Genomic DNA, 461,373 nt, shown 5'->3' with positions numbered 1-461,373 from the left:
TCACCCAGATTCTGCAGGGCGTCGGCCTGAAAGTGGCGGACAGTTCCGACAGACGCAAGCGCTGAAAAGCAGCTGTTCTGCGGCATTTGATACAGCCGTTTTGAGAGGGTATCATCGGCACATACTGCATTTATTTCTCAGGAGGGATTCTTTATGAAAAAATTACTGGCATTTACACTGACAGCCGTTTTGGCGGCAGGCACCCTTGCGGGCTGCGGCGGCGCTTCTTCTTCGGCGGCTTCCACCAACACTGCTGCGGCAAAAGGAACCATCATCGTTGGTGCTTCCCCTTCGCCGCATGAAGAAATCCTGAACGGTGTTGTCAAACAGCAGCTGGCCAAGGAAGGCTACACGCTGGTCGTAAAGGAGTTTTCCGACTATGTACAGCCGAACCTCGCACTGGAGGGCAAAAATCTGGACGCTAACTACTTCCAGCACAAGCCGTACATGGACAGCTTTAACAAAGAAAAAAACACCCATTTGGTTTCCATGGGCCCGATCCACTACGAGCCGTTTGGCATTTATGCCGGTAAGACCAAAAAGCTGGCCGACCTGAAGGACGGCGCAACCATTGCCGTACCGAACGACACCACCAACGAAGCCCGCGCTCTGCTTCTGTTGCAGGATAACGGTATTCTCAAACTGAAAGCAAATGCCGGCATTACTGCCACACAGAAGGACATTGCCGAAAACCCGAAGCACATTAAGATTCAGGAAATTGAAGCCGCGCAGCTGCCCCGTGCGATTCAGGACGTGGACCTCGCTGTTATCAACGGCAACTATGCTATCAGCGGCGGGCTGAAAGTCAGCGACGCACTGGCCATGGAAAAGAACTCCTCCCTTGCCGCTAAAACTTACGCCAATGTGCTGGCTGTACGGCAGGGCGACGAAAACCGTGCGGAACTGAAGGCCCTGTATAAAGCCCTGACCAGCAAAGAAACGCAGGACTACATTAACAAGAAGTACAGCGGTGCCGTTGTTCCTTCCACACAAGCTTAATTTTTCATTTTCCGTATAACAAAGCGTCCCTGCTTTCTCTGGCTGCCGCTGGAAAGGCAGGGCACTTTTTCGCCTCAAAATCCGTTTATTTTCAAATTGTTCAACAAATACTACTTGTCTGTACCAATGAATTGTGATACAGTGTAACCACTTGCCGGTAGAACTTTCTTCTTATGGAGGAAAAAGTGACCATACAGAAAATGCCCGTTTCGTCCCCAGAGGCGCAGCAGCTGATGGGTGAACTTTCTGCAAAGCTTACGGAGTTAACCGGGTGCAGCGGAGCTTCCGGTTTTGACTTCCGGGACATGGAAAATCCGCGGGCGCTGTTTGCGGTGGCCCAGCTGGAAGGTCGACCGGTCGGCTGCGGTGCCCTGCGTGAAGTGTCCGACAACACTGCGGAGGTTAAACGTGTGTACGCCTGTCAAAGCGGCCATGGCATTGGCAGCCGTATCCTAAAATATCTGGAAGCGGAGGCTCGTCGGCTTTCCTATACACGCCTCATTTTAGAAACACGAAAGGCAAATCAAAAGGCTGTGCAGTTTTACCTGCGCTGCGGCTATCAGCCATGTGAAAACTACGGCAGATACCGCGGACTGGAAGACGCCATATGTTTTTCCAAAAGACTGCCGCCGCTGTCCGGAAGCGGAAAAGCACGGTACGATTGATAAACAAAATTGACAATAAAAAAGCGGCTTTGCCGCAGGAACGAAAGTCCTGTTCGGTAAAGCCGCTTTTTGTATTTTTTTCTGTCAGAATGCCGTTATTCGATTTCAGAAATAGCCGCACGCAGGCCCAAAATTGAGGTCGGCGTAACGGAAAGCTCATCAATACTCATGTCGACAAAGGTCCGTGTCAGGCTCTCATCTGCACCAAGCTCGCCGCAGATGCCAATCCAAATACCGGCCTTGTGGGCATTTTCAGCGGACATACGAATCAGACGCAGGATAGCCTTGTGGTGCGTGTTGCAGAACCGGGCAATATCCTGATTCTGGCGGTCGCAGGCCAGTGTATACTGTGTCAGGTCGTTGGTGCCAACGCTGAAAAAGTCCACTTCTTTGGCAAGGTCATCACTGATGACCGCAGCAGCCGGTGTTTCAATCATGATGCCCAGCTCCACGGAAGAAGAGAACGGAATTCCCTCCTGTGTCAGTTCACCGCGCACCTGTGCGGCAATCTGTTTGCACTGCTGTACTTCCTCTAAAGAAGTAATCATCGGGAACATAATGGCGATTTTTCCGTAGGCAGAGGCGCGGTACAAGGCGCGCAGCTGCGTCTTAAAAATTTCCGGACGTGTCAGACAAATACGGATGGCACGCATACCCATAGCCGGGTTCGCTTCTTTGGGCAGGTGGAAATAGTCTGCCTGCTTGTCGGCGCCAATGTCCAGCGTGCGGATAACCACCCGTTTGCCGTTCATTTTTTCCGCCACCGCTTTGTAAGCCTGGAACTGCTCCTCCTCGGTTGGATAATCGCTGCTTTCCAGATACAGGAACTCACTGCGGAACAGGCCAATGCCCTCCGCATCATTTTCCAGTACGGCAGCCATATCTTTCGGGTTGCCGATGTTGGCACACAGGTCGATATGATGGCCGCTCTTGGTTGCGGTAGGACGGCCGCGGTACAGGGACAGCAGGCGCTTGCGTGCTTCCTCGCTCTGATGCTTTTCGTTCATGGCCTGACGGGTTGCCTTGTCCGCATCCAGATAGACACAGCCGGTGGAACCGTCCACAATGACCTCTTTGCCTTCCAGCTCCGATGCCAGCTGGTCTTTTAGACCAATGACTGCCGGAATGCCCATGGTACGAGCAAAAATTGCCGTATGGGCATTATAGGAACCTTCTGCCGTGATGAATGCCAGCACCTGTGCCTTGTCCAGCTGGGCCGTTTCACTGGGGGCCAAATCGTCCGCCGCCAGCACGCATGGCGCACTGCCGGTAAGGCCGCCGGTCTCTTTGCCGGTCAAAATGGCAATTACACGCGCGGAAACGTCCTTAACATCCGCCGCACGGCCGCGCATATATTCGTCGTCCATCTGTGAGAACATCTCCGCAAATTCTTTGGAGGTTTCCTGCACAGCGTACTCTGCACAAACCTTTTCATTTGTTATTTTATCTGTAATGGAATTGCCGTAATCCACATCCTCCAGCATCATTTGGTGGATTTGGAACAGCAGGGAATTCTCTTCCCCCAGTTCATTGCGTGTTTTTACATATAAATTGGCCAGCTGTGTCACAGCAGCCGCACGGGCATCCTCAAAGCGTTTGGTCTCTGCTTCTATATCCGTCACCGTGCGTTTTTCGACAGCCGCCGAATTCCTGTGGAAAAAGCGAACTTTGCCGAATACAACACCTTTGCTTACGCCTTCCCCTTTTAGCACTGTCATATTATTTCCTCCTTCATTTTTATGTATTACAAAAATGGATGTTCCCATCCCGTTGTGAGTTTGTTTCATCTGCACAGGCCGTGTTTCTGCGGTCGCTATATTATACAATAAATCGGGCAGCAAGTCCACCTAGCGGAATTTCTTCTTCGTTTCCTTTGTGAAAAGTGGAATTTTCCGCACCAATAACTGCCATACTATACAAGAGAAGAATACTGCAGGCAGCCTTGCCGCCTGAAAAAGGAGATACATGATGAGCGAAAAAATCGCAGTTCTTGTTGATTCTGGCAGTGACTTGCCGGAAGACCTGAAAAACAAATATGGCATTACAACCATGGACCTGCGCGTCATATACCAGGACAAGGCTTATGCTGACAGCACAGAGATTACCCCACAGATGGTTTACAACCGTTTTCCCAAGGAGATTCCCACCACTTCTGCCCCCAATGTGCAGGAAACCTGTGACGTGCTGGAACAGCTGCACAGTCAGGGCTTCCGCAAAGTAATCTCCATTTGTATTTCCAGTGGACTGAGCTGTACATTCCAGACCGTGCAGAACGCCGCAAAAGAGTTCCCTGATATGGACATCTTTGTATTTGACAGCAAGAACATCTCTATCGGCACCGGATTCTATGCACTGTGGGCCGCCCGTGCCATTCAGCAGGGCATGTCCTTTGAGCAGATTACCTCTGCCCTGAAAAATGGACAGTACGCCAGCAAAGTGTTCTTTTACATGGACACGCTTGATTACCTGCGTGCTGGCGGCAGAATTGGCCGCGTAACTGGACTAATTGGCAAAGTGCTGAATATCCGTCCCATTATCTCCTGCAATGACGAAGGAACCTACTATACCGCCGCCATGGTACGCGGCAAAAAAGACGGCAGCGGCCGTATGCTGGAATCCGTCGGGAAACTGGCAACCAATCAAAAAGTGTGGCTGGCACTGATGAACGGTGAAGCGGCCAGTCAAGCACATATTTTGCGGGACAGGCTTCCGGCCTTTTTCCCAAATGGGAAAGTTGTAGTTGAAAAACAGATAAATGCTTCCATGGCTGTACACACCGGCCCGGGGCTGGTGGGTGTCGGCGTATTTCGCGCCGTATAATGAAATATCGTCCCTGTCCGCTGTCCCTGCAGGACAGCAGTAAAAAAGCAGCGGTTCCATTGCCATAAACGGCGGGCCGCTGCTTTTGTCTGTTTTGTTTTCTTTTCCCGGCGCTGTTTTTATGTAGCAGCTCCATGAGAAACCTGTGCTGCTGCGGCAGGGACACCGGAAAAACGGTGGCGAGGCTGTGGAATCAGACCAAAGCTGACAGATAGGGCACGGTCCACCGCATTCATGCTTTCCTCCCCGACACGGCCAATGTGCTCCCGCAGGCGGTGTTTATCCAATGTGCGCACCTGCTCCAGCAGAACGATACTGTCACGGGCAAGGCCGGTGGCGGCGGCGTTCAGGTGGATATGTGTCGGCAGCTCGGTTTTGCCGCGCTGGCTGGTAATGGCGGCCGCAATGACCGTTGGGCTAAAACGGTTCCCCACATCGTTTTGAATGATGAGGACCGGCCGCACACCACCCTGTTCGGAACCAATGACTGGGCTTAAATCTGCGTAAAAAATATCTCCACGTCTAACCTGCATACATCTCACGCTCCGCGTTTTATTTTCTGCAGATAGCATTGGCAGAAGCGGTAAAATCTATACATTTTTCCGCTCTTCTGCCACAGTGTATGCGGGGATGAAGAATTCTGTTTCTGATAAAAGTATCAGATCCGGCGGGTGTTTTCAATCCGTAAAAAAATTCGCGGCAGTTCATTCAGCATATCATGCGGCAGCATCGCCTGCTGAGAGAAACGCGCCGCACAGCGGTCCCCTGCCAGTCCGTGCAGATAGACTGCGGCGGCAGCGGCCGTATACGGTTCTATTCCCTGTGCTAAAAAAGCGCCAATCATGCCCGCCAGCAGGTCACCGCTTCCGCCGCGCGCCATGCCAGGATTACCGGTCGGGTTTTTCAGCAAACGACCGTCTGGAGCAGCAACCAGTGTGCCGGCGCCTTTCAGCACCAGAATGACTTTGTGCTCTGCCGCGAAAGAAGCGGCCGCACCGACGCGGTCCGCCTGCACATCTTCGACCGAGCAATGCAGCAGCCGTGCCATCTCTCCCGGATGTGGCGTAAGCACCAGCGGCGCCGAAACTGTGTCCAGCACGGAAACATCTTCTGCAATGCAGTTCAGACCGTCGGCGTCCAACACCAGCGGATCACAGCAGGCACGCAATACATTCCGCACCCGTTCGGGGTGCGCAGTGGAAAGGCCGCACCCCAGCACGCAGGCGGAGGCTTTCCGCAGGGAGTGCAGTACCGGTGAAAAGTCGTCCTCCCGATAAACGGTATACACCGCTTCCGGCAGACGGGACGCCACAATGGGGTAAATACTCTCCGGCAGAGCGGCGTCCACCAGTCCCGTGCCGCAGCGCAGGGCCGCACCTGTACACAGCATAGCGGCCCCGGCCATACCCGCACTGCCGCAGATACACAAAAGGCGCCCGAAGGTGCCTTTGTTGCTGTCCTTTGGGCGCTGCTTCGCAACAGAAAAAGCAAGCTGTTCAGGAATCCAATTCATATTTCAGCGTCCTTTCGTTCACCCAGTACGACCGCCGCCGCCGTAGCAGCAGTGTGCGTCACGCTGACCGAAAACTGCCACCCGTCCGCCAGCCGTGCCGCCGCGCCGCTTAATGCGAGGTACGGTACACCGTTCGGCTTGCGCATCAGCTGCACTTCCCGCAGGGAAAAGCCGGCAAGGCCCGTGTGCATCGCCTTACCAAACGCTTCTTTTGCGCTGAAAGAAGCCGCAACACTCTGCGGCGGAAACCCGCGTTCTTTCAGCTGCTCATATTCCCATTCTCCCAAAACGCGCCCGCAAAAGCGCGGGTTCCGCATGGAGTGCCGAATACGGTCAATCTCACACAAGTCAAGCCCTGTCGTCAGCATGCCGGTTTGTCCGCCGCCTGCGGTTTCGGCAACGCGGAAGTGTCCACTGTACGCTTGATGAACGGATGAATCGCATTCAGTACTTTATCACTGGGACTAAAAACCACCAGCAGTCTGCCGTATTGTCCGTAATGGCCAGCCAAATACCACTCCCCGTCGGTGCCGCCGACAGTTCGACCCACCCGATAAACGTAATCAAATTTTCTGCCGGTAAATTTCTGCGGGTCGTATTTTCCAATCTCCTCTGTATCGTGCAGGTTAATGGAAAACTGCGGCTTGCGCTTGCGGCGGTGAATGATTTTATCACAGGTGAAGTCGCCGTTTGTAATGCTGTACTCAAACTCCCAGTCGATACTGGTGATGAGGTAATACAGGCCAAAACCAACACCGGCCAAAATAAAGATAAAGAAGTACAGCAGCGGCGTGAAAATCATGGGTAACAGCAGAATGACAACGGCGCCGACCAGACACAAAAGCAAAATGCCCGCGTCCTTTGCGCTGAATTTACGTTTGATAATCTCTTCACAGAAAATGTCCATTTGCAGGGTTCCTCCGGTTTTCCGCATTTTAGCTTTTATGGCAGTTCTTTATATGCTAAATATTGTAACATAGGCGGAGCAGAAATACAACGGCCGGAGACGCTCCACCTTGCATTTCCGGGCTACCCATGCTATAATAAATTTAAATATCCCCGTAAACGCTGTGACAAAGGAAGTAGCACCCGCCGCACAGGAACAGAGAGGGCACGCCGTCGGCTGAAAACGTGCCCGCCTGCACCGGGTTTGTGAAGTTCCCTTTTGAGCGTTCCCGCTGAACTGCACCTTTTAGTAGGCGGGAACGGACGGCCCCGTTATCGGCTGCAAAAGTATAAAATTAGGGTGGTACCGCGAAGATTTACAAGCCTTCGCCCCTTATGTGGGGCGGGGGCTTTTTTTATTTGCGGCGGAAAGGATGAGGACCGTAACATGATAAAAGAAGAACTGCAGGCACTCGGCAGCAAAGCGCTGCAGGAGCTGCACGGCGCCGACAGCCAGAAGGGGCTGGACGAGCTGCGTGTGCGCTACCTTGGAAAAAAAGGTTCCCTAACGGGCATTCTCAAACAGATGCGAAATCTGTCCGCGGAAGAACGCCCCGTGGTCGGCAAACTGGCCAACGACGTGCGCGCCAAAATAGAGGACGCTGTTGCAGAGCGTCGGGAGGAACTGAAGCAGCTGGAACTGCAGCATCGCCTGCAGGCCGAAGCGGTGGACGTAACCCTGCCCGGCAAACAGCGCCATCTGGGCTGCAAACACCCGCTAACGCTGACACTGGAAGACCTCGAAGAGATTTTCCTCGGCATGGGCTTCAGCATCGCAGAAGGCCCGGAAGTAGAGTATGACTACTACAATTTTGAGGCACTGAATATTCCAAAGGACCACCCGGCCCGCGACGACCAGGATACTTTCTATATCAACGACAAGGTCCTGCTGCGTACCCAGACCAGCCCGGTGCAGGTGCGCACCATGCAGAGCCAGAAACCGCCTATCCGCATCATCGCGCCGGGGCGTGTTTACCGCAGTGACGCTGTAGACGCCACTCACTCCCCGCTGTTCCACCAGATAGAGGGGCTGGTCGTGGACCACGGCATTACCTTTGCCGACCTGAAGGGCACACTGGAAACATTTATTAAGCGCCTGTACGGTGAGGACAGCGTAGTACGTTTCCGTCCGCATCACTTCCCCTTCACGGAGCCCAGCGCCGAAGTGGACGTACAGTGCTTCAACTGCCACGGCAAAGGCTGCCGCCTGTGTAAGGGCGAAGGCTGGATTGAAATTCTCGGCTGCGGCATGGTGCACCCGAAGGTCCTTTCCAACTGCAGCATTGACCCGGAGGAGTACTCCGGCTTTGCGTTCGGCATCGGTTTGGAACGCATCGCCATGCGTCGGTATAACATCGATGATATGCGTCTGTTTTACGAAAATGACGTCCGCTTTTTGGAACAGTTCTGAAGCGGTGTAATTACTCAGTGTATAACGGAAAGTGTGGGATATATTAAATAATGAATCTTTCAATGCGTTGGCTCAAAGAATTTGTGGACCTGCCCCCCATGCCGCTGCGCCAGTTCACAGAATCTATTACCCTCAGCGGCAGCAAAGTGGAAAGCTGGAGCACCGAAGGTGAAGAGATTTCCAAAGTGGTGGTCGGCAAAGTTTTATCGCTGGAACGCCATCCAGACAGTGACCACCTGTGGATTACCAAAACAACGGTAAATGAAAACGAGGAGCCGCTGCAGATTGTCACCGGCGCCCAAAACCTGAAGGTCGGCGACTATGTGCCGGTCGCACTGCACGGCAGCACCCTGCCCGGCGGCAAGAAAATTAAGCGCGGCAAGCTGCGCGGTGTGGCAAGCAACGGTATGCTGTGCGGCATTGCCGAGCTTGGTCTGACTACCCATGACTTCCCCTCCACCATAGAGGATGGCATTATGGTGCTGACGGAAACGGACGGCTGCAAGCTGCAGCTGGGTATGGATATTCATGAGGCGCTGGGTCTGAATGACACGACCGTTGCGTTTGAAATCACCTCCAACCGGCCGGACTGCTTCTCCGTCATCGGCCTGGCACGTGAGGCAGCGGCAACTTTCCACCTACCGCTCAAACTGCACACGCCGGTTGTCAAGGGCGGTGCCGGTGACTGTACCGGCCTGCTGGACGTGAAGATTGAGGCACCGGACCTGTGCTCCATTTATACAAACCGTGTTGTAAAAAATGTGCGTGTCAAACCCTCGCCGCTGTGGATGCGGGAACGCCTGCGCGCCATGGGTGTACGCCCCATCAACAACATTGTGGATATTACAAATTACGTCATGCTGGAATACGGTCAGCCCATGCACGCTTTCGACCTGGAGAGCGTGCAGGATCGCACCATTCGTATACGCCATGCCAAACCGGGTGAAACCATCACGACCCTAGACGGCGACAAGCACACCCTGACTGAAAAGCAGCTGGTCATCACTGACAGCAGCAAGCCCATGGCCATTGCCGGTGTTATGGGCGGCGAGAACAGCGGTATTACGGACAATACCACGACCATCGTTTTTGAGTCCGCCTGCTTCAGCGGCCCCAGTATTCGCACGACCGCGCGTGACCAGAGCCTGCGTACCGAGGCAAGTGGCCGCTATGAAAAGGGACTGGACCCCAACAACTGTATTCCCGCGATTAACCGTGCCTGCGAACTGGTGGAAATGCTGGACGCCGGCGACGTCATGGACGGCATCATCGTGGACGACCACTCCAGCAAGGAAAAACACCGCATCCGTTTCGAGCCGGATTGGACCAACCGCTTCCTGCACACGGATATTGCCCCCGAAATGATGAAGAAAATTCTTCTGAAGCTGGAGTGTGAATTCGACGGTGACGATATTTTGGTGCCGACCTTCCGCCCCGACCTGGAGCATAAGGCGGATATTGCAGAAGAAGTCGCCCGTTTCTACGGCTACAACAGCATTCAAAGCAAAAAGCTGCCCGGCGGCGCCGAGGGTGTACTGACACCCAAGCAGCATTTTCTGCGCACTGTGCACAACGAAATGCAGGCACTGGGTGCGGACGAAATTATGTCCTATTCCTTTATTTCTCCCAAAGAATATGACAAAATTCTCATGCCGGCAAACGACCCACTGCGTACTTCCGTTACCCTGCGCAATCCGCTGGGTGAGGATACCAGCATTATGCGCACGGTTTTGCTGCCCTCCGTGCTACAGATTCTGTCGCGCAACTACAACAACCGCAACCCGCAGGCGTGCCTGTACGAGCTGGCCAACGTTTACCTGCCCGCTGATGGCCCGGACGCCCTGCCGGAGGAGCGTCCCACACTCATCTGCGGCATGTACGGTGAGGGCTATGACTTCTTTACTGCCAAAGGCATGGTAGAAACACTGTTGGCAAAGCTCTGCGTTGACGATTGGGACATCACTGCCTGCAAAGACGCATGCAGCTACCACCCCGGCCGCTGCGCAAAGCTGTCCGCCGGTGAGGACACCCTGGGCATTCTCGGGGAAGTACACCCCACTGCGGCGGAAAACTATTCCCTCGACACCCGCGTGTATACCTTTACGCTGGACGTGCCGGTGCTGCGCAAGCACGCCCACACGCAGCACACCTACCGTACCCTGCCGAAGTTCCCGGCTGTCACCCGTGACCTTGCGCTCATCTGTGACGCCGAAGTGCCTGTCGGTGACCTGGAAAAGGCTATCCGCCGCGGCGCCGGTAAGCTGCTGGAAACCATCAGCGTTTTTGATGTGTACCGCGGCGAGCAGATTTCCCGCGGCAAAAAGAGTGTAGCCTTCAGCTTGGTCCTACGCAGCCCGGACACTACCCTGACGGACGAACAGATAAACAGCTCCCTGCACCGCGTAATGAAGGAACTGGAGAAAATCGGTGCCGCCCTGCGCGAGTAATATGCACATTTCTTCCCAAAAAACCGCAAAAATACACTGCTTTTTAAAAAGTCATGCCCAATTATTCACATTTCCTGCCTTGCATTTTACCACTTTCTGATGTATGATAACTTTATATTAGGAGGTGATCGTATGCAGGATAAGACCATGACCTTTTCGATTGGCGGCAACCGGGAAGAAGATATTAAAAAAATTATGACGACGGTATACCAGGCTTTACAGGAAAAAGGATACAACCCCATCAGCCAAATAGTGGGATATATTCTTTCGGAAGACCCAACGTATATCACCACCCACAACAACGCGCGCAGCCTTATCCGCAAGGTCGACCGAGATGAACTTTTGCAGGTACTGGTAAAATCTTATCTGCAGACCTGAACCTAACTTCCGCCTAAAAAGGAGGCCTCCTATTGAGCGAAAAGAAAACGGAACCAAAGTTCCCCATGTACAAAGGCAAACCGCTGGTGCGCAGCGGCAATGTACTGTACTATGGCAGCATGAAGGACCGGTATGTCTGCCGGCTGGAAATTAAGAGCACAAAAAAGGTAAAGGACATGGATGTGGCTGACAAAGTAGCCGTACAGCTGATGCTGACGGACCCAGCCATGCAGTCCCGCAAACAAATCGTAAAGAACAGTGAAAAGTCCGGCCTGTACTTGGCAATGGATATTGCAGACGCATGGCTGACTCGTGCACTGGCAAAATAAACGCATTTAAGCATTAAAGAGCGGCGGCAGAAAATTTCTGCCGCCGCTCTTTAATGCAATTCTTTTTTCTTTTGTACAAAAAAGTCACCGCAGAAACGTTTCTGCGGTGACTTTGCTGTCTTGGCTAGATTGTGTTTTTAGGCGTGGCCAATGTCATGACGGTACTGTACACCATCCCAGTGAATCTTTGCAACAGCCGTATAAGATTTCTGCAGTGCTTCTTCCAAAGTGGCTCCGGTGCAGGTAACGCCCAGCACACGGCCGCCGTTGGTATAAAACTTTCCGTCCTTTTTCAGCGTGCCGGCATGATAAACCATTGCGCCCTCCACTTGGCCGTTCTGGTCCAGACCGGAAATTTCCAGTCCTTTTTTGTAGCTGCCCGGATAGCCGCCGCTCGCCATAATGACACAGGCGCAGGCTTCCTTTTTCCACTGAATATCGATTTTATCCAGTGTGCCGTTGATGGTCGCTTCAAAAATATCGACAAGGTCCGTTTTCAACCGTGGCAGCACAACCTGTGCCTCCGGGTCACCGAAACGGGAATTGTACTCAATGACTTTCGGGCCGTCCGGCGTCAGCATCAGTCCAAAATACAGGCAGCCCTTAAACGGCCGGCCCTCTGCATTCATGGCCTTCAATGTCGGCATAAAAATAGTCTTCATGCATTCGTCGGCAATGGCATCGGTATAGGAAGGGTTCGGGCTAATGGTACCCATTCCGCCGGTGTTTTTGCCCTTGTTTCCATCCAGCGCACGCTTATGGTCCTTGCTGCTGACCATTGGCTTCAGCGTTTTGCCGTCCGCAAAGGCTAACACACTGACTTCCGGACCAGTCAGGAATTCTTCAACAACCACTTGATTGCCGGAATTGCCGAACACCTTGTCCTCCATGATGGTATGCACGGCATCCTTTGCCTCATCAAAGTTCTGCGCAATGATAACGCCTTTGCCCAGCGCAAGGCCGTCCGCCTTGATAACGACCGGATAGCGGTTTTGTTTCCGAACATAGGCAAGCGTTTTTTCCGGTGTATCAAAAACTTCATACGCCGCTGTGGGAATATGATATTTTTTCATCAGGTTCTTACTGAATACCTTGCTGGCCTCAATCTGCGCCGCGGCGCGGTTCGGGCCAAAAGCTGGAATGCCAGCCTCGGTAAAGGCATCGACCATACCCGCCGCCAGCGGGTCATCCGGCGTGACACACACCATGTCAATATCGTTTTTCTTCGCAAAGTCCACCATACCCGCTACATCTGTCGCTGCAATCGGCACGTTTTCAGCATCACAGCCAATGCCGCCGTTGCCGGGTGCGCAGTAAATTTTGTCCGCGCGGCGGCTCTCCATCAGTTGACGGATAACGGCGTGTTCTCGGCCGCCGCCGCCGACTACCAGAATTTTCATTGCAATGCTCCCCTTCTTCTGCCGTTCTTAGTGGTGGAACAGGCGCATACCGGTGAACGCCATGACCATTCCGTACTTGTTGCAGGTATCAATGACATTGTCGTCACGGATAGAACCACCAGGTTCGGCCACATACTTCACGCCGCTTTTGTGTGCGCGCTCGATGTTGTCGCCAAAGGGGAAGAAAGCGTCGCTGCCCAGTGTTACACCGGAAAGCTTCGCCGCCCATTCTTTCTTTTCCTCGCATGTCAGCGGTTCCGGCTTTACTTTCAGAAACTGCTTCCAGTTGTCCGTTTCCAGCAGGTCCTCCCACTCGTTGGAAATATAGTTATCAATCGTGTTGTCGCGGTCCGGCCGATGAATGCCGTCCACAAACTGCAGGGCAAGCACCTTCGGGTGCTGACGCAGCCACCAAACGTCCGCTTTATTACCGGCAAGACGGGTGCAATGGATACGGCTCTGCTGGCCAGCACCGACACCAATCGTCTTGCCATCCTTTACATAGCAGACCGAGTTGCTCTGGGTATACTTCAGTGTAATAAGAGAAAGGAGCATATCGCGCTTGGCACTTTCGGGCAGGTCCTTTTGCTCCGTCACAATATTTTCCAGCAGGGCATTGTTGATTTTAAAGTTATTGCGGCACTGCTCAAAAGTAACGCCGAAAACGTCCTTCTGCTCCACGTCCGCGGGGACATAAGAAGCGTCAATCTGCACCACATTGTAGCTGCCGCGGCGCTTCTTTTTCAATATCTGCAAAGCCTCATCGGTGTAGCCAGGGGCAATGACGCCGTCGGACACTTCCCGCTTTAAAAACAGAGCGGTTTCTTTGTCGCAGGTATCGGACAAAGCGGCCCAATCACCGTAGGAGGACATCCGGTCCGCGCCGCGTGCGGCGGCATAGGCTGATGCCAGCGGAGAAAGCTGCAAGTCATCTACAAAATAGATCTTTTTCAATGTATCGGAAAGTTCGGTTGCCACCGCGGCACCCGCTGGACTAACGTGCTTGAAAGAGGCGGCACTGGCAAGGCCGGTGGCTGTTTTCAGCTCATGCACCAACTGCCAAGAGTTGAGTGCGTCCAGCAAATTGATATAGCCGGGACGGCCATTTAATACTTGAATGGGCAGTTCACCCTGCCGTATAAAGACACGCGCAGGCTTCTGGTTCGGGTTGCAGCCATATTTCAATTCCAGTTCTTTCATACATTGCCCTCCTCAAACATTTCTATTGACGATTTTAGAAGTATGCTTGCCGGTCTGTAAATCGATAAAGCAGGTATATAGGGAAACTTTATTGTCACTGTTCAGGTTGTCCCATACGGTGCGGGTGAAAGTTTCCAGATTTCCCGGTATCGTAACCAGTGTCGGTTCTCCATCGAAGCTAGGCAGCGGGCTGCCATCACCGAGGTAGGTGTGGATATAACGTCCCTGTCCCGCGCGGCAGCTTTCATACTCATAGAAATACCGCAGTGTATTGTCTTTGTCGCCGTTGTCGCTTTTCAAAATGGACAGGTTAAAACCACCGTTCGGCTTTACAACACCGCTGATACGCGGGGTGAAGTTGGGGCTGTCCGGCTCAAACGTGCGCTGCAGCAGTGCGTGGCGGTAGCAGCGGCCCGCCTGCATGACATCATAGATGGTATCAGTCTGGTCGCCGTTTGTCACGATGGTTTTATCTTGATACTGCCGCACCGGTGCATAAATGATGAGGGACGGGTCCGTCATTTTGCCTTCGTCAAATGCTTTGGTCTGAATGCCGTCCGCTGTCGGAACAAAGATACGGTTGCGGCTGTTTTCACTGCGGCCCATAATAAAGTACGCAATGACCGCGCTGCCGTTGTCCTCGCTTCGGCCAAGAATGATGCCGCGGCCGGGATATGTGCAGGAAGAAAGCTCCTGTGCCAAATCTGTCAGTTTCATGCTTCTGCCTCCTCGTCAATGGTTACGACTCCGTTTGTCACGTGCAGCCGGCCGGCACAGAACAGCGCAGCCGCCTTTGGCAGCAGCTTCCACTCAACCTGTTCCATCACACGGCGCTGCAAAATTTCCGGTGTATCGCCGGACTGCACGGCAACCGCTTTCTGTAAAATAATCGGTCCGCCATCACAAATTTCATTTACAAAATGAACGGTGGCGCCGGTTACTTTGACACCGCGTGCCAGTGCCGCTTCATGCACATGCAGCCCATAAAAGCCCTCCCCGCAGAAAGAGGGAATCAGCGATGGGTGAATGTTAATGATGCGGTTGCGGTACGCACGGATAACCTGCTCACTGATGATGGTCATAAAACCTGCCAGAATGATCAAACTGGTGTGGTTTTGGTCCAGTACCTGCAATAGGGCTGTGTCGTAGTCCTCCTGCCGCGCAAAAGTCCGCCGCCGCAGGACAGTTGTCGGGATGTTCGCCTTTTCGGCACGCTGCAGCGCATACGCGCCGGGATTGCTGGAAACGACCAGTGTAATGCGGCCGTCCGGAATTTCTCCGCGGTCCTGCGCGTTGATAAGGGCCTGCAGGTTGGTACCGCCGCCGGAAACCAGCACAGCAATGTTCAGCATAGCACTACGCCGTCCTCCCCAGCGACAATCTCGCCAATAACCGAAGCAGTTTCACCGGCCTGCTGCAGCACGGTGACTGCCTTTTGGGCGTCTTCCTTTGCCACGGCGCAGCACATACCAATGCCCATATTAAAGGTATTGTACATATCATGGTCAGAAATCTTCCCCGCCTGCTGGATAACGGAGAAAATAGGCAGCTTTGCAAAGGAGCCAAGTTCAATCTTTGCCGTCAGGCCGGGGTGCAGCATGCGCGGGATATTTTCGTAAAAGCCGCCGCCTGTCACATGGGACACAGCCTTTACTTCCACTGCCTGCATTAGCTTCTGCATGGATTTTACATAAATGCGTGTCGGGGTAAGCAGAGTTTCGCCCAAGGTTCCGCCGAGTTCCGGCACACGGCGCTGTGCTGCGGCGCTGTCCGTCAGGTGCAGTACACGGCGCACCAGGGAAAAGCCGTTGGAATGCACGCCGCTGGAAGCAAGGCCAATCAGTGCATCGCCCGGTTTCACCTTGCTGCCGTCTATGATTTTCGCCTTGTCCACGATTCCAACGGAGAAGCCCGCCAAATCGTACTCATCCTCCGGCATCAGGTCGGGATGTTCTGCTGTTTCGCCGCCAATCAAGGCGCTGCCGGACTGCACACAGCCCTCTGCTACGCCGCTGACGATGGCCGCGGTCTTTTCCGGAATGTTTTTCCCCGTAGCGATATAGTCTAAGAAGAACAGTGGCTGCGCGCCGCAGCAAATGACGTCATTCACACACATCGCTACGCAGTCAATACCAACGGTGTCGTGCTTGTCCATCAGGAACGCGACCTTCAGTTTGGTGCCCACGCCGTCCGTGCCGCTGACCAGCACCGGTTCCTGCATGCCGGAAAGGTCTGGCTGGAACAGTCCTCCAAAACCGCCGATACCCGAAACAACACCTGGCGTAAGGGTGCGGGCAACATACTGCTTCATCAGTTCTACGGATTTGTAGCCCGCCGTCACGTCCACACCGGCCTGCCGGTAGCTGTCACTGTAACTATTTTGATTCATTTGTCCCCTCCATGGGTCCTCTGTCCGCCTTCCCGGCCGGGCGGCGGCACAGAACAGAAAAACGGCTTACAGTTCCTTTACTTTCTCTTGAACAGCTGCATCTTTTTTGGCAACACCAGCCGCCATATCCTTCTTGGCCTGCTGCAGCTTGCCCGCCAGCGCATCGTCCGAAAGCGCCAGAATCTGCGCGGCAAGAATCGCCGCATTTACAGCACCGTCAATGGCGACCGTTGCAACTGGAATGCCGCTGGGCATCTGTACAGTGGCCAGCAGTGCTTCCATACCGCCGAGGTTTGAAGACTTCATGGGAATGCCGATGACCGGCAGTGTCGTGTTGGCTGCCAGAATGCCCGCAAGGTGCGCCGCCATGCCGGCCGCCGCGATAATCACGCCAAAGCTCGCCGCTTTTGCGCCGCGTGCAAAAGCAATGGCTGCGTCCGGGGTACGGTGCGCACTCATCACATGCGCCTCACAGGGAATGTCCAGTTCTTTCAGCTTGACGATTGCCTTGCTGACAGTGGGAAAATCGCTGTCGCTGCCCATAATGACCGCTACTTTTTTTGTTGCCATGGTAATCAATCACTCCCATATCAATTTAATAAAATAAAAAGAAAAATAGGCTGTGCCGCCACCGGTACAGTCTATTTGAAAGAAAAGCAGGCGAACCTGAAAAAAGATGATGCATCTGTTTTCCGCCCCCCTGCCTGTAGAATACCTCTATTGTAGGGGAAAACGTGCATAATTGCAAGGTTCGTCTTGCTTTTTCACGAAAAATTCTATTCTACTTTGCCGCGGGTGCGTTGTTTTGGTCATCCTTCGGGTCCGTGATCAGTTCTTTTAGGGACGTCGCAAGACCCGCAAGACCCTGTATCTCGGACGGAATGATAATTTTAGTAGCCTTGCCGTCAGCTGCTTTCTGGAAAGCTTCCAGGCTCTTCAGCGCAATGACACGGTCACTCGGATTGGCCTCTGTCAGCAGCTTCAGCGCGTCGGCATAGGCGCTCTGTACTTCACGCACAGCCTCCGCCTGGCCCTGTGCCTCCCGAATCATGGATTCCTTCTTGGCATCCGCACGCAGGATGGTACTTTCTTTTTCACCTTCAGCCACCAGAATAGCGCTCTGCTTATGGCCTTCGGCCTCCAGAATCTGGGCACGGCGCCCACGTTCGGCCTTCATCTGTTTCTCCATGCTGTCCTGGATTTCCTTTGGCGGCAGGATGTTTTTCAGTTCCACACGGTTAACCTTAATGCCCCATGCATCCGTTGCCTCGTCCAGAATGGTCCGAATCTTCGTATTGATGTAGTCGCGGCTGGTCAGCGTGTGGTCCAGCTCCAAGTCACCAATAATGTTGCGCAGGGTGGTGGCAGAAAGGTTTTCAATCGCGGACAGCGGGTGTTCCACACCATAAGTGTACAGCTTTGGGTCTGTCACCTGAAAATAGATAACGGTGTCTATCTGCATAGTAACGTTATCCTTTGTGATAACCGGCTGTGGTGGGAAGTCGACAACCTGTTCCTTCAGGGACACTTTTTTAGAAACCTTTTCAATAAACGGAATCTTAAGATGCAGACCGGTGCGCCAGTCAGCGTGGAAGGCACCCAGACGTTCCACCACATAAGAGTGGGCCTGCGGCACAATCTTGATGTTGGAAACAATGACTAAAAGGACCAAAACCAGAATGATAATCAGGACAAGTGATGCTAGAGTCATAACAAATCTCTCCTCTCAAAAAACAGGCTGCTGGACGAAAGTAAACAGGTCAGTTGCGGCGGACAATCAGCTTGACACCCTCAATTCGGGCCACCGCCACGATGCTGCCTGCGGGAATGATGCTGTCGTCCTCCGAGCGCGCGGTCCACACGCTGCCCATAATCTTGACTAGGCCGCGGTCATCTGTATTGCAGATTTCCTCTGTCACAATACCGGTCTTTCCCACATAGCGGTCAGCGTTTGTCTGCACTTTCTGAAAACGCGTCATGCGGCGAGCAAAGGGCCGTGTGCACAGCAGCAGGACTGCTGACACTGCCAAAAACAAAAGGACCTGTATCCACGGCGCCGCACCGAAGAAAGCCGCAACCGCCGCCACTATGCCGCTCACGGCGAACCAAACGCTTACAAGCTGAACCGTTAGGCCCTCTATGACTGCGGCAATGATGATAATGACAAGCCAAACAAACGGCATGACACCTGTCAGTTGTTCCCACATACTTCCCACCTCTCTTTCATTTTTGCCATTTTATCATAGAATGATACAGAACGCAAACAAAAGAAAGAGAGAATACTGCCTGCGGCGGCCCTATTCGTACAGAAAATATAAAAAAGGGAAAAGGCCGCTGTCCCGCGCATTGGGACCGGCCTTTTCACGTCTTTTCTTCGTTTTGCAGAGAAGCAACAGAACTGTAACCGCCAAATGAGATACTTTGCTTCCTTAAAAGTGAACCAGCAGCAGCAGCGTACCGCCCGTTAGAAGTGCCAGTCCCACCGCGGCCCTGCAACTCAGTTTTTCTTTTAGGAACAGGTAAGAGAACAGCACCGTAACCAGAATAGAAAGTTTATCGATGGGTGCTACCAAGCTGGCACTGCCCATTTGCAGCGCACGGTAATAACACAGCCATGACAATCCCGTTGCCAATCCGGAAAGTGCCAGGAACAGCCAGCTTTTCCCATCAATTACGGAAATCTGCTTTTGCAGGCCGCGTGCGAACACAATCCCCCACGCCAGCGCCAGCACCACCACCGTACGTATCGCGGTGCCGAGATTCGATTCTACCCCCTGTATGCCGACCTTACCGAGAATAGCCGTCAGGCTGGCGAAAACCGCCGAGGCCACCGCCCACACAAGCCAGCTTTTGCCCCCGGCAGCCGGTGCTTCTGTTTTTTTCTTTTGTATCATCAGCAGGGTACCGCTTAAAATCAGCACCATACCAATCAGCATATTGGCTGAAAATGGTTCGCCCAAAAACAGAAATGCCAGAATCATGGTCAGTACCGTACTGGATTTATCAATCGGTGCTACTTTATTGACATCACCCAGCTGCAGCGCACGGAAGTAACAAATCCAGCTGGCACCCGTTGCCAAGCCGGAAAGGACGAGGAACGTCCATGTGTGTGCGGACAGGCTGCCAATCTGGCCGCCGGAACCCACCACAACCACCATCAGCCACGCAAAGGCCAGCACAACAACTGTCCGCAGCGCCGTTGCCAAATGAGAATTGACATTTTTAATCCCGATTTTCGCCAATACCGCTGTAATACCGGCAAAAAACGCTGAACCAAACGCATAGAGAATCCACATATCTGTCTGTCTTCTTTCCTATTCAGAATAAAAAAGCCTCCACGACACAGGAAGCGGCGTGGAGGAGCCAGTTTTGGGCTGTTTTACTGTCTGGAATGATTTTTTCCCGTGTGAGCAGCAATTTCCTGAATATTTTTGCGCGCTGTGCGCAGTTCTGAAAGATTCTCGGTCAGGGAATCGTCCGCACGGCGCATCAGGTCATCCACATACCGGCTGCTGGCATGGCGCATATCACGTGTCTGTTTTTGGGCAACAGTCAGCATCTCCGTGGCAATCTTTTGTGCCTGCCGAAGGACCGCCTGCTTGCTGGTCATATCCCGTGCGCGTGTTTCCGCCTCTTGAATGGTGCGCTCTGCACGCTTCTGGGCATCCGTAAGGATTTTTGCGCGGTCAGCTACAATCGCGCGTGCCTGGCTTACCTCCCTCGGAAGAGTGTCACGCAGTTCACTGAGAATTTGGCGGGCTTCTTCACCGTTCAGCACGGCTTTTCCACGGCCGAGCGGCAAATGCCATGCGCCGTCCAGCATCTGTTCCAACTCGTCAATCAGTTCCTCTGCGCTGACGGTATTTTCATCACTCATTCCTTGTTTCCTCCTGTGTAAATGCGATCCATAATATCCGGCAGGATACACTGCGGTACGCATTTTGAAATATCGCCGCCGAACGTGGCGATTTGCTTCACTACGCTGGAGCTGAGAAACATATTTTCTGCGGTCGTGTTAAAAAAGATGGTTTCCAAGTCTGGGTTAAGATTCCGATTCGTAAGGGACATCTGAAACTCATACTCAAAGTCGGACAGAGCACGCAGGCCGCGGACCACGGCCACAGCGTGCTTTTGATGTGCATACTCGGCCAGAAGACCGTGAAAGCTGTCGATTTCCACCTGCGGCATCTCTTTGGTGCAGCGGCGAATCATTTCTTCCCGTTCTTCTGTTGTAAAGGCAGTGTGTTTGGCCGGATTGTCCAGTACCGCAACGATTACTCTGTCAAACAGTTTGCAGGAGCGGCGGATAATATCCAAGTGTCCCAGCGTCATCGGGTCAAAGCTGCCCGGGCAGATTGCAATTTTTTCTTTCCTCATACTGATACGTCCTTATGCACGAATGTAGCTATCCTGATTTTCCCGTAGCGGTACTCCCGCAGGTGGCAGAAATCGCCGGCGCTCTGCGGCAGTTCTTCATCGGCAGGGTGCTCACACAAAATCAGGCCACCCGGGTTCATGACTGCCGCACACAACGGCAGTGCCTGCTGCAGCAGGCCCGTACGGTAGGGCGGGTCCAGAAAACACAGGTCATATCGCTGCCCGCGGCGCTGCAGATACAGCAGGGTATCCGTCTGGTACACGCTGGCTTTATCCGCAAGACCTGTTATGGTCAGATTTTTCTGAATGACTTGTATGCTTTCCCGGCTGCTGTCCAAAAAGGTGGCATGGTCCGCACCGCGGCTAAGTGCCTCAATGCCCAGCTGGCCGGAACCGGCAAACGCGTCCAGCACCCGGCGGCCTTCCACCTGAAACTGAACGATGTCAAAAATTGCTTCTTTCACACGCTCCGGTGTGGGGCGTGTTTCGGAACCCTCCCGGGTAACAAGGCGGCGGCCTCTGGCCGTGCCGGTAATTACGCGCATGGATCCGAACTCCTTTCGTGGTGTGGTGGCGTTTTGTCACGAACTCTATTATCGCATTCCACGGCGTTCCTGTCAACTTTCAGCGAAAAAAAGGCGAAAATCAATTTTTCGGCGGCGTGCAATTTTCTTCCTGCCGAAAATAGGCATACACTTTTTCCGCGGCGGGACGGTTCATGCACGGCGCACCTGCCAGCTCTTCCAGCGTAGCCTCCCGAATGGCAGACACCGTACGAAAATGGTGCAGCAGGGCTTTTGCGCGCCGGTCACCGATACCCTCTATCTGTGTTAAGGACGAGGAAAAAGTATGTTTTTTGCGGCTTTGGCGGTGGTAGCTGATGGCCCAGCGGTGTACTTCATCCTGAATGCTGGAAACCAGCGTAAAGGCGGCACGGTGGCTGTTAATGGCAACTTCCCCGCCGCTGCCGGTAATGGCCCGGGTGCGGTGGCTATTGTCTTTAACCATACCGAACAGCGGCACCTGTAGACCAAAATGTTCCAGTACCGGCTGCACGGCACTGATCTGTCCTTTGCCGCCGTCCAGCAGAATAAGGTCCGGCAGGTGGCCGAACCCCTCATCCTCTTCTTTATGTGCCTCATATTCCTGAAACCGGCGGAACAGCACTTCCCGCATGGAAGCATAATCGTCCTGTCCCTCTACGGTTTTTATCCGGAACCGGCGGTAAGCAGAACGGAGCGGCCGACCATTTGCGAACACGACCATACCGGCCACGTTATCCTCCCCCGCTAAATTGGAAATATCATAAGACTCAATGTACTGCGGCGGGTGCGAAAGCCCCAGCAGACGGCCCAACTCGTCCAGCGCACTGGTTTCGCGGCCGGTGCGGCCGGTGGTCTGTGCCACCTGTTCCGCCGCGTTGCTGCGCACCATCTCTGCCAGATGAGCCTGTTCCCCTTTCTGCGGCACGGTGATATGCACGGCCCGGCCGACCTTTTCGCTCAGCCATCGCTCCAGCAGGTCAGTGTTTTCCGCGGGACCATCCAGTGTCACGCGCGGCGGAATGCGGTCCCGAATGGTATAGTACTGTTCCAAAAAAGCGCCGCGGGCACTTTCCGGTTCGCCAACCTGTCCCATCGGAAAGCTTTCACGGTCGCACAGACGGGCATCCTGAAAGCGGAACACCTGAAAACACGCGGCGTCGGCCCCCTGTGCCAGCGCAATGACATCCTGTTCCGGAACAGAAACTGCCACCACTTTCTGCCGGCCTGCCATACGGCGGATAGCAAGCAGCCGGTCCCGCAGACGGGCAGCACGCTCGAACTGCAAATGCTCGCTTGCCTCCCGCATCTTCTGTTCCAGCTGGTGCACAGAAGAAGCACTGCCACCGCGCAGAAAGTCAACCGCTTCCCGCACCAGCTCGCCATATTCTTCTTGGCTGATTTTTCCAAGGCAGGGTGCACAGCATTGCTTAATATAATAGTTTAGGCAGGGACGCCGCCTGCCTATATCCTGCGGAAAGCGGCGGGTGCAGCTAGGCAAACGGAAAATTTTCAGGGCTTCGTCCACACTCTGCCGGGTTGCCCAGGAACTGACATACGGTCCCAGATAAACAGCACCATCGTCCATCTTCTGCTGTACTTGTGAAACACGCGGCCATGCTTCCTTCGTAACACGAATATAATGATAGCCTTTGTCGTCCTTCAGCAAAATATTATACTTTGGCTGATGCTGTTTAATCAGGCTTGCTTCCAGCACCAGTGCCTCAAATTCACTATCTGTCAGGATATACTCAAACCAGTCCACATGGGCAACCATCTGGCGCACTTTTTCCGCATGATTCTTCTCACTGCCAAAATACTGGCTCACACGATTTTTCAGTGCTTTGGCCTTACCAATATAAATAATCTGTCCGCTGTGGTCGTGCATGATATATACCCCGGGATGCAGGGGCAAATTCATGGCCCGCCGGCGCAGTTCCCGGCGCTTTTCCTCACTAAGCAAATGTCCCGCCCCCTTTTTTCTTTAGTGGTATAAAAAAGCTGCCCCGTCACGGAAAAGACCATGAAGACGGGGCAGTATGCAGTACAAATTATTCAGCAAAGCCGGACTTGACCAAATCGACCAGGCTGTTGACAGCTTCTTCTTCATCGGGGCCGTCCGCAATAATATGGATTGTCGTACCGCCGACAATTCCCAGAGAAAGTACGCCCAGCAGGCTTTTTGCGTTGACACGGCGTTCTTCCTTTTCAACCCAGATAGAAGATTTGTATTCGTTGGCCTTCTGAATAAAGAAGGTAGCAGGACGGGCGTGCAGTCCGACCTGATTCTGGACCAATACTTCTTTAACACACATTCCAATTATCTCCTAACGATTAAAAATTTTCAGCATTAAAAATATACACACGGAACAAAAAGACAAGCTTTTGCGCTTACAGTTGTATTATAGCACATTTGAAAGTGCGGTCAATCACTGCGTCGAAAATTCGGACTAATACCTAAGCTGGGGGCTTTCCGGCACAAGTTCCTTCGTGCATATTGACAGGTTTGTTGAAAACTTTTAGGCTCTCTGCCTTATACTTTTAACGATTATTTATAACTACTATTCTCCATCTTTACACTGTTCCATGTACTGCTGCAAAAAAGCACGGTCCGCTGGGGTAAGCGGTGCACTCTGCAGCATATCCGGGCGTTTGTGCAGGGTACGCAGCAGGCTTTGCTGCCGCCGCCAGCACGCAATGTTGGCATGGTGCCCGGTCATCAGCTGGGGCGGTACACTTTTGCCGCGCCACACCTGTGGGCGGCTGTACTGCGGGTACTCCAGCAGGCCATTGTAGTGGCTTTCCTCCTGGTAGCATTCGGCGGCGGCCAGTACACCTGGCTGCAGCCGGGCAAGCGAGTCAATCAGGCACAGCGCCGGCAGCTCTCCGCCAGTCAACACAAAGTCCCCCAGCGAAACTTCCTCGTCAACATAAGTTTCCAGCACACGTTCGTCTACGCCCTCATAGTGGCCGCAGAGAATACACAGATTCTCGTAGCCATTTAGTTCTTTCAAAAGCTTTTGATTAAGCGGCCTGCCCTGCGGGCTCATAAATATAATATGCGGTTTTTCGCCGAGTGTCCGGGTGAGGTCGTCAAAGCAGGCCGCAATGGGCTCCGCCAGCAGCAGCATTCCCTTTCCGCCGCCAAAGACGGTATCATCCACCGTACTGTGCCGGTCATGGGCATAGCTGCGCAGCTGGTGCGGCACAATTTGAACTGCACCGCGTTTGCGCCCGCGGCCAACGATGCTTTCCGCCAGCACGGCCTCACACATTTCCGGAAACAGGGTAACTAGGTCAATCCGCATGGAACATTCCCTCCATTGGCAGGATTTCCAGTGTGCCGCTTTCAAGGTCAATCTTTTTGACTACCTGCGGCACTGCCGGCAGCAGTACAGTCTTTCCGTCCGTATCTTTTACTTCATATACATCATTGGCGCCAGTGGAATACACCTGTGTCAGGGTACCGTACACCTGGCCGCTCTGTGCGTCCGTAACCGTCAGGCCCAGCAAATCCTGCTGAAAATAGGTGCCCTCCGGCAGGTTGACATCCGCTCGGCGGAAGCACAGCACTTTCCCTCGCAGAGCGTCCGCCTGTTCAAGGGTTGCCACACCCTCCAGCGTAAGCAGCAAGAGGTTTTTGTGCACACGGGAGGACATCACCTGTACGGGATTCTTGTCCTTTTCCCAGTAAAGCGTATGGAACTGCCGCAGAAATGATGCCGAGTCACACCATGGTTCCAAACGAAGCTCCCCGCGTACGCCGTGGGTGCCAACGATTCTGCCGGCCTCCAGATACTCTGTCTTCATGTTTTTCCTCCCTTTCACCGGTCCGCCACAGACAAAAAGAATGCCGCAAGCCAAAAACGCCTGCGGCAGCTTTGTTCTGCATCAATCAGTCGATTTCAACAGACACCTTGGTGTCCTGTCTGGTGGCAGCCGCACGCATAACCACGCGGATAGCCCGTGCAATGCGTCCCTGCTTGCCGATAACACGGCCCATATCCGGTTCCGCCACATGCAGATGATAAGTAACCGTGCCGTCCGGTGCAGGCGCGTCAACCGTCACCTGAACAGCCGAGGGGTCTTCCACCAATCCCTGCGCAAGGGCAGTCAGAAGTTTTTCCATGGAAGGGCCCTCCCCTTTTTTACAGTACGCCGTTCTTCTTGAACAGGCGCTTTACGGTATCGGTCGGCTGTGCGCCGTTCTTCATCCAGTTCTGCACCTTGTCGGCGTCTACCTTAACCTCGGCAGGCTCCTTCAGCGGGTTGTAGTAACCGATTTCTTCAATGAAACGGCCGTCGCGGGGGTCGCGGGAATCTGCCACAACAATACGATAAAACGGGCTTTTCTTTGCGCCCATGCGGCGCAGACGAATCTTGACTGCCATAAGTTTGTACCTCCAGAATTTTTCTACGCAAAATAAATATAATAAAGGAATTTATAACCTGGGAAAAACGCGGTTTCCCCGAATTATCCGGTCAGTTAAAAGGCATTCCGCCCGGCATGCCGGGCATGTTCATCGGCGGCATAAAGCGGCGGCGGCCTTTTTTACCCTTCACACGCTTCATCAGCTTCTGCATTTGTTCCATGGAACGCAGCAGCTTGTTGACATCCTCCACCCGGGTGCCGCTGCCGGCGGCAATGCGCCGTTTGTGGGATGGATTTATGAGAGAGGGCTTTTCACGTTCCTGCGGTGTCATGGAAAGGATAATGGCCTTTTCACGGTCCACAATACGGTCATCCAGCTGGGAGTCGCTTAGCTTGCGGGTATCCATGCCGATTTTTTCCAGAACACCGCGAATTGGTCCCATTTTTTTAATTTGGTCGAATTGCGCCAGTAAGTCGTTAAAGTCCAGCTTGTTCTGCAGCATTCGCTTGGCGGCTTTTTCCGCTTGCTTTTCGTCCAGCTTTGTCTGTGCATCTTCAATGAGTGTCAGCACATCACCCATGCCCAAAATGCGGGAAGCCATGCGGTCCGGGTGGAACACCTCAATATCATCCAGCTTTTCGCCCACACCGGCAAATTTGATAGGCTTGCCGGTCACTGCTTTTACGGAAAGCGCCGCACCGCCGCGGGTGTCGCCGTCCAGCTTAGTAAGGATAACGCCGGTGATGTCCAGCTTTTCATCAAAGGACTTCGCCACGTTGACTGCTTCCTGACCGGTCATGCTGTCCACGACCAGCAGGATTTCATTGGGATGCACCGCTTCTTTGATGTTTTTCAGCTCATCCATCAGTTTGTCGTCTATCTGCAAACGGCCGGCAGTATCAATGAGTACAAAATCGTTGCCGTAATCCTTCGCACGGCGCACAGCGTCTTTGCTGATGCGTATCGGGTCGCCCTGTCCTTCCTCAAAGACCGGCACACCGGCCTGCTGCCCAACAATCTGCAGCTGTTTAATGGCGGCCGGACGGTAAACATCGCACGCCACCAGCAGCGGCCGGTGACCTTTTTTCTTCAGCAGGCGTCCCAGCTTTGCCGCGTGGGTGGTTTTGCCGGCGCCCTGCAGGCCGCACAGCAGCATAACGCACGGCCCGGAGGATGGGATGTTGAGCCGCGCTTCGCCGCCGCCCATCAGGTTGGTCAGTTCTTCGTCCACAATTTTGACAACCATCTGGCCAGGCGTCAGGCTTTCCATAACCTCACTGCCGATGGCACGCTCACTCACCTTTTTTGTGAATTCCTTTGCCACCTTGTAGTTGACGTCGGCCTCCAACAGAGCAAGGCGCACCTCGCGCATGGCGGCCTTCACGTCGTCTTCGGTAAGCTTTCCCTTGCTTTTCAGCCGTTTAAACGCGGCGGAAAGTTTATCTGAAAGGCTTTCAAATGCCATTGGTGCTCCTCCTTTTTACTCTGCTGCTTCCATCCGGTCAAGGACCTTTAAAAGGTTTGTAATCTGTTCTGTAATGGAACGGTCATAAACAAAGCGGCTGTTGTAGTCACGAATGTGTTCCGCATACCCGCGCAGTTTGGCGTAGGCGGCCATACGGTCACGGGAACAGCGCAGCAGGCCAAGGTTTGTTTCCATTTCCCGCAGCTGTGCTTCCCCGCGTTTGACCGCATCCCGCACCCCCTGCCGGGTGATGCCTTCGTTCTGGGCAATTTCCGACAGGGACAGGTCGTCGTTGTAGTAGCAGGCAAGAATTTTCCGCTGCTTCGGGGTAAGCATAGCCCCATAGTAGTCCAGCAGCAGTGAAATTTCCAAATCCTTTGCCATAACGATGCCTCCGTTCTTTCTTGTAAAGCCATATGCTTTACAAGCAAAAAGATTATACTGCATGAGCGTATGTTTGTCAAGCGGTACATTTTTTACAGACTTTACTTTTCCCCCTTTTCAATTCACATAGTTGCCTTTATAATAGAAAAGGAAAATCAGTGAAAAAACAGGGATAAAGACGTGGAGGTTCCATTTATATATGAAACAGGTTATTATTATCGGCGCCGGGCCGGCAGGCCTGACCGCCGCGCATGATTTGCTGTCCCGCGCAGGCAACGACTATAACGTCACGATACTGGAAGAAAGCAACGCCGTTGGCGGCATTTCCCGTACAGTGCGCTGGCACGGCAACCGCATGGACATCGGTGGACACCGCTTTTTCTCCAAAGAAAGCCGTGTCAACCGCTGGTGGGCGCAGCGGCTGCCCGCGCAGGGCACACCGGCCTACGACGACAAAGTGCTGAACCGTCCCTGCACGCTGACGCCGGACGGACCAGACCCCGAAGTACAGGACCGCGTCATGCTGACACGGCAGCGGGTGTCACGCATTTATTACAACCGCCGCTTCTTCGACTATCCCATTTCTATGAAGCCACAGACGTTCCGGAACCTCGGTCTTGCCAGCACCCTGCAGGCCGGCGGCAGCTACCTGCACGCCTGTCTGCACAAACTGCCGGAAAACAATCTGGAAAATTTCTACATCAACCGCTTTGGCAAAACGCTGTACAGTATGTTCTTCGAGGGATACACTGAAAAGGTGTGGGGACGCCCGCCGCGCATGATTTCCGCAGACTGGGGCGCACAGCGCGTAAAAGGCCTGTCCGTTTCCGCCGTGCTGAAAGATATGCTGCAGAAAGCAGCTGGCAAAAAATCCACCGATACCCAAACTTCTCTGATAGAACAGTTCCAGTACCCGAAATATGGTCCGGGCCAAATTTGGGAGCAGACCGCCGCTGAGGTGGAAAGGATGGGTGGCACACTGTACCGAAACTGCCATGTAACCGGCATCCATACACAGGACGGCCACGTAACTTCCCTGACCGTGGAAACCCCGAAAGGAATACAAAACATAACCGGTGACATTTTCCTGTCGTCTATGCCGGTCAAGGACCTTATCGGCGGCATGGATGCGGTTCCGGAAGAAATCTCCAAACTGGCGGCTGGCCTTCCTTACCGCGATTTTGTCACACTGGGGCTTCTGGTGAAAAAGCTGAACCTAAAAAACGAAACCGGCCGCAAAACGCTGGGTAATATCGTACCCGACTGCTGGATTTACATACAGGACACCGGCATTAAGCTGGGACGGCTGCAAATTTTCAACAACTGGTCCCCCTATATGGTGAAAGACCCGGAACACACCATATGGATTGGGCTGGAATATTTCTGCACCGAGGGTGACGCCTTCTGGAACATGACTGAAGAATCCTGCATGGCCTTTGCCGCTGGTGAGCTGCTGAAAATGGGCATTCTGGCAAGTGCGGACGATATTCTGGATTTCCACCGCGAACGCGTGAAAAAAGCCTACCCCGCCTACTTTGACACCTACGCGCACATGGACCGCATCATTACTTACTTAAATCAGTACCAAAATTTGTACTGCATTGGCCGCAACGGGCAGCACCGCTACAACAACATGGACCACTCCATGATGACAGCCTTTGAGGCGGTGGACAATATTCTTTCTGGCCGCGCGGACAAGACAAACGTATGGAATGTGAATACCGACACGGACTATCAAGAAGAAAAACAGGACTGACGGATGGTGTATGGTATGAACAGACAACAAATACGCCCGTCCGTCTTCTCCCATCCATACCTACTGCTGTGTCTAGGCTGCATGCTGGTGTACGCCAGTTTCTCAGCCGGACAGGCGGAAGCTCCGCTGCCCCTGCGCAGTGTTCTGCTGCCAGCCATCTGCACGGCACTGGGCACAGCGTGGTTTATGGCACGATACTGCATATGCGGTAGTTCCCATCTGCTGTCCGTCCTGACAGTGATATTCTCCGCCGCGTGTGTGCTCTGTGCCGCAATGCTGTGCCTGTTGTCGAGCCACCCGCTGTCCGCGCTGACACTGCTTTTGCTACTGATGCTGGCCGCCGCCGGTTTCTGGGAATACCGACAGCAGTGGCTGTCCGACCAGGCCACCTGTATTCTGCTGGGCGCAGGTGCTTTCTTTCTGCACGCCTGCTATATTTTATATACTTCTTATCTGACACGTCAGCACGATGTTTTTCCGGTGTCTCAGTCGGAAGGGCACCAGGCATATATTTTATATTTTGTAGACCACAATTTTGCCCTGCCGGATTTTGCCCCCAATAAGGTCTGGGAGTTCTACCATCCGCCGCTGCACTATTTTCTCAGCGCCATGTGGGTAAAGCTGCAGATGTTCTTCGGCACCAATACGGAGACCGCCATAGAAAATGTGCAATTCCTGTCGCTTTTCTATTCCTGCGCCGTCATCATTCTCGGGTACCGCATTCTGCAGGCACTGCACCTAAAAGGTGCGGCGCTCACGCTGCCGTTCGCCATCCTCTGCTTTCACCCGATGCTCATTCTGCTGGCCGGCAGCATCAACAACGATGTGCTGTGTCTGGCATTGACCATGGCCTCCATTTTGTATGCCATTCGCTGGTACCAGAGTCCAACCGTAAAAAACATTCTTCTACTGGGCCTGTTCCTTGGTCTTGCCATGATGGCGAAAAGCGCCGGTGTGCTGGCGGCACCCGCCGTGGCGGTTCTGTTTCTGATTCGTCTAATCAAAGGAAAGGGAAAGCGCCGCGGCCTGTGGAAACAGTATGGCCTGTTCCTGCTGGTCTGTGCACCGCTGGGACTGTGGTGGAGCCTGTACGGAAAAATCCGCTTTCAAATGCCGTTCGGCGCTATCTCCGCGCTGGCAAAAAACAACCCGCAGTATCTGGGTACTGATACGCCCCTTCAGCGGCTGTTCAGTATAGACTGGCAGCACCTGACCGTTTTTGAAAACTGGGACTGGCAAAACCAAGTCTTTGAGCACAACCTGTTTACAGCACTCTTTAAAACGTCCGTCTTTGATGAGGCAAAGCTGTTCACGGGAGGTGTCGGACTGTGCTTTTCTCAGGTCCTGTTCTGGACTAACATCCTGCTGGCTGCAGCTGCCTTTGTCTGCATGGTTCGCTGCGCTGTGCAGGTGGGAAAATCCGGCAGTCTGCAGCCGTACCGCTCAGAAGTGCTGTTCTGCGGTGTGCTGTACGGCACCTGCATGGCGTTTTACATCTGGTTCTGTTTTAAACAGCCCTTCGCCTGCACCCAAAGCTTCCGATACATTTTCCCCACGGTCCTGGTCGGCACCGTGGGTATCGGTGCAGTACTGCAAGAGCACCGTCCCCGTGCCGTAACCTGTGCCCTTGCACTGCTTATCACGCTGTTCTGTGTGTGCAGTGCCGGTGTCTATCTACTGTTGGGTACAAAATAAACAACAATCAAAAAGCCCGCCGCACGGAAAACTGCTTCTCCGCACGGCGGGCTTTCTGTATGTTTTTGTCAGGTATTCTGTACACATTTCTGTTTTCGGCGGACTCTGCGTGCCTCCCGCTCCGGAACAACAACTTTCTTCTGATAAATGACCGTTTCCTTTACTGCCACACCGCTCAGCGCCAGCAGGCTGATGAGGTTTGGTATGGCCATCAGTGCGTTGGTAATGTCAGACAGTGTCCAAACGAGCTGCATCTCCACGGTAGAGCCAATGAGAGACATAAAGGCAAACAGCACCCGATACACATAGCTGGCAGAGGGGTTCTTTACCAGAAACTTCAGCGCCACTTCGCCCATATATTCCCATCCGATAATTGTAGAAAACGCAAACAGTGTCAGGCTAATGGCTACAATCCATGCGCCCATAGGACCAAGCACGCTCTGGAACGCCTGCATGGTCAGTTCCACACCATTCAGTACATGCCCGTCCGGTCCCTTTGTCCCCAGTACGCCGGAAGCGGCAATGCTTAGGCCGGTCACCGTGCAGACCACGATGGTGTCAAAGAAAGCTCCGGTCATGCTGATGTACCCCTGACGGGCCGGATAATCTGTTGTAGCCGCTGCTGATGTAATGGCCGCGGAGCCAAGGCCCGCTTCATTGGAAAAGACACCGCGTGAACAGCCGGCACGCATGGCATTCATCATGGTCACCACAATCGTACCACCGACGCCGCCAGCCGCCGCACGTGCCGTAAAGGCCATGTGGAAAATCTGTGCAAGGCCGGCAGGCACATTCTGTATTCTGCTAAAAATGCAGGCAAATCCAGCCATCATGTACAGTACAGCCATTGCCGGTACCAGTATGGACGACACTTTGGAAATAGACTGAATGCCGCCGACCAGTACAACGAATGCCAGTATGGTGATAACCAGGCCGGTTATCCATGTTGGTATATGAAAGGTACCGTATATAGCAGAAGAAATGGAGTTTGCCTGCGTCAGGTCGCCGATACCGAATGACGCCAGCACCGTAAACACTGCAAACAGTGCAGCCAGTACCATGCCGAGCTTTTTGCAGCGAAATCCATTTTTTATGGTATACATGGGGCCACCGCACATCTCGCCGTTTTGGTCCCGTTCCCGGAACCGGACCGCCAGTGTACACTCGGTGTACTTCGTTGCCAACCCGACCATTGCCGAAATCCACATCCATACCAGTGCGCCCGGGCCGCCCATCACCATTGCCGTAGCCACACCGGCAATATTGCCGGTGCCTATGGTGGCAGCGAGCGTTGTCATCAATGCCGCAAACGGCGTAATGTCCCCGGAACCATTCTTTTTATGGGAATCCTCCCCAAAGACAGAGCGCAGCGCATATCCCAGATTCCGCCACGGCAGAAAGTGAAGTCGAAACATTAGAAAAATGCCGGTGCCTATCAGCGCAGTGACCATAACTGGTCCCCACACAGCACCGTCAATGCGTTCCAACAAATTGGTTATTTTACTCATTCGGGGCCGTCATCTTCTTTCTTTTTTATAATCCGTGTCCTACAGGATGAATATTGAAATGCAATCCTGTTTATTCATTCTCCTGTACCTCTTAGTAAGATTATAGAGGAAATCACAGTGTTTGTAAATGTACCCGCTGTGCAGTCATGTTACCTCCAGCACTCTGCGGCCGCCTTTTTTGCCCGGTGGGATTGTGTTATAATGGAAACAGAAAAAACGGTTTCAATTTTGCAGACAAAGGAGTTTTCCACCATGAGAAAAAAAGCCGCAGCCCTGCTGCTGGCGCTGGTCCTCTGCATTGGCGCGGCAGGCACGCTGCCCGCTGCAGCCGCCGGCAGTTCTTCCGTCAGCTCCACGACATCTTCCCGCTCCGGTACACCGATACAGCTGACAGATGAGCACCTGAAGCTGACTGTGCCCACCGGCCTGTACGCCTTTACGCAGAACACGGACCCCTCGGACCCCTCACTTGCCAAAGCGGGCATTACAAACTGGATTCGGCAGAAACAGGATATGCAGCAGCAGAATGAAATACTGCTCATCTGCGCCCCAAACAGTGCCTACACCATTTATCTGCGGAAAAAGGATACTTCCAGCACTCAAAAATACTACAATATGAAGGATATGTCCGGTACCGCGGTGCAGTCGCTAATGTCAGAACTGAACAAGCCGGAGTCGTCCGTAAACGGCTCAGACTCCATAAAGTCCTCCTCCAAGCGCGTTACCGGTGCTGCAGGGCTGCCGTATGTGTATGTGGAAATGAACGGTACACTGGACAATAAAAAGGTCCAGGAGGCCGCCTACTTAACCATTGCGAATGGCAGAAGCTATACACTGGGAACTTATCGGGAAATTGGCGCACTTACGGCACCGCAGCATGCCAGTTTGAAGGCACTGGCAGACAGCCTTCAGGTAACGCAGTATCTGCCCAAACAGCAGGAAAGCGGCGGTTCCGCTTTTTCTGCACTATTTCTGGCAGGACCGCTGCTGTTCCTGGCGGCACTGGTGGCAGTACTGTACATTGTCGGCCGCGTAAGCCGTACCCATGAAAAGCGGCGCAAAGCTGTTATGCTGGAGCGCATAACGGACTACCGCCGGCGGCAGGAAGAAAAGGAAGCGGCAGCCCGCGAGCGGGGCATTCCATTGGCGGGACCGGAAGTACTGGTGGAAAACACAACAAAGTGTGTGAAAAAGGCGCTGCAGCGCTTTAGCCGGGTAGACCTGCTGCTGAATCGAAAGGGAACTTGGATTTTTCTGCTGATTGCAGCGGCCTTGTGCCTGTTTATCGCAACAAAGGATTCCTCTACATTGGTCAGAATCTTTGCCATACTCGGCGCCGTATTCTGTGTGATCTATATTTTACGCATCCCGCATAAGGTTTTTCAAGCGGAGGATGGAACTTACCGCAAAATGAAGACGCGCAAAGTGCGCTACCAGTTTCGGGCAGAGGATTTTCGGGTGACCGGCGTTTCCTCCGGTGTTTACCCCTATGTGCAAATTGCCAAGGTCTACGAAACCAGCCGATACTTTTATCTGTACCTAGGCGCAAACCATGTCTGTTTAGTCAACAAGCATGATTTTACCAAAGGCACCGCCGATGACCTGCGTGCCATTTTGCAGAAACAATGTTCAAATTTTAAACCGCACCGAAAGCACCGAAATAAATAAAACAGACAGAAAAGCAGCCGTCTAAAAATCCAACGGCTGCTTTATAAAAACTCTCTCTTTTTTAACCGGAAGGCCGCTTACAAAATGGCCAATACAATAAAGTTCAGTACAAACAAAATGGCAGAAACAAGCAGGATAGGATGGACGTCCTTGAACTTGCCCTTGACAGCCTTGACAATGCAGTAGAAAATGAAGCCCGCCGCAATGCCATAGGAAATGCTGTAAGCCAGTGCCATGAAGATAGCCGCGCCAAAGGCAGGAATGGCCTCTTCCATGTCCGGCCAGTTAACTTCCTTGAAGGAGCTCATCATCATGATACCGACGATAATCAGTGCCGGTGCCGTAGCCGCGGCTGGGATACAGCCCGCTACCGGAGCAAGAATTGTGCACAGCATGAACATAATCGCCGTTGTCAGGCTAGTCAGTCCTGTGCGGCCGCCAGCGCCAATACCGGCAGCGCTTTCCACAAAGGTTGTTGTGTTGGATGTGCCGAAAATAGCGCCGATGGAAGTAGCAATGGAATCCGCAAACAGCGCACGGTCCATTTTGGAGTTGAAGCCTTTGCTGTCGTTCAGTGCCGCCTCGTCCTCTTCACTGAAAATACCGGTGCGGCGGCCTGTACCGATGAAGGTGCCGATGGTATCAAATGTATCGGAAAGGCTGAACGCAAAGATGGTCATAATAACCAACAGGAACTTGCTGGGGTCGTTAAACAATGAACCCATGCCCTGCGAGCTGAACGCAGCGCCGAAAGTGGTGCCCAGTTTGGAAAAAGCAGTGCCAAGGCTTCCAAACGTAATGGACGCGCCGGAGAAATCCGTAACGCCAAACGGAATGCCGATTACTGTTGTGGCGATAATGCCAATGAGAATGGCGCCCTTAACGTTCAGCATGAGCAGAATCACAATGAGAATGATGCCGAACAGTGCCACCAGCACGGAGGGCTGGTTAAAAGTAGCGATAGACGGAACCACACCACCATTGGAAGCCACCGAGGTAATTCCCTTGTAGGCTGCGGTCGCGCTGTATGGCTGACCGTTGATAGCCACCATGGAAGAACTGTCCGTTGAGAACTGGATAAGGTTTGCATTCTTCAGGCCGATATATGCCACAAAGATGCCGATGCCGCCGCTGATAGCATTTTGCAGGCTCTTTGGAATCGACTTGATAATGAGCTTACGGAATTTGGTAACGGTAATGATGATGTTGATAAGGCCGCAGATGAACACCATTGCCAATGCCTGCTGCCAAGTGAAGTGCAGGGACATGCACACCGTGTAGGTAAAGAATGCGTTCAGTCCCATGCCCGGCGCCTGTGCGTACGGAACATTTGCGAACAGTGCCATGACCAGGGTGCCGATGGACGCGGCAATGATGGTAGCCAGGAACACCGCCTGACTGTCCATGCCGGTCTTGCTAAGCACCTGTGGGTTAACAAACAGGATATACGACATGGTGAAGAACGTCGTAATACCGGCCATAATTTCCGTATGGACGTTTGTCCCGTTCCCCTTCAGGTTAAAAAAGTCTCCCTTGGGATGGTACGCCTGTTTCTTGGTTTCCTCCATTTTATTTCCTTCCTTCAAAAAATAAAACTGCCCGGCAAATCATTGTGTCGGGTTCTATTTTTAAGTATATCTGTTTTTCTGACATTGCGCAAGGTGTTATTTACACAAAATTTCGATTTCTGAAATAAATTATTCATACTTTAGCAGTTCCTACGCTTTCTGTCATTCCCTTCTGCACACTTTCCACAGGCCGCAGACACAGAAACCCCGGAGCCGTAAAATGGCTTCGGGGTTTGGTTGGTCATATTCCAATATGTAGATGCCACAGAGTATATAATCAGCGGCTTCCAGTCTTTATACATTCAAATTAGCACGTTGACATCTTTTTCCTACCTCCAGTTGAACTGGGGGTTATCATGCCTATTCGGCGACAAAAAAAGCAACTGATTTCTTATACGGAAATCAGTTGCTTGGTGGTTGCGGAGGCAGGATTTGAACCTACAACCTTCGGGTTATGAGCCCGACGAGCTACCGGGTTGCTCCACTCCGCGATATTCTGTTGAACGCATGCCGTTCTGAACGGCACTCATATATAATACCACGGTGTTTTAGAAAAGTCAACTGTTTTTTTGTTTTTTATTTGTAGGTAGGCCAATAACCGGTTTTGCGCCCTTCGGCAATACGGCATACGGTTTACAGGAGGGGCACTGCGGCGTATAATAGGGGCACCTGACAGGAGGCTTTTTTATGGCAAAGAAAAAAGACGAGAAGACCAATGTCATGCGAATTCTGGACAAGGCAAAGGTCACCTATACTGCCCACTTCTACGACCACTCGGACGGCAAAATTGACGGCGAAGCGGTCGCACGCAAGCTGGGACAGCCGCTGGCGCAGGTCTTTAAAACGCTGGTGACATGCGGTGCGGACAAAGCGTACTATGTGTTTGTGCTGCCCGTTGCCGAAGAACTGGACTTGAAAGCCGCCGCACGCAGTGTCGGCGCCAAAAGCGTGGAAATGATTCATGTGAAGGATATTAACAAAGTATCCGGCTACATTCGCGGCGGATGCAGCCCCATCGGCATGAAAAAACAGTTTATCACGGTATTTGACCAGAGTGCGCAGAACTTCCCCACCATTTACGTCAGCGGCGGAAAAATCGGCACACAGGTGGAGCTGCCCCTTGCGGACCTGCTGCGTCTGACCGGCGGCACCACCGCGGCCATCGCCGTTCCCGCACCGGAGGAGGACCGCCATGCGTGATAAGTTTACGCGGGTGCTGGACCTGCTGGTAGAACACTTCGCAGGCGGAAAAGCCGGACAGCCCAACCGCACAGGCTTTGTACGCACCGCTGTACTTTCCCTTGTGCTGGCTGCGGTACTGCTGGTCCTGCTCATTCTGGACGAAAGCAGCCGCCTGCACACCCGTTTCGGACTGGACATTCCGCTGCTGGTCATCACATTGGTTCTGACCGCGGGACTGCTGCTTTGTGCTGTGCGCAGCATTCAGTATCTGCGAAAAAATAAACAACAATAAAGAAGGTATTGGTTCCGCGCTGCCAAAGCGTCGGACCAGTACCTTCTTTCGTATTTATTTTGTTTCCAATGCGATATACCGAAAGAAACTTTCAGTCGTGGAACAGATACTGCCGCAGGCCATCCGGCGAACTTGCCAGCGGCACCTTACGCCCATCAGCGTGCAAATCCTCCGGACCACCGTAGCCATAGGCGGCACCGATAAAGGGCAGGCCCACTTTATCGGCACCAACGGCGTCAAAGTGCGTATCGCCCACCATGACCGTGCTGGTTCCGCTTTCGGCATGGCTCAGCGCCAAAGCATGACGGATAACCGTATCTTTGTCCGAATGCCGGTCGCTATTGTCCGCCGCACTCACGACATCAAAATACTGTTGAATATGGAAGCAGGGCAGCATTCGCTCCACCATATTTTGTGGCTTGGAAGAAGCCACGCACACGGTTGCGCCCGCCTGCTTCAGGTCCCGCAGCAGTTCCGGAATGCCGGGGTAGATGCTGGTCTTTTTCCAGCCGTCCACATTGTAATGACAGCGAAAATGCTGCACCGCCTGCAGCGCCTGTTCACGGTTCATGCCGCAGTAAGTCATGTACCCCTGTTCCGCCGGCGGACCGACAAAGCGCCGCAGTGTCGCCGTCGGCGGCACCGGGTACCCCATTTCTTGCAGCGCCAGCCGCACGCAGTCCATAATGCCTTCGCCTGTATCACAGATTGTCCCGTCGAAGTCGAACAAAACCGTTTGATAGCACAGCCGCAAATAAAATTCCTCCTGTCAGCCTCGTTTTTGGAAAGTGCAATTTCTGCTCTTATTATACCGGTCGAGCCGAAAAAGCGCAAGTACAGCCGTGGTTTTCTCTTTTCTACAAAAAACGGCGGCAATAGACAGCAGGTTTTCTTTCCTATCCATTGCAGAACGGACGCTTTCTGCGTAAAATAGAAAGAAAAACCAATAAAAAGATTTAGAATAGGCAGGAGACAATAAATAAAATGACTGATTATCAGCTTGTGGCAACGGACCTTGACGGCACACTAACCACTACTCAAAAACAGATAACGCCCCACACGCAGCAGGTCCTCCTGCGGTCACAGCAGATGGGTGCACGGCTGGCACTTGTTTCCGGCCGTCCAATAAACGGTATCGCATCGCTGGCAAAGCAGCTGCAGATGGACCGATTTGGGGGATGTATTATTTCCTTTAACGGTGCAAAAATTTCCTCCTGCAGCACCGGTGAAACGCTGTACGAGCGCTCTTTGCCGCAGAACGTCCTGCCGCAGCTGTGCGGATTAAATAAAAAGTACCGTTTGACTTCCATGATTTACAGCCCCGACACCATTATTACCGAAACGGGTAATAACCGATATGTGCTGTTCGATGGCCGCATTAACCATATGGCAATAGAGGAAGTGCCGGACCTGATGCAGCGCATTGATTTTCCAGTACATAAATTTCTGTTCGCGGGTGACCCGCCGTATCTGGAAAAACTGGAGCCTGACATACGCAGCCAGTTCCCTTCCTGCAGTATTTACCGCAGTGACCCCTATTATCTGGAGGTCATGCCCAGCAACGTGGACAAAGCGCAGGCACTTTCGGCGCTGCTGGGATGGCTGCATTTAACACGGCAGTCCCTTTTAGCCTGTGGTGACGGCTTTAACGATGTTTCCATGGTACGCTTTGCCGGCATGGGGGTAGCAATGGAGAACGCCCAGCCGGAGGTGAAAGCCGCAGCTAAATTTGTCACCCGCTCCAATGATGAGGATGGCGTCGCCTATGCGGTACAAAAATTCATTTTGCATGAAGTGTAAAAATTCGGTATTTTCTTTAAAACTCATTCGCTTTTCACTGTCTTTTCATCTATAATGGAAGAAAGACCTGTCTGTACTTTTTTCAGCCAGCAGAAACGCCAAAACGAAAGAAGGGCTGTTACTATGTTTGAACAGATTCTGCACGAATACCTGCAGGGACAAAGCTGCGAAGCATACCGCGTACTGGGAGCGCACTTTACCAGTGAGTATGGTCAGCAGGGTGTGCGCTTCACCGTATATGCCCCCCATGCCCAGAACGTGTTCCTCATCGGTGAGTTTTCCAACTGGAACGCCTGGCAGATGACGCGCTCCCCTATGGGTTTCTGGAGTATTTTTGTGGAGGGCGCACAGGAAAGCCAAATGTACAAATACCGCATTCAAACGCCGGATGGCCTATTTGACCGAGCCGACCCGTTCGGTTTTTACGCAGAAGTGCGTCCTGCTACCGCCAGCCGTATTTGTCAGCTGGAGGGCTTCACCTGGACGGACGAGCAGTGGATGGCACACCGCGGCAAAAACTACAACTCTCCCCTGTCCATTTATGAAGTTCACCCCGGTTCATGGCGTATTAAAGACGGCCAAAAAGGCATCGCACGCTTCTTTACTTATGACGAACTTATCGATACCCTTCTGCCATATGTAAAGCAGGAAGGTTTTACCCATATTGAGCTGCTTCCGCTAACAGAGCACCCGCTGGATGCCTCGTGGGGATACCAGGTTTCCGGCTACTACGCCGCCACCAGCCGCTACGGCACCCCAAAACAGCTGATGCACTTTGTGGACTGCTGCCATCGGGAAGGCATTGGCGTTATTATGGACTTTGTGCCGGCCCACTTCATTAGTGACAATTATGCACTGAGTAAATTTGACGGCTTCTATTTGTATGAAAGCGAGAACCCCGACCTGCGGGAAAGCGAGTGGGGAACCGTCTTTTTTGACTTCACCAAGCCACACGTTGTCAGCTTTTTAAAATCCGCCGTTGATTTCTGGCTGACCTGCTACCACTTTGACGGCATTCGCTATGATGCGGTTTCCCGCCTGCTGTATGTATGCGGGCAGGAAAACCGCGGCGTCAACGAGGCAGGTGTATGGTTCCTGCGCAATACCAACTATGCCATGCAGCAGCGCCACCCCGGCGCCATGCTGATTGCGGAAGATTCCACCAATTTTCTGAAGGTTACGGCGCCGGTCGAGTACGGTGGACTGGGCTTCGACTATAAATGGGACCTTGGCTGGATGAATGACGCACTGGATTATATGATGAAGCGGCCGGACGAGCGTCCCGGCTTTTCCCGAGAAATTACGTTTTCCATGAGCTATTTCTATAACGATATCTTCCTGCTGCCGCTGTCTCATGATGAAGTCGTTCACGGTAAGCGGACGATTATTGATAAAATTTACGGTTCCTATGATGAAAAATTTCCGCAGCTGCGCCTGTTCTGGCTGTATATGTTTACACACCCTGGCAAAAAGCTGAACTTTATGGGCAATGAACTGGCGGAATTTAAAGAATGGGACGAAAATGCCGGGTTGGGCTGGAACCTACTCTCCTATCCTAAGCACAGTGTCTTTCACCTCTTTGTCACAACCCTGCAGGACTTTTACCGTAACCACCCGGCACTGTACCAGAACGACTACCACCCGAAAGGCTTCCAGTGGATGGACCTTACCAATGTTGGCCGGTGTCTGTTCGCCTACTGCCGCGACAGTCTGGAGGAGCCGAACCATGAAAAGCTGTACATTGCGCTGAACTTTTCCGCACGTCCCGCCATTGGGTACTTTCTGCCGGTGCGGGAACATGGCACCTACACGGAAGCGTTCAACACAGATAAGACAGATTTTGGCGGTGACGGCCACCACAATCCAGCGGTTCTCTCATTCCGGCAGGGCGGCCATGAGGGCATCCGTGTGGACCTACCCGCTTACGCCGGAATTGTATTTAGCCGAAAAAAATAAAACAAAAAAAGCAGGCACCACACCGGATACGGAAATGGTATCCAGTGCAGTGCCTGTCTTTTTTATAAAATCAGCGCATAATCTGCTGCATTTGCTCCAGAGTAGGATAGGACAGAACCGCACCGTGATACCCACCATCTTTGCAATGTCGGTGATATTTATATTCTGCTCCTTATCATCGTATCTGTTTTGCGCTGCTGTCAGCAGCCGACCCCTGTTTCATCCGTTTCCGGTACTGTATGTGCAGCCCTTTGCTGCAAAATCTGCGGCAGCACATTGATGAGCGATCCCGCCAGCATCAGCACAATGCCCATCAGCATATTGGGGGTAATGGATTCGCCCAGAATCAGCACCGCAAAGACAGGCGCAATGGCCGGTTTCAGCATGAACACAATGGATGCTTCCGCCGCGGAAGTTTCCTCCATTGCCAAAAAGTAAAAGGCAAACCCGCCGCAGGTGATGCCGATAAAAACATACAGCACAATGGGAAAATTCTGCAGGGTATAGCCGCTCAGCATGGGGACAGCCGAAAAAGCACCCAGCCCGGCAGCTGTCAGTACCCCCGCCACGGCTGGAATGTGGGATACCGCAATCAGCAGCAGCATTTCCGCGCTGCCGAACAGAAATCCGCCGCAGGTAACCGCCAGTCCGCCGTAGTCCGCACATTTTTTCTTGCTGAGTGTGCTGTACAGCGCAAACAGCACCGCCGAAATCAGCGCAAACGCCACACCAGTTCTGTTCCCTTTCATATGCATGGGGTTCAGAATAATCAAAATGCCCAGCAGTTCCAGCACCATCGTGACTACTTGGTTTTTGTGCACAGTTTCGTGCAGCAGCACACCCGCCAGCATAATGACAAAAATGGGGTTGCTGGAGAACAGCACCGCCACCGCGGAAGCCTCCGCATTATGTACCGCCAGCTGATAAAAAGACATACTCAGCACCACATTTAAAAATCCAAGCACCGCCAGAAATTTATAGTCTGTACGGGCAATGGTGCAGCTGCGCTTTCGCAGCGCACGGTGTGCAAAGGGAATCAGCAGAATACCCGCCGCAAGGAACCGTGTGCAGGTAATCTGAATCGGGTTAAAGCTGCCAGCCAGTCCTTTCAGCGCCACTTCCATCGACGAAAAAAGCAGTGTTGCCAGCAAAATATAGATTGGGCCTTTCTTCATGATGACATCTCCTCAAACTATTAAAGTCCAGTTTACACTATACCATATTTCTTCACAAAAGACGCTTATTTACGGGAAAAATCCAATTTTCCCGTGGAATCTGCTCATATACAGCAAAACAGAGCAGCCCGGTCCGGCGGGAAGTCCCGCACGGGCACAGCTCTGCTCTGTTTTGCCGTACTCTTCAAGGAGGAAAATGTATAAAAAAGGCAGAATAAAGGCTTGGCCTTTTTGGCCTTTATTCGTTAAAGATCGATACCACTTCGCCATCCAAAATCCGGTTCATGTTTTTCACGGCACAGAAATTCCCGCACATGGTGCAGGTATCTTCTTTTTCCGGCTGGGAGGCGGCACGGTAGCGGCGGGCCTTCTCCGGGTCAATGGAGAGGGAGAAAATCTTTTCCCAGTCCAGTTCTCTGCGTGCCTGTCCCATGTCCCGGTCCCAGTCAGCGGCACCGGGAACACCCTTGGCAATGTCAGCGACATGGGCCGCAATGCGCGCGGCAATAATGCCCTCTTTTACATCCTGCAGGTCCGGCAGACGCAGGTGTTCGGCCGGCGTAACGTAGCACAGGAACGCGGCACCCTTCCACGCAGCAAGGGCACCGCCGATAGCGGAAGTGATGTGGTCATAGCCCGGCGCAATGTCGGTGACGATTGGTCCCAGCACATAAAACGGTGCACCATGGCACAGTGTCTTTTCAATCTCCATGTTGGCGGCAATCTGGTCCAGCGGCATATGTCCGGGGCCCTCAATCATGACCTGCACATTTTTTGCCCATGCGCGCTTGGTCAGTTCACCCAGTGTGATAAGCTCCTCTATCTGGGAAGCGTCCGTGCCATCCGCAAGACAGCCGGGACGGCACGCATCGCCCAAGCTGAGCGTCACATCGTACTGCTGACAAATGTCCAGCACTTCATCAAAATGCTCGTAAAACGGATTCTCCTTGCCTGTCATCATCATCCACGCAAAGATAATGGAACCACCGCGGGAAACAATATTCATCAGGCGCTTGTTGCGTTTAAACTTCTGGGCGGTTTCACGGTTAATGCCGCAGTGAATTGTCATAAAGTCCACGCCGTCCTGTGCGTGCATCCGCACAATATCCAGCCACTCCTCGGTGGTAATGTCCTTCAGTGCCTTATGATAATACACAACCGCGTCGTAAATAGGCACGGTACCAATTATCGCCGGGCACTGCTGGGTAAGCATACGACGGAACTTCTGTGTATCGCCGCAGGAGCTGAGGTCCATAATCGCTTCGGTGCCCATATCCACTGCACTTTTGACCTTTTCCAGTTCCATGTCGAGGTCCCTGCAGTCGCGGGAAGTACCAAGGTTGACATTAATTTTCGTTTTAAGCGCCGAACCTACACCGCTGGGTGAAAGGGAAGCATGATTCTTGTTGCAGGGAATCACTGCCTGACCGGCGGCAACCAGCTGCCGCACTTTTTCTGCCGGAATGTTTTCTTTTTGGGCAACTGTCCGCATAGCATTGGTGACCATGCCCTTCTTTGCGGCGTCCATCTGTGTTGTGTATTCCATTGATAAAAAGCCTTCCTTCTTTTTCATTCCGGGCAGCAAAAAGCGGAGAACGCCACACCGGGCATTCTCCGCGTAAAAGCAAGTATTTCCTTACTCCCTACGGTGGCATTGCCCACATCAGGTTAAAGGGTCGAAGTGTAAAACTTCCTCTCAGCTTGCTGTAGACAAGCTCCCCTGAATATTTGAGGCAAGTGTACCATATATTCGGTATTTTGTCAATATCCTGCCGGGGAAACGCCTAGAAACTGTTTTCATCTGACAAACGATATGGTAAGATAAGCAATACAGAACAAAAAATGAAGGAGGCTGCGAACCATGAATGCAAAGGAACGGCGCAGCGCAATCGTACATCTGCTGCAGGGGGCAGAAAAGCCGGTAAGTGCTTCTGCATTGGCGGAAACTTTTTCCGTCAGCCGACAGGTCATTGTGGGGGATATCGCCCTGCTGCGGGCCGGCGGTGCGGATATTTCCGCCACACCCCGCGGCTATACCACACGCCGTCCGGCGGAAGGACTGGTACGGCAGATTGCCTGCCGCCACGATACAGTCCAAACACAGGCGGAACTGCTAGCCATTGTGGACCAAGGCTGCACTGTGCTGGACGTCATTGTGGAACATCCCATTTACGGACAGCTGACCGGCCCGCTGCAGATTTCCTGCCGGTATGAGGTACAGCAGTTTATGCAGCGCTGTGCGCAGTCAGATGCACAGCTGCTTTCCAACCTGACGGACGGCATTCACCTGCACACGCTTGCCTGTCCGGATGAAGCCGCGTTTGAGCGGGTGCAGACCGCACTGCACCGCCTGCATATTTTACTGGACGAATAAATCCCAACAAAAATGGTTGACAAGGTACGCCTGGTTGTGTATGATTGTATTTATTGGTATCAAGACACATGTAAATCCATGTAAACGCATAAATATATATTTTTAAAGCAGGTGTTTTCTTGGAAAAAGTAAAAGCGTTCCTCAAACGAAAAGATATTGTCATCTCCGCTCAGCGCTACGGCGTAGACGCGCTGGGGGCCATGGCGCAGGGGCTGTTCTGCTCCCTGCTGATTGGCACCATTATTAGCACACTAGGCACACAGTTCCACATCGGCTTTCTCACTGCACCGGTAGCAACGGTCGCCGGCACATCCTACACGGTGGGCGGCCTTGCCTCCGCCATGAGTGGACCGGCTATGGCCGTTGCAATCGGTTATGCTCTGCATTGTCCGCCGCTGGTTCTGTTCTCCCTCATCGCAGTAGGCTTTGCTTCCAACGCACTGGGTGGAGCCGGCGGACCGCTGGCGGTGCTGTTCGTTGCTATTATCGCTTCGGAAGTCGGCAAGGCAATTTCGCATGAAACGAAAGTGGACATTCTTGTCACGCCGCTGGTGACAATCGGCGTGGGCGTGGTGCTGTCGTGGTGGTGGGCACCCGCACTGGGCGCGCTGGCCATGAAGATGGGCACGCTCATTATGTGGGCCACCAACCTGCAGCCGTTCCTGATGGGGATTGTCGTATCTGTACTGGTGGGCATTGCGCTGACGCTGCCCATTTCTTCGGCGGCCATTTGCGCGGCGCTGTCCCTCACCGGACTGGCTGGCGGTGCTGCTGTAGCAGGCTGCTGTGCCCAAATGGTCGGTTTTGCCGTGATGTCCTTCCGTGAAAACCGCTGGGGCGGGCTGGTTTCGCAGGGAATCGGCACCTCTATGCTGCAGATGGGCAACATTGTACGGAACCCGCGTATTTGGATTGCGCCCATTGTCACTTCGGCCATTACCGGACCGATTGCAACCTGTTTGTTCCATTTGCAGATGAACGGCACGCCGGTTTCTTCCGGCATGGGAACCTGTGGCTTTGTCGGACAGATTGGTGTTTACACCGGCTGGGTAAAGGATATCGCCGCAGGCACCAAAGCCGCCATTACCGACATGGACTGGGCTGGCCTGTTCCTCATCAGCTTTATCCTGCCCGCTGTGTTGTGCCCGCTTATCAATTACTTCTGCCGCAAAGCTGGCTGGGTGAAGGACGGCGACATGAAGTTAACCTGACAGAATACTTCTTATAGAATAAAGAAGCCGGACGTTCCGCGGAATTTTTCCCGCCCGAACGTCCGGCTTTTGATTGTTTTTTAGCCGCTGACCATTTTCGCCGAAAGGGCCTTCAGCTTTCGGCAGGCCGCCGTGATATCCGGGCTTCCAAAAACAGCAGACACAATGGACACACCGTCCACGCCGGTGCCCGCAAGCTGCATGAGGTTATTTTCCTTTATGCCGCCGATAGCCACCACCGGAATATGCACCGTTTGGCAGATGGCAATCAGCGTCTGCCGGCTGACCGGCGCGGCGTCCTCTTTGGTCGCGGTGGAAAACACCGCGCCGACGCCCAGATAATCAGCACCCGCCTGCTCGGCGCATACAGCCTCCTCAACGGTTCCGGCAGATACACCGAGAATCATACGTTCCCCCACCCGACGGCGGACTTCCTGTGCGGCCATGTCCTGTTGACCAACGTGAACACCGTCTGCGCCACAGCGCAGGGCAACTTCTACATTGTCATCTATCAGGAACGGCACACCGTACTGATGGCACAGCTTTTGAATTTGTACCGCTTCCTCATAAAAAGCCTCGGCTGGCAATTCCTTTTCCCGCAGCTGCAGGCAGGTAATGCCGCCCTTCAGCGCGTCCTCCACCTGCTGATACAGGGTTTCTTTTCCCACCCATGCACGGTCTGTAACCGCGTACAGAAGCATTGTTTTTTTATCGCACTTCATATTTGGCGCCGCCCTCCAGTGTTTTTCCGTCCAGGTTATACACTTCATCTATGATATAATTCCGGTAAGTCGCGTTGCCGTCACGGGCGGAAAGCCGGTTACGTGCCCGCTCGCCGCACAGCCCCATAGCTGCAATGGCAGCGGCGGCAGCCTCCAGCGGCGTTTCCGGATTGGCGGCAGCATAGGCGGCAGTCATTGCGCTGAGCATACAGCCGGTGCCAGTGACGCGGCTCATCATTGGATGACCGTTGCGGATAACATATGCCCGGTCCGCATCCGCCGCAATGTCTATGGCACCGGTCGCCGCCACAACACAGCCTGCCTTTGCCGCGAAAGCTTTAAGAAACGCCACCGCATGGTCCAAGTTTTCCTCGGTAACCGTATCGGCAATGTCCGCGTCCACGCCCTTTGTGGTGCCGCGCCCCAGCGCCAGCGTCTTAATTTCGGAAACGTTGCCGCGGATAATGGCAAACCGCACTTCCTGCAGAAGCCGCAGGGCCGTTTCGGTGCGAATGCGGGACGCACCGGCGGCAACGGGGTCCAGCACAACCGGATGACCGCATTGATTTGACTTTTTGCCGGCGGCGAACATTGCCCGGCGGGTGTCCTCGTTCAGGGTGCCGATATTGATATTGAGCCCGCCGCAGATGGCAGTGATTTCCTCCACCTCTGAAGCATCATCGGACATGATGGGCGAGCCACCGCAGGCCAGCACGGTATTGGCACAGTCATTAACGGTAACATAATTCGTAATATTGTGTACCAGCGGTGCTTTGGTACGCACGTTCTCAAGCATTTCTCCAAACATACGGAATTCCTCCTGTTTTTGATAAGATGTCCGCAGGAACAGAAAAAGCGGAGGAACCCAAAATGGGCTCCTCCGCCAGAAAATCCGACTCGTTTCCTGCGTTGGCATTGTCCACATCAGGTTCTAGGGTCGAAGCGGCAGCGCTTCCTCTCAGCCTGGCGGTCCAAGCTCCCCTGCAGGCAGATTTCTTCTGCCGTACTTTTATTATAACGGCCTGTCCGCCTCTTTGCAAGTCAGTCCTTTTTCATCTTTTTGGCTTGACGAAAGATTATGTAAATCTTATAATAGATAGAATGATACTATCAGTAAAGAAGGATGATATATGGATAAACACGCTCGTATTCGGACCCGTATTCTCGCAGTTGCGCTGGCTGCCGCCTGTGTAACCGCTTTCACACCCGTGCCGTCCTACGCTGTGGGCGACGTGGACACTATGAAAAGCGAACAGGCGCAGTATGCTGCCCAACAGCAGAAAAACGACAGTGAACTTGCTTCCCTTCGCAGTGACAAAAGCCAAAAAGAAGCCTACGGTGCTGCTTTGCAGTCCCAGCTGGAAACCATTGAGGAGCAGATTAACAGCTGCTCTAACCAGATGACTGACCTCGACCTGCAAATGCAGCAGGCGCAGGACACCATCTCCGCCAAACAGAAGCAGATAGACGCTGATACTCGGAAACTGAAGCAGCGCCTGTGTGCCCTGTACATGACCGGCGGTGCAGGCAACCTGCAAATTCTGCTTTCCGCATCGGACACTTCTGACCTTTCGGACAAGGCCGAAGCTATTTCCGTGGTAACACAGCATGATACCACACTCATTAACCGGCTGAAATCCGAAAAGGAAGCGGTCAAACAGGCAAAGGACACCATTTCCACCAAGCGCCAGCAGGCAGCCAAAGTAAAGGAAAGCTATAGCGGCAAACAGCAGCAGCTTTCCAGTACATTGAGTGAAACAAACCAGTTTCTGAAAGACATCGGTCAACAGGAAGTGGACCTGCAGGACCAAAACGCTTCTCTGGACGTAAAGGCGGCCAAGCTTTCCGCCTCTATCGCTTCATGGCAGCAGACACAGCAGGCAGCAGCCAGCTCCACCGACAACACTGCCGGCAAGAGTGCGGACAGCCCGTCCAGCGGCTCCGCTTCCAGTTCCTCCTCTGCTGCCAGCAGTTCTACAGCAGACAGTACAAGCCCCGCCGCCAGCAGTGCCACGCACAGCAGTGCCAGCCGCCAGTCCAGCAATTATTCTTCCCGCGGTCGCTCTTCTGTTGCCAGCAGTACATCGTCTGCCAGCCATTCCTCCTCTTCGTCCTCGTCTTCTTTTTCCAACCTGATTGGCGAAGCGGAAAAGCACCTCGGCACGCCTTATGTAATGGGCGGCTACAGTCCGAGCGGCTTTGACTGCAGCGGCTTTGTTTGCTGGGTATTTAGCCACTGCGGCTACAATCTGTCCCGCACCACGGCACAGGGCATTTATGACCAGTGCCAGAAAATCTCCGTTTCCGAAGCACGGCCGGGCGACATTGTGTTCTTCACCGGCACCTACAGCTGCGGTGAGACCATTACCCATGTGGGTATTTACACCGGCAGCGGAACGATGATTCACGCTGGCAGCCCCGTTCAGTATTCCAGTATTGATACCTCTTACTGGCGGCAGCACTTCTATGCTTTCGGTCGTCTGTAAACCGTACATAATAGTAGTACCAAAACGGCAGGACATCAAATATGTCCCGCCGCTTTTTTGTCTATTTTCTCCAGCCGCCGTAAGATAGAAGAAGATGCCCCTTACAAGGCAGGAACCGCCGCGGGCTCCTGTGCTGTAAGGGACATTTTTAGTATGGAAACGCGCTGCCAATGGCGGTGATACTCTCCGCAAGGTCTTGACGGCAGCGGCTGCTGCGTGGGTCCAAACTGTTCACGGTTACGCAGCTGTCCCCTTTGTGGCCGGTGGCATGGACGATTTTCCCACTGCCGAGATACATGGCAACATGGCCGGGAAAATACAGCAAGTCCGCCGGCCGTATCTCCTCCTCGGGAATTTCGTGTACCGGAAAGCCCTCCTTTATCTCCGCATCACGCCAAATGGTAATGCCGTTCAGCTGGAACGCCATCTGCACAAGACCGGAGCAGTCAATGCCAAACGGGCTTTTGCCGCCCCACCGATACTGTGTGCCAAGGTAGGAAAGCGCCGATGCCGTTACGCAGGCACGCAGGTCTGCCTCCGGTACGCCGGCCGTTTCCGGCAGCGCAGCAAGGAAGCAAGCGGGCAGCCATCCGGTAATTCCTTCCGGCAGGCAGACCTGCTGCCAGCCGTCCCGTTCATCTGTATCGGTCAGGCCTACTACACAGCCGCGTACCAGCGTGCGCACGCACATTCCCTGCACCCGCGGCCGAGACAGCACATCTGCCGCGGCCTGTACGACAACACGTTTCGGGGCATCATCCCAAATACTGCGACTGTTCAGCGCACGCATATCTCCCTTTGCTGCCCATCCGCGGTAGCCATAAGAAGTTTCCACCCGATACCATTCTCCGCGCCGTTCCAACACACGTGCGGCAGTTCCACACAGCGCCTGGTCCACACGCTCCATATCATCTGGACTGCGAAACAAGTCGGTCACGCCGCGCAGGAAAATACTATTTATACCATTCATACTGCCGCCCCTTTCAAATAATCCACCAACATACGGAACAAGCGTCCCAAAAGCTGCTGATTTTCTCGATTAGAGGAACCGTCCGTTGCAAACAGGCCAAAAAAGTAGGTGTGGCCGTTCAGAAACAGCAGGCCTGTGTCGTGGTCCAGGCCCCGCAGTTCTCCGGTTTTGTGGGCAGCCTGCAGCGGCTCCCAAATATACCGAAACGCCACTGTTTTGTCCTGCTGACGGGAAAGCAGGGAAAGCGCATAGCTGCACAGCTGCGGCGTTAAAATGGTCTTCTGTGCCAGTGCCCGATAGGTACACAGCATATCGCGCGGGCTGGTGTAGTTGTTGCGGCCCTGCCGCACGGCGTTGTGGTCCAGCATTTTTCGCTGCAGTGAGGTATCTGTCAGGTGCAGCACCTCGCTGCTGTAGCGGTTGACGGCATCCATACCGACCAGCCGAATCATCAGATTCGTTGCGGTATTATCGCTGATACAAACCATCCAGTACAAAAGCTCTTCCAAAGAGGCCGCCGCAACCGGACGGTCAAAAGCGGTGCTGTCCGGCAAAATGTCTGCCGGCGCGATGGATACCATGTCCTGCAGGTTCCGTTTGCCCTGCCGCACTTCGTCCAGCACCGTCAGCAAAATCTGTGTTTTAATGGTGCTGGCCGAAACCAACCGCCGCTGCTCCCCAAAAGCAAGCAGTGGCTGGCGCCCGGCAATGTCCTGTACCAGCACCGAAACATTTGCCGCCGCATCTTCTATGAGTGCTGCGGTTTTTTTCTGTAAAGTCTCCAGCTGCATAAAAATTGAGCTCCTTCCCTATGTGCAGCCCCACGGTTGGCAGGGCTTTTCTCCTACTGTTTTACCGCATTTTTCGCATTCTGTCCACTGCCGCAGCACAGCAAAAGGGCCTGCCGGCCGGTGCAGGTGCGCGCGGCAGCAGGTCCTTTCGCTTATTGTATAAAGTAAAACTGGAATAGCCTTCAGCTGACTTTTGCTCCGTCACATAGGTCAATGTCCTGGAATGCGGTGCGTGTGAGGCCGGTGAACTTACCAGATGTAACATAGCACTGTGCCTTAAAGTACAGCGGGTAAATAGGGCAGTCGTCCATCATCAGCTTTTCGGCCTGAATGAGGATATTCTGCCGTTTGGCGGCGTCCGCCTCCGCAGTAGCCTGCTGGATTAAGGTATCATACTGCTTACTGCTGTATTTGCCGTTATTGTTGCCGTTTGTGGTCACCAGTGTATCCAGATAGGTCATGGGGTCGTTGTAGTCCGGGAACCAGTTGGTCAGCACCATGTCGAAATCACCGGCGCTCATGGCAGCGAAACGGGACTTAGAGGGCATAGGCTTCAGCTCAACGGTAATGCCGAGGGCGTCGCTCCACTGCTGCTGCAGGTAAGCTGTTATTTTCTGTGCTTTACTGTCATCACTGGAAACAAGTGGAATCTTCAGGTCGTTCTTGGAAAGGCCGGTTTCTTTCAGGCCATCCTCAAACAGTGCTTTGGCCTTTGCCTTGTCATAGCCGGCTATGACTGTGCCGCGGGCTTTGTCGTAGCTGCCGTTTGCACCGGCAATGGCGGTAGGCACCACGCCGGTAGCCGCTGTGGAACCATCCTTCAGCACATTGGTGCACATTTTGGCGGTATCCAGTGCCATGCCGAGGGCCTTGCGAATTTTAGCATTGTTCAAACCAAGCTTGGTACGCTTGACATTGTACTCCAGATAAACGGTACCGCCGTCCGAGTAGGTGTGGACCGGCTCGCCCTCTGCCTTCATTGCGGCCATCTGGTCGCCGTTAACAGTTACTTCATCCACGCTGCCCGCCTTAAAGGCGTTCATCATGGCGTTCTCATCTTTCAGCATGGTCAGTTTTACATTGGGAATGGTCGTTTTGGCAGCGTCCCAGTAATCGTTGTTTTTCACCAGTGTCACATGGTCGTCATGTGTCCACTCTGTCATTTTGTAGGGACCGTTCGTCAATAGCGTCTGGGGGCTTTTGCCATACTTGTCCGCATTGCTGCCGGTAATCTGCTTATATCCCTTTTCGTTAATGGGCAGGTAGGCAAAGAAAGAGGTAAGGCTCAGCGCGTAAGGAATTGGGTTTTTAAACTCTACTTTCAGCGTATAGTCGTCCAGTGCCTTCACACCGACCTTATCTGCAGTGATTTTTTTATCGTAATATTCCTGCCCACCAGCAATGTTGTCCGTCAAAATATAGGCATATTGGGCACCGGTAGAAGCCGTCATAGCCGTTAACCATGAAAAGACGAAATCTTTTGCCTTCACAGGTTCGCCGTTGGACCACTTCGCGTCTTTGCGCAGGTGGAAAGTATAGGTCTTTTTGTCGGCGCTGATATCCCAGCTTTTGGCAATGTCCGGCTGAGGTGTATCGTTTGCGTCCTGCTTTGTCAGGCCGGATACGGTTAAACGCAGTACATCGCCGGAAACTTGGTCGGTTGTCAGCATGCTGTTCAGTTCCGGCGGCTCGTTAGGCACATTAATCGTCACTGAATTGGCTGCGGAAGTGCCCGGATACCGTGTACTGGCGGCGGAAGCCGCTGCGCTGCCTGCGCTGCTGCCGCAGCCCGCCATGGAGCCGGCCATAACAGCCGCCAGCAAAAAAGCCGCTGCACGAAACAGACGTTTTTTCCACGCAGGCGTACTGCTGCCTGAAATCCTCTTTTTCATCTTTAGTCCCCCTTGTACACTCATTTGTACCCGCTTTCTGCGGCAGCCCGTGCGGCTTCCGGAAACGGGGAATTCCCTAAAAAACAAAAAGGCAGTAAAACACGAAACCGGTAAGAGCTTCATCATCTACTGTCTGATTATAGTAACTTTTTTTGTGCTTTGTCAATGCTTTCTTGCAGTTTTTTGAATCATTTCGTCAAAATATAGCAAAATTTCTCTTTCCATGAATCATCGTATGCCGAAAAATGCAGAAACAGGACAACGGTAAAAAAAACGAAAAATACTTATTTTTCAGTGTTCTGCGCACCGATACGTTCCGCAAGGTCGTTGAGGTATAGCCAGCGGTCATTTTTTTCGTCCAGCTGCTGTTTCAGGTCCTCTAATTCCTGTGTAAGCGGCACCAGCCGCGTGTAGTCGCTGGCGGCAGCCTCCACTTCCTTTTCTTTGGCATGAACCTTGCCTTCCAGTGCGACAACCTCATCATCTATCGTTTTTAGTTCGTGCTGTTCACTAAAGGACATTTTCAGCTGCTGCGGTTTGTCCGCGGCGCGCGGCTTTGGCTTCCCGGCAGGCTGATGCTCCTTTTTCTCCGTCGGCGGTGCGGGACGCTTTTCCAGATAGTCCGAAAAGCTACCGTTGTAACAGGTAATGTCACCGCCGTCCGCGACCTCAAAAATGCTGCCCGCAACCTTGTCCAAAAAATACCGGTCATGGGATACGGCAATGACCGCACCGGCAAAAGAAGTGAGGTAATTTTCCAGAATGGTCAGTGTTGCAATATCAAGGTCATTGGTCGGTTCATCCAGAAGTAAAATGTTTGGTGCGGAAACCAAAATGCCCAGCAGGTACAGCCGGCGGCGTTCCCCGCCGCTCAGCCTGCCGATTGGCGTATACTGCAGGTCAGATGTAAATAGGAAGCGTTCCAGCATCTGTGCGGCCGAAAACGTGCCCTCGGCGGTTTTCACTTCACCGGCAATCTCACTGATATAGTCGTAAACCAGCTGACTGCTGTCCATTTCCTTGCCCTCCTGCGTGAAGTAGCCAATCTTCACGGTAGAACCGATGTCTACTTTGCCCGTATCCGGCTGCAGCCTGCCCGCAATGAGGTTCATCAGTGTGGATTTTCCCGCGCCGTTCCGGCCGACAATGCCGATGCGGTCACTGCGTTTGACATTGTATGAAAAATGGCTGACCACGCAGCTTCCATCAAACGACTTGGACACGTCGGAAAGTTCAATGAGCTTTTTGCCCAGCCGGCTGGACATGGTGACCATCTGTACCTGCCCGTCTGTAACCGGTGCTGCCTGCTCCCTCACAGCATTGTATTTCTCTATTCGGCCGCGGCTTTTAGTTCCCCTGGCACGGGCACCGCGCATAATCCACTGATATTCCCGCCGCAGAAATGCCTGCCGCTTTCGCTCGCCGGCCTGCTCCATGTCCTGCCGTTCCATCCGCATCTGCAGGTATTTGGAGTAATTTGCTTCATAGGTATAAAGTTTGCCATGGGAAAGTTCGGTGATATGGTTGACCACACGCTCCAAAAAATAGCGGTCATGCGTGACCATAATCAGCCCGCCGGTAAAACGGGCCAGCCGGTCCTCCAGCCACATAACCATTTCGCTGTCCAAATGGTTGGTCGGTTCGTCCAGAATCAAGATATCCGCTGGGCAGCTCAGCGTGGCCGCCAGCGCCACACGCTTTTTCTGTCCGCCGGAAAGCGTGCCGATTTTCGTGGAGCAGTCATTCATGCCAAGTTTCGTTAAAATGGCCTTCACTTCGTATTCGTTTACTTCCGGAAATGATGGTGACACCTGTGCCATGGCCTGCTGCAGCACAGTCCGGCTGTCATCCATTTCCGGATTCTGAGGCAGGAAAGAAATACAGGCACCGCGCTGTACCGTGACGATACCGGAATCCGGTGTTTCCGTGCCCGCCAAAATCTTCAGCAGGGTGCTTTTCCCTGTGCCGTTAATTCCGATAATGCCAATTTTATCTTTCTCATTCAAATAGCAGGAGGCGTCCTGCAGCAGTTGTTTGGTTCCATAGTTTTTTGAAATATGTTCAGCAGATAATAACATTCCATTGCTCCTTGCCGCACTAAAGTCCGAAACGGGCGCAGTCGTTTTCGCGCTCTTTGTCATTATACCATATTCTTTGCCGCCTGCATAAAAAAGCGGCGCGCCGCTTGGCACGGTGCGCCCTATTCTTGCATTTCTTTATTTCTTTTTTGTATTATCGAAAGCCGGGTTAAGGGCGTAAAAGTTTTTACTGTCCAAGTGGTCCGTAATGATGCGCAGCGCCTCGCCGAAACGCTGATAATGCACCACTTCGCGCTGACGCAGGAATTTAATGGGGTCACGCACGTCGGGGTCCTCCGCAAAGCGCAGGATGTTGTCATAAGTTGTGCGTGCCTTCTGCTCAGCGGCAAGGTCCTCGTGCAGGTCCGTGATGGGGTCGCCGGCAACGTCTATGGTCATGGCACTGAACGGCATACCGTTTGCGTCTGCCGGAAAAATTCCGGTCGTATGGTTGATGAAATAGTCCTGAAAGCCGCCCTCTTTAATCTGTTCCGGCGTCAGGTTCCGTGTCAGCTGATACACAATGGTGCTAACCATTTCCAAGTGCGCCAGCTCCTCAGTTCCGACATCCGTAAGGATTGCTTTCAGTTCCGGATACGGCATGACATAACGCTGCGAAATATACCTTAAAGACGCGCCAAGTTCGCCGTGAGGTCCACCATACTTTAAATTGCGATAATATAGTACTGTTCATTTTAATCTACTTGTAATTCCCTGATACATCTTCTTAAGTGCCGCCGCTTGCGGGAGTGGCAGAAGACATCAATACTGACGGTCAGCCGTGCGCCGCACCCCATGGTTGCAGGTACATTGTGCTTGCCGCAGTATGTTTCAGTTTTGGGGTATAAAAACAGCGTACCGCCGAAGCGATACGTTGCCTAATTATTCTGCTTCCTGTGCGTCAGCTTTTGTTTTTTGAACCGTGCCCCACGGATGATGAGGAGGTGCATAAATCGTATACATTTTCAGTGGGACATCTCCGGTATTTATTACATTGTGCCATGTTTTTGCTGGTACCAATATCACATATCCAGGGCATACCTGTTTTTGGAAGGTTAAATTATCCTTTTTGCTTCCCATCTTTACAATTCCCCGGCCTTGCTCAATCCTAAGGAACTGGTCTGTATCGGGATGTATTTCCAGACCTATATCTTCACCCACCCTGATGCTCATTAAAGTCATCTGCAGATAGTCCCCTGTCCATAATGCCGTACGATAATTATTATTTCTCCTTGTCATTGCTTCAATGTCAACTACAAACGGCTCCGGTCCATAATCTTGTAAGAGCATACGATTACAGTTGCCCTGACGTGGACACCTATTATTCATACTTTTTTGCTCCCTTCATATTCTGGTATACTATTATATATATGAAAGGCGTTTCAAGAAAGTGTTTCATTGAAGGGATACGAAAAGACAGCCTTTCAAGACTGTCTGCCTTTGGAGAGATATTCCGGTCACGAACCAGTGGGCACGTCCTGTTGGACTGCCGTACCCCACGTTGGGCGGTGCAGCCTGCTCACGCGCTGCGCCTTCATTCGTATCTTTGTGCAAACCAAACAATGCCGAAGTATTATCCATTTATTTCATTAACAAGTTTGCCAAAAATATATGATTGTAGCCTTGTATAAATTCTGATATGATAGACGTATTCCGAAAGGAAATAGCAAACTTGAAAAGGAGGCTTCTGCTATGACATGTCAGGAATTGCTCCAGCTGCTCCAGCAGATGATGAGCAACTGCGGTTGCTGCAACGGTTGTAAATAAGTAACATCGCCTACATCTAGCTCCGTCCCTTTTGGGACGGAGCCGTTTTTTATTTCCCCCATTTCGGCAATATGTACTTTTCAAACTCTGCCGTTTCGCGTCCGAAAGCGGGACAGCCCATTCATTTTCTTCTGATTCTCTGGTGCTGCCATTTGAAATTCAGCCCTTAAATTGTTTTTTGATTGGTAAAACCATCATTTATGCTCCCCTCACTTTGTGTTAATCTCCGTTTTGATTGAATAAAATAATAAAAATCCAAAACAGGAGGAATGACTCATGAATTCTTTTAACGCATGCGCATGTATGAAAACGTGCAAAATAAATCGTACTCTTACATATGACAATACAACCATGCTTACGTTTACCATTTCCTATCCGAAAATATACTTACAGAACAATGAGCCTGTGCAAGTCAGCATCAATGCTCAAATTCAAAAGCAGGTGAATACATTTTATCAGCATGCATCCGGTGAACTGTACCAGCAGGCCATTGCTTACTATAAGGACACATTGGAGCAGGGATTTCCTTTTCACCCATATGACGCAGTTCTCAAATATGAAACGACTTACAATCAGAACTGCTATCTCAGCGTATACCGCGAGCAGTACGAGTATACCGGCGGTGCTCATGGAAGCACCGTCCGGTCATCCGACACTTGGAACCTTTCTAACGGAAAAAACGTTCCGCTTTCCTGCCTGTTCCCAGCCGGTCAGGATTATTGTGCATTGCTGACAGAGCAGATTATAAAGCAGGCTGATAAACAATATCAACAAAATCCCGGTATTTATTTTGAAAATTACCGGGAGCTGATTGTAAAGAATTTCAACAAAGAGAGCTATTATCTCACCTGCTGCGGCGTTGCAATCTACTATCAGCAATATGACATTGCACCTTACTCTACAGGGATTGTTGTGTTCATCATTCCATACGCGGTAGTTGGATGGTATCCGCAATGTTTTCATTCTATGGAATAGACTCTGCACCGCTTCTCCGCTCTGCCGTGGATAACTTCACCATACTGTAAAACTGATATTCAAGCCCGAAAATCTCTCCAAAACTTTTCCATGATGCCTGGCACCTTTTCGGCCGCTGGTCTATCCCCTTTTCGGTAAGTCAACGTTAGGTGAAAATCACCTGATCCGAAGTTTGTATTTAACAGGCGCCGCAGCTTTGTTTCCTTCCGGTCCCGCTTCGTAGGCAAAGACCTCTCGGCGGAAATTTCATAGTAGGTCCGTAAGCTTATAGGTTCCCGGGGCAATTACACTGTCATTTGTGGATATGTAATCCGACATCTGCTCCGACGCGCGCCGCATCATGGCCGCTTTGGCCTTCTTTTGCTCCGCCTCCGGCATCACCTGCCGGCATGATATCTCATGCACCACCCATTGCTTTGTTTTTGGGTCCTTTGTCAGTTCCACAACCCGTTCGGTCATCAGCTGCGGCTGACCGTTGTGCGTTTTGTCGATAAAGGACGAGCGGAGCGTCCAGCGTTCTGCCTTGCGTGCCATGCGTATCACCTCTTTTTATGCTATGCTGTCTGGCCGCTTTCCGTACCCGCTGAGTCAGGCGGGCTGCTTGTCGGACTGCGGGTTTTCATTGTCCAGCATTTATCAAAGATTTCATTATTTCCTATATATCACTTGATGAAAAAAGCAAAAAAATAATCCGCGACTTTTAACAAGTCTCGGACACAAAAAAGACGAATAACTATTTGCCTGTAAGCTCTTTTACGGCGCTGTACAATTCTAACAGCAATGGCACATCATCCATCTCTTCGATGGCTTCCATGATAAGTTTTTGCAGGCGTTTTTTCGTTCATGGTTTCGCTCCAGTTTTCCGCACTGGCTTATGTTCGATCCCGGCCTTATCTGGTCGGGATTTTTTGTACCGAATTTTTAAATATCCAATTCAATATGAGGTTTAATATAATTTGGTATCATATAAATATCAAAGAACGGAAGCGCTTTCCGCTGTGGAGCGTATCATTGACAAATGGAAAGCTTGCCGAACTGGCAGGTGTTAAACAATCGAATGCAGCACGCATCGAAAACGGCCCCAGCGTGCCTACTTTGACGACCATGCAAAAAATATTAGAGCCGCTGGGGGGTGCCGACTCATGATTGCAAAGAGGTGATACCATGCAGACGGCAGCAGCCTATATCCGCGTCAGCACTGACAACCAGCTGGAGTACAGCCCCGAAAGTCAGCTGGAGCTGATACAAAAATACGCAAAAGAACATGACATGATTTTGCCGGAAGAATATATTTTCCGCGAAGCAGAAGGTATCAGCGGCCGTAAAGCCGAAAGACGGCCGGAGTTTCAGCGAATGATTGCCACGGCCCGTTCCCCGGAAAGTGATATTGATGTTATATTGGTCTGGAAGTTCAGCCGGTTTGCGCGCAACCAAGAAGAGAGTATCGTCTATAAATCCCTGCTCAAACGGGAAAAGGGTATCTCGGTTGTCAGCATCTCGGAGCCGATTGCTGATGGCGAATTCGGCAACCTGATTGAGCGCATCATTGAGTGGATGGACGGCTACTATTCTGTCCGTTTGGCTGGGGAAGTCAAACGCGGCATGACCAAAGCGTTTGAAACTGGACACCCGGTGTCCATCGCGCCCATCGGCTACCTGATGCAAGACGGCCAACTGGTGCCAGACCCGGACACCGCGCCGCTTGTTCGGATGATTTTTAGTGATTTTTCAGCGGGGGTACCTGTTAAAAAAATCGCCATAAAAATCAATGCCATGGGCATCCGCACTCGGCGCGGAAACTTGTGGGAAAACCGCACCGTGGATTATATCTTGCGTAATCCTGTATACATTGGAAAAATCCGCTGGAATCCTGACCACATAACGAACATGAACTACGACGACCCGTCCGTCAAAATTGTTGACGGCAGGCATGAGGCAATTATTGATTTACAAACGTGGGACGCTGCGCAGAAAAAAATTGCAGAAAACAAGGTGCTCCATGGCAAATATGTACACCATATCACCCCGTCGCTGCACAGCCCATTGCAGGGCCTTGTGAAGTGCAGCAACTGCGGCTCTACATTATCTTTTACGCATGGAGGATTTCAGTGCTGTGCCTTTGCTCACGGTCAGTGCACAGAGTCGCATTATATTTCCCTCAGCAAAATCGAGGCAATCACGTATTATGTCATCCAAAAAGACCTGTCCTCCGGCAGCGTATCTCTCATATACCGCACACACCCAGAACGCACCAAAAGCTCGATTTCTATTCTCCAGCAGCAGCTGAACCGTGAACGGCAAAAGCTGGGCCGCGTAAAGGATGCTTATGCCTCTGGAGTGGATACGCTGGATGAATACAAGCAAAATAAAATGCGCATCAACAAACAAATTGCAAAGCTGGAAAGCGAGCTCAAACGTCCCACTCCAGCAATAGATATGCAGGCATACTGCAAAAAGAATCTATCCAAGCTGGCACGTATTCAATCGCCGGATGTGCCGATGGCTGAAAAATCAAAGCTTATGCGGTCGTTTGTCGACCATGCTGTTTTCGACCGCATAAGCTGCAGTGTTGAGGTATTTTACTTCGCCTGATTTTTGTTTGCTCTAGATTATCACATTTTAATGTATAGCCCACCATATTGTGCCAGCACAATCTTCGCCATACGCGGGTCTGGATTTTTAATGTGAATAGGATACTGCAGCCGTTTTTCATAGTTCCACATCAGTTATCCGCCTCCTCTTTTTGTGTAAGCTCCCACGGCCATGGCTCCTGCACCCACGCCCAGCGGCTGGCGGTGGCGTCGCTTTGGTTCAGCGGCCCGTAGGCATCCTCATACTGTTTTATCAGGTCGGCAGCCATCTTCCGGCGTTCCTGCAAACTTTTCACAGCCTCACAGTTGTCGGGGTGGGTATCAAGAAAAATTTTCAGTTCCCACATGGCAAACCGGCAGGCATCTATCCTGCGCATTAGGCGCTGCTGTTCTGTCATTTCGCGGCACCCCCCATAAAGGGTTTGTTCAGATCCCGGAATAGAGTACCGGACTGGTACCCCTCCTCCGGCTGATATAGGTTCTCAAATTTTTGTACGGGTATATATGCCATGGCCAGTGCCGGGTCCTTTGGAATAGGCGGCAGCGGCTGGACCGCGCATTTTTGCCCAGTTAAAGGTTCTTCCATGTTAAAAAGCACTCCTTTCTGGGGAAAGCCCCCGCTTATTCTATGCAGCGGCGGTCCCCACGGTCCTTCCCTGCTGCAAGGCAGCAAAAAATCTGCCGTATGCCTTTTGGAAAACAGCGGATTTTTTCAGGGGACCCTATAATGGAGAGATACATTCAAACATCTTATCATCTATACCAAAGCATATATACAAAGATTAGGCCGCAATCCGAATCTTGCAGTGACGGACAGCCTGCTGACCAGGCAATGTCGTGTAAACGCCGGTTTCTTCGCCGACTTTACCAATTGCGCGAACTTTGACGTAATACACATCATGGCCGTTTTCCACACGCTTCATGCAACCTTCTGTACGGAGGACACTGCCGTTTCCGGTTGTGATGTTCGGCTGTGTACCGCGTGGGGCAATGACCTCAAAGCGATAGGTATATGTACTGTTTTTCCGAATAGAAAAGTCCATCGTGGTATCCGATTTAACCGAGATGGTAGAAACTGTACAGGTGTCGGAACCGGTCGCTGTCTTGGCAGTGATTTCAGCACTGCCATTGCCCACGGAATGAACAACACCGTTTTCCACAGTGACAGCGCTCGGGTTGCTGGAAGTCCACGCAATCGCTTCGGTTACCTGGGAGCCATTGCTGTTTTTCGTTGCCTTCAGAGTGGTGGTTGCACCGGGCTGCAGGTAAACGGAATCCTCTGTCAGGGAAATGCCGTTTGGCGATATGACATTGATAGAAAAAGTAGTTGTGACACCGCGCACATTGACTGTGATGTTTTGGGTACCGGTGCGTCTGGTGTTCAGTCCACTGCACATACAGTCATCCAGCGGCAGATAAGTTGTGGTGCTGCCATACTGCAAACGCAGGACAGTTCCAATGTCAAACAGGCGGCGGCCGGCCAAAATTTCTTTGGGTGGATTCTCAACCGACAGCCCTGTTGGGCGGGAGCTGGCGGTTGTGAATAGCTGTGACCAAGAAGTAACGGAATTCTTTGTGTATTCGCCCATACCGATAAATGCATAGTTGGCATTCAGGATATTGGCGCGGTGACCGGTACTTTCCATCCATGCCTGCACAACTGAGCCGGCATCTGTAAAGCGCTGTGCAAGGTTTTCGCCCACGCTGTACGCGGAAATACCATACTGTTTAAAAATAGTGAAGCAGGAGGTGCCGTTTGGACGTACGTGGGAGAACTGAGTATCGGATTCCTGTGCACGGGTTTGGGCCGCTGCGTTCAGCTTGGTGTAAGCAGACAAGGGGTCTTCTTGGCCTTCATTGTGGCGGACGCGGTTTATCAGCTGCAGTTCCTTCCATGTATCTGTGGTAAAACCCTGCGGAAGTTTTATGCAGCTGGACGATGTCGCATTTCCTTTTGTGGCATTTATGGAATCTGCCGCGAAGGTAGGCAAGGTAACAGTGCACAAAATGCCCGCTGACAACACTACTGCCACGAGTCTTTTCCATTTCTTTGCATTCATATTATCAGCTTCCTTTACAAAAAATTTTGTGCTTTTTTAATTTACGTTTACATCATACAATACATTTTTCTATATTGCAAATATTTTTTGAAATATAATTCATATTTTTCTGATAAAATTGAAAATATTTGTGTAAGTTGTTGCAATCTAATCCAATCTGTATATGTGCTATAGAACTCTGTTTATAAAAATATAACCTATACGGGCCTCCTGTTTGGCTGTCTATATTTTATGTGTTGTCGGTTAAATTTGCGACATAAAAGTGTTGATAATTCACTCTCTTGCTGTATAGCACTGATGTTTACCTTTTTGTTTGTATATTTTGACGTCTCTTCTTGTTATCCTCCGGGGAATAGACAAACTGTTTTTTATTACAAACAACAAAGACCACAAATATGCTGAAACAGCATACCTGTGGCCTTTGACCCTTCCGTATAGTATAATACACAGTTTTCGATGTCCTCTGTGCAGTCGGTGCTATCATCCAAAAAAGCAGCAGGGCACATCCCGCTCTCACGGCTTGTCCAAAATCCCTCTGTAGGTTTTTGTTACGCACCCCCTTTCCGACTTTCTGCTTTCACTTTATATTCATTTTGTTATTTTACCATAAGATGATCCGTACCCCGAAATTTGGACAGTCATTGATTGAAATTCGAGAGTGTGAAATCAAAATCATCACACAAATCGCAGAGTTGGAAATCAAGTTTTCGGACAGATAATATAGTTTGCATCCACAGACCGGACAGATAATGCTATAATATCTGTATTTGAAATCATTTCTCTCTGCAAAAGGAGGAATTATCAATGGCAAACAGCAGTAATCGTGGGGGTTCACGTCCTGGTGCAGGCCGTAAGAAAAAGAATCCTGACGGCACATATGAGCATGCTGCGTTCTCTGCAGAACAACTCAAGGAACTCACGGACTCGCCTCATGTGGCATATGTCTCAAGCAAAACAGTGTCATACACAAAAGCTTTTAAAGATGCAGCTTGGCAACGGTACTGCGATGGGGTCGATCCGATACAGATTTTTTCTGAGGTCGGCCTCAACCCGGAGACATTAGGACGTGCACGCATTCTCGGCTTTTTTAAGCTTCTGCGGCAAGCAAAAGGACGTGGCCTCGAGTTTACCGAAGGAAATGATCCTTATCCGGATGACAACGAGGATGCACCTCCACTGCCAGCGCCGCCTCGTAGGGCAAACAAAGGGCATCCTCCATTGATGAGCGAGTCAGAAATAAACCATCTCGCTGCGAAGGTTGCCTACATGTCCCAAGAGATTGAGTTTATAAAAAAAATTATATTTGCGGAGAAGAAAGGGAAATAGCCATGTATATGAATGGTTCCCCAGAAGTCCGCTACCGCATCATAAATGAAACCATTAGCCAGGATGACAATCTTCTGAATATTTCTTATCTTTGTGAAATAGCAGGCGTATCTCGTTCGGGATTTTATTACTGGCGTGGACATCAGACCGAGCGGACAGCATCCGATGAGGCCGATCAAAGAGACTTTGACCTCATTGTGGCTGCATACAATTTCCGCGGATATTCAAAAGGCGCACGCGGTATACACATGAGACTGCGGCATCAGGATCCCCCGGTGCTTATGAACACAAAGAAGATTCGCAGACTGATGAAAAAGTATCACCTCGTATGTCCGGTACGAAAGGTAAATCCGTACCGCAAGCTCGGCAAGCGTCTACAGGAAAACAGGACAGCTCCGAACATACTAAACAGACAGTTTAAGTCATTTGGACCGCGCACTGTTCTGCTGACGGACATTACATATATTCCGAGACCGGTACACCGAGATAGCAGCCAACGAGCTTACTATTATTCATACGTCTGTGTGATCATGGACGCATTCACAAAAGAAGTTTTGGCCTGTACCTGCAGTAACTCCTGTGATACAGATTTCGTCTTGGACACCGTAAATCAACTGATGGAAAAGCATGGGTCTGAACTTCACACGGACGCCCTGATCCATTCAGATCAAGGATGCCAATACACCAGTTCTAAATTCGTTGCCATTCTGAATGATTACAACCTCCGTCAATCCATGTCCCGCAGAGGAAATTGTTGGGACAATGCACCGCAGGAAAGCCTATTTGGACACATGAAGGATGAACTGCCACCGGTTGGATCTTATGGACATGCAGTAATTGCTGAACGTGTTTACGCTTGGATTGAGTATTATAACAACGACCGGTATCAATGGAGCCTTGCCAAGCTCTCGCCGTGTGAGTACTACAAGTTTGTCATGACGGGAATTTATCCGTTGGATACATTTGGGGGCGCTGCCCCCAACCCCCCGGAGTTTAACGCTTTTGTTTCCGGGAAAGGCAAAGAAAAAGACGAAGCCAAAGCTCCGCCTTCCCCGCAAACCTGACAGCCCGCTCGGGTCGCTCTCCAGCGTTGCCCTATCCTGTCTGTCAGTAAAGCAGGAACATTATATCACGGATTCAGCTTTCGGATTTCAAGTTTGATTATTTTGTCCGAACAACGGGGTACACTTCAAAGATGGCCCTTTCCCGCAGAAAAATCCGCACAAGGACTTGACAGCACGCATTTTTTGTATATACTATGTATCGTACAGTATGCAATGCATAGTATATGCCCATATTTTTTATAGAGAGGAAGTGTACCATGGACATACAAAGAAAAAAAGGTGTGCTGGACGTCTGTGTACTGGCGGTGCTGAAACGCGGGCCGTCCTACGGTTACCGTATTGTCAGTGATGTGTCAGCCTGTATTCAAATTTCCGAGTCCACCCTGTACCCCATTCTTCGCCGGCTGGAATCGAACGGCTGTGTTTCCACCTATCGGAAAGCTTATAACGGCCGCACTCGCAAGTATTACCAAATTGAGCAGCCCGGCCTTGACCGGGTACAGGCCTTTCTGGATGAAGCCGACGAAATGAAACAAATTTATGCCTTTGTGGAGGGAGCCAACCATGACTAAAGAAACTTTTCTGAAAGAACTTGCCCTCGGTCTCACAAACCTAAGTCAAGAGGAACGCCGCCGCGTACTGGAGTATTACGGAGAGCTCATCTGCGACGGCATAGAGAACGGAAAATCGGAAGAATCCGTCATTCAGGATTTCGGCTCGCCAAAAGAGATTGCCGCCAGCATTTGCGCCGAATACGGACGCACTGCACCGCGGAAGCCAGCCTCTTCCGATGGTCAGCATATTTACGCCTCCAAAGAACCGGTCGGCGCGATTATTCTTACAGCCCAAAACCTGCGGATAGAAGTGCGTGAAAATGCACAGATTGAAACCGTACAGGTACTGTTTTCCCCACTGGGAAATGACCATGTGGCCGTTACCGAGGAAAACAGCACATTTTCCTTCTGCCACACCATCACTATGCAGCCCTTCTTCTGGCGCGATTTGTTCCACGGGGCACGCAGCCTTATACTGGAGGTCCCTGTCAACTTTAGCGGCAGTCTGTCCATACAGACCTGCAACGCCAAAATCACCGTCGACAGCCTGCACAGCATTGGCACCGGCAGCTTTATAACCAGCAATGCCTGCATTTTCATCACCAGTACCGTGTGCCGCACCTTGCAGGCCAGAACCAGCAACAGCCGTCTGCTTCTTCTGAACTGCAGTGGTGAAAGCTGCACCGCCAAAACCAGCAATGGCCGTCTACAGGCTGAGGACTGCCGCTTTCCAACACGCCTGTCCCTGCACACCAGCAACAGCCCTGTTCGCGCCGAACAGTTGTCCTCTAACAACGTCGAGCTAAAGACCTGCAATGCCCCCATTCATGCCACATTGCATGGTGACCCGCGGGACTACACCATTCACAGCCACACCAGCAACGGCCGCAGCAGTCTGCCCGCAGACTGGTCCTTCCCCGGCCAAGCGTGCAGTCTGTCCGCTGTGACCAGCAACGCCTCCATTGACGTAAAGCTAGTACCGGAATGAAACGTTTTATGTTCTTGTATGATTGTTCAAGAAAGATGCCGCAGTGGAACCCTGCGGCATCTTAAAATTCTTATTTATTGGTTTATTGGCGCAGTCCTGTGTGCCCCATGCGTGCCTCCCGCAGGGTCTTCCGCTTTTCCCGGTCCTGCCGGTCAAACGGCATTCCAATTACCATGCCCAGCACCATGCCGATGCACATATCAGTGGAACTCATTCCACAGGCATAACCAATGGCCAACCCGAACAGAAAACAAATACTGCCCCAACAGGTACGGGGTTTCTCCAGCTCATAGTAAAGCATATCCTTTTTTTGACCGGAGCGGGCAAAGCCCACGGTTTCCAGCGCCGCCGCTGCAGCTGCATTGTCCTTTTCTATGGACGCTGTAACAAAATACATATCCGGTTGAGAAAAAGCCCAATCCGCGGCGGCACGTATGGCCTCTTCCGCATAACCCTGGCCACGAAAGTCACTGTTTATCCTGCAGCGCAGTTCCACGGCACTATTTTGCGGTGCGCCTAAAAAACCAACGGTACCCGCCTGCTCCCCGCTTTCCCGCAGGGTAATGCGCCACACCGTATACCACAGGCGCTGTTCCGGGCGGGCACGGCAGCTGCTGCCTATTTCAGTATAAAGCTGTTTCAAACGTTCCTCCGTCTGACCGGCAGCTTCTTCTTGCAGTTCCTCATCCGTCATAGGCGTTACCTGTAAATGTTTGGTTTTGAGTTCGCGTTTTTTCATGGCATATCCTTTCCCTCGGACACCCAGTTGCCCGCCTATGCTGCCCTGGCTTCGGCGGCTTTCATTATATCACACATGGGTGGAACACTACCGTTCCATGCGGCGTTTTCACACAGTGTTCGCTTTTCTTTCATATACGGTGTAGGTTGATTCCTTATCTTGTAAAGCAGATACCAAAATGCTAAAATAGGAAAGCAGAGAATTCCGATAAATAGTAAAAAGAGGAAGAATATGTCTACTGTATACTTAGTGATACCATGTTACAATGAAGAAAAAGTCCTGCCCGAAACCATAAAGGAACTGAACCTGCAGCTGCACAAAATGATAGATGCAGGCCTTGTGGATGTCAGCAGCCGAATGCTTTTTGTCGACGATGGCAGCAAGGACCACACATGGCAGCTCATTGAGCAGTTCCACCAACAGAATCCGCTTGTAACCGGCCTGAAACTTGCCCACAACCGCGGCCACCAAAACGCCCTTTTGGCTGGTTTAATGACTGCCAAAGACGAAGCAGATTGTGCCATTAGTCTGGATGCTGACCTGCAGGACGATGTCAGCGTCCTGCCCCAGTTTGTGCAAAAGTTTGAGGAGGGCTGTGACGTAGTATACGGCGTACGCAACAAGCGCGATACTGACACTTGGTTTAAACGTACCAGTGCCGAGGCTTTTTACCGATTTTTAAGCCGCATGGGTGTGGACATTGTGTACAATCACGCGGACTACCGCCTGATGAGCCGCCGTGCGCTGGAGGCGCTCAGCGAATATAAAGAAGTGAACCTATTTCTGCGCGGCCTTGTACCGCTGATTGGCTACCGCAGCGACTTTGTCTATTATAACCGTCACGAGCGCTTTGCCGGAGAAAGCAAGTATCCGCTGAAAAAGATGCTGAACTTCGCCATAGACGGTATCACCTCTTTCAGCATTAAGCCGCTGAAAATCATTACCAACATCGGTATCGGCGTAACGCTGGTGGCTGTGGTCGGGCTGTTGTACGCGCTTATCTCTCACTTTGCCGGCAGCCTGCTGGCCGGACAAACCGCTGCACTCTGTTCCCTGTGGCTTCTGGGAGGCGTGCAGCTTATCTGTCTGGGTGTGGTGGGCACCTATGTGGGCAAACTGTACGCCGAAGTAAAAGCCCGCCCGCGTTTCCACATTGAAAAACATTTAAAGTAAATCTTCTCATACAGCAAAAGCACCCAATTGGGTGCTTTTTTCTGCCTAAAATACAAAAAGGTCCCCGCCGTGCACTGCGGCGGAGGCCTGGAGTTTAGTTTTATGTCTGTGCGGAAGCCGCTGTGGTCATCTGTGTACAGCGGACAGTCACACGTTTTTTTCCGCCAATGGTGCAGGTGAACAGTGTCAAATCCCATTTGCCGGATTTCATGCGACTGACATCATATTTATCAATGGTTTCCATAGAAGAAACCTGATAATCAAATGTATTGCCGCGTACGTCGGTAAACTGTACAGCGTCACCCACATTCAGCGTATTGAGCCTGCCAAAATGGCCCTGGTAATTGTGCCCCGCGATAATCAGCGAATGTGTGTAAACACTGCCCTGATATCGGCAGGGCGCTTTCCGCAGGTTCGGGTAATTCCACTCATTCTGCACCGGCAGCGTCAGCCCCAGTGTGGGAATGCTGACAATGCCAATGTATGACCTTCCATTCACTTCGGTCATAGGCATCTCACTGGGGGAAGCTGTGCCGCCACCGACAGAAGTGGAGATCTGCTGCTGCAGGGGTTTCAGCGTTTCACTCGCTATTTTCCCGGCGTTCCAGTCATCCCAGCGGTTAAATACCACCAGCGCCAGCGCGGCCAAAATAAGCGCTATGCCCGTCACTATAAAAATGCTGCCTGCTTTAGATTTCGTTTTCTTCGTTTTCATGATTTTTTTCTGTTCCTTGCTTTTACGGACCAGCCAACCGCAACCAATACCATACCGGTAGCTGCCATAAGCGGAACCGGCCACCAAAGCTGTCCGGTCTGCGGCAGGGAGCCCTGCGATTTTGACACATTAACGGGAGTTGTGGCGCCTGTTGGACCGCCGGGACCTCTGCCTGGTACCTTGCCGGAATAGGTATTCGTCACGACAAAAGAGTGGCTTGTTTGGTCACTGTTGACCTGTACCGTGTATCTGCTCGGTACATTTCTTTCCACGACCTGCCAGGTATCTTTTGTGTTATCTATCTGCCATGTAAACATCCAGTTGTTGTTGGAAGACAGCTTCTGTGTAGTAAATGCTTCGCCGTTTTTGAGTATCTCAACGGTTATTTCCTGCGGGCGCTGGTCCAAATGGCCGGTGTCCGCCCACTGTTTCATAACTTTTCCGGTTGTTTGGGTATCGTCACTGCTGGCGGAAGAATCACTAGTAATGAACTTCCGTTCCGCTTTTGGCATAGAAACGATGTCGTAATTCCATGAACTGTCAAGGGATTCCGGCACAGAAATGAGAAGCGGGGCAAACGTATATGCTTCGTCTTCGGTCCCGCTTATCTTTACACTGTTGGGAATGACCAGATACATACCGGTAGCCAAGTTCCGGAACTTTACGTTCCCGCTTTCGTCAGAGCTGAGGGATGTGTCCACCTTGATTTTATCGGCGATTGTGTAATCTCTCAGGGTCGACGCTGCGGTTGTCAGTTCATCATCTGAAAGGTTTTCCAGTACAACCGGGTAATCCTGGAACATGCCTGTCATGGTGAAGTGGACGTCCTGGGAAACGGATGCGACACGGTAAATATTTACAGGAACACCGGAAAGTGCCGCACCACCGCCCTGAAACTGCAGCGAAATGGAACCCTTCTTCGTTGGTTCTATCACGTCCGCGGCATGCATGGAATTAAACGGCATCACACACAGCAGCAGCATCAGTACTACTGCCAGAAATCCGCTGAAACGGAGTTTCTTTCTCATTTTTTGCTCTCATCCTTTCCAAAATTCGGTGTCCCCTTATCCCTGCGTTTTCTTGCGGTAGAAGTCAGCAGCATAATCAGCAGGACCAGAAGAATTGGCGCCGCAACAACCGGCGCAACCAGCATGGGGTCTATCTGCACAGCGTCCGCCGCCGCATTGACGGTATTGGGGCCATTTGTACGCACGCCGCGTACCAGCAGGCGGTGCGTGTTAATGCCGTAAGGCGTACAGGTAATCAGTGTAACATAATCTTTTTTTGGGTCAATGGTCAGGCTGCCCACCTCACTGGGAAGGACGATTTTAATTTGGTCCACTTTATAGTAAAGTGTTTCGCCCAGCACAGTTAGGGAAAAGGTATCACCGGCCTGCATTTTGTCAAGATCCGTGAACAGTTTGGCGGAGGGCAGACCCCGATGTCCGGTAATGACTGCGTGGGTGCCGGTACCGCCCACCGGCAGCGAGGAGCCTTGCAGGTGGCCGGCACCAGCGGCAAGAACCGCGTCGCTGGTGCCGTGGTACACGGGCAGGGAGACATGGATTTTCGGTATGTCTACATACCCCATAACGCCGGTTCCATCCGCATTCAGCAAGCTATTATACTCCTTTTGCTGGGCGGCGGTCATGTGGTGCTGGTCTTCGCCGCCGCGCAGTAAGTCGTTGTACCGGCGAGCCACTGTCAACATTTGCTTTTTTCTGTTTTCATCCAGATGGGACACGGTCTGTTCGTACTTGGAAATGGCATGGGACGCATGAAACTGGTTCCAGTAGTTACTGATTGAGGGGTATAATAACACGGAGAGACCTACAAGAAAAACAACGATCAAAAGAATACTAGTTCTATTCTTTCTGGCTGGTTTCTTCATAGGCCTCTCCCTGTTCCCAGTGTGCCGGGCTAGCTGCACGCTGGGAACCAGTTATCTATTGGAATTCATTGAGATATGAAACGAAGGGTAACAAAATTATTTTGTTTCGCTGTTCATTCTGCGTTTTGTGATAAGCAGAACGGCGGCGCCAGCCATCAGGCAGATACCAACGATTGTGAAGATGCGTGTGCCCATACCGCCGGTAGCAGGCAGGACAGTGCCCTTGTTGTTGGCAACATTCATAGATTCAATACCAGTTGTTGCGACCATGTTCTGTTCAGTTGTGCCAATTTTTACAGCCACATCAGCGGTTGTGTTGTAGCCAGCCGGTGTCTTCGTTTCTTTTAGGAAATAGTCACCGGTGTCCAGACCTGTGAATGCAATAACGCCGTCTGCTGTAGTATCCAGTTCTGTTGCTTTGGAAATGTCCGTTGTCCAGCCGGATACTTTACCGTCTGTGATAACAGCATAGTTGGCAACGGTCTTGTCGCCGTCAGCAACATTTTTGTACAGCTTAAAGCCTGCGCCTGCCAGAGGTGTCTTATTGTCAGCACCGTCAACCTTGGTAACTTTCAGCTCATAGGTGTAAACTGTAACATCTTTCGGCGGAGTTGTGCCCGTGTCGCCGGAACCATCATTGTTCGGGTTGTTGGAGTAGGTCACAGTAACTTCATTCTTGTTGCCGACAGCGGTGCCCAGCACAGCCTTATTGTTCAGTTTCGCGGTGTATGTAACAACAATTTGGCTGTCTTTATCTACACCAGTAACCTTCTTCAGGTCTGCACAAGCAACCGTCAGCTTCTGTTCATCAGCTGTTGTTGTAAAGGATGTGGTAACATCTGTATCCCCTACAGTAACTTTAATGGAATCTGCGTCATAAGTCAAGCCATCGGAAAGTGTATCGTTGAACTTATACTGATAAGTTTTGTAGTCAGCATAGTTGCTCGGCAGCGTGCCGGTCAGCTTAAAGGAAACAGTATCGCCGACGTTGTAGTCGTTTGCTGCTTTGTCTTCTCCGTTTTCAACGATTTTTTTGTCAACAGTAGGAACATCTTTGCTGTTCTTCGGGTTTACCTGAACATTATTTACAACTTCCAGCATCACACGGGTGTAGTCATCGTTACCGCTCTGTGTACCGTTTTTATCTTTTACCAGATAATAGCCTGCGGCAAGGCCGGAAATGGTGTAATTTTTTGCTGTCGTATTGTACGTACTGGTACCTGCAACTGTGGAAAGGTTCTTGTTGACATCCTGTGCGAAAGCCTTAACCAAATCGGCATCGTTATCTTTGCCGTCCAGTATCTTTGCGGCACCGGCGGCATCTGTTACACTGGCAAAGCTTGCTTTCGTAGCATCGTCTGCTTTCAAAGCTGCCAGCAGGTCAGCACCCTTGACACCATCGCCCCACTGTACATTAGACAATGTGCTTTCACTCAGGTCGCCCTTGAATACCTGATAGGCTTCATAGGTATGGTTAGCGGTCTCGTTCTGAATGGTAATGGTATAACCGTCTGCTGCCCATGCTGGAACAGCAACAGCGGCGGTCATGACAGCTGCAGCAGCAATTGCTGCCATACGTTTTAGCATTTTCTTCATAAATTATTCTTCACCTTTCCTAAAACTGATTTTTGTTTAAATGTGTTTGCTTTATGAAAAACAGCACTGGGAATCTGATTTTATCGGCAGCTTCCTTTTGCGTACTGTTTTTTGAGGTACCATGTACACAGGGCCGCACCCATCAGCAATAGACCGCCTCCGAAGAATTTTCCTGTGCCAGCTCCGCCTGCCTCCGGCAGGACATACCCTTTTTCATCTTTTACAGTCATGGTGCTATTCTCAAAGGAAACATCTGTGGGCCAGCTGTTCACCGGTGTAATGCTTCCCGTCCGGGCATCTACCTTGAAAGTAACGGGTTCGCCCAATGCACTGTAGCCAGCTGGCGCCTTGGTTTCTATCAGTTTGTATGCCCCGCTGGGCAGGTTTGTAATGTTCACCTGCCCGCTCCCATCTACGGTATAGACGCCGGTCTTGTCGGCGCCCAGATAAGCTCTCCAGCTGCCGGTTCCGTCTGCTTTATCGTTTTTATACAGCGTAAACTGTGCACCTGACAGAGAAGTCTTGCTGTCCTTGCTCACTTTATGCAGCATGAACCCGGATGTCTTCACCTTGTTGGTAACAGCCACGAAGGAACCATCGGAATCGAACGTATAATCACCGCTTTGTGCGGTCGTGTTGTCTTTTTGGAGCACCGCCTTAGCACCATTGAAAGTAACAGCGTAATCGGCGCTGTTCAGTTCCTGTACATAATACTTCGCACTGTCATCAATGCCGTCAAACACAGCCGTCTGGCGGGTCTTCAACTGAAAGACTCCGTTTTCATCCGTTTTATATGGGGTGCTGTCACCGTTCAAAGTATAGGCTGCATTTGCCTGTACCTTGCCGTCAACAAAGAGCTTCATTGGATAGGTGGCATTCGTATCCGCGTCACCTTCCACCTGTTTGGAAATGCTCAGCTTGCCTTTCGGGACAGATGGCATATTGAACTTAATGCGCAGATTGGAAGCACCGGCGCCGCGTTCCATATAGAACACTTGAATCTTATGCGTTGAATAGTTATCGAACGTGCTGGCGGTCATATTGTCGTTGGCCGCCTTGAACATGTCTTTAATAGAAGTTATGTTCTCTTTGTAATTTCCTCCGATTTGAGACGTTGTTGAAAAGCCAACTTCACCGGTGCTGAAGTCGATATAACCGCTCTGTGCATCATGAATACCGCCCAAATCCAGCACCAGTTTGCCGTCAATATACACCCACATATCGTCATCACCGGTAAACTCGAACCGCATGGGACTGCCGTTTACCAGCCCGTTCTTCGGCTGCGCAAAATTGGCTTCCATATACATGCCAAAGAAGTAGTTATTACTCTCGTTAAAGCCATAAAGATTTTCATTATAGCGGGCATCGCTCGTAGGCAGTTCATGACCTAAATAGTCATACCGGTTATGGTTCCGAACATACCGGTTATGGTTCCGAACGTTTCCTATATTCAGCGTATTGAACGGCATGAAGTTGCCGCGCTGAAAGAAAAACCGGGGATCACCATTTGGCGTGCCCAGCTGGTTGTAAACCTTAAAGTTGCCGCTGGCCTTGTCGAAGGAGGCAAAGTTCTGCGAACCATCATAGTAAAGGTAGTGAGTCTTGTCATACTCGCTTTGCAGGAACAGATGGTTAGCATCGTTCGAATAGGAAGTACCGCTGCCGCCCTTGGTGAACCAGTTAGAAAGGCTATAACCATTATTCACACAGGTTGGGAACCCATTCTCACCAACCTTGTTGGACAACAGCCCCTGTGTAATGGAACCGGTTGTTCCGTTATATCCGCCGCCGCCAATGTTCGCCGGGCTGTTATAGTCAAACATCTGCAGCGTTACGCCCATAGCAGTGCTGTCCAAAGTCGACACCGTAGACAGCGCACTCCGGTGCTGCCCGGACCTTCCGCTGCACGCCAGCACGTCCAAAGTCGACACCGCAGACAGCGCACTTGTGTCGCCGACCGAAATCGTTTCCGATGTCACAACGTAAATGGAGAAACTGCTGGCACTGAACTGTACCGTGCCCTGCTGCTGCACCAGCACCGCGCCCGCGACCTTTGCGGCGGTTCTGGTGCTGGCAGCTTTGTCCTGCGTGACGGTGGCTTTGACAGCCGCAGTGCTTTCACTTTTATCGGCTGTACCGGTCTGTACATGATAAATGTCCACCGGACCGGCGGCCTTTTTCAGCCGCGGTGTGTTGATGTACACCTTCACCGGGCTGGCCGGTTCAAATTCTTTTCCGGTGCTGTCCAGCAGGGTAATATCATACGCCGCCAGCACGTTTGCCTTTTCCATGCTGACCTGTACCGGGTAAGCCACTGCGGTAGTCCCCTGCGGCAGGTCTCCCTCTACTGTAATGGAAGTGCCGTCGCTGACTGCCTGTGTGCGTTTGCTGTCTGTATACACGGAAGCGGTAAGCTTTTGTCTAACCACCTTAGATTCTGTCTGTGAAGAAGCTGTTTTGGAAGAAGACGCCTGTGAGGAGGATGCTCCGGAAGAAGGCACTTCAGAGGAAGCCGCTTCAGAAGAAGACACCTGTGCAGAGGTTGCCTCGGAAGAAGACACTTCAGAGGAAGCTGCTTTGGAAGAAGACACCTGTGAGGATGTTCCCTCAGAGGAAACTGCTTCTGGTTCCCAGTTCAGCGCAAGCGGCTGGCTGACAGAACCATCGGCGGTTTCCGCTGTGCCGGAAGACTGCTTTGCCTGTATTGCCTCTTTTGCGGCTTTTAGGTCTGCTGCGGAAGCGGCATACAGTTTTACCTGCTGTGTTGTGCTCTGGTCCGCCGCAGCCTTTGCAGTCCAGCTGAGGTCTACTTTTACGGATTTGCCTTTCTCCAGTGCAAACCAGTAGGTAACCGGTTTGCCGCTTTCCGTAACACGGTGCAAATCGAGGATGGTGGTCTTATCGGCTGCCGCCACTTTTACTTCATTCTTGGCATCGAACTGATACGTATCCGACAGCTCCGCATTGACAGCGTCCGGTGTAAAGCAAAATACAGTGGAGTCCTGTTCGGTATCCGCCGTTGCCATAATATGTACCGGAATATCATTGCCGGAAACCGCCTTGGTAACTTCCGCCTGCAGCAGTGGATTTTCTTTTTCCATACTAATGGCTGGTTGTCGCAGCGCCGTAAAAACACCGAAAACCGTGCATACGGAAAGGATACATACCGCTATGAACAGATTTTTCCTTTTTTTATGGTGGTAAGCGATTTTCCACCTGTCTTGATAAATTTGTTTTCGCAGGGATAAAAACTCCTTTCCCTCTGAATTTTTAATTTCCAACCATCCCTATTTGCGGAAGCGGCCAAACGCGAAAGACTACCTTGCCAACAATAAACTCATTTTCAATACAGCCTATGGAAGAAGAACGGCTGTCTACGGAAGTTGCACGGTGGTCACCCAGAACAAAAATCTTGCCGTCCGGCACCTGATAGGGAAATTGGATGTCACATTTCCCTTGGCTCTTTTCCTTTAGGTAAGGTTCGTTCAGAGCTTTGCCGTTTACCAGCACAGTGCCGTCCTTCTGAATAATGACCGTATCGCCTGCCTTCGCAATCACTCGTTTCAGCAGGATTTTGTTATTGTAATAAAATGCAACGATGTTTCCCTTTTGAAACTTTGCATTTTTGACTGCCACAACGATTTGGCCATTTTGCAGTGTTGGCTCCATACTTGTGCCTGTTACCTGCAGCACAGTCAGGACCAATGTTGCAATCAACACTGCGGCCGCCGCAACAGCCAGCAGTATGTAAATGGTACTGCGCAGTAGTTTATGATACCGGCTTTTGTGTTGTTCCCGCTGAAGTTCCTGCTTCAGTTGTATGGTTGTCGGCCGTGCTTTGGCTGGCTGCAGGTTTGTTTGTGTTGTTTTCTGCATGGATTTCTAATCTTCTGCCCTCCTTCTTTTGGAATGGTGCAGCTTTTCTTTCCGCTTGCTGGTTCAGCCCCCGGATATTTTCGAGATATTGGTCTGCGGCCTTCTGGGCCGCCTCAAAGACACCATTGAGCTGCAGTGACGCTTCCGCAATGGAACCGGCTTTCTGCAGATGAATTTCCCGGTCCTGCAACTTTTCCTGCAGGGCAGCGTTTTGCTGTTCCAGTCTCTCAATCTGCTTTCGCAGACTGGTATTTTCTTCGGACAAATCCACCAGCACTTCCAGCAGCTCTGTCCGCTTCATTTTTTTTAGTTCTTTATCCGTCATATTTTTTCCTCTGCCAACGGCCGCCCTGCTGAAAAGGGCCGCCCAAAATACAATCAATGTATTTTATATGAATCCCAAATATTTATAATACAAGCGATAAACTAGTCTGTCTTCCATTTGATTTTTGTCTATTCATTGTAATACAGGAACCGGCCTTTGTGGCAACACGTTTTACACAAAAGCATACACGTTTTACACATGTCTGGATGTGCTTCCACAAATCACCTGATTTTTAGGAAAAATCTCCTGCGTTTTTATGAATTTCACTATAGTCACATTGTTTCGCAGAATAGTCGAAAAAAGTACGCAAAAAGGGACCCGATTTATCGGGTCCCTGAAAAAGCCTCTTGCCCGCCCCGCGGGTACTCACAAAGGCAGCAGCATACGAACAGTAAAAATTCCTTCTTCAGCCTCACAATCAAACGTAGCGTGGCTTTTCCTGGAAAATGCCTGTACACTGCGCAGACCATAACCGTGTCCCTCTCCCCGCGTGGATTCTGGCAGACCAGTTTCGTGGGAAAATGTAACGGTCCCCGCATAGGAATTGGTGATTTCGAGGATTGTCTTATCTTTAGCTGGGTGCATCAGAACATAGACAAAACGCTTTTCCGGTTCTTTCACATTGGCAGCTGCATTAACGGCGTTTTCCAGCAAATTGAGCAAAACTGTCAAAAGTTCAAATTCATTTACCTGCAGCTGCTTTGGTACATCTGCCCGGCACTGAAACTGTACCTTCTTTTTCTCTGCGAATTCGGCAGCAGCGGTCAGCACACCGTTGACAGCTGTATTTTTGCAGTAGTTTGCAACAACCGTGTGGTCCAGCCGCTGTACATATTGCTGTAGCATCCCGCGTATTTTGTCCGTATCGCCGTTTTCTAAATAAGAAAAAACCAGGTTTGCGCTGTGGCGCATATCGTGGCGGAGAATAGCCATCTCTATTTTGGACTTTTTTTCATGTTCCACTTCTCGCTTTAACGCAGCCGCATAGGCCTCCAGCAACTCATTGTTATGTTTCAGTTTCTCGCTTTGCTTAACTGCAGAAACTAAATTAAAAACGAAGAAATAAGTAAATATCATCGCGGCGAGCATCAGTAAAATAGGGACACCTTTCTGCGGATACTTGTAAAAATTTGTAGGCCAAACCATCATGGTGCAGACTACCACATAATACAATGCCAGGGACAGGCAAATACCGCCCCAATGTATTCTACTGTCTTCTATGACAGAAAGATATTGCTTCCTGCAAAACAAAATGAGAAGGAGCAGGAACACAGCGTGCACTACAATCTGCACGGTAAAAGCAAAGGCAGCGCTGGTATAGTCGGGGTTCTTTCCGACAATACTTCCATAGTAATACAGCATGGAACACAGGACATTTCCAGGCAGCACATAACATGCCGCCATGATACCCGTCATTACCGCACGCCAATCGCGGTAAAGGCAGAGCAGCAGGACAAACAGCTGCAGGACCAAAATTTCCAGCAGGGTAGCCGGCAGAATCTGGTCCGGCAAAAATCACTGGGCATAGTCTCCTGGACTGGTTACCAAAAAGCAAAGCAGCAAAAGCAGTATTGTTTTCGGCTTTGTATATCGCATGGGCAGAAAAAAATATAGAAATGTCAGCAGAAAGGCCATAGAAATACGGTACTGTATAAGCTGAAGCCATTCCATTAGAATTCCTCCCCATCATGTGCTAAAAACCGCAGGTATCTCCGGTTGACGTCGGCAAAGCGGTTGCGGCTGATGGGAATCTCCCGGTTATTGTCCAAAACTAGGCTGTCACGCTGCACGGTACGGATAAACCGCATGTTTACCCAAAAAGACTTGTGCGGCTTTAAAAAAGCCGGGTCACTGGAAAGCGGTGCAACCGCCCGATCAAAGCTGCCGCGGTTGCAGACACTGGAAATGGTCTGTCCATTGCTCAAGGTATATAATGCCGAGCGCGCCACATTTTCTACTACAATAATAGATTCCTTATCTACGCTTTCTTTTCCGTCACGACCGTTAATTAGGATGAAATGCGCCTTTTCTTTTTCCAGCAGCATACAAGCCATATCCAGCGCTGAAAAAAGCTCTTCTGGCGAAACAGGCTTCAGCAGATAACGCAGTGCCTGATTCTGATAGGCATCCAGCGCGAACTCTTCGGAAGAAGTTGTATAAATAATGGGGGCATTTTTTTGTACGCTGCGAATTTTCCTGCCCAGGCGGATGCCGCTGATGCTCGGCATTAGAATATCCACAACGTAAATATCATAAAGCGTATCGGATTGCAGTTGGGAATCCAGTTCCACTGCATCCGAAAATGCCGTGACTACACCTTCGCGTTCCGGGTGCTTTGAAAAATAGGCATTCGTCACTTTTACCAGTTGATTAAGGTCCCAACTGTCATTATCACATACCGCAATCCACAGCATTTTTCTCCTCCTTCTGCTTTATTTCCCTTCCATTCTATAATAAATTTCCCCTCGGTGCAAGGTCATCTGCATGAACGTGAAGCCGGCCGACATGATATTTGACAAAATATTGGCCTTTCGTTCACTCCTCGTACATATCCTTCCGGTACAGTAAAAAACGTATCAATGATGTTCCACAGAGCGACAAAAATCGCACTTCTGGAGTGGTACGATTATCTTTGCGCGCTGCGCGCATTTTACATTTTTCCTTTGCTGCCAGGAGTCCAAAGATGGACGGAATACCGACTTTGGACCACGGCAGACCAAACATTCCCCTTTGGGTTTTTATAAAAGCCGCGTCCCCGCTCCCTGCCGGAAGTCGGGGACATTTTTTGCCCCGCGTTGATATTTTCCCACTGCTGCCGTACACTTTGAAAAAGAGTTTTTTAGAACTTGTTCCGTTCATTGTGTGGCGGCTGAACGGCAAAATAAACAGATAAAAAAGACGGACAGGTCCGCAAGGTGCGGCATCTGTCCGTTTTTTATTCTTCGATTTTATTATGTACTATTCTGTCTGTACAAACTGTGCATTGTACAAACGGGCATAAAAGCCGCCTTTTTCCATAAGCGACTGATGTGTTCCCTGTTCCACAATGCGTCCGTCCTGCAGTACCAAAATAAGGTCCGCGCTGCGAATGGTAGAAAGCCGATGTGCAATAACAAAGCTAGTGCGTCCGCGCAGCAAATTCTGCATGGCGTCCTGCAGGCACTTTTCCAGCCGTGTGTCCACACTGGAAGTTGCTTCATCTAAAATAAGTATGGGCGGGTCCCTCAGCAGTGCCCGCGCAATGGTCAGCAGCTGCTTTTCACCCTGTGAAATGTTGCTGCCCTCCTCGTTCACCCGCATATCGTAGCCATTCGGCAGGGTACGGATAAAGTGGTGCACATTAGCGGCCTTTGCCGCCGAAACAACTTCATCCCGGCGGGCGTTCAATTTTCCATAGCGCAGGTTGTCCGCAACGCTGCCGGAAAACAGCCATGTATCCTGCAGCACCATGCCAAAAGCAGAACGCAGGTCATCCCGGCGGAAGGAACGGATATCCCGGCCATCCAGCAGAATGCGGCCGCTGCCTACATCGTAAAAACGCAGCAACAGGTTGATAAGTGTGGTTTTGCCTGCACCCGTAGGCCCAACAATGGCTACCATTTGCCCGGGCTGAGCCGTAAAGCTGAGGTCGTGAATGATTTCCCGCTCTCCATAACTAAAACTTACATGCTGAAACGATATTTGACCATGCACCTTTCCCAGTTCCGCCGGTGGGTCTGCCTCCGGAACCTCATTAGGCTGTGCCAAAAAGTCCGTTACACGGCCGGCCGCGGCAAAAGCTGACTGTATTTGTCCGGACATCTGTGAAATTCGTGAAAGCGGGTCATTCAGCTGCCAGATATAGTTGATAAACGCCTGCAGTGCACCCAGTGTCAGCCCACCGGCCAGCACATAATTGCAGCCGAGGGCCGCCGTGCTGCCGATTATCAAATATGTCACCAGCAAAATAAGTGGCGACATGGTAGAGGACAAAAACTGCGCACGGAACACATAGTGCTGCAGGTGATGGTTTACCTTGCGGAAATCCTGCTCCGCTGATTTTTGCTTATTGTATAATAATATTTCATGATACCCTGTGTATAATTCCGTTACACGGCCGTTTAGCTGTCCCACTGCGTCCTGCTGCTGGCGGAACTGTTTTTGGCTGCACCGGACAACCACCCAAGTAATCAGGAGTGCCAGCGGAATAATCAGCGTACCGACGGCCGCCATAACAGGCTGAATCCGGTACATCATGACCAGCGCCAGCGCCACGGACAATATCCCGCCGACAATGTCAAGCAGTGTCATTTGGCAGGCGTTGCTGATGGTATCCACATCGTTGGTAATACGGCTCAAAACATCGCCATAGGGGTGTTCATCGAAGTAGCTGACCGGCAGAGTATGGATTTTTTTCTGCAGGGCATCGCGCAGTGTCTGCATGGTGCCCTGTGTGGCATGTGTCACACTAATCATGGACAGCGCCCCGACAATCGTCTTGATGATAAAGATGATAACGAGTATTAAAATGATATGCAGTATCGCTTGATAGTGAATGCCTGCGCCGGAAATGTGCTTTGCCATGTCTGTCACGTCCGCGGCAAGCTGGGTCGTAATCCGGCCTTCCACTGACGGCATTATCGCCAAACAGACGCTTTGGGCAATGACCATCAGCGCACTCATCAAAAATCCCCATTTGTGAGGCGCAAAGTACGGCCGCAGCTGACTAAGAGTACTTTTCCCTTGTTTTTTCCGCTTTTTCATTCTGCATTGCCCCCTTCCCCAGCACTTTCCTGCAGCTCGGCTTCCGTCAACTGTGAGGCGGCAATCTCATAATAAATAGGGCAAGTACGCAGCAGCTGCTGATGTGTGCCCATGCCCACAACTTTGCCCTCATTCAGCACAACAATACAGTCTGCATCCAAAATAGTAGACACCCGCTGTGCCACAATGGCAACAATCGCGTTCTGGGTTTCACTGTGCAGTGCCCGGCGCAGATTTGCATCCGTGCGAAAATCCAGCGCAGAAAAAGAGTCATCAAACACATAAATCTGCGGTTGGCGCACAACAGCACGCGCAATGGAAAGCCGCTGACGCTGTCCGCCGGAGGTATTGACTGAGTTCTCCTCAATGGTTTCGTCAAAACCGCCCGGCTTTTCCATAATAAAATCATACGCCTGCGCGACTTTCGCCGCGTGCTCCACTTCTTCTTTGCTTGCATCCTCTTTTCCGAAACGGATATTGTCGGCAATGGTTCCATGAAACAGAAATGCTTTCTGCGGAATAAAGCCCATAGCGCCGCGCAGGGAGCTGAGACTGTACTCACGAATATCCGTGCCGTTTATCTGAATGCTGCCGCCGGTCACGTCATAAAAGCGGGGAATCAGGTTCACCAGCGTGCTCTTTCCGGAACCGGTACTGCCAACAAAGGCAATGGTCTGTCCCACCCGCACCGAAAAGGAAACATCCTGCAAAACCGGCTCGTCGCCGTCCGGATACACAAAGGTCACATGGTCAAAGGTGAGGTCCCGTACCGGCTTTTGCATCTGCAGGCCACCCACCGGGTCCCGCACCAGCGGAACAGTGTCCAGCACCTGCTGAATCCGGTGAGCACTGACGGCTGCACGCGGGTACATCATAAAGACAGTGCAGAACAGCATAGTGGACATCATGGCATGGAACAAATAAACCACAAATGCGGTCAGCTGGCCAATTTGCAGCTGGCCGATTCCCAAAAGCTGCGCGCCGCGCCAGTAGATGAGCACGCTTGCAATATTCATTATCAGAAAAAATGCCGGCTGTGTCAGCTGCATCAGCAGAAACATTTTTTTGGAGCAACTAGCGTACTGCTCATTTTCACCCGCAAAGCGTTTTTCCTCATATTTATCATTGGTAAAGGCACGCACTACACGAATGCCAGTCAAATTTTCACGAGTAATGCGGTTCATTCCATCCTGGGAATCCTGCTGTTTTTCGCTGATGGGCTTCGACAGCCGCGCAACAATGACCACGCCCAGCACAATAATTGGAATAGTCGCCGCCACAATCAGAGAAAGCTTCACTGACGCGTACAGAATCATAACATAACTGGCCACTAACATAACCGGCGTCATCAGTGCTGTACGCAAAAGCATATTCAAAAACATCTGCACCTGAAAGGCATCGTTGTTGGTCCGTGTAATCATAGAGGAAACGCCGAACTTGCCAAACTCGGTATCGGAAAAGCTTTGGGCCCGCGCAAATACGTCACTGCGCATATCCGCCGTCACATTGGAAGAAATGCGTGCGCAGCAGTACCCGAGCAAAATGATTCCTGTCACACCAATGAACGAAATGATAAGAATGGTCAGCCACATTTTATGAATATAGCCTGTATCATTTTTCATCACACCGCCGTCAATCATCTTTGCCATCAGTGTCGGTATTCCCAGCTCGGTCAGCGCAAAGCCGAAAACCGAGAGGAAGTCCAGCAAGCACCACCCTTTGTAGTGTCCGAGGTACTTAAAAATCAGTTTCATGGATTCTCTCCTTTTTCATGGGTCTTCTCTGCTGTATGCAGAACAAAAAAGACAGATGCAGGGAAGTCAGTCCCCCACATCTGTCGGCATTTTTTGCTGCGGCACGCTGCCTTTAGATACAATATTTCTGCATATACCTATCCATTTTTGGCAGAAGTGCATCATATTCGCCGTGCTTGCCCAGCCATTCGCGAATATCCCGCACGGTGACTAAGGAGTGCACCGTAATGCCGAACTCTTCCTGTACTTCCATAACTGCTGTTTTGCCGGGGTGCTGTCCCACTTCGCAGCGGTTAACGGAGATAAACATATCACTGCAGGAAACATCTGCCGCCGAGCGCAGCACAGGTATGGTTTCACGTACAGCAGTGCCCGCGGTAATGACGTCCTCAATAATAATGACGTGGTCGCCATCCTTCGGCTGATAGCCGACCAAACAACCGCCCTCGCCGTGGTCCTTTGCCTCTTTGCGGTTAAAGAAGTAGGGCTTGTCCTCTCCGTACTGGGTGTACAGTGCACCCGCGCAGGCAGTTACCAGTGGGATTCCCTTATAAGCCGGCCCAAACATCGCGTCAAAGCGGCAGCCGCTGTCATGTACCATACCGGCATAAAAACGGCCCAGCCCCGCCGCCTGTGCGCCGGTGCGGTAATTTCCGGTATTGACAAAGTACGGGGTATTGCGGCCGCTTTTGGTTACAAAGTCGCCAAAACGCAGTACATCTGCATCCATCATAAACCGGATAAACTGTTCTTTCTGCTCTGTCAGCATAAGTGCCCTCCTGCATTCCTGTATATCCCTGTATTTTTACTTATTATATTATTATACCTCTGCATTCGTCCGTTGGCAAGGGAACGCCACGGTCCTTTGCAGAATTTCCTATTTGTCCTGCAGAAAAGTTGACAGAGCCGTAAAAAGAGGCTACCATAGCCTTACCAGTCATTGATTTCTGCAGGCTGGCAGTGCTATTATTCATTTTCTTTGCGCCTGTCATCTGCTTTCCGCTGAAAGGACGTTCCTTATGAAAATTACAGACATTCGCACTTCCGAATTTTCGGTGCCGCTGCGCACGCCCTTTAAGACTGCCCTGCGCACTGTAAGCAAGATTCATGACGTATTGGTCACTGTCACTACGAACGACGGCCGCCGCGCCTTCGGTGAAGCACCACCCAGCGCGCCTATCACCGGCGAAACCATCGGCTCCATTCGCTGTGCCGTGGAGGATTTTATTCGTCCAGCACTGCTGGGACGTGACCTTGACGACTTTGATAACACCATGCAAGTCCTGCACACGGCACTGCTGCACAACACCAGTGCCAAAGCTGCCGTGGACATGGCGCTGTACGACCTGCGCGCACAAAAACTTGGTGTGCCACTGTATCGGCTGCTCGGCGGCAGCAAAAGTGAACTGGAAACTGACCTGACCATCAGCGTGAACCGCCCCGAACAAATGGCTGCCGACAGCCTGACTGCTGTGCAGCGCGGCTTCCATATTCTAAAAATCAAGGTAGGGCTGGAACCACAGCTGGACCTACAGCGTCTGACCTCCGTTCGCCGTGCGGTCGGTCCGGACATCACCATTCGTGTGGACGCAAATCAGGGCTGGACTCCGGCACAGGCTGTCCGCCTTATCCGCAGCATGGAAGACGCCGGTCTTGGTCTGGAACTAATCGAACAGCCCGTTCCCGCACAGGACATAGAAGGTATGGCCTTTGTGCGCCGAAATGTTTCCACCCCGCTGCTGGCAGACGAAAGCGTCTTTTCACCACGGGACGCCCTGGCGGTGCTGCAGGCAGGTGCAGCCGACTTTTTGAACCTGAAGCTGATGAAAACCGGCGGCATTTACGGCGCTTTGCAAATTTGCTCCCTCGCCGAAACCTTTGGTGTGCCCTGCATGGTGGGCTGTATGCTGGAAAGCAGCCTTGCCGTCAGCGCGGCCGCTCATCTGGCCGCGGGCAAACGCATTGTTACCCGTGTGGACTTAGACGGTCCCGGCTTGTGCAGCATCTGCCCCTACACCGGCGGCCCACAGTTTTTGGAAAACCACATTGTGATGAATGAAACGCCCGGTCTTGGCATTCAGCCGGATTGGATACCGCCGCTGTCATAAAGAGGTCAGCGCCGCACAAGGATCTGCAAAACCATACAAAAAAGCTGCCCGCGTTTGCAGGCAGCTCTTTTTATAGCAATTTTACAAGGCAGAATTACTTGTCGGCTTTTTCGTCGGCTTTCTTTTCTGCTTTATCGTCAGCCTTTGCTTCTGCTTTTTCAGCAGGCTTTTCCTCAGCCTTTGCGGCTGGTGCAGCTTCAGCGACGGGCTTTGCAGCGGTTTCCATCAGTTCGATAATTGCCATCGGGGCAGCATCGCCGCGGCGCGGCCCGATTTTTGTAATACGGGTATAACCGCCGTTGCGGTCCTGATACTGCGGAGCAATCTCGGTAAAGAGCTTGTTGGCAACATCTTCCTTGGTAATGAAGGCCATTACAAGGCGGCGGGTGTGCAGCGTGTCCTTCTTGGCGATTGTGATCATCTTCTCGGCCATGGCGCGAACGTCCTTGGCACGGGTGACGGTCGTTTCGATTCTGCCATTCTCTAAAAGAAAGGTCACCATTGCACGCAGCATTGCTGTACGGCTGTCCGTAGCTCTGCCGAGCTTTCTGGTTCCTGGCATCGAATGTCACTCCTTTAACCTATGGGATAGGGAATTATTCATCGTCCTTGCGCAGATTGTATCCAAGAGAAGCCATCTTCCAGATAACTTCTTCCAGTGACTTACGTCCAAGGTTGCGCACCTTCATCATGTCCTCTTCCGACTTATTGACAAGGTCGCCCACGGTGTTAATGCCGGCGCGCTTGAGGCAGTTGAAAGACCGGACAGAAAGGTCCAGCTCTTCAATGGTCATATCGAGGACCTTTTCCTTGTCCTTGTCGTCCTTTTCCACCATGATTTCTGCGTTGCTGCCTTTATCAGACAGATTGACAAACAGGTTGAGGTGCTCGGTGAGGAACTTTGCCGCCAAAGAGACGGCCTCCTGCGCGGTAATCACGCCGTTGGTCCAAACCTCCAGGGTCAGCTTGTCGTAGTCGATGCGCTGGCCCACACGGGCGTTTTCCACGTTAAAGTTCACCTTATACACCGGGGTGTAAATAGAGTCAACCGGAATAACGCCAATGACATTGGCAGCCATGTTCTGCTTGTTGCGGTCAGAGGGCACATACCCGCGGCCTTTGTCCAGCGTAATTTCCATGTAGAGCTTTGCGCCCTCGTCGAGGGTGGCGATGTGCAGTTCTGGGTTCAGAATCTCCACTTCGCTGTCACACTTAATGGAATCTGCTGTTACGTCGCAGGGGCCTTCCGCACAGATTTCAACGGTCTTGGGACCGTCGCAGTGCAGCTTTGCGGTAAGGTTCTTGATATTCAGAACCATTTCAGTGACGTCCTCTTTTACACCGGGAATGGTGGAAAACTCGTGTACCACACCGTCTATTTTAATAGAGGTAGGGGCCACGCCCGGCAAAGAGGAAAGCAGCACGCGCCGCAGGCTGTTGCCCAGGGTTGTACCAAAGCCGCGCTCCAGCGGCGACACCACGAACTTGCCGTAATTGCCGTCATCAGATACGTCTGCTATTTCAATTTTGGGCTTTTCTATCTCGATCATTAAGCAACCTCCTTAGACATACGGCAGAGCATTCTCCACCGCACTGTGTCATGTGCCTGCAGGGCATTATTTGGAGTACAACTCAACGATAAGCGTTTCATTGATATCAAAGTCAATGTCGCTTCTTTCGGGCATGGCAAGGACAGTGCCCTCCACCTTGTCATGGTTAATCTGCAGCCACTTCGGCACAGCAGTAGCAGCATTCTTCTCCAGAATGTCTTTTACATGCTGGGATGAGCGGCTCTTCTCCGCGATGGAGACAACATCGCCCACTTTAACAAGTGCGGAGCAGATGTCCAGGCGCTTGCCGTTTACAGTAATGTGGCCGTGGGTGACCATCTGGCGTGCCTCGCGGCGAGTGTTTGCAAAGCCCAGGCGGTAGACAACGTTGTCCAGGCGGCGCTCCAGCAGACGCAGCAGGTTTTCACCTGTCACACCGGTGGTGTTGGTTGCCATTTTGTAGTAATGGCGGAACTGTCTTTCCTGCACGCCGTAAATGAATTTTGCCTTCTGCTTTTCGTTCAGCTGGGTAGCATATTCACTCTGTTTGCGGCGGCCCTGCTTGGGGTTGCGGATTGAATTTTTATTGATGCCCATAACGGCGGGGCTGGTGCCCAGTGTCTTGCACCGCTTCAGGACAGGCTGCATATTTCTGGCCATGTCTTATTCCTCCTTTATGATTCCGTTTTCATTAGACACGTCTTCTTTTGGGAGGACGGCATCCGTTGTGGGGAACAGGGGTCACGTCTTTAATCATGGTGACCTCCAGGCCTGCGTTCTGCAGCGCACGGATAGCGGCCTCGCGGCCGGAGCCCGGGCCCTTAACGTAAACGTCAACGGTCTTCATTCCGTGCTCTACAGCGCCTTTGGCAGCCGTTTCAGCAGCGGTCTGAGCGGCAAAGGGGGTGGACTTTCTGCTTCCGCGGAAGCCCAGCTCACCAGAGCTTGCCCAAGAAACAGCATTGCCCTGCATATCGGTAATGGTTACAATGGTGTTGTTAAATGTGGACTGGATATGCGCGGCACCGCGGTCGATATTTTTACGTTCGCGGCGGCGGCGCGTGGTAGCAGCCTTCTTGCCGGCTGCGCCTTTGTTTGCTGGCATTGGTGAAACCCTCCTTTACTTCTTCTTGTTAGCCATCGTCTTAACCGGACCCTTACAGGTTCTGGCGTTGGTCTTGGTACGCTGACCGTGTACCGGCAGACCCTTGCGATGACGGGTACCGCGGTAGCAGTTAATTTCTGTCAGCCGCTTAATGTCGAATGCCACGTCACGGCGCAGGTCGCCCTCTACGCGGCAGTGATGGTCAATATATTCTCTGAGCTTTGCGGCGTCGTCCTCGTTCATGTCGCGCACGCGCAGGTCAGGATTCACGCCGGTCGCGGCGCAGATATCCGTGGCGGTCTTGCGGCCGATACCAAAGATATAAGTCAAGGCGATCTCGACGCGTTTGTCTCTTGGCAAGTCAATACCTGCTATACGAGCCATATTGGTTGCACCTCCAAAATGATAATCGCGTCACTTAGCCCTGACGCTGTTTGTGCTTCGGGTTTTCACAGATCACCATGACTTTGCCCTTGCGCTTAATAATCTTGCACTTTTCGCACATTTTTTTAACAGAAGGTCTTACTTTCATGGGTGTACCCTCCTTGCAGAAAACTTCTTTAGATATTTACTTTATTTGGTACGCCACGTGATGCGGCCCTGGGTCAGGTCGTAGGGGGACATCTCTACGGTAACCTTGTCGCCGGGCAGGATGCGAATGAAATTCATACGCAGTTTGCCGGAGATATGGGCCAAAATCATGTGATGATTTTGCAGCTCTACCTTAAACATTGCATTGGGCAGGGCCTCTACTACGGTACCCTCGGTCTCTATAACGTCCTGCTTAGACATACTTACAAATCAGCCTCCTCTGGCGTGGAACTGCTCCTGCCGCAAAACGGCCGAAGAGCCGCCCGAAGCGCACGGTTGCTGTGCAGGGCTTCCTCCGGTAAAACCGTACGGGTAGGAAAAAGGTGAATCAGCTTTTTCTTTTTGGGCTTTTCCAGTGTGCGGCGGCGTCCGTCACACACCAGGGCATATGGCCCCATAAGGGAAAGCACCGCGCAAAAGCTGCCCTTGTCGTGGCCGGCAGCACTGCGGGCCACGGTGCCGCGCTTCATCTCCATGGCGGCCACCTCAGTCACCCTTGGTCAGAATGACCGGGCCGGATTCCGTAATGGCAACGGTGTGCTCAAAGTGAGCCGCCAACTTGCCGTCTTTAGTCAGAGTGGTCCAGCCGTCCGGCAAAGTCTTCACGTCATAGGTCCCCTGGCAAACCATGGGCTCTATGGCAATAACCATACCCGGCAGCAGGCGTACGCCCCGGCCGGGCGTGCCGTAGTTCGGAACACTGGGGTCTTCGTGCATCTTCGCGCCTACTCCGTGGCCGGTGTAGTTCCGTACCACCGAGTAACCGCGAGCTTCGACATACCGCTGAACCGCGCTGCCCACATCGCCGATGCGGTTACCGGGCTTTGCAGCCTCAATGCCTTGAAAAAGGCTTTCGCGGGTAGCGTCCATCAGGTCCTGGGCTTCTTTGCTGACCTTCCCGCAGGGGAAAGTCCAGGTATTGTCGCCCACAAAACCCTCATAGGTGGCGCACAAGTCAATGCTGACGATGTCGCCCTCCTTAAGGATCTTCTTTTTGCTTGGTATGCCATGGACAACCACGTCGTTTACAGAAATGCAGCAGGTCGCCGGAAAACCGCCGTATCCAAGGCAGCTGGGAACAGCTCCCTCGCCTACGATATAGTCATGGGCCGCCTTATCGATTTCCCAAGTGGAAACACCCGGCTTTACCAACGCGCCGGCTATCTGCAGCGCATTTTGTGCGATGCGACCGGCATGTTTCATGCAGGTAAGTTCCCGACTGGTTTTTAAAATGATCATACTTTACTTACGCCTCGATTGCTGCAAGTGTCAGGCGGGAGGTGTCGGCCACATCCTCCTGGCCTTCTACAATGACCAGCTTCCCCTGTTTGTCATAGTAATCTTTCAGGGGTTCGGTCTTTGTGTGATATTCCTTCAGCCGTGCTTTCACGGTATCCGGGTGGTCATCCGCGCGCTGAACAAGGGTGCCTCCGCAGGCGTCGCATTTGCCCTCTACCGTTGGCTTTTTGTACAGCATATGGTAGCTGACTCCGCAGTCTTCACAGACACGGCGTCCGGACATACGGGCGACAATGCGGTCATCAGAGACATGAATCTCAACAACCTTGTCTATCTGAACGCCCATTTTGTCCAGAGCCTCGGCCTGGGGGATAGTCCGCGGGAAGCCGTCCAGCACAAAACCGTTTTTGCAGTCCGGCTGTTTCAAACGGTCTTTGACAATGCCGATAACAACTTCATCCGGGACCAGGTCGCCTTTGTCCATATAGGATTTAGCAGCCAGCCCCATCTTTGTGCCGCTTTTCAGCGCTTCTCGAATAATATTGCCGGTTGAAATGGCAGGAATGTGCAGCTTGCTGCAGATGACTTCTGCCTGTGTACCTTTTCCAGCGCCCGGTGCGCCCAAAAGAATCAGATTCATGCTAAACTCCTTCTCAATCAAGGAAGCCCTTATAATGACGCATCATCATTTGGCTTTCCAGCTGTTTCACAGTCTCCAGTGCTACACCAACAAGGATGATGATAGAAGTACCGCCCATGGAGAGGTTATGCATCCCTGTGGCATTTGCGAAAACAATCGGCATCATGGCGATAATCGCGAGGAAAACAGAACCGACGAACGTGATTTTGGAAAGAACTTTACCAATAAAATCAGAAGTAGGCTTGCCGGGGCGAATACCCGGAATTGTACCATTGCTCTGGCGCAGATTGTTGGCCATTTCAATCGGGTTGTACTGAATTGCCGTGTAGAAATAACCAAATGCAACAATAAGAATCACATACAGAATGCAGTACACCCAGCCGGTGCTGGAAAATGCTGCAAAGAATCCGTTCCAGAAGCTGCCCAAGTCCTTGTTGTCCCCAATGAAAAACCGAATGGTCGTAGGGATAGACAGGATTGAGCTTGCGAAAATAATGGGCATAACGCCGCCAATGCCGACCTTAATCGGGATATGGCTCGCCTGGCCGCCGTACTGTTTGCGGCCAACAACCCGTTTTGCGTACTGCACCGGAATCCGGCGCTCCGCATCATTCATAAAGACAATAACCCACATCAGGGCCAGGAAGATAAGGCCCCACAGCGGAACAAGGAAAAAGTAGCGTCCGTTGGCGCTGCCGTCTGTCCATGCCATATTGAGGTATTTGCCCAGGTTGCCGATAATAACTGGCATACGGGCAACGATGCCGGCAAACAACAGAATGGAAATGCCGTTGCCCACACCTTTCTGGTTGATCTGTTCGCCCATCCACATCATCAGGGCCGTACCGGCCGTAAAGACAAGGATTATGACAAACGCAGTAAAGACGCCGGCACCGCCCTGTGTATATTTCACAATCGGCGTGCCGCCGTAGGAAGCATTCCGCAGGTAGAAGTAATAAGCAAGTCCCTGCAACAGGCCCAGCAGGACAGCTACCACGCGGGTAATCTGCCCCATTTTTTTACGGCCTGCCTCCCCGCCATCCTTCACCATGCGTTCCAGTGCAGGAATGGCTACGGCCAACAGCTGCATAATAATGGAGCTGTTGATGTAAGGCGTCACGCTCATTGCAAATAGCGTTGCATTGGAAAATGCACCGCCGGAGAACATATCCAGGTAACCCAGCGCAGTACTGTTAACAGCGGAGCTGTTCATAATGCCGCGCAAAGCAGTGGAGTTAAGGAAAGGCACCGGGATGACAGCGCCGAAGCGGAACACCACGATGACAAAAAGCGTGAACAGGATTTTCTTGCGCAAATCCGGAATGCCCCAGGCGTTCTTTATTGTTTTGAACAACTCAGATCACCTCGGCCTTCCCACCTGCAGATTCAATCTTTTCCTTTGCCGCGGCGGAGAAAGCGTTTGCCTTCACAGTCAGTTTTTTCGTCATTTTTCCGTTGCTGAGAATCTTAATGCCGTCCATAGCGGACTTAATGATGCCGTTGTCCAGCAGAGCCTGTGTGTCTACTGTAGCACCGTCCTCAAACTTCTTGTCCAATGTGCCGACATTGACCGCAACGATGGCCTTTGCAAAAATATTGTGAAAACCGCGCTTCGGCATACGGCGCTGCAGCGGCATCTGGCCGCCTTCAAACCCGGGGCGGATGCTGCCGCCGGAACGGGCCTTCTGGCCTTTCTGGCCTTTGCCGGAGGTTTTGCCCTGGCCGGAGCCGGCACCGCGGCCCAGACGCTTTGTGCTGCGTGTGGAACCTGGTACTGCTGTTAAGTCATTCAGTTTCATTTACTCGCACCTCCTTGCTGTTTAAGCGTTGGTTACCTCGATGAGGTGGGTGATCTTGTGCACCTTACCCTGTGTTGGGGTGTTATCTGGCTGCACGGTGGAGTCACCGATTTTACGCAGGCCCATGGACTGGGCCGTAGCGATCTGGTCTTTCTGTGCGCCAATCAGGCTCTTGACCAGCTTAATCTTTAACTGTGCCATGATGTTGCGCCCTCCTTACAGAATATCGCTGACAGCGCGGCCGCGCAGCGCAGCAACCTGCTCGGCTGTACGCAGACGGGACAGGCCGTCAATCGTTGCGCGCACCACATTGCACGGATTGTTGGAGCGCAGTGCCTTGGTACGGATGTCATGGATGCCTGCTGCCTCAATAACAGCACGCACCGGGCCGCCGGCGATAACGCCGGTACCAGGGGCAGCCGGTTTCATCAGGACACGGCCGGCACCGTAGGCACCGATAATCTCGTGCGGGATGGTGCTGCCGTGAGTAGCGACTTTAATGAGGTTTTTCTTAGCGTCCTCAATGCCCTTGCGGATAGCATCCGGAACTTCGCCGGATTTGCCAATACCGAAGCCAACTGTACCCTTGCCGTCGCCCACGACGACCAGTGCAGCAAACTTGAAGATACGGCCGCCTTTTACGGTTTTGGAAACGCGGTTAATAGTAACCACGTGCTCCTTAAACTCATCGTCTTCTTTGCGTCTTGAGTCGAATCTAGCCAATCGTTTCTCCTCCTTTATCAGAACTTGAGGCCGCCCTCGCGGGCGCCATCAGCCAGTTCCTTTACACGTCCGTGGAACAGATTGCCGCCGCGGTCAAACTTGACCTCTGTGATGCCTTTTTCCGCGGCACGCTCTGCGATCAGCTTACCAACCTTGCGTGCAGCCTCTTTGTTGCCGCCGTTACCATCGAACTCTTTGTCCAGAGTAGAAGCCGCGCACAGCGTGACCCCATTGATATCGTCAATGACCTGGGCGTAGATGTTTTTGGTAGAGCGAAACACATTCAGGCGGGGGCACTGTGCAGTGCCGGAAATCTTACCGCGCACACGGCGGTGGCGGCGCAGTCTGGCAGTGTTTTTGTCAGCCTTGTTCACCATATGATATTCACTCCTTCAGTTACTTCTTAGCGCCCTTGCCGGCTTTGCCTTCCTTATGGCGGACAAATTCGCCAACATAGCGGATGCCTTTGCCCTTATACGGCTCCGGCGGACGTTTTTCGCGTACTTCTGCGGCAAACTGTCCAACCTGCTGCTTGTCAGGGCCAGAAATGGTAATCTGGTTTGCGGACGGGCAGTCAATGGTAATACCATCAACTTCCGGCACAATGACCTGATGAGAATATCCCAGGTTCATAACCATGTTCTTACCCTTTTTCTGGGCACGGTAACCAACACCGCGAATCTCCAACTCTTTTTTAAAGCCGGTTGTCACGCCGTCCACCATGTTCTGAATCAGGCTGCGGGTAAGGCCGTGCAGGGATTTGTTTGTCTTTGTGTCATCCGGGCGCGAAACGAGAATCTCGTTGCCCTCCACCGCGATTTTCATATTCGGGTGGAATGTTTTGGTCAAGGAGCCTTTCGGTCCCTTGACGGTCACTTCGCTTCCGTTGACTTTTACGTCAACGCCCGCGGGAATATTTATGGGTTTTCTTCCAATTCGAGACATATTTGCACCCCCTCTTTACCAGATAAACGCGAGCACTTCGCCGCCGATATTGGCACGGCGTGCTGCGCGGTCTGTCATAACGCCGTGGCTTGTAGAGATAATTGCCACGCCGAGGCCCTTCATCACGTGGGGCAGCTCTGCTGCGCTGGAATAGATGCGCAGGCCGGGCTTGCTGACACGCTTCAGGCCGGTAATGACCGATTTACGGTCTTCTGTATACTTCAGTTCTGCTTTAATGACGCCCTGTTTGCCGTCGACTGCAACGGTAAAGTTCTTAATATAGCCCTCATCCTTCAAAATCTGGCAGATGGACTTCTTCATATTGGAAGCCGGGATCTCCACAGTAGAATGCTTGGCTGTGCTTGCGTTGCGAATCCGGGTGAGCAGGTCTGCGATTGTATCTGTAATCTGCATTCCGTTACCTCCTTAGCTGCTTACCAGCTTGCCTTTTTTACGCCCGGAATCTCGCCCTTATAGGCAAGGTTGCGGAAGCAAATACGGCAGATACCGAACTTACGAAGGTAGCCGTGCGGCCGGCCGCAGATCTTGCAGCGGTTATACTGCCGGGAAGAGTACTTCGCAGGGCGGCGCTGTTTTATTTTCATAGATGTTTTTGCCACAGGAAACCCTCCTTATTTCGCGAACGGGGCGCCCAGCTGAGCCAGCAGCTCGCGGGCTTCCTCGTCGTTCTTCGCGGTTGTGACAAAGCAGATGTCCATGCCGCGGACCTTATCGATCTTGTCGAACTCGATTTCCGGGAAAATCAGCTGTTCCTTCACGCCGAGGTTGTAGTTGCCGCGGCCATCGAAGGAGTTGGGGTTAATTCCGCGGAAGTCACGCACGCGGGGCAGGGCCACATTGAAGAAGCGGTCCATGAATTCGTACATACGGTTACCGCGCAGGGTAACCTTTACGCCGATTTTCATGCCGGCGCGCAGCTTAAAGTTAGCTACGCTCTTCTTTGCGGTGCACACTGCCGGGCGCTGACCGGTAATTGCCATAATGTCATTGATAATAGAATCGATGACCTTGGCATTTTCCTTGGCCTCACCTGCGCCGACGTTGATGACGATTTTATCGAGCTTCGGGATCTGCATGACGCTCTTATAGGAAAACTTCTTCATCAGGGCAGGAGCGACCTCGCTCTTGTAGTAATCTTTCAGTCTAGCCAATGGTGTCTCCTCCCTCACAGCTCTTTGCCGCACTTTTTGCAAATGCGGGTCTTGGTGCCGTCCGCAGCGATCTTGTGGCCGACACGGGTAGGTTTCTTGCAGCTGGGGCAGACCACCTGGACTTTGGAAGCGTAAACCGCGCCCTCGCCCGTAACCTTGCCGCCTTCTTCGCCCATTTTGCGGGGCTTGACGTGCTTGGTGACCATGTTCAGCTTTTCGACGATGACCTTGCCCTCACTGGGGCTGACCGCCATGACTTTGCCCTGCTTGCCGGCATCGCGGCCAGAGAGCATCACAACAGTGTCACCGGTTTTTACATGCATTTTATTTGCCATATCCTGTGACACCTCCTTACAGAACTTCCGGCGCAAGGCTCAGGATCTTCATATAGTCGTGGTCACGCAGTTCACGTGCCACTGGCCCAAAGATACGAGTACCCTGCGGGGTTTTGTCATCTTTAATGAGTACGGCTGCATTTTCGTCAAAACGAATGTAGCTGCCGTCGTCGCGGCGAACGCCGTTGGAAGAGCGGACGATAACCGCCTTTACTACGTCGCCTTTCTTTACTGTGCCGCCCGGGGCTGCTTTCTTTACGGAAGCGACCACAACGTCACCGATATTCGCATACCTTCTGCCGGTACCGCCCAGCACGCGGATGCACATAAGCTGCTTCGCGCCGGTGTTATCGGCAACATTGAGGTAAGTCTGCTGTTGAATCACAGTGCGTTCCTCCTTTGCTAAAGGGCAAAACAGAAATTATTTTGCCTTCTCGATAATCTCCACAAGACGCCAGCGCTTGTCTTTGCTCAGCGGGCGGGTTTCCATCACACGCACGCGGTCACCAATATTGCACTCGTTCTTTTCATCATGTGCTTTCAGCTTAACGGTACGCTTAATGACCTTTTTATACAGCGGATGCTTGACACTATCCTTAATAGCAATCACAATGGTTTTGTCCATCTTGTTGCTAACTACGGTGCCAACCTCTGTTTTGCGGTTATTTCTCTTTTCGCTCACGATGTTTTCCCTCCTTCCGGTTACGCTTCGGCGCTGTCTTTAAGTTCATTAGCGCGCAACACGGTCTTAATGCGGGCAATGTCCTTTTTAACAGCGGAGATACGCATCGGGTTGTCGAGCTGGTTAATCGCAAGCTGGAAGCGGAGGTTAAAGAGCTCCTCTTTCAGGTCCTTGAGCTTGCTCTCGAGCTCTGCAGTGGTCATATCCCGAACTTCAGAAGCTTTCATGACTGGGCAACCTCCTCTTCCTTCTTAGTTACAAACTTTGTCTTAATCGGCAGCTTGCTGGCGGCCAGGCGCATAGCCTCGCGTGCGGTTTCCTCCGGGATTTCGCCCATTTCAAACAGCACACGGCCGGGCTTTACCACAGCCACCCAGTATTCCGGGGCGCCTTTACCTTTGCCCATTCGGGTTTCAAGCGGTTTCTTGGTATACGGCTTGTCGGGAAAAATCTTAATCCAAACTTTGCCGAAACGTTTGCAGTAACGAGTCATAGCAACACGAGCTGCTTCAATCTGGTTTGCGGTAATCCATGCTGGCTCCAATGCCTGCAGGCCAAAATCACCGTATGTTACCTTGTTGCCGCGGTAAGCTTTGCCGGTCATACGGCCACGGTGCATTTTGCGGAACTTTGTGCGCTTAGGCATTAACATTATCTGCGGCCTCCTTCCCTACGGGACGGACGGCGCTGTGACTGCCGGTTGTTTCTGTTGTCAGCGGCATCACTGCGGCGGTTGTCATGCAAAACTTCGCCCCGATAGATCCAGACTTTCACGCCGATGCGGCCATAGGTTGTAGCAGCTTCTGTAAAGCCGTAGTCGATGTCGGCGCGCAGGGTCTGCAGCGGAATCGTACCATCATGGTAGGATTCTCTGCGAGCGATTTCTGCACCGCCAAGGCGGCCGGAAACCTGTGTTTTAATACCCTTAACGCCCATCTTCATGGCGCGGCCGATGCACTGCTTCATGGCGCGGCGGAAAGACGTACGTTTTTCCAGCTGCTGTGCAATGTTTTCTGCAACCAGCTGTGCGTTCACATCGGGGTTCTTAACCTCGATAATATTGATGGAAACAGGCTTGCCCAGCATTTTTTCACACTGCAGACGGAGCTTTTCAATCTCTGTGCCGCCCTTGCCAATAACCATTCCTGGCTTTGCGCAGTGAATATGAATGCGGACTTTGCTTGCGTCACGTTCAATTTCAATCTTCGGGACACCCGCTGCATACAGCTGCTTTTTCAGCGCCGTGCGCAGGTTGTAGTCTTCCACCAGGGTATCGCCAAAGTCCTTTTCATTGACGTACCAGCGGGAATCCCAATCGTCAATAACACCAACACGTAAACCGTGCGGATTAACTTTCTGGCCCATTGTGTAACCTCCTCTGCTTTATTCCTTTTCCTTAAGCACCAGCGTCACGTGAGAAGTCCTTTTCAGGACCCGGTACGCGCGGCCCTGTGCACGCGGACGGATGCGTTTGAGGATCGGGCCCGGGCATGCATAGCATTTGGACACGTACAGCCGGGAAACGTCCATGCTGTGGTTGTTCTCAGCATTCGCCACGGCCGACTTGAGCAGCTTGACCAGGTACTCAGATGCGGCTTTCGGGGTATTTTGGAGGATAGCCATAGCTTCGTCCACCGGCTTATTGCGGATAAGGTCCAGCACGATAGACATTTTACGGGGGGAAATACGGGCGTATTTCAGGTTAGCCCTTGCTTCCATGTGATACACTCCTTTCAGCCGTTCGAATTACTTCCGGCAGATGTTGTCGGGGCAGTGGTCTTACTGCCATTATGACCTTTAAAAGTACGGGTAGGGGCGAACTCGCCCAGATGATGCCCGACCATATCTTCTGTAATATACACCGGAACGTGCTTGCGGCCGTCATGAACCGCAATGGTATGACCGACAAATTCCGGGAAAATGATGGACGCGCGGCTCCAGGTCTTTACAATTTCCTTTTTGCCGGAATCGTTCATCGCTTTGATCCTTTTCAGCAGACCAGGCTCAACAAAAGGACCCTTTTTAATGCTTCTGCTCATAGTTAAAAGCTCCTTTCTCTAGCCTTATTTGCCGTTTCTGCTCTTCACAATATACTTATTGGAAGCTTTACGGCGATTGCGTGTCTTATAACCCAGTGCAGGCTTGCCCCACGGGGTCATAGGACCAGGATGGCCGACAGGTGCTTTGCCTTCGCCGCCGCCATGCGGATGGTCGTTCGGGTTCATAACAGAACCACGGACGGTCGGACGCCAGCCCATATGACGCTTGCGGCCAGCCTTACCAATCTTCACATTCTCATGGTCGATGTTGCTGACCTGGCCGATAGTGGCCATGCAGGTTTCAGGCACGTTGCGCAGTTCGCCGGAAGGCAGACGCAGCAGCGCCATGCCGTTTTCCTTAGCCATCAGCTGTGCCATAATGCCAGCAGCACGTGCCAGCTGAGCACCCTTACCGGGATACAGTTCCACGTTGTGGATGTAAGTACCGGTTGGGATATTGGCCAGTGGAAGTGCATTGCCGGGTTTAATATCGGCAGCTGCACCGGAAACCACCATGTCGCCGACCTTGAGGCCGTCCGGCGCAATGATGTAAGCTTTTTCGCCGTCTTCGTACTGCAGCAGTGCGATGAAAGCGGAGCGGTTCGGGTCATACTCAATGGTCTGAACCGTTGCGGGCATGTCCGCCTTCTGACGCTTAAAGTCGATGATGCGGTACTTGGTACGGTTTCCGCCACCGCGGTGGCGGACGGTGATGCGGCCATAGCTGTTGCGGCCGGCGGTCTTTTTATTGGTATCCAGAAGGCTCTTTTCCGGGCCTTTCTTGGAAAGCCCTGCGTAATCCGTCACCGACATGTTGCGGCGGGACGGAGTACTGGGCGTATAGTTCTTAGTAGCCATTCTCTGATTTCACGCTCCTTAAACTTGGCTTTGCGGGGTGTTCCGCATTTTAACAGATACAGAAAGCGGTGCCTTTTGCGGGGCTACCGCGCAGACCGAAGCCTGCCCCCATACGTTGCCGGAAAAGCCGGTCTTTCTTTATCTTTCGGTTTACAGCATGCCGTCGAAGAACTCGATGGATTTGCTGTCTTCCGTCAAAGAAACGATGGCTTTCTTCCAGGCAGGGGTGTAACCCTGGTTGCGGCCCTGGCGGCGCAGATGGCCGCGGACGTGCAGGGTGTTCACTTTGCGCACCTTAACGCCGAAGAGTTCCTCGACAGCGTTTTTAATGTCCAGCTTGGTTGCACGGGGTGCGACCTGGAACGTATAAGCTTTATTTGCGACGCCGCTCATTGCCTTTTCGGAAATGACCGGGCGCAGAATAATCTCATGTGCAGTCATTATGCGTATACCTCCTCGATCTGGGCTACGGCGTCCTTTACAATGATGAACTTGTCAGCGTTGAGGATGTCGTAAACATTGAGGGTGTTGGTCAGGGCGGTCTTCACGCCGGGGATGTTGCGGGCGGAAGCGATGACGGTCTTGTCATTCTCCGGCAGGACCAGCAGCACATGCTTGTCAGCGCCCAACGCCTTCAGCATGTCAGCTACGGTCTTGGTCCGATAAGTTTCCAGCGGAAGGCTGTCCAGAACGATCATCTGGTCATCCTTCACTTTGCTGGAAAGGGCAGACTTCATGGCCAAGCGGCGGACTTTCTTGTTCAGCGTGTAGCTGTAGTCGCGCGGCTTTGGTGCAAAGACGATGCCGCCGTGAGTCCACTGGGGAGCCCGCGTGGAGCCCTGACGTGCATGGCCTGTGCCCTTCTGGCGCCACGGCTTTTTGCCGCCGCCGGAAACCTCGCTGCGTGTCAGGGCACTCTGTGTACCCTGGCGGCGGTTGGCGAGCTGGTTCTTCACCACGTCATGCATAACACTGACGTTGGGTTCGATACCGAAAACGGCCTCGGAAAGGTCGAGTGTACCGACCTCTTTACCGGTCATATCTTTTACTGTAATCTTAGGCATTGCGGTTCCTCCTTCCCTTAAGCTTTCTTCACTTTGACGCTGTCACGGATGCAGACGGTGCCGCCGTTGGGGCCGGGCACAGCGCCCTTGATAGCGATGAGGTTGTTTTCCGCGTCGACCTTGGCAACAGTCAGGTTCAGCACGGTCGTGGTAACAGCGCCCAAATGGCCGGAACGCTTCTTGCCCGGGAAAACACGGGACGGATCAGAACAGCAGCCTGTGGAGCCGCCCATACGAGCGACTGGACCGGTACCGTGGGATTCTTTCAGGCGGCCGAAGTTCCAGCGCTTTACCACGCCGGCCCAGCCTTTACCTTTGCTGGTGCCCTGTACATCCACACGATCACCCTCTGCGAAGGTATCTGCCTTTACGATGTCGCCGACTTTTAAAGCAGAGGTATCGTCTAGGCGGAACTCACGCAGTGTCTTCTTGGGGGCAACGTCGCCCTTGTCGAAGTGGCCCTTCATGGGTTTGTTCATGCGGCAGGTTTTCAGCTCACCGAAGCCCAGCTGAACACTGTCGTAGCCGTCGTTTTCAACGGTCTTTTTCTGTGTCACCGCGCAGGGGCCGGCCTCAATGACAGTGACCGGAATGACATTTCCCTTTGCGTCGAAGATTTGCGTCATGCCAATCTTCTTGCCGATGATTCCTTTTTGCATTTGTTGTTTCCTCCTATGCAGGTTATTGGTTGGCCAAAATGCCAACGTGACCTCGGCCGCACGCAGCCCCTTTCGGGACTGCCCGGTTGGTTGAGAGTCTTCCACTTATAAGGTAAAGCCTTACAGTTTGATTTCAATCTCAACGCCGGCGGGGAGCTCAAGGCCCATTAGAGCCTCAACGGTGGTGTTGGACGGTCTGAGGATGTCGATTAGGCGCTTATGTGTGCGCATCTCGAACTGTTCACGGCTGTCCTTGTACTTATGAACAGCGCGCAGGATGGTGATAATCTGCTTCTCGGTCGGCAGCGGGACAGGGCCGCTTACGCGGGCACCAGTGCGCTTTGCAGTCTGCACGATTTTTTCGGCGGACTGGTCAACCAGCTGATGGTCATATCCTTTAATACGGATCCTCATTTTTTCTTTGACTGCCACTTTGGATCGCCTCCTTGTAAAATTGGCGGACAGATCCTGGCCGCAGGTGCTTTTTTGTAAACACTGTGCCGGGTGTTTCTTCCTGACCCAACGAAAAACCGGATCTCCCACGAAAGTGGGGGACCCGGGTGTCAGCAAAAAAAGCCCGAACAAACCTGTTTCCCACTGTGGGGAAACCTGCTGCCCATGATTCTCTCTCGCCCGGTTTAAAATCGGACATACTCCACGGAAAAACCGGCCGCATAAGGGCCGCAACCTCCCGCTTCAACGCATATCTGTCGCAGTCGTACTCAATTATAGTATCATAAAGGGGCAGAGAATGCAAGCTTTATTTTCAGTTTTTTACATCTTTTTCAGACTGTGCTGAATACGCGGTCCCCAGCCATGCAGGTACTGATAAATACTGGACAGGCCGCCCATCAGGGGTGTGTCCCATGTGCGGGAAAATCCGGTGACAAAGGAATCCTTCAGTGTCTTTCTGGGCCACGGTTTCAGCGGCTCATCCTTCCATGGCGTGTGGGCACGGTACTTCAGGTAATCCGGCTTGAAGGGAGAAGCATATTCCCGATACCACGGCTTGGTTGGCAGTGAACCGCCAATGTAGTGAACCAGCCGCACATCCGCCAGCGTATCGTCCAGTTCCCGCAGGGTAAACGTTGGCTTTTCACTGGTGCTGCGCGCTGAAACACAGTTCATAGAAAGGCGCGGTACGCCAGCCGGGTAATTCCAGCGCATGTCCAGCCGGTGCACCAGCTTCGGCGGCAGCGCAAGGTTCAGCATGGACTGGTCACAGTACTGCAAGCGTTCCCCATATCCGCGCAGAATGCTGCGGCATCGCTGCTGCAGCTCATGACGGCGGCAGTTCGCAAGGTCAAACAGCAGGACACCCGCATTGAAATAGAATGGCGTATTATAGAACACCCTGTCCACATACAGCGCAAGAAACGGTGTGCAGTCCAGCGATGCCGCCACGCATCTGTCCCCCATCTGTGTTTCCCACAGAGGACGCAGCGGTGCACAGCAGACAACGTCACCATCCAGCCAAAGAATGCGGTCCAGCGTTGGAAACGCATCACACAGGCAGGCGTAAATGTATTGCACGCTGCTGCCGCGCCACCGAGGCAGGCGGTATTCCTGCAGCATGGGCGCAATGTAAGGTTCCGGGTCCATACAGATGATTTGGGCGTTGGTAAAGTCGTCCGCCACACTGCACATTTTACGCCGCAGTGCTTCCGGCACTTTCTCACACAGCAAATAAACACAAATGGCATCGTTCTGGTTATTCTCGAACACCGAGCGCATTGAAACCGCTGTCTGTTCACAGTATCCGGCATTTGTACCGTACAAAAAGTTCATCATCCGTGCCGAGCCGCCTCCTTCCGTTTTTGCTGCAAAGCTTTTTTCGCGCTGGCCGCACATACCCATCCGCAGGTACGGGCTGTCAGCCTAGCGATCTTATGTGGGCGCATACCGGTACAGGCAAAGGCCGCTGCCGGTTTGTCATCTTTGGAGAGAATGCCGGCGTATCCCGCGCCGGTCAGCATAACGCCGGTGCTTTTGCCGTACACATCATACAGCGCCGCGCCTACAGCGGCAGCACCGGCCGCCGCACAAATCTTCAGTAAAGTGGAAGCCTTCATGGTTCTCCTTTCCGGCAGAGCCGTTTTGGCACCAGCCGAAAACTGGTGCCCGCATATCTGCTTATGATTGTCTGTCTACTCTATTATATACAAAATAATCTGTACCGTATCTTAGTATTGACGGCCCCAGTATACCATATGCTTGGCAGGCTTGCCGCAGCAGACACAGGTATCGGCGAGGTTCTCTTCCTCAAACGGGATGCAGCGGGACTTCACGCCGCCGGTCTCCTGCTTCAGCTTTTCCTCGCAGGCAGGGTCGCCGCACCACATAGCCTTGATAAAGCCGGGACGGTTCGCCGCGATGTCGAGGAACTCCTCGTGCGTGCGGGCAATGCTGGTACGAGCCTGCAGGTTCTTTGCCGCGTTGTCATACAGAATATCGTGTACTTTCTGCAGCTCTGCCTTTACGGCGTCAGCAAGACCATCAAGCGGCACAAAAGACTTGTTGCGATCCGGACGGCGTACCAGTACGCACTGCTCCTTAGCAATATCCTTCGGCCCAATTTCCAGACGCAGAGGCACACCCATCATCTCATACTGGGCAAACTTCCAGCCCGGGGACTGCTCACTGTCATCCAGCTTAACGCGCAGACCGGCCGCCTTCAGCTGCTCAAACAGTTCGTTTGCCTTGTCCAGTACGCCGGGCTTGTGCTGCGCAACTGGAACGATGACGACCTGAATCGGCGCAACCGCCGGCGGTAGGACCAGCCCGCTGTCGTCGCCGTGTGTCATAATGATGCCGCCAATCATGCGGGTAGAAACGCCCCAGCTTGTCTGAAACGGTGTTTGCAGCTGATTGTTTTTATCCGTAAAGGTAATTCCAAAGTTTTTGGCAAAGCCATCGCCGAAATAATGGCTGGTACCGCCCTGCAAGGCCACGCCGTTGTGCATCATGGCCTCCACAGTATAGGTAGCTTCAGCGCCCGCGAACTTCTCGCTTTCGGTCTTGCGGCCGCGCAGCACCGGTATGGCCAGCACTTTTTCAAAGAACTCTGTATAAACATCCAGCATGCGCAGTGTTTCGGCCTTTGCCTCTTCCGCTGTGGCATGCATGGTGTGTCCCTCCTGCCAAAGGAATTCACTGGTACGCAGGAACGGACGTGTCGTCTTTTCCCAGCGAACCACGTTGCACCACTGATTGTAAAGCTTCGGCAGGTCACGCCAGGAATGAATAATCTTTTTGTAGTGCTCACAGAACAGTGTTTCACTGGTTGGGCGAATGCACAGGCGCTCCTCCAGCTTGTCGTTGCCGCCCTGTGTTACCCACGCAACCTCCGGCGCAAAGCCCTCGACATGCTCTTTTTCCTTGTTGAGCAAGCTTTCCGGAATCAGCAGCGGCATACATACGTTAACGTGCCCCAGTTCCTTAAAGCGCTCGTCCAGGATTTCCTGCATGTTTTCCCAGATTGCATAGCCATACGGCTCTATAATCATGCAACCTTTCACGCTGCTGTAATCCATAAGTTCCGCTTTTTTTACCACATCTGTATACCAGCGGGCAAAGTCTTCTTCCATCGGCGTAATTTCTTCTACCAGTTTTTTCTGCTGTGCCATTTATTTTTCTCCTTCGCTTGGGATTTATCAGTCCTGTTTCCGGACCTGCCGCAGGGCCGGAAAGAAAAGGCCCACACCCACCTGCCTGCACGGCAGAAAAAGGTCAGGCCGAATGAATCTATTATAGTGAAAAAAAGGTAGGATTGCAACCGATACTTCCCCGCCGCAGGTACAAAAAAAGCCCCCGCCCGGCAGGGCAGCGGCTTCCGCAGACTTTTTACATGTGCTCTTCCAAATAATTGACCACATCGCCCACTGTTTTCAGATTCTCGATTTCTTCATCCGGAATCTCCACATCGAACTCATCTTCCAGGGACATCAGTAAATCCACAACATCCAGCGAATCGGCTCCCAGGTCGTCGGCAATGTTTGTGTCGGCTGTAATATTGTCCTCCTCCACATCAAACTGCTCGGCAAGGATGTGCTTGACCTTTTCCAGTACCATTGGTTTCCCTCCCTTAGCTTTCCGTTATAGACAAACCGTTCCGGTCTGGGTATAATGGGCTTAAAAACCGGAACAGTGCCGCAGGATTGATTTTTTTCTATCCATCATACTATTAGCATCATTCGCCTTTGTCAATATCTTTCTCAAATTTTTATTTTTATTCTTGTAAATATTTTGTATAGGAGGAAATGTGATGCAGCAAAAGCATTTTGCCGTGGTCGGTCACCCCATCGGCCACACAATGTCGCCGTTTATTCACCGTCGGCTTTTTCCGCTGGCAGGCGTAAATGGCACCTATACCAAGCTGGATATCCCCCCGCAGGAACTTTCTGCACAGTTCACTGGCACACTGCGGCAGCTTTCCGGTTTCAATGTGACTATTCCGCACAAACAGGCCATTCTCCCGCTGCTGGACCAGCTGGAGGGTGACGCGGCCCGCTTCGGCAGCGTAAACACTGTAGCTGTACGGGATGGACAGACCATTGGCTGCACAACGGATGGAATCGGCTTTCTCCGCGCGCTGAAAACGGCGGGCATTCCGCTGCAGGGGCAGATTTTGCTGCTGGGCAGCGGCGGTGTCGCCCATGTGCTGGCAAACGAGGTCCTTCGTGCGCCAAACGTAACCGGTCTGACTGTCCTCATGCGCCGCCACACGGACGAACGGCCCGACAAAAACGATTCTGCCGCAGATGCTGCCTGCAAAAAAGCGCGGCGCGGCGCGCGTGAAACAGCATTTCTGCAAAGTTTGAGCACTGCGGACAGCGGTGTGCCGGTACGTGTGCTGGACAGTGCGGGTCTTTCGCAGGACCGTACGTTTTACGACCTGCTCATCAATGGCACCAGTGCGGGAATGTACCCAAACCTATGCACCTGTCCGGTCAGCCGAGAGGTCATTGCCCGCTGCAAAGCTGTCTTTGATGCCGTGTACAACCCCGGCGTGACCATTCTTGTGAAAATGGCGCGGGATTTGGGAAAGCCTGCCGCCAGCGGTATGGGCATGCTGGTGTGGCAGGCCGCCGCCGCTGAAGAGTTTTGGTTCTCCTGCCGGTTTGACACCGAAAAAGTCCGGCCCATCATTGGTGAAGCGGAGCAGGCCATGCGGCAGCAGTTCGGTAATATCGTTCTGTGCGGCTTCATGGGCTGTGGCAAAAGCACCGTCGGCAAACTGCTGGCTGCCCGCACAGGACGGCAGCTGGTGGATACCGACCGCTGGATTGAAAAACAGGAAGGGCGCACCGTTTCTCAGCTGTTCGCCGAACACGGGGAAAAGTGGTTCCGTCAGCGTGAAACGGAACTGTGCCGAACGCTGTCACGCCGGACCGGGCTGGTGATTGCCACGGGTGGCGGCGTGCTTGCCAATCCCCTAAACGCGTGCATTTTGCGCGAAACGTGCACGATTGTGCTGCTGCAGCCGCCGTATGAGGTGATTGCTCACCGTCTTTCCGGCGACCACTCCCGCCCGCTGCTGGAGGGGCCGGACAAAGACGCCGTGGCACGCCGCCTGTATGACCAGCGTATGCCGCTGTATCAGGCCGCGGCCGACTTTGCCGTGCACGCGGAGGACAGCCGCACCGCCGCCGAGCAGATTTATGCCGTCCTTTCGGATGAGGAATAGACTTTTTGTATTTAAAGTAGTAAAACTGCATTGACAAATCCACGTCCGCTGTATTATAGTTAAAAAAGCCCGCCGTATGCAAACCGCTTCGTATATTTTTACTTCGCAATACATAAAGGAGCTTTCGCAATGTCTGTTTTCTGCGCACATCGATTTAGCAGCTTTTCTTTTTCCGGTCATTTCTTTGCCCGGGAAACTTTGCTGCGCGCAGATTTCTGGAAGAAGCTTTCCCTTTAAAATTTTTCAAAAAGGGACCGATCCCTATCAGGCTTCAGACGGAGTTGGCAAGCAGCTCCGTCTTTTTTTATAGCCGCAGGAGAGAATTCGCTTTAGGAGGCGTGTTGAAAATGATTATTGTTTTAAAACCCGGCTGCACCGACAGCCAGCGCGAGGAATTCATCAAGGACCTAGAAGAAACCTACGGTGTATCCGTCAATACATGGGTGGGCGCACAAAGCACCGTGCTTGGCCTTATCGGGGACACCGCCGCGATTGATATTGACAACATCGGTGCAAACGAAATTGTGGATTCCGTCAAGCGTGTGCAGGAACCGTACAAGCTGGCCAACCGCAAATTTCACCCGGATGACACCGTTATTCACCTGCCGGGCGGGCTTTCCATCGGTGGAAAACAGCTTGCCTTGATTGCCGGTCCATGCAGTGTGGAATCCAAACCGCAGATTACGGAGATTGCCCGTCGTGTCAAGCAGGGTGGTGCCCAATTCCTGCGCGGCGGCGCGTACAAACCGCGCACCAGTCCTTACGCATTTCAGGGCCTAAAGGAAGATGGACTGGAGCTGCTGCAGGAAGCGAAAGCTGAAACAGGCCTTCCCATTGTCACCGAACTGATGAGTGTACGGCAGATTGACCTGTTCCTCAAGGCGGGCGTGGATATTATACAGGTGGGCGCACGCAATATGCAGAACTTTGACCTGCTGCGGGAACTTGGCCACCTGCAGACCCCGATCCTGCTGAAGCGCGGTCTTTCCGCTACCATTGAGGAACTGCTGATGGCTGCCGAGTACATTCTGGCTGGAGGCAACCAAAATGTCATTCTCTGTGAGCGGGGCATTCGTACCTATGAAACCTACACCCGCAACACACTAGACATTTCGGCTGTGCCGATTCTAAAGCGTCTGACGCACCTGCCGGTTGTCGTGGACCCCAGCCACGCGGGCGGCATTTCCTGGCTGGTGGAACCGCTGGCTATGGCGGCCGTAGCTGCCGGTGCGGACGGTCTTATCATTGAAGTACACAACAACCCGAAGAAGGCCCTCTCAGACGGTGCACAGTCCCTGACACCGGACCAGTTCGACCATGTGGCCGCACGCATCAAAAAGGCTGCGCCGCTGTTTGGCCGTACATTATAATTATAGAGTTTTATCGAAAGGGGCGCGTTATTTTGCATATTGTCATTGTCGGGCTGGGGCTGATAGGCGGCAGCCTTGCCAAAGCCTTTACGAAATACACTGACTGTCACGTTGCCGGCATCGACTCCGACCCCGCCACGGTGGAGGCCGCCCTTGCCTGCGGTGCCATCACAAAGGAGGGTGACAACGATGACCTTCGACAGGCCGACATTGTGTATCTGTGCCTGTACCCGCAGGCCGACATTGACTTTGTGCGCGCACACCTTTCCGCCTTCGGGAAACATACGGTTCTGACGGACGTGTGCGGCATTAAAACAAAGGTGTGCCACGGACTGTGCGCACTGGCAAAAGAGGGGGGTTTTGTCTACTGCGGTGCTCACCCCATGGCTGGCACAGAAAAGCACGGCTTTTCCGCTTCGCGCGCGGATATGTTTAAGGGTGCCAGTTACATTTTGGTGCCGTGCAGCGCCCCGGAACCGGTGCAGGAGCTGCTGCGGCAAACGGCGTTTCAGCTTGGTTTTGGGCGCAGTGTCTCCACCACACCGGAACATCACGACCAGTTGATTGCCTTTACCAGCCAGCTTCCGCACGCACTGGCCTGCGCCTATGTGATGAGCCCGTGCTGCCCGGAACACCGCGGCTTTTCCGCTGGAAGCTATCGTGACGTTTCCCGTGTGGCAAACATCAATGAAGTCATGTGGGCGGAGCTGTTTTTGGATAACCAAACTGCTCTGACTGGGGAACTGAATACCCTGATAAAGAACCTTTCCGACATTCGGGACGCTGTTGCTGACGGCGACCAAAAACGACTGGAAGCGCTTCTGCGGCGGGGCCGTCTGATTAAGGAGGAACTGGGAGAATGACAATCACTGTACATACAAATCCATCCTATGACATTCTCATAGAAAATAACTGTATCCGGCAGATTGGGCCGTACGCCACAACACTGCTGCCCGCGGCGAAACGCTGTGTGGTGGTGGCCGATACCCATACGGCGCCCCTTTACGCTGACACCGTTCTGCGCTCTCTGCAGACGGCGGGCATTCTCGCCTCTTTGGTGACTTTTCCCGCCGGTGAACAAAGCAAAAATCTATCCACCATTTCCCGCCTGTACGCGGCGTTCTCCCAATCGAACCTTACCCGCAGTGATTTCGCCGTGGCACTGGGCGGCGGTGTGTGCGGCGATATGACCGGCTTTGCGGCGGCTACATGGCTGCGCGGCATTCCGTTCATCCAAATTCCCACCAGTCTGTTGGCACAGGTGGATTCGTCCGTCGGCGGCAAAACCGGCGTAGACTTGCCGGAAGGCAAAAACCTAGTGGGTGCCTTCCACCAGCCCTCTCTGGTCCTCATTGACCCGCACACGCTTTCCTCCCTGCCAACTGCTTTCTTCTCTGATGGCATGGGGGAAGTCATTAAGTACGGCTGTATCCGCAGCCGCGCACTGTTTGAGCGACTGGAAACAGAGGACTGCCGAAAATACCTGCCGGAGGTTATCGCCGCCTGTGTGGACATCAAGCGGCAGGTCGTGGAAAAAGATGAGCGTGACACTGGTGAGCGGGCCATTTTGAACTTTGGTCATACATTTGGCCATGCACTGGAAACGCTGCAGAATTATCATGGCCTGACGCATGGTGCCGCTGTGGGTGTCGGCATGGTTCTGATTACCCGCATGAGTGAACAGAACGGCATGACCGCCCCTGGCACAGCAAACCGCATTGCGGCCCTGCTGCACCGGTACGGCCTGCCGTCTGTCTGTACCGAATCCATGCAGGACCTCATTTCCGCAACCGCGCATGATAAGAAATCCACTGGAAACAGTGTGAAACTGATACTGCTGAAAGATATCGGCCACTGCTGTATACAGAAGGTACCGCGTGCGGACCTGCCCCGGCTGTGCCGGGAAATGCAGTGAGCCGCGTGCGGCTTTTTCCCGGTGCACTGCGGGGAACGGTGTCACCGCCGCCCAGCAAAAGTGCGGCCCATCGGGCCATTTTGTGCGCTGCGCTCGCCCCGGGAAAAAGTGTTCTCTCGCCCATCGGCACCAGCGCGGATATGCAGGCAACCATCGGCTGTATTCGTGCGCTTGGTGCACAGGCAGTGCTGCAGGGTGACACCCTGACCGTAACAGGCATTTCCGGTTCGCCGAAAGCGCCGGTCACGCTCAACTGTCTGGAAAGCGGCTCTACCCTGCGTTTTTTGATACCGGCTGTCGGCGCACTGGGCGTACCAGCTGTTTTCACCGGCTGTGGGCGGCTGCCGCAGCGCCCTCTGGGCATCTACCTTTCTCTGCTGCCGCAGCAGGGTCTGTGCTGTGAAAGTACCGGCGGTCTGCCGCTGCGCATCTCCGGACAGCTGCAGGCAGGCGTGTATTGTCTGCCGGGCGATGTTTCCAGTCAATTTATTTCGGGACTTTTGTTTGCGCTGCCGCTGCTTTCCGGTGACAGCGAGATACAACTGACCTCACCGCTGCAAAGCGCTTCCTATGTCCGCATGACGTGCCACATGCTCCAGCAATTCGGCATTTCTGTTCTGCCGTACCAAGGCGGCTGGAAGGTCCCCGGCGGACAGCATTTCCGTGCCCGCACACTTTCCATTGAACGGGACTGGAGCCAAGCGGCATTCCTGCTGACAGCCGGTGCGCTGGGCGGGCAGGTATCGCTCACCGGTCTGGACCCAAGCTCCGCACAGGGCGACCGCGCGATCGTGCCGCTGCTGACACAATTCGGCGCTTCCCTGCGCTGGAAAAACGGTATTCTCACCGCCGAAGCAAATCACTTAACGGGCTTTGATATCGACGTGGGGCAAATACCGGACCTTGCACCGGTGCTGGCCGCAGCCGGACTGTTCGCCGAAGGGCGCACCCGTCTGTACAACGCCGCCCGCCTGCGGCTAAAAGAAAGCGACCGGCTGGACGCCCTGTACCACATGGCGGTTTCACTGGGTGCGCGGGCAGAACAAATGGAGGACACCCTTACCTTGTGGGGGGGCCGGCCGTTGCCCGGCGGCACCGTGGATGGCTGCAGCGACCACCGCATTGTCATGGCCGCCGCTGTTGCCGCCCTGCGTACACAGGGGCCTGTTACGATTACTGACGCACAGGCAGTACAAAAAAGCTGGCCGGAATTTTTTACGGTTTATCAGGAGATGGGAGGAAACGCAGATGTCATCGTGGGGTGAACGGGTAAAAATCAGTATTTTCGGTGAAAGCCATGGACCGGCCATTGGCTGTGTGCTGGAGGGCCTTCCCGCAGGCGAAGCAGTGGATATGGACGCAGTACAGCAGCAAATGCACCGACGGGCACCGGGCCGGGACCGAACCAGCACACCGCGGCGGGAGGCAGACATTCCGCAGGTGCTTTCCGGACTTCTCAACGGTGTGACAACCGGCGCGCCCCTGTGCGCTGTCATTGCAAATACCAACACACGTTCCGCCGATTATCAAAATCTGCTGGAGGTACCACGCCCCGGCCACGCCGATTACACCGCGTGGGTAAAGTACCACGGCTGCAATGATGTGCGCGGCGGCGGGCACTTTTCCGGCCGGCTGACCGCTCCGCTGGTATTTGCGGGTGCCGTATGCCGCCAAATTCTCGCACGGCGTGGCATTCTGGTCGGCGCGCACGTCTGGTCTATCGGGCAAGTACACGACACGCCGTTTTCCAATATCACCGCTCCCATACTGAAAGCCTGCGGCTCCGCCAATTTTCCAGTGCTGGACCCGCAGAAAAAGGATGCTATGTACTGCGAGATTGACACGGCACACGCGGCGGGCGACAGTGTCGGCGGCGTGGTAGAATGCGCCTGTTTGGGTGTACCCGCGGGCCTTGGCGGCGAGGGAATGTTCGGCGGCATAGAAAGCCTGTTTTCCTCGATTCTGTTCGGCATTCCCGCCTGCAAAGGTGTGGAGTTCGGCGCGGGCTTCGAGGCGGCTGCCCTGCATGGCAGCGAAAACAACGATGCGTTCTTCTACGACGCGGACGGCACCGTAAAAACCCGCACCAACAATGCCGGCGGCATTTTAGGCGGCATTACCACGGGAATGCCCATTTTGTTCCGTGCGGCCTTTAAGCCTACTCCCTCCATTGTGCGGGAGCAGCACAGTGTGAACCTTGCGACCGGTAAGGACACTCTGCTGTCCGTACACGGGCGGCACGACCCCTGTATTGTGCCGCGCGCGGTTCCTGCGGTGGAGGCTGCTGTTGCGCTGGCGCTTCTCAATATAGATGGTATTTTAGAGCATATTGCAAAGGACTGAACGATAAAATGGATTTAAAGGATATCCGCCGTGAAATAGATACGATTGACAGCCAGTTGCTGCCGCTGTTTGTTCAGCGCATGGACTGTGCCAAAAAAATGGCCGAAGCTAAAAAGCGGGATGGCATTCCGGTGCACAACGCCGCACGGGAAGAGGAAATTCTGGACCGCATTTCCGCAAAGGCCGGCCTCTACAGTGGTGCGGCACGCATTGTGTACCGTACCATTATGAGTGAAAGCAGTGCCCTGCAGCACCGGCTGCTGGGTTCCGGCGGCACCCTGCGGAAGACCATTGCCGCCGCCCCAAAGGTACCCGCCTTTCCCGAAAGTGTTGCCTGTTTAGGCGGGCCGGGCTCCTACAGCCACAGTGTCGTGTCATCCCTGTACCCGCGGGCACAGGTCCAGTTCTACAACCGGTTTGATGATATTTTTCGCTGTGTGGAACAGGGCAATGCAGGTCTGGCGGTTGTCCCTATGGAAAATTCCAGTGCGGGCAGTGTCAGTGACGTGTACAGCCTGCTGATGCAGTGCCGCTTTTATATTGTTGCGGCAAAGACCATTCGGGTACATCAGTGCCTTGCCGCAAAGGAAAGCAGCCCCGCATCTGTCCGCTGCATTCAGTCCAAAAAAATTGCCCTGCAGCAGTGTTCCCGGCGGCTTTCTGCCCTGCACCTGCCGCTGCAGCCAGTCAGCAGTACCAGCGCCGCCGCCAAGGCCGCCGCGGAAGATGCTTCCATTGCCGCTGTCTGCAGCGAAAGCGCCGCCCACAAGTACGGTCTGCACATACTTGAACGTGACCTGCAGAACACCGACAACAATGCCACCCGCTTTGCTGTCATTAGCCGGCAGCTGTGCATTCCGGACAATGCGGAAAAAATCAGTCTCTGCTTTAATGTGGCCCACACCACCGGCAGCCTGAACGCTGTACTGTCCCGCTTTGCCGCCGCAGGAATGAACCTGACAAAAATTGAATCCCGGCCCATTGCGGGCAAAGACTTCGAGTATGATTTTTATTTGGATTTTACCGGAAATGTGCGTGACCCCGCCGTGCTGGAACTTCTGTGCTCTCTGCAGGAGGAACTGCCGCGTTTCCATTTTCTTGGTAACTACTGCGAAGTACACACGGAATAACGTTCTGCCGGTCCCGCAAAAGGCAGGCTGATTTCATTTGCCATGGGCCTCGGCTTTTGGCTTATGGTGTGTATGGTGTGCTTCGGCATCGGCGCGGACTGGATTGCCAAACGGCAGTACCCCTATACAAAAAAACAAGAGAGGGCGGGCGCAGTGCCTGCCTTCTCTTGTTTGCAAAAAGTCGTACTGTCTATTCTTACAGTGCCGCTGTTACTTCTACTTCGACCAAAACATTCTTTGGCAGCCCTTTCACCGCTACGCAGGAGCGCGCGGGCTTGCCGGTAAAGTATTTGCCGTATACTTCATTGAATGCGGAAAAATCCGCCATGTTGGCAAGGAAGCAGGTTGTCTTCAGTACCTTTGTGTAGTCGGTGCCGGCGGCCTTTAGGATATGGCCGATGTTCTGCATAACCTGCTCAGCCTGCACGGCAATGTCCCCCTCCATGATTTTTCCGGTAGCTGGAATAATCGGAATTTGGCCGCTGAGATACACAGTATCGCCGGAAATCACGGCCTGTGAGTACGGACCAATAGCGGCCGGTGCATCTTTGGTATAAACAGTTTTCAACATCAAAATAACTTCCTTTCTCCCGGCAGGCATAGTGCCTGTTGTTTTTTTCATACAATTGTACATTATTTGGAAGCAGTATGCTACCCTATATGAAAACTTTTTTACGGAATATGCCTTATTTCATCTAAAAAGAGCAGGCCGCCCTCCGCCTGGAGAACTGTCTGCTCTTTTTCATATCCTGTAAAACTGTATTTTTATGTATTGTCCTGTTTCCATGTGGTAAAGTCCACATAAGATACATCCATGTCACACCCGCCGCTGCTGATGTTCGCGCCGTCCCAGCTGCCGCCGGTTCCGGGGAACTCACTCTGCCAAATGCTGCAGGTCTTGTCCGGCTCATCCAGGCCCGGACGTGCGTACCAGAACAGATAATCCGAAAGTTCCTCCGGATTGATGTAATTCTTGTACCAGTCCAAATTGACGTAATAACCTGCCAGATAGCCGGCATCTTTCACACCTGAGCAGAAAATCTTCATGATTTCCGTCAATGTTTCGCTGTCCGGCATACCACGTTTTGCCTTATAGTCGTCCGCATCCTCCATGTCGATAAAGACTGGGAACTGCGGATGTTTACCTTCCAGCAGGCGCAGCACATGGGCAAGCTCACTTTTGGCGTTGTCGGTTGTCAAGGCGTAGCTGTAAAGGTAAGTGCCCCACGGAATTCCCAGCCGCTCGCACTCGGAAACATTGCGCTCAAACTGCGCGTCGTCCTGACTTTCGATGTCCCCGCCGTAGCCGCAGCGAATCATAGCAAACTGCAAACCCGCAGCCTTGGCTGTATCCCAGTCTACGTAGCCGTTGTGCTCACTGACATCGATGCCTTTCATCGGTGTAGTGGTCGTAATTTTTACCACAGCGGTACAGCTCTTCACAGCACTTTGTCCCGGCAGCTGTGTGTAAATATCGGCTGTGTCGCCGGCATTGCCCACTGCTTTGATTTTGTAGTAGTACACATCGTGATTATTTTCCACTGTCTGTGTCTGGCCGCTCTTCTGGAATGCACTCCCCGAAATGGTGAAGGTCGGCGTAAGACCCTGCGGACCGACCACTTCAAACCGGAACGTGTACTCTTTGCCCTGCTCAACGGAAAAATCGCTGTTTGTGTCACTCTTAATGGAAGCGGCTCCCTGCACTGTCACGGCGCAGCGCTTCACCGCGGTCTGCCCGGGAAGCTGTGTGTAAATATCGGCTGTGTCGCCGGCATTGCCCACTGCTTTGATTTTGTAGTAGTACACATCGTGATTATTTTCCACTGTCTGTGTCTGGCCGCTCTTCTGGAATGCACTCCCCGAAATGGTGAAGGTCGGCGTAAGACCCTGCGGACCGACCACTTCAAACCGGAACGTGTACTCTTTGCCCTGCTCAACGGAAAAATCGCTGTTTGTGTCACTCTTAATGGAAGCGGCTCCCTGCACTGTCACGGCGCAGCGCTTCACCGCGGTCTGCCCGGGAAGCTGTGTGTAAATATCGGCTGTGTCGCCGGCATTACCCACTGCTTTGATTTTGTAGTAGTACACGTCGTGGCCGTTTTCCACTCTCTGTGTCTGGCCGCTCTTTCGGAATGCACTTCCCGAAATGGTGAAGGTCGGCGTAAGGCCCTGCGGACCGACCACTTCAAACCGGAACGTGTATTCCTTGCCCTGCGCAATGGAGAAATCACTGTTTGTGTCACTCTTAATAGTGGCAGGAACACTGGTTTCCTTCACCGTCACGGCACAGCGCTTGACCGCAGTCTGCCCGGGAAGCTGTGTATAGACAGCGGATGCCTGTCCCGCCGAGCCTACTGCTTTGATTTTGTAGTAGTACACGTCGTGGCCGTTTTCCACTGTCTGTGTCTGACCGCTCTTCTGGAATGCACTTCCCAAAATGGTAAAGGTCGGCGTAAGGCCCTGCGGACCGACCACTTCAAACCGGAACGTGTATTCCTTGCCCTGCGCAACGGAAAAGTCGCTGTTTGTGTCGCTTTTAATGGAAGCGGCTCCCTGCACCGTCACCGTACAGCGCTTCACCGCAGTCTGCCCGGGAAGCTGTGTATAGACAGCGGACGTCTGTCCCGCCGAGCCTACTGCTTTGATTTTGTAGTAGTACACATCGTGGCCGTTTTCCACCCTTTGTGTCTGGCCGCTCTTCTGGAATGCACTCCCCGAAATGGTGAAGGTCGGCGTAAGACCCTGCGGACCGACCACTTCAAACCGGAACGTGTACTCTTTGCCCTGCGCAACGGAAAAATCGCTGTTTGTGTCACTCTTAATGGAAGCGGCTCCCTGCACTGTCACGGCGCAGCGCTTCACCGCGGTCTGCCCGGGAAGCTGTGTGTAAATATCGGCTGTGTCGCCGGCATTACCCACTGCTTTGATTTTGTAGTAGTACACGTCGTGGCCGTTTTCCACTGTCTGTGTCTGGCCGCTCTTCTGGAATGCACTCCCCGAAATGGTGAAGGTCGGCGTAAGACCCTGCGGACCGACCACTTCAAACCGGAACGTGTACTCTTTGCCCTGCTCAACGGAAAAATCGCTGTTTGTGTCACTCTTAATGGAAGCGGTTCCTTTCACCGTCACCGTACAGCGCTTGACCGCAGTCTGCCCGGGAAGCTGTGTATAGACAGCGGATGCCTGTCCCGCCGAGCCTACTGCTTTGATTTTGTAGTAGTACACGTCGTGGCCGTTTTCCACTGTCTGTGTCTGGCCGCTCTTTCGGAATGCACTTCCCGAAATGGTGAAGGTCGGCGTAATGCTCTGCGGACCGACCACTTCAAACCGGAACGTGTATTCCTTGCCCTGCACAATGGAGAAATCACTGTTTGTGTCACTCTTAATAGTGGCAGGAACACTGGTTTCCTTCACCGTCACCGTACAGCGCTTGACTGCGGTCTGCCCCGGAAGCTGTGTGTAAATATCGGCTGTGTCGCCGGCATTGCCCACTGCTTTGATTTTGTAGTAGTACACGTCGTGGCCGTTTTCCACTGCCTGTGTCTGGCCGCTCTTTTGGAACGCACTCCCTGAAATGGTGAAGGTCGGCGTAAGGCCCTGCGGACCGACCACTTCAAACCGGAACGTGTATTCTTTGCCCTGCTCAACGGAAAAGTCGCTGTTTGTGTCACTTTTAATGGTGGTACTGGCCGTTTGCTGCTCCGTGGCAGATGCTGTGGTCAGTGCAGAAGAAGCCGCTGACGACACTGTGCCGCTCTTCTGCGAGCTGCTGTCCGCCGCGCTGGCTGGAAAAACAGCCGTCTGAATTGCCGCACCCAGCACCAAAATGAACAGCAGCTTTTTGAATTGTCCTTTCAATATAGTCTTTCATCTCCTTATCCTGTTCCTCATATTCTCTGTGTGCGACTTTATTATAACATTTCCATATATTTTACACAACATCTTACAAGCGGGAACATCTTCCTCAGGTAGTTCGTTGGTACAAAAAAGAAAACCGAATCTCATTTTTGAGATTCAGCTCTAAAAAAGTTCGTTTCTGTTGTTTTCGGCCATGAATAACGTCGGTATATTCGTCAAATACCTTCAGCTGGTCTGCAGGCTGAAACCTGGCTGCGCCCTCTAAGGTTCCTGTTTCTTCTAAGTCCTCCTGCATAGTGGTACGAATGCGTACAAACTGAGCAGACGGCAGGCCGGATTGGAGATATCCATCGCTTTTTACAGAATTCAGAAAGCGGTTCTCCCTATTGAAAAAGAGATCCTGTCTTTTCTGGAATTTTGTGGAGATTTGCAGGCATTTTCAATAAAAATTATTATTGACACTTACAAAAAATAAGTTATAATAGTATTAAGCGCTGTAAAAAACTATGTAACAGGTATCTCCTGCCTGCAGGCAGGCAGATTCGGCAGGAAGCCGTTCCCTTTAGCCTACAGCTGGCTTGTTAAATTAACAGCACTCGATTTTTGGCATTATGAAGATGCCTCGCTTTTTTGCAGAAGGGCGTGGTGTCTTTTTTGTTTTGCGTGAAAAAAGGCTTCGCCCCTGCCAAATCTTATTTTCCAAAAAGGAAAGGGAGCGTTTTTTATGCATATTCCGGACAATTACTTAAGCCCACAGACCTGTGCGGTTATGGCCGCCGCAATGGTACCCGCATGGATTGTATCTGTTAAAAAGGTGAAAAAGGAAATTCCAAAGGAAAAGCTGCCGCTGATGGGCGTTGCCGCGGCATTTTCTTTCATCAGCATGATGTTCAATATTCCGATTCCTGGCGGAACCACAGGCCATGCTGTAGGAGGTACCCTCATCGCACTCCTTTTAGGGCCGTATGCGGCCTGTATATCAGTCAGCGTTGCTCTGCTGCTGCAGGCATTGATTTTTGGGGACGGCGGTGTCCTGAGTTTCGGAGCAAACTGCTTTAATATGGCATTTGTTCTGCCGTTCGTCGGGTATGCTGTTGCAACGTTCATCAGCAGCAGACAAAAAAAGAAGGGAAAACACATTCTTGGTGCAGCGGTTGGTTCCTATCTTGGCATCAATGCAGCGGCGCTGTGTGCGGCGATTGAGTTCGGCATTCAGCCCATGCTGTTCCGGGACACTGCGGGCAAAGCCATGTACTGCCCCTATGGTTTGAACATTTCCCTTCCGGCCATGCTGATTGGGCATTTAACACTCTTCGGTTTGGCGGAAGTGGTCTTTACCGTTGGCGTACTGCTTTTTGTACAAAAAACTTCCCCGAACCTGCGAACAGACCAGCACCGCAGCGAAACCACCCAAACGCCGCTCCCACTGCGCATTCTGCTGGGCGCGCTGGTTGTTCTGACACCCCTTGGGCTGCTCGCCGAAGGAACCGCATGGGGCGAATGGGGCGAAAATGAAATCGCCGCGGCAGGCGCAGGTTTTACGCCCTCCGGCATGACGTCCGGCCTGCACTACGGTGCCTTGCTGCCGGACTACTCCGTTGCGGGGCTGCCAGAATGGTTCGGCTATATGTTGTCGGCTGTCATAGGCGTTGCCGCACTTATCATTATTTTTAAGCTGATTTCCAGTGCACACAGAAGTCCCGTAGCGGAATCCTGACAAGGAAAGGTATTCGCCATTGAAAACGAATCTGAAAGTCATGCACTTTATTTCCCGCCTGATGGAAAATGACGCACAGCCAAAGCCCTCAAAAATTCTGCCCGCACTGCGCATCTTTGTATGCATCCTCTGCATTCTTCTGTGTGCGCTCGCTAAAAACGCCTTTTTTGTAGTGGCTGTCATCGCAGTAGAACTGCTGCGGTTGGCACTGCAGACACCCAACATGATTCGGCAGGTACTGAAGCCGGTGCTGACAGCTGTATTCTTTACAGCCCTGTTTCTTCTGCCGGCAGTCTTTCTCGGGTCGCCGCGCACAATGTCCACCGTTACTTTAAAAGTTTTTGAGTCCGTGCTGGTACTGTCTATGATGAATGCCACCATGACCTGGAAAGAAGTCACCGACGCGTTCCGTGCCCTGCACGCACCGCAGATTTTCGTGTTCGTCCTTGACATGGCCGTGCGTTTCCTTGTAATATTAGGCAGGTACAGCAATGCCATTCTGGAGGCAGTTTCCCTGCGCAGCGTGGGAAAAACGAATTGGAAGACCTCACAAACCGGCGGCATTCTCGGGACAACTTTTTTAAAGTCCCAGCAGATGTCACAGGAAACTTCAGAAGCAATGGCGTGCAGATGCTTTGACGGAGAATACAAGAGCTATGCTTCCCGCCGGTTTTGCACGCTTGACTTGATTTATCTGCTGCTGATACCCGCTTTGATTGCACTTTTCTTTTACAGTGAATGGATGATGAAATGATTCAATTAGACGACGTCAGTTTCTCCTATCAGGGAACCACCGCTGTCAGCCATGTGACCTACCGCTTTGAAATGGGAAAGTGTTATGTACTGCACGGTCCCAACGGATGCGGAAAATCCACCCTGTTTCGTATTTTAAATGGGCTGGATTTTCCCACCTCCGGAAGGTACCTGCTCGATGGAGAAGAAATAACAGAAAAGAAAATGAAAAAGCCGGAATTTGCCCGGGCGTTTCATAAAAAAATCGGCTATGTGTTCCAAACTTCCGAAGTTCAGCTTTTTACAAAAAGTGTAGAAGATGAAATTGCCTTTGGTTTGATACAGCTTGGCCTGCCGGACAGTGAGGTACAAAAGCGTGTTGAAAAATATATTCAGCTTCTGCACCTGCAGCCTATCCGCAGGCGGGCACCTTTTAACTTGAGCGGCGGAGAAAAAAAGCGGACCGCACTAGCCGCCGTGCTGGCCATGGAACCACCGGTTCTCATTTTGGATGAACCCATCAGTGGACTGGACGATGAAGGGCAGGAATGGATTACGCGGTTTATTTCCGGCATGAAATCACCGGATAAACTGATGATTGTTGCTACACATAACCGAACTTTTACCCAGCGCATTGCCGACGTGGAAGTACTAATGAACCGTGATCACTGCTTTGAACAGAGCCGGCCGCTGGAAAACGGCGCAGAAACAGAGCTGTAGGTCATTGAAACTGCCAAGGAAGTCCTTTATACTGGCATATCGGAGACGGCAAGATTTTCGTTTACAATGTAGAAAATGCTGTAAAGATTCGTACCGGTGAAGAAGGCTATGATGCTCTGCAGAGTGACTAACCTTTCCACCGTATTGGCTTTGATTCCTTCCTCTTTATAAAAAAGGTCTGCCTGTTTCATGCGGGCAGACCTTTTTTGCTATCTAGTGGTATTATTTACGCCTCTATCCGAACACTGCTGCTGCCGTCCGGAAGCGGCTCCACGATAATTTGCTTTTTAATAACCGTCTGCAGCTCGGTGACGTGCGAAATAATGCCAATGGTGCGGCCGGTTTTTTGCAGGCGCAACAGTGCGCCCATAGTGGTATCCAGCGTTTCCTGGTCCAGTGAACCAAAGCCCTCATCGATAAACAGGGAATCCAGCCGTACCGTGCCAGAGTAACTCTGCACCACGTCGGAAAGGCCAAACGCAAGCGACAAAGACGCGAGAAACAATTCCCCGCCGGACAGCGTCGCCACGTCCCGTTCCCCGCCGCTGGCAGCGTCCTGTACCACAAGGTCCAAACCCGCCATAGCGTTGCCGCTGACTGGACCAGTCCAACGCAGCAGACGATATCTGCCGCCGGAAAGGTCTGAAAACAAATTGTTCGCGCTGGACAGAATGTCGTCCAGCATAATGCCGAGTACAAACTGCTGAATGGGCACCTTGTGGGCAGTCCGTCCGGAAAGCATATCCGCAAGACGGCGGGCAACGGCATAACGGCTGCCAAGGTTCTGTCCTGCTTCCTCCAACTGCTGCAGCTGACGGCAGGAACGCTGCGCATTTTGAAAGCTCTCCTCTGCGCGCCCTTTTTCACCGGCCAGCTGCGTAACTGTTCTCTGCGCTGCATTTTTCTGTTCGGCGGCCACCGTATCATCTGGACGAGGGACTCCCTGCATCACATTCGGCTGGCTGCGGTAGGCCTCAATAGCCTTTTGATACTGGTCCTCACTCGCAGCACTTTCTTTCTGTGCTGTCTGCAGGGCGGTATGCGCGGCGGCGGCAGCACTTTGCGCATCTGCCGCACGGCGGCGCAGCTGCTGCTCCTGTTGTTCCAATCCGGCTGCACGCTGCCGCAGCGTGCGAATGGTCTGCTCCAGCTGGTCACAGGAAGCACTGCCCTGCATTTGCAGGACAATTTCCTTTTGTGATGCCTCTTTTTCAGCCAGCACACGCTGCTGCTCTGCCAGTGCGTCGCGTGCCTGCTGGGCACGGCTACGTGCCGCTTCCTGCATTTGTTCCAGTTCCTTTACACGCGCGTTGGCACGCGGCAGTTTGCTAATTTCTTTCAGCAGGCTGGCGGCCTGCTGCTGCAGCTGCACCAATTCCCGCGGTGGCTGCGTGGGGTTTGGATGTTCCAGTGCACCGCAAACTGGGCAGGCACACCCGTCCCGCAGGTATACGGCAAGCACCGCCGCCGCATCTCGGCGTTTTTCCCGCTCGATTACTTCGTCCAGCGCTGCTTTCTCCGTTTCCTTGCGGTGCAGGTCATCAACAAAACGATTTCCCGCCTGCCGATGCTCCTGCGCCGCCTGCTGGTCTTGTTCCGCCTTTGTCAGTATCTGCTGTTTCTGTACAATGGTTTTCCGCACAGCGTCCGTTTCTTTTTGCAGCGCACGCAGCCGGCGGGCGGCAGCCAGGGCGCTTTCTCTAGCCGCTGCCTCCTCCCGCAGCTGTGCGGCCTGCCCGCGGAAATCTTCCGCCTTCGGCAGTTGTGCCTGTGCGTTTTTCGCCTGCTGCTCCGCTTCCTTGTCCTTCACAAGTGCCTGCTCTTCCTCTGTCTTTCGGCGCTGCCGCTGGTCGTAATTGGAAGCAGCCTTTGACGCTAGGTCATAGGCACGGCTGCAGTCCTCCAAATGTTTTTGTGCGGCTGCCAGCGCTTTCTGCACCTGTTCACAGCCCTCCTGCAGCTTTTTACATTTTGCCTGCAGGCTTTCTCGGTCTTTCACCTGCTCGCCTTCCAAAATGGTGTTTTGTGAAGACACGTTCTTATCTGCCTCTATTTTCAGCTGTTCCGCCTTATCACGGACACGGCGAGTCAAATGCTCCCACTTTTGTGTACCAAACAGTGTCTGCAGCAGTTTCGCTTTGTCCACAGACTTTGCCAGCAGCAGCTTTAGGAAATCCCCCTGCGGCAGCACTGCCACCTGTGAAAACTGTTCACAAGTAAGGCCCAGCAGCTGTTCCGCCTGTTCCCGAAGTGCCTTGTCTGAACCCGCCTGCAAAAGTTTCCACTGTCCCTGCTCATCCTGTTGAAAACATTCGCATGTGTCGTCTTCTTTTTGTTTTTTGGTACGCTTGGAAATGTGCCACTTACGGCTGCGGAACCATTTATATAAGGTATTGCGGTAAGAGAAAATGAATTCGACCAGCGTTTCCTCCTCCGGTGCGGCACCTAAACTGCGCATTTCGCCCCAGCTGCGGCGGCCGCCGGTAGAGCGTCCGTACAATGCAAAGCACATGGCGTCCAATATGGTCGTTTTGCCGCCGCCGGTCGCACCGGTTATGAGAAACAGCGGATGTTCCCCCAGCAGTGTAAAGTCAATCGTTGTCTTTTTTCGGTACGAACCAAAAGCCTGCATGGTCAGCTTGACTGGATTCATTCCTGTCCCTCCTTTTTCATTTCTTTTCGGAACAAAGCTAGGTCCTGCTCCGTCGGTTCCGTTCCGCATATTTGCTGTAAGAACGCCGTAAAAATTTGCTCGTCACTGACACGGCGGCAGCGCATCTCGCGGCGAAACGCGCTGTCCTCCCCATCTCCGGCGGAAAGCAGCCAGTCGCTGGAAAGGTGCAGCAGGTTTGGGTAGTAGGTCCGCAGCTGATCCATCGGCTGAAAAACCGGACTGGTGTCCGTCAGCCGAACCTGCAAATAATCTTTACTGGGTGTTTCTTTTGCTGCCGCCAGCAGTTCCTCAAACCGGCCGCTCAGCACCCGCACATCATGCGGCGGTATAATGGCAACAACCTGCGTGTGGGTGCCTGTGCTGTCCAGTGTAACCAATGTAACGCCTTTTTTCTGGTCTGCCTCATCAAAGCTGTACTTGAGCGGGGAGCCCGCGTAGCGACCGGTTCCCGCTTTCTGTGAAGCGTGCAGATGTCCAAGTGCCACATAATCAAACGGCGCAAAGCAGTCCAGCCCCACCTGGCTGCTGCCACCCACAAAAGCAGGGTTTTCACTGGCGCTGATGCGCCCGCCGGCGGCAAAGCAGTGGGTAATCAATACATTTTTTGCCGTCGGGTCCAAGTGGACACGGGCAAGCAGCGCGCGGAAGGCCGTATCCATGGTGCGTGGCCCATCTTCCTGCACCTGCAGTGCCTGCCGGGCGGCGGCAGGTTCACAGTAAGGCAATGTGTAGCAGCACAGGGGACCGTCCGCTGTCTGAATCGTGTAGGGAATCCAGACTTCCTCCGGACGGGTCGCAAGGACAACCTTTTCCCGCCGCAGCAGAGACGTCCCCAGTGACAGTCTGCGGGCACTGTCATGATTGCCGGAAACCGCCACCAGTGGAACCCCCTGCTGCGCAAGTCCGCACAAAAATGTATTCAGCAGTTCCACTGCTTCCACCGGCGGCACTTGCCGGTCAAAAATATCCCCGGCCAGCAGAACAGCGTCCGGTTTTTCCTGCTCAATCAGCGGCAGCAGCCACTGCATTAAAAACCATTTCTGCTCTTCCAGCATGCTGCGCCCATACAAAGCTTTCCCTAAATGCCAGTCCGCTGTATGCAGCAATTTCATATCGGTTGACTCCCCTCTTTTTTACATGCAGCCGCCATGAAAAGTACAGTTTGCGGCTTTCCTTTTTCCTGAAATGCTGGTATACTTGAATATATGAATTTTTGAAATATACGCAGAGGAATTTGCATTCTCTGTTATTTTATCACATTGGAGGAACAACTTCCATGAAGAAACGCCTGCTTTCGCTGCTGCTTCTTCTGTCCGTCACTGCGGCGGGCTGTCTGCCGGTATATGCCGCCGGTAGCAGCACGGCACAGCCCCGGACAGCAAGCAGTTCTTCCGCTGTTGCCAGCGGCGCCGTTACCCAGTCTGCCGCACAAAGCGGGGACAGTGTCTTTAAGCCAAACTTTACGCTCAACTCCAAGGCAGCCGCACTGGTCAACCTGGACACCGACACGAATGTGTTTGAACAGAACGCTAACCAAAAAATGTACCCGGCCTCCACAACGAAAATCATGACCTTCATTATTACGATTGAAAATGTAAAAAATGTGGATACCGCCACCATGACCTACACCGATAAAGAAAAGAAAATCATTGACGGCACCGGCAGCTCCACCGCCGGATTAAAGGTTGGTGAAAAGTTCAGTATTCATCAGCTCCTGTATGCCATGATGGTGCCCTCCGGCAACGACGCGGCACTGCTGCTGGCAACCTATGTGGGTAACGGTGACGTCAGTAAGTTTGTGGCAATGATGAACAGCAAAGCCAAGGCATTGGGCTGTACAGGCACCCATTTTGTAAACCCAAATGGCCTGCACAATGTCAACCACTACACCACCGCGCATGACATGGCCCTCATGGCCAAGTACGCCTTAAACCTTAACTACTTTCAGGAAATCTGCAACACCACTGTGTACAACCTGACACCGCTGAATCAGCCGACCGTCAAACGGCAGCTGACCACAACCAATGCCATGATTGACCGTGGCGCACAGGGCGGGCTGTACTACAACCCCTATGTCAAGGGCATTAAGACCGGCCACACCAGTGAATCCGGACGCTGCTTGGTCAGCACCGCTATCTACGGTGGCCGAACCTACCTGTGCGTACTCATGGGTGCACCCATCAATGAAAAACAATATGGCGAGATGATTGATACAACAAATCTGTACAAATGGATTTACAGCAATTTTAACCTCGTACAGGTTGCGTCCTCCAAACAGCCCATTTGGGAAGTACCGCTGAACTACGCCTGGAATCGGGACTCTATTACGCTGTATCCAGAAAAAGATGTAACGGCGGTTCTGCCGGAAGGTGTAAGTGCCAACAGCGTGGAGGTCACACCGAATGTCAATTCCGCTGTCAACGCACCCGTGCAGAAAGGGCAGATTATCGGCACGGCAACACTGACGTACGCCAAACAAAAGCTGGCAACCGTCCGGCTGGTTTCCAATGAAGACATCAGCCGCAGTGAACTCGTCCATTCCGCCAGTGCTGCAAAAGCTGTTTTTACCGCCCCATGGTTCGTTGTTATTTTCATTGTCATTCTCATTCTGCTGGCAGTTTATATTGTATTGGCAGTCTTTTACAGCCGCCGAAAATCCGACCTGCGCAAAGTACATAAATACAGACGCTTTTAAGAAAACAGTTTAGCGGGCTGCCGAAAAAGTTTTTCACCGGCAACCCGCCTTTTGTTGAAAAAGAGCAAAAGAAAAAAGGCACCCGCAAGGGTGCCTTTTCTATATTGAAGAATTGAAGAGGTGAAATTACTTCAGTTCGACTTCTGCACCAGCATCAGTCAGCTTCTTCTGCAGGTCCTCAGCGTCGTCCTTGGACACGCCTTCCTTGACAGCCTTAGGAGCAGCATCGACCAGAGCCTTTGCGTCCTTCAGGCCCAGACCAGTTGCATCACGGACAATCTTGATAACCGGAATCTTGTTGCCGCCGGCAGACTTCAGAACAACGTCAAACTCAGTCTTTTCTTCTGCAGCCGGAGCAGCAGCCGGAGCAGCAGCAACAGCTACCGGAGCAGCTGCGGAAACACCAAATTCATCTTCCAGAGCCTTGACCAGGTCAGACAGCTCCAGAACGGTAAGACCCTTTACTTCTTCAACGAGCTTATCAACTTTCTCAGACATATTTGTACCTCCAAATCAAGCGAATCGAATTTCGTCAGAATATTTTTCTGTTCTGCAAACAGTTACGCCTGTACGGCGGACTGCTTTTCGGCAATTGCATTCAGTGCAACAACCAGGCCCTTGATGGTGCCGTTCAGTACGGTGACCAGACCAGTGATTGGTGCATTCATGCTGCTCAGGACCTGAGACAGCAGGACTTCCTTGCTGGGCAGGCTAGCCAGCGTTGTAATTTCATCTGTGCCGACAGCTGCACCGTCAACAAAACCGCCTTTAACCTTAAAGTCCTTGTTCTTCTTTGCGTCGGCATAACCCTTCAGGGCCTTTGCTGCACTGACATAGTCCTCACCGGCTGCAAAAGCGGTTGTGCCGCTCAGCAGGTCATCAAGGCCAGTCACACCAGCTTCAGCCAGAGCACGCTTCAGCAGGGTATTCTTTACAACCTTATAGGTATTCCCGCCTTCACGCAGCTCCTTACGCAGCTTTGTGTCGTCCGCAACCGTAATACCCTTGTAGTCAACCAGGATACCGACGTTTGCTTTTTTAATTTCTTCTGCAAGAGCAGCGACTTCCTGCTGCTTTGCGTCTAAAACCTTTTTGCTTGGCAAATGGTTTCACCTCCATTGAACCGATTGTACTTCTGCAACAAAAAAGCCTTTCCCACACCTGCGGGAAAGGCTGAAGTTTACACTGATACAGTGAAAATTTCCGCTTTCCTCGGCAGGCGGGCACAGCCCTTTGCGCAAAACGCACCTGCTGTCTTTGGACAGCTTAAAAAGTATAACACACAGCATATCTGTGTGTCAAGAGCACCTTGAAAAATTAGGCACCGAATTTGCTCGGGTTAACGCGTACGCCAGGGCCCATTGTAGAAGCAACTACGCAGGAGCGGACATACTGACCCTTTGAAGTGGCCGGTTTTGCCTTTACGATAGCGCCCATCAGTGCGTTGAAGTTTTCAGTCAGCTTCTCGGCGCCGAAGGAAATGCGGCCAATCACGCAGTGAATGATGTTGGACTTGTCCAGACGGTACTCAATCTTACCGGCTTTGGCTTCTTTAACAGCCTTGCCGACTTCGCGAGTAACTGTACCGGCCTTCGGGTTAGGCATCAGACCACGCGGGCCAAGGATTTTGCCCAAACGTCCAACAACGCCCATCATGTCCGGGGTCGTAACGACAACGTCAAAATCCATCCAGCCGCCCTGAATCTTCTGTGCCATTTCTTCTGCGCCGACATAATCGGCACCGGCGTCCTGCGCATCTTTGGCAGCATCGCCCTTGCAGATAGCCAGCACGCGCACCTTTTTGCCGGTGCCGTTGGGCAGAACCAGCGCACCGCGGACCTGCTGGTCTGCGTGACGGCTGTCGACACCCAGCTTAACGTGCAGTTCAACTGTTTCGTCGAACTTAGCAGTGCCGGTTTTTACGGCCAGCTCAAGGGCTTCCTGCGGATCATAAAATTTAGAACGATCGATCAGCTTTGCGCCGTCGACGTATTTTTTTCCGTGTTTCATTGGTTATCCTCCCTGTAAAGTGGTAAATACGGATGATAAGTTCCTCCCACCCGGGTAGTCGATTTAGTCAACGACCTCGACTCCCATGCTGCGGGCAGTACCAGCAATCATGCTCATGGCAGATTCGATAGTAGCCGCATTCAGGTCGGGCATCTTTGTTTCTGCAATCTGCTTGACCTGCTCTTTGGTAATCTTAGCAACTTTTGTTTTGTTCGGTTCACCAGAGGCAGTGTCAATTCCGCAGGCTTTCTTAATCAGGACAGCGGCAGGCGGTGTCTTGGTAACGAAAGTAAAGGAGCGGTCTGCATAAACGGTGATAATGACCGGGATAATATACCCCGCGTCCTTTTTGGTGCGCTCATTAAATTCTTTTGTGAACGCCATAATGTTGACGCCGTGCTGACCGAGAGCCGGTCCTACAGGCGGCGCCGGGGTTGCCTTGCCGGCAGGTATCTGGAGCTTAATGTAACCAGTAACCTTTTGAGCCATTGTAATTGCACCTCCAAAATTTGTGGTAAAAACGGAACACACTGAAAAACAAATTTGGTGCGTTCCTCCCACGGGGGCTTACACAGCCCCCCACTTCAGCGGTTTCCCGCAGAGTTTCTGTTTTATTGTGGGCCGCACGGGCCCGCTGGTTTGAGTTAATCCATTACTTCTGCCTGTCCCAGTTCCAACTCGACAGGTGTTTCACGGCCGAACATGTTAATGGTAACACGCACGCGGTTCTTCTCGGTGTCGATATCCTCCACCACACCAACGAAGCCGTCGAAAGGCCCGTCGATAATGTTGACAGAATCGCCCACCCGGTACGAAACCTCCACGTCTTTTTTCTCTACGCCGAGTTTCTGTACTTCCTCTTCGGTCAGGGGAACCGGTTTGGTGTTGTCCGGGCCGACAAAACCGGTGCAGCCGCGGATATTGCGCACAACATACCATGATTCATTCGTCAGAACCATTTTGATAAGCACATAGCCAGGGAACAGCTTGCGCTCCACCTCACGGGTTTTGTTGTCCTTAATCTCCGTGACTTTCTCCGTTGGAACCATAATCTGCTGGATAAGATCCTGCATTTTGCGGTTTTCCACCGTTTTTTCCAACGTGGAAGCAACTTTGTTCTCATAACCGGAGTAGGTATGCACAACATACCAGCACGCTTCCTCAGCCATTGTCATACCTCACTTCTTTCGTCATACTGCGACATTCATAAACTGATGCAGCAGGTTGGTAAATGCTTCATCCAGGCCAAACACACAGACACCTACGACTGCAATCATGACCACAACGATTCCCACATTTCTCCAAACTGCCCGCGGTGCGGGCCAGACGATTTTTTTGATTTCGGCTTTCAAATCGTGGAAGAAACGGCCAACCGCCCTTTTCTTTTTCCCATTTTGGGTTTTGGCAGCTTTGGTTCCTTCTGTTTTGGCAACAGCTTTGTCAGTTTTTTTCGCGGCTTTTTTTTCGCCAGCAACCGCAGCCTGCGGGGCTTTGCTGCCAGCTTTTTTCTTTTTGTCAGCCATCTGCTGTTCCCTCCGTCCGAATCACTTGGTTTCCTTGTGCAGGGTATGTTTCTTGCAGAAAGGACAATACTTATGCATTTCAAGTCTGTCCGGGTCGTTCTTCTTGTTCTTCATCGTGTTGTAGTTACGCTGCTTGCACTCTGTGCATGCCAATACTACCTTTACTCTCATGACGGCACCTCCCGTATTCCGGAAAAATATTGGGACATAGACCTGTCCCGGCCTCCCTCTAGAAAAGGGTGCAAAAAAAATACCCCTTTATGAGGTATTTTTATCTTATCATATTCGGCTGAAACTGTCAAGGAATTTTTGCTTTTTTGCTTTATCGCTCCATGTCATTCAGGGTAGCAACGACGCGGTTTTTCGACTGTTTCTTCGGCTTTTCCGGCTTCAGTTTTTTGCCGCGCATCTTGCGGGCAAACTGGCAGCCAATTTTCATTTCCGGTGTAAAGTACGGTTCCAATTTTTCCACTTCCGCATCGGAAAGGGAATTGAGCAAAACAAAGGTAATAACCGCGTGCACATCGGTGTCACCGTTGGCATACAGCTCGCTGTAAATTTCCGCCAGCTTTTTTAGTTGCTGCTTCTGGGCATCTCCCTGCAAAAGGGTATGCATTTTCGGCAGAACTTTTTCACGGGCAAAGGTTGCCGTGCGGATTTGTCCGTAGGTAACGCGTTCCTGAATAATTTCCTCCCGCAGCTCAGGAAAAACATTGACAAGACGATTGTAAAAGAAGAGGGCATCCGTCTTGCTTTCTTCCCCACGGTGGCGGCGGTGCTTCGTCACCCGCTGCACAACCGCTTCCTTATTATCCTTTTCCGTAACTTCATCGGTAAAGTCGGCAATAATGCTGTCCGTTTGGCGACTGGCATCTTCCTCGTTCTCCGGGTCAAACAGCAGAGCGGAACGGTTTCGCCACTTGCCCTCCGGCTGGCCGTTTTCCACACTGCAGTAGCGCAGGATAAAGCGCTTTTTCTCCGCTTCATAAAAGACGCCGTAGGCCATTTCCCGGCCAATGAAAAACGCATGCATTCCCTCGCTGTTCTGGCATACACTGTCCTGGTTCAGCGGAAAGCCCTGCTTTTCCAGCACCGCACGCAGCCGGGTTACAACCTGCTTAAACGCCTTCTGCTCCAAAGTCATCACTCCTGTATCATATTATCCTGCCCGCCATGGGACAGACACTTCATTTCTAAGGATTAGGTTTTCATTATTATACTACATAAACTGCTTTTTGTCATCATTCATTTATACGGTTGTCAGCATTGCGTCCGGGCGGGGGTTGTGGTATGATAAATTGTATATCAAAATACAGAAAAGCATCTGACAGAAGCGCCCGTCGGAAAAACGCTGCAGCGCTTCATGGAAGGAAAATATTATGAAGAAAACAGTAGCAGTTCTGTTTGGCGGCAGCTCATCCGAGCACGAAGTGTCCTGTGTTTCGGCGGCCACCATTGCGGAAAACCTAAACAAAGATAAATACGACGTTTTAACACTGGGCATCACCAAAGACGGACGCTGGCTTCTTTACAGCGGTTCCACCGATTCCATCCGTTCCGGCGCATGGGAAACGGACACCGCCGCGTGCCGCCGTGCCTGTATTTCACCGGACACTTCCGTACACGGCATCGTAACCGAGGGACCGGACGGCTTCCAGACCATTCATGTGGACTGCGTCATTCCCGCCCTGCACGGCAAAAACGGCGAGGACGGCACCATTCAGGGCCTTCTGCACGTCAGCGGCATTCCGTATGTCGGCTGCCCCACTTTGGCAAGTGCCTGCTGCATGGACAAAGCCGTCACCCACACCCTGCTGGCCAGCTGGAATATCAAGCAGGCACATTTTCTATGGTTTTTTGCCGAAAATTACAGCGGTGAGGGCCGTCTGAAAATCCAGCGTAAAATTGACGCCCGCCTCGGCTGGCCTATCTTCCTGAAGCCCGCCAATGCCGGCTCCAGTGTTGGCATCTCTAAAGTAAAAAGTACCGATGAGCTGGACGCCGCCGTTGCCCTTGCAGCCCTGCAGGACAGCAAAATCGTTGTGGAAGAAGCCATCGATGGGCAGGAAGTGGAGTGCGCCGTTTTGGGCAACGAATGCCCGCAGGCCAGCATCGTCGGCGAAATCGGCGCTGGCGCGGAATTTTATGACTATGACGATAAGTACAAAAACGGCAAGAGTCAACTGTACATTCCGGCACATCTGGACGCCCCTGTTGCCGATGAACTGCGGCACATTGCCTGCCGTGCCTACCGGCTGCTGGGCTGCACCGGCCTTGCCCGTGTGGACTTTTTCGTGCGCGGCGGCAAAGAGGTTCTGCTGAATGAACTGAACACACTGCCCGGCTTTACCGCCATCAGTATGTACCCCAAGCTGTGGGAAGCCTGCGGCAAGCCGATCGCCCAGCTGCTGGACGAACTCATCTCTCTGGCCGAAGAACGCAAACGCTATATGTGAGCCATACGGCCCATTTTGTAAATTTTTACAGCAAAGGACAACAGAGAATATGGATAATCGGCCTATCGGCGTTTTTGACTCCGGCCTCGGCGGCCTGACCGCTGTGCGTGAAATGCTGCGCATTCTGCCGGAGGAGCAAATTGTTTACTTTGGCGACACAGGCCGCGTGCCTTACGGCGGCCGCAGCCCCAAAATCATCACCCAGTATTCCCGTCAGGACGCCGCCTTTTTGATGAGCAAAAATGTCAAAATGGTTGTGGCGGCCTGCGGCACTGCCAGCAGTGTGGCCGGCTCCCTTTTGGCAAAGGAACTTCCCGTTCCTTTCACCGGCGTGCTGGAGCCAACCGCCCGCGCAGCGGCGGCGGCCACCCACAACGGCCGCATCGGCGTAATTGCGACTGCCGCGACCATTCGCAGCGGTTCTTTTCAACAGGCACTGCAAACACTGAACCCGCAGCTGCAGGTTTTTGCCAAAAGCTGCCCACTGTTCGTTCCCATTGTAGAGTCCGGTTTTTCGCTGGAGCACCCCGATATTACAAAAAAAGTGGCGGAAACATATCTTGCACCGCTGCGTGCAGCGGACGTGGATACCGTCATTCTCGGCTGTACCCACTACCCTATCATCAAGCGCATCATCGGTGAAGTGGTGGGCGAAAAGGTCCGCTTGATTGACAGCGGGCGCGAAACAGCTGTCTACTGCCGGACACTGCTGGAAAAGGACAGCCTGTTGGCACAGGGCGGCAGCGGCGGTTGTTCATTCTTTGTCAGCGACCGCATTAACGATTTTTCAAAGGTCGCCGGCTTTTTCTTGCGTGAAGATGTACACAGCGACGTACATTTGGTTGACATTGATAAATACGAAGGAGCTGTTCCATGGAAGAAAACTATCTGATTTCCATACGCGGCCGCCAAATGGTCAACGACCAAACCAGTGAAATTGAAGTAACCGCCTTTGGTTCCTATATTAAAAAAAACGGCAAGCGTTTTATCACTTATAAAGAATATGATAAGGATACCAACCACTCACAGACCTCTGTGCTGAAAGTGGAGGATAGCCGCTGTATTACCCTGATGCGCGGCGGTATGGACGGCACCCGTCTGATTCTCGAAAACGGAAAACGGCATATGTGCCAGTACTCCACCGAATACGGCCAAATGATGCTGGGGGTTTATACTTCCAATGTGGACAACCAGCTGACAGATGAGGGCGGCCGGCTGATTGTCAATTATACACTGGACCTAAACGCAAATTTGTCCAGCGTGAACCAGATTTACATTACCGTCAAGGAGGTAGACCATAAAAATGTCAAAATACGTACAGCAGGCAAAGGACCAGCTGCGGCAGGAAATCCTGTCAGCCACAGCCAAAGCGCAGGCAGCGCAGGCGCTGCCTGCCAGTGAACTTCCTGATTTTACACTGGAAGTTCCAGCCGACCGTGCCCACGGTGATTGGGCCGCCAATGCTGCCATGGTCAGCGCGCGCGCATTCCACATGGCGCCGCGCAAAATTGCGGAGGCGCTGGCAGCAAACATTCATTTGGATGATACATTTTTCAGCCGCTGTGAAATTGCAGGCCCCGGCTTTTTAAACTTTTTCTATCGGCCGGAATTCTACACTGCGGTGCTGCGTGACGTTGCCAAAAACGGTGAATCCTACGGCCGCAGCAGCTTCGGCGGCGGAAAACGTGTGCTGGTAGAGTTCGTTTCCGCCAACCCGACCGGCCCCATGCACATCGGCAACGCGCGCGGCGGTGCGATTGGCGACTGCCTGGCCTCTGTTCTGGACGCCGCGGGCTATCAGGTACAGCGAGAATTCTACGTCAATGATGCTGGCAATCAGGTCAACAAATTTGGCCTGTCGCTGGAAGCCCGCTATCTGCAGCTGTACAAGGGTGAGGATGCGGTTCCCTTCCCAGAGGATGGCTACCATGGTGCGGACATCACGGAACACGCCAAAAATTTTGCCAAGATAAACGGTGACCGCTATGTGAACGCACCGGATCCGGAGCGCCGGCAGGCACTGGTTGACTATGCCTTGCCGCTGAATATTCAGGGCCTGCAGGACGACTTACTTAAATACCGCATTCGGTATGATAACTGGTTCCGGGAATCCACACTGCACCAAAGCGGCGCGGTTAGGCGCGTCATTGAGCAGCTGAAGGAACACGGCGCCACCTATGAAAAGGACGGCGCCCTCTGGTTTAAGGGCGAGCCTTACGGCTCCGAAGATTTCGTTCTGGTGCGTGCCAACGGTGTTCCGACGTATGTCGTTCCGGATATTGCGTATCATTATAATAAATTGGTCACCCGCAGCTTTGACAAGGCCATTGATGTGCTGGGCGCCGACCACCACGGCTATGTGCCCCGCCTGAAAGGTGCCCTGCAGGCACTGGGTGTAGATACCAGCCGGCTGGATGTCCTGCTGATGCAGATGGTTCGTCTGGTGCGTGACGGCCAAGTTGTCAAGGCAAGCAAACGCAGCGGCAACGCCATCACTTTGGTCACCCTGCTGGACGAAGTTCCGGTAGATGCTGCCCGCTTCCTGTTCAATATGCGGGAGCCGAATTCAGAAATGGACTTTGACCTTGGATTGGCTGTTCAACAGGACAGCAAGAATCCGGTTTACTATGTGCAGTACGCCTACGCCCGCCTGTGCAGTCTGTTCCGCACCATGAAAGAAGAGGGCGTCGAACTGCGGGACTGCACGGATGAGGAACTGGCCCTGCTGACCGCGCCGGAAGAAATCGAACTGATTCACCATCTATCCGCTTATACCGGCGAAATTATCGAGTCTGCAAAAGATTATGACCCTGCCCGCATGACGCGTTATGCGCTGACGCTGGCTACGCTGTTCCATAAATTTTACAGCGCGTGCAGAATTAAAGGGGAAGAATCCTCCCTGGCTGCCGCACGGCTGTATTTGTGCAGCTGTGTGCGTACTGTTCTGCACAATGTGCTTTCTCTGCTGAAAATTACAGCACCGGAATCCATGTGAGTTTCGGTTTTGTTCCGAATCTTTGAAAAGCAGGTGATGAAGCGAGTGGAAGAGTTTCCATTCCCTTTGCCCATGCTGCTGGACGGCGGCGCTGTCACAAACCTGACGGCTGCCGGTATGCCCAGCGGTGTCTGCATGGAGCAGTGGGCTTGTGACCACCCTGACCTTCTGCGGCAGGTGCAGCAAAGCTTTCTTGCTGCCGGCAGCGATGCTATCCTTTCCCCGACACTGCACGCCAATCGCGCCGGTCTGGCACCGTTTGGCCTTGCCGGCAGGACTGAGGAACTGAATCTTCGGCTTACGGCTCTCAGCCGTGAAAATGCCGGCGGGCATCCGGTTGGCGCACTGGTAGGACCGACCGGCCTGTTGGTGCCTCCGCACGGTAAAGCCGACTTTGACGATGTCTATGACATTTACCGGGAGCAGGTACGCGCACTGGAAAAGGCTGGTGTGGATTTTCTGTTGGCCGGCACCCAAGCGGCGTTGTCCGATATGCGCGCGCTGGTGCTGGCTTCCCGCACCAGCCGTCTGCCGGTATTCGTTACCATTGCTGTTGACAAAGCGGGGCGCACCGCAACCGGTGCCCATCTGCTTCCTGTCCTGCTCACTCTGCAGGCCATGGGTGCGGATGCTGTCGGTCTCAACTTCACCTGTGCTCCGGACAAAATGGTTCGCCTCATGGAAGATGCAGCATCGCATACCACTGTACCGCTGATTGCCCGCCCCGGCAACACACAGCTGCCACCCGAACAGTGGGCTGCCGCTATGCGGCGCCTGATGGACACGGGAGCTTCCATTGTCGGTGGATGCCTGTTTACCAAACCGGCCCATATTCGGGCATTGAAAAACCTACTGAAAACGTACACCCCGCCGAAAATACCGCGGGAGCCGGACTGCAACGCGGCCACCATTGAGAACGAAGCTTTCTTCCTTGCGGATGACTATTCCTTCAGCCGGCCGCTGACCTGTTCTGCACGGCTGGGCGAGGAACTGATTGCAATGGACGACGACTCCGCCAGCATTACGCTAGTGAATGTCACGGACCTGACTGACGCAAAAATTCTTGCCGCCGCTGCGCACATGACGCGTCAGCCCATTGCCGTACACGCCGACTCCAAACCGGTTCTGAACGCTGCACTGCGGTATTTTCAGGGCCGGCTGATTATCGACAGTGACTGCGAGCTGGAACCAGAAGTGCTGGAACCGCTTGCACGAAAATACGGCGCTGTCCTGTACTGAACGTTAGGAGTTGTCATGGATTTATCGAACAGACAAACCATACGGGAGCTGCTTTCCCGCCATGGTTTTACATTTCGCAAGCAGCTGGGACAAAACTTTCTCATTGACCCAACGGTCTGTCCCCGTATGGCGGAGTCAGGTGTCACTGGCCCCGACTGCGGTGTGCTGGAAATTGGCCCGGGCATTGGCGTACTGACTGTTCAGCTGGCCGCACGCGCACAGAAAGTCTGTGCGGTGGAACTGGACCGCCGCCTGCTTCCCGTTCTGGCGGAAACGCTGCAGCCTTTCCAGAACGTTCACGTCGTACAGGGAGATGTCCTGAAACTGGACCTGCCCGCCCTGCTGCAGCAGGAATTCGCCGGAATGCACATTGCGGTATGTGCCAATCTGCCGTACTACATCACTTCTCCTGTGATTATGAAATTACTGGAGGAAAAGCTGCCCATTGAGTTCCTGACCGTCATGGTGCAGAAAGAAGCAGCTGAACGCCTGTGCGCCGCTCCCGGTACCCGTGCCTGCGGCGCCGTCAGTGCGGCTGTGTGGTATTATGCCGAGCCAAAGCTGCTGTTTCCGGTAGGCCGCGGCAGTTTTCTGCCCAGCCCCAAAGTGGACTCCGCCGTCATTCAGCTGCGGGTTCGGAAAGCGCCGCCGGTACAGCTGCGGGACGAGACGTTCTTCTTCCGTGTCGTGCGGGCTGCCTTTGGTCAGCGGCGAAAAGCGGCCGCAAATGCGGTTTCTGCCGGACTTTCCCTGCCGAAAGCCACCGTGCAGGCAGCTTTGAAGCAAATAGACGCGCCGGCTTCGGTGCGGGCGGAACGGCTGACACTGGAACAGCTGGCTGCACTGAGTAATCTTTTATATCCCGCTGCCTTTCCGTCCTAAAACGCTGATTCTGTTTATGGAGGTGTTCTTCTGTGTTGGACTGGTCAGATGGAAAAATGTCAGAAATCTTTTTCTTTATTTCCCTCGGCTGTACGCTGCTTGCGATGGTGTCCAGCCCGCTGGAATGGGACAGCTGGTCAATCGCGGCGGCTTCCGTCGCTGTTGTCACCGCGCTGGGCGGCATTTATCTGGCCTTCCATGCGTGGGAAGAACCGCTTCCGGAAGACGTGCCGGACAAGCCTGACAGTTCTCCCCAACCGTAAAAACAACCGATAAAAATAATGCTGCCGGTCCCGCGGGTAATTCCACAGGGACCGGCAGCATTTTCTATTTTATTAGAATGTTACAGCAGACTGCACACCAAATCGCCCATCTCACTGCAGGAAAGGACCGGCAGGCCCTTACCGGCAATGTCACAGGTACGGCCCTTTGTCAGTGCATTGGACACAGCCGCCTCAATGGCGTCCGCCGCCTGCGGCTGGTCCAGTGAATAGCGCAGCATCATAGCGGCCGATAAAACGGTCGCCAGCGGGTTTGCCTTGCCAGTGCCCGCAATGTCCGGTGCGGAACCGTGAATCGGCTCGTACAGGCCGCATTTCGTGTCGTTCAGGCTGGCAGAGGCCAGCATGCCGATGGAACCGGAAATCATGCTCGCTTCGTCCGAAAGAATGTCACCAAACATATTAGAGGTAACAATCACGTCAAACTGGCGCGGGTTGCGCACCAGCTGCATGGCGCAGTTGTCCACATACATATAGGAAACTTCCACTTCCGGATACTCTTTGCTCAGCCGCTGTACCGTGGCTCTCCACAGGCGGGAAGACTCCAGCACATTAGCCTTATCGACACTGCACATCTTTTTCCGGCGCTTCATGGCCATTTGGAAGCCTACCCGCACAATGCGCTCAATCTCCGGTACGCTGTACTTTTCAGTATCATAAGCGGCCTCTTGGCCGTTTTCTATACAGCGGCCACGTTCACCGAAATAGATGCCGCCTATCAGTTCACGAACGATAAGGACATCGAGATTGTCACCGATAATCTCGTCCTTCAGCGGCGATGCACTTTTCAGTTCTGGAAAAATGACCGCCGGCCGCAGATTTGCAAACAGTCCCAGCGCCGACCGAATGCCCAGAAGCCCTTTTTCCGGGCGATTGCTGCCGGGCTGGCCGTCCCACTTCGGGCCGCCCACAGCGCCCAGCAGCGTGCTGTCCGCTGCCTTGCAGATGTCCACTGTTTTCTGCGGCAGCGGCACACCGTCGGCATCAATCGCCGCACCACCCAGCAGCGCCTGCTGAAACTGGACCGCAAAGCCAAACTTCTGTCCGGCCTTGGTCAGTACCTTCATGGCCTGCTCTACAATTTCCGGACCGATACCGTCACCCTTCAGCACGGCAATCTGATATGTCTGCATATTCATAACCTCCCAAATAGAAAATATAGAATAAAATACTGTTTAGGTTACTGGTTTGCTTTCGCTCTGCGGCTGCGGTTGATGGCACAAATAATTCCCTTAATGGAGGCAAGGCTGATGTTGCTGTCAATGCCCACACCAAACGCGTCCTTCCCCTGTGCGTCCTTCAGGTGAATGTAGGAAACAGCCTTACTGTCCGAGCCGCGGGAAATAGCGTGTTCCTGATAGGTGACAAAGCTGTAGTCCCGAATGCTGACTTGTGCCAGCGCACGGAAGAAGGCGTCTACTGGGCCGTTGCCCACGGCACTGACAGGGTGGTCTGTATGGTGGAAACGCAGGTTGCCGGAAAAACTGACGGCACCGGAACCCTCTGCGTTCTCCTCGTCTTCGTTTTCTTCGGCCAGCTTATAGGCTTTCAAATTGTACGGTGATTTCACTTCCAGATACTCTTTGCTGAACAGACCGTAAACTTCCTCAGGCAGCAGCTCTCGGCCCGCCTCGTCGCAGGCCTGTTTAACCACCGCGCCGAACTCCGCCTGCATCGCCTTTGGCAGCTGGAACCCGAAGGATTGCTGCATAACAAAGGCTGCACCGCCCTTGCCGGACTGGCTGTTAATGCGGATAACCGGCTCATATGCACGGCCGATGTCCGCCGGGTTGATGGGCAGATAAGGCACTTCCCAATAAGGCTTATCGTGCGCTTTCATTGCATCTACGCCCTTTTTGATGGCATCCTGATGAGAACCAGAGAATGCGGTAAATACCAAATCACCCGCATAAGGCTGACGCGGTGGAACCTTCATGCTGGTGCAGTGTTCATACACTTCCCGTACATGGCGGATATCGGAAAAGTCGAGCTGCGGGTCCACCCCCTGCGAGTACATATTGAGGGCCAGCGTGACAATATCCACATTGCCGGTGCGTTCTCCATTGCCGAATAGGGTGCCTTCCACACGCTCGGCGCCGGCCAGCAGCGCCAATTCCGTGGCAGCCACGCCGGTGCCGCGGTCGTTGTGCGGGTGCAAACTGATAATGGCGCTGTCGCGGTGCTTCATGTTGCGGATACAATACTCAATCTGGTCCGCATAGGTGTTCGGCGTACACATCTCCACTGTATCCGGCAGGTTGATAATGACTTTCTTTTCCGGCGCCGCACCCAATGTTTCCAGTACTTCATCACAGATGCGCACGGAATTTTCCACTTCGGTGCCGCTGAAGCTTTCCGGCGAATATTCGTATCGGATGTTCATGTTGGTTTCGGAAACTTCCTTTTCGGTCAGTTTCCGGATTAGCTTTGCCGCATCAACAGCAATGTCAATTACACCGTCCATATCTGTACGGAATACAATTTTGCGCTGTAAAGTAGATGTGGAATTATAGAAATGGACAATGACGTTTTTGGCGCCGTGAATCGCATCAAAGGTTTTGCGAATCAGATGTTCACGCGCCTGAACCAGCACCTGAATGGTCACATCGTCCGGAATCAGGTCACGCTCAATCAGCGTACGGCAAATTTCATATTCGGTTTCGGAAGCGGACGGAAAGCCGATTTCAATTTCCTTGAAACCAACGTCTACCAGCATCTGGAAAAAATTCAGCTTTTCTTCCAGATTCATGGGGTCCACCAGTGCCTGATTACCATCACGCAGGTCTACGCTGCACCAGACGGGCGCCTTGGTGATAGTGTTCTGCGGCCATTTCCGGTCCGGCAGAGGAATCTGCCGGAAGGGGATATATTTTTTATAGGCGTTGTTCATGTTCTATCAGCTCTCCTTTTCTGCGTTTGTATCGTTGGCCTGTGGGCAGGGAACAAAAAGTCCCAGACACGGAAATACACCGTGTCTGGGACGAAAGTTACGCCGTGGTACCACCCAGCTTCAGCCTTAAAGAGGCCCTCTGCGGCCTCGTCCAAAATGGAGAAGGCCCCGGCAGATAACGCTGCCGCAGCGTCCGCCCCTACTTTGAAAGAAGTTCGGGGATGGCGGCTCAGGGATGAGCTATACGCACACGCATCTGTACCGGCTTACACCGCCCGCCGGCTCTCTGCAGCAGCCTGCCTGTGCCTTATTCCCGTCATTGCCTTGTCAATGATTGATTTTTGTCTATTATAGCGCAAGAAAAAGCCGCGTGTCAAGCCTGATTTTTGTCGTTTGTAGGTTCTTTATCCGTTTTTTCCTCACCGTACAGGTGGTCTGCCGCCGCACGGGCCGCATCCAGCACCAGGTGCGCGGTTTGCTCGTCCTGTGTCGGCTTGCCTTCCATCGGAATTGTCTGGTATGCTTCCACGACCATGGAACGCATCCACAGCCCAGGTGTAATCCGCAGGGAATACCCACAGCCCGGCTGTGTCAGCCAGTCATAAAATTTGGCCCGCGGCAGCGCGTATGCTGCCATAATGGACATAATCGAACCGCCGTGCAAAATAGCCACTGCCGTGTGGGTATCCGTACGCAGCATACCATCCACTAGGTCCTCAAATGCAGCGCAGGTACGCTGCATAAACCAGCCGCCGTTTTCGCCGCCGGGCGGTGTAACCGCCTTTCCACCCTCCATCCACTCTACAAACGAGGGATCCTCTGCCGCCAGTTCCTTGGCGGTTTTATTTTCCCACGCACCAAAATCCGTTTCCCGAAAGTCTGTAATAACCTGTGGGGTAAGGTCCGGATACAGCAGGCCCGCTGTCTGCAGGCAGCGCTGCATGGGGCTGGAATAGCAGACCTCCGCCTCGGGGTATGGGTGGTGCTTTCTTAGTTCCTTCAGCTGCCTTTCCCCCTCCTCACACAGGGGTAGGTCGGTGCTGCCGATATAGCGTCCCTCCAGGTTTCCGGCTGTCAGGCCGTGCCGAATCAGGTGAATGAGATATGATTGCATGATATAGCTCCTTTTTTGCAAAAAACATGACATCTAGCAGTTTACATCCAGTTAATTTTAGTTTATACTTTACATTACGTTATTTTACAAATTTCCGTATGAATGGACTGGGAGGGACAGATTTTGAACAGCTATTTTCCGCGCCTGATTACGCTGCTGCGCAAGGAACGCGGACTCAGCCAGAAATCTGTTGCAAACAGTCTTGGCGTTTCACAGGCACTGCTCTCTCATTACGAAAAAGGCATCCGTGAGTGCGGACTGGACTTCGTTGTAAAAATTGCGGATTTTTACGGTGTTTCCTGTGACTACCTGCTTGGCCGCACACCGCACCCGGCCGGTTTTGCCGCCGAGGTACCGGTATCAACACAGGCGGACGGCACGTCGGAGGAAACCGTGCAGGCACCGGCGGAACAAACCATTGTGGAACGGTCCATCGCCACGCTGTACGCCATTGCACACAGTTGCAGCAGCAGTGACCTGACCGATGAGGTTTCTGTCTATCTGTTCGCGGCTGTTTATCGGGTATTTCGTATTCTTTATGCGGCAAACAACAAAAACCCACAGGGAATGTTCGCCATTTCCGAACACCTTGCCGACGGCCGCGCAGCCGCCAGCGGAGAAGTGGCACTTTCCAATATCCGCTGCCTGCTTTCCGGTGAAGATGTAGACGGCCTTGTACGGGTGCTAAAAACAGCAGTGCCCTCCCTCAGCCCGGAAAAGCTTTCGGAACTGTACCCGGCGCTGTCCTCCGCCCTATTTACCCTCATTCAGCGTGCTGAGATTCGTATGGGTCCTGCTGGCGGGGCAGGCGGCGCAAAAAAACAGGTGTAAAGGAAACGTATCCCTTTCGCATATAGGGCAGGTCATATTCTGTCTGTGGGGAGTTCGCCTGCTGCAGCATGGTGTGACACAGGTTTTCATACAGTTTGCTGTGGTAATACACATCATAATCTCCCTGCACCCATGTATGGATTGTGTAATCAATAAATATCACACCCTGTTCCATGAGGGTGCACAGCGCTTCACTGCGGGCGGCAACCAGCTCATCGGAATCCGCCGGGGCCGTCATATAAATATAATTCCGTTCGATTTTCCAGTGTTTGGGGTCATCCTCCCGGTGCAGTTCAAACCGCACCACCGGAAAACGGCGGTGTTCCAGCATACTGCAGAGGATTTCCTTTTGTTCCGGTGTAAATTTCATGGTGAAAAGCCTCTTTTCTTCTTATCCGTTTAGTATAAACGAATTCTAAAGAACTTGCAACCAAACAAAAAACAGGACAGCTGCGGCGGCGCCCCAAAGCGCCGTGCAGCTGCCCTGTTTTATTTGTAGAAAAGGAGGAATTATTCTTTCATCATATTGCGGTACAGACGGATGTACTCATTGGCGGACTTGCCCCAGCTCATATCGCAGTTCATAGCACGTTGCACCAGAACCTTCCAACCATCCTGGTCGCTGTAACCGCTCAATGCGCGGTGAACGGCATTATCCATATCGCCGCTGTCATAGTCGTGGAACGTGAAGCCGTTGCCCTTTCCGTCACCGCTGTCCTGAATAGAATCCTTCAGGCCGCCGGTTTCCCGCACAATCGGAATAGTGCCATAGCGCAGCGCAATCATCTGTGACAGGCCGCACGGCTCGCTTTTACTTGGCATCAGGAACATATCTGCACCGGCATAAATCTTGTGGGACAGCTCCGGTACGAAGCCATGGCAAGCACATACCCTTCCGGGATATTTCTTCTGCATCTGCTGGAAGAATTGCTCATATTCCCACTCGCCGCTGCCAAGAATGATAAACTGCATATTTGTATTCTGCAGCAAATGGTCCAAATCCTCTTTCACAAGGTCCAGTCCCTTATGCGCAACCAAACGGGTAACCATGCCTATCAGCGGTGTATTCGGTTCCTGTGCAAGGCCGAGGCGTTCCTGCAGGGCACGCTTGTTTTCCGCCTTGCCGGAAATGTCATCTTCCGAGTAATGGCTGTAAATATCCGGGTCCGTCGCCGGGTTATAGACAACTGTGTCAATGCCGTTGAGGATACCGGAAAGCTTCCACTGCCGCTGTTTCAGGATGCCGTCCAAGCCATAGGAATACCACGGGTCCAAAATCTCCTGTGCATAGGTAGGGCTGACAGTTGTAACACGGTTGGCCGTTTCAATGGCGCCTTTCAGCATATTCACACATTTGTCGTATTCCAGAATCGGGAAATCGCTTTCCGGTACGCCCAGTACATCCTGCACCAGTTCCCTGCCGTACTTGCCCTGATACTGAATATTATGAATAGTAATGGCTGTTTTAATGCCGCGGTACCAGTCGTTGTTTGCATAGAACAGGCTGTAGTACACCGGCACCATGGCGGTTTGCCAATCGTTGCAGTGAATCACGTCCGGCTTAAAATCGATGTACGGCAGCATTTCCAGTGCGGCACGGGACAGGAACGCAAACCGCTCCGCATCATCGTAATGACCGTACAGGCCCTTGCGCTTGAAGTAATATTGGTTATCAATCAGGTAGTAAATGACACCCCCGGAGCGGGCCTCAAAGACGCCGCAGTACTGCCGCCGCCATGCAACTGGTACAGACAGGCTGGTGACAAATTTCATATCATCGCGCAGCTCCTGCGGAATATCTTCATACAGCGGCATAACCACGCGGCAGCCAATCAGCCGCTGACGCAGTGCCTGCGGCAGAGAGCCTGCCACATCCGCCAAGCCACCGGTTGCGGCAAACGGGCGTGCTTCACTGGTGCAATATAAAATCTTCATCTTGAGAATCATCCCTTTCTAAGTTATGTCTGCTGGCCTCCAGCTCTGCCCCGCGGTCAGACAATGCTGCCCTTGTTGATGAACACCGGATAGGACTGAAATCCCATCATAGAACGCTCATTTTTAATGACAACGTCTTTATCTGTAATCACATAGTCCAGCCGGCAATTCTGTCCAATCTGGCTGTCCTGCATAATGACGCAGTTGCTGACTTTGGAATTTTTACCGATATGTACACCACGGAACAGCACACAATTTTCGATATCGCCCTCTATTTCGCAGCCGTCCGCAACCAGGCTGTTGGAAACATGGCTGCCAAGGCCATAGCGGGCCGGCGGGTCGTCACGTACTTTGGTGTAAATGGGACGCTCCGGCGTGAACAGCTCACCGCGCACTTTTGGCTGCATCAATGCCATATTGCTTTCAAAATAGTCATTCATGGAGCAAATTGAGCGGAAAAATCCGGGGAATTCATAGCCATTAAAGTGATAATTTGGGATATTCCGCTGGATAAGGTCGCGCTCAAAATCGTACTGGTTGCGGCTGACACAGTCCGAAACCAGCTTCAGCAGCAGTTTTTTGCTGATAATCATCATGGGCAGACCATAGTTGCAGGCACCGTCGATATTTGGTTTTACCAGCGCGTCCCGTACACGACCGTCGGGGTCAATCTCATAGCTGACAGTGTCCGCATACTTTTCCGGAATACGGCCGAAACGGTAGGCAACCGTCACATCGGCGCCGGTCTGGATGTGGGACTCCAGCATTTTCTTGCAATCGATATTGCAGACATAATTGCTGTCCGAAAGGAACACATAGTCCTCATTGGAGTGCTGGAAAAAGCGATTCACAGACGCCAACGACTCAATACGCGTGTTGTATTCCGAGTTGCCGTTGGAAAACGGCGGCAGAATAAACAGTCCCTCCCGCTTACGGGAAAGGTCCCATGGTTTGCCGGAGCCTAAATGGTCCATTAGGGACTGATAGTTGTTTTTAGTAATCACACCGACCTTGTTAATGCCGGCGTTCACCATATTGGAAAGGACAAAGTCAATCAAACGGTATCGCCCACCGAAGGGCACGCTGGCCATGGTGCGCGTTTCGGTCAGCTCCCGAATCTTCTCGTCATAAATATTGGAGAAAATAATGCCAAGTACTTTATTTGCACTCATTTCTTCTGCGCCTCCTCTGCCAGTGTTTCCGCATCTACCATTGCTTTCGGCGGTACCACCGCACCCGGCTGGATGACACAATCGCTGCCAACCACAGCAACGCCCCATTCGTCTTTATTTTTCATATCTTCCGGACGCTGTCCAACCATGGCGCCTTTGCCGATAACTGAGTTTTCCGCTACAATAGCGTACTGCACCACGGCACCCTCCTCCACGCGCGTACCAGGCATGATAATAGAATCACGCACCACCGCGCCCGGTGCAATGTAAACACCGGAGAACAGAACGGCAAAATCAATTTCGCCGTACACATTTGCGCCCTCTGCCACCAGCGAGTTCTGCACCTTAGCTTCTTTGGAAATATAGTGCGGCGGCATGACTGGGTTGCGGGAATAAATCTTCCAGGAATCATCGGAAAGGTCCAGCGGCACATTGGGGTCCAAAAGGTCCATGTTGGACTCCCACAGGCTTTCAATCGTACCGACATCCTTCCAGTAACCCTCAAAGTGATAGGCAAACATCCGCTCGCCGGCCTTCAGCATTGCTGGCAGAACATCATGCCCAAAATCGTTGCTGCTCTTCGGGTTTGCCTCGTCCTGCTCCAGATACTTTTTCAACTTTTTCCATGTAAAGACATAAATGCCCATACTGGCCTTATTGCTCTTGGGGTGTTTCGGCTTCTCGTCGAACTCATAAATAGATTCATCTTCATTGGTATTTAAAATACCAAAGCGGGGCGCTTCATCCATAGGCACCTCAATTTCGGCGATGGTGCAGTCCGCGTTTTTCTCCCGATGGTAGGCCAGCATCTTGGAGTAGTCCATTTTATAAATATGGTCACCGGAAAGGATAACCACATATTCCGGACTGTAGCGCTCAATATACGGGATATTCTGATAAATGGCGTTTGCGGTGCCCTTGTACCAGTCCGATTTACGGCTGCGCTGATACGGCGGCAGCACCCGCACACCGGCCGTCATGCTGTCCAAGTCCCACGGCTGTCCGGAACCGATGTATTCGTTCAGCTCCAACGGCTGATACTGTGTTAAAACGCCAACCGTTTCAATGCCGGAATTCACACAGTTAGAAAGCGGAAAGTCTATGATACGGTATTTCCCCCCGAAGGGAACTGCCGGTTTTGCAAGTTTTTTGGTCAGCACGCCAAGCCGACTGCCCTGGCCGCCCGCCAGAATCATAGCCACAACATCTTGTTTTGGCAACATGGTTATTCCTCCTTAAACAATACACTGATTTTCAGCAAGCTGCTGCAGTCCGCGGAGGCTGTCAGCCTCTTTCTTTCGGGTCTTCTTCAGCCCGCACTTTCTATTTTACGGCTCCGGTAGTTTTTGGGCCCACCGGTGCTTTTACTGACTGTTTTACGGCTCCGGCGTTTTTTCCCGCACGGTTTCAGCGGACGGGTTCTTCTTTGCCGGAAGCCCTCTTCCTTTCTTTCGTTTTAGGTAAATAGTAGAAAGCGGCGGCAAGTGCAGTTCAATGGACTGCTCCATGCCATGTATAGGATATGTTTTATCACTGACAATATGGCTTCCATTCTCTATGCCGCTGCCGCCGAAGCGGCTCCAGTCCGTGGAAAAAACTTCCTCATAAACACCGTCATACGGTGCACCAATGCGGTAGGAAGTACGCTCCACCGGCACAAAATTGCAGACAATGATAATCTCGTCCTTCTTTTTGTCAAAACGGCGGAAGGCAATGACACTTTGGTCACAGTCATCGTTGCTAATCCACGAGAAACCGGACCAATCGAAGTCTACCTGCCACAGCGGGGCATTCTTCAGGTAAAAATGATTCAGTTCCTGGAAGAAACGGTGCTGCGCCTCATGCTGCGGGTACTGCAACAGCAGCCAATCCAATTCCTGCTTATAGTTCCACTCAATAAACTGTCCCAGTTCTGTACCCATAAACAGCAGCTTTTTGCCGGGATGCGCCATCATGTACCCCATAAAAGCACGGACACCCGCAAACTTCTGCGTAGCTGTACCAGGCATTTTGTTCATCAGGGAACACTTGCCGTGCACCACCTCATCGTGGGAAATCGGCAGGACGAAATTTTCCGCAAAAGAATAGAAAAATGAAAATGTGATGTCTTTCTGGTTATATTTTCGCCCCAGCGGGTCCAGCGACATATAGTGCATCATGTCGTTCATCCAGCCCATATTCCACTTATAGTTAAAGCCAAGCCCACCCATGTAAGTAGGTTTGCTCACCATTGGCCAGCTGGTGGACTCCTCTGCAATCATCATCACGGTGGGAAAACGGGCAAAGACCGCTTCGTTCAGTTTCTGCAGGAAGGCAATCGCCTCCAAATTCTCGCGGCCGCCGTCCTTATTGGGTATCCACTGGCCGGGCTGGCGGCTGTAGTCGAGGTACAGCATAGAAGCTACCGCGTCCACCCGAATGCCGTCAATGTGGTACTTTTCCAACCAGAAAACGGCACTGGAAATGAGAAAACTAATCACTTCCGGGCGGCCGTAATCAAAGACCAGGGTGCCCCAGTCCATGTGCTCCCCTTTGCGCGGGTCCGCATATTCATAACAGGGCGTCCCGTCAAACTTGGCCAGCCCGCACTCATCCTTTGGAAAATGGGCCGGCACCCAATCCATAATCACGCCGATGCCCGCCTTATGGCAAACATCTATAAAATGCATGAACTGTTTCGGCGTACCATAGCGGGAGGTCGGCGCGAAGTAGCCGATTACCTGATACCCCCATGAGCCATCAAATGGATACTCAGTGACGGGCATAATTTCAATATGGGTGTACCCCATTTCTTTTACATAAGGAACCAGTTCCTCCGCCAGCTTGTCATAATTGAAGACATTGCCGTCCGGATAACGCCGCCAGGAACCCAAATGCACCTCATAAATATTAACCGGATTCTCATAGTGCGGTTCCTGTTCTTTGTGGTGCTGCCAGCTGGTGTCGTGCCATTGATAGCCCTCTATGTCGTAATAGCGGCTGGCCGTACCGGGACGCGTGTCAAAGAAATAGGCATAAGGGTCACTTTTGTGCACTTGATGCCTGTCCGCGCAGGTCACACAGTACTGGTATCGCCCATACTCTTCCAGACCAAACGGCACGCTAGCTTCCCACACGCCTGTACCAATTTTCTCCATGGGCGTTTTGGTTTCGTCCCAGCTGTTAAAGTCGCCAATAACGGAAACGCTTTGCGCATTTGGTGCCCATACACGAAAAGTTGTCTGTACCCGGCCCTCGTCCTCCATACAGTGGACTCCTAGGTACCGGAACGCTTCCACGTTTGTACCCTGATGGAACAGATAGAGCGGCAGGTTGTCGTTCTGCGAATCGCTTTTTTGCATATCAAACAGCTCCTCTGTAAATGGGAATTTATCCGGTTTTTATATTGTAATCATATCACAAAGCGGCAAAATTTCAAGACTTTTTTGAAAATATTGCAGAAAATGTCCGAACTATACCCATGTTTTTTGTTCATTATATTATAAAACATCTTATGTATCCGCCGCAGGAAACCCATACCCTTTTTAGTATAAACGCACTGGGCTAAAAAAGCCGTCGGCTTCGCACACACTGACAAAGGCATATGAAAAAAGCGCCCTCCCCGGCGGGCCGGAGAAGGCGCTTGCCTGCACTTTGCAATGCAGAGCAGAGAGCCACAGGCAAAAATTACTTGTGGTCTACTTCATTCATGTGCTGGATAAGCATAAGGACCTTGTTGCTGTAGCCCCATTCGTTGTCGTACCATGCAATCAGCTTAACAAAATGATCGTTCAGCATGATGCCGGCATTCGCATCGAAAATGGAGGTGTGCGGGTCGCCCAGAATATCAGAGGAAACAATCGGGTCCTCTGTGTAAGCCAGGATACCCTTCATCGGGCCCTCTGCAGCTGCCTTAACAGTCTTGCAGATATCCTCGTAAGTGGTAGGAGTCTTCAGGCTGCAGGTCAGGTCAACCACGGAACCGTCCAGTGTAGGTACACGCATGGACATGCCGGTCAGTTTGCCCTTGACTTCCGGAATAACCAGAGCGCAGGCCTTTGCAGCACCGGTGGAAGAAGGAATGATGTTGCCGGAAGCCGCACGGCCGCCGCGCCAGTCTTTCTTAGAAGGACCATCAACGGTCTTCTGGGTAGCAGTGGTGGAATGCACGGTGGTCATCAGGCCTTCAACAATGCCAAACTTGTCGTTGATAACCTTTGTCAGCGGAGCCAGGCAGTTGGTGGTGCAGGAAGCGTTGGAAACAACGTTCATGTCAGAGGTATAGGTGTCGAGGTTAACACCGCAGACGAAAGTCGGGGTCTCTTTATCCTTTGCAGGAGCGGAGATAACAACTTTCTTTGCGCCAGCCTTCAAATGAGCGGAAGCCTTTTCGGTAGTTGCAAAAACACCGGTGGATTCAACAACGTACTCTGCGCCGATCTTGCCCCACGGAATATCCGCCGGGTCCTTTTCAGCGAAGACGGCAACTTTTCTGCCGTTGACGACCAGAGCATTCTCCGTAAAGGAAATGTCACCGTTGAAACGGCCGTGCATGGTATCATACTTTACGTTGTATACCATGTAATCCGGTGCCATAAATGGGTCATTGATGCCTACGACCTCGAACACGTCCGGCTGTGCAACCGCTGCGCGGAAGACAAGACGGCCAATCCGTCCAAAGCCATTAATACCGATTTTAATCATTGGACTGTACCTCCTGATTTTTTTAATCTGGTATTTATTTTATAGCATTTCTGCCGGTTTTACAAGTGTCTGTAACCTATAAAACGAATTTTTATGATAATCTGCCAAAACTTCCGGCCGCAGGGGCCCTCTTTTATGCTTTACTCTTCCTGAGATTCCTGAAAAGGTTCTTCCTTTTCGTGGGCGGGGTAAAAATAGCACTGCGGGCGGTAGCGCTGCGCAAGATACTGCATCAGCGTGCGTTCCAGCCGGGCGTCCAGTTCTTCCTGCAGCATAGGGCGCGGGTCTTCACGAGAGGCCACCACAGGGCGGCGGGCTGGGCGGCGGTTCTTCGGCAAAACGATGTGGCCGCTTTTGCGGATGACCGGACGAATCTCCGGTTTTTCCTCATCCGTTTCTTCCGCCTCATTCAGTTCTTCCAGGGACATTGGCCGCAGCGTCAACAGTGAAATCAGTGTAAATACCGCCAGTACCAGCAGCACCCACACGAGCCCCGGCGGGAACGACGCCATCCCAGCCTGCGAGGGAACCGATACCGCCGTTGCCAGCACTGCCGGCAACCCAAATGCATACAGCCGTCCGCAGGCAACGCGCCGCACGCCGGACACCATCTGTGCCATAGACTCCAGCGTGAAAAGCAGGAAAATGAGAGATACCGTATGCAGAATATTTTCCATATTAATCGCCGATTCCGCATTGACACAGAACTGCAGTACCAGCTCGCCACAGCACCATAGGCTGGGCAGAAGCGCCAGCAACGGGTGCCTATGGAAAAAATTTTGACCGCCCGCAAGGAACAGGCTGCCCTGCAGGAACAGAACCAGTCCGGCAAAAACGGCAAGCAGCGTACACACACCCGTGCCGTATGCAAATTTTGCAGTGCGGTTCAACGCCTGAAAGACAACGGATACACCCGCCAGCAGCGCGCCCGCCGCCAAACAGATAACTCCCAACAGCGTGCTGTGCGCCGGAAAACGGACAAAAGTCTTTTCCGAAAGCGCCGAAAAGAAGCAGACGGCGCCGCCGCCCAGCAGCACGGCACACAGCACCATGCTGACCGTCCCCCACGTTTCCCCTATGGAGGACTGGCACAGGCGCAGCCCAAGGGCAGCACCCATCGTCACAATAAAAGCAGCCCACGGCAGTTTTCGTTTCATGAAACAAGAACACTCCTATCGCTTATCGTTCCTCAATGGGGACATATGGCCTGCGCCGCGACAGGGACAGATACGCCGGACGCATAATGCGGCGGGCGGTTTCAATCTCTTCTATGCGGTGCGCACACCAGCCCGGCATACGGGACACCGCAAACAACGGCGTATACAGGTCCGGCGGGATATTCAGCATCTCATAGACCAGCCCGGAGTAAAAGTCCACATTCGCGCTGATGGTCTTAGTGTCACCGTGCACCTCTTCAAAAACTTTCGGTGCCAGCTTTTCCACCAGCTCAAACAGTTCAAACTTCGCCTGCATTCCCTCGTGCTGCGGCGCCAGCTTTTCCGCTTCCCGCTTCAGCATGACCGCACGCGGGTCAGACAAGGTGTATACAGCGTGCCCCATTCCATAAATCAGACCGGAATGGTCCCCAACTTCTTTATTTACGATTTTTACAAGATAATCATACACCTGGCGCTCGCTGCCCCAGTCGTCCACATGTTCCATCAGGTCGTTCATCATCATCATGACACGGTGGTTTGCGCCGCCGTGCTTGGGGCCTTTCAAGGAGCCAATGCCCGCGGCAATGGCCGAGTAAATATCTGTGCCGGACGAGGACAGCACACGCACTGCAAAGGTGGAGTTGTTGCCGCCGCTGTGCTCCGCGTGCAGCATCATGCAAAGGTCCAGCAGATGCGCTTCATCATGGGTAAACTTTCGGTCCGGCCGAATCGCATCCAAAATAGACTCCGCAACCGACTGGGTGGGGTCCACCGGGTGGAAGAACATACTCTGTTTGTCAAAGCGGCGGCGCTTCACCTGATAGGCGTAGGTCATAATGGCAGGCAGCTGCGCAATCAGCTGCAGGGACTGCCGAATGTTATTTTCCAGCGACGAGTCGTCTGGATTGTCGTCATAGGAATAAAGTGCCAGCACGGAACGCGCCAGCTTATTCATAATATTGCGGGACGGCGCTTTTAAAATCATGTCCTCCGCAAAATTTTCCGGCAGTTCCCGGTAATAGCCGAGCACCTGATGCAGTTTATTCAGCTGTGCCTGGGCAGGCAGCTGACCAAACAGCAGCAGCCACACAACCTCCTCATAGCCGAAACGGTCTGCCTTACGGCAGCCCTCCACAATCTCGGACACGTCAATGCCACGGTATGTCAGCACGCCTTGGTCCGGAACACGTATATTATCGTTAATCAGATAGCCATGCACGTTGCTGATTTTGGTGAGCCCCGCCAGCACACCGGTTCCGTCTGGATTGCGCAGCCCGCGTTTCACGCCGTATGCGGTAAAATCCTCCGACGGAATGCGGTTGCTTCTGCGTACTTCATTGCATAAATCCTGCAGCTCTTTGGAAACGAACCCCTTGCTGTCTGTCTGTTTTTCCAAAGTAATCCCCCTCTTTTGGCCTCTACAAGACATGCTGTGTCTGTATTTCCGCATATTCTTACATATTCTCAAAGTTAAATTTTACAGCAGCAGTACTTTAAAGTCAAGCGATTCAAAGGGGAAGCCTGCATATCCATGCATTTTTTCCTGCATTTTGCAGGGAGCAGTGCCCCTTCTGCCGCATTTTGGCGAAAGAATGATGCATAATTTTTGTATTTACATTGTAAAATGTACTGCCGCCGTTCTGCAAAAAATCCGGACGAACCAAATGCAAGGGAGTGGATTTTATTGAAAAAAGGGAATATATCCCTGCTCATTTTGTTTTTTGTTCTGCTTCTGGTGCTGCCCTGTCTAAGCATACAGGCAAAAAGCACCGCCGCCAGGAAACGGACACATCCGTCTGCTTCCTCAGCTGCGGCTTCTTCCCAGCCAAAACCAGCCTCTGCCGCGCCGCAGGTAAAAAAAGCGGTATCTTCGGCGGCGGCCACCCAAAAAGGCAGCCGCGTCTTTCGCATCTACGACAAAACCAGCGGAAAAGTTTTATCCGTAGCGGAACCGGAATTTCTGCGCGGCACAGTCGCGGCGGAAATGAGCCCCGACAGTCCGCAGGAAGCGCTGAAGGCACAGACGGTAGCCGCCTATACCTATTATTCCCGCCTGCGTCAGCTGCATCAGAAACAACCAGACCCCGCGCTGCAGGGCGCCGACTTTTCCTGTGAAACCGGCAAATGGAATATCTACGAAACAGAAGCACAGCGCAGGCAGCGCTGGAAAGAGGACAGCGCCAAATACAGTGCCAACTTGTCCGCTGCGGTGGACAGCGTTTACGGGCAGGTACTGCGCAGCGGAAGCGCCCTCGTCAACGCAACCTATTATGCCATCAGCAGCGGCTGCACGGAAAACGCCGCCGCGGTCTGGGGGAAAGAATATCCCTGTCTGCTGCCGGTAGCCAGTCCCGGCGACATATACGCATCCGGTTATCTGTCCACAAAGGTTCTTTCTGCTTCGCAGTTTCAAGCAGCAGCCAGCACCCTTGGCTGTACGCTGAGCGGTGATGCGTCCCACTGGGTGGGCAGCATACAGCGCACAGCTTCCGGTATGGTCTCCTCCCTGACATTGGGCGGAAAATCCGTAAAGGGCACCGACGCCCGCACCGCATTTGATCTGCGCTCCGCGAATTTTTCCATTGCTTTCGCAAACGGCTGCTTTACGTTCACGGTAAAGGGCTACGGGCATGATGTCGGTATGAGCCAGACCGGCGCCGTTTCCATGGCAAAGCAGGGCAGCACTTATCAGCAAATTCTTTCATGGTACTACCCCGGTTCCACCCTCGGCAAGCTGTAAAGGAACATCAGTCTGTAAAGAGGCGGGCATACACAAAATACGTGACACCGCTCTGTGTGGTAAAGATGCCGTTCAGTCGGGAATCCCGCAAACTGAGGGACGGCATATAGAACAGGGCCACTGCCGGAGCTTCTTCCGCCAGCCGCTTTTCCGCCGCGTGCAGGGCACTGTAACGCTGTGTGCTGCCGGCTGCGCTGCGGCGGGCACTGGTCATCTGTGCCTGGAACGTATTATCCTTCCAGCCGGTCATGCTGCCGAAGCCGTCAGAAACAAAGTTTTCCAGATACGCCGATGGGTCCTCATAGGCAGGCGTTACACGGCTGATCGTCATCTGTACGTTTCCCTTGCGGCAGTTTTGCTGATATGTTTTGCGAGGCTGTACGGAAACCGTACAGGAAATGCCGAGCTGTGTTTTCCACATCTGGGCAATGGCATTGGCAGCAGCACTGTCCAGCGAAGAAATCGGTACGGTAATGGTCAGCTGCGGGAAATTTTTTCCGCCCGCATAGCCTGCCTGTTCCAACAGTGTTCGGGCACTGGTTACATTGGCGCTGTAATCGTCTGCGGAAACTTTGTAGCAGGAACCGCCCACGGTGCGGAAGTCATTTTTTCCGCCCGCATCCACAAAACCGGTCGGCACAAACGCCGCGGCGGGCGTAAAATGCATTCCCGTAGTGGCCACCGCCAGTGTATCGCGGTCAATGGCAAGCGACAGGGCTTTTCGCACCTGTGCGTCCGAAAGGGCGTCCACTTTTGTGTTAAACTGCAGGCATTCTGTTCCCGCGGCGGATGTACTCATATCGCCGCGTTCACGGATTCGGGTGTAATACTTGACCGGCAGCGACGAAATGTAAGAGGTTTCGTTGTTGTCATAGGAAGAAAGTCGTGTCTCATCATCTTCCGACAGCATACAGGTCAGTATGGAAACATTCACCTGTGAAACATCATAATAGGTGCTGCTGCGGGCATAGATGATATTTGTTTTCACGTTCCACTGTGTCATTTTCATTGGGCCGTTGCAGATAAACGTATCTGGGCTGTGGTCCCAACTGTTGTGCGAAGCAACTATATCGCTGCGCAGTGGCATAAAGACAGGCCGCATAAGCATCTGCGGCAGGAGTTCACACGGTGACGCCAGGGTGACACGCAGTGTCTGGTCATCTAGTGCCTCCGCCCCCAGCGAGGAAACATCCGTATTGCTGCCGGACAAAATCTCCTCCCCGTTTTTAAGGTAGGCAAACAGTTCCTTCTGCTGTGCATCTGCAAGCTGAATATTTCGCCGCCAGGCATATACAAAGTCCTGTGCCTTTACCGCTGTGCCGTCTGACCAGCGGGCATCGCTGCGAAGCGTAAAAGTCCACACTTTCTTGTCCGCAGAAACAACGGCCTTTTGTGCCTGACCCAGTACAGTCTTTCCTGCGGCATTCACTTTATACAGGCCCTCAAAAGCGGCGGCGCAGTAGGCATCCGTATCCTCTGTACTGCTCAGCGCTGGGTCAAGGGACTCCGGCTCTGGACCAATGCTGATACGGACTGCCGACTGTCTGCTGGACGGTGCAGGGGATACCTGCGCCGCAGAAGCTGTTCCCGCTGACGACGCGCTCTGCCGGGACACCACAGATGAAGACTGTATGCCTGCACCTGTGCAGGCGGTCAGTGTTCCAGTCAGCAAAGCGGCCACCAGCAGAACAGCTGATATTTTGCAATTCATGAATCAGTTCCTCCAGACAACAGGACTCACGTTTCCTGTTTTTGCTTTTGTTCCGTCTGCCCGCCGGTTTGCTGCAGGCTGGCATAGCGGCAGCGCACCTGCGCCGTTGGTTCCAAAATGACACGGCCGTTGCAGCCGTCCACAATCACCTCCGCGCCGGTGTGAAGCTCGTCGAAAGCGTCGTTCAACCCCAGTACAGCCGGTTTGTGCATTCCTCTGGCAAGGATGGCGCTGTGGGCAGTGGTACTGCCGTACTGGGTAATAAAGCCGAGAATTTCGCTGCGGTTGGTCTGAGCAATCTCACTAGGCACCGCCTGTGACAGACAGAGGATAACCGGCGTGCACAGGTACGCCGGCGGCTCCGGTTCTCCTGGCTGGTCCAAGCAGCGCATCAGGCGGCGGCTAATGTCGGCCATATCTTCTGCACGGGCACGCATATATTCGCTGTCCAAATGGGAAAACATATCGTACATTTTGCGGCCGGACCGCCATACGGCATATTCAGCGCTGGTATGGTCATATAGAATGCGGTCCATAATCTCCTGCCGGAAGGTTTCATCTTCCAGCATCATAATGTGTACCTGAAAAATCATGGATTCTTCTTCGCCGATGCCTTTGCAGGCTTTTTCACAAATCTGTTCAATCTCCTGTTTGGCAGCCGCAAAGGCTGTTTCCATGCGTTTCAGTTCCTGCACGGGCTTCCGCACCGGCTGCCGGTCCAGGTGTGGACTGATTTTTTCCGCGACAAAGGCCGGACCTATGGCAATGCCGCTGGAAGCGGCTGTTCCCTGCAAAATGCGCACGCTGCTCACCTGCCTTTCGCTGTACTTCACATTTTAACTGTTTTATGCAGAATTTACAAGTTTATTTGTAAAAAGTGGCCGCTACCAAAATCGCTGCTCTCGTGCCGAAAGGTCACAGATACATCCCCTGCCGGCGCTGCCCAACACACGTATGCCGCAGGGCGGGTCCCCGCCGCGGTTTCCGGGACAGCGCAGTGCCAGCCTGCCCGTAGTGGGACACACCGCCGTGCGGCAGCAGCCGCTGCTCTCCTGCGACAAAAAGGAACACACGGGTGCCGTGCAGTGCTTCATGCCGGGAGCAGCGGCCCATTCCACAGCGGGACGCGCCCCGCTGCCCGGCACTTCACCGCCGGAAACGACAATATGCTCCGCTGAAATCGCTGTCAGCACCGGTGACAGTGCGCCGGGCAAACCATGATGCGGTACCTTCAGCAGGTAATAATCGCGATACAGCAGCGGTTCCACTTCCTCCATGGTTTCTGGTGTAGCGTCACCGGTAAAAAGCACATCGTCCGTCGAATCTTTTCCTTCCCGCACGTTCTGAAAAAGCAGGGAAGCCGCGTTGGTCTGCCGGCTGTAGGAATCCCGTGCCGTGCGGCTTTCTAAGATATTACACACTTCCTCTGCGGCAGGCAGCATGGCTAGATGCGGCACCTGTGCAGAGATACGGTCCAGCACTATCTGCGCCCGTTCCGCCGCATTTTGGCTGACGGGAATCTCTTTGCAGAATTCCAAATACTGATTGCAAAATTCATAAAAATCATCCAAAAAATTCTGCAGCAGGTTCCCCCCCGGCTGATCCGGGTCCATGACCGCCCGATGCAGCTGTTCTACAATGCGGACAAAGTCATCATCAAACGGAAAATTTTCCCGTGGAGGCCACAGGCACTCATAGGTAACAGACCCGCAGACAAAGGTGTCCCCTTGTCCCAGCGCATAGACACATCCTTGTTCTGTCCGGCGCAGGGCACGGGAAAACGCTTTCAGCGCGCTGGTGCTCACCTGTCCGCAGTACCCCTGCCGCGGCAGAAAGGCATAGGCGAACAGCGCAAATTCCAGCAAAAGCGGCAGTCCGCGTTCATCACAGGGGGAACAGGGCAAGTAGATTTCCGAAAAATAGTCCGGCTGGCAGGACAAAATATCCCACAGCCCGCAGACGTGGTCCCTGTGAAAATGAGAAAGCAAAAAAGCCCGGTACGGCACGCCGCTGTAACGCTCCGTCAGGCTCTGCTGTACATATTCCTTAAAATTTTGCCCGGAGGACAGGCAGGTATTGAGGCTGCCGCAGTCGGTCATCAACATATTCTGCCCACTGTTCAAAACAATGCATTCGCCGCAGCCTACATTATGTATATCCACCCATGCCATGGTTTACACGTCGTCCTCCCTTATAACAATCTCCGCCGGTTTACCGTCCCGGTAAGAAACACCGCTGACAAAGTGCCCATTTTGCCAAACGCCGGTGCGCACCGTTTTTCCGTCCGCCGCATGTTCCTCACAAGGACCGTTAGCGAAGCCATCTCGGAATGTGCCTGTCAGCGTACCGCCGCCGCTTAAATGCAGACACCCGTGACCGTTATAACAGTCCTGCCGCCACTGTCCCTCGTACAGGACACTGCCGCCGTAGTATTCTATGCCGCGGCCGTCCCGCAGGCCGTCCAGCCACATCCCGTAATAGGACAAACTGCCGTCCCGATTAAAGGCTGCACCGCGTCCAGTCGGTGTATTGTTTTCCCAACTGCCTACAAACAGCGAACCGTCCCGCGCACTGAAGCTGACACCCAGGCCGCTGCGCTGATTTTGATGCCAGTTTCCCGCATAGCACAGGTGGCCGGATTTATAATAGTAAGTACCGAAGCCCTCTCGTTTGTCCCCGGAAAAGCCACCCTCGTATGCAGTATGGCCATTCTGCATTTGGGTGCGTCCCTGTCCCTGCCGGCGGCCGTCCCTCAGCGGGCCAAAATACAAATAAATTTCCTTATTGCTCACTACAATCCGTCTGGCCGGACGCAGGCTGTCCGCAAGCTCCGGTTCCGGTGCGGCCGGGGCAGGTTCCGGCTGTGCCGGCGGCCGAAATACCACTGGCACCGGCACAACATCCTCTTCTATGACCGCGGGTTCGTCCGGCACCTGCGTATCGATAATGCAGTCCTCCAGCGCCGGCGGTGCGGCATCAGCCATTTCCAACAGGAGCGGGCCGTCCTCGCTCTCCACTTCCAAATCGAGCTGTGGCGCTGTGGTTTCATCCAGTACATGCTCGTTGCGGATAAACTGAAAATCAATAGGGGCTTCCGGGGCGGCGTTCCATTCTGACGGACCGGATTCACCATGCTTGTCCGCGGCGGCCTGGCGGGCATTCCGCTCCTCCGGGGTACAGTAATAAAGCATACCGTCGCTGGTATCCGCCAAAATGTCCGGCGCACCGGCCTCACTGTCCATCTGAACGCGGTCGCTGTCCGTCTGCTCTGCCAGACAGGCAACAAGGTAGCTGCGGCGGTATTTATGCAGCCGGTCATCATACCGCAGGCACAGCATTGTGTCCCCCTTTTCCGGCTCAAGCAGCAACTCCGGCCGTTTGGGATTCCCGTGGAAAAAGGAAGAGCGCACCCAGCGATGGTCCCGGTCAAAATCTGCCTTTTCGCGCAAGTCGCCGGCTTCATCACGTGTAAGAATCGCATACCCTCCGTTTTCGGTAGGCACCGCTCGCTGCAGCACCTGCCCGCCGGCGGTCAGCTCCCACTTCATGCTGTGGCGTGTCATACGGTATCTGGCCGTATCATCCATACCGAATGTATCAGAATCCACCCGCCCCTGCTGCCATGCGCCATTCTCCTCAAAATACGTCCGGCGCACCTGTGCCAGGAGCCTGCGGTCATCTTCCTGCAGGCTCCTGCTGGTGATGGCATAGAATACCCTCTCACCCAAAATGTTCCCTTCTTTCTAAAAAGGTCCTTTCCTTATTTATTTTATTATAAAAAATTCACATCTGGTATGCAAGTCTTTTTCCTTTTTTGTCTATTCTATGTGTGCAATGTACATAAAAAACCGCCGCGCGGCAAAAAACATCTGCCTCACGGCGGCGGACACAGTTACATTTTTGTGCTGACCATGTGTCCTACGTCATCCATTAGACCGGTTACAGCATGGGCGGCACGGCGCGCTTTGCGGCGTAGCCGGTGATTGTTTGCCAGTGCTTTTTCAGTCACCAATGTGGCAGCGGCACCCAGTGCAATGCCCCAGCCGATGCCGCGGAACACGCCCGCTGTGCTTTTAAACATACGAATCAACCTCCCCGTCAGGATTGCGGAAGCTATTATAACAAGCCCCATCTTCCAGTATCCCCTTTCTCGTGTCATTTATCGTGTACAAATCCTGTGAAGGCTGTATAACCCTGGCAGCTTGCACACTGGTGCTGCCTGCTGTATGATGAAGCAGTGCATCCTGCCTTATTCTTTGCGCCTTTTTCTATTTTTATCTGTTTATCGTAAAAAGAAACGGAGGTCACTTTTTTTGTATCAGCTGAATATTGTTCTGGTCGAACCGGAAATCCCGCAGAATACCGGGAATATCTCCCGCACCTGCGCCCTCACCGGCGCTCGGCTGCATTTGGTGGGGCCGCTGGGTTTTCGTACAGATGACCGCTATCTGAAACGTGCCGGTCTTGACTACTGGCACCTGCTGGACGTGTCATATTATCAGAGTTTGGAAGATTTTTTTGCAAAAAATGAAGGTCCTTTTTATTATTTTTCCACGAAAGCACGTCAGATTCATTCGGATATCCGCTACCCCGAAAAATGCTATCTCGTTTTTGGCAAGGAAAGCGCTGGCCTTCCGGAAGAACTGCTGAAAGCCAACCCGGAAAGCTGTGTACGCATTCCCATGCTCAACCACCCCGACGCCCGCAGCCTAAACCTTTCCAACAGTGCTGCTGTCGGTGCCTATGAGGTCCTGCGCCAGTGGAAATACCCGGAGCTTCTGTGTCGGGGGCAGCTGCATCGGCTGCATTGGTAGGCACTTCTGCAACTCAGTCCCCACATAATGGTACGACCACTGTGAAATTCTTGAAATACACCTGCCAGTGTTGTATAATTGCCATACATTATAGTTATGTTTTCGGTATCCCATTTTTTATTTGTATGAAAAAAGAAGTATGAAAGAAGCCATGAGATACCAAAATACGATAAAAGGAGTGTTACCCATGAATTACCTGAACAAAAAAACCGTCGAAGATATCGACGTTGCAGGCAAACGGGTCCTGGTCCGCTGTGACTTTAACGTCCCGTTTGACGATGCAGGAAATATCAGTGATACAAAGCGCATTGACGGTGCGCTTCCTACCATCAAATACCTTATTGAACACCACGCAAAGGTGATTCTGTGTTCGCATTTGGGCCGGCCGAAAGGCGAGTTCAACATGAAATACTCTCTGGTGCCGGTCGCCAAATGCCTTTCCCAGAAGCTGGGCCAGCCGGTCCAGATGGCAAAGGACGTCATCGGTGAGGATGCCAAGCGCATCGCTGCTTCCCTGAAAGACGGCGAAGTGGAACTGCTGGAGAATGTCCGCTTTCATAAGGAAGAGGAACAGAACGACCCGGCATTTGCTAAGCAGCTGGCCAGCCTTGCGGACGTTTATGTGAACGATGCCTTTGGCACCGCACATCGTGCGCACGCATCCACTGCCGGCGTTGCCAGCTATCTGCCTGCTGTGTGCGGTTTCCTGATTCAAAAAGAAATCACTGTCATGGGCAAAGCCCTGCAGGACCCGAAGCGCCCGTTCGTTGCCATTTTGGGCGGCGCAAAGGTTTCTGACAAAATCGGCGTTATTACAAACCTGCTGGACAAGGTAGACACCTTGATTATCGGCGGCGCCATGGCTTATACCTTTATGAACGCGCTGGGCTACAGTATTGGTGACTCCAAGTGTGAACCGGACAAAATTGATGTTGCTAAGGATATTATGGCCAAGGCAAAAGAGAAAAATGTAAAGTTCCTCATTCCTGTGGACAACGTGGCTGCCGACAAATATGCGGCTGACGCAGACCATAAGGTCGTTCCGTCCGACAAGATTCCGGAAGGCTGGATGGGTCTGGACATCGGCCCCAAGACACGCGAGCTGTTTGCCGGTGCTATTAAAGATGCCGGCACGGTTGTGTGGAACGGCCCGATGGGCGTTTCCGAATGGAAGGCTTTTGCCGGCGGCACTGTTGCCGTTGCACAGGCAGTCGCCAACAGTAATGCCGTGTCCATCATTGGCGGCGGCGATTCCGCAGCCGCTGTGGAAAACCTCGGCTTTGCGGACAAGATGACACATATCTCCACCGGCGGCGGTGCTTCCCTGGAGTTCCTGGAAGGAAAAGTCCTTCCAGGCATTGCCTGCCTGAATGATAAAGACTGAATCTGCCGGTAAAACCTGGGCGGGGCCTTTCGCCCCGCCTTTTTTGCAAAAATGCTCATTTTTAATAAAAGGAGACTGTAAACCATGAATAAAGCAATTCGCAAGGCGGTCATCGCTGGCAACTGGAAAATGAACAAAACGCCCGCAGAGGCAAAAGAACTCATCAACGGCATTAAGCCGCTGGTCAAGGACGCAGCCTGCGGTGTTGTGTGCTGCGTACCTTATGTGGACCTGCCTGTCGTTCTGGAAGCGGCCAAAGGTTCCAATATCGGCGTCGGCGCAGAAAACTGCCACTGGGAAAAAAGCGGTGCCTTCACCGGCGAAATTTCCGCAGAAATGCTTGCTTCTATGGGTGTGGAATATGTCATTATCGGCCATAGCGAGCGCCGCCAGTATTTCGGCGAAACCAACGAAACCGTCAACAAGCGCATCCGCGCCGCACTGGACGCCGGCCTGCGCGTAATCCTGTGCGTCGGCGAAAGCCTGCAGCAGCGTGAGCAGGGTGTCACCAGCGAACTGGTCGCCATGCAGACAAAAATCGCGCTGGACGGCGTAACAAAGGACGAGCTTGCTCACATCATCATCGCCTATGAGCCTATCTGGGCCATCGGCACCGGCAAAACCGCAACCAGCGAACAGGCAAACGAAGTCTGCCACACAATCCGCGCAACGGTTGCCTCCCTGTATGACCAGAAGGCTGCCGATGCCCTGACTGTTCAGTACGGCGGTTCCATGAAGCCCGGCAATGCCGCTGACCTGCTGGCACAGCCAGACGTGGACGGTGGACTGATTGGCGGCGCTTCTCTGAAGCCACAGGATTTCGCCGCAATTGTCAAAGCTGCCAGCGAAGGCTGAACGTTTCTGGAAGATAAATTTTTCTGACTGATTTAAAGGGGTATTGATAGAATGGCAAAAAAGCCTACTATTTTAATCATTATGGATGGTTTCGGCATTGCGCCCCCAGAGGGCAACGCCATTGCCGCCGCCAAAAAGCCTAATCTTGACCGTCTGTTTGCGGAAAATCCGCATACACAGATTGGTGCCTCCGGGCTGGACGTTGGCCTGCCGGATGGCCAGATGGGCAACAGCGAAGTCGGCCACACCAACATCGGTGCCGGCCGCATTGTATACCAGGAGCTTACCCGTATCAGCAAAGCTATCAGCGACGGCAGCTTCTACAGCAATCCCGCGTTCCAAAAAGCGGTGGATAACTGCAAAAAGAATAACAGCGCCCTGCACATTTTCGGCCTGCTGTCCACCGGCGGCGTACACAGCCACCTGACGCATATCCTTGCGCTGGTGGAACTTGCCAAGCGCGCCGGCCTGCAGAAAGTTTATCTGCACGCTTTTCTGGACGGCCGTGACGAGCCGCCGAAGTCCGGCAAGGGGTTTGTCCAACAATGTGAGGCAGAGCTTAAAAAAATCGGTGTCGGCGAAATTGCCACCGTTTCCGGCCGGTATTATGCCATGGACCGTGACAAAAACTGGGACCGCCTGGAAAAAGCCTACAACGTCATTGTCCTTGGGGAAGGCAAAACTGCCGCTTCCGCAGAGGAAGCCGTACAGAATTCCTATGACAAAGACACAACCGATGAATTCGTCCTGCCGACCGTTGTCCGCAGTGAAGGTCTGGTCCGGCCGAACGATTCCATCATCTTCGCAAACTTCCGTCCTGACCGTGCCCGTCAGATTACCCGTGCCTTTGTGGACCCGGAATTCAACGGCTTCGCACGCCGGAACGGATGCTTCCCCGTCACTTTTGTCACCATGGCGCAGTATGATGCCCAAATGCCGAATGTGACCGTTGCGTTCCCGCCGGAAAAGCTGACAAACACCCTGGGTGAGTATATCTCCAACCTTGGCATGAAACAGCTGCGCATTGCGGAAACGGAAAAATACGCACACGTCACATTCTTCTTTAACGGCGGTGTGGAACAGCCATATGCCGGTGAGGACCGCATTCTTGTTAAGTCACCGAAGGTTGCTACTTATGATATGCAGCCGGAAATGAGCGCACCGGAAGTCACCACAAAACTGGTGGATGCCATTCATTCCGGCAAATATGACATGATTATCCTCAACTTTGCGAACTGCGACATGGTTGGCCACACCGGCGTGTTCGGTGCGGCAGTAAAAGCTGTGGAAACAGTGGACAACTGTGTTGGCAAAGTAACTGATGCCATCGCCGACATGGGCGGTGTGGCACTGATTACAGCCGACCACGGCAACGCCGACAAAATGGTCGATAAAAATGACAAGCCCTTTACCGCACACACGACCAATCCCGTCCCGTTCTGCGTGGTGGGCTATCCCTGCCAGCTGCGGGAGGGCGGCCATCTGGCGGACATTGCCCCCACCATGCTGCAGATTATGGGCCTGAAGCAGCCGTCCGAAATGACGGGCAAGAGCCTGATTCGCTGATTTTCCGTATGTATTTTTTAAGCGCCTGCGAAAGACAGTTCCTGTGTCTCGCGGGCGCTTTTTTCATACTGCTTCCATAGACCGCCGGAAATATTTGCAACTGTTCGCTGCCTGTGCCATAATAGAATTATAAATTGTTGTGAACCGCCGCAGGGAGGAAATAGAATGGAAATTGAACGAAAATGGCTGATGACACAAAAACCCGTGGGCCTGCCCGTTTTGGATACGGTCACGCAGTATCAGGGATATCTCTGCACCCATCCGGCCGTGCGTATTCGCCGGACACACAGCAAAGACGGGGATTCCTATCGGCTGTGCATCAAGGGCAAAGGCACGCTGGTGCGGGAAGAAGTGGAGCTGGACTTACCCGCGGAAAAATACGAGGCACTTGCCCGCCTGCTCACGAAACCACTTATCCGAAAGGATTTTACTGCTTTTTCCCTGCCGGGCGGCTTAATACTGGAGTACAGCGATGTAGACATTGGCCTGCCCAGCGCTTTTTCGTACGCCGAAGTGGAATTCAGCAGCGTTGCGGAGGCACGGGCGTTTGTACCGCCAGCCTGTCTGGGACGTGAAGTAACCGAGGAACCCGGCTGGACCATGTCCGATTATTGGGACCGCCGCGCCCCCGCCGCGGACTGAAACGACCGGTTGATGCCGGAGAAGGGAACGACTATGCGTTTTATCGACTTACACTGTGATACATTGGGCACCTGTGTGGCGCGCTCCGGCGGAAAAGTACGGCTGGCAGAGAACAGCTGTCAGCTTGATTTAAAACGTCTGAAAGCCGCCGGCAGCATGGCACAGGTATTTGCCGCCTTTCTGCCCACCCATGACACCGCCAAAGAGGACGGCATCACCTTGGGTCCGCAGGACCTGTTCGACCAAATCTACGCCTGCTACCAAAAAGAGCTGCGCATAAACCGCGATACACTGGCACCGGCACTGTCCGGTGAAGATATTCTAAAAAATGACCGGGCAGGGCGGCTGTCCGCCATTCTCGGCGTAGAGGACTGTGTGCTGCTGGATGGCAGCCTGCGGCGGATTGCCTCCCTGTACAAAAAGGGAGTGCGGGTGATGACACTGACGTGGTGGTATGAAAACAGCCTTGGCTACCCCTGCAGCCCTATCCCCGCGGACACAGCCCGTGGACTGAAACCATTCGGCAAAAAGGCAGTACGCAGAATGCAGGAACTCGGCATTTTAGTGGATGTTTCTCATCTGTCGGACGGTGGTTTTTACGACGTTGCTTCCCTTTCGCAGGAATTGCACGTTCCGTTTGCCGCCACCCACTCCTGCGCACGGACACTCTGCCAGCACCCGCGCAACCTGACCGACGATATGCTCCGCATAATTGGCGAAACCGGCTCGGTATGCGGCATCAACTTCTGCGCGGAATTTTTGAACGGACGCAGCGGCAAATACACCCGCATTGACGACATTGTGCAGTGTGCGCGCTATATCCGTGACAAAGCCGGCATAGACGCGCTGGCCATCGGCTCGGACTTTGACGGCATTGACTCCACGCTGGAGTTCGGCGACTGCGCCGGTCTGCCAAAGCTCGCCGACGCGCTGGCCATGTACTTTCCGGCGGACGAGGTGGAAAAAATCTGCTGGAAAAACGCGCTGCGTGTATTAACGGATGCCCTGAAAGGCACTGCACACCGCAAATAACCGCCATTTGCATTTTTTATACATTCCTTCTATAATAGGTACTGCCCGCCGAAAGGCAGCGGTCCGTCGTGAGTTCCGGACCTAAAAGATTTACTAGGGCCGGATTTCCTCTGCGTGTCCGGCCTACTGGAGGAATGTGAATATGCAGAAAGAAGTAAAACCTGTGCTGTACCTTGCACAGGCAGGCGTCATCGCCGCACTTTACGTTGTCCTTACTTTTTTGGCAAATGCGATGGGCATCGGTTCCATGGCCATCCAGTTCCGTTTCAGTGAACTGCTGACTATTTTGCCGGTCCTAACGCCCGCCGCTGTACCTGGGCTGGCTGTTGGCTGCTTTATCGGCAATCTTTCCAGCCCGCTCGGCCCGGTGGACTGGATATTCGGCACAGCCGCCACCCTTTTCGGGGCACTGCTAACACGCGCCCTGCGGAATGTCCGCTGGAAAGGCCTGCCTGTTGCTGCCTCACTGATGCCGGTTGTGTGCAACGCCGCCATCATTGCGCTGGAAATTTCCTGCCTTGCCGGACCGAACTTTTCTTTTGCCAACTTCAGCCTGCCGCTGTTTTTCAGCGGCATGGCAACGGTCGGCATTGGGGAATTGGTAATGTGCACCGGCGGTGGACTGCTCCTGTTCCATGTACTGGAGCGTTCCCATGCCACACAGCACCTTTTTCAGGCACAGTAAAAACCACAAAATATCAAATTTTCAATTAGAACTCATCATGAAGCGGCCGCATTGCCCACACAGAAATGCTGTGGGCAATGCGGCCGTTTTGTATTGTATATTTTTTACGGATTACTTTCCTTCGGCGAAGCCTCTCGGGTAATCAGGATACGCACAATGCGCCGGTCCTGAATCCGCAGGGCCGTCAGGCACAGCTTCCCGCAGCGAACCGTGGGGTGCTCCTCTGCCTGTGGAATGCGTCCCAGTCGCTCCACCATCAGACCGGCCAGCGTGTCATAGTCCCCTTTGGGCAGTGAAATGCCGGTCATGTCCTCCGCGTCTTCCACTAACAGCGCGCCGTCAACGGACCAGCGGTTTGGTCCGTCCGGCACGACCTCCTCTTCTTCCCGGTCGTACTCGTCCTGAATATTGCCGACAATGGATTCCAGCAGGTCCTCCAATGTAATCAATCCCTCGGTGCCGCCGAACTCATCCACAATAATGGCAATTTGCCGGTGCTGTGCGGTCATTTGCTGAAACAGCCGGCTGCAGATCTGTGTTTCCGGCACAAAAGCTGCCGGACGCATCAGGTCCGTCAGCCGCACCGGCTGTGGCGGCTTCCCCACAAACGGAAGCAAATCTTTGACATACAGGAAACCGAGAATGTTATCCAAATCCTCATGATAAACCGGAATACGGGAAAACCCCTGGTCCATGGAAAGATGCACCACGTCCTGCAGAGTATCTGTATCTTCCACCGCCGCAATTTCCGTGCGGTGCGTCATCATTTCAGAAACCGGACTGTCATCAAAATCCAGTACATTGGAAATCATATCTTTTTCCGTTTCCTCAATGACGCCGTGTTCCTCCCCCTCATCTACCAGCAGGCGAATTTCCTCTTCCGTAACTGCCTCCCGTCCCTCTTTGTCGGGGCGAATACCAAACAGGCGCAGGACTAGGTTTGTGCTGGCGGTCAGCAGATGGACCAACGGCGTAAAAAAGGAAGCCAATCCATTAAGGATGCCCGCAAAGCGGAATGCAATGCTTTCCGCGCGGTGAATCGCCAGCTGTTTCGGCACCAATTCCCCCAGTACCAAAGAAAAATAGGAGAGAATCAGCGTAATCAGCACCGAGGCTACTGCCTGCAGTGCCGAATGCGGCAGGCCTGTCCAGCGGAGCGCACCGGCCAGCATGGAACCGAAACTTTGTGAAGCCGCCGCACTGGACAGAAACCCTGCCAGCGTCACGCCGACCTGAATGGTCGCCAGGAAGCGGTTTGAGTCCTTTGTAAGCTTCTCCAGCTCAGCGGCTTTCCGGTCACCGCTCTCCGCCATGCGGCGGACTTTGCTTTTGTTCAGCATAAGCACCGCAATCTCTGCGGCAGAAAAAAAGGCGTTTATTAGGATAAGGACAGCCAGCAAAAGCAGGCTGTTCCACGGAAAAGCCGTAGTATCGGCAGGGTCAGGAGGCATAAAATCAGATTCCCCTTTCTTTATAGACAAAAACAATGTATAATAGAGTTTGTACATCAATTGGCCGCTGATTCGCCCGCAAAGGACGTCGGCGTCCAGCTTTTTTCCATTTTACAGCATGACTTCTCGTGCTGTCAACCTACCGGAATGCGTTTTTTCGCTAAAAAGGTAGCACCTATTTCTTCATTTGGGCTGCCTCAGGCGGCGGAAACATACAATATTGCTAAAAATCTTTTTGAGTTTGGCCATTATACTTTACACAGCGCAAAATTCGTGTTAGAATTTGTGTTGGAAGTACATAAACCACTCTATCGTACTCCAGTGGGCAATCGATAATTTCCAAAAGGAGGAATTATTTATCATGGATTCCAGAAAAAAGCAAACCATGGATGGCAACACTGCTGCTGCACATGTAGCATACGCCTATACTGACGTAGCCGCCATCTATCCCATTACCCCATCTTCCCCTATGGCAGACACTGTTGACCAGTGGTCTGCTGCTGGCCGGGAGAACATCTTCGACAACCAGGTCAAGGTTGTGGAGATGGAGTCTGAGGCAGGCGCTGCCGGTGCCGTTCACGGCTCTCTCGGCGCTGGTGCTATCACCACTACGTTCACCGCTTCTCAGGGCCTTCTGCTGATGATTCCGAACCTGTACAAGATTGCAGCTGAACAGCTCCCCTGCGTCATCGACGTAGCAGCTCGTACCGTAGCTGCCCAGTCTCTGAACATCTTCGGTGACCACAGCGATGTTATGGCGTGCCGCCAGACCGGCTGCGCTATGCTGGCTGAAGGTTCCGTTCAGGAAGTTATGGACCTGTCCCCGGTTGCACATCTGTCCACAATCGAAGGCCATGTTCCGTTCATCAACTTCTTCGACGGCTTCCGTACTTCCCACGAACAGCAGAAGATTCGCAAGTGGGATTACGAAGACCTGAAAGATATGTGCGACATGGATGCTATCGACAACTTCCGTAAGGAAGCGCTGAATCCAGAGCATCCGAAGATGCGTGGTTCTCACGAAAACGGCGATGTCTTCTTCCAGCATCGTGAGGCCTGCAACCCTGTATATAACGCTCTGCCTGCTATCGTTAAGAAATATATGGGCAAGATTAACGAAAAACTGGGCACCGATTATGACCTGTTCAACTACTACGGCGCACCGGACGCTGACCGCGTCATCATTGCTATGGGTTCCATCTGCGATGTTGCTGACGAAGTCATCGACTATCTGACCGCTAAGGGCGAAAAAGTCGGTATCATCAAGGTTCGCCTGTATCGTCCTTGGGTTTCCTCCGCTCTGCTGAAGGTTATCCCGAAGACAGCTAAGAAGATTGCTGTACTTGACCGCACCAAGGAGCCCGGTGCTTTGGGCGAGCCGCTGTACCTGGATGTTGCTACTACCCTGCGTGAAGCCGGCATGAACGACGTTGTCCTGACTGGCGGCCGCTACGGCCTGGGCAGTAAGGACACACCGCCGTCGTCCGTATTCGCTGTGTATACTGAGCTGGCTAAAGAGAATCCGCGTCCGCGCTTCACTCTTGGCATCAACGATGATGTTACTCATCTGTCTCTGCCGGAAGTTAAGCCTGCTCCGATTACCTCTGCCCCTGGCACCAAAGAGTGCAAGTTCTGGGGTCTCGGCGGCGACGGTACTGTCGGTGCAAACAAGAACTCCGTCAAGATTATCGGCGATCATACCGACAAGTATGTTCAGGCATACTTCCAGTATGACTCCAAGAAGACCGGCGGCGTAACCATCAGCCATCTGCGCTTCGGCGACAAGCCGATTCACAGCCCCTACTACATCAGCCAGGCTGATTTCGTTGCCTGCCATAACCCGTCTTATGTCAACCAGGGCATGAAGATGGTACAGGATGTCAAGCCGGGCGGCGTCTTCATGATTAACTGCCAGTGGTCTGACGAAGAGCTGGCCCATCATCTGAACGCCGAAGCAAAGAAGTATATTGCTGACAACAACATTCAGCTGTACACAATCAATGCTATCGATAAAGCTATCGAAATCGGCATGGGCAAGCGCACCAACACCATCCTGCAGTCCGCATTCTTCAAGCTGGCTAACGTCATGCCGATTGATGACGCTGTCGATTTCATGAAGCAGGCTGCTCAGAAGTCCTACGGCAAGAAGGGCCAGAATGTTGTTGAGATGAACTGGAAGGCTATTGATGCCGGCGTTGACGCTGTACACAAGGTTGACGTTCCAGCTTCTTGGTCTAACCCTGAAGCTGACCCGGCTCCGAAGGCTTTGAAGGGCCGTCCGGAACTGGTCAAGCAGGTCCGCGAGATTATGGAGCCTATCGCCCGTATGGACGGCGACTCTCTGCCGGTTTCCGCCTTTGTTGCAAATGCAAACGGCGAATGGGAACAGGGCGCTTCCGCTTACGAGAAGCGCGGTACTGCTGTCAGCGTACCTGAGTGGGATGCTGCTAAGTGTGTTGGCTGCAACCAGTGTTCATTTGTTTGCTCTCATGCTACGATCCGTCCGTTCCAGCTGACCGCTGACGAGCTGGCTGCTGCCCCGGCACAGACAAAGAGCCGCGACAACAAGCCTGCAAACGAGTACAAGTTTGTCATGAGTGTTTCCCCGCTGGACTGCATGGGCTGCGGCGAATGTGTCACTGTCTGCCCGACCGGCGCTATCACAATGAAGCCTCAGGCAAGCCAGGCCGACCAGCAGGCAGTCTTCGACTACTGCGTTGCCAACATCTCCAAGAAGCCGAGCAAGTTCGGGGACAACACGGTCATTGGTTCTCAGTTCAACCAGCCGCTGCTTGAGTTCTCCGGTTCCTGCGCAGGCTGCGCCGAGACCTCTTATGCACGCCTCATCACACAGCTGTTCGGCGAGAAGATGTTCATCTCCAACGCCACCGGCTGCTCCTCCATTTGGGGTGGTACTGCTTCCATCTCTCCGTATACCGTCAACAAAGATTCCGGCCATGGCCCTGCATGGGTTAACTCCCTGTTCGAGGATAACGCAGAGCACGGCCTGGGCATTGAAGTCGGCCTGAAGACCGTTCGTGAGAACCTCATTAAGCGCATCACCAAGGTCGCTGAATCCGACAAGGCATCCGCTGAAATGAAGGCTGCTTACAAGAAGTTCATGGATACTAAGGACAGCACAAAGGCAAACGACGAACCTGCAAAGGCCCTCATCGCAGAGCTGGAGAAGGCCGCTGCTGCTGGCTGTGAAGACTCCAAGGCTATCCTGAAAGAAAAACAGTTCATTGCTAAGAAATCCGTTTGGATCTTCGGCGGCGACGGATGGGCCTATGATATCGGCTACGGCGGACTGGACCATGTTCTGGCTTCCGGCGAAGATGTCAATGTCATGGTCTTCGATACTGAAATGTATTCCAACACCGGCGGACAGGCTTCCAAGGCTTCCAACATTGGTGAGGTTTGCCAGTTTGCTGCTTCCGGTAAGGAAATGAAGAAGAAGAGCCTGTCTGAGATGTGCATGACTTACGGCTACATCTATGTCGCTCAGATTGCTCTGGGTGCTAACCCGGCACAGGCTGTTAAGGCCATTGCTGAGGCTGAGGCTTATCCGGGTCCGTCCCTCATTATCGGCTATGCTCCCTGCGAGCTGCACGGTGTTAAGGGCGGCCTGATGAACTGCCAGAACGAAATGAAGAAGGCTGTTCAGGCTGGTTACTGGAATCTGTTCACATTCAACCCGGCATTGAAGGCAGAGGGTAAGAACCCGTTCACCCTGACTTCCAAGGCTGGCGATACTTCCAAGTATCAGGACTTCCTGGCCAACGAAACTCGTTACAGCCGTCTGAATCGTGCATTCCCGGACCGTGCAAAGGATTTGTTTGCACGCAACCAGAAGGCTGCTGAGGACCGTTACAATCATCTGACAAAGCTGATTGACCTGTACAAGTAATTTTCCCGCTTTGGAAAATTGCCGTTCTCTCCTCCTTTCTCTGCTGTTTCAACAGAAAAAGTAAGTGAGAATTATAGGCAGGAAAACTTCATAGAAAGTTTTACCGCCCCGTTTATCTGCAAAGGTAAGCGGGGCGGTTTTTGTCTAAAATGGAAAATCCGAGAAAAATTAAATTTCGTCATCTTTTTTATAATATTCATCACGCAGTATTCACATACTTTGAACATAATAGATACTGCAGAAAGGAAATCACCCGAAATCCCTTTTAGGAAGGAATGAGTTCCATGAATGATTTCAATGATAATCAAAACAACAATATGAAAGATGACAAAAGTTCTATGAATAATGCGGAAGGAAATGCCAACTCTACTATTGGAAGCGGTACCCAGTGGGATGGAGAAAGTTATCACTCCGGACCTGTTCGCCCCGGCAATGACAGTTCTTCTGCACAGTGGCAGAACAGCAGCTACACTTCCGGATACAATGCCCCACCGAATAATCCCTATGGCAGTACTTCTTCCGGCAGCGGGTACCAAGAAGAACCTGTATGGCACCAAACCACATGGGAACCGCCGCAGTACCATGACCCCGGGCAAAAACAAACGCGCCGCAGCAAGCGGAAAAAGGAACACGGTGCAACCCCCACTTGGGCGCGTGTGGTGGCCTTTATCGTTGGTGGATTCCTAATCTCTGCCTGTTCCATCGGTGCGTTTGTCGGTTTGGTAAACAACGGTACCATCAAGTTTGGCACTTCCGGTTCTTCCGGTCCCGCATTTGCCATTACCAAACTGATTGACAGTTCCAGCTCCAGCAGTGCTTCCTCCAGCACCGGCAGTACCAAACTTCTGACCAAACAGGAAGTCTGCAAAAAGGTGATTCCCAGCGTTGTTCTGGTACAGAACTACCAGAAGGCCTCCAGCCGACTGGACTTTTCCGGTACAACGGACGGCAATACCAGCAGCCAGAAAAGCGGCGCAGCCATAAACGACACCGGCTTTTTTGACTTTGGTGACGACAATGGAAATAGGAACACCAGCAGCGGCAGTACTAGCTCTGACTCTGGTGACAGCATCTCCCCTGCCAGCGAAGGCTCCGGCGTTATTATCAGCAGTGACGGCTACATTATGACCAATGCCCATGTGGTGGACAGCGCCAGCGCACTGAAAGTTGTCCTCAGCAACGGCAAAAGCTATGAAGCCAAACTGATTGGCAGCGACGCCGTAACGGACCTTGCGCTGATTAAAATTAGCGCTACCGGCCTGACCGCTGCGGAATTTGGGGACAGCAGCAGCCTAAAAATCGGTGACGAAGTGGTCGCTATCGGAAACCCCGGCGGCAGTGAGCTGGTTTCCAGCGCTACATTCGGCAACATTTCTGCACTGAACCGTACCATTACGGACAGCGACACTGGCTACACCCGTGAATGCATCCAAACCGATGCAGCCATCAACCCCGGCAACTCCGGCGGTGCACTGGTTAATATGTACGGACAGGTGGTCGGCATCAATTCCAGCAAATTGACACAGGTCGGCAGTACTTCCGCTGAAGGCCTCGGCTTTGCGATTCCTATCAACGAAGCTCAGCCCATCATCACCAGTCTGAAACAGTACGGCTATGTAAAGGACCGCGCTATCCTGGGCATCAGCGGCCGTATGATTGACAATGTAACTGCACGCATCTACGGCATTTCCAACACTGGATTCGTCATTCAAAAAATAACGAACCCGGAACTGACCAAAGCTGGTGCCACTGTTGGCGATATTATCACAAAGATTGACAACACGACGGTGACCTCCAGCGGCACCATTACCACAGTGATTTCCAAGAAAAAGGCCGGCGATACCGTAAAATTGACGCTGGTCAGTCTGCAGACGGGCAAGAGCAGCACCATTTCGGTGAAGTTGATTGCACAGACCGGCAAGAGTTGAATTTATTTGCTTACAAGTATTTTTTCATAAATTTCTCCTCTCTCCTGAAAGACAGCCTGAAAGTTTAGGCTGTCTTTCTTCTTTATGCAAAAAAAGCCTACCGGCGTTTTCCACCGATAGGCTCTCGTTTTCATTCATTCTTCCGTCTGTGCTATTTTATCCGGTTCTTTCTTTTCCGCGGTCTGCGGCATTTCCTGCTCCGGTTTTATCAGCCTGCCGTGCATCTTTGGCATGGACAGCTGTTTCAGACGCGGACGCATTTTTTCCTGTGCAGCCGTCATGGCAAAATGCTTCTGTGACGCACCCGCGCCGGACATCAGACCAAACATCATTTCGCAGGATTCTTCAATGCTTGGCTGCTCATCAAAACGCACCAGCAACTGCTGCAGGTCATGATAAAAGACAAATTTAATCACACGCGTAAAAGGCGTCTGCAAAAAGGCAGCATACAGCTTCAGCACTGGCCGGTCGTCTTCATCCGTTGTCAGATACACAGAGCATCCCACTGGATACGTTTCACCGTTCACGGTCATTTCGCTGCGAAACGGCTCATTCTCCAGTCCGGCTGTCAGTACAGTATCCTCCCCGCCGCTGCGAATACCAATATGGCACATTCCCGGTGTAAACCGGAACGAAAAGGCCTCTATTGTCGGCGGATAATTGTTGATAAACGCTTTCAGTGTCTGCGGCATAATGGTTCCATAGCCGCTTTCCAGCCGATAGCTCTTTCCCTCCAGCGACAGCGCCAGCGGTGGAACGGTCCGCCGCAGCTGCGGTGCCGGCTGGAACGGCGGCCATATCGGTTTTTTCGGCTGCGGCGGTATGGTCTGCTGAACGGCATACAGGTGTGCCAGTGTATCTTCCAGCTTGCGCAAAGCATGCAGATTGTTCGGCAGCGGTTCATCATGGAAGCCCTCGGCATCTTTCGCAAAGTACTTTTCAGTAATGGTACTGGCTTCATCTGTTACAAAGGTTTGGCTTCCGCTAGTCATGGCCACAACTGCATCCAAATGCGGCAGAATAAACACATGCTGTCCAAACAATCCACTGTACTGATAAGAATGACCTACTGGAAAACTCCATAGCTGATAGCCGTACCGGTCATCGCGGGAGGCACCGTCTGTGCGGACGGTTTTTTCAATGCTGTCCCGCACCCATTGTTCCGGCACCAGCTGGCGGTCACCCTTTGCCGTATGCCACAGGCCCTGCTGCAGGTACAGCTGCCCCAGCTTCGCCATATCTACTGAGCGCAGATACAGCCCCCAACCGCCTTTTTCAATGCCCATCGGGCAGGTTTCCCAGCGCGGACGGGGAATACGCATGGGCGTAAACAAACGCGGCATAAGGTAATCGACCAGTGATATACCAGTCATTCTGTGCAGCACTGCGCTGAGCATATACGTATTCATGCTGTTATAGTAAAACTCGCTGCCCGGCTCAAAGATACATTCGGAAGAAAGATAACCGCGCACCCAGTCGCGGTCCGTCACGCTAAACAGTTCATTGTATTTGACACCGGCTGTCATCTGCAGCAGGTTTTGAATCGTCACATTGGAAACATGAGAGTTGTGGAAAAAGCTGCGCTCATCCGGAAAGAAATCAACCAGTTTGTCTGTCACGGACAGCCGGTTCTCCGACACCGCCATTCCGACCGCCATGCCTACCACGCTTTTTGCGGCAGAAAACTGCATATGCGGAAAAGCAGCCGTGTATGGCTTAAAGCTGGCCTCAGCAATCAGCTTTCCGTGACGCATCACCGCAACGCTGTGTACATGAATGCTTTGGCAGTCCCGCAGCGCCGTAAAAAAGCCGTTCAGCCATGCACTCTCCACTCCCTGTGCTTCCGGCGTACTGGTTTCCAGGCCATACAGGGAGCGGTCCGGCAACGGCTTTTCACGGTACGGTTCAAACGGATACGGCATACACCGTTCCGGGTTGCCCTGCAGAATGCTGAGCATCAAGTTCATTGTTTTCATCTGTGATACCAAATCGACAATCATGGCTGCTCCTTTCCGCTGAACGCATGGTTGACAGCCTGCTGCAGGTGAAATTTGCGGCGCAGACGCAGCCAAAGCTGCGGCAAAAGCTGCATGAGGTATTCCGGTTTATCCGGCAGCAGTGCCACTGCCTGCTCCCGGCTTTCCACCAGCCATCCGCTGCACTCGTTCCCCTGCAGCACCAGCACTCCCTGTGGGCTGTCATCCAGCAGAGGAACGCCCAATGCCTGAAACAGCGGCTGGCCAAAGGAAGGTCTGCCGCTGTGGGATGGACCAACCGCACAGACCATCCGGTTCTGTTTCAGCAGCTGTCCCAGACAGGCCGGCTGGCCCGCTTCCTGTGCGGTGCGGACCTGTGTCAACAGAAAGCCGCTGTTTTCCAGCAGTTCCTGGCAATAGGCGGTGCGGCGGGCACCACAGAAAAGTACTGCGGTCTTCATGGCAGATTCCCCCCTTCGGGACAAAGGTTATTATTGGCTGTTCTTATTCTATCATTTTTTGCATAAATGGAAACCTGATAATTATTTTTGTGCAGTACGAGATGGAAATTCACTGGTCCGATCCCAGCCACGGCTGTCCATTGGCATCTGGAACAGTCTGCGCCGCAGCAGGTCCAGCGCATTGCTGGCTGCCCGGTGACGCAGGTAGTTGCGCTCTTTACGGCCGCCCTGGCCGTCCATGGTGCGTATCCATGTGTGTTCGCCATCGTCCAGCGCAATGAGGATATAGCCAACCGGCTTTCCCTCGCTGGTCTTGGGACCGGCTACACCGGTAATGCCAATGCCAAAATCAGCGTGTGCTTTGCGGCGTACGCCCTGTGCCATGGCGGCAGCCGTTTCCGGACAGACAGCGCCCTTTTCGGCCAGCAGGTCCGCCGGCACCCCCAGCAATAGATTCTTTACTTCATTGGAGTAGGTAACAAGGCCCATGTGAAACACCTGAGAAGCACCGGAAATATCCGTAATGCGCTCGGCCAGCATACCGCCGGTACAGCTTTCCGCCGTTGCCAGCAGCTTTCCCTGCCGCTGCAGTTCACGCACAACCACGACTTCCAAGCTGTCAACATCGGTCCCATAAACATAGTCGCCCAAACGGCGGCGGACCTCGTCTGCCAGCGGCGCACACAGTGCCTGTACCTCTTCCTTTGTCTTTGCCTTGGCGGTCACCCGCACATACATCTCGTCTTCCAGCGCATAAGTGGCTGCTGTGGGGTTAGCCCCCTGCACAAGGTCATCAATCTTTTCGGCGGCGCTGCCTTCTCCAATGCCAAATGCGCGGATATTGGTGCTGGCAATTACGCCGTCCACCCACTGTGCAAGATACGGCAGTGCGTAAGTCTGCAGCATGGGAACCAGTTCCCGCGGCGGGCCTGGCAGCATTAAGAGGACTTTTCCTTCATCTGTTGTAAAGCCGCAGCCTGGTGCTGTACCGTGGTCGTTCGGGAAAATCGTACAGCCTTCCGGCAGCATTGCCTGGTTCATCTGGCTGTGGCTGCAGGTTCGCCCGCGAAAATAGGATGCCAGCCTATGGCAGGTATCCTCGTCGCGTACCAGCTTCCGGCCGGCCGCAGCCGCACAGGTCTGCTTTGTCAAGTCATCCTCGGTAGGTCCAAGGCCGCCGGTTGCCACAACAATGTCGCTGTTTGCCAGTGCGTTTTTCAGGACTTCCGCCAAACGGTCGGAGTTATCCCCCACAACGCAGGTAAAGCGGATATCAAATCCCATCTCCGCCAGCCGGCGTGCCACATAGGCGGTATCAGAATTCACAACCTGCCCCAGCAGCAGCTCGGTACCAACACTGATAATCTCTGCTTCCATGGTCTGCCTCTTTTCTTAATTGGTTACCGCGGCTGCACCACACGCAGCGACGCATTCTGTATACATTCCTGCACCAGTGCCTCTACGTCCAGCAGCTGTTCCGCCCGCTCCAGCTTATCCTCGTGCGGTTTGGTGCAGGGGTGCTTCGGCGTAAAGACTGTGCAGCAGTCCTCATACGGTTCAATGGAAATATCGAACGTGCCAATTTTCCGCGCTGTATCAACAATTTCCGTTTTATCGGAACCGATAAGCGGCCGGAACACCGGCATGGAAACACAGGCGTCTGTGCAGCAGATGGCCTGCATGGTCTGACTTGCCACCTGCCCCAAACTTTCGCCGGTAATCAACGTCAGGCAGTCATTCTGTACAGCGATCTGCTGGGAAACGCGCATCATAAAGCGGCGCATCAGCAGTGTAAAAAGGTCCTCCGGACACTTGTCGCGGATTTCCTCCTGTACATGGGCAAAGGGCACCGTGTACATAGGAATGCGTCCCGCATAGCTGCTGACCTGTGTTAATAGGTCCACCACTTTCTGCTCCGCGCGCTCGCTGGTGTACGGTGGGCTTGCGAAATGGACCGCGGTCAACTCCACGCCGCGGCGGGCCATCCGCCACGCGGCAACCGGGCTGTCAATGCCGCCGCTGATGAGCAGTGCGGCTTTTCCGCCGGTTCCCACTGGAATACCGCCGGCGCCCCGTTTGGGATTGCTGTGAATATAGGCACCAAAGTCACGGACTTCCACATAAACGGTCACGTCCGGATGGTGTACATCCACCTTCAGGTTTGGAAAATGTTCCAACAGGCAGCCACCCAGTTCGGCGCATATCTGCGGCGATTTGATTGGGAATTTTTTATCGGAACGTTTGGCTTCCACTTTAAAAGTATGCGCAGCCAACAGTTCTCTGCGCAGATAGTCTGCGGCGGCCAACTCTATTTTATCCATATTCTTTGGCGCAACGCCCGCACGCACATAGGTGGCAATGCCGAATACATGACCCACACGGTCCATTGCCTCGTCCATATCCACTTCTTCCCGCGGCATGACGGTTACAGCAGACTGGCGGGAGCGTATGTCGAACTTCCCCAGCGGTTCCAAATGATGCCGGAGATTTTTCAGCAGAGTATCCTCAAAGGTGCGGCGGTTCAGGCCTTTCAGCACCAGTTCCCCAAGTTTTATTAAAATAATTTCTTTCATACGTATCTTTTCATTCCTGTCTTTATTTTTTAATCGTAATAATAATATAGAAAAGTCAGGCCTTCTGCAAAGTGCGAAGCCCTTCCTGCAGTGCCTGCAGGAAGGCGTCACAGTCCGCTTTGGTATTATAACGGCTGAAGCTTACCCGCAGTGCGGAATCAATGCGCTCCGGCGACAGCTGCATAGCCGTAAGCACATGGCTCTTGGCCCCTTTGGAGCAGGCGGAGCCGGAAGAAACATACACGCCGCGCTCCGAAAGGTAGTTCAGCATGGTTTGTGCCTTTACCCTGCCTGCGGAAAGGTTCAGCACATAGGGCAGTGCGTCCTCCGCACTGTTGATAACGACCCCCGGCATATTGGCAAGCTGTTCACGCAGGTATGTATTTAGACCGGCAATTTTTTTCCGCTCCTCCTGTACGTCCGGCAGCGCTGCACAGGCCGCGCCAAATCCGCAGAGTGCGGGCATCGGCTCGGTGCCGGGGCGCATATTCTTTTCCTGTCCGCCGCCGAAAGTGCGCGGTTGAATGTGGACACCCTTCCGAATAAATAGTGCTCCTACGCCCTTTGGACCGTGTATTTTGTGGGAGCTGACGGTCATCAGGTCTATTCCACGGCGGCCGGGGCGCAGTGGCAGTTTGCCGAATGCCTGTACCGCATCTACGTGCAGAAGCGCCGGCGCACCGGCACGGTCAATGGCAGCACGTGCATCATCTATTGGCAAAATGCTGCCGACTTCATTGTTCACTGCCATCAGACTGACCAGAATGGTGTCCGGCATAACCGCATCATACAGTTGCTGAGGGGAAATATGGCCGGTGCTGTCCGGCTGCAGATAGGTAACCGTAAAGCCCGCCTGCTCTAGCTGCTGCATAGGCAGCAGCACACTGGGGTGTTCCACCGCCGTGGTGACAATGCGTTTACCGCGCCGGCAGCGGGCCTTTGCGGCACCGAAAACGGCCAGATTATTGCTTTCCGTTCCGCCGGAAGTAAATGTAATCTCCTCCGGACGGGCGGAAAGCGCCGCTGCCACCTGATCCCGTGCGGTTTCCCGCGCACGCTCGGCCGCAAAACCCAGCGTGTGCAGGGAAGAAGGGTTGCCGTATGTCTGCATCATGGCGTTCAGGACCACCTGCACCGCTTCGTCACAGACACGTGTTGTGGAAGAGTTATCCAGATAAACCTGCTGCAAAAAAGAAAACCTCGCTTTTTGTGCCCGCCGCGGCGGGCTTTTGTACAGAAACAGCGCCCCTCCACCCTGCTCTAAAAAGGCAGCAGCAGGCAGGGGCGCTGAAAGGCCCGGTCAGGCCTGATGATTTCCTGTTTCCTGTGAATGATACCGGTCATACAAACTTTGCATCAGCATAAAGATATTCTGAGCGGATTTGCTTTTGTCAAAGGCAACACAGGCCTGCCGCATCTGTTTCAGCTTCCGCGGTTCTTCCAGCAGTCCGGCAATCTGCTGAGCTGTATCCTCATGCTGGTCCAGCTTGATTGCCATGTGGTGGTTTTGCAGGAATGCGGCGTTGTCCTCCTCCTGCCCGGGAATTGCGTCAAATACCGCCATGGGCAAATCACTTGCCAATGCTTCACTGACCGTCAGCCCGCCCGGCTTGGTAATCAATAAGTCGCTTGCGTGCATATAGTCTTCTACTTTGTTGGTAAAGTAGACCAGCTTCGTCTTTTTACCGCTGTCCGGTACGATTTTTTCAAATTCGCTGTAAAGCCGCGCGTTCTTTCCGGTAATGACAATCATCTGAAAGTCCATGTCCAAGTGACACAAATCCTCATAAATGCCGATAATGCCTGTTACGCCGAAAGAACCTGCCATGAACAGAATCGTCGTTTTGTCCGGGTCCAGCTGAAAGCTGCGGCGCAGTGCCGCACGGTCACTTTTTCGGAAGAAGTTGTCCGTAACCGGAATGCCGTATGGAAACACGATTTCCGGCGGAACGCCCATTTCCTCCATTTCCGGCACCATATCCTCATTGCTCACAACATAGGCGTCTACATCGGGGGCAATCCATGCCTGATGTGGGCCATAGTCCGTCATCAGGCACAAAAGCGGCACCTGATAACCGTTTTTCTTCATGCGGGAGACCATCTCGGTTGCAAAGGGGTGTGTACTTAAAATGACATCCGGTGCTACCTGCCGAATGGCCTGTGCCAGCCGGCCGCTGTGCTGGTAGTTAATCTGGAACATCATGCCTTTCATAGGGGAAGGTTTGTTGGTTGCACGGTACAGCCTGCCGAATGTCTGTGGTGCACGTCGGCACAAAAGGCGGTATCCGTCACAGCAGGTGTGGTCCAGCACTGGGCCAATCTCTTTCAGAGCATCCAGAACTACCACCCGATTTCCCTCAGAGTGTTCTGTGATATAAGTCTGCAGAGCATGGGCCGCGCGTCGATGTCCGCCGCCGGTTGCCGCTGTTAAAATCAGAATCTTCATTCTCTGCTCCTTCTTTCCGTGGTATAGGGGCCGTGTTCATTTATTTTTAAGTATACCATATCATCGGGCAATTTTCTATGGATAACGGAAGAGAATCTGACTGGCAAAGTGTTTTTCCTGTTTTGCTGTGCCGCGGCGGGTGTACAGCGGCTTTTCCTTTACAAGATACACCGAAACCGGTATAATACAAAATGGAAAAACAGAAAAATTTCCTGTCTTTTTACACGGCGGGTAAAAAATAGATGGAGGCATCGCCCATGTACCGATACAGTGAAGACCCACAGTCCAAACAAAAAAACAAAAAAGTTGTCCTTGCCGTCGTTCTGGTTGCAGCAGCGGCGGCTGCTGCCATTTTCATTCTTGGGAAGACTACATTCCGTCACACTGTACAGCCGACCGCTTTCACCTCTGGCAACACCTCTTCCACACAGCCAGTCTTCGGCAGTGTAACGGTGGAAGGCATATCCCTGAAGGGCATGACTATGGCACAGGGGCGCAGCGCTGTGCTGGAACAAATGGAGAAAAAGGACGCGGCCCGTACCTATACTCTGACCCATGGGGAAAAATCCTATACACTGAGCGGCAAGGACCTGCACATTTCTTATAATACCAATGCCGTGCTGCAAAGGGCAATGCAGGCTGGCACTGCATCTTCCACCACATCATCGGCTTCTTCTGCCTCTTCTGACACAGAATATCGTCTGACGCCCACTGTCGACCAAACCAGCCTGCAGGCAAAGCTGGAAGACCTGACAAAGTCCGTAAACCACAGCGCAAAGGAACCAACCATCCGCTCCTTTGACGGCAGCGGCTTTTCCTTTACAGAGGGTACCCCTGGCGTAAAGGTCAGCAACTCTGCCCTGCTGAAAAAAGTGTTGGATGTTATTCCCACCTCTGACTCCGCCACAATCTCCATTCCAACCGAAACAGTGGACTGCACTAGGACTATTGATGATTTGCGGCAGCATATTGTCAAGCTCGGCAGCTTCACAACCATTTCCCGCAACACGGAAAACGGGACCTATAATATGTCCAAAGCACTGCGCGCAGTCAACGGCACTGTTGTTCCCGCAAACGGCACTTTCTCGTATCTCGGCACCATCGGTGAAGCCGGCCAGTCGCAGGGCTACAAGCTGGCAACTGCACTGGAAAACGGGCAGGCCGTTCAGTCCTACGGCGGCGGCATCTGCCAAGGCAGCACAACCATTTACGGCGCTGCCATGCGCTCCAACTGCGGCATTGTGGAACGCAGCCCGCATTCCAGTCCCTCCTCTTATGTGCCCATTGGACAGGACGCCACCGTATCCTTCCCCGGACTGGACTTTCGGTTCAGTAACCCGACAGATTATCCTATGTACATACAAAGCGGTGCGGACGGCCGCACCATGTACTGCACAATTTATGGCTATAAGAGCAGCACATGGGATACGATTGACGTTAGTTCTAAGCTGACACGCGGGACCGTGGAAACCGGACGTTATGCCACCTGCACCCGCACATTCTACAAAAACGGCAGTGCGGTCCGCACCGAATCCATGCCCAGCTCCTATTATCCGCCGCACACCACTACGCAAACCGCCGGCTCTTCCTCTTCGTCGAAAAAGGCCACTTCCAGCAAGGCTTCCTCAACAGCGTCGTCCACTCTTTCGAGTAAGCCGTCATCTGCATCGTCAAAAACGGCGTCTTCTTCCTCATCTTCAAAAAAACCGTCCTCCTCCAGTAAAGCTCCCCGCTGAAAGGACAAACGTCCGCCGAATTTTTTCGGCGGACGTTTTTTCCTTGTGGATTTTCTATTCGGGCTTGACTTTTGCAGAAAAATTTGTACAATGAATTTGTGTACACTTTTATGTGTACTTTCTAAAACTTTACAGTAAAGGGAGGGGAACGAATGGCCGAATTGATGCAGAACCCAATTATCAGCGTCATTGTTCCGGTATACAACGTCGGCAAATACATTGGGCAGTGTTTAAATACTTTGACACACCAGACCATTTCGGTTCCCTACGAGGTTATCGCCGTAAATGATGGTTCCACCGACAATTCCCTATGCATTCTCGAACAATACGCTGCGGCAGACAGCCATGTGCGCGTCATCAATCAGCCGAACGCGGGCGTTTCCGCCGCCCGCACCGCGGCACTGAAAGCCTCCCGCGGCGAATATCTGTGCTTTGTGGACGGCGACGACTATGTTGCCGGAAATTACTTAGAGCAGCTGTACCGTGCCTGCACCATCAACCACGCGGACATCTCCTGCTGCTATTATTACTGGCACATCGTGTGCAACGATGTCCTTTTTGAATATCCATTCCACTGCCGCGGTGTCTACAACACAGAGGATTCACTGAATATGCTGCTGCGTGACGTATTGATTCAGTCTTTCCTTTGGTGTAAAATGTACCGCCGGGAAATTTTTATAAAATCCGGCGTTCGTTTCCCCAAGATGTGCTTTGAAGACCTCGCCGTACTGCACCAGATTTTTGCACAGGCAAAGCAGGTTGCCATTATTGACGAACCGCTTTATTACTACAATCTGCACGGTGACAGCACCCTCGGCTCTATCAGCCCTCAAAAGGTAACGGACTATATTCGCGCCATTGCCATGATTCGCGTGGCACTGCAAAAAAGCGGCCGGTTCGGGGTTTTCCGTGACAGCTATCACCATCTGGCACGAAAGACACGGAATAACTGCTATTATTATGTCGCAAAAATGCACTTGCTGAACAAAGATATGCGCGGGTACGCTTCGGATATGCTGTTTGTACGGCGCGCTATCAGCCTATGCTGCAAGGACGACTTCAGCGTCGCCGAGCTGGAACGGCACCTGCCCCGGCTCTCCCGAAATCAACGACGCCGTCGGGAAGGTTTTGCCCGCTGACTAATTTTTTCACGCCGACCGGCGTAAACGCTTTTAAAATGGTTACACTTGCAAATAAACAGGCAGCTGCCGCTGTGCGGTTTTCCGCAGGCTGCAGCGCCTTTTTCTTTATTCACCTGCCAACGAAAGGGGAGGTTCTCCCAACATGATAAAACTGCAAAAAACAGATTCCGCTGCAGTCCCGTCCGACGGCTTTTTCCGTACCGCGGCGGCTACACCAGTCATTCGAGTTGCCAACTGTGAAGAAAACGCGCAGGCAGTCTATCAGCAGATTGCGGCCTGTGCCGAACACAATGTAGGTGCCGTGGTATTTCCGGAGCTTGCGTTGACCGGCTACACCTGCGGTGACCTGTTCCATGACTGTACCCTGCAGAAAGCCGCAGAAAATGCCCTCGCATGGCTGCTGAAAAAAACCGCTTCCCTGCCCATTCTGTTCGCCGTAGGTGTACCGGTTCTGCACGGTGCCTCCCTGTACAACTGCGCGGCTGTGTGCTGCGGCGGCAGACTTTTGGGACTTTCCGCCAAACGCTTTTTGCCGAATTACAGTGAATTCTATGAGCAGCGCTGGTTTACGCCTGCACCGCAGACACCGCTTTCCGTATCTTTTGCCGGCCAGGAAACAACACTTGGCTCCGGTCTGCTGTACACCTGCCATGAACTGCCGGAATTGGTTATCGGTGTGGAGATATGTGAAGACCTATGGGTACCCGCACCGCCGAGCATTGCAATGGCGCAGGCCGGCGCTACGGTCATATTCAATGCTTCAGCCAGTGACGAAGTCATCAGCAAGGCGGAGTACCGGCAGGACTTGGTGCGCGGACAAAGCGCACGCCTGTACTGTACCTATGTATACGCGGACGCCGGTGAGGGAGAATCGACTACGGACCTTGTCTTTGCTGCGCATAATCTGATTGCCGAAGGTGGTTCCGTGCTGTCGTCCTCCCCGCTGTTCCAAACAGGCATTCTCACCGCGGACACCGATTTAGAGCGCCTGCTGCAGGAACGCCGGCGCACCACCACCTGGCAGGACGTTCCCGCGCCGGCTGAAACGGTCATTCCGTTCTCCTTTGATTACGCCTTTGACCGGCAGCACCTGCAGCGGCGCTTCCCACGAACGCCATTTGTTCCAGAAAGCACAAAAGACCTCGCTGAGCGCTGTGACCGTATTCTTTCTTTGCAGGCAAACGGCCTGAAAACGCGCCTGAAGCATACCGGCATTCGGTCCGCTGTTATCGGTATTTCCGGCGGACTGGACTCTACCCTTGCACTGCTGGTAACGGTGCGCGCTTTTGACCTACTGGGTCTGCCGCGCAGCGGCATTACTGCCATTTCCATGCCGGGTTTTGGCACCACCGGCCGCACCAAAAGCAACGCCGAGGGACTTTCCCGTGCGCTGGGCGTTGCCTTCCGTGAAATTCCCATCGGCGCCGCTGTTCATCAGCATTTTGCGGATATTGGCCACGATGAAGCAGTGCAGGACATCACCTACGAAAACAGCCAGGCACGGGAACGCACGCAAATTCTTATGGATATTTCAAATCAGTCCGGTGGATTGGTTATCGGCACCGGTGACCTTTCGGAGCTGGCGCTGGGCTGGGCCACCTATAACGGCGACCATATGAGTATGTACGGCGTAAACGCTTCCATCCCCAAAACGCTGGTGCGCCATCTGGTGCGCTACGCAGCGCAGGCATTCGGCGGTGAAATCAGCCGTATCCTGCTGGACGTACTGGACACACCAGTCAGTCCAGAACTTCTGCCGCCAAAAGACGGTAAAATCGCCCAAAAGACGGAAGAGGTCGTCGGTCCTTATGAACTGCACGACTATTTTCTGTACTATATGCTTCGTTTCGGCTTTTCGCCGGCAAAAATATACCGCATGGCCGCGGACACCTTTGCCGGTATCTATTCGCCGTCTGAAATTTTCCGCTGGCTGAAAAAGTTCTATCAGCGCTTTTTCCATCAGCAGTTCAAGCGCAGCTGCCTGCCGGACAGCCCCAAAGTCGGTACCATTACGCTTTCACCCCGCGGTGACTGGCGTATGCCAAGCGATGCCAGTGTTCACCTATGGATGAAAGAACTGGACAAGCTGGCCGATACCCTTTCCCTATAACGATTTTTACCGAAGCTTTCGTATAATCGAAGGTCCCCTGGACAGGCTAATTGCCAAAGGGGGCCTTTTTTACTATGCAGATTACACAGCAGCAGTACAAGTCCATGTATGAAGAAGCCTCACCCAACAGCAACCTATTCGTTGACTGCCTTTGGGCCTTCGGCGTCGGCGGCGGCATCTGTGCCGTGGGGCAATGGCTCTGCAACTTGTACCAGTCCGTGGGGCTGGACAAAGACACCGCCAGCACATGGGTTTCCATCACGCTGATTGCGGCCACCGCTCTGCTCACTGCCTGCCGCGTTTTTGACAATTTGGCAAAGCACGCCGGCGCCGGCACCATTGTGCCCATTACCGGTTTTGCAAACAGCATTGTCTCCCCTGCCATGGAGTTTAAAAGCGAAGGTTTGGTACTCGGGCTGGGTGCCAAAATGTTCACGGTAGCGGGGCCTGTGCTGGTGTACGGCACCACTGCCAGTGTAATATACGGCCTGATTCTGTACCTTTTCCAATAAAACCAGCCGTGTGAAAGGAGCAGATTTGTTTTGATACAGCGCACAGGGAACAGCACCCTGCAGCTGGACCCGCCGGTGTATATCCTCGGCAGCGGGTCCTGTGCAGGAAAAAAAGAGGGAGAAGGCCCGCTGGCAAGTTATTTTGATGCTATCTATTCTGATACCCTACTTGGTATGGATACCTGGGAACAAGCCGAAAGCCGCCTGCAAACTGAGGCGGTCAAAACCGCCCTGCACAAGGCCGGCCTGCAGCCGTCAGATATTCAGTATATCTTTGCCGGTGACCTGCTCAATCAGTGTATTTCCTCCACCTATGGCCTGCGGGACATGAACATCCCGTTCCTGGGACAGTACGGGGCCTGCTCCACCATGGCGCAGACCATGGGAATGGCCGCGGCATTTGTCGCGGGCGGTGCCGCGGAAAACGCCGCGGCGGTCACCAGCAGCCATTTCTGCTCGGCAGAACGGCAGTTTCGTTTTCCGCTGGAATACGGTGGTCAGCGCACACCAACCTCCCAGTGGACCACAACTGGCGCAGGCTCGGTCATTCTCGGCAAACGCAGCGCACCGGTTTCGATTACGGAAGTAACCTTCGGCCGTATGACGGATTTGGGCGTAAACGATGCCAACAATATGGGCGCTGCCATGGCACCGGCAGCTGTGCGCACCCTGACCGATTACCTGACAGATACCGACCACGTTCCGGCTGATTTTGACCTGATTCTGACCGGTGACCTCGGTTATGTCGGCAGCCGCCTTCTGCGTCAGATGATGCGCAAAGCTGGGTGGGATATTGAGACACTTCACAACGACTGCGGGCTGATGATTTACGACCGCAAAAAGCAGGACGTTCACGCGGGCGGCTCCGGCTGCGGATGCAGCGGTTCCGTTGTCTGCGGATATATCCTGCGTCAGCTGGAGGCCGGTGTCCTGCACGACGTATTATTCCTTGCAACCGGCGCGCTTATGTCCCCCACCGCCCTGCAGCAGGGAGAAAACATTGTAGGTATTTCTCACTTAGTACACCTGCACAGTGACGAACCGCCAAAAGAATCATAAACGAAAGGCCGCGGCTGTTTTTTAAGCCGCGGCCTTTTTTCTTTTTCTTGTTTACTCTCCGGTCGTTTCTCCTGCAATAAACGCTTCCAACGAGGACGTATCAATCCCCGCCTGTGTACGCAGATTCACATACAACTGTCCGGTGATAAGCATCAGGCCGCCGGCCAAGTTGCTTTCAATATTGAGCGGCAGAACCGGGTCGTGCACACTCAGGCGCAGCAGTGCCCAGCCATCTCCCGCCTGTTTGTCGAAGGAAAGACGTACGCCTTCACAGCCGTCCGGGTCAATATGCCAGTGCGGCTGATGACTTGCACATTGGCGCAGATTTTCCATGGCCTGCTCCCCTGTTTTGCGAAAGTCCTCATCAAGAATCGGCAGACGCAGTTCCACCGTTTCCTCTGGCTCCGGCAGCGCCGCAATCAAATCTTTCAGACTTTTGCCTTCCCGGCACAGAGAAGCGGCTTTGATAATGATTTTCGTCACCAAATAAGCGCCATCATCCAAAAAATAATTTTCCCGCATGGCAGCATGGCCGCTGGTTTCAATGGCAAGCGGGCAGTTGACACCCGCTGCATTCAGACGAAGCGCCTCGTCAATCACATTGCGGTAGCCGCGTTTGAAGCGGCGCTGTTTTCCGCCGAGGTCCTGTTCAATAAATGTTTTCAGTCCGTCGCTGGTGACAGAATCCGTGACAATCGTCGCACCGGGATTGTCTTCCAGTGCAATGGCACTCGCTACTGCAATCAAACGATTTTTGTTTAGCTCATTGCCCTCGCTGTCCACGGCACCGCCGCGGTCCACATCGGTGTCGAAAATGACGCCGAGGTCGGCATGATTCTCTAATACGGCCCTGCGCGCCGCCGCCATAGCTTTTCCGTTTTCCGGATTTGGAATATGGTTTGGAAACATTCCGTCCGGTGTAAGATACTGGCTGCCGGAAGTATCCGCGCCCAGCGGCCGCAGTACATCCGAGGCATAAAATCCGCCCGCACCGTTGCCGGCATCTACTACAATATGAAATCCCTGCAGCGGAAGGTCATAGTCCTTTGCGTTAACGCCCTTTTTAATCATTTCACGCAGGCGGGTGCTGTACTGCCGCATATAGTCTGTATCCTGTACGGTGCCCTGTGCGGCGGGCGGCGTGTCGCCGTTCTGTGCGTGCAGCAGGATTTCCTCAATATCACTGCCTTCCAATCCGCCGTTCCGAGTGAAAAATTTAAGACCGTTGCGGTAAAAGGGATGGTGACTGGCGGTAATCTGCACCGCACCGGTACAGCTCAGGTCCACCGTTGTCATAAACATGCTAGGGGTAGAGGCCAGTCCGCAGCACAGTACCCGGCACCCGGCACTTTTCAGTGTTTGAACAACATCTGCCTGAATGCGTTCCGCCGAAATGCGGGAATCATGCCCAACAGAAATTGTCATCTTTTCCGGCACCGTTCCGGTTTTATTCGCCAGCCATAGGACAAACCCTGCCGTCATTTTACAGATATTTTCATCTGTCAGGTCCACCGCCTGGCCGTCTGGTGCACCCGGGCTGGCAACGCCGCGGATATCTGTTCCGCTTTTAAAATGGTTCCAGTATTTTTCGAGCATATATGCTTCCTCCCTGTAAATACCGCAGAAGCGCGGGGAAAATTTCCGATTTTTATTGATTTTTCTTATTATATCGCAAGAAATGGAATTTGTAAAATAGAAGTGTTGTATTATTACATAAAAAATTTTTATACGTTTCTATTTTTTTAAGAAATATCTTAGAAACAATATGAAAAACTTTATGCTTCGTACGATTGACAAATAAAAGGCCTTTGTTATAATAGAAGAGGTCGGCCATGCGGCCGGATACAATCCACGTCTATGGAAGAAAAGGGGGATTCAATATGTCAGGATCTTTGCTGGAGCTTCACGATGTTGATGTTCCAAATTTCCTCAGCCTGCTGGAAAAGTGCAAGGGGAATGTTTATCTGGTTTCCGATGAAGGTGACAAGCTGAACCTAAAAAGCAAGTTGTGCCAGCTGGTAGGTCTTACCCGGCTCATCGAGGGCGGAAAGATTGCTTCCTGCTACATTTCCTGCGACAACCCGGACGACGAGTCCATGCTTTTCCGCTTCAACCTATATGGCAGTGCGGCGGTAAAGACCGAAAAATAATCAACATTGACCAGGCAGCCGCCCCTAGGGGCGGCTTTTTGTCTGCAAAGGAGAGAATGAATTCATGAAAAAAGTATTTCGATTTCTTGCCGGCGCACTAGCACCGCTGTTTCTGCTGTGCGGCTGCCAACTTAGCACAGACACCATCGGCTCCGCTGCCCCTGTACAGCAGGTTACCGGCAGTGCTGCGGCAAGTCAGAGCAGTTCCGTCGCCTCAGCCGCCGGAAAGAACACGGTGTGGTTCTTTGATGTGGGACAAGGGGACAGCGAACTGCTGCAACTGGCCGACGGAAAGAACATTTTAATTGACGCTGGCACATCGGAGTGCGGCAGCTATCTTGTCAAGGAACTAAAAAGCCTTGGCATTCAAAAGTTGGACATGGTCGTTGCCACACACCCCCATGCGGACCATATCGGTGGTATGCAGAAAATTGTAGAAAACTTCTCCATCGGTCAATATTATATGCCGCGCATAGCCGATAAAGACGTTCCTACTTCCGCCACTTATTCCCATCTGCTGCGGGCCATACAGAAAAAGGGCATAAAAGCCACCCCAGTGAAAGCCGGTCTGACCATGCTCAGCGATAGCACCTGCAAGGCCGTTTTTTTGGCACCAAAGTCCGCCTCCTATAAAGCACTAAACAATTATTCCGCCGTTCTTATGGTAACCATCGGGCAGAAAAAGTTTTTGTTTACCGGTGATGCCGAAAAGGAAAGCGAACAGCAAATGGTACAGGGCGGTGCCGCACTGCACGCGGATGTTTTAAAATGCGGTCATCACGGCAGCAAAACCAGCACGTCCGCTTCCTTTTTAAAGGCTGTGTCCCCTACGTACGCGGTCATCTCCTGTGGACGCAAAAATGACTACGGCTTTCCGCCGCAGCAGACACTGTCCCATTTAAAGGCTTCTGGTGTGCAGATTTACCGTACAGATGAACAAAAAACCATTTGTGCACACACGGACGGCAAAAGCATCTCCTTTACCACCGGGCTCGCTTCTGTAACAGGGACCTGACGTATTCTTTATACACGAAAGCATCCGCAGAGAAAGACTTCTCTCCGCGGATGCTTTTTGTTTACTGAAAGGATGCTTTATCCGTTCCGGTTCTCATTCAGGAACCGGTCCCAGTCAAAGTCATCGCTGGATTTTTTCTTTGGCACAGCGGGTGCCGGACAGGACGATGCCGCTGGCTGTCGACTAGACACAGCCGGCGCAGTGGAAGCAGACGCTGTATGCTGCTGATAAGTAGGCGTCTGACGAGCAAATGCCGAAGAGGAATGCTGCACCTGGGCCGCTGTGGGGCGCCCGCGCAGGTTTCGCGGCAGGGCATTGGAGGTAAGCGGCGGCTGGTGGCCGCGGGACCCCATGCGGGCTGTACGTGCCTGCTGTGCACGCTTCTTTGCCTCTTTATCCGTAAAATCCGGAATTACAATCGTGTCCTGGTCCTGCTGTTCCACCGTACGGGACGGTTTTTCCGTTTTCACTGCAGGGGACGGAACAATCGGCGGACGTGTGCGCTCTATGAATTCTTCATATTCCTCACGGTGCTGAATGCCGTCGCTGCTGGAATTGATATCTGTAAAGTCATGAATGGTATCATCCGGTGCTTTTGGCTCCCGCCGTGCAGCCACTGCCGCGGCAGCAGCACGGGCCTCCGCCGCGCGGACCGCTGCCTGTGCACGCTGGGATGCCTCAAGGCTGCTTTGTGAAACCGGAGGTGTCGGCGGCACAACAGGACCTGTGTCCTCACCGGAGAAGGAATCGTTATATCCATCATCCGACCGAATATCGGAACCGCCGCCTGCACCGCCGCCGGGCCGACCGCCGTGGCCGCCCCGGCGCTTTGTCGAGAAGAACTGCAGGTAAACAAAGGCACCTATGCCGCATGCCGCCGCAATGAGCAGAACAACACCCACAATGAACATGCTGGAAACGCCGTTGCTTTTACCGCTGGTCACTGCGCCGGCGCCGCCGGCCGCCGCACTGGACGCGGAACCCGTTCCGGGAGACGAAGCGCTTTCATTATATAAATCATTCCAGTCCTCCGAACTGGCGTCTGGTGTGACCGAGCCGCCAAGAGCAGAAGCGCTCTGGTTAATTTGGCTTTCATAAGTATTGGGCGTAGCTGAACGGGAAGTGCCCTTCCGGCTGCCTACAGAATTGTCCGGGTCTACATAAGTGGCAGATGTGGAGTTTCGGCTGGAAGACCTGCTGCGGGATTGGTCGGTATCCGCCTTGCTTGATGACCGCGACGAACTGCTGTGGGAGTGGTCCTGTGTTCCTCCATCATCGTTATCGTTGTTTCTGCTCCCATCGTCATCGCTCGTACTGTGGGAAGAATGATGGTGGGGAGGACGGCTGGTTGACTGGGTTGGCTGGTCGTCAGTATCGGCATCACTGCTGTACGGGGTGCCCGGCGGAACTTCACCGCCCTGCGATATGGTTGTACCGGACTGCGAATCCGTTTCGGTATCGCCGCTTTCGGCCAAAGCCGTTAAACTAAATGTGGAAACCGCAAAAAACAGGGTAAACAGCAAAAGCAGTGTGCGAACTGTCTTTTTCTTCACGTTTACGTACCTCCTGTAAAAAAGCGGAGTAAAACGCTCCGCTATACATTTTCTATTCACTTATTCTTTTTGATTAATACTGTTTTTTATTCTAGCACAAACTAAGGCCCGAATACAAGTAGTATCGTGCAACAGGATTTCCGCATTCACAAAGAATTTTTTCGCACAAAAGGCAAAAATGGCACCAATTTTTACCTCTCACAGTCCGGCGGTGAAACATTCAGGTTTTCTGCCAGTACATCCCGCGCCAAAAGCTCCAAGTCATGGAACGTTTCCAGTTCCCCCGCCCACCGGCGAAACTGTGCCGCGCCGCGCAGTCCGTGCAGGTACCACGACACATGTTTGCGCGCCTCCCGCATGGCATGGTGCTCTCCTTTATATTCCACCATTTTGGAAATATGCTCTAACATGACAGTCAGGCGCTGATAAATGCCCGGTTCCGGCACAATTTCCACCTGATTCTGCAGTGCCGCATTGATTTGCTGAAAAATCCACGGATTTCCCATGGCACTGCGCCCAATCATCACAGCGTCACAGCCGGTTTGTTCCAAAAGATGTGCCGCGGAAACCGGTCCTGTCACATCTCCGTTGCCGATAACCGGCACATTCACCGCCCGCTTCACCGCGCGGATAACGCGCCAGTCCACGCCGGGCCGATACATCTGCATTTTGGTACGGGCGTGTACCGTAATGGCATCCGCACCAGCATCCGCACACGCTTTGGCTACCTCCACCGCATTGATGCTTCCGCTGTCCCAGCCCGTGCGCATTTTCACGGTGACCGGTACATTCACCGCGTTCTTGACGGCCGCAACGATTTCCGCGCAGAGCTCCGGCTGTTTCATCAGCGCCGCGCCGCTGCCGGAAGCGTTGATTTTCGGCACCGGACAGCCCATATTGATGTCTATAATGTCCGGCGAAAAAGCCAGCGCCTGTTTGGCAGCCTGTGCCATGGTATCCGGCTCGCTGCCGAAAATCTGCAGGCCGCAGGGATGTTCTTTTGGACCAATCTCCATTAGCGCTGCGGTCTTTTTGTCGTGATACTGCAGCGCTTTGGAACTAACCATCTCGGTAACACAATAACCTGCCCCAAAGCGGATACACATCTCCCGGAAGGCGCGGTCGGTCACGCCCGCCATAGGGGCCAGCAGTGCGCGGCCCGTCAGTTCTACATTCCCTATTTTCAGCATTGATTTCCTCCTGCAGATGAAAGACTCTTTCCGTATTATAACACGCTTTTGGCGACAAACCAAAGCCTGCACGTCCTTTTTGCGGTGGAGCGCGGCACTTCTCTTCCACGCACCGGGAAAACGTGGTATACTTTTAAGGAATCCCCTCTGGAGGTGAAACTTTATGGATATCTTAACTTCTTCTGCTTTTTTGGGGCAGCTGCACACGCTGCTGCGGAAGGAATCACCGCTGGAAAACGGTTCGTACAGCCGCATGGTCCTGCAGGAAGAAACACTGGACAAGCTGGAGGTGCAGCATTGTACGTTTTCTTCCTGCACTTTTTCCGGCTGTAGTCTGGCTGGTGCTTCTTTTACGGACGTGCAGTTCCAGAACTGCGACCTTTCCAACAGCCTATTGACGGACGCCTACTTTGCCCGCTGCCGCTTCATTAGCTGCCGGTGCATCGGCACCAACCTGAACGGCTCTGTTATGCGCCGCTGCACCATAGAGCAAAGCACCTTCCAATATGCCGATTTTGACCACACCAAGATGACGGACACCGTCCTGACAGACACCGATTTTACCGAGGCGGCTATATCGGAAGCGAAATGTAAACGTCTGTCCCTGCACGGCTGCCGCTTTGTCAAAAATTATTTTTTTAAAACGCCGCTTGCCGGCATTGACTTTTCCACCGGAACCTTTTGCTCTCCGGTCGTTTCATGGCCGCCGACGGAGCTGAAAGGGGCCACCGTCAGCCTGACACAGGCCGCCGCACTTGCGGGCCTGCTAGGTGTAAAAGTGAACCTCTAGTTCATTCAATATAATAGGAATCATAAAACTGCCGCAATCAATGATAACTCCGGAGGTACTTTATGGAATTACTCGTCCTGGACGGGAACAGCATTTTAAACCGCGCCTTTTACGGTATTAAGCTTCTGACCACCAAAGAAGGCTTATATACAAACGGTATTTATGGCTTTATGACTGTGCTGCAAAAACTGGAAAAGGAAGTGCAGCCGGACGCGACTGCCATTGCCTTTGACCTGAATGCGCCCACCTTCCGCCACAAACGCTATGCTGGATACAAGGCCAATCGCCACGGAATGCCGGAGGAACTGGCACAACAGCTGCCAAACCTCAAAAAGCTGCTGACGCTGCTGGGATACCGGCTGGTAACCTGTGAAGGATATGAGGCGGATGATATTCTGGGCACGCTGGGGGCCGCCTGCACCCGCCGCAAAGATACCTGTGTCATTGCCACTGGTGACCGTGACAGTCTGCAGCTGGTCGGGCCGTATGTTTCCGTCCGGCTGGCCCGCACAAAATACGGACAGCCACAGGTCACCCTGTACGATGAACAACGCGTTATGGAGGAATTCGGTGTAACACCGCCGGAAATGATTGAAATCAAAGCCCTGCAGGGTGACTCCTCCGACTGTATCCCCGGCGTTAGGGGTATCGGGCCAAAAGGTGCCGGTCAGCTGATACAGCAGTACCACTCGATTGATTATATTTATGACCATTTAAAAGAGCTGGATATTCGCGAGAGTATGCGGCAAAAGTTGGAAAACGGCCGTGAAAGTGCCTACCTGTCCCGCGAGCTGGGGACCATCCGCACCGATGTGCCCGTTGGCACCGATATTCAGGGCTATGTCCGTGGCCCGGTACAGAAGCAGGAAGCGACTGACCTCATGCGGCGTCTGGAATTCTTTAAAATGCTGGAATCCCTGGACCTTGGCGACACCGTGGAACAGTCGAACCCTGCCGAGGCAGACACAGCGGTTGCCCTTGTGCTGCACCCAGATATAGAACAGCTGTGCAGTAAACTGAAAGCCGACGGGCATCTGTATCTCGCGGGCATCTTTGAGGGCCGCAGCCTTCAGCGCTTGAGCGTGGTACATAAGCAGGCCGTCTTCCTGCTGGAGTCCCCGCAGGAATGGGACCGCGTTTTCGCGCTTCATCTGCCCTGCTGTACCTTTGACAGCAAGCTGCTCTACCTTGCCGTGGAATCTTCCGGCGCGGAACTTCTTGTGGAAACGGACGCTCTGCTGGCTGCCTACCTGCTGAACCCGACCGCCAAAAGCTACAGCTATGCGCATCTGTGTCAGGAATACGGCATTCCGCTCCCCTCCTCTGTTACACCGAAGGGGCTGCAGCCGCAGGACCTAATGCGTATGGACACTCTTTCTGCCTGTGGGCAGTGGCAGTCCTTACCGCAGTTGTGCAGTGTGCTGGAAAAAAATATTTCCGAAGCGAACCAAACCACCCTGCTGCAAAACATTGAGCAGCCGCTGGCACGCATACTGGCCCATATGGAACAAGCCGGCTTTGCCGTGGACGCCAAGAGAATTGCCGCCTATGGAGATGTGCTGGCTCAAAAAGCAGACGCCCTCCAAAAACAAATTTGGGAAGAAGTCGGGTACGAATTTAACCTGAACAGCCCCAAACAGCTAGGTGAGGCACTGTTCGTCAAGCTGGGCCTGCCACATGGCAAAAAAACAAAAAGCGGCTGGTCCACCAGCGCCGCTGTTCTGGAAAATCTTCGGTATGACAATCCGGTCGTGGAATTGGTCCTGCAGTACCGCACCGTCAGCAAACTGAAGTCCACCTACTGCGACGGCCTGTTGAAGGTCATTGCGCCGGACGAACGCATTCACTCCAGCTTTAACCAAACCGAAACACGCACCGGCCGCATTAGTTCCACGGAGCCGAACCTGCAGAACATTCCGGTCCGTACGGACATTGGCCGTGAGCTGCGCCGCTTTTTTGTGGCAAAACCCGGCTGTGTGCTGATTGACGCCGATTATTCGCAGATTGAGCTGCGGGTACTGGCGCATACCGCCAACGATAAAAACATGATTGACGCCTTCCGCAGCGGTGAGGATATTCACCGCGCCACCGCCGCACAGGTGTTCCATATGCCGGAGGAAATGGTCACACCGCTGATGCGCAGCCGTGCAAAAGCCGTCAACTTCGGTATTGTATATGGTATCGGTGCCTTTTCTCTCTCCAAACAACTGCACATCACTCGCCAGGAAGCAGATGCCTATATTCGGGATTACCTGCAGCATTACAGCGGTATCAACGACTATATGCAGCGCATGGTAGAGGAAGCCAAACAGAAAGGCTACGCCGAAACGATTTTCGGCCGGCGGCGATATCTGCCGGAACTGAAAAGCAGCAACTTCAACCTGCGCTCCTTTGGGGAACGCGTCGCACGCAATATGCCTATTCAGGGCGCGGCGGCTGACATTATTAAAATTGCCATGATTCACGTGGAAAACCGCCTTCACCGAGAGGGCCTTTCTTCACAGCTGATTCTGCAGGTTCACGATGAACTGATTGTCGAGGCACCAGAGGCGGAAGCGGAAACGGCCAAAGCGCTGCTGCAGGAAGAAATGGAGAACGCTGCGCAGCTTTCTGTGCCGCTGGTAGCGGACGCAAAAATCGGCAAAACGTGGTACGAAGCAAAAGCTTGACTGACATTAAGGAGTCCTTTCATGTATTTCAGTTGTCCTATCTGCAATAATCATCTTTATTATGCAAATGGCAATCTCTCTGTTACCTGTAAAAACGGCCACAGCTTTGACTTTTCCAAAGAGGGCTATCTGTATTTGCTGCCGCCCAACAAAAAGCACAGCAAATCGCCCGGCGACGACAAGGCCATGGTCGCAGCGCGGCGACGCTTTTTGTCCGGCGGACATTATCAGCTTTTTGCCGATGCTCTGTGCCGCATTGCCCGCCGCTGTCTTTCTGACACCGCAGAGCCGGTAGTGATGGACGCCGGCTGCGGGGAAGGTTACTACACCGCGCGGATGGCTTCCGCTCTGCGGGAAAGCGGCCAAAGGGCACAGCTGTTTGGCTGTGACATCTCCAAAGCCGCTGTGCGGCTGGCCGCAAAGGCCGCGCCGGATGTCTCCTTTGCCGTAGCCAGCAACTTTTCCCTGCCGCTGGCGGATGCTTCCGCTGACCTGCTCGCTGATATTTTTGCGCCGGTCGTACCGGAGGAATTTTGCCGTGTTACAAAACCCGGCGGCCATTTTGTACTAGCTGTGCCCAGTGCGCGTCATCTGTTCGGCCTAAAAGAAATTTTATATGACGCGCCCTACGAAAATGAAACAAAGGATACCGCCTATTCCGGATTTCATTTTGTACAGCGCTTTCCGGTACGCGGAACCCTTTCCCTGCAGGGGCAGGACGTGCAGGACCTATTTGCCATGACGCCTTATTACTGGAAAACACCGAAAGCGGGCTGTGAAAAACTGAAAACCATCTCCTGCCTAACAACTGAGATTGGCTTTGATTTCCTGCTGTATGCAAGGGACCCTGTATGAGTATTCTGTTGAAAATTGTCCCTATGGCAGAAATACACATTGCGGCACTGGCGGAGATTGAACGCCTGTGTTTTTCCGCCCCGTGGACGGAAGAGGGCTTGCGGGCGGAACTTGTCTGCAGCACCGCTGTCTTTCAGGTAGCGCTGCTGGAGGGCATTCCCGTTGGCTACGGCGGCATGCATTTTGTCTGCGGCGAAGGATACATTGACAACATCGCTGTGCTTCCCTCTGCACGGCGGCAGGGCGTTGGCCGTAGGCTGGTGCAAACTTTGCTAAGCTATGCTGAAAGCCAAAACGGTGCCTTTGTCACGCTGGAAGTGCGTGAAAGCAATCTGCCGGCGCTGACACTTTACCGGTCGCTGGGGTTTCTGCCCGTTGGGCGGCGGCCGCATTTCTACACTCATCCGGAAGAAGCTGCCCTGCTGTTAACCCGCCGTTTTCTCCCAAAACGGCCCTATTTTGAGGGCCGCAACCGTTAGTTGCGCCGCTGAAAAGCAGAAATGCTTTCCTACAGCCGCCTTTTCTGCTATGCTTTTGCCATTCCAATCACAAAGGAGTCTTCTCTATGAATATTGAAATCGCAAACCGGTTGGTTCAGCTGCGCAAAAAGAACGGCTTTTCTCAGGAAGAACTGGCGGCACGGCTTGGCATCAGCCGGCAGGCCGTTTCCAAATGGGAACGGGCGGAATCTTCACCGGACACCGACAACCTCATTCTGCTGGCAAGGCTCTACCATATTTCGCTGGATGACCTGCTGAAGACGGACGACCCAGTGGAATCAGCTCAAAACACTGCCCAAAGCGAAGCGCCGAATTGGGCCAGCACGGTTCCGCCAAGCGGTCCGGTTGATAACGTACAGCCGGGAACTTCCGAATTCTCCCCTGCTCTGCAGAATTTTATAGCCGCCGCGCTGCTGCTTGCCGCACTGCTGCTTCAGCTTTTATTCATTGTCATTCCGCCGCTGAACAGCCTTGCGGAAAGTTTCTTTTCGCCCGCCACTGCCCTGATATATCTGATTCTCGGCTGCTGCTTTCACTTATGGCACCCGGGCTGGCTGGTCTTCTTCATGATACCGGCCTTTTATGCGGGCATTACCGGCGCCTATCCCATTTTGGTTACGATTCTCTTTCTGCTGCTGGGTTTTTACCGTGACAAATGGCATCCGGCGTGGATCCTGTTTACCACCATTCCGATTTTTTACAAACTTGCCGATTATCTGCATTTTTAAATTTTGAGGAGTTTCTGCATCTTATGAAAATACTCGCATTAGAAAGTTCCTGTGATGAAACCGCCGCTGCTGTCGTAGAGGACGGCCGCAAAATTCTCTCCAGTGTAGTGGCCTCTCAGGTAGAAGAACATAAACTGTATGGCGGAGTTGTGCCGGAAATTGCCAGCCGCCGCCACTGTGAAGCCGTCGTCCCCGTTACCCAAAAGGCACTGGAGGATGCAAACCTGACGCTGGCCGACGTGGACGCCATCGGTGTCACCTATGCACCGGGACTTATCGGCGCACTGCTGGTCGGCGTTAACTTTGCAAAAGGGCTTGCCATGGCTTCCGGCAAACCGCTGGTGCCGGTGCACCACCTGCGCGGGCACGTCGCCGCCAACTATCTGACCAGCCCAGAGCTGACGCCGCCGTTTCTGTGTCTGGTGGTTTCCGGCGGGCACACACACATTGTACAGGTCGCGGACTACACCAAAATTACCGTTCTGGGCCAAACACGCGACGATGCCGCCGGCGAAGCCTTCGATAAAGCCGCGCGTGCCATGGGCATGCCTTACCCCGGCGGCATTGAGCTGGACGAAACCGCCGAGGGCGGCGACGAAAAGGCTTTTCACCTGCCGCGCCCACATGTGGACGGCTCCCTCTACGATTTCAGCTTTTCCGGCCTGAAAACCGCGGTCATTAACCTGATTCACAACGCGGACCAGCGTGGCGAAACGCTGTCCATTCCGGACCTTGCCGCTTCATACCGCTGTGCTGTTGTGGACTGTTTGGAGTGCAACTTCGTCCGTGCCGCCGAGGACACCGGCGCCAAAACGCTGGTACTGGCGGGCGGTGTCAGCGCAAACCGCCTTCTGCGCCGCCGCCTGACACACACCTGTGCGGAACGCGGCTGGGGCTTTTTCTGCCCGGCCCTGCCGCTGTGCGGAGACAACGCCGCTATGATTGGCTCCCAGGCTTATTATGAATTTTTAGCTGGACATACCGCCGGAAATGACTTGAATGCGCGCCCCGAAATGCCCATGGAAGAAAATAATTGAAAGAAAAATTTTCAAAAAATTCATATTGACTCCTTGCTTCCTGCTGTGTTCTGTACTATAATCATTGGTAAACGACTGTTTAACAGCTTTGTGAATTGTTATTGGGTTGGAAGGAGAGCATTTGTATGACAAATAATCAATCTGTACTGAGTTGGCTCCAAAAAGTGAAGGACCTAGTTAAACCGGCGGACGTCATGTGGATAGACGGCACAGAGGAACAGCTGGAAATGCTGCGGAAAACAGCTGTTCAAACCGGGGAAATGATTAAGCTGAATCAGGAAAAGATGCCCGGCTGCTACCTGCACCGTACAGCGGAAAACGATGTGGCCCGTGTGGAGGGCCGCACCTTTATCTGCTCCCGCAAAGAGGAGGACGCCGGCCCTACCAACCACTGGATGGACCCGCAGAAGTGCTACAAAATGCTGTTTGATATTGCGCGCGGCAGTTACGCCGGCCGCACTATGTATATCATTCCTTACTCCATGGGACCTGTTGGTTCTCCGTTTGCAAAGGTCGGTGTGGAAGTCACCGACTCTATTTATGTCGTTTTGAATATGTCCATTATGACCCGTGTGGGAAATAAAATTTGGGACGTACTGGGTGACAGCAATGACTGGGTACGCGGTCTGCACTGCAAGTGCAATGTTGACCCGGACAAACGCTACATCTGCCAGTTCCCAGAGGACAACACCATTATCTCCGTTAACTCTGCCTACGGCGGCAACGTTCTGCTGGGCAAAAAATGCTTTGCACTGCGCATTGCCTCTTATCAGGGCAAACAGGAAGGCTGGATGGCAGAACATATGCTGATTCTCGGCATCCAGAACCCCAAGGGCGAAATCAAATATGTTTCGGCAGCGTTCCCGTCCGGCTGCGGCAAAACAAACCTTGCCATGCTCATTCCGCCGGAGGGTTTCCGCAAAAAAGGCTATAAAATCTTTACCGTCGGCGATGACATTGCGTGGATGCGCATTGGTCCGGACGGCCGTCTGTGGGCTATCAACCCGGAAAACGGATTCTTCGGCATTGCCCCCGGCACCAATAATAAATCCAACCCCAACGCCCTCGCAACTACCCGCAAAGGCACCATCTTCACCAACGTTGCGCTCAATAAAGACGACAACACTGTTTGGTGGGAAGGTTTGGACAAAAATCCGCCGGAGAACGGCGTAGACTGGAAGGGCCGCCCGTGGAACGGAAAAACCAGCAAGGAAAAGGGCGCACACCCCAACAGCCGCTTTACTGCGCCGGCAAAGAACTGTCCCTGCATCAGCCCTGAATTTGATAAGGGAACCGGTGTTCCGATTTCTGCCATCATCTTCGGCGGCCGCCGCGCCCAGACAACACCTTTAGTGTACCAGTCCCGCGGCTGGAACAACGGCGTATTCGTCGGTTCCATTATGGCCTCCGAAACCACCGCAGCCGCCAGCGGTGCCGTTGGTGTGGTCCGGCGTGACCCCATGGCCATGCTGCCATTCTGCGGCTATAACATGGGCGACTACTTTGCGCACTGGATTGAAATGGGCAAGAAGCTAGGCGACAAGGCGCCAAAGATTTTCAACGTCAACTGGTTCCGTCTGGACAAGGACGGGAACTTCCTGTGGCCGGGCTTCGGCGACAATCTGCGTGTACTGGATTGGATTCTTGACCGTTGCGACGGCAAGGCTAATTCTGTGGAAACACCAATCGGCTATGTTCCAACACCAGAAGACATCGACATGACCGGTCTGGAGGACGCTGTCAGCCCGGAAACCATGAAAGATATTCTGACTGTCGATAAGGACCAGTGGCGGAAAGAAGCCGACGCAATCACCGAACACTACAAAAAGTTCGGCGACAGACTGCCGAAGGAGCTATCCGCCGAGCTGGCGGCCTTAAAACAGCGCCTGCAGTAAAAGCTCCCTTCTGTGCGAAAAACAGCATATCCCGCAAATTGAGCCGCGGCAAAAAGCCGCGGCTTTTTGCATCTTTTTCTGCCGCATGGTATACTAACGAACAGGATTGTAAAGGGAGGAAACACTATGCCCCGTTTTTTCATTTCCCCGCTGACCGGCACCCAGGCCACTCTGACCGGCGAGGACGCACGCCATATTTCCAGAAGTCTGCGAATGCACCCCGGCGAAGCGCTGACACTGTGCGACGGCATGGGCCACGACTATCAGGGAGAAATTACAGAAGTTACCCCGGACATCGTATCGGTTCATATCCTTTCTGCCGCGAATAATCAGACCGAGCCGAGCGTTCATGTTACCCTGTATCAGGGAATCCCCAAAAGTACAAAAATGGATTTTATCGTACAGAAAGCGGTGGAACTCGGCGTTTTCCGCGTGGTCCCCACGCTGACTTCCCGCTGCGTTTCCCGACCGGACGGCAAAACTTCCGCAAAAAAAGTGCAGCGCTGGCAGAAAATCGCCTGCGAAGCGGCCAAACAGAGCGGCCGCGGCATTTTGCCGGAGGTTGCCCCCTGCATTTCCCTTCAGCAGGCGGTATGCACCGCACCGGGGAAATGTCTGCTGTTTTATGAGGGCGGCGGTGTTTCTCTGACCGACGCTGTCAATCGGGTCGATTCGGAAATCAGCATCTTTATTGGTCCGGAGGGCGGCTTTTCCACAGAGGAAGTGCGCCTTGTGCAGGACGCGGGCGGCCAAGCCGCTACCCTTGGGCCGCGTATTCTGCGCACAGAAACAGCACCACTTGCCGCGCTGACGGCAGTTATGCTGCTGACTGGAAATATGTAAAAGTTATGCACAGTTTCTATGTATGTCTGCGCACTTTCAGGAATAAAACATAGGGAGGTCTTTTGCAGGATGGAAACTGCACTGGTCACTGGCGGAAGCCGCGGTATCGGCGCGGCGGTCTGCCGCCGTCTTGCCGCAGAGGGCTGCCGCGTTATTGTAAATTACCACACACACAAGGAAGACGCGGAAAAATTGGCCGAAGAAATCGGAGGGCTGGCCGTGCAAGCGGACGTTGCCGACCGTGCCGCCTGCGAAAATTTATTTGAGCAGGCTGGCAACGTTGATATTCTTGTCAACAACGCCGGCGTTGCCCAGCAAAAACTTTTTACAGACATTACCGAGGAGGAGTGGAACCGTCTGTTCGCTGTAGATGTGAGCGGCGTGTTTCACTGCTGTCAGCTTGCCCTGCCATACATGATTCATGTTAAGCGCGGCAGCATCATCAACATCTCCTCCATGTGGGGACAGACCGGCGGTTCCTGTGAAGTGCACTATTCCGCGGCAAAGGCTGCTGTCATCGGTCTGACAAAAGCACTGGCAAAGGAGCTTGGTCCCAGCCACATTCGTGTCAATTGCATTGCGCCCGGCGTTATCGATACGGAAATGAATGCCATGCACGGCCCGCAGGTCCTGCAGGAATTGGCGGAGGATACCCCTCTGGAACGACTGGGGGCACCGGAAGACATTGCCGCTGCCGCCGCTTTTCTTGCTGGAAAGGACGCTTCTTTCATCACCGGACAGGTGCTCAGCGTAAACGGCGGATTTGTTATATAATATATATCGGTTTGTTAACAATTCTGAAAAGATACGGTCGTAAAAACTACAAATTTGATAAATCGTGTAAAAACTATGTTAACCTCATTGAAGCACTTCCTGAAGAATGTTAGAATGAAACTATTGATGAGTTCTTACAGAGGTGTAAAACAGATTTGAAGCGTATATGGGCACTTTTGTGCTGCATTATCCTGCTGGTGAGTTCTTTAGCCGGATGCGGCACCCCGAAAAATGCAAATAAAAATATCCGTGTATGGCTGACCGAAGAGCCGTCTACACTGGACCCCCAGGTCGCACAGGGCAGCGGCGCAGCGACCGTTATTTCTGCCCTGTACGAGGGCCTTTGCCGGCTGGACGCAAACGGAAAGGCGGTTCCCGGCGCGGCAGAATCGTGGCAGGCAGACAGCACAAACACCGAGTTCACCTTTCACCTGCGCAGCAATGCTGTCTGGAACGGCAATGTAAAGGCTTTGACCGGCGAAAACACGAAGGATACGACTCCTACCCCATTGACCGCAAGCGACTTTGTCTTTGCGTGGCAGCGTGCGCTGGAGCCCGCCACCGCATCGCCTTCCTGCACCTCTATGATGTGTATTGAAAACGCAGCACAGATTCACACTGGTTCGCTTTCGGCAGATAACCTAGGTGTAACAGCAAAGGACAGTCATACCCTAGTGGTGCATCTGCGCTACTCCTGCCCGGAGTTCCCGCAGCTGACAGCACAAAGCGTTTTTATGCCCTGCAACCAGGCCTTTTTCACCTATGCCTCCGGCCGATACGGCATGGACCGCGCAACCATTCTGGGGAATGGACCGTTCAGCATTCCGAACTATGGCTGGAATCATGACCAGGACCTAGCACTGAAGCGCACCGATACCTATGTGGGACGCACTGCTGCGCTGCCCGCTTCCATTGCTTTCACCATCGGTGACATTCCCGCTTCCGACACTTCATCGTCCGCGGTATCTGCCGCAGCGGATACCGGCAGCGCCGCTTCCACAACGCTGAACGCGGTGCAGGCACTGACCGGAAACAAACTGGAAATCGCGTCGCTGGACCTTTCGCTGGAATCCACCGCCAAAAAGGCCGGCATGACCGTCACTTCTTTCCAAGACACCACCTGCGGGCTGTGTTTTCACACCGGCGGCACCTTCCAGTCAGCGGCGCTGCGGCGAGCCTTCGTCCAAACGCTGAACCGCTCCGCTTTAATGAAACTAATACCAACCGGCACCAGTCAAGCAGAGGGCATTCTGCCGCTGGATATGCAGTTCGGCGGAAAAACCTACCGGACACAGGCGGGCAGTATGTATTTGCAGCAGTCCTCCGCAGCGGCAGCCCAGGGACGCAGCCTGCTGCCAAATGGCAAAAAGATTACACTGCTGTGCACAGACCAAACCAAGGCGTTGGCAAGTGAAATGCTCGCCTGCTGGAACCAAGCGTTCCAGACTTATTTCAGTCTGCATTCTGTCAGCGAAGCCAACCTGCTTTCTTCTGTGAGCAGTGGGAATTACGATATGGCTATTTACCCCTATACCCCCACCTCTTTCGATGCCTGTACCGCTCTCTCTGCCTTTCAAAGCAACCAAAGCGGAAACTTTACACAGTTAAAGGATTCTTCCTATGACCAGCTGCTGCAAAGCACCGGCATTTCTGCCGCTACACTGGCGCAGGCCGAAAAATATTTAAGTGAGAACGCTGTTTTCTACCCATTGTACAGCACCCGCCACGATTATGCGGCGCTCCCCTCCGTTACAGGCGTGGTGTACCGCCCCTTTGGCGGCGGGCTGGACCTGTGCGACGCTGGAATCAATGACTGATATTTGTTCCGCTGATGGAAACGAAAAGGTCCTGTCGGTTTTCCGCCGGCAGGGCCCTTTTCGTTAGTATACCTATATTGATTGGATATTTCATTTGTAAAACTGTGGACATCATATGGAAGTCGTTGTAAAATAAAAAGAAACACATACAGGAGGATTCCGTTTATGACTTATCAAGAACTGCAGGAAAAAGCCCGCGCTGCCTTTGGCGGCAGCTGCCTAGCCTGCCCGGTGTGCAATGGCCTCGGCTGCAAAAACCGAATGCCCGGCCCGGGCGCGAAAGGAACCGGCGACACCTCCGCCCGCAACTACGCGAAGTGGCAGGAAATTCGCATCAATATGGATACCCTGTGCGGCAATGCTCCTGTGGACACGGTCTGCCGCCTGTTCGGCCGTGACTTTCGATATCCATTTTTTGCTGGCCCAGTTGGTGCTGTCAATCTGCACTACTCCGATGTATGTGACGATGTGCGCTACAATGATATTTTGGTTGCCTCCTGCACGGAAAACGGCATTGCCGCCTTCACCGGCGATGGCACGAACCCCAAAGTCATGCAGGCTGCAACAGCAGCCGTACGCAAAGCGGACGGCGTAGGCGTGCCCACCGTAAAGCCGTGGAATATCGACACCATTCGTGAAAAAATGGAGCTTGTCAAAGCCTCCGGCTGCTTTGCCGTAGCCATGGATGTGGACGCAGCCGGTCTGCCGTTTCTCAAAAACCAGACACCACCGGCCGGCAGCAAAAGTGTTCCGGAACTGCACGATATTATTGCCCTAACCGAGGGCAAACCGTTTATCGTCAAAGGCATTATGACTGTCCGCGGCGCGGAAAAGGCGGCTAAAGCAGGTGCTACTGCCATTGTCGTTTCCAACCACGGCGGTCGCGTGCTGGACCAATGTCCCGCCACGGCCGAAGTCCTGCCGGAAATTGCCGCCGCCATGAAAGGCAGCGGTTTGAAAATTTTAGTAGACGGTGGCATTCGCAGCGGTGTCGATATCTTTAAGGCATTGGCGTGCGGCGCGGACGCTGTGCTGATTGCCCGCCCGTTTGTAACCGCTGTGTACGGCGGAGCGGCGGAAGGCGTAAAGGTCACGATTGACAAATACGCCGCCGAACTTGTGGACACCATGCAGATGTGCGGCGCACATACGCTGGCGGAAATCACACCTGACATGGTCCGCCTGCCAAAGTAAGTGTAACAGCAAAAAGCCTGCCGCTCTTTTAGAGCGTGCAGGCTTTTTACGGTCTTGTTTAAGATTTTTACGCCTTCAGCTGTAGAAAATCGTCCCCTACTTTCACATTGCCTGATGCTGCTAACTGTACAGACTGATAATCGTCCGTATTACAGACAATAACCGGCGTCGTTGTCTGATAGCCTGCGGCTTTGACTGCTTCCAGGTCAAAGGTTACCAGCAAATCACCTTTATGGACTTTTTCATCTTTACGAACATGATATTCATAATATTTGCCATCAAGTTTGACGGTATCAATGCCTATGTGCATCAATACTTCTGCACCGTCGTCTGTGGTCATGCCAACCGCATGCTTTGTATCGAACAAAGTAGAAATTGTACCATCTGCCGGTGCATACAGGCAGCCATCTGCTGGTTCAATCGCAGCGCCTTTGCCAAGGACACAGCTTGCAAATGCCTCATCGTTTACCTTTTCTATCGGCGTAGCGGTGCCATTCATGCATGCGCTAAGCATCACATCTTTCTTTTTGGTACCAGAAACTTTTTCCGCTTTCGCAGCAACGGGCGATGCACCAGCATCTGGCTGGTCAGATTCTGGTGTATCCATATAGTCTTCCAGCTTGGACTTAATAACGGATACCTGTGGTCCATAAACGACCTGAATGCCGTCTCCCCTGCAAATAACACCGGACGCTCCGCTCTGTTTCAGCAGGGACTGGTCCACTTTGCTGCTGTCCGAAACGGTCACACGCAGGCGTGTTGCACAGCTGTCCAAATCGACAAGATTCGTTTTCCCACCAAGGCCGCGCAGAATCAGTGCACTGACAGCGTCACCGCCGGACTTTTGAGATTTTCTCTTCTCATCCACATCTGCACGGGTGTAAAGTTTGACTTCTGCATCGTCGTCACGGCCCGGTGTTTTATAGTTGAATTTCCGAATCATGAACCGGAAAAGGAAGTAATACAGGAAGAAATAAGCGATACCAATAATAATTACCCAAATCCAATGTGTTTTGGCATTTCCCTGCATAATTCCGAACAGTGTCAAATCAATCAGTCCGCCGGAAAAAGTCATTCCGACACCAACATTCAGTATGTGCATCAACATATAGGAAGCACCTGCCAGTACACAGTGAACTGCATACAGCGGCGTTGCTACAAACAGGAAAGTAAACTCGATTGGTTCTGTAATGCCTGTCAGCATAGATGTGAGCGCTGCGGAAAGAAGCAGTCCTCCTACTTCCTTCCGTTTATCTTTGCGGGCACATTTGTACATGGCAAGCGCCGCACCAGGTAACCCAAAAATCATAAGCGGGAATTTTCCGGACATAAAGCGCGTCGCGGAAACGGAAAACTGTTGTGTTGACTTAGAAGCAAGCTCTGCAAAGAAAATATTCTGAGCACCAGAAACGACATTGCCGTCAATGGTAGCTGTGCCGCCGACAGCTGTCTGCCAGAACGGCAGGTAAAATACATGATGCAAACCAAACGGAATTAAAGCGCGCTCAATCACACCATAAATCCATGTCCCGAGATAGCCGGAACCTAACACCAAACTGCCAAGCGCGGCAATTCCAGTCTGGATAATGGGCCAGACAAAGAACATCAATATGCCGACAAGCAAAAATGTAACAGATGAAATAATCGGTATAAAATGAGTGCCGCCAAAGAAAGACAGTACCTGTGGCAGCTGAATCTCATAGAAACGGTTATGCAGAGCGGCAACACCAAGACCAACAATAATACCGCCGAAAACACCCATCTGCAAAGTAGTAATACCCAATACAGAAATAGTTGAGTTGGCCGGCATTGCACTGACACCGCCTTTGGCCGTAATCAGTGTGCTAATCGCTGTGTTCATAATCAAATAAGCAACTGCACTGGAAAGGGCCGCAACGGCCTTCTCTTTTTTTGCCATACCGATAGAAACACCAATTGCAAACAGCAGCGGCAGGTTATTAAATACTGCACTTCCTGTTTTGCTCATGATATCCAGTATGGTGTAGAGAGCACCGCCTTTGTATATCACATGGCTAAGGCCATAGGCCGCCAACATGGTTTCGTTTGTAAAAGAACTGCCGATTCCCAGCAGCAAACCTGCGATTGGGAGCAGTGCAAGCGGCAGCATAAAGGACCTGCCAACCCGCTGCAGAACTCCAAAGACTTTGTGTTCTTTCTTCATTCGTAAAACTCCTTCCCTAATAATACATAGATTTGAAATTTTTATTCTTCCTACCCTTTTTCAGCTGGCCGGACCGAAAAAGGACATATAAAAAACCCATATCTCACAGAATACAAGTGTAATCTTGTATCCTGTAAAATATGGGTTTAGCCCGACATGGTAACTATCCCAAAAGAATATAAATTGTATCTAATCAGAATGTTGTTCTGATAAATTAACTCGTTTTAGATGAATGGCCATAAAAAGGATTTCTTCATCGGAAACCTTTTTATGCCAGACATTTTCAGCATAAGCTGCAACTGTCTCCGCACATTGATAATGTTCTTTGCAGTTACGTGCAATCAGTGACCGAAACTTCTTGTCATACTCTTCTTTGCCGCTGTCCTGTCCGTTTTGGAACAGCCGCTGTGCAAAAAAGCGAAGATGCACTGCCAGACGACTGAATGCCAGTGAAGTATGGTCAAATTTTTTTCCATAATAAGACTCAATGACTTTTATGCACCCGTCTACAAATCGGGTAATGTCATTCATCACACTCATAGAGGTATTCAGTTCCGCATTGACAATATGCAGTGCAATAAAGCCTGCTTCATCTTCCGGCAGAGAAACTGACAGCTTTTCCTTTATGCGTTTGATGCAATATCTTCCCATTTTAAACTCTTCCGGATAGCATTCCCGGATTGGTTCCAGAAGTGGGTTTTTATAAAGCAGCCCCTGTTTCTGCCGCTTAATGGCAAAGTTGATATGGTCAGCTAATGTAATCAAAAGGCTTTCGTTCAGAGGATAGGAAATTCTTTTGCGAATCTCCCCCACCAGCTCATCTGTTAGGAGAAAATGTTCATATGGAATTTGCTCCAGCAAATCAAGCAGCTTCTGCTGAACGGTAGGGTTGGTCATACGATATGTCTTTTGTACAGAAGCAGAATCGACCTGTTCACCAACCTTGTGCCCAAATCCCAATCCACGACCTGTAACAATCATTTCACTGCCATCCGCGTCGGTCACACACAGGATATTATTATTGATGACCTTTTTAATGCGAAAGCGCATAAGCACAGCCTTCCCTGAAAATAGCGCCTGGCGCTGCTGAAAAGTTACTGCGGCGCTCTTGCTCTTTGATTATTTATATTATCACAGTTTATAGATATATGTCAATGATTTTTTGATAAAATTGCCAAACCTATGTAAAAGCGCACCTTCGACCATTTTGTATGCATATAATGTTTTCTCTGTATTTTTCTAAATGCGAATTGTTATTTATAATTTTATCAAAAAAGACTGCAATCTCCTAATTTGAAGCAAAAAGATACCCGGTTAGTTCGACGTAACAATTAGATTATGAACATCGATGTACTGGCAATTCATTTGATATCCATCATTTTCCCATATTTGTTCTCTTTTTAACGTATCTAGCTATACTGTGAGGTAACAATCAGTCAGAGCTATATTAATTTGCCTTTTTAGCCTTTTCCAACAGCACGACCGTCTCGATATGGCTCGTCTGGATTTTTTTAATTACAACAACCGCACATTTTCAACCTATTGGTTTGGTAGATACAGTCCACATTTTTTGCCTGTTTGGTAGATACGGTCGATAAATTGGAATTTATAACCCTTTGCTCGCAAGGATTTTTTCAAATTTCTTTTCTGACAATATCTCGTGGGTAACAAATTCGCCATTGTAAAACAAAGAGAATGTCGTAAATGGAGCAGGAGCATTTTGTGCCTGCTCTCTTGTAAGAATATGAACCGCTTGAAAATCTACACTTCTCTTTTTCGCTATTTCTTCAAGAAGCGGAACATACTTAGCTGTAAAAGGGCATTGGCTTGTATAGTATAACGTGAAGCCATTCTGTAAATCATTATGTTTTGTTTCTTTTAAATGTTGTTTGAACTGTGGCTTTTCAGCGTCATTGCTGAATGGTAGATACATCAGCTCAAAATATGAATTTGCGTTATCCACGGTTTCAAAACCTTTGTATTTCATATATTTAGGGTCTGAAAGAAATCCCATTTTCTTTTTTGAAGATAATATAACAAGTCCTTTTTTACTTTTTTCCTTGCTGTCTTTTATACATTCATCCAAGAGAACATTAGAATACCCGTGTCCTTTGAATTGCCCCGATACCCACAGACAGTCAATATACATATAACCGTCCGCTTCAATCGGTACCCAAGCATATTCAGCAGGGATATACTCAATAAAGCATTTTCCTCTAACATCACACTTTAAAAAAACAAGTCCCTCGTCCAACCTTTCTTTCAACCAAGATTTTTTTGACATTACTTGACTATCTTTATTATTTGCAATAGCACAACAAATGTGTTCCATTTCAAGATTCTCATGTGTTATCTTTACAAGTTCCACTGTAACCCCTCCTCTACAAATTACTATTTATTATACTCAACCTTAAATTGGAAGTTTATCAGTTCCCCATTATGCTTATTTTGTTCATCAAATATATTTCTCTATTTTGCATTGCTCATATAGATTTTTCCCTAACAGAGCAATTGCTTGTTGAGGACAATTGCTTATACACCGATAGCACATAGTACATCTTCCATTTTGTACAGCTCTACCATCTACAATAGATAAGTTTTTCATAGGGCATAGTTGCGTACAAATCCCACAGCCGATACATTTTTCAGTATTGATTTTCAACTTATCTGAATAATTTTTTGTTTTGCCATAAAACCAGATCCTTTGACCGAAAAGACCTGCAATATGATAGAGAAAACCAATCCCCTCTTGTGTTGCATGCCCATTTTTTAGGCTATTTGCAGACTTTTTTATTTTTATATACGCTTGCTTTACAATAATTTTATTTTCCTCTATTGTTTTCTTTAATGCTTTTTCATCACCTATACAATCAGGCATTTTTAAATGAAGCCCGCCAACAATCTCAGCACCACACTTAGCAAGTAACCTTGCGCTGCAACCTGTTCCATCACCACTAAACAAACCCATAGTTGCAATGATAAAAACTTTTTTACCCATGAATTTGGTTTTATTTTGCAAAATAAAATCTCTCACTATTTTAGGTAAATTGCTAAAATAAATAGGATACGCTAGAACAATAAAATCACTTTTATGGATTTCGTCTAAGACCCTCGCATCTTCAATTGAAATACATTTCGCTGCTGCGTCAAATTCTTTTATGAACAGTTCAATACAATGCTTTGTGTTACCTGTTCCGCTAAAATATATCCCTAATATATCTTTACTACCCCGTTTCTTTCGACTATTATATGACTAATATAGATAATCTTTATTTTCAAATTTACTATTTATAATAATCACCCTTAAGTTGGAATTTATATCATCACAGCCAGACAGCCCAATCGCCGTAATCAAAGGTGCCGCTGCCGTGATGTAGGTCGCCAACGTCTTTCAACTGGCGGAAAGCGTCTCGCATACAGGTCAGAATCTCTGGCTGAATGTCCAGACTGTGATGAGCCGGAAATACTTTTTTCACGGGTAGTATCGCAATTTTTTCAAGCGAAGTGAGATATGCCTGCGGGTCGGTGGAAGGGTAGTACGCAAACAACGTATCCTTGTAGACAAGATCGCCGGTAAATAAGTATCCACGTTGTGGTTCCCAAAAACATAAATGCCCAGGCAATGTCCCGGCGTATGCAGTGCAGTGATTACACGCCCACCCAAATCGATGGTGTCACCGTCATGTAGTACCCGCGTTGGTATTCCCTGAAAGAGCTTATAAGTGCTGACATCATAACATTCCGGTAAGTCGCAACGGTCTATAACCATACCGCGGATGGTATCCATTGACAGCGGAAATCCACCGTTCAGCCAGTTTAGTTCTGCCTCATGTGCGTAGAACTCCGGATAGTATTTGTGTCCACCGATATGATCCCAATGGATATGTGTCGCCACAGCAATTACCGGCTTGCCCGTCAGCTTTTTCACTTCATCGGAAATATTGCAGATGCCAAGACCTGTGTCGATGAGTAAGCACCGTTCTTCACCTTCAAGCAGATAGCAGTGCGTCTCCTCCCAATGGCGGTATTCGCTGATAATATGGGTATCTGTATCAATTCGATCAAGTATAAACCAGTTTTTTTCATTTTGATTCTCCCCTTCGTACTATGTAATTAAATTCAAATTTGTCTGTTACTCCGCATCCTCAGCCATTGTCTCAATCAAAAAGCTCACTGGACGGAAGCCGTCATTACACGAAATCATAGCTGACTTCTTATTCTTCATCCAGCCATCATAGCCGTGAGCAAGAGTCATGACGAAAGCAGACATACTTTCCCATGCACTGTTACACATGCCATCTGGCTTTTCCCAGCCATTGGCAATGTATACTTGTTCGACTTTCATGTCACAGGTATCCTTTATCGGATTTTCGTATTGATCTATCAAATCTTAATAGATCGTTTGTTTCATCACCATGATTTTTACTTTTTTCATATGTTACACCAATCTTTCACATCTTATTTTCAACCTTTGTTATCAATACAACGCACTCAACATGCAACGAGCTCATGAGTTTAATGTCCTATATGTAAATTACCAAATATTAGGTTAAGAAAATAAGTCGCCGCTGTATTTTGCGTTTTGTGTATACACGGAAATAAGTCCATGGTCAGAAGTTGAGTGAACGAGATTGATGTTTTTCCGTGTATGTATAAAACGAACCAATTTTAGTTAATAAATGTAAAATTACCGATTTTAGTGCCAGTTCGTCTGCGAGGACATATCCACCAATAGATTTAAAGCAGTTAGTCATTTTTGAATAAGTTATATCCATGCTCTCTATGATAACTCGGGCCATGCGGGATTTCATCTCCCCATGCTCTTTTGCTTAACGCGGAATCAAATAAACGCAACAAGTTCTGCAAGCTAACTGCCATTGAAAAATTGTCACCGGCAGAACAATATTGTTTTCTGACAATTTCTCTCTCGGTATTTAACACTTGATCTGACACTGTTTCAAACCATTTGCTACTATATTTCTGTGGTTCTCTACCGCTCAATAATTTGTACACTCCAAATCCTGTAGCCGCAAGACCAACACCTACTCCTAATACTTTCTTTATATCCATCCGATTTCCTCCATTCCTCAACATTATATTATTCTAAATCTGGTAAATTAAAGTTCTCATCCGTGCATTTACGAATGATTCGCTTAGTCTTTTCAACAGGCAATGGAACATTCTCTACACTGAAGTATTCGATGTTCACTACCTCCACAACTGCCTCATGGTTATCCTTTCCAACCGGGACAAGAACAAAATCACCAATCTCTATGCTGTCATCATCCGTCAGATAATAATAAGATTTCTGTCCTTCATCGAAAACCACGCTGCAATATATATAATCCGTGGTAAGGCGCTTTACTTTTCCATACACAGATGGGTCAAGAATTTCTCCTAAACCATAAAAACGTATGAAGCCAAACACTGCATCTGCAAATTCCTCAAAATCGTCCGGCAAACCGTTTTTATCAAATGTCCCTGTGATAATTTTTTGGGGGTTCTTTTTATAATCTATCGTAATTTTATAGTCCTTGGTTTCATTCGGATTTTCTACTGCATCATCAGGATTACCTACAATGTTTCCAAATAAGTCCTCTGCATCAAAGTCATCTAAAAGACCCTCTATACCACCTTCAATTTCATACTTACGTGAAACCTTACAACCAGTTCCAATGTTCTGAATATGCTCAAGGGTTTCTTTTTCTCTATCAATAATTAGTTGTTCCGTATAATCCCAAGTTACAAACTCCCATGTAGCACCTTCCGGCACTTCCTTCGGTTTGATTTTAGTCACTCTATGATAATCCAGTACAATTCGCTTAATCTTATCAGGTTTATTATTGCCATCGAAGACATATAAGTTCGGTAGTCCTAAAGTATCCCTAATCAAATCAGATAGGTCAATGCCATCAACTTCAAAATCGGCACATAGAGAACCTCGGAATTTATATGTCTTGCCATCGGTGTTTGTCAGTTCCATTACCCAATCACCGATATCGGCAGCGAAAATTTCATCGTAACCATTGCTGAAATAAGCCACAATAGCATCAAATAATTTATCTGTGTCTGCTTTTTCAATTTTGAAATTACGGCTCCGTGCCTTTTCGTATCTTTCTCCACCATGTCCGAAGTTATATCCAGAAAACCAGATGCGACCCTCATCATTGATGGTAAGATGCTGTTCCACTTCCTCGTCTGGTTCAGGCATAGGTCCGTAACAAATATTATTAGACACAATACGCATCTTTTTTAATGTTCCTTGAAATATGAAAGGATTTTCTCCGGAAAGCAGTGCCAAACGGCTGAGTGCCAAGATAAACCACGCTCGATTCTGTGGTTCTAAAATTTCCGTACCTGTGTATGCCCAGTGGTTAAAATATCGCCATTGGGAGTAAATGGCAGAACCAAGCAATGAAATATCTGTGATGTCATCAATTACTTTATCAAGTTCATCGCTGTTGTTGACAGCAGCACCATAAACACGTTCAAAGGCATGACCACAGTCCATCTCAAAGCCAAGTGCAGTGCAATCATCTGCCATATAGTGGTCAATGAGTTCTATGTAATTTATTTTCTGGTCTCTGAATTTATCAATCCACTTCACAGCGAACTCATGTATCTGTTTCATATCAGCCACCGTGGTCACCTCCTTCGCATTCTCGACAGCAATTAAACTTACCCCAGCAACTGACGAATCCTAACCGTCAGCAAAACCTTACGCTTCTCATAGAACTCTTCAAAGTAGGATAATCTAAAAGAATGGAGTCCCAGAGTTTTTCAATCTGTTCCATGTTCCATACATACTGCCTTTGAAACGCAGGCATAACATACTTGCCGTTTTTGATATGCTCCAGTGCCTCATATATCGTGATGCTGTTATCAATTAAAACGCTCATTGTTTACTCCTCTCCGGCATAAAAACTACCCTTGTACTGCATTAAGGTTTCTTCAACCTCGTCCCAAATCCATACACGTTCACCGTCATCTTCAAAGACTTTTCCGTGCGATTTAGGACCGTCCAGTTTCATTTGAGAGTAGTTGTTCCTAAAGGTAGGAACATATAAATCCGGACGCTCTTTATCACTACACAAGCGTTCCATCATAATCAAAGTGGCTTCTCCGGCTATATCAATAGACATAAAATATGCCTTAATAATCTTGTGGTTGTACTGGTTTGGCTTTAATGCCCACATCGGAATTCGCTGCAATGCTTTTCCATAAAAATCCTTATGCTCATCTGTTTGTTTTGAAACTTTTGGTGTGTACTCTTTTGACGCATTTTCAAATACTTGTGCGATATACCAACGGAGACAGGCATCAGCAGCCTTTTCAGATGTATCTCCGGATAAATTGAGTGCCATATTAAATTTCTCATATACATCTGAATCCACTTCAAAGAATATATTTTTCTGCATTATTTTACCTCCGTTCACTTATAATACACCATTTTATATTATATGCATTCTTAGTTGATTTGTCAATACTCATAGACTAATTCACGGCACTGCAAAACAACAGAAAAACCCCCTGCATTGTTGCAAGGTAAATTCCGTAAAATCTTATCTTCTCACATCCACGCTTGTGCCGGATTTGAACTCCGCAGAGACTCTTTCGTCGTAGACCGTGATTTTCTCAATCAGCTTGCTTTCTCTTTTTATTTATAGCTTTCTGCCGATTGAACGCTCGTCGGCACCTTGGGGTGTAAGCCTTGTGCCGCACACATTTTGGAATAATTAAAAGGTGCGGCAAAATTAAAAAGTTGTTCTTGCACTTCACATAAAAGATTTACGCTGCGTTAGTGCAGCAATTTTCAAAAATATATTGCAAATTCGCAGCGACCGTGGTATAATAAAATAGAGGTGGATTAGCATGAGTAGCTTAGGAACTTATTTAAAAGAAATGCGGAACAAATGCCACCTCAGCCTTAAAGACGTGCAGGAACAGTGCGGCGTGACAGATTCTAAGCTCAGCAAGCTGGAACGAGGGAAAGGTAAAATTCTTTCTCCACAAGAACTAAAAAAGCTTGCACATCTTTATGGAATTGGCATTGTTCCACTTTACATTATGGCAGGTTATTTGGATGAAAGCGACCTATTGGCATATCAGCTGGTCTTTGACAATGCAGGTCTTCTAAATGAAGAAGAGCGGCAAAGTGTCCAAACGCAAATCAACTTGCTTACCAAAGGAAGGCTGGTATCTAAAAATGATTTTTAAACTCGGAGAACTTTTCTGCGGCCCTGGAGGATTGGCTTGGGGCGCAACAAATGCGGATATCGGAGATCCCAACTTTGGTATCGTACATGAGTGGGCAAATGACTATGATGAGAATACTTGTAAGACTTACAGACGGAACATTTGCCCAAATGAACCAGACACGGTTTATCACGCTGACATTCGAAAGTTTGATCTTACAAAACTAACCCCTATCGACGCTTTTGCCTTTGGCTTTCCATGCAATGATTTCAGCGTAGTTGGAGAGCAGAAAGGAATTGATGGAGTCTATGGCCCGCTATATTCATATGGTGTTAAGGTTTTAAAAATGTACAGACCACAGTGGTTTTTGGCTGAGAATGTGGGTGGCCTCCGCAATGCAAATGATGGTAAAGCATTCACCATGATTCTCGATTCGATGAGAGCTGCAGGTTACAAACTCTACCCTAATCTCTATAAATTTGAAACTTATGGCGTGCCACAGGCTCGTCATCGGATTATAATCGTTGGCATTCGTGACGATTTAGATTTTGAATTTAAAATTCCATCTAACGCCCCATATGCAAATATAGATAATACCTGCAAAACCGCCATTGAGGTGCCTCCAATCCATGCGGATGCACCAAACAACGAGCGGACAGTTCAATCAGCTACTGTTATCGAACGGCTCGAATATATCAAGCCTGGTCAAAACGCTTTTACTGCAGATTTACCAGAGAAATTAATGCTCCATGTTAAAGGCGCAAAAATCAGCCAAATTTACAAGCGGCTTGACCCGGAAAAGCCCGCATATACTGTGACTGGAAGCGGAGGTGGAGGCACTCATATTTATCACTGGAAGGAGCCTCGGGCTTTGACGAATCGTGAACGAGCAAGATTACAGACATTCCCCGACACCTATGTGTTCGAAGGCAACAAAGAGAGCGTTCGAAAACAGATTGGGATGGCCGTTCCATGCCGGGGGGCAAGAATAATCTTCGAAGCGATTCTCAAAACATTTGCCGGCATTCCGTATGAATCAATGGAAGCCAATATTGAAGAGTGAAATTTTTCAGCCGTCGAGATTTTTTCTCGGCGGCTTTTGCATTTTACGGAGTTACTTTTTCTCCGTTGTCACCATGCTCAATCCTAAGAAAAATCCATATAAAATGTTTCGTCATCAAGTTTTACAAACTTTACGTCCGTTCTGCCATATTGATCAAGGTCCGCTCTTGTAACATATGCTCCATTTGCAAGGCCAAGTCTGTTACGAAAATATTCTCCAAGGTCGCTATTTCGAACAGGGGTAGTTATAGCCTTGTTGTTTTGCTGCTCCACACGCAGAGTAAGCTGATGACGGTCATCCGTGATCGCAGTAAAGTGCCGCTTTTCTAATGGGAAAAAGCCGCTTTTTGCTATTCTGCTTGGCAGCGGTATGTATGCTTGATTCGGCTCCCGTCCCTTCCGTTGTCCCCAATTTAAACCTGACCTTGTGCCTGGTTCGCCAGATTTAGTGATAAGGCTCAAAACGACTGAGTCATACTCGTCAAGTCCATTAACAAGATTGCATTCGAGATCAAGCACCGGGTGTGTCGGACGAAGTATGATATATTCCTCAATTTCTGCATGATTGCAATAGACAGTTCGTGGAACAACAGACTCATAGTAACTCATCGCTTCTGCCGGGTTGCAGATGTCCATAAGTTCATTGCGATGACGGCCGACAAAAGAACTTTGCACAAAATTTGCAGATCCCGTAAACGCTGTTACTGGATGTCCATCTTTACACCATATAAACAGATTTGCATGTTCAGCTGGTTTGTCAATTACGTAGCTGCATTTAATTGACGATATCTCATGTGGAAGTTCAGAGGATACAATATTTTGAAACCCTTCATGAATACTTACGCTCAAATTATCAAAAGGAACCATCCCAACAACAAGATTGATTCGGATTGGCACTGTTGTCTTATGATATATGTTTTTCATATACCACGAGAGCATATTGGGAGTAGCATATGCCGAAAGAATGTACAATTCATTTACTTCAGCATGGAGGGGGTTAAATAATATTTTTTGCGTTAAATCATTTTGCATCATAATATATTCCCTCCCAAAATTCAGCTAAACAAAGACTTGATCCATAAATCAGCCTTTTAATTAAATTCGTCTATCACAGCAAATCGCGCCCTTTTAGCGCCTGCTTTCTGGCTTCAACAGCTTGGAGAACCGACTCGATACACGCGTTCAGCTGTTTTTTTATCTGCCATTCCCAAAACCTCATCACCAGCCATCCATCCCGTTGCAACGCTTCTGTAACCTCTTTGTCCCGCGCCATATTTCTCTCGATCTTTGGCACCCAATAATCTCGGTTAGACTTAATTTTTTGATTTCTGCTTTCCCAATCGTATCCGTGCCAATAATCAGAATCACAAAAAACAGCGATTTTGTACTTAGTAATGGCGATATCCGGCTTTCCAATCAGCTTATTATAATTTTTTCTGTACCTGACGCCATTTTCCCACAGGGCCTTTCGAAGACGAAGCTCAATTGAAGTATCCTTGCTTTTGATGGCCTGCATATTTTTACGGCGCTGTTCAGGAGTTAAATCATCAGCCATAAATCACACTTCCGCATCATCGTCGACAACATCATAGTAAATGATGTTGTTCGGTAACTTAATATTAGGTACCCACAGTTTGCGCCCATTCCAGCCTTTTCTGCCGGTCACCTTATACATAGTCAGAACTACTTGATTTGTAAAAGATCCACCAAGGTGCCAATCATTTGGAGACAGCAAGGCACCAGTGCCCTTTGCGATGTCTCTGTTGCGTCGGACAATAAGTATTCCCTGAGCAGCCGGCTGTTCTATGAGAATGGTATCAAGCACTGAAACAAAACTTTTAATATCAAAATCCTCGTCAGACGTTACATGGGCAAAAATCTCTTTCATTAAGCGGAGGTTGACTTGGTAGTACGGCTCATCATCTTCAAATGGCTTCAGAAGAGTATCCAAAATCTCAATGCTGTCATTTTCAGGATTGAATGGATAGTAGTTTGTACCGCCGGAAAGCATGAAGACTTTTTTGTTATCAAGCACATTTGCACGAGTAGGGTTTAATCCCTGTGGATAGAATATTCTAATATGCTCCGTACCATTTTCGACCTGTGCAATAATAGAGTTGTTTGTAGCGTTAATATCAGAAAACAGCTTATAGAGCGGTTCATCAATATATACTCGCATCATTCCAGGATCGCGGTCGTACCCAAACATGCGGCTGTGCTGCCACATTGTATCCGCCTGCGGTTTTTTACTGGTTCGTGTATAGTAGATGGTGTGAAGAGAGGGAAAGGTAACGCCGCGGCCAAGTGTGTTTCCGCCAATGACTATATTTGAACCGCAAGAGTATTCCTCACTGGCCACATCGTTTTTCCCGTTCATCACAAGCACTTTAATGCCACCGCTCAAAACGAGCTGTCTTGCACATGAGTATACCGCATCAAAGTTTGATTTTTCACTCTTCTGAGGAGCCATCAATTGATACTCTTTTTTTAGTCCAATTTTAAACTCGTCATCAATATGCTGGGCGCACCATTCCAATTCTGTTTTGACTGCTCTCTCATATCGGCTATGGACTACCTGCCGGACGCTTGGATGGATTAAGCAGTTGCAAGTTGCGCCACCTGTGGTGAAAATCTGTCCGGATACAGCAAGATGGTGGAGAATGACTTGACGCTCTGGTTTTGCTATTGTCTCAGTATAGCTTATGCAATCAGCCTTTTCATTCTTTGGAAAGAAAAAATCTCCACCAAGATACCCATTTCCGGGAGCAAAATAATATGTAAAATATGGATGCCAGCCAGATGCCATTGTTTGAAGCAGAATGGCCTGCGGGGTTCCAGTAACTTGAAGATATATGCTGCTGGACGATCCATTTTTGATGGAATCCAGATATTTATTAATGGAGGACTGCCGACCTCTATTTACAAGCGTGTTAAGCGATGCCGCATCGGCTTCATCATCAACAATAAACAGCGGATTGCCCTTCATAAAACCTGTTGATGCAAAGACATTAGCCCAAAGTCGAAGAATTCGAACATTCTTTTTCAACACAATAATAGCAGGCTGCATAAGTCGATTTTCAATAAACAGACCGGAATCATTTTCTCCACAAATACAGAATCCTTTTAAATCAGCTTTAACTCGTTCCAAAGTTTGCTGTTGAAGTATGACATTGTCTGCCGTGAGGAGAACAAATGCAGGAAACCCCATATCAGCCGCCTTACAGATAATCCCAAACATCTGACCAGTCTTGCCTGACTGAACATTTCCAAGCAGTAGTCCAATCTCATGACTGCAAAAGGAAAAATCCCTTATATACTGATTTCCAACATCTTCTGCTGTCTGGAATATAGACTCCGCAAGACTGACATTTCCCCGATCAGCGATAGTTTTTAAATAGGCCTTCAAATACGGCATTATTCATCAACCTCCTCTCTTTTTGCGGATTCAAACGATAAGAACCATACATCAAGAAGACTCCCGTCCTCATCCTCCATCTTTTGATCCGTCTTGGTCAGCACAAGAGTATCACAGCCATACGCCGCCAGCATTTCTTTTGTTATCATCCCTCGCCGGTCACGGTCAAGCTGTGTGTCATTTACCGGGCTGACCAAACCCGCAGCAGCAAGCCGCCCTTTTATCCAGCGGCCGAGTATAAGTTCGTCGCCAACTGCACTGAACTGCTTATTGCCATCGCTCGTAGTATGAGCCTTGAATGTGTATCCATCATCGGTAATAACATAAAATGCTACATTCTTTTTTGGGTACCCAGGAAGCAAAGTAATGCTCTTGTTTACTGTAAACTGTGTCTCATACCAATCACGTGATTTTCTTGCGCTTCTTGGAGCTGCATAGCTGACATTCAAATTTGATTTGGTATAGTGCTTCCCATCGTCCATATGGCGCTCATCAAATGCCGGGACTTTTATCGGAAGGATAAACGATACTTCCGTTTTATGATGGGCATAGATGACAACTTCAGCCTGTGGAACCTGAGTTACAGTATCCACGCCGGTTAATGACGTGTTAACCTCACGAATAATAGGCATATCAATAATATCTGCAATATTTGCAGAACATCTGTTGTCCTGCAGCTTTCGGACAAGCTCAAGAATTTCTTGACATTCAGAGGTTTCTGTAGTCAGGCTGGACACCTCATACTGTCTGCGGTTATTTGCTTCAATTTTGATAACCCCAAGATTGGCTGATCCTATAATGGCAGACTTTACATCCCCGTTTTTATGAAAAACATAGAGTTTACCGTGATATTTAAAAGCTTTAACAATACGAATTTCACCAACGCCGGCAGCTCTCCATTTTTCATCAAGAGCTATCGCCGTTCGATATATACCTTCAGGCATACCTTCGACATAATACATTCCTATAACCAGATTGACATATCCGATGCCATATTTAAAAATGAGTGTGTCCAGCTCTTCAAGAGATGCCTTAGAAACATAGCCTACTGCAATATCCACACCACTGCAGTCTGCAATTTGTTCACAAAAACAATTTGTAATAGTAGTCTGTTCTGGTTCTGTGCCTAATGGCAAGATATTTGAGTACAACAATTTCATGCTATTTTTATCCTTTCTTTAAACACGGAAATCATCAATCATCCATTGTTTCCATAATATCGTCGAGGTGACAATCCATCGCTTCACATATCTTTAGAAGAACATCCGTTGTGATATTTTCGCCTTTTCCCAATTTTGCAATCGATGCAGAACTGATTCCCGTTTTTTCTTTCAAATCGCTTTTTTTCATATTTTTATCAATCAGCATTTTCCAAAGTTTGTTGTAACTAATGCGCATTATTATTTCTCCTTTACTGATTTCCCATCATCATATCATAGTGCTGCTTTTGCTCCATAGCATCAAATATCATTTCAAAAATATTTCTGCACTCATCGGCATTCAGACAATCCTCTACAAAATCCTTGCCGTCACTCATGCCAATAGTGCTTGCGTTAATGTATGCCAGCATTGCAGAGGCAAGCTGAAACTTCTCTTCATCATCGTTGCCGGCAGCATCCTTAAAGCGTCCTTCAGCTTTACCTTGAACCAAAATCACCTGCCGCAATTTTGAGCCTTCATATCCACAAAGCTGAAGGAAATAGTATTCCAGAATGCGGCGAATGACATTCATCAATGGAACTGCAGATTTTAACTCTTTATACTCATCCCAAAGAGCAGCATAGGAATTTTTGACAGGGTTTATATTCATGCGCTCTGTTGGAACTTTGGGGTTAACATCATCGCACATCCTTATCGTAGATTTGGTTCCGATCTTTCGAATCAGGTAAAATGATACATAGTCATATTTCGTCACATAGCTGTAGGAAACTTCTCGATGAAAGTAAGCATTGTGGGTAAGAATGAAAATCTGCTTGATAAAATTACCTTCAGCAGTCTTATTTCGGTTATCTGCATTGTTCCTGCAAATCTCAATCATCTGACGCACAAGGGTGCTGACGATAAACAGGGAGCCGCTGTCCATACTGGAAACAGGGTCATCAATAACAACAATTTTCTCCCTGATTTCGCCCTCCGCTGAGTCGCTGCCATGCACCAAATGATAAAAATATAGAAATGCAATAAAGTTCTTTTCGCCTTCGCTTAAATTATCCGCTATGGTGCCATCAGGGCGTCTCACCTCATATACATTATCAGCTCCAGCTTTTGGCTGAAGGCTGAATCCTCGCATTCCTGAATCACGAAGCATCTGGTTTATGCTGTCCTTGGCAGTGTCAGTTTCTACCGTTTTGCCGCGGAGTGTTTTTAGTTGTGTTTTGATTTCCCCCAATGCTGTGTTGTATGTTGAAATCTCAGTGTCAAGAGCGTCGAGTTCGGCCTGCTTATCAGCATCTTCTTTTCTGTAGGCCGTAATAACATCCCTCAGCATAAAAGCGAGCAGGCTGAATACAGCATCGGCACATTCCGTTCGCTTAGTCGGGCCAGCAGCCACGACAGCGTTGTTTGCATCGATCATTTTGTTAAAACCATCGATGATATCAGATAATTCCTCAAGAATTGGGCGGGTTTCCATAAGCGTTACTGTAGAGGCCGGGTTATCTATTTTAGTTTTTATAGCTTCAATGTTGGATTGGATTGCAGCCTTTAAAACAGCCAGTTTGTCAGTGTATGATTTGAGATCGATTTTGGGATAGAGTTCACTCGGCATCGTCTGCAAGGGCACAAATAAATCATTAGCTGACTTTTTATAACGGACCTGGAATTCAGACAAAAGCCGCAGATTGTCTTGATATCTGTTATCAAAGCTGGCTATGAAGGTCTGCTCGAAATCCGCGGGAAGTTCAATGCCGCAATATGGACATCTTCCATTGGCATCATGAGAATAGGCATCGTGGCCCTGCCGCATCCATTCTGTTGCTCCGATGTCGCGAAGAAATCCGGCAAGTTCTGTATCCGCACTGTTTACGATTGACCTGACAAGTATATCTTTTCCTTCTACAGTGTCAATACCGGTAGAATCTGCAACGGTATTAAATCTCTGGTAGTGCTTTGCGGTTTCAGAATAAGCAGATTCATACAGCCTGCGCAATTCCTCCAAATCCATATCTGCCGGCGCGTGCTTCATAATTTCCCGTACAAATGGGTCAGAACGTCCTTTGCCGCTCATTGTTGCAGGGAACTCCTCTCGGATAGCTTTGCCGCGTTCCCAGCACTCCTTAAGAAAATCCTTGTGCAGTTTATCCTTGGCCGTTTCAGTTTTTACACGCTTGTCTGTTGCCTCAGTCAACCGTTTTTTCACATTGGAACGTTCTTCAGTGACTTCATCAATTTGTCTCTGGGTTTCAGCATTTTTCGCGTTAAGGGTGAACACACCTTTCAAGTTGCGATAACTGTGAAAATTATCATCAATGAACTCTTGGTTATAAACCAGCGGTAAATAATCTGCCTGTGTTCTTCCCGGGGCATATGTCACACCTGCACCGCTTTTTATGGCTTTGGCTATAGTGGACTTACCTGTGCCATTGTTTCCAAACAAGAAATTAATATATGTCGGTTCAATGAAGGCATGACTGTCCTTATAGCTTGCATCCGTCAAATCAATGCGGATAATTTCTGATTTGATTTTTTCAGCCACAAAGACACCCCCTTATACGGGCATTGGAACACCGGGAATTCCGGCTTCCTTAAATGCCTCAAAAACATTTATTTTACGAACCGACCATGCACTTTGATTAAGATCCGTAATGGCGCAGTCCATGTTCAACCCAAAAAACATGGCATTTCTCTTATCACACAGCTTTATCTGCTGTATTGGGGCAATTGGCTTGAATGCAATTTTTATGTTCTTTCCAGCCGCCATAACTTTTTGAATGTAGCAAAGCATACAGAATTGATTGGGTGATGTCACACCTTTCATTTCAGTATTTTCCTGGCAAATAATTGCGGGGAAACGCTTTAGCTCTTCAATTCCATCCTCAGTGAGAGCAGAGCATTTTTCAAAAATTTCCGGCGGTACATTATATTTGGTCAAAGCGCGGTTTGCAATCACAGATACTACACCGTCTTTAAAAACATCTTCATCACAGGTGACAATCAGCTGATAGTATTCTGTGCTGAAGGACTGAATTGCAATCATCATCTCCGCGGTGGAGTCTGCCGACTGAGGATAGTGGATATTATATGTAAAATTAACCGTGGCGCCCGGCTGGTTAGAGACAGCAACATTGTTCGTACCAATCTGCTGCAATGCAGGGGCAGCCGGCAAGCCATTCTGTTTAATAATTTGGTTATTACTCATAATGCACCACCTCAAAATTTAAAATTCATTGTGCCGTTATTTGTCAGATTGAAGTTCTTTTCTCCGTTTTGAATGACATTTATCTGATGTTGAATAACGGTCATTTTCGGGTCTTCTGTGGCGGCACCTGATGGCTTTTCGTCATCCACGACCTCCGCCTCTATGGGTTCAGCATCATCTTCTGGTGATGTTGAACTTTTTCTTTTTACAGCCGCTGCCGTTCGGATAATGCCCGCAAAAAGATCTGCAATTTCATCCCCCACGTTGCGAGCATTAATTTCCGGCAAATAAGGTTTAAATCTTTCACACAACTCTAACTGAGCCGATTCTCCAAATTCAAATATAAATGAAGCAAACTCTACCTGATCAAGATGAGGACTCATTGCTTTTGCTATCTCCGTGATTTGAGTAGTTCCGTTGGCGTAAGCCTTGTAAGAACTGTCGCTGTAATCATCAAGAATATCTCGACCATCGTCGGTCAGTATTGCATCAAACAGGCTGCGAACATATTTCTGGACACCACCCCTGCCGCCAATGACAGGGCGTGTCAATTCAACAAAATCTTTAAACGTCATGCCATGCTCCTCTCTCTGTCCAAGACCACCGAAGCCTACCAACGACTGCCGATGGCTGCCAACTCAATTTACTATAATGCAAATAGAAGCTGACACAAAAACAGCTTCTAAATCAGGGCAAATATCCGCGCATACAATTTCAATTTATATTATAACACACAAATATAAAATTTCTACTTATTTCACAGATTTTATTTCTGTACTTACAGAGATTAAATCGCAATTTCAAATTTTCCATTCCTTAACGCCAGATACCGCATTACCTGATCACTGATGGCTCAACGGTATCCGGCGGCACAACTCAATATCACAGCTGCCTTTTGAGCGGGTTAGCTGCAATCCGAAACGGAGAACTCCGTTTGGACTGCGGTTAGGTTTTTGCACCCTTTTTGCGGCAGCACCCAGAGTCCTCCGTTTCGAGAAATCGAAAATCGGAGGACTTTTTTATGAAAAGCAATGAAAATCAGAACACACCAATCATCTACTACCGTCCGCTACATCAGTGGATTGAGGTCACCCCTGAACAGAAGCGGGATTGGGAACGCTTCGTGGGCGCTGCCCGCAAGGCAAAGCAGAGAGCCGGAGCCTGCTGCATTCCATACAAGAAAAGCTACAAGTGCGACGGGCTGTGTGAAACCTGTGAATTCCGCTGTATCCCAAAGGATGCTGCTCAGCACCTCTCCATTGAAGTTGAGATGGAAAACGCCTATGAGAACGGCGTCTCCCGTACCAGCTTTCTTGCTGACGACAGGCCGACCACAGAAATCAACATCGACAGCATGCTTCTCAATCAGCTGCTTACCGAACTTAGAGGAACAGACCCGGAAAGCTATCAGATTCTTATGCTTCTTGCGGACGGGCAGTCCGAGCGGGCCAGCGCAGAGCGGCTGCATATGCCGCGGAACACCTTCGTGTATAAGCGCAACCAGCTTCTGAAACGGCTCAAGGAAAAATTCTAAAAAACTTTCGGCCAATCCCTCCTTTCCCGTCCAGATGGGTCTGTGAAAGGCAAAACAAAACGCCTTGAGAAAGGAGGGAACGCCGAGATGAGTTACAACGCAAACGATTATGGCACCCATGCGGACGAGGATGCCGTTGATGTCCTCACCGCCATCAGCGTGGTGTCAAGGAGACTGGCGCACAATCTCACAGCCGCACGCCAGCAAAGCCAATCAAAGGAAGGGGGAAAACAGGATGAGCCAAATGAGCGAATTGGCAGCAACTATCGAAGAACTCCGCAGTGCTGCCGCTGCAATTTCGGATGCCGCTGACTGGCTGTCAGAAAAGTTCAGTGGAAGGCCGCAGACAAAAGATGCTCCCGCTTCTCCTCCTGAACCTGAACTGACGCTGGAGCAGGTCAGAGCCGTACTTGCGGACAAATCCCGTGCGGGCTTCACCGCTCAGATTCGCTCTCTGCTCCAAAAACACGGTGCGGCGAAACTGTCGGAGATTGACCCTTCGCATTACGCCGACCTGCTCAAAGAGGCGGAGGGCTTGGAAAATGGGTAAACACGCCATTCTATCCGCTTCCAGTGCTAACCGTTGGCTCCACTGCCCGCCGTCCGCCAGACTCTGCGAGAGCTACGACGATAAGGGCAGTGACTACGCCGCCGAAGGCACCGACGCCCACGCACTGTGCGAGTACAAACTCCGGAAGGCGCTGGGCATGGAAGCGACCGACCCGACCGAAAATCTGAGCTGGTACAACTCTGAAATGGAAGAATGTGCCACTGGCTATGCGGCCTATGTGCTCGAACAGGTGGAAGCGGCAAAGCAGACCTGCGCCGACCCGATTGTTCTCATCGAACAGCGGGTGGATTTCTCCCGCTGGGTGCAGGACGGTTTCGGCACTGCCGACTGCATCATTATTGCTGACGGAGTTCTCAACATTGTGGACTACAAGCACGGTAAGGGTGTTGAGGTCAGCGCCGTGGATAATCCGCAGATGATGCTCTACGCCCTTGGCGCTCTGGAGATTTTCGACGGCATCTACGACATCAATACCATTCGCATGACAATTTACCAGCCGCGTAAATCAAACATCAGCGTATATGAAATGCAAAAATCCGACCTGCTTGGGTGGGCGGATACGGAACTAACCGAAAAGGCTCAGCTGGCCTATGGCGGTCAGGGAGAGTTTCACTGCGGCGAATGGTGCCGATTCTGTAAGGCGAAAGCCGAGTGCAGAGAACGCGCCGCTGTCAATCTGGAGCTCGCCCAGTATGAGTTTCAGTCTCCCGCTCTCCTTGATGATGATGAAATTGCAGATATACTCGGCAGGCTTGACGCCCTGACCGCCTGGGCGGCTGATGTGAAGGAATATGCACTTCAGCAGGCAGTCAGCGGTACGTCGTTCCCCGGCTGGAAACTGGTTGAAGGTCGCTCTAATCGCAGGTACACAAACGAAACAGCTGTTGCCAGTGCTGTTGAAAGCATAGGCATTGACCCCTATGAGCACAAAGTGCTGGGCGTCACCGCCATGCAGAAACGGCTCGGCAAATCCCGCTTTGAGGAACTTCTTGCACCTTACATTGAAAAGCCGCAGGGCAAGCCGACGCTCGTACGGTCGAGCGACAAACGGCTTGAATGGAACACCGCAAAAAATGATTTTATGGAGGAAAATGATTATGAATAACAGCACTATGAAGGTCAACAACCCGATGAAGGTCATCACCGGCCCCGATACCCGCTGGTCTTACGCCAACGTCTGGGAGCCGAAGTCTATCAATGGCGGCACGCCGAAATACAGCGTCAGCCTGATTATCCCCAAGTCCGACACCAAGACGCTCGCCAAAATCAAGGCGGCTATTGAGGCGGCATACCACGAGGGCGAAGCAAAGCTCAAGGGCAACGGTAAATCTGTGCCTCCGCTGGCGGTTCTCAAAACCCCGCTGCGCGACGGCGACACCGAACGCCCCGATGATGAAGCCTACGCCAACGCCTACTTCATCAACGCCAACGCGACCACTGCTCCCGGCATTGTGGACGCCGACCGCAATCCGATTCTGACCCGTTCGGAGGTTTACTCCGGCGTGTACGGCAGGGCAAGCATCAGTTTCTATGCTTTCAATTCCAATGGCAATAAAGGCATCGCCTGTGGGCTCAATAACCTGCAGAAAATCCGCGACGGGGAGCCTCTCGGCGGCAAGGCAAGCGCGGAGTCCGACTTTGCCACCGATGATGACGACGATTTTTTGAACTGAGAAAGGAAAGGTGAAAATACATGACAACCTTACAGACCGTTTTAGTTACCGCCCTTATCGCCATCTGGCTCTGCATCAGTGTCGGGTTTCTTGTCTCTGTGATTCAGAGCGCAATATATGACCGCAAGCGCGAAAAACGAGAGAAGGCGCAGGCAGCCCGCGACCTTGAATACCACGAAAAGCGCATGGCGGACTTTAAGTAAAACAGCAGGGACAAAGCGGCAGAGCTTGCTTTGCCGCCTTGTTTCTATTAAGGACGGTTGCTTATGAAATCACTCAGTATCGATATTGAAACATATTCCAGTGTAAACCTTGCCAAATCAGGTGTTTACCGCTATGTCGAAGCACCGGATTTTGAAATTCTGCTGTTCGGCTATAGCGTGGACGGTAGTGCGGTGCAGGTCATCGACCTTGCCTGCGGTGAGAAAATCCCTGCGGATATCCTCAACGCACTTACAGATGAAAGCGTGACAAAATGGGCGTTCAACGCCGGCTTTGAAAGAGTGTGCCTGTCGCGGTATATCGGTTTGCCGACCGGCGAGTATATTGCCCCTGCTTCGTGGCACTGCTCGATGGTATGGGCGGCGACGATGGGCTTGCCGCTTTCACTGGAGGGCGTCGGCGCGGTGCTGGGGCTGGAAAAGCAAAAGCTCACCGAGGGCAAAGAACTCATCAAGTATTTCTGCCAGCCCTGCGCTCCGACAAAAGCCAATGGAGAACGCACCCGCAACCTGCCGGCTCACGCGCCGGAAAAGTGGTCGGCGTTCAAAAAATATAACGCCCGCGACGTGGAAACGGAAATGTCCATTCAGGCGAGGCTCGCAAAGTATCCGGTACCGGACAGCACTTGGGAGGAATATCATCTCGACCAAAAAATCAACGACCGCGGCGTCTGCTTGGATATGGAACTGGTGCGGCAGGCCATTCAAATGGACGGGCATTCCCGCTCCGAATTGACTGCGGCCATGAAAAAGCTGACTGAGCTGGATAATCCAAACTCGGTACAGCAGATGAAGCAGTGGCTTGCGGAAAACGGCATGGAAACGGACACGCTCGGCAAAAAGGCTGTGGCGGAGCTTTTGAAAACTGCGCCGCCAGAGCTTGCCGAGGTACTTGCTCTCCGTCAGCAGCTTGCGAAATCCTCCGTGAAAAAGTATCAGGCGATGGAAAACGCCGTCTGCGCCGACGGTCGTGCTCGCGGAATGTTCCAGTTTTACGGAGCCAACCGAACCGGCCGCTGGGCGGGCAGGCTTATTCAAATGCAAAACCTGCCGCAGAACCATCTGGAAGATTTGGCGGAAGCCCGCGCTCTTGTGCGATGCGGCGAATTCGATGCGCTAAAAATGCTCTACGAGGATGTGCCGGATACCCTTTCCCAGCTGATACGCACGGCATTCGTACCGCAGGAAAATCGAAAATTCATTGTGGCGGACTTCTCCGCGATTGAAGCCAGAGTCATTGCGTGGCTTGCCGGCGAGCAGTGGCGGCAGGACGTTTTCGCCAAAGGCGGCGACATCTACTGCGCTTCGGCGTCTCAGATGTTTAAGGTGCCTGTTGAGAAGCACGGCATCAACGGTCACCTGCGGCAAAAGGGCAAAATTGCAGAGCTGGCGCTGGGCTACGGTGGCAGCGTCGGTGCGCTCAAGGCTATGGGCGCTTTGGAGATGGGCCTTCAGGAGGATGAGCTTCCCGCTCTGGTTTCCGCATGGCGGCAATCCAATCCCCACATTGTGAAATTCTGGTGGGCGGTTGACCGTGCTGTGATGGACGCCGTTATCCGTAAAACCACCACGAAAACACACGGCATCGTATTCTCCGCCAGAAATGGAATGCTGTTTGTCACCCTGCCGTCTGGCAGGAGCCTTGCCTATGTGAAACCTCGCATCGGTGAAAACAAGTTCGGCGGCGACTGTATTACCTATGAAGGCATCGGCGGCACAAAGAAATGGGAACGGCTGGATTCCTACGGGCCAAAGCTCGTGGAAAACATCGTCCAAGCGACCTCCCGCGATATCCTCTGCTACGCCATGCAGGCCCTTCGCCGCTGTGATATTGTCATGCACATCCATGACGAACTGGTCATCGAAGCTGATACGAGTGTTTCTTTGCAAGCCATCTGCGAACAAATGAGCCGAACGCCGCCGTGGGCAAAGGGGCTGCTGCTCCGCGCTGATGGATACGAAACGGATTTCTATAAAAAAGATTGAGATGTTTTGTACGATGGGCTTCCCTTTTTCCAGTGGGTATTAGAGATGAACAAGAAGCCCGTCGTGAAAGGAGTTTCTAAATGAGTATAAACAAGTTTAACAGCGAGGGCTATTACGACCCGACCACCTATGAAGCCCTGTCTCTGATTGAAAAGGAGGAACGCGCACTGCGGGCTTTTCGGCCGATTGTCTACATATGCTCTCCGTTTTCTGGGGCTGTGGACGAGAATATTGCGGCGGCGCAGCGCTACAGCCGTTTTGCCGTGGACAATGGCTGCATACCCGTCGCGCCACACCTGTTGTTTCCGCAATTTCTTGATGACAACAATCCCACGGAACGCCAGCTTGGGCTATTCTTCGGCACCGCCATCATGAGCAAATGCGCCGAGGTGTGGGTATTTGGCAGCACCATCTCAGCCGGTATGGAGGCTGAAATCAAGCGTGCCAAGTGGAAAGATTACCGCTTGCGCTATTTTACAGAAAACTGCAAGGAGGTAACCGATTATGCGTGAATTAAACATCGCCTACGGCAACAACCGGCAGGCAAAGAGATGGGTAAACAAGACCATAAGGTTTGACGATTTGAAGGAACGGCTCAAAGTGACCATCCGCACCACCGAGTCCGCTGAGGAATATGCGAAGATGAGCCGCGCCCAGCGTGACACCGCCAAAGACCACGGCGGCTTTGTGGCTGGCGTGCTGAAGGGCGGCAGACGAAAGGTCGATACCGTGGAGAGCCGCTCGATGGCGGCGCTTGACGGCGACCGCATTGATAAAGCTTTCCTTAATGATTACGAAACAATCTGCCCTTATACATCCGCACTGTACACCACCCACAGCAGCACGGAGGAAAATCCCCGTGTCCGGCTGGTGTTCCCGCTGACCAGGGATGTGACACCGGAAGAGTTTGTGGCGGTATCCCGCTACCTCGCTCAGATGCTGGGCATCGACTATTTTGACGAATGCTCCTACCAGCCCAATCAGCTGATGTACTGGCCTTCCACGCCGGCTAACGGCTCCTTTGTGTATAAAGAGACGAACAGCGGCTGGCTTGACCCCGATGCGATCCTCGCAAAGCATCCGGAATGGATTGACCCCACAAGACTGCCCACCTCTTCCAGAGAAAGCAAGGCGAATGCCATCACCCGGCAGAAGGTGCAGGATCCTCTGACAAAGGAAGGTGTTGTAGGGCTGTTCAACCGCGCCTATTATCCCATCGCAAAGGCACTGGAGGTATTCCTATCCGATGTATATGAGCCGACCGATAACGAGAACCGCTGGCATTTGATTGAATCCAGCAGTATGGCCGGTGTGGAGATCAAGGAGGAGAAGTTCGTCTACAGCCACCATGCCAAGGACCCTGCATACCTCAAGCTGTGTAACGCATTTGATATCGTCCGCATTCATAAATTCGGCGATTTAGAGGAAAAGGCGGCTTACAAGGCAATGTGCAACTTCGCCATGCAGCAGGATGAAGTGAAGCTGCTGGCGGCAAGCGAAAAAATGGCGGATGCCGAGACGGATTTCTCCGGCAGCGAGGATACCGACTGGCAGAAGCGTTTTCAGTACGAACCTCGCTCCACGGTGCTGAAGAACAATCTCCACAACATCACGCTGATCCTCCAGAACGACCCGCAGCTCCAGAATATCGTATTCAACCAACAGTTGGACGGCATGGAGATTAAAGGCCCTGTCCCATGGCAGCATCCGTCTAAATATTGGCGGGATGCCGACGATGCCCAGCTGATCAGCTATGTGGATTCTCATTACGGTACATTTTCACAGCGCAACTACCAAATTGCCGTAACCAAGGTGGCGGACGACCGCTCCTATCATCCCATTCGGGAGTATCTGGCGGCTTTGCCGGAGTGGGACGGCATTTCCCGTGTGGATACGCTTCTTATCGACTATCTGGGCGCACAAGACAACACCTATGTCCGCGCCGTAACGCGCAAGACTCTGTGTGCCGCCGTGCGCCGTGTGCAGGAGCCGGGCGTGAAGTTCGATACCATGCTGGTCTTGAACGGTCCTCAGGGCATCGGCAAGTCTACCCTTATCTCCCGCCTTGCCGGCGAGTGGTTCTCTGACAGTTTGAATCTGAGCGATACCAAGGACAAGACCGCCGCCGAGAAGCTACAAGGCTATTGGATTCTGGAGATCGGCGAGCTGGCAGGTCTGCGCAAAGCGGAAGTGGAGACGCTGCGTTCCTTCCTTTCCCGGCAGAACGATATCTACCGCGCCGCATTCGGCAGACGGGCGACGCCGCATCCGAGGCAGTGCATTTTCTTCGGCACTACCAACGCTGAATCCGGATATCTGCGGGACACCACTGGCAACCGCCGGTTCTGGCCTGTCAAAACGCCGGGCGGCGGCGCAAAGCACTCCTGGGAACTCACCGATGAGGATATCCGCCAGATCTGGGCGGAGGTGCTGGTGCTTGTAAAGGACGGCGAAAAGCTGCATCTCGCTCCCGAAATGGAGACACTCGCCAAGGAAGAACAGCGGGAGGCTCTGGAATCCGATGAACGGGAAGGCTTAGTGCGCGAGTATCTTGAAACCCTTCTGCCGGAGGATTGGGAGAGTATGGATATTTTTGACCGCCGGTCCTTCCTCGCCGGAGTGAATAATATCGGCCGTGTGGGCACGGTCGCCAGAACACGGGTCTGCAACATGGAAATCTGGTGTGAGCTTTTCGGGAAGGATCAGGGCAGCCTTGGCCGTGCCGAATCCAACAACCTCACAGCCATGCTGACCAAACTCGGCTGGGTGCGCAAGGAGAAAAAGGAGCGCGTCAAGCCATACGGAGCGCAGTTCGTCTTTGTTCCCGGCGATGTTCCTGACTGATTTTTCGGGAACGGTGCGAATCAGGAACAGTTCCCGACTTCCGGCAGTGTTCCCAGGTGAGACTCCGGGAACGCCGTCAGGAACACACCGAATGTGCCGCCGCAAGGCAGCTTTACAGGCTCTGTTCCTGTGTTCCTGAAAAAGCATATAAATTGGAAATGTATAAAAAAGACTATACAGAACCCGTAAATCACGCATACGCACGCGCGTAAGGATTTTCAGGTTTTTAAGAACACGGAGGTAAATCAAAATGTCAATGTATGAAATAGACAGTGCATATGTCCGCAGGTGTCAGAAGCGGCTTCAGGAATGGGGGGCGCCTCTCTCCGGCTGGTATTGTGACTACATTTACGATGTGGCCGAGGAAGAGGAGGATGCAGACCACATTGAACTGTTCACCTGTGAACTCTGCGATTGTGCGCAAGTACGATTTGTTCATGTGATGAGCCATGATGAGTATTTTGAACCTGTTGCAGTCGGCTGTATCTGCGCCGGAATTATGGAGGGCGATATCCTCGCCGCCAGAGAGCGTGAGCGGCTGATGAAAAACCGAGCCAAACGGAAGCGCAGCTTTCCACGTCGTCAGTGGACTAAGAACTGGTGTGGAAACTATCAGCTGACTTATCAGGGCAGAAAGGTGTTTATCAACAACAAGGGCAGCAATCGCTACAGCGTATGTGTAGATGGCAAGACCGCCTGGAGTTACAAGGGTAAACCTCTCGACAATTTTGTTTCTGCCGCCTATGCCGCTTTTGAATTGGCCGACCCCATAGAAAGGATACGCCCATGAGAGAAAAAGAAATTGAAAAGAAGCTGATTCTGGCGGTCAAACAGGCTGGCGGAATCGCGCCGAAGTTCACCTCACCCGGTTTCGATGGTATGCCAGACCGCATTGTACTTTTACCGGGCGGTCATATCGGCTTTGTGGAAGTCAAGGCTCCCGGAGAAAAGCCGCGTCCGTTACAGCTGGCAAGGCATGAGATGTTAAGGCGATTAGGATTTCAAGTTTATCTCCTTGACAGTATCGAGCAGATCGGAGGTGTGATTGATGAAATACTCTCCACATGATTATCAGAAATATGCCGCCGACTTCATTGAGAAGAATCCCATCACCGCAATACTGCTGGATATGGGTATGGGCAAGAGCGTCATTACGCTGACGGCAATCAATCAGCTGATGTATGAGCTGTTCGAGGTGCAGAAGGTTCTGATCATCGCGCCTCTCAAGGTAGCGAAGAACACATGGCCTGCGGAAATCGAAAAGTGGGATCACCTGAAAGGGCTGACGTATTCGGTCGCGGTGGGAACTCCCGCAGAAAGGCTGGCGGCTCTGAACGCCGGAGCGAATATTACGATTATCAACCGTGAAAATATTCCATGGTTAATCGAGGACAGCGGCATTCCCTTTGACTTTGACATGATTGTAATTGACGAGCTGTCCTCCTTCAAGAACCACAAGGCAAAGCGTTTCAAGGCACTCATGAAGGCAAGACCAAAGGTAAAACGTATCGTTGGCTTGACCGGCACACCCTCCAGCAATGGACTGATGGATTTATTCGCGGAGTTTAAACTGCTGGATATGGGAAAACGCCTCGGCAGATTTATCGGGCAGTACCGTTACACTTATTTCACTCCTGACAGGATGAACGGTCCCATCGTCTACTCTTACCGACTTCTTCCGGGAGCCGAGGACGAGATTTACAGGAAAATATCCGACATCACCATTTCCATGAAATGTACCGACCACCTGACGATGCCAGAGAAAATCGAGACGCAGGTTGAAGCGGTGATGTCGGACGCCGAGACTGCCAGATACGAAAAGATGAAGAAGGAACTGGTGCTGAACCTGGACGGTGAGGAAATAACCGCCGCAAACGCCGCTTCTCTTTCGGGAAAGCTCTGCCAGATGGCAAACGGTGCAATCTATGCCGATGATGAGAGCATTCTGGAGATACACCAAAGAAAGCTGGACGCCCTGGAGGACATCATCGAAGCCGCAAACGGCAAACCGCTTCTTGTGGCCTACTGGTTCAAGCATGACCTGATCCGTATTTCGGAAAGGCTGCACAAGCTGCATATCCCGTTCTCCCGGCTGGATGACACCGCAAGTATCCGCAGATGGAACAATGGCGAGTTTCCAGTGGCGCTGATTCACCCGGCATCGGCGGGACATGGGCTGAATCTCCAGAGCGGCGGTTCGGCCATCGTGTGGTTCGGGCTGACCTGGAGTCTGGAACTTTATCAGCAGACCAACGCCCGTCTCTGGCGGCAGGGACAGACCGCAAAAACCGTGGTGGTACAGCACATCGTTGCCAAAGGCACGATTGACGAGCGGATTGTGAAAACTCTCTCCCAGAAGGAGCATACCCAGACGGCACTGATCGACGCTGTGAAAGCGGATTTGAAAATCTGAGACAATCTAAGAAAATCCGTGCCAATCCGAGAATCAAAATTTCGGAGGTACGAATATGAGCGACATTACAAATTATGAGAACCTGGCGAACGCCATCATTCTCCATGCGGTGAAGGATTACCGGACGGCTTTGAAATGTCTCAAAGCAAATCCGAGAAACAAATCCGCTCTGGCGGACAAAGGCGAAATAGAGAGATTTTTTCGTTCAAGCTGGTTTTCGGTACTTACAAGTGTAGACGGTGAGATGCTGATCCGCTCCCTGCAGAAGGAGGCGGACGCATGACCGCAAAAGAATATCTGAACCAGGCGCGGCACCTGGACGCACTCATCAACTGCCGCCTGCGTGAGATTGACTACTGGAGGGAACTATCGAGCGGCATCTCAGGCAGCAATTTTGAACCCCATTACAATCCAAACCGTCCGACAGAGGCACCTTTCGTCCGATGCCTTGAGAAAATCGATGCAATCCAAAGGGATGTAGCGGAAAAGGTGGCGTATCTGGTGTGTCTCAAGGAAACCATCAACACGGCAATTGACAGGCTCACCAGCCGTGAGGAGCAGCTGGTACTCCGTTACCGCTACCTGGACAACTGCTCTTGGGAGGAGATATCACGGATGCTGAACGTGTCGCTTCGCACGGTACACCGCATACACGGGTCGGCTTTGCAGAATTTTATTGTCCCGGATTGAAAGTTGGCACGGTTTGACACAGTATGGCACACCCGTCCTGTGATATCATTACAATAGCGAAGCAGAATACAGAACGGCCTTCATGGGAGCAATCCTGTGAGGGCTTTTTGTATGTCCGAAGGAGGTGGCGCAGTGCCAAGAAAACCAAAGCGTCCATGCTCCTACCCCGGCTGTCCCAACCTCACGGACGGGCAGTACTGCGAGGAGCATCAGCGGCTTGCCGCACAGCAGTACAACAAATACACACGCAGTCCCGACACAAACAAAAAGTACGGCAGAGCTTGGAAGCGGATCCGCGACCGCTACGCCGCGGCGCATCCGCTGTGCGAGCGGTGCCAGAAGGAAGGACGGCTGACACCTGTGGAAGAGGTGCATCACATTCTGCCCGTCTCTCAAGGCGGTGACCACAGGGAAAGCAACCTTATGAGCCTCTGCCAGTCCTGCCACACAAAAATTCATCTTGAAATGGGTGACAGACACACACATGGGTGATTAGGTTTGTAGCAAAATGTGGTACAGACCAAAACATATACGGTTGAAGCCAAAATATATACACTTTGCACCGCCCGGCGGGGTGAAGTGTACCCCGTTGTTCGGACAAAATAATCAAACTTGAAATCCGAAAGCTGAATCCGTGATATAATGTTCCTGCTTTACTGACAGACAGGATAGGGCAACGCTGGAGAGCGACCCGAGCGGGCTGTCAGGTTTGCGGGGAAGGCGGAGCTTTGGCTTCGTCTTTTTCTTTGCCTTTCCCGGAAACAAAAGCGTTAAACTCCGGGGGGTTGGGGGCAGCGCCCCCAAATGTATCCAACGGATAAATTCCCGTCATGACAAACTTGTAGTACTCACACGGCGAGAGCTTGGCAAGGCTCCATTGATACCGGTCGTTGTTATAATACTCAATCCAAGCGTAAACACGTTCAGCAATTACTGCATGTCCATAAGATCCAACCGGTGGCAGTTCATCCTTCATGTGTCCAAATAGGCTTTCCTGCGGTGCATTGTCCCAACAATTTCCTCTGCGGGACATGGATTGACGGAGGTTGTAATCATTCAGAATGGCAACGAATTTAGAACTGGTGTATTGGCATCCTTGATCTGAATGGATCAGGGCGTCCGTGTGAAGTTCAGACCCATGCTTTTCCATCAGTTGATTTACGGTGTCCAAGACGAAATCTGTATCACAGGAGTTACTGCAGGTACAGGCCAAAACTTCTTTTGTGAATGCGTCCATGATCACACAGACGTATGAATAATAGTAAGCTCGTTGGCTGCTATCTCGGTGTACCGGTCTCGGAATATATGTAATGTCCGTCAGCAGAACAGTGCGCGGTCCAAATGACTTAAACTGTCTGTTTAGTATGTTCGGAGCTGTCCTGTTTTCCTGTAGACGCTTGCCGAGCTTGCGGTACGGATTTACCTTTCGTACCGGACATACGAGGTGATACTTTTTCATCAGTCTGCGAATCTTCTTTGTGTTCATAAGCACCGGGGGATCCTGATGCCGCAGTCTCATGTGTATACCGCGTGCGCCTTTTGAATATCCGCGGAAATTGTATGCAGCCACAATGAGGTCAAAGTCTCTTTGATCGGCCTCATCGGATGCTGTCCGCTCGGTCTGATGTCCACGCCAGTAATAAAATCCCGAACGAGATACGCCTGCTATTTCACAAAGATAAGAAATATTCAGAAGATTGTCATCCTGGCTAATGGTTTCATTTATGATGCGGTAGCGGACTTCTGGGGAACCATTCATATACATGGCTATTTCCCTTTCTTCTCCGCAAATATAATTTTTTTTATAAACTCAATCTCTTGGGACATGTAGGCAACCTTCGCAGCGAGATGGTTTATTTCTGACTCGCTCATCAATGGAGGATGCCCTTTGTTTGCCCTACGAGGCGGCGCTGGCAGTGGAGGTGCATCCTCGTTGTCATCCGGATAAGGATCATTTCCTTCGGTAAACTCGAGGCCACGTCCTTTTGCTTGCCGCAGAAGCTTAAAAAAGCCGAGAATGCGTGCACGTCCTAATGTCTCCGGGTTGAGGCCGACCTCAGAAAAAATCTGTATCGGATCGACCCCATCGCAGTACCGTTGCCAAGCTGCATCTTTAAAAGCTTTTGTGTATGACACTGTTTTGCTTGAGACATATGCCACATGAGGCGAGTCCGTGAGTTCCTTGAGTTGTTCTGCAGAGAACGCAGCATGCTCATATGTGCCGTCAGGATTCTTTTTCTTACGGCCTGCACCAGGACGTGAACCCCCACGATTACTGCTGTTTGCCATTGATAATTCCTCCTTTTGCAGAGAGAAATGATTTCAAATACAGATATTATAGCATTATCTGTCCGGTCTGTGGATGCAAACTATATTATCTGTCCGAAAACTTGATTTCCAACTCTGCGATTTGTGTGATGATTTTGATTTCACACTCTCGAATTTCAATCAATGACTGTCCAAATTTCGGGGTACGGATCAGGGGCGGTCAAAATCATGAAACACTCCTTCAGCGGAAAGCGCCGTCCCCTCACGCGCGCGAAAAAAGCGTATTCAAAAGGGTAATAAAAGAAGGCGGTGAGAAATATGCCGACGAAATCGAATAATACCGGCGGCCGCGGCGGCAGACGTTCGGGTGCTGGACGCAAAAAATCTGCAGTATCCGAGAAAGCCGCGAACGGAAATCCGGGCGGCAGACCGCTTGAGGTACTGGATATTCCGGAGATGGAAGGTGCTGACATGCCGACGCCACATGACTTCCTTTCTGCCAAGCAGCATGACGGTTCGACACTCGAAGCCGGTGAAATCTACCGGGAAACCTGGGAGTGGCTCCAAAAAATCGGTATCGCGCAGAAAGTTTCGCCGCAGCTCTTGGAACGCTACGCGATGTGCTCCGCAAGATGGATTCAGTGTGAAGAGATGACGACAAGGCTCGGATACCTTTCGAAGCATCCGACAACCGGCAAGCCTATTCCCTCTCCCTTCATAAACATCGGCATCAATTATATGAATCAGGCCAACCGCTTGTGGGATGAAATCTTCCAGATTGTGAAGGAGAACTGCTCAACAGAATACGGCGGCCTCAATCCGCAGGATGACGTCATGGAACGGCTGCTCCGCGCCAGAAAGGGAATATAAATGGATACAACCAAATTTGAGCAGGTACCGATCGATAAACTGGTGCCCTATGCCCGGAATGCGAGGACGCATTCAAAAGAACAGATTGCGCAGCTGAGAGCCAGCCTTCGGGAGTTCGGTTTTGTCTCTCCCGCCGTCATCGACAGCAAATACAACATCTTGGTCGGCCACGGCAGAGTGCAGGCGGCACGTGAGGAAGGCTATACCACCGTTCCCTGTGTCTTTGCCGAAAACCTGACGGATGCTCAGAAACGGGCCTATATCCTCGCGGATAACCAGCTCGCACTGGGCGCCGGATGGGACGAAGAGATGCTCTCCGTTGAACTGTCCGACCTGCAGGATGAGTCCTTTGACATTTCACTTCTCGGTTTCGACAGCGATGAGCTCGAAAAGCTGATGAACGACGACTCCGGAAAAAACGTCGAGGACGATGACTTCAATCTTTCCGCTGCACTTGAGAAAGCGTCATTTGTGGAACGCGGCGACATCTGGACAGTTGGAAAACATCACCTCATGTGTGGTGATGCTACTTCGGCGGATGACGTGAACACGCTCATGGGCAACAAGAGGGCCAACCTCATCGTAACCGACCCGCCTTACGGAGTTTCCTTCAAAGCCTCGGACGGCCTCACGATAGAAAACGACAGCCTGAAGGGCGAGGAATTTTATAACTTTCTACTCTCTTCTTTCAAGAACATGGCTGACCATCTCGAAAAAGGCGGCGCGGCTTATGTGTTCCATGCGGACACGGAAGGCCTGAACTTCCGGAAGGCCTTCATCGACGCAGGCTTTCATCTCGCGGGTGTCTGCATCTGGGTAAAGAACAGTCTCGTACTCGGCCGCTCCGACTATCAATGGCAGCACGAGCCGATTTTGTATGGCTTTCTGCAGAATGGAAAACACCCGTGGTACGCTGACAGGAAGCAGACGACCATCTGGAATTACGATAAACCAAAACGAAATAAAGATCACCCGACTTCCAAACCGCTCGACCTCCTTGGCTATCCGATCCAGAATTCCAGCCAGGAGAACGCTGTCATCCTCGATACTTTCGGCGGTTCCGGTTCCACGCTCATGGCCTGTGAAAAGTTAAATCGGATTTGTTACATGATGGAACTTGACCCGAAGTATGCCTCCGTTATCCTCCGCCGGTATGTAGAGGATACGAATGATGCATGGGATGTGCATGTAGAAAGAAATGGCGAGAAGATTCCCTATTCCAACCTCGTAAAAGACGTTGAAATCGAGAGTGTATAGCACACAAATTTCATCCCGATAATTCGGCGATATTCTACAGCACAAAATTTCCCAAATTGCTTGATAAATAAGGCCTTCTGAGTGATAGATGTACATACCAAAACGAAGGAGGCAAATACCAATGAAAATAGATTACAACGTAACAGGAAAAGACAGGAAGTCCTTAGTCAATGCCATCGCAGCAATCACAGAAGGAAAGGCAGAATACCTCGGTATGCCGACAGCGGCCTACAAAGTCGGCTGCTTCACAGTCGACCGGAACGGAACACTGGAGTTCGGCAACAGAACAGACAGCAAAGGAACCGAGGACCTTATCAAAGAGCTTGACAAGCGCGGCTTCACTGCCAAAGTTGGGGAAACGTCCGGAGAAGAGTCTGAAACGGCGGATGGCGCCGGACAGGGCGAAAACATGGGCCTTACGATTTCGGTTCCACTGGCGGCGGTCTCAACCGGCAACCTGACGAACCTGCTCAAGGCGAAAGGTGCGCTTATCAAGAAGGCACTTGGAATTGACGACATGCCGATTGAAATCGGTGAGAATAAAGTTTCATTCCCATGGTTTCCGGAAATGCCGGGATCGGATGCATCCAAAGCATACACTCATTTCATTGCCGCCCTCTGCAAACTCTCGAAAGACCAAAAACGGGTAAGCAGTACCGAGCACCCGGCCGACAATGAGAAATACGCATTCCGCTGCTTCCTTCTGCGGCTCGGATTCATAGGACCAGAATACAAGCAGGAGAGAAAGATTCTGCTGAAGAACCTGACAGGAAATTCGAGTTTCAGGAACGGGGCGAAAAAAGAGGCCACTGACGATGAAATTTCCGAATAAAGAAACGGCTGAAAAGGTGAAGCGGCAGTTTCCAGTGGGATGCCGCGTGGAACTCCTTCGGATGGACGATGCTCAGGCACCGCCCATCGGCATCAGAGGAATAGTCACTGGAGTCGACGACACCGGCTCCCTTCTCGTAAACTGGGATAATGGCTCCAGCCTCAATGTAATTTACGGCATCGACATCGTGCGGAAGGTGGTGGATTCCGATGACTGAGAAAATTAAGGAACAGATTCTCGCGATTCAGAACACCGGCCTTACAAATATGTTCGACGTAAACGCCGTCCAGCGCCTTGCCTACAAACGTGATTTCTATGAGCTGGTGTTTTTCCTTGAGGAACACCGCAAGGAATATGTGCATTTCATTCTCACAAGCGAAGCGTAAACTACACAATTTTACCGTTCCTAAAAGGCTTGACTTCTCGCATAGAATTCTCCGGAATCCACTTGCTATTCGTTCCCTTCAGAGTGATATATGTATATGCAAAAAGGAAAACACATCTGAATAAAACGGAGGGAAAAGACCATGTGGAGCAAAGGAAGCCTAAAAATCGGAAATCACATCATTCACTACTGGGTCAAGCACTACGAGCAGGGCAGCCAGTACGGAATTGAAAACGAAGGCAGAATCTCGAAGCTCATGCTGAAAAAAACGGCGCGGTCATTGCCAACTACGACCGGGGTTGGGATATGGAACCGGAAACGGAAGCCGCGCAGCTTGCCTATGCGATTTTGGTAAAGAAATATAACTGAACATGAATAGAAATATTCCGAAAGAAGAAGCCGTACGGCTCTTTCTCTCGTACCAACATAGATTTGTGAGTATCGCCAGTCGAATATATCGACAGGCGGCCTTTTATTTTGCCTTGAAAGGAGGATGCCGCCGTGGCAATGAGGAAATTGAAACATTACAAGCCAACCCGCTTCATGGCAGAAGGTTCCGCCTACAACAAGGTTATGGCGGACTACGCCGTGACGTTCATCGAGCAGCTCTGCCATACCAAGGGCACATGGGCAGGAAAGCCTTTCGAGCTCATTGACTGGCAGGAGCAGATTATTCGTGACCTCTTCGGCATTCTGAAGCCGAACGGTTACCGGCAGTTTAACACGGCCTATATCGAAATCCCGAAGAAGATGGGAAAGTCTGAGCTTGCCGCTGCGGTCGCGCTGCTCCTCTGCTGCGGCGACGGAGAGGAACGCGCTGAGGTCTACGGCTGTGCCGCTGACCGCCAGCAGGCAGCCATCGTGTTCGACGTCGCCGCCGACATGGTCCGAATGTGTCCGGCGCTCGACCGGCGCATCAAAATTCTTGCTTCTCAAAAGCGGATTATCTACCAACCTACGAACAGTTTCTATCAGGTGCTCTCCGCCGAAGCATATTCAAAGCACGGTTTCAACGTCCACGGCGTCGTCTTCGATGAACTGCACACACAGCCGAATCGGAAGCTCTTCGATGTCATGACAAAAGGTTCCGGCGACGCCAGAATGCAGCCTTTATATTTTCTCATCACGACAGCCGGTAATGACACAAACACGATCTGCTACGAGGTCCATCAGAAGGCGCAGGATATCCTTGACGGCAGGAAGGTTGACCCGACCTTCTACCCGGTCATCTACGGTGCCGCTGAAACGGACGACTGGACAGACCCGAAGATCTGGAAGAAAGCAAATCCGTCGCTCGGCATTACAGTCGGCATCGATAAAGTCGAAGCAGCCTGTGAATCGGCGAAGCAAAATCCCAGCGAGGAGAACTCCTTCCGGCAGCTCCGCTTAAATCAATGGGTTAAGCAGGCCGTCCGCTGGATGCCGATGGATAAATGGGACACCTGTGCGTTCCCTGTAAACGAAGAGGAACTGGAAAACCGCGTCTGCTACGGCGGTCTCGACCTCTCATCCACGACCGACATCACGGCATTCGTTCTGCTTTTCCCTCCCAAAGACGAGGACGGCAAATATGTGGTTCTCCCGTACTTCTGGGTGCCGGAAGAAATGCTCGACCTCCGTGTCCGGCGCGACCACGTGCCCTATGACATCTGGAAAAAGCAAGGGTATCTCGAAACTACGGAAGGAAATGTGATACACTACGGCTATATTGAAAAGTTCATCGAGCGTCTCGGTGAGCGCTTCAACATCCGTGAGATTGCTTTTGACCGCTGGGGAGCTGTGCAAATGGTGCAGAACCTCGAAGGCATGGGTTTCACGGTCGTTCCGTTCGGGCAGGGCTTCAAGGATATGTCGCCGCCCACGAAGGAACTCATGAATCTCACGCTGGAAAAACGCATCGCACACGGCGGCCACCCGGTGCTCCGCTGGATGATAGACAACATCTTCATCCGCACCGACCCTGCCGGAAACATCAAGGCGGACAAGGAAAAAAGTACAGAAAAAATCGATGGTGCGATTGCAATGATCATGGCGCTTGACCGTGCCATTCGCTGCGGCAACGACAACGGCGCTTCTGTTTACGATGACAGAGGCATTTTATTTCTGTAAATAATATTTTCATTTTTGCTTGCTGTTAGCTTGCATATTGCAGCCAACTTGTGTTATGCTATCCGTGAAAGGATGGGATTTGTATGGCACGAACTTCTAATGTTTTCGCCCGTGTAGAGCCAGAAATCAAAAAGCAAGCCGAAGAAGTACTCAATCAGCTCGGCATTCCGATGTCCAATGCTGTAGGAATGTTTTTAAGACAAGTCGTACTGCAGCGCGGTATTCCATTTGAAATGAAGCTGCCTGCAAATGCTCCGATTGCCTTTGGTGCCCTTACCAAAAAACAATTTGATACTGAAATGAACAAAGGTATGGACGATATAAAGGCAGGCAAGGTTTATTCGTCAGATACCGTTGAAAAAGAGATGAAGCGGGACTTTGGAGTATGAGCTGGGAAGTTGCATATTCCGAAAAAGCGCGCCAGGATTTAAGAAGCATTTATGAATATATTGCAGACGGGCTCTGTGTTCCGGATACAGCGGTAAAGCAGGCAGGACGGATTTTGCAGCATATAAAGAGTTTGAGTGAAATGCCTCTGCGTTACCGATTATACGAGGATGAACCTTGGCACAGTATGGGGCTGCGTTTCTTTCCTGTAGACAATTATCTGGTTTTCTATCTGCCAAAAGAAACGGATAAAATGGTATATATTGTCCGCATCATGTATGGCGTACAGGATATCAGAAAGCAGCTCCGTGAAACAATAAAATATTAATTGCTGAAAGCATCTATCGAAAGGTAGGTGCTTTTCTTACGCCCTTTTTTAGAAAGGATGTGATTTATATATGAGTATCTTCAGCGGCCTTTTCCGGTCACGGGATAAACCAGAACACCGGCCTAAGGATTCAACGAACGGCAGCGGCTACCGCTATTACTTCGGAAACAGTTCTTCCGGCAAAGCGGTGACGGAGCGCTCCGCCATGCAGATTTCAGCAGTATACGCCTGCGTCCGCGTCCTTTCGGAAGCCATTGCGAGCCTTCCGCTGCACCTTTACCGCTATACAGACAAAAACAGCAAGGAAAAGGCTGTCGACCACCCACTGTATCCGCTGCTTCATGACGAACCAAACCCGGAAATGACTTCGTTCATATTCCGGGAAACGCTCATGACGCACCTTCTTCTTTGGGGAAACGCTTACGCACAGATCATAAGAAACGGACGCGGCGAGGTCGCGGCACTTTATCCTCTCATGGCAAACCGAATGCGTGTCGATCGGGATGAAAACGGACATCTGTACTACGAGTATCAGATGAGCACATCCGATGCTCCGACGATGAAGGCCGGGACGGTCAGGCTCACGCCTTCCGACGTGCTGCACATTCCGGGACTTGGCTTTGATGGTTTGGTCGGCTATTCGCCGATCGCGATGGCGAAGAATTCCATCGGCATGGCAATGGCGACCGAGGAATACGGCGCGGCCTTCTTTAAAAACGGGGCGAATCCATCCGGCATTCTGTCAATGCCGGGCGTCGTGAAAGACCCGGAGAAAATAAGGAACTCATGGGAGGCCGGATTCGGCGGGAGTTCCAATTCCAACAAGGTCGCCATTTTGGAAGAAGGCATGACCTATACGCCGATTTCCATCAGTCCGGAGCAGGCGCAGTTCCTTGAAACGCGCAAGTTCCAGCTGGACGAAATTGCGAGGATTTTCCGCATCCCGCCACACATGATCGGCGACCTCGAACACGCGACCTTCTCGAACATTGAGCAGCAAAGCTTGGAATTTGTCACTTATACGCTGGAGCCGTGGCTTGTGCGCTGGGAACAATCCATGCAGCGCTCGCTCCTCTCTCCGGAGGAAAAGAAAAGCTACTTCATCCGCTTTAATGTAGACGGGCTCCTGCGGGGAGACTATCAGAGCCGCATGAACGGTTATTCGACCGGCATTCAGAACGGAATTTTTTCCGTGAACGATGTGCGGGAACTTGAGAACATGGATCTCCTTTCCGACGAGGAAGGCGGCAATATCCACGTCCTGAACGGAAACGTGGTAAAACTTGCGGATGCCGGGTCCGCATACAATCAAAATTCAAACAAGGAGGATACAGATGGGAAAGACAAACAAGTTCTGGAGATGGGCAAGAAATAAGCTGCCCGATCCAGCAAATCCCGGACAGGAAACGGAAGAACGGATGTTGTTCCTTGACGGGACAATCGCAGAAGAGAGCTGGTTTGACGACGACGTCACTCCGGCTCTTTTTAGATCGGAATTGGAAAGCAGCTCCGGCGACATCACGGTATGGCTGAACTCTCCGGGCGGTGACTGTTTTGCGGCAGCACAGATTTACAACATGCTCCGCGACTACAAGGGCAAGGTCACAATTAAGATTGACGGTCTTGCGGCTTCCGCGGCAAGCGTCATTGCGATGGCGGGCGACGAAGTTTTGATGTCTCCAGTTTCAATGCTCATGATTCACAATCCGAGCACAGTCGCAATGGGCAATGCCGGTGAGATGCAGAAGACAATCGAAATGTTGGACGAGGTGAAAAACTCCATCGTCAACGCCTACCAGACAAAGACCGGCCTTTCGAGGAATAAACTCAGTAAGCTCATGGATGAAGAGACCTGGATGAATGCTGGGAAAGCAGTCGAGCTGCATTTTGCGGACGGTGTGATTGAGAGGAGCTCCCTCTATGGTAGAAAACCGGAAACAGAGCCTGACGAAACACCTGCTGAGGATGAACCGGACGAAAGAAGCACATCAGAAAAGGAATCCGATGAGGTTGAGCCGAAATCCATGCTCTTCTCCCGTTACAGAGCTGCGGCAGCCATGAACAAGAAGCTCTGCAACTACTGCAGGGAACATTCCGAAAAACCGCCTGATAACGAAAAGCAGGCAAAAGTTTACAACACAGGCAGATCGGTCGAAGACCTCGAAAAGCGTCTCGACCTCATGAAACAGTTCATTGAATAGGAGGACAACATCATGAATGTACAGGAATTAATTAATAAGAGAGCCAAGGCGTGGGAAACGGCAAAGGCATTTCTCGAATCCCACCGCAGCAGCGGCGGCATCCTTTCTGAGGAAGACGGAGCCGCCTACGACAAGATGGAAAAGGAAATCACCGGCCTCACAAAGGAAATCGACAGGCTGAACCGCCAAAAGTCTATCGAGGAACAGATGAGCCAGCCGGTCAATATTCCCCTTACCGGGAAGCCAGGTGCCGGAACAGAGAATAAGCCGGAGAAACACGGCAGAGCATCTGACGCCTACGCGAAAGCAATGCTCACAGCCATGCGCAGCGGCTTCCATCAGGTGTCGGACATTCTGCAGGAAGGCACTGACGCGAACGGCGGTTACCTCGTTCCGGAAGAATGGGACTCCCGCCTTATCGACAAACTCACAGAAGAAAACATCTTCCGCAGCCTTGCAACGACCATCACTACGTCCGGCGAGCACAAGATCAACATTGCGGGAACGAAACCCGCAGCGGCATGGATTGAGGAAGGCGAAGCGTTGACTTTCGGAGATGCGACGTTCGACCAGATCGTCCTTGATGCACACAAGCTCCACGTGGCCATCAAGGTAACCGAGGAACTGCTTTACGACAACGCCTTCAATCTGGAAAACTACATCATTGACCAGTTCGGCAAGGCGCTCGGCAATGCCGAAGAGGACGCTTTCCTGAACGGCAGCGGAACCGGAAAGCCGACCGGCATCTTTGCGGACAAGGGCGGCGGTGTAACGGCTGTAACCTTAAGTGGTACAAAGCTCGCGACGGATGATATTCTCACCCTGATTTATGCCTTGAAGCGCCCGTACCGCAAGAACGCCTGCTTTATTCTGAATGACTCCACCCTCGCGGCAATCCGCAAACTCAAGGACAACAACCAGGCCTACATCTGGCAGCCGTCCTATCAGGCTGGCGAACCGGACAGGCTTTGCGGCTACGCTGTGCGCACTTCCGCTTATGCGCCTGCTCTTGAAGCCGGAAAAGCCGCGATCGCCTTCGGTGATTTCAGCTACTACAACATCGGTGACAGAGGAACCAGAAGTTTTCAGGAACTCCGCGAGCTCTTTGCCGGTAACGGAATGATTGGCTATGTGGCGAAGGAACGTGTCGACGGCAAGCTCGTGCTGCCGGAAGCTGTCCAGATTCTGAAAGCTGGAGCAAGTGCCTGAATCAACTGATTCATAAGCAAAACAGAGGCGGTGACACATCATGCTGATTACACTGGATGAAGCAAAGCTTTATCTGCATATTGACTCTACAGATGAGGATTCCATGATAACGGGATTTATAGAAACAGCGGAGAAACTATGCATGAATATCGCACGTGTAGACGAAACGGGGCTTCTTGCTTCAAAAGAAACCGCGCGGATTGCGGAGCTTTACGCGGTGGCCTATCTGTACGAAAACCGGGAAAACGCAGATTTCAAGGAGCTGACTTCCATGCTCCGTGCCATCCTTTTTGGCATCCGCAAAGACACGTTTTAGGAGCGCCTGCCATGAGATACAAAATGCACATCAGTGAACTGCGGACCTTAATCCGCATTCAAAGGAAAGTGGTCACCGGCACAGGTATTCATCAGACAATAAGCTGGATTGATCTTGGCAACACACTTTCCACTGATCCGCCCCGTTATCTGCGGTGCAAATGGTATCCTTTGGGCGGAACCGAAGCATGGATTGCCCAGTCCGTCCAGGTGATTGACGCGGCGAATGTCGTCATGCGGTATAATCCGCTGATCACCGCTTCCTGCAGGCTGATCCGCGGCAACATTGTTTACACAATCATCGACCCGATGGACCCGGACCAGCACCGCGAATGGATAGTTTTTAAAGTCAAGGCTTCTTTAAGCGTTTGATCCTTTCAGAAAGCTTTTGAGCGGTCGTCCATACGGGCGGCCGCTTTTTTCATGCACAAATTCAAGGAGGCGTGTCTCATGAAAGAATTCTGGAATTCCATACAATTTGTGTTTGCTGCCATCGGCGGGTGGCTCGGCTTTTTTCTCGGCGGCTGCGACGGCCTGCTTTATGCGCTGCTCCTCTTCGTCATCTGCGACTACATCACCGGCGTCCTGTGTGCAGTTTCGGACAAAAAACTTTCATCCGAGGTCGGTTTCAGGGGAATCTGCCGGAAGGTGCTGATTTTTCTGCTGGTCGGAATCGGAAACGTAATTGACGTGCAGGTTCTCGGCCAGCCGGGCGTGCTCCGGACGGCAATCATCTTCTTCTATCTCTCAAACGAAGGGCTGTCTCTGACAGAGAATGCGGCACACCTGGGACTTCCGATACCGGAAAAGCTCAAGACTGTGCTGGAACAGCTCCATGACCGTGATGAAAAGGAGGACAAGTAACATGACTGGAATCAAAGGAATCGACATATCGGTATGGCGGTTCTTTATTGATTCCAACAAGTCGAAAAGCAAATTTCAGTAAGATAACATATTGTGCATCCACCCCGCCTGCGAGTGTTCCCTCATCGGAATACCCGCAGGCTTTTTTTATTTTCTTTCGCTCAAGTCGTTCCTCCATCTCCAGTGAAAAGTGGAGGTGGATAACCGATGGCAGAAGAAGCAAAAACGAATCATACCGGATTCTTTACACAGAAAAAGCTGCAGGGTGATTTTGATTACTACCGCGCCCAGAAAATTGCAGAAATCATGCTTACAAACGATCTGATTTCTCAAGCTGAATTCAACAAATTAACGGACATCAACCGCAGAACTTTCTCTCCTCTGTACGTGGAAATCATGCCGGAAATTGCTTGATAGTTCCGGCAATCAGAGTGATAAATAGACGTACCAGAAGGAGGTGAGTGTATGAAAAAGGTCACAAAAATTGGGGAAAACAAAAAGGTCAATTATAATGGCAGGAAACTTCGCGTAGCTGCTTACTGCCGTGTTTCGACCGATTCTGATGAACAGGCAGAAAGCCTGAAGGCCCAGAAGGAGCACTATGAAAGTTACATCAAGTCGCGCGATGACTGGAAGTTTGCCGGGCTTTATTACGATGAAGGCATCACGGGCACCAAGAAAGAGAAGCGTCCTCAGCTGCGGAAAATGATGGCCGACTGCAAAGCTGGAAAGATTGATTTCATCGTAACCAAATCCATCAGCCGTTTCTCCCGGAATACGGCCAACTGTCTGGAACTGACACGAAAGCTTCTCACGCTGAATATTCCCGTTTACTTTGAAAAGGAAGACATCAACACCGGGGCAATGGAAAGCGAACTGTTCCTTTCCATCCTCTCCAGTATGGCTCAAAACGAATCTGTTTCCATTTCGCAGAATGGCAAATGGTCGGTTCAGAAACGATTTGAAAGCGGGACCTTCAAAATCAGTTACCCGCCCTATGGCTATGACTGGAACGGCGAGAAGATGGTTATTAACCCCGCTCAGGCTCAAGTTGTAAAACAGATTTTTTCTGAAACGCTGTCTGGAAAAAGCAGCCCTGCCATTGCGAAGGAACTCAATGCCGGGCATATTCCCAGCAGGAGAAGCGGGCATTGGACCAGTACGACTGTCCGCGACATGTTGACAAACGAAAAATACACCGGCGACTGCCTGTTTCAAAAGACTTATACCGATTCCCAGTTTAACCGGCATCACAATCGCGGTGAGAAAAACCGGTATTTATTGCAGAACCATCATGAAGCAATCATCAGCCATGAAGACTTCAACACGGCGGCGGCACTCATTCGTGAACGCGCCGCTGAAAAAGGTGTAGAGAAGGGAAGCCGCAAATATCAGAATCGGTATCCATTTTCCGGGAAGATCATCTGTGGAGAATGCGGCAGCACCTTCAAGAGAAGAATCCACACCTGCAGCGATTTCAAATATGCTGCATGGTGCTGCAAAACGCACATTGAGGACAAGAGCAAGTGCTCGATGAAGTTCATCAGAGAGGATGCAATTCAGTTTGCCTTTGTCACCATGATAAACAAGCTGGTCTTTGCGCACCGTCTCATTCTGAAGCCCTATGTTGAAACCATCAAAAGTTCATCTTCCGACGATGCGGTTCGTCGCGTCCAGAAAATCCAGACGCTTTTGCTGCAGAATGCCGAACAGCGTGAAACGCTCCAGAAACTCATGGCACAAGGATACCTCGATAAAATCCTTTACAGCAAAGAAAAGAATGAGCTCCTGATGAAGGCCAACGACCTCCGGACGGAAGCTGATTCCCTGAATAACCGAAAAAGTGAAGGCATCCACACGGTTACAGAAGCGACCGCCCTTCTCCATTTTACGGAAAAAGGCGTTATGCTGTATGCCTTTGATGGAACGCTTTTTGAAAAATTCGTTAACCGCATTCTTGTAAAATCCAGAAATGAGCTCTGCTTTGAGATGAAATGCGGTCTGACGCTGACAGAAAGGATTTGAGTCCATGGGACATACACCATTCGGATACCGGATTGAAAACGGAATTGCCGTCGTTGACAAAGAGAATGCCCGGAAAATACGAAAACTCTACACTAACTATCTTTCCGGACTTTCCCTTACCGAAGCCGCTAAAGAAGCCGGTATCGAAATGTACCACTGCTCTGCAAAACGCATCCTGAGAAACCGGCATTACCTCGGCGATGATTTCTATCCGGCCATTATCGATGCAGATACATTCCGGAAAGCAGAGGAAGAGTTGGAAAGCCGTGCTGAGAAGCTCGGCCGGAAGAACAGGAGAAAGGAAACAGTTCCACAGGCACTGCCGACGAGGTTTTCCGTAAAACCTGCAGAAAAGCATTTTAACGACCCGGTCCTGCAGGCGGAATACCTCTATGGGCAAATTGAAAGCGAGGCAGATTCATGGGAAAAGTCATGCTCATTCCTGCAAAAAGGCAGGTCGGAAACAATGAGAGAGCAGAAGAAAATCCACGGCTGAGAGTTGCGGCCTACTGCCGGGTCAGCACGGACAGCGATGAACAGGCAACAAGCTATGACGCGCAGGTCAAGCACTACACGGAGTACATCCAGAGGAATCCGGAGTGGGAATTCGCAGGCATTTATGCCGACGACGGCATCTCCGGCACGAACACCAAGAAGCGGAATGAATTCAACCGGATGATTGACGACTGCATGGCCGGGAACATCGACATGATTATCACAAAATCCATCAGCCGGTTTGCCCGAAACACGCTGGACTGCCTGAAATACATCCGGCAGCTCAAGGGCAAGAACATCCCGGTCTACTTTGAAAAGGAATCCATCAATACATTGGATGCAAAAGGTGAAGTCTTGCTGACAATCATGGCCAGCCTTGCCCAGCAGGAAAGCCAGAGCCTTTCGCAAAACGTAAAACTCGGCCTGCAGTACCGCTACCAGCAGGGAAAAGTGCAGGTCAATCACAACCGATTTCTCGGTTATACCAAAGACGAGAACGGCCATCTCATCATTGACCTGGAACAGGCAGAGATTGTAAAGAGAATTTACCGCGAATACCTCGAAGGCTCCAGCATGGGCAGGATTGCCGCTGGACTTGAAAAAGATGGCATCCTCACCGGAGCCGGAAATACGAAATGGCACACCAGTACCATCAACAAAATTCTCCGCAACGAAAAGTACATGGGCGATGCCCTGCTTCAAAAGACTTATACGGTCGACTTCCTTACCAAGAAGCGAATCAAGAATAACGGCACGGTTCCGCAATACTACGTGGAAGCCGACCATGAAGCCATTATCCCGAAGGACATCTTCATGCAGGTGCAGGAAGAACTGGTCCGCCGCCGTGTGGTGTATGTCAGCCCTTCCGGCAGAAAAAGAAATTTCTCCTGCAGCCACCCATTCGCGCAGATGGTCTACTGTGGGGAATGTGGAGAGCTTTACCGCCGGATTCACTGGTACAGCCGGGGTAAAAAATCCATTGTCTGGCGGTGCATCAGCCGGTTGGAGTCCACTTCGGCAAAAGAACCCTGCCACAACCGCACGGTGAACGAAACCGTATTGCAGGATGTTTCCGTAAAAGCAATCAATCAGGTCCTTGAAGATAAAGACCACTTCACAAACGCCCTGCAGCAGAATATCGCCGCTGCCGTACGGCAAACAGATACCCTTTCACCAGAGGGGATTCAGAGACGGCTGGAAGAACTGCAAATAGAGCTCATCAAAAAAGCAAACAATCAGGACGATTACAAGGCCATCACAGATGAGATATTCCGGCTCCGGGCACAGAAAAAGCAGTCTGAATCCGAAAACACGCTTCGGAATGAAACCTTAAGCCGCATCCGCGAGTTGCAGAAATTCATCGCCGCTCAGCCGACCGAACTCACTGAATTTGACGAGACTCTGGTCAAGCGGCTGATTCAGAAAATCACCGTCTACGCGGACAAGTTTACGGTGGAATTTAAATCTGGCGTGACGGTGAATGTGGAAAAATAGGGTAGAAAACGAGAAAGGGCACCATACTCAAATCCTGTGTATGGTGCCTTGCTTGGTGAATAAACTAAGTATTTGAATTTTTGATTAGATCATCGCAGAAAGCCGCTACGTCACGGCCCGTCACTTCAGTCAGCTCAACAGGGTCGGGTGAGTGGTCCCAAGGAAAGTAAAACATATGCCTGATTCGGAGAATAAAATATAAGTGAAAATCAATGTCCCATAAAGTTCCCACTTGCAACCGAATTTAGAAAAATATATCTTTTTATTCTTTACAGCGACTATTTTTGTGCTATAGTCAAAATGGTTATATAAAAAAGTCATGTTCTCTGCGCAGACAGCTGTGTTTCGATTGACAGAGAGGAAATTAGAAGAATGGATTTTCAAAACTACTTTAAAGTTAAGGTAAAAGAAATTCTTGGTCGCTTATCGGGGAAAAAAGCAATTGTATTCTTTGAGGGCTTTGCGCCGGAGCAAAACCAAATTTTACTCTCCGGCTTTGATGGCTTGATTCAACCCTCCACGGTTTTGGAGGGAAAGTATCTGAATATTCCGGCGATTAGTCTCCAAGAAAACAAGCGTAAGACAATGCAAAAAATTCTAACTGCCGACAATCATGTTCTTGTCGGTGTTTATGAGCAATACACAGCTATTGCGTCATCCCTTCAAGACTTGTATAGTGGGGAAATTGTCATTGTAGTCAACAACCTTTTTCAGCAGTTTTATCCATGTGCCATTGCCCCAGAGACTGCAAAAAGGCTGTATCAATGTTTTCAGAAGGAGAATCCTGATATTCCTGACGAACTGAAGCCATACTTCGACATTTACGGCGATGCAGAAATGGTCAGAGAAACATGCCTTTTGTCTCCTGTAGATCGTCACACCGACGAAGGGATCACAGCGGTTCCTTTTTTCGACTCATATTCTCCGAAATTTCTCACCCAAAGGATGCTGGAAAGTAATTGTACCCTTTCTGTTTCCAGTACCGACTTTTCTGCCCATATTGCTGATATCCTGAGTGGACAGGCATACACACCAACCACTTATATTGTGGATAGCGAAAATTGTGATGCCTGTCAGCGCCTTGCGTGTTGGGTACGGCTTCTTGATTCTCTAAATTTAACTTACGGTATCCAGCTTCACTCTAGATTTGAACAAGTCAGTCATACGGAAGATAATAAATACCTTCCTCTACTGCAAAAATATTGGGGTATGGATGCAAAATTTCGCATTTTACAGTTTTACTGTGATCCTCACAACTCAAATGAGACGGTGTCAGTCAGTCAGGGACACATCGTTTCCACGGTAATTGCGCAGAGTGAAAAAGCCCTTAATGGTAATCATGATTTCAACAACATCTTTATCACTGCGCCGACAGGAGCCGGAAAATCCCTGCTGTTTCAGTTGCCTGCTATTTACCTTTCCGAAAAATTTGATGCCGTTACCATTGTTGTGACGCCGTTGATTGCTCTGATGGATGATCAAGTCAAAAATCTGGAAGCACACCATGTTTTCGGCGCTACTTATCTGAATTCCGATATTACATATGAAGAGCGGCAGTCACGCATCGAAAAAATCAGGGACGGAAAAATATCCATTGTCTATATTGCGCCGGAAATGCTTGTTGCCAATTCCATAGAAAGCCTGATTGGCGAGCGCCCTATTGGCCTTTTCGTCGTGGATGAAGCGCATATTGTCACTTCCTGGGGCAAAGATTTCCGCGCAGATTACTGGTATCTGGGAGACTTCCTCAATGGACTTCGCCAGGCGCCGGCAAAAGGAAGTATGGGACCACATAAAAAGGCTCTTCTGTTTCCGATTCTTTGTTTAACTGCGACGGCTGTTTACGGCGGTTCTGAGGATGTTGTTAATGAGACGATTGAAAGTTTGAACCTTGATAATCCGCTTCTCTTTCTCGGCAGTGTGCGCCGCAGCAATATTTCTTTCGATATCAATCACATTGACCGAAATGAATTTACAGGCGGTATTGATGAATTCAAAACAAAAAAGGCGGCAGAGCGCATCAATTCCTTTGTAAAGAAAGGGGAAAGAACACTTGTGTACTGTCCTTACATCAAGCAAGTCGAAAACATCAGTGTAGAATTGGAATCGGATGCAGCAATCCGAAACCGCGTTGCTGTATTTCATGGAAAGTTGAATAAAGACGCAAAGAAGATCAGCCAGGAGCGTTTTCGCAGCGGTGACTGTACCGCCATGGTCTGCACCAAAGCGTTCGGCATGGGAATCGATATCAAAGATATTCAAAACGTTTACCATTATGCGCCTTCCGGCAATCTTGCCGATTATGTGCAGGAAATTGGGCGCGCTGCACGCAAGCCGGAAATCAAAGGCCATGCCATTGTTGATTTTTTGAACAGTGACCTTCGCTACACGCGAATTCTTTATGGTCTCTCTGGATTAAAGCAATACCAGTTAAAAGAAATGCTGCGAAAGCTCTACGATATTTATAGTACCCGGAGGCACCGTTACCTTCTTATTTCACCAGACACTTTTTCCTACCTTTTTGAGGCTGAAAACATCGAAAATAAAGTAAAGTGCGGTCTTCTCCTCATTGCAAAAGATTTGGTTGGAAAATATGGCTTCCCGGTCATTGTCGTTCGTCCCAAATCGATGATGACGAAAAATTATGTGAATGTTCCACCCGCTACGGAACAGCCGTTTATTGAAAAATACGGTGCCTATGCAAAGAAATTGCAGGACAAGACTCGCCGGATCGTTCCATCACCGAAAGGGAGCAACATTCCTCCTACAATCGTGACCAACAGCGGAAAAATCTATGAAATCGACATGGCGCGCCTTTGGGAAGACAATTTTTCAGATCTCACCTTTATGAATTTCAAGTATCAATTTTTCGCCGGCACATTGTTTCAGTTTGACAATGGCGAACATTTGTCCGCGCGTATCCGCGTAACGATCCATTATAATCAGGATTTTCAGACTGTTCTAAAGAAGTTTACTGATTTTCTGAAGGCTTTGTCCGAAATATTCAGAGCTTACAAGCAAAAAAGGACCGAGTTCACAATAGCCGATTTTAAGGCTGATCTCGGAAAAATCATGGATCTGAAAACGAAACAGTACGGATTCCCGGAGTTGCTGCTGAATCTGTTCGTTAAAGACGTTACTGAAAATATAACTCTTAACAATGTTGGCGGAAAATACCGTTTTATCGCTTCTCACAAAGCAACCTCGGGAAATGGATTGGTATATCGCGTACTCAGTTACAACTATATCACCATGGCGGAAAATTTCGGACAACTGCTGAACCAGTGCGCGCCTAATGATGGTATCACCTTCGAGTCCTTTTTCCCGGCTAAACAAAATGAAAGCCACAGGAGATTAATCGATCTACTTTCCATGCTGGAATTATTGAAGCTCGCTTCTTATGAGATCAAAGGCGGAGAAAGCCTTGAAATCTTTATAAGGATCAATGATCCGCTCAAGGTGAGGCAGCTTGCACATGGCAATTATTCCAATGCACTGCTGACTGATTTACATAAGCGCCACGAGTCTGCACAAAAGGTTATGATGCGGTTTTTTGAAGGCAATTTTTCAGACGACGAACGCTGGGATATCATTGAGAATTATTTTCTTGGTAGAGAGGATATCGTTGACCACCTGCTTTCAGCTGGTCTGAAAAAAGAATAATAAAGACCATTCTCATAATAAGGCTTTACTCATTGAGTGAATCAAAAATGTAGCCTTGCTCCAGAATGAGGCAATACCAATAGAGAAAATCAACTTCGAAAAAGTGAATTACGCGACGGTTGGAAAGGCGTTCTGTATGTCAATGTACACGTCAACGAGTCTCCAGTAATCTACTTGGCTTACCATCTGTGTTAACGCGGATATTTATGCGGCCTATTTCAGATGTTTAGTAGGCTAAAACAGTCAAAATTCATTTTTCCTACCCGACGATTCAGGCACGGAGCGACCCTCTTTTAATGACATTTATCTTGCCAACTCAACACAATTTTGACATCCATCCTGAACACTGAAAACACGGCATCTATCATGGCTACTCAACCCTTTGACATTTCCGAAAATTCCGTCTTTGGATAAGTTCCCGCAGTCCGCCTGCCGTTCCTGAGAAAAATCCATCCATGCCAGAAAAAGGCGTTGTTTCAAGGCTTTTAAGCTGTCACTCTTTTACCCTTGACATCAATGCTACGCACTCAACGTGTGCGGTACGCGGGAAAAGGTCCACCGGCACTGCTGTCTGCAATTCGTATCCATCACCGGCAAACGTTTTAAGGTCGCGCGCCAGTGTTGCCGGGTCACAGGAAACATAGACAATGCGTTGCGGCGCCATGCCCGCCGCAATATGTGCCAGTGCTGCTCCGCAGCCTTTGCGCGGTGGGTCCAAAGCAATGACATCCGGGGCAAATCCCTGCTGCTGAAAATGGGCCGCGGCCTGTGCCGCGTCACCGCAGAAAAATTCCGCATTGGCAATACCGTTGGCTTCTGCGTTTCGGCGGGCATCCTCCACGGCGGCAGGAACGACTTCTACCCCAATCACTTTTTTGGCGTCTTTCGCCATGGATAAGCCAATCGTTCCCGTACCACAGTACAAATCCAACAGCGTTTCTTTTCCGGTCAGCGCGGCAAAGCGTCCCGCCAGGCGGTACAATACCTGTGCCTGGTCGTGATTGACCTGATAAAAGCTGTCCGGCGAAATGGAAAACTGCAGACCGCACAGCATATCCGTCAATGCCGGAACGCCCCACAGGGTGCGGTATCGGTCTCCCAAAACGACATTGGTGCGCTTCCGATTTTCGTTCAGCAGTACACCAGCAAGACCTGGAACCTGCTGCCGCAGCAGGTTTACCAGCAAGTCCTCCCGGGAAACCATGCGGCCATTGATGACCAAGCACACCAGCACCCCGCCGCCGGCCATCGCCTGCCGCAGATACAAATGCCGCAGCAAACCTTTTCCGGTGCGCTCTTCATAGACGCTGTCTTTTGCCTGCCTGTACCACTCCTGCACAGCGCGGACGGCTTTCGTAAAGGTTTCTGGCTGCAGCCGGCAGTCCATGCAGGGCACAATACGGTGACTATGCGGTGCATAAAAGCCTGCCTGCAGGGTGCCGTCCGGCGAAAGTCCCAGCGGGAACTGTGCTTTGTTCCGGTATCGCTCCGGGCAGGGCGCCGGAATCAGCGGCTGTACCATCTGCGGCGAAAGCCCTGCAATGCGCTCTATTGCATCACGCACACGCTGTTCCTTTGCGCGGCATTCCGCTTCATAGGAAATATGGCGGAACACACAGCCGCCGCACTGGGCGGCCTGCGGACAGTCAGATTTGATGCGGTCCGGTGACGGAGCGATGATTTCTTCTATTTTCCCATACGCATAGGTCTTTTCCGTCTTGAGAATGCGCACACGCAGCTGGTCCCCCGCTGCAGCGCCCGCTACAAAGACTGCCGCACCGTCGCAGTGTCCCACTCCGCTTCCCTGCGCCGTATATCCGGTAATTGTAAGCGACACAATATCGTTTTTTGCAAATGCCAGTGTCCTTTTCATATATGCCTCCGCTGCCCCGTAAAATGGGGCTTTTCTGTTTTTTTGATTGTATCACATTCTGCCCTGCACGGCAAAATCATGTGCCCGTTTCCCCGTAAATCATACCTGTAACTCTTTACGAAAACTCAGAACAAAATTCCCCTCTTTTATACAATAGGTAGATTCTGCTTTTATTGGCTTGGATTTGATTGACAGGAACCGTTTTCGTACCTATAATATAGCTGTACTTAAGAAAAACAGAGACCACCGCACAGAGCAATATCTGTTCTTTCTTTTTCCTTTGCATATAAGTTCACGCGGTCGGATGACCGCAAAACCTTTTCAATACAACTCCTCCCCAAAAGGCAAGGAACCGGGAAACCGGAACCTTGTCTTTTATTTTTTGATTGCTTCTGCTGCCCCTGCACTCGCTTTTACCGGCTTGTGCGGGGACTTTTTCCGGCATCCGGTATTGACCTGCTCCGTTTTTCAAAATATAATAGGTAAATGATATAAAAGTAAAGAGAAGGAAACAAAATGTTAAAACAACTGACAATACAGCAGCTTTTTGATTTATCTCATACAGCGGCAGCCCCGCTTCTTTCCGGCTGCACCTATCCGTGGGAGGCTCTGCCAAAAATTCACGACTTCATTTTACAACTTGGCCCTACTCTGCCGGCAGACCAGTATGAACAGCGTGGAGAGAATATCTGGATTGCCAAAAGTGCCGTCATCTACCCTAACAACTACATTGCCGGTCCCTGCATCATCGGGCCGGAAACGCAGGTTCGTCCCGGTGCTTTTATCCGCGGAAATGCGCTGGTTGGCACACACTGTGTCGTCGGCAACTCTACCGAGCTAAAGAATGTCATTCTTTTTGACAACGTTGAAGTTCCGCACTACAATTATGTTGGTGACTCCATTCTCGGTTTTCACGCACACATGGGTGCGGGCTCCATTACCAGCAACATCAAATCGGACCGACAGCTCGTTGTGATTCACGCGGAAGAGAACCTGCCCACCGGTCTAAAAAAAATCGGCGCCATTCTGGGCGATTATGTGGAAGTGGGCTGCAACAGTGTCCTGAACCCCGGTACCATTATTGGCCGCGGCTGCACCGTTTACCCCACCAGTTCCGTGCGTGGATTCATTCCTGAAAACTCCATTTATAAGGAAAAGGGAAACATCGTTAAGAAGGTGTAAAATAATGTATCAAGCCTGTATTTTTGACCTGGATGGTACCCTTGCAAACACACTCGGCTCCATTGCAGAGTTTTCCAACCGTGCACTGCACGACTGCGGCTATCCGGAAATTCCCGTGGACCGCTACCGCCATATCGTGGGAAACGGTGCGGCTGTACAGGTCCAGCGCATGATGCACATTGTCTGCCCACAGGGCTTTACAGAAGCGGAAATGCAGAAAGTGCGCCGCCTTTATGACCAGTACTATGCGGCCGAGCCGCTGAAAGGCATTGTTGGCTACCCCGGCATGCCGCAGCTGCTGGCCTCTCTGCGCCGCCTGAACAAAAAGTCCGGTGTCCTTTCCAACAAACCTGACAGCTGGGCGCAGTCCATTATTGCGGGGCTGTTTCCGGACGGTACATTTAACGCCGTCCACGGCCAGCGGGAAGGGATTCCCTGCAAACCCGCACCGCAGGGGGCGCTTCTGCTGGCACAGGAACTGGGAACAGCGCCGAGGAACTGCCTGTATATCGGCGACACCAACACAGATATGCAGACGGGCGCCGCCGCTGGCATGGATACTGTTGGCGTTCTGTGGGGATTTCGTGACCGGGCAGAACTGGGAAACGCACACGCGAACTATATTGTTTCGGACCCCGCACAGATTTTGGACATTCTGCGGCGCGGTCTGCCGGCGTCTGCATGAGGGGCGAACCCGCGCAGAAACTGCGCCGGCGCACACACCTCGGTTTTCGCATCATCAAAACCGGCATTGCCGTCACATTGTGTCTGGTACTGTATGACATACTGAACTTACCGCAGGCATTTGTTGCCGTTGTAACCACAATTATCAGCATGGGGCCCAATATTAACCACTCCATTCGTTCCGGAAAGGATTCCCTGTTGGCCGCCGTTATTGGGGCTGTGACTGGTGCCCTCATTTACCACGTTTCGCCGCAGAATCCTGGCCTGTGCGGGCTTGGTGTGATTGCCGTTATTTTTTTGTGTCAGTTTCTTCATCTGCGCCGTGGTACACTGATGGCATCATTTATGTTCGTCATGGCCATGCTGCAACCGGAAACCGCCGGTACGGTACAAACCGTAGGATGGTGTTTGCTGGCTGCGTTTCTAGGTATTGTTATTGCGCTGGCAGTCAACCTGTTTATTCTGCCGCCCAATTATGCGCAGAATATTTTACAGCTGGACCGGCAGATTTATGATATGCTCTGCTCCGCTGTAAAAGCCTGTGAGGACCGTTCTGCACCGCCTGACCTGGAGGCGGTGCAGGTACAGTTCCGCCGGCTGGAGCGTGATATACAGCTGTACACTTCCGAATGGAAACTGTTCCGCAACTGTGACAATGCTGTGTTTCAAACCGCGCGCAGGCTTTTCTCCTATCGGGAAGTGCTGGCGGACTTATGGGCCATCGACCGGCTGGACCGCACACTTTCCAGTGAAACAGCCACAGTGTACGCCTATCACCTGAACCGTGCCAACACACTGTTGGCTTCTCTTCATCCACAGCTGCCGGCACATCAGCCGCAGGATGAAAAATTTTGATAACAGAAATGCCGCTGAAAACAGGTTTTCCTGCTTCCAGCGGCTTTTTTAGTCCTCTTTTGTTTTTTGCAGGCACACCTGATATTGTTCTTCCAGCCAATCCATTGCCGCGTCATAACCGGCCGCGTCCTTGGAAAACTCCTTTTGCGCTTCCAGTTTGCTGCGCGCCATACACATTTTCCCGTACCAAACACTCATTTGAATCATATCTCCGGCAGCGTCCACGCGGTAATTCAGCGGCATGAGACTGCCCGTATAAAAATTGTTGTTCTCTGTAAAATAATCTGCTTTTGGAATACCAAACCGATTTGGCACAATTTTTCCCTCCTGTCCAAAAACGGTACCCATAGTGCCGGAACTGCTCTTTCGCGCATAAGATGAAGCGGAGGTGTTGAACACATGGAAACCAAGGTGTACAACTGCATGAACCCTAAGGAAAATCCCCTTCCCCCGTGGATGCGTCTAAGCAAAACCTCTGCGGGACCGGGTGAAAAGGCAGCGGACCCGGTCGAAGCTTTTAAACGAGACCCAGATTCCTTTTTTCCCGACCTGAAAGAATGGATGGGAAAAGACGAGGACGACGAGGACTGACTGCCCGCCAGTCCCCCGCCGCCCGGAAAGTGGCACGGCTCCGCGAGATGAAAGCGGCGCTGTGCCTTTTTATTTTATTTTTGCAGCAGCTTCCGCAGACTTTCCTCGTAGGGTGCACGGACAATTCCCTTTTCCGTCACGATTGCAGTAATGTTTTCATGCGGCGTTACATCAAAGGCGGGGTTGTAAGTTTTTACGCCTTTGGGTGCCGTCCACACACCAAAACGGCAGGTAATCTCCTTTGAGTCACGCTCTTCAATCGGAATTTCTTTTCCGGAAGGCGTGTTCAAATCAATGCTCGGTGTAGGGGCCGCAATATACATGGGAATGCCAAAATATTTGGCCAAAATGGACACACTCATGGTGCCAATCTTGTTGGCCGTATCGCCGTTGGCGGCGATGCGGTCACAGCCGACAATAACAGCGTCTATTTTGCCCTGTGACATAACCATAGCCGCCATATTGTCCGTAATCACGGTAACATCAATACCCGCCTTAAAAAGTTCCAGCGCCGTCAAAGTGGAGCCCTGCAGGCGCGGACGCGTTTCATCAGAATAAATGTGCAGATGCCAGCCCTTTTCCTGTGCAAGGTACATGGGGGACGTAGCGGTTCCGTACTTAGAGGTTGCCAGTTGTCCCGCATTGCAGTGTGTCAGGATACCCATTCCATCATGCAGCAGCGGCATAAAATTCTCACCAATCTTTCGGCAGATATGAATATCGTCGCTGTGAATTTGCTTTGCTTTTTCCCGCAAAATGTGCTTAATCTCCGAAACCGGCTTTTCCCGAACGGAAAGCGCCGTTTCCTTCATCTGCTGCAGTGCCCAAGAAAGGTTCACTGCCGTTGGACGGGATGTATTTAGGTATGCTGCTTTCTCCTCCAGCACTTTCCAGAAAGCACTGAAGTTCTCCTCCGGTGCGTCTTTAATCCCGAAGTATAGTCCATAGGCCGCCGTTACACCAATCGCCGGCGCACCGCGCACCACCATGTCCTGAATGGCGTGCCACACACCTTCACAGGTATCATATTCGATATAGGTGATTTCATTCGGCAGCTTGGTCTGGTCCAGCAAGGATAGCTTATCCTCCGCATCTTTCCACGTAATTGCCAGCAGTCCCGCCATAAACAGGTCCCCCACCTTTCTGTTCTTTTATCTGCAGCTGATGATTATATGTTGTCAGGATACCGGTTTATCCGGCCTTCTCACGGCTCCCGACAAACGGTCGTCAAGCAAATTCTCATCGATAATCTCGAAATGGTCAGACATTGCCCGGCAGGCACCGCTGCGGTCCCTATTTTTCAGGCAGACAACCATATTTTCGTGGATGCGCTGCAACCGCCGCTTTTCCATGTCTGTACGGGAAATACTTTTGCGCATGTCCTTAATGAACAAATCCATGACATCGGAAAGGGCCTGCAAAATAGAAAAAATCAGCCGATTCCCGGAAGCCAGCGCTATGACATAGTGCATTTTTTTATCCAGAATGGCGTTTTCCTCTTCATCCTGGCTGGCAGCCATGGCAGAAACAATCGCTTCTAAAGAGCGCAGCTGCTGCGATGTAATATGGTCAGCGGCCAGGAAAATGGCCTCTTCCTCCAACCCGCGGCGCAGCTCACTCAGCTGACGGTAACTGACCTGCTGAAGCAGGAACATCAAAGAAAGGGACTGAAATAAGCTTCTTTGGAAATTCCCGGAAATGTAGTTGCCGGCGCCCTGTGCGCTGGTAACTGTACCCAGCATCTCTAAAATCCGCAGTGCCTCACGTACGGAATTCCGGCTGACGCCGAGCATATCAGCCAATTCCCGTTCCGGCGGCAGTTTGGAACCCTGCTGCAAATTCCCCGCCAGAATCTGCTGCTTAATGTACGCAATAACTCTTTCGTATGCCTTTCCTGACTGTTCTTCTTTATTGTCCGTTCTATCCATATCTTTCACTTTCGGTGGTTCCCCCTGAAGCGCCTCATTTTGCCGGTAAGCTTCCGGCAAGCACGGTCGAAACGCCGCGTTTTCTTTTTATCCTATCATAAAACGGCAGCCCATGCAATCCATAGATAGGCAAAATTCGACCTTCTCATCATAAGGATACAAAAAAGCTACACAGAAATATGCGCAGCTTTTTCTCCTTTTTGGCCGTCTTCTCTTTTGTTCTGAAAAGGAAAAAGCAATTCCTTACAGGTTCTTTTCGCAAAAGGCCTTCAATTCTGCAGCATCTTTGGCCTCACTGGCGCCTTCCACAGAAAAGGTGATTTCGTCGTCTTTCTTAACACCAAGGCCCATAACCGCAAAAATACGCTTTGCGTCTGCACTGCGGCTCTTGGCAGCCATCTGTACGGAAGATGTACACCCCTGTGCGCATTTGACCAAAAGTCCTGCTGGACGAGCGTGAAGGCCCTGCGGGTCGGTAACGGTATAGGTGAATTTCTGCATATCAGTCACTCCTGTAAATATAAAATTTATTTATTTGAAAAGCAAGCCTATAGTCAGCTTGCTTTGCCTGCGAATTCTTTCTTCTGTTTCCTGCTTTTTAGGGCGATAACCATCAGCATGGAAACAACCGTGCCCACGCCAATCGTCAGCAGGAATAGCGGCAGACTGTTGGTTGCACCCAAGAAACCAACAATCGGACCGCCGTGCGGGACCACATCTGTAATGCCAAGGACCATGCCCAGTGCCGAGGCAACACTGCTGCCAACAACAATGCTGGGAATGGCACGCTTCGGGTCACAGGAAGCAAACGGAATGGCACCTTCGGTAATGCCGATAAGTCCCATCAGCAGTGCCGGAATGCCGGCAGCGCGTTCTTCTTCATCAAAGCATTTCTTGCCAACCAGCGTTGCCAGTCCCATTGCCAGCGGCGGCACTGGAATAGCACACGCAACCGCACCCATAATCTGCGGCGTACCCGTAACAATGGAGGCTGTACCAAATAGGAACGCGACCTTGTTGATTGGGCCGCCCATATCGACACCTATCATAGCACCAAGCAGCAGACCGAGTGGAATGGCTGTCGCCGGATTTTTAGACAGAAAAGTCAGTGCGTTGTTCAGGGCAGTCATCAGCCAGGAAATCGGCGCACCGAGGAACAGAATCAGTGCGGCCGAAACTGCCGCTGTGCCCAAAATCGGAATCACAAAAATCGGCATGACTGGCCGCAGGCTCTTCGATACCCTCCAGCTGTTCATCCATTTGACCAGATAACCGGCCAGGTAGCCGACCAAAATAGCGCCGAGGAATCCGGTGCCGGCGGATGTACCGAGAATTTCCTTGCTATTTGCAACCATAGCGGAAATCATGGCCGGTGCCAGTGCCGCACGACCAGAGATTGCATAAGCGATAAAGCCCGCCAGAATTGGAATCATCAGATTAAAGCCCATGCTGCCTATCTGGTTTACCTTACTCCAGAACCCCGGCGAAACAACCATGCCCTTTGCCGTGGGTGTACCACCGCAGGAAATGGACACAGCGATAAACAGGCCGCCGACAACGACGAACGGAATCATGTAGGAAACACCATTCATCAGCTGCTTCATGGCTGTTTTGCCTGCACTGACATCGCCAGATGATTCTTTCTTCTCCGCTTCGCCCTCCTCGGTGCCTTCCTCACTGCTGCTGTAAGTCTGTGCACGTGTTGGCAGCGACTGCAAAACCCCGCTGGCATCTTTGATAACATCTTTAATGGGCAAAACCAGCGTTTTTTTGCCGTTAAAACGTTCTTTTCCCTCAATGGCGACATCCGCGGCAACAATAACGTAATCCGCCGATGCAACATCTTCCGGTGTCAGTTTGTTTTCGGTTCCCTGTGCGCCCTGTGTTTCAATTTTCACTTCATACTGCAGTGCCTTTGCTGCTTTCTCCAGCTTTTCTGCTGCCAGATAGGTATGGGCGATACCAACAGGGCACTTGGTCACGCCAACGATTTTCACTTTAACTCTTCCCCCATCTGCTCAATAATATAGTTGTAAAGTGCCACCGCATCTGGTTCCGTAAGCAGACGGTTCAGGAACTCATCGTCCGCCAGCTTGCGGGAAAAGTGGGACAGCACCTCCAGATGTGTATTGTCTGTATCTACCGTAGGCATCACCAGTGCAATTGCCACCTGAACCGACTTACCATCAATAGAGTCCCAGTCCACCGGCTTCGAAAAGCGGACAATCGCAATAAATGGATTCGTGAGGTTGTCAATCTTTGCGTGTGGAATCGCTATGCCGCCGCCAAATCCTGTGGATTCAATCTTCTCCCTGCCGACAAAGTTTTTATACAGCGCACTTTCCTTGATTGTGCTGTAGTGCTCACCGCACAGTTTGCTGATTGCCTTCAGCGCCGACTTTTTACTGTGCCCGGGGTTAACATCGAAGTGGATGTTTTCCGGTTTCAGTAAATCTTTAATCATTTTCAGCTCCTCCTTCCGTACTTTCCTATATTTTGCGCTGCTCTGCGCCGCCGCAAAATACAGGGAGGCGGAGTTTTTCACTGTGTCAGATGGTTCATATAATCGGCAAATTCCTGCCGGTCTGTCATCTTTTTGACTTCGTTCAGCGTCTTTTCATCATCAATCAGTGCGGAAAGCACTTTGTAAAATTTCATCATCTGCGGCTTCATGTGCAGCAGGCTGTCCGGCTGAATTGCCAACAGGAAAACGAAGTCCGCCGTATCCTGCCTGTCCCAAGGAATGGAATTTTTTAGGACAGCTACCGCAATGATTGGGCGCACAACATAGCGGGTGGAACCGTGCGGAATGGCAATGCGGCGGCCGACCTGCGTAGAGGCGGCTTTTTCCCTCTGCAGAACCGATTCATTAAAGCCGGGCAGAACGTATCCCTTTTCTTCCAGGTCGCCACACATGGTTTGCAGCAAAGCTGTTTTTTCCGCATGGTCACAAAAATAAACAAAGCGGCTGTCAAACAAACGAATCTGCTGCAGGTCGGTGTTTTTTGTAATATGCTCCATTTTACGCTGCAGTACTTCGAACATCTTTTTTTGTATTTTCCGAATGTCATAGGGAATCAGAAAATTGTCCACCACAACAACATCTTTGCCGCCGAACGTATCACCGATATTTTCGGCGGTGATGACAAAGTCACAGCCGCTTCGGCGGACACAGTCCGGTTCCTGTACAGTGGCAATACGAATGACAGAAATGTTGGGAAGCAGCCGTTCAATCTGCTGTTTCAGCAGCTGAGAAACACCAACACCGTAACTGCACAGAATGCAGATTTTCACCTGTGCGCTGGCACGCTCTACTGCCCCAACAACATAAACGGTCAGATAGCCGACCTCATTTTCCGTCAGTTCTACCTGCAGGCTGTCTCCCAACAGCACGCTGGTGGTCCATACAACCGCATATACATTCGGGTATTCTCCTTTTACTTGGGCAAGCAGCGGATTGGGAATGTAAATGCCATAGCGCAGTTTTTCCACCGCGGAGCGCAGGTAAAGAAACAGGTCTTTTTCCAACGCGCTGTCTGCACGCAGGTCAAGCCCCAGCAAATCGCTTGTCAGTCTGACAAAGCGCTGTACCGTGGCCAGCGTCTGCGGCTCCTCCTGCTCACACATCTGCAGGGCCTTTGTGTCCTCAAATTCCTGTATTTCACAGGCACTGACACAAAAAAGAAGGTACTCCCTTTCCGCCGGCGGTATCCGGACACTGTACGAATGCTCCAGCTGCTGCACCAGGGCCGCCGTCACCCTTTGGCTGAATGCAGGCCGATTTTTCAAAGGACATTCGGCAAGGGGTGCCTTTGCCCTGCAGCGGAATAGGGCAAAGGAAATTAAGAAAAGGAGTGTCTGGCGGGCGTTATATGCAAAGTGAAATCCATATTCCTCTTCTGTATTCGCGGTGCTGGAAAGAACGCCAGAGGCGTCAAAGCCATTCAAAAAGCGCGATACATTTGTCAGGAATCCCTGGTCTGTGCCGATGCCGCTTTCGGAACGGTACAGCACAAACAGCTCCGCCGCCGTCATGCGGCGAACAAGTTCACTGCATTCGGTCAAAAATCCTCTGCCGCGTTTTTTCTGCAGACAAATGCCGCGCTCTTCCAACCACTGCCGTGCTTCCTCCAGTGCTTTTTCTGCACCGGAACGGCTTAAGTAAAGTTTTTTCTCCAGTTCCGCCATACCGACGGCACGATCCTGCAGCAGAAGTGCGCATACCGCATATTTCCGTTTTTCTTTTGGAATATCTCGTGCAGAGAAGCGAAGTAAACTTTGCAGCTTATCCCATTCCTCCGCTGTCATCAGAAGCCGGAATCCTTTTTTCGGCTTTGCGGTCAGTTCGCCCAGCTGGTTCTGCTGCAAAAAGGTGCGCACCTGCAAAAGGTCATTGCGTACAGTTTTCGGTGAAAAGTGAATTTGCTCCGCAATCTGGCGAATCGTAATATACTTCTCCTGCCCATGTAAAATCTTTAGGATTTTCTGCTGCCGCTCGGTCAGCATGGTGCATATAACTCCTTCCGCTTTTTCTATTATACTATAGAATATGGCAAAGTACTGTTGATTCTATTGACACGCTTTTGGCGAAAAGGAACTCTTTCTTACCACATTTTCGCTTCTATTGTATCTATTCCAAAGATGTCTGTCAATAATAGCGCATTTCATACAGCTCAACATAATTTTTTATATATGTTGATGCTATTTAAGCCTATAAAAGCGGACAGACAGCAGTTCCCTTCTGTCTGTCCGCTTTTTGATTTTTCTTTTATTTATCAAGCAGACAACTGCCGTCCCGGCCACTGACGCAGAAACAGGCAGCCAATACCGGCGCCCAAAATCAACCCACACAATACGTCACTGGGAAAATGGACGTACAAATACAGGCGGGAAAAGGCAATCAGCAATGCCAACGGTACTGCCGCCCGTTGGAAAGGGCTGTTGGTTCGGCGCAGCACGGCGGCACCGGCGGCGGAAGTCATGGCATGGCCAGAGGGAAACGAATACCCATGCGGTACAGGAATCAGCAGCGGAATATTTGGGTTCTGTATGCACGGCCGTGGACGGGCAACCAGCGGCTTCAAAAGCAGATTCCCCAGTAGCGCACACGCCCCAAGTGCCAGCAGCAGTGCCAGTCCTTGCCGGCGATGCTTTCTTTGCAGGAAGAGCACTGCTCCCGCCACAATCCAAAAAAAGGCGCCGTTTCCCAGCGCCGTAATCATAGGCATTAAAATATCTAGGAACTGACAGGAAAGGTTTTCGTGTATCCACCCGAGAACAGACCAGTCGAGTCCTGTAATGAATCCGCCCATTCGCTTCTCCTTATTCTATCCGTGAAAAAACAGTGCTCCTGCTCCATACGTGACAAAAGCAACAATGACACCCGCCGCAATTACACCCATTAGGATGGACGGGATTGCCTTTTTCATTGGCATTTCCAACATTGCCGCCACCAGCGCACCGGTCCACGCGCCAGTTCCCGGCAGCGGAATAGCAACCAGGATAAACAGGCCCCAAAACGCGTATTTTTGTACGGAATCCGATTTTTTCGCCGCCCGTGTTTCCAGCTTGTTGACTATTCTTTCAAAGCGCACACTTTTTTTGCGCAGCCATGAAAAAATACGCTTGATGAAAACAATGATAAATGGCACCGGCACCATATTGCCGATAATGGAAACCAAAATGGCGACCCACAGGTTTACACCATTTGCCACCGCAATGGGAATGGCTCCGCGCAGCTCCACAACGGGCACCATGGAGATAAGAAACGTCATTAAGATTTTCCCAAACATACTATTCCACATGAATTGCTGTTTGCTCCCTTCCTGCAGCAGGAAACTTTTTTCGTCTTTTTTATTATGCAAAATCAGTCTTTTTATTATAAGCGGTTTCCTGCAAAGTTGCAAGAAAAGACTGCTGCCGCTGTTCCACATTGTGGCACCCAGCAAAAATCCCATGAAAGGATTTGCCCATCCAAAGCATTCCCATAACGCAGTAAATCAATGACTTTTCCGCTTCTGAAACGGCGGCACCACAGTTTTCTTTCATTGCCTGCTTATTCAGCGGTTTAATACGTTTATGCAACAGGTACAAATCTATGGGGAATTTTCCCTAAGCATTGCAGAAAGCACAACAATTTATGTGGAAAAAGGTTGCTTTTTCCCGTGAATCCCCTAATAATGAAGAAAACACATTTAAGGAGAGGAAACCAAATGAAAAAGTTTTTTGAGGAATTTCGGGAATTTGCCACACGCGGGAATGTCATCGATATGGCCGTCGGCGTCGTCATAGGCTCTGCTTTCAGTTCCATTGTCAACTCCCTTGTAAAGGATATTCTCATGCCATTCCTGGGCCTTTTGACCGGCAAAGTTAATTTTTCCGGTCTTTCCATTACGCTTGGCGGAAAAGCCGTACTGACCTACGGCGCATTTTTGCAGGCTGTTTTCAATTTTCTGCTGATAACCTTAGCGATCTTCTTCCTGGTTAAAACCGTTAATCGGCTGAACAGCCTGCGCGGTAAAAAAGAGGAAAAAGCCGAAGAAGCTGCCCCAACAAAAGAAGAGCTGCTGCTGACGGAAATTCGTGACCTTCTGAAAAAAGGAAACGAAGAACAACCAAATGACTGATTTGCCGCAGCCCCCTACTGGGAATTTGCCTTTCCCGCCGTTTTAAGCTGTTACCTGCAGCGCGCAGGGTCTGGACATTCTGGGTGCAGACGTTATAACCGCTTGGTCACAGAAGCCTGCCGAGCGGCCGAAAAGAAAGCCCAGCAGGACGCCACCCTTCTGTAACATCACCACTGCTTGGAGATATCATTCAAACTGACGGCCGTACGGTTCCCTGCAGCAGTTCAAACTGGTTTTTATGAAACTTGAGAACGCCTTCGTCCCTGAGCTTGGAAAGCTCCGCAGACATGGCGCTGCGTTCGACAGATAAATAATCCGCGAGTTCCTGCCGATTAAACGAAATGCAGAATCGACTGCACCCCACTCTTTTGGCCTCCGTCGAAAGAAAGGCCAGTAGTTTTTCACGCGTGGTGCGTTTGGATATGACTTCTATCTTTTTCGTCAGCGATATATTTTTCATGGATATGATACGCAGCATATTCTGAATGAGCTTGCTGTGAAAGCTGCATGCCCTGGTACAGGGAACAGCAAGCCTGTGACAGTCGATGAAAAGGAGATCGCTTGTGGTCGTTGTAATCACACTGATTGGAGGCGTCTTTGTTTCCGCACAGGCAAAGGACTCCCCAAACAGATTCCCGATGTCAATTTGTCCAAGAATATTTCTGTTTCCATAATAATCGTCCTGCACAACCTGGACCTGCCCTGATAGGACAATACCGAACCGTTTGATATTTTCACCACCAGAAAATACGGTTTGCTCTTTTTCAAAATGAATCGGCTGTGCGGACAAGCATGATAAAAGCGGCTGTATGTTCTCTTCTTCAATGCCTTTGAATAATGGTACTGTTTTCAATACATCTAAATAATTTTTCATAAAATCCTCTTCGTTGGAATTCCAACAGACTTATTCTCTTCAATATAGTAAACTTCGGGTGTAAAGTCAATAAGGACCTGAAAGGACACGCAAGGAGGTAAAAAATATGATTCGAAAAATCATCAAAATTGACGAGAAAAAATGCAATGGCTGCGGGCTGTGCGCAAACGCCTGCCATGAAGGGGCAATCGGCATAGTAAATGGAAAGGCCAAGCTCCTGCGTGACGACTACTGTGACGGACTCGGTGACTGCCTGCCGACCTGCCCAACGGGAGCCATCCGCTTTGAAGAACGCGAAGCGAAAGAATATGACAAAGCCGCCGTAATGAAAAGCAAGCAGAGTAAACAGCAAGGGACACTGCCCTGTGGATGTCCAGGCACACAGTCTAAAACCATTCATCGGGAATCCCAGTGCAAGACCACCTGTACCGAATCTTCTGAGAATAAAAGCCAGCTTATGCAGTGGCCCGTCCAGATTAAGCTTGTGCCGGTCCGCGCGCCGTATTTCTCGGATGCCAACCTGCTGGTCGCGGCCGACTGCACAGCCTATGCCTATGGCGATTTCCACAACAAGTTCATCCGAAACAGGGTGGCTCTGATTGGCTGTCCTAAACTGGACGAAGGGGATTACAGTGAAAAACTGACGGAAATCATCAAAAACAACAGCATCAAAAGCGTCACGGTCGTCAGAATGGAAGTTCCCTGCTGCGGTGGAATTGAAAATGCGGTGAAACGGGCGCTTCAAAACAGCGGCAAAATGATTCCCTGGCAGGTCGTGACGATTGCAACCGACGGAAATATCCTGGATTAATGGGAAAACCGCAAGAAACAATACTGTGGATAAGAATACACGCAAACGGATGGAAAATATAAAATATTTGCATATCAAAGGAGGAAACATGATGAGTATGTTTTGTTATCAGTGTCAAGAAACCGCGGGCGGCAAAGGCTGCACCGTACACGGCGTGTGTGGAAAGTCCGAAGAGGTCGCAAAGCTGCAAGACCTTTTGATTTACACGCTGAAAGGCATTTCCGAAATTGTGGTCAAAGGGAAAATCAATGTTAAAAGTCTTGGCCAGACAAACTACGAAGTCCTCAATAGTTTGTTCATGACCATCACCAACGCAAACTTCGACGCTGACTCGATTGAAAAGCAGATTGTGAAAATGATTGCCGTCAGGGATAAGCTCCGGAATTCCACAGACTGTGCGGATTTGCATGACGCGGCGACCTTCACGGTCAGCTGCCGAGTGTCCATGCTGGGAAAAGCCGCTTCCATCGGCGTGCTGTCAACCGCGGACGAGGACGTACGTTCCCTCCGCGAAATGATTACGTACGGATTGAAAGGTATGGCCGCTTACACCGAGCACGCCAAAAACATCGGGAAAGAAGACCTGTCTATCAATGCCTTTCTCTATGAGGCGCTGGCGGCAACGCTGGACGATTCCCTCTCTGTCGACGATTTGGTAGCGCTGACGCTGAAAACCGGTGAATATGGCGTGAAGGCTATGGCACTTCTGGATGAAGCCAACACTTCACGGTTCGGCAATCCTGAAATCACCAAAGTGAATATCGGCGTCCGCAAAAACCCCGCAATCCTGATTTCCGGCCACGACCTAACCGACTTGGAACAGCTCTTGGAGCAGACCAAAGGCACCGGCGTGGATGTGTACACCCACAGCGAGATGCTTCCCGCCCACTATTATCCTGCTTTCAAAAAATATGAAAACTTTGCCGGGAATTATGGCAATGCGTGGTGGAAACAACTGAATGAGTTTGTATCCTTCCATGGCCCCATTCTCTTTACTACCAACTGCATCGTCCCACCCAGAAGTGAAGAGGTCCGGAACAGAATCTTTACCACGGGTTCCGCGGGATTCCCTGGCTGCAAACATATTGAAGCGGATAAAAACGGCAAAAAAGATTTTTCCGAAATTATTGCACTTGCCAAAACACTCCCTGCCCCCGACGAAATCGAAACCGGCAGCATTGTCGGCGGCTTCGCCCACAATCAGGTGTTCGCGCTGGCGGACAAAATCGTAGACGCTGTCAAATCCGGCGCAATCAAAAAATTCTTTGTCATGGCTGGCTGCGATGGACGTATGAAATCCCGGGAATATTACACTGAGTTTGCCAAAAAGCTCCCGAAGGATACGGTGATTCTCACCGCCGGCTGCGCGAAGTATCGCTACAATAAGCTCCAGCTGGGCGATATTGGCGGAATTCCGAGGGTTCTGGACGCCGGTCAATGTAACGACTCCTACTCTCTTGTCCTCATCGCACTTAAGCTCAAGGAAATTTTCGGGTTGGACGACATCAATGACCTGCCCATCGTTTACAATATCGCATGGTACGAGCAGAAGGCTGTCATTGTCCTGCTGGCACTTCTGTCCCTTGGCGTAAAAAACATTCACCTCGGCCCCACACTGCCCGGCTTTCTATCGCCCAACGTAGCCAAAGTGCTGGTTGAAAAATTCGGCATTGCGGGCGTGGGAACAGCAGACGATGACATTGAGCGGTTCATGAACGCCTGACACAAAACGCGACAGAGAATGCACTCTATTCCTGCAAATGATACACATTGGGACATGGACTACATGAAAGGGAAATTATGATGAAACATACTGAAATCATTGCGGACGATTGAAACAAAGACTCAGACAAGTATTATAGCAGAATCTATTCGCAGGACACCATCAACCGGCTTATCGCCGACCCGTTATGGGCTTTTCCGCCGGAAGTCAGGGGAATGCTGAATTCCGTATTTCCCGATTTGCACGGTAAGCATGTGCTTGTACCATCCAGCGGTGACAACGGAGCAGTGTTCGCGTTTTATCTGCTTGGCGCGAAAGTCACTTCAGCAGATCTTTCGGAGCGCCAGCTTTACAACGCAAAGAAGATTGCCGACACGCAGGGCTGGGATATCGAGTTTATGCACGATGACAGCATGATGCTTGAGCACATCAAAGACAGTGAATACGACCTCGTTTACACCTCAAACGGCGTACATGTGTGGATAAACGATCTCGCATCGATGTATGGCAGCTTTTTGCGGGTGCTTAAGCCGGGCGGGAGCTACATCATGTTTGAGACCCATCCTTTTGTCCGCCCGTTTAACAGTGATGCTGCCGACAGGATGCAGTTTGCAGTAGAAAAGCTCTACGAGAGCACCGGCCCGTTCGGAGAAATACCGACCTACGATTGGCGTATCATGGATTTTGTAAACGCCATGCTGGATGCGGGGCTTGTCATCCGGCATATGGAAGAATTTCATTCGCAACCGGGTTTCTTTGACTGCTGGTGGTACAAAACGCTTACGGAAGCCGAAGCGGATAACAATATGAAATTCAACTGGAAGAAAAATCCCTGGGCGGCACTTCCCCAGTGGATTGGCTTCCATGCACAGAAAGGAATGGGCATATAAGCATTATCAAAACGCATGATGTCACTTTGTACGGCGGAAACGATAAATATAAAATCGTTCTGAAACCGTTGTCGGACGAGTGCTTGCCTCTATTGTGCAGATGGAATGCCGACCCGGAGGTGTTGTACTAGATGGAAGGCGGTACGGCAGCTGCAGCTAAAGACCTTTCATATAGGCCGGACACTGTTCATCAAATTTACAGTGGCGTATCACAAAACGCTTTTTGTTTTCTGATAGAATGTGACGGAATACCTATCGGGGATTGCTGGCTGCGAAAGATGAATCTACCGGATGTCTTAAAAATGTATCCCCAATCGCTGGATGTCCGTCGAATCGACATGTCATCTGTGAGGATTATAATAACCGCAGCCGTCGTATGTGGGAAAAGTATGGATTTACTAAGATATTGGAAGAATCGATACCGGACTCATGGAAAGGAAAAATGCAATATCATTACCGTCTGACAAGGCAGGACTTTATTGAACGCAAAAAGTTGAAGGCGCCGGAAAATGATTCGAACCAAATTCGAGAAGAAATTTCGACCCGATTCCTGTTAAGCGTTTTCAGGGGAACAAAATTTTGATGACTGACGGGTATACCCGCGTCGTTGCCGCTTATCTTGCCGGATGGGATACTGTTCCGGTCTATTGGGATGCTGACGAGCTCGATATGCACACTTATGCGATAGACATTAATTGGTGTGACGAAGAACACATACATTGCCCTGCCGATCTCGCCGGACGTATTGTTCCACACAAAGACTATGAACGGCTTTGGCGTAAAAGGTGTATGGAAATGTAATTGCATTAGGATATTTGTTTTAGGGGCATTACGAAACTTCAAGCAAGGAAATCCTCATTCTCCCTGCTTACTCTTATTCTTTTGATTAAAATTGGGATACCCAAAATAAAGCACAAATCCGAACCCGTCTCCAATGGAGAATAGGTTCGGATTATTTGTGTTTGGTGCTAGTGTTCTTACGGCATTTATTCAAGAAAGTCAGTAATATCAAGGGTTTACGGGCAGTTAAGAAGCAGTATTTACCCCTAAAATTGAATAAATTCATCATATTTTAAGGACGTTCCATAAGCAGGAACGTCCTTAAATGATATGCAATTCGTCATTCAGCCGGTTTTTTCAGGTTTGAGAGAGGGTTTGGCCGAGAGCCACTTCGCCGCAAACCCGCATGAATACTGAGTTTCTTCCTTTTTGTTTTCACCTTCCCGAATAACGCATGTTCAACGAGTGGTACGCCCGCGATATCAGCAAGAAACGGCGTATCAGCAACAAGATCAAAGGAAACGCCGGGGAGCCGATGGGCCAACCGCCTTATGGCTATATTAAAGATTCTGAAAATCCAAAGCGCTGGGTAGTAGATGAGGAAGCTGCTACTGTAGTCCGCCGTATCTATCGAATGACGATAGACGGCTTTGGAACAGAACAAATTGCCGCCGCGCTGGAACAAGACAGCATTCTGACGCCAATGTCTTATTGGCAAGCACGAGGTGTCAACCGCCCCGGCAAGCATAAAGATGCCGCACCCACAAAGTGGAACAGTTCTACCGTCACAAAGATTCTTTCCTTGCAGGAGTATTGTGGAGATGTCCTGAATTTCAAGACGTACAGCAAATCCTATAAGAATAAGAAACGAATTGAGAACGACCGTGACAATTGGGTTATCTTTAAGGACGTGCATGATCCGGTTGTTGACCGTGCCATCTGGGAAAAGGTGCAGCAGAAGCGGGGTAAAATCCGTAAGCGGAAAACGAATGAAGGAGAAACCAATATGTTCTCCGGTCTGCTTGTCTGTGCCGACTGCGGACACAATCTGCATTACCACTTCAATCAAGGCAACCCGGACATCAAATATTTCAATTGTTCCAATTATAAGGGCAATCGGGGTACTTGCACCTCTACGCATTATATCCGTGTTGACTTTCTGGAACAGGTCGTGTTGGGAGAAATCCGCAGGCTCACAAAATTCGCAAGCAAATATGAGGATGAATTTGTCAAAGCGGTTATGGGGCATTCCCAGCAGACAATGGAACTTGAGCTTCAAAGAAAGAAAAAGGAATACAATTCTCTGTTGGCCCGCGACAAGGAGATCGACCGACTGTTTGATCGAATGTATGAGGATAACGTGTCCGGTAAAATTTCCGACGAACGGTTTTCAAAGATGACCAAGCAGTATGAGGATGAACAGAGTGGATTAGCAGGGCAGATAAAAGTGCTCAGAACCGAGCTTGACAAGGAAAGCCGTCGGACGGTAGGCACGGATATGTTCGTTTCTACCGTGCGCAAATATACCAGAGCGAGAAAGCTAACGCCGTGCATGCTGAATGAGCTGATTGACCACATTGAAGTTCATCAGGCCGAAAAGGTGAACGGCGTATACGTCCAGAAGCTGACCATTCACTACAACTGCATTGGCTCCATTGAAATACCGGATGTTTCATCCCTGCCGGAACCGGATATTCTTATACAAACGAGAAAAGGAGTAGCCGTAAGCTACTCCTCAGCGCAGATGGCAGGATAAACATATAAAAAAGCGAGTGTCCTTACAGCATTTTCAAATACTATAAGAACACTCGGCATGGTGCGGATGACAGGACTTGAATTGCAACTCATACCATTTTGACTATACAGCCCAATTAAATAATGGCTTATCTATGCGGTTCGTCAACTTCCATATACAACAATAGTCAATACTTTTTTGGGGTACAGATTTTTAATTGGGGTACAAATTGGGGTATAAAAGCTACATTTCTTTTTGTCGGATTGTGTGATATAATGGCAATGCTGTTCTTCCTCTATGCCTAGCAGCAGAGGGGAGGTGTCGAGCGTGAATATTGTTATCACTTTTTTACTTTCGGTCACGGCTGGTGTACTCGTACATATTATCAGCAAATGGTTAGACCGAAACCACAAGAACAGCTAGCCTAAAATGAACCCCCGGAAGCCGTCACTTCTGGGGGTTCGCTTTTGGTGCTAAGCATGACTATGCTATCACTTTTTTCACTCTGTATTATATCCCGACCTTATGGCTTTGTCAAGCGCTCAATCCTTTTTTGGATTGGGTGTTTTTTTATTTATCAGGCTTTCCGCAAACTGCTGCATTCGCTGGGCATTGCGTTGCTGCATCTGCTCTGTGCTGTGGACATAGGTGTCCAGCGTAAATGCCGCTGAGTAGTGGCCGAGGGCACTCTGTACGCTCTTTACATCTGCCCCACTTTCCAGACTGTACACCGCGAAAGTGTGCCGTAAATCATGGAAACGGAAGTCCGGCAGGCCGACAGCAGCAGCAGCTTTTTTCAAGTGCCGATAAACATTGCAGTGTGTGAGGTGCCCGCCAAGTTCATTGGTAAATACAAGGTTGTCCTCATTGCTCCAATAGCGTCCTGCTACTGCTTTCCATTTATTCTGGATAGTTTGCTGTTCCCGTAAAGAGTCGAACACAAAGGGCGCAGGAGCCACTACACGCGATTTACCGTTTTTCGTGGGTGCAATTATCCAGCCTGTTTTCTGCTTCTGTAACTGCTGTTTAACTGTGATAGTTCCGGCTTTAAAGTCCACAGCAGACCAAGGAAGCCCCAATATCTCACCAAGGCGCAGCCCTGTAAACATATCTATCTGCATGAGTAATTCATACCGGTTGCCCTTTATCGCGTCCAGAAAGGCGGGGACGGTACTTTCTGGCAGCGGTTGTATTTCTGCCCGCTCTATGCGCGGCAGTTCTGCACAGTCGGCGGGGTTAGTTGGTATTGCACCGATGCGCACGGCCACAGCCAAGGCTTTGTGCAGAATTCCATGCATATTTTTAATGGTTTTCGGTGACAGGGCTTTTTTACTGGCATTCCTATTCCCCACCTTGCCCGGCTTTACTGGCGGCGGTTTCAGTTGGCCTTTCAGAGCGTTATTGTAAAACTTCTGTATCATGGGAGCGGTCAACTTTTTCAGCTTCACCGCGCCGAGGTTTGGCTTTATTCGGTTCTCTATTGTGGCCTTATACAGTTCTAGTGTGCGCGGTTTTACGTTTAGGCAGTAATCATTCGCCCACAGGTCAAGCCATTGGCTGACAGTCAATTCAGAGGGTTCCTGATAGGTTCCGGCATCCACGGCGCGCGTGGCATCCGCAAGTTTCTTCCTTACTTCCTGCTGGGTACTTCCATAAACAGATTTGCGGATCAGCTTGCCTGTACCCGGGTCACGTCCTGCACAGAAGCGCGCTTCCCACAGGTGCGGCCGCTTCTGCCGTATAGAACCCTCATTATTCGCCCGGCGTTTTGGCATTGGAACCACCTGCCTTTTTGGGCTCACCCTTTTCAAGTTTTCTTCCAGGATTTTCACCAACATTATGCAACCGCATTTTTTCTAATTCAGCAATTATTTTTTCCTGCATAGCTTTCAAAATCATATCTGGCGCATAAATTCGCCCAAGCCCCTTGTCTTTGTCTTTTCCTGGCTTACTCACAACTAGTGTACCGTTTTCCCCGACTATAAAGGCTCCATCTTGCGGTTGAGTATTTATATATTGGCACAACAACATCATTAACGTTTCGTTTTCCAAAATGTCCGAGAGTGCAAGTGTTACGAATGGGTTATGATGTGCACTGTGGATAAAATCACAAGCGTCCATAGAAAGTCCTGTACATTCGTGAATTTCTTTTACTTTTGGAAGATTGTTATACTCTGCTTCAAATTCAAGGTTGGCAGCTGAACCTATAAACAAGTCCACAGAAACATGCAGCGCGTTGGCTATTTTTTGAAGTGCACCAAAATCAGGACTTCTCTTCCCAGATTCATATCTTGAAATGCTGTTTAATGACATGTTAGAAGCTTTTGCAAGTTCTGATTGGGTTAACCCAACTTTTTTTCTAGCTTCCCTTATAACTTTTCCAAAGTCCATTTTTGACACTTCCTTTCAAACTAAGAATAGCACATTAAACCATCTGGGTAAATGTTTTTTTTTAATGTGGTTGACAATTAACCTATATGGGATTATACTGTGTTTATTCATTAACCCAATTGGGTTAAATGCAAGGAGGTGAAACACAATGCAAGACGAAACAATACAAGTTGTAACATACAATGGCAAACCCTTAGTTCCTCCCAAAGACCTGTATAAAATGCTGGGCGGTGCTATCAGTCTGCCGAACATTTACGACCTTTGCCACCGTGAGGGCTTCCCTTGCCTGCACATTGGTAAAAAGTTGCTCGTGCCAGTTCAAGCCGCTTATGAGTGGTTTCAACAGCAGAAGAACTAAATGTCCGAAAATGGAAGGAGGAAATGAAAAATGACAAATACTCTTGTAAAATTTTCAATTAGGACGGTGACAAATAACGGAACAGACAGTGGATAATGCAGAAGATGGTTCCAACATCATCGGAATGCCGGAACCGAAAATAGATGAAATCCTTAGCTTACTGACTGTAAGAAATGTAGTAAGCAATGAAACTTTTTCGGTTCTCTGCATGACAGACAATGAACTTTTAAAAGAACAGCGGATGCAGAAGTTGAAAATTCGGGCCGCACAGTTAGGCATAAAGTCAACAGTTTTTGATTCATTTCGCAAAGCCTTTGAAAGAGATCAGAAAGCCGCCGCATTGAAAGAAAAGGCCAAGCGAGATAAAGAAGATAGCTACATAAATATGGGTGCAGCACCTTACATGGATGGCAAAGAGATCATGGACAAGCTTTTCTATGATTATTTTGCCGAGGAGCATGAAGAAATACACTGCATCCATGGCAAGTTTTATGGTACCAGCGGCAGCATAGAGCGAAAGGCGATAGAAGCGGAAGTGCAAGAAGAAATAGCACCATTTTACATGAAAAATACCGCGCGAAAAGCAAAGAATCTTACTGACTTCATTGAAAATGCCTGTTATATGCAGCCGCAAAAGCCGGAGCGACACACGATTCACGTTAAAAATGGTTGTATTGAAATTGACAAACAGTATAGCCGACTGTTTTTGCCTGAGGTTCGTTTCTGCTTGAATCGAATTAACGCAAGCTATGAGCCAACAGCACCAAAGCCCGAAAAGTGGCTGCAATTTCTTGATGACCTGCTAGAACCAGAAGACCAAGTAACATTGCAAGAATATTTAGGTTATTGCTTACTTCCGACAACTAAAGCACAGAAGATGCTAATTATTATCGGCAATGGTGGTGAGGGAAAAAGCATTATAGGAGCAGTTATGAAAGAACTTTTCGGGCTGTCTAACATTGCCACCGGCAAATTGAACAGTCTGGAGGAAAACCGCTTTCAAGTTGCCAACCTTGAAAACAAACTGCTTTTTATTGATGATGACTTGTGCACCGCGGCCTGTGAAGAATCAGCAGTAGTGAAAGAAATTGTTACCTGTGACGGCACCATGAGCATGGAGCAGAAAGGCAAACAATCCTATCAAGGAAATATGTACTGCCGACTCTTAGCATTCGGTAACCAGTCCATTAATACCCTGCACGACCATTCAGAGGGCGCATATCGCCGCCGGATAATCTTGACGGTTAAGCCGAAACCACCGAACAGAGTAGACGACAAGGACCTGAAAGAGAAGTTACTAAAAGAAAGATCCGGCATTTTGAATTGGATGCTGGACGGACTGCGAACGCTGCAACTATGTGGCTATGAGTTTTCAATCAGCGAAAAGGCAAAGGCAAACCTTGAACAGTCAAAGCGTGACAGCTTCAATGTTATTGCCTTTCTGGAAGATGACAGCGTCATTCAGTTGGGTGGTGAGGGTGTAACAGCACAGTGCAGTGCCATTTATACAGCGTACCAGTTATGGTGCACTGACAACGCAGAATATCCGGTAACGCAGAAGACGCTCATTAACTACATGGAACAACACGCGAACACGCTTAAGATTCGATACAGCACGCATATACACAAGTACAATCACCGTGCGCGGGGCTTCTTTGGTGTGGAAATCGTTGGAACTGTTAATCGTGATTCGAGTGAGCACGCATAAGCGCACGCTTAAAGCACGCATAGACGCACGCGAAAAATCGTATAGACAAGCCATTGGCACGCATAGCACGCTTAATTTACACTTCAATTATAAAAAAATAGAATATGCAAATACATAGATATTTTATATTTTATTTTTTGTTTTATATATAAAGGTGTACCCCCCTGTGCGTGCGTGCCAAGCGTGCCAAGCGTGCCAAACTGAAAAGAGCTGATGCAAATGAATTAAAAATCGTTGTCAGCTGATTGATTTTCTTGACCACAAAATTTAGGAGGTATTTTAATATGGAACGTTCAAAATTTTGTCCTTTTCGTGCCGCTGATTGCAGTGACCGGTGCGGGTTTTTTGATTCCCACCACACACAGTGCAGCGTTGTCTCCATTGCAAACAGTTTAAATGGCATAGCAGTGAGTACGGACGGTATGGAATGTCACATAGAAGATATACCAGACAAGCTTGACAACGTATGCGCATGCCTTGACAAAATTCATGATGCAGTTTAAGGAGGCTTTCTTATGACAAGGCAAAAAAACACCCCGGCAGCAGCAACTGCACAGGGGAAAACAAACGAACTTCAAAATTATTATAACAATACCGTGGACGGTTTGCAAGCAAAAATTGTGGACAAACTCAATCGGATTACCGACATTCACGCTCTGAGCCGCATTTATGATTACGTTTACCGGCAATTTTTGAAAGCAGGTACAGAAACCACAAGGGACTTTACATCCGTGACCTTGCAAATTGAGGACGGCATTACAATGCTTGAGGCTGCAACAGATGCATATGGGGTACTCTCCGACCTCCAAGGGTGTCTATCTGGCGGACACCCTTTCTGCAACAGATGCATATGGGGTACTCTCCGAGGCATTGGAAGACGAATTCGAATTTAAACCGAATAATCCAGCCGAGGAAGCTTATCTAAACCGGTTGAACATGTATTTCTCTGCTTTTTCACTGTTTCAAAGCAAGCTGCAAGATGCATTGGGTGAATTGCAGGTGGGCAAAGATGAACTTCTGAGCATAAAAAAGGCAGGTGCAGACCATGACTGAAACAATCGGCTTGCTTTTAGCCTGTGCGTCCGCAGGACTGCTTATTTACACAACGGAAGCAAACTACCAGTATCAGCAGGACAAGACGTCACAGAGCCGCACAGAACGCATAAACCAGAACCGCCGCGAACTGGCGGCAGCATTACACTAATTTTTGGAGGTATTTATTTATGTTTAATTTCAGAAAGATTCTTGCCATTACATTCGACCGCATTTCCGGGGAAGCAACCGCCGCTTATTACAACATTATTGGGGCACAGCTTGACTCTGATAGCGGCACCTATGACGAAACCCCGGATGGGGCCAATATGTTTGAAATTGACCTTGAGCCAGTAGATGATGAGCTGGACAAGCCAATTTCCGGGCTGACAATCGTTGTTGGGAATTCCGGCGACTGGGCGCATGTGCAGCGTGGCCTTGACCCGAAAGCCGAACACGAAGTAGAGCCGGGGCACTTTGAACTGGATATGGTGGATGCCTACATAGCCAAAAACCTGCTGATTGTTCCCATGACAGCGGCGGAAGAGGGTAAACAAGCATGACAGAATTTGCTATTTATCTTTCTAATCAGGGTGCTGTCGAGGCTGAGAGTTTCAACAAAGATACGATGAATGAACAGTTCGTCCAGGCTAAAACACTGTACGGGGCAACAGTGCTTATAAACCGGGATTATATCGTACGAATTGAAGAACTAATTTGAAATTATTATACAAATAGTATATAATAAGAAGTGGTGATATTACATTGAGTATTTTTTCAAAGCTGTTCCATTCCCGACAGCCGCCCAAGACGGCTCCCGCGGTACTGACCGGGTCGCCGGCGTACTTTACGCCATTCAGCGGGAATGCCTACGAAAGCGACGTTTTCCGCGCTGCTGTGGACGCGATAGCACGGCACGGGGCGAAGCTGCACGGGTCCCATATCATCCGCACGGCGGACGGCAGACAGCCGGGCGACGACAACCTCAATTATCTGCTGGGTACCAGACCGAACCCGTACATGAGCGCCTACGACGCGCTGTACAAGCTGATTACACATTTTTACGCATATAACGATTCGTTCGGGTACATACAGCGCGGGGACGCGGGAATCGCGGCTCTGTATCCGCTGGACGTGAGCGGCGCCCAATTCGTGACGGACCCGACCGACACCATGTACATCAAGTTCTTCTTCCAGAACGGAAAGCAGTACATTCTCCCCTATTCTGACATCATCCACCTTCGCCGGCACTTCAACCGGAACGACCTGCTGGGCGATGACAACTCCGCAATTCTTCCGGCCGTCCGGCTGGCACAGACGCAGAGCGACGGCATTGTTTCCGGGATAAAGCAGGGCGCTTCGCTCCGCGGAATCCTGAAATACAATCAGGTTCTGGCTCCGGAAAAAATGAAGCAGGAGCGGGACGCCTTCACGGCGGACTTCCTCAACATCTCCAACAACGGCGGCGTGGCCGTGACGGACAGTATGCTGGACTTCGTTCCGCTGGACCAGAAGCCCTATTCGATAAACAAGGCGCAGATGGACGCGGCGAAATCGAAAATCTACGAATACCTGGGCATTTCGCAGAAGATTGTGGATTCCACCTATTCCGAGCAGGAAGGCACGGCGTTTTACGAATCTGTCATTGAACCACTCGCGGCGCAGATGGCGCAGGAATTCACGGCAAAGATCTTCACGCCGATTGAGCAGCAGGCCGGGAACCGGATTCTGTTTGAAGGCGATTCGATGGAATACGCGAGCTACGGAACCCGCGTAACGACGCTCAAGGAGAGCGTGCCGTTCGGCCTCTTCACTGTGGACGAAGCGAGGCAAATTCTCAACATGAAGCCTATCGGCGGCGAAGAGGGCAAAAAGCGGCTTCAAACACTAAATGTAGTACAGGCAGATAAGGCCAACCAGTATCAGGGGGTGCAGAAGAAATGAAGGAAACCCGTATCTGCGAAATCCGGGCGGCCGAACCCGAAAACGGAAAAATGCGGTTGACCGGCAAGGCAATCGTTTTTGATACGCCGACCGTTATTAACGACCCGAAGGGCCGATACACTGAAATTATTCGCTCCGGGGCTCTGGCAGGAGCCGACCTGAGCGATTCGCGCCTGCTGGTGGGACACGACGCAAGCCGCCTTCCTCTGGCACGCACGCCAAAAACTCTACAGCTTTCAATAAGCCCGGCAGGGCTAAACTTTGCCGCAGAGTTGCCGGACACCGAGGAAGGCCGTTCCGCCTATACGGCAGTTAGGCGAGGCGACTTGACGGGTGTTTCATTCGCTTTTGTCGTGCCGGCAGGCGGCGACGAATACGACCCGGCAACGAATACGCGGACAATTAACAAAATCTCAAAGGTGCTGGAAATCAGCCTTGTCAATTTCCCCGCGTATCCTACTACATCAGTCGAAGCCCGGAGCGCGGCAGACGCCCGCCGGGCGGCAAAAATCAGAATCAACCAGATTTTGAAAAGGAGTATGTGATTATGACTTTTAAAGATAAAGACGCAGCGTTCAACCATTACCGCACGGCATCCGCCGAAGATATTGAAACCCGCGCGGCGGAAATCGGCAAAATCATTGACACCGACCCGAACGCCGATATTTCCGCTCTGAACGTTGAGCTGGACGGATTGAAGATGGCGAGGGACAATCTGGAAGCCCGTTCCGCGGCACAGGGGAAGCTGACCGGCTTCAACCCGATTACCGGGAAGAACTATTCCCACAAGGAAGAGAAGCGCGACGACGACATCTTCTCCTCTGCGGAATACCGGACGGCATTCTACAAAAAGATGCTCGGCAAGCCCATGACCGACGCGGACCGGAACGTATTCAGCCGCGCGCAGGAGCAGGCCGTCACCGAGCGCAGAGCGGCTCTGACAACCGGGACCAACACGGCAGTCATCCCGACGCAGACTCTGAACGAAGTCGTGAAGAAGGCTGCGACGCAGGGGAACATCCTGAATTTCGTCCGGCAATTCCGGGTTCCCGCCAATCTGTCCGTGCCTGTCGCGACCCCGGAAGACGCGGCGGAATGGCACGCCGAGGGAGCTTCCGTTGAGCCGTCCGCCAAGACGCCAACCAGCGTAACCTTTAACGCCTACGAGCTGCTGAAGGTGTTCTCCCTGAGCGTGGCAGCGAACACCATTTCCGTCCCGGCATTTGAATCCTACCTGTCTACCGAGCTTACCAGGACCATCGGCGCGGCGCTGAACGCTGGAGTATTCTCCGGCACAGGTTCCGGACAGGCGCTGGGGATTCTGCCGGGCGTGACGTGGGGCACGACCAACAGCGCGACCTATGCGGCGGGCGGTCTGAAGTATGCCGACGTGCTGAAGCTGGCTTCCCTGCTGAAGGCCGGGTACTCCGCGGGTGCGGTGTTCGCGTGCAGCAACGCGACCCTGTTCAACCGCCTCATGGCTGTGGAAGACACGACCGGCCGGCCTATCTTCACGAACCCCATTGACGGCGGGGCCGGGCGTATGCTGGGCCATCAGGTAGTAGTGGACGACTACATTCCCGCTGACACCATCCTGTACGGCAACTTCCAGTATTACGGCGTCAACCTGTCGCAGGATATTCTGCTGGAAGTCTCCAGAGAATCCAGCTTCAAGCAGGGCCTGATTGACTACCGGGCGATGGCAGTGGGCGACGGCAAGCCGATTATTCCCGAAGCATTTGCCAAACTGGCCGCGGCGGAAGCCTGAACATAATGCAGATGAGGGGTTGCGCTTATCGCAGCCCCCTTTTTGTTAGGAGTGATTATCATGGCATTACTTACGATAGATGAGGCGCGGGACGCGCTGAGGCTGGACGGCACGGAAAACGATACCATCATTCAGTCCATGCTGGACAGTCTGCCGGATTATCTGGAAGTAACCACAGGCAGCAGATGGGAAGACGATACAGCGCCTGGCTATCAGCTCGCCAAGCAGGCGGCAAAGTTCATCCTTCAGCTGTGGTACGACCCGGGAGCGAGCGAAGCGGCGCGGCTGTCGAACGCTGTTGACAGTATGCTGGGTACGCTGAAGCTGTGGGCGTCACTGAAATGAAACCATATGCTGAACGATTCTATAAGTCCAGGACATGGGAGAAGTGCAGGTACGCATTCCTCTGTTCCAAGAACTGGACATGTGAGCGGTGCGGCAGGCTGGCTGTGATAGCGCACCACAAAACGTACATTACACCACAGAACATCAACGACCCGAACGTGACGCTGAACTGGGATAACCTGGAAGCACTGTGTGAAGTCTGCCACAACCGGGAACATTTCGGAAGCGGCGCATGTGCGGACGGACTGAAGTTTGACGCAAACGGAAATCTTGTCAAGACACCCCCCGGGTGCATTAACACTTTAGCGCATTAATAGACCGGTGGGTGCAGTTCAAATTTCCTCTCCATGAGTTTTTTATATGCAAATGGGAAGCATTCGCATTTATAGAACGCTGGAATATTTTAGGAGTGATTTTTATGGCAATGGCAAAAATCAGAAAACTAATAACCATTATCGATGATGACCGAAAACCTATCGCGGAAAAGCTGATGCAGGAAATGACGTTCATGGACGCGACGCTTTCCAAACTGAAGGCGGGAATCCGGAAAGACGGCGCCGTGGTGGAAGGCCGGGACGGGCTGAAACAGAATCCGGCGATGCAGGCCTATAACACGACCATTCAGCGCTATGCACTGCTGAACAAACAGCTGATTGACCTTCTCCCGCCCGCGGCGAAACCGGAAGCAAAGGATGAGCTGGCAGAGTTTCTGAAGAAAGGCAAGAGCGCCTGATGAATCCGATTCTGGAATACCGCGACGGCATCCGCGCCGGGAAATACGTCGTCTCCCGGAAGGTCCAGAGGCTCTATGAGAAGCTGGGCCATGAGATTGAGCACCAGGCGGGGCGATACATTTTCGATGAGGAGAAGGCAAACCGGCCGATAGAGTTTATCGAACGGTTCTGCCGGCACTCAAAGGGCGAGTGGGCCGGGCAGACCGTAAAGCTGGGGCTGTTCCAGAAGGCGTTTATCGCGGCTCTGTTTGGCTTTGTGGACGCTGAAACCGGCCTGCGGAAGTACCGGGAAAGTCTGTTTCTTGTGGGCAGGAAGAACGGCAAGTCCACAATGGCCGCAGGCATCGCGCTGTACTGCATGATAGCGGACAATGAGCCGGGGGCGGAGATATACTCCACCGCGACGAAATACGCGCAGGCCAAGCTCCTGTTCGACGAGGCGCGGAACATGGTGAAACAGTCTCCCGAGCTTTCGCGGTACATCAGGAAGCGGAAGCAGGACATGTACTGCGACGCGCTGATGGCGAAGTTCCAGCCCCTGGGGCGCAATTCGGACACGCTGGACGGCTTGAACGCTTCGCTCGTCGTCATGGACGAGCTGCACGGCGTGCGGGACAGGAACCTTTACGAAGTGATGAAGCAGTCGCAGAGTGCCCGGCGGCAGCCGCTTTTACTGATGATTACGACGGCGGGGACCGTGAGGGAATGTATTTACGACGACATGTATTCCTACGCCTGCAACGTCCTTGACGGCGTGGTAAAGGACGACAGTTTTCTTCCGGTCCTCTATGAGCTGGACAGCGCGAAGGAATGGGGCGACCCCGAGGCATGGGCAAAGGCGAATCCCGGACTGGGGGCCATTAAGAAGCTGGACGACCTGCAAAGGAAGGTTGAGCGGGCCAAGAGCAACGCCACCGACCTGCCGGGAATCCTCTGCAAGGATTTCAACATTCGGCAGAACGTGGCGCAGGCGTGGCTGACCTTCGACGACATCGACAATCCGGAAACCTTCGACCTGGAGAAATTTCGGAACTGCTACGCTATCGGCGGGGCCGACCTGAGCATCACAACCGACCTGACCTGCGCTACCCTGCTTTTTGTGGATAAGGAAACCGAAAAGCGGTATGTGACGCAGATGTACTGGTTGCCGCAGGAAAGCTTCCACGAGCGCGTCCACAAGGACAAAATCCCCTACGACCTGTGGATGGAACAGGGCCTGCTGCGGCTCTGCGCGGGTAACACGATACGCTACAGCGACGTCACGGCATGGTTCAACGAAATGCTGAATGACTACGGCATTACTCCTCTGTGGATTTACTATGACAGCTATTCCGCCCGGTACTGGGTGGATGAGATGAAGCAGTACGGCTTTCCGATGGTCCGCTGCATTCAGGGGGCAAAGACGCTTTCCCTGCCCATGCAGCAGATGGGGGCCGACCTGAAAGCAAAGAAAATCAATTACAATAATAACCCGATTCTGAAGTGGTGCCTGACCAACACGGGGATTATGACAGACCGAAACGGAAATATCGTGCCGATTAAGGCGCAGCAGCCGAAGATGAGGATAGACGGCATGGCTTCCATGCTGGACGCATACGTGGGCCTGATGGACCACTACGAAGAATTTTTGAGGGCGTGATGAAATGGTAAAGGATAAGAAGATAATAATTTACAATAAGACCGAGGTACAGGACGACATCGGCAACTGGGTAACCGCCTATCAGCCGATTCACCCGGGCAGCCTGTGGGCCTATGCGCGGCAGCTTTCCCAAAAAGAGTATTTCGCAGCCGGGACTGCCGGGTATAAAGAGGATATGCAGTTTACCGTCAACTGGAGAAGAGACATCAAGCCCGGAATGCTGATTTACTACCGGGAAACGTGGTACGTCATAGACCGTGTGGATACCTTTGAGGGATACAAAGAGGACCTGAAACTGTTCGCAAAGGAAGCGGCGCAGGCAGAGATTCCACCGGCGGATGAGATAGTACCATACGGCAGGTAACATCCACAGGAGGACCCGAAAGAAAAGCAAAAGGGTGTCCGCCAGATAGACACCCTTGGAGGGTAACATCCACAGGAGGACCCGAAAGAAAAAGCTGCTCGTTAAATTTGACGGGCAGCCTTTTTATGCCAACAAGGAGGAGAACCTGAATTGGGGTGGTGGTTTTTCAACACTCAATGACAAAACGTCGCCGAGTGACTTTTCCGTTGGGGTACAAAATGGGGTACAATGGCATAAAAATACCGCTTAGGCCGCATGCCTAAGCGATTTCTTTTGGTGCGGATGACAGGACTTGAACCTGCATGTCGTAGACACCAGAACCTAAATCTGGCGTGTCTGCCAATTCCACCACATCCGCAAAAACAGCACGGAACCCGTGCTGTTTTTTATTATACCGTAAATAAATCGAACTGGCAATACCTTTAGCCTAAAAATCCTTTTTCCAGCATGGACTGCGCCGCCAGCATAGAGCCAAGACGTGCGCTGTGGAAATTTAGGCCGCCCTGCATCCATACGGCCCACGGTGCCCGCAAAGGAGCGTCCGCGCTCAGTTCCACAGAGGCACCCAGCGTAAAAGTGCCCGCCGCCATGATTACTTGGCAGTCATACCCAGGCATACCCCACGGCTCCGGCAAAACAAAGGAATCGACCGGCGAACCTTTCTGGATTCCCTGGCAGAAAGCAATCAGCGCTTCACGGGTGCGCAGCAGAACTGCCTGAATAATATCCGCGCGCGGTTCGTCCCAGCGCGGTGTTACCGCATAGCCAAGCTCCTCGAAAAGGGCAGAAGTAAAGACTGCTGTCTTCAGCGCTTCCCCTGTTACATGTGGTGCGTGGAAAGCGCCCATGAACAGTTCTCGATTATTGCCCAGTGTACAGCCAATCTCCCGACCGGTTCCCGGTGTTGTCAAGCGATAGGAGCAGCTCTCCACCAAATCTTTGCGGCCCGCAATGTAGCCGCCGGTCGGGGCAACACCGCCGCCCGGGTTTTTAATGAGCGAACCCGCCATGAGGTCCGCACCATGTGCGACCGGCTCCTCCTTCTGCACAAATTCTCCGTAGCAGTTATCAACCATAACAATGCAGTTCGGTGCCCGGCGCTTTGCAATCGCCGCAATCTTCTCAATATCTTCCACAAACAGAGACGGACGAAGGCTGTAGCCGCGGCTGCGCTGAATATAGACCATCTTTGTGTCCGGCTGCACCGCATGCTCAATGGCTTCATAATCCGGTGTACCGTCTTTTTTAAGGTCGACCTGCCGATAATGAATGCCATACTCTTTTAAGGAACCGTTGCCATCACCAGTCAGTCCGATAACGCTCTGCAGCGTGTCATACGGCAGACCGGTCACACACAGCATGGTGTCTCCCGGGCGCAGCACACCAAACAGCGCCACGGTCAGTGCGTGTGTACCGGACACAAAATTATACCGCACCAGTGCATCCTCAGCACCCAGTGCCTGCGCATACACCTGGTCCAGCACTTCCCGTCCGCGGTCACCGTAGCCATAGCCGGTACTGGCCGCAAAGTGGCTTTCACTGACACCGCAGTGAATAAAGGCCGCCAGCATTTTCTGCTGGTTGTAGTCGGTCACTTCATCAATGCGCTTCAGAGCCGGCTGTGCTTTCCGCAGTGCCTCATCGGCCGCATCGGTTATTTTTTTGTCGATATGAAAAGCAGGATAAATCTGCACTTTATGTTCTCCTTTTTGTATACTAAAACATATAAATTACAATATGTATTTTTTATTTAAGGCAGGCTTTTTGGCACATTCCGCAGGCAGAAAAGCCCATTTGCTCATAGTGCGGCTGCAGCTGTGAACCGCACAGCAGCAGTACCCGACGGACATCTGCCTGTTTCACCAGCGCCGCCAGCACCGCCGCAAAGGCACCGCGGCCGCGCACTTCCGGCGCCGCGGCACCGGCGAAAAGCAATGCCTGTTTCGGCGACAGCGCCTCTGCCGCACAGGAATACAAGCGCACATTCTGGTACAGGCCCGCTGCCAGGACGGCACCGTGCCGCACACGATGACTCATATCCAAATAAAACGGCTCAAAGGCCGGTATAGAAAATCCCGGTCGCGTACACGCACACAGCAGTGCATACATATCTGCCAGCCGCATGGCAGCTGGTGACGCAACTGGTCCGGCCAGCCGCATCCGAAAACCGGCGGGCAGCGGCGGGCAGGGAATGGGACGGCACAGCTCCATCTCCACACCCTCGGAGGCAGGAGAAAATCCCAACCGTTTCAGGTTATCCGGCTCCGCCAGCAAATTTTGTACGCCGATATAAAACAAAAACTCACGCAGCTCCTCCGCACTTTCCGGCAGCACCGTACCGCACAAAGTCGCTGTTTCGTCCTGCCGACGCAGCAGGAACCCGTCCCCTTCCCAAAAGCGAGCCGCCGCCGTACCTGTACCATAGGCCGTCACGCTGGAAATAACACTGCACCCCAGCGCGCCATGGTCATAGGCAAGCAGGCGGGCAGGCTCCGTTACTGCCCAGAGCATGGTGTCCCCGCAATCCGCTGTGCAAGGCACTGCAGCAGCGCACCCGCCGCTTCATAGTCACTGCGGCTGACGATTCCCATCGGCGCGTGCGGGTAGCGGCACGGCAGCGATACCGCCGCTGTGCGGACACCGCCGCGGCTGATATAAATAGCGCCGGCATCATTGTCGCCGTCCACGCCCTCCTGCCACTGGCAGGGCACGCCGGCTTTGCGCGCTTCTTCAAAGGCCCATTTGGTATATTCCTTGTCGTAAATGGTTTTATGGTCCATAAACGTGATGACCGGTCCCTGACCCAAACGGCACACCTGCTGATCCGTTTCCGTGCCGGGCACATCGGAAGCAGCCGTGCATTCCACAACGACAGCAGCCTCCGGCTGTGCCAAATAGGCACCCGTGCAGGAACCATTGCAGCCCACTTCACCCTGTACGGCAAATTCAAAAATCGTGTCATACGCCCAGTCCGGCTGCTGCATCAGGTGGACCAGAAGGGCACAGCCCGCACGGTCGTCCAGCGCACGGCTCTTAACCGAAAAGCCATTCTCCTCGTACACACTGTTAAACGTGACCATGTCCCCGGGCACAGCCACTTTGGCTGCCTCCTGTTTGTCCTTGGCCCCGATATCAATATACAGTTCTTCGACCGGAATGGCTTTGCCGCGTTCGCCTTTTTCCAACAGGTGAATGGGCTTCAGGCCAATCACACCGGGCACCGTATTTTTGCCATACCCAACAGTCACGCTGCGGCCGGGCAGGACACGTGGGTCTATCCTGCCAACCGGCGCAAAGCGCAGAAAACCTTCATCGGTAATATGCGTTATGATAAGGCCGACTTCGTCCATGTGCGCGTTGAGGAGCAGCCGTGTTTTGGCACGGTTTTTTCCCTTTTTATATGCAAGAATACTGCCAAGCGGCGTAATCTCTATTTTTTCCGCGAAATTGCTTATCTGGGAAAGGATCAGTTCCCGCACACCCTCTTCACTGCCGGAAACACCGCGCTCCCGGCACAGCTGGGGCAGGCAGGCACTCCACACTTCCCCGTCCGACTCGGCACCGGCACTCGCAGCCGTATCTGCCGCCGGCTCCTCAGCGGACTGTGCCGGCTGAGGCAGGCTGGCACCGCACCGGTCACAGACATACAGCGCCATCAGAAGGGCTGTGTCCTCAATATCCTGCATATCCACCACTTCCGCCGGTGTGTGCATAGAACGCTGCGGCACACTTAACAAAGCTGTACGGACACCGCCGCGCGTCACCGCGATATCATCGCTGTTGGTTCCGGTAAAGCCTCCCATGACGTCCCATTTATACGAAATATGGTTTTCGTCAGCAAGCTGTCCCAAACGCCGCGTCATGCCACGGTCCAAAATCGGCGCGCTGCCAATCATTACGCCGCCCCCCACCGGGTGACTGACTTCCGGCTTAACGCCGGGCTGTATGCCAAAACCAACGTCTACACAAATTGCTTCATCTACGGCCGCCGTATAGGCAGCCGTATGCGCCCCCTGTCCGCCGATTTCTTCCATCGTGCTGAACAGAAGCAGCACCCGCCAGCTGCCCAGGTCAACCTGCTGCAGCAGACGAGCGGCGCGAACCACCGCAGCTGCACCGGCACGGTTGTCCAGCGCAGCGGAGGAAAAGCGGGTTCCCATCAATTTTTTCGGTTCATACACCGGGACCACACGGTCACCGGGGCAAACAACGGTTTTGGCTTTCACGGCGGGCAGGCCGAGGTCCACCGTCATATCCTCCACGTCCGGCACTTTGTCTGTGTTCGCCCGGTCCAGGTGCGGCGGCACACTACCAACAACGCCGAGAAGCGGTTTATCCGCACCTGTGGCAAAGACACGCACCGGACAGCCGGGCATGACACGCTGGTCCGAACCACCGCAGTTCGCAAAGTGCAGGAATCCGTGCTCATCTACCGATGTAACCACCAGGCCAATCTGGTCCATATGCGCTTCCAGCAAAATGACCTTTTCCGCATCTGCCTTCCCCAGTGACACACAGCCGCTGCCGAGCGGCAGTACTTTCCCGTTGGGCAGACCGGTCAGTTCCAGCGCCGCCTTCACCGGCGCTGTTTCATCTCCACTAGTGCCAATAGCGCCGCACAGTGTTTTGAGTATTTTTTCCATCTTCATAAGGAAACCCTCTTTTACTCGAAAAATATAGAACCGAACATATCGGCAGATGCCGCTTCCGCTTACAGCTGCTTTACCAGTTCACGGAAGCGGTCACCGCGTGTTTCAAAGTTGGGGAACATATCAAAGCTTGCGCACGCCGGGCTGAGTGCCACAATATCGCCGGATTTTGCTTCCTGACGGCACAGGTTTACCGCTTCCTCTAAGCTTGCCGCGTGCAGAATTTTGGGTGCACCTGGCCGATAATTTTTTGCTTCCTTAACCGCCGCCTCAATTTTCGGTGCGGTAACGCCCATCAGGACCAACGTTTTGACGTGCTCACACACCGGTTCTCCCATCGGCTCAAATGGAATCTTTTTATCGTATCCGCCCGCAATCAAAATTAGTTTCTGCGGAAACAGGGAAAGCATTCCCCGCACAGTGCGGCTTGGTGTAGTAGCAATGCTGTCATTGTACCAGCGCACGCCATCCAGTTCCCGCACCAGTTCCGCGCGATGCTCCACACCGGAAAATTCTTCTGCTACCGCACGGATATCCTCTGGTGAAGCATAACCCCACACCGCACAAATGGCTGCCAGATAATTTTCCACATTATGCGCACCGGGAATGCGAATCTCGCTGCAATTCATAATCGGTGTTTCCACACCGTTTTTGGCAAAAACGATGGTTCCGTCTGGGTTCACAAAGCAGCCGTTCCGTACACGCTGCTTTCGGCTGAAAGTCAAACACTCGCCGCGGGCCTGACTGACAAACCCCGTGGTAATGGGATTGTCAAGGTTAAAGACGGCACGGCCGAATCCGTCCTGGTGGAGGAAAATATTTTTCTTGGCATCTATATATTCCTGCATATCTTTATGAATATCCAGATGATTCGGGCTCATATTGGTAACAACGGCTACCTGTGGGCTGCGTCCTACGGAGATAAGCTGAAAGCTGGACAGCTCCGCAACGACCACATCGGTAGGCCGAATGCTGTCGATATCCGGCAGCAGCGCTTTGCCAATGTTGCCGCCGACGTGTACGGTTTTTCCCGCGTGCTGCAGAATTTTGGACAGAATGGTTGTCGTAGTTGTTTTACCGTCCGAGCCGGTTACGCCAAAGACGCGGCACGGGCAGTACTCCAGGAAAACTTCCATTTCACTGGTCACGACACTGCCGCGGGCGCGGGCAGCATCCAGCTGCGGCAGATGATAGGGCATACCGGGCGTACGGAAAATGACCTCTTCATTCAGGTCTTCCAGATAGTTTTCGCCCAACACCAGCTGCACGCTTTTTTTCTCCAGCTGGTCCGCCAAATCCCCCAGTTTTTCGCGGGTGCGCCGGTCACGGGCGGTCACTTTCGCGCCAGCCGCCAGAAAGCGGTCAATCAGGGGCAGGTTGCTGCCGCCCAAGCCACAGAATGCAACGGTTTTGCCTTTCATTTCCCTGTAAAAGTCTGTTATCGTCATGGAATGATATCCTCCGGTTTTCTGCAGCTGTCGGCCGCAGTTCAGTAAAAATATATACCTGTCATTGTGTTTTCTAAAAAAGATACAGCCGCCGGCACAGCAGGCACCGGCCGTCATGTCATACTTTTTTATTATACAACATCTTTGCCGCTTTTCAAAGACGTCTTCTCGGGCAGAACATTGTGTATAATCCTGCTGTGTGTGGTGAAAGCTACCATTGGCCCGCTTTGCCTTTCTTTTGTACGGTATGTACAGAAAATTTCGGGTACGGGCAAGGTGATGTATTTTATGAAAAACAGAAAAGCCGTTGCTGTGGTAATGGGTATTATCGCGGTTGGCGCTGTGGTCACGGCGGGAGCCCTGACCATGCGCAGCCAGGCCGCTGAAAAGGCTGCCAAGCGTGACCTGACCTATACCTATGACCGCGCGTACGGTGACCTGCGCGACTGCGTAAACACCATTTCCCTGACACTGGACAAAAGCATTTACGCCAACACCCCTACCCAACAGAACGGACTCGCGGCCCGGCTGATGCATGAATCTGGCCTTGCCAAGGAGGCTTTGGCTACACTGCCGGTACACGACAGTACCATGAACAACGTTTCGAAATATATTACCCAAGTCGGTGATTTTGCCATGAGCCTGTCCAACCGCATCAGCGGCGGCGGGCATATTACGGAAGCGGAGTACAAAACCATTGAGAAGCTGCATACCTATGCCCAAAAGCTTTCCAGCAATTTGTCGTCGCTGAAACTGGACTATACTTCCGACAACCTGTCCTCTCAGCTGAAACAAACCGCAACCGACTTTACGAACTTCCCTTCGCTGATTTACGATGGGCCGTTTTCGGATAATATTCAGCGGAAAAATCCCCGCGCCCTGCAGGGGAAAAGCGATGTAAGCAAAGCGGACGCGTGCTCCATTGCCGCCAAAGCACTGAACCTTTCCCCCAGCAAGCTTACCTCCGCCGCAGACACGGCCGGTAACCTGCCCCTGTGGAACTTCACGTCCGGTACTACAACCGCCTCCGTTACCAAAAAAGGAGGTGTTCTCTGTTCCATGCGCAGCAGCCGGGAAATTACAGCGGAAAAAATCACCATGGACGCCGCCAAAGAAAAGGCCACCGCTTTTCTGGCAAAGTGCGGCTATAAAGATATGCAGCTTACCTACTGGATTAAGACCGATGGCCGCATTCTATTTAACTTTGCATATGAGGAAAACGGTGTGCGCTGTTACCCGGATCTTGTCAAGGTAGGCATTGCGCTGGACAACGGCGACGTGGTGGAGCTGGGCGCTACGGGCTACCTGATGAACCACATGTCCCGCAGCTTTCCGTCACCGAAATACACCAAAGAAGCTGCACAGAAAAAGGTCAGCAGCCGCCTAAAAGTGAACAACTCTCGGAAAGTACTGGTGCCAACTTCCGGCCTGAATGAAGTGCTGTGCTGGGAGTTCTCCTGTATCGGAAGCAACGGTGACCGCGTACTGGTCTATATCAACTGTGCCAGTGGTATGGAACAGCAGATTCTCATTCTGCAGTCCACGGATGCCGGCATACTGGTTCAATAAAAATTCTATAACAATGACCGCATAGATAGACAGAAAAAAGCCGCTGCCCGGCAGGTAAACCGGGACAGTGGCTTTTTTGGGATTGGATAAAATCTTTTATCTTATCTTGCTGTACATATAATCAAATAAAATGCAGCCTTTTATCCAAGGAGCTTGACCAAAACTGCCTTCTGTGCATGCAGACGGTTTTCCGCCTCTTCAAAGATTTCACTGGAATGCTGTTCAAACACATCCGCTGTGATTTCTTCGCCGCGATGGGCAGGCAGGCAATGCAGAACCATAGCGTCCGGTTTAGCGGCGGCCATAACCTTGTCGTTAATCTGATAGCCATTAAAAGCAATGCGGCGCTTGGAGGCTTCCTCTTCTTCACCCATAGATGCCCATACATCCGTGATAACGACATCGGCGCCTACGGCAGCTTCCAGCGGGTCCGTGGTCATGCTGAAGGCTGGATAAGCCTGTGCAAAGTCCAGCACTTCCGCCGCGGGACGATAGTCCTTCGGGCAGGCAACCGCAACTTCCATCTTCATCTTTAGGCCGCCGACAATCAGGGAGTTCATCATGTTGTTTCCGTCACCGATAAAGCACATTTTCAGGCCGTCCAGTGCACCGCGGTGCTCCCGAATGGTCATCAGGTCCGCCAGCACCTGACAGGGGTGGGCAAAGTCGGTCAAACCGTTGATAACAGGGATAGAACCGTCACGCGCAAGGGCCTCGACCTCGCTCTGCTTAAAGGTACGAATCATAATGCCATTTAAGTAGCGGGACAGCACGCGTGCTGTATCCTGTACCGGCTCGCCGCGGCCAATCTGCATATCGCGTGCAGAAAGGAAAATAGGCAGACCGCCCAGCTGATACATACCCACTTCAAAGGAAATACGGGTACGGGTGCTGGCCTTTTCAAAAATCATGCCCAGTGTTTTGCCCTCCAGGCAGCGGTGCTCAATATTGTGCTTCAGCTCATATTTCAGCTGGTCCGCAAGGTCCAAAATTCCGGAAATCTCGTTGCCGGAAAGGTCCATCAATTTCAGTAAATGCTTCATTTTAAAATAGCCTCTTTCCCTGTCCAGATTGATTTTGCTCCACCGCGGCGGAGCCTCCTGTTTAACGGCCGTATTATTTTAATCGTTACAATTATAGCATTTTATGCCGCTGATAGAAAGGCGAAAGTGCAAGACTGTTTTACTGCTGCTGCAGGACCTTTTCCAAAATGGCAAGACCCTCGTCGAGTTCTTCTTTTGTAATGGTCAGCGGCGGCAGAAAGCGCAGTACATCTTTGGCAGTCAGCACCAGCAGGCCCGCCTGTACACAGGCCGCCGCAATGGCACCCGGCTGCCCTTTGACTGGTTTGGCTCCCAGCATCATTCCAAGGCCGCGCACACTTTGAATATTGTCCATTTTTTGCAGCCGGCTGCGCAGATAAGCGCCCTTTTTCTGCACTTCCAGCAGGAAAGGCTGTTTTTCCACACGCGACACCACGGCCGCCACACCCGCGCATACCACCGGATTGCCGCCAAAGGTACTGCCGTGGTCGCCCGGTCCCAAAACATCCGCGCACCGGCGGTCCACCAAACAGGCACCTACTGGCAGGCCACCGCCCAGCCCTTTGGCTGCGCTAACCACATCCGGATGAATGCCGTACTGCTGGTAACAGAAGAAGCTGCCTGTACGCCCGATACCAGTCTGCACCTCATCAACCATCAGCAAAATATCTTTCTTTTCGCAGAACTGCGCCAGCTGCTGTACAAAGTCTTTATCCAGCGGCACCACACCGCCCTCGCCCTGTACCAGTTCCACAAGGACAGCACAGGTATTTTCCGTAACCGTTTTTCCCACACTTTTCATATTGGCATCGGCATAGACAAAGCCGCCGGTAAACGGCAGAAAATGCTGGTGAAATCCCGGTTGGCCGGTTGCTGCCAATGTCGTGACCGTGCGCCCATGAAAAGAATTATTGAGTGTTACAATCTGGCAGTGCTGGTCACCGTACTTATCGGTGCCATACTTTCGGGCTACCTTAATGGCACACTCATTTGCTTCCGCACCGCTGTTACCGAAAAAGACGCACTCCATACCCGCGGCATGGCACAGCAGTTCTGCCGCGCGGATAGTGACAGGGCTGTAGTAAAGGTTGGAAAGATGCTGAATCTGGGCTGCCTGTCCACTGACAGCCTGCACCCACTGCGGGTCGCTGTAGCCCAGGCTGTTTACGCCGATACCCGCCGTAAAGTCGATATACCTTTTACCGTCAGCGTCCCATGCCGTGGCGTTCTTCCCTTTTACCAGTGCAGCTGGGAACCGGGCGTAGCTGTGTATCAGGTACTGGCTGTCGCCCTCCTGTATTGCAGGAAACTGCATAATGGTGCCTCCTTTTTCTACTTATAGGAATATGCATTCTGTATAATTTAAATTTTCTGTTTCTTTTAATAGAACATGGTACCAATGCCTTCATCGGTAAAGAGTTCCACTAAAATGGAGTGTGGAATACGTCCGTCAATGATATGTGCACGCTTTACGCCGCGGCGGACCGCCTCCACACAGCAGTCCACTTTCGGCACCATGCCGCCGGAAAGGATTCCCTGCTTGCGCAGTTTCGGCACAGAGGAAACCTGTACCACCGGAATAATGCTGCTGTCATCGGACGGGTCACGCAGAAGCCCGCGCACATCGGTCATCAGAATCAGTTTCTCCGCGTGCAGGCAGGCTGCAATGCGGGCAGCCGCCACGTCAGCGTTGATATTGTATACCTCGCTGTTTTCACCGCCCGCTATCGTGGAAACGACCGGAATATAGCCGGCGTTCTCGGCGTCCTCAATCACCGCTGGATTGACACAGGTAATCTCGCCGACATAACCGAGGTCCGCCTCCCCCTGCAGTTTTTCCGCGCCCAGCAGGGCGCCGTCCAGTCCGCACAGGCCGACCGCCCTTCCGCCGTTTTCCTGTAGCAGCTGCACCAGCGCCTTATTCACTTTTCCGGCCAATACCATCTGTACAATATCCATGGTTTCGGCGTCCGTTACACGCATACCGCCGATAAATCGGCTTTCTTTGCCGACCTTCTGCAGCATGGTGGAAATTTCCGGCCCGCCGCCGTGCACCAGTACCACATGAATGCCAACCAGCTGCATCAGTACAATATCGCGCATGACAGCATCCTTCAGTGCTTGGTCAATCATTGCATTGCCACCGTATTTTACCACAATGGTCTTTCCGGCAAGCTTTTGGATATATGGCAGTGCCTGCACCAATACCTGTGCACGGCCTGCATTTGAAATTTCCACGGTACTCCCCCCTGTGAACTATCTTTGCAATATACCAAACTGCCGAACCGAAGCTTATGTTCGGTAGTCACCGTTTATCTTTACATAGTCATAAGTCAGATCACAGCCATAAGCTGTTGCCGTGGCCGTGCCGTCATGCAGCGTAACCATAACTGTAATTTCGTCCTGCAGCAAAATTTCTTTGGCGCGGTCTTCATCAAACGGAACACCCGCCCCGCTGCGGCAGACAGGAATGGTGCCTGCCGGGGAGGAAAAGTCCACATCTACTTTGTGTACATCGACATTTGCGCCGCAGTAACCCACCGCGCACAGCACACGCCCCCAGTTGGCGTCCGCACCAAAAATAGCCGCCTTTACAAGGGAGGAACAAACAATCGCCTTCGCCACTTTGCGGGCGTCCGCGTCACTGACAGCCCCCGCCACTTCACACACCAGCAGGTGTTTGGCGCCTTCTCCGTCTTTGGCCATCGCACGTGCCAGCTGAATGCACAGTTTCCGCAGCGCTGTGACAAAGACCGGAAAATCCGGGCTGTCACTTGTCAATTCTTCATTGCCGGCGGCACCATCCGCCAGCAGCAGGCAGGTATCGTTGGTACTCATATCCTCATCTACACTAAGCATATTAAAGCTGTCTTTTGCCGCCAGACGCAGCGCTTTATCCAGTGCCGCCGCAGAAACAGCCGCGTCCGTGGTCAAAAAGCAAAGCATAGTGCACATATTGGGGTGAATCATGCCGGAGCCTTTGGAAATGCCGCCGATACGCACGGTTTTTCCACCCAAAGAAAACTCCACTGCCATATTTTTCGGCACACGGTCGGTGGTCATAATCGCCGTTGCCGCCTCCAAGCTGCCGTCCGCCGAAAGTCTTTCCGCAATCCGCGGAATGCCGGCAAGGATAGGCGGAAGCGGAAGCGGCTGACCAATAACACCCGTGCTGGCAACCAGCACGTCTTCTTCCGGAATATGCAGTGCGGCGGCTGCAGCCTCCGCCATTGCTTCGGCTTTCTGCAAGCCATCCGCATTGCAGGTGTTGGCGTTGGCGCTGTTGGCGACAACTGCCTGTGCCCAGCCGTTTTTCAAATGTTCCTTACAGACCGCAATGGGAGCGCCCTTCACCAGGTTGCTGGTAAAAATGCCTGCCGCCGTGCATGGCACGTCCGCGCACAGCAGGGCAAGGTCATTTTTATGGCCTTGTTTTCCGTAACAGTCCCTCAGGTTCTGTATAAAAGCCGCTGATTCTTTTTCGGAAAGCTGTGAGCAGGCGTGTATGCCCGCATAGACGCCCGCCGCACGGAATCCCTGTGGTGCGGTAACGCCGCCGTCTATCCACTTCATCTGTATCTCCCCCATTCGGTATTTTCCAAAGATGACCGGTCCGCCGTATGATTAAAACGCCGGTGGGAACATCGTCAGGCCTGTTTTTTCCGGCAGGCCAAGCGAAAGATTCATGTTCTGCACTGCCTGCCCAGCAGCACCCTTTACCATATTGTCCAGTGCAGAAACAGCGACCAGCATTTGTGTACGCGGGTCAATATGCAGCTCTATTTCACAAAAATTGCTGTACCGCACATGGTGAATATCGGCACGCATTCCCTGCGGCAGAACACGGACGAAAAATTCATTCTTATAAAATTCCTCGTACACTTTCTGGAGTTGTTCCAGTGTCGTACCGGGTGTTAAGTGTGCATAGCAAGTGGCCAGAATGCCGCGGTTCACCGGCAGCAGGTGGGGGGTAAACGTCACGGTCACTTCTTCGCCGCAGACACGCCGCAGTGTCTGTTCGATTTCGGGTGTATGGCGGTGCCCGCCTACCTTATAAGCATGCATTCCCTCGTTCAGCTCCGGATAATGTGTGTCCTGCGTCATTTTGCGGCCCGCACCGGTTACACCGGATTTGCAGTCAGCAATGATTCCGTCGTTGCTGATAAGTCCAGCCTTCAGCGCAGGCACCAGTGCCAGCGGCACCGCGGTGGTGTAGCATCCGGGGTTGGCAATTAGCTTTTTGCCACGTATCTGCTCCCGGAAAAATTCCGGCAGGCCGTACACTGCTTCGGCGTGCAGGTCCGGATACACCGCCTTCACGCCGTACCAGTGTTCGTACTCGTCCAACCGCTCCAGACGGAAATCGGCGCCAAGGTCAATAAAGACTTTGCCAGCATCATGGCATTCCTTTGCCAGCGGCTGAGAAAGGCCATGCGGCAGTGCCGCAAACACGGCGTCGCTTTTCTGTACGACCTCTTCCTGTGTACCGCAGACCATATCGCACAGGCCATAATAAGCCGGATAAACCGCGCTGAGCGGTTTTCCCTGAAAGCTGACCGAACTTACTGCGGCAAGCTGCACCTGTGGGTGGCCCGACAAAATGCGCACCAGTTCTGCACCGGCATAGCCGGTAGCTCCAATAATGCCAGCCTTGACAGTCATTGCTGATTCCCTCTTTCCCGGTGATTACAAAAAGGGCGGACTTGTGTCCGCCTCTTTTGCTGTTGTTATAAATGAATTCGCTTATTTCTTGTTTTTGGTCCACTGTTCTTTTTTAACTGCCTGTACTTTAATGGGCAGACCGAACAGGTTAATGAAGCCGTTTGCATCGCTCTGGTTGTAAACTTCGTCTACACTGAATGTAGCAACCTCTTCATCGTACAGGCTGTAAGGGCTGGTCACACCCGCATCAATGACGTTGCCTTTATACAGCTTCAGTTTTACATCGCCGGTCACGGTCTGCTGGGTGCTGTCCACAAAAGCAGAGAGTGCTTCCCGCAGAGGAGTAAACCATTTTCCATCGTATACCAGTTCCGCGAACTTGTCGCCAATGCCCTGCTTGTAGTGATAGGTATCTTTGTCCAAGCAGATTTCTTCAAGCTTATTATGTGCATGGTACAGAATGGTGCCGCCGGGGGTTTCATAAACGCCGCGGCTCTTCATGCCGACCAAACGGTTTTCCACAATATCGGCAATGCCAATGCCGTTTTCGCCGCCCACTTTGTTCAGCCGGCTCAAAAGGTCCACCGCGCACATCTTCTGGCCATTCAGTGCAGTAGCTTCGCCCTTTTCAAAGTGAATGGTCACATAAGTCGGTTTATCCGGTGCCTGTTCCGGGGATACACCCAGCTCCAGGAAGCCGGGTTTATTGTACTGCGGCTCATTCGCGGGGTTCTCGAGGTCAAGGCCCTCATGGGAAAGGTGCCAGAGGTTTTTATCTTTGCTGTAATTGGTTTTGCGTGTAATCTTCAGCGGAATATTGTGTGCCTCCGCATAATCAATCTCTTCGTCACGGGACTTCAGCGTCCACTCACGCCATGGGGCAATAATCGGCATATTCGGTGCAAAAGCCTTAATGCTCAGCTCAAAACGGACCTGGTCGTTGCCCTTGCCGGTGCAGCCGTGGCAGATGGCGTCAGCGCCCTCTGCTTTGGCAATTTCGACCAGACGTTTGGCAATCAGCGGACGCGCAAAGCTGGTGCCCAGCAGGTATTTGTTCTCATAAACCGCATCTGCCTTTACGGTCTGCCAGATGTAGTCCTCCACAAACTGCTTTTTCAGGTCTGCAATGTACAGCTTGCTGGCACCGGTTTCCTTTGCCTTCTGCTCCAGTCCGTCCAGTTCGCCCGCGCCTTGGCCAACGTCGGCCGCCACAGCAATGACTTCACAGTTATTGTAGTTCTCTTTCAGCCACGGAATGATAATAGATGTGTCCAGCCCGCCGGAATATGCCAGTACAACCTTTTTAATCGCTGTTTTATCCATAATAGGTAGCCTCCGCTTGTTTTTTTGTTGTTGGCAATATTATAGCGCTAAAATGAAAAAATACAAGTCTTTTTTGCATATTTATTCATATTTATAAATTTTGAATAAGAATTATTCACATAAATATTCGGTTTCCGTCTTTTTTCAGAAGGCGGCGGCTTTCGTTTTTTTTCATGCCCATTTGTGCTATACTGAAAAGATACCAAATACTGCATAATGGAGGTTTTTTACCTATGAAAGAAATTGCCGCAGAAAAACTGCCGTTTGCCCCATTTGACCAAATCGGAAAGGGCTGGATGCTGGTAAGTGCCGGTTCGCCCGAAAAGTGCAGCACCATGACCGCCTCCTGGGGCGGACTGGGTGTTATGTGGGGCAAGAATGTTGCCGCCATTGTTATCCGCCCACAGCGCCATACGCTCACCTTTTTGGAGAAGGCCGACCACTGGACACTCAGCTTCTTTGATGAAAAATACCGCCCCGCCCTTAACTACTGCGGCAGTCACTCCGGCGGTGAAAACGAAAAAATCGCCGCGGCCGGTCTGACACTGGTGCCCGGCACGAAGGTACCGGTATTTCAGCAGGCAAAGCTGACGCTGGTATGCCGGAAACTGTACCGCCAACCAATGGACCCGCACGGCCTGGTGGATTCCTCTTTGGATACTCGCTGGTATCCAAACAAAGACTACCATATTCTGTTCGTTGGAGAAATTGAAAAGGCTTTGCAGCCGTAATTCTGCAAGAAAATACAGTAAAGGTATACAAAGCTGTTTTTCCGCAGAACGACAGCAAAATGCCCTCTGTGCAGCAATAAAGCTTGTACAGAGGGCATTCTTTTCGGAAAAACAAGGTTCAGCCTTTGACGGCACCGCTGAGTATTCCTTGGATAAAGTTCTTCTGAAACAGCAGGAAGAAAATCAGCACCGGCAACAAATGTTTATTGAGCACAGTATAATAAAAGAACGATTCTGTTTTATTTCATCTTCCAAATATTTTGTACAGCTTTTGCAGCAAACCTTCCTGGTGCCGTTGTTCCGCGGGTCACAGGCATCATCAATCGCCCAGCGGTTTTCGCGGTCATACAGAATAGCCACATCAGCGTGCACCGCACCATATCGTGCGAACAAGCCGTTTCCGCAGTGGATCTCTATTTTATATAAAAACGGTTTTTACCGAGTGATTAAAGTTTAGGCTTTTGTGATGCTGTTCGTTTGCAGGAATGGCTGTACCGCGGGGAAAAGTGCCGGCCCGACAAAAGCTTCCAGCGCCAGTCCCTCCGATGTATATTTCTCCTGCAGCACTGTTCCCTGCTCCCGCACACGAGCGGCAAGTCCGCTCTGTGAAAATGGCAGCAGCAGCTGCACACGGCGCACCTGTACCGGCAGCGCATCCTGTATTGCCTGCAGCAGATTCGGAATGCCCTCCCCTGTTTTGGCACTGATGCGTATGCCCTGCCCTATCTGCGGCAGGCCTGTCAGCCCCGGCACTTGGTCACATTTGTTAAGCACCGGCAGCATTTTCCCTGTACAGCCCAGTCCTGTCAGCAGGTCGCTGGTCACCTTCAGGTGTGTCTGTGCTTCTGGGCTGGAAGCATCACAGACGTTTAAAAGGATATCCGCCTGCGCGGCCTGCTCCAGCGTAGACCGAAACGCCTTTACCAACTGATGCGGCAGTCGGCGCACCAGCCCGACGGTGTCTATCAGCATAACAGAAAATCCATTTGGCAGGCGCAGCGCCCGGGCTGTTGGGTCCAGCGTAGCGAAAAGGCGGTCCTCCGCCAGCACACCCGCGTCTGTCAGCGCATTCATCAGTGTGCTTTTCCCGGCGTTGGTATATCCCACCAGTGCCGCTGTGACTACACCGTCTTTTCGCCGGCGGCGTTCTATCTGCTGCCGGTGTTTCTCCACTTCTTCCAGCTGTACCTGCAGGGAACGGATACGGCCACGGATATGACGGCGGTCGGTTTCCAGTTTGGTTTCACCGGGGCCTCGTGTACCAATGCCGCCGCCCAAACGTGACAGTGCCGTTCCTCTTCCAGAAAGCCTCGGCAGCAGGTATTCCAGCTGTGCAAGCTCCACCTGCAGCTTACCCTCTCTGCTGCGGGCACTGCAGGCAAAAATGTCCATTATCAACATGGTACGGTCCACTACCCGCACGCTTGTGTCTTCCTCTAGATTTCGTATCTGGGTAGGCGTTAGCTCTCGGTCAAAAATGAGCAGTTCTATGTGGTGTTTTTCGCAAAAATCCGCAATCTGCTGCACCATGCCTTTTCCTACACAGGTCGCAGCGTCCGCGGACGGGCGTTTCTGCGTCATTGCCCCAAAAGGGACAGCACCCGCGCTGCGCACCAGTTCGTACAGCTCTGCCAGCGAAGACTCTGCGTCATCCTCTCCGGTGTCACACTCCACCAGCAGGGCCCGTGGCAGCTCCCGCTTATTTTCATACATACTGTTTCCTCCCGCTTGGCCATTTTCACAAAGTTCGTCAGGTTTTGCTTTATTGTACGCCCTGCGCCCTTTATTTGCAAATCAGCGGAACGCAATATAGCGGTACGTTTTTCCCTTCTCGTTTAGTTTGGTATACACACTGTCCGTATCGTCGTTCTGCACGGCAAAGCCGCTGCCCTGCAGATATACACCGTCACCGTACACAAACCCGCCGACTGCTCCCGTGTATAGAACCAAATTTCCAGCCGCGTCCTTCTGAATCGGACTTTGGTTCTGCGGATAAATCAAGAGCACCTGCGGGGCAAAGGGCAGCGAAACAAGCTGCATATCCTCGTTGTTTCCTTTATAGGTCCCCATGGTCAGCGACGTTTTGTCGCTGGCCGTCTTGTGCAGGGCCGTATCCGCGATATGCTGTGAAAAAAGGTCATCAATTTTTTGGTTATCACTTACAAAATCCGTTCGCTGCGGATGGTCTTCCGCACTCCAAAGATTAAGCCCGTGGGCTGTTTTGCTGCTGGATGGCATTCTATTCTCCTCCTCTAGTTTTACCTGTGCTTAAAAAACTAATCTGTTAATATCTGCTTATAAAAGCACTCTAAAATATTACTCTCTCCCCGTCCCATGTTTTCCACGTACGGTTTTTGGCATCCTGCTGCTTCCAGGAAGCACCGCCGCTGTCCAGTGCCTTCCATGTGGCATCTGCACCGCTCAGGTCCAGTTCCCCCTGCAGCTGTGCCGGCAGCATTCGGCGCAGCACACGTACAACAAACGCGCGGTCTTCCGGCAGCGTTTCCGGACAAAAAATCACTTTCTCGTCCGCTGGGCATTCATACAGTGGACCGGCAATTCCCAGTGCCTGCTGCAAACGCTGAAAAGACGCCCGTGTACAAGTTTTCGCCGCTGGGCTGCACAGAAACAGACCAACTGCCCGACGCAGATCTCCTCCGTCCACAATTCCCAGCAGGGAACAAACACCGGAAAATCCCCAGCTCTGTGCACTGACAAGAAAGGCCTCTTGTTCTATTTCGTTCAACATATCATAAACGGAATCCAGCCCGGCGGCAAAAGCCTCCAGCTTTGCCGCCGCAAAGCTGTTTTCCTTCTGCAGGTCATAGGCACCCATTGGCTGCAGACGGCGGCGCATACTGTCAAGCGGTTTCACAGCAACACCACCTCCGATGCGGCGTTCAGCGTCACCAGTGTATCCGGAGCCGCAGTCGGAAACACCAAATTCGTTGGCAGCAGAACATCTTCCGCGCATCCGGTCTGCATAATAGCCGCCATCAGCCGAGCCGCCGTCATGGTCTGTCCGATTTTCAGTTCGTCAAAACTGTCCTTCATTGCCTGCTGGACAGCCGTTTTGGTGTCTTCGTCCGTCTGTCCTTCTTTCTTTTTCACTTGTACTGTCAGCTGAACCGGCGTAGTTTTTGCCGGATAAACTTTTATCTGCACATTCAGTCCACGCATCTGTTCCAGCGCAGCTTTCACCTTTGCCGCTGTGTCATTTGTCACGGATGCACCCCGGCTGGCAAGCCAAATCGTCACCCCGCCTTTTTCCGGAACAGCTGTCTGTACAAAAACGCTGCTGACTCCTGGCTGCTGCAGTGCTGTCTTCCTGTAAAAAGCGGAATTTGCGCCGTTATCCGTCTGCTTTTCTTCTTCCATCAGACGTTTCCGCAGCTGGTCATCGGTTTCTTCCGTCCGCCCGCCGGAAAAGGCCGCTGGATTGGTGACAGCCTCAATATAAGCATTGCTTTTCTCCAGCTGTGTTACCGTCCCAGCTAAGACGTTCCCTTCTTCCCCGTCTTTGACCGCGCGGACAGGGACCTCCGCCACCGAGCTTGGGCCACAGTCCAGCTCCACTTGTTCCAGTGTTTCAAAAACGACGGGATGGCTTCCGCCGGTCGTACAGCGTGTTCCCGCTGAAAGAATTACTGTGAAAATCGTGCTTTTCGCCGTTTTGGTAAAGCGAAGCGTTCCCTGTGCCTTTGCCGCAGGCGTACGGGAAAGTCCCGCCTGCTGTGCCAGTTTGTCCAGCTGTTCACCCGCAGCAGTCTGCGGCAGAAGAGATGCCTTCAGCCACTCAACATTGGCCGACAAGCTGTACAATTCGCCCGCCAATACCCGAAAGCACACCCCCGTGTCACTGTCTGCCGTCGGCTGAATACCGGTCTTCTCCTGATATGTGTTCTCCATCTTCTGTACCAATTCTTCATACGAAATCATTCTTTCACCCCTTACGCATATGGCACCAAAACTGTTTTTTCCATACTGCCTGCGCGCAGCTGAACTGACGTTCCTGTTTCCTCCAAATGTACCCTCTGCAGCAGGACCTTCCCCGCCAGCGGTGCCAGTGCCTCTTGGACAAGCAGCACCGCCTTCTGTTCAGCGCCGGGCGCCGCCGCCTGTTCCGCAGAAAATGTCCGGCAGCCAAAGTCCGGTGCATACACAAAGCTTCCCCGCTGTATCAGCAGCCGTCTTGCGGCACCCTGCAGCTGTGCCTCCTCTTTGTCCACAGTTTCCAGCACACCGCCCGGTGAAAGAACATAATCCCCGTTTTCCAGCCGATTTTCCACTTACTTCTCCTCCTTCGCCGCAAAGGTCTGGCCGTTAATCACAACCTCTCCGCTCGCTGTCAGGTAAACCTCCGCTCCACCCTGCGACACCAGCCGCAGTTCTCCCGGCTTTAAATCATCTGTATTTCCGGCGGTTCCCAAACACATGGTGCCGCTGTCTGTTTTCAGCAGCACTGCTTTGCTGCCCGCGGGTGCGCACCACTGAACTCCCCACGGCCCGCACATCTGCACCTTTTCATCGGAAACCGCTGTTTGGGCACTGCTTTCTCCGGTAATCATGCCTGTCTTGGTGCTGCTGCCGCGGTTTTCCTGCAGCAGCCGGTCTACAATCCACATCTATTTCGCTGCCTCCCGTTTTTATCCGTTTTGCAGCAACAGGCGCGTTGTTTTGCCTTCTGTACTCAGCTGGTACAAAATTTGTTTAACCTGCAGCTGCAGTGTCTCCTGCGGCAGCCAAAGTACCGCTGGCTGCCACAGCTTCACCGGCTGCCAGCCCACGCACAAGACCGATGTTGTCTGCACCTGTCCACATGCTTCCTGCAGTGCTGCCTCAGGTGCAGCACTGATGCGCCTGCGCAGAATACCCGTCTGCCGAACTGCCGAATCCTGTATACAATTCTCCAGTTCGCCGCTGCGGATGCCCCACACCTCCGAAAGCTGCCGATACATCTGCCAAGTGCGGCACACTTTTAGATACGGAATACCCGATTTTCCCAACACCGCCGGTTCTGAAAAAGTGGGCTGTTCCGCGCGTAGAACGCCGTTTTCCTCCCACAGAGCTGTCCCCAAAAATGACTGACAGAACGTGTCCAGTGCCTGCCATTCGCTTTTGTTGGAATCAATGGTATACGGTGTGTCAAATACACGCATATCGCCCACGATTTGTGTGAATCCGTATGGTACAGCGCAGGTTTGGAACAAATTCCGCAGCCCCGGGTGCAGCCATGTTCCCGGTAGTGCCTGGCTGTCCAGCAGCAGCGCCGCCCTGCTGCGCACCGAAAGGTGCAAAAGCCTGCCGTCTGTTTCCCGCATGGTGTCCACCGGCCCGTCAAACAGGACCTTGCCCGCCGCCGCCATCCGGAAAAAGGCAGCCGGCCGCACGGGCCCCGTCAGCGGAAAGACCGCCTCCAAAACATCGGCCGGTGCGCTCACACTTCTTTGCAGGGTTACTTTCACAGGCGATGCCAGTATCTGCTGTCCGCCGTCCGCATCATACAGAATGCCGTTCACGGCACCACCAGCTTTTGTCCAGCCGTCAGCTCATTGGCCCATCGAATGTGCCCAGGGTTCGCCTGCAGCAGTTCTTCCGGCGTTGTACCGGCTGCCGTGGCCGCGCTCCACAGGCAGTCACCTGTTTTGGCTGTGTACACTCCCGGCTGTTTTGCCTGCGGCAGCAGTTCCTGAAAAAGGAATCGATACACAATGTAAGTCCGGCGCAGCGGCTGCTGCAGCGAAAGTTCCGCAAAAATCGCCTGCACCGGCTTTCTGCCCGGCAAATACAGTGTTCCGGAACCTCCCCCAGCATAGCAGGCACACAGCGCTTCCCACTCCTGCTCTGCCTCCTCGCCAACAAATACGCCGCTGCCGGACACCACGCGTCCATGCTGCCCCAGTTCCTGCAGGGTTTCCCCGCTTTCCGGCTGTGGCAGGACATCCACATATTTCTGGTTCTGCATCTGCAGGCTGTCCGGCAGACGCGGCCATGTAAAATCCTTGTACGCCATAAAAAGCTGTTTCATGTTCCGCTCTCCTCCTGTGGGGGCCGCGGATAGCGCAGATACTGCATTTCCAGTTCCTCGCTCAGTTTTTCCTGCGGTGTCAGAAGTTCCTCATTCACAGTCTTCCTCTCCTTCCTGCTGCAGCACGGCCCATGTGTACAGCCGCCGGTTTTTCAGGTACCGACCACCGCAGCGCAGTACGGTATACAGCCGGCCCCCACAAGACAGTTTTGTGCCCTCCCGCGGGCAAAATTCCGCCGGAGCTGTACAGATGCTGCGGCTGTCCTGCAAATCGTTCGGACGCAGCGACCGCAGAACGACTGGCGCTTTCTGACCACCGCACACGGCCTCCTCACCGTATCGTTCCAGCATCTGCGCAACAAACGCGGCCCGCGTCATGGCACGCTCCTGAAAATGAAACGCTCATCACGCAGGTACGGCGCGGCGGCCGCCAGTGACTCCTTCCAAAGTTCTTTTGCCGCTGCACGTTCCTGTGTGTTGTCGCCGTGCACATCTCCGGCCGTGAAGCTGCCTGCCGGTTCCGTCAGGGTAAGCTGCAAATGCACCAGTGCGGCAGCGGCAGTTTCCAGCAGGGAATCGCCCCCATCTTTTCGGCGGCAGTTCTCCAGCCGGTCCACCGCTTCCTGTGCCAGCGGCCGGTATTTCTCTGCTTCGTCCGCCTGCAAGCCGTGCAGAAGCTGCAGCTTATTTAAGATATTGTCTGTTTCCATGTTTCTCTCCTTTTCCATCTGCAAAAACAGACTTTCCAAACCCACCCGCCCAGTTCTGTTCCTGCTTTAGTCCGTATAATCCAGCATTTTGACAGCACCGTTGAAAATTTTTGTAAATCCTGCAATCGTGCTGATGGTCGCACGTTCCAGCTGACGGTCTATCAGCTTGTCATACTCGGTCTGTACACCGCCTGCTTGCACCATTTCCAATGCACAGGTGTGGTCCAGTCCCAGCAGTTTGCCGTCCGGTACATCCGGCACATGCAGCAGTTCCGCACCCATGGGCGAAACCATCTTGCCTGTCCCCTGGAAGTTTAGGCCCGCCTGTGCGTCACGCATTTCCGCAAGGCCCAGCACTTTCTGTACAGCGGCCGTACCGCCCAGCAGCACATTCATACGATAAGGTGAAAGTTTGCCCCACAGCTTTAAAAGGCTGTCATAAGAAAGCGCTTCACCGGAAATCTCTTCGGCTTTATCGGTTCCGTCGTCGCCGTTCAGCAGGACCTGCACCGCGTCGCCCATCTGTGCGCGCACAATATACGCACCAATCTGCCGCAGCGTAACGGTAAACAAGTCCAAATGCTGAAAGCGCAGTGCTTCGTAGCTTGCCACCAGCATGCGGCCGCGCTTATGCAGCTGCACCAAATGGTCCTGTGTGCGCACGACTGTCTGTGGAATCGCGGCGCCTTCGGCTACCGTTTTCAGTTTCTTTTCCTCTTCCAGCGGCGCACTGACAATGGTGCGGTAGTCCATTCCTTCTACGTTTGTCACCGTAGCCACCAGCCGGGGCAGCAGATTCTCCTGCTCCATGCCCTGCCGTACCGCACGGCAGATATACTCTGGGAACAGGGCAGCGCTGTCTCCCGTCTGGAAGAACTTTTCCACACGGTCACTGCCCGCGCCACTTACATGAATGTCAAAGCGCTTCAGCTGCCGCTGATACGCGTCTAGGTCCTCCAGCGGTGTTCCACGGTAATTTTCAGAACTATCCAGTCCCTCCAGCACCTGTGTAAAGGATTTTCCGGTGCCGTACATGCCCTTGTCCAAATGTAAATTTTCATAAAATGCCATATAAATGCCCTCCTTACAGAAGCAGACCGATTGTTGTACTGTCAGTGTCCACGACCAGCCGCTGAACGCCGCCGTCCGCTGTGGAAACCGCCACTTTTCCATTTGCCGCGGTCAGAGTCTGATACCCCAGCGCAGGTTTTGCCCCGCTGTAGGGCAGCTGTACATAGCCCTCCATCTGCACGGCCGCCACACCGTCGCGCCACGACAGCACCACGCCACAGAAATTTCCACTTGCCGCGGACACGGTGCCGTTTGCCGTCACCATCACCGGTGTACCCGGCGTCAGCTGTGTCTTGCAAAGAAAAGTCGCTGCGTTTTCTCCATATCCATTCATTGAAGTTTCCATTTTTTCCTCCTAAATATCTTGTTCCTTAAATGCGGAAATCGTTGTTCTCATCCGGTGCGGCTGTCCGTTCCGGGGCCAGCTGTACCTGCAGCGGCAGGCGCCGGTTTGCCGCATGGGACAGGACCTTTTCCACCTGTTCCAGTTCCTCCGGCGACAGGCTCTCCGTCATCTTCTTAGCCGATGCGGCCGGCACGCCCGGGCACGCCAGTGAAAAATAACGGGTCGTTTCCTCTGTCAGGTGTTCTTTCCAGCGCCGTCCCCATTCGGCGGCGTCCTCGCTTTCTTCCGCCGCTGGCGGATAGCTTTTGGTAACACCGGCAGCCCGCTGTGCCGGTACTGCGACAAAGCTCCATTCATAAGCGTCTTTCGGGTCGCTCAAAATGGTACAGCAAACCTTTCCCTGATATTTTCCGCCTTTTTGATGCCCACAGGGGTGTTTTCGGCGGTCTGCCCCACATACGGAGCACACTGCACTGCCCATGGCACAGCCAACGCTCACTTCTTTTTTAATGCCGCTGTCTATTTCCAAAATCAAGTCCTCGTTGCCTTTGGTGCGCGGCATATACGCCTTTGCGGTCAGGCGGCTGTACGGTTCCCCCGCCGCTGTTTTTCGGCTGGTGTCTGTTTCCACACTGGTGTCGTAAATGCGTGCGCTTTGTGTTCGTGCATCCATGCTGTGGTTAAACAGCCCGCTTTTCCCCAGGAAAAGGCCAGCAAGCCCATACAAGGCCGATACGGAAAAGCGTTCGCCGTCACGGTCGATTTCGTTGTCGCACAGCACCAGCCCAAAGGTGTACACTTCCTCCTTAGAAAACGGCCTTCGTGTGTACTGGTTAATTTTCTGCAGATCCTCTTTTTCCGGTGCCTGCACACTTTTCAGCACATATCCGTTCTGCATTTATCATTCTCCCTTTCCCTGCAGCTCCCGCCGCAGTTTTCTTGTCTGCATCTTGGTCAGTTCTGTCTGGGCGCGTGTCAGGGCCGCTGTGGCAAGTTCGGTTGCGTCCTGCAGCGTTACATCGTTCCACTCAATCTGGAACGGCACATTTCCCCTGCCGGAAAGCTGCAGCCACAGCGTACAAATGCGGCGGATAATTGGATTCAGCAGACGGCGGTACGCTTCCAGTTCACTGGTCAAAATATCCGCCTGCTGGCCGCTCATGCGCTCAGTGCTCGACCACGTTAGCCCCAGCAGAAACGGCGGCAGCCCTAATTTCGCCACAATCTGCTCCAACATCTGCCGCACCGGTACCGCACTGTCCAGCACCTGGTTGTCCGCACCGATTGCCTGAATATGTACATCACCGACCGCAACAAAGTCGCTTCTGCTGTCCGGCCGCATGGCACGGCTCCACTCCTGTGCCATTTGCTCCGCGTGTTCCGCAGCAAAGGCGCGGTCGTCCTCATTTGGGGTGCAGGTAACGGCAAACCGTACGTTCCCTACGCGTTCCCAGTTGACACCGATGGTGTGGAAAATCGTAACTAAAATGTTGGTTACAAAAGGAAGCCCCTGCAGAATGCTCCTGCCTTTGGCGCTTCCCGGCAGTGGGTTCAGCGCTGTATGAAAGACAAGCTCCGGGTACGGCACCGGCCGGCTGCCGCCGACACACCGGCGACGCACTTCTATTTCCACCGGTGACTTTGCCCGCAGCTCTACGTCCTGCAAAGAAGCATTGTACAGTGCCCGAAGCTCTCCGCCCTGCACCACGGCCTCCCCTACCGCATTGCCGCAGGTCAGCAGCTGGTCCAAATAGCAGTCCAAAAAGGCTGTAATACCGGCCCCGCCGGTCCCCACCGGCACGGTTCTGAGGAACTGTTCCAATTCCAGCCGTGTATCCTCTCCGGCACAGACAATGCGGAACTTTCCCACCAGCCTCACCAGCTTATCAATGGCTGCGTCAATAACCGGCACCGCCTGCCGCAGCTTCCAATACAATCCCAATTCTCCGCTGGACAGCGGCACATACCGCTGTACCGCTGAAAACGGCAGATCCTGTCCGCCAGTCTGTATAGCCAGCGTACCTGCCGATACCTTTTTCCCTCTCTTTTTTCGTATCAACTTTTTTCTTTCCTCTCTTTCCGCGGAACGGCCGCCGCCGCAAAGCCACCGCTCTCCTGCCGCAGAACCGTAGAAACGAAGTACCGAATGTCGTCCATGGCATGGTCATTCTCCTTCAGCGGTTCTTCTTTACCGTCCTGCCAGCGGTACAGCGAAAATTCCCGCCAAGTGTCCCGGCAGCCGTGGCAGATGCGAATGCGGCCCTCTTTTAGTGCCAATCCCGTGCGGCGAATTCCCTGCAGCACCTCATTTTTTGCCGGCAGTACCGGAAACCTGCCATGCCTGCGGATGGTCTCCATAAAACTTGCCGCCGAGGGGTCCACAACTACACAGCGAATTCTGTATCCGCGGCAAATCTTTTCCAGCGCGCAGTAATGTTCTTCGTCTGTCCGCGGGCTGTGCTGCCGCCCGTCATAGTAATATTCTGACAGTCGATACCAACAGCCACCGTTTTTGCCCCATAATCCAAAGGAACTGGGGTTTTTTGTGCCATAATCACAACTCACTACATACTCCGTACAGGTTTTGGGATTGTCCGCAGCCATTTTGTCCGTCATAAATGGATAGATGAGTCCTTCCGCCGCGGCCCAGCGGCCCAAAATGTACCGTTCGTAAAAAGTTCCGGTATACAAATTCCGGTAGCGGGCACGCATCCGCGGGGAAAGAGAGGGGTTGTCCTCCATGGTAAAGTGCAGGTACAGCGCATTCTTTTCCGCCGCCTTCTGTATCCATTCCGTGTAAAACCAGTGCTGCGGTCCCTCTGGATTGCAGTTAAACCAAAAGCGGCTACCCTCAACACTGCACCGTGCCAGTGCCTGCTGGACAAACTCCCGCGGCAGCAGCGCCGCCTCGTCAAACAGCACACCCGCCAAAGTAATTCCTTGTATCAGCGCGGCGCTGCTGCTGTCCCGTCCGCCGAACAGATAGAAACGATTCTTCAGCTGTCCGGCGGAAACCATCAGCAGGTTTTCGCTCCCTTTTACGGTGTATTCGAAACCGGCAGCCGACAGTGCCGGAAGCAGTGTCGTAACAAGGTTCCGTTTTAAAGAACGCACGGTTTTTCCGCACAGTGCAAAGCTCTTGTCTGAAAAGCATGCCATTGCCCAGCACACAAAGCCCAGCCCCATGCACAGCGTTTTGCCGCTGCGCACTGCTCCGTCACAAATAACGGCGTCCTTCTGTTCGTCACCGCTGCCGGGACACCACCAGCTCATGGCCCGCAGCTGCTGTTTACTGAAGCGCATCCCTTCCGCTCGGTCCGCCCTCCTCCCGCACTGCCTGTGCTGACTGGTTCAGTGCGCTGTACAAAGGCTGCATGTTTTCGCCACCGCCCAGTTCCGCCATCATTTGCGCGGCTTTCAGCCGGTCGGCAAATTTGATTTCCACACTGCCTTTGTCGCTGCGTTTTATTTCTTCCACACACGACAAATCCAAATTTTGCAGGTCGCTGGCCTCCGGTGGAAAAAACAACAGCCGTACCGCGTCATTCACCTTCCCGCGGGCCAGCTTTCGGCAGACACGCAGTGCTTCTTTTTGTGTATCCATGTGTTTGCTCCTCTCTTTTTGGTTTTGCAGGTTGTCCCTGCACCCCTCCGGCCAAACGCAGATGGAATTCGCCGTTTTAGGCGAATTTTTTATAGAACTTTTTAAAAAAGGATAAAAAAGCGGCTCTCCGCAAATAAATGCAGAGAACCGTTCCATTAAAAAAGCACTGTCTGTTTAACAAGCAGACAGTGCTTTTTGTTATTTTGCCGCGGAGGACGAACTTTCGCCCTTATCCTCCAGCAGTGCAACGGTCTTCGTCAGCATTTTCCGCTGACTGACCGAATAAATTTTTACCCGTACTTTGTCTCCCGGCTTGTAACTGGTCATCTGCCCTAGCAGCTCATCCGTAGTCGTCACATCTTTGCCGTCAAACTCACACAGGATATCGCCCTTTTCTACTCCATTATGATACAGTGGACTGTCTTTGTCGATTGAAAAAATCTGCAGGCCGTTTGGTATGCCTTTCATCTGCATCTCCAGCTGGGACACTGGGGCGCAGGTAATGCCGATACGCGTACGGCCCGGCACATAACCGGTATGAATCAGCTGGTTAATAATCGTGCTGGCTTTGCTGACCGGAATGGCAAACCCCATGCCCTCGTAGCCGGTGCTTACTATTTTGCAGGAGTTAATTCCCACAACCTGCCCATACAGGTTGCACAGCGGTCCACCGGAATTCCCGGGGTTAATTGCCGCGTCCGTCTGGATATATGTCATGCCGTTTCCGCTGTGGCCGGCGATGGTGCGGTCCAGTGCAGAAACATAGCCGCCGGTCAGGCTGTTGCTGTAGTCCATTCCGCTCGGGTTGCCAATGGCAATGACTTGCTCACCAACCTGCAGTTCGTTTTCGCTGCCAAACTGGGCAGGCATCAGTCCGGTTGCGCTAATCTTCAGGACGGCAAGGTCACTCGTCTTGTCAAAGCCCAGAATGCGAGCCTTATATTCAACTTTTTTGCCCGGCAGTACTACATTCACGTCCGCGCTGGGACTGTATCCTATGACATGCGCGTTGGTTAGGATAACGCCGTCGCTGCTGGCGATGATGCCGGTTCCCTGGCTGTCGCTTTCATTGCCGTCCTCATCAGGCAGCTTTGTCAGCACGCCCACAACGCTAGGGCTAATCTTGCTGAAAACGTTCTGTGCAGACATTACCGCACCGCTTTTTTCCTGGATAATGATACTGCTGCCTGTGCCCTTTCCGTCATTAGGAACGGTATTGAAAGCGCGGGAACTGCTTTCGGTTTCCTTCGGCTGAGAAGAAGAGGAAGAACTGTCCTGCCCCGCTTCGGAAGTCTTTTGGTTTGAAAAAGTCACAGCAAACAGCGTGACAAATATCGCCAGCAGTACCGAAAGAATGGCGATAAGCACCCGCGTGCCGTTGTTCATCGGCCGGTGCGGGCGGTAACCGCCGCCGACCGGCAGATACGGCGGCGGGCAGGGCGGCACAAAGCCGCCCTGCTGTGGGGCGCCTGTTGCCGGATTTCGATAGGCAGGGCCGTTTCCCTGCGGTGGCACTGGAGCGTCCTCCTGTGTCTTTCCTGCATCAGGCTTCTCCTTTTGCGGACAGCCGGCAGGATACCAAATTTCCGGACGATATGGCTGCTGTCCGTTGTTTTCGGACTGCGGCTGTTTATTTTGTTCCATCTTTACCGTCCTTTTCTTTTGGAGCATCAGAAGCAGAATCGCTGTTTTCTTTTTTCTTATTTTCCGGCGCGGGCTTGGCGTTCTTCCCTTTCTGGTAAGCTTGTCGGGACGGCTCTACTACCTGCGCACATACAGTTGTCGTCGGCAGCTTCTCCCCCTGCTGCGGAATTTCTCTTGGCAGCCAGAAGGAAAACTCACTGTACTTGCCTAATTCAGAGCGAGCGGTAATCTCACCGCCGTGCTGCTGTACAATGGTACGCACAATGTAAAGCCCCAATCCCATTCCAGCGCGGTCCTTGCTGCGGGATTTGTCTGTTTTATAGAAGCGGCCAAAAATCTGCCCCAATTCCTCCGACGCAATTCCTTCGCCGCTGTTGCGAATCGTCACGGTTGTGCGTGCGGACTCTTCCCGAACATTGACGCGAATATAGCCACCGGGATTTGTAAATTTAACTGCGTTTTCTACCAGATTGTAAATAACTTGGTGCAGCAGGTCCGGGTCGCCATCCACAAAAGCCGGGTGCGTTTCGTCCAGTCCCTGTACTTCAATTCTTTTTGATTCAATCTGTTTTTCAAAGTTGAGCATTGTCGTCAGCACGGTATTGGTAATGTCAAAACGTGCTGGGTGCAGCTTCAGTTCACCGTTGTCGATGTGGGAAAGGTCCAGCATGGTATGTACCAGCCGGGATAGGCGCTTTACTTCCTGTGAAACAATCCGCAGATAATGCTTCTGCTTTTCCGGCGGAATAGTTCCGTCCAGAATGCCGTCAATAAAGCCGGCAATGGTTGTCATCGGCGTCTTTAGTTCGTGGGAAACATTGGCGATAAAGTTTCGGCGGGTATACTCGCTGGTTGCCAGTGACTCTGCCATGTGGTTAAAGGCAACTGCCAATTCGCCTATTTCGTCGCGGCTGGTAACCGGCACCCGTTTGGAAAAGTTTCCTTCCCCAAAGCTTCTGGCCGCGTCCGCCATCATCCGAAGCGGGCGCACCATATTGTAGGAAAATACCCAGACCATACAGAATCCCACGGCAAAAGCCGCGCACGCTGCAAACAGAAACATCCGGAAAATATCCTTGCGGTATTCCGTCAGGCTGTGCACCGCCACACTGGCGAAAACCGCGCCAATCGTCTGTCCGCCGCTGGAAGCATTCGCTTTTACCGGCATGCCTATCACATAGTACGGCATTGCGTAAATACCGCCCAGCAGCGTTTCGTCATCATAACTGCCCGCCAGTGCCCGTTTCATGATGTCTTTTGGTACCTGTCTGCTGACATTAATCGTTCCGTCTACGCCTTGTCCGGATACCATAATATTTCCCTTATTGTCTGTAATCAGAATATCGCTGGAATTGATGCGGCACAAAGCCGGCAGGAACTGTTCCAGTGCTTCCCTGTCAATTTTTGTGCCGCCGGAGCTGTCCGGCGCTGTGCCGTGGGTGACCATGTCCGCCACACTGGTGGCATTTTTGGTCAGGGCCGCACGTTTTTCATGCTTCCAGTTGCTGTTGAAAAACAGCAGCATAACCAGTCCCAGAATCGTAAAGCTGACCAAAATAGTCAGCAGCGTCATTCGCAGATATTTTTTAAACAGCGACTTTGGTTTTCCTTGTTTGCTCACTATGACCACTCATCTTTCCCTGCAAAATGTTTATCCCGCCTCTGCCGCAGGGATGCGGGATACCAGCGCTTTCCGGCCAATTTACTGGCCGTTTTGGTCTGTATCATCCTTGACTTCAAATTTATACCCAACGCCCCATACCGTTTTCAGGCACCACTGGTCAGAAACACCTTCCAGCTTTTCACGCAAACGCTTCACATGTACATCCACGGTACGGCTGTCACCGTAGTAGTCAAATCCCCATACTTCATCCAGAAGTTGGTCGCGGGTGAAAACGCGGTTCGGGTTGCTGGCTAAATGATAAATCAGTTCCATTTCCTTTGGCGGTGTATCAATAACCTTTCCGTTGACTTTCAGTTCATAGTTGGTCAGGTTAATGGAAAGCTTGTCGTAGTGTACTTCCTTGACCGTTTGGTTGTTGTTTTTGCCCGTACGGCGCAGTACCGCTTTAATCCGCGCCACCACCTCTTTGGTTTCAAAGGGCTTAACCACGTAGTCATCGGCGCCCAGTTCCAGACCCAGCACCTTATCAAAAGTTTCACCCTTGGCCGTCAGCATAATAATCGGGCACTGGCTCTTTCTCCGGATTTCCCGGCAAACCTGCCAGCCGTCCAACTCCGGCAGCATAATGTCCAGCAGAACAAGGTCCGGATTCTGTTCATCAAACAGTTTCAAGGCCTGGCGGCCGTCATTTGCAATAACCACCTCAAAGTTTTCTTTTTCAATATAGAGCCGCAGCAGCTCACAGATATTCTGGTCATCGTCCACGACCAGTATTTTTCCTTTTGTCATGTCAGGGGCCCTCCTTTAGCCTGTAGATATACGTATTTTATTATAAAAGGATTGGCTTTGCAAATGATGAATTTTTTATGAACGCCAAAATAGTGGCAGTAAAAAGGGACTGCCGAAGCAGTCCCTTTTTTTACGGTTTCTTCTTGTTTTTCAGACTATTTAAAAGCCCGCCTTGGTCAATGATATTCTGAATGAACGGCGGAAACGGCTCCGCCTGAAAGGATGCGCCAGTCGTCAGGTCCTGAATCTTTCCTGTGGCAAAATCCACCTGCACCTCATCACCATTCCGAACCGCTTTTGCTGCCGCCTCACATTCCAGAATCGGCAGACCGATGTTAATGGAATTGCGGTAAAAAATACGTGCAAAGGTGCTGGCAATCACACAGGAAATGCCGCTTGCCTGTATGGCAATCGGTGCGTGTTCCCGCGAAGAACCGCAGCCAAAGTTTTTATCGGCAACAATAATGTCCCCGGGTTTGACATTTTCAATGAAGCTCTTGTCAATGTCTTCCATGCAGTGCTGTGCCAGTTCCTCCCGGGAGGACGTGTTCAGGTACCGTGCCGGAATAATGACGTCGGTGTCAACGTTATCCCCATATTTATGTACTTTTCCTTTTACAACCATGCTCTGCATCCTCCTTTTACAGCTTGGCCGGGTCTGTCAGCACACCGGTCACAGCACTTGCCGCCGCAACCGCCGGGCTTGCCAGATAGACTTCACTTTCCACATGGCCCATACGGCCGACAAAGTTGCGGTTCGTTGTAGAAACCGCGCGCTCTCCCTTTCCCAGGATGCCCATATAGCCTCCCAAACACGGCCCACAGGTCGGTGTGCTGACAACCGCACCCGCTTCAATAAAGGTTTCTATCAATCCCTCACGGATACACTGCAGATAGATTTTCTGTGTTGCCGGAATGACAATACAGCGCACGCCGTCCGCGACTTTGCGGCCCTTTAAAATAGACGCCGCCGCGCGCATATCTTCCATACGGCCGTTTGTGCAGGAGCCGATGACTGCCTGGTCGATTTTAACACCCACCGCTTCGGCAATGGTGCGGGTGTTGTCCGGCAGATGTGGGAAACTGACGGTCGGGCGCAGAGTGGAAAGGTCAATTTCCACGGTACGCTCATATTCGGCGTCCGGGTCCGCTTTATAAATCTTCACTTCCCGTTGAAAACGGCCTTTTTCGTAGGCCAGCGTTTTCTCGTCTACTGGGAAAATGCCGTTCTTTGCGCCGGCCTCAATGGCCATATTCGCCATGCACAGGCGGTCCTCCACGGACAGCGCCCCCACACCTTCCCCGGTAAACTCCAGCGATTTGTACAGGGCACCGTCTACACCGATTTCCCCAATGAGATGCAGAATCACGTCTTTGCCGCAGACATAGCCGCTCGGCTTGCCTTTCAGCACCACTTTTATCGCTGTGGGAACCTTAAACCATGCTTTCCCGGAAATCATGCCGGCAGCCATATCCGTACTGCCCACACCGGTGGAAAACGCACCCAGCGCGCCATAGGTACAGGTGTGGCTGTCCGCGCCGATAATGCAGTCGCCCGGTCCAACCAGTCCCTGCTCCGGCAGCAGGGCATGCTCAATGCCCATTTTGCCGACATCAAAAAAATTCTGAATATTATATTTGCCGGCAAAAGTACGTGTACAGCGGCACTGCTCGGCCGCCTTAATGTCTTTATTCGGCACAAAATGGTCCAGCACCAGCGCAATACGCTGATTATCAAACACACTGTCTGCGCCGCAGCCTTCAAATGCGTGGATTGCCACCGGGCTGGTAATATCGTTGCCCAATACGAGGTCCAGCTTTGCCTCAATCAGCTGGCCAGGTTTTACGCTGTCCAGTCCCGCATGCGCCGCCAGAATTTTCTGTGTCATGGTCATTCCCATACCAAATGCCTCCTTTCCAAAACTCTTTTCCTGATTATCGCACAATTCATTTACAAAGAATGTAAAGTATGTTACACTTTTTGCAATAATCCATAAAGATAAGGGCTGTGGGCACGTTGTGTCCCTGTCCGTACGGAAAGATAGGAAAAAGAGGTGCTTTCATGGAACCTAACAGTTTTCATTTCACTGCTCCCGCCGCCGGATGGTCTGTTTTGGCGCAAGGGCAATCCCTGCATACAGTACCGCACGGCCACATTCTGTATCTGCAAGGGGAGGCAGGGCACTGTTTCTATTATCTGAAAAAAGGCCGTGTCCGCATTTTCCTTATTTCCAACGAAGGGACGGAAAAAACGGTGACCGAGCGGGAACCCGGCTCCATTTTTGGCGAGGCCTCTTTTTTGGACGGTGAACCGCGTACCACCTGTGCCCGCACCCTGACAGACTGTGAAATCGCCGTTATCGGCCGCGAACAGCTAACTGCTCTGTTTCGGCGGGACCCTTCTTTTGCGCTGCAAATGCTGCAGACACTTGCCAAAACGGTGCGAATGCTTTCTGAACAGCTGGATACCGTTTCTTTTTTGTCGGCGGACCGGCGGCTGGCAAATATTCTCTTTTCCCTTGCTGCGGCAGATGGTACCATTTGTCGTTCTCAGGAAGATTTGGGTGCACTGGCCGGTGTTACACGCATCACCGTCAACCGCATACTGCACACATTTGTACAAAAAGGCTGGGTTGCGCTGCGTTATCGCAGCATTACCCTGACAAACCGCCCCGCATTGGCAGCTTTTGCCGCCGGATAGACAAAACCGAGACCGCTGTGAAAGTTTCGTTTCACAGCGGTCTCGGTTCTCTAACAGCTATTTCTTGCCTATCAGTTTCTGATACACGCGGTAGCTGGCATCCCAGTATTCCTTGTGCACCGTATATTTTTTATCGTTATCCGGGTACAGTACACGCATATTGGCCGTTAACGTCAAACCTTCGTGCTGCATTGCCTTTGGCAGCGCCATTTTTGCGTGGGAGGTATCCCACGCACCCTGTTGCTGAATATAGGTATACCCTATTTCATCACATAAAAAAAACATATCACTGTAATCGCTGAGGTCGCCCAGCAGCCGTGTTTCGTTTATTTGTGCCCGCTGTGGGTCCATATTGCTTAAACCAACCGCATAATTACTGATTTCTACGGTAATATGTCCGTCACCGTTGCGGTCATTCGCGCACTTTTCAAGCTTCGCCTGATAATCGTCGATGACATCCTGGCTGACCTGATACTGTGTAATCAGCCCCACCTGATAGTCAGGGCGCACCTTGCCAAAAACATCATGCAGGAAAAGGGCCGCCACAATCGCAATGCCAATCGCAATCAGCACATGCCACTTATGGTAATACCAAAAATTCTCCCGTTTTTCCTTCGGTGTTTTTGGGGCCCGCTTCAGCTCACCACTGTGGATTGTTTCTTCATCCGCATGCAGCAGATAACGCTCACGTGCCATCGCTTACTCCTTTGGTTTCATAGTTGGGAAGAGCAGCACATCACGGATTGCGTCAGAGCCGGTCAGCGTCATGATCAAACGGTCAATGCCGATGCCCAAACCGCCGGTCGGTGGCATACCATACTCCAAAGCAGTCAGGAAGTCCTCATCAATGTCACAGGCTTCCTCATCACCGGCTGCCTTTGCCGCGGCCTGTGCCTCAAAGCGCTGACGCTGGTCGATTGGGTCGTTCAACTCAGAGAATGCGTTGGCATGCTCAGTTCCCACAATATACAGTTCAAAGCGTTCCGTATAGCGCGGGTCCTCCGGGCTCTTTTTGGCCAGCGGAGAAATGTCGGTCGGGTGATAAGTCAGGAAAGTCGGCTGAACCAGTTTGTCCTCACAGTATTCGTCAAAGAACAGGTTCATAATGTCGCCAATCTTGTGACGCTGTTCGTACTTCAAATGATGTTCATCCGCCAGTTTCCGTGCTTCGTCCAGTGTCTGCACCTTGTCGAAGTCCACACCGGCATACTTCTTCACAGCGTCCTTCATGCTGATGCGTGCAAACGGCTGTGCAAAATCGACTTCCACACCATGGGTAACAACCTTTGTCGTTCCCAGTACCTTCGTTGCGACTGTGCGAATCAAATTTTCCGTCAGGTCCATCATGCCATGGAAATCCGTGTAGGCCTGGTACAGTTCCAGCATAGTGAATTCTGGATTATGACGAGCGTCCATGCCTTCGTTGCGGAAGACACGGCCAATCTCATAAACACGGTCAAAGCCGCCGACAATCAGACGCTTCAGGTACAGTTCCAGCGCAATGCGCAGATACAGGTCCATATTCAGGGTATTATGATGCGTAATGAACGGACGTGCCGCGGCACCGCCTGCAATCGTGTGCAGAACTGGCGTTTCAACTTCCAGAAACCGCTGGTTGTCCAGGAAGCTGCGAATCTCCGTAATAATGCGGCTGCGCTTGACAAATGTGTCCTTTACTTCCGGATTCATAATCAAATCCAGATAGCGCTGACGATAGCGCATATCCGTGTTGGTCAGGCCATGGAACTTTTCCGGCAGCGGCAGAAGACTCTTGCTCAGCAGTTTGATTTCTGTGGCACGCACACTGATTTCACCGCGTTTTGTGCGGAAAACAATACCCTTTACGCCGATGATGTCACCCACATCCCAGTAGGCTTTCATCTCTTTATAGGGTTCTTCCCCTACCTCGTTGATACGCAGATAAATCTGAATGCGGTCAGTTGTGTCCACTACATCCGCAAAAGTGGCTTTGCCCATGACACGGCGGCTCATCATTCGGCCGGCAATGCACACGGGCTTGCCCTCTATCGTTTCAAAATCCGCTTTAATGTCAGCAGCATAGCTGTCACGCGGCCATGTGGTAATGACGAAGGGGTCTTTGCCGGCTTCCTGCAGGGCTGCTAGTTTTTCGCGGCGAATACGCTGCTGTTCACCAAGGTCCTGTTCTGCGGCCGGCTTGGCCTGATTTTCCTTGTTTGCCATGAATCCAATTCCTTCCTAAGGGCTGCACCGGTATGCCGGTGTACCTGTTTTTACAAATCCGAATATAAAACTTTGCCTTGTTTACTTAATGACTTCCAGAATCTCATAGACCTTCTTTCCAGCAGGCACCTCTATCTCCACTTTGTCGCCAATGGAATGTCCCATCAGCGCACCGCCTACGGCACTTTCGTCGCTGATACGGCCGGAAATAGGGTCCGCTTCGCTGCTGCCGACAATGGTCAGCTTCATTTCGCGGCCGCCCTCTGTGCTGCCTGCATCGGACACACGCACCTTCATGCTGGAACCAACATGAATCTGCTCCGCATTCATTTCACTTTCGGTCAGGATACGTGCATTTTTTAGGGTTACTTCCACATCAGCGATGCGTGCTTCCAAAATCGCCTGTTCGTTTTTTGCTTCATCATATTCACTGTTTTCGGAAAGGTCACCGTAGCCCAAAGCCACTTTAATTTTTTCCGCTACTTCTTTACGTTTGACGCCTTTTAATTCTTCCAGCTCTTTTTCCAGCTTGTTATAGCCTTCCTGGGTCATAACGGTCTGTTTCTGCATGGTAAAACCACCTTTTCAGGGAGCAGGCTCCCGCATTGAGATATACTTCTTTATTATAATAAATTGTATTTGCGCTGTCAATCCTAACCGCAAAAGGCCGCAGGAACAGTGGGAAAACACCGTTCTGCAGCCTTTTGTGCAGGTTCGTCTTTATTCGCCAAACTTTTTCTTTAGTTTATCAAAAAAGCCCTTGCGCCGCTGATAGTTATGGTCGCTGGTACTTTCTTCAAATTTACGCAGCAGTTCTTTCTGCTTTGTTGTCAGGTTCTTTGGCACTTCCAATACCATGCGTACATACTGGTCACCGCGGCCGCGGCCGCCCAGTTTCTGCACACCCTTGCCCTTCAGCTTAAAGACATCGCCGGGCTGAGTTCCTTCGCGCACCTGATAGCTGACCTTGCTGTCCAGCGTGGGTACAACCACTTCGTCACCCAGTGCAGCCTGTGCAAACGTAATCGGCATATCGCACCAAATATCATTGCCACGCCGTTCAAACAGCGCGTGCGGACGTACAGTTATCAGCAGATGCAGGTCACCGTCCGGACCGCCATTTGCACCGGCATTACCCTGTCCCGGCACATTCAATACCTGCTGATTGTCAATTCCGGCGGGAATGTTGATTTCCACCGTCTTGTGCTTGCGCACCTGACCGGTACCGCGGCAGCTGGGACACGGTGTGTTAATCACACGACCGGTGCCGCCGCAGCGGTCACAGGTACGGGTTGTCTGTACAACGCCCATAAAGGTCTTCTGCGTGATGCGCACTTGGCCGGAGCCCCCGCACGCCGGGCAGGTAGAGGCACTGGTACCGGCTTTGGCTCCGGTGCCATGACAATCAGGGCAGCTTTCCACTTTATCGTAGGAAACCTCTTTGTGGCATCCTTTGGCAGCTTCCTCAAATTCTATGGACAGCCGCACTTCTACGTCACTGCCGCGGCGGGGTGCATTTGGATTAGACCGGCGCCCACCGCCAAAGGGACTTCCACCAAAGGGGCTGCCGCCGCCAAAGAATGTGTCAAAAATATCGCCAAAGTCCACATCTCCGGAGAACGGACTGCCGCCAGCCGCCCCGCCAAAGTTCGGGTCCACACCCGCATGGCCAAACTGGTCGTACCGGGCACGCTTTTCTTTGCTTGACAGTACTTCGTACGCCTCATTCAGTTCCTTGAATTTGGCCTCAGCAATTTTGTCGCCCGGATGTAGATCCGGATGATATTTTTTTGCAAGTTTATGGTATGCCTTTTTGATTTCTTCCTCAGAGGCATTCTTCGGCACGCCCATTACTTCATAGTAATCCTTTTTTTCAGCCACAAAAATCCCTCCTCACAGGAATTGGTCTGCTGTGCGGCCCCTGCGGGCCGCGGAAGAACAGTCCTTTTCAGGATACTGTCCTGGGTGCCGGCAGGGCAACAGGGGCTTCGTTTGGGGAGCCCCTGTTGCCGCGCCATGTTTATTTTATACTGCCGCTCAAAAAGCAGCAGTATAAAATGAGATTTCAGCGATTATTTTTTATCGTTGTCGTCTACGTCCTTATACTCCGCATTGTAAACGGTGTTGCCGTTTGCGTCCGTTGTCTGCTGGCCAGCCTGTGCGCCGCCCTGCTGCTGTGCGGCCTGCTGGGCAGCCTGTGCTGCGGCCTGCGCCGCCTGCGGGTTGTTCTTATACAGCTTTTCGCTGACGGAGAACATTGCCTTCTGCAGTTCGTCGGACTTTGCCTTAATGTCAGCTGTATCGGTGCCCTTGTTGGCTTCCTTCAGGGCATTAATCTTTGTCTCCAGCTCGCTCTTATCGGCGGCATCAATCTTGCTGCCGCTATCGGAGATAAGTTTTTCTGCTGTATAGACCATCTGCTCCGCGCTGTTCTTGGTATCGACTTCTTCACGGTGCTTCTTGTCCTCTGCCGCATACTTTTCAGCATCTTTCACAGCCTTGTCAATGTCGTCCTTGCTCATGTTGGAGGAAGAAGAAATTGTGATGTGCTGCTCTTTACCGGTGCCCATATCCTTTGCGGAAACATTGACAATGCCGTTGGCATCAATATCAAAGGTGACTTCAATCTGAGGAATGCCGCGCGGTGCCGGAGCAATGCCGTCCAGCTTAAAAATACCCAGCTGTTTGTTGTCACGGGCAAATTCACGTTCACCCTGCAGGACATTGATTTCGACCTGTGTCTGGCCGTCCGCAGCAGTGGAGAAAACCTGGCTCTTCTTGGTCGGGATTGTTGTATTACGGTCAATGACCTTAGTCATAACACCGCCCATGGTTTCAACGCCCAAAGACAGCGGTGTGACATCCAGCAGCAGCAATCCTTCAACCTCGCCGCCCAGAACGCCTGCCTGCAGAGCGGCGCCGATAGCAACACATTCATCCGGGTTAATGCCCTTGAAAGGCTCCTTGCCGGTAGCCTTCTTAACAGCTTCCTGTACAGCAGGAACACGGGAAGAACCGCCGACCAGCAGGACCTTGTTCAGGTCACCGAAGGACAGGCCGGCATCTTTCATCGCCTGCTGCACCGGGCCCATGGTCTTTTCGACCAGGTCTGCGGTCAGTTCGTCGAACTTTGCGCGCGACAATGTCATATCCAAATGTTTCGGGCCAGTTGCATCGGCCGTGATGAATGGCAGGTTAATCTGTGTGCTGGTCATGCCGGAAAGTTCAATCTTTGCCTTTTCTGCCGCTTCTTTCAGGCGCTGAATAGCCATCTTGTCATTGGAAAGGTCAATACCGTTTTCCTTCTTGAACTCGCCAATCATCCAGTCCATGATGCGCTTATCAAAGTCATCGCCGCCCAGACGGTTATTGCCTGCGGTAGCCAAAACCTCCTGCACACCATCGCCCATTTCAATAATGGAAACATCGAAGGTGCCGCCGCCAAGGTCATACACCATAATCTTCTGTTCGTCGCCCTTGTCAATGCCATAGGACAAAGCCGCGGCCGTCGGTTCGTTGATAATACGCTTAACATCCAGGCCTGCAATCTTGCCGGCATCCTTGGTTGCCTGGCGCTGAGAATCCGTAAAGTATGCCGGTACGGTGATAACTGCATTGCTGACCGAAGAACCCAAATAAGCTTCTGCATCCGCCTTCAGCTTCTGCAGAATCATCGCGCTGATTTCCTGCGGAGTGTACTGCTTGTCATCAATGGTTACTTTATAGTCAGAGCCCATCTCACGCTTAATGGAACTTACGGTGCGGTCCGGGTTTGCAATGGCCTGCCGCTTTGCGGCCTGGCCGACAATGCGCTCGCCGTCTTTTTTAAAAGCAACAATGGAAGGGGTTGTGCGGGCACCCTCAGCATTGGGGATAACAACCGGCTTACCGCCTTCAATAACAGCAACGCAGGAGTTGGTCGTGCCTAAGTCAATACCAATGGTCTTACTCATAATGAATACCTCCAGTTTAACCACACTTACGGGATTCGGTAAAATATTTTTTTAATGATGATAAAATGTATATCTTCCGGCTTTCACCGGTCTCTGGAACTAGTTCGCGACTTTGACCATCGCGTGGCGGACCACTTTGTCCCCCAGCATATAGCCCTGCTGGTAAACTTCCGCAATCACATTTTCGCCAAGAGTGTCGTCCTCCGTATGGGAAACCGCGTTGTGCAGCTGTGCATCAAATTTTTCCCCTGCCTTGCCCATCGGCTCTACACCGAGTTTTTCAAGGGTGGAAAGCATTTGTTTCTGCACCATTTCAATGCCTTTGCGCAGATCCTCTGTGGAACACTCGGCCTGTCCCAGCGCACGCTCCAGATTGTCAGCCACCGGCAGGAACTCCTTTACGGTGTCCGCTGTAGCGCTGGCATACAGTGCGTTTTTCTCGCGCTCTGTGCGTTTGCGGTAGTTGTCATACTCGGCCGCGGTGCGCATCAGCCGGTCTTTCTGCTGGTCCGCTTCCATTTTGAAAGCAGCCAAGTCATTCTGCAGTTTTTCCAGCTTTTCTTTCAGTTCCTTGTTTTCTTTTTTGCTGGCCTTTCCAGCCGGTTTGTCTTTCTGGTCCTCAGCGGGCTCAGACGGCTTCGGTTCCTCTTTCTGGGGCTGTTCGGTTTCCGGCGCTGTTTTCTGCTGTGGCTCGTTTTCTTCGGCGCCTTGTGTTTCCTTTTTTTCTTCGGTACTCAAAGTCCCATCTACCCCCTTCATCTATGCAATCCAAAATTTCTGGGAATTGTCTTCCTTTTACTGCCAGTCTATCAGCTCTGTCAGCATACGGCCAACATTGCGGGCAACATAATCAATGCTGCCAATCAGTTTCGGGTAATCCATGCGCATCGGCCCCAGCACGGCGATTGCACCGGCATCCTGTTGGTGCACCGCATAATGCGCCACAATCAGCCCGGTTCCGCGCAGTGCGGACACGCCGCTCTCATTTCCCAAATACACACGGGAACCGGACCTGCGCAGCAAACCATATACTTGCTGCGGCTGCGACAGATAGCGCATCATGCGCCGCAGGTCATCCGCACCCAGTTCCGGAAAAAACAGCAGGTTTGTCTGGCCGTCCATGCACACGTCACTGCCCATTGCTTCCCTGGCCGCATCCTGCAGGGCCATCAGCGCACTGCTCATCAGCAGCGCCGTATCGCCCATGGACGCACCCATTGTCTGGATATACGCTGGTGTAATGCTGCGCACCGGCCGTCCGGCAAGGCTTTCATTAAACACACGGAAAAACACACGCAGAATTTCCGGCGAAAGCTCAAAGCCGCAGTGGAACACACGGCTGTGCATCGTGCCGGAAGTCGTCATCAAAATCAGCATGGCCGTATGACGGCTGGTCTGTACGAACTGAATGCCGGCCACTGCCGCGGCACTGCCGCTCGGTGTAGTTGTAATCGCTGCCATGTGGCTGATGCCCGCCAACGTGCGGGCCACGCCGTCCAGCAGTTTTTCCGGGTCGTAGGCACTGGGCAGCAGCAGCGCATCAATAAAGTGGCGTTCTTCCGGTGTAACACTGGCCGGCTTCATCAGCTCATCCAGGTACAGCCGATATCCCTGCTCGCTGGGCACCCGCCCGGCGGAGGTGTGCGGCTGGTCCAACAGGCCCATCGCCGCCAAGTCACTCATCTCGTTGCGCACTGTTGCGCTGGACACGGAAAAGTCCAAATTGTCACACAGGACCTTGCTGCCCACCGGTTCGCCCGAAACCATATACAGCTCAATAATTGCCGACAGGATTTTCTGCTTGCGCGGTGTCAATTCCATATCCTCACCCTCTTTTGTAGTTAGCACTCTATGCTTATGAGTGCTAACTGCATTACTTAATGTATCATTACTTTGCCCCTGTGTCAATAGGTTAATTGTAAATACATTATGAATTTGTAGACTTTCATAAAAAAAGCGCCCATTTGGGGCGCGGTTTTTACCGTTCACAGTTCCTCCAACAAATCCGCCAGCAGCGGATTTGAAACCAGAAATCCCCGCCGTGTCAGCCGCAGGCTCTCCGGTGATACCTGTGTCAGGCCGGCCGGCACATATCGCTGTGCTGTCCGCCGCATGGCATCCGGAATACCATGCCCAAAGCGCTTCCGACAGTCAGCTTCCCGCAGGCCAGCCGTCAGCCGCAGGCGCAGCATGGCGTATTCCGCAAACGAGCCCGCCGGTATTTCTGCATCTTCTTCCGGCAGCGGTGCCTCCCCTGCCAAAAAGCCCCGCAGTGAGCGTGGCCAGTAAAAGCGTTTTCCGCCGAAATAGGAATGTGCCGCCGGACCAAGCCCCAGGTATGGTGCAAGGTCCCAATATTTTAGGTTGTGGCGGCTCTCTTGTCCGGGCCGCGCAAAGTTGCTGATTTCATACTGCCGCAGGCCGCCTTTCTCCGCTAGACTGCATGCTTTTTCATACAGTTCCGCGGCCTTGTCATCGTCCGGCAGGTCCATCTGCTCCCGCCGCTGCCAGTAAGCTGTGTGCGGCTCTATCCGCAGAAGGTACATGGATAGGTGCGTCACGCCTGCCTGCAAACAAAACTGCACGCTTTTTTGCAGGGTTTCTGCCGTCTGTCCCGGCACCGCCAGCATCAGGTCCAGCGAAACATTCGCAATGCCCGCCCGGTGTGCGTCTTCTACGGCCCGTGCCGCATCCTGCGCCGTATGCTGTCTGCCCAGCAGCCGCAGTTCCCGTTCATCCGCGCTCTGTAAGCCCAGCGATACACGATTTACTCCGGCAGCATGTACCTGCTCAAACAGCGGCTGCAGCTCGCCGTCCGGATTCGCTTCCAGCGTGATTTCCGCATTTTCCAACCCGAAAGCCTGTCGAGCCGCCGTCAAAATACGGCACAGCCGCTCCGCCCCCAGCAGGCTCGGTGTACCGCCGCCAAAATAAAGAGTGTCCGCTGTCATGTCCGGATATTCCAACTTGTATTTTTTTATTTCTTCAATAATACGATTCGTATATAAATTCATCGTGCGGTCGTCCCCTCGCAGGGAAAAAAAGTCGCAGTACGGACATTTTCCGCTGCAAAACGGCACATGAATATACAGACCAACAGGTTGCATGGTGTGTTCCTCCTCTTTTGCAAAGCAGTGCTTTATGTTATAATACTACATTATAAAGAGGATTCAAAACAGGCTGCACCAGCGGCCGAGTTTCCCGGGAAAGGGGGAGTTGCCTTGCGTATTCCGCGTGAACGTATCCGCAACTTCAGCATTATTGCACATATCGACCACGGCAAATCCACACTTGCCGACCGTATTCTGGAACAAACCAAGTCTGTTCCCCTGCGTGAAATGGAAAATCAGATTCTTGACGACATGGACTTGGAACGTGAGCACGGCATTACTATTAAAGCTCGCGCGGTTACTTTGGTGTACACCGCCAAAGATGGGCTGGATTATATTTTTAACCTGATTGATACCCCCGGGCATGTGGACTTCAACTATGAAGTAAGCCGCTCGCTGGCCGCCTGTGAGGGCGCTGTGCTTGTGGTCGATGCAACACAGGGCATTGAGGCCCAAACGCTGGCAAACACCTATCTTGCCGCCGATGCCGGGTTGGAAATTCTTCCGGTCATCAATAAAATAGACCTGCCCAGTGCCAACCCCGATCGGGTGAAAAAAGAAATTGAAGACGTCATTGGCATCCCCGCGCAGGATGCCCCCTGCGTCAGTGCCAAAACCGGCCTGAATATCCGCGACGTTATGGAGCAGATTGTCCACCTTGTTCCACCGCCGCAGGGCGATGCAGGTGCCCCCCTGCAGGCGCTTATCTTTGATTCCTATTATGACTCTTACCGCGGTGCTGTCGCTCATGTCCGGCTGAAGAACGGAACTGTACACACCGGCGATGTCATTCACATGATGGCAACCGGCTGTGACTTCACGGTTGTGGAGTGCGGTTATATGCGCGCCACTTCTTTTGAACCAACCGGTGTATTGCAGGCGGGTGACGTCGGCTACATTACTGCTTCCATTAAAGAAGTAAAGGACGCCCGCGTTGGTGATACCATTACCCTGCGGGACCGGCCGGCGGAAAAGTCCCTGCCCGGCTACCGCGCCGCCCAGCCGATGGTTTTTTGCGGTATTTATCCGGCGGACGGTGCAAAATACCCCGACCTGCGCGACGCACTGGAAAAGCTGCAGCTAAATGACGCAGCCCTCTCCTTTGAACCGGAAACCAGTGTGGCACTGGGCTTCGGTTTCCGCTGCGGCTTTCTTGGTCTGCTGCACCTGGAAGTGGTGCAGGAACGGCTGGAGCGGGAATATCACTTGGACCTTATTACAACCGCGCCCAGCGTTGTGTACGAAATCACACTGACGGACGGCACCGCCAAACACATTGACAACCCGACTAACTATCCGGACCCTTCCACCATTGCGGAAGCAAAGGAACCTATCGCCGACGCGCACATCTATGCGCCCAGTGAGTACGTTGGCAATATTATGGAACTGTGCCAGGACCGACGCGGTGTATTCCAGAACATGCAGTATATCGACACCGACCGTGTAGATATTCACTACCGGCTGCCACTGAACGAAATTGTGTATGACTTCTTTGACGCACTAAAAAGTCATACCCGCGGCTATGCCAGCTTCGACTATGAACTGGCCGGCTATGAAAAAAGCCGCCTCGTAAAATTGGATATTCTTATCAACGGTGAACCGGTGGATGCTCTGAGCTTTATTATCCATGAGGACAAGGCCTATGCCCGTGCCCGCAAAATGGTAGAAAAGCTGCGGGATAAAATTCCGCGTCAGCTTTTTGAAATTCCCATTCAGGCGTGCATCGGTGGACGCATCATCGCGCGGGAAACAGTGAAAGCCCTGCGCAAGGATGTGCTTGCCAAGTGCTACGGCGGCGATATTTCCCGTAAAAAGAAGCTGCTGGAAAAGCAAAAGGAAGGCAAAAGGCGAATGCGCAAAGTCGGCTCCGTGGAGCTGCCGCAGGACGCATTCCTTTCTGTGCTTAAACTGGACGAATAAAAACTGCCGCAGTGCTGTATTTTGCACTGCGGCAGTTCCTTATTTACGAATCCAAATGTAAATGGCTGAAGTCATTCTGATAATACTTATCAGCCAGCAGATGTTTCTTTTTACCGCCCCGTCCCGGCCGGTGCTGCAGGAACTCAATGGTCTGTCCTTTTTTCCGTCTGCGGTTGCGGCGCAGCAACAGAATAATCAGCACACTGGCCGTCACGACAGCGACCCACAGCGCAATGCCCACACCGTTAACCGCGGTATTGCGGCTTGCATCACTGACTGGATTGGCAAATGGGTTTTCCTCTGATACAGCCCCCACACTTGGCAGTGCAATACCGGCAGCAGCATCTGCTTTTTTAGAGGAGGCTGATAATGTTTTGGAAGCAGAAGCTGAACTTTTGGACAACGCAGTGGAAGCGGTGCTCCTCCGTGATGTTCGTGTTTGGGAAGAAGCTCTCCGGGAAGAGGTCACTGTTCGGGACGAGGTCCGCTGTGTGTATGTCCGTGAATGCGTTTTCTGTCGGGAAGAAACCACCGTCCGTTTGGAAGAGGCCGCCTTAGGAGTCGATTCCTGGGAAGATACCGTCGGCTTTGACGACACCGCTGACACCGTTCCTTTTGAAACTGCCGCGGTCGAACTGCTTTTTCCGCCCGCGCCGGAGACCGCCTGCACTGGCATACCGACAGCATAAAACAGGGCCGCTGTACACAACAGTACCGCAGCCAGATAAAGAAGGTGATTTCGTTTCTTTTTGCGACAAGTCACAGTTCAATCCTCCAGCGCTTCCGGGCAAATCATTTTTATGAACTGATTATAACATAAATCCGTAAATTTACAAACTGTTCCCTGTCGAAGCAGCGCCGGCCGCAGTGCGGCTTGATACAAGGTTTTGCCGTCCGCAAAGGCTGTATGGCGGCAGACTACATCTGCTGTACCAAATCCCGTCAGCAACAGCAAGGCCGCCAGTGTGCCCAGACAAGCCGACCAAAATATCCGCTTTTTCTCCTGTTTCACTCGTTTATGCCCCCTGTCAAAGTTTTTTGCCTGCCCCATGTTCATATCCGCCATCTTTTTCCCATAAGATTCTTTATACTATATTACCTGTACGGGAATATTCATAAAGAATCGAGGGATTTCACTGATGAACGAAAAATGCAAGGCCGTATGCGCTGTTGCGCTGATGACAGCGGCCTGTGCCTGTGCCGTTACGCGGCTGCCCATTCTTTCCGCACAGAAAGGTGCTCTCGCGGCCGCCGAATTCATTTTGCCGGTCGGCGCCGTACAGGAACGGCGCCTTTCTTCCAAGGCACCGGCCGCATCAGTGCCCGAAAAAGCCGTTTCCTCTTTTTCCTCGCCCGCTTCCTCCTCCAAAAAGCCTGCTTCCTCTTCCAAAAAATCCGCTTCCTCCGCACCGACTGTTTCCATTCCGTCCGGCCGTGTGCAAACACAAAAACTGCCAAGCAAATTCATTGGCGGCGGTATTTATGAAACTGACCTTTCCGATACCGGCGAAAGCCAGTGTGGTTTTCATTATAAAAATTCCAATCAGAATCATAAGCTGGACGCGGCAGCTGTTCTGCGGGAACGCCCGCCCCTAAAAATAAAGGCCAACGGCACCCCTATGGTGCTCATTTATCACACCCATACAACAGAAGCCTACGCCGGTGTCACCCGCAGCCGCGACCCCTCCAAAAGTGTGGTCACGGTCGGGGAAGCGCTGGCAAAAAGCCTGCGGGCGGCGGGCATTGGCGCTGTTCATGATACTACCATTCACGACGACCCCGCATTTAACGGCAGCTATACCCGCAGTGCCCACACCATCAGCCAAAACCTCGCCAAATACCCGTCCATTCAAGTGACCATTGACGTCCACCGTGACACCATGACCAGCAGCACAACCGGCACTCGCTATAAACCAACGGTCCTTGTAAACGGCAAACGTGCTTGTCAGATTATGATTATTTCCGGCTGTGATGATACCGGTTCTCTCAATTTCCCAAACTGGGAGCAAAACCTGCGCTTAGCCGTGCGCCTGCAGAAAGGTGCCGCAGAGCAGTACCCGCACCTCATGCGTCCGCTGAACTTCGGCCCTACACGCTACAACGAACAAATGACGCCCGGCTCCCTGCTCTGTGAATTCGGCACAGAAGTGAACACACTGGATGAAGCAACTTATTCCGGCGCGCTGTTCGGGCAGGTGCTGGCAAAGCAGCTGAAAGCGCTTATTTCATAAGGCCTTTTCAGGCACCGGTCAGCTGCTCGTAAACTTCCGGCTCCAAACTGGGGTTTAGGGCGCAGTTTACCGACAGCGCCAACAAATGCGCTGCCCGCGCAACCAAACTGTCAATACCGCGCGGCGTCACCATCATCTGCTCCGCGCACGGCACGGTCTGAGCGCACAGGTCGCTGCACAGTGTAGAGGCGTCCACCACGGTCGGTACCCCCAGCCCAATAACCGGTATGCCCAGCGTCGTCTCACACAGGGAAGGCCGGTCATTTCCTACGCCGGAACCGGGTGAGATGCCGCCGTCACTCAGCTGCACTGTCTTGCCCAAACGATGAAGCCGGCCCGCCGCCAGCGCATCTATTGCGATAACCGCCGCGGGGCACAGGCCGCGTATCAGCGTACGCAGCAGTTCAGCCGTTTCAATTCCTGTTGTGCCCAGCACACCCGGCTTGACAACGCAGACACTGCGCAGACCGGCAAGTTCGGTCTGTACACCGATATGGCCGCGCACATGCCGGGTTGCCAAAACACGGTCAGCACACAGCGGCCCCAATGCATCCGGCGTAACCTGCGGGTTTCCCAGCCCCGCTACCAGCACTTCTCCCTTTTTCGGCAGCAGGGCCGCAATCTCTTGCGAAAGGAAGTGGCGCAGCTTTCCATCCCCCTCTACTGTTCCGGTAATCTGCGGCGCCTCGACTGTGATATAGTGGACGCCGTTCTCCTCCATTCGGCTGACCTGCAGACCGTTCATGCTCTCTTTTTTTGTCTTTGCTTCCGCTCGCTCCAGCGCAAGGTCTGTACGATACCCCATGGGCGTTCTCTCCTTTGTTGTTATTTACAGGTGTCCCTATTTGCAGTATCCCCGAAAAAGTTCCGGAAAAACCACCCCAACGCCTGCTGTTTATTTAATTTTCAAAAGCGCTTGCATTTTCTTCGCAAAAATGATAGTATGATAAATACGTGACGACTATTGAAAAGGAGGTGTGACCATGCCAAACATTAAATCCGCAAAAAAGCGCGTGAAGGTCATTGCTACCAAAGCCGCACACAACAAAGTGATTAACTCCGGCCTGAAGACCGATATTAAAAAAGCAAACGCCGCAATCAGCGCCAATGCCGAAAATAAGGCTGAGGCCGTACGCGTTGCCGTAAAGGCAATCGACCATGCTGCTGCGAAGGGCATTATAAAGAAAAATACCGCTGCCAGAAAGAAAAGCAGCCTGGCCCGTCAGCTGAACGCTGTCGGCTGAAAAATATCCATTTTTCTTTTTCCGAAAAATGCAGAGCAGGGCTAATGTGCCCTGCTTTTTTCATGCCTGCCTATTTCCTCAGCTTGACTTTTTCAGCTGTTTCGGGTATGATATTTACATTGGTATTGTATATCGAAATCTTTAGGGCGGAGGTGCTCGCATTGGAAAAGAAAAGCAGTTTTACGGTGTTTTTGTCCATTGTTTCTGCTTTAGCGGCAATTGCCGCGGCAATCGTTGCGGCCACCCTTTACTTCGAAAAGAAGCAGAAGGATGAAGAGGAACTGGAGCACTACCTGGACTGCTCTATTCAGTAAACACCATGCAAAAAGGTTGGGCGGGTCCTTTTTCGGGGTCCGCCCATTTTTTGTATCCATTTTCAGCTCTTGTCGCCCGGTTTTGCCAGCAGCGCCGCCAGATAGCCAAACGCCACCGCGGCCGCTACGCCTCCGGCAGCCGCGCCCAGCCCACCGGTAAAAATGCCCACGGCGCCGTGCTGTTCCACTGCCAGCTTGGTTCCCTTTGCCAGCAGATAGCCAAACCCCGTCAGCGGAACTGTAGCACCAGCGCCGGCCCACTGCACCAGCGGACCATACAGCCCGACCGCACCCAAAATAACGCCAGCCGTAACAAAGCTCACCAGGATACGGGCCGGTGTCAGTTTCGTCAGGTCCATCAGCAACTGCCCCACCACACAGATGGCACCACCTACCAAAAATGCCCGCAGAATATCCATTGCTGTCACCTCATTTCGGAATCTTTCCAATTAGTGTCTGCCGCAGGTACCGCAAATATACACTTTCTTTATTTTTATCGAAAATAGGGCTTGACAGGCCTACCCCTTTATGGAATACTATAGAACTGCTTCCCAGCAAACGTTTTCAGTTTGCCGGTCCCATTCATTTTCAGTAACTTTACATATCAGAGGAGACATATTGTGACCAAAGACCTTACCCGCGGCAATCCCGCAAAACTTATTTTCTTTTTCACCATTCCGCTACTCATCGGCAACCTTTTTCAGCAGTTTTACAACATGGCAGATACCCTGATTGTTGGACAAACACTGGGTGTGGACGCGCTGGCAGGTGTCGGCTGCACCGGCGGCATCTCGTTCCTCATTCTCGGCTTTGCCGAGGGCATCGCTGCCGGCCTGTCCATTTTGACCGCCCAGCGCTTTGGTGCCGGGGATACGGACGGTGTCCGGCGCAGCTTTGCTGCTGGGCTGCTCATCGCCGCCGGCACAACTGTTGTGCTGACTCTGGCCGGCATGCTTTTGGCGGGGCAAATGCTTCGCTGGATGAACACACCCGCAAAAATTTATCCGTATGCTTACAGCTACATCATTGTCATTATGGGCGGTATTGTGGCTGCTATGCTGTTTAACCTATTATCCAACATTCTGCGCGCGCTGGGGGATAGCCGCACGCCACTTTTATTTCTAGTCATCGCGTGCCTTATCAATATCGTACTGGACCTCACTTTCATCAAAGTTTTTCACTGGGGTGTGGCAGGTGCCGGCATTGCCACTGTAGCCTCTCAGCTAATTTCCTGTGTTTGCTGCCTGATGTTCATTGCAAAAAAGTTTCCCATTCTGCACCTGCGCCGAGAAGACTGGCATATCACTGCCTGGGAACTCGGGACACATATGCGCATCGCCTTCCCTATGGGCTTTCAAAGCAGCATTATTGCGCTGGGTACCCTGATTCTGCAAACGGCACTCAACGGCTTGGGTGCCACAGCGGTCGCCGGATACACCGCTGCCTGCCGGGTGGACCAGCTTGCCATTCAACCCATGATGTCCTTTGGCATGACGATGGCTACCTATGCCGCCCAAAATTACGGTGCCGGTAAATTTGACCGCATTCGCAAAGGCGTTAAACAATGTTTGCTGATTTCCATTTCCTTCAGTATTGTCATGGCCTTTGTCAACATCTTTTTTGGAAAACCGCTGGTTCGGCTGTTTGTCGGCAGTGCTGAAAATGTCGTCAACCTTGCGGAAATCTATCTGATTATCAACGGTGTATGCTATTTTATTCTGGCGATTCTGTTTATTATCCGTTACACCCTGCAGGGGCTGGGCAAAAGCTTTGTCCCTACGTTTGCGGGCATTATGGAACTGGTCATGCGCACCGTAGCTGCGCTTGCGCTGGTTGGACCACTCGGCTTCGCCGGAGCTTCCTCTTCTAACCCATTGGCATGGATTGGCAGCTGCATTCCGCTGTGTATTGCTTATATCTATCTCATGCGTCATTTGCCGAAAGGTCAGGATACGGCGGACTAAATCATTACATACAGCATAATAAAAAGCAGGTGATGCAGTGCCCAATTTAGGGCACTGCATCACCTGCTTTTTTCTGTTCATTCTGTTTTTAGGTGCCGAGGACTGTTCATTTTCTCCCGCTGTTCCACTGGAAAGGAAAGCAGCACTACCAGCGGAAAAGCGATCGAAAAGGCGAACATATACCGGAATTCACAGAAAGTCGGTGTCGCCACCATCAGCGTCAGCCACAGCAGCAAAAGTGGCACCAACAGCAAAAGTTTCTTTCGCCGTTTCTGTATAATCATTTGGAATGCCGCATACAAGACCGCCCAAAAAAGGAACCCGATGCTCAAAATCAGCGATAAAACCGGAATTTGTTTCTGCAGACAGTCAAGGCTGTTCTTCACGGCGCCACGGCTCCACGCAAAGCTGCCGGCGTCCGGCTGTACAATGCCTACCATGCGGCACATCTCCGGGTCCACCGCGCCGTACAATGCAATCCAGTTGGCTGTTCCGATGTGCCAATATCCCACCGTTTCCATTAGGTAGGCCTTAACGTACTTCTTCCAATTCGGACGCAGCATCTGTGCCCAAACCTTGATAAATTCTCCCTTATGACTTTCCAAAAAGTTGTTGTTAAAAGCGGAATTGAATTTAATGGGATTTACAATATAAGGCCTGTACGATTTTTTCATGGTGTCCAGCGGCAGAATCTGGTTAAGGAACGCTTTCTGCTCCACTGTGACAGCACCGTCGTTCGCCACCGTATAGCCGATTTGCTGCAATGGAATACCGACCGATTCTGCAAATGGACTTGCCGCGACATTGGCTGCCTTATAGCCCGGCCCCTGTATCACCGGCACCAAAATCAGCACTGCAAGAAATGCCGGCAGCACCCGTTTCCAGTACTTCCGGTACAAAACTGCCAGAATCACCAGTGTAACAAAGACCAAATAATATCCGTTGTTGCGTAAAAAACATAGCGGTATATTCAGCAGTACAAAGCCCACCAGATAGCCCAGACTTTGCAGCTTTTCCCCGCCGCTTTGCAAAATATTATACAGCTGCAGCAGATAAAGCAGCGTAAATGCACTGAACAAAATGTCCTTCCACATGGTCACCGCATAAATCGAAAAAACCGGGTTCAGCACAAAATAAGCCATACACAGAATTTGAATCCACGGCGCCGCACCTTTTTGGGTAAGCCAGCAAAAGAAGTAGCCAATAACCACGGCCATTACCGCGGTCTGCAGTGTCAGGAACAGTGCTGCACCAAAATTGATGTCCCTGCCAATGGCAAACGCAAACTGCAGGACCGGCCGTATCAGCAAAATATACAGAAGCGGCTGTTGGTTGGAAAGCGGCACCTTTCCCAGCGCGCAAGCAATACAAGCCACAGAATCACCCGAAATGTTTCCGGGATAAAAGACAAACAAACAGGGAATCCAGCTGAAAAACAAAACGAGAGTGGATGCCAGCCACATTTTTCCCGGAGAAAGCCGCCGCCTTTTGCGGCACAAATGCACCGGATGACGGCCTATAAAATCCGACATACAGGAGAAGCAGATGAAAAACACCGCTCCCAGCGCCGCCAAAGGAAGCAGGTCATTGTGCAGGAACGAAGACATTGTCTGACCACTCTGCAGGTTTGCTTTATTTCCGGCGATAAAGGAAATCGCCAGCAGCAAAGAAAAGATCGCATTGCAGACAAACAGCCGCCGGTTATGTACCTGACTTATCTGCCGCAGCAATAGGAACAGTCCCGCGGCCGCGGGAAGCAGCAGGAACAGCGGTGCCCGAAAAAAGCACAGTGTCACTGCTGCTAAAAATACACTGCACACCGCGGCCGCTATTCCACACGGCACAGAAACAGGGGAGTTACTTTTCTCCATGCTTGTTCATCTCCATAGATAAATTCGTCAGCATTTCAATAATGCGGCTGCGCTGTTTCACCGAAACCTCCAAAATAATGCCGGAGAAAAGGGACAGCAACGCGCAAATACCAAATGTAGAACCGACAATCAGTGTTGGGAAACGCGGTACTAAGCCGGTCATAAAATATTCATGCACAACGGGAATAAAACAGCATAGGGAAACAATCAAAAAAAGCAGAGAAAAAATTCCAAAGAATAAAAGCGGCTTATAATCGCGAAAAAGGCGAAAAATGGTACGCAGCACACGAAAACCGTCCGAGTAGGTATCCAGCTTCGACACACTGCCGTTTGGCCGGTCCCGATAAGCAATCGGTATCTCCCGAATGATGAAGTTGCGCTCGACCGCGTAAATCGTCATTTCCGTTTCGATTTCAAATCCCTGGGAAAGGATCGGGAAGTTTTTGATAAAAACACGGCTGAAAGCGCGCATTCCGGTCATAATATCGTGCACATCGGTATGGAAGATTCGGTTGATAAGGCTGCGCACCATTACGTTGCCCGCATTATGGAACGGACGCTTGTTTTCCTCAAAGTAGGTAGAGGACAGCCGGTCACCGTTGACCATATCCGCTTTGCCGTCCAGAATCATCCGCACCATTTCTGGTGCCTTTTCGGGAGGATAGGTATCATCGCCGTCCGTAATCAGGTAGCAGTCGGCTTCTACTTCTTGGAACATGGTACGCATCACGTTGCCCTTGCCCTGCCGATATTCATGCCGCACAATGGCGCCCGCCTTTTCCGCAAGCTCCGCCGTATGGTCTGTGGAATTATTGTCATATACATAAATATCGGCATCCGGCAGGCTTTCGTGATAGTCCCGGACCACCTTTTCTATCGTTTTTGCTTCATTGTAGCAAGGAATTAAAACCGCTACACGTTCCATTCTTTTTCCTCCCGCCTGTTGGTGCAAAGTCTTTTTATCCGTCTGCCTCAAAACAAATTCCTTTTATTATAACATATTCCATTTTTCACAGCAATCAGTGACATTTTTAATACCCTCTACATTTGCGATTTTTCCTGCCAAATGGTCAGCAGCGCTTGTTTTTCATTGGGGCACCGCCCGGAAATGACCGCTTCCAGCAGGAATGACAGCGCTTCCCCAACTTCCGCGCCGTGCAGCCCCAGCGCTGTCAGGTCATTTCCCTTTACCGCCAGCTGCGCACGTGAAAAACAGGCCTGCTGCTGCAGCAGCTTTCGCAGCAGTGCTTCCGTTTGGTCCAGCACCCGTAGGCGGTCCTGCACCGCCGCAGACTGTGCCGCTGTATCCGCCCGCTGCACCTGTAATAGAAACAGGCAGAAGTTCGGACCAAACTGTCGCAGCCGCCGTTTTAGAATATGCTCGTCCGGTTCCATGAACAGCATATGGCGGCGTATTCCCTCCTGTACCTGGCGGCTCAGCTTTGCTGAACAACGCAGACGCTTTAGGACCGGACCAACCATCTCTGAACCAACAGATTCATGACGATAAAAATGGTCTGTTCCGGTTTCATCGGTTGTATGGCAGGCCGGTTTTCCTATATCATGCAGCAGCATTGTCAACCTTATTGGCACCTCCGGCGGCGCGGCCTGTACGGCGTGCAGTGTATGTTCCCAAACGTCATAGCTGTGATAAGGGCTACGCTGTGGGCATCCTTTTTGTGGGGCAAGTTCCGGAAGAATGGTAAACAACACATCAGAAAAATCCCGCAGCACACGCGCGGCACCCGGCCCGCACAACAGCTTGCCCAGTTCCGCGCCAATGCGTTCCGCAGCAATCTTTTTTAGCAGGCCCCGCTGCCGGTGCACAGCCGCCGTTGTTTCCGGCGCAATGGAAAAATCCAGCACACTGGCAAAGCGCAGTGCCCGCAGAATGCGCAGGCCGTCCTCCTGAAAACGAACGTCCGGGCTGCCGACGCATCGGACAACGCCCGCCTTTAGGTCCGAAAATCCGCCGAATAAATCCACCAGCGTTCCATTGTCCCATGCCATGGCGTTGATGGTAAAATCCCTTCGGCGCAAATCCTCCGGCAGGCTCCGGGTAAAAGAAACGCTGTCCGGGCGGCGGTTGTCACTGTAGGTCCCGTCCGTACGGAAAGTGGTCACCTCCACGGGGTGTCCGTCCGACAAGACCGTAACCGTGCCATGCTGTACGCCTGTTTCCAGACAAGGAAATGCAGCCAGGGCACACTCCGTCTGTCCCGGTGTGCTGGCCGACGCGATGTCCCAGTCATTCGGTGTCCGGTGCAGCAGTGTATCCCGCACACAGCCGCCTACCAGACACGCCTGCCAGCCGGCAGTTCGCAGGGATATTAAAGTTTTCTGTACATAGTCCGGTATGATAAATTTCACGTTTACCCCTTTAAAATTTTCCGCAGATTCCGCCTCCTGCTGCGTCTTTTCCGCGGTTTTCTCCGTATTCTTTCAAACTTTTATAGTATATCATATCCACTTTTTGGGGTCAATCGGCCTTTCCCGCATACTGCCGCCCCGTACAGGCAATACTGCAACTGGAAGGGAGCGGTAAGATGCAGAACAATAAAGTGGAAATCTGCGGTGTCAACACCGCGGACCTCAAGGTACTGACAGAGGCCGAAAAAATGGATTTGCTTAAAAAAATGCACGCTGGTGACAAAAGCGCCCGTGATAAGCTGATTCGCGGCAACCTTCGTCTGGTGCTAAGCGTTATCCAGCGTTTCACCAACCGAGGTGAAAACCTGGACGACCTGTTTCAGGTCGGCTGTATTGGCCTGATGAAAGCTATTGACCACTTCGATACCAGCCAGGGTGTCCGCTTTTCAACCTACGGGGTTCCTATGATTATCGGTGAAATCCGGCGATATCTGCGGGACAACAACTCCATCCGTGTTTCGCGCTCCCTGCGCGACACTGCCTACAAAGCCATGAAGGCGAAAGAAGCGTTCCTCACCAAGCACGACCGGGAACCAACCACGGACGAGCTGGCCGCCATTTTGGATATAAAGCGGGAGGATATTGTGCTGGCACTGGAATCCGTTGTGGACCCTATTTCCTTATATGAACCGGTTTTTTCGGATGGCGGGGATACCATTTATGTCATGGACCAGGTGGGCGATAACAACGATGACAATAATTGGATTGATGAAATTATCCTGAAACAGGCTATTCATGATCTTTCGGACCGAGAAAAAAACATTCTGTCCATGCGTTTCTTTCACGGAAAAACACAAATGGAAGTTGCAAAGGAAATCGGCATCAGCCAGGCACAGGTTTCTCGGCTGGAAAAAGCCGCCCTACAAAAGGTGAAAAGGGACCTGTAAATTCTCCTGATGTCCCGTTAATGGTCAGGCAGTTTCTTTACGATAAAAACCAGCAAATGGTCTTTCCTGCCCGCTGTGCTCATGATTGAATCGTGAATCTCCGTTTTTTGGGAACCCGCATGAAGAAATGATGATTGCAGGAAAAAGCAAAAATATGGCGGGCCGGGCCCGCGTTCTGGGTTCTTTTGGGCATCCTTGCACTGTCCTTTTTCTTGGATCTCTGGAACATCGGGCAGAGCTGCATCACACAGGCAATTCGAAAATCCGCTGCCAGCAGTACAACAGAGAACTGCCCCGCAGAATGGGTAGTCCGGCAGCACCCAGCAGAGTGGATAGCCGCAGAAATCTTCTATGGACAGCAGCCCTTCCTCTTCCGGGAAAAACGCCGGTACGCTCTATCCCTCCTCCAGATAAACCGCATATGGGGCCAATTTTGAAAAAGGACCGGCCCTTTTGCTGCTCTGACAAAAAGCGATGCTTTTTATCCAAAAAATCCTGTAGAATAGCAGGCAGGAGTTGATGGACAAAATGCGAAACGTCTGGATTCTGCTGAGAAAAAAATGGATACAGCAAAAACAAATGCTGCACTATGGCCGCCGCAATTCCCCGAAGGAATGTGCCGCGCGTCTGCGCCGCAAATGCTTAAGCCTTCTTCTGGTAAGTACCGTCGGTTTCGGCACACTGGGATTTTTCCATGCCAGCGCAATGCCCCGAACCGGCAGTGAAAAGGGAAGCCGCCCCGGAACGCCGCCTGTTTCACTGCAGCTGCAGCTTCCCTACTGCAGCGCCACGAACCTGCTGCCGTGCGGCAGTGAATCTGTCAGTGAGCTGATGCTGCTGCACTACTGGGGCATTCCGGCTAGTTTGGACAGCGTCGTGTCTTCTCTGCAAAAGGCACCGCTGCAACAGGCAAAAAGCGGTGGTCTGCTCGGTCCAAACCCCAATACGGCCTTTGCCGGTAACCCGCGCAAAAAAGGCAGTGCCGGCTGTTTTGCCGATCCTGTCGCCGCGTCGCTATCCCAGCTGCTGCCGCCGCAGCTGCGGGCAAAGGACGCAACCGGTGCCTCACTGGACAGTCTTCTGCAAAAATATGTTGCGAATGGTGAACCGGTGCTTTTGTGGGCAACGGTCAATATGGACAAGCCCTCTGTCCCGCTCAAATGGAATACACCGGAGGGTGGCACCTGCTGCTGGCCAAGGAACACCGACTGCATGGTTCTGGTCGGCTATGACCAAACCTGCTGCTGGCTGGAGGACCCGGAAAACACCGCCGGTCCCACCCGCCTGACACGGCAGCTGACCGAAGAACGCTACAATCAGCTTGGCCGCCACTGTGTAACAGTAAGCCGGACAAGGGAATGACCTTCCCGGCATTTTCCATATCCCTTTTGCATAGGCATTGATAAGAGGTGATTTGCGTTGCACAGCAGAGTATATGACCTGCACCGCAAGGAAGTAATCAATGTACGTGACGGAACCCGTCTGGGAAATGTTGGGGATGTGGAAATTGACACCGACACGGCCTCGGTGCTGGCGCTGGTCATTTACGGCAGGCTGCGCTTTTTCGGTTTGTTCGGCCGGGAAGACGACAAAATTGTGCCGTGGTCGGACATTCGGCTGATTGGGCAGGACATCATTCTGGTGGATACCTCATCTCCGCTGCGTGACAGCAAAAAAAAGGGTTTGGCCGTAAAAGAAGAAGGGCCGCCCTCTCCGCATGACTCCTCTCTTTAAATGATGCACATACAAAAGCCCGTTTTGAACTGCACCCCCAAAGTGAAACAGTATGGTATGCTGTAACTACTTTGGGGGTGTTTTCTATGCTGTCACGAAATCACCGTGAAATATCAAATGCCATGTTCGCGTGTACAGTTTTGTCAGCTTTACCGTATGGCATAAAAAGTTTTCTGCACTTACTTGACAAATTTCCTGCAAGTATATACAATCATATATAAATTTATATATTACCATTTTGCTTATAATTTAGATTGTCAGGAGTGGTACACAATGATATGCCAAAAAAGAATTACAGAAGCCTTTTGCAGCTTGACGAAAATTGACAGCCCGTCTTTTGGGGAACGCGCCATGACGGACTTCCTGACAAAACGCCTACAAGAATTGGGGCTGACCGTTGTGGAGGATGATGCCGCCAAAAAGACAAATGGCACCGCCGGCAACCTGCTGGCAACCCTGCCCGGCACGCAGGAGGGTGAGCCGCTTTTGTTTGCTGCGCATATGGATACTGTGGCACCAGCACTTGGGAAAAAAGCAACGGTTCACCCGGATGGCACCATCACCAGCGATGGCACTACCGTGCTTGGTGCGGATGATGTCAGCGGGCTTTCCATCATTCTGGAGGCACTGGAATCCATCAAAGAGGACTCTCTTCCCCATCGCCCACTGGAGATTCTATTCACGATTGCGGAAGAACCCTATGACTGCGGCAGTGAAGTATTCGATTACAGCAAGGTCCACGCAAAGGAAGCCTATGTGCTTGACCTCAGCGGCGCGGTGGGTGGCGCAGCTTATGCCGCACCCACCATCTGCTCCTTTACGTTTGAGCTGACCGGCAAGGCCGCGCATGCCGGATTTGCCCCGCAGGAGGGTATTCATGCGGTTGCGGCGGCGGCCTTGGCAGTCAGCAAGTTGAAAATGGGAAAATCGGATGAAGAAACAACGCTGAATATCGGCACCATTCAAGGCGGAACAGCAACCAACATTGTACCGGATAAATGCGTAGTCAGCGGAGAACTGCGCTCCTACTCCCACCAAACTGCCGAGCGGGTTCTGCAAAATGTGATTACCGTGTTTCAGAATGCTGCAAAATCATTCGGCGCGTCCTGCCGTGTCAGCAGCCGCTTTGGCTGCTATGCCTATGAAATTTCCAAGAGTCATCCGGTTGTGCAGCGCTATGCCGCTGCCTGCCGCGCATCCGGCGTGGAGCTAAATCTATTTCGTACCTTTGGCGGCAGTGACGCAAACCAGTTTGCGCGGCACGGCATTTCGGGGCTGGTCATTTCCAGTGCCATGTATCGCTGCCATTCCTGCGATGAATACACAACCACGAAAGATTTGCAGAAAGCGGCGAAAGTTACACAGAAACTCATGACAGCGAAAATTTAAAAATTTTTGCTTATGGTGGATTTTGCTCCAACGTTCCAAACATGGCGGCGAACGAAACCGCCAAAGTAGTACAAGCTCCCATAAAGACAACAAAACGAAGCGGCAGCCGCAGTTTTCGAGTATTGCGGTTGTCGCTTCGTTTTGAGAATAATATGGAAAAGTGTGTTAGAAGCGTGCTTTATTTCTTGCTGTAATCAGGTACCGTCCACAGACCGTTGTTGTTTTTGTCGAGGTAGGTCTTAAATTCATCAGACTGGTAAGCGGCGGCAATATCCTTTGCCCACTGGCTGTTTTCATCGGAATCTTTTACAACCAGATGCAGCATCAGGTCGGGCAGAATGTCCTCCTCAAGCAGTGCGGTGGAGGGGTCAATTTTTGCATTGTATACGATAGAGCCGGTAATAACAATGAAATCAAAATCGGAGCGCACAGATGGAATATTTAGGGATTTCATTTCTACAAACTGGATGTGGTACGGGTTTTCTGCAATATCCTCCTGTGTGGCCTTGGTAGGTTCTATACCGGCTTTCAGTTTAATCCATCCAGCTTTCTGCAGCAGCACATAGGCGCGTGCGGTGTTGGCAGCGTCATTTGGAACAGCAATCTTGGATCCATCGGTAAGCTGTTTCAGCGCAGTTTTGGAACCGGAATAGATACCGGCCGGAACCGTTGGAATCGGTGTGACCGCCGCAAGATGTCCGTTTTGCGTTTTGTTAAAATTGTTCATATAGGTTACATGCTGTTCTACATTAAAGTCAACCTCGCCGTCATTTAGAGCAGAATCGGCCTGCGAAAGGTCAGACATATCGACGGCGTTAATTTTGTATCCTTTTTTCTCCAGAATGGGCTGAACTCCTTTTTGGAAAAGTTCGCTGTACGGCCCCTGCGATTTACTGAATTTTAATTCCTTTTTTGCCTGCGCGGTAGAAGCAGTGCTTCCGGACGACGAGAAGGCAGTTTCACCGCAGCCGGTAAGGGAAACGGACGCAAACAATGCAGCAAGTCCGAGTGCGGTAATTTTACGGATGATAAAATCCTTTTTCATAATGAAATACCTCTCCTCTCAAATTTCTTCTGTGTTTTGAAAATGTGCATTTTTATATCATGACTTTGCGTTGTAAAAAGTCTTGAGAACCTTCCTTGCAGGTTCTCTCTGTCTTGTTGCTTCCTGTTTTGCTGTTTATTTATGCCGCAGCCTGCGGGAAAGAAAGTTTCCCAGCACTTGAATCAGCTGCACAAAAACAATGAGCACAATGATAGTGAACAGCATCAGCGGGAAATTCATACGCTCATAGCCGTAGGTTAGCGCCAAGTCACCAACACCGCCTGCACCGATAGCACCCGCCATTGCGGTGGCACCCAAAAGGCCAATGGCGCCGTTAGTCAATGCAAGGATAAGCGAACCGCTGGATTCCGGCAACAGGAAATGCCAGATGATTTGAAATGTGGTGGCACCCATAGACTGCGCCGCTTCTACAATGCCACGGTTTACTTCCAGTAAGGAACTTTCCAGCAAACGCGCAAGGTACGGAGCAATGAACACGACCAATGGAACAATGGCGGCTGTTGTACCGATACGTGTGCCAACAATAGCCTTCGTCAGCGGCATAATAAAAACCATTAAGATAATAAACGGAATACTGCGCACCACGTTAATGACAGCATTCAGAATGCCGTACACGATTTTGTTTGGGCGGATGCCGCCTTTTCGAGTCAGCACAAGGATAACTGCCATGGCGGCGCCAAGAATGGTGCCGATAATTAAAGCAATGCCGACCATATAAATAGTCTGCTGTGCCGCCAGCAGGATTTTTTCATTTGGTATGTCAAGGTCAATCATACGGCTACCTCCTCAAAGTCAACATCCGATTTTTGGATATACGTTTCCGCTGCCGCAATTTCTTCCCGCGGGCCAACCAGCTGAAGCACCAGTGTGCCAAGCACGGTTCCTTGCAGTTCATGTACAGAAGCAAACAGAATGTTGGTTTCCACATCAAATTTTTTATTGATGGCGGAAATCAGTGCTTCACGGGAATTGCTGCCAAGAAAGTGCAGTCGCATAATGGTGCTGTTCCGTGTCTCGGTGGCAATGGATTTTTTAATACTTTCCGGTATGTGGTCATCAATGACCGTGGAAACGAAATCTTTGGTAATGGATTCTTTCGGGTGGCTAAAAACATCCAAAACCGTCCCCTGCTCAACAACACGGCCGCTTTCCATAACAGCAACACGGTTGCAAATTTTTTGAATAACGTTGATTTGATGCGTAATAATCAGGATAGTAACGCCCAGCTCCCGGTTGACCTTTTGCAGCAGTTGTAAAATGGAATCGGTCGTTTTGGGGTCGAGCGCGCTGGTGGGTTCGTCACATAACAGGATGGACGGCTGTGTCGCCAGTGCGCGGGCAATGCCGACACGCTGTTTCTGCCCTCCGGAAAGCTTTGCGGGGTAGGCATCCCACTTATCAGAAAGTTCAACGAATGTGAGCAGCTTCTCCACCCGGTCGGCGATTTGTACTTTGGATATATGGTTTAATTTCAGCGGCATGGCGACGTTGTCAAAGACCGTGCGGGAATCCAGCAAATTGAACTGCTGAAACACCATGGCAATCTTCTTGCGTTCCTTGCGCAGTTCGGCAGGGGGAATCTTTTCCAAGTCTTTTCCCTGCACCAATACCTGACCGGCAGTTGGTGTTTCCAGTGCGTTTACCATACGCAGCAAGGTGGATTTTCCCGCGCCGCTGAAACCGATAACACCGAAAATGTCGCCCTTTTCGATGGTAAGGTTCACTCCGCGCAGTGCATTAACATTTTCGGTGCTGCTTGAAAATTCCTTGCTGACATTTACAAACTGAATCATGCTATCTGGCCTTCTTCCCTTCTTCGTTTCGCTAATCTATACAATTATTATATGAATTGTCTATATTGTATGTAAAAGTGGAGCGTCTGTCAAGTAAAAAATCCCAAATAAAAGCACTGAGAATTTATATACTATTTTAGTAATGTATCAAATGGAAGCGAAAACAGTCTGCAAAAATACATTTTACAGCTGTTATAAAATACTTTCATGAATCATGATTACACAAACAAAAAGGCAGGGCCTGCTAAACAGGGCCTGCCTTTTTGTTTGTATCCGTTTGTATCAGCCGTCTTGTCTGGCGGCCGCAATCACTTTTTCCGCAATCTGCGGCGGGCACTGTTCATACCTTGCGAAAGCAAAAGTATAAGTGCCCTGGCCCTGAGTCACCTGACGCAGGAAGGTAGAAAAGTCCGCCATTTCTGATACCGGCACTTCTGCTTCAATCGTTTGGTAGCCGGTCTGTGCCGGTTCCATGCCCTGCACACGGCCGCGGCGCTTGTTGACAGCACCCATTACATCGCCCATATTGCCATCCGGAACGGTTGCTTTCAGCGTACCGATTGGCTCCAGCAGAACCGGGTCCGCCTGCGGCATACCGGCTTTATAGGCTAAGCTGGCCGCTGTCTTAAAGGCCATTTCAGAACTGTCCACCGGATGGTAGGAGCCGTCATACAGGGTCGCGTGCAGTCCCACCACCGGGTATCCGGCCAGCGGCCCGCTGGAAATGCACTCCCGCAGCCCTTTTTCTACGGCGGGGAAATACCCCTTCGGCACGCTGCCGCCGACAACGTGCTCGTCAAAGACCATATCTTTGCTGTCGCAGGGGCTAAACGCAATCCATACATCACCGAACTGCCCGTGGCCGCCGGTCTGCTTTTTGTGGCGTCCCTGTACCTTTACAGTCTTGCGGATTGTTTCGCGGTAGGGCACACGCGGTGTTTTTAGAACCGCCTCTACGCCGTAGCGATTCTGCAGTTTGGAAAGCACAACGTCTAGATGCTGTTCACCCAGACCGGAAATAACCATTTCATGTGTTTCCACATTATTTTCATACCCAATGGTCGGGTCCTCTTCCATCAGGCGGAAAATAGCCTGCGCAATTTTATCTTCCTCGCCCTTCTGCTTTGGCAGAATAGCCATGCGCAGCGGCGCGTTGGGATAGTCCACGCCGTCCAGCGTCACCTTGCGGGCAGGCGCACACAGGGTATCCCCTGTAGCAGTTCCGGACAGCTTCAGCACTGCACCGATATCGCCGGCGGGAATCACACGCATATCTTCCTGCTTTTTGCCGCGCATCAGCACCACCTTGCCGATATGCTCACTTCCACCTGTACGCATATTGATAAGGATGCCGTCCTGTTCCACTTTTCCGGAAACGCACTTGAGGAAACTGACCTTGCCGACAAAGGGGTCCGCAATCGTCTTAAAACAAATTGCCGCCGTTGCCGCTTCTTCATTTACCTGCAATTCCACCGGGTCGTCGTTGACATCCGTGCCGATTTCAGCGGCTTTTTCCGCCGCGCTGGGCAGCAGCCAGACAATCCCATCCAGGAACTGTTCCATGCCGCGCATCAACAGTGCATCGCCGCAAAATACCGGCATAATGGTGCCGGCCTTTACGCCGTGGGACACGCCGACAATGACTTCCTCCGGTGTAAATTCTTGTCCAGAAAAATACTTTTCGAACATCTCGTCACTTGTTTCAGCAACAGCCTCACAGATGGCCGTGCGTAGTCCCTGCAAACGGTGGTCCCCCATATCCGGCATTTTCACCTCGACCGGTGCGCCGTTGGAGTAATCATAGGCCTTGTATTCCAGTAAATTAATATAAATATTTGCCTGCCCGTCCTGTATGTACGGCACGACAACCGGGCAAACCGCCGGACCGAAGCTCGCTTTCAAATCCTCAAACACATGGTAAAAGCGAGCGCTCTCATCGCACAGTCCATTGACAAAGAAAGCTTTGGCCAGCCCGCGGCTGTCTGCCGCGGCAACGGCCTTTTTTGTGCCGACACACACGCCGTCACGTCCACTGACGGCAATGAGCACACTGTCCGCCGCACGCACCGCTTCGGCAGCTGCACCGGCAAAGTCGAACAGCCCGGGAGCGTCCAGCAGATTTATTTTATATCCCTTCCACTCCAGCGGTGCCACTGCGGCGGAAATGCTTACCCCGCGGCGAGCCTCCTCCGGGTCGTAATCACATACGGTATTGCCGCTGTCCACTTTGCCGAGGCGGTCAGTCGCGCCGGAAAGCTTCAGCATAGCTTCCGCAATACTGGTCTTGCCGGCGCCGGAATGGCCTGCCAGCGCAATATTTAAAATGTTTTTTGCAGAATACGATTTCATTGCTCTTTCTCCCTTCACGGGTAGTTGTTTTTAATAAATATCTATTATCATATTGCCATAATTATATATCATATTACCACACAAGGCAAGAGATTCAGCAACATTTGATAACTAATACATATGTATATAATCCTTTTTGTGCAAAATATCAAAATGCATTCCGTGTGCAGCGTCTTTCGTGGGCAAAAGCAGGCCGCTGCTAACCATAAAAAAAGCCGGTGACCCACACGGGGCCATCAGCTTTCCTATATTCGATTGGTTACGGTTTCCGCAATTTTGGTACCAGCCAAATAGCCAAACACCAGAACGCTTCATAAATAAATATGCCCAAGGTACTGACCTGCTGCATACCTTTCTGCCAGCACAGGAAGGCTACCAGAACAAAGCCCAGCACTGCACTGACGTTCTGCAAAACCACGGCAAGCGAGATGTTCGACCGCTGCCGCACACAGGCTGTTACCAGACGCATCATCGTTGTGGTGCGCCCTCTGGTCGCAATCAGCGCATTTGCTTCCTTCTTCGGCTGCTTTTCCATGGACTCATATACCTGTCCCAACCGGTCCGGCAGGACACGTACCGTATGCGTATCCAGCCCAAACAGAGCCGCCAGAAACGGTGCCGTCACATTGGGGTCATTGCTGCGCACAATCAGGGAAATGCCATTATCTTCCATGCGCTGCAGTTCCTGTGAACGGTGACGGTCCGCTTTATAAGTGATGATAAACATAGCAGACAGCTCACCGCTGACTGAAAGGTAAACAACCTGACGGCCGCCCTTCATGTATTTCTTTTCCAGTTCTTCACTGGACGGCGTCACATTGTGGTGGGACAGCAGCTTCCGGCTGCCAATCAGCACACGGCGCCCGCCAACCCAGCCGGAAATGCCAAGGCCGTCCTCATACTGGATATTTTCCACTTTGGGCGCACCCGCCATCTGGCTGCGGGTAATTTGACTGAACAGACTGCTCAGCGGGCCGCCCGCTGCCTGCAGCAGGGCCGCCGCATCGATAATAGCAGAATCCATCTGCTGGCCGCGGAACGTTTTAATGCCGTTCAAAACAATGCTTCCGCGCGGGAATAAGTCCTTTGCGTCTACCAGCACTGCATTGGCACCCGAAAAATACTGCACAGCCGGGAAGCCGATAATCATGCCGCCGCACTGTGTCGCCACATGGCTGACACGCGACAGCGGAAGGTTAACTGAAAGCATATTCATCAGCGGAATGCTTGCACAGGTTGCCGCCGCAAAAGCGGTCAGCGCGCTGCCCACGTCCCCCGGCTGAATGAACAGCAGCATCAGCAGGAACAGTATCAGGCTGGCACAGAACAAAACCGGCGCAAGGAACTGGCTGCTGCGGTCACTGGGATCATCGCTGTAAGACAGGCGGAGGAAGTTTTTCAGGAATCCGGTTTCCCGCTGGCAGGCAATTTCCGGTGTATCTATGGTAACACCTTCTGCCATCTGCAGGGCCGTGTTGTGGTCATCAAACTTTTCCACCGCATATTTTTTACCCGGTGACGTGATATAATGGAAATTCTTATTTACGCGGCGTACCATCAGCAGTTTCCCAAGCGTATTGAGGAACAGCGCTGCACAGACAACCACTGTATACAGGTACAGCTGACCCTTGCCAAAGGCGTTTTGCGCAAATAAAGAATACACGCCCTGTATCAAACCGACGATACTGGCAACTGCCACACCGCTGTCCGCGTTGGCCCGCAGTCGGACCAGTGCTTTCAGTCCGCCAAACACGGTGACACCGCAAAAAGCGACCGCCACTGCAAGGAACACAAGGCTACTTAATAGGTAAACGGTTGTTCCAAGTGCCGAAGTACCCAGAATACCAAATTCACCCATCACACCGAAAATCAGTTCCAGCACACTGCAGATTCCGGTAATGGAAAGCCGAAGCGCCAGCTCCCGCAGATCCCCGCCAAGCTGGTGGAAAATAGCTGCTGCGTCTTCCGGCGCATTGTAGTCGTCCAGTTCTTCCGGCCTTCCCGCAATATGCAGCGGCTGCGGTTTTCTCGCTGCGGGCTTTTCCACGGGTGGTGTTCGGTGCTGCGGTTCCTGTATCTTTTTGTCCGGCTGTACAGGTGTACGGCTGGATGACTTCTTTTTGGGCAGCTCCGCTTCTTTAACCGGCTCCTGCGGCTGATCGGCCGGTGCGCTTTTTTCTGTCAGCTGTACAATCGGACGGCCAGACGCCTTTTTCTTCAGCGGCTTTTCCTTCACATCTGTTTTGTCTATCGGGACAGCCGCGTCTGCAAAGCGGTCCGGCACCTTCGCCGGAACAACCGGCCTGCTAACCGGTATCGCTGTTTCTTCCTGTTTCTCCGCTGCCGGCGCCGCAATCACTGGGCGGGAAGCCCGTTCCTCTTTGCGGGGCATCTTCTCCTCTTTGGGTGCGCTGCGGCTGACACGCGGATAAGCGCGGGACTCATTAAAAACAGGCGTTGTCAGGTCATTCAGCGGTACAATATGTACCGGCGTACCAGTGGGCCGGTACGTTGTCTTTTCACCTTCCGGCAAATGTGCATCTATCTGCGGATTCTGTACCGCCTGCATAGGCAGTGGCCGTTCCTGCGGGTCCTGTATGGACGGCTTGTCTTCTTCTTTCCGGGGACGTTCCCGCGGTTTCTGCGGCTCTTCCAGCGGAATTGGCTGCTGGCTGATGTCCACGCCTTTTTTTGCCGCCTCTTTGCGGATATCATCTAAGCTGATGGCCGTTGTAATGGAATAAATATCTTCTTTGGCCACGTCATTGGTGCCGGTTTCTTTGACCACTTCATTGACACGGCGGCGGCGCTTTTCATGCAGGTTCTTCAGTTTTTCCCTCATGGCCGGGTCAATACCGGTATCGTCCTTATCAAACAGGTAAGTAAAGGTGCCTGTCTTTTCGCTATCCTCTTCCGGACGAATGGGTTTAAAGGAGAGGGTTTCCTCATACTCTTTCTGGTATTCCTCGCGGGACTTGAGTTTCAGGCCATAATAAGGGTCTTCCTCCTCCGCCGTTTCTTTTTTGTTCCGGCGGCGAAGTTTGTCCTGCTTCCTAAGGCTCATCTCTTCTTTTTTCTTTTTTCGGCGGTTCTTTTTCTCTTCGTGCTTCTTTTGCTTTTCTGTAGCAGCCGATTCTTTGGCTTCCTGACGGACACGCTCTTCCTGTCCTTTTTTCTGTTCGCGTTCTTCTTCTGCCTGTTCCCGCTCCCGGGCACGCTCTTCTTCTTCCTGCTGCTGCTTTTTCTGCAGTGCCTCTTGGCGCTCCTTCTCCTCCCGCTCTGCTTTTTCACGGGCTTCATGATCCTGTTTTTCCTGCAGTTCCTGCCGATGTTTTTCCTGCTCTTCGCGCTGTTTCCGCTCTTCCTGCGCTTTTTTCTCGCGGGCTTCCCGTTCTTGCTTTTCCTGCAGTGCTTTGCGGCACTTCTCTTCTTCCTGACGCCGCTTTTCTTCCTCTTCCCGGCGTCTTTGCTCTTCCAGCTTTTGCTCCGCCTCTTCGCGGCGTTCTTTTTTGGCAGTAGAAGAAAAAGCCATGGCATCTGCCATTGGTTCTTCCGGTTTTTGAAGGGAATTCTCCGGTGTATCTGCTATATGATTTTTGTCCTGGTTCTCCATCTTACTCCCCACTTTCTACTTAGCGTTTAGAGTGGATCCCCGCGCGCTGCCGCAGAACTTCATAACATACGATTCCACAAGCGACAGAAGCATTCAGGGAATTGATTTTTCCTTTCATGGGCAGGGAAATGACAAAGTCACACTTTTCTTTTACCAGGCGGCTGACACCAAAGCCCTCACTGCCGATGACCATGGCACACGGTCCGGCGTAATCCACGGTGCACCACGGCTCGCCGTCCATATCGGCGGCATACAGCCACACCCCGCGCTTTTTCAGCTCCTCCAGCACAGTTGGCAGGCTATTTACCCGCACGACCGGCACATATTCCACTGCACCGGCGCTGGCCTTACCGACCGCATAGGTCAGCCCAACGCTGCGCCGCTTGGGGATAATCACACCATGCGCGCCCGCGCACTCTGCCACCCGCAGCACTGCGCCCAGATTATGCGGGTCTTCCAGACCGTCTGCCACAATAAGGAACGGCGGCTCTCCGCGGGATTCTGCCAGAGCAAACACGTCGTCCAGCGTTGCATAGGGCTTAACCGATGCAACCGCAACGACACCCTGATGGGCAGCCCCACCGCACATAGCGTCCAACTTGCGGGCATCGGCTTCCTTTACCGGTATGCCAGCTTCCCGGGCTTTTGCCGTCAAGGTGCCAAGGCTTCCGCCGTGCACACCGCGGGCAAGGTACAGCGCCTCCAGCGGGCGTCCGCTTTTCAATGCCTCCGCAACAGCGTTGCGGCCTGCTATCACATCATCGCCGCGCACGCGGCCGTCCTGCTCCAAGCGATTCGGTTTCATTCTGGTTCCTCCATATACATTTCCCATAATATTTGATTATACCACAAGGGTACTACTCCTGCACGCGCTTTCCAAAAAAATGTTGGAAAGTTCATGGTTTCGCCATACTCGGCAGCCATTCCGCAGAATCCGCGGCGTCCCTATTTTCGGCGCAAAAGGATACTCTGTCGAAAAAGCGTTGGGCACCAAAAATTGGAACCCACTTTCTGCTTTTTTCCCGCTGAAGCCCCCCGTTATACAAACTGTATTTCCACAGGTTTACATAATTTAAGTTGAAAACTTGGTGGAGAATGTGGAAAACTCAGTTGAAACTGTGGATAAGTCAGTACAAAAAGCCGGTGGAAAGGTTATTCACCTCTGGTAAAAACTATATTATGTAAACGAAATTACATGAATTCTTCAACTTTCCGTATTTTCGTGATATACTGTGCAGGAAGAATCGGCTTTCTGCAAATTGGTGAAAGTCCGCCTTAAATTTACATAATTATGCTCTTTATACATTTAGTTGATTCCTTTTACTATTTCATGCAAAGGAGAAAAAATGTTGAATCTTCGCAAAACACTGCTGTGCGGGCAGTGCTTCCGCTGGCAGGAAACCGCACCGGGTGTGTTTTCGGGCACAGCGGGCGGACGCTTCCTGACCGTCTCCCAAAAAGACCTGCCGCTGTTAAAAGCAGACCCTTTTTGGTGCAGCTATTTTGACTTGGGCACCGACTATGACACACTGCAGCGGCAGCTTGCCGTCCTGTATCCCACCCTGCGGGAAGCTGCTCAGCTTGGTATGGGTATCCATATTCTGCGGCAGGACCCGTGGGAAGCACTATGTTCCTTCATTCTCTCACAAAACAATAATATCCCCCGCATTCAGGGAATTATCAACCGGCTGTGCGGCGGCCAGGAAGAATCCCTGCCCCCAATTATGTCCGGCCTGCGTCAGCAGAAAAGCCTGCACCCGTTTCCTTCCGCCGAAACACTCGCGGGCCAAACGGAGCAAGACCTTGCGCCGCTGCGATGCGGCTTCCGGGCACGGTATCTGTTGGACGCCGCCGAAAAAGTTGCCAGCGGTACGGTGAATCTGGAAGCGCTGCGCACCGCACCGCTGGAAGAAGCACGGCGTCAGTTGATGACAATTATTGGTGTCGGGCCAAAAGTGGCCGACTGCACACTGCTGTACGGCCTGCACCGTATGGAAGCTTTTCCAAAAGATGTTTGGATTAAGCGAGCCATGGCACAATGGTTTCCCGGTGTGGCGCCATCATCTTTCGGACCGGCGGCCGGTCTTGCCCAGCAGTATATCTTTTGTTGGGTTCGGCAGCAGGCGGGCCGAACTGTTTCGCACAAGTAAGCCGTCTAGCTGGAAGTTTGTCCTTCTTAATGTTTCTTTTTTATTTGGTTTGTTGTATAATAAGATTTGCCAAAATAAAAGTTAACAGGAGTGTGAGACCCATGGCATTAGTAAACACCAGGGGAATGTTTAAAAAAGCATACGACGGCGGTTACGCAATCGGTGCTTTCAACGTAAACAATATGGAGATTATCCAGGGCATCACCGAAGCAGCCGGCGAGCTGAACGCGCCCGTCATTCTGCAGGTTTCCAAGGGCGCCCGCGCCTACGCCAACCCCACCTATCTGGTTAAGCTGGTAGAGGCTGCTGTGGCAGAGCATCCGGAAATCCCGATTGTGCTGCATCTGGACCACGGTCCGTCCTACGAAATGTGCAAAGCCTGCATTGATGACGGCTTCACTTCCGTTATGTTTGACGGCTCTTCCAAGCCTTATGAAGAAAATGTTGCTGAATCTGCAAAAGTCGTGGAGTACGCACATAAGTACAATGTTACCGTAGAAGCGGAACTGGGCACCCTGGGCGGTGTGGAAGATGACGTTTCCGTTGAAGCGGACAAGGCCATGTACACAGACCCCGACCAGGTGCAGGATTTTGTAAAGCGTACCGGCGTGGACAGCCTCGCTATTGCCATTGGCACCAGCCACGGGGCCTACAAGTTTAAACCTGGCCAGAACCCGAAGCTGCGTCTTGACATTCTGGAGGAAGTTTCCAAGCGTCTGCCCGGCTTCCCAATTGTCCTGCACGGTGCTTCCAGTGTCCCGCAGGAATTTGTAAAGGTTGTTAACACTTACGGCGGCAATATGCCAAATGCAATCGGCATTCCTGAAAGCGAGCTGCGCAAAGCCGCAAAGATGGCTGTCTGCAAGATTAACGTCGACTCCGACATTCGTCTGGCTATGACTGCTACCATCCGCAAGTGCTTCCATGACCATCCGGATTACTTCGACCCGCGCCAGTACCTTGGACCTGCACGTGAAGCAGTCAAGGACATGGTTTCTCACAAGATTACGGATGTTATGGGCTGCAACGGCAAGGCCTAATGTCCGCTCTCTAAATCGCTTTATTTCGTATAAACAAAGCTGCCCACTGAAAGGGATTCCTTTCGGCGGGCAGCTTTTTGTACCAGCAAATGATAGTGCTGGCTTTCGCCGACGTGTTTTAGGGAAAGAATCGAAAATGGTTGGGACAATTCTCGTATCAAATGGTTATCCGCATAGAAATGTGGAATGCCATACTCAGGCCCAGATTCGCGTGTCCTCGTCCACAGCTGGACTGCAGCACGTGATACAGTTCCGCAATGTTTTTCTTTGCCCTGACTGGTGCAGTCCTTCCTTTTTTTACCCTAATAAAAAAATCCACAGGCAGCGTGTCTGCGGATTTTCTTTATTCTTTTACTCTACATACGGCTGGCTGCCGTCTTGCGGATGATACTTTGCACAGGTGCACTTCTTCCACTTCAGGCCGCTGCCGCACGGGCACAGCTCGTTGCGGCCGATTTTATGGCCTTTGTGCTTTTCCGGTGCCGTATGGTCGTCCGTTGTTCCCTCTGCGCCGGAGGCAGCAGTCGGGTCCATGACCTGTTCCCGCTGCGGTTCTTCCGCTGTCTGCAGGCGAACGGTCAGCAGCATACGGGCAGTATTTTCCCGAATGGCATCAATCATCGCATCAAACATATCATAGCTTTCCATGCGATACTCTACGACCGGGTCTTTCTGGCCGTATGCACGCAGACGAATGCCGCGCTGCAGTTCTTCCATAGAGTCGATATGGTCCATCCACTCTGTATCAACGTTTTTCAGCAGAACCACACGTTCCAGTTCGCGGCAAACGTCCTTGCCGAATTTCTCCTCACGCACGCTGCAGATTTCTTCTGCCTTTTCGTACAGAGTTCCGGTCACATCTTCCGGCTTCAGCGTTTTCAGCTCGTCTTCCGTGTAGGAAAGGTCGCCCTGTTTCAGCAGCCATCCCATATAGCGGTCACGCAGGCCATCCATATTCCAGTCGTGCCGCGGGTTATCAATATTGGTTTCATCCATCGGCAGGAAAACCTTCACCTGATTTTCGATTGCCTGCTTGACCATACCCATGATCTGCTCATGCACGTCGGCGCCATCCAGTACCTGGTCACGCTGTTTATAAATAACTTCGCGCTGGCGGGAGTTGACATCGTCATACTTCAGCACGTCTTTACGAATAGCAAAGTTGCGGCCCTCAATCCTGCGCTGTGCATTTTCAATGGTCTTGGTCAGCATCTTGTTTTCAATCGGTGTATCTTCGTCGACCTTCAGTGTTTCCATCATAGCGGATACACGTTCGCCGCCGAACAGACGCATCAAGTCGTCTTCCAGAGAAATATAGAACCGGGACATACCGGGGTCGCCCTGACGGCCGGAACGACCGCGCAGCTGGTTGTCAATACGGCGGGATTCGTGGCGTTCGGTGCCGATAATGTAAAGGCCGCCCGCCTTGCGCACTTCGTCCGCTTCCGGTTTAATTTCCTTTTTATACTTGTCTTCCAATGTGCTGTACGTTTTACGGGCATTGAGGATATCTTTGTTATCCGTTTCCCCATAAGCCGTCGACTGCGCAACCATCTCAGAGCTGAAGCCCATACGGCGCATTTCGCTCTTTGCCATATATTCGCTGTTGCCGCCCAGCATAATATCGGTACCACGGCCTGCCATGTTGGTGGCAATGGTGACGGCGCCTTTTTTGCCGGCCTGTGCAACGATTTCTGCTTCTTTTTCGTGGTACTTTGCGTTCAGGACAACATGCTTAATACCGCGCTGTTTCAGCAGCTTGGACAGCTGCTCACTCTTATCAATAGAAATGGTGCCCACCAGAACCGGCTGGCCGGTTTTGTGGTGTTCCTCAACATCATCAATAACCGCGTTGAACTTCGCCTTTTCTGTTTTATAGACTACATCATGCAGGTCTTTGCGAATCATCGGCTTGTTGGTCGGAATTTCGACAACGTCCAACTTATAGATTTCGCGGAATTCGTCCTCTTCGGTCATGGCCGTACCGGTCATACCGGAAAGCTTGCTGTATAGACGGAAATAGTTCTGGAAGGTAATGGTTGCCAGCGTCTTGCTCTCACGGGCGACCTGCACGCCTTCTTTTGCCTCGATTGCCTGATGCAGTCCCTCATTATAGCGGCGGCCATACATCAAGCGGCCGGTAAATTCATCGACGATAATGACTTCCCCATCTTTGACCACGTAATCTACATCACGCGTCATAACGCCGCGGGCCTTAATCGCCTGGTTCACATAGTGCTGCAGGCCGATATTTTCCGCGTCCGTAAGGTTGTCCACATGGAAGTAGGATTCTGTCTTTTTTACACCGGAGGGCGTTAACGTCGCAGTTTTCGCTTTTTCATCTACAATGTAATCCGCGTCCGTGTACAGCGCGTCATTGTCTTCTTTATCATTCAGTTCCGCAACTTTAACCATTTTCAGCGTCTGGACAAAACGGTCGGCAACTGTGTACATTTCCGTGGACTTTTCACCAGGGCCGGAAATAATCAGCGGAGTACGCGCCTCATCAACCAGAATGGAGTCCACCTCATCGACAATGGCAAAATGATGACCGCGCTGTACCTTATCCTCTTTATAGATGACCATGTTGTCACGCAGATAGTCAAAACCGAATTCGTTGTTGGTGCCGTAAGTAATATCCGCGTTATATGCTTCCTTGCGGGCAGCGCTGTCCATTTCGTGGGTAATCAGACCAACGGAAAGGCCCAGGAAACGGTAAACTTTTCCCATCCACTCACTGTCGCGGCGGGCCAGATAATCGTTGACCGTAACGATATGCACGCCCTTGCCTGTAAGACCGTTGAGGTAAGCCGGCAGCGTGGCGACCAGTGTTTTGCCTTCGCCGGTCTTCATCTCCGCGATACGGCCCTGATGCAGAACAATGCCGCCGAGCACCTGCACCGGGAAGTGACGCATTCCCAGCACACGGGCACTTGCCTCCCGGCAGACGGCGAAAGCGTCCGGCAGAATGTCCTCTACGCTTTCGCCGTCTGCCAAACGTTCTTTTAGGGCGGGAGTCTGTGCCTGCAGCTCTGTGTCTGACAACGCCTTATACTTGTCTTCCTTGGAGATGACAGCATCACACATCGGCTGAATCCGCTTCAGTTCACGCTTGCTGTAATTTCCAAAGAATCTGGACAGAATATTATTTGGCATATCTTCACCTCATAGCGGTTATTAAGAACTATAATTTCCTAAATATTTACATTCAAAATCTCTACATTCTTTTAGATTATAGCATAGAGCGGTTCAAAAGGAAAGGTATTTCAAGGAAACGAAAACAGAAAAAAGCGCGCTCCTGCAGGGAAAGCAGGCGCGTGCCTTTCGGAATTTCTAACGGCAGTGAACTGACTGGCGAAAACTTGATAATTTTGAAAATGTATTTTCTGTCCGGCAGTTAGTCCACTCTCAATATCAATGCATGTGTTTCCGATAAATATAGTTTATGGGAATCCTGGGATAAATAAGAGTCTTTCTCCGGATTCGGCATTAAAATATGGTATTGTTCGCTCTGCTGCAGATTTTCCCTTTTCAGAATCAGTCCTGTTTGCAATTTTTCAGCAGATATTCTTCCGCTTCTGGGCACCAAAGACCATTATGTGCCTCGGTAATCTCTGCCAGTGCGGCAAAGCGTGGGTCTTTTTCTCCAATCTTCGGGAAATCTGAAATAGCAGTCAACGGCATATTCAAATGCGTATAAATCAGCTTTTTTCCACCCGGGATTTTCGGCAGGTTCAATGTTGTTTCCGCTGCAACATTCAAACCTCCAACATGAGTAACCATCACGGCAGGATTGGTCTGCCCAGCAGAGGACAGGCGCAGGGATTCCTTTAAATCGCTCATATTTCCGCCGGTTGTACCAATAACATGGGCCGAATTATAGTGGACATCATAGTAGTTGAGTTTTGCCGAAAACTTTTTATCTGTCGGACCTGCAAAGAAATTAAGGCAGCCATCGCGGCCCAGCACTGCAGAGGCCAGCTCACACACAGAAGTGACCGGCGCAAAGGCAAACACATCGTCATATCCATCCGGTGCATACTTCCGCAGCAGAGCCGCTGGATTATCTTCTCCGGCAATATTTACAAAATGAATTTCCGTTCCGATTTTCGCAGCATCCTCCGCAGAAAACATTCTTGATGCGCGCTCCAGACGTTCTTTGCTGATATCAGCAACCACCAACAAACGGGGGTTGCGGCCACTGTGCAGTGCATAATCAACAGCGCCCATACCCATTGGTCCAGCCGCCGCCAGCAGTGCCATGGTGCCATTCTCCTTTGTTCCCATACTGTGTATATAGCTGCCCATTTCTGTATGGAAGCAAGCGTGCATAGCGCCAATGCAGCACGACATCGGCTCCGCCAAAGAAGCTTCATAATAAGCACGGCCGGTATACGGAATCAGGCAGCCCAGCTCCATCACCTCCGGCGGAATGATGCAATATGTGCAGTCGCCGCCAAAAAATTCATAAGAATATCCCGGGCTCCACATGGTGCCTTTATAGTTTAAAGCCGGCTGCTGTGCGAATTTCATACCCGGCTGGAATTCATTCTGATGTTTTTTGCCGACCTTGACAATATCACCGGCAAATTCATGTCCCATAATTGTCGGGTGTGTATCCACATTCTGCGGCACACGCTTATGTGCCTTTCCCAGAATCGCGCATTTATAAGTAGACATGCAAATGCTGTCAGAAACAACTTTCACAAGGATTTCATCGTCTTTAATATCTGGAAGGTCAAATTCTTCTGTACGAAGATCATTTGCGCCGTACAAACGCACTGCTCTTGTTTTCATTGTATTATGCTACCTCCGTAATGACAACTTTTTTATATAATTTCTTGACTGTTTTCAGTTCCGGAGCCTGCGTGCCGTCACACATAACGCTGGCCGCACTGAAGGCTACCGACAGCTTCGCCTGTTCTTCCCAGCTCATTCTCTGCATGGAACCATAGGCCAGTGCCGCAACCATAGAATCGCCGGCGCCAACTGTGCTCTTTACCGGCACCTGCAGGGCAGAAGCCCGCAGCGTGCTTTCCGATGAACAGAACAGTGCACCGTCGCTGCCCAGTGAAACCACAACACGGCCGACACCATGTTTCATCAGCATTCGTGCCGCACGCAGAATATCCTTTTCACCCAGCAGATGTGTCCCCACCAGTGCCTCCAGTTCTTCTTTGTTTGGCTTGATAAGGTCTGGTTTTGCTTCCACTCCCAGTTTCAGTGGTTCACCGTCTGCATCCAGAAAAACCTGCGCGCCTTCCTGTTTGCAGCGCACCGCCCAGTCCCGATAAAGGGAAACGGGCGCCTCTGTCGGCAGGCTGCCGGCCAAAACAACTATATCCCCCGGCTGCAGACGTTCCAGCAGCAGATTCTGCAAATCCGCAAATTCTCTGCCGGAAACCGCTGGTCCCGGTTCGTTAATATCGGTATTCACACCGCGCACCGAGTCGATAATTTTCAGGTTTGTGCGCGTTTGTCCGGCAGTTTCTATTGACAGCGGCTCTATATGGGGCTGCTGCTGCAGGAAAGCAAGCATCCCTTTCCCCACGCTGCCACCCAGCAATGCCAATGCGGTGGTATCACCGCCCAACACAGCAATACATTTGGAAACATTAATTCCCTTGCCGCCGACATCAGCACGCATGGTCTGAATGCGGTTTACTTCCCCCACGGAGAAATTCGGAATTTCCACGGTCTTGTCCAAAGCCGGATTAACGGTTACAGTATACAGCATGTGCAAGCAGCCTCCATTTAAAAGACACCAGATGTCTGTTTTTCATTATTTTTTCTTCTTTTATAAAAGACCAACAGAATCATTCTTTGTTTTTATTCTGATAGTCCTGCAGGACCAGTCGTACCTGCTGTGCGGTGCGGCAGGACATCACCTGCTCAGTCAAGCGGCGGCAGCTGCCTGCTGACAGCCGGCCCATCAAATACTTTACCTGTGGAAGCGACCCGGCCGGCATACTCAATTCATTCAGTCCCAGCCCCACTAGTAACGGTACTGCCAGCGGGTCTCCCGCCATGGCACCACACATACCCAGTGGAATGCCGGCTGTGTGCGCAGCCTGTGAAGTATGCTGTATCAGACGAATAACTGCCGGGTCAAAATAATCATATAAATAGGATATGGTCTCGTTTCCACGGTCCACTGCCAATGTATACTGCACCAAATCGTTTGTACCGATACTGAAAAAGTCAACTTCTTTTGCAAGAATATCCGACATAATAGCCGCGGCAGGAACTTCTACCATAATTCCAACTGGAATGGACTCATCAAATGGCAGGTGCAATGCCTTCAGCTGTTCTTTTGCTTTTTGCAGCATATCCTTTGCCCGCCGTAGTTCCTGCAGGCCGGAAATCATAGGGAACATAACCGCAATGCTGCCATAAACAGAAGCCCTTAAAATGGCCCGCAACTGTGTAAGAAAAACATGCTCGTTCCTTAAACAGTAGCGAATGGCGCGGCAACCAAGAAACGGATTGCTTTCCTTGGCAATTCCCAAATAATCTACTTCTTTATCGCCACCGATATCCAGTGTACGCACAATCACGCGCCGGTGGCCATAAATTTTTGCTACCTTCTTATAAACGGCAAACTGTTCTTCCTCTGTCGGGGCAGAACTGCGGGACAAATACATCTGTTCTGTACGGAACAAGCCTGCGCCTTCTGCACCCATTGCAAGTGAATTCTGCGCATCCGCGGCCGAACCGATATTGGCTGCGGCAACTATGCGCTTTCCGTCCAAGGTGTGTGCATTCTGTCTGGATGCCTGCATATACCGCTCTTTTCTCTCCTCCTCTCTTTTTATTCTTGCGGAATAGACCTCAGTAGTTTGTGGGGTCGGTGACAACGTAAAAGTTCCTTGCTGTCCATCTAGAATCACCGTATCTCCGGTTTTTATCTGCTCCAGTAAATTTGGGATTCCAACTATGGCTGGAATGCCCAGCGACTTCGCAAAAATAGAGGTGTGGGAGGTTTTTCCCCCTTTCTGTGTGGCAAATGCAAGGATACAGCTGCGGTCAAACTGAATGGTGTCGGACGGCGAGAGGTCGTCTGCGACCAGGATAACCGGCTCGGTCAGATGTTTTAAATGCACTGTTTCACTGCCCGTAAGGTACCGCAGCAGACGCCGGCCAGCGTCCCGTACATCTGCGGCACGTTCCCGCATATACGCGTTGTCCATATTTGCAAATAAAGAAGCATACTGTTCCGTGACGGCTCGGACGGCTTTTTCTGGTGCGTATTGTTTCTCTTTCACCAGTTTTTTCATCGCCGGGCAGAAAGCCGGGTCCGACAAAAAGGTTTTTTGTCCCCGAATGACCTCCGCTTCAGTTCCTTTCAGCTGAGATGAAGCGCAGACAATAAGCCGGTCCACTTCTTTTTTCGCCTGTTCAACAGCGTTTTGCAGGCGTTCCAGTTCCGCCGGTACTTCTTCCGCTGTAATGGTCCGGTCCGCATGGGGCAGGACCCTGCTGCCATACACCAGCGCCTTTCCAACACGGATTCCCTCAGAAACACCGATTCCGTGATAGATTTTTTCTTTCATTCTTCTCACACCTCGCCGATGGTTTATTCGCCGAAATTTGTCTGGAACAGCTGCTCCATTGCAGACATGGCCTCCGCTTCATCGCTTCCGCTGATTTCCACTTGCACGCTCTGTCTGTCTGCCAATCCCAAACTCATCAGGCCCAGCAGACTTTTAGCATCCGCTTCGGAATCATTTCCTGTCTGAATATGGATATCTGAAGCAAACGGTGTCATCGTCTCCACCATTACTTGTGCCGGACGCAGATGAAACCCGTACTGGCTGTGCAGTGTAAATGTCTTTTGTATCATAATCGCAGTGCCTTCCTTTCTTTTCTGTTTACTTACTGCCCTCGTTGATAATATCCAGAATTTCCTGCGGTGTTTTCGCACAGCGCAGGCACTCAATATTTTTGGTGTCCTGCACAGTCAGTGCGATTTTTGTCAACAAGTCCAAGTGTTCATCACCTTTTCCGGCGATACCAATGACCAGATAAGCAATTTTATCCTTGCCGAATATCACGCCTTGCGGGTACTGTACCACAGCAAGGCCTGTGGAAAGAATCTCTTTCTTATATTCATTGACACCATGCGGAATCGCAATTCCTCCGCCAATATAGGTTGTAAACTCCTCTTCCCGTTTCTTCATGCCCCCAATATATCTGGGAGTAACATAGCCGCTGTCTACCAGCATTTGTCCAACGCGCTCGATTGCCCGCTGTTTGCTTTCCGTTTTTTGTCCGATTACAATATTCCTCAGCTGCAAAACCTCTGCTGCCATAACCTTATTCGCTCCTTTCAGTGTCCGCTGGCTGCGTCAAAATACAGCACAGTTTTGTCTTCAGTTCCCCCAATGTGCCCGTGCGCAGCATTTTGGGAAAGGTTTTATCTTCAATCAGCGCCACACTCATGCGCCCCATTTTTTCAAGTACAGATGCTGTTTCGCTGGACCGTGCCAACATAACCAAAAACGTATTTACCGGTTCCCATACGAATCCGACACCCCGCATACATATTTCTCCCTCCGCAATGCGGTATACACCAACAAATGGGGAGTGAACTAAGTCTGAACGGACATGCAGCAGGGACACCTTTGTCTGTGGTACAACAATACTGCCGGTCTTTTCTCTCTGCAAAATCAAATGGGTGATTTCTTTTGGGTCTGCAATTCTGTGCTGCCGAAAAAGCTCGGCAGCAATACGGTCGACCATCTGCTCAAATGGTTCTTTGGGTATTTTCTCCAGCTGCAGGGAGTCGACCATCTCGAAAATCAGTTTCTTTTCTTCCGCTGTTTCTATCGGTTGATTGTCAGCGGCAGGCCTTTTCTGAAGTGAATAATCCGTTTGGCTGCGAATGCGGTCTACACATGTATGAATACGCGTAATATCCTGATTATTTAGGAACTGTGAAACAACCAAAATGTTTTGTCCCTCGCGTGGCTCTATTTCAACGGTTGATAAGACCAAGTCATAGTGTTGTGTGCTTTCTGACCATTCTTTCAACGATGCCACTTCGATTTTGTCACTGGCACGGACGATTCCTTTTACCTTGTCATAAAGAATGTGGGAAGCAAACAAACCGTTTGGACAAATAATCAAAATGGAGAGATTCTTTTCCAAATAAGCCCGCGTTTCCAGTGCGTTGCCGATTTCCATCGTCAGAAAACCGACTTCATCAGCTGGAAAGCACAAATTATATTTTAAAAATACCAATTTGCACGCTCTGCTGACTGCCTGATAAAGGCGCCCATAGTGCTGCATCACCTGCGGCAGCAGTTCATTTTTTACTTGTATTCCCATGTTCGCGCGATAAACAGCCAGTGTAATGTCATGTGACAAACCTCTTCGCAGCCGACCACTAATTTCTGTATCCACGCCTAAATTTTTTCCTACTTCATACAGAACTTCTTTCGCAAGATTATCCGCTTTTACGTCATAGCCCTGCAGAATCTCCTCTTCATTATTAGAAAGACATTTCCCTGGCAGATGAAGCGCAATATAAACAATCTCATCCGCTGAGGCTGGGATTTCCCTTTGCTGTAGGATTGCTCGTACTTGCCAATCAAAAGATTCACCGCCGTTCGACAGGAATCTTTGTGTCAGTTTCCGCGGCAAAGAAATAGGCCGGCCGTCCGCCATACTTTTCACGGAAATCATCGTATGCAGTAAGGAAGTTAGGTATAAAATATCGTCCGTCTGCTCCTGTGAAACCAGATTTAGAATATCCCGCGATATTTGTATAACAGCTGTGCCAAACAAAGCATGAAAGAAAAATTGCTGAACTGGGTCACTGTCAACACCGTAAATATGGGCTAAAATCTTATTGACCGGCTTATACTCATAAATAAGTGTCACCAGTGTGTTGCGCTTGTTCCATTCCGTACCTTCCACTTTCAATCCGCACCGGCATTCTCGGTTAAGCGTTAATCCTTTCTGTTTCATCCACTGGGCAATGCGATTCATATACAGGCTGACCGTACCCGCCGTAATATGCAGCTGATAACTGAAAAAAGCTGATTTATACGCCTCATCTGTCAGAAGCAGCTGTGCCGAGATAAACAGCATTCTCTGCCGCGGTGTTAAAAGCATACGCCGTGGAATATCCTGCAGCATCTGCGCTAATTCTTTCCTCTGCTTCGGTCCAGCCTCCACTTTTAAAACAGACCTGCTTACTGCAATGCGAACCATCTTTTCCTCCAAAACATCATTGATAGCTGACATTTCGCGGAATACAGTACGCTCGCTGATTTCCATTCTCCGGGCCAGTGCACCAATCTCCATACCATTTGGTTCCATTAGCAGCCGAAGCATCAGCTTCTGCCGGGCTGAGAGCTCTTTCATTTTTCCACCTCTTTTCCGGTTGACTGCTATTTTTCTATAAGCAGAGGAAAGGAGGCAGCATTCCTTTCTGTATGCCGTCCCCCTCATCTTTCCCTTGCTTATTTCTGCTGTGCGATTGCTTTCTTTAGGGAAGCAATATAGGCGTCATATGGCGCACTATCCAAGAAGTTGTCCACAGTTCGTATCTCGGCATGCGGGACGACCTGACGCGCGCGGTCCGCTAAGCTCACCTGTGTAAACACCACCTGTGCATCCTGTGGGATTTCACTGACAGGCGCATGGTGTACCGTAATGTCAATTCCAGCCCCCTGCAGCTTTTTGCGGAGAATGGTTTCTCCCATAGCAGAAGAGCCCATTCCAGCATCGCAGGCAAAAACAATGACGCTGGGAATTTCGCCAACAGCAGCCGGCTCCACCGCTGCCTGTGTATCCATTGTTTCCGTATCTTTTCCTTCTGCCTTCATTACATTCATTTTCTTCCGCGCATCATCAAAAGCTGCATTATCCGCGTCTTTGGCACTAGCGCGCTTAACAATCGGTATGGAAATCAGCAGCGAAACAACCGTACCTGTCAGGATTCCTGCCAGCACCGGCAGAATGCCTCCTTTCGGGCACATTGCAATTTCTGCAATGATGCTTCCGGGGGACGGAGAAGCGACCAGACCTGCTCCGGTAATGACAAACACAAAGTCAGCCGACATGCCCCCGAAAATAACGGAGAGCAGAAGCAGCGGGTTCATAAGTACATAGGGGAAATAAATCTCATGGATGCCGCCGAGGAACTCAATGATAACGGCACCAGGGGCAGAACTTTTGACCTTACCTTTACCGAAAATCCAATAAGCAAGCAGTACACCCAGTCCAGGACCAGGGTCAGACTCCAGCAGGAAGAAGATAGACTTGCCAAACTGTTTCACCTGTGAAATGCCAACCGGGTCAAAGATTCCGTGATTAATGGCATTATTGAGAAATAAAATTTTGCCAGGTTCCACCACTGTTGCAATGAGCGGCAAAATTTTGGCCTTGGTAATCCACATAGCGCCGTTGCCGAGGGCAATCGTCAGCGCACTAACCACCGGTCCAATCGCAAGGAACCCGAGAATTGCAATCGCGCCGCCGATAATGCCGGCAGAAAAGGTATTAACCAGCATTTCAAATCCTGCCTTAACTTTTCCTTCTGTCAGCCGGTCGAACTGTTTTACAACAAACGCACTGAACGGACCAATAATCATAGCGCCAAGGAACATGGTCACCGAAGAACCAACAATGACACCCATGGTCGCAATGGCACCCACCACAGCGCCACGCTTGCCATACACGATATGGCCGCCCGTGTACCCAATCAGCAGCGGCAGCAAATATGTAATCATTGGCGCCTGCAGCTTGTTGAGCGTTGCGTTGGGAATCCACCCAGTTGGAATGAACAGGGCCGTTATAAGGCCCCATGCGATAAACGCGCCGATGTTCGGCATCACCATTCCGGCAAGGAATTCACCAAACTTCTGAACCCCTGCCCTTGCTCCCTTTTTCTTTTGGGGAGCGTTTTCAATGTTTTTTGCATCTACCATGAAAACTCCTCCTATTCTCTTTCTTTTTTGTGAATAGCAACAACTCCTGCTTCCAATATAACATTCCCCGGGTACACCCGCAAGAGGGAATGCTTTAAGGCTGTCAGACTTATGTTATGACAAAATGACAATTTCAAATAAAATATATATAAAAATCTGTTCATCATGCTATCCATTCTTTCGGTGAATTTGCCACTTATGCGAAGTTTCTGCAAAGAAATGTGCAGATAACTGTGCAAAAAAGCTGTCCTTCCGGTGAAACAGTGGAAGGAGGCTCTTTTTTGGCAGGAACGGTCCAACCAATTCTCTCCTTGCGCCGATATTCCTGCGTTTTTTGGCCGTTTTGCCCGTTTCCTTTTTTCATGAGTTCTGTTGCGTGTCCGCAGAAAATGGCCTATAATATAGGCATCATTGGTTTTTGTATCCGCACCCTGTGCGGGTGCTTTGTTGTTCTGCAAACCAAGGACTTGAAATCGAAAGGAGTACCGCTATGAACTATTCCGCTGAAGTGGAAAAAATGTGCACAGTCACGAAAGGCCCCAAACACGGCCCGGCTCCCATCCCTGAAGAGGGCAAATGGGTAAAGGCATATGATATTAAAGATATTTCCGGCCTGACACACGGTGTTGGCTGGTGTGCCCCGCAGCAGGGTGCCTGTAAGCTGACGCTGAACATAAAGGACGGCGTGGTAAAGGAAGCACTGGTCGAAACCATCGGCTGCTCCGGCATGACACACTCCGCTGCTATGGCAGCAGAAATCCTGCCCGGAAAGACCATTTTGGAGTGCCTGAACACCGACCTCGTGTGCGACGCTATCAACGTTGCCATGCGTGAACTGTTTAAGCAGATTGTCTATGGCCGCAGCCAGACTGCTTTCTCCGAGGGCGGCCTGCCTATCGGTGCCGGCATGGAGGACCTGGGCAAGGGCCTGCGCAGCATGGTCGGTACCATGTACAGCACCGAAGCCAAAGGCGTCCGTTATATGGAAATGACAGAGGGCTATGTGCTGAAAATGGCTCTGGACGACAATGACGAAGTCATTGGATACCAGTTTATAAAGCTCGGCAAGATGATGGATGACATCCGCCACGGTGTATCCCCGGATGAAGCCTTTAAAAAGAACGTTGGTCAGTACGGCCGCTTCGACGGTGCCGCCAAGTACATTGACCCCCGCGAAGAATAAGGAACAGAAAAGGAGGATTCAACACAATGGCAAATGATGTCATGTTTGAAGGGAAAGAAAGAAGAATGCCGAAAATTGAGGCATTCTTGAAAAAATACGACCTCGGCAGCCTGGAGGAAGCACGTGACCTGTGCCTTTCCAAGGGCGTTGACGTTGAAAAAATCGTAAAGGGCGTACAGCCTATCGCTTTTGATAACGCCGTATGGGCCTATACACTGGGCACCGCACTGGCACTGAAAACCGGTGTTTCTTCCGCTTCGGAAGCAAGCGAAAAAATCGGTGTCGGTCTGCAGGCATTCTGCGTTCCCGGTTCCGTTGCCGAACACCGTAAAGTCGGTTTGGGCCACGGCAACCTCGGCGCCCGCCTGCTGCACGATGAAACCAAGTGTTTCGCGTTCCTCGCCGGCCACGAAAGCTTCGCTGCCGCTGAAGGCGCAATCGGTATCGCCCGCACTGCCAACCGTGCCCGCAAAGAGCCACTGCGTGTCATTCTGAACGGCCTCGGCAAAGATGCCGCCTATATCATTTCCCGTATTAACGGCTTTACTTATGTACAGACAGATTATGACTTCTACAGTGAGAAGCTGAATATCGTCAAGACCATTCCTTTCTCGGAAGGTGAGCGCGCACAAATTAAGTGCTACGGCGCAAACGATGTTCAGGAAGGTGTCGCTATTATGCGGGAAGAGGGCGTCGACGTTTCCATTACCGGCAACTCCACCAACCCGGTCCGCTTCCAGCACCTGGTGGCAGGCACCTACAAAAAGTGGTGCATTGAGAACAAGCGCCCGTACTTTTCCGTTGCTTCCGGCGGCGGCACAGGCCGTACCCTGCACCCGGACAACATGGGCGCAGGCCCTGCTTCTTACGGCCTGACCGACTCCATGGGCCGTATGCACAGTGATGCACAGTTTGCCGGTTCCTCCTCCGTTCCGGCCCACGTTGAAATGATGGGCCTTATCGGTATGGGCAACAACCCGATGGTCGGCGCAACCGTCGCCTGCGCAGTTGCTGTTTACGAAGCCTGCAAGAAAAATTAAGCTTTCTGACGTAATTAAAAACAGACAGCCAGCTTCCCTGAAAAGGAAAGTCGGATGTCTGTTTTTTTGCGCATGGTGGTATTTGACCATCTCGCTTTTCTCTAAAGGTTTTGTCTCTGTTTGTCTGAAGCACCTGCCACAAATTTCGCAGGTACTTTTGCGCTCCGTGCAGTTACCGTGCCCTGTACATTTTCTCCAATAGCGGGCTCTCTGCCACATTTCGACTATGCACAATTCTATTATTCACCAAACAAGTTCATTTTTATTGTTTATACGTTTTTGTATAATAAATAATGATATTTTGCGCGGTAAGAAAAACATATTCCATTATATGATACCAGAAAGGGAAATGCTGGTCACAAATCGCCTTCTTTTCCGAAACAGTCTGGAAAAGCAGCCGGATTCGAGTTAAAATAAAGGCAGAGGATTGCAGTTTGGAGGAGGGAATGACATGCCGAACATTATCCTGCGGGACCTTGTCAAAAAATACAGCCGTACCAATACAGCGGTCAGTCATCTTGACCTTGCAATTGAGAAAAATTCGTTTGTCACGCTTCTTGGTCCGTCTGGCTGCGGAAAGACAACCACATTGCGAATGATAGCCGGTTTGGAGCAACCAACAAGCGGTACCATTCTGATAGACGGAAAAACCGTCTTTTCCTCAGAGGAGGGAATCAATATTCCTCCGGAAAAACGCGGCATCGGTTTTATTTTTCAGAACTACGCCCTATGGCCACAGATGACCGTATACAAAAACATCTCCTTTGGCCTGGAAAACAGGAAGTGGAAACCCAGCCGCATTCGGGAACGAGTGACCGAACTTTTGAAAATGATGCAGCTGGAAGGCTATGAAAATCGGTATCCCGCCGAACTTTCCGGTGGTCAGCAGCAGCGTGTTGCCATTGCACGAACACTCGCGGCCGACCCGAAAATTCTGCTCATGGACGAGCCACTCTCCAATCTGGACGCCAAGCTGCGCATGGAAATGCGGATGGACCTTAAAAACCTGCATGCCAAAGCCAAGACCACTATTGTTTATGTGACGCATGACCAGCTGGAAGCCATGACTTTGTCCTCTCGAATTGCGCTGCTGAAAGACGGTATTCTTCAACAGTATGGCACACCCTCTGAAATTTACAGCGAACCTGCTAATTTGTTTGCTGCCAACTTTGTCGGAAGCCCGTCCAACAACCTGATTTCTTTTACCGGTGACAATGTTAATCTGGACGAAATTGCACTGTCACGGGACGAAATGCAGCTTCTCTTTACACCCGTCAGCGGCGGGGCCGCCATCATGAATGGACAAAAGCTGGTTATCGGCATTCGTCCGGAAGACATTTGCCTGCTGGCGCACGGACCGCTTGCAGGAAAAATCTATTCCACACTGCCATCCGGCATGGAAACCATTATCTGCGTAACCATTGGCAAGGTAAAGCTGAACTGCGTACAATTCGGCCGAATGGACTATCACATCGGGCAGACCTGCACCGTTGATTTTAAGAACGAGGACGTTTTCCCCCTATTTGACGCCGAAACTGGAGACCGGATTGCGCTTGGCCGCATTGAAGTTGTTTAACTTGATAAAAGGAAAGGCACAGCCTAAGAGGAAATTTTCATTCCTCGGGCTGTGCCTTTTCTTCTGTGACAGGGAAACGAACCGTGAAGGTACTTCCCTCATTGAGCTTGGAATACACCGATATCCTGCCGCCAAGCTCATCTACAAGTTCTTTGGTAATAGCCAGCCCCAGTCCGGAGCCGCCCCGTTTCGTATTGCGGGATTTCTCCACACGGTAAAAGCGCTCAAAAACATGCGGTATTTCGGACTGATCCATACCAATGCCGTTGTCCTTTACTTGAAAGATAAAGTCTCTGTCGTTTGCCTGCGCAGACAAAGTCACTTTTCCACCGTCCTGGGTGTATTTAATAGCGTTTTCGCACAGATTGGTAACAATCTGTGCCAGCGATGTTTTATCCCCAAAGATTTTCCGGCCCAAATGCGGCAAAGAACTCGAAAAGGTAATGTTTTTCTTTTCCGCCAGCACAATAAAGGAAGCGCAAAGCGGCTCCACTGCCTCAATAGGGTCCACGGGGGACAGATGACCGGCATCAATCCGGCTTTCCATATGAGATAAATCGAGCAGCTGAGAAATCATGTGCCTTAGGCGGTTGGATTCAATACCGATAATTTCAAGTGCATGCTGACAGTCTTCATCGTCAAGGTCCTGCCGGTTCTGCAGCGTTTCCGTAAACCCGCAGATTAAAGTAAGCGGCGTGCGCAGTTCATGAGAAACGTTGGAAACGAACTCGTCTCGAATGCGCTCCATGCGCCGCTTCTCTGTTACATCTGTAATAAAGACCTGAATGCCGGAAAATGTGTAGGGAACATATTTGCTGTACACAACCGTTGTACGAATAAAAAAGATACGGCCGTCGGCTGTCGGCAAGTCCTCTTTTTGGGGCTTTTTCTGCTGCATGCTTTCCCGTGCCATTGCCTGCACATGGGAAAAAACCGGTGAAACCCAGTCAGAACTTGCGCGGTGTTTTGGGAAAAAGAGGCTGCTTTTCGCCCCGGTCAGATGCTGTGCTTTGGGATTCATTAACAGAACGAAACCGTCTGCGTCAAAGAACAAAATGCCGCTTTCCGTATTCGTCAAGACGGTGCTCAACAGATTGATTCGCTCATTGTAGTAGTACTTCATTTGGTCGATATGATTCCGGACGCTGGGATTCAGCCGAGGTTTTTCGTTTTCCCGTGCTGTCTGCGTGTCCTTCCGGTTTTTCCAAAGAATCAGCGATGCCAGAAAAAAAGCCGCCCCCGTACCAATCATCACGAATTGTATGATATGGATTTTCCACAAAGCATCCAGCGGTACCGTCATGCAAAGCACTGCGGTTGTGAAGGAGGTCAGCTGAATCGGATAAAATTCATTGACAACATAGCGGCCGTCCTGATTGGAAACAGAACTGGTCACCAGTTCCTTGGGACCGCGGATACGGCTGAGCGGGAAATAAAGTGCCGGCTTGTCCTGACCGGTTGGAATGGAATCCGCCAGCATTTCGCCGCTGGACGAAAAGAAGCACGTCCGATTCCCTGTCAGGCTTGCCAGTTTCGCTGCCTCTTTGTTCAGTCCCAGTGGTTTTCCGCTGCTGCGTTCTTCTGTCAAATAACTGTCTGCAAACCGCATGAGATGGGCCGCTTTGTCCTGTGCGTCTGCAAGGTAAAGCGTCCGAATCCAAAAGGAAAGGGTCGTTAGGAGGACCAGTAAACAAGCTGAAGCTGCAATAAAGAAAATACTGTGTTTTTTTGTCATTTCTATCTTCCTGAATAAGGTCAGGCGTCTTTGGGGTTTACCATCTTATAGCCAAGTCCCCGAATCGTGACAAAGTATTGTTCGCCGACTTTCCTGCGGAGATTCAGCATATGCACATTAATGGAGCCAATCTCAAGGTTCATGGTCCCGCTCAATGCTGTTACAAGCTGTTCACGCTGAATAACGTGTCCGGCATTTTCCGCCATGTATTTCAGAATCTGATACTCCGTCAGAGTAAGATTGACCGGCTTTCCGTTGATAGTAACCGCATGGGCAGACGAATCAATCTGGAGGTCGCCGACACATATTTTTTCATCTTCCGGCTCGGACACAGCTGTACGCCGCAGGTGGGCATTGATACGGGCAAGAAGTTCGCGGATACCAAACGGTTTTGTCATATAGTCATCTGCCCCAACACCCAGGCCAATCACTTTATCGGTTTCCTCACTTTTCGCCGAAAGAATAATAATCGGCACCTTTTGCGTTAAGTGATTTTCCCGCAGTTTCCGGCAGGTTTCCAGTCCATCCATATCCGGCATCATGACATCCAGAAGGATTAAATCCGGTTTTTCCGCCCACGCTTTTTCAAGCGCCTCCTGTCCGGAATAGGCGCAGATCGGCTGATAGCCTTCTCTTTTTAGATTCATCCGAATCAGCTCAACGATATATTCTTCATCGTCCACAATCAATATCTTTTTTGCCAAGTACAAACACCAGCCTTGTTCCTTTACTTTTAATACAAACAGCATTTCCCCAAACAAAGCGTTTCTGTGAAATGCAAGTTTATTATACACCCCACTCGGATAAAAATAAACAAAAGCCCGTCTTACTTCCGCAGGAGGTCGATAATCTCCAGAATATCCTCTGCCCGATAATCCGTAAGGGCCGCTTTCCGTGCGTCACTGACACCGACCGCTGTCATGCCGCCCCGTTTGGCCGCTTCTATTCCGGCTGCCGCGTCCTCCACGACCAAACAGTTTTCCGGTCTTTCCCCAAGCTTTTCCGCCGCTTTTAAATAAACTTCCGGGTCAGGTTTCGCTCGTGTAATCTCGTTGCCGTCAACCACCGCATCAAATGATTCGCTCAGGCCAATTCTTTGAAGCGTCTGCTGTGCGTTTCGGCTGCTGGTCCCCACCGCCGTATGCACACCCATTGCCCGCAGTGCCTGCAACAGTTCTGGTACATGCGGCAAAAGATCCGCCGGCGTCAGCTGGTCAAGCAGCCCAAGATAATAGTCGTTTTTATAGGCCATCATTTCGGCAGCCTGCTCCTCGGAACAGGTGCGGTGCGCGCTTTCGAGGATTACATTTAGGGACGCCCTCCGGGAAATGCCGCGCAGCCGGTTGTTCAGCGTCCGGTCAAAAGGGATTCCCTCGCGGTCTGTTAAGTGTTTCCATGCCCGATACTGCAAATCATCTGTCCGTACCAAAACGCCGTCAAGGTCAAAAATGACTGCTTTCATGTTGTTTCCTCCAAAGTCATTGTGCTTTTTTGCAAAGGAAGAGCCTGCCTTATGAAAAAGACAGGCTCCAGCTTTTGAATCTGTATGATGTATTTTAATAATGGAAGGTCAGTAAAAAATGAATACGCAAAAAGTCTTTTGTTTCCGCTTCAGCAGATTTTTTCTGGTCCGTGAACTCTCGGGATTTCCTTTTTCAGGGCATGCACCATAATATGTGCAATAGCAAAGCCAACCACACCGCCGGCGATAAGTGCCAGATACCAGAGGCCTTTCGTCACGACAAATGGCACTCCAACACAAAGGGCCAGGCACAACAGGCTCCACGGCCAGCTTCTCAGTGCGTGCTGCGCTGCCTGCAGAATGGTTTCCTTAACGGTATTCCGGTAAAGCGCCGTCATTGGGAACGCATAGCAGCCAACAATAATAACCACAGCAAGCAGGCAGAGGATGGCAATCTCCAGCCCCCGGTAAGTTCCCGCACGCACAGCTAGCCGTGAATAGTACCAGGCATCCATACTGAGAACCAAGGAAACCGCAAGTTCCGTTATCCAAAGTCCCGTGGATTTCCGAAAGTTCTCTTTGAAAGCTGCAAAAAACGGTTTCACATATCCCTGGTATCTGCCATCCTTTTTCATCTTACGGAAAAGGACGGAATACATGGCGGTTGTCGCCGCCCCTGCTGTTACAATCGGAATTGTACACAAAAACCAGAGCGCACCTATTAGGCAGATTTCCGTCAGACTATCCCCTAGTTTCCATAGATTATCCGGGTCATTTGTCGCCGTCATTTGATTCATATTGTTCATAATCAATTACCCATCCCGAAGGTATTTCTTTCTGTTTTGAATCAGTCCGCTGCCAAAGACAGTCTTCCCCTTGCAATCAGGCGGCCGGTCTTCCGGCTAAAGAGCAGGACATTGCCGGTATCAATCGTAAACTTCATCTTCTGTCCAATCTGATAAAGCTTGCCGCCGAACATAACGGATGTCAGCAGATACTCCCCAATGCGGATACGAACCATCGTCTCCATACCAGTTGGCATGGCACTGTAAATTTCACAGTCCATGGGGCCTTCACTGTCGATGTTAATGAATTCGGGACGGACACCGACCACAAGGTCGTCATCCTGCGGCGGTTCCTTCTCCTCAAATCCTTCCAGTGTGTTGACTTTGGAAATATGGTACTGGAAAATGGAATCCTTGTTGCTCTTTTCAGTTTTGTGACGCTTGGCCGCGTCTTCCGCCTGTACCTTTACATCGGCGTCCGCCTGTTTGCACCATTCCCGAAGGTTCACCGGCTCCTCCGGCAGGAACTTTATCTTCCTGCCGTCAAATACCGTCAAATCAACGGAACCGTTCCCTTCCTGCACACCTTTGCCTTCAATGAAATTGATGGAGGGATTGCCGACAAAGTCGGCGATAAAGAGATTAGCCGGCCGTTTGTAAACTTCCAGCGGTGCGTCATACTGCTGCAGGACACCATTTTCAATCAGACAGATTTTTGTCGCCAGCGTCATAGCTTCCAGCTGGTCATGGGTGACATAGATGAACGTGGAACCGGTCTCGATATGTAAGCGCTGCAGTTCGGACCGCATCTCAATACGGAGCTTGGCGTCCAAATTGGAAAGCGGTTCGTCCATGAACAGGACCTTCGGCTTCGGGGCAAGGGTACGGGCAATCGCGACACGCTGCTGCTGGCCGCCGGAAAGTTCACTGGGGTAGCGGTCCATGAACATACCGATTTTAACAATGCGGGAAACGCGGCGCACCTGAAGGTCGATTTCTTCTTCCGTCAGCTTGCGTACCTGTGTTTGGACTTTTCCATCCTTGACGAGCTCAAACTTTTCGTTCAGTTCAAGCCCTTCCTTTTTATATTTGTTCTGAATTTCACCGATTTTGACGGTCAGTTTGCGGGCTTTTTCCTTTGCGGCGCTTTCACAGTCGGACGCATCCTGCAAACGATAGTCAATCAAAATCTTCGCTGTCTTTTCTGAAATGTCATACTGGTCTATCAGCCGAATGGAAGCCGCTTTTTTATCGAACTTTCCCTTTTTGTCCCGGCACTCTTCCAGTACTTTTTTTACCTCTTTTGCCTTCGGCAGAATGTGCAGCAGGCTGTCCGCCTGATGGGCCTCAAAGTCGATTTTGGGCATTTCCTCCTTGATATTAGAAAGGCCGAACGCGATGTTTTGGTAAACGGTCATATTCGGCCACAAGGCATAGTTTTGAAACAGGAAACCGACTTTGCGCTTATTGGCGGGGATATTGATGCCGCGCTCACTGTCAAAAACCGGCACACCGTCTATTGTAATCGAGCCACTGGTCGGCGTTTCCAAACCCGCAATCATGCGGAGTGTCGTTGTTTTGCCGCAGCCGGAGGGTCCCAGCAGTGTAACGAAGGCGTTGTCCTCGATAACCAAATTCAGGTTATCAACTGCATAAAACTTATCAAAACGTTTGGTTATATTTTCCAATACTATCTTTGGCATACTTCAGTTTCCTCCAATTCCCTTGTCGATGCTGGCCCCGGTCAGTTTGTTGACCACGGCGTTGCAGATGAGGATAGTAACAATCAAAATGAGATTGATGCCGCTTGAGAACGCGTACAGGCCCATCTCATCAAAATAATCGAGCAGAGTTGTCAGAATCTTCGTCTGCGAGCACAGGAGCATGAACAGGGTCAGTTCTCTCAGGGTGGACATAAACGGCAGCATATAGCCGCTGATAATAGACGACTTCTGGATTGGAATGATGATTTTAAACATTCGTTTGTGCCACGGAATGTTTTGAATCACAGCCGCCTCTTCGATTTCTCCGCTCAGCTGCAGCATAGAGTTGAGCGCACTGCGGCTGGCAAACGGAATGTATTTGACGGTACCTGCAATAATCAGCAGCAGATAAGTGTTATAGATGCCGATATTGGAGCCAAAAACATAGAATGCAACACCAACGGACAGTGCCGGCAGCAGGTACGGCAGGAAAGCCATGCTGTTGACGTAATTGGCCCATTTGCTGTGACGGTTTTTGCTGCAGGCATAGCCAACCAACGTGCCAATCGTACCGGCAAGCAGCGAGCAGCAGACCGCCACAAACAGAATGCCGAAGTAGGCGTTCCAAATGGTTGTGTTGTGCAGAATGCCACACTGACCGAACAGGCTGGAATCGGTGTTGGTCGATGTTGTCCACCACTTAAGCGTCAGGCTGGACCAGTTTCCCTTGGTCAAGAAGCTGTAGTCGCCCGGGTTCGGAAGAAACGTTTCGGTTGCGAAGGAGATAATCGGGTAAATGCTTGTAAAGAGTGTCAGGACAAGGAAGATAATCGCCGTTACATATTTGCCGTGCCGGCCGAGATTCACCCTGCTGATTTGCCCTGATTTGCCGGTGACGGTCGTGTAATTTTTTCGCCCGCTTGTCGCCGCAATGTTTAGGCTTAGTATCGCAATGCCGAATACCATCATGATGACTGCCAATATAGAAGCCTCGCCGGCCCTTGCCACACTCATTTCAACATATTTTGTTGCGAGTGTCGTATAGGTCAAGTAGTACGGGACCGGGAAGCTGCCCATCGCGCTGCTGAAAACCAAAAGGACTGTTGACAAAACCGCCGGCATAACCATGGGCAGTGTCACCCGGAAGAAAATCCGGCGTTTTGGCGTATTGAGAATGGTTGCCGCTTCCTCAAGGTTGGCGTCCATATTGCGGAAAATGCCGCCAATCAGGATGTAGGCAAACGGCGCATAGTGAATGGCCAAAACGGTAGCACTTGGGAACAGGCCCTTGCACCACCACAGCGGCATTTGTATACCGGTAAGGGCTACCAGCAAGCCGTTGGAGCCGCCCGTCACTGCCGAGCTGTAGAACAGATTTTTCCACACAACCGCCAGTGTCCACTGCGGCATGATGTACGGGAAAATGAAAATGGAACTTAATAATTTTTTGAATTTCATGTTCGTGCGGGTTACAAGGTAGGCAAAGATGCCTCCGTAAAGAACCGCACCGATACAGGTGAAAACTGCCAGCAGCAGTGTGTTTTTCAACGGCAGCAGCAGGTTTGCCTGGCTCAGGCGTCCCGTGAACAAATCCGCCCAGTTGTAAAGCGTGAAACCGGAAAGCAGGCCGGTGTTCGTTGAGTCAATCGAACCGGTGTGTACCATCACCGTATCGGCCACAATAGAAATAATTGGTCCAATCGTCGTAATAGAAAGAACAACGCCGAGAATCAGCAGCACGAGGTTCTGCGGTTTGGAAAGGTATGTCAGAACCTTATTCATGCGAATTTTAAATTTACTCGGCTTCTTTTCTGTAATTGCTTGCTCCATACTTCCCCCAAAGCCGTGTCACTAAAGTCCTCATGCGGCTTTATCATCTCGGATAATGTTTTTCAGAAAATCAGCCCTTGCTGCTGACAAAGGAATCAACCCAATCGCTCATCTGTGAGGATGTCTTTGCACAATAGGCTGGGTCCTCAACCACCAGGCGGCCGCCGTTATTGGAGGTCCACCAGCTAAATGGCTTATCATTCTTAACGGCAAAGGTATTCACACCATTCACATAACCATCCTTGGAGTGGTCCTGCATGATGCTCGGGTTGGAGCAGTAGCTGCCCATATCTTTGCCCCATGCCACATAACCGTCTTTATTGGTTGTCATGTAGGCAATAAAGGCGCAGGCTGTCCACGGAAGCGGAGATGTCTTCAGGACCTGGAGGTAATGTTTATAGGAAAATCCGCCGATACCATGGTATCCGTCCTGGTATACGGCAATGGTAACATTCTTTTTGGAAGAGGATGCGGATTCCTCAATGGAACGGAACTTGGAATTCACCAGAAGTGCACTCTGGTTAGCTGCCGACTTCGTAACCAGCTGTGTGCAGGTCGGGCCGTCATCGGTTTGCTTGTTGTACTGCTGGCACCAAAGTTTAATCCACGCGAGCGAATATTTGACGTTATCCCCTGTAAGGCCAAGCTTGGAGCCTTCACCTGCCATAGAGTTTACAATCGGCTGGAAATAGGCTTTCTTGTCCGCCGATAAAGAATCAAAAGCACTCTTCATCATGTCGGCATACTGACTGTCGGTCAGCATATACAGGAAGTTCTTGCCAACCGGCTCTGAGTTGACGCCCATAAACATTGGATGCTGGTCTTTGTAAACAAAATCCCAGCAGTTGTTGAATTTAGCTCCGCCGACATTATTAAAGGCAAAGACCTTTACCTGTGACTGCAATGCAAACGGGTGTCCATTTGTCTTTTCATCTGCTCCGTTCGCCGCCAGCCAGTCTTTCGGAATAAAGTTTTTAAGGTAGCCGGTATTGAGCATCTTGGACTGAATCTGGTTGCCGTCCTGAATCAGTGTCATAGAGTAGGTATGCTGTGCACTGGCAATATCGGACGTCAAAAGGGTAAAAATAGAGTTGTTTTTCGGCTGGGACCATTCAACCTTGCCGTCATAGGACGAATCAATCGTTTTCAGCATTTTGACGAAGTTTGTACCGGCCGTTGCGCCGCGGCTGGAGTTGCCAATACCATACATGGTCTTTCCTTTGGACTCTTCAATAGCCTTCTTGTACAATTCCTGGTTAGTCATTTTTTCCGCTTCGGCAATGACCTTATCCACATTGGTCTGGGAAGAGGCCGCCGCCTGATTTCTCGGGCTTGCGCTGCCGCAGGCCGTGAAGGAAACGCCAATCATGGCCGCTGCAAGAACGGATGCAATCACTCTTTTCATACAACAAATCCACCTTTCAAATTATCGGTCCATTTCCCGCCCCACTGGCAGGTTTTTTATGAAACCGAATGCAGACAAAACGCCTTCGTTCATTTTCTTGCGGAATCGCCTCGTTTCTTAATAATAGATTAGCGTTTGGTTAATTCTTCATTATAATATCATTAACATTTTACTTTGTCAATGGTATTGTTATCATAAAATAAATATTTTTGTTTATTTTGTTAATAAAAGTGAGACTTCCTCTCTTCGCTTCACGAAAAAAGAAAAAGCGACACGATTCAAGGGGAAATCCTTAAATCATGTCGTTTCTTTTGGTACATATATAACAGAGTAGGAAATACAAAAAAAGCCGCACAGTCAATGACGAAGCATTAACTGTGCGGCTTTCGCTTTGGTGCGCCCGCGGGGATTCGAACCCAGGACCTTCTGATTCGTAGTCAGACACTCTATCCAGCTGAGCTACGAGCGCATATCCGCTGCCTCTCTTATAAAAGACAGCTTCATTATTATAGGGGATGTCAAGCCAAAAGTCAAGTCTTTTTTTGTATTTTTTTCAAAAAGTCCATCAATTCGTCTTTCATCTCCGGCTCTTGTTCGATATTTTCCATAATTTTATCTTTAATAGACTCCAGCGCTTCTTCCGGTGTTTCCGGCTTTCCCAGTGGAAACGGTCCGGAGGGAGAAGGTCTCTTCTGCCGTACCAGCGCCGTCACGCTCAGGGGATGCAAATGGATGCCGCTGTTGCGGTCCGGCGCCTCACCGAAAACAGGTTCCGCCGTGCGCCACTCGTCCGGCAAATACAATGCATACGGATTCTCTCCCGCATTCAGTGCCACCAAAATGGCATCAATCGAATCTTCCCTCACATACACCAGTGTATGGTCATCTGCTTTCAGCGGCGTAAAGGTTCCCTCTTTTAGGCAGGACAGCAGCCGACGCAGCTTTCCCAGTTTCCGGTACCACGACAGCAGCTCTTCGTTTTCGTGGCCCCATGGGAATGTACCGCGGTTGAACGGGTCTTTGTAGCCCTCCATGCCGACTTCATCGCCGTAGTAGATGCACGGCACGCCTGGCAGCGTAAACTGCATAACTGCTGCCATCTTCAAACGCTTTAGTCCAAGTTCCCGCTGTTCCGGCGTCAGCTTCTGTTGTGCCTGCCACGCCCGGCCGTGGTCACCGGTCGGTTCTCCGCCCAGCACGGTCAACGCACGTTCTGTATCATGGGTACCAATGTGGTTCATCAACAGCCGAACAACCTGCGGCGGATAATTCTCCAGTACATTCATAATAATTTCCAGCATCTTTGCTGGGTCATGTCCCAGCAGATAGCCCAGAATGGCATTGCGGAATGGATAGTTCATCACGCTGTCCAGCTGGTCACCAAGCAGATAACGGCGGCGTTTGCCGTAGGCGGATTTGGTGCTAGCGTCCTCCCAGACTTCCCCCAAGACCAACGCATCCGGATTTTCCATCTTTGCTGCTGTACGCAGATTGTCCAAAAAGGTGTCCGGCAGCTCATCGGCCACATCCAGCCGCCAACCGGAGGCACCCGCAGCAATCCAGTGCCGCACAATGCCTTTGCTTCCATTGATGTATTGGTCATACTCCGGATTTGTCTCTATAACGTCCGGCAGTGTTTTAAAATTCCACCAGCACTCATAATCGTCCGGCCAGCTGCAGAAATTGTACCAAGATGAATAGGGGGAATTCTGGCTGTTGTAGGCACCCTGTGTCGGATAGCGGCCTTCTCGGTTAAAATAGACGCTGTCGCTGCCGGTATGGTTAAAAACGCCATCCAGCAAGACATGGATACCTCTCTTTTTTGCCTCGGTGCACAGCAATCTGAAATCCTCTTCATTGCCAAGCAGCGGGTCAATTTTTTCATAGCTTGCCGTGTTGTACCTGTGATTGGAGTGCGCCTCAAAAATAGGGTTCAGGTACAGGCATGTGACGCCCAAACTTTTTAAGTAGTCCAGCTTCTCCATAATGCCGGCGAGGTCCCCACCAAAATAATCAGAATTGGTTACTTCCCCCCGACTGTTCGGCTTCCATTCCGGCTCTTCTTCCCAGCTGCCGTGCAGGGTGCGGTCCGCCGGCACGCCTGTTTTCGGTTTTCCAGAACGGAAAAAACGGTCTGGAAGCACCTGATACATCACGCCGCCCACCAGCCACTCCGGTGTATGAAAAGAACGTTCATACACGGTCAGCTGCCAGTCATCCTTTGCTTCCGGGGACATGGTATCCGTTCCGCCAAAGGCACGGTGCATCTGCATAACACCGCGCCATGTTGTCACCTCAAAATGGTAAAAATACAAGCCTGGCCGCTGTGCGGCAAAGTGGCATTCCCACCACTCGTGGTTGTCGCCGTTCATGCCGCACCAGAACATATCCAACTTCTGGGTTTCTCCGGTACTGTCCTCCCGTACCAGCAGACGGGCAGCACTGCAGTGCAGGTCACGCGGCATATCAATTTTAAAATGAACAGGTAGGCAGTTCGCCACCGCACCTGTCGGATAGCGAAAAGCCGGATTGCGTGAATTGAACATACTTCGTTCTACTCCTTTAAGTCCTTTAAGAAAAGAACTGACCAGAATCTCTACCGTAGTTTATTTGGTGGCAAAAGCATCAGTACCGGGTGCCGTACTGCTCGGCACAGGCTTGCAGTGCCAGATGTTGTCCGCATATTCGCGGATAGCACGGTCCGCGGCAAAGCGGCCGGCGTTTGCGATATTGATAAGGCACATCCGCTGCCATGTTTCTGGATTGCGGTACAGCTTGACAGCGCGCCCCTGTGCCTTCTGATAGCTGTCAAAGTCGGCCAGCACCATATATGGGTCATTTGTCGTCAGGGAATGGACAATATCACCGAACTCAACGCCGTTCACACCGCCGCGCATATAATCAATGGCACAGTGCACGGCCGGATTGTTATAATAAATCTGTTCCGGATGATAGCCATCTTTGCGCAGGATTTCCACTTCCGGCGTCGTCATGCCAAAGAGAAGCATATTGTCGTCACCCACCGAGTCGTGAATCTCCACATTGGCACCGTCCAGCGTGCCCAGTGTTACCGCACCGTTAATCATAAACTTCATATTGCTGGTACCGGAAGCTTCTGTGCCCGCAAGGGAAATCTGTTCACTGATATCCGCGGCCGGAATCAGCAGCTCGGCCAGTGTCACACGGTAATCTTCAATATAAATAACCTTCATCTTCTGGTTGACCGCAGGGTCGTTGTTAATGAGCTGTCCCAGTTTATAGATGAAGCGAATCATCTGTTTTGCAAAGTAATAGCCGGGAGCCGCTTTGGCGCCAAATATGTAGGTATGCGGCACAAAGTCGGCGTTCGGGTTGTCTTTCAGCCACAGATACGTTGCCAGAATATTCAGTGCGTTCAGGTGCTGCCGCTTATATTCATGCATGCGCTTAACCTGTACATCAAAGATAGAATCCGGGTCCACCGTCACATTGTTTTCTTTCTTGATATAGGCAGCCAGCCGCTCCTTGTTGTGGTGCTTAATTTCGGCCAGTTCTTTCAGGACCGCCTTGTCGTCCTTAAACGCTTCCAGCTTTTTGAGTTGAGAGGCGTCATAAATATAACCTCTGCCTATCTTTTGAGTCAGCAGGTTCGCCAGTTCCGGGTTGGACTGGTTTAGCCACCGACGGTGCGCAATGCCGTTGGTGACATTGGTAAACTTTTCTGGCATTTCTGTATAAAAGTCATTAAAAACGGTCTTCTTCAAAATATCACTGTGCAGGGCCGAAACGCCGTTGACGCTGTGGCTGCCCACTACAGCTAGATTTGCCATCTTGACATAGCCGTCATTCAGCGGTGCCATGCGGCCGACTTTATAGCCGTCCACGCCTATATCATGCATCTGCTGACAGAAGCGGCGGTTAATTTCCTCCACAATCTGATAAATACGCGGCAGCTGCATTTTAAATAGTTCCTGACTCCAGCACTCCAGCGCTTCCTTCATAACCGTATGGTTTGTATAAGCAACAGTACGGGTAGTGATGTCCCATGCGTGATCCCAGTCATATCCGCACTCGTCCAGCATAATGCGCATCAGTTCCGGAATAGCCAGCACCGGATGTGTGTCATTCAGGTGGATTGCCACCGTGTCCGGCAGGTTATCCAGTGTCGCATACTGGAACAAATGCGTGCGGATAATATCCTGAATGGAAGCGGACACCAGAAAATACTGCTGCGTCAGGCGCAGACTTTTTCCCTCTGGGTGATTGTCCTCGGGGTACAGCACTTTGGTGATGGATTCAGCCATGGCGTTCTGCTCCATCGCGCGCATATAGTTGCCGGAATTAAACAGCCCCATGTCGAAGCTTTCTCCCTTGCTTTTCCACAGACGCAGGCGGGAAACGCCCTTGCCATCCATGCCGGCAATATACATATCGCAGGGGACTGCCATAATCGTTGTATAATCTTTATGAATGCACTCATGGTAGTTGTTGTGCCAGCGTTCTTCCACATGGCCGCGGAAGTGCACCTCCACCGCCTTTTCCGGAATCTCATGCATCCAGATGCGTCCGCCGGGCAGCCAAAAGTCCGGAAGCTCTGTCTGCCAGCCATCCACCAGTTTTTGGCGGAAAATGCCGTACTCATAGCACAAACTGTAGCCCATAGCAGGGTAACGCTGAGTTGCCAGCGCATCCATAAAGCACGCGGCCAAACGACCCAGACCGCCGTTTCCCAAACCGGCATCTGGCTCACAGTCATATAGGGAATCCAGCTTTACGCCCATTTGACGCAGAGCCTCCCGAAAATCGTTTTCCACACCGAGGTTAAAAAGCGTGTTTTTCAGGCTGCGTCCCAGCAGGAATTCCATGCATAGATAGTAAACTTGTTTGGTCTTTGTTTTCTCGGCTTCCGCCATAAACTCACTGCACCCTTGCTCCATCATCTCACGAGCAATTAGCGCTACTGATTTATAAATCTGGTCGTTGGTTGCATTCTCCAGACCGACACCATAGCCGTGTTCCAGCTTCGCCAAAATCTGTTTTTCTATCTGTGGGACCGAATGCTTATACTCCATGAGCGAATTCCTCCGTTTCAGGCAGGGCACACTTTTTGTTTTTTCTGACTGGACCGTTATGAAAATATTTGATTTATATTATATGCCAAAATACACAGCTTTTCAATGACTACATATGATTTTCCCTTTTTCCGCCAAAATTCATGAAATACGGTGAAATCATGCGGTTTTTCCGTGTTTTTTACACGTTCTTGTGACAGAACCGCTATGTAGAAATATGGGCGTATTATTGTGTATTTTGTACAAAACTGCGTTTTTTAGGCGACAGCGTTCCGGGTAAAAAGATACTGCCTCTAAATTTGCCGAAAATGCTTTCTTCCAGACGGAAAATAGGGTATAATAAAATAGATATTTTAGAAAGAGAGGTCTGCCAAATGAGTAAACACAGTGTCCGCCTGACCATATGCGGTACAGAATGTGCGGTTGGCACAGAAAACAATGAAGCCTATGTCCGTTCTCTTGCGGCAGAAGTACAAACCTGTATGCTGCAGCTTTCCCGTCAAAGCGTGCGCGCCTCCGGGACAGTCACCGCCATTGTTGCGGCACTTTCTTTCTGTGACGATTATCATAAAGAAAAAGAGGCAGCAGAAGCTCTGCGCCAGCAGATGCAGCGCTGTCTTGCCGATACTGCCAAAGCAAACCAGCAGGCCCGTGAGGCCCAGCAGGAAGCCAACCGTCTGCGGCAGGAGACCGCCTGTCTGCGCGCACGCTTGGGGCAGGAGGAGCCTGACCCCTCTGCCCGCACCGCCCAGCAGGCCCCTGTGGAGCGTGAAACCTCCGGTGTGTTCTCGCGCCCGCAGCCGAAGACGGAAAAAAGCGGTGCGGATTTTTTAAGCCTTTTTGAGGATAAACATGAAAAAAATAATGAAACCTGAAGTTTTGGCGCCTGCCGGCAGCCCGGAAGCCCTGACTGCTGCTGTGCGTGCCGGTGCGGATGCCGTATATTTGGGTGCCAGCTCTTTTTCCGCCAGAGCCGGTGCCCACAATTTTTCCAAAGAAGAACTGAAGCAGGCAGTTGCCTACTGTCATGGACGCGGAGTGCGGGTACATTTGGCCGTAAACATTCTGCTGCATGAAGCGGAACTGCCCGCCGCGCTGGAACTGGTGCAGTACGCCTGCTCCCTGCCGGTAGATGCGGTTCTGGTACAGGACCCCGGCCTGCTGTACCTGCTGCGCCGGTGCTGCCCGGACCTTCCGCTGCACGCCAGCACACAGATGAGCATTCACACGCCCGCCGGTGTGCGGGCCTGCCAAACCGCCGGTTTTTCGCGTGTCGTACTGTCGCGGGAACTGAGCCTTACGGAAATAAAGCAGATACACCGCGCCTGTCCTAATGTGGAATTGGAATCTTTCGTTCATGGTGCCCTGTGCATGAGTGTTTCGGGACAGTGCTGGTTCAGCGCCGTGCTGGGCCGCAGAAGCGGAAACCGCGGACAGTGCGCCCAACCCTGCCGACTGCCGTTTGCGGCGCCGGGCGGCACCGGCCATGACCTGTCCCTCAAGGACCTTTCTATGATTCCGCGCCTGCAGGAACTGCGGGATGCCGGAATTGACTCCTTCAAAATTGAAGGCCGCATGAAGCGGCCCGAATATGTAGCAGCGGCCACACACGCCGGTCGGCTTGCCGCGGACGGACAGCCGCTTCCCCCGCAGCTGCTGCGGGACCTGCACCATGTCTTTTCCCGCTCCGGCTTTACAACGGGTTATCCGGACGGAAAACGCGGCCGCACCATGTTCGGCACACGCAGCAAAGAGGACTCTTCCGATACATCGGAAGCCTGCGCTCATCTGCGCGGGCTGTACCGCCGGGAATTTTCCCATATCCCGGTTTCCTTTGTTCTGACCATACAGGAAGGAAAGCCGGTACAGCTGCAGGTACGCGATGAAGCGGGCCATACGGCCGCCGCAGAAAGCCCTGTACTGCCGCAGCCAGCACGCACACGCCCGCTGACAAATGCTTTCTGTACAGAACATCTGCAAAAAACCGGCAGCACCCCGTTTCTGGCCGCAAATGTACAGTGCCGTATTGGGGACAGCCTCTCTGTGCCGGTATCCGTGCTGAACCACCTGCGGCGGGACGTGCTGGAACAGCTGCTGGAGCAGCGCAGCCAGCACTCGCCCATTCCGTTCACTGCGGTCCCACTTTCCACGGAACCGCACCGGGCGGCGGCGTTCACGCTGCGTGCCCGTTTTCCGGACGGACAGGTGCCTGATGAAGCGGCTGTATGCGAAAGCATTTTGGTTCCCTACAGCCTGCCTCTTTCCGCCCTGAAAGAACTGCGGCGGCGCGGCTTTTCCGTTTGGCTGGAACTGCCCCGCGGAATGTTCGGCACAGAGGAATCCGTGCGCCGCTCGCTGCAGGAAACCGCCGAAGAAGGGTTTCGGGACGTATGGACCGGCACCCTTAACAGCGTCGGCCTTGCGCGGGAACTGGGCCTTACCCCGCACGGCGGTTTTTCGCTGAATGTGACAAATTCTGCTGCCCTTCGTTGGTATACTGAATTTGGTCTGACTGATACGGAATTAAGCTTTGAATTAACGCTTCAGCAGGCAGCGGCTCTGGGCGGCAGTCTGCCGCGCGGGCTGCTGGTATACGGCCGCCTGCCGCTGATGCTGACACGCAATTGTCCAATTGCAAACGGCGGCGGCTGCCGCCACTGCAGAACAGCACAGTCCCTGACAGACCGCATGGGTATGCAGTTCCCGGTGCAGTGCTTTGGTGGATGCAGTGATGTGCTGAACAGTGTCCCGCTGTCTCTTTTGGGCCGGCTGAGCACGCTTTCCAATATGGACTTTGGCGTTCTGCGCTTTACGACAGAAACGCTGCCGGGACGTGCCAAAATTCTCCGAATGGCAGCGGCCGACCAGTCCATTGGCGGCAGCATAACACGCGGACTGTACGACAGAGGTATTCTATGACAATATTGATTAAAAAAATGCGCACGGAGGCCATTCTTCCCGTGCGTGCAACAGTGGGTTCCGCCGGACTGGATTTATGTGCCTGCTTGCAAAAGCCGCTGACCATTGCGCCAGGCGACCTCGTACAGGTACCCACCGGCATTGCCGCAGCACTGCCGGAAGGCACCGTCGGCCTTTTGTGCGGACGCAGCGGACTGGGTGTAAAGCACGGCATCACCCTCAGCAACTGCGTGGGTGTGATAGACAGTGACTACCGCGGGGAGCTGGCAGTCGGCCTGTGCAACGTGGGGGACAAGCCCTACACGCTGCGCCCGGGTGAGCGTTTCGCGCAGCTTCTGGTCCTTCCGGCACTGACACCGGCCCTGCAGGAAGTGCAGGACCTGCCGCCGACGCAGCGCGGAACCAGCGGCTTTGGTTCCACAGGGAAATAAACCGCCGCTGTTTCAGCCGCTTCTTTTGTTTACATAATTTTTGGCGGCGGTTGAGAAGTTCCCTTCTGAGATGTATAATGAAAAGAATCCACGTGCGCATTCTGCGCCGAAAGGGGTAATTGACAGATATGGCGAAAGAACTCGGCATTGACCTTGGCACAGCGAACACGCTGGCATATATGAAAGGAAAAGGCATCCTCATGCGCGAGCCGTCTGTGGTGGCGGTAGATGTGCGTACAGACGCCGTGGTAGAAGTTGGCAGCAAGGCAAAGGACATGATTGGCCGTACACCTGGTTCCATCGTGGCCGTCAGCCCGCTGAAAGACGGTGTAATTGCCGATTTTGATATTACTGCAACCATGCTTAAGCATTTTATTAAAATGGCCGCAAAGACCGGCCGTTTTTCCCGGGCGAATGTCGTTGTATGCATTCCATCCGGCGTTACCGAGGTGGAACGGCAGGCTGTCGCGGACGCAATCGACAAAGCCGGCGCGCATGTGCTGGACTTTTTACCGGAACCGAAAGCGGCGGCAATGGGTGCCGGCCTGCCTGTAGAGGACCCAGTCGGTTCCATGGTACTGGATATCGGCGGTGGTACCAGCGAAGTGGCCGTCATCTCGCTGGGCGATATTGTTGCCTATGAAAGTGTAAGGGTAGCTGGAAATAAATTTGACGATGCAATTATTCAGTATATCCGCAAGAAATATGACCTGCTCATTGGCCAGCAGACCGCTGAAGAGATTAAAAAACAGATTGGTTCTGCCTATCCGACAGACGAAACGACCAATGCTGCCCTGCAGGTAAAGGGCCGCAGCTTGGTGGACGGCCTCGCCAAAAATATTACTGTCACGGCCGAAGAGATACGGGAAGCACTTTCCGATTCTCTGCAGCTGATCGTGGAGGCCGTTCACGCAACGCTGGAAAAAACGCCACCGGAGCTGTGCGCCGACATTATCGACCATGGCATTACCATTACCGGCGGCGGCGCGCTGCTGCACGGCATTGCGCCTCTTCTGCATCAGGAAACCGGTATGCCCGTGCGGGTAGCGGAAAATCCGCTGGACTGCGTCGTCACCGGCGCCGGCAAATACCTGGAGCTCCACACGCACAGCCGTTCCAGCGAGCGGCCGGCTGAAAAGCCTGCCGAAAAGCCAGAAGAATAAAACCGGTACTGCCGAAATACCGGACGAAGGAGGCTTTTCGTGAACCGGTTCTTTCAGTCTAATCAATTCAGGGGCCTGATTGTTGTGCTGTTCCTGCTTTCCAGCCTGACACTGTACACCAGCACCGCTGGCCCGGGTGCACTGGGTGACCTGCTGAACAGCGCCGCCATGCCCATGCAAAAAGTGCTTTCCACCGCGACCGGCAAAGCGGCCACCGGCGCCGAAACCATCACCAAAAGCAAAGAAGAACTGCTGGCGGAAAACAAAAGCCTGCAGCAGCAGGTAAATACCCTCAATCAGAAATTGACCAACTACTATACTGCCCTGCAGCAAAACGAACAGTACAAGCAGTTCCTGGGCATTAAAAATCAGCACAAAGATTATCAGCTGTTATCGGCTACCATCATTGCGCGTGACCCGAACTCTGTTTCCGGCAGCTTTACCATTGACCAAGGCTCTACTTCCGGTATTACCAAGGACTGTCCGGTTATCACTTCGGCCGGCGTGGTCGGCTGGATAAGTGAAGTGAGTCCCCTGTCAGCTAAAGTGACGACAATTTTCGACACCAGTGCACAGTTTGGTGTGCGGGACACCGCAAATCGGGATACCGGTGTATTTGCCAATGATTTAAAGTTGGCGGATAAGGGCCTGACAAAAATGGAGTATCTGGCTACCGGAACGACCGTAAAGGCTGGGGACCAGATTGTAACCAGCGGCCTTGCGGTAGAAAACGGCTTCGGCGGCAAATTCCCGCGCGGGCTGCCGGTAGGCACGGTTTCCGCCGTAAAGAGCAGTCCCTACGATGTTTCTCTGTATGCGGAAATAAAGCCATATGTCACCCCGGGCAAAATTCGTGATGTGATGGTCATTACTGACTTTGCCGGAAAAGCGGAGGCTGCCAAGGCCGCGTCGAGCCAGAGCAGCAGTTCCTCCTTAAGCGGGGCCTCCAAATGAAGCGGGGCAAGCGTATACGCTTTCTGGCGTATTTTCTGGAAATTTTGCTGTTCTTCATTTTACAGCAGGCACCGGACCTGTTGCCGGTTATTCACTACGCACGGCCGCTGCTGCTGATTCCAACTGCCGTGACCATTGCGCTGTTTGAACCGCAGGTGGCCTCCACCGCTTTCGGCCTTTTCTGCGGACTGCTCATCGACGCGGGCACAAACGGCGGCGTACTGGGTATGCACGCCATCATTTTAACGGTCATTTGTTTTGTGGTCAGCTACCTTGCGCATGACTTACTGCAAATCAATGCTCTGACCGCTTTTCTTGTCTGCGGTATTGCCGCGGCTATCACCATTATACTGCAGTGGCTGTTGTTCTACGTTTCGCTCGGTTATGCGGACCCAGCCTACGCACTGGTGGAACACTACCTGTCGCGGTTCCTGTACACCATTGCTTTGGGTCTGCCCATTTATGCGCTGAACCGCACAATTGCACTGCGCATATAAAAAATCTCTTCCCGTACAGCTGCCGCCATTTTGCAAGCTGCCCGGGTTTCTTTTTACAGAAAGGAGAGCACCCCATGCTTCATCATGCAAAAAAGAAGCGCACTGTTCAGGCCCGTTATGTGGTCTGCGGTGCAGTTGCGCTGCTGCTGGCCGCGGTATTCGTTGCCCGGCTGTTCCAGTGGCAGATTATAGAGGGCGCCACAGCCCTGGAGGAATCCGACAAAACCAGTAAAACCAATGTGACCATGCCCACTAACCGCGGCGAGATTGTGGACATTCACGGTGTGGGCCTGGCAACCAACAAAACGGGCTATGCCCTGCAGTTTGACCACGCCTATATGACCACCGCAACTGAAAACGCCACCATTCTGCGGCTTATCAATCTGCTGGAAAAGCGTCAGGAGAAATGGCTGGACACCCTGCCCATTGTCATGGACGACAGCGGGAATTACGCGTTTAAAGGCAACTCCCCGAAAGAAATCAAATACTTAAAATCCAAAGATTTTTTGAATGTAAACGATTATGCAAATGCCCAGACCTGTATGCAGAATCTGATTAAAAAATATTTTAAACAAACCACAAAAGACCAGAAGAACCCCACCGCCGGCTACAGCAAATCCGACCTGCGCAAGGTTATTTCCGTCCGTTACGCCATGACGCTGGAAGGTTTTGACTATTCCCTGAACACTCCCTACACCTTTGCGGAGGATGTCAGCCGTGACACGGTGGAAATCGTGAGTGAAAACAGCGAAAACCTGCCGGGTGTGGTGACAAAAGTGACCACAACCCGTGAAAATCCCAACAGTACGCTGATTCCACAGGTGGTAGGTACCATGGGTGCTATTTCTGAAAAACAGTATGCCTCACTGAAAAATAAAGGCTACCACCTGAACGACCGGCTGGGCACCTCCGGCATTGAAAGCGCCATGGAAAGCATGCTGCGCGGTACAGAAGGCGAAAAGAGTCTGACGATTGACTCCAGCGGCAACGTAACCGGTGACAAGGTTCTGAAAGCACCGGTAAACGGCAAAACCGTTTTTCTGACGATTGACTCCAAACTGCAAAAAGCCGCTTCCGATGCACTGGCCTCCAGTGTGAAAGCCGCCCATGCGGCACAACCCATGTGCAAGTCCGGCGGTGTGGTTGTGCTGAACGTAAAGGACTTTTCCGTACTTGCTGCGGCTTCCTTCCCTTCTTATGACCTTTCTAAGTACCCCTCGGACACCGCCTATACCAAAAAGCTTCTCGCCGACAGTGCCAACCCGCTGGTGGACCGCACCTTCGGCAGTGCCTACACCCCTGGCTCCATTTTTAAGCCCTCGGTCGCGCTTGCGGCACTGCAGGAGGGCATTATCAACGAAAATACCACTTTTGTCTGCAACCACCGCTACCTGCGTTTTGAAAGCAGCGGCTACACCCCGGTGTGTGAAGGCAACCACGGCGCCATCACCATTATGGACGCCTTGGCAAAATCCTGCAATATCTTCTTCTTTGAAACCGGCTACCACACCAAAATCGCCAACATGAACGTCTATGCCAAAAAGCTGGGACTGGGCGACAAAACCGGCGTGGAAATTCCAGAAAACACCGGCACGCTTGCCGGCCCCGGTGAAAAGAAAGCCAGCGGCGGTGTTTGGTATGAAACTGACACGATTCAGGCCGCCATCGGCCAGAGCGATAACTCCTTCACGCCGGCACAGCTGGCTACCTATGCTGCAACGATTGCCAACAACGGCACCCGCAAGCAGGTGCATCTGGTGGACCACGTGACCGACTACAGCCGCAAGAAAACGGTTTCCACTGTTAAGCCGGAAACCTACACCGACAACAGCGACTACAGCTTTCTGTCCAAAGGAAACCTGGACATTGTAAAGGCCGGTATGCGCAAAGTCTGCACCAGCGGCACCGCTTCATCCTCCTTTGCCGATTATCCGATTGCCGTTGCTGCTAAGACCGGTACCGCTGAAACCAGCCGCGCCGACAACACCACTTTCATTACATTCGCGCCGTATGACAATCCACAGATTGCCGTTGCCGTCGTGATTGAACACGGTGAGAAAGGTAAATACAGCCAGGATGTAGCAAAGGCTATTTACAATTCTTATTTCAAGGTTAACCAGTCCTCCAGCAGTGCAGGCTAAAGCAGAAAAAGCAGTTGGGATTTTTTGTGCAACTTGCTTCACAAAAAAAGGATAGCTATTTTTATGGTCTTTTCACAAAGAATTGAAAACGAATGATAAAATCTTTGACTATATCGGTTTGTTGTGTTAGTATTTAGTATGAGGTTATTAGTATGGGAGCAGTCACAGTCATTACATCTGGAAAAGGCGGAGTGGGCAAATCCACAACAACGGTACATATGGGCCTGGCCCTTGCGGCCCGCGGCAGGCGTGTCCTGCTGCTGGACTGCGACGCGGGTCTCGGCTGTCTGGATATGCTGCTGGGGGTTTCCCAGCGGCGTGTATTTGACCTTTCCGATGTTGTGTCTGGTACGACCTCTCCGGACAAGGCAATTTACCAAAGTCCGCTAATGCCCGGCCTGTTTTTGATGCCCGCACCGCTGCATGAAGAGGATTTAGTCAGCACCGGTGTCATGCGGCAGCTGGTTCCGGCGCTGGCACATCATTACGACCATGTTCTGATCGACTGTCCCGCCGGCATTGGCACTGGTTTCCGCAGTGCCTGTGCCGCGGCGGATCGGGCTGTGGTTGTTTCCACACCGGACGGTATCAGTACCGCCGCTGCCGCAAAAGTGCGCGGACAGCTGCTGACGCTGGGTATTTCTGAACAGCGTCTGGTCATTAACCGCTTCTCCCCGAAGTTTTTCCGGCGGGCGCACTTTTTCAGTGACCTGGACGCTGTGATTGACACAACGGGCATTCAGCTGATTGCAGTCATTCCAGAGGACCATGCGCTGTGTGCCGCCGCTGTAAACGGGTTGCCGCCGAAAAACAGTCCTGCTGTGCTGGCATTTGCGCGGCTGGCCCTTCGGCTGGAAGGCCACAATGTTCCTTTGCCGCCCCTGCAGAAGCTGTAATGCTTTTGCTGTAAAATTGAATCATCTTGTCTTTCTTTTTATCCTATATATCTCCCTCTGCTGTGCAGAGATGCCTTTGAAGGAGGCTTTCGTTCCATGAACATTGCATTGATTGCGCATGACGCAAAAAAAGAATTGATGGTGCAGTTCTGTATCGCCTACTGTGGTGTACTCAGCCGACATGACCTGTGCGCTACCGGTACCACCGGGAAACTGGTCAGTGAAGCCACCGGTCTGCCAATTCAGAAATTTTTGAGTGGCAGCCAAGGCGGCGACCAACAGATTGCTGCAAGGATTGCCTGCAATGAAGTGGACTTGCTGCTCTTTTTCCGCGACCCGCTGACCGCAAAGCCCAGTGAGCCAAACGATATGAATATGCTTCGGCTGTGCGATATGCACAACATTCCGGTAGCAACCAATATCGCTACCGCAGAAGTACTTATCCATGGTTTGGAACGCGGTGACCTTGACTGGCGCAATATCCTTAACCCCAAAAATTAAGCGTCTGCTTTCCGGCAGCACTTTTCAAATGAGCCGTACAGGGAATTGGGCCGGCAAGGCTCCCTGTGCGGCCTTTTTCTGTTTTTCGGCGATTGTGAGAAAGTTGTCAATTTTCTTTTCTTTGCTGTTTTAATATGTTATAATGAGTTGGTCAGCATACAGGAGGAATGACAATGAATTTGATTACAAAAGTGCCCCGCGGCACACAGGACATCCTGCCCGGGCAAAGCAAAAACTGGCAGACAATCGAAACCGTACTGCGGCAGGTCGCGTCCCTGCACGGCTTTTCCGAAATCCGCACACCGGTTTTTGAACATACGGAACTTTTTCAGCGCGGTGTAGGGGATACAACCGACGTCGTGCAGAAAGAAATGTATACCTTCCAGGACAAGGGCGGCCGTTCCATCACTCTGCGCCCGGAAGGAACCGCCGGTGCCACGCGCGCGCTGCTGGAGCACGGCCTGTACGCGGCGGCTCTTCCGCAGAAACTTTGGTATGAAGCCTCCTGCTATCGCTATGAAAAGGCACAGAAAGGCCGCCTGCGTGAGTTCCACCAGTTTGGTGTGGAAATGTACGGTTCGGCGGACCCGCTGGCCGACGCAGAAATCATCTCCATTGCAAGTGCCATCTTCAGCCGGCTGGACATTCACGGCCTGACGCTAGAACTAAACTCTATCGGCTGCCCGACCTGCCGTGCGGCCTACACCAAGGCGCTGCAGGAATATTTCGGCCAGTACAAGGACCAGCTGTGCGAAACCTGCCAGTCCCGCTTGGAGCGCAACCCCATGCGTATTTTGGACTGCAAATCGGAAATTTGTCATAAAATCGGCGAAAAAGCGCCGTCCATTCTCGACTATCTCTGTGATGACTGCAAAGCACACTTTCAAAAAGTCTGCTCCGCCTTGGACACACTGGGTATTTCCTATCAAATCAATGACCGCATTGTGCGCGGACTTGACTACTACACCCGCACCGTCTTTGAGTTCACCACCAACGACCTCGGCAGCCAAGGCACCGTCTGCGGCGGCGGCCGCTATGACGGCCTTGTGGAGGAGCTGGGTGGACCGGCTATGCCAGCCCTCGGCTTTGGGTTGGGACTGGACCGTCTTCTGCTGCTGATGGAAGCACAAAATATCCGATTCCCGCAGCAGCCCGCCTGTGACCTGTACATCGCCAGCATCGGTGAAGCGGCCCGGCTGAAAAGCCTGGTCTTGGCCACCGCTCTGCGTTCCGCTGACATGATTGCTGCTTTCGACGACCTTGGCCGTGGTCTGAAGGCACAGATGAAGTACGCAAATAAAATTGGCGCCCGCTACAGCATGGTACTGGGTGATAACGAACTTGCCGCCGAACAGGCTTCTGTCAAAAACATGGAAACCGGCGACGAGGACAACCTGCCCATTGATGAAAACTTTGCAAAGGCCTTTGCAGGCATGGAGCGCCGCTCCAGCCTGTTCACTACGCTGTAAAGTTTTTTGAAACACGCCGGGCGGAACCAAACGGCCATGTTTCGTTTTATGGACTATTTTTACGGGACACAACAGTCCTGTGTAGGATAGAACCAATTTTCTGGAGGTATATTATGGCAGAATTTATGACCGGACTGAAGCGCAGCTGCTACTGCGGCGAACCGCGTCTGTCCGATGTCGGAAAAACCTTGACTCTATGCGGCTGGGTACAGCGTCAGCGTGACCTCGGCCAGCTGATTTTTATAGATTTGCGCGACCGCTCCGGCATCGTGCAGCTTGCATTTGATGAGTCGACCGATAAAGAGGTTTTTCATAAAGCTTTCACCTGCCGCAGCGAGTATGTGCTGGCTGCCACCGGCGTTCTGCGGGAGCGCACCAGCAAAAACGCAATCCTTCCCACCGGTGATGTGGAGTTGGAAGTAAAGGAACTGCGTATCCTGGCAAAAAGCGAAACCCCGCCTTTCGCCATTGAAGAAAACTCCAACGTATCCAATGAAACACGGCTGCGCTATCGTTTTCTGGACCTGCGCCGCCCCGATATGCAGAACATCCTAATGGCACGCCACCGCATTACCAAATGCGCCCACGACTACTTTGACAACAACGGATTTTTAGAGATTGAAACACCGGACCTTATCAAATCCACACCGGAAGGCGCCCGCGACTATCTGGTACCCAGCCGTATTTTTGACGGCAAGTTCTTTGCTCTGCCGCAAAGCCCCCAGCTATACAAACAGCTGCTGATGATTTCCGGTTTTGACCGCTATATGCAGATTGCACGCTGTTTCCGTGATGAGGACCTGCGCGCTGACCGTCAGCCGGAATTTACCCAGATTGACTTTGAGATGAGCTTCGTCGAACAAAACGACGTCATGGCGATTGGCGAGGGCTTCATTCAGAAGGTCTACAAGGATTTATTGAATATCGACATTCCCACACCGCTGCGCCGCATGACCTGGCAGGAAGCAATGGATCGCTTTGGTTCGGATAAGCCGGACCTGCGTTTTGGCATGGAACTGCACGATGTGAGCGACTGTGTAAAGGACACTGCCTTTAAGGTGTTCCACAGCGCGCTGCCGGGCGGCTCTGTACGCGGCATTAACCTAAAGGGCCATGCAAAGGACCTGTCCCGCAAGGAAATTGACAAACTGGGCGATTGGGTAAAAAGCTACGGCGCCAAAGGCCTTGCATGGACACGTCTGGCGGACAAGGAAACCAGCAGCTATGAAAAATTCCTTGCACCAGAAGAGGCAAAAGCTATCCGTGAAGCGATGGATGCCGAGCCGGGCGATGTGCTGTTCCTGGTTGCCAGCGATGACAACACCGTTGTCTATGCTTCTTTGGGTGCCCTGCGGTGTGAGCTTGCCCGCCGCTTTAACCTCATCGACAAATCCAAGCCGTGCCTGCTGTGGGTAACGGACTTCCCGATGTTCGAGTACAGCAAAGAAGAGGGCCGCTGGATGGCCATGCATCACCCCTTCACCATGCCGAATCCGGAAGACCTCGACCGGCTGGAAAGCGACCCCGGTTCGGTTCGCTCCATTGCCTACGATATGGTTATCAATGGTTATGAGGCCGGCGGCGGCAGTATCCGTATTCACGACACCGACCTGCAGCAGCGTATGCTGCAGGCACTCGGCTTTACGCCAGAGGAAGCACAGCGCCGCTTTGGCTTCCTGCTGAACGCCCTGAAGTACGGTGCCCCGCCGCACGGCGGCATGGCCTGGGGACTGGAGCGTTTGGTGATGGTCCTGTTGGGCATTGACGATATGCGCGATACAGTTGCTTTCCCAAAAGTGGCTTCATCCGCCGACCTGATGTCCAATGCACCAGATGTGGTAGACCCACAGCAGCTGGCCGACCTGCATATTGCAACGCTCAGCAAGAAAGAATAAAGCAAGTTAATAGGGCCGTGCCGGCACAGCCGCCGGTGCGGTCCTTGTTGCTACCCAAAGGAGGCTGTAAAAAGTGCAGAAACAAAACTATCAACTGGCACTGGACCAGGTCCTGCGCAGCCTGCCACCAAACCGAAAACCCCGCCTGCTGCTGCACGCCTGCTGTGCACCCTGCAGCAGTTACGTTCTGGAGTATCTGTCCCCGTATTTTCAAATTACACTTTTCTATTATAATCCTAATATTTCTTCTAAAGATGAATATGAAAAGCGTGTCGCTGAAGTTCGCCGCCTGCTGCAGGAAATGCCGCTGCCAACACCGGTGTCCTTTTTGCCGGGCCGCTATGACCCAGAACGCTTTCTTGCCATGGCAAAGGGAATGGAAACACTGCCGGAAGGCGGAGAACGCTGTTTTGCCTGCTATCGTCTGCGCCTGACGGAAGCCGCGAAGGCTGCCAAAGAAAGCAGCTTTGACTTTTTCACAACCACGCTGTCCATCAGCCCACACAAAAACGCACAGATGCTTAACCAAATTGGTATGGAGCTTGCCGAAACATACGGCGTCACATGGCTGCCGGGTGACTTTAAAAAGCGCGGCGGTTTCCAGCGCAGCATCGTCCTTTCACAGCAATATCATCTGTACCGGCAGAACTACTGCGGCTGTGTTTACTCTGCCGCCGAAGCTGCTCGCCGCCGGAAGGAATCCACACTATGAAAAAAGAAAAAAGCAAAGAAAAAGAGAAAAAGGGAAAAAAGCGCGGGCGTTCTCTGTCCGTTGTTGGCGAAGAGGAACAGGACGCCCTGCTGTCCCATGCACTGCAACTGGTAGGCGGAAAATGGAAGCTGCGTATTCTGCTGGTCCTAGGCAGTGCGGAGAGTCTGCGCTACGGCGAAATCCGCAGCCGTGTCGCGGGCATCACGGACATGATGCTCAGCCAGAGCCTGAAGAACCTGTGCGCCTCCGGTCTGATACAGCGGCAGCAATTTCAGCAAATTCCGCCGCGGGTGGAATACCGCCTGACCGAACAGGCCTCCGGTGCACTGGAGGCCGCTGTCAAACTTTGCTCCTGGGCAAAGCACCTTTAATTTTTCGCCGTCCATGTACTACAGATTGTGTATCTGCCGCTGGGATGCTGCCGCATTGTATTGTTGATAACTGGTTGAAAAGGGTGGAAAACACCGGGTGTTGTCCCCCTTTTCTCTTCTTTTTTCAACAGAATAGTGGAATAATCGGTGGAGAAGTCGATAAGGCAGCCCTTTTCACACGAAAAATTCGTTTTTCCAAAACCACAATATATAGTTATATACAAAAGTACCGCGTCTACATGCGGTACTTTTGTGTTTGACAAGCACGTTTTGCAGTGCTAGAATATCCCTAACACATCAATTCTTCACAGCTTTTATCGGAGGGATCTTATTGTTTACGCAGATTCGAAAACGCAACGGTGACCTTGTCCCATTTGACCGAAAAAAAATCTATCGTGCGATTGAAAAATCAAATCAGTCCGTTACAGGTGAAAAAATGTCTGCACAGGACTTGAATGCCATCGCAGACAAGGTCATTGCTTCCCTGCCGCAGGGAAAGGTCCCTGCTGTAGAACTGGTACAGGACGAAGTAGAGGCACAGCTGATTGCAGCTTCCTTTGCAAAAACAGCTAAATCCTACATTCTGTATCGCGCTGAGCACGCAAAAATCCGTCAGGCGGAAGGCGACCTAATGGATATTTATAAAGAGCTGACCTTCTGTGACTCCAAAGATGTAGACCTAAAGCGCGAAAACGCCAATATCGACGCTGACACTTCTATGGGCACCATGCTGAAGTACGGCAGTGAAGGCAGTAAGTACTTCATCAACAATTATGTGCTGCCTAAGGATATCGCCGCAGCGCACCTGAACGGTGACATTCATATTCATGATGAAGATTTCTACATGCTGACCGAAACCTGCTGCCAAATTGACCTGTTGAAGCTCTTTAAAGGCGGCTTCTGCACCGGTCACGGTACCCTGCGGGAACCGAACGACATTCGCTCCTACGCGGCGCTGGCCTGCATTGCCATTCAGGCAAACCAGAATGAAATGCACGGCGGACAGTCCGTCCCGAACTTCGATTACTCCATGGCTCCGGGCGTTGCTAAAACCTACCGGAAGATGTACCGTCTGGGACTTGCCCTGTGGTTTGAAGGCAATCTCTCGATGGGTATCCCCGATGCGGAAGCGCTGGCTGCTTATCTGTATAACCAGCTGGACGCCGATGAAATCCGTATGAACAACAGCGATGCGCTGGAAGAAAAGCTGGTAAAGATTCTGCCGGCACATCAGCGTGAAAACGGATACCAAGAAATCACCGAGGAACAGGCCCATACCGCACACCGTTTCGCAGTCCAGACTGCCTGGCATGAGACAGACAAGGCGACTTATCAGGCCATGGAAGCCCTTATTCATAACCTGAACACCATGAACTCCCGTGCAGGTGCACAGGTTCCGTTTTCCAGCGTGAACTACGGTACCTGCACCAGTGAAGAGGGCCGCATGGTCATGCGCAACCTGCTGCTGGCAACAGAAGCCGGTTTGGGCGACGGCGAAACCCCGATTTTCCCGGTACAGATTTTCAAGGTCAAAGAGGGCATTAACTATAATCCCGGCGACCCGAACTACGACCTATTCAAGCTTGCGATGAAGACCAGTGCCAAGCGCTTGTTCCCGAACTTCAGCTTTATTGATGCGCCGTTTAATCTGCAGTATTATGATGGCACCTATAACAGTGAAGTCGCCTACATGGGCTGCCGCACACGCGTCATGGGCAACGTTTATGACCCCGACAAAGAAGTAACCTGCGGCCGCGGCAATCTGAGCTTTACCAGCATTAACCTGCCGCGTATCGGCATAGAAGCACACCACGACCTCGACCGTTTCTATAAGATTTTGGATGACCGCATTGATCTGTGCATTCGTCAGCTGCTGCACCGCTTTAAGATTCAGTGCAGCAAAAAGGTGTACAACTATCCATTCCTCATGGGACAGGGTGTATGGATTGATTCCGAAAAGCTCGGTCCCGATGACAGTGTGGCAGATGTTCTGAAACACGGCACCCTTTCGGTCGGCTTTATTGGCCTGGCGGAAACACTGGTCGCTTTGACCGGCAAACATCACGGCGAAAGTGAAGCAAGCCAGAAGCTCGGTTTAAAAATCATCGGTCATATGCGTAAACGTATGGATGACGAGAGCAAAAAGCGTAAATTGAACTTTACCCTGTTGGCAACCCCGGCAGAGGGCCTGTCCGGTCAGTTTGTTAAAATTGATAAGGTTAAGTATGGTATTCTGCCGGGTATTACGGACCGTGAATACTACACCAATTCCTTCCATGTACCAGTGTATTATTCCACCAGTGCATTTAAGAAGATTAAAATAGAGGCACCGTATCATGCCCTGACAAATGCTGGCCATATTTCTTACGTAGAACTGGACGGCGATACCTGCAAGAATCTGGACGCCTTTGAGGCTGTTGTCCGCTGCATGAAAGAATCCGGCATTGGCTACGGCAGTGTCAACCATCCAGTGGACCGCGACCCGGTATGCGGCTATAACGGTGTAATTGACAACGTATGTCCGCGCTGCGGCCGCCGGGAGGGCGAACCAGTCAGCATAGAACAGCTGAATAAACTACGTAAAAAGTACCCGAATGTTCCGATTGTTGACGGCTGTGGCTGCGACGGACACTGAACTTTTTTATCCCATTATTTTTAATAGAGGAGTGCTGCTTTATGATACATCAGTTAATTGTAAATCCTGAAAACAATACAGTTGGCGAAGGCGTCAGCTTTGACCGTATTCGCCGCATCACCGGCTATTTGGTAGGCACCATGGACCGCTGGAACGATGCAAAGCGCGCCGAAGAAAAAGACCGTGTCAAACATGGCCTGCACTGAGCTGCGGCTGGCCGGCACAGAACCGGAGTCCATTGTAGATGGCCGCGGCATTCGCTATACGGTCTTTGTACAGGGCTGTCCGCATAACTGTTCCGGTTGCCAAAATCCGCAGACACATGATTTTTCCGGCGGCTATACTGCTTCTATTGACAGTTTACTGGCTGAAATGAAGGAAAACCCGCTGTTAAGGGGCGTTACATTCTCCGGCGGTGAACCATTCGCTCAGGCCAACGCATTGGCGGACCTTGCCGAGCGGCTAAAACGGGAAACAACACTAGATTTGACCGTTTATTCCGGCTGGACCTATGAGGAACTGCTGAAATGCACAAAACCGGGCGTGCACCGGCTGCTGGACTTGACCGACTACCTGGTAGACGGTCCCTATATAGAAACGCAGCGGGATTTGACACTGCATTTTCGCGGCAGCCGTAACCAGCGTGTCATTGACATGAACGCCACCCGGCGGGAAGGTCACATTGTGTTGGACGATTTGGACGAAGAAACTGAATAGAAGAAAGACGTACCCCCAAAATGAGGGTACGTCTTTTTTATTAATTCTCTTCTTAATCAAAAAAGTTTTCAACGAAATATGTAGAATGTGTGGAAAACTTTTTTATTTTTCTTCTTTCGCTGTCAGCACACGGTAAATCTCGTTTTTCCGGCGACCACTTTCCGCTGCCGCCTGCTTTGCCGCCGCAGAAGCGGAAAGGCTGTCCTCCGCCATCAGCGTGCGCGCCAAAGCAGTTGCGTCCTCCAACGAAAGCACCTCTTTTTCCGGCGCCGCAGCACCGTGGATAACCAATACAAACTCTCCGCGCGGCGGATTCTGTGCATAGTATTCTGCCGCCTCAGATAGTGTGGTACGCCGCACTTCCTCGTGTACTTTGGTCAGTTCCCGCGCCAGCGCCAGCTCCCGGTCCCCCCATGCGGCAAGCATATCCTGCAAGGTGGCAAGCAATTTATGCGGCGCTTCATAAAACACCATAGTACGGTGTTCATTTTTGACCTCTTCCAAATGTTCCCGCCGACTTTTGCGGTTGACGCTCAAAAAGCCCTCGAATGTAAAGCGGCCGGTTGGAAGACCGGAAACCGCCAGCGCTGTTACCACTGCACTGGGACCGGGCACCGCCGCCACCGGAATGCCGCGTTCCGCAGCCTGCTTGACCAACAGTTCACCGGGGTCCGAAATTGCAGGCATCCCGGCATCGCTGACCAGCGCGCAGTTTTCACCGGCCGCAATGCGATCCAGTATTCCGCCGCCGCGCTGCCACTTATTATGCTCAAAATAACTAATCAATGGTTTTTTAATGCCAAAGTGTGTCAGCAGTTTCAGCGTCACACGGGTGTCTTCGGCCGCGATAAAATCGACACTGCTTAAAACCTGTACCGCACGCGGCGAAAAATCACTCAAATTTCCGATTGGCGTACCAACTATATATAATGTACCACTCACGGGAGTCCCTCCCCATATCTTGCGTTCAAACCGTCCAGCTGTGTCAGGACGTTCGCCTCCTCCAGCAACAGCACCGGCTCCACAGTCAAACCGGGCCGGCCGCCACGGCGTGCCTCCAATAGGAACAGAAACGGCGCTTTTTGCAGCCGGTGCTGTACCATCCGCATCCGCTTCGGTTCCAGGCCTGCTGCCGAAAAGGTCTGGAACGCCTCCGCCATGCGCTGCGGACGCAGACAGCAGAAAAAACTGCCGCCCCAGCGCAGCAGCCGTGCGGCGGCGGCGGCCACCTCTGTCAGTGTACAGCCGATTTCATGATGAGCAGCTGCACGGCTGCCCTGCGGGCTTGGCACACCGTCCCCAACTGGCTGATAAGGCGGATTGCAGGCCACCATATCCAACTGTAGTGGAAGAGGCAAGTCGCTGGCCTTCTGCACGGCAATATTCCGCAGGTCGTATTCCAATACGTGCAGGTGTGTGAAAGCATTCAGCTGCACACTGCGCTGCGCCTGTCTGCACGCTTCCGGTTGTACCTCCAGAGCATAGACCTCACCGGGACAGCCGCGGTTGCACCAGAGCAACGGCACCATTCCACAGCCGGTACCCAGCTCCGCACAGCGTTCCCCATGGCGTGGCATGGAATACTTCGCCAGCAGGATGGTATCTGTTGTAAAGCCGTAACGGCGGCTGACGATAACGTGATGGCCTCCGCCAATGGGTTCCAGCCTTTCTTCGGGGCAGAGCTGCATGGAATTTCGTCCTCTCTTTTTTCGATTGTCCTCTGCTGCACGGACCGCAGCAGGAATATTTTAAAGCAAGAAAAAAAGCGGTGTGCCTGCACACCGCCCTTCTCACTGCAAAAAAGCAGATTAGCCTTCCTGAGGAGCCCCAACAGGGCAGACACCTGCACAAGAACCACAGGAAATGCAAGCATTTTCGTCGATGACGAACTTGCCGTCGCCCTCAGAAATTGCGTTGACCGGGCATTCTGCTGCGCAAGCGCCGCAGGAAATGCAATCACTGCTGATCTGATATGCCATTATAAACACACCTCCATCTTTAATGTATTTGTTATCATTTTATCATACTTTCCCTGAAATGCAAGATAGAATTATTGAAACTGTCAATTATCGCGGCCGCCGCGTATGTTCTCTCGGTTATTTCCATTGGTTTTATCGGCATTGGTCCTACCAGCCTTTTCCTTTGCTCGCTGCCGAGGTCTGGCAGCCGGCAAACGCAGCAGCTTGGTTTCGCTGACTTTGCAGCGGACAGGAGCTCCTTCCGGTGGGGCACTGTCCAAATGCACCTGCAGAACTCCCACCAGCAAACTGACCGCCACAACGGTTCCTTTGCCCTGCGGTGTCTGTACATAGGAACCAACCGGTGGTGTGTTCTGCTGCAGGTCCTGATAAGCTTCCTGCTCATATTTCAGGCAGCACATCAGCCGCCCGCATGTGCCGGAAATTTTAACAGGGTTCAGGGATAGTCCCTGCTCTTTAGCCATTTTAATGGAAACCGGCTGAAACCCAACCAGAAATTGGCTACAGCAGAACGGCCGCCCACACAGGCCCAGCCCTCCCAACATTTTTGCCTCATCTCGTACACCAATCTGCCGCAGTTCAATGCGTGTACGGAACACACTGGCAAGATCCTTGACCAGCTCACGGAAATCCACACGGCCGTCCGCCGTAAAGTAGAAAAGGATTTTATTATTATCAAATGTATATTCTACATCTACCAGCTTCATTTCCAGCTTGTGTGCCGCAATTTTTTTCTGGCAGATGGAAAAAGCACTGATTTCCTTCCGGCAGTTTTCTTCCACCACTTTCATGTCCTCATCCGTTGCCACCTGGATAATCTTGCGCAGCGGCTGCACAATATGGTTCTCGGGGACGTCACGGTTTGGCATGGCAACCTCGCCGCACTCGACACCGCGGGCTGTCTCCACAATGACATGGCTGCCGACTTGAAGCTGTGTTCCTTCCGGGTCAAAGTAATATACTTTCCCCAGATTTTTAAACCGCACACCAATTACTTCCGCCATAGTGCCTCCTTTGCATTCTTTTCAAAGTTCCGGCCTTTTCGCCAGTTTAATGCTCCGCGGCACTGCGCAGCCGTGCACACAGTGTCGTCACCAGCAGCGCCGTATTGGCGTTGCGCTCAGTATCGCCGAGCATTTCCCACGCGGTCTGCACAAATCGATACAGCTGTGCGCGTGTAAACTGCTGTGCCAATTTTTCCGCCGTTTCGGTTTCTCCTGAAACAGCGGTCCCGCCGCTGCGCAGCACCAGCGCATCCCGAAACAGGAGCATCAGTTTTTCCAGCACCGTATGCAGACGCACACGGTCCTTTGTCAGCGGCGCCGTCAGGTACAGCAGCTCGCTTTCCTTTGGACGGCAGACCGCCAGCGCTATTTGTGCCACAAGGCCGTCATCCTGCGGCTGTTCTGTAGCAGAAAGGGTGTAAATCTGTGACCGACTGCGTACCGTATCCAACAGTGACGTAGCTCGGTCACAGGTCAGCAGGAACTGCACATTCGTCGGTGGCTCTTCCAATACTTTCAGCAGGGCATTCTGTGCCTGTGGTGACAGGTTCTGCGCATTCTCCAGAATGAACACTCGTCCGCCCGCTTCGTTGGGACGGATATAGGCGTTGCGCCGCAGCTCAGAAATCTCTTCTTTATGGAAGGACCGTCCAGCTTCACCGCCACCCAGCCGCATAATATCCGGATGACTGCCTGCCAGCGCTTTCCGGCAGCCGGCGCAGTGTCCGCAGGGGCGTTCTTCCGGCGCCAGACAAACTGCCACCTGTGCCAGCCATTTTGCCAGCGCCAACGTCTGCTGTGCATCACCCTCAAAAACCAGCGCGTGGGGCACTCGCCCAGTTTCATAAACTGAAAGCAGAGCTGTCCTTACCGATGGCGGGCACAGCTCCTGCGGCAGACGCAGCTTCACAGCTTTTCAAAGCGGTCAACATCCAATACAAAGACCGTTGCGCCGCCGACAGTCACCTCAATCGGGTAGGTGCCGTACATGGTGCCGTCCGGCGCGCTTGTGCTGGGCATCATCTGGGTACGGCGGCTGCACTGTCTGCGCAGAATCTCAATGACACGGTCCACTTTATCGTTCTGCGTACCCACAATAAAGGTCGTATTGCCGGACTTCAAAAAGCCGCCGGTCGTCGCTAATTTTGTTGCCTGAAAGCCCGCCTTTGTCAGGCTGTTGTTTACCAGAGCGGCGTCGTCATTGCTGACGATTGCAAGTACCAGTTTCATTCTGAGGTTCCCCCTGTCTTTCCGTATGAAAAATATGGTGAAAAACCGGACACTATAGTATGCAAGCCATATCCGGCAGAAAATTCTGTATACGCAAAGATAATGATAATATTTTAAATAATTATAACACACGCAGGGACAGAAAGCCATACCTGCCCAGAAACTGCACCGCCTGCGGCGTGATTTCCTCGCCGGGCATAACAACGGGAATCCCCGGCGGGCAGGGGCAGGCCGCTTCGGCCGCAATACAGCCGGCTGCCCGCTGCAGAGGAACCTCATGGGACGCAGAAAAGACCGCTTTCCGCAGCGGCATACGCACCGGCGGCAGCGCCGGCAATTCCGGCCCGCAGGACAGGGGTTCCCCAACCGGCAGCGCCGCTATCGCCCGTGCGGCGCGTGCAAAATCTTCTCGGATATTCCACGGGGTAGCAATGAGTACCACATAGGCACCGTCCGCCATTTCTGGCTCTACGCCGTTCTGTCGAAAAATCTCCGCCGCCCGTGTCCCTGTCAGGCCAATTTCCGCCGTTTTTAAAGAAAGGCGTGTGGGATCGTCGCTGACGTTTAGAATGCCACGGGACGCCGCCTGCTGTGACAGCTGCTGTACCCGCCGCTGCACCGGTACAAAAGCGTCCGGATGCTCCTGCAAAAAGGCACGGGCAAGGTCTAAACTCGCCATAATCGGATAGGAAGGGCTAGTGGAGGCAAACAGCTGCATGGCTCCCTTTGCGTTCGGTACATATCGTTCCTCACCTATTTGCAGCCATGCACCGCCTGTCAAAACATTCAGCGTTTTGTGTGCGCTGTCCGCCGTCATGCTGGCCCCCTGGTGCAGCGGGTGCAGGTCCGGCTGTGTAAAGGCCAGCTGGGTGCCGTGTGCGTTGTCCACCAGCAGCGGAATGTTCCGCCGGCGGCAGGCAGCGGCCAGTGCCGAAATATCTAACAGACGACCATAATAGTCCGGATTGGTAACATAGCAGGCATCTATCCTATCTGTATTTTTATTTAATATATTAAGTATATTCTTTGGCATAACCCAAAGTGGTGTCAAACCAAGCAAAGCCATGGCATTTACGGCGGTTCGGTGGGCATTGCGTGCGCATAGCACCGTCCCGCCCTGCGGGCAGCTAAGCCGCAGCATTGTCTGGATACACAGGGAACAGCCGCCCGCGGAAAACAGCGTGCGCCGGGCCCCAAACAGTGCCGCTGCCGCCTGCTCCGCCTGCAGGATTGGCCCACTTGCCTCAAAAAGGCTGTCCGTATCCGGCAGTTCCGTATAGTCCAGCTGCAAAAGGTCCGGCGGCAGCGCACCAGCAGCACATTTATGGCCGGGCGTATGGAATGGCGCCCGGTGCAATGCATGGTGGTGGCGCAGGGCCGTATAAAGTGGTGTTTCACTCATGTATGAAAGTCCTTTCTGAAAAAGCAAAAACTGCCGCAGGAATCACCCACAGCAGCCCTTTCCTTAGCTTTTATTCCTCATCGGAGCTGGTATCATCCGTGCTGGTTTTTACCGTCGCCTCACTGGAGTCTTCATTCTTACTGCTGGTATCCGTACCGGTGGTTCCCGCCAAAGCTACCTTGGAAACATCCGGCATATCGCTTTCATATAGGAATGTCAGCGCATCCTTGACCACCCTTTGGTTATCCTTAATCTGCACAACGTCTGCGCTCTGATTGCCGATACTGATAACCGGTGTGTCATAGTTTCCTTCCGCCGGAACCTGATTCTGCTTCATTGGATAGTTCATTACAGTAGGGACCTGCGGCAGCAGGCTGTAAACTTCATTGCGGCTGAAGTTCGTAATGACTTTAAAAAGCACCTTTGTCGCAGTATCTGACAAAGTTTTTAGATTACTGCTCTTAAACTTATTGACAAGGGAAGTGACAACCATGCGCTGCCGCTCCGCACGGCCAACATCGCCGTAGTGTCCGTATACGTTCGGAGCTGTGATGTTTTTTCCGTTCTCGTCATATCCTTCTTGCCGGATACGGCCAAAGTAGTGGGCCTGCGCGCCGTCCAAATGCTGGACGCCGTCCACACCTTTCAGTTTTTCCGCGGTGGAGCCGGAATAGCAGTTAATCAATCCTGCCTCTTTGGCGGTAATGTTGACGTCTACGCCGCCCAATGTGTTGACAACATCGTCGAACACAGAATCCTTGATAACGACATACCGGTCGATATACATACCAAAGTTCAGCTCCAGCGTTTTAATGCAGAGCTGTGCACCGTCGTTGACGCTGGTAATATCCCCAGCCTTTGCTTTGCCGCTGTCCACCGCACTGCAGGCACCGAAATGATAGGCAGCGTTCAGTTTGTTGGAACCATTCCCAGGAATGGCAAGGTAAGTATCCCGCAAGAATGAAGTAATTTTCAGCTTTTTGTGGCGGTTGTCTAAGCTAAGAAGCATCATGCTGTCGGAACGGCCAATCGGGTCATCCTTCTGATAATCGTCCACACCTATTACTAAGATGTTGGTCACGGCCTCATCTTTCAGCAAGCCGTTTACCTGGTTTGCGCCCTTACTGTTGTACTTTGTGCCGGAGTCAACTGTGCTGGCAGTAATCGGCTCGTTGAGGACGCTGTTCTGGTCGCCTACAAACTGCCCTTTCCCCAGAACATTATCCACATAAATACAGCCAACACCGCCCACCAGCAGTGCCAAACTGAGTACCAGAATCAAAATATTGCGGACAAGATATCGTTTTTTCAGGGGTGGCTTTTTCTGCTTTTTCACAACATCAACCCTTCACTGTTGGTTCATTCAAAGGACAAGATACATGATATTCTGTTTCAGTATACTAAAAAACGAGGGCAACAATGTTCTAATAAAGAACTATTTTTGTGTCCCTGCCGAAAAAGGTCATATCTGTTCGTCCAGCGTCAAACTGTAGCTTGGCAAAAATTCCCGCACAAACAGGTTTACTTCCGGCAGCTTCATTTCCGCCAGCGCCGCACGTGTACTTTCCTCTGCACGGCTGAACTCGCTGTTGCCCATACTGCGCTCGTTGACACACTTAATAAGGGCACTCAGTTTATCGGCCGCCTTCACCAACTGCAGCAGTTCCCCGTCGGCTGGGTCGTCCTGCCGCAGCAGAGGCGCATAGTCTTCCCGCAGGTCAGCCGGCAGCAAGCCCAGCAGGTTCCGCTGTGCTTCCCGCTCTACTTTTTCATAGGCGGCATGGATGGCACCGCTGGCGTATTTAACGGGTGTCGGCAGGTCTCCTGTCAAAATCTCCGGTGCATCGTGGTACAGGGCCAGCACCGCTGCGCGCTGTGCGTCCACATGACCGCCGAACCGCCGGTTGCGAAGCGTTGCAAGGGCGTGCGCCAGCACCGCCGTTTCCCAGGAATGCTCACACAAGTTTTCGCTGCGTACATTACGCATCAGGCCCCAGCGCATAATATACCGCATACGCGACAGCTTTGCAAAAAAATGATACATCTGTTTTCCCCTCATGTTGCCCGGCAGGTGCAGAAAGGTTTCTTGACTGCTTCTTGACTGCCTTGTAGTATGTGCAACTTTTTATTGATTATTTTACAGCAAATGGGACTAAAAAAGCAAGTGTTCTTGCTTTTTCTATCTATATAGACGCTAATTTCAATAAATTTTTATACAAAACAGCAATAAAAATCGGGCCTTATGCAGAAAATCTGCATAAGGCCCTGTCTTTTTACAGGAATTTGCGAAAAAAGTTTTATTCTGAAGTTTTTGGCAGCTCCGCAGTTTTATTTTTGTGCCAGCGGTTTCTGTCATCTGTTATATAGACGTACCCACCCAGCAGGGCAAAGCTAGCTACCGTAACCACACCGCCGGCTTTCAGCCCGGGCGTCTGATAGGTAAACCGGATAGTAGAAGTACCCGCCGGCACCTGCACCGCCATAAAGCCAACGTTTACTTTTTGGATAGATGCCGCGGCGCCGTTCACCGAGGCTCTCCAGCCGCCCTCCCACGGCACGCTGAAAAACACCAGCCGCGGCTTATCCGCAGTCACTTTGGCGGTAAAGCCCAGCTTATCCGTTGTAAAGCTGCTGCAGGTCGTGGCCGCGCGGGACCGACAGTCCACAAAGTAGGCCTGCTCCGTGTAGGAAGCCGCACTGATATTGCTGTAATGCGTCAAGGTAGCCTTTGCAGTTGACACATCTTTGTCCTCGACAACCAGCGCTTTCAGCAGCGCCAAGCTGCGGTCTCCCTCCGGCAAGGCGTTATACTCTTTACGGGTAATATAAGAGTCATAGCTGTACCCCATGGGAATAAAATACTGGTTTTCATAAATTTTGCTGCCGTTCTGCGTTGCGTAATACTCCCAGCCGGGCATACGCGCCTGTGAGGTGGCAGAGTCGATAAAGTTCTCCCCGTGGTTGATGGGGTCAAACAGCCACCGGCAGCTCAGAAAGCTGCGCAGCGCATACACATCTGTGCTGGGTCGGCTGCCCACATCGCGCGTAACTCCAACGGTGGGATAAAAATCCATAATGGAGCCGGGAACAATGCTGTGGAACGCCTGAATCGTCGGGCGCTGCCAGTACATGGGGAGATTGTCCATGCCGTCGTACACGTCCAGCCGACAGAACTGCTTGCCGTCGCTTGGCAGGTGAATGTCATCACCCTTGTTCAGCGCATAGGGGATAATCTCATTGTGTGTGTCATCGCTCTGCGTTTTTCCGGTTGTAATGTAGAACAGACTGTAAATAACCGCGATAAATGCTACACCGACCGTAGCCATACGCAGAAATATTTTTTTATGGCGGCGGTAATATCGGAAAATAATAATGAGCAAAAGAAGACTAACCAGCGCAATGGCCACATAAGCCCAGAAGCGGGTGGGGTACTTTTCCAGTCCGTAGGAAATCGTTTGTATTTTCCGGCCGTCGTTGGTATCGGTTCTGGTGATGTTCGGCATTAGACCGATAGAAAGACCGATCGCCAGCGTAATGCCCAATGTCCACCGAATCGCCCGGCCCCAGTCCACATCTGTCCGCTGCAGGCAGGCAAGCGTTGCCAGGACCATCATCAGTACAAGCATATAATACCAACGCGCATAATAAGAAGCGTTGAACAGCTGGAACGCGCTGTTTAAAACTGGCACAAACGCCATAAAGAACAGTACGGTCAACAGTGTTTTATACCATGCTTTTTTGCGGGACTGCAGCGCTGCAATGACGCCGCTCATGCTGAACAGCGGCAGCCATGCTCCCAGTGAAGCCCACTGGCTGTCGCTGTCCGGCGTGAAGTTAGCACGAGCCGGCAGGTCGGGTGGGAAGAAGAAGCAGCTGAAAATATGCAGATAACGCTGGTTGCGGTCATACAGCAGTGCATTCCAGCCGTTGCTGGGGTCATTGACACGGTTGTTTTGTGAAATGGCAAACAGCGTCGGCAGCAGTAGTATGCAGGAACACGCCACTCCCAGAACGGCCTCCACCCACAGTAGGGCAAAGTCCTTGCCGCTGATGCTGCGGTACTGTTCATCATGTGCAAACCAGCGCACCAGCCAATAGATGATGACAAAAACAACCTGTCCCACAAAGAAGTAGTAATTGACAAAGCAGCACAGGAAGGTGCACAGCGCAAACACGCCCCGCCGTCGGTGATACATATATTCGTCCATTGCCCACAGGAACAGCGGGAAGAAAATAATGGCTTCGTGAAAATGATTGAAAAAGACGTTATAAACGGAAAAGCCTGAAAAAGCATACAGCATGCCGCCCAAAACCGCCAAATCGCCGCTTTTGCAGTAACGGCGCAGATAGATGCTGCCGGCCGCGCAGGCGCAGCCGAACTTTAGGATATACAGCGGTCCCATCAAGTAGGGCACCGCTGCGCTGGGGAACAGCATGGTCAGCCAGAAAAACGGGCTGCCCAATAGGTAAAAAGTATAGGAGCCGACAAAATTGGCCCCTAGGTCCGTTGTCCAGCTCCAGCGCCAGTTTCCGCTGCGGATTGCATCGTGGCACATCTGATAAAAGGGCACCTGCTGTACATTAAAATCTCCATAGAAAAGGAAATAGCCCTTATCATAAATCATAAACGGAATAAAGATAACCGCAGCAGTTGCCAACCCCAATAAAAAGGCCCGCAGTATATAGTTGTGCTGCTCCGGTTTCTGCAAACGTTCCAAGTCACCGCCTCCTGCCGGAAATATGAGTATTTTGTTTTCTCATTATAACACAATTCAGGCCGCAGAAAGAAAGGGTTTCCGTTTTTTAGTCCACGGATTTCAGACTCTCCACCATATTGATTTTCTGGAAGCGGGGATACATCAGCAAATCGACCGCGGCCGTGAAGGCTGCCGTCAGCAGCACGCTCCACAAGTAAGACAGCGGGTCAATGGTGCGCGGGAACATACACATATCTATCTCGACCGTGGCAATCACAGCGTGGTGCATCAGCACGCCCAGAAACAGCCCGCCAATACAGCCAAGCGCCGTAAGCACCGTTGTTTCGCGGTAAATATACGCGGCGCTTTCCCGCTCATAAAAGCCCAGCACACGCAGAGTTGCCATTTCCCGTGTGCGTTCCGTAATATTGATATTGGTTAGGTTGTACAGCACAACAAAGGAAAGCATTCCCGCACACAAAATCAGTACTAGAACAATCACATCCAGTGCACGAATCATGTTGTCAAAGGTCGCTGTGATATCGTCCAAAAAGGCCACTGTCTGCACGCCGCTCTGCTGTGTCAGCTTTCGGCTGAGTGTTTCATGTGCACTCTGCGGCTGCACAGTGCTGGCCCACACACCATTCGTTTTCGGCGTTTCACCGGTCACTTTTTGGTAAACAGCCGGTGCAATATAGACATAGTGATAAATATAGTTTTCCGTAATGCCGGTTACCGTAAACGTCCGTTTTTTTCCGCTGCCGTCCGGAACCACCACATGGCCGCCGACACGCAGGCCCAGCCGGTCCGCCAGTTTTTCCGTCACCACCACACTGTTGCTGCCGAAAGCGACCGGGGCGTGTGTCCGGCGGTCCCGCAAATGAACGAATTTTTGAAGGCCCGCCGCATTCTGCAGCACCATCAGATTGCCAGTCATAGACGTTCCGGACGGGTTGGAAATATCCACGGAACGGTTGGTGTACAGCATCCATTTCTGAAACTGCGAGGAGTCCTGCATAATCCTTTTTGCGCCGGTGGAAAGGCCGCCGTCCTGCAGGCTGATGACCGTATTGTACTGGTTGACACTGTAGTATTGGTCATATACCACATGGCGCACACTGTCGCGGATACCGAATCCCGTAAGAATCAGCCCGGTGCAGCCGGCAATTCCAACAACCGTCATAATCAGCCGCTTTTTATAGCGGAACAGGTTGCGCGCTGTGACTTTTGCTGTGAAATTCATGTGTTTCCACAGTGGTGTCAAACGTTCCAGCAAAATTCGGCGGCCGGGTTTCGGGGCCTTTGGCTGCAAAAGCGCCGCCGTTTTTTCGCACAGGACTGCCCGGCACGCACCCCATGTGGACAGCAGGGTAACACCCACCGCCAGCAGGCAGCCTATCAGCGCATAAAATGGGACAACGTGCGCGGTCATGGGCGGCGCGCTGTACATAATGCGGTAAGCGTTCCAACAAACCGGCGGCAGTGTCAAACATCCAATGACAACGCCGGTGACACTGCCCAGCACACTGACCAGCAGTGCATACAATAGGTACCTGCGCGCAATGGACCGCTCCGAAAAGCCCATTGCTTTATAGGCACCGATTTCGATACGTTCTTCTTCCACCATGCGTGTCATGGTCGTCAGCACGACCAGCGCCGCGACCAGGAAGAAAAAGGCAGGGAATAGGCGGGAAATAGACTGCATGCGGTCGGCGTCAAGCGTAAAGCTATGGAAACCGACATTTTTGTCCCGGTCCAGCACATACCACACCGGCATTTTCACCTGCCGCAGCTGCTGTTCACCGTTTGTCAGCTGTTTTTCGGCTGCGGCAAGCTTTTCCTGTGTTTGTGTGCGGCTCTTTTCAAAGGCGGCGCGGTTTTTGCGTACCTCCACCGAGGCAGCATTCAGTTTTTTCTGTCCGGCCTCTGTTTCCGCTTTGGCTGCGGCGAGCTTTTGGGTATTTCGCTGGATTTGCGTTTTTGCCGCAGAAAGCTTTTGTGCAGCCTCCGCCAGCTGCTGTTCCGTGCGCTGCTTTTGGCTTTGGTAGGCGGTCCCACCGCTTGCAAGCTTCGCTTTTTGAGCGGAAATCTGCGTTTCCCCCTCTGCAAGCTTTTTGTGGGCAGCCTGCAGCTTTGGCTGTGCGGCGGCAGCCTGCTTCTCATACTGTTCCTGTGCCCGCTGCCATTTTTCACGATTTTCGTTGAGTTCTTTTTCAGATGCGGCAAGCTGCTGGGTTCCTTTGTCATAGGCTTCTATTTGTTCGCGCAGTGCCGCCGCTTCGGTACTGGCACCCTGTCCGGCCGTCTCCAGCTGGGCAAGCGCCGCCCGCGCCTGTTCCACCGCGGTGGAAGCGCCCTTCAGTTTCTGCCGCGACTGCTCCAGCTGTGTCTGCGCCGCAGTAAGCTTTTGCTTTTGGGCCGCCAGCTCCGTTTTTGCATCTGACAGCTTTGCTTCCTGTGAGGTCAGCTCCGCACGGCTGGCCATTAGTTTCTGCTGTGCCTGTGCCAATGCTTCACGGCCGCTCCGCAGCTGTTCTTCGGCGGCGGTAAAACGGCTTTCTGCCTGCTTTTTTTGCGCTGTATATTCTGTAAGCCCCTGCTGATACTGCGTTTTTGCCTGTGTAAGCTGTTTTTCACCAGCGGCTGTCTGCCGACGGGCCTCTGCTAGCTTTTTTTCGTTTGCCGCTATCTGTGTTTCGGCAGTGGTCAGCTTTTTCTGCGCGGATGCCAGCTGTTTCTGTGCATCCATTTTCTGCGTTTCATAGGTTTTTCGGCTTGCGTCCAGCTTTTTCTGCGCACTGGCGGTCACTTCACTTCGGCGCAGCGGCGCACGCGTTTTGCCCAAAGATGTCAGCGTACTGCACACGGCAGACACCTTTGTTTGATAATCTTCCGTAAAGGCGCTGACTTCTTTTGCATTTTTTGCCGTGACATACATACAGGAATACGCCGATGAAGAAAAAGTCTGTGGCAGCACATACAGATAATGACCGAGCTGTCCGTTGCCGATATTGGTCGTACCCAGCGAAAAGCTGACATATAAAGGTGACTGTATCAGCCCAACAACCTTTAGCTTCGTGTACTTCAGATTTTTCTGCCCATTTTGTTCCTGCAGGGTGATGGAATCCCCGAGGGAAATAGGCATAAGACGCTGACTGTCCAGCACGCATTCCTGCCCATTTTTCGGCCAGCGGCCGGAAATCAGCACGGGGCGGTTCATGACGTTCGCTCCATTCTGCGGCAGTGCATGGACACGTACACTAACGTCCGATTCGCCGATGCGGCTCATGACGTCCTCCACATAAGAGGGCGTTGCCGCCTGCACACCCTGACTTTTCTGCACCGCCTGCACATCCTGCTCGGAAAAGCCAAGCGTGGAAAGCAGCTCCACATCCATGGTATTCTGCTGGTCAAGGTATCCGTCTACCGTACTGCGCATCTGCGGCGCCGCAGAGGAAATGCCCGCAAAAAAACCGGCGCCCAGCGCTACAATCGCAAAAATAGCAAAGAAACGCCGGCCGGAGTGGAAAAAGGAACGCAGGATGGATTTTCCGTATGCCTTCATACTACCACTCTATCCTTTCTGCCGGAAGCGGAGCGGGGTTCCGGGTAACCTTCTGCACTTTTCCCGAATGAATATGAATCACACGGTCCGCCATAGCGGCAAACGCCTGGTTGTGCGTAATGACCACAACCGTGCGGCCGTTGTCACGGCAGGTGTGCTGCAGCAGCTGCAAAACCTGCCGACCCGTCACATAGTCCAGTGCACCGGTCGGTTCGTCGCACAGCAAAAGTTTTGGATTCTTTGCGAGTGCGCGCGCAATGGCCACACGCTGCTGCTCGCCGCCGGAAAGCTGCGCCGGAAAGTTGTCCATTCGTTCGCCAAGGCCCACCCGTTCCAGCACTTTGCGCGGGTTCAGCGGACTGCGGCATATTTGGGAGGCAAGCTCAACATTCTCCAGCGCCGTCAGATTCTGTATCAGGTTGTAAAACTGAAAGACAAAGCCCACGTCATGCCGGCGGTACTCCGTCAGCTGGCGCTCCGTGCAGGCACTGACGTCCCTGCCGTCCACCAGAATCTTACCGGAGGTACAGCTGTCCATGCCGCCCAGCAGGTTGAGTATGGTCGTTTTTCCAGCGCCGCTTGGGCCAACCATAACGACAAATTCGCCCTTTTCTATTTCAAAGCTTACACCATCTGCCGCAGCAGTGACCGTGTCGCCCATGCGGTACTCCTTGCGTACATCTGTAAAGGAAACGTATGCCATGTATTTCCTCCGTTTCGTCTTCAGCCTTTTTTCAGAATTAGTCTGGTTTCACCGGGGTTCAGCGTAATGAGTTTGGAAGCAATGCGCGGGTGCTTCAGCTGCCTGCGCACCATGTCCCGCAGGACCGTGCCCCCGTGGCAGCCGTGAATCACCCGTACCTCCTGCACATCAGCCGGTGTATGGGAAAGCCAGTGTGTTAAAAGGTGCATGGCGCTTTCCCGCGTTTCACCGTGAATGTCCAGTTCTACTACAGAGCCATGCCGGTATTCCGTCATATTCTTTTACTTCTTTCCCTATAGGAACCTTTTGGGAACAGACATGCCCCCAAAAAGGATTTATCCTCTTATTTCTTGTGCGTTTACTACCCTTATTATACTCGGTTCCCCGCCGAAAAGGAATACGATTCAAGCCGCCGCACCTGCAAAAAAGCAGAAACTGTGTTATAATGCTTTTATCCTATTTTTTCGACAAATTCGTTCCTGTACAGAAGGTGAAACCGTGAAAACTGCAGACCTGCGCCGTACCCTGCTTTCTTGCAATGACAGGCTTCTTGAAATTGGCGGGGAGCACTTGTACTACACCCGCGAAACCAACGCTCCGGGCTGTCACCGGCTTTCCCTGCTGGTTTACAGCCAAGCGGCAAAAAGCAGCCGCACGTTGGCTTCCTACCTCATTATGAAACCAGAATACCGAATGCACTCCTTTGCCTTTCCCGACTCTGTCCTTGTCGTCATGGAAAACGGGGACAGTGAAGCATGGATACTGAAGCTAAATAAGCACACCGGTGCAGAAGAGCAGCTTTCCCGCGTGCGCTTTGCCGGAAACTTTGCCGGATGCTGCGCACTGGATGCAGACCACGTCGTTCTGTACTCCCATGCCAGCCGGCGGGACGCCTCTTTGTTTTTGGAATACCGCCGCCACACCGGTTTTGGGCAGGCGGCAAGCCTTTATGACCTGCAAAAGGACTGCTGCTGGTCCATTCGGGACCCGCGTATTTGTGCCGGTGCCCAGCTGATTCCGTTTGATGGAGGCGGTGAGCGCCGGCTGCTGGCCGTAAAAGCATGGGGAACCGAGAAGGAAAAGCAAAAAGCTTTTCTGGAACGTGAGTGGGTTTCCGCCCCTGTCGAGGACCGTGTTTGGCTGTGCACACTGCAGCAGTTTCTCTCCTCCATTGAAGCGGAGTGCCCCGAAGTTCCCATGACCTGCACCCTGCGGGCGGGAATTGATGGTATGGTTCGCTGTGCCGGACAGGACCGGGATTCCTTATATTTCCGCGCCCAATATTTTCCGACACAGGATCAGCAGCTTCTCGCGATAAGCAAACACACCGGCGCGAAGCGCCGGGCCGCCTCCCTCAATCTTTCTCCCTCGGAAAAGGACGCTTCCTTTCTTGCGGAAAACGGACACTTTTTCAAGCTGAGCGACCTGCCGGACGGACGCACCCATGTACAGGGAATTCTAAACAGTACCCTTGACACGGTCTACAGCCGAAGCCTTGGACAGCTGGCCGCCTGTCTGGATGACCGCTGGCTACTGCTGCGTGATATCCTTTGTGACGGAAAGGACAGCCTTCTGTTTTATCACCTGCTGGATACACAAACCGGGCACACCACGGAGCTGGAAGGCCGCTGTGCGGTCCGCAACAATACATTGGTTTTGTTTTAATCTTTGACTGCATACAAAAATGCCGTCCACGGAATTTTCCGGGACGGCATTTTTTACGCTTTTTTACGAAAGCAGTTATTTTTTAGAGGAAGCTGCACTGCTGGCTGCCTTGGAAGAAGCACTGGACGCTTTGGAAGAAGCAGTACTGCTGACTGCTGCCGAGGAAACCGGCGCGGCAGCAGAAGCTGCGGAAGCGGTGCTGGAGGGCGCCGTATAGTAAAGGTCCGCCGTAAACTTCTTTGTTACAGCGTCGTTCCATGTGGCGCCTTTATAGGACTTTGCTTCGTTTTCAATATCCTGGAGAAATGTTTCGCCCTTCAGCGCGTGCAGCAGCTGCAGGCGGTTGTCGCCGTTCTTCAGGAAGGAATCTGTCTTTTCCTTAATGTCGTTTTTCGTTATCAGGACATAGTAGGAAGAGGAAGCTTCCAGCAGACGTGTTTCACCGGCCTTCATTCCCTTCACGGCAGAAATCATATCCGTTGGCAGGGAAGAAGCCACTGTGGAGGAATCCATGTCCCCGGTCATGGCCTGATAAGTGTCGGAGGTTCCGTGGGCGTTGGCAAAGGACGTGCTGGCGGCCTTTAGTGTCGTTTTTCCACCGCGAATCTGGGAAAGGTAGCCGTCCAACTCTTTTTTCAGGGCCGCTTTTTCGGACGCCGTCATCGCTGTTGTTCCGCTGGAAGTGGCGGCGGCGCTGCCGGCTGCGGCAGAGGCAGCGGAGGAAACGGCACCGCTGGATGCGGAAGAAGCCGGCTTTTCCAGCGGCACAAACATATACTCAATGTCTGAGTAGTGCTTTTCAAAATAATCTTTCTGGGTGCTGGTGGGGATTGCCTTGCTTCCGCCGGCGTCATAGGTGCCCATAAAGACCTTGCGCAGCTGATAGATATATTCCGCATACGCCGTCTGGAAAGATGATTCGGACACATGCTTGTCCGCCAGCGTGCTGGAGAACTGCTGTGCCCATGCGTTCTGCGCAGCTTGCTCTACGGCGGAATTTTCAGATGAAGTAAGGCTCAGCTTCATTTGCTTCATCTTGTCGTTCAGGACGAACAGTTCGTTCGTCAGCTGCTTTGCGCGGTCGTTAACCCACGTCATGGCGTCCTTGTTGTCGATTTTTGCTTTTTTCATGTCAGCTGTGGTGGTTTTACTCTGTGCCTCGCTGTAGGCGTTGTAAAGTTCATAGATATAAACACCAGAAGGCAGAGTCAAGTTCGCGGTCTTGGCACACCAGGACTCATCTTTGCCAATGGTGCAGCCGGCGGCGGCACCGACAACCAGCGCACAGGCCAAAACACCAGCCGTAAATCTCTTTAATTTCATTGCTGCTACACTCTCCGATTGTCAGATTTTATGGACTGTATTTCCTGATATACAAAAGCGGATATAACAGATAAATTATACTACACAGAGGTACATTTGTCCATTTGTTTTGCGCTTGCTTTGCTGGATGAACCACTCGGTGCGGCAGGGCTGCTTTCCAAAATGTCTTTCAGCAGTGCCAAAATATCTTCGCCTGGCTGTGGGTGAACCGCAATATAGGGTTTTTGGCCCGCATTAACCAGCACACGGCCGGGATAACGTGCCGACAGCTGGGAAATCCACTGCATATTCAGCTTTTTCTGGTACAGCTGCAGCTGCCCTTGTCCTTCTTTTACTTCGGTTACACCGCACAAACCGGCCATGTTGCGCAATAGGGCAATCTGAATAAGGCCCTGTACACTTTTGGGCGGGTCACCGTAGCGGTCAATCAGTTCATCGGTCACATCCAGCGCGTCCGCATCGCTGCGGATATCCGCAATGCGGCGGTACATTTCCAGCCTGCCGCTGTTGTCACTGATATACGACTCCGAAATATGTGCCTGCAGCGGCAAGTCCATGACGCACTCCTCGCCCTGCGGCGGCGCCTCTCCTTTTTCGGCAGCCACGGCATCGCCCAGCAGCTTTAGGTACATTTCGTAGCCAACCGCCTCCATGTGACCGTGCTGTTCTCCTCCCAGTATATTGCCCGCGCCGCGAATTTCCAAGTCCCGCAGGGCAATCTTAAAACCAGAGCCGAACTCCGTAAACTCACGTATTGCCGATAGGCGTTTCTGGGCAATTTCGGACAGTGCCTTATTCGGCTGGAATGTAAAGTACGCGTAGGCCCGGCGGGAACTGCGCCCCACACGGCCGCGTATCTGGTGCAACTGTGACAGGCCCATTCGGTCCGCGTTGTCAATAATTAAGGTATTGGCATTCGGCACATCTACGCCGGTTTCAATGATAGTGGTACAGACCAGTACATCAATTTCGTGGTCTATCAGCTGCCGCCATACTTCCGAAAGTTCCTGTTCGCTCATTTTGCCGTGACCAATGCCAATGTGTGCCTCCGGCACACGGGCCTTCAGCCGTGCTGCCACACGCGTGATGGAAGCAACATCATTGTGCAGCCAGTAAACCTGCCCACCGCGGCGCAGTTCCCGCCGGACGGCGTCTGCCAAAACGCCCTCATCGTGCTCCATGACATACGTCTGCACTGGATGACGGTCATGGGGGGCTTCCTCCAGAACGCTCATGTCCCGAATGCCGGACATGGCCATGTCGAGGGTACGCGGAATCGGCGTTGCCGACAAGGTAAGCACATCGACATTGTTGCACAGGTGCTTGAGTTTTTCTTTTTGTGCCACACCAAAGCGCTGTTCCTCATCGATAATTACCAAACCCAAGTCGCGGAACTCCACATCTTTGCTGATGAGCCTGTGTGTGCCAATAATCAAATCAATGCTGCCATGGTGCAGCTTATCGATAATCTTCTGCTGCTGTTTAGGGGTACGGAAGCGGGACAGCAGCTCAATATTGACAGGGAAGCCCTCCATACGGCGCAGGGCAGTTTGATAATGCTGCCATGCCAAAATGGTCGTCGGCACCAGCAACGCACACTGTTTGCCGTCACAAATACATTTGAATGCCGCGCGCAGAGCAACCTCTGTTTTGCCAAAGCCCACGTCCCCGCAAAGCAGCCTGTCCATGGGTGCCTGCTTCTCCATGTCTGCCTTAATTTCCTCAACGCAGCGCAGCTGGTCATCGGTTTCATCAAACTCAAACCGGCTTTCAAAGTCACGCTGCATATCGCAGTCGGGGGAGAAAGCAAAGCCTTTTGCCTGCATACGCGCTGCATACAGCTGAATCAATTCTTTTGCCATATCGCGCACCGCACGGCGGACACGCGTTTTGGTTTTTTCCCATTCGGTGCCGCCCAGCCGGTGCAGATGCATGGAAGCGTCCTCCCGCGGCCCAATGTAGCGGCTGACAAGGTCCAGCTGTGTCACCGGAACATACAGGATATCTCCCTTGGCATACTGAATTTTCAGATAATCTTTCACAATACCGTGGGTATCTATTTTTTGTATACCCTGATAAATACCAATGCCGTGGCTTTCATGCACAACATAATCCCCCGGCTGCAGCTCAGACAGAGAACTAAGCGGGCGGCTGTTTTTGCTGTGCTTTTTGCGGCGGCGGCCGTCGGACTGCAGCAGCCGGCCATGCGTAAGAATTCCCAAAAAGGCACCGGGCCATTCCGCGCCAGCTGAAAGGGAGCCGGGCAGCACTGCGACCGCACCGCGCGCAATTTCCTGTGTATCCTCTGTATAGTAGGCGTTAATGCCCGCGGCAAGCAGGTCGGTCACGATGGTATGCGTGCTGCGCTCATTGCCGGCCAATACCGCACAAGACCATTTTTTGCGCAGCATTTCGGACAGGTCCTCGGTCAGCACCTGCACGGAACCTCCCCAAACGGAAAGCTGACGGGCTGTAAAGTTGAGCAGTGTCTGAACAGGAATCTCATAACTGCCGCGGGCAAAGGTATCCAGAAAAATGGTATCCCGCTTTTCAAAATAGGACAGTGCGTCGGTCCATGTTTGATTGTAATCGTCTAAATGTCTGCACAGCACGCCCTCCTCCAGATACCCTTTCAGGTCCTCGTTCCAGTGCAGCTGCGCTGTGCGCATTTTTTCTTTAACATTGACGGTTTCACTGACAAATAAAAGGTCGTTTTCTGCGCAATAGTCAAGCAGGCAGGCTGGCTGGTCATACAGAATCGGCAGGAATTTGTCCATGCATGAAAGGGCCACACCCTGTTCCAGAGAATCAGCCTGTTCCTGTAAAATTGGCCGCGCGAGCGGTGCATTTTTCCCCCGCAGAGAAGATGCAATCCTGCGCAGCCGCGCTGCCAGCGAGGCTGTATTATCCGCCAGGGCTTCCGCTGCCGGAGATATGCAGACACTGTCGACTGGAACCGTTCGCCGCTGTGTTTGTGTATCAAAAGAAGAAAGCGTGTCGATTTCGTCTCCCCAAAATTCCGCACGCACGGGGGCACTGTTTCCCGGTGAAAAAAGATCCAAAATGCCGCCGCGGCGGGCAAACTGGCCAGGGCCTTCCACCTGTGCCGCACGCTCATAGCCACAGTTCAGCAGCAGTTTTTCCACTTTCTCCGGAGCAACGGTATCTCCGGGCGCAAGGGTTCGTGTGCGCTTGCGCAGTTCCTCCGGTGGAATGGTATCCTGCAGGGCGCCGTCGATACAGCAGATAACGGCATCACAGCCGCCGGCCGTCAGGCGGGACAGCACCTGCAGTCGTTTGTGTTCATATTCATGGGAAGCGGTTTCATCGCCGCGCAGCGTAAAGTCCCTCACCGGATAATACAGGGCACGCATTCCCTGCGCAGAAAGGTCACCTGCCATCCGATTTGCCTCCGGTTCGTCGCCGGCAATAAGGAACACCCGGCGGCCGGTATGCACCCACAGAGAATAAATCAGGTTTGCCTTATGGATGCCGGACAATCCGGTAACCGCCGCCGGAAACCTATGCTGGCGCACAGCCTCCAGCAAAGTCTGATATTCTCCCATATGGGAAAGGGCATTTGCAATAAATTTCATAGTGCTCTCCTGTTCTGTCAAGCATAAAACAATAGGTCCATTTTTCCTGTCGAAAAGGCAGAAAGTCAGATACTCATATTTTTTTGCAGTTCTTGGGGCCTTATGGTATAATAGAGATTAAAATTTATAAGTTTCCAAGTTTAAATGCTTACTGCTTTAAAGCAGTGTTCTGAGGGGGATTTTTATGGAAGAGAAACAAAAAAGCCGTGCATCCTTTACCAGCCGTATCGGTTTTGTGATGGCGGCGGCCGGTTCTGCGGTAGGTCTGGGGAACATCTGGCGCTTTCCGTATCTTGCGGCAAAGTACGGAGGCGGCGCCTTTCTGCTTGTGTACATCATTTTGGCTGTCACCTTTGGTTTCAGTCTGATGATCGTAGAGTTCGCTATTGGCCGTAAAACGCATATATCCGCTATTGAAGCGTATGGCAAGCTGGACCACCGCTTCAAGTGGCTGGGATACCTTGCCTCCATTGTGCCGATTATTATTCTGCCGTATTACTGCGTTATCGGTGGCTGGGTTTTCAAGTATTTTGGTGTCTTTATTTCCGGCCAAGCCGGTGCTTCCTCAAAAGACGGCTTCTTTTCAAATTACATTGGTCAGACAGCGGAGCCCATTGTCTGGTTTATGGTCTTTATGATTGCAACGGCCATCATCGTTATGCTTGGTGTGGAAAAAGGCGTAGAAAAAGTCAGCCGCACCCTGATGCCTCTGCTGCTCATCCTGAGTATTGTCACGGCCGTGTATTCCCTGACACTGCCAAACGCCATGGCCGGCGTCAAATATTATCTGATTCCGGACTTCTCCCATTTTTCCGTCAATACCGTGCTTGCGGCACTCGGCCAGCTGTTCTATTCCCTGAGCCTCGCCATGGGTATTACCGTTACATACGGTTCTTACTGCAGTAAGAAAGACGATTTGGAAGTATCTTCCACACAGGTAGATATCTTTGATACCGGTGTTGCTCTGCTGGCCGGCCTGACGATTATTCCAGCCGTATTTTCTTTCTCCGGCGGCAGCCAGGCACAGTTGCAGCAGGGCCCCGGGCTGATGTTCGTCATGCTGCCAAAGGTATTCAGCAGCATGGGCTTCGGTGGAGTCATTGCCGGTGCGGCATTCTTCCTGTTGGTACTGTTTGCGGCCTTAACCTCTTCGATTGCACTGATGGAAACGGTTGTGTCCATTTTTCAGGACAAACTGCACATTGGCCGCATGGCAGCCTCCATACTGACACTGGCAATTTCCGTGGTGCTTGGCCTTTTGTCTTCGCTGGGCTTCGGCGCGCTATCCGGTGTAACCCTGTTCGGCTTTGATTTCCTAGACTTCTTTGACTTTATCAGCAACAGCATTCTTATGCCGCTGGTCGCTCTGTTCACCTGTATCCTGGTCGGCTGGGTTGTTGGCATGAAGACGATTGACGACGAAGTAACCATCAGCTCGAAGTTCCGCCGTGAAAAGCTGTGCAATGTCATGATTAAATGGATTGCGCCAATCTTTATTATTCTGATTCTGGTTTCCAGTGTGCTGAACTCCCTGGGAATTATTAAGCTCTGACCGTTCTGTCTAGCTAAACGGAAAACGCCGTACACTGCATTCTACAGTTGTGCGGCGTTCTTTATACGCTTTTTACAGCTTTCTTTAACCTTTTCCGTTATAAAGATTCATGGCCTCCACCATTTTGCCATTGACCAGCAGCTCCGCTGCCTCAGCCGCGTGCTGAAAGCTCTGTTGCATTTGTTGGCTGTCCTCGTTCGAAAAACGGCTGAGAACCCAGTCCGCCAAATCCCACTGCGGCGTCGGCTTGGCACCGATGCCGATTTTCACGCGGGGAAATTGGTCACTGCCGGCAAGATAAATGATATTTTTCATGCCGTTGTGCCCGCCGTCGCTGCCCTTTCGGCGAAGACGCAGCCGGCCGCAGGGGAGAGAAATGTCGTCAAAGAAAATAATGGTGCGTTCTGGCGGCAGCTTATAAAAGCGCATGGCCGCGGTCACGCTCTGGCCGGACAGATTCATATAGGTAGAGGGCTTCAGCAGCAAAACTTTTTTGCCGCCCACCACAGCTTGGGCGCACTGTCCCTGAAACTGCAGCTTATCTATGGAAACGCCGGCTTTCTTTGCAATGGTATCCAGTGCCATAAAGCCGGTATTGTGCCGGGTACCCTCATACTGGCTGCCGGGGTTGCCCAAACCGGCCAGTATCCACTCGACCGGTCCCGCAGAAAAGGAATTTTTAGAAAATAACATAATATACGATGCCTCAACACAAAAGGGGCTGCCGCGGACGGCACCGGTTTTTCGGTGCTTTGCGGCAACCCTGTTCTTTTTTATTTTGTAATTTTAATGCATTTTTAAGCGAAAATTAAATAAACATCGGAGAAACCGGTTTATCCTCATAGATGCGCTCGATTGCTTCGGCAAAAGTCGGTGCAGTCGGCAGCACTGTGATTTTATCAATGCGCTTTTCCGGCGGCAGGGGAATGGTATCCAGCAGAACAACTTCCTTCAGGACAGAATCCTGCAGGCGCTGAATGGCCGGGCCAGAGAGAACGCCATGGGTTGCGCAGGCAGTGACGGAAACCGCGCCGTGTTCCATGATGGCCTGTGCCGCATTGCACAGTGTACCGGCAGTATCAATCATATCATCGACGATAATGACCTTTTTGCCTTCAACGGAACCGATAATGTTCATGACTTCGCATTCATTGGCACGCTGACGGCGCTTGTCAACAATGGCCATAGGGGTGCCGATGCGCTCCGCAAAATCACGCGCACGTGTGACAGAACCCAAGTCAGGGGAAACGACAAGGTAATCATCCACATGGTCACCCAGACGTTCTTTCATAAAGGAAGCAAGCAGCGGTGCTCCGCGCAGGTGATCAACCGGAATGTTGAAAAACCCCTGAATCTGCGCCGCGTGCAGGTCCATGGTCAGCACACGGTCGGCGCCGGCAGTTTCAATAATATCGGCACACAGTTTTGCACTAATCGGGTCACGGGCCTTTGCCTTGCGGTCCTGGCGGGCGTAGCCGAAGTGCGGAATGACAGCCGTAATGCGGGCAGCCGAAGCGCGCTTCATGGCGTCAATCATAATCAGCAATTCCATAAGGTTGTCATTAACCGGAGAGCAGGTGGACTGCACAATAAAGCAGTCGGAACCGCGCACCGATTCCTTCAGAGAAACGGAGATTTCGCCGTTGCTGAAAGTGGTGACTTCACTTTTGCCCATGGGCAGGCCGAGGCATTCACTAATCTGCCGCGCCACGTCCGGGTTTGCGTTTCCAGCAAAAATTTTGATATCCTTGCCGTGAAAATTCATTTCTTTTCCCCCTGTTTTGAAACAATCATTTGTCTTTTTGCCTTTTGGCATCTTTTTTCCGCAGGAAACAAGTCACCGCAAAGCGTGCCTTTCCACCGAAAAAGTGCCCCCTGCTATTCTTTCCATCTATTTTGTGTACAGGCCAAAAAGGCCCGCACGCACAAGCAGGGTGCTCCACCGCTGAAGCACCCTGTTGTTGACAACTATCGCAGTACAGAATAGGGTTCTAAAATCTCCCCTTCTGCAACTTTTTTATTGTAAACCTGCACGGAGTTAAGCAAAACGTGGTCTTCCACATACGCGTTTTGCAGGATTGTATTAGGTCCAATGGTGCAGTCCTGCCCCACCGAGGTAGTCCCCTGCAGGATACTTCCCGGTAAAATGCAGGAATATGCGCCAATTTTGACATCTGGTCCAATAATAACGCCGTCTGTGCAAGGGATGGCAATGCCTTCCGCCATGTGCCGGTGCAGAACGCGCTCCCGTGCGATTTGGTTCAGCTGATACAGCTGTATGCAGTCGTTCGCACCCAAAACTGCAGCTGAGTCTTTCGCCGGAAACACGCTGACCTGCCTGCTGCGGTGAAGCAGCGCAATGGCGTCCGTTAGATAATATTCACCCTGGGCGTTGTCGCTGGTAATATCGTCCAAAACGCTCAGCAGGTCATCCACAGCAAACCAATAGGAGCCGGAATTGATTTCATTAATTTTTTGTTCTTCCGAACTGGCGTCCTTCTGCTCCACAATCGCAGAAAGGAGCTGTGTTGCTGGGTCACGAACAATTCGGCCGTAACCTGTGGGGTTTTCAACTTTCGCCGAAACGACGGTTGCAGCATTGTGACTTGCATCGTGCATCTGTCGCGCATCCGATATGGTTTCCGCTGACATAAACGGTGCGTCGCCGTTTAAGACCAGCACCTGACCGCCGTGGTGTTTTTCCAAAAAAGCGCGGGCCGTCATAACCGCATGGCCGGTGCCTCGGCGCTCCCTTTGCAGGACACACCGTACAGGATGTGCAGCAAACGAACCAGCATTAATCTTTGCAAGATATGCTTCCAGCTGTTCGTGGCGGTGTCCCGTCACACAGCAGATGTCCTGAATGCCGGCTGCCTGCACGGCATCCAGCACCCAGCGCAGCATTGGCTTAAATAGTACCTCGCACAGCACTTTTGGGCGGTCTGCCTTCATGCGCTTACCTTCCCCTGCAGCCAGAACCACTGCACAGTATCGTTCTCCCATTATGCCCATAAAACCTCCCGGGCAGACGGGCCTCAGCCCGCCAGTTTTTTGCTGTCAGTAAAGAAAGTCATAATTAGACATTACCAGTATACGTATTTCTGCGGCAAAATGCAAGACCTTTATCCGCAATCTCCGCTGCTTCCGCGGAAAACAGGGCCTTGTGCCGGACCAAAGGCAGGGCCAGTCAAAAAATCCGCAAAAAATTAACAGCAGAAACACAAATTCATCTGGAATTTCCTCCTGACATTTGCTATAATATTTGTTGGGCTTTCGTTTGAAAGTCTAAATATGGATTTTATATCCTTAATTTTGCTTCTCATCCTGAAGTTTTATTAGGAATCAGAAAAAATTTATAGGAGGATCAGTCTATGAGCTGCAAGTACCTTTACTACTTCACCGAGGGTAACAAAGCCTTTAAAGGCGATATGATCACGATGAAGAACATCCTGGGCGGCAAGGGCGCTGGCCTTGCGGAAATGACCGCAGCCGGTATGCCGGTTCCGCAGGGCTTCACTATTACGACCGGAGCCTGCACGCAGTATTACACCGACGGCCGCCAGATTAACGACGAAATCCAGAAGGATATCTTCGAGCACATGAAAGGCCTCGAGAAAATCACGGGGAAGACCTTTGGTGACAACAGAAACCCGCTGCTGGTTTCTGTCCGTTCCGGCGCACGTCAGTCTATGCCCGGCATGATGGATACCATTCTGAACCTCGGCCTGAACGATGAAGCCGTGGAAGGCCTGGCAAAGAAGACCAACAATCCGCGCTTTGCATACGACAGCTACCGCCGCTTCGTTCAGATGTTTGCCGATGTTGTCATGGGCGTTTCCAAAAGTCTCTTTGAAGATGAAATTGACAAGATGAAGGCCGAAAAGGGCTACAAGAGCGACATCGACCTGACAGCTGAAGACCTGAAAAAGCTGGTTGCCGTCTTCAAGAAAATTTATGAAGACAACGAGCACAAACCCTTCCCGCAGGACCCGAAGGTACAGCTTATTGAAGCAGTGAAGGCTGTCTTCCGCAGCTGGGACAACCCCCGTGCAAACGTTTACCGCAAAATGAACGAAATTCCGTACGAGTGGGGCACCGCTGTCAACGTACAGCAGATGGCATTCGGCAACTCCGGTAACAACTCCGGCACAGGCGTTGCATTTACCCGCAACCCGGCAACCGGCGAAAAGAAGCTGTTTGGTGAATACCTGATTAACGCACAGGGCGAAGACGTTGTCGCTGGCGTGCGCACACCATCCCCCATCAGCCATCTGAAGGACCAGATGCCTGCTGTGTATGACCAGTTCACGGATATTGCCACAAAGCTGGAAAATCACTTCAAGGATATGCAGGACATGGAGTTCACCATCGAAGACGGCCACCTTTATATGCTGCAGACTCGTAACGGCAAACGTACCGCTACCGCTGCTCTGAAGATTGCCTGCGACCTTGTCGATGAAGGCATGATTGACAAGGAAGAGGCTGTCCTGCGTGTTGAACCGCATCAGCTGGACGCTCTGCTGCATCCGCAGTTTGACCCGGATGCCCTGAAGAAAGCAGAAGTCATTGGCAGAGGCCTGGCTGCTTCCCCCGGAGCTGCCTGTGGCAAAGTTGTGTTCTCCGCTGAGGACGCAAAGGCATGGAAGAAGAACGGCGAAAAGGTTGTTCTGGTTCGCCTGGAAACTTCTCCGGAAGACATTGAAGGCATGCAGTCCGCAGAGGGCATTCTGACTGTCCGCGGCGGTATGACCAGCCATGCTGCTGTTGTGGCGCGCGGTATGGGCACCTGCTGTGTTTCTGGCTGCGGCGAAATTACCGTTGACTATGACAAAAAGCAGTTCACCCTTGGCGGCAAGGCTTACAAAGAGGGCGACTACATTTCCATTGACGGCTCCACCGGCAACATTTACGGTGAAGCTCTGCCGACCGTTCCGGCTTCCATTACCGGCAACTTCGGCCGCTTCATGGAGTGGGCCGACAAGGTCCGCACCCTGAAGGTTTACACCAACGCTGACCGCCCGAAGGATGCCCAGCAGGCAAGTGACTTTGGCGCAGAAGGCATTGGTCTGTGCCGTACCGAGCACATGTTCTTCGAGGGCAACCGCATTAAGGCTATGCGTGAAATGATTGTCGCCGAGAATGTAGAAGACCGTAAGAAGGCTCTGGCGAAGATTCTGCCGTATCAGCAGGGCGACTTCGAGGGCCTGTTTGAAATCATGGGCGAGCGCCCGGTCACCATTCGTTTCCTCGACCCGCCGCTGCATGAATTCCTGCCGACAAAAGAAAACGACATTAAGGACCTGGCGGACGATCTGCACATCACCGTTGAAAAGCTGAAAGACGTTATCGCCTCTCTGCATGAGTTCAACCCGATGATGGGTCACCGTGGCTGCCGTCTGACTGTCACTTATCCGGAAATCGCTGAAATGCAGACCACCGCTGTCATCAACGCTGCTATCAATGTAACAAAGAAAACCGGTAAGAAGATTGTCCCGCAGATTATGATTCCTCTGGTTGGCGAAGCCAAGGAACTCAAGTTTGTTAAGGATACCGTTGTGAAGACTGCCGATAAGATTATTAAGGATTCCGGTATGGACCTGAAGTACGAAGTCGGCACTATGATTGAAATTCCGCGTGCTGCACTGACTGCAGGCAAGATCGCCAAGGAAGCTGACTTCTTCTGCTATGGTACCAACGACCTGACACAGATGACCTTCGGCTTCAGCCGTGATGATGCCGGCAAGTTCCTGGATTCCTACTACGAGAACAAGATTTACGAATCTGACCCATTTGTGCATCTGGACACAGAGGGTGTTGGCCGTCTGGTCAAGATGAGCTCCGAGGAAGGTAAAGCTGCCAACCCGCAGCTGCACCTCGGCATCTGCGGTGAACACGGTGGTGATCCGTCTTCCATTGAGTTCTGCCACAACTCGGGCCTAGACTATGTATCCTGTTCTCCATTCCGTGTACCGATTGCACGTCTGGCTGCCGCACAGGCCGCTATCAAAGAAAATCGCGCAAAGGCCAAAGCCTGAGTTTTTCTATAACATGCAGCCATCCTTTGGCTGCTGTATCTGACCAATAAAAACCGGTGCTGCCCCAAAAGGACAGCACCGGTTTTTTGCGCCCTTTTCGTACCCTATACACAGCCCCTCTTTTTTGTTATAATATAAAAAAGAAAAATTATCACCTTTTTAGGAGGGACCTGCCGATGTCACGAGACCGCTACGATAAAAAGAACCTGAAAATCACCCAATGGGCCGCATTGATTCTGCAGGTCCTTTTTGTCGTGCTGATTTTTTTGCCGGCAGGGAATTTGACAGACAGCCGCCTGCCTGTTAACTCCCTGCAAATGGGCCTGTTGTACCTGAAGTATGGAGACTGGATACACTTTATCGGCGGCCTTCTGTACTGTGTTCCACTGCTTGTGCTTCCTGTTGCCATCTGGCTGATAACTTTCCTGCGCAAAACTCGTTCTAGATACGGTGTGTGCATTGGGATGTGTTCCTGGGAATTCATTTCCTCTTCCATTTTTTACACGGTGGTGGCCCACCGAATGAGCGGCATTCTTACTTTAAAAAGCTGTGTCTGTTATGCAGTTGTTCTGTTGGAAATTTTGAATGCGGCCCTTTTTCTGCACGCTTTTATGCTGGCGTGGAAAAAGCCAAATTGACATTCTTTCTTTCTTTTGATAAAATGGAGAGTAGTTTTCATTTGTCTTCGTAGCTCAGCTGGATAGAGCGACCGCCTCCTAAGCGGTAGGCCGGCGGTTCAAATCCGCCCGAGGACACCACAAACGCCGTGCCGTCAAGGTTTTCGGCGTTTTTCTTTTGTCACCCTCCCGAAAAACAAATCATGCCAATAGACTACAAATGATATAGAACCCTCCTATCGCATCGGACTAAGCGGTAAGAGGGTTTTGCCCTGTATGAAGGATTCTGCGCGCCTTCTCTGCGGAATGATTCTTTATGATTGATTATGATTGAAATTGCTTTATATAATAAGTCTTGTTAGTTTAATTTGCCTTTATGCAAAATATTCAAACAATTTTTCTAAATTTGTGAATATTATTGATTGATATTGAATGTTTTTGATTGTATACTGTAATTATTCACAGAAAGAAGGTGGTCAAATGCTTACGGAAGAACGTTTTTCTATTATTCTGCACATGCTGCAGGATAAGCACTCTGTTACCGTACAGCAACTGTGTGACGTTCTCGGCGCCAGCGAGTCAACGGTTCGCCGTGACCTGCAAACTCTGGACACCCAAGGCCGGCTCAACCGCGTGCACGGCGGCGCAACTTTAGCAAATAACCGCTTTATCGCTGCCGAGGAAACCATGACTACCAAAGAGGCGCAGGCTGTTTCACAGAAAGCTGACATCGGCGCGGCCGCCGCACAGCTGATTTGTCCGGAAGATTTTGCCTACATTGATGCGGGCAGCACCACCCTGCAGCTTGTCAAGTGTCTTTCCGGCAGCGCACTGCACGCTGTTTATGTGACCAACGGTATTGCCCATGCGCGCATCCTGGCACAAAAGGGGTGTCGGGTATATGTACTTGCCGGGCAAGTACGGCCCAGCACAGAAGCGATTGTAGGGGCAGGGGCCATGGCAAACCTGCAGCGCTATCATTTCACAAAGGCCTTTATGGGTGCAAACGGTGTAACCCTGGGGGAAGGTTTCACCACGCCGGATGTGGAGGAAGCCGAGCTGAAAAATACCGCGCTGAACCGTGCGATGGAAACCTGGTTTCTTACAGATGACTCCAAATTCGGCAAAGTTTATGCCGCCGTCATTTGTCCTCTCATAGAGGGTTCCATTTTTACAAATCACCTTCCAAATGAAAAATATCGCCAATATACTTTGGTAAAAGAGAGTGACGTAAAATGATTTATACGATGACTTTTAATCCCGCTATTGATTATGTGGTCCATCTGGAAAATCACCTGCAACCGGGAAAAATTAACCGCTGCACCGATGAGACCTACCAGTTCGGCGGAAAAGGAATCAACGTAGCCGTGATGCTGCGAAATCTGGGTCATGATGCCATTGCACTGGGCTTTATCGCTGGGGAAACCGGAAGCTGGCTGCAAAAAGGACTGCACAATATGGGCCTTTTAACGGATTTTATTCGCCTTCCTTCCGGCATGACGCGTATCAACGTAAAAGTGAAAGATAAGGAAGAAACTGAAATTAACGGCAGTGGTCCGGTCATTTCACCGGCGGATATGAAGCGGCTTTATACCCGACTGGACGCGCTGAAAAGCGGTGATATATTGGTATTAGCGGGCAGCATTCCTGCCTGTCTTGCAAGCGATACCTATGAAAAAATTATGAGGAGACTTGCCGTACGAAATATTCTCGTCGCGGTGGACGCAACACGTGACCTTCTTGTAAATGTCCTCCCATACCAACCGTTTCTGATTAAGCCCAACAGCCACGAGTTGGGTGAAATCTTTGGCCGGGAACTGAAAAGCGACCGGGAAATTACTGAATGTGCCACTAAGCTGCAGGAGCGTGGTGCACGCAACGTGCTGGTAAGCATGGCAAAGGACGGCGCACTTCTGCTGGATGAAACCGGAAAGGTCCACCGAATGGCCGCACCGAGCGGTAAAGTACGCAACAGCGTGGGCGCGGGCGACAGCATGGTAGCTGGCTTCTTGGCCGGCTGGCTGCAAACTGGCAGCTATGAAAAAGCACTGCGCTTAGGAACCGCCGCCGGCAGCGCCACCGCCTGTTCCTTAGGGCTGGCAGGCAAAGAAGAAATCGACGCGATGCTTGCAAAGATGTAGTTTTTTCTGTTTATCTTTTTTGCAAAATTGTTTGCGGAAATTACAAAATTCATTGAATGACAATGGGAGGAGTTAACCATGCGTATCACAGACCTTCTCAGCACCGAATCCATTGCGCTGGATTTCCCCGTGGAAAATCAGACGCAGGTCATTGACAAGCTGGTTTCGCTGCAGGTTACCCACGGTGGCATCACGGACGTGGCGACCTACAAAAAGGCCATCTATGCCCGTGAGGCTGAGGCTTCCACTTATGTGGACTGCGGCATCACAGTGCCCCACGCAAAATGCACTTGCGTGACAAAGCCAAGCCTTGCGGCCCTGCGTCCGAAAACGCCGGTGCAGTATAACCCAGATGACGCGGAAAAAAGCAGCCTGTTTTTTATGATTGCCGCGCCAAACAATAGCAACCTGCACGTGGATTTGCTGGCCCGCATGATGCAGATGCTGATGAATGAAGATTTCGTGGCAAAACTGCACGCCGCCAAAACTCCAAAAGAGTTTCTCTCTGTAATTGACACGCAGGAAGAGGCGCAGTTTGGTAACGAAAGTATCACAAAAGAGGACGCCGGCGTCCCTACCGGCTACCGTGTGCTGGCGGTCACAGCCTGTCCCACCGGCATTGCCCACACCTACATGGCGGCAGAGGCACTCGATAAAGCCGGCAAAAAGCTCGGAATTTCCTGTAAGGTAGAAACAAACGGCTCCGGTGGGGCAAAAAATGTGCTCACCGCCGCCGAGATTGCCGCATGTGACGGCATTATCATTGCGGCGGACAAAAATGTCGAAACCGCCCGTTTTGACGGCAAACCCGTCATTTTCACCCGTGTAGATGACGGCATTCACAAGCCGGAGGAGCTGCTGCGAAAGATTGAAAGCGGCAGCATACCCGTGTTCCACGCACAGGGCGGCAAACCCGCTGAGGAAGCGCAGAACAGCAGTGTCGGTCACACCATCTATAAGCACCTGATGAACGGCATTTCACATATGCTGCCTTTTGTCATTGGCGGCGGCATTCTCATTGCGTTGGCGTTTTTATTTGATGATTACGCCATTAACCCAAAGAATTTCGGCATGAACACCCCGCTTGCGGCTTTCTTTAAGACTATCGGCGGCGCGGCATTCAACTATATGCTGCCTATTCTCTCCGCATTCATTGCCATGTCCATTGCGGACCGGCCCGGTTTGGCAGTTGGTTTTGCCGGCGGTATACTGGCCATGACCGGCACCAACTTTTCGGGACTTGCCAGCGGCGATGCCACAGGCATTTCCGGCGGCTTTTTGGCGGCACTGCTCTCCGGCTTTGTAGCAGGCTACCTAGTGAAATTTCTGGAGAAAACCACCGAAAATATGCCAAAAAGTATGGACGGTATCCGGCCAATGCTTATCTATCCGCTGGGCGGCATCTCGTGTATCGGCATAGTGATGTGTGCTATCAACCCGCTGATGGGCCTCATCAATTCCGGCATTTCCGCTTGGCTGAACTCGATGGGCGGTGTTTCCAAAGTACTGCTGGGCACTATTTTGGGCGGCATGATGAGTGTGGATATGGGCGGCCCTGTTAACAAAGCAGCCTATGTGTTCGGCACGGCGGCTTTGGCCAGCGGCAGCTTTGACGTGATGGCCGCGGTCATGGTCGGTGGCATGGTTCCGCCCCTGGCGATTGCGCTCTCTACCACTTTCTTCCCGAAGAAGTGGACACCCAGCGAACGCCGGAATGGCATTGTCAACTATGTAATGGGCCTGTGCTTTATTTCTGAGGGTGCCATTCCTTATGCCGCAGCCGACCCGCTGCGCGTACTGCCAAGCTGTATTGTCGGTTCCGCTGTTTCTGGTGCACTCTCTATGCTGTTCGGCTGTACACTGCGTGCCCCGCATGGCGGCATCTTCGTGTTCCCAGTGGTAGGGAATCCGCTGATGTACGTAGTTGCTCTGGCTGCTGGCAGCATTGTTGGCGCAGTGATGCTCAGCCTGTTAAAAAAGACACGTACTGATGCCGCATAACGGTATCTTTGAAAACTACAATCAGAAAAAAACCGGAAAGCCCTTTTGAACAGGGCCTTCCGGTTTTTTAAAATTCTGCGGGCTGTTGTCGGTGCAGGGCAGGCGGCTCATTGGTGGGCGGCAGACAGGAGTGTCCAGTACAAACGAAATAGGTTGTTCGCCCATTCAGCAGCGGATAGTCCGCTGTGGGACGCTTCAAAATTGTCACCATAGCGTTTAGGCTGCATTTTTTTAGGAGTTCGCTTACATCTTCATCCGCCGCGGGCACCACCGTGACGTGGTCCGGCGGTGAAAGAAAATCAGAAAGCGCCAGCAGAAAGAATGCGTGTCCCATCGGAATCTCCTCTGCCTGTTTGGACAAAAACGCCAGCTGGCGCCGAGCAAGGTCCTCCCAGTGCGCATCGTCTGTCATTTGGGACAGCCGAACCAGATTGTACGCCATGACCGAGTTGCCGCTGGGCATGGCCCCGTCATACGTTTCTTTGGGGTGCAGAATCAACTCCTCGTTCTTTTTACCCGACAAAAAGAAGCCTCCCTGCTCCTGGTCCCAGAAATCATGCAGTGCCCGCTGGCACAGCCGCTGTGCCTTCACCAAAAACATCGGTTCCTGCGCTGCCTGAGAAAGCTCCAGCAGGGCGAATATGGCGCAGGCATAGTCATTTAGATAGCCGGGACCGCCGCGGACACGGCTGCACCAACTGACATACAAAAAGTTATCTTCACAAAGGTTTGTCCGCAGAAACTGCTCACAGGTCAGCGCCGCATACAGGTACCGCTTACTTCCGGAAACACGCGCAAGCTGTGACAGTGCCGCAATCATCAGCCCGTTCCACGCCGTCAAAATCTTATTGTCCAAGTGAAGACGGCTACGGTGTTTGCGATATAATCGCAAAGGGGGGAGACAGTCCGCCAACGCATGAACATCCTCCATACTTCCCATCAGATGCGGAATGCTTTTTCCATTAAAGTTTCCATACTCGGTAATGCCATAGCAGCGATTGAACGCTTCTCCGGTTTTTTCTCCCAAAATTTTTTGAATCTCAGACGGTGTAAATGCATAGTACCGGCCTTCCGCACCCTCGCTATCTGCATCCTGGGCGCTGTAAAACGCTCCTTCCGGGCTGGTCATCTCCCGCAGCACATAGTCCGCTGTCTGTTTCGCGACCTCCAAATAAAAAGCGTCACCTGTGACATCATAGGCTTTGGTATAGCTCATTATTAACAAGGCATTGTCATAAAGCATTTTTTCAAAGTGCGGAACTTGAAACGCGCGGTCCGTGGAATAGCGGGAAAAACCGAAACCGATATGGTCAAACAGACCGCCCCGATACATCCGGCGCAGTGTCAGTTCCACCATACGGAGCACGGATGAATTGCCCGTTTTTTGAAACCGGTCCAATAAAAACAAAAGATTGTGCGGCGTGGGGAATTTTGGGGCTTCTCCAAAACCGCCGTATTCTTCATCAAAACTCTGCTGAAACTGCTGCATTGCCCGGTCCAAAAGAGAATCGTCCACATGGCCGCCGCTGGTTTTTTGCTTGGACAAAAGTTCCGTCAGTTCCTCCGCAGACTGTAGCAGTGCATTCCGGTCCTGTCTCCATTTCCCAGAGATAACCTGCAGCAGCTGCCGGAATCCCACCATCCCCATTTGGCTGTCTTTAGGAAAATAGGTACCGGCAAAAAACGGCTTTTTGTCCGGTGTGAGGAAAACACTCAGCGGCCAGCCGCCGCTGCCGGTCATCGCCAGACAAACGGCCATATAGACGCTGTCCAAATCCGGGCGTTCCTCCCGGTCCACTTTAATGGAAACAAAACTTTTATTAAGCAAAGCTGCAATTTCTTTATCCGCAAAACTTTCCTTTGCCATGACATGGCACCAGTGACAGGTGGAATATCCTATGCTTAAAAAAATTGGCCTGTCCTCCGCTCGTGCTTTGGCAAAGGCCTTTTCCCCCCATGGATACCAGTTGACCGGCTGGTGGGCATGCTGGAGAAGATACGGGCTGGTTTCGTGAATGAGCTGATTTTCGTACATACAAAGCCGCTCCTTCCGCGCAAATATTATCCTATGGAATCTGTGACAAACAAAATGCAAATTATTTCTAGTGTTTGCGAAAGCGGTTTTTCTATACAAAAAGCACTGACAGATGTCAAAGAGGACGGGATTGTTTCCTCTTTTTTCCGTGTATGCTGTACAGATGAACGGGAAAGTTTTAAAATAAGAAAAAGGACCAGAAAGGAGCCGAATTGTATGAAAATTGTCATTGTCGGCGGGGGCTGGGCCGGATGCGCCGCCGCTGTGCGTGCCGCCAAGGCAGGTGCAGAAACCGTTCTGCTGGAGCGCACCGATATGTTGCTGGGTACCGGGCAGGTGGGCGGTATTATGCGGAATAACGGGCGCTGGACCGCCGCTGAGGAATGCATTGCCATGGGCGGCGGCGAGTTGTTTCAGCTGATTGACAGTTGCTGCCGTCACAAAAACATCTCCTTTCCCGGCCACGCGCACGCCAGCCTTTACGACGTTGGCAAAACGCCCGGAAAAACGGAACAGTATCTGCGCAGTCTCGGCATTCATCTGCGGTTTCAATCCCGCGTGACCGGCGTCGAACTGGGCGGCAGCCAGCTAAAAGCTGTGAAGCTGCAGGACGGCACCCGCTTCTCGGCGGACGCTTTTCTGGATACCACCGGCACAGCCGGTCCCACACAAAACTGCACAAAATACGGCAACGGCTGTGCCATGTGTATTCTGCGGTGCCCCAGTTTCGGCGGAAGAATCAGCCTGACCGGCCTGTGCGGCATTCCGGAAATGCACGGGAAAAAAGCTGACGGCTCCATTGGCGCCATGAGCGGCTCCTGCAAGCTGATGAAAGGCTCGCTGGCGCCGGAAATTGTGGAGCAGCTGGACCGGGATGGTGTGGTGGTTGTTCCGCTGCCTCCGGAACTGTGTGAAGACCATCTCTCCCTAAAGGCGTGCCAGCAGTACGCTTTACCCGCTTACTCACAGAATCTGGTCCTGCTGGACACTGGCCACGCCAAGCTGATGACACCGTATTTTACGCTGGCGCAGCTGCACAAAGTGCCCGGTTTTGAAACCGCGCGGTACGAGGACCCATACGCTGGCGGAAAAGGCAATTCCATGCGGTTCTTCGCCATGGCGCCGCGGGACGATACGCTGAGGGTACAGGGCATGGACAACCTGTTCTGTGCCGGAGAAAAGGCGGGGCTGCTGGTTGGCCACACGGAGGCCATTGCAACCGGTACGCTGGCCGGATGGAATGCGGTTCAGTGTGCCCGCGGTCTTCCGCTTTTAACACTGCCCGATACACTGGCTGTGGGGGACGCTGTTCACTTTGTGCGGGAACAGATGAAAACCGAGGAAGGCCTACGGAAAAAATTCACTTTTTCCGGCTCGGTCCTTTTCGCGCATATGAAGGAGCGAGGCTTATACACAACCAATACTGTGGAAGTGCAAGAACGTGTCGCGGAAGCCGGCCTGACCAATGTCTTTGCCGGTGAGCAAATCAGTCATGATAAAAATCGCACTTGATTGTAAAATTTTTTCCTATACTTGATTTTATTGTAAAAATAGCCTACAATAAAATAAGAAACTATATCCCCTGAAAAACAGATGAAAGGAAGGCGCAAACAAGATGGACACAAAGAAGAAGCTAACCAAACAGGACTTGAAAGATAAGCTGGAACCGGTAAGCGAGGCCATGGCCAAGGCTTCCCAAACCGTAAGCGACATGGCGCGCGAAACCGCAGGAAAAGCCGCTTCTGCCGCCAGAGACGCCGCTGAGAAAGCCGAGCCGACCGTAAAGGCCGTTGGGCAGACAATCCGTGACACCGGAAAAAAGGCCACCGAGGCAGGCCGGAGGGCCGCTTCTGCACTGGTTCCGGAGGTTTATGTACAGTGGGGCAACCGCGAAGTACAGACCGCAGACCTGATAGAACGTGCCAAAACAGATTATCATATGACCAACAAGGGTGCCATTTATTCCTGCCGCCTGTACGTCAAACCAGAGGATGGCATTGTGTATTATGTCATTAACGGAAAAGAAGGAAAAATTTATCTCTGATAAATCCAAATAAACAGGAAAAAGTCCGAACAGCTGTTTTTAAAAGAAGCTGTTCGGACTTTTTTTATTGTTTACATACTGCGTGTCGTAATCAGATTGACGCCGGTCCCGCAGATGTCCTGCAAAACAACCTGCCCACGGGAAACAGGCGCCTGCAGTTCCACCTTTTCCAAAGCTTTCATGACTGCGGGCACCTGCTTTTTGGGAACGGCCTGTTCAGTTTTAACTGGACAGCGCGGGTGCAGACCGCCCCGAATACTCACAGTGCTGGTAACAATGCGTACGGGATTGGTTGCTTCCTGCCGACCGTAAACAGCGCCGTTCGGGCAGCCGTTGCCTGTCACGCGATAGTCCTGCATCTCATCTACCTGAAGGCGGCAGCCTTTCGGACAGCAGGTACAGATAATTTCTTTCATAGCATCTATGCCTCCTCTACCTGTACGGTCAGCGTATCCTGCGGCGCCTTTTCCAACAGAACACGGGGAAGAGAAATATGCTCCATTTCACCGGGCGTAACACGCTCCCGCGGATAACGCGCCGTTACGGCATCGCCGCTTCTTACTACAATGCTGCTCTTTCCAAAAATACGGCGGGCACGGAACGAAACCGTCACTGTCTTTTCCACATGATTCAGACGCACCCGCTGCGGCACCGTATAGCCCACACCACTGCCGGGTTGAAGCTCCAGCACACGACCGCCGGACGGCTCGCCGCACCGTACATAATGGGCAGCGGCCGTGCCGGCTTTTTCACTTTCATCGGAAACGAAATCCACCAAATCATGTACCTGCACAACGTTGCCGCAGGAAAAAATGCCGGGAATGCTGGTTTCCATATCTTCATAGACCACAGCGCCCTTTGTGTGCGGGTCCATGCAGATACCAGCCTGCCGCGTCAGCTCGTTTTCGGGAATGAGGCCGACACTCAGCAGGATGGTGTCACAGTCAAAGGTGATTTCCGTTCCGGGAATGGGTTTGCGATCCGGTCCCACTTTAGCAACAACCGCCTTTTCGACACGGTTCTGTCCCTGTATATCGACAATGGTATGAGAAAGGTACAGCGGAATATGAAAGTCCTGCAGACACTGCACAATGTTTCGTGTCAGGCCGCTGGAATAGGGCATCAGTTCCACACAGGCCAACACCTTGGCACCCTCCAGTGTCATGCGGCGTGCCATAATCAGACCGATGTCGCCGCTGCCGAGAATCAGCACGCGTTTGCCGACCAGATATCCCTCTATATTGGCGTACCTCTGTGCGGTGCCAGCCGTGTAAATACCGGCCGGCCGGGTTCCCGGTATGCCGATTGCACCGCGGGGACGCTCCCGACAACCCATGCACAGCAAAACAGCCTTTGCTTCCAGGACACGGTATCCGTCTTTCTGTGAAACACAGTGTACCTTTTTGTCCGGTGTCACAGCCAGCACCATCGTATCCAAGCTGACCTGCACCTGTGTATCCTGCAGCATATCGATAAACCGGCCGGCGTACTCCGGGCCGGTCAGCTGCTCACCAAACCGGTGCAGACCGAACCCGTTGTGAATGCACTGGTTCAGAATGCCGCCCAGTTCTTTGTCCCGCTCGATAATTAAAATACGGCGAAGACCGCTTTGATAAGCCCGGTACGCAGCCGCCAAACCGGCAGGACCGCCGCCGACAATAATCAAATCATACATGAGGATTCCCTCCCTGTTTGGTTTCGCAGGCCAGCACATAGCTGCCGTCACGGTCCTGCTGTACCTGCAGCGGGTCCATATGCAGTTCCCGGCACAGAAGTTCCAGCACACGCGGTCCGCAGAAGCCTCCCTGACAGCGCCCCATGCCCGCATTGCAGCGGCGCTTGACACCGTCAATCGTCCACGCAGGCACTTCACTGTGAATGGCCTGCAAAATTTCGCCTTCTGTAACAGTTTCACAGCGGCAGATAATACGACCGTACGCGGGGTACTCCTGTACCAACCTCTTTTTACCCTCCGGCGACAGCTGGCGGAAGCGAATATGACGGCGGCCGTCCCGATACTCTTTTTTCCGATCCGGCAGGTCATGCTTGTCCCGCAAAATTTTGACCACTTCCTGTCCAATGGCCGCAGCCGAGGACAGGCCGGGGGATTTGATTCCCGCAAGGTCAATAAAGTTCGGCACGTCCGGTGCCTCGCCGATGATAAAGTCGTCCGTGTCCACGTTGGCACGCACGCCCGCAAAGCTGCGGACCGCGTCCCCCAGCTGAAAGCCCGGCACACTGCGTCTGGCACTTTCTTCGACAAAATGCAGTCCGGCGGCCGTACAGGACCGGTTCTCCTCTTCCACTTCTTCCGCATTCGGGCCAATCAGCAGATTGCCATCCACTGTTGGTGTAACCAAAACGCCTTTTCCAAATTTTCCAGGGCACTGAAAAATCGTAGAATGTACCAAATTGCCCTCGTTTTTGTCCAAAACATAGTACTCGCCGCGGGTGGGGAGGATATGAAAACGCGGCTGGCAAATCAGATTATGTATTTTTTCCGAATACACACCCGCTGCATTGATGACATACCGGCTTTCAATCGTCCCGCCGGGGACTGTCAGCGAAAAGACACCGTCTTTTTTGCGGATGGCGGAAACAGGACTGCGCCGCAAAAGCTTTGTGCCGTTCCGCACGGCCACTTCTATCATGGCCAGCGCATACTCCCACGGGCTGACAATACCGGCGCTGGGCGCCCACAAGGCACCCAAAACCTGTTTGGAAAGGTTCGGTTCTTTTTGCAGCGTTTCCTGTGCGGAAAGCAGCTGCATATCCGGCACACCGTTTGCCAGACCATTTTCATACAAATGCCGCAGCCGCGGCAGGTCCTCCGGTGAAAGTGCCAGCACCATGCTGCCGCATACCCGATAGGGAACGTCCAGCCGGCTACAGATTTTCTTTGCCAGCGCAATGCCTTTGACATTCAGCTGTGCCATGCGGGTTCCCGGCTCCGGGTCAAATCCCGCGTGAAGAATGGCGCTGTTTGCCTTGGTCGCACCCTCCGCAACGTCATTTTCCGCCTCCAACACCACCACGTTCAGGTCATAGTGGGAAAGGACATAGGCCGCCGCCGCACCGACTACGCCGCAGCCGATAATTGCTGCATCATACATATTGCATTCCTCCTGTCCTGTAAAATAAACCCCCGTGCTTCAAAAAAGAGCAAAACAAACAAAGGCCGGAAAAGCCCTCATCTGTTTTGCTCCGTGTTTCATGAAAAGCTCTGTATTTCCATTAACCTGCAAAAATACCTTTCCAGCGGTTTTCGGTTACAGCTTTCCCTCTTTGACCAGCTGTGCTGTACGCAGAATCGCCGCATACGTCTTTGCATCGTGTATTTCGCCGCGCGCAGCCATTGCCTCGGCCTCTCGCAGGGGAACACGCTCAACATCCAGGAACTCGCCCTTATCCAACTGCTGACAGCCCTGCCCGGTAATGCGGCAGGCATACAGATACAGTTTTTCATTGGTATAGCCGGGCGAAGGGTACAGCACCGCAAGCGGAAGGTAGGTTTCCGCAGACGTGCCGGTTTCCTCCAGCTGCTCCCGTTTACACGCTTCCAGCGGGTCCTCGCCGAGGCGGTCCAGCTTGCCAGCCGGAACCTCTACCACTGCCTCATGGTAGGGGTATCGAAACTGCCGAACCAAAAGAATTTCATCTTTTGGCGTAATGGCCGCCACACACACACCGCCCGGGTGGTCGATACATTCCCGTACGGAAACGCTGCCGTCCTCCAGCTGTACTTTATCCACGTGCATCTGCAGGATTCGGCCGTGGTACATATACTTTTGTTCCAGCGTTTTTTCTGTCTGTATCATCTGCTTCACCTCAGCGGGTATTTTTTTGCAGGTCAGTTTTCTTCCTGCTCTTCAGGCTGCTGGTCTTCCGTTTCAGCTGAATCGTCAGCGCCTTCCGTTTCATCGTCATTGTCACCGTTGTCCGGCAGTTCGTCCATTTGCACGTCTTCCTCATGCTCTGTACGGGCAAGCGTGACAACTTTGTCGGTGCCGTTCAGCCGCATTACTTTGACACCCTTGCTCGGACGGGAACAAATACGAATGGAATCTGCCGGAATACGGATAAGAATGCCGTCCTCCGAAATTAAAATAATATCGTCTGTCAGGTCCACAACTTTAATGCCGGCCACACAGCCATATTTATCAATATGGTAGTTCGTAAGACCCTTGCCGCCACGGTTTTGAATGCGGTAATCTTCAATCGGTGACAGACGGCCAAAGCCAGTTTCACTGACTGTCAGCACACGGCCGCCTTCCCGCAGGATACTCATGCCGACAACGTAGTCGCTTTCTTTCAGGGTAATCGCCTTAACACCGCGCGCCGCACGGCCCATTGGACGCACATCATTTTCATTAAACCGAATGGCCATACCAAAATGGGTAGCAACCAGCAGCTCATCATCGCCGCTTGTCAGACGCACCCAGCACAGCTCGTCACCGTCGTCCAAACCCAGCGCAATCACGCCGCCCTTCCGCGCCGTATTATACGCGGACAGCGCTGTGCGCTTAATAATGCCATTGCGGGTAACCATACACAGATAACTTTCATCGTCAAACTCCGGCACACGAATCATGGAGGTGACACTTTCGCCCTGTGAAATCGGCAGCAGGTTGGCAATATTGACACCCTTGCTGGTACGGCTGCCCTCCGGCACTTCATAGCACTTCAGACGGTACACACGGCCAAAATTGGTAAAGAACAAAACATAATCATGGCTGCCGCACACAAACATCTCACTGGCAAAATCCTCATCCCGACGTGTCATAGCACTGATGCCCCGTCCGCCGCGGTTCTGTGTGTGATAGGTATCCGCCGCCAGACGCTTGGCATAACCGAAGTTCGTCAGTGTCAGCACACATTCCTCGTCTGGAATCAGGTCCTCAATATCCACTTCACCGGAAACAGAAACAATTTCGGTGCGGCGTTCATCGCCGAACTTTTTCTTGACATTCTGCGCGTCTTCCTTAATGATAGCAAGGACACGCTCCTCGTGTGCCAAAATATCGCGCAGGTCCGCCACTTTTGCCTCTATGGCAGCCAGTTCTTCTTCCAGTTTTTTGCGTTCCAAACCGGTCAGGGCACCCAAAGGCATCTGCACAATGGCCTGTGTTTGTATATCGTCCAACCCAAAACGTTCCGTCATACGCGCACGCGCCGCAGCACGGTCACGGCTGGAACGGATAATGGCAATAATCTCATCGATATTATCGACGGCAATTTTTAATCCTTCCAGAATATGCGCACGGGCCAGTGCCTTTTTCAAGTCATACTTTGTCCGGCGTGTAATGACGTCCTTCTGAAAGGCCACATATTCCTGCAAAATCTGCTTTAAGGTCAGCAGTTTTGGCTCGCCGCTGTAGCTGCCATGTGCACCGACAATCGCCAGCATATTGACGCTGAAGGTTGTCTGCAGCTGGGTGTAAGAATACAGCTGGTTCAGGATAATCTGAGGGGAAGCGTCCCGCTTGAGCGTAATAAGAATATGCATGCCGTTGCGGTCTGAATGGTCCTCAATGTTGGAAATGCCAGTAATGCGCTTGTTTTTAACAAGGTCCGCCATGTTTTCAATCAGGCGTGCTTTGTTGACCTGATAGGGCAGTTCCGTAACAACAATGCTGAAGCGGCCGTTTTTCTCCTCCACAATTTCCGCGCGGGCACGCACCGTGATGCGGCCGCGTCCGGTTGCATAAGCGGCACGGATACCCGCACGGCCCATAATGATACCGGCTGTCGGGAAATCTGGTCCCTTAATGTACTGCATCAGACCTTCCAGGCCGATATCCGGATCGTCAATAAGGGCACAGACGCCGTCCAGAACTTCTCCCATATTGTGCGGTGGAATATTGGTTGCCATACCGACCGCAATACCCGTGGAGCCGTTGACCAGCAAGTTTGGAAAATGGCCGGGCAGTACCGTGGGTTCCTTGCGGCTGTCATCAAAGTTCGAACCAAAATCGACCGTATCCTTATCAATATCGCGCAGCATTTCTACGGACAGGCGGCTCATGCGGGATTCTGTATAACGGTAAGCAGCCGGCGGGTCACCGTCCACGGAGCCAAAGTTGCCGTGGCCGTCTACCAGCATATAGCGCATGGAAAAATCCTGTGCCAAACGTACCAGCGCGTCATACACAGAGGCGTCGCCGTGCGGATGATACCGGCCCAGCACGTCGCCGACGGTGGTTGCACATTTTTTATAGGGCTTATCCGGTGTAATGCCGTCCTCATACATGGCGTACAGAATCCGGCGGTGGACAGGCTTCAGCCCGTCCCGTACATCCGGTAATGCACGCTGTACAATGACCGACATAGAATATGCCATAAAGGATTTTTGTACTTCCTTTTCCAGGTCTACATCGATAATTTTTGATTTATTTTCATTTTGTATTTCATCCATGAAAGGACTTCCTCCCGTACACCAATGTACACAATGTTCCGCTGTGGTCTGTCCGGCGAAACAACGGCCGTGTCAGGAACACGCCGTATAAAAAGCAGATTTATTTTCTAACCCGGCGGGTTCCGACACAAAGCATAGCCTCCACGTCTGCCAAAACGCCCGGCTCCACACTGCGCAGCGGAATAACCAACAAGTGCTTTTTGGGGCCGCTGCCGGACTTTTCACTATACTGCAACAGCGCCAGTCCCTTGTACAGCATACTGCAGGCAGAGCCATCCAGCGGAATGGAAATTTTTTCATTGCCGTAGGTTCCCTCTATTACATCCGGGTAAATATTTAGTACATACTCCTGACAATCATAGTTTTTCTGAACAAATCTGCGAATAGCGAACCGCGGAAAAACAGCCGAAAAGATACCGACTACCAAAAACATCACAACAAACAACAGCATAGCGGGAAGTGACCGCAGACTAAATTCTGCCAGAAAAGCGGCCGCCGCGACAAATGAAACAATGGAAATGCCGCACAGCAAAAACCGTTTGCTTCGGTTCATGCCCTCCCGCAGAAGGGCACGGCACAGCTCCTCTTTCGTCAGCTTATAGCGGATACGGACTGCAGTCATCTTTTCCTCATATGCCTGCGCATCCTCGTCCGGGACCATGCGTGCCTCACTGCCGTCCCATCGGATGCCGTCGTCGTCTGCGTCCTGCTGCTCCGGTTGCGGAGGCTTTACAGCCTCTTCCTCGATTTGTTTTTCGCTCATTCTCTATAAACTCCTTTGTCCGTTTCGGCCTCAATTTTTACCGAATGAATATGTTTTTATTATACCAGATTTTCGGGCAAATGAAAACACCCGCCGCACAGTGGAAGCTGTGTCCTTTTGTCAAACATCCAAATTTTCCGTATATTTGGCGTTCTCCTCAATATACTGCCGGCGTGGGGCAACCTTATCACCCATTAGCACTGTAAAGGCAGCGTCCGCAGCTGTAGCATCCTCCACTTCTACCCGGCGCATAATGCGTGTTTCAGGGTTCATGGTCGTTTCCCACAGCTGCTCCGGGTCCATTTCGCCCAGACCTTTGTACCGCTGCATATCGGTCTGGCCAAGCTCCTGCATCAGCTGGTCGCGCTGCTCATCCGAATAAGCGTAATAGTACTGCTTGTTTTTCATTAGGCGGTACAGCGGCGGCTGTGCAAGATAGATATGGCCCTGCTCCACCAGCGGCTGCATAAAACGATAAAAGAATGTAAGCAGCAGAATACGGATATGGGAACCGTCAACATCGGCATCGGCCATAATGATGATTTTTCCATAGCGCAGCTTTGTCATATCAAAGTCGTCGCCAATACCGGTGCCCAGTGCCGTAACGATTGGCATCAGTTTTTCATTGCCGTAAACTTTGTCCAGCCGCGCCTTTTCCACGTTCAGCATTTTGCCCCACAGGGGGAGAATTGCCTGGAACTTACGGTCACGTCCCATTTTCGCGGAGCCGCCTGCGGAATCACCTTCCACGATGTAGATTTCGGTTTCTTCCGGGTCACGGCTTTGGCAGTCTGCCAGCTTGCCGGGAAGGCTGGCGGTTTCCAAAACAGATTTGCGGCGGACCAGATCCCGCGCTTTCCGTGCCGCTGCACGGGCACGGGAAGCGGCCAGCGATTTTTCAAAGATAGCTTTGCCAACACCCGGATGTTCTTCCAAATAAGTTGAAAGTTTATCTCCTACAACTGAGTTGACCAGCGTGCCAATTTCCGTATTGCCGAGTTTGGCCTTCGTCTGGCTTTCAAACTGGGCATCTTTGACCTTAATGCTGATAATCGCCGTCAGGCCCTCCCGCACATCATCACCGCTCAGGTTTTCATCGCTGTCCTTCAACAGGTTGTGCTGATGCGCATAGGTGTTCATCACGCGGGTAAGTGCACGTTTAAAGCCCTCCACATGGGTGCCGCCGTCCGTTGTATGGACGTCATTGGCAAAGGAGAGGAGCATTTCGTTGTAGGAATCCGTGTACTGTATGGCAATTTCCGCTGTGGAATTGCCGTCCGGCGCCGTAGCGGAAAAATGAATGACATCCGGATGAACCGGCTCCTTATCTTTATTGATAAACTCCACAAAGCTAGACAGACCGCCCTCATAGCAAAAACGGTTGGAAATGATATTTTCCGGGTCACGTTCATCCGTCAGAACGATATTGATGCCGGCATTTAAGAAAGCCTGCTCCCGCAGCCGTTTCTGCAGGATTTCATATTTGTACACAGTGGTGTCCTGAAAAATATCCGGGTCCGCCTGAAAACGGACATTGGTGCCGCTCTGACCAGGCTGAGATTCACCAATAATTTTGAGGTCACAGGCTACTTTACCGCGCTCAAAGCGCTGAAAATAAACTTTTCCTTCATGAATGACCTTGACCTCCAGCCAGGAGGACAGCGCATTGACAACCGAGGCACCTACGCCGTGCAGGCCGCTGGAAACCTTATATCCGCCGCCGCCGAACTTGCCGCCGGCGTGCAGAACAGTATAAACGACTGTCACGGCGGGCATGCCGGTTTTATGCTCCACACCCACTGGAATGCCGCGGCCATTGTCGGTGACATTGATGATATTTCCCGGTTCTATCTTTACATCGATACGGTCACAGAAGCCCGCCAAAGCTTCATCAACGGCGTTATCGACAATTTCATACACCAGATGGTGCAAACCGCGCTCACCGGTAGAGCCGATATACATACCCGGACGCTTGCGAACAGCCTCCAGTCCTTCCAGGACCTGAATCTGGTCTGCGTTATACGTTTCCTCTGCGTGTGTTACCTGATTGATCTTCAAAGCTGAAACCTCCTGCGGGGAGCCAAACAACAAACCGGGCCGGCACAAAGCTGCGCCGGCACCTGACTCCAATTTTTCATTCTTTCAACTCTAGTATGTAAATTCGTCTTCCGCTAAGAAGGCGATTTTTCAAAGACGACCGTCCAGCCGCGAAAACACCAAAGCACCGTTGCCAGCGCCGCTGTCAGTACCCAGATGCCAACCAGTGGAACACCTGCCTGCAGCAGAAAAAAATCACACACACACATGGCCACAGTCAAAGAGATGAAGGCCGCCATGCGTTTTCCGCTGCGGAAAGCGTGTATCAGCCGACCGCACACCGGACACTGCAGATGTCCGCTTTTGCGGGCCGCCCGGCAGCGTTCCATCTGGGTATAATGTGCACCGCACCATGGGCAGCACGAAGCCTGTTTACGGGTTTTCATGCGGATTTTCCTCCGATTCTTCCAGTGGGGCACGGTAACTGTGGTATTTTCCGGAGGGAGTTTTTGCATCTGTCTTTTTGTAGAAGACCGGTTCTGCTTCTTCGCCAAGGTTCTCCTCAAACTGATGCAGCAGTTCTTCTGGTACCTTTTCTTGTTTTTGTTTCTGTGCTTTGATTGTCCGAAGCGGCGGAACTGGTGACATTTCGTCAATCTGTCCCATTTGGATAGTGGGGTCCTCATGGACAGGCTCAGGGCTTTCCTCATATACCGCAACAGGGCGGTCATACAGAGAAGGCACACTGACGGTTGGTTCTTCTTTGTGGTCACAAACGGACGTAAAACCTCCGGTAATGCTGTTTGGCGCGCGTCTTTTCACGGGACGCCGTGGAATAACTGGACGGCGTAATTCTACATAACGGGCAGACAGCAGGTAAAAAATCAAAAACGGCAGAAAAACCAGCGGCGGAGAGTACCATGTAAAATGGCGCACAAAGACTTCTTCAATCAGCAGCACTGCTGCTGCAGCCAGTACCATAACAACTGCCAGCCGGTAAATACCAGCGTTTAGATGAATGTTTGAAATGCCTTTGCACTTGGTACAGCGGTACTCCCCCCGGTTCTTCAGTACAAAGGCAATCAGTGGATTTACTTTTTTCCCACAGTATGGGCAGCGTGGGCCTCTGTTTTGTTTCATTTTATCGGCTCCTGTCTGTCAGTGTTCACGTTTCTCAGTTCTTTTTCAAAGCTCGCGCGCCTCAGCAGAGTGGCTGAGCTGATAGGGGTAATGTAAACGGTTTCCCGGCCGCCCGGCGGACAGCACAAGACAAAACTTTTTGGCATATCCATGGAAACATTGACAACATGGCCTGCTTTTTCGCTGTTTGCTAAATAAACGCGCGTGGAAGAAGAAATTGTAGAAGTTTCCATGTCAAAAATGCCGAGGATATCTTCACTTCGTATCACCGTGTTCTGTCCCAGATGAAGATACATAAACTTCTCCTTTCCGTTTTTCCGGCCCTGCAGCGGTTACCATTCCGTTCTCTACCCGAAACAATCCACCGCTGTGCAGATTCATTGCCTGCTGCGGTTCACAGCAGGTAATAAATACCTGATACTGCGAAAGGTGATTCAGCAGATAGTCCTGCCGTGCACTGTCCAGTTCACTCAAGACATCATCCAGCAGGACAGCCGGCTTTTCACCGGTGCATTCTTCCAAAATGTGCGCTTCGGCCAGTTTGAGTGCAAGTACAATGCTGCGCTTCTGTCCTTGGGAGGCATAGGAGCGGGCTGAACTGTCATTCAGCTGCAGGACCATGTCGTCCCGATGCGGACCCGCGCCGGTAAAGCCCTGCCGAATATCCTGCTTATGCTCTTTTTGCAGGTTGTCTGCAAAATTTGGTGCAGAAGCATGGTAAAAAATCTGCAGGGATTCTGCACCGTGACTGAGTCCGGCATACACGGAGGACGCAAAAACAGACAGCCGGCTGAGAAACGCTTTCCGCTGTGAAACAATTCGTTCACCATCCTGCACCAGCCGTGCGTCCCATATCGGCAGCGTATCTTCCAGCTCCCAATGACGAGGAATATCCTTCAACAGGGCATTCCGCTGCGAAAGCGCCCGGTGGTAGCGGCTGAGGATTCCAGCATATCCGGGCTTCATCTGGCAAAGCGCCGCGTCCATAAAGCTGCGCCGATTTGCCGGACCGCCGCGTACCAGCGCCAGATGTTCCGGTGAAAAAATAACCGCATAAACGTGTCCAACCAATTCACCAGGAGAATGCAGTGCAATGCCATTAAGAAGTACCTGTCGTCTTCCGCCGGCAATGCGGATTTCCGCAGACTGCTCCCGCTCCTCACTGTAAAAGGAGAGAAGAAGCCGTGCACCTGCCGCGCCGTGACGTACCAGTTCGCTGTCCTTCGCACCGCGAAAGCTGCGGCCGCCGGTAAAAATCCACAGTGCTTCCAGCAAGTTTGTTTTGCCCTGGGCGTTCTGCCCCCATAGGACATTTCCTTCCGGCTTCGGTGAAAAACAGAGCGGCGCTAAATTGCGGTAATCCCGGCAGGAAAGGGAAACGATTCTCACTCCGCTACCTCAAAGATACTGCCTCCATAGGAAGCCGTGTCACCGGGGTGCAGCTTTTTACCGCGCATGGTGCAAACCTCATCATTAACCTGTACCTCACCGTTCTGAATCACATATTTGGCACGGCCGCCGGTGTCCACCGCCCCCGCCAGCTTTAGCAGCGCATCCAAACGGATATAAGGTGTACTAATTGTTATTATTTTCCTATTCATATTATTTTAATCCTCAATCGTTGTTTTAATAGAGAAAATTTTTAGTCCTCAGAAGCTTTCAGGCGGACCGGAAGCACTAGGAAAAGAAAGCTGTTTCCTTCCATCGGCAGTACCTTCATAGGTGAAAGCGGACCGTTCAGCTCAATTTTCACTTGATCTCCCTCAGCATTGCGCAGAGCATCCAGCAGATAATGATTGTTAAAGCCCATCTCGACAGAATTTCCTGTCAGTTGTGCCGGGAACTGGTCGCTTGCGCGCCCGATAGGCGTATAGCTGGACAGTCGAACTGTATCTTCATCAAACAGGCAGCGGATTGGGCTTTTCAGCCGGTCAGTAATCAGCAGGGAAACACGCTCTACACTGTCGATAAAATCGCTGGTTTTGACCGTAATGGTCGTGCTGCTGGTCTGCGGGATAGCTGCACGATAATCTAGAAATTCGCCTTCCAGTAGACGTGCAATGACCGTATAACTGCCAATGATAAACAGAATGTGACGGCTTCCGACCTGTATGGTGCAGGGTTCGTCAGTTTCCAGCAGCAGTTTGCTGACTTCTTGCAGTGCCTTTCCCGGCACGACAAAGGAAAGGTCCTGCTCCTCACTGCTTACCATTTCTTCCCGGATAGCTAAACGATAGCCGTCTACGCTGACCAAACGGATTTTTCCGTTCCCGATTTCAAATAGGGTGCCGGTGTGAATCGGCTTGGCGTCACTCTCGGCAACAGCAAAAATGGTCTGCCGAATCATATTTTTTAAGACTTGGCTGGAAATGCGAATGCTCCGTTCGCTGGAAACGTGGGGAAGCTCCGGATATTCTTCTGCAGGAATGCCGACGATGGAAAAATGGCTTTGTCCGCTTTGAATGGTTGTAACGTTGTGGTCGTCCGCCGCAATGTGTACGCTGGCATCCGGTAAACGACGTACAATATCACCAAATAGACGAGCGGACAGAACAACTGTACCGATTTCGGAAATATCTGCGGGGATTTCCGTAGTCATTCCCAGCATTTCGGCATCGTAGCCGTACAGGAAAATGCTATTTTGCTTTGCCTTTAATAGAATGCCCTGCAGGGCAGGGATGGAACTCTTTGAAGATACAGCACGCTGTACATTTAATACAGCTTCCGTCAGCAGCTGACGGTCACAGGTGAATTTCATAGAAGGACAGCCTCCGTTTACTGAGAGTATAATTTGAAAGAGATAGATTTAGAAATAGTAGTAAGGGCTTTGGAAAAGTTGAAAGACGGGAAAAGGCCCGGAAAACACTGCGAAAAGAGAGAAAAAATTTTAAACTGCGGACAGTTTGGAATTTGTGAAAAAGAATCAACACAATCCACATTTCAACGCGCTGTTGAAAACTCGGTGGGGAAAGTTGAAAACAAGTTGAAGAATAAAGATGAAAATATACAAGGAATAGACGAATAAATATACGAAAAAATGAATACTGATAAGTATAAAAAATCAGCGGTCCCGTATATTTTTGATGATATCTTCGACAGTGGCACGCATCCGGGGGTTCTTCTTGATATTTTTCTCGACCTGCTGGATAGCGTACACGACCGTAGAGTGGTCACGTCCGCCAAATTCTGCGCCAATGCGCGCCATTGGCATTTGCGTAATTTCACGCACAACATACATAGCGACCTGCCGCGCACTGCTGATGTTGGCACTGCGTTTGCTGGAACGGATGTCTTCCGGTGTTGTGCCGAACGTACGGCTGACTTCCTCTATGATTTTTTCGATGGTGACCGGTACAGGCTGGTCATTGTTAATGATGTCACTGATAGCGGCCTGTGCGGTGCTGATATTCAGAGGATAGCCGTTCAGAAGGTGGTATGCCTTCATTTTTTTGACTGCACCCTCCAGCTGGCGGATGTTGTCCTTCAAGCGGTTGGCCATATATTCGTTTACATTGTCGTCCAGTGAGATTCCCAGCAGCTCTGCCTTGCGCTTAATAATAGCGATGCGCGTTTCAAAATCCGGCGGCTGGATATCAGCAGTCAAACCCCACTCAAAACGGGTGAGCAGCCGTTCTTCCAGGGTAGCAATATCCTTTGGTGGGCGGTCACTGGTCAGAACAATCTGCTTTTTTGCCTCATATAAGGTATTGAATGTGTGGAAGAACTCCTCCTGGGTGGAGTCCTTGCCGGCGATGAACTGAATATCATCCACCAAAAGGACGTCGGCATTGCGGTAACGGTTGTGAAACTCAGCTGTGGTACCCTTTTGAATGGCATCAATCAATTCATTGGTAAATTCGTCGCCTTTGATGTACACAATATCCATATTAGGAGAATTCTTTTTAATTTCGTTGCAGATGGCATACAGAAGATGTGTTTTTCCAAGGCCGGAGTTGCCGTAGATGAACAGCGGATTGTAAAGTTCAGCCGGTTTTGTGGCAACAGCCATGCTGGCAGCATGGGCAAACTTATTGCTGGGGCCTACGATAAATGTGTCGAACGTATATTCATAGTTTTCTGCGCCCGGCTGACCGCTTTCCGCCTGTTTTTTAGGCGCAAGGTCTTCATCGGTGCGCAGGTCAATTTTGATGTCTGATGTTCCGAAAACTTCCCAGAATGCCTCTTTGATGGTATCCAGGTAGTAGTGGGTAATGGTTTTTCGGTGAAAATCGTTTGGAACTTTCAGTACCGCGGTCCCGCTGGAAAAGTCCAGATTAACAGGCTCAATGCGCGAAATCCAGGTGGTGTAGGCCACCTCTGTAATCTTAGTTTTACAGTAGTCGCAGATAAGCCCCCAGGCCTCTGTGAAGGAATCCAT

At 51.7% G+C, this 461,373-nt stretch carries 441 protein-coding genes, 4 tRNA genes, 7 pseudogenes, 2 riboswitches and 2 other annotated features (1 of these 456 only partly in view); of the genes and pseudogenes, 182 read left to right on the top strand and 270 right to left on the bottom strand.

Annotated features, from left to right (window positions below):
• The 3 genes from GJQ69_RS02260 to GJQ69_RS02250 form a co-directional block, all read left to right on the top strand.
• Positions 1 to 65, top strand: the end of a protein-coding gene (locus GJQ69_RS02260; RefSeq protein WP_086036430.1) for a methionine ABC transporter permease. The gene continues 595 nt to the left of window position 1, outside the view; 65 of the gene's 660 nt are visible here — the last part of the coding sequence; its start codon lies off the left edge, out of view; the stop codon is at positions 63 to 65.
• A gap of 88 nt (positions 66 to 153) precedes the next feature.
• A complete protein-coding gene (locus GJQ69_RS02255) occupies positions 154 to 999 on the top strand; it encodes a MetQ/NlpA family ABC transporter substrate-binding protein (protein ID WP_086036431.1) in 846 nt (281 codons plus the stop codon).
• A gap of 185 nt (positions 1,000 to 1,184) precedes the next feature.
• Positions 1,185 to 1,664 carry a GNAT family N-acetyltransferase gene (locus tag GJQ69_RS02250; RefSeq protein ID WP_236849718.1) on the top strand — a complete coding sequence of 160 codons (480 nt, stop codon included), beginning with the start codon at positions 1,185 to 1,187 and terminating at the stop codon, positions 1,662 to 1,664.
• 95 nt (positions 1,665 to 1,759) lie between these two features.
• Here GJQ69_RS02250 and ptsP (GJQ69_RS02245) read toward each other — a convergent pair whose 3' ends face one another.
• A complete protein-coding gene (gene ptsP / locus GJQ69_RS02245) occupies positions 1,760 to 3,382 on the bottom strand; it encodes a phosphoenolpyruvate--protein phosphotransferase (protein WP_174192821.1) in 1,623 nt (540 codons plus the stop codon).
• A gap of 250 nt (positions 3,383 to 3,632) precedes the next feature.
• Between ptsP (GJQ69_RS02245) and GJQ69_RS02240 the strand changes: the two genes are divergently transcribed.
• Positions 3,633 to 4,484: a DegV family protein gene (locus tag GJQ69_RS02240; RefSeq protein ID WP_086036434.1), complete on the top strand. Its 852-nt coding sequence runs from the start codon at positions 3,633 to 3,635 to the stop codon at positions 4,482 to 4,484.
• Between the two features lie 119 nt (positions 4,485 to 4,603).
• On the opposite strand, the gene GJQ69_RS02235 is transcribed toward GJQ69_RS02240, so the two are convergent.
• From GJQ69_RS02235 to GJQ69_RS02220, 4 genes are all read right to left on the bottom strand, one after another.
• The gene (locus GJQ69_RS02235; RefSeq protein WP_086036435.1) at positions 4,604 to 5,017 is read right to left on the bottom strand and encodes a type II toxin-antitoxin system PemK/MazF family toxin; all 414 of its coding nucleotides are present in this window, start codon (positions 5,015 to 5,017) and stop codon (positions 4,604 to 4,606) included.
• A 125-nt stretch (positions 5,018 to 5,142) separates the two neighbouring features.
• Positions 5,143 to 5,997, bottom strand: coding sequence for an NAD(P)H-hydrate dehydratase (locus GJQ69_RS02230; RefSeq protein WP_086036436.1), 855 nt, complete (start codon positions 5,995 to 5,997; stop codon positions 5,143 to 5,145).
• Complete coding sequence (acpS, locus tag GJQ69_RS02225; RefSeq protein WP_236849717.1) at positions 5,994 to 6,365, bottom strand: holo-ACP synthase; 372 nt, start codon at positions 6,363 to 6,365, stop codon at positions 5,994 to 5,996. The genes GJQ69_RS02230 and acpS overlap by 4 nt, the downstream gene beginning before the upstream one ends.
• Positions 6,359 to 6,904, bottom strand: a complete 546-nt coding sequence (locus GJQ69_RS02220; protein WP_086036437.1) for a hypothetical protein — start codon at positions 6,902 to 6,904, stop codon at positions 6,359 to 6,361. Before GJQ69_RS02220 ends, acpS begins: the two co-directional genes overlap by 7 nt.
• A gap of 154 nt (positions 6,905 to 7,058) precedes the next feature.
• Positions 7,059 to 7,280, top strand: a binding site (T-box leader).
• 53 nt (positions 7,281 to 7,333) lie between these two features.
• Between GJQ69_RS02220 and pheS the strand changes: the two genes are divergently transcribed.
• From pheS to GJQ69_RS02200, 4 genes are all read left to right on the top strand, one after another.
• A complete protein-coding gene (pheS, locus tag GJQ69_RS02215) occupies positions 7,334 to 8,353 on the top strand; it encodes a phenylalanine--tRNA ligase subunit alpha (protein WP_086036893.1) in 1,020 nt (339 codons plus the stop codon).
• 50 nt (positions 8,354 to 8,403) lie between these two features.
• Positions 8,404 to 10,800 (top strand): phenylalanine--tRNA ligase subunit beta, encoded by a 2,397-nt coding sequence (gene pheT / locus GJQ69_RS02210; protein ID WP_086036438.1) that lies wholly within the window; start codon positions 8,404 to 8,406, stop codon positions 10,798 to 10,800.
• 132 nt (positions 10,801 to 10,932) lie between these two features.
• Complete coding sequence (locus GJQ69_RS02205) at positions 10,933 to 11,178, top strand: IreB family regulatory phosphoprotein (protein ID WP_086036439.1); 246 nt, start codon at positions 10,933 to 10,935, stop codon at positions 11,176 to 11,178.
• 65 nt (positions 11,179 to 11,243) lie between these two features.
• Positions 11,244 to 11,507: a hypothetical protein gene (locus GJQ69_RS02200; protein ID WP_086036894.1), complete on the top strand. Its 264-nt coding sequence runs from the start codon at positions 11,244 to 11,246 to the stop codon at positions 11,505 to 11,507.
• Positions 11,508 to 11,644: 137 nt separating this feature from the next.
• Here the strand turns inward: GJQ69_RS02200 and purD are convergent, their stop codons facing one another.
• The 20 genes and pseudogenes from purD to GJQ69_RS02100 all read right to left on the bottom strand — a co-directional run bounded on the left by purD (position 11,645) and on the right by GJQ69_RS02100 (position 27,637).
• Positions 11,645 to 12,907, bottom strand: coding sequence for a phosphoribosylamine--glycine ligase (gene purD / locus GJQ69_RS02195; RefSeq protein WP_086036440.1), 1,263 nt, complete (start codon positions 12,905 to 12,907; stop codon positions 11,645 to 11,647).
• A 27-nt stretch (positions 12,908 to 12,934) separates the two neighbouring features.
• Entirely contained in the window at positions 12,935 to 14,107 is a 1,173-nt protein-coding gene (locus GJQ69_RS02190; protein ID WP_086036441.1) for a phosphoribosylaminoimidazolecarboxamide formyltransferase, read from the bottom strand.
• A gap of 12 nt (positions 14,108 to 14,119) precedes the next feature.
• Complete coding sequence (locus GJQ69_RS02185) at positions 14,120 to 14,824, bottom strand: IMP cyclohydrolase (RefSeq protein ID WP_086036442.1); 705 nt, start codon at positions 14,822 to 14,824, stop codon at positions 14,120 to 14,122.
• Positions 14,821 to 15,459, bottom strand: a complete 639-nt coding sequence (purN, locus tag GJQ69_RS02180; RefSeq protein WP_174192819.1) for a phosphoribosylglycinamide formyltransferase — start codon at positions 15,457 to 15,459, stop codon at positions 14,821 to 14,823. The genes GJQ69_RS02185 and purN overlap by 4 nt, the downstream gene beginning before the upstream one ends.
• Entirely contained in the window at positions 15,453 to 16,496 is a 1,044-nt protein-coding gene (gene purM, locus GJQ69_RS02175) for a phosphoribosylformylglycinamidine cyclo-ligase (protein ID WP_086036444.1), read from the bottom strand. Before purM ends, purN begins: the two co-directional genes overlap by 7 nt.
• A gap of 66 nt (positions 16,497 to 16,562) precedes the next feature.
• Entirely contained in the window at positions 16,563 to 17,066 is a 504-nt protein-coding gene (purE, locus tag GJQ69_RS02170; protein WP_086036445.1) for a 5-(carboxyamino)imidazole ribonucleotide mutase, read from the bottom strand.
• A 211-nt stretch (positions 17,067 to 17,277) separates the two neighbouring features.
• Complete coding sequence (locus GJQ69_RS02165; RefSeq protein WP_086036446.1) at positions 17,278 to 18,207, bottom strand: SPFH domain-containing protein; 930 nt, start codon at positions 18,205 to 18,207, stop codon at positions 17,278 to 17,280.
• Positions 18,208 to 18,256: 49 nt separating this feature from the next.
• Positions 18,257 to 18,703, bottom strand: a complete 447-nt coding sequence (locus tag GJQ69_RS02160) for an NfeD family protein (protein ID WP_236849716.1) — start codon at positions 18,701 to 18,703, stop codon at positions 18,257 to 18,259.
• Positions 18,704 to 18,925: 222 nt separating this feature from the next.
• Positions 18,926 to 19,792: an EamA family transporter gene (locus GJQ69_RS02155; RefSeq protein WP_086036447.1), complete on the bottom strand. Its 867-nt coding sequence runs from the start codon at positions 19,790 to 19,792 to the stop codon at positions 18,926 to 18,928.
• Between the two features lie 83 nt (positions 19,793 to 19,875).
• Positions 19,876 to 20,373 carry a hypothetical protein gene (locus GJQ69_RS02150; protein ID WP_086036448.1) on the bottom strand — a complete coding sequence of 166 codons (498 nt, stop codon included), beginning with the start codon at positions 20,371 to 20,373 and terminating at the stop codon, positions 19,876 to 19,878.
• Positions 20,370 to 20,873 (bottom strand): pantetheine-phosphate adenylyltransferase, encoded by a 504-nt coding sequence (gene coaD / locus GJQ69_RS02145; RefSeq protein ID WP_086036449.1) that lies wholly within the window; start codon positions 20,871 to 20,873, stop codon positions 20,370 to 20,372. Before coaD ends, GJQ69_RS02150 begins: the two co-directional genes overlap by 4 nt.
• Positions 20,870 to 21,421, bottom strand: a pseudogene (gene rsmD, locus GJQ69_RS02140) (16S rRNA (guanine(966)-N(2))-methyltransferase RsmD); the annotation flags it as partial. The gene coaD and the pseudogene rsmD, both read right to left, overlap by 4 nt.
• 97 nt (positions 21,422 to 21,518) lie before the next feature.
• Positions 21,519 to 23,378: an excinuclease ABC subunit UvrC gene (gene uvrC, locus GJQ69_RS02135; protein ID WP_236849715.1), complete on the bottom strand. Its 1,860-nt coding sequence runs from the start codon at positions 23,376 to 23,378 to the stop codon at positions 21,519 to 21,521.
• An 88-nt stretch (positions 23,379 to 23,466) separates the two neighbouring features.
• Entirely contained in the window at positions 23,467 to 23,730 is a 264-nt protein-coding gene (locus GJQ69_RS02130; protein ID WP_086036451.1) for an HPr family phosphocarrier protein, read from the bottom strand.
• A gap of 246 nt (positions 23,731 to 23,976) precedes the next feature.
• Positions 23,977 to 24,723, bottom strand: coding sequence for a tRNA (guanosine(37)-N1)-methyltransferase TrmD (trmD, locus tag GJQ69_RS02125; RefSeq protein WP_086036452.1), 747 nt, complete (start codon positions 24,721 to 24,723; stop codon positions 23,977 to 23,979).
• Positions 24,713 to 25,225, bottom strand: coding sequence for a ribosome maturation factor RimM (gene rimM, locus GJQ69_RS02120; RefSeq protein ID WP_086036453.1), 513 nt, complete (start codon positions 25,223 to 25,225; stop codon positions 24,713 to 24,715). Before rimM ends, trmD begins: the two co-directional genes overlap by 11 nt.
• 85 nt (positions 25,226 to 25,310) lie before the next feature.
• Complete coding sequence (locus tag GJQ69_RS02115) at positions 25,311 to 25,544, bottom strand: KH domain-containing protein (protein ID WP_086036454.1); 234 nt, start codon at positions 25,542 to 25,544, stop codon at positions 25,311 to 25,313.
• A 19-nt stretch (positions 25,545 to 25,563) separates the two neighbouring features.
• Positions 25,564 to 25,806, bottom strand: a complete 243-nt coding sequence (gene rpsP / locus GJQ69_RS02110; RefSeq protein WP_086036455.1) for a 30S ribosomal protein S16 — start codon at positions 25,804 to 25,806, stop codon at positions 25,564 to 25,566.
• Positions 25,807 to 25,897: 91 nt separating this feature from the next.
• Positions 25,898 to 27,253 (bottom strand): signal recognition particle protein, encoded by a 1,356-nt coding sequence (gene ffh / locus GJQ69_RS02105; protein ID WP_086036456.1) that lies wholly within the window; start codon positions 27,251 to 27,253, stop codon positions 25,898 to 25,900.
• A 15-nt stretch (positions 27,254 to 27,268) separates the two neighbouring features.
• Positions 27,269 to 27,637 (bottom strand): sigma factor-like helix-turn-helix DNA-binding protein, encoded by a 369-nt coding sequence (locus tag GJQ69_RS02100; RefSeq protein ID WP_086036457.1) that lies wholly within the window; start codon positions 27,635 to 27,637, stop codon positions 27,269 to 27,271.
• A 199-nt stretch (positions 27,638 to 27,836) separates the two neighbouring features.
• Between GJQ69_RS02100 and GJQ69_RS02095 the strand changes: the two genes are divergently transcribed.
• Both GJQ69_RS02095 and GJQ69_RS02090 read left to right on the top strand, forming a co-directional pair.
• Entirely contained in the window at positions 27,837 to 29,393 is a 1,557-nt protein-coding gene (locus GJQ69_RS02095; RefSeq protein ID WP_174192818.1) for an NAD(P)/FAD-dependent oxidoreductase, read from the top strand.
• Between the two features lie 15 nt (positions 29,394 to 29,408).
• A complete protein-coding gene (locus GJQ69_RS02090) occupies positions 29,409 to 31,088 on the top strand; it encodes an ArnT family glycosyltransferase (protein ID WP_157658982.1) in 1,680 nt (559 codons plus the stop codon).
• Between the two features lie 68 nt (positions 31,089 to 31,156).
• On the opposite strand, the gene GJQ69_RS02085 is transcribed toward GJQ69_RS02090, so the two are convergent.
• Positions 31,157 to 32,596 (bottom strand): alanine/glycine:cation symporter family protein, encoded by a 1,440-nt coding sequence (locus GJQ69_RS02085; protein ID WP_174192816.1) that lies wholly within the window; start codon positions 32,594 to 32,596, stop codon positions 31,157 to 31,159.
• A 252-nt stretch (positions 32,597 to 32,848) separates the two neighbouring features.
• Between GJQ69_RS02085 and GJQ69_RS02080 the strand changes: the two genes are divergently transcribed.
• A complete protein-coding gene (locus tag GJQ69_RS02080; RefSeq protein ID WP_157658983.1) occupies positions 32,849 to 34,264 on the top strand; it encodes a YcxB family protein in 1,416 nt (471 codons plus the stop codon).
• 77 nt (positions 34,265 to 34,341) lie between these two features.
• Here GJQ69_RS02080 and GJQ69_RS02075 read toward each other — a convergent pair whose 3' ends face one another.
• Both GJQ69_RS02075 and GJQ69_RS02070 read right to left on the bottom strand, forming a co-directional pair.
• Positions 34,342 to 35,832, bottom strand: coding sequence for an NCS2 family permease (locus GJQ69_RS02075; protein ID WP_086036462.1), 1,491 nt, complete (start codon positions 35,830 to 35,832; stop codon positions 34,342 to 34,344).
• Between the two features lie 414 nt (positions 35,833 to 36,246).
• Positions 36,247 to 36,323, bottom strand: a tRNA-Met gene (locus GJQ69_RS02070).
• 196 nt (positions 36,324 to 36,519) lie between these two features.
• Here GJQ69_RS02070 and ybaK point away from each other — a divergent pair.
• Positions 36,520 to 37,032: a Cys-tRNA(Pro) deacylase gene (ybaK, locus tag GJQ69_RS02065; protein WP_236849714.1), complete on the top strand. Its 513-nt coding sequence runs from the start codon at positions 36,520 to 36,522 to the stop codon at positions 37,030 to 37,032.
• Positions 37,025 to 37,306, top strand: a complete 282-nt coding sequence (locus tag GJQ69_RS02060; RefSeq protein ID WP_086036463.1) for a hypothetical protein — start codon at positions 37,025 to 37,027, stop codon at positions 37,304 to 37,306. Before ybaK ends, GJQ69_RS02060 begins: the two co-directional genes overlap by 8 nt.
• Before the next feature lie 91 nt (positions 37,307 to 37,397).
• Here the strand turns inward: GJQ69_RS02060 and GJQ69_RS02055 are convergent, their stop codons facing one another.
• Entirely contained in the window at positions 37,398 to 38,060 is a 663-nt protein-coding gene (locus GJQ69_RS02055) for an HAD hydrolase-like protein (RefSeq protein WP_086036464.1), read from the bottom strand.
• A 230-nt stretch (positions 38,061 to 38,290) separates the two neighbouring features.
• On the opposite strand from GJQ69_RS02055, the gene GJQ69_RS02050 reads away from it, so the two are divergent.
• Positions 38,291 to 39,106 (top strand): Cof-type HAD-IIB family hydrolase, encoded by an 816-nt coding sequence (locus tag GJQ69_RS02050; protein ID WP_086036465.1) that lies wholly within the window; start codon positions 38,291 to 38,293, stop codon positions 39,104 to 39,106.
• A gap of 123 nt (positions 39,107 to 39,229) precedes the next feature.
• Entirely contained in the window at positions 39,230 to 41,062 is a 1,833-nt protein-coding gene (gene glgB / locus GJQ69_RS02045; RefSeq protein ID WP_157658984.1) for a 1,4-alpha-glucan branching protein GlgB, read from the top strand.
• 200 nt (positions 41,063 to 41,262) lie between these two features.
• Here the strand turns inward: glgB (GJQ69_RS02045) and GJQ69_RS02040 are convergent, their stop codons facing one another.
• Both GJQ69_RS02040 and thiC read right to left on the bottom strand, forming a co-directional pair.
• A complete protein-coding gene (locus GJQ69_RS02040; protein ID WP_174192814.1) occupies positions 41,263 to 42,237 on the bottom strand; it encodes a DMT family transporter in 975 nt (324 codons plus the stop codon).
• 238 nt (positions 42,238 to 42,475) lie between these two features.
• Complete coding sequence (gene thiC, locus GJQ69_RS02035; RefSeq protein ID WP_086036468.1) at positions 42,476 to 43,783, bottom strand: phosphomethylpyrimidine synthase ThiC; 1,308 nt, start codon at positions 43,781 to 43,783, stop codon at positions 42,476 to 42,478.
• Positions 43,784 to 43,860: 77 nt separating this feature from the next.
• A riboswitch (TPP riboswitch) is annotated at positions 43,861 to 43,969 on the bottom strand.
• A gap of 129 nt (positions 43,970 to 44,098) precedes the next feature.
• Between thiC and GJQ69_RS02030 the strand changes: the two genes are divergently transcribed.
• Both GJQ69_RS02030 and GJQ69_RS02025 read left to right on the top strand, forming a co-directional pair.
• A complete protein-coding gene (locus GJQ69_RS02030) occupies positions 44,099 to 44,611 on the top strand; it encodes a transcription repressor NadR (protein ID WP_086036469.1) in 513 nt (170 codons plus the stop codon).
• Between the two features lie 119 nt (positions 44,612 to 44,730).
• A complete protein-coding gene (locus GJQ69_RS02025; RefSeq protein ID WP_086036470.1) occupies positions 44,731 to 45,822 on the top strand; it encodes a PTS sugar transporter subunit IIC in 1,092 nt (363 codons plus the stop codon).
• 80 nt (positions 45,823 to 45,902) lie between these two features.
• Here the strand turns inward: GJQ69_RS02025 and thiE are convergent, their stop codons facing one another.
• Entirely contained in the window at positions 45,903 to 46,544 is a 642-nt protein-coding gene (thiE, locus tag GJQ69_RS02020) for a thiamine phosphate synthase (protein WP_086036471.1), read from the bottom strand.
• On the bottom strand, positions 46,531 to 47,352 hold the full coding sequence (gene thiM / locus GJQ69_RS02015; protein WP_174192812.1) for a hydroxyethylthiazole kinase: 822 nt from the start codon (positions 47,350 to 47,352) through the stop codon (positions 46,531 to 46,533). Before thiM ends, thiE begins: the two co-directional genes overlap by 14 nt.
• A 76-nt stretch (positions 47,353 to 47,428) precedes the next feature.
• Positions 47,429 to 47,537, bottom strand: a riboswitch (TPP riboswitch).
• Positions 47,538 to 47,674: 137 nt separating this feature from the next.
• On the opposite strand from thiM, the gene GJQ69_RS09895 reads away from it, so the two are divergent.
• Complete coding sequence (locus GJQ69_RS09895) at positions 47,675 to 49,030, top strand: C40 family peptidase (protein WP_086036473.1); 1,356 nt, start codon at positions 47,675 to 47,677, stop codon at positions 49,028 to 49,030.
• A gap of 148 nt (positions 49,031 to 49,178) precedes the next feature.
• Here the strand turns inward: GJQ69_RS09895 and GJQ69_RS02005 are convergent, their stop codons facing one another.
• The 6 genes and pseudogenes from GJQ69_RS02005 to GJQ69_RS01980 all read right to left on the bottom strand — a co-directional run bounded on the left by GJQ69_RS02005 (position 49,179) and on the right by GJQ69_RS01980 (position 56,090).
• Positions 49,179 to 50,000: a C40 family peptidase gene (locus GJQ69_RS02005; protein WP_086036474.1), complete on the bottom strand. Its 822-nt coding sequence runs from the start codon at positions 49,998 to 50,000 to the stop codon at positions 49,179 to 49,181.
• A complete protein-coding gene (locus tag GJQ69_RS02000) occupies positions 49,997 to 50,791 on the bottom strand; it encodes a serine hydrolase (protein ID WP_086036475.1) in 795 nt (264 codons plus the stop codon). Before GJQ69_RS02000 ends, GJQ69_RS02005 begins: the two co-directional genes overlap by 4 nt.
• Before the next feature lie 182 nt (positions 50,792 to 50,973).
• Positions 50,974 to 52,683, bottom strand: coding sequence for a peptide ABC transporter substrate-binding protein (locus GJQ69_RS01995; RefSeq protein WP_174192810.1), 1,710 nt, complete (start codon positions 52,681 to 52,683; stop codon positions 50,974 to 50,976).
• A 284-nt stretch (positions 52,684 to 52,967) separates the two neighbouring features.
• Positions 52,968 to 54,761, bottom strand: coding sequence for an ABC-F family ATP-binding cassette domain-containing protein (locus GJQ69_RS01990; protein ID WP_174192808.1), 1,794 nt, complete (start codon positions 54,759 to 54,761; stop codon positions 52,968 to 52,970).
• A gap of 138 nt (positions 54,762 to 54,899) precedes the next feature.
• Positions 54,900 to 55,427, bottom strand: a pseudogene (locus GJQ69_RS01985) (manganese catalase family protein); the annotation flags it as partial.
• A gap of 216 nt (positions 55,428 to 55,643) precedes the next feature.
• Positions 55,644 to 56,090: a cupin domain-containing protein gene (locus tag GJQ69_RS01980; RefSeq protein ID WP_236849713.1), complete on the bottom strand. Its 447-nt coding sequence runs from the start codon at positions 56,088 to 56,090 to the stop codon at positions 55,644 to 55,646.
• A 714-nt stretch (positions 56,091 to 56,804) separates the two neighbouring features.
• Here GJQ69_RS01980 and GJQ69_RS01975 point away from each other — a divergent pair.
• Complete coding sequence (locus tag GJQ69_RS01975) at positions 56,805 to 57,503, top strand: DUF3298 and DUF4163 domain-containing protein (RefSeq protein ID WP_086036479.1); 699 nt, start codon at positions 56,805 to 56,807, stop codon at positions 57,501 to 57,503.
• A gap of 246 nt (positions 57,504 to 57,749) precedes the next feature.
• Here the strand turns inward: GJQ69_RS01975 and GJQ69_RS01970 are convergent, their stop codons facing one another.
• On the bottom strand, positions 57,750 to 58,037 hold the full coding sequence (locus GJQ69_RS01970) for a hypothetical protein (RefSeq protein WP_086036480.1): 288 nt from the start codon (positions 58,035 to 58,037) through the stop codon (positions 57,750 to 57,752).
• Positions 58,038 to 58,346: 309 nt separating this feature from the next.
• Between GJQ69_RS01970 and GJQ69_RS01965 the strand changes: the two genes are divergently transcribed.
• Together GJQ69_RS01965 and GJQ69_RS01960 are read left to right on the top strand one after the other, a co-directional pair.
• The gene (locus tag GJQ69_RS01965) at positions 58,347 to 58,649 is read left to right on the top strand and encodes a helix-turn-helix domain-containing protein (RefSeq protein WP_086036481.1); all 303 of its coding nucleotides are present in this window, start codon (positions 58,347 to 58,349) and stop codon (positions 58,647 to 58,649) included.
• A gap of 18 nt (positions 58,650 to 58,667) precedes the next feature.
• Positions 58,668 to 60,095 carry a recombinase family protein gene (locus tag GJQ69_RS01960; RefSeq protein WP_086036482.1) on the top strand — a complete coding sequence of 476 codons (1,428 nt, stop codon included), beginning with the start codon at positions 58,668 to 58,670 and terminating at the stop codon, positions 60,093 to 60,095.
• 20 nt (positions 60,096 to 60,115) lie between these two features.
• On the opposite strand, the gene GJQ69_RS01955 is transcribed toward GJQ69_RS01960, so the two are convergent.
• From GJQ69_RS01955 to GJQ69_RS01940, 4 genes are all read right to left on the bottom strand, one after another.
• The gene (locus tag GJQ69_RS01955) at positions 60,116 to 60,226 is read right to left on the bottom strand and encodes a manganese catalase family protein (RefSeq protein WP_157658986.1); all 111 of its coding nucleotides are present in this window, start codon (positions 60,224 to 60,226) and stop codon (positions 60,116 to 60,118) included.
• Entirely contained in the window at positions 60,226 to 60,492 is a 267-nt protein-coding gene (locus tag GJQ69_RS01950; RefSeq protein ID WP_086036483.1) for a spore coat protein CotJB, read from the bottom strand. The genes GJQ69_RS01955 and GJQ69_RS01950 overlap by 1 nt, the downstream gene beginning before the upstream one ends.
• Complete coding sequence (locus tag GJQ69_RS01945) at positions 60,489 to 60,680, bottom strand: spore coat associated protein CotJA (protein ID WP_086036484.1); 192 nt, start codon at positions 60,678 to 60,680, stop codon at positions 60,489 to 60,491. The genes GJQ69_RS01950 and GJQ69_RS01945 overlap by 4 nt, the downstream gene beginning before the upstream one ends.
• Before the next feature lie 196 nt (positions 60,681 to 60,876).
• On the bottom strand, positions 60,877 to 62,154 hold the full coding sequence (locus GJQ69_RS01940) for a CAP domain-containing protein (protein WP_086036485.1): 1,278 nt from the start codon (positions 62,152 to 62,154) through the stop codon (positions 60,877 to 60,879).
• Between the two features lie 804 nt (positions 62,155 to 62,958).
• Between GJQ69_RS01940 and GJQ69_RS01935 the strand changes: the two genes are divergently transcribed.
• The 4 genes from GJQ69_RS01935 (at position 62,959) to GJQ69_RS01920 (ending at position 66,086) form a co-directional block, all read left to right on the top strand.
• The gene (locus GJQ69_RS01935) at positions 62,959 to 63,480 is read left to right on the top strand and encodes an HTH domain-containing protein (RefSeq protein ID WP_174192708.1); all 522 of its coding nucleotides are present in this window, start codon (positions 62,959 to 62,961) and stop codon (positions 63,478 to 63,480) included.
• 2 nt (positions 63,481 to 63,482) lie between these two features.
• Positions 63,483 to 64,544, top strand: a complete 1,062-nt coding sequence (locus tag GJQ69_RS01930) for an IS3 family transposase (RefSeq protein WP_174192710.1) — start codon at positions 63,483 to 63,485, stop codon at positions 64,542 to 64,544.
• Between the two features lie 257 nt (positions 64,545 to 64,801).
• The gene (locus GJQ69_RS01925; RefSeq protein WP_086036486.1) at positions 64,802 to 65,116 is read left to right on the top strand and encodes a PadR family transcriptional regulator; all 315 of its coding nucleotides are present in this window, start codon (positions 64,802 to 64,804) and stop codon (positions 65,114 to 65,116) included.
• Entirely contained in the window at positions 65,109 to 66,086 is a 978-nt protein-coding gene (locus GJQ69_RS01920; protein ID WP_174192806.1) for an HAAS signaling domain-containing protein, read from the top strand. The genes GJQ69_RS01925 and GJQ69_RS01920 overlap by 8 nt, the downstream gene beginning before the upstream one ends.
• Positions 66,087 to 66,168: 82 nt before the next feature.
• On the opposite strand, the gene GJQ69_RS01915 is transcribed toward GJQ69_RS01920, so the two are convergent.
• Positions 66,169 to 66,825, bottom strand: a complete 657-nt coding sequence (locus GJQ69_RS01915) for a GNAT family N-acetyltransferase (RefSeq protein WP_086036488.1) — start codon at positions 66,823 to 66,825, stop codon at positions 66,169 to 66,171.
• 231 nt (positions 66,826 to 67,056) lie between these two features.
• Between GJQ69_RS01915 and GJQ69_RS01910 the strand changes: the two genes are divergently transcribed.
• Positions 67,057 to 67,998 (top strand): glycosyltransferase family 2 protein, encoded by a 942-nt coding sequence (locus GJQ69_RS01910; protein ID WP_086036489.1) that lies wholly within the window; start codon positions 67,057 to 67,059, stop codon positions 67,996 to 67,998.
• 100 nt (positions 67,999 to 68,098) lie between these two features.
• Here GJQ69_RS01910 and GJQ69_RS01905 read toward each other — a convergent pair whose 3' ends face one another.
• The 12 genes from GJQ69_RS01905 to pyrE form a co-directional block, all read right to left on the bottom strand.
• Entirely contained in the window at positions 68,099 to 68,713 is a 615-nt protein-coding gene (locus tag GJQ69_RS01905; RefSeq protein ID WP_086036490.1) for a sortase, read from the bottom strand.
• On the bottom strand, positions 68,710 to 69,741 hold the full coding sequence (locus tag GJQ69_RS01900) for a Cna B-type domain-containing protein (protein ID WP_086036491.1): 1,032 nt from the start codon (positions 69,739 to 69,741) through the stop codon (positions 68,710 to 68,712). Before GJQ69_RS01900 ends, GJQ69_RS01905 begins: the two co-directional genes overlap by 4 nt.
• Complete coding sequence (locus tag GJQ69_RS01895; RefSeq protein WP_086036492.1) at positions 69,738 to 70,604, bottom strand: class C sortase; 867 nt, start codon at positions 70,602 to 70,604, stop codon at positions 69,738 to 69,740. The genes GJQ69_RS01900 and GJQ69_RS01895 overlap by 4 nt, the downstream gene beginning before the upstream one ends.
• Before the next feature lie 96 nt (positions 70,605 to 70,700).
• Positions 70,701 to 72,200 carry a SpaH/EbpB family LPXTG-anchored major pilin gene (locus GJQ69_RS01890; protein WP_174192804.1) on the bottom strand — a complete coding sequence of 500 codons (1,500 nt, stop codon included), beginning with the start codon at positions 72,198 to 72,200 and terminating at the stop codon, positions 70,701 to 70,703.
• Positions 72,201 to 72,280: 80 nt separating this feature from the next.
• On the bottom strand, positions 72,281 to 75,301 hold the full coding sequence (locus tag GJQ69_RS01885) for a SpaA isopeptide-forming pilin-related protein (protein ID WP_174192802.1): 3,021 nt from the start codon (positions 75,299 to 75,301) through the stop codon (positions 72,281 to 72,283).
• A 169-nt stretch (positions 75,302 to 75,470) separates the two neighbouring features.
• A complete protein-coding gene (gene lepB, locus GJQ69_RS01880; RefSeq protein WP_086036495.1) occupies positions 75,471 to 76,076 on the bottom strand; it encodes a signal peptidase I in 606 nt (201 codons plus the stop codon).
• Entirely contained in the window at positions 75,970 to 76,401 is a 432-nt protein-coding gene (locus tag GJQ69_RS01875; RefSeq protein WP_174192800.1) for a hypothetical protein, read from the bottom strand. Before GJQ69_RS01875 ends, lepB begins: the two co-directional genes overlap by 107 nt.
• Before the next feature lie 366 nt (positions 76,402 to 76,767).
• Positions 76,768 to 77,913, bottom strand: coding sequence for a GHKL domain-containing protein (locus GJQ69_RS01870; RefSeq protein ID WP_174192798.1), 1,146 nt, complete (start codon positions 77,911 to 77,913; stop codon positions 76,768 to 76,770).
• Between the two features lie 158 nt (positions 77,914 to 78,071).
• The gene (locus tag GJQ69_RS01865; protein WP_086036498.1) at positions 78,072 to 78,815 is read right to left on the bottom strand and encodes a LytR/AlgR family response regulator transcription factor; all 744 of its coding nucleotides are present in this window, start codon (positions 78,813 to 78,815) and stop codon (positions 78,072 to 78,074) included.
• A 544-nt stretch (positions 78,816 to 79,359) separates the two neighbouring features.
• Positions 79,360 to 81,144, bottom strand: a complete 1,785-nt coding sequence (locus GJQ69_RS01860; protein ID WP_086036500.1) for an ABC transporter ATP-binding protein — start codon at positions 81,142 to 81,144, stop codon at positions 79,360 to 79,362.
• Positions 81,141 to 82,898 carry an ABC transporter ATP-binding protein gene (locus GJQ69_RS01855; protein WP_086036501.1) on the bottom strand — a complete coding sequence of 586 codons (1,758 nt, stop codon included), beginning with the start codon at positions 82,896 to 82,898 and terminating at the stop codon, positions 81,141 to 81,143. Before GJQ69_RS01855 ends, GJQ69_RS01860 begins: the two co-directional genes overlap by 4 nt.
• 112 nt (positions 82,899 to 83,010) lie before the next feature.
• Positions 83,011 to 83,667 (bottom strand): orotate phosphoribosyltransferase, encoded by a 657-nt coding sequence (gene pyrE / locus GJQ69_RS01850; protein WP_086036502.1) that lies wholly within the window; start codon positions 83,665 to 83,667, stop codon positions 83,011 to 83,013.
• Between the two features lie 250 nt (positions 83,668 to 83,917).
• On the opposite strand from pyrE, the gene GJQ69_RS01845 reads away from it, so the two are divergent.
• On the top strand, positions 83,918 to 85,006 hold the full coding sequence (locus GJQ69_RS01845; RefSeq protein WP_086036503.1) for a dipeptide epimerase: 1,089 nt from the start codon (positions 83,918 to 83,920) through the stop codon (positions 85,004 to 85,006).
• A 223-nt stretch (positions 85,007 to 85,229) separates the two neighbouring features.
• Here GJQ69_RS01845 and rplQ read toward each other — a convergent pair.
• From rplQ to acpP, 36 genes and pseudogenes are all read right to left on the bottom strand, one after another.
• Positions 85,230 to 85,568, bottom strand: a pseudogene (gene rplQ, locus GJQ69_RS01840) (50S ribosomal protein L17); the annotation flags it as partial.
• A 34-nt stretch (positions 85,569 to 85,602) separates the two neighbouring features.
• Positions 85,603 to 86,556 carry a DNA-directed RNA polymerase subunit alpha gene (locus GJQ69_RS01835; RefSeq protein WP_086036505.1) on the bottom strand — a complete coding sequence of 318 codons (954 nt, stop codon included), beginning with the start codon at positions 86,554 to 86,556 and terminating at the stop codon, positions 85,603 to 85,605.
• A gap of 66 nt (positions 86,557 to 86,622) precedes the next feature.
• Positions 86,623 to 87,216 carry a 30S ribosomal protein S4 gene (gene rpsD / locus GJQ69_RS01830; RefSeq protein WP_174192796.1) on the bottom strand — a complete coding sequence of 198 codons (594 nt, stop codon included), beginning with the start codon at positions 87,214 to 87,216 and terminating at the stop codon, positions 86,623 to 86,625.
• A gap of 31 nt (positions 87,217 to 87,247) precedes the next feature.
• The gene (rpsK, locus tag GJQ69_RS01825; RefSeq protein WP_086036507.1) at positions 87,248 to 87,661 is read right to left on the bottom strand and encodes a 30S ribosomal protein S11; all 414 of its coding nucleotides are present in this window, start codon (positions 87,659 to 87,661) and stop codon (positions 87,248 to 87,250) included.
• Between the two features lie 15 nt (positions 87,662 to 87,676).
• On the bottom strand, positions 87,677 to 88,045 hold the full coding sequence (gene rpsM / locus GJQ69_RS01820) for a 30S ribosomal protein S13 (protein ID WP_086036508.1): 369 nt from the start codon (positions 88,043 to 88,045) through the stop codon (positions 87,677 to 87,679).
• Between the two features lie 34 nt (positions 88,046 to 88,079).
• Positions 88,080 to 88,193 (bottom strand): 50S ribosomal protein L36, encoded by a 114-nt coding sequence (rpmJ, locus tag GJQ69_RS01815; RefSeq protein WP_004824776.1) that lies wholly within the window; start codon positions 88,191 to 88,193, stop codon positions 88,080 to 88,082.
• Positions 88,194 to 88,234: 41 nt separating this feature from the next.
• Complete coding sequence (gene infA, locus GJQ69_RS01810; protein ID WP_086036509.1) at positions 88,235 to 88,453, bottom strand: translation initiation factor IF-1; 219 nt, start codon at positions 88,451 to 88,453, stop codon at positions 88,235 to 88,237.
• Between the two features lie 2 nt (positions 88,454 to 88,455).
• Positions 88,456 to 88,728, bottom strand: coding sequence for a KOW domain-containing RNA-binding protein (locus tag GJQ69_RS01805; RefSeq protein ID WP_086036510.1), 273 nt, complete (start codon positions 88,726 to 88,728; stop codon positions 88,456 to 88,458).
• Positions 88,729 to 88,738: 10 nt separating this feature from the next.
• Positions 88,739 to 89,491 (bottom strand): type I methionyl aminopeptidase, encoded by a 753-nt coding sequence (gene map, locus GJQ69_RS01800; protein WP_086036511.1) that lies wholly within the window; start codon positions 89,489 to 89,491, stop codon positions 88,739 to 88,741.
• A gap of 7 nt (positions 89,492 to 89,498) precedes the next feature.
• Positions 89,499 to 90,131 carry an adenylate kinase gene (locus GJQ69_RS01795; protein ID WP_086036512.1) on the bottom strand — a complete coding sequence of 211 codons (633 nt, stop codon included), beginning with the start codon at positions 90,129 to 90,131 and terminating at the stop codon, positions 89,499 to 89,501.
• A gap of 13 nt (positions 90,132 to 90,144) precedes the next feature.
• Positions 90,145 to 91,485, bottom strand: a complete 1,341-nt coding sequence (gene secY / locus GJQ69_RS01790) for a preprotein translocase subunit SecY (protein WP_086036513.1) — start codon at positions 91,483 to 91,485, stop codon at positions 90,145 to 90,147.
• A 1-nt stretch (position 91,486) separates the two neighbouring features.
• Positions 91,487 to 91,930, bottom strand: a complete 444-nt coding sequence (gene rplO / locus GJQ69_RS01785) for a 50S ribosomal protein L15 (RefSeq protein ID WP_086036514.1) — start codon at positions 91,928 to 91,930, stop codon at positions 91,487 to 91,489.
• A gap of 21 nt (positions 91,931 to 91,951) precedes the next feature.
• Positions 91,952 to 92,131: a 50S ribosomal protein L30 gene (rpmD, locus tag GJQ69_RS01780; protein WP_086036515.1), complete on the bottom strand. Its 180-nt coding sequence runs from the start codon at positions 92,129 to 92,131 to the stop codon at positions 91,952 to 91,954.
• A 15-nt stretch (positions 92,132 to 92,146) separates the two neighbouring features.
• Positions 92,147 to 92,653: a 30S ribosomal protein S5 gene (gene rpsE, locus GJQ69_RS01775; protein WP_086036516.1), complete on the bottom strand. Its 507-nt coding sequence runs from the start codon at positions 92,651 to 92,653 to the stop codon at positions 92,147 to 92,149.
• 17 nt (positions 92,654 to 92,670) lie between these two features.
• On the bottom strand, positions 92,671 to 93,030 hold the full coding sequence (gene rplR, locus GJQ69_RS01770; RefSeq protein ID WP_086036517.1) for a 50S ribosomal protein L18: 360 nt from the start codon (positions 93,028 to 93,030) through the stop codon (positions 92,671 to 92,673).
• Positions 93,031 to 93,049: 19 nt separating this feature from the next.
• Entirely contained in the window at positions 93,050 to 93,598 is a 549-nt protein-coding gene (gene rplF / locus GJQ69_RS01765) for a 50S ribosomal protein L6 (protein ID WP_086036518.1), read from the bottom strand.
• A gap of 15 nt (positions 93,599 to 93,613) precedes the next feature.
• Positions 93,614 to 94,012 carry a 30S ribosomal protein S8 gene (gene rpsH, locus GJQ69_RS01760; protein ID WP_086036519.1) on the bottom strand — a complete coding sequence of 133 codons (399 nt, stop codon included), beginning with the start codon at positions 94,010 to 94,012 and terminating at the stop codon, positions 93,614 to 93,616.
• 20 nt (positions 94,013 to 94,032) lie between these two features.
• Positions 94,033 to 94,218 carry a type Z 30S ribosomal protein S14 gene (locus GJQ69_RS01755; protein ID WP_086036520.1) on the bottom strand — a complete coding sequence of 62 codons (186 nt, stop codon included), beginning with the start codon at positions 94,216 to 94,218 and terminating at the stop codon, positions 94,033 to 94,035.
• Positions 94,219 to 94,230: 12 nt separating this feature from the next.
• Positions 94,231 to 94,770: a 50S ribosomal protein L5 gene (gene rplE / locus GJQ69_RS01750; RefSeq protein WP_086036521.1), complete on the bottom strand. Its 540-nt coding sequence runs from the start codon at positions 94,768 to 94,770 to the stop codon at positions 94,231 to 94,233.
• Between the two features lie 14 nt (positions 94,771 to 94,784).
• Positions 94,785 to 95,105, bottom strand: coding sequence for a 50S ribosomal protein L24 (gene rplX / locus GJQ69_RS01745; RefSeq protein ID WP_086036522.1), 321 nt, complete (start codon positions 95,103 to 95,105; stop codon positions 94,785 to 94,787).
• Positions 95,106 to 95,121: 16 nt separating this feature from the next.
• Positions 95,122 to 95,490, bottom strand: coding sequence for a 50S ribosomal protein L14 (gene rplN, locus GJQ69_RS01740; protein ID WP_174192787.1), 369 nt, complete (start codon positions 95,488 to 95,490; stop codon positions 95,122 to 95,124).
• 36 nt (positions 95,491 to 95,526) lie between these two features.
• On the bottom strand, positions 95,527 to 95,787 hold the full coding sequence (gene rpsQ / locus GJQ69_RS01735; RefSeq protein ID WP_086036524.1) for a 30S ribosomal protein S17: 261 nt from the start codon (positions 95,785 to 95,787) through the stop codon (positions 95,527 to 95,529).
• A 20-nt stretch (positions 95,788 to 95,807) separates the two neighbouring features.
• Positions 95,808 to 96,014, bottom strand: coding sequence for a 50S ribosomal protein L29 (gene rpmC, locus GJQ69_RS01730; protein WP_086036525.1), 207 nt, complete (start codon positions 96,012 to 96,014; stop codon positions 95,808 to 95,810).
• Positions 96,011 to 96,439: a 50S ribosomal protein L16 gene (gene rplP / locus GJQ69_RS01725; protein WP_086036526.1), complete on the bottom strand. Its 429-nt coding sequence runs from the start codon at positions 96,437 to 96,439 to the stop codon at positions 96,011 to 96,013. The genes rpmC and rplP overlap by 4 nt, the downstream gene beginning before the upstream one ends.
• Complete coding sequence (gene rpsC, locus GJQ69_RS01720; RefSeq protein WP_086036527.1) at positions 96,439 to 97,152, bottom strand: 30S ribosomal protein S3; 714 nt, start codon at positions 97,150 to 97,152, stop codon at positions 96,439 to 96,441. The genes rplP and rpsC overlap by 1 nt, the downstream gene beginning before the upstream one ends.
• An 18-nt stretch (positions 97,153 to 97,170) precedes the next feature.
• Positions 97,171 to 97,506: a 50S ribosomal protein L22 gene (gene rplV, locus GJQ69_RS01715; protein WP_086036528.1), complete on the bottom strand. Its 336-nt coding sequence runs from the start codon at positions 97,504 to 97,506 to the stop codon at positions 97,171 to 97,173.
• Between the two features lie 14 nt (positions 97,507 to 97,520).
• A complete protein-coding gene (gene rpsS, locus GJQ69_RS01710) occupies positions 97,521 to 97,826 on the bottom strand; it encodes a 30S ribosomal protein S19 (protein ID WP_086036529.1) in 306 nt (101 codons plus the stop codon).
• A gap of 24 nt (positions 97,827 to 97,850) precedes the next feature.
• Positions 97,851 to 98,684, bottom strand: coding sequence for a 50S ribosomal protein L2 (rplB, locus tag GJQ69_RS01705; protein ID WP_086036530.1), 834 nt, complete (start codon positions 98,682 to 98,684; stop codon positions 97,851 to 97,853).
• Positions 98,685 to 98,834: 150 nt separating this feature from the next.
• Positions 98,835 to 99,125, bottom strand: coding sequence for a 50S ribosomal protein L23 (gene rplW / locus GJQ69_RS01700; protein WP_086036531.1), 291 nt, complete (start codon positions 99,123 to 99,125; stop codon positions 98,835 to 98,837).
• The gene (gene rplD / locus GJQ69_RS01695) at positions 99,125 to 99,748 is read right to left on the bottom strand and encodes a 50S ribosomal protein L4 (RefSeq protein ID WP_086036532.1); all 624 of its coding nucleotides are present in this window, start codon (positions 99,746 to 99,748) and stop codon (positions 99,125 to 99,127) included. The genes rplW and rplD overlap by 1 nt, the downstream gene beginning before the upstream one ends.
• Positions 99,749 to 99,765: 17 nt before the next feature.
• A complete protein-coding gene (gene rplC, locus GJQ69_RS01690; protein WP_086036533.1) occupies positions 99,766 to 100,407 on the bottom strand; it encodes a 50S ribosomal protein L3 in 642 nt (213 codons plus the stop codon).
• 120 nt (positions 100,408 to 100,527) lie between these two features.
• Positions 100,528 to 100,821 carry a 30S ribosomal protein S10 gene (rpsJ, locus tag GJQ69_RS01685; RefSeq protein ID WP_476695784.1) on the bottom strand — a complete coding sequence of 98 codons (294 nt, stop codon included), beginning with the start codon at positions 100,819 to 100,821 and terminating at the stop codon, positions 100,528 to 100,530.
• 360 nt (positions 100,822 to 101,181) lie between these two features.
• Positions 101,182 to 102,198 (bottom strand): glycosyltransferase family 8 protein, encoded by a 1,017-nt coding sequence (locus GJQ69_RS01680; protein WP_157658989.1) that lies wholly within the window; start codon positions 102,196 to 102,198, stop codon positions 101,182 to 101,184.
• Positions 102,195 to 102,479 carry a hypothetical protein gene (locus tag GJQ69_RS01675; RefSeq protein ID WP_086036536.1) on the bottom strand — a complete coding sequence of 95 codons (285 nt, stop codon included), beginning with the start codon at positions 102,477 to 102,479 and terminating at the stop codon, positions 102,195 to 102,197. Before GJQ69_RS01675 ends, GJQ69_RS01680 begins: the two co-directional genes overlap by 4 nt.
• Before the next feature lie 111 nt (positions 102,480 to 102,590).
• Complete coding sequence (gene proS, locus GJQ69_RS01670; protein ID WP_086036537.1) at positions 102,591 to 104,033, bottom strand: proline--tRNA ligase; 1,443 nt, start codon at positions 104,031 to 104,033, stop codon at positions 102,591 to 102,593.
• Between the two features lie 217 nt (positions 104,034 to 104,250).
• Entirely contained in the window at positions 104,251 to 104,478 is a 228-nt protein-coding gene (gene acpP, locus GJQ69_RS01665; protein ID WP_086036538.1) for an acyl carrier protein, read from the bottom strand.
• A gap of 193 nt (positions 104,479 to 104,671) precedes the next feature.
• Between acpP and GJQ69_RS01660 the strand changes: the two genes are divergently transcribed.
• The 7 genes from GJQ69_RS01660 to GJQ69_RS01630 all read left to right on the top strand — a co-directional run bounded on the left by GJQ69_RS01660 (position 104,672) and on the right by GJQ69_RS01630 (position 112,851).
• Complete coding sequence (locus tag GJQ69_RS01660; RefSeq protein ID WP_086036539.1) at positions 104,672 to 106,093, top strand: shikimate kinase; 1,422 nt, start codon at positions 104,672 to 104,674, stop codon at positions 106,091 to 106,093.
• A gap of 347 nt (positions 106,094 to 106,440) precedes the next feature.
• A complete protein-coding gene (gene aroF / locus GJQ69_RS01655; protein WP_086036540.1) occupies positions 106,441 to 107,463 on the top strand; it encodes a 3-deoxy-7-phosphoheptulonate synthase in 1,023 nt (340 codons plus the stop codon).
• A gap of 32 nt (positions 107,464 to 107,495) precedes the next feature.
• The gene (locus GJQ69_RS01650; RefSeq protein WP_086036541.1) at positions 107,496 to 108,326 is read left to right on the top strand and encodes a prephenate dehydrogenase; all 831 of its coding nucleotides are present in this window, start codon (positions 107,496 to 107,498) and stop codon (positions 108,324 to 108,326) included.
• Positions 108,323 to 109,378: a 3-dehydroquinate synthase gene (aroB, locus tag GJQ69_RS01645; protein WP_086036542.1), complete on the top strand. Its 1,056-nt coding sequence runs from the start codon at positions 108,323 to 108,325 to the stop codon at positions 109,376 to 109,378. Before GJQ69_RS01650 ends, aroB begins: the two co-directional genes overlap by 4 nt.
• Positions 109,360 to 110,643, top strand: a complete 1,284-nt coding sequence (aroA, locus tag GJQ69_RS01640) for a 3-phosphoshikimate 1-carboxyvinyltransferase (RefSeq protein WP_236849711.1) — start codon at positions 109,360 to 109,362, stop codon at positions 110,641 to 110,643. The genes aroB and aroA overlap by 19 nt, the downstream gene beginning before the upstream one ends.
• Positions 110,627 to 111,721 (top strand): chorismate synthase, encoded by a 1,095-nt coding sequence (gene aroC, locus GJQ69_RS01635; RefSeq protein WP_174192785.1) that lies wholly within the window; start codon positions 110,627 to 110,629, stop codon positions 111,719 to 111,721. The genes aroA and aroC overlap by 17 nt, the downstream gene beginning before the upstream one ends.
• 8 nt (positions 111,722 to 111,729) lie before the next feature.
• Complete coding sequence (locus GJQ69_RS01630; RefSeq protein WP_174192779.1) at positions 111,730 to 112,851, top strand: bifunctional chorismate mutase/prephenate dehydratase; 1,122 nt, start codon at positions 111,730 to 111,732, stop codon at positions 112,849 to 112,851.
• A 196-nt stretch (positions 112,852 to 113,047) separates the two neighbouring features.
• On the opposite strand, the gene GJQ69_RS01625 is transcribed toward GJQ69_RS01630, so the two are convergent.
• Both GJQ69_RS01625 and GJQ69_RS09720 read right to left on the bottom strand, forming a co-directional pair.
• A complete protein-coding gene (locus tag GJQ69_RS01625; RefSeq protein WP_086036545.1) occupies positions 113,048 to 113,422 on the bottom strand; it encodes a RidA family protein in 375 nt (124 codons plus the stop codon).
• 194 nt (positions 113,423 to 113,616) lie between these two features.
• The gene (locus GJQ69_RS09720; protein WP_236849710.1) at positions 113,617 to 116,709 is read right to left on the bottom strand and encodes a glycoside hydrolase family 25 protein; all 3,093 of its coding nucleotides are present in this window, start codon (positions 116,707 to 116,709) and stop codon (positions 113,617 to 113,619) included.
• A 724-nt stretch (positions 116,710 to 117,433) separates the two neighbouring features.
• Here GJQ69_RS09720 and cbiM point away from each other — a divergent pair.
• The 4 genes and pseudogenes from cbiM to GJQ69_RS01600 all read left to right on the top strand — a co-directional run.
• Positions 117,434 to 118,426, top strand: a complete 993-nt coding sequence (cbiM, locus tag GJQ69_RS01615) for a cobalt transporter CbiM (protein ID WP_086036546.1) — start codon at positions 117,434 to 117,436, stop codon at positions 118,424 to 118,426.
• A 19-nt stretch (positions 118,427 to 118,445) separates the two neighbouring features.
• The gene (locus GJQ69_RS01610) at positions 118,446 to 119,180 is read left to right on the top strand and encodes an energy-coupling factor transporter transmembrane component T (protein ID WP_086036547.1); all 735 of its coding nucleotides are present in this window, start codon (positions 118,446 to 118,448) and stop codon (positions 119,178 to 119,180) included.
• Positions 119,177 to 119,878, top strand: coding sequence for an energy-coupling factor ABC transporter ATP-binding protein (locus GJQ69_RS01605; RefSeq protein WP_157658990.1), 702 nt, complete (start codon positions 119,177 to 119,179; stop codon positions 119,876 to 119,878). The genes GJQ69_RS01610 and GJQ69_RS01605 overlap by 4 nt, the downstream gene beginning before the upstream one ends.
• Positions 119,879 to 120,009: pseudogene (locus tag GJQ69_RS01600) on the top strand (P-II family nitrogen regulator); the annotation flags it as partial.
• A 95-nt stretch (positions 120,010 to 120,104) separates the two neighbouring features.
• Here GJQ69_RS01600 and GJQ69_RS01595 read toward each other — a convergent pair.
• Together GJQ69_RS01595 and GJQ69_RS01590 are read right to left on the bottom strand one after the other, a co-directional pair.
• The gene (locus tag GJQ69_RS01595) at positions 120,105 to 122,531 is read right to left on the bottom strand and encodes an AAA family ATPase (protein ID WP_174192778.1); all 2,427 of its coding nucleotides are present in this window, start codon (positions 122,529 to 122,531) and stop codon (positions 120,105 to 120,107) included.
• On the bottom strand, positions 122,528 to 123,664 hold the full coding sequence (locus GJQ69_RS01590) for an exonuclease SbcCD subunit D (protein WP_086036550.1): 1,137 nt from the start codon (positions 123,662 to 123,664) through the stop codon (positions 122,528 to 122,530). The genes GJQ69_RS01595 and GJQ69_RS01590 overlap by 4 nt, the downstream gene beginning before the upstream one ends.
• Positions 123,665 to 123,828: 164 nt before the next feature.
• Between GJQ69_RS01590 and GJQ69_RS01585 the strand changes: the two genes are divergently transcribed.
• A complete protein-coding gene (locus tag GJQ69_RS01585; protein ID WP_086036551.1) occupies positions 123,829 to 125,247 on the top strand; it encodes a D-alanyl-D-alanine carboxypeptidase family protein in 1,419 nt (472 codons plus the stop codon).
• Between the two features lie 126 nt (positions 125,248 to 125,373).
• Here GJQ69_RS01585 and rplL read toward each other — a convergent pair whose 3' ends face one another.
• From rplL to GJQ69_RS01545, 8 genes are all read right to left on the bottom strand, one after another.
• Positions 125,374 to 125,745 (bottom strand): 50S ribosomal protein L7/L12, encoded by a 372-nt coding sequence (rplL, locus tag GJQ69_RS01580; protein WP_086036552.1) that lies wholly within the window; start codon positions 125,743 to 125,745, stop codon positions 125,374 to 125,376.
• A gap of 62 nt (positions 125,746 to 125,807) precedes the next feature.
• Positions 125,808 to 126,350, bottom strand: coding sequence for a 50S ribosomal protein L10 (rplJ, locus tag GJQ69_RS01575; RefSeq protein WP_086036553.1), 543 nt, complete (start codon positions 126,348 to 126,350; stop codon positions 125,808 to 125,810).
• 30 nt (positions 126,351 to 126,380) lie between these two features.
• Positions 126,381 to 126,526, bottom strand: a sequence feature (ribosomal protein L10 leader region).
• Between the two features lie 38 nt (positions 126,527 to 126,564).
• Entirely contained in the window at positions 126,565 to 127,257 is a 693-nt protein-coding gene (rplA, locus tag GJQ69_RS01570) for a 50S ribosomal protein L1 (RefSeq protein ID WP_086036554.1), read from the bottom strand.
• Positions 127,258 to 127,320: 63 nt separating this feature from the next.
• Positions 127,321 to 127,746 (bottom strand): 50S ribosomal protein L11, encoded by a 426-nt coding sequence (gene rplK, locus GJQ69_RS01565; RefSeq protein ID WP_086036555.1) that lies wholly within the window; start codon positions 127,744 to 127,746, stop codon positions 127,321 to 127,323.
• A 155-nt stretch (positions 127,747 to 127,901) separates the two neighbouring features.
• A complete protein-coding gene (gene nusG, locus GJQ69_RS01560) occupies positions 127,902 to 128,426 on the bottom strand; it encodes a transcription termination/antitermination protein NusG (protein ID WP_086036556.1) in 525 nt (174 codons plus the stop codon).
• A gap of 21 nt (positions 128,427 to 128,447) precedes the next feature.
• A complete protein-coding gene (gene secE, locus GJQ69_RS01555) occupies positions 128,448 to 128,780 on the bottom strand; it encodes a preprotein translocase subunit SecE (RefSeq protein ID WP_086036557.1) in 333 nt (110 codons plus the stop codon).
• A 21-nt stretch (positions 128,781 to 128,801) separates the two neighbouring features.
• Positions 128,802 to 128,951, bottom strand: a complete 150-nt coding sequence (gene rpmG / locus GJQ69_RS01550) for a 50S ribosomal protein L33 (protein ID WP_086036558.1) — start codon at positions 128,949 to 128,951, stop codon at positions 128,802 to 128,804.
• Positions 128,952 to 129,102: 151 nt separating this feature from the next.
• On the bottom strand, positions 129,103 to 129,918 hold the full coding sequence (locus GJQ69_RS01545; protein WP_086036559.1) for a DUF7674 family protein: 816 nt from the start codon (positions 129,916 to 129,918) through the stop codon (positions 129,103 to 129,105).
• A gap of 241 nt (positions 129,919 to 130,159) precedes the next feature.
• On the opposite strand from GJQ69_RS01545, the gene GJQ69_RS01540 reads away from it, so the two are divergent.
• Genes GJQ69_RS01540 through GJQ69_RS01510 form a run of 7 tightly spaced genes read left to right on the top strand, consistent with a single transcriptional unit; the run spans position 130,160 to position 136,615 of the window.
• Positions 130,160 to 131,236, top strand: a complete 1,077-nt coding sequence (locus GJQ69_RS01540; RefSeq protein WP_338031354.1) for a D-alanine--D-alanine ligase family protein — start codon at positions 130,160 to 130,162, stop codon at positions 131,234 to 131,236.
• 49 nt (positions 131,237 to 131,285) lie between these two features.
• Positions 131,286 to 132,128 carry a glutamate racemase gene (gene murI / locus GJQ69_RS01535; RefSeq protein WP_086036561.1) on the top strand — a complete coding sequence of 281 codons (843 nt, stop codon included), beginning with the start codon at positions 131,286 to 131,288 and terminating at the stop codon, positions 132,126 to 132,128.
• Complete coding sequence (locus GJQ69_RS01530) at positions 132,110 to 132,637, top strand: YwiB family protein (RefSeq protein ID WP_086036562.1); 528 nt, start codon at positions 132,110 to 132,112, stop codon at positions 132,635 to 132,637. The genes murI and GJQ69_RS01530 overlap by 19 nt, the downstream gene beginning before the upstream one ends.
• Positions 132,540 to 134,231: an arginine--tRNA ligase gene (argS, locus tag GJQ69_RS01525; protein WP_086036563.1), complete on the top strand. Its 1,692-nt coding sequence runs from the start codon at positions 132,540 to 132,542 to the stop codon at positions 134,229 to 134,231. Before GJQ69_RS01530 ends, argS begins: the two co-directional genes overlap by 98 nt.
• Before the next feature lie 45 nt (positions 134,232 to 134,276).
• Complete coding sequence (locus GJQ69_RS01520; RefSeq protein WP_157658991.1) at positions 134,277 to 135,470, top strand: homocysteine S-methyltransferase family protein; 1,194 nt, start codon at positions 134,277 to 134,279, stop codon at positions 135,468 to 135,470.
• Between the two features lie 15 nt (positions 135,471 to 135,485).
• A complete protein-coding gene (gene rsmA, locus GJQ69_RS01515; protein ID WP_086036565.1) occupies positions 135,486 to 136,352 on the top strand; it encodes a 16S rRNA (adenine(1518)-N(6)/adenine(1519)-N(6))-dimethyltransferase RsmA in 867 nt (288 codons plus the stop codon).
• A gap of 32 nt (positions 136,353 to 136,384) precedes the next feature.
• Positions 136,385 to 136,615: a hypothetical protein gene (locus tag GJQ69_RS01510; protein ID WP_086036566.1), complete on the top strand. Its 231-nt coding sequence runs from the start codon at positions 136,385 to 136,387 to the stop codon at positions 136,613 to 136,615.
• An 80-nt stretch (positions 136,616 to 136,695) separates the two neighbouring features.
• On the opposite strand, the gene leuB is transcribed toward GJQ69_RS01510, so the two are convergent.
• The 3 genes from leuB to GJQ69_RS01495 form a co-directional block, all read right to left on the bottom strand.
• Positions 136,696 to 137,766: a 3-isopropylmalate dehydrogenase gene (gene leuB / locus GJQ69_RS01505; protein ID WP_086036567.1), complete on the bottom strand. Its 1,071-nt coding sequence runs from the start codon at positions 137,764 to 137,766 to the stop codon at positions 136,696 to 136,698.
• A 47-nt stretch (positions 137,767 to 137,813) separates the two neighbouring features.
• Complete coding sequence (leuA, locus tag GJQ69_RS01500) at positions 137,814 to 139,523, bottom strand: 2-isopropylmalate synthase (RefSeq protein WP_086036568.1); 1,710 nt, start codon at positions 139,521 to 139,523, stop codon at positions 137,814 to 137,816.
• A 373-nt stretch (positions 139,524 to 139,896) separates the two neighbouring features.
• Positions 139,897 to 140,637, bottom strand: coding sequence for a histidine phosphatase family protein (locus GJQ69_RS01495; RefSeq protein WP_086036569.1), 741 nt, complete (start codon positions 140,635 to 140,637; stop codon positions 139,897 to 139,899).
• Positions 140,638 to 140,760: 123 nt separating this feature from the next.
• Here GJQ69_RS01495 and GJQ69_RS01490 point away from each other — a divergent pair, with 123 nt between their 5' ends.
• On the top strand, positions 140,761 to 141,468 hold the full coding sequence (locus tag GJQ69_RS01490; RefSeq protein WP_086036570.1) for a helix-turn-helix domain-containing protein: 708 nt from the start codon (positions 140,761 to 140,763) through the stop codon (positions 141,466 to 141,468).
• Here the strand turns inward: GJQ69_RS01490 and GJQ69_RS01485 are convergent.
• The 8 genes from GJQ69_RS01485 to GJQ69_RS01450 form a co-directional block, all read right to left on the bottom strand.
• Positions 141,401 to 141,838: a hypothetical protein gene (locus tag GJQ69_RS01485; protein WP_086036571.1), complete on the bottom strand. Its 438-nt coding sequence runs from the start codon at positions 141,836 to 141,838 to the stop codon at positions 141,401 to 141,403. The genes GJQ69_RS01490 and GJQ69_RS01485 overlap by 68 nt on opposite strands.
• Before the next feature lie 140 nt (positions 141,839 to 141,978).
• Complete coding sequence (glgA, locus tag GJQ69_RS01480) at positions 141,979 to 143,403, bottom strand: glycogen synthase GlgA (protein ID WP_086036901.1); 1,425 nt, start codon at positions 143,401 to 143,403, stop codon at positions 141,979 to 141,981.
• A 56-nt stretch (positions 143,404 to 143,459) separates the two neighbouring features.
• Positions 143,460 to 144,575, bottom strand: a complete 1,116-nt coding sequence (glgD, locus tag GJQ69_RS01475; protein ID WP_086036572.1) for a glucose-1-phosphate adenylyltransferase subunit GlgD — start codon at positions 144,573 to 144,575, stop codon at positions 143,460 to 143,462.
• Positions 144,572 to 145,798: a glucose-1-phosphate adenylyltransferase gene (locus GJQ69_RS01470; RefSeq protein WP_086036573.1), complete on the bottom strand. Its 1,227-nt coding sequence runs from the start codon at positions 145,796 to 145,798 to the stop codon at positions 144,572 to 144,574. The genes glgD and GJQ69_RS01470 overlap by 4 nt, the downstream gene beginning before the upstream one ends.
• A gap of 153 nt (positions 145,799 to 145,951) precedes the next feature.
• Positions 145,952 to 147,916 (bottom strand): 1,4-alpha-glucan branching protein GlgB, encoded by a 1,965-nt coding sequence (glgB, locus tag GJQ69_RS01465; protein WP_086036574.1) that lies wholly within the window; start codon positions 147,914 to 147,916, stop codon positions 145,952 to 145,954.
• Positions 147,917 to 148,241: 325 nt separating this feature from the next.
• Positions 148,242 to 149,258, bottom strand: a complete 1,017-nt coding sequence (gap, locus tag GJQ69_RS01460; protein ID WP_086036576.1) for a type I glyceraldehyde-3-phosphate dehydrogenase — start codon at positions 149,256 to 149,258, stop codon at positions 148,242 to 148,244.
• Positions 149,259 to 149,398: 140 nt separating this feature from the next.
• A complete protein-coding gene (locus GJQ69_RS01455; RefSeq protein ID WP_086036577.1) occupies positions 149,399 to 150,415 on the bottom strand; it encodes a hypothetical protein in 1,017 nt (338 codons plus the stop codon).
• A gap of 22 nt (positions 150,416 to 150,437) precedes the next feature.
• Positions 150,438 to 151,817, bottom strand: a complete 1,380-nt coding sequence (locus tag GJQ69_RS01450; protein WP_476695783.1) for a citrate/2-methylcitrate synthase — start codon at positions 151,815 to 151,817, stop codon at positions 150,438 to 150,440.
• Positions 151,818 to 152,099: 282 nt separating this feature from the next.
• On the opposite strand from GJQ69_RS01450, the gene spoIID reads away from it, so the two are divergent.
• Entirely contained in the window at positions 152,100 to 153,155 is a 1,056-nt protein-coding gene (gene spoIID, locus GJQ69_RS01445) for a stage II sporulation protein D (RefSeq protein WP_236849708.1), read from the top strand.
• Between the two features lie 7 nt (positions 153,156 to 153,162).
• On the opposite strand, the gene GJQ69_RS01440 is transcribed toward spoIID, so the two are convergent.
• The 5 genes from GJQ69_RS01440 to GJQ69_RS01420 all read right to left on the bottom strand — a co-directional run bounded on the left by GJQ69_RS01440 (position 153,163) and on the right by GJQ69_RS01420 (position 158,947).
• On the bottom strand, positions 153,163 to 154,866 hold the full coding sequence (locus tag GJQ69_RS01440) for a peptide ABC transporter substrate-binding protein (protein ID WP_086036580.1): 1,704 nt from the start codon (positions 154,864 to 154,866) through the stop codon (positions 153,163 to 153,165).
• 26 nt (positions 154,867 to 154,892) lie between these two features.
• Positions 154,893 to 155,669, bottom strand: a complete 777-nt coding sequence (locus GJQ69_RS01435) for a phosphoenolpyruvate-utilizing N-terminal domain-containing protein (RefSeq protein WP_174192777.1) — start codon at positions 155,667 to 155,669, stop codon at positions 154,893 to 154,895.
• An 81-nt stretch (positions 155,670 to 155,750) separates the two neighbouring features.
• Positions 155,751 to 157,037: a ComEC/Rec2 family competence protein gene (locus GJQ69_RS01430; RefSeq protein ID WP_086036582.1), complete on the bottom strand. Its 1,287-nt coding sequence runs from the start codon at positions 157,035 to 157,037 to the stop codon at positions 155,751 to 155,753.
• Positions 157,038 to 157,040: 3 nt separating this feature from the next.
• The gene (locus GJQ69_RS01425) at positions 157,041 to 158,594 is read right to left on the bottom strand and encodes an MORN repeat-containing protein (protein ID WP_174192775.1); all 1,554 of its coding nucleotides are present in this window, start codon (positions 158,592 to 158,594) and stop codon (positions 157,041 to 157,043) included.
• A 164-nt stretch (positions 158,595 to 158,758) separates the two neighbouring features.
• Positions 158,759 to 158,947, bottom strand: coding sequence for a hypothetical protein (locus GJQ69_RS01420; protein ID WP_086036584.1), 189 nt, complete (start codon positions 158,945 to 158,947; stop codon positions 158,759 to 158,761).
• Between the two features lie 232 nt (positions 158,948 to 159,179).
• Between GJQ69_RS01420 and GJQ69_RS01415 the strand changes: the two genes are divergently transcribed.
• From GJQ69_RS01415 to GJQ69_RS01385, 7 genes are all read left to right on the top strand, one after another.
• The gene (locus tag GJQ69_RS01415) at positions 159,180 to 159,680 is read left to right on the top strand and encodes a tRNA (cytidine(34)-2'-O)-methyltransferase (RefSeq protein WP_086036585.1); all 501 of its coding nucleotides are present in this window, start codon (positions 159,180 to 159,182) and stop codon (positions 159,678 to 159,680) included.
• Between the two features lie 187 nt (positions 159,681 to 159,867).
• Entirely contained in the window at positions 159,868 to 161,064 is a 1,197-nt protein-coding gene (locus GJQ69_RS01410; RefSeq protein ID WP_086036586.1) for a phosphoglycerate kinase, read from the top strand.
• An 84-nt stretch (positions 161,065 to 161,148) separates the two neighbouring features.
• Entirely contained in the window at positions 161,149 to 161,919 is a 771-nt protein-coding gene (tpiA, locus tag GJQ69_RS01405) for a triose-phosphate isomerase (protein ID WP_174192772.1), read from the top strand.
• A gap of 51 nt (positions 161,920 to 161,970) precedes the next feature.
• Positions 161,971 to 163,485, top strand: coding sequence for a 2,3-bisphosphoglycerate-independent phosphoglycerate mutase (gene gpmI / locus GJQ69_RS01400; protein WP_086036588.1), 1,515 nt, complete (start codon positions 161,971 to 161,973; stop codon positions 163,483 to 163,485).
• Between the two features lie 165 nt (positions 163,486 to 163,650).
• Positions 163,651 to 164,127: a CYTH domain-containing protein gene (locus GJQ69_RS01395; RefSeq protein WP_086036589.1), complete on the top strand. Its 477-nt coding sequence runs from the start codon at positions 163,651 to 163,653 to the stop codon at positions 164,125 to 164,127.
• A 33-nt stretch (positions 164,128 to 164,160) separates the two neighbouring features.
• A complete protein-coding gene (locus tag GJQ69_RS01390; protein ID WP_157658992.1) occupies positions 164,161 to 165,159 on the top strand; it encodes a dipeptidase in 999 nt (332 codons plus the stop codon).
• Positions 165,160 to 165,301: 142 nt separating this feature from the next.
• A complete protein-coding gene (locus GJQ69_RS01385) occupies positions 165,302 to 165,844 on the top strand; it encodes a QueT transporter family protein (RefSeq protein WP_086036591.1) in 543 nt (180 codons plus the stop codon).
• Between the two features lie 104 nt (positions 165,845 to 165,948).
• On the opposite strand, the gene GJQ69_RS01380 is transcribed toward GJQ69_RS01385, so the two are convergent.
• On the bottom strand, positions 165,949 to 167,295 hold the full coding sequence (locus GJQ69_RS01380; protein ID WP_086036592.1) for a hemolysin family protein: 1,347 nt from the start codon (positions 167,293 to 167,295) through the stop codon (positions 165,949 to 165,951).
• Between the two features lie 361 nt (positions 167,296 to 167,656).
• On the opposite strand from GJQ69_RS01380, the gene nifJ reads away from it, so the two are divergent.
• Positions 167,657 to 171,205, top strand: a complete 3,549-nt coding sequence (gene nifJ / locus GJQ69_RS01375) for a pyruvate:ferredoxin (flavodoxin) oxidoreductase (protein WP_236849707.1) — start codon at positions 167,657 to 167,659, stop codon at positions 171,203 to 171,205.
• 284 nt (positions 171,206 to 171,489) lie between these two features.
• The gene (locus GJQ69_RS01370) at positions 171,490 to 173,133 is read left to right on the top strand and encodes a S1C family serine protease (RefSeq protein ID WP_236849706.1); all 1,644 of its coding nucleotides are present in this window, start codon (positions 171,490 to 171,492) and stop codon (positions 173,131 to 173,133) included.
• A 134-nt stretch (positions 173,134 to 173,267) separates the two neighbouring features.
• Here the strand turns inward: GJQ69_RS01370 and GJQ69_RS01365 are convergent, their stop codons facing one another.
• From GJQ69_RS01365 to GJQ69_RS01340, 6 genes are all read right to left on the bottom strand, one after another.
• The gene (locus tag GJQ69_RS01365; RefSeq protein WP_086036593.1) at positions 173,268 to 175,133 is read right to left on the bottom strand and encodes a serine hydrolase domain-containing protein; all 1,866 of its coding nucleotides are present in this window, start codon (positions 175,131 to 175,133) and stop codon (positions 173,268 to 173,270) included.
• The gene (locus tag GJQ69_RS01360; protein WP_086036594.1) at positions 175,130 to 175,570 is read right to left on the bottom strand and encodes a hypothetical protein; all 441 of its coding nucleotides are present in this window, start codon (positions 175,568 to 175,570) and stop codon (positions 175,130 to 175,132) included. The genes GJQ69_RS01365 and GJQ69_RS01360 overlap by 4 nt, the downstream gene beginning before the upstream one ends.
• Positions 175,571 to 175,651: 81 nt before the next feature.
• A complete protein-coding gene (locus GJQ69_RS01355; RefSeq protein WP_086036595.1) occupies positions 175,652 to 176,947 on the bottom strand; it encodes a competence/damage-inducible protein A in 1,296 nt (431 codons plus the stop codon).
• A 23-nt stretch (positions 176,948 to 176,970) separates the two neighbouring features.
• Positions 176,971 to 178,143, bottom strand: a complete 1,173-nt coding sequence (gene thiI, locus GJQ69_RS01350) for a tRNA uracil 4-sulfurtransferase ThiI (protein WP_174192770.1) — start codon at positions 178,141 to 178,143, stop codon at positions 176,971 to 176,973.
• Positions 178,144 to 178,198: 55 nt separating this feature from the next.
• Positions 178,199 to 179,332 (bottom strand): cysteine desulfurase family protein, encoded by a 1,134-nt coding sequence (locus GJQ69_RS01345; protein WP_086036597.1) that lies wholly within the window; start codon positions 179,330 to 179,332, stop codon positions 178,199 to 178,201.
• 111 nt (positions 179,333 to 179,443) lie between these two features.
• Positions 179,444 to 180,589, bottom strand: coding sequence for an MGDG synthase family glycosyltransferase (locus GJQ69_RS01340; protein WP_086036598.1), 1,146 nt, complete (start codon positions 180,587 to 180,589; stop codon positions 179,444 to 179,446).
• Between the two features lie 257 nt (positions 180,590 to 180,846).
• Between GJQ69_RS01340 and GJQ69_RS01335 the strand changes: the two genes are divergently transcribed.
• From GJQ69_RS01335 to spoVAD, 5 genes are all read left to right on the top strand, one after another.
• Complete coding sequence (locus tag GJQ69_RS01335) at positions 180,847 to 182,325, top strand: VanW family protein (protein ID WP_174192768.1); 1,479 nt, start codon at positions 180,847 to 180,849, stop codon at positions 182,323 to 182,325.
• Between the two features lie 152 nt (positions 182,326 to 182,477).
• Positions 182,478 to 183,464 (top strand): glycosyltransferase, encoded by a 987-nt coding sequence (locus tag GJQ69_RS01330; protein ID WP_174192766.1) that lies wholly within the window; start codon positions 182,478 to 182,480, stop codon positions 183,462 to 183,464.
• A gap of 145 nt (positions 183,465 to 183,609) precedes the next feature.
• Positions 183,610 to 185,577 (top strand): NAD(+) synthase, encoded by a 1,968-nt coding sequence (locus tag GJQ69_RS01325; RefSeq protein WP_086036601.1) that lies wholly within the window; start codon positions 183,610 to 183,612, stop codon positions 185,575 to 185,577.
• A 74-nt stretch (positions 185,578 to 185,651) separates the two neighbouring features.
• A complete protein-coding gene (gene spoVAC / locus GJQ69_RS01320) occupies positions 185,652 to 186,089 on the top strand; it encodes a stage V sporulation protein AC (protein WP_086036602.1) in 438 nt (145 codons plus the stop codon).
• Between the two features lie 30 nt (positions 186,090 to 186,119).
• The gene (gene spoVAD, locus GJQ69_RS01315) at positions 186,120 to 187,148 is read left to right on the top strand and encodes a stage V sporulation protein AD (RefSeq protein WP_086036603.1); all 1,029 of its coding nucleotides are present in this window, start codon (positions 186,120 to 186,122) and stop codon (positions 187,146 to 187,148) included.
• 51 nt (positions 187,149 to 187,199) lie between these two features.
• Here the strand turns inward: spoVAD and GJQ69_RS01310 are convergent, their stop codons facing one another.
• Entirely contained in the window at positions 187,200 to 188,744 is a 1,545-nt protein-coding gene (locus GJQ69_RS01310) for a phosphohexomutase domain-containing protein (protein WP_086036604.1), read from the bottom strand.
• A 284-nt stretch (positions 188,745 to 189,028) separates the two neighbouring features.
• Here GJQ69_RS01310 and GJQ69_RS01305 point away from each other — a divergent pair, with 284 nt between their 5' ends.
• Both GJQ69_RS01305 and GJQ69_RS01300 read left to right on the top strand, forming a co-directional pair.
• Positions 189,029 to 189,298, top strand: coding sequence for a hypothetical protein (locus GJQ69_RS01305; RefSeq protein WP_086036605.1), 270 nt, complete (start codon positions 189,029 to 189,031; stop codon positions 189,296 to 189,298).
• A 64-nt stretch (positions 189,299 to 189,362) separates the two neighbouring features.
• Positions 189,363 to 190,313: a ComEC/Rec2 family competence protein gene (locus GJQ69_RS01300; RefSeq protein ID WP_086036606.1), complete on the top strand. Its 951-nt coding sequence runs from the start codon at positions 189,363 to 189,365 to the stop codon at positions 190,311 to 190,313.
• 77 nt (positions 190,314 to 190,390) lie between these two features.
• Here GJQ69_RS01300 and GJQ69_RS01295 read toward each other — a convergent pair whose 3' ends face one another.
• Complete coding sequence (locus GJQ69_RS01295; protein ID WP_086036607.1) at positions 190,391 to 191,866, bottom strand: hypothetical protein; 1,476 nt, start codon at positions 191,864 to 191,866, stop codon at positions 190,391 to 190,393.
• Positions 191,867 to 192,057: 191 nt separating this feature from the next.
• A complete protein-coding gene (dusB, locus tag GJQ69_RS01290) occupies positions 192,058 to 193,056 on the bottom strand; it encodes a tRNA dihydrouridine synthase DusB (protein ID WP_086036608.1) in 999 nt (332 codons plus the stop codon).
• Between the two features lie 163 nt (positions 193,057 to 193,219).
• Between dusB and GJQ69_RS01285 the strand changes: the two genes are divergently transcribed.
• From GJQ69_RS01285 to GJQ69_RS01235, 11 genes are all read left to right on the top strand, one after another.
• Positions 193,220 to 193,846: a pentapeptide repeat-containing protein gene (locus tag GJQ69_RS01285; protein ID WP_086036609.1), complete on the top strand. Its 627-nt coding sequence runs from the start codon at positions 193,220 to 193,222 to the stop codon at positions 193,844 to 193,846.
• Positions 193,847 to 193,908: 62 nt separating this feature from the next.
• The gene (polA, locus tag GJQ69_RS01280) at positions 193,909 to 196,515 is read left to right on the top strand and encodes a DNA polymerase I (protein WP_086036610.1); all 2,607 of its coding nucleotides are present in this window, start codon (positions 193,909 to 193,911) and stop codon (positions 196,513 to 196,515) included.
• A gap of 21 nt (positions 196,516 to 196,536) precedes the next feature.
• Positions 196,537 to 197,370: a putative RNA methyltransferase gene (locus tag GJQ69_RS01275; protein ID WP_086036611.1), complete on the top strand. Its 834-nt coding sequence runs from the start codon at positions 196,537 to 196,539 to the stop codon at positions 197,368 to 197,370.
• Positions 197,367 to 197,849 (top strand): ribosomal protein S18-alanine N-acetyltransferase, encoded by a 483-nt coding sequence (rimI, locus tag GJQ69_RS01270; RefSeq protein ID WP_086036612.1) that lies wholly within the window; start codon positions 197,367 to 197,369, stop codon positions 197,847 to 197,849. Before GJQ69_RS01275 ends, rimI begins: the two co-directional genes overlap by 4 nt.
• Before the next feature lie 86 nt (positions 197,850 to 197,935).
• Complete coding sequence (locus tag GJQ69_RS01265; protein ID WP_174192764.1) at positions 197,936 to 198,598, top strand: helix-turn-helix domain-containing protein; 663 nt, start codon at positions 197,936 to 197,938, stop codon at positions 198,596 to 198,598.
• Positions 198,599 to 198,621: 23 nt separating this feature from the next.
• Positions 198,622 to 199,635 carry a tRNA (adenosine(37)-N6)-threonylcarbamoyltransferase complex transferase subunit TsaD gene (gene tsaD, locus GJQ69_RS01260; protein WP_174192762.1) on the top strand — a complete coding sequence of 338 codons (1,014 nt, stop codon included), beginning with the start codon at positions 198,622 to 198,624 and terminating at the stop codon, positions 199,633 to 199,635.
• A 125-nt stretch (positions 199,636 to 199,760) separates the two neighbouring features.
• Complete coding sequence (locus GJQ69_RS01255) at positions 199,761 to 201,530, top strand: phosphoenolpyruvate carboxykinase (GTP) (RefSeq protein ID WP_086036614.1); 1,770 nt, start codon at positions 199,761 to 199,763, stop codon at positions 201,528 to 201,530.
• A gap of 126 nt (positions 201,531 to 201,656) precedes the next feature.
• Entirely contained in the window at positions 201,657 to 202,373 is a 717-nt protein-coding gene (locus tag GJQ69_RS01250; protein ID WP_086036615.1) for a 16S rRNA (uracil(1498)-N(3))-methyltransferase, read from the top strand.
• A 69-nt stretch (positions 202,374 to 202,442) separates the two neighbouring features.
• Entirely contained in the window at positions 202,443 to 203,147 is a 705-nt protein-coding gene (ymfI, locus tag GJQ69_RS01245; protein WP_086036616.1) for an elongation factor P 5-aminopentanone reductase, read from the top strand.
• A 155-nt stretch (positions 203,148 to 203,302) separates the two neighbouring features.
• Positions 203,303 to 204,964, top strand: coding sequence for a peptide ABC transporter substrate-binding protein (locus GJQ69_RS01240; RefSeq protein ID WP_174192760.1), 1,662 nt, complete (start codon positions 203,303 to 203,305; stop codon positions 204,962 to 204,964).
• A 165-nt stretch (positions 204,965 to 205,129) separates the two neighbouring features.
• Positions 205,130 to 206,158 (top strand): alpha-hydroxy-acid oxidizing protein, encoded by a 1,029-nt coding sequence (locus GJQ69_RS01235; protein WP_174192758.1) that lies wholly within the window; start codon positions 205,130 to 205,132, stop codon positions 206,156 to 206,158.
• 67 nt (positions 206,159 to 206,225) lie between these two features.
• On the opposite strand, the gene GJQ69_RS01230 is transcribed toward GJQ69_RS01235, so the two are convergent.
• The 10 genes and pseudogenes from GJQ69_RS01230 to GJQ69_RS01185 form a co-directional block, all read right to left on the bottom strand.
• Positions 206,226 to 208,340, bottom strand: a complete 2,115-nt coding sequence (locus GJQ69_RS01230) for a PTS sugar transporter subunit IIABC (RefSeq protein ID WP_174192757.1) — start codon at positions 208,338 to 208,340, stop codon at positions 206,226 to 206,228.
• A 189-nt stretch (positions 208,341 to 208,529) separates the two neighbouring features.
• On the bottom strand, positions 208,530 to 209,390 hold the full coding sequence (licT, locus tag GJQ69_RS01225; RefSeq protein WP_086036620.1) for a BglG family transcription antiterminator LicT: 861 nt from the start codon (positions 209,388 to 209,390) through the stop codon (positions 208,530 to 208,532).
• A 556-nt stretch (positions 209,391 to 209,946) separates the two neighbouring features.
• Positions 209,947 to 210,708 (bottom strand): N-acetyltransferase, encoded by a 762-nt coding sequence (locus GJQ69_RS01220; RefSeq protein WP_174192755.1) that lies wholly within the window; start codon positions 210,706 to 210,708, stop codon positions 209,947 to 209,949.
• 87 nt (positions 210,709 to 210,795) lie between these two features.
• Positions 210,796 to 211,548: an EFR1 family ferrodoxin gene (locus tag GJQ69_RS01215; RefSeq protein ID WP_338031371.1), complete on the bottom strand. Its 753-nt coding sequence runs from the start codon at positions 211,546 to 211,548 to the stop codon at positions 210,796 to 210,798.
• A 115-nt stretch (positions 211,549 to 211,663) separates the two neighbouring features.
• Positions 211,664 to 212,379 (bottom strand): annotated as a pseudogene (locus GJQ69_RS01210) (MBL fold metallo-hydrolase).
• 93 nt (positions 212,380 to 212,472) lie between these two features.
• On the bottom strand, positions 212,473 to 212,727 hold the full coding sequence (locus GJQ69_RS01205) for a TIGR04076 family protein (protein ID WP_236849705.1): 255 nt from the start codon (positions 212,725 to 212,727) through the stop codon (positions 212,473 to 212,475).
• Positions 212,728 to 213,086: 359 nt separating this feature from the next.
• Complete coding sequence (locus GJQ69_RS01200; RefSeq protein ID WP_174192753.1) at positions 213,087 to 213,410, bottom strand: hypothetical protein; 324 nt, start codon at positions 213,408 to 213,410, stop codon at positions 213,087 to 213,089.
• Positions 213,411 to 213,438: 28 nt separating this feature from the next.
• Positions 213,439 to 214,980 (bottom strand): hypothetical protein, encoded by a 1,542-nt coding sequence (locus GJQ69_RS01195; protein ID WP_338031353.1) that lies wholly within the window; start codon positions 214,978 to 214,980, stop codon positions 213,439 to 213,441.
• 67 nt (positions 214,981 to 215,047) lie between these two features.
• Entirely contained in the window at positions 215,048 to 215,239 is a 192-nt protein-coding gene (locus tag GJQ69_RS09890; RefSeq protein ID WP_274379841.1) for a DUF262 domain-containing protein, read from the bottom strand.
• 3 nt (positions 215,240 to 215,242) lie between these two features.
• Positions 215,243 to 215,758, bottom strand: a complete 516-nt coding sequence (locus GJQ69_RS01185) for a hypothetical protein (RefSeq protein ID WP_174192751.1) — start codon at positions 215,756 to 215,758, stop codon at positions 215,243 to 215,245.
• A gap of 454 nt (positions 215,759 to 216,212) precedes the next feature.
• Here GJQ69_RS01185 and GJQ69_RS01180 point away from each other — a divergent pair, with 454 nt between their 5' ends.
• Together GJQ69_RS01180 and GJQ69_RS01175 are read left to right on the top strand one after the other, a co-directional pair.
• On the top strand, positions 216,213 to 216,557 hold the full coding sequence (locus GJQ69_RS01180; protein ID WP_174192749.1) for a helix-turn-helix domain-containing protein: 345 nt from the start codon (positions 216,213 to 216,215) through the stop codon (positions 216,555 to 216,557).
• Positions 216,478 to 217,599 carry a DNA cytosine methyltransferase gene (locus GJQ69_RS01175; RefSeq protein ID WP_338031352.1) on the top strand — a complete coding sequence of 374 codons (1,122 nt, stop codon included), beginning with the start codon at positions 216,478 to 216,480 and terminating at the stop codon, positions 217,597 to 217,599. The genes GJQ69_RS01180 and GJQ69_RS01175 overlap by 80 nt, the downstream gene beginning before the upstream one ends.
• A gap of 83 nt (positions 217,600 to 217,682) precedes the next feature.
• Here the strand turns inward: GJQ69_RS01175 and GJQ69_RS01170 are convergent, their stop codons facing one another.
• The 8 genes from GJQ69_RS01170 to GJQ69_RS01135 form a co-directional block, all read right to left on the bottom strand.
• Positions 217,683 to 218,633 (bottom strand): restriction endonuclease PLD domain-containing protein, encoded by a 951-nt coding sequence (locus GJQ69_RS01170; protein ID WP_174192747.1) that lies wholly within the window; start codon positions 218,631 to 218,633, stop codon positions 217,683 to 217,685.
• A gap of 73 nt (positions 218,634 to 218,706) precedes the next feature.
• Positions 218,707 to 219,153, bottom strand: coding sequence for a very short patch repair endonuclease (locus tag GJQ69_RS01165; RefSeq protein WP_174192745.1), 447 nt, complete (start codon positions 219,151 to 219,153; stop codon positions 218,707 to 218,709).
• 3 nt (positions 219,154 to 219,156) lie between these two features.
• On the bottom strand, positions 219,157 to 221,013 hold the full coding sequence (locus GJQ69_RS01160) for a Z1 domain-containing protein (RefSeq protein ID WP_174192744.1): 1,857 nt from the start codon (positions 221,011 to 221,013) through the stop codon (positions 219,157 to 219,159).
• Positions 221,013 to 222,173 (bottom strand): restriction endonuclease PLD domain-containing protein, encoded by a 1,161-nt coding sequence (locus GJQ69_RS01155; protein ID WP_174192742.1) that lies wholly within the window; start codon positions 222,171 to 222,173, stop codon positions 221,013 to 221,015. Before GJQ69_RS01155 ends, GJQ69_RS01160 begins: the two co-directional genes overlap by 1 nt.
• A 34-nt stretch (positions 222,174 to 222,207) precedes the next feature.
• Positions 222,208 to 222,411, bottom strand: a complete 204-nt coding sequence (locus tag GJQ69_RS01150) for a helix-turn-helix domain-containing protein (protein WP_174192740.1) — start codon at positions 222,409 to 222,411, stop codon at positions 222,208 to 222,210.
• Positions 222,412 to 222,424: 13 nt separating this feature from the next.
• Entirely contained in the window at positions 222,425 to 224,707 is a 2,283-nt protein-coding gene (locus tag GJQ69_RS01145; protein WP_174192738.1) for an AAA family ATPase, read from the bottom strand.
• A gap of 12 nt (positions 224,708 to 224,719) precedes the next feature.
• Positions 224,720 to 225,211, bottom strand: coding sequence for a hypothetical protein (locus GJQ69_RS01140; protein ID WP_236849704.1), 492 nt, complete (start codon positions 225,209 to 225,211; stop codon positions 224,720 to 224,722).
• Positions 225,212 to 225,381: 170 nt separating this feature from the next.
• Positions 225,382 to 225,945: a hypothetical protein gene (locus GJQ69_RS01135; protein ID WP_174192736.1), complete on the bottom strand. Its 564-nt coding sequence runs from the start codon at positions 225,943 to 225,945 to the stop codon at positions 225,382 to 225,384.
• A gap of 446 nt (positions 225,946 to 226,391) precedes the next feature.
• Between GJQ69_RS01135 and GJQ69_RS01130 the strand changes: the two genes are divergently transcribed.
• From GJQ69_RS01130 to GJQ69_RS01060, 15 genes are all read left to right on the top strand, one after another.
• Positions 226,392 to 226,904 carry a hypothetical protein gene (locus tag GJQ69_RS01130; RefSeq protein WP_174192734.1) on the top strand — a complete coding sequence of 171 codons (513 nt, stop codon included), beginning with the start codon at positions 226,392 to 226,394 and terminating at the stop codon, positions 226,902 to 226,904.
• Positions 226,905 to 226,991: 87 nt separating this feature from the next.
• Positions 226,992 to 227,216, top strand: coding sequence for a hypothetical protein (locus GJQ69_RS01125; RefSeq protein ID WP_174192733.1), 225 nt, complete (start codon positions 226,992 to 226,994; stop codon positions 227,214 to 227,216).
• On the top strand, positions 227,140 to 227,454 hold the full coding sequence (locus GJQ69_RS01120; RefSeq protein WP_174192731.1) for a DNA ligase: 315 nt from the start codon (positions 227,140 to 227,142) through the stop codon (positions 227,452 to 227,454). The genes GJQ69_RS01125 and GJQ69_RS01120 overlap by 77 nt, the downstream gene beginning before the upstream one ends.
• Positions 227,447 to 228,580: a DUF2800 domain-containing protein gene (locus tag GJQ69_RS01115; RefSeq protein WP_174192729.1), complete on the top strand. Its 1,134-nt coding sequence runs from the start codon at positions 227,447 to 227,449 to the stop codon at positions 228,578 to 228,580. The genes GJQ69_RS01120 and GJQ69_RS01115 overlap by 8 nt, the downstream gene beginning before the upstream one ends.
• Positions 228,573 to 229,148 carry a DUF2815 family protein gene (locus tag GJQ69_RS01110; RefSeq protein ID WP_174192727.1) on the top strand — a complete coding sequence of 192 codons (576 nt, stop codon included), beginning with the start codon at positions 228,573 to 228,575 and terminating at the stop codon, positions 229,146 to 229,148. The genes GJQ69_RS01115 and GJQ69_RS01110 overlap by 8 nt, the downstream gene beginning before the upstream one ends.
• 20 nt (positions 229,149 to 229,168) lie before the next feature.
• Positions 229,169 to 229,351 (top strand): hypothetical protein, encoded by a 183-nt coding sequence (locus GJQ69_RS01105; protein ID WP_174192725.1) that lies wholly within the window; start codon positions 229,169 to 229,171, stop codon positions 229,349 to 229,351.
• A 63-nt stretch (positions 229,352 to 229,414) separates the two neighbouring features.
• Positions 229,415 to 231,355 carry a DNA polymerase gene (locus GJQ69_RS01100; RefSeq protein ID WP_174192723.1) on the top strand — a complete coding sequence of 647 codons (1,941 nt, stop codon included), beginning with the start codon at positions 229,415 to 229,417 and terminating at the stop codon, positions 231,353 to 231,355.
• Between the two features lie 80 nt (positions 231,356 to 231,435).
• Positions 231,436 to 231,867 (top strand): DUF7768 domain-containing protein, encoded by a 432-nt coding sequence (locus GJQ69_RS01095; RefSeq protein ID WP_174192721.1) that lies wholly within the window; start codon positions 231,436 to 231,438, stop codon positions 231,865 to 231,867.
• On the top strand, positions 231,860 to 234,199 hold the full coding sequence (locus tag GJQ69_RS01090) for a virulence-associated E family protein (protein WP_236849703.1): 2,340 nt from the start codon (positions 231,860 to 231,862) through the stop codon (positions 234,197 to 234,199). The genes GJQ69_RS01095 and GJQ69_RS01090 overlap by 8 nt, the downstream gene beginning before the upstream one ends.
• 250 nt (positions 234,200 to 234,449) lie before the next feature.
• Positions 234,450 to 234,989 carry a hypothetical protein gene (locus tag GJQ69_RS01085; RefSeq protein WP_236849702.1) on the top strand — a complete coding sequence of 180 codons (540 nt, stop codon included), beginning with the start codon at positions 234,450 to 234,452 and terminating at the stop codon, positions 234,987 to 234,989.
• Positions 234,986 to 235,267 (top strand): PDDEXK family nuclease, encoded by a 282-nt coding sequence (locus tag GJQ69_RS01080; RefSeq protein WP_174192719.1) that lies wholly within the window; start codon positions 234,986 to 234,988, stop codon positions 235,265 to 235,267. Before GJQ69_RS01085 ends, GJQ69_RS01080 begins: the two co-directional genes overlap by 4 nt.
• On the top strand, positions 235,248 to 236,612 hold the full coding sequence (locus GJQ69_RS01075; protein WP_174192717.1) for a DEAD/DEAH box helicase: 1,365 nt from the start codon (positions 235,248 to 235,250) through the stop codon (positions 236,610 to 236,612). The genes GJQ69_RS01080 and GJQ69_RS01075 overlap by 20 nt, the downstream gene beginning before the upstream one ends.
• Positions 236,613 to 236,667: 55 nt before the next feature.
• Positions 236,668 to 236,895: a hypothetical protein gene (locus tag GJQ69_RS01070; RefSeq protein WP_174192716.1), complete on the top strand. Its 228-nt coding sequence runs from the start codon at positions 236,668 to 236,670 to the stop codon at positions 236,893 to 236,895.
• Entirely contained in the window at positions 236,892 to 237,302 is a 411-nt protein-coding gene (locus GJQ69_RS01065; protein WP_174192714.1) for a sigma factor-like helix-turn-helix DNA-binding protein, read from the top strand. Before GJQ69_RS01070 ends, GJQ69_RS01065 begins: the two co-directional genes overlap by 4 nt.
• A 132-nt stretch (positions 237,303 to 237,434) precedes the next feature.
• Entirely contained in the window at positions 237,435 to 237,794 is a 360-nt protein-coding gene (locus GJQ69_RS01060; protein WP_174192712.1) for an HNH endonuclease, read from the top strand.
• 211 nt (positions 237,795 to 238,005) lie between these two features.
• On the opposite strand, the gene GJQ69_RS01055 is transcribed toward GJQ69_RS01060, so the two are convergent.
• Complete coding sequence (locus GJQ69_RS01055; RefSeq protein ID WP_174192710.1) at positions 238,006 to 239,067, bottom strand: IS3 family transposase; 1,062 nt, start codon at positions 239,065 to 239,067, stop codon at positions 238,006 to 238,008.
• Positions 239,068 to 239,069: 2 nt separating this feature from the next.
• Positions 239,070 to 239,591 carry an HTH domain-containing protein gene (locus tag GJQ69_RS01050; protein ID WP_174192708.1) on the bottom strand — a complete coding sequence of 174 codons (522 nt, stop codon included), beginning with the start codon at positions 239,589 to 239,591 and terminating at the stop codon, positions 239,070 to 239,072.
• A 297-nt stretch (positions 239,592 to 239,888) separates the two neighbouring features.
• On the opposite strand from GJQ69_RS01050, the gene GJQ69_RS01045 reads away from it, so the two are divergent.
• The 20 genes and pseudogenes from GJQ69_RS01045 to GJQ69_RS00955 all read left to right on the top strand — a co-directional run bounded on the left by GJQ69_RS01045 (position 239,889) and on the right by GJQ69_RS00955 (position 258,004).
• Positions 239,889 to 240,440: a P27 family phage terminase small subunit gene (locus GJQ69_RS01045; RefSeq protein ID WP_174192706.1), complete on the top strand. Its 552-nt coding sequence runs from the start codon at positions 239,889 to 239,891 to the stop codon at positions 240,438 to 240,440.
• Positions 240,441 to 241,697, top strand: coding sequence for a site-specific DNA-methyltransferase (locus tag GJQ69_RS01040; RefSeq protein ID WP_174192704.1), 1,257 nt, complete (start codon positions 240,441 to 240,443; stop codon positions 241,695 to 241,697). It begins immediately after the preceding gene.
• 121 nt (positions 241,698 to 241,818) lie between these two features.
• Positions 241,819 to 242,529 (top strand): virulence protein, encoded by a 711-nt coding sequence (locus tag GJQ69_RS01035; RefSeq protein ID WP_174192702.1) that lies wholly within the window; start codon positions 241,819 to 241,821, stop codon positions 242,527 to 242,529.
• A complete protein-coding gene (locus GJQ69_RS01030) occupies positions 242,513 to 242,746 on the top strand; it encodes a DUF4314 domain-containing protein (RefSeq protein WP_174192700.1) in 234 nt (77 codons plus the stop codon). The genes GJQ69_RS01035 and GJQ69_RS01030 overlap by 17 nt, the downstream gene beginning before the upstream one ends.
• Positions 242,739 to 242,915: a DUF5049 domain-containing protein gene (locus GJQ69_RS01025; protein WP_174192698.1), complete on the top strand. Its 177-nt coding sequence runs from the start codon at positions 242,739 to 242,741 to the stop codon at positions 242,913 to 242,915. The genes GJQ69_RS01030 and GJQ69_RS01025 overlap by 8 nt, the downstream gene beginning before the upstream one ends.
• Positions 242,916 to 243,056: 141 nt before the next feature.
• Positions 243,057 to 243,283: pseudogene (locus GJQ69_RS09885) on the top strand (DUF7678 domain-containing protein).
• A 138-nt stretch (positions 243,284 to 243,421) separates the two neighbouring features.
• Positions 243,422 to 245,023: a terminase large subunit gene (locus GJQ69_RS01020; protein ID WP_174193619.1), complete on the top strand. Its 1,602-nt coding sequence runs from the start codon at positions 243,422 to 243,424 to the stop codon at positions 245,021 to 245,023.
• A gap of 83 nt (positions 245,024 to 245,106) precedes the next feature.
• A complete protein-coding gene (locus GJQ69_RS01015; RefSeq protein WP_174192696.1) occupies positions 245,107 to 245,412 on the top strand; it encodes a type II toxin-antitoxin system RelB/DinJ family antitoxin in 306 nt (101 codons plus the stop codon).
• A complete protein-coding gene (locus GJQ69_RS01010) occupies positions 245,409 to 245,738 on the top strand; it encodes a type II toxin-antitoxin system RelE/ParE family toxin (protein WP_174192694.1) in 330 nt (109 codons plus the stop codon). The genes GJQ69_RS01015 and GJQ69_RS01010 overlap by 4 nt, the downstream gene beginning before the upstream one ends.
• Positions 245,739 to 245,808: 70 nt before the next feature.
• A complete protein-coding gene (locus tag GJQ69_RS01005; RefSeq protein WP_174192693.1) occupies positions 245,809 to 247,113 on the top strand; it encodes a phage portal protein in 1,305 nt (434 codons plus the stop codon).
• Entirely contained in the window at positions 247,073 to 247,939 is an 867-nt protein-coding gene (locus GJQ69_RS01000) for a head maturation protease, ClpP-related (RefSeq protein ID WP_174192691.1), read from the top strand. The genes GJQ69_RS01005 and GJQ69_RS01000 overlap by 41 nt, the downstream gene beginning before the upstream one ends.
• A gap of 12 nt (positions 247,940 to 247,951) precedes the next feature.
• Entirely contained in the window at positions 247,952 to 249,148 is a 1,197-nt protein-coding gene (locus GJQ69_RS00995) for a phage major capsid protein (protein ID WP_086036622.1), read from the top strand.
• Positions 249,149 to 249,188: 40 nt separating this feature from the next.
• Positions 249,189 to 249,464 carry a head-tail connector protein gene (locus GJQ69_RS00990; protein ID WP_174192689.1) on the top strand — a complete coding sequence of 92 codons (276 nt, stop codon included), beginning with the start codon at positions 249,189 to 249,191 and terminating at the stop codon, positions 249,462 to 249,464.
• Positions 249,465 to 249,475: 11 nt separating this feature from the next.
• The gene (locus GJQ69_RS00985; RefSeq protein WP_174192687.1) at positions 249,476 to 249,835 is read left to right on the top strand and encodes a head-tail adaptor protein; all 360 of its coding nucleotides are present in this window, start codon (positions 249,476 to 249,478) and stop codon (positions 249,833 to 249,835) included.
• 78 nt (positions 249,836 to 249,913) lie between these two features.
• Complete coding sequence (locus tag GJQ69_RS00980) at positions 249,914 to 250,327, top strand: phage holin family protein (RefSeq protein ID WP_174192685.1); 414 nt, start codon at positions 249,914 to 249,916, stop codon at positions 250,325 to 250,327.
• 207 nt (positions 250,328 to 250,534) lie between these two features.
• Complete coding sequence (locus GJQ69_RS00975) at positions 250,535 to 250,741, top strand: SHOCT domain-containing protein (RefSeq protein ID WP_086036626.1); 207 nt, start codon at positions 250,535 to 250,537, stop codon at positions 250,739 to 250,741.
• 51 nt (positions 250,742 to 250,792) lie between these two features.
• Positions 250,793 to 252,352 carry a recombinase family protein gene (locus GJQ69_RS00970; RefSeq protein WP_174192683.1) on the top strand — a complete coding sequence of 520 codons (1,560 nt, stop codon included), beginning with the start codon at positions 250,793 to 250,795 and terminating at the stop codon, positions 252,350 to 252,352.
• Positions 252,353 to 252,356: 4 nt separating this feature from the next.
• Positions 252,357 to 252,848, top strand: coding sequence for an integrase (locus tag GJQ69_RS00965; protein WP_476695780.1), 492 nt, complete (start codon positions 252,357 to 252,359; stop codon positions 252,846 to 252,848).
• Positions 252,773 to 254,341, top strand: a complete 1,569-nt coding sequence (locus GJQ69_RS00960; RefSeq protein WP_174192682.1) for a recombinase family protein — start codon at positions 252,773 to 252,775, stop codon at positions 254,339 to 254,341. The genes GJQ69_RS00965 and GJQ69_RS00960 overlap by 76 nt, the downstream gene beginning before the upstream one ends.
• 372 nt (positions 254,342 to 254,713) lie before the next feature.
• Positions 254,714 to 258,004, top strand: a complete 3,291-nt coding sequence (locus GJQ69_RS00955) for a helicase-related protein (RefSeq protein ID WP_174192680.1) — start codon at positions 254,714 to 254,716, stop codon at positions 258,002 to 258,004.
• 493 nt (positions 258,005 to 258,497) lie between these two features.
• Here the strand turns inward: GJQ69_RS00955 and rlmD are convergent, their stop codons facing one another.
• Positions 258,498 to 259,877 carry a 23S rRNA (uracil(1939)-C(5))-methyltransferase RlmD gene (rlmD, locus tag GJQ69_RS00950; RefSeq protein ID WP_174192678.1) on the bottom strand — a complete coding sequence of 460 codons (1,380 nt, stop codon included), beginning with the start codon at positions 259,875 to 259,877 and terminating at the stop codon, positions 258,498 to 258,500.
• A 516-nt stretch (positions 259,878 to 260,393) separates the two neighbouring features.
• Here rlmD and GJQ69_RS00945 point away from each other — a divergent pair.
• From GJQ69_RS00945 to GJQ69_RS00935, 3 genes are read left to right on the top strand one after another with little or no spacing between them, the layout of a single operon-like run.
• Positions 260,394 to 261,059, top strand: coding sequence for an acyltransferase (locus GJQ69_RS00945; protein WP_086034982.1), 666 nt, complete (start codon positions 260,394 to 260,396; stop codon positions 261,057 to 261,059).
• 4 nt (positions 261,060 to 261,063) lie between these two features.
• On the top strand, positions 261,064 to 261,744 hold the full coding sequence (locus GJQ69_RS00940; protein WP_174192676.1) for an HAD family hydrolase: 681 nt from the start codon (positions 261,064 to 261,066) through the stop codon (positions 261,742 to 261,744).
• Positions 261,741 to 262,598 (top strand): FUSC family protein, encoded by an 858-nt coding sequence (locus tag GJQ69_RS00935; protein ID WP_086034980.1) that lies wholly within the window; start codon positions 261,741 to 261,743, stop codon positions 262,596 to 262,598. The genes GJQ69_RS00940 and GJQ69_RS00935 overlap by 4 nt, the downstream gene beginning before the upstream one ends.
• A 48-nt stretch (positions 262,599 to 262,646) precedes the next feature.
• Here GJQ69_RS00935 and GJQ69_RS00930 read toward each other — a convergent pair whose 3' ends face one another.
• Positions 262,647 to 262,913, bottom strand: a complete 267-nt coding sequence (locus GJQ69_RS00930) for a hypothetical protein (protein WP_157658877.1) — start codon at positions 262,911 to 262,913, stop codon at positions 262,647 to 262,649.
• Between the two features lie 84 nt (positions 262,914 to 262,997).
• On the opposite strand from GJQ69_RS00930, the gene GJQ69_RS00925 reads away from it, so the two are divergent.
• A complete protein-coding gene (locus GJQ69_RS00925) occupies positions 262,998 to 263,189 on the top strand; it encodes a hypothetical protein (protein WP_174192674.1) in 192 nt (63 codons plus the stop codon).
• A gap of 74 nt (positions 263,190 to 263,263) precedes the next feature.
• Here the strand turns inward: GJQ69_RS00925 and mtnA are convergent, their stop codons facing one another.
• The 9 genes from mtnA to GJQ69_RS00880 all read right to left on the bottom strand — a co-directional run bounded on the left by mtnA (position 263,264) and on the right by GJQ69_RS00880 (position 271,165).
• Positions 263,264 to 264,313, bottom strand: a complete 1,050-nt coding sequence (mtnA, locus tag GJQ69_RS00920; protein ID WP_086034977.1) for an S-methyl-5-thioribose-1-phosphate isomerase — start codon at positions 264,311 to 264,313, stop codon at positions 263,264 to 263,266.
• 54 nt (positions 264,314 to 264,367) lie between these two features.
• The gene (locus GJQ69_RS00915; protein ID WP_236849762.1) at positions 264,368 to 265,117 is read right to left on the bottom strand and encodes a FadR/GntR family transcriptional regulator; all 750 of its coding nucleotides are present in this window, start codon (positions 265,115 to 265,117) and stop codon (positions 264,368 to 264,370) included.
• Between the two features lie 243 nt (positions 265,118 to 265,360).
• Positions 265,361 to 265,618: an HPr family phosphocarrier protein gene (locus GJQ69_RS00910; RefSeq protein ID WP_086034975.1), complete on the bottom strand. Its 258-nt coding sequence runs from the start codon at positions 265,616 to 265,618 to the stop codon at positions 265,361 to 265,363.
• 53 nt (positions 265,619 to 265,671) lie between these two features.
• Positions 265,672 to 267,114, bottom strand: a complete 1,443-nt coding sequence (locus GJQ69_RS00905; RefSeq protein ID WP_174192673.1) for a PTS fructose transporter subunit IIC — start codon at positions 267,112 to 267,114, stop codon at positions 265,672 to 265,674.
• The gene (locus GJQ69_RS00900; protein ID WP_157658876.1) at positions 267,111 to 267,581 is read right to left on the bottom strand and encodes a PTS sugar transporter subunit IIA; all 471 of its coding nucleotides are present in this window, start codon (positions 267,579 to 267,581) and stop codon (positions 267,111 to 267,113) included. The genes GJQ69_RS00905 and GJQ69_RS00900 overlap by 4 nt, the downstream gene beginning before the upstream one ends.
• A gap of 77 nt (positions 267,582 to 267,658) precedes the next feature.
• Entirely contained in the window at positions 267,659 to 269,623 is a 1,965-nt protein-coding gene (locus GJQ69_RS00895) for a BglG family transcription antiterminator (protein WP_174192671.1), read from the bottom strand.
• 269 nt (positions 269,624 to 269,892) lie between these two features.
• A complete protein-coding gene (locus GJQ69_RS00890) occupies positions 269,893 to 270,429 on the bottom strand; it encodes a phosphatase PAP2 family protein (protein ID WP_086034971.1) in 537 nt (178 codons plus the stop codon).
• A 15-nt stretch (positions 270,430 to 270,444) separates the two neighbouring features.
• Entirely contained in the window at positions 270,445 to 270,921 is a 477-nt protein-coding gene (locus GJQ69_RS00885) for a COG2426 family protein (protein WP_236849701.1), read from the bottom strand.
• A 52-nt stretch (positions 270,922 to 270,973) separates the two neighbouring features.
• A complete protein-coding gene (locus tag GJQ69_RS00880) occupies positions 270,974 to 271,165 on the bottom strand; it encodes a hypothetical protein (RefSeq protein ID WP_174192669.1) in 192 nt (63 codons plus the stop codon).
• 164 nt (positions 271,166 to 271,329) lie between these two features.
• Between GJQ69_RS00880 and mscL the strand changes: the two genes are divergently transcribed.
• Positions 271,330 to 271,743, top strand: coding sequence for a large-conductance mechanosensitive channel protein MscL (mscL, locus tag GJQ69_RS00875; protein ID WP_086034969.1), 414 nt, complete (start codon positions 271,330 to 271,332; stop codon positions 271,741 to 271,743).
• Positions 271,744 to 271,933: 190 nt separating this feature from the next.
• Here mscL and GJQ69_RS00870 read toward each other — a convergent pair whose 3' ends face one another.
• A complete protein-coding gene (locus GJQ69_RS00870; RefSeq protein ID WP_174192667.1) occupies positions 271,934 to 272,617 on the bottom strand; it encodes a Crp/Fnr family transcriptional regulator in 684 nt (227 codons plus the stop codon).
• A gap of 106 nt (positions 272,618 to 272,723) precedes the next feature.
• Between GJQ69_RS00870 and GJQ69_RS00865 the strand changes: the two genes are divergently transcribed.
• The 5 genes from GJQ69_RS00865 to GJQ69_RS00845 all read left to right on the top strand — a co-directional run bounded on the left by GJQ69_RS00865 (position 272,724) and on the right by GJQ69_RS00845 (position 278,577).
• Positions 272,724 to 273,428: a 4Fe-4S binding protein gene (locus GJQ69_RS00865; protein WP_086034967.1), complete on the top strand. Its 705-nt coding sequence runs from the start codon at positions 272,724 to 272,726 to the stop codon at positions 273,426 to 273,428.
• Between the two features lie 91 nt (positions 273,429 to 273,519).
• A complete protein-coding gene (hcp, locus tag GJQ69_RS00860; protein WP_086034966.1) occupies positions 273,520 to 275,151 on the top strand; it encodes a hydroxylamine reductase in 1,632 nt (543 codons plus the stop codon).
• A 215-nt stretch (positions 275,152 to 275,366) separates the two neighbouring features.
• Positions 275,367 to 276,041 (top strand): class I SAM-dependent methyltransferase, encoded by a 675-nt coding sequence (locus tag GJQ69_RS00855; RefSeq protein WP_236849700.1) that lies wholly within the window; start codon positions 275,367 to 275,369, stop codon positions 276,039 to 276,041.
• A 582-nt stretch (positions 276,042 to 276,623) separates the two neighbouring features.
• On the top strand, positions 276,624 to 276,842 hold the full coding sequence (locus GJQ69_RS00850; protein ID WP_174192665.1) for a hypothetical protein: 219 nt from the start codon (positions 276,624 to 276,626) through the stop codon (positions 276,840 to 276,842).
• Between the two features lie 433 nt (positions 276,843 to 277,275).
• Entirely contained in the window at positions 277,276 to 278,577 is a 1,302-nt protein-coding gene (locus GJQ69_RS00845; RefSeq protein WP_174192663.1) for a recombinase family protein, read from the top strand.
• A 521-nt stretch (positions 278,578 to 279,098) separates the two neighbouring features.
• Here the strand turns inward: GJQ69_RS00845 and GJQ69_RS00840 are convergent.
• Both GJQ69_RS00840 and GJQ69_RS00835 read right to left on the bottom strand, forming a co-directional pair.
• The gene (locus tag GJQ69_RS00840; protein ID WP_174192661.1) at positions 279,099 to 280,331 is read right to left on the bottom strand and encodes a tyrosine-type recombinase/integrase; all 1,233 of its coding nucleotides are present in this window, start codon (positions 280,329 to 280,331) and stop codon (positions 279,099 to 279,101) included.
• Complete coding sequence (locus tag GJQ69_RS00835; protein ID WP_174192659.1) at positions 280,309 to 280,947, bottom strand: helix-turn-helix domain-containing protein; 639 nt, start codon at positions 280,945 to 280,947, stop codon at positions 280,309 to 280,311. The genes GJQ69_RS00840 and GJQ69_RS00835 overlap by 23 nt, the downstream gene beginning before the upstream one ends.
• 148 nt (positions 280,948 to 281,095) lie before the next feature.
• On the opposite strand from GJQ69_RS00835, the gene GJQ69_RS00830 reads away from it, so the two are divergent.
• The 15 genes from GJQ69_RS00830 to GJQ69_RS00760 all read left to right on the top strand — a co-directional run bounded on the left by GJQ69_RS00830 (position 281,096) and on the right by GJQ69_RS00760 (position 290,839).
• Positions 281,096 to 281,305 (top strand): MerR family transcriptional regulator, encoded by a 210-nt coding sequence (locus tag GJQ69_RS00830; RefSeq protein WP_174192657.1) that lies wholly within the window; start codon positions 281,096 to 281,098, stop codon positions 281,303 to 281,305.
• 88 nt (positions 281,306 to 281,393) lie between these two features.
• On the top strand, positions 281,394 to 283,013 hold the full coding sequence (locus GJQ69_RS00825) for a DNA primase family protein (RefSeq protein WP_174192655.1): 1,620 nt from the start codon (positions 281,394 to 281,396) through the stop codon (positions 283,011 to 283,013).
• Positions 283,014 to 283,297: 284 nt separating this feature from the next.
• On the top strand, positions 283,298 to 283,516 hold the full coding sequence (locus GJQ69_RS00820; protein WP_174192654.1) for a hypothetical protein: 219 nt from the start codon (positions 283,298 to 283,300) through the stop codon (positions 283,514 to 283,516).
• Between the two features lie 12 nt (positions 283,517 to 283,528).
• Complete coding sequence (locus GJQ69_RS00815; RefSeq protein WP_174192652.1) at positions 283,529 to 283,906, top strand: hypothetical protein; 378 nt, start codon at positions 283,529 to 283,531, stop codon at positions 283,904 to 283,906.
• Between the two features lie 152 nt (positions 283,907 to 284,058).
• Positions 284,059 to 284,217: a hypothetical protein gene (locus GJQ69_RS00810; protein WP_174192650.1), complete on the top strand. Its 159-nt coding sequence runs from the start codon at positions 284,059 to 284,061 to the stop codon at positions 284,215 to 284,217.
• 19 nt (positions 284,218 to 284,236) lie between these two features.
• Positions 284,237 to 284,608: a hypothetical protein gene (locus GJQ69_RS00805; protein ID WP_174192648.1), complete on the top strand. Its 372-nt coding sequence runs from the start codon at positions 284,237 to 284,239 to the stop codon at positions 284,606 to 284,608.
• A complete protein-coding gene (locus GJQ69_RS00800) occupies positions 284,605 to 284,766 on the top strand; it encodes a hypothetical protein (RefSeq protein WP_174192646.1) in 162 nt (53 codons plus the stop codon). Before GJQ69_RS00805 ends, GJQ69_RS00800 begins: the two co-directional genes overlap by 4 nt.
• A 44-nt stretch (positions 284,767 to 284,810) precedes the next feature.
• Positions 284,811 to 285,989 (top strand): phage portal protein, encoded by a 1,179-nt coding sequence (locus tag GJQ69_RS00795; RefSeq protein ID WP_174192644.1) that lies wholly within the window; start codon positions 284,811 to 284,813, stop codon positions 285,987 to 285,989.
• Entirely contained in the window at positions 285,986 to 286,534 is a 549-nt protein-coding gene (locus GJQ69_RS00790) for an HK97 family phage prohead protease (protein ID WP_174192642.1), read from the top strand. Before GJQ69_RS00795 ends, GJQ69_RS00790 begins: the two co-directional genes overlap by 4 nt.
• 2 nt (positions 286,535 to 286,536) lie before the next feature.
• Positions 286,537 to 287,757, top strand: coding sequence for a phage major capsid protein (locus GJQ69_RS00785; RefSeq protein WP_174192640.1), 1,221 nt, complete (start codon positions 286,537 to 286,539; stop codon positions 287,755 to 287,757).
• A 60-nt stretch (positions 287,758 to 287,817) separates the two neighbouring features.
• On the top strand, positions 287,818 to 288,102 hold the full coding sequence (locus GJQ69_RS00780) for a head-tail connector protein (protein WP_174192638.1): 285 nt from the start codon (positions 287,818 to 287,820) through the stop codon (positions 288,100 to 288,102).
• A complete protein-coding gene (locus GJQ69_RS00775) occupies positions 288,099 to 288,416 on the top strand; it encodes an HNH endonuclease (protein ID WP_174192636.1) in 318 nt (105 codons plus the stop codon). The genes GJQ69_RS00780 and GJQ69_RS00775 overlap by 4 nt, the downstream gene beginning before the upstream one ends.
• 104 nt (positions 288,417 to 288,520) lie before the next feature.
• A complete protein-coding gene (locus GJQ69_RS00770; protein ID WP_174192627.1) occupies positions 288,521 to 288,835 on the top strand; it encodes a hypothetical protein in 315 nt (104 codons plus the stop codon).
• Positions 288,835 to 290,475, top strand: coding sequence for a terminase large subunit (locus GJQ69_RS00765; RefSeq protein WP_174192625.1), 1,641 nt, complete (start codon positions 288,835 to 288,837; stop codon positions 290,473 to 290,475). The genes GJQ69_RS00770 and GJQ69_RS00765 overlap by 1 nt, the downstream gene beginning before the upstream one ends.
• A gap of 4 nt (positions 290,476 to 290,479) precedes the next feature.
• Complete coding sequence (locus tag GJQ69_RS00760; protein WP_174192623.1) at positions 290,480 to 290,839, top strand: phage head closure protein; 360 nt, start codon at positions 290,480 to 290,482, stop codon at positions 290,837 to 290,839.
• Between the two features lie 274 nt (positions 290,840 to 291,113).
• On the opposite strand, the gene GJQ69_RS00755 is transcribed toward GJQ69_RS00760, so the two are convergent.
• The 5 genes from GJQ69_RS00755 to murD all read right to left on the bottom strand — a co-directional run bounded on the left by GJQ69_RS00755 (position 291,114) and on the right by murD (position 296,936).
• Positions 291,114 to 291,197, bottom strand: a tRNA-Leu gene (locus tag GJQ69_RS00755).
• Positions 291,198 to 291,261: 64 nt separating this feature from the next.
• Entirely contained in the window at positions 291,262 to 292,533 is a 1,272-nt protein-coding gene (locus tag GJQ69_RS00750) for a methionine gamma-lyase family protein (protein WP_086034957.1), read from the bottom strand.
• A 52-nt stretch (positions 292,534 to 292,585) separates the two neighbouring features.
• The gene (locus tag GJQ69_RS00745) at positions 292,586 to 293,350 is read right to left on the bottom strand and encodes a hypothetical protein (RefSeq protein ID WP_086034956.1); all 765 of its coding nucleotides are present in this window, start codon (positions 293,348 to 293,350) and stop codon (positions 292,586 to 292,588) included.
• Complete coding sequence (locus GJQ69_RS00740; protein ID WP_086034955.1) at positions 293,335 to 295,488, bottom strand: zinc-binding metallopeptidase family protein; 2,154 nt, start codon at positions 295,486 to 295,488, stop codon at positions 293,335 to 293,337. Before GJQ69_RS00740 ends, GJQ69_RS00745 begins: the two co-directional genes overlap by 16 nt.
• Before the next feature lie 62 nt (positions 295,489 to 295,550).
• Positions 295,551 to 296,936 carry a UDP-N-acetylmuramoyl-L-alanine--D-glutamate ligase gene (gene murD, locus GJQ69_RS00735; RefSeq protein ID WP_174192622.1) on the bottom strand — a complete coding sequence of 462 codons (1,386 nt, stop codon included), beginning with the start codon at positions 296,934 to 296,936 and terminating at the stop codon, positions 295,551 to 295,553.
• 288 nt (positions 296,937 to 297,224) lie between these two features.
• Between murD and GJQ69_RS00730 the strand changes: the two genes are divergently transcribed.
• Positions 297,225 to 298,505, top strand: coding sequence for a PepSY1/2 domain-containing protein (locus GJQ69_RS00730; protein WP_157658874.1), 1,281 nt, complete (start codon positions 297,225 to 297,227; stop codon positions 298,503 to 298,505).
• Between the two features lie 140 nt (positions 298,506 to 298,645).
• Here the strand turns inward: GJQ69_RS00730 and argF are convergent, their stop codons facing one another.
• From argF to GJQ69_RS00700, 6 genes are all read right to left on the bottom strand, one after another.
• A complete protein-coding gene (argF, locus tag GJQ69_RS00725) occupies positions 298,646 to 299,548 on the bottom strand; it encodes an ornithine carbamoyltransferase (protein WP_086034953.1) in 903 nt (300 codons plus the stop codon).
• A 139-nt stretch (positions 299,549 to 299,687) separates the two neighbouring features.
• Positions 299,688 to 300,863: an aspartate aminotransferase family protein gene (locus GJQ69_RS00720; protein ID WP_086034952.1), complete on the bottom strand. Its 1,176-nt coding sequence runs from the start codon at positions 300,861 to 300,863 to the stop codon at positions 299,688 to 299,690.
• A gap of 65 nt (positions 300,864 to 300,928) precedes the next feature.
• Complete coding sequence (gene argB, locus GJQ69_RS00715) at positions 300,929 to 301,786, bottom strand: acetylglutamate kinase (RefSeq protein ID WP_086034951.1); 858 nt, start codon at positions 301,784 to 301,786, stop codon at positions 300,929 to 300,931.
• Between the two features lie 54 nt (positions 301,787 to 301,840).
• Complete coding sequence (gene argJ / locus GJQ69_RS00710) at positions 301,841 to 303,121, bottom strand: bifunctional glutamate N-acetyltransferase/amino-acid acetyltransferase ArgJ (protein ID WP_086034950.1); 1,281 nt, start codon at positions 303,119 to 303,121, stop codon at positions 301,841 to 301,843.
• A 51-nt stretch (positions 303,122 to 303,172) separates the two neighbouring features.
• Complete coding sequence (gene argC / locus GJQ69_RS00705; RefSeq protein ID WP_086034949.1) at positions 303,173 to 304,210, bottom strand: N-acetyl-gamma-glutamyl-phosphate reductase; 1,038 nt, start codon at positions 304,208 to 304,210, stop codon at positions 303,173 to 303,175.
• An 81-nt stretch (positions 304,211 to 304,291) separates the two neighbouring features.
• Complete coding sequence (locus tag GJQ69_RS00700; protein ID WP_086034948.1) at positions 304,292 to 305,533, bottom strand: argininosuccinate synthase; 1,242 nt, start codon at positions 305,531 to 305,533, stop codon at positions 304,292 to 304,294.
• A gap of 233 nt (positions 305,534 to 305,766) precedes the next feature.
• On the opposite strand from GJQ69_RS00700, the gene GJQ69_RS00695 reads away from it, so the two are divergent.
• Together GJQ69_RS00695 and GJQ69_RS00690 are read left to right on the top strand one after the other, a co-directional pair.
• Positions 305,767 to 306,264: a flavin reductase gene (locus tag GJQ69_RS00695; RefSeq protein WP_086034947.1), complete on the top strand. Its 498-nt coding sequence runs from the start codon at positions 305,767 to 305,769 to the stop codon at positions 306,262 to 306,264.
• Positions 306,242 to 306,721: a hypothetical protein gene (locus tag GJQ69_RS00690; protein ID WP_086034946.1), complete on the top strand. Its 480-nt coding sequence runs from the start codon at positions 306,242 to 306,244 to the stop codon at positions 306,719 to 306,721. Before GJQ69_RS00695 ends, GJQ69_RS00690 begins: the two co-directional genes overlap by 23 nt.
• Here GJQ69_RS00690 and hflX read toward each other — a convergent pair.
• From hflX to leuC, 21 genes are all read right to left on the bottom strand, one after another.
• The gene (gene hflX / locus GJQ69_RS00685) at positions 306,718 to 307,977 is read right to left on the bottom strand and encodes a GTPase HflX (RefSeq protein ID WP_086034945.1); all 1,260 of its coding nucleotides are present in this window, start codon (positions 307,975 to 307,977) and stop codon (positions 306,718 to 306,720) included. The two genes, GJQ69_RS00690 and hflX, sit on opposite strands and share 4 nt — an antisense overlap.
• 81 nt (positions 307,978 to 308,058) lie before the next feature.
• On the bottom strand, positions 308,059 to 308,502 hold the full coding sequence (locus GJQ69_RS00680; protein WP_086034944.1) for a hypothetical protein: 444 nt from the start codon (positions 308,500 to 308,502) through the stop codon (positions 308,059 to 308,061).
• 70 nt (positions 308,503 to 308,572) lie between these two features.
• Positions 308,573 to 309,139, bottom strand: coding sequence for a hypothetical protein (locus GJQ69_RS00675; protein ID WP_086034943.1), 567 nt, complete (start codon positions 309,137 to 309,139; stop codon positions 308,573 to 308,575).
• Positions 309,136 to 310,203: a baseplate J/gp47 family protein gene (locus tag GJQ69_RS00670; RefSeq protein ID WP_086034942.1), complete on the bottom strand. Its 1,068-nt coding sequence runs from the start codon at positions 310,201 to 310,203 to the stop codon at positions 309,136 to 309,138. The genes GJQ69_RS00675 and GJQ69_RS00670 overlap by 4 nt, the downstream gene beginning before the upstream one ends.
• A gap of 11 nt (positions 310,204 to 310,214) precedes the next feature.
• Positions 310,215 to 310,553: a hypothetical protein gene (locus GJQ69_RS00665; protein ID WP_174192620.1), complete on the bottom strand. Its 339-nt coding sequence runs from the start codon at positions 310,551 to 310,553 to the stop codon at positions 310,215 to 310,217.
• A complete protein-coding gene (locus GJQ69_RS00660; RefSeq protein ID WP_086034940.1) occupies positions 310,554 to 310,889 on the bottom strand; it encodes a hypothetical protein in 336 nt (111 codons plus the stop codon).
• 21 nt (positions 310,890 to 310,910) lie between these two features.
• Positions 310,911 to 311,783, bottom strand: coding sequence for a hypothetical protein (locus GJQ69_RS00655; protein ID WP_086034939.1), 873 nt, complete (start codon positions 311,781 to 311,783; stop codon positions 310,911 to 310,913).
• Positions 311,780 to 312,292: a LysM peptidoglycan-binding domain-containing protein gene (locus tag GJQ69_RS00650; RefSeq protein WP_086034938.1), complete on the bottom strand. Its 513-nt coding sequence runs from the start codon at positions 312,290 to 312,292 to the stop codon at positions 311,780 to 311,782. The genes GJQ69_RS00655 and GJQ69_RS00650 overlap by 4 nt, the downstream gene beginning before the upstream one ends.
• A 90-nt stretch (positions 312,293 to 312,382) precedes the next feature.
• Positions 312,383 to 312,670, bottom strand: a complete 288-nt coding sequence (locus GJQ69_RS00645; RefSeq protein WP_086034937.1) for a hypothetical protein — start codon at positions 312,668 to 312,670, stop codon at positions 312,383 to 312,385.
• Positions 312,667 to 313,002, bottom strand: a complete 336-nt coding sequence (locus GJQ69_RS00640) for a hypothetical protein (RefSeq protein WP_157658873.1) — start codon at positions 313,000 to 313,002, stop codon at positions 312,667 to 312,669. The genes GJQ69_RS00645 and GJQ69_RS00640 overlap by 4 nt, the downstream gene beginning before the upstream one ends.
• Positions 313,003 to 313,068: 66 nt before the next feature.
• On the bottom strand, positions 313,069 to 314,073 hold the full coding sequence (locus GJQ69_RS00635) for a phage major capsid protein (protein WP_086034935.1): 1,005 nt from the start codon (positions 314,071 to 314,073) through the stop codon (positions 313,069 to 313,071).
• 13 nt (positions 314,074 to 314,086) lie between these two features.
• On the bottom strand, positions 314,087 to 314,419 hold the full coding sequence (locus tag GJQ69_RS00630) for a hypothetical protein (protein ID WP_086034934.1): 333 nt from the start codon (positions 314,417 to 314,419) through the stop codon (positions 314,087 to 314,089).
• Positions 314,420 to 314,444: 25 nt separating this feature from the next.
• Positions 314,445 to 315,317, bottom strand: a complete 873-nt coding sequence (locus tag GJQ69_RS00625) for a hypothetical protein (protein ID WP_086034933.1) — start codon at positions 315,315 to 315,317, stop codon at positions 314,445 to 314,447.
• 3 nt (positions 315,318 to 315,320) lie between these two features.
• Positions 315,321 to 316,478 carry a serine/threonine protein phosphatase gene (locus tag GJQ69_RS00620; protein ID WP_236849699.1) on the bottom strand — a complete coding sequence of 386 codons (1,158 nt, stop codon included), beginning with the start codon at positions 316,476 to 316,478 and terminating at the stop codon, positions 315,321 to 315,323.
• Entirely contained in the window at positions 316,475 to 317,722 is a 1,248-nt protein-coding gene (locus tag GJQ69_RS00615) for a PBSX family phage terminase large subunit (protein WP_174192618.1), read from the bottom strand. Before GJQ69_RS00615 ends, GJQ69_RS00620 begins: the two co-directional genes overlap by 4 nt.
• Complete coding sequence (locus GJQ69_RS00610; protein ID WP_086034931.1) at positions 317,709 to 318,023, bottom strand: terminase small subunit; 315 nt, start codon at positions 318,021 to 318,023, stop codon at positions 317,709 to 317,711. Before GJQ69_RS00610 ends, GJQ69_RS00615 begins: the two co-directional genes overlap by 14 nt.
• 198 nt (positions 318,024 to 318,221) lie before the next feature.
• Positions 318,222 to 319,667 carry a S1C family serine protease gene (locus GJQ69_RS00605; protein ID WP_174192616.1) on the bottom strand — a complete coding sequence of 482 codons (1,446 nt, stop codon included), beginning with the start codon at positions 319,665 to 319,667 and terminating at the stop codon, positions 318,222 to 318,224.
• Positions 319,654 to 321,288, bottom strand: a complete 1,635-nt coding sequence (locus tag GJQ69_RS00600; RefSeq protein ID WP_236849698.1) for a sensor histidine kinase — start codon at positions 321,286 to 321,288, stop codon at positions 319,654 to 319,656. The genes GJQ69_RS00605 and GJQ69_RS00600 overlap by 14 nt, the downstream gene beginning before the upstream one ends.
• Before the next feature lie 81 nt (positions 321,289 to 321,369).
• Positions 321,370 to 322,080: a response regulator transcription factor gene (locus GJQ69_RS00595; RefSeq protein WP_086034929.1), complete on the bottom strand. Its 711-nt coding sequence runs from the start codon at positions 322,078 to 322,080 to the stop codon at positions 321,370 to 321,372.
• Between the two features lie 130 nt (positions 322,081 to 322,210).
• Positions 322,211 to 322,705, bottom strand: coding sequence for a 3-isopropylmalate dehydratase small subunit (gene leuD / locus GJQ69_RS00590; protein WP_086034928.1), 495 nt, complete (start codon positions 322,703 to 322,705; stop codon positions 322,211 to 322,213).
• Between the two features lie 16 nt (positions 322,706 to 322,721).
• Complete coding sequence (gene leuC / locus GJQ69_RS00585) at positions 322,722 to 323,981, bottom strand: 3-isopropylmalate dehydratase large subunit (RefSeq protein WP_086034927.1); 1,260 nt, start codon at positions 323,979 to 323,981, stop codon at positions 322,722 to 322,724.
• A gap of 161 nt (positions 323,982 to 324,142) precedes the next feature.
• Between leuC and GJQ69_RS00580 the strand changes: the two genes are divergently transcribed.
• Positions 324,143 to 324,781 (top strand): Crp/Fnr family transcriptional regulator, encoded by a 639-nt coding sequence (locus GJQ69_RS00580; protein ID WP_086034926.1) that lies wholly within the window; start codon positions 324,143 to 324,145, stop codon positions 324,779 to 324,781.
• 57 nt (positions 324,782 to 324,838) lie between these two features.
• Here GJQ69_RS00580 and GJQ69_RS00575 read toward each other — a convergent pair whose 3' ends face one another.
• The 8 genes from GJQ69_RS00575 to hemW all read right to left on the bottom strand — a co-directional run bounded on the left by GJQ69_RS00575 (position 324,839) and on the right by hemW (position 334,043).
• Positions 324,839 to 325,477, bottom strand: a complete 639-nt coding sequence (locus GJQ69_RS00575) for a hypothetical protein (protein ID WP_086034925.1) — start codon at positions 325,475 to 325,477, stop codon at positions 324,839 to 324,841.
• A 3-nt stretch (positions 325,478 to 325,480) separates the two neighbouring features.
• On the bottom strand, positions 325,481 to 326,983 hold the full coding sequence (lysS, locus tag GJQ69_RS00570; RefSeq protein WP_086034924.1) for a lysine--tRNA ligase: 1,503 nt from the start codon (positions 326,981 to 326,983) through the stop codon (positions 325,481 to 325,483).
• An 81-nt stretch (positions 326,984 to 327,064) separates the two neighbouring features.
• Positions 327,065 to 327,553 (bottom strand): transcription elongation factor GreA, encoded by a 489-nt coding sequence (greA, locus tag GJQ69_RS00565; protein ID WP_086034923.1) that lies wholly within the window; start codon positions 327,551 to 327,553, stop codon positions 327,065 to 327,067.
• 150 nt (positions 327,554 to 327,703) lie between these two features.
• The gene (gene dnaJ / locus GJQ69_RS00560; RefSeq protein ID WP_086034922.1) at positions 327,704 to 328,864 is read right to left on the bottom strand and encodes a molecular chaperone DnaJ; all 1,161 of its coding nucleotides are present in this window, start codon (positions 328,862 to 328,864) and stop codon (positions 327,704 to 327,706) included.
• A gap of 191 nt (positions 328,865 to 329,055) precedes the next feature.
• Positions 329,056 to 330,936 carry a molecular chaperone DnaK gene (gene dnaK / locus GJQ69_RS00555; protein WP_086034921.1) on the bottom strand — a complete coding sequence of 627 codons (1,881 nt, stop codon included), beginning with the start codon at positions 330,934 to 330,936 and terminating at the stop codon, positions 329,056 to 329,058.
• A 99-nt stretch (positions 330,937 to 331,035) separates the two neighbouring features.
• The gene (gene grpE / locus GJQ69_RS00550) at positions 331,036 to 331,695 is read right to left on the bottom strand and encodes a nucleotide exchange factor GrpE (protein WP_086034920.1); all 660 of its coding nucleotides are present in this window, start codon (positions 331,693 to 331,695) and stop codon (positions 331,036 to 331,038) included.
• A 36-nt stretch (positions 331,696 to 331,731) separates the two neighbouring features.
• Positions 331,732 to 332,757: a heat-inducible transcriptional repressor HrcA gene (gene hrcA / locus GJQ69_RS00545; RefSeq protein WP_174192615.1), complete on the bottom strand. Its 1,026-nt coding sequence runs from the start codon at positions 332,755 to 332,757 to the stop codon at positions 331,732 to 331,734.
• A 164-nt stretch (positions 332,758 to 332,921) separates the two neighbouring features.
• Positions 332,922 to 334,043 carry a radical SAM family heme chaperone HemW gene (gene hemW / locus GJQ69_RS00540; RefSeq protein WP_086034918.1) on the bottom strand — a complete coding sequence of 374 codons (1,122 nt, stop codon included), beginning with the start codon at positions 334,041 to 334,043 and terminating at the stop codon, positions 332,922 to 332,924.
• A 114-nt stretch (positions 334,044 to 334,157) separates the two neighbouring features.
• Here hemW and lepA point away from each other — a divergent pair, with 114 nt between their 5' ends.
• Complete coding sequence (gene lepA / locus GJQ69_RS00535; RefSeq protein ID WP_086034917.1) at positions 334,158 to 335,966, top strand: translation elongation factor 4; 1,809 nt, start codon at positions 334,158 to 334,160, stop codon at positions 335,964 to 335,966.
• A gap of 43 nt (positions 335,967 to 336,009) precedes the next feature.
• On the opposite strand, the gene GJQ69_RS00530 is transcribed toward lepA, so the two are convergent.
• Entirely contained in the window at positions 336,010 to 336,369 is a 360-nt protein-coding gene (locus tag GJQ69_RS00530) for a hypothetical protein (RefSeq protein WP_086034916.1), read from the bottom strand.
• Here GJQ69_RS00530 and GJQ69_RS00525 point away from each other — a divergent pair.
• Positions 336,341 to 336,655, top strand: coding sequence for a hypothetical protein (locus GJQ69_RS00525; protein ID WP_174192610.1), 315 nt, complete (start codon positions 336,341 to 336,343; stop codon positions 336,653 to 336,655). The genes GJQ69_RS00530 and GJQ69_RS00525 overlap by 29 nt on opposite strands.
• 77 nt (positions 336,656 to 336,732) lie before the next feature.
• On the opposite strand, the gene GJQ69_RS00520 is transcribed toward GJQ69_RS00525, so the two are convergent.
• Positions 336,733 to 336,978, bottom strand: coding sequence for a hypothetical protein (locus GJQ69_RS00520; protein ID WP_086034914.1), 246 nt, complete (start codon positions 336,976 to 336,978; stop codon positions 336,733 to 336,735).
• A 127-nt stretch (positions 336,979 to 337,105) separates the two neighbouring features.
• Here GJQ69_RS00520 and spoIIP point away from each other — a divergent pair, with 127 nt between their 5' ends.
• A complete protein-coding gene (gene spoIIP / locus GJQ69_RS00515; RefSeq protein ID WP_086034913.1) occupies positions 337,106 to 338,197 on the top strand; it encodes a stage II sporulation protein P in 1,092 nt (363 codons plus the stop codon).
• 7 nt (positions 338,198 to 338,204) lie between these two features.
• On the opposite strand, the gene gpr is transcribed toward spoIIP, so the two are convergent.
• Positions 338,205 to 339,002: a GPR endopeptidase gene (gene gpr / locus GJQ69_RS00510; protein ID WP_086034912.1), complete on the bottom strand. Its 798-nt coding sequence runs from the start codon at positions 339,000 to 339,002 to the stop codon at positions 338,205 to 338,207.
• Positions 339,003 to 339,180: 178 nt separating this feature from the next.
• On the opposite strand from gpr, the gene rpsT reads away from it, so the two are divergent.
• A complete protein-coding gene (gene rpsT, locus GJQ69_RS00505; protein WP_086034911.1) occupies positions 339,181 to 339,441 on the top strand; it encodes a 30S ribosomal protein S20 in 261 nt (86 codons plus the stop codon).
• Positions 339,442 to 339,602: 161 nt separating this feature from the next.
• Positions 339,603 to 339,755, top strand: coding sequence for a hypothetical protein (locus GJQ69_RS00500; RefSeq protein WP_174192609.1), 153 nt, complete (start codon positions 339,603 to 339,605; stop codon positions 339,753 to 339,755).
• A gap of 62 nt (positions 339,756 to 339,817) precedes the next feature.
• Here the strand turns inward: GJQ69_RS00500 and spoVAE are convergent, their stop codons facing one another.
• The gene (gene spoVAE / locus GJQ69_RS00495; RefSeq protein ID WP_086034909.1) at positions 339,818 to 340,174 is read right to left on the bottom strand and encodes a stage V sporulation protein AE; all 357 of its coding nucleotides are present in this window, start codon (positions 340,172 to 340,174) and stop codon (positions 339,818 to 339,820) included.
• A 201-nt stretch (positions 340,175 to 340,375) separates the two neighbouring features.
• On the opposite strand from spoVAE, the gene GJQ69_RS00490 reads away from it, so the two are divergent.
• Positions 340,376 to 341,719, top strand: coding sequence for an MATE family efflux transporter (locus GJQ69_RS00490; protein WP_174192607.1), 1,344 nt, complete (start codon positions 340,376 to 340,378; stop codon positions 341,717 to 341,719).
• A gap of 77 nt (positions 341,720 to 341,796) precedes the next feature.
• On the opposite strand, the gene GJQ69_RS00485 is transcribed toward GJQ69_RS00490, so the two are convergent.
• From GJQ69_RS00485 to GJQ69_RS00475, 3 genes are all read right to left on the bottom strand, one after another.
• Positions 341,797 to 343,590 carry a DUF6020 family protein gene (locus GJQ69_RS00485; protein ID WP_174192605.1) on the bottom strand — a complete coding sequence of 598 codons (1,794 nt, stop codon included), beginning with the start codon at positions 343,588 to 343,590 and terminating at the stop codon, positions 341,797 to 341,799.
• A complete protein-coding gene (locus GJQ69_RS00480) occupies positions 343,577 to 344,515 on the bottom strand; it encodes a glycosyltransferase family 2 protein (RefSeq protein WP_174192603.1) in 939 nt (312 codons plus the stop codon). The genes GJQ69_RS00485 and GJQ69_RS00480 overlap by 14 nt, the downstream gene beginning before the upstream one ends.
• Positions 344,516 to 344,631: 116 nt before the next feature.
• Positions 344,632 to 345,960, bottom strand: a complete 1,329-nt coding sequence (locus tag GJQ69_RS00475; RefSeq protein WP_236849696.1) for a CCA tRNA nucleotidyltransferase — start codon at positions 345,958 to 345,960, stop codon at positions 344,632 to 344,634.
• Positions 345,961 to 346,136: 176 nt separating this feature from the next.
• Here GJQ69_RS00475 and sigG point away from each other — a divergent pair, with 176 nt between their 5' ends.
• From sigG to GJQ69_RS00455, 4 genes are all read left to right on the top strand, one after another.
• Positions 346,137 to 346,907: an RNA polymerase sporulation sigma factor SigG gene (gene sigG / locus GJQ69_RS00470; protein ID WP_086034905.1), complete on the top strand. Its 771-nt coding sequence runs from the start codon at positions 346,137 to 346,139 to the stop codon at positions 346,905 to 346,907.
• Positions 346,908 to 347,426: 519 nt separating this feature from the next.
• Positions 347,427 to 348,269, top strand: a complete 843-nt coding sequence (locus GJQ69_RS00465; protein ID WP_174192601.1) for a C39 family peptidase — start codon at positions 347,427 to 347,429, stop codon at positions 348,267 to 348,269.
• A 57-nt stretch (positions 348,270 to 348,326) separates the two neighbouring features.
• On the top strand, positions 348,327 to 348,641 hold the full coding sequence (locus tag GJQ69_RS00460) for a YlmC/YmxH family sporulation protein (RefSeq protein ID WP_086034902.1): 315 nt from the start codon (positions 348,327 to 348,329) through the stop codon (positions 348,639 to 348,641).
• 273 nt (positions 348,642 to 348,914) lie between these two features.
• Positions 348,915 to 350,030, top strand: a complete 1,116-nt coding sequence (locus tag GJQ69_RS00455; RefSeq protein ID WP_086034901.1) for a M20/M25/M40 family metallo-hydrolase — start codon at positions 348,915 to 348,917, stop codon at positions 350,028 to 350,030.
• A gap of 178 nt (positions 350,031 to 350,208) precedes the next feature.
• Here GJQ69_RS00455 and GJQ69_RS00450 read toward each other — a convergent pair whose 3' ends face one another.
• From GJQ69_RS00450 to rlmB, 6 genes are all read right to left on the bottom strand, one after another.
• Positions 350,209 to 351,075, bottom strand: a complete 867-nt coding sequence (locus tag GJQ69_RS00450) for a MetQ/NlpA family ABC transporter substrate-binding protein (protein WP_086034900.1) — start codon at positions 351,073 to 351,075, stop codon at positions 350,209 to 350,211.
• Between the two features lie 135 nt (positions 351,076 to 351,210).
• Entirely contained in the window at positions 351,211 to 351,870 is a 660-nt protein-coding gene (locus GJQ69_RS00445; RefSeq protein WP_174192599.1) for a methionine ABC transporter permease, read from the bottom strand.
• Complete coding sequence (locus tag GJQ69_RS00440) at positions 351,867 to 352,889, bottom strand: methionine ABC transporter ATP-binding protein (RefSeq protein ID WP_174192597.1); 1,023 nt, start codon at positions 352,887 to 352,889, stop codon at positions 351,867 to 351,869. Before GJQ69_RS00440 ends, GJQ69_RS00445 begins: the two co-directional genes overlap by 4 nt.
• Positions 352,890 to 353,171: 282 nt before the next feature.
• Positions 353,172 to 355,238 (bottom strand): elongation factor G, encoded by a 2,067-nt coding sequence (locus GJQ69_RS00435; protein ID WP_086034897.1) that lies wholly within the window; start codon positions 355,236 to 355,238, stop codon positions 353,172 to 353,174.
• 259 nt (positions 355,239 to 355,497) lie between these two features.
• Positions 355,498 to 358,851: a YML083C domain-containing protein gene (locus GJQ69_RS00430; RefSeq protein WP_174192589.1), complete on the bottom strand. Its 3,354-nt coding sequence runs from the start codon at positions 358,849 to 358,851 to the stop codon at positions 355,498 to 355,500.
• 19 nt (positions 358,852 to 358,870) lie between these two features.
• Positions 358,871 to 359,656, bottom strand: a complete 786-nt coding sequence (rlmB, locus tag GJQ69_RS00425) for a 23S rRNA (guanosine(2251)-2'-O)-methyltransferase RlmB (RefSeq protein WP_086034895.1) — start codon at positions 359,654 to 359,656, stop codon at positions 358,871 to 358,873.
• Positions 359,657 to 360,197: 541 nt separating this feature from the next.
• On the opposite strand from rlmB, the gene GJQ69_RS00420 reads away from it, so the two are divergent.
• Positions 360,198 to 361,001, top strand: a complete 804-nt coding sequence (locus tag GJQ69_RS00420; RefSeq protein ID WP_086034894.1) for a DNA-3-methyladenine glycosylase family protein — start codon at positions 360,198 to 360,200, stop codon at positions 360,999 to 361,001.
• Between the two features lie 101 nt (positions 361,002 to 361,102).
• Positions 361,103 to 362,041 (top strand): class II fructose-1,6-bisphosphate aldolase, encoded by a 939-nt coding sequence (gene fba / locus GJQ69_RS00415; protein ID WP_086034893.1) that lies wholly within the window; start codon positions 361,103 to 361,105, stop codon positions 362,039 to 362,041.
• Positions 362,042 to 362,061: 20 nt separating this feature from the next.
• Here the strand turns inward: fba and GJQ69_RS00410 are convergent, their stop codons facing one another.
• The 9 genes from GJQ69_RS00410 to GJQ69_RS00370 all read right to left on the bottom strand — a co-directional run bounded on the left by GJQ69_RS00410 (position 362,062) and on the right by GJQ69_RS00370 (position 373,980).
• The gene (locus GJQ69_RS00410) at positions 362,062 to 362,202 is read right to left on the bottom strand and encodes a hypothetical protein (protein ID WP_174192588.1); all 141 of its coding nucleotides are present in this window, start codon (positions 362,200 to 362,202) and stop codon (positions 362,062 to 362,064) included.
• A gap of 190 nt (positions 362,203 to 362,392) precedes the next feature.
• Entirely contained in the window at positions 362,393 to 365,197 is a 2,805-nt protein-coding gene (gene secA, locus GJQ69_RS00405; RefSeq protein ID WP_086034892.1) for a preprotein translocase subunit SecA, read from the bottom strand.
• A 381-nt stretch (positions 365,198 to 365,578) separates the two neighbouring features.
• On the bottom strand, positions 365,579 to 366,838 hold the full coding sequence (locus tag GJQ69_RS00400) for a zinc-binding dehydrogenase (RefSeq protein ID WP_086034890.1): 1,260 nt from the start codon (positions 366,836 to 366,838) through the stop codon (positions 365,579 to 365,581).
• Between the two features lie 4 nt (positions 366,839 to 366,842).
• Positions 366,843 to 367,778, bottom strand: a complete 936-nt coding sequence (gene pfkB, locus GJQ69_RS00395) for a 1-phosphofructokinase (protein ID WP_086034889.1) — start codon at positions 367,776 to 367,778, stop codon at positions 366,843 to 366,845.
• Between the two features lie 79 nt (positions 367,779 to 367,857).
• A complete protein-coding gene (gene ptsP, locus GJQ69_RS00390) occupies positions 367,858 to 369,594 on the bottom strand; it encodes a phosphoenolpyruvate--protein phosphotransferase (RefSeq protein ID WP_086034888.1) in 1,737 nt (578 codons plus the stop codon).
• Between the two features lie 23 nt (positions 369,595 to 369,617).
• Positions 369,618 to 369,884 (bottom strand): HPr family phosphocarrier protein, encoded by a 267-nt coding sequence (locus GJQ69_RS00385; protein WP_086034887.1) that lies wholly within the window; start codon positions 369,882 to 369,884, stop codon positions 369,618 to 369,620.
• A 28-nt stretch (positions 369,885 to 369,912) separates the two neighbouring features.
• Positions 369,913 to 370,353, bottom strand: a complete 441-nt coding sequence (locus tag GJQ69_RS00380; protein WP_086034886.1) for a PTS mannitol transporter subunit IIA — start codon at positions 370,351 to 370,353, stop codon at positions 369,913 to 369,915.
• Positions 370,354 to 370,357: 4 nt separating this feature from the next.
• Positions 370,358 to 372,412, bottom strand: coding sequence for a BglG family transcription antiterminator (locus GJQ69_RS00375; RefSeq protein WP_174192586.1), 2,055 nt, complete (start codon positions 372,410 to 372,412; stop codon positions 370,358 to 370,360).
• A gap of 98 nt (positions 372,413 to 372,510) precedes the next feature.
• The gene (locus GJQ69_RS00370) at positions 372,511 to 373,980 is read right to left on the bottom strand and encodes a PTS mannitol transporter subunit IIBC (RefSeq protein WP_086034884.1); all 1,470 of its coding nucleotides are present in this window, start codon (positions 373,978 to 373,980) and stop codon (positions 372,511 to 372,513) included.
• A gap of 490 nt (positions 373,981 to 374,470) precedes the next feature.
• Here GJQ69_RS00370 and GJQ69_RS00365 point away from each other — a divergent pair, with 490 nt between their 5' ends.
• From GJQ69_RS00365 to GJQ69_RS00355, 3 genes are all read left to right on the top strand, one after another.
• The gene (locus GJQ69_RS00365; RefSeq protein WP_086034882.1) at positions 374,471 to 375,163 is read left to right on the top strand and encodes an iron-sulfur cluster assembly scaffold protein; all 693 of its coding nucleotides are present in this window, start codon (positions 374,471 to 374,473) and stop codon (positions 375,161 to 375,163) included.
• A 26-nt stretch (positions 375,164 to 375,189) separates the two neighbouring features.
• Complete coding sequence (locus GJQ69_RS00360) at positions 375,190 to 376,203, top strand: GGGtGRT protein (protein WP_086034881.1); 1,014 nt, start codon at positions 375,190 to 375,192, stop codon at positions 376,201 to 376,203.
• Between the two features lie 451 nt (positions 376,204 to 376,654).
• A complete protein-coding gene (locus GJQ69_RS00355; RefSeq protein ID WP_174192584.1) occupies positions 376,655 to 377,779 on the top strand; it encodes an ABC transporter ATP-binding protein in 1,125 nt (374 codons plus the stop codon).
• A 37-nt stretch (positions 377,780 to 377,816) separates the two neighbouring features.
• Here the strand turns inward: GJQ69_RS00355 and GJQ69_RS00350 are convergent, their stop codons facing one another.
• The 10 genes from GJQ69_RS00350 to GJQ69_RS00305 all read right to left on the bottom strand — a co-directional run bounded on the left by GJQ69_RS00350 (position 377,817) and on the right by GJQ69_RS00305 (position 391,750).
• Positions 377,817 to 379,514, bottom strand: coding sequence for a PAS domain-containing sensor histidine kinase (locus GJQ69_RS00350; protein ID WP_086034879.1), 1,698 nt, complete (start codon positions 379,512 to 379,514; stop codon positions 377,817 to 377,819).
• A gap of 20 nt (positions 379,515 to 379,534) precedes the next feature.
• Complete coding sequence (locus tag GJQ69_RS00345; protein WP_236849694.1) at positions 379,535 to 380,218, bottom strand: response regulator transcription factor; 684 nt, start codon at positions 380,216 to 380,218, stop codon at positions 379,535 to 379,537.
• Positions 380,219 to 380,340: 122 nt separating this feature from the next.
• The gene (pgmB, locus tag GJQ69_RS00340) at positions 380,341 to 380,976 is read right to left on the bottom strand and encodes a beta-phosphoglucomutase (RefSeq protein ID WP_086034877.1); all 636 of its coding nucleotides are present in this window, start codon (positions 380,974 to 380,976) and stop codon (positions 380,341 to 380,343) included.
• A 149-nt stretch (positions 380,977 to 381,125) separates the two neighbouring features.
• A complete protein-coding gene (locus tag GJQ69_RS00335) occupies positions 381,126 to 381,782 on the bottom strand; it encodes a YesL family protein (protein ID WP_086034876.1) in 657 nt (218 codons plus the stop codon).
• 41 nt (positions 381,783 to 381,823) lie between these two features.
• Positions 381,824 to 383,464 carry an ABC transporter ATP-binding protein gene (locus GJQ69_RS00330; protein ID WP_086034875.1) on the bottom strand — a complete coding sequence of 547 codons (1,641 nt, stop codon included), beginning with the start codon at positions 383,462 to 383,464 and terminating at the stop codon, positions 381,824 to 381,826.
• Positions 383,465 to 383,467: 3 nt separating this feature from the next.
• Positions 383,468 to 385,294: an ABC transporter permease gene (locus tag GJQ69_RS00325; protein WP_086034874.1), complete on the bottom strand. Its 1,827-nt coding sequence runs from the start codon at positions 385,292 to 385,294 to the stop codon at positions 383,468 to 383,470.
• Positions 385,295 to 385,364: 70 nt separating this feature from the next.
• Positions 385,365 to 386,699, bottom strand: coding sequence for a hypothetical protein (locus GJQ69_RS00320; protein WP_086034873.1), 1,335 nt, complete (start codon positions 386,697 to 386,699; stop codon positions 385,365 to 385,367).
• A 392-nt stretch (positions 386,700 to 387,091) separates the two neighbouring features.
• Positions 387,092 to 387,168: transfer RNA gene (locus GJQ69_RS00315), tRNA-Arg, on the bottom strand.
• Positions 387,169 to 387,229: 61 nt separating this feature from the next.
• Positions 387,230 to 389,245, bottom strand: coding sequence for a glycoside hydrolase family 13 protein (locus tag GJQ69_RS00310; protein ID WP_086034872.1), 2,016 nt, complete (start codon positions 389,243 to 389,245; stop codon positions 387,230 to 387,232).
• Positions 389,246 to 389,305: 60 nt separating this feature from the next.
• Complete coding sequence (locus GJQ69_RS00305) at positions 389,306 to 391,750, bottom strand: glycogen/starch/alpha-glucan phosphorylase (protein WP_086034871.1); 2,445 nt, start codon at positions 391,748 to 391,750, stop codon at positions 389,306 to 389,308.
• A 374-nt stretch (positions 391,751 to 392,124) separates the two neighbouring features.
• On the opposite strand from GJQ69_RS00305, the gene GJQ69_RS00300 reads away from it, so the two are divergent.
• The 15 genes and pseudogenes from GJQ69_RS00300 (at position 392,125) to nrdG (ending at position 409,051) form a co-directional block, all read left to right on the top strand.
• Positions 392,125 to 392,625 carry a cell division protein ZapA gene (locus GJQ69_RS00300; RefSeq protein WP_157658871.1) on the top strand — a complete coding sequence of 167 codons (501 nt, stop codon included), beginning with the start codon at positions 392,125 to 392,127 and terminating at the stop codon, positions 392,623 to 392,625.
• On the top strand, positions 392,603 to 394,669 hold the full coding sequence (locus GJQ69_RS00295; protein WP_086034869.1) for a U32 family peptidase: 2,067 nt from the start codon (positions 392,603 to 392,605) through the stop codon (positions 394,667 to 394,669). Before GJQ69_RS00300 ends, GJQ69_RS00295 begins: the two co-directional genes overlap by 23 nt.
• On the top strand, positions 394,666 to 395,100 hold the full coding sequence (gene dut, locus GJQ69_RS00290; RefSeq protein WP_086034868.1) for a dUTP diphosphatase: 435 nt from the start codon (positions 394,666 to 394,668) through the stop codon (positions 395,098 to 395,100). Before GJQ69_RS00295 ends, dut begins: the two co-directional genes overlap by 4 nt.
• Positions 395,101 to 395,228: 128 nt before the next feature.
• Positions 395,229 to 396,263: a rod shape-determining protein gene (gene mreB / locus GJQ69_RS00285; protein WP_086034867.1), complete on the top strand. Its 1,035-nt coding sequence runs from the start codon at positions 395,229 to 395,231 to the stop codon at positions 396,261 to 396,263.
• Between the two features lie 39 nt (positions 396,264 to 396,302).
• Entirely contained in the window at positions 396,303 to 397,217 is a 915-nt protein-coding gene (gene mreC, locus GJQ69_RS00280; RefSeq protein ID WP_086034866.1) for a rod shape-determining protein MreC, read from the top strand.
• Positions 397,214 to 397,714, top strand: coding sequence for a rod shape-determining protein MreD (gene mreD, locus GJQ69_RS00275; RefSeq protein ID WP_174192582.1), 501 nt, complete (start codon positions 397,214 to 397,216; stop codon positions 397,712 to 397,714). Before mreC ends, mreD begins: the two co-directional genes overlap by 4 nt.
• A gap of 74 nt (positions 397,715 to 397,788) precedes the next feature.
• Entirely contained in the window at positions 397,789 to 399,855 is a 2,067-nt protein-coding gene (locus GJQ69_RS00270) for a peptidoglycan D,D-transpeptidase FtsI family protein (protein WP_086034864.1), read from the top strand.
• Positions 399,856 to 400,007: 152 nt separating this feature from the next.
• Positions 400,008 to 400,751: a nucleotide-binding protein gene (locus tag GJQ69_RS00265; RefSeq protein ID WP_086034863.1), complete on the top strand. Its 744-nt coding sequence runs from the start codon at positions 400,008 to 400,010 to the stop codon at positions 400,749 to 400,751.
• 96 nt (positions 400,752 to 400,847) lie between these two features.
• Complete coding sequence (gene mgsA / locus GJQ69_RS00260; RefSeq protein ID WP_086034862.1) at positions 400,848 to 401,252, top strand: methylglyoxal synthase; 405 nt, start codon at positions 400,848 to 400,850, stop codon at positions 401,250 to 401,252.
• Between the two features lie 173 nt (positions 401,253 to 401,425).
• The gene (gene hisS, locus GJQ69_RS00255; protein ID WP_086034861.1) at positions 401,426 to 402,721 is read left to right on the top strand and encodes a histidine--tRNA ligase; all 1,296 of its coding nucleotides are present in this window, start codon (positions 401,426 to 401,428) and stop codon (positions 402,719 to 402,721) included.
• Between the two features lie 113 nt (positions 402,722 to 402,834).
• Positions 402,835 to 404,616 carry an aspartate--tRNA ligase gene (gene aspS, locus GJQ69_RS00250; protein WP_174192580.1) on the top strand — a complete coding sequence of 594 codons (1,782 nt, stop codon included), beginning with the start codon at positions 402,835 to 402,837 and terminating at the stop codon, positions 404,614 to 404,616.
• Between the two features lie 73 nt (positions 404,617 to 404,689).
• Positions 404,690 to 405,328, top strand: a complete 639-nt coding sequence (locus GJQ69_RS00245) for an epoxyqueuosine reductase QueH (RefSeq protein ID WP_086034859.1) — start codon at positions 404,690 to 404,692, stop codon at positions 405,326 to 405,328.
• Complete coding sequence (locus GJQ69_RS00240; RefSeq protein ID WP_086034858.1) at positions 405,325 to 405,699, top strand: winged helix-turn-helix transcriptional regulator; 375 nt, start codon at positions 405,325 to 405,327, stop codon at positions 405,697 to 405,699. The genes GJQ69_RS00245 and GJQ69_RS00240 overlap by 4 nt, the downstream gene beginning before the upstream one ends.
• Positions 405,700 to 406,030: 331 nt before the next feature.
• Positions 406,031 to 408,540 (top strand): annotated as a pseudogene (locus GJQ69_RS00235) (anaerobic ribonucleoside triphosphate reductase).
• Positions 408,527 to 409,051, top strand: a complete 525-nt coding sequence (gene nrdG, locus GJQ69_RS00225) for an anaerobic ribonucleoside-triphosphate reductase activating protein (protein ID WP_174193612.1) — start codon at positions 408,527 to 408,529, stop codon at positions 409,049 to 409,051. Before GJQ69_RS00235 ends, nrdG begins: the two are co-directional and overlap by 14 nt.
• A gap of 102 nt (positions 409,052 to 409,153) precedes the next feature.
• Here the strand turns inward: nrdG and rsmI are convergent, their stop codons facing one another.
• The 13 genes from rsmI to GJQ69_RS00160 form a co-directional block, all read right to left on the bottom strand.
• A complete protein-coding gene (gene rsmI, locus GJQ69_RS00220; RefSeq protein WP_174192578.1) occupies positions 409,154 to 409,993 on the bottom strand; it encodes a 16S rRNA (cytidine(1402)-2'-O)-methyltransferase in 840 nt (279 codons plus the stop codon).
• On the bottom strand, positions 409,990 to 410,739 hold the full coding sequence (locus tag GJQ69_RS00215; RefSeq protein ID WP_086034854.1) for a tRNA1(Val) (adenine(37)-N6)-methyltransferase: 750 nt from the start codon (positions 410,737 to 410,739) through the stop codon (positions 409,990 to 409,992). Before GJQ69_RS00215 ends, rsmI begins: the two co-directional genes overlap by 4 nt.
• Positions 410,740 to 410,859: 120 nt before the next feature.
• On the bottom strand, positions 410,860 to 411,030 hold the full coding sequence (locus GJQ69_RS00210) for a DUF362 domain-containing protein (protein WP_086034853.1): 171 nt from the start codon (positions 411,028 to 411,030) through the stop codon (positions 410,860 to 410,862).
• Between the two features lie 83 nt (positions 411,031 to 411,113).
• On the bottom strand, positions 411,114 to 412,034 hold the full coding sequence (locus GJQ69_RS00205; RefSeq protein WP_086034852.1) for a PSP1 domain-containing protein: 921 nt from the start codon (positions 412,032 to 412,034) through the stop codon (positions 411,114 to 411,116).
• A gap of 46 nt (positions 412,035 to 412,080) precedes the next feature.
• Entirely contained in the window at positions 412,081 to 412,944 is an 864-nt protein-coding gene (locus GJQ69_RS00200; RefSeq protein ID WP_086034851.1) for a DNA polymerase III subunit, read from the bottom strand.
• Complete coding sequence (locus GJQ69_RS00195) at positions 412,941 to 413,264, bottom strand: cyclic-di-AMP receptor (RefSeq protein WP_086034850.1); 324 nt, start codon at positions 413,262 to 413,264, stop codon at positions 412,941 to 412,943. The genes GJQ69_RS00200 and GJQ69_RS00195 overlap by 4 nt, the downstream gene beginning before the upstream one ends.
• 121 nt (positions 413,265 to 413,385) lie before the next feature.
• The gene (locus GJQ69_RS00190) at positions 413,386 to 414,666 is read right to left on the bottom strand and encodes an Orn/Lys/Arg family decarboxylase (RefSeq protein WP_086034849.1); all 1,281 of its coding nucleotides are present in this window, start codon (positions 414,664 to 414,666) and stop codon (positions 413,386 to 413,388) included.
• Between the two features lie 70 nt (positions 414,667 to 414,736).
• A complete protein-coding gene (locus tag GJQ69_RS00185) occupies positions 414,737 to 416,002 on the bottom strand; it encodes an LCP family protein (RefSeq protein WP_086034848.1) in 1,266 nt (421 codons plus the stop codon).
• Positions 416,003 to 416,128: 126 nt separating this feature from the next.
• Positions 416,129 to 416,710 carry a 5'-deoxynucleotidase gene (gene yfbR, locus GJQ69_RS00180; protein WP_086034847.1) on the bottom strand — a complete coding sequence of 194 codons (582 nt, stop codon included), beginning with the start codon at positions 416,708 to 416,710 and terminating at the stop codon, positions 416,129 to 416,131.
• Positions 416,711 to 416,963: 253 nt separating this feature from the next.
• The gene (locus tag GJQ69_RS00175; RefSeq protein WP_236849693.1) at positions 416,964 to 419,384 is read right to left on the bottom strand and encodes a YfhO family protein; all 2,421 of its coding nucleotides are present in this window, start codon (positions 419,382 to 419,384) and stop codon (positions 416,964 to 416,966) included.
• Between the two features lie 85 nt (positions 419,385 to 419,469).
• On the bottom strand, positions 419,470 to 422,928 hold the full coding sequence (locus tag GJQ69_RS00170) for an FtsX-like permease family protein (protein WP_174192576.1): 3,459 nt from the start codon (positions 422,926 to 422,928) through the stop codon (positions 419,470 to 419,472).
• 1 nt (position 422,929) lies between these two features.
• Complete coding sequence (locus GJQ69_RS00165; RefSeq protein ID WP_086034845.1) at positions 422,930 to 423,631, bottom strand: ABC transporter ATP-binding protein; 702 nt, start codon at positions 423,629 to 423,631, stop codon at positions 422,930 to 422,932.
• A 20-nt stretch (positions 423,632 to 423,651) separates the two neighbouring features.
• The gene (locus tag GJQ69_RS00160) at positions 423,652 to 423,906 is read right to left on the bottom strand and encodes a Smr/MutS family protein (protein WP_086034844.1); all 255 of its coding nucleotides are present in this window, start codon (positions 423,904 to 423,906) and stop codon (positions 423,652 to 423,654) included.
• 223 nt (positions 423,907 to 424,129) lie between these two features.
• On the opposite strand from GJQ69_RS00160, the gene GJQ69_RS00155 reads away from it, so the two are divergent.
• Positions 424,130 to 425,296, top strand: a complete 1,167-nt coding sequence (locus tag GJQ69_RS00155; protein ID WP_157658868.1) for a hypothetical protein — start codon at positions 424,130 to 424,132, stop codon at positions 425,294 to 425,296.
• Between the two features lie 75 nt (positions 425,297 to 425,371).
• On the opposite strand, the gene GJQ69_RS00150 is transcribed toward GJQ69_RS00155, so the two are convergent.
• Complete coding sequence (locus tag GJQ69_RS00150) at positions 425,372 to 426,619, bottom strand: hypothetical protein (protein ID WP_174192574.1); 1,248 nt, start codon at positions 426,617 to 426,619, stop codon at positions 425,372 to 425,374.
• 80 nt (positions 426,620 to 426,699) lie between these two features.
• Positions 426,700 to 430,215, bottom strand: coding sequence for a transcription-repair coupling factor (mfd, locus tag GJQ69_RS00145; protein ID WP_086034841.1), 3,516 nt, complete (start codon positions 430,213 to 430,215; stop codon positions 426,700 to 426,702).
• A 184-nt stretch (positions 430,216 to 430,399) separates the two neighbouring features.
• Here mfd and GJQ69_RS00140 point away from each other — a divergent pair, with 184 nt between their 5' ends.
• Positions 430,400 to 431,767, top strand: coding sequence for a sodium-dependent transporter (locus GJQ69_RS00140; protein ID WP_174192573.1), 1,368 nt, complete (start codon positions 430,400 to 430,402; stop codon positions 431,765 to 431,767).
• Positions 431,768 to 431,851: 84 nt separating this feature from the next.
• Here the strand turns inward: GJQ69_RS00140 and pth are convergent, their stop codons facing one another.
• The 3 genes from pth to GJQ69_RS00125 all read right to left on the bottom strand — a co-directional run bounded on the left by pth (position 431,852) and on the right by GJQ69_RS00125 (position 434,779).
• Positions 431,852 to 432,460 (bottom strand): aminoacyl-tRNA hydrolase, encoded by a 609-nt coding sequence (gene pth / locus GJQ69_RS00135; RefSeq protein ID WP_086034839.1) that lies wholly within the window; start codon positions 432,458 to 432,460, stop codon positions 431,852 to 431,854.
• A gap of 115 nt (positions 432,461 to 432,575) precedes the next feature.
• On the bottom strand, positions 432,576 to 433,532 hold the full coding sequence (locus tag GJQ69_RS00130; protein WP_086034838.1) for a ribose-phosphate diphosphokinase: 957 nt from the start codon (positions 433,530 to 433,532) through the stop codon (positions 432,576 to 432,578).
• 203 nt (positions 433,533 to 433,735) lie between these two features.
• Complete coding sequence (locus GJQ69_RS00125) at positions 433,736 to 434,779, bottom strand: sugar phosphate nucleotidyltransferase (protein ID WP_236849692.1); 1,044 nt, start codon at positions 434,777 to 434,779, stop codon at positions 433,736 to 433,738.
• A gap of 359 nt (positions 434,780 to 435,138) precedes the next feature.
• Here GJQ69_RS00125 and ppdK point away from each other — a divergent pair, with 359 nt between their 5' ends.
• The 6 genes from ppdK to GJQ69_RS00095 all read left to right on the top strand — a co-directional run bounded on the left by ppdK (position 435,139) and on the right by GJQ69_RS00095 (position 442,561).
• Positions 435,139 to 437,802 carry a pyruvate, phosphate dikinase gene (ppdK, locus tag GJQ69_RS00120; protein WP_086034836.1) on the top strand — a complete coding sequence of 888 codons (2,664 nt, stop codon included), beginning with the start codon at positions 435,139 to 435,141 and terminating at the stop codon, positions 437,800 to 437,802.
• Positions 437,803 to 437,978: 176 nt separating this feature from the next.
• The gene (locus GJQ69_RS00115) at positions 437,979 to 438,440 is read left to right on the top strand and encodes a hypothetical protein (RefSeq protein ID WP_086034835.1); all 462 of its coding nucleotides are present in this window, start codon (positions 437,979 to 437,981) and stop codon (positions 438,438 to 438,440) included.
• A 43-nt stretch (positions 438,441 to 438,483) separates the two neighbouring features.
• A tRNA-Arg gene (locus GJQ69_RS00110) sits at positions 438,484 to 438,560 on the top strand.
• A 339-nt stretch (positions 438,561 to 438,899) separates the two neighbouring features.
• A complete protein-coding gene (locus GJQ69_RS00105; protein ID WP_086034834.1) occupies positions 438,900 to 439,658 on the top strand; it encodes a DeoR/GlpR family DNA-binding transcription regulator in 759 nt (252 codons plus the stop codon).
• Entirely contained in the window at positions 439,655 to 440,560 is a 906-nt protein-coding gene (gene pfkB, locus GJQ69_RS00100; RefSeq protein WP_086034833.1) for a 1-phosphofructokinase, read from the top strand. Before GJQ69_RS00105 ends, pfkB (GJQ69_RS00100) begins: the two co-directional genes overlap by 4 nt.
• Before the next feature lie 78 nt (positions 440,561 to 440,638).
• Positions 440,639 to 442,561, top strand: a complete 1,923-nt coding sequence (locus GJQ69_RS00095) for a PTS fructose transporter subunit IIABC (protein WP_086034832.1) — start codon at positions 440,639 to 440,641, stop codon at positions 442,559 to 442,561.
• A gap of 67 nt (positions 442,562 to 442,628) precedes the next feature.
• On the opposite strand, the gene GJQ69_RS00090 is transcribed toward GJQ69_RS00095, so the two are convergent.
• Positions 442,629 to 444,596, bottom strand: coding sequence for a thioredoxin domain-containing protein (locus GJQ69_RS00090; RefSeq protein ID WP_174192572.1), 1,968 nt, complete (start codon positions 444,594 to 444,596; stop codon positions 442,629 to 442,631).
• Between the two features lie 216 nt (positions 444,597 to 444,812).
• Here GJQ69_RS00090 and GJQ69_RS00085 point away from each other — a divergent pair, with 216 nt between their 5' ends.
• Both GJQ69_RS00085 and GJQ69_RS00080 read left to right on the top strand, forming a co-directional pair.
• Positions 444,813 to 446,108: an FAD-dependent oxidoreductase gene (locus GJQ69_RS00085; protein ID WP_174192571.1), complete on the top strand. Its 1,296-nt coding sequence runs from the start codon at positions 444,813 to 444,815 to the stop codon at positions 446,106 to 446,108.
• A gap of 103 nt (positions 446,109 to 446,211) precedes the next feature.
• Positions 446,212 to 446,640 (top strand): DUF6465 family protein, encoded by a 429-nt coding sequence (locus GJQ69_RS00080; protein WP_086034830.1) that lies wholly within the window; start codon positions 446,212 to 446,214, stop codon positions 446,638 to 446,640.
• Positions 446,641 to 446,711: 71 nt separating this feature from the next.
• Here the strand turns inward: GJQ69_RS00080 and GJQ69_RS00075 are convergent, their stop codons facing one another.
• The 13 genes from GJQ69_RS00075 to dnaN form a co-directional block, all read right to left on the bottom strand.
• Positions 446,712 to 447,056: a DUF1667 domain-containing protein gene (locus GJQ69_RS00075; protein ID WP_174192570.1), complete on the bottom strand. Its 345-nt coding sequence runs from the start codon at positions 447,054 to 447,056 to the stop codon at positions 446,712 to 446,714.
• 5 nt (positions 447,057 to 447,061) lie between these two features.
• On the bottom strand, positions 447,062 to 448,315 hold the full coding sequence (locus GJQ69_RS00070; RefSeq protein ID WP_086034828.1) for an NAD(P)/FAD-dependent oxidoreductase: 1,254 nt from the start codon (positions 448,313 to 448,315) through the stop codon (positions 447,062 to 447,064).
• Positions 448,308 to 449,753 carry an NAD(P)/FAD-dependent oxidoreductase gene (locus GJQ69_RS00065; RefSeq protein WP_086034827.1) on the bottom strand — a complete coding sequence of 482 codons (1,446 nt, stop codon included), beginning with the start codon at positions 449,751 to 449,753 and terminating at the stop codon, positions 448,308 to 448,310. The genes GJQ69_RS00070 and GJQ69_RS00065 overlap by 8 nt, the downstream gene beginning before the upstream one ends.
• Positions 449,754 to 449,909: 156 nt before the next feature.
• Positions 449,910 to 450,458, bottom strand: coding sequence for an NUDIX domain-containing protein (locus GJQ69_RS00060; protein WP_086034826.1), 549 nt, complete (start codon positions 450,456 to 450,458; stop codon positions 449,910 to 449,912).
• Positions 450,459 to 450,490: 32 nt separating this feature from the next.
• The gene (gene gyrA / locus GJQ69_RS00055; RefSeq protein WP_174192569.1) at positions 450,491 to 453,055 is read right to left on the bottom strand and encodes a DNA gyrase subunit A; all 2,565 of its coding nucleotides are present in this window, start codon (positions 453,053 to 453,055) and stop codon (positions 450,491 to 450,493) included.
• Between the two features lie 100 nt (positions 453,056 to 453,155).
• Positions 453,156 to 453,818, bottom strand: a complete 663-nt coding sequence (locus tag GJQ69_RS00050; RefSeq protein WP_086034824.1) for a hypothetical protein — start codon at positions 453,816 to 453,818, stop codon at positions 453,156 to 453,158.
• Positions 453,819 to 453,938: 120 nt separating this feature from the next.
• Entirely contained in the window at positions 453,939 to 455,876 is a 1,938-nt protein-coding gene (gene gyrB, locus GJQ69_RS00045; protein ID WP_086034823.1) for a DNA topoisomerase (ATP-hydrolyzing) subunit B, read from the bottom strand.
• Between the two features lie 113 nt (positions 455,877 to 455,989).
• The gene (locus tag GJQ69_RS00040) at positions 455,990 to 456,301 is read right to left on the bottom strand and encodes a hypothetical protein (protein ID WP_086034822.1); all 312 of its coding nucleotides are present in this window, start codon (positions 456,299 to 456,301) and stop codon (positions 455,990 to 455,992) included.
• Positions 456,288 to 456,995: a hypothetical protein gene (locus GJQ69_RS00035; protein ID WP_174192568.1), complete on the bottom strand. Its 708-nt coding sequence runs from the start codon at positions 456,993 to 456,995 to the stop codon at positions 456,288 to 456,290. The genes GJQ69_RS00040 and GJQ69_RS00035 overlap by 14 nt, the downstream gene beginning before the upstream one ends.
• On the bottom strand, positions 456,992 to 457,291 hold the full coding sequence (gene remB / locus GJQ69_RS00030) for an extracellular matrix regulator RemB (protein ID WP_086034820.1): 300 nt from the start codon (positions 457,289 to 457,291) through the stop codon (positions 456,992 to 456,994). The genes GJQ69_RS00035 and remB overlap by 4 nt, the downstream gene beginning before the upstream one ends.
• A complete protein-coding gene (gene recF, locus GJQ69_RS00025) occupies positions 457,251 to 458,384 on the bottom strand; it encodes a DNA replication/repair protein RecF (RefSeq protein ID WP_086034819.1) in 1,134 nt (377 codons plus the stop codon). The genes remB and recF overlap by 41 nt, the downstream gene beginning before the upstream one ends.
• The gene (locus GJQ69_RS00020; protein WP_086034818.1) at positions 458,381 to 458,596 is read right to left on the bottom strand and encodes an RNA-binding S4 domain-containing protein; all 216 of its coding nucleotides are present in this window, start codon (positions 458,594 to 458,596) and stop codon (positions 458,381 to 458,383) included. The genes recF and GJQ69_RS00020 overlap by 4 nt, the downstream gene beginning before the upstream one ends.
• Positions 458,597 to 458,637: 41 nt before the next feature.
• Positions 458,638 to 459,753 (bottom strand): DNA polymerase III subunit beta, encoded by a 1,116-nt coding sequence (dnaN, locus tag GJQ69_RS00015; RefSeq protein WP_086034817.1) that lies wholly within the window; start codon positions 459,751 to 459,753, stop codon positions 458,638 to 458,640.
• Between the two features lie 33 nt (positions 459,754 to 459,786).
• Here dnaN and GJQ69_RS00010 point away from each other — a divergent pair, with 33 nt between their 5' ends.
• Positions 459,787 to 460,020, top strand: a complete 234-nt coding sequence (locus GJQ69_RS00010) for a hypothetical protein (RefSeq protein ID WP_157658867.1) — start codon at positions 459,787 to 459,789, stop codon at positions 460,018 to 460,020.
• Between the two features lie 36 nt (positions 460,021 to 460,056).
• On the opposite strand, the gene dnaA is transcribed toward GJQ69_RS00010, so the two are convergent.
• Positions 460,057 to 461,373: a chromosomal replication initiator protein DnaA gene (dnaA, locus tag GJQ69_RS00005; protein WP_086034815.1), complete on the bottom strand. Its 1,317-nt coding sequence runs from the start codon at positions 461,371 to 461,373 to the stop codon at positions 460,057 to 460,059.

Source organism: Caproicibacterium lactatifermentans (assembly GCF_013315815.1).
Lineage (GTDB): Bacteria > Bacillota > Clostridia > Oscillospirales > Acutalibacteraceae > Caproicibacterium > Caproicibacterium lactatifermentans.
The sequence above is the reverse complement of the archived record's forward strand: the minus strand, read 5'-3'. Positions and strand labels throughout refer to the sequence as shown.

Bases quoted from the DNA above. Each gene is read 5' to 3' on its own strand.
- GJQ69_RS02255 (WP_086036431.1), top strand. From the start codon at position 154: ATGAAAAAATTACTGGCATTTACACTGACAGCCGTTTTGGCGGCAGGC.
- ptsP (WP_174192821.1), bottom strand. From the start codon at position 3,382: ATGACAGTGCTAAAAGGGGAAGGCGTAAGCAAAGGTGTTGTATTCGGC.
- GJQ69_RS02240 (WP_086036434.1), top strand. From the start codon at position 3,633: ATGAGCGAAAAAATCGCAGTTCTTGTTGATTCTGGCAGTGACTTGCCG.
- GJQ69_RS02235 (WP_086036435.1), bottom strand. From the start codon at position 5,017: ATGCAGGTTAGACGTGGAGATATTTTTTACGCAGATTTAAGCCCAGTC.
- GJQ69_RS02230 (WP_086036436.1), bottom strand. From the start codon at position 5,997: ATGAATTGGATTCCTGAACAGCTTGCTTTTTCTGTTGCGAAGCAGCGC.
- acpS (WP_236849717.1), bottom strand. From the start codon at position 6,365: ATGCTGACGACAGGGCTTGACTTGTGTGAGATTGACCGTATTCGGCAC.
- GJQ69_RS02220 (WP_086036437.1), bottom strand. From the start codon at position 6,904: ATGGACATTTTCTGTGAAGAGATTATCAAACGTAAATTCAGCGCAAAG.
- pheT (WP_086036438.1), top strand. From the start codon at position 8,404: ATGAATCTTTCAATGCGTTGGCTCAAAGAATTTGTGGACCTGCCCCCC.
- GJQ69_RS02205 (WP_086036439.1), top strand. From the start codon at position 10,933: ATGCAGGATAAGACCATGACCTTTTCGATTGGCGGCAACCGGGAAGAA.
- GJQ69_RS02200 (WP_086036894.1), top strand. From the start codon at position 11,244: ATGTACAAAGGCAAACCGCTGGTGCGCAGCGGCAATGTACTGTACTAT.
- purD (WP_086036440.1), bottom strand. From the start codon at position 12,907: ATGAAAATTCTGGTAGTCGGCGGCGGCGGCCGAGAACACGCCGTTATC.
- GJQ69_RS02190 (WP_086036441.1), bottom strand. From the start codon at position 14,107: ATGAAAGAACTGGAATTGAAATATGGCTGCAACCCGAACCAGAAGCCT.
- GJQ69_RS02185 (WP_086036442.1), bottom strand. From the start codon at position 14,824: ATGAAACTGACAGATTTGGCACAGGAGCTTTCTTCCTGCACATATCCC.
- purN (WP_174192819.1), bottom strand. From the start codon at position 15,459: ATGCTGAACATTGCTGTGCTGGTTTCCGGCGGCGGTACCAACCTGCAG.
- purM (WP_086036444.1), bottom strand. From the start codon at position 16,496: ATGAATCAAAATAGTTACAGTGACAGCTACCGGCAGGCCGGTGTGGAC.
- purE (WP_086036445.1), bottom strand. From the start codon at position 17,066: ATGGCAACAAAAAAAGTAGCGGTCATTATGGGCAGCGACAGCGATTTT.
- GJQ69_RS02165 (WP_086036446.1), bottom strand. From the start codon at position 18,207: ATGACTCTAGCATCACTTGTCCTGATTATCATTCTGGTTTTGGTCCTT.
- GJQ69_RS02160 (WP_236849716.1), bottom strand. From the start codon at position 18,703: ATGTGGGAACAACTGACAGGTGTCATGCCGTTTGTTTGGCTTGTCATT.
- GJQ69_RS02155 (WP_086036447.1), bottom strand. From the start codon at position 19,792: ATGTGGATTCTCTATGCGTTTGGTTCAGCGTTTTTTGCCGGTATTACA.
- GJQ69_RS02150 (WP_086036448.1), bottom strand. From the start codon at position 20,373: ATGAGTGATGAAAATACCGTCAGCGCAGAGGAACTGATTGACGAGTTG.
- coaD (WP_086036449.1), bottom strand. From the start codon at position 20,873: ATGAGGAAAGAAAAAATTGCAATCTGCCCGGGCAGCTTTGACCCGATG.
- GJQ69_RS02130 (WP_086036451.1), bottom strand. From the start codon at position 23,730: ATGTGTGTTAAAGAAGTATTGGTCCAGAATCAGGTCGGACTGCACGCC.
- trmD (WP_086036452.1), bottom strand. From the start codon at position 24,723: ATGCGGATTGACCTAGTTACCCTGTTTCCGGAAATGTGTGAGGCCGTG.
- rimM (WP_086036453.1), bottom strand. From the start codon at position 25,225: ATGAAGACAGAGTATCTGGAGGCCGGCAGAATCGTTGGCACCCACGGC.
- GJQ69_RS02115 (WP_086036454.1), bottom strand. From the start codon at position 25,544: ATGGAAAAACTTCTGACTGCCCTTGCGCAGGGATTGGTGGAAGACCCC.
- rpsP (WP_086036455.1), bottom strand. From the start codon at position 25,806: ATGGCAGTCAAGATTCGTCTGCGCCGCATGGGCGCAAAGAAAAGCCCG.
- ffh (WP_086036456.1), bottom strand. From the start codon at position 27,253: ATGGCATTTGAAAGCCTTTCAGATAAACTTTCCGCCGCGTTTAAACGG.
- GJQ69_RS02100 (WP_086036457.1), bottom strand. From the start codon at position 27,637: ATGGCAAAGGATTTGGAAATTTCACTGCTGCTGGACTACTATGGGGCT.
- GJQ69_RS02095 (WP_174192818.1), top strand. From the start codon at position 27,837: ATGAAACAGGTTATTATTATCGGCGCCGGGCCGGCAGGCCTGACCGCC.
- GJQ69_RS02090 (WP_157658982.1), top strand. From the start codon at position 29,409: ATGAACAGACAACAAATACGCCCGTCCGTCTTCTCCCATCCATACCTA.
- GJQ69_RS02085 (WP_174192816.1), bottom strand. From the start codon at position 32,596: ATGAGTAAAATAACCAATTTGTTGGAACGCATTGACGGTGCTGTGTGG.
- GJQ69_RS02080 (WP_157658983.1), top strand. From the start codon at position 32,849: ATGAGAAAAAAAGCCGCAGCCCTGCTGCTGGCGCTGGTCCTCTGCATT.
- GJQ69_RS02075 (WP_086036462.1), bottom strand. From the start codon at position 35,832: ATGGAGGAAACCAAGAAACAGGCGTACCATCCCAAGGGAGACTTTTTT.
- ybaK (WP_236849714.1), top strand. From the start codon at position 36,520: ATGGCAAAGAAAAAAGACGAGAAGACCAATGTCATGCGAATTCTGGAC.
- GJQ69_RS02060 (WP_086036463.1), top strand. From the start codon at position 37,025: ATGCGTGATAAGTTTACGCGGGTGCTGGACCTGCTGGTAGAACACTTC.
- GJQ69_RS02050 (WP_086036465.1), top strand. From the start codon at position 38,291: ATGACTGATTATCAGCTTGTGGCAACGGACCTTGACGGCACACTAACC.
- glgB (WP_157658984.1), top strand. From the start codon at position 39,230: ATGTTTGAACAGATTCTGCACGAATACCTGCAGGGACAAAGCTGCGAA.
- GJQ69_RS02040 (WP_174192814.1), bottom strand. From the start codon at position 42,237: ATGAAGAAAGGCCCAATCTATATTTTGCTGGCAACACTGCTTTTTTCG.
- thiC (WP_086036468.1), bottom strand. From the start codon at position 43,783: ATGGAATACACAACACAGATGGACGCCGCAAAGAAGGGCATGGTCACC.
- GJQ69_RS02030 (WP_086036469.1), top strand. From the start codon at position 44,099: ATGAATGCAAAGGAACGGCGCAGCGCAATCGTACATCTGCTGCAGGGG.
- thiE (WP_086036471.1), bottom strand. From the start codon at position 46,544: ATGAAGTGCGATAAAAAAACAATGCTTCTGTACGCGGTTACAGACCGT.
- thiM (WP_174192812.1), bottom strand. From the start codon at position 47,352: ATGTTTGGAGAAATGCTTGAGAACGTGCGTACCAAAGCACCGCTGGTA.
- GJQ69_RS09895 (WP_086036473.1), top strand. From the start codon at position 47,675: ATGGATAAACACGCTCGTATTCGGACCCGTATTCTCGCAGTTGCGCTG.
- GJQ69_RS02005 (WP_086036474.1), bottom strand. From the start codon at position 50,000: ATGAATGGTATAAATAGTATTTTCCTGCGCGGCGTGACCGACTTGTTT.
- GJQ69_RS02000 (WP_086036475.1), bottom strand. From the start codon at position 50,791: ATGCAGCTGGAGACTTTACAGAAAAAAACCGCAGCACTCATAGAAGAT.
- GJQ69_RS01995 (WP_174192810.1), bottom strand. From the start codon at position 52,683: ATGAAAAAGAGGATTTCAGGCAGCAGTACGCCTGCGTGGAAAAAACGT.
- GJQ69_RS01990 (WP_174192808.1), bottom strand. From the start codon at position 54,761: ATGTTATTATCTGCTGAACATATTTCAAAAAACTATGGAACCAAACAA.
- GJQ69_RS01980 (WP_236849713.1), bottom strand. From the start codon at position 56,090: ATGAATAATAGGTGTCCACGTCAGGGCAACTGTAATCGTATGCTCTTA.
- GJQ69_RS01975 (WP_086036479.1), top strand. From the start codon at position 56,805: ATGAATTCTTTTAACGCATGCGCATGTATGAAAACGTGCAAAATAAAT.
- GJQ69_RS01970 (WP_086036480.1), bottom strand. From the start codon at position 58,037: ATGGCACGCAAGGCAGAACGCTGGACGCTCCGCTCGTCCTTTATCGAC.
- GJQ69_RS01965 (WP_086036481.1), top strand. From the start codon at position 58,347: ATGGTTTCGCTCCAGTTTTCCGCACTGGCTTATGTTCGATCCCGGCCT.
- GJQ69_RS01960 (WP_086036482.1), top strand. From the start codon at position 58,668: ATGCAGACGGCAGCAGCCTATATCCGCGTCAGCACTGACAACCAGCTG.
- GJQ69_RS01955 (WP_157658986.1), bottom strand. From the start codon at position 60,226: ATGTGGAACTATGAAAAACGGCTGCAGTATCCTATTCACATTAAAAAT.
- GJQ69_RS01950 (WP_086036483.1), bottom strand. From the start codon at position 60,492: ATGACAGAACAGCAGCGCCTAATGCGCAGGATAGATGCCTGCCGGTTT.
- GJQ69_RS01945 (WP_086036484.1), bottom strand. From the start codon at position 60,680: ATGGAAGAACCTTTAACTGGGCAAAAATGCGCGGTCCAGCCGCTGCCG.
- GJQ69_RS01940 (WP_086036485.1), bottom strand. From the start codon at position 62,154: ATGAATGCAAAGAAATGGAAAAGACTCGTGGCAGTAGTGTTGTCAGCG.
- GJQ69_RS01935 (WP_174192708.1), top strand. From the start codon at position 62,959: ATGGCAAACAGCAGTAATCGTGGGGGTTCACGTCCTGGTGCAGGCCGT.
- GJQ69_RS01930 (WP_174192710.1), top strand. From the start codon at position 63,483: ATGTATATGAATGGTTCCCCAGAAGTCCGCTACCGCATCATAAATGAA.
- GJQ69_RS01925 (WP_086036486.1), top strand. From the start codon at position 64,802: ATGGACATACAAAGAAAAAAAGGTGTGCTGGACGTCTGTGTACTGGCG.
- GJQ69_RS01920 (WP_174192806.1), top strand. From the start codon at position 65,109: ATGACTAAAGAAACTTTTCTGAAAGAACTTGCCCTCGGTCTCACAAAC.
- GJQ69_RS01915 (WP_086036488.1), bottom strand. From the start codon at position 66,825: ATGAAAAAACGCGAACTCAAAACCAAACATTTACAGGTAACGCCTATG.
- GJQ69_RS01910 (WP_086036489.1), top strand. From the start codon at position 67,057: ATGTCTACTGTATACTTAGTGATACCATGTTACAATGAAGAAAAAGTC.
- GJQ69_RS01905 (WP_086036490.1), bottom strand. From the start codon at position 68,713: ATGAAAACGAAGAAAACGAAATCTAAAGCAGGCAGCATTTTTATAGTG.
- GJQ69_RS01900 (WP_086036491.1), bottom strand. From the start codon at position 69,741: ATGAGAAAGAAACTCCGTTTCAGCGGATTTCTGGCAGTAGTACTGATG.
- GJQ69_RS01895 (WP_086036492.1), bottom strand. From the start codon at position 70,604: ATGAAGAAACCAGCCAGAAAGAATAGAACTAGTATTCTTTTGATCGTT.
- GJQ69_RS01890 (WP_174192804.1), bottom strand. From the start codon at position 72,200: ATGAAGAAAATGCTAAAACGTATGGCAGCAATTGCTGCTGCAGCTGTC.
- GJQ69_RS01885 (WP_174192802.1), bottom strand. From the start codon at position 75,301: ATGGAAAAAGAAAATCCACTGCTGCAGGCGGAAGTTACCAAGGCGGTT.
- lepB (WP_086036495.1), bottom strand. From the start codon at position 76,076: ATGCAGAAAACAACACAAACAAACCTGCAGCCAGCCAAAGCACGGCCG.
- GJQ69_RS01875 (WP_174192800.1), bottom strand. From the start codon at position 76,401: ATGACGGATAAAGAACTAAAAAAAATGAAGCGGACAGAGCTGCTGGAA.
- GJQ69_RS01865 (WP_086036498.1), bottom strand. From the start codon at position 78,815: ATGCTGTGGATTGCGGTATGTGATAATGACAGTTGGGACCTTAATCAA.
- GJQ69_RS01860 (WP_086036500.1), bottom strand. From the start codon at position 81,144: ATGAAAAAGCGGAAAAAACAAGGGAAAAGTACTCTTAGTCAGCTGCGG.
- GJQ69_RS01855 (WP_086036501.1), bottom strand. From the start codon at position 82,898: ATGAAACTGATTTTTAAGTACCTCGGACACTACAAAGGGTGGTGCTTG.
- pyrE (WP_086036502.1), bottom strand. From the start codon at position 83,667: ATGCTGACAGAGCAGAAAGAACAGTTTATCCGGTTTATGATGGATGCA.
- GJQ69_RS01845 (WP_086036503.1), top strand. From the start codon at position 83,918: ATGAAAATTACAGACATTCGCACTTCCGAATTTTCGGTGCCGCTGCGC.
- GJQ69_RS01835 (WP_086036505.1), bottom strand. From the start codon at position 86,556: ATGATCGAGATAGAAAAGCCCAAAATTGAAATAGCAGACGTATCTGAT.
- rpsD (WP_174192796.1), bottom strand. From the start codon at position 87,216: ATGGCCAGAAATATGCAGCCTGTCCTGAAGCGGTGCAAGACACTGGGC.
- rpsK (WP_086036507.1), bottom strand. From the start codon at position 87,661: ATGCCAGCAAACAAAGGCGCAGCCGGCAAGAAGGCTGCTACCACGCGC.
- rpsM (WP_086036508.1), bottom strand. From the start codon at position 88,045: ATGGCTCGTATAGCAGGTATTGACTTGCCAAGAGACAAACGCGTCGAG.
- rpmJ (WP_004824776.1), bottom strand. From the start codon at position 88,193: ATGAAAGTAAGACCTTCTGTTAAAAAAATGTGCGAAAAGTGCAAGATT.
- infA (WP_086036509.1), bottom strand. From the start codon at position 88,453: ATGTCTAAGCAGGACGTTATAGAGACCGAGGGTACCGTAGTAGAGGCC.
- GJQ69_RS01805 (WP_086036510.1), bottom strand. From the start codon at position 88,728: ATGGAGATGAAGCGCGGCACCGTGGCCCGCAGTGCTGCCGGCCACGAC.
- map (WP_086036511.1), bottom strand. From the start codon at position 89,491: ATGATCATTTTAAAAACCAGTCGGGAACTTACCTGCATGAAACATGCC.
- GJQ69_RS01795 (WP_086036512.1), bottom strand. From the start codon at position 90,131: ATGAATCTGATTCTTTTGGGCGCACCGGGCGCTGGAAAAGGTACACAG.
- rplO (WP_086036514.1), bottom strand. From the start codon at position 91,930: ATGAAACTGAATGACTTAACAGCAGTACCAGGTTCCACACGCAGCACA.
- rpmD (WP_086036515.1), bottom strand. From the start codon at position 92,131: ATGGCACAGTTAAAGATTAAGCTGGTCAAGAGCCTGATTGGCGCACAG.
- rplR (WP_086036517.1), bottom strand. From the start codon at position 93,030: ATGGTGAACAAGGCTGACAAAAACACTGCCAGACTGCGCCGCCACCGC.
- rplF (WP_086036518.1), bottom strand. From the start codon at position 93,598: ATGTCTCGAATTGGAAGAAAACCCATAAATATTCCCGCGGGCGTTGAC.
- rpsH (WP_086036519.1), bottom strand. From the start codon at position 94,012: ATGCAGATTACAGATACAATCGCAGACCTGCTCACCCGGATTCGCAAC.
- rplX (WP_086036522.1), bottom strand. From the start codon at position 95,105: ATGGCAAATAAAATGCATGTAAAAACCGGTGACACTGTTGTGATGCTC.
- rpmC (WP_086036525.1), bottom strand. From the start codon at position 96,014: ATGAAAGCTTCTGAAGTTCGGGATATGACCACTGCAGAGCTCGAGAGC.
- rplP (WP_086036526.1), bottom strand. From the start codon at position 96,439: ATGTTAATGCCTAAGCGCACAAAGTTCCGCAAAATGCACCGTGGCCGT.
- rpsC (WP_086036527.1), bottom strand. From the start codon at position 97,152: ATGGGCCAGAAAGTTAATCCGCACGGTTTACGTGTTGGTGTTATTGAC.
- rplV (WP_086036528.1), bottom strand. From the start codon at position 97,506: ATGGAAGCAAGGGCTAACCTGAAATACGCCCGTATTTCCCCCCGTAAA.
- rpsS (WP_086036529.1), bottom strand. From the start codon at position 97,826: ATGAGCAGAAGCATTAAAAAGGGTCCTTTTGTTGAGCCTGGTCTGCTG.
- rplB (WP_086036530.1), bottom strand. From the start codon at position 98,684: ATGGCTACTAAGAACTATACGCCCAGTACTCCGTCCCGCCGCAACATG.
- rplW (WP_086036531.1), bottom strand. From the start codon at position 99,125: ATGACTGCACATGAGATTATTCTGCGCCCGGTCATTTCCGAAAAGGCA.
- rplD (WP_086036532.1), bottom strand. From the start codon at position 99,748: ATGCCTAAGATTACAGTAAAAGATATGACCGGTAAAGAGGTCGGTACA.
- rplC (WP_086036533.1), bottom strand. From the start codon at position 100,407: ATGCAAAAAGGAATCATCGGCAAGAAGATTGGCATGACGCAAATCTTC.
- rpsJ (WP_476695784.1), bottom strand. From the start codon at position 100,821: ATGAGGATCCGTATTAAAGGATATGACCATCAGCTGGTTGACCAGTCC.
- GJQ69_RS01680 (WP_157658989.1), bottom strand. From the start codon at position 102,198: ATGATGAACTTTTTGTACGGTACAAATGCCGGATACTGTGAACAGACA.
- GJQ69_RS01675 (WP_086036536.1), bottom strand. From the start codon at position 102,479: ATGAAGGCTTCCACTTTACTGAAGATTTGTGCGGCGGCCGGTGCTGCC.
- proS (WP_086036537.1), bottom strand. From the start codon at position 104,033: ATGGCACAGCAGAAAAAACTGGTAGAAGAAATTACGCCGATGGAAGAA.
- acpP (WP_086036538.1), bottom strand. From the start codon at position 104,478: ATGGTACTGGAAAAGGTCAAGCACATCCTTGCCGAGCAGTTTGATGTG.
- GJQ69_RS01660 (WP_086036539.1), top strand. From the start codon at position 104,672: ATGCAGCAAAAGCATTTTGCCGTGGTCGGTCACCCCATCGGCCACACA.
- aroF (WP_086036540.1), top strand. From the start codon at position 106,441: ATGATTATTGTTTTAAAACCCGGCTGCACCGACAGCCAGCGCGAGGAA.
- aroB (WP_086036542.1), top strand. From the start codon at position 108,323: ATGACAATCACTGTACATACAAATCCATCCTATGACATTCTCATAGAA.
- aroC (WP_174192785.1), top strand. From the start codon at position 110,627: ATGTCATCGTGGGGTGAACGGGTAAAAATCAGTATTTTCGGTGAAAGC.
- GJQ69_RS01630 (WP_174192779.1), top strand. From the start codon at position 111,730: ATGGATTTAAAGGATATCCGCCGTGAAATAGATACGATTGACAGCCAG.
- GJQ69_RS01625 (WP_086036545.1), bottom strand. From the start codon at position 113,422: ATGTTGAAAACTGTTTATACCAAAGATGCACCGGCCGCTATTGGTCCG.
- cbiM (WP_086036546.1), top strand. From the start codon at position 117,434: ATGCATATTCCGGACAATTACTTAAGCCCACAGACCTGTGCGGTTATG.
- GJQ69_RS01605 (WP_157658990.1), top strand. From the start codon at position 119,177: ATGATTCAATTAGACGACGTCAGTTTCTCCTATCAGGGAACCACCGCT.
- GJQ69_RS01595 (WP_174192778.1), bottom strand. From the start codon at position 122,531: ATGAATCCAGTCAAGCTGACCATGCAGGCTTTTGGTTCGTACCGAAAA.
- GJQ69_RS01590 (WP_086036550.1), bottom strand. From the start codon at position 123,664: ATGAAATTGCTGCATACAGCGGACTGGCATTTAGGGAAAGCTTTGTAT.
- GJQ69_RS01585 (WP_086036551.1), top strand. From the start codon at position 123,829: ATGAAGAAACGCCTGCTTTCGCTGCTGCTTCTTCTGTCCGTCACTGCG.
- rplL (WP_086036552.1), bottom strand. From the start codon at position 125,745: ATGTCTGAGAAAGTTGATAAGCTCGTTGAAGAAGTAAAGGGTCTTACC.
- rplA (WP_086036554.1), bottom strand. From the start codon at position 127,257: ATGAAACACGGAAAAAAATACGTCGACGGCGCAAAGCTGATCGATCGT.
- rplK (WP_086036555.1), bottom strand. From the start codon at position 127,746: ATGGCTCAAAAGGTTACTGGTTACATTAAGCTCCAGATACCTGCCGGC.
- nusG (WP_086036556.1), bottom strand. From the start codon at position 128,426: ATGGCTGAGGAAGCGTGCTGGTATGTTGTGCATACCTACTCCGGTTAT.
- secE (WP_086036557.1), bottom strand. From the start codon at position 128,780: ATGGCTGACAAAAAGAAAAAAGCTGGCAGCAAAGCCCCGCAGGCTGCG.
- rpmG (WP_086036558.1), bottom strand. From the start codon at position 128,951: ATGAGAGTAAAGGTAGTATTGGCATGCACAGAGTGCAAGCAGCGTAAC.
- GJQ69_RS01540 (WP_338031354.1), top strand. From the start codon at position 130,160: ATGAAGAAAACAGTAGCAGTTCTGTTTGGCGGCAGCTCATCCGAGCAC.
- murI (WP_086036561.1), top strand. From the start codon at position 131,286: ATGGATAATCGGCCTATCGGCGTTTTTGACTCCGGCCTCGGCGGCCTG.
- GJQ69_RS01530 (WP_086036562.1), top strand. From the start codon at position 132,110: ATGGAAGAAAACTATCTGATTTCCATACGCGGCCGCCAAATGGTCAAC.
- argS (WP_086036563.1), top strand. From the start codon at position 132,540: ATGTCAAAATACGTACAGCAGGCAAAGGACCAGCTGCGGCAGGAAATC.
- rsmA (WP_086036565.1), top strand. From the start codon at position 135,486: ATGGATTTATCGAACAGACAAACCATACGGGAGCTGCTTTCCCGCCAT.
- leuB (WP_086036567.1), bottom strand. From the start codon at position 137,766: ATGCAGACATATCAGATTGCCGTGCTGAAGGGTGACGGTATCGGTCCG.
- leuA (WP_086036568.1), bottom strand. From the start codon at position 139,523: ATGAACAACGCCTATAAAAAATATATCCCCTTCCGGCAGATTCCTCTG.
- GJQ69_RS01495 (WP_086036569.1), bottom strand. From the start codon at position 140,637: ATGCAATCATATCTCATTCACCTGATTCGGCACGGCCTGACAGCCGGA.
- GJQ69_RS01485 (WP_086036571.1), bottom strand. From the start codon at position 141,838: ATGAAATTTACACCGGAACAAAAGGAAATCCTCTGCAGTATGCTGGAA.
- glgA (WP_086036901.1), bottom strand. From the start codon at position 143,403: ATGAAGATTTTATATTGCACCAGTGAAGCACGCCCGTTTGCCGCAACC.
- glgD (WP_086036572.1), bottom strand. From the start codon at position 144,575: ATGAGTGCAAATAAAGTACTTGGCATTATTTTCTCCAATATTTATGAC.
- GJQ69_RS01470 (WP_086036573.1), bottom strand. From the start codon at position 145,798: ATGTTGCCAAAACAAGATGTTGTGGCTATGATTCTGGCGGGCGGCCAG.
- glgB (WP_086036574.1), bottom strand. From the start codon at position 147,916: ATGCAAAAAAGCGATTCGCAGAACGACAACCTGCCGCTCTATCTGTTC.
- gap (WP_086036576.1), bottom strand. From the start codon at position 149,258: ATGATTAAAATCGGTATTAATGGCTTTGGACGGATTGGCCGTCTTGTC.
- GJQ69_RS01455 (WP_086036577.1), bottom strand. From the start codon at position 150,415: ATGAAACGAAAACTGCCGTGGGCTGCTTTTATTGTGACGATGGGTGCT.
- GJQ69_RS01440 (WP_086036580.1), bottom strand. From the start codon at position 154,866: ATGAATTGCAAAATATCAGCTGTTCTGCTGGTGGCCGCTTTGCTGACT.
- GJQ69_RS01430 (WP_086036582.1), bottom strand. From the start codon at position 157,037: ATGGCATGGGTGGATATACATAATGTAGGCTGCGGCGAATGCATTGTT.
- GJQ69_RS01420 (WP_086036584.1), bottom strand. From the start codon at position 158,947: ATGTTTAAAAGCACAGCGGGCGTGTTCCGCGGCATCGGCTGGGGCATT.
- GJQ69_RS01410 (WP_086036586.1), top strand. From the start codon at position 159,868: ATGAATTACCTGAACAAAAAAACCGTCGAAGATATCGACGTTGCAGGC.
- tpiA (WP_174192772.1), top strand. From the start codon at position 161,149: ATGAATAAAGCAATTCGCAAGGCGGTCATCGCTGGCAACTGGAAAATG.
- gpmI (WP_086036588.1), top strand. From the start codon at position 161,971: ATGGCAAAAAAGCCTACTATTTTAATCATTATGGATGGTTTCGGCATT.
- GJQ69_RS01395 (WP_086036589.1), top strand. From the start codon at position 163,651: ATGGAAATTGAACGAAAATGGCTGATGACACAAAAACCCGTGGGCCTG.
- GJQ69_RS01390 (WP_157658992.1), top strand. From the start codon at position 164,161: ATGCGTTTTATCGACTTACACTGTGATACATTGGGCACCTGTGTGGCG.
- GJQ69_RS01385 (WP_086036591.1), top strand. From the start codon at position 165,302: ATGCAGAAAGAAGTAAAACCTGTGCTGTACCTTGCACAGGCAGGCGTC.
- GJQ69_RS01380 (WP_086036592.1), bottom strand. From the start codon at position 167,295: ATGCCTCCTGACCCTGCCGATACTACGGCTTTTCCGTGGAACAGCCTG.
- nifJ (WP_236849707.1), top strand. From the start codon at position 167,657: ATGGATTCCAGAAAAAAGCAAACCATGGATGGCAACACTGCTGCTGCA.
- GJQ69_RS01370 (WP_236849706.1), top strand. From the start codon at position 171,490: ATGAATGATTTCAATGATAATCAAAACAACAATATGAAAGATGACAAA.
- GJQ69_RS01365 (WP_086036593.1), bottom strand. From the start codon at position 175,133: ATGATTGTCGATTTGGTATCACAGATGAAAACAATGAACTTGATGCTC.
- GJQ69_RS01360 (WP_086036594.1), bottom strand. From the start codon at position 175,570: ATGAAGACCGCAGTACTTTTCTGTGGTGCCCGCCGCACCGCCTATTGC.
- GJQ69_RS01355 (WP_086036595.1), bottom strand. From the start codon at position 176,947: ATGGAAGCAGAGATTATCAGTGTTGGTACCGAGCTGCTGCTGGGGCAG.
- thiI (WP_174192770.1), bottom strand. From the start codon at position 178,143: ATGAAAGAAATTATTTTAATAAAACTTGGGGAACTGGTGCTGAAAGGC.
- GJQ69_RS01340 (WP_086036598.1), bottom strand. From the start codon at position 180,589: ATGAAGATTCTGATTTTAACAGCGGCAACCGGCGGCGGACATCGACGC.
- GJQ69_RS01335 (WP_174192768.1), top strand. From the start codon at position 180,847: ATGTACCGATACAGTGAAGACCCACAGTCCAAACAAAAAAACAAAAAA.
- GJQ69_RS01330 (WP_174192766.1), top strand. From the start codon at position 182,478: ATGGCCGAATTGATGCAGAACCCAATTATCAGCGTCATTGTTCCGGTA.
- GJQ69_RS01325 (WP_086036601.1), top strand. From the start codon at position 183,610: ATGATAAAACTGCAAAAAACAGATTCCGCTGCAGTCCCGTCCGACGGC.
- spoVAC (WP_086036602.1), top strand. From the start codon at position 185,652: ATGCAGATTACACAGCAGCAGTACAAGTCCATGTATGAAGAAGCCTCA.
- GJQ69_RS01310 (WP_086036604.1), bottom strand. From the start codon at position 188,744: ATGCTCGAAAAATACTGGAACCATTTTAAAAGCGGAACAGATATCCGC.
- GJQ69_RS01305 (WP_086036605.1), top strand. From the start codon at position 189,029: ATGTCAGGATCTTTGCTGGAGCTTCACGATGTTGATGTTCCAAATTTC.
- GJQ69_RS01300 (WP_086036606.1), top strand. From the start codon at position 189,363: ATGAAAAAAGTATTTCGATTTCTTGCCGGCGCACTAGCACCGCTGTTT.
- dusB (WP_086036608.1), bottom strand. From the start codon at position 193,056: ATGCTGAAAATAGGGAATGTAGAACTGACGGGCCGCGCACTGCTGGCC.
- GJQ69_RS01285 (WP_086036609.1), top strand. From the start codon at position 193,220: ATGGATATCTTAACTTCTTCTGCTTTTTTGGGGCAGCTGCACACGCTG.
- polA (WP_086036610.1), top strand. From the start codon at position 193,909: ATGGAATTACTCGTCCTGGACGGGAACAGCATTTTAAACCGCGCCTTT.
- GJQ69_RS01275 (WP_086036611.1), top strand. From the start codon at position 196,537: ATGTATTTCAGTTGTCCTATCTGCAATAATCATCTTTATTATGCAAAT.
- rimI (WP_086036612.1), top strand. From the start codon at position 197,367: ATGAGTATTCTGTTGAAAATTGTCCCTATGGCAGAAATACACATTGCG.
- GJQ69_RS01265 (WP_174192764.1), top strand. From the start codon at position 197,936: ATGAATATTGAAATCGCAAACCGGTTGGTTCAGCTGCGCAAAAAGAAC.
- tsaD (WP_174192762.1), top strand. From the start codon at position 198,622: ATGAAAATACTCGCATTAGAAAGTTCCTGTGATGAAACCGCCGCTGCT.
- GJQ69_RS01255 (WP_086036614.1), top strand. From the start codon at position 199,761: ATGACAAATAATCAATCTGTACTGAGTTGGCTCCAAAAAGTGAAGGAC.
- GJQ69_RS01250 (WP_086036615.1), top strand. From the start codon at position 201,657: ATGCCCCGTTTTTTCATTTCCCCGCTGACCGGCACCCAGGCCACTCTG.
- ymfI (WP_086036616.1), top strand. From the start codon at position 202,443: ATGGAAACTGCACTGGTCACTGGCGGAAGCCGCGGTATCGGCGCGGCG.
- GJQ69_RS01235 (WP_174192758.1), top strand. From the start codon at position 205,130: ATGACTTATCAAGAACTGCAGGAAAAAGCCCGCGCTGCCTTTGGCGGC.
- GJQ69_RS01230 (WP_174192757.1), bottom strand. From the start codon at position 208,340: ATGAAGAAAGAACACAAAGTCTTTGGAGTTCTGCAGCGGGTTGGCAGG.
- licT (WP_086036620.1), bottom strand. From the start codon at position 209,390: ATGCGCTTTCGCATTAAAAAGGTCATCAATAATAATATCCTGTGTGTG.
- GJQ69_RS01200 (WP_174192753.1), bottom strand. From the start codon at position 213,410: ATGGATATAAAGAAAGTATTAGGAGTAGGTGTTGGTCTTGCGGCTACA.
- GJQ69_RS09890 (WP_274379841.1), bottom strand. From the start codon at position 215,239: ATGAGCGTTTTAATTGATAACAGCATCACGATATATGAGGCACTGGAG.
- GJQ69_RS01185 (WP_174192751.1), bottom strand. From the start codon at position 215,758: ATGCAGAAAAATATATTCTTTGAAGTGGATTCAGATGTATATGAGAAA.
- GJQ69_RS01180 (WP_174192749.1), top strand. From the start codon at position 216,213: ATGAGTAGCTTAGGAACTTATTTAAAAGAAATGCGGAACAAATGCCAC.
- GJQ69_RS01175 (WP_338031352.1), top strand. From the start codon at position 216,478: ATGAAGAAGAGCGGCAAAGTGTCCAAACGCAAATCAACTTGCTTACCA.
- GJQ69_RS01170 (WP_174192747.1), bottom strand. From the start codon at position 218,633: ATGATGCAAAATGATTTAACGCAAAAAATATTATTTAACCCCCTCCAT.
- GJQ69_RS01165 (WP_174192745.1), bottom strand. From the start codon at position 219,153: ATGGCTGATGATTTAACTCCTGAACAGCGCCGTAAAAATATGCAGGCC.
- GJQ69_RS01160 (WP_174192744.1), bottom strand. From the start codon at position 221,013: ATGCCGTATTTGAAGGCCTATTTAAAAACTATCGCTGATCGGGGAAAT.
- GJQ69_RS01155 (WP_174192742.1), bottom strand. From the start codon at position 222,173: ATGAAATTGTTGTACTCAAATATCTTGCCATTAGGCACAGAACCAGAA.
- GJQ69_RS01150 (WP_174192740.1), bottom strand. From the start codon at position 222,411: ATGCGCATTAGTTACAACAAACTTTGGAAAATGCTGATTGATAAAAAT.
- GJQ69_RS01140 (WP_236849704.1), bottom strand. From the start codon at position 225,211: ATGATGATTGCAATTCAGTCCTTCAGCACAGAATACTATCAGCTGATT.
- GJQ69_RS01135 (WP_174192736.1), bottom strand. From the start codon at position 225,945: ATGACGTTTAAAGATTTTGTTGAATTGACACGCCCTGTCATTGGCGGC.
- GJQ69_RS01130 (WP_174192734.1), top strand. From the start codon at position 226,392: ATGAAAAGCAATGAAAATCAGAACACACCAATCATCTACTACCGTCCG.
- GJQ69_RS01125 (WP_174192733.1), top strand. From the start codon at position 226,992: ATGAGTTACAACGCAAACGATTATGGCACCCATGCGGACGAGGATGCC.
- GJQ69_RS01120 (WP_174192731.1), top strand. From the start codon at position 227,140: ATGAGCCAAATGAGCGAATTGGCAGCAACTATCGAAGAACTCCGCAGT.
- GJQ69_RS01115 (WP_174192729.1), top strand. From the start codon at position 227,447: ATGGGTAAACACGCCATTCTATCCGCTTCCAGTGCTAACCGTTGGCTC.
- GJQ69_RS01110 (WP_174192727.1), top strand. From the start codon at position 228,573: ATGAATAACAGCACTATGAAGGTCAACAACCCGATGAAGGTCATCACC.
- GJQ69_RS01105 (WP_174192725.1), top strand. From the start codon at position 229,169: ATGACAACCTTACAGACCGTTTTAGTTACCGCCCTTATCGCCATCTGG.
- GJQ69_RS01100 (WP_174192723.1), top strand. From the start codon at position 229,415: ATGAAATCACTCAGTATCGATATTGAAACATATTCCAGTGTAAACCTT.
- GJQ69_RS01095 (WP_174192721.1), top strand. From the start codon at position 231,436: ATGAGTATAAACAAGTTTAACAGCGAGGGCTATTACGACCCGACCACC.
- GJQ69_RS01090 (WP_236849703.1), top strand. From the start codon at position 231,860: ATGCGTGAATTAAACATCGCCTACGGCAACAACCGGCAGGCAAAGAGA.
- GJQ69_RS01085 (WP_236849702.1), top strand. From the start codon at position 234,450: ATGTCAATGTATGAAATAGACAGTGCATATGTCCGCAGGTGTCAGAAG.
- GJQ69_RS01080 (WP_174192719.1), top strand. From the start codon at position 234,986: ATGAGAGAAAAAGAAATTGAAAAGAAGCTGATTCTGGCGGTCAAACAG.
- GJQ69_RS01075 (WP_174192717.1), top strand. From the start codon at position 235,248: ATGAAATACTCTCCACATGATTATCAGAAATATGCCGCCGACTTCATT.
- GJQ69_RS01070 (WP_174192716.1), top strand. From the start codon at position 236,668: ATGAGCGACATTACAAATTATGAGAACCTGGCGAACGCCATCATTCTC.
- GJQ69_RS01065 (WP_174192714.1), top strand. From the start codon at position 236,892: ATGACCGCAAAAGAATATCTGAACCAGGCGCGGCACCTGGACGCACTC.
- GJQ69_RS01055 (WP_174192710.1), bottom strand. From the start codon at position 239,067: ATGTATATGAATGGTTCCCCAGAAGTCCGCTACCGCATCATAAATGAA.
- GJQ69_RS01050 (WP_174192708.1), bottom strand. From the start codon at position 239,591: ATGGCAAACAGCAGTAATCGTGGGGGTTCACGTCCTGGTGCAGGCCGT.
- GJQ69_RS01045 (WP_174192706.1), top strand. From the start codon at position 239,889: ATGCCGACGAAATCGAATAATACCGGCGGCCGCGGCGGCAGACGTTCG.
- GJQ69_RS01040 (WP_174192704.1), top strand. From the start codon at position 240,441: ATGGATACAACCAAATTTGAGCAGGTACCGATCGATAAACTGGTGCCC.
- GJQ69_RS01035 (WP_174192702.1), top strand. From the start codon at position 241,819: ATGAAAATAGATTACAACGTAACAGGAAAAGACAGGAAGTCCTTAGTC.
- GJQ69_RS01030 (WP_174192700.1), top strand. From the start codon at position 242,513: ATGAAATTTCCGAATAAAGAAACGGCTGAAAAGGTGAAGCGGCAGTTT.
- GJQ69_RS01025 (WP_174192698.1), top strand. From the start codon at position 242,739: ATGACTGAGAAAATTAAGGAACAGATTCTCGCGATTCAGAACACCGGC.
- GJQ69_RS01020 (WP_174193619.1), top strand. From the start codon at position 243,422: ATGAGGAAATTGAAACATTACAAGCCAACCCGCTTCATGGCAGAAGGT.
- GJQ69_RS01015 (WP_174192696.1), top strand. From the start codon at position 245,107: ATGGCACGAACTTCTAATGTTTTCGCCCGTGTAGAGCCAGAAATCAAA.
- GJQ69_RS01010 (WP_174192694.1), top strand. From the start codon at position 245,409: ATGAGCTGGGAAGTTGCATATTCCGAAAAAGCGCGCCAGGATTTAAGA.
- GJQ69_RS01005 (WP_174192693.1), top strand. From the start codon at position 245,809: ATGAGTATCTTCAGCGGCCTTTTCCGGTCACGGGATAAACCAGAACAC.
- GJQ69_RS01000 (WP_174192691.1), top strand. From the start codon at position 247,073: ATGGGAAAGACAAACAAGTTCTGGAGATGGGCAAGAAATAAGCTGCCC.
- GJQ69_RS00995 (WP_086036622.1), top strand. From the start codon at position 247,952: ATGAATGTACAGGAATTAATTAATAAGAGAGCCAAGGCGTGGGAAACG.
- GJQ69_RS00990 (WP_174192689.1), top strand. From the start codon at position 249,189: ATGCTGATTACACTGGATGAAGCAAAGCTTTATCTGCATATTGACTCT.
- GJQ69_RS00985 (WP_174192687.1), top strand. From the start codon at position 249,476: ATGAGATACAAAATGCACATCAGTGAACTGCGGACCTTAATCCGCATT.
- GJQ69_RS00980 (WP_174192685.1), top strand. From the start codon at position 249,914: ATGAAAGAATTCTGGAATTCCATACAATTTGTGTTTGCTGCCATCGGC.
- GJQ69_RS00975 (WP_086036626.1), top strand. From the start codon at position 250,535: ATGGCAGAAGAAGCAAAAACGAATCATACCGGATTCTTTACACAGAAA.
- GJQ69_RS00970 (WP_174192683.1), top strand. From the start codon at position 250,793: ATGAAAAAGGTCACAAAAATTGGGGAAAACAAAAAGGTCAATTATAAT.
- GJQ69_RS00965 (WP_476695780.1), top strand. From the start codon at position 252,357: ATGGGACATACACCATTCGGATACCGGATTGAAAACGGAATTGCCGTC.
- GJQ69_RS00960 (WP_174192682.1), top strand. From the start codon at position 252,773: ATGGGAAAAGTCATGCTCATTCCTGCAAAAAGGCAGGTCGGAAACAAT.
- GJQ69_RS00955 (WP_174192680.1), top strand. From the start codon at position 254,714: ATGGATTTTCAAAACTACTTTAAAGTTAAGGTAAAAGAAATTCTTGGT.
- rlmD (WP_174192678.1), bottom strand. From the start codon at position 259,877: ATGAAAAGGACACTGGCATTTGCAAAAAACGATATTGTGTCGCTTACA.
- GJQ69_RS00945 (WP_086034982.1), top strand. From the start codon at position 260,394: ATGTTAAAACAACTGACAATACAGCAGCTTTTTGATTTATCTCATACA.
- GJQ69_RS00940 (WP_174192676.1), top strand. From the start codon at position 261,064: ATGTATCAAGCCTGTATTTTTGACCTGGATGGTACCCTTGCAAACACA.
- GJQ69_RS00935 (WP_086034980.1), top strand. From the start codon at position 261,741: ATGAGGGGCGAACCCGCGCAGAAACTGCGCCGGCGCACACACCTCGGT.
- GJQ69_RS00925 (WP_174192674.1), top strand. From the start codon at position 262,998: ATGGAAACCAAGGTGTACAACTGCATGAACCCTAAGGAAAATCCCCTT.
- mtnA (WP_086034977.1), bottom strand. From the start codon at position 264,313: ATGGCGGGACTGCTGGCAATTACGTGGAAAGATGCGGAGGATAAGCTA.
- GJQ69_RS00915 (WP_236849762.1), bottom strand. From the start codon at position 265,117: ATGGATAGAACGGACAATAAAGAAGAACAGTCAGGAAAGGCATACGAA.
- GJQ69_RS00910 (WP_086034975.1), bottom strand. From the start codon at position 265,618: ATGCAGAAATTCACCTATACCGTTACCGACCCGCAGGGCCTTCACGCT.
- GJQ69_RS00900 (WP_157658876.1), bottom strand. From the start codon at position 267,581: ATGATTAAAGATTTACTGAAACCGGAAAACATCCACTTCGATGTTAAC.
- GJQ69_RS00895 (WP_174192671.1), bottom strand. From the start codon at position 269,623: ATGCTGACCGAGCGGCAGCAGAAAATCCTAAAGATTTTACATGGGCAG.
- GJQ69_RS00890 (WP_086034971.1), bottom strand. From the start codon at position 270,429: ATGGGCGGATTCATTACAGGACTCGACTGGTCTGTTCTCGGGTGGATA.
- GJQ69_RS00885 (WP_236849701.1), bottom strand. From the start codon at position 270,921: ATGTGGAATAGTATGTTTGGGAAAATCTTAATGACGTTTCTTATCTCC.
- GJQ69_RS00880 (WP_174192669.1), bottom strand. From the start codon at position 271,165: ATGAAAGAAAACTGTGGTGCCGCCGTTTCAGAAGCGGAAAAGTCATTG.
- mscL (WP_086034969.1), top strand. From the start codon at position 271,330: ATGAAAAAGTTTTTTGAGGAATTTCGGGAATTTGCCACACGCGGGAAT.
- GJQ69_RS00870 (WP_174192667.1), bottom strand. From the start codon at position 272,617: ATGAAAAATTATTTAGATGTATTGAAAACAGTACCATTATTCAAAGGC.
- GJQ69_RS00865 (WP_086034967.1), top strand. From the start codon at position 272,724: ATGATTCGAAAAATCATCAAAATTGACGAGAAAAAATGCAATGGCTGC.
- hcp (WP_086034966.1), top strand. From the start codon at position 273,520: ATGAGTATGTTTTGTTATCAGTGTCAAGAAACCGCGGGCGGCAAAGGC.
- GJQ69_RS00855 (WP_236849700.1), top strand. From the start codon at position 275,367: ATGCTGAATTCCGTATTTCCCGATTTGCACGGTAAGCATGTGCTTGTA.
- GJQ69_RS00850 (WP_174192665.1), top strand. From the start codon at position 276,624: ATGACTGACGGGTATACCCGCGTCGTTGCCGCTTATCTTGCCGGATGG.
- GJQ69_RS00845 (WP_174192663.1), top strand. From the start codon at position 277,276: ATGTTCAACGAGTGGTACGCCCGCGATATCAGCAAGAAACGGCGTATC.
- GJQ69_RS00840 (WP_174192661.1), bottom strand. From the start codon at position 280,331: ATGCCAAAACGCCGGGCGAATAATGAGGGTTCTATACGGCAGAAGCGG.
- GJQ69_RS00835 (WP_174192659.1), bottom strand. From the start codon at position 280,947: ATGGACTTTGGAAAAGTTATAAGGGAAGCTAGAAAAAAAGTTGGGTTA.
- GJQ69_RS00830 (WP_174192657.1), top strand. From the start codon at position 281,096: ATGCAAGACGAAACAATACAAGTTGTAACATACAATGGCAAACCCTTA.
- GJQ69_RS00820 (WP_174192654.1), top strand. From the start codon at position 283,298: ATGGAACGTTCAAAATTTTGTCCTTTTCGTGCCGCTGATTGCAGTGAC.
- GJQ69_RS00815 (WP_174192652.1), top strand. From the start codon at position 283,529: ATGACAAGGCAAAAAAACACCCCGGCAGCAGCAACTGCACAGGGGAAA.
- GJQ69_RS00810 (WP_174192650.1), top strand. From the start codon at position 284,059: ATGACTGAAACAATCGGCTTGCTTTTAGCCTGTGCGTCCGCAGGACTG.
- GJQ69_RS00805 (WP_174192648.1), top strand. From the start codon at position 284,237: ATGTTTAATTTCAGAAAGATTCTTGCCATTACATTCGACCGCATTTCC.
- GJQ69_RS00800 (WP_174192646.1), top strand. From the start codon at position 284,605: ATGACAGAATTTGCTATTTATCTTTCTAATCAGGGTGCTGTCGAGGCT.
- GJQ69_RS00790 (WP_174192642.1), top strand. From the start codon at position 285,986: ATGAAGGAAACCCGTATCTGCGAAATCCGGGCGGCCGAACCCGAAAAC.
- GJQ69_RS00785 (WP_174192640.1), top strand. From the start codon at position 286,537: ATGACTTTTAAAGATAAAGACGCAGCGTTCAACCATTACCGCACGGCA.
- GJQ69_RS00780 (WP_174192638.1), top strand. From the start codon at position 287,818: ATGGCATTACTTACGATAGATGAGGCGCGGGACGCGCTGAGGCTGGAC.
- GJQ69_RS00775 (WP_174192636.1), top strand. From the start codon at position 288,099: ATGAAACCATATGCTGAACGATTCTATAAGTCCAGGACATGGGAGAAG.
- GJQ69_RS00770 (WP_174192627.1), top strand. From the start codon at position 288,521: ATGGCAATGGCAAAAATCAGAAAACTAATAACCATTATCGATGATGAC.
- GJQ69_RS00765 (WP_174192625.1), top strand. From the start codon at position 288,835: ATGAATCCGATTCTGGAATACCGCGACGGCATCCGCGCCGGGAAATAC.
- GJQ69_RS00760 (WP_174192623.1), top strand. From the start codon at position 290,480: ATGGTAAAGGATAAGAAGATAATAATTTACAATAAGACCGAGGTACAG.
- GJQ69_RS00745 (WP_086034956.1), bottom strand. From the start codon at position 293,350: ATGCTCTGGGCAGTAACGGAGCCTGCCCGCCTGCTTGCCTATGACCAT.
- GJQ69_RS00740 (WP_086034955.1), bottom strand. From the start codon at position 295,488: ATGAAGATGGAAAAAATACTCAAAACACTGTGCGGCGCTATTGGCACT.
- murD (WP_174192622.1), bottom strand. From the start codon at position 296,936: ATGACGATAACAGACTTTTACAGGGAAATGAAAGGCAAAACCGTTGCA.
- GJQ69_RS00730 (WP_157658874.1), top strand. From the start codon at position 297,225: ATGAAAAACAGAAAAGCCGTTGCTGTGGTAATGGGTATTATCGCGGTT.
- argF (WP_086034953.1), bottom strand. From the start codon at position 299,548: ATGAAGCATTTACTGAAATTGATGGACCTTTCCGGCAACGAGATTTCC.
- GJQ69_RS00720 (WP_086034952.1), bottom strand. From the start codon at position 300,863: ATGCAGTTTCCTGCAATACAGGAGGGCGACAGCCAGTACCTGATACAC.
- argJ (WP_086034950.1), bottom strand. From the start codon at position 303,121: ATGAAGTGGATAGACGGCGGCGTTACCGCACCACAGGGATTCCGTGCG.
- argC (WP_086034949.1), bottom strand. From the start codon at position 304,210: ATGACTGTCAAGGCTGGCATTATTGGAGCTACCGGCTATGCCGGTGCA.
- GJQ69_RS00700 (WP_086034948.1), bottom strand. From the start codon at position 305,533: ATGGATAAAACAGCGATTAAAAAGGTTGTACTGGCATATTCCGGCGGG.
- GJQ69_RS00695 (WP_086034947.1), top strand. From the start codon at position 305,767: ATGAAAGAAATTGCCGCAGAAAAACTGCCGTTTGCCCCATTTGACCAA.
- hflX (WP_086034945.1), bottom strand. From the start codon at position 307,977: ATGTATGAAAATAAGCGGGAGCTGCCACGGGCCCTGCTGGTGGAGTGT.
- GJQ69_RS00680 (WP_086034944.1), bottom strand. From the start codon at position 308,502: ATGCCATCCAGCAGCAAAACAGCCCACGGGCTTAATCTTTGGAGTGCG.
- GJQ69_RS00670 (WP_086034942.1), bottom strand. From the start codon at position 310,203: ATGATTTCGTATGAAGAATTGGTACAGAAGATGGAGAACACATATCAG.
- GJQ69_RS00660 (WP_086034940.1), bottom strand. From the start codon at position 310,889: ATGTGGATTGTAGACCGGCTGCTGCAGGAAAACCGCGGCAGCAGCACC.
- GJQ69_RS00650 (WP_086034938.1), bottom strand. From the start codon at position 312,292: ATGAAACAGCTTTTTATGGCGTACAAGGATTTTACATGGCCGCGTCTG.
- GJQ69_RS00645 (WP_086034937.1), bottom strand. From the start codon at position 312,670: ATGACGCGGGCCGCGTTTGTTGCGCAGATGCTGGAACGATACGGTGAG.
- GJQ69_RS00640 (WP_157658873.1), bottom strand. From the start codon at position 313,002: ATGGAAACAGACAATATCTTAAATAAGCTGCAGCTTCTGCACGGCTTG.
- GJQ69_RS00635 (WP_086034935.1), bottom strand. From the start codon at position 314,073: ATGGCATTTTATGAAAATTTACATTTGGACAAGGGCATGTACGGCACC.
- GJQ69_RS00630 (WP_086034934.1), bottom strand. From the start codon at position 314,419: ATGGAAACTTCAATGAATGGATATGGAGAAAACGCAGCGACTTTTCTT.
- GJQ69_RS00625 (WP_086034933.1), bottom strand. From the start codon at position 315,317: ATGCAGAACGGATATGTGCTGAAAAGTGTGCAGGCACCGGAAAAAGAG.
- GJQ69_RS00615 (WP_174192618.1), bottom strand. From the start codon at position 317,722: ATGCGCTTCAGTAAACAGCAGCTGCGGGCCATGAGCTGGTGGTGTCCC.
- GJQ69_RS00610 (WP_086034931.1), bottom strand. From the start codon at position 318,023: ATGGATACACAAAAAGAAGCACTGCGTGTCTGCCGAAAGCTGGCCCGC.
- GJQ69_RS00605 (WP_174192616.1), bottom strand. From the start codon at position 319,667: ATGGAACAAAATAAACAGCCGCAGTCCGAAAACAACGGACAGCAGCCA.
- GJQ69_RS00595 (WP_086034929.1), bottom strand. From the start codon at position 322,080: ATGACAAAAGGAAAAATACTGGTCGTGGACGATGACCAGAATATCTGT.
- leuD (WP_086034928.1), bottom strand. From the start codon at position 322,705: ATGGTTGTAAAAGGAAAAGTACATAAATATGGGGATAACGTTGACACC.
- leuC (WP_086034927.1), bottom strand. From the start codon at position 323,981: ATGGGAATGACCATGACACAGAAAATTCTGGCGGCGCATGCGGGACTG.
- GJQ69_RS00580 (WP_086034926.1), top strand. From the start codon at position 324,143: ATGGAACCTAACAGTTTTCATTTCACTGCTCCCGCCGCCGGATGGTCT.
- GJQ69_RS00575 (WP_086034925.1), bottom strand. From the start codon at position 325,477: ATGGCACGTGAGCGTTATCTGCTGCATGCGGATGAAGAAACAATCCAC.
- lysS (WP_086034924.1), bottom strand. From the start codon at position 326,983: ATGGCAAACAAGGAAAATCAGGCCAAGCCGGCCGCAGAACAGGACCTT.
- greA (WP_086034923.1), bottom strand. From the start codon at position 327,553: ATGCAGAAACAGACCGTTATGACCCAGGAAGGCTATAACAAGCTGGAA.
- dnaK (WP_086034921.1), bottom strand. From the start codon at position 330,936: ATGAGTAAGACCATTGGTATTGACTTAGGCACGACCAACTCCTGCGTT.
- grpE (WP_086034920.1), bottom strand. From the start codon at position 331,695: ATGAAGGGGGTAGATGGGACTTTGAGTACCGAAGAAAAAAAGGAAACA.
- hrcA (WP_174192615.1), bottom strand. From the start codon at position 332,757: ATGGAATTGACACCGCGCAAGCAGAAAATCCTGTCGGCAATTATTGAG.
- hemW (WP_086034918.1), bottom strand. From the start codon at position 334,043: ATGCAACCTGTTGGTCTGTATATTCATGTGCCGTTTTGCAGCGGAAAA.
- spoIIP (WP_086034913.1), top strand. From the start codon at position 337,106: ATGAACGAAAAATGCAAGGCCGTATGCGCTGTTGCGCTGATGACAGCG.
- gpr (WP_086034912.1), bottom strand. From the start codon at position 339,002: ATGGGGTATCGTACAGACCTTGCGCTGGAGCGAGCGGAAGCAAAGACA.
- rpsT (WP_086034911.1), top strand. From the start codon at position 339,181: ATGCCAAACATTAAATCCGCAAAAAAGCGCGTGAAGGTCATTGCTACC.
- spoVAE (WP_086034909.1), bottom strand. From the start codon at position 340,174: ATGGATATTCTGCGGGCATTTTTGGTAGGTGGTGCCATCTGTGTGGTG.
- GJQ69_RS00485 (WP_174192605.1), bottom strand. From the start codon at position 343,590: ATGGAGAAAAGTAACTCCCCTGTTTCTGTGCCGTGTGGAATAGCGGCC.
- GJQ69_RS00480 (WP_174192603.1), bottom strand. From the start codon at position 344,515: ATGGAACGTGTAGCGGTTTTAATTCCTTGCTACAATGAAGCAAAAACG.
- sigG (WP_086034905.1), top strand. From the start codon at position 346,137: ATGCAGAACAATAAAGTGGAAATCTGCGGTGTCAACACCGCGGACCTC.
- GJQ69_RS00465 (WP_174192601.1), top strand. From the start codon at position 347,427: ATGGACAAAATGCGAAACGTCTGGATTCTGCTGAGAAAAAAATGGATA.
- GJQ69_RS00455 (WP_086034901.1), top strand. From the start codon at position 348,915: ATGATATGCCAAAAAAGAATTACAGAAGCCTTTTGCAGCTTGACGAAA.
- GJQ69_RS00450 (WP_086034900.1), bottom strand. From the start codon at position 351,075: ATGAAAAAGGATTTTATCATCCGTAAAATTACCGCACTCGGACTTGCT.
- GJQ69_RS00445 (WP_174192599.1), bottom strand. From the start codon at position 351,870: ATGATTGACCTTGACATACCAAATGAAAAAATCCTGCTGGCGGCACAG.
- GJQ69_RS00440 (WP_174192597.1), bottom strand. From the start codon at position 352,889: ATGATTCAGTTTGTAAATGTCAGCAAGGAATTTTCAAGCAGCACCGAA.
- GJQ69_RS00435 (WP_086034897.1), bottom strand. From the start codon at position 355,238: ATGAAATCGTATTCTGCAAAAAACATTTTAAATATTGCGCTGGCAGGC.
- GJQ69_RS00430 (WP_174192589.1), bottom strand. From the start codon at position 358,851: ATGGAGAACCAGGACAAAAATCATATAGCAGATACACCGGAGAATTCC.
- rlmB (WP_086034895.1), bottom strand. From the start codon at position 359,656: ATGAAACCGAATCGCTTGGAGCAGGACGGCCGCGTGCGCGGCGATGAT.
- GJQ69_RS00420 (WP_086034894.1), top strand. From the start codon at position 360,198: ATGTTGAATCTTCGCAAAACACTGCTGTGCGGGCAGTGCTTCCGCTGG.
- fba (WP_086034893.1), top strand. From the start codon at position 361,103: ATGGCATTAGTAAACACCAGGGGAATGTTTAAAAAAGCATACGACGGC.
- secA (WP_086034892.1), bottom strand. From the start codon at position 365,197: ATGCCAAATAATATTCTGTCCAGATTCTTTGGAAATTACAGCAAGCGT.
- GJQ69_RS00400 (WP_086034890.1), bottom strand. From the start codon at position 366,838: ATGAAAACAAGAGCAGTGCGTTTGTACGGCGCAAATGATCTTCGTACA.
- pfkB (WP_086034889.1), bottom strand. From the start codon at position 367,778: ATGCTGTATACTGTAACCGTTAATCCGGCTTTGGACAAGACCGTGGAA.
- ptsP (WP_086034888.1), bottom strand. From the start codon at position 369,594: ATGAAAGAAAAAATCTATCACGGAATCGGTGTTTCTGAGGGAATCCGT.
- GJQ69_RS00385 (WP_086034887.1), bottom strand. From the start codon at position 369,884: ATGATACAAAAGACATTTACACTGCACAGCCAGTACGGGTTTCATCTG.
- GJQ69_RS00380 (WP_086034886.1), bottom strand. From the start codon at position 370,353: ATGGCAGCAGAGGTTTTGCAGCTGAGGAATATTGTAATCGGACAAAAA.
- GJQ69_RS00375 (WP_174192586.1), bottom strand. From the start codon at position 372,412: ATGAAAGAGCTCTCAGCCCGGCAGAAGCTGATGCTTCGGCTGCTAATG.
- GJQ69_RS00370 (WP_086034884.1), bottom strand. From the start codon at position 373,980: ATGGTAGATGCAAAAAACATTGAAAACGCTCCCCAAAAGAAAAAGGGA.
- GJQ69_RS00365 (WP_086034882.1), top strand. From the start codon at position 374,471: ATGAACTATTCCGCTGAAGTGGAAAAAATGTGCACAGTCACGAAAGGC.
- GJQ69_RS00360 (WP_086034881.1), top strand. From the start codon at position 375,190: ATGGCAAATGATGTCATGTTTGAAGGGAAAGAAAGAAGAATGCCGAAA.
- GJQ69_RS00355 (WP_174192584.1), top strand. From the start codon at position 376,655: ATGCCGAACATTATCCTGCGGGACCTTGTCAAAAAATACAGCCGTACC.
- GJQ69_RS00350 (WP_086034879.1), bottom strand. From the start codon at position 379,514: ATGACAAAAAAACACAGTATTTTCTTTATTGCAGCTTCAGCTTGTTTA.
- pgmB (WP_086034877.1), bottom strand. From the start codon at position 380,976: ATGAAAGCAGTCATTTTTGACCTTGACGGCGTTTTGGTACGGACAGAT.
- GJQ69_RS00335 (WP_086034876.1), bottom strand. From the start codon at position 381,782: ATGAACAATATGAATCAAATGACGGCGACAAATGACCCGGATAATCTA.
- GJQ69_RS00330 (WP_086034875.1), bottom strand. From the start codon at position 383,464: ATGCCAAAGATAGTATTGGAAAATATAACCAAACGTTTTGATAAGTTT.
- GJQ69_RS00325 (WP_086034874.1), bottom strand. From the start codon at position 385,294: ATGGAGCAAGCAATTACAGAAAAGAAGCCGAGTAAATTTAAAATTCGC.
- GJQ69_RS00320 (WP_086034873.1), bottom strand. From the start codon at position 386,699: ATGAAAAGAGTGATTGCATCCGTTCTTGCAGCGGCCATGATTGGCGTT.
- GJQ69_RS00310 (WP_086034872.1), bottom strand. From the start codon at position 389,245: ATGTTCAATTCACGCAATCCGGCTTTTCGCTATCCGACAGGTGCGGTG.
- GJQ69_RS00305 (WP_086034871.1), bottom strand. From the start codon at position 391,750: ATGGAGTATAAGCATTCGGTCCCACAGATAGAAAAACAGATTTTGGCG.
- GJQ69_RS00300 (WP_157658871.1), top strand. From the start codon at position 392,125: ATGAGTAAACACAGTGTCCGCCTGACCATATGCGGTACAGAATGTGCG.
- GJQ69_RS00295 (WP_086034869.1), top strand. From the start codon at position 392,603: ATGAAAAAAATAATGAAACCTGAAGTTTTGGCGCCTGCCGGCAGCCCG.
- dut (WP_086034868.1), top strand. From the start codon at position 394,666: ATGACAATATTGATTAAAAAAATGCGCACGGAGGCCATTCTTCCCGTG.
- mreB (WP_086034867.1), top strand. From the start codon at position 395,229: ATGGCGAAAGAACTCGGCATTGACCTTGGCACAGCGAACACGCTGGCA.
- mreD (WP_174192582.1), top strand. From the start codon at position 397,214: ATGAAGCGGGGCAAGCGTATACGCTTTCTGGCGTATTTTCTGGAAATT.
- GJQ69_RS00270 (WP_086034864.1), top strand. From the start codon at position 397,789: ATGCTTCATCATGCAAAAAAGAAGCGCACTGTTCAGGCCCGTTATGTG.
- GJQ69_RS00265 (WP_086034863.1), top strand. From the start codon at position 400,008: ATGGGAGCAGTCACAGTCATTACATCTGGAAAAGGCGGAGTGGGCAAA.
- mgsA (WP_086034862.1), top strand. From the start codon at position 400,848: ATGAACATTGCATTGATTGCGCATGACGCAAAAAAAGAATTGATGGTG.
- hisS (WP_086034861.1), top strand. From the start codon at position 401,426: ATGAATTTGATTACAAAAGTGCCCCGCGGCACACAGGACATCCTGCCC.
- aspS (WP_174192580.1), top strand. From the start codon at position 402,835: ATGGCAGAATTTATGACCGGACTGAAGCGCAGCTGCTACTGCGGCGAA.
- GJQ69_RS00240 (WP_086034858.1), top strand. From the start codon at position 405,325: ATGAAAAAAGAAAAAAGCAAAGAAAAAGAGAAAAAGGGAAAAAAGCGC.
- nrdG (WP_174193612.1), top strand. From the start codon at position 408,527: ATGGCCTGCACTGAGCTGCGGCTGGCCGGCACAGAACCGGAGTCCATT.
- GJQ69_RS00215 (WP_086034854.1), bottom strand. From the start codon at position 410,739: ATGCAGCTCTGCCCCGAAGAAAGGCTGGAACCCATTGGCGGAGGCCAT.
- GJQ69_RS00210 (WP_086034853.1), bottom strand. From the start codon at position 411,030: ATGGCATATCAGATCAGCAGTGATTGCATTTCCTGCGGCGCTTGCGCA.
- GJQ69_RS00205 (WP_086034852.1), bottom strand. From the start codon at position 412,034: ATGGCGGAAGTAATTGGTGTGCGGTTTAAAAATCTGGGGAAAGTATAT.
- GJQ69_RS00195 (WP_086034850.1), bottom strand. From the start codon at position 413,264: ATGAAACTGGTACTTGCAATCGTCAGCAATGACGACGCCGCTCTGGTA.
- GJQ69_RS00190 (WP_086034849.1), bottom strand. From the start codon at position 414,666: ATGAGTGAAACACCACTTTATACGGCCCTGCGCCACCACCATGCATTG.
- yfbR (WP_086034847.1), bottom strand. From the start codon at position 416,710: ATGTATCATTTTTTTGCAAAGCTGTCGCGTATGCGGTATATTATGCGC.
- GJQ69_RS00170 (WP_174192576.1), bottom strand. From the start codon at position 422,928: ATGAAGGCATACGGAAAATCCATCCTGCGTTCCTTTTTCCACTCCGGC.
- GJQ69_RS00165 (WP_086034845.1), bottom strand. From the start codon at position 423,631: ATGGCATACGTTTCCTTTACAGATGTACGCAAGGAGTACCGCATGGGC.
- GJQ69_RS00160 (WP_086034844.1), bottom strand. From the start codon at position 423,906: ATGACGGAATACCGGCATGGCTCTGTAGTAGAACTGGACATTCACGGT.
- GJQ69_RS00150 (WP_174192574.1), bottom strand. From the start codon at position 426,619: ATGAAATTAAAGAGATTTACGGCTGGTGTTTTGGCCTGTGCGCTGGTT.
- mfd (WP_086034841.1), bottom strand. From the start codon at position 430,215: ATGAAATTTATTGCAAATGCCCTTTCCCATATGGGAGAATATCAGACT.
- GJQ69_RS00140 (WP_174192573.1), top strand. From the start codon at position 430,400: ATGGAAGAGAAACAAAAAAGCCGTGCATCCTTTACCAGCCGTATCGGT.
- pth (WP_086034839.1), bottom strand. From the start codon at position 432,460: ATGTTATTTTCTAAAAATTCCTTTTCTGCGGGACCGGTCGAGTGGATA.
- GJQ69_RS00130 (WP_086034838.1), bottom strand. From the start codon at position 433,532: ATGAATTTTCACGGCAAGGATATCAAAATTTTTGCTGGAAACGCAAAC.
- GJQ69_RS00125 (WP_236849692.1), bottom strand. From the start codon at position 434,779: ATGGGCATAATGGGAGAACGATACTGTGCAGTGGTTCTGGCTGCAGGG.
- ppdK (WP_086034836.1), top strand. From the start codon at position 435,139: ATGAGCTGCAAGTACCTTTACTACTTCACCGAGGGTAACAAAGCCTTT.
- GJQ69_RS00115 (WP_086034835.1), top strand. From the start codon at position 437,979: ATGTCACGAGACCGCTACGATAAAAAGAACCTGAAAATCACCCAATGG.
- GJQ69_RS00105 (WP_086034834.1), top strand. From the start codon at position 438,900: ATGCTTACGGAAGAACGTTTTTCTATTATTCTGCACATGCTGCAGGAT.
- pfkB (WP_086034833.1), top strand. From the start codon at position 439,655: ATGATTTATACGATGACTTTTAATCCCGCTATTGATTATGTGGTCCAT.
- GJQ69_RS00095 (WP_086034832.1), top strand. From the start codon at position 440,639: ATGCGTATCACAGACCTTCTCAGCACCGAATCCATTGCGCTGGATTTC.
- GJQ69_RS00090 (WP_174192572.1), bottom strand. From the start codon at position 444,596: ATGTACGAAAATCAGCTCATTCACGAAACCAGCCCGTATCTTCTCCAG.
- GJQ69_RS00085 (WP_174192571.1), top strand. From the start codon at position 444,813: ATGAAAATTGTCATTGTCGGCGGGGGCTGGGCCGGATGCGCCGCCGCT.
- GJQ69_RS00080 (WP_086034830.1), top strand. From the start codon at position 446,212: ATGGACACAAAGAAGAAGCTAACCAAACAGGACTTGAAAGATAAGCTG.
- GJQ69_RS00075 (WP_174192570.1), bottom strand. From the start codon at position 447,056: ATGAAAGAAATTATCTGTACCTGCTGTCCGAAAGGCTGCCGCCTTCAG.
- GJQ69_RS00070 (WP_086034828.1), bottom strand. From the start codon at position 448,315: ATGTATGATTTGATTATTGTCGGCGGCGGTCCTGCCGGTTTGGCGGCT.
- GJQ69_RS00065 (WP_086034827.1), bottom strand. From the start codon at position 449,753: ATGTATGATGCAGCAATTATCGGCTGCGGCGTAGTCGGTGCGGCGGCG.
- GJQ69_RS00060 (WP_086034826.1), bottom strand. From the start codon at position 450,458: ATGATACAGACAGAAAAAACGCTGGAACAAAAGTATATGTACCACGGC.
- gyrA (WP_174192569.1), bottom strand. From the start codon at position 453,055: ATGGATGAAATACAAAATGAAAATAAATCAAAAATTATCGATGTAGAC.
- GJQ69_RS00050 (WP_086034824.1), bottom strand. From the start codon at position 453,818: ATGAGCGAAAAACAAATCGAGGAAGAGGCTGTAAAGCCTCCGCAACCG.
- GJQ69_RS00040 (WP_086034822.1), bottom strand. From the start codon at position 456,301: ATGAAAACCCGTAAACAGGCTTCGTGCTGCCCATGGTGCGGTGCACAT.
- GJQ69_RS00035 (WP_174192568.1), bottom strand. From the start codon at position 456,995: ATGAAACAAAACAGAGGCCCACGCTGCCCATACTGTGGGAAAAAAGTA.
- remB (WP_086034820.1), bottom strand. From the start codon at position 457,291: ATGTATCTTCATCTGGGACAGAACACGGTGATACGAAGTGAAGATATC.
- GJQ69_RS00020 (WP_086034818.1), bottom strand. From the start codon at position 458,596: ATGAATAGGAAAATAATAACAATTAGTACACCTTATATCCGTTTGGAT.
- dnaN (WP_086034817.1), bottom strand. From the start codon at position 459,753: ATGAAATTCACCTGTGACCGTCAGCTGCTGACGGAAGCTGTATTAAAT.
- dnaA (WP_086034815.1), bottom strand. From the start codon at position 461,373: ATGGATTCCTTCACAGAGGCCTGGGGGCTTATCTGCGACTACTGTAAA.